Below are 460234 nucleotides of genomic sequence, written 5' to 3' on the forward strand. Positions count from 1 at the left end.
ATGACCGAGGAACCCACCAACGACGCTGGCCAGGGCCTGTGGCAGGCCTGCGTCGAGCAGCTCAGCCAAGACCTGCCGGAGCAGCAGTTCAACACCTGGATCAAGCCCCTGACCGCCTCGGTGGCGGAAGACTTCTCCAAGGTCACGGTCTACGTGGCCAACCGTTTCAAGCTCGACTGGATCCGTGCCCAGTACGCGGGCCGCATTGCCGCGCTGCTGGAAGCCCTGTATGGCCAGGCGGTCACCCTGGAGTTGGCACTTGCTCACCGCGAGAGCGTGGTCCGGACCTATGTGCGCCCGGTGCAGGCAACCAGCGCTGCCGCACCCGAAGCCGGCACCCCGGCCACCACCCTGTCGGCCAGCGAAGAGCCGACAGCCCCGGTGTTCCGCACCCGCCTGAACCCGGCCCTGACCTTTGACACCCTGGTCGAAGGTACGGCCAACCGCATGGCCCGCTCCGCCGCGATGCATGTGGCGGGCTCGCCCGGCCACCTGTACAACCCCTTGTTCATCTACGGCGGTGTCGGCCTGGGTAAGACCCACCTGGTGCATGCAGTGGGCAACCAGTTGCTCAAGGACAAGCCGGACGCCAAGGTGCTCTACATCCACGCCGAACAGTTTGTGTCCGACGTGGTCAAGGCCTACCAGCGCCGCACCTTCGACGAATTCAAGGAACGCTACCACTCGCTTGATCTGCTGCTGATCGACGATGTGCAGTTCTTCGCCAACAAGGACCGCACGCAGGAGGAGTTCTTCAACGCCTTCGAAGCGCTGCTGGCCAAGAAGAGCCACATCGTGATGACGTCGGACACCTACCCCAAGGGGCTGGCCAACATCCATGAACGTCTGGTCTCGCGCTTCGACTCCGGACTGACCGTGGCCATCGAGCCGCCCGAGCTGGAAATGCGTGTCGCGATCCTGATCAACAAGGCCCGCGCCGAGAACGCCGAGATGCCCGAGGAAGTCGCCTTCTTTGTGGCCAAGAACGTGCGCTCCAACGTGCGTGAACTGGAAGGCGCGCTGCGCAAGATCCTGGCTTACTCGCGCTTCAACCAGAAGGAAGTGTCGATCCAGCTGGCGCGTGAGGCGCTGCGCGATCTGCTGTCGATCCAGAACCGCCAGATCTCGGTGGAAAACATCCAGAAGACGGTGGCCGACTACTACAAGATCAAGGTGGCGGACATGTACAGCAAGAAGCGCCCGGCCAGCATTGCGCGGCCGCGCCAGATTGCCATGTACCTGGCCAAGGAGCTGACGCAAAAGAGCCTGCCGGAAATCGGCGAGCTGTTTGGCGGCCGCGACCACACCACCGTGTTGCACGCCGTCCGCAAGATTGCGGGTGAACGCCAGCAACTGACCGAACTGAACCAGCAGCTCCATGTGCTGGAACAGACACTCAAAGGCTAATTTCCCGCCTGCGGGCCGGACTGCGGACCTGTGTCCGGGCCGGCAGGGGCACAATGGGGGTTTGGGCAGCAAGAGGGGGTACGCCACCATGTGCCGCTGGCCCAAACGCAGTCCCCGCATCACCATCAGAGGTTGACATGATCGTCCTGAAAGCCACACAAGACAAAGTTCTCGCGGTCCTGCAATCGGTGTCCGGCATTGTTGAACGCCGTCACACCCTGCCCATCCTGGCCAATGTGCTGATTCGCAAGACGGGCAACGCCTTGCAGCTGACCACCAGCGACCTGGAAATCCAGATCCGCACCACGGCCGAGCTCGGCGGTGACACCGGCGACTTCACCACCACGGTGGGCGCCCGCAAGCTGATCGACATTCTGAAGACCATGCCCGGCGACCAGACCGTGAGCCTGGAGACGCAGCAGTCCAAGATGATCCTCAAGGGTGGCAAGAGCCGCTTCACGCTGCAGACCCTGCCGGCCGAGGACTTCCCGCTGGTGCAGGAAGCCGCAGCCTTCGGCCCGGCCTTCAGCGTGCCGCAGAAGGTGCTCAAGGAGCTGCTGGGTCAGGTCTCGTTCGCCATGGCCGTGCAGGACATCCGCTACTACCTCAACGGCATCCTGTTCGTGGCCGAAGGCAACACGCTGAGCCTGGTCGCCACCGACGGCCACCGCCTGGCTTTTGCCAGCGCCGAGCTGGATGTGGACGTGGGCATCAAGCAGGAAGTCATCCTGCCGCGCAAGACGGTGCTGGAACTGCAGCGCCTGCTGAGCGATGTGGGTGGCGAAAACCAGCCCCGCATCGAGATGCAGTTCGCCAACAACCAGGCCAAGTTCACCTTTGGCGGCATGGAGTTCGTCACCAAGCTTGTGGAAGGCAAGTTCCCCGACTACAACCGCGTCATCCCGCGCAACCACAGCAACAGCATCACCCTGGGCCGCGCCCCGCTGCTGGCCTCGCTGCAGCGCACCGCCATCATGACCAGCGACAAGTTCAAGGGCGTGCGCCTGAACCTGGAGCCGGGCACGCTGCGCGTGGCCTCCACCAATGCCGAGCAGGAAGAGGCAGTGGACGAGCTGGACATCGACTACGGCGGCGACACCATCGAAATCGGTTTCAACGTGACCTATCTGATCGATGTACTGGCCAATATGGGCCAGGACATGGTGCAGGTCCAGCTGGCCGACGGCAACAGCTCCGCCCTGGTCACCATCCCCGAGAACGAGCGCTTCAAGTACGTGGTGATGCCCATGCGCATTTGATGTCACCGGGTCGCCCGGCCCGGCTGGGCGCCCCCTCAAAAGAGCGGCCGATCCTGCGCGGATCGCGCTCTTTTCCACCGTTAGTTCATTGAATTCAAGGCAGGGCAGGTGCAAACAGCGCCTGCTCTTGCAGCACAAGGCATTTCATCCATGACCGCAGAGAACCAGCCAGATCCCCAGAACCAAGCCCCTGCAGGGGCCGACGCAAGCGGCTATGGCGAAGGCGCGATCCAGATTCTGGAAGGCCTGGAGGCCGTGCGCAAGCGCCCCGGCATGTACATCGGCGACACCTCCGACGGCACCGGTCTGCACCACCTGGTCTTTGAAGTGGTGGACAACTCCATCGACGAAGCCCTGGCTGGCCACTGCGACGACATTCTGGTCACCATCCACGCCGACGGCTCGCTGTCCGTCATCGACAACGGCCGCGGCATCCCCACCGGCGTGAAGATGGACGACAAGCACGAGCCCAAGCGCTCGGCTGCGGAAATTGCCCTGACCGAGCTGCACGCCGGCGGCAAGTTCAACCAGAACAGCTACAAGGTCTCCGGCGGTCTGCACGGCGTGGGCGTGTCCTGCGTGAACGCGCTGTCCGTCAAGCTCAAGCTGACGGTGCGCCGCGACGGCAAGACCCACGAGATCGACTTCTCGCGCGGCTTTGTGCAAAACCGCCTGATCGAAGTGGTGGATGGCGTGGAAATCTCGCCCATGCGCATCATCGGCGACACCGACAAGCGCGGCACCAAGGTGCACTTTCTGCCGGACACCGAGATCTTCAAGGAAAACAACGAATTCCATTACGAGATCCTGGCCAAGCGCCTGCGCGAACTGTCCTTCCTGAACAACGGCGTGCGCATCCGCCTGAAGGACGAACGCGACGGCAAGGAAGACGACTTCTCCGGCGCCGGCGGCGTGCAGGGCTTTGTGAAGTTCATCAACGGCAACAAGAAGGACCTGGACATCACGCCCTTCTACGCCACGGGCAGCCGCCCGGCCGAAAGCTATGGCGGCATTCCCGGCACCGAGATCGGTGTCGAGGTGGCCATGCAGTGGAACGATGGCTACACCGAGCAGGTCCTGTGCTTCACCAACAACATTCCCCAGCGTGACGGCGGCACCCACCTGACGGGTCTGCGCGCCGCCATGACGCGCGTGATCGGCAAATACATCACCGACAACGACCTGGCCAAGAAGGCCAAGGTCGAAATCTCGGGTGACGACATGCGCGAAGGCCTGTGCGCGGTGCTGAGCGTGAAGGTGCCCGAACCCAAGTTCAGCAGCCAGACCAAGGACAAGCTGGTGTCCAGCGAAGTGCGTGCGCCGGTGGAAGACATCGTCGCCAAGACGCTGACCGAATACCTGGAAGAAAAGCCCAACGACGCCAAGAAGCTGTGCGGCAAGATCATCGACGCCGCCCGCGCCCGTGAAGCTGCGCGCCGTGCCCGCGAAATGACGCGCCGCAAGGGCGTGCTCGACGGCATGGGCCTGCCCGGCAAGCTGGCCGACTGCCAGGAAAAAGACCCGGCGCTGTGCGAAATCTACATCGTCGAGGGTGACTCCGCCGGCGGCTCCGCCAAGCAAGGCCGCGACCGCAAGTTCCAGGCCATCCTGCCGCTGCGCGGCAAGATCCTGAACGTGGAAAAAGCCCGTGCCGAGAAACTGCTGTCCAGCCAGGAAATCGTCACCCTGATCACCGCCCTGGGCACCGGCATCGGCAAAGCCAGCGCGGACAGCGGCAAGAGCAACGCCGACGACTACGACCTGGCCAAGCTGCGCTACCACCGCATCATCATCATGACCGACGCGGACGTGGACGGCGCCCACATCCGCACCCTGCTGCTGACCTTCTTCTACCGCCAGATGCCCGATCTGGTGGAAGCCGGCCACATCTACATTGCCCAGCCACCGCTGTACAAGGTCAAGAACGGCAAGGAAGAGCTGTACCTGAAGGACGGCCCGGCCCTGGACCAGTACCTGATGCGCATCGCCCTGCAGAACGCCAGCGTCACCACCGGCGGCACTGCGGCGCGCGGCATCGAAGGCGAGGAGCTGGAGAAGCTGGCCCACATGCACCTGGCCGCCGAAAGCGTGATCGAGCGCCTGTCGGCCTTCATGGATGCCGAAGCCCTGCGCGCCATTGCCGACGGCGTGCAGATCAAGCTCGACACCCTGGCCGATGCCCAGGCCTGCGCCCCGGTGCTGGAAGCCAAGCTGCGCGAACTGACCACCACCGGCGTGCCCGCTGCCGTGACGGCCGAGATCGATCCGCACTCGCAGAACCCCATCCTGCGCATCAGCCGCCACCACCACGGCAACATCAAGAGCTCCATCCTGACGCAAGAGTTCGTGGCCAGCCACGACTACGCCGCGCTGGCCGATGAGGCGCAGAACTTCGTCGGCCTGTTGAACGAAGGTGCCAAGGTCACCCGCGGTGAAGGCGAAAAAGCCAAGACCGAAAAGGTGAGCGACTTCCGCCAGGCCATGCGCTGGCTGATCTCCGAAGCCGAACGTACCACCGGCCGCCAGCGCTACAAGGGTCTGGGTGAAATGAATCCCGAACAGCTGTGGGAGACCACCATGGACCCCGCGGTGCGCAGCCTGCTGCAGGTCAAGGTGGGTGATGCCATCGAAGCCGACCGCGTGTTCACCATGCTGATGGGCGACGAGGTGGAACCCCGCCGCAACTTCATCGAAGACAACGCTTTGCGCGCCGGCAATATCGACGCGTAAGCGCCCTGGTGCACGGCAATCCGTGCCCCCGGATTGCACCCATGAAAAAGCCCGGCAGTGCCGGGCTTTTTTGATGGAAATGGATTGGTGGCCATGGAAGGCCTCCAGCTCCGGCAGGGCCCGCTGTGGCCAACGAATTGACCGCCAGCGGGACAGCGCCGCCGATGCCCCTGGCACCAGCAAGCGCCACCCCCTTGCCGCGTGCCCATGGCCGCGGCAAGGTTCTCCGTCGATCAGGTCTGATCCACCTTCAGGCGGCCATCGCTGAGCATCTGCTTGACCAGCTCTTCGGACGAGCTGCCCTGCAGCAGGTCCACGCCTTGCAGCGTGATCTGCTGGTCCACCTTGGAGATCAGCGAACCGGCATCGTCGCTGAAGGCGCCGTTGCTGGAGATGCGCAACACGGTGTCCTCGCCCTCCTTGCTGAAGCTCAGGTACTTGCCCAGGTTGTCGGCGTTCTCGTTCTGCAGCAGATCGGCCAGATCCAGTACATCGTGGCCGTTACCGAAGTCGGCCACGACGTCCTTGGCCGCCAGTGCCAGGCCCTCGCCACCGGCGTCGCCCTGCTTCCAGACAAAGATGTCATCGCCGTCGCCGCCGATCAGGGTGTCGTTGCCGGCCCCGCCGATCAGCACGTCATTGCCGCTGCCGCCTTCCAGGTGGTCGTTGCCTGCACCGCCGTGGAGGCTGTCGTTGCCAGCCCCACCGCGCAGCACATCGTCGCCCGCACCACCCAGCAGGGTGTCGCTGCCGGCCCCGCCGATCAGGTTGCCATGGCTGCTGCCCGAACCGTCCAGCACCACGCCCGAGCCGCTCTGGCTGCTCAGGGTCAGGTCAAAGCTGCCGGAGATGCTCGACGACACATCGCTGCCATCCACGGTATGGGCCGTGAAACCGATCTGCAGGCCGTTGGCCGATGCGTTCTGGTCCGTCAGCGCATCCTTGGCCTGGACAAAGCCCAGCTGGTCCATATCCGTCTGGGACAGACCGGTCAGCGTGTAGGTGTCCGTGGCCTGGTCGTAGCTGGCGGTGTGCAGGGTGCTGCCCACATAGAAGCTGGCGTGCTCACCCAGACCGGTCAGGGTCAGGGTCACCGTCTCGAGCGAGCTGTCGCCCGTGCCGGCGGACTGGCGGTCCTTCATGGCCAGGTTCAGGTTCAGCGCGATGATGTCGCCCTCGCGGCCGAAGGACTGTTCCACCACCGGCGTGTCGGTCTCAAAACCATCGGCCCGGGCAGCCACTTCCAGCTGGAAGGTCGCGGAGCTGACCTGTTGGTGCGCGGCATCACTGCCCTCACCGCTCAGCACACGCAGTGCCAGGTTTTCCACCGTGCCGCTCCAGTTCTGGGGCGCCTGGATGCTGATGACCGGCAGCTTGCCGCCATCGACCGGGATGCTCCAGCTGGAGCCGGTGTTGATGGCCTGCACCAGCGCACCGTTGGCGTCCGTGTAGTACACCAGGAAGCCATTGGGCAGGTTTTCCAGGATGGCGGTGTGGATCTGCTCGGAGCCGTCGGCGTCCAGCAGCTTGCCCGCGATATCCAGCGTGATGAGGCTGGTACCGGTCTGGTTTTCGCTGCCCTGGATGGTGCCGATGTCACCGTCCTTGTAGGGGGTGTTGGAGCCCACGTTGGTGAACTCGAAGCCGTTGTTGATCTGCTCCACCACCACGGTGCCACTGTCACCGTTGCTGTCGGCCCAGCCTTGCGAGCTGGTCCAGTCCGGCGCATTTTGCTCCTTGCTCTGGACGATCACTTCCACTTCCAGGCTGCCGTTGACGTATTTCTGCGCCGCATCGGGCTGGTAGTGCAGGCCCACGATGCTGGTGCTGCTGCCCGTCAGCAGCGCCTGCTGGGTCGCGGCATCCAGCGGCAGCTGGTAGCTGCCGTCCGCCTGCTGGACCAGCTCGGTCGTGCCGTAGAACAGCTTGCCGCCGCTGAAGCCATCGCCCTCGGTCAGCTTGATGGTCAGCGTGCCGTTCAGCAGCGACGGACCATCCACGCCGCGCGCGATGTCGATTTGGATCGCAATGTCGCTGCCTTCCTTCGGGCGGTCGCCGGTCGGGCTGCCATCGGCATCGGCTGCCGACAGCACCACGGCGGTGCTGACCCCATCGGTCTCGGGTGCCAGGGGCAGCGTGTCGTGGACCTTGACCACGGTCTGCTCGCCGGTGGAGACCACATGCCCGGCCATGGTGGCGTCGATCTGCATGCCACCGAAGTGGTCGTTCAGATCGGCCGGCGGTGTGACCACCACCTCGCTCAGCAGGGCCTGCAGCTCTTCGGTGGTCTTGGCCGTTCCGGAGATCAGCCACAGTTCCTCGGCGCCATCGCCGCCCACCTTGATGGCAGTCAGCGTGTGGCCGTCCTGGACGATGGTGGCGCCAGCCGGCAGCTTGAGGCTGAGCGTGAACGCCACATCCTGGCCGCTGGGGTTGTCGCTGATCGTCGCCTGGAACAGCTGGTCCAGGGTGAAGGCCGTGTCTTCCTGGCCGGTGAAATCCGGGTTGCGCGCAAAGTCCAGCTGCACGGCTTGGCCAGGCTGCCCGCCGCCGGTGAGGTCGGCCTGCAGCTCGTACTGCACGGAAGCGTTCGAGACGTTGCTGGCTCCTGCATCTTGGCTGAAGACTTCGATGCCGATCGTGGCATGGGCCTGGCCGGACAGTGCGGAGCCTGCCGTGAAGGACAGCTGCGCCTGGACGTCACCGCCTTGGACGCTCGCCTGGAACTGGGCCAGCTGCGAAGGCGTCACCTCGATCACCCACTTGCCGCTGTCCAGCTGGTGGGCCACACCCACCTGCGTGCCACCGATGCTCAGTCCATCGACCGTCAGGCCGTTGGGCACGCCGGTCACCAGCACCTGGATCAGGGATTCGCTGCCATCCTGGTCGGCCGAGCTCAGCACAACGCCCACCTGGAAGTTGCCTGTGCTCTCCAAAGTCACCAGCGGCACGGTGCCGGAGGTGTCGGTGTTCAGGCTGGCGCCACCGCTGGTGATGCCATCGAGCTGCAGACCCACCTCGTCGGTGACCGGGGTCACGTGCAGGTGGTAGTCCTGGGGTTCACCCACGGTGGTGACCGGGGCCACGGAGCCGTCGCTGGAGGCATCGGTCACCTCGTACTTGACGGTGAGCTTGAGATCCGGCGCATTGGCCTGGTTGTCGGCCTTGTTCTCGGTGATCGGCAAGGCCGTCACCTGACCGGCCTGGGTGGCATCCAGCACGTACCAGTCGTTGCCCTGGGCATCGGTGACGATCGCCACCGATGCGGAGTCGATGGGCTCGCCGTTCAGGAACAGCTGGAAGCCCTGGGATTCGAAGTCCTCGACCTTGATGTGCACATGGGTCAGGCTTTCGTTCTCGCCTTGCGGTGTCTGGATCGAGAAATCGAGCGCAGATTCACGGTCCTCGTACAAGGTGGCGTGCTGGTTGCCCACCGACTCGGGCGAAGGCGTGATGGTAGCCACCAGGGTTTCCGTGGCGTGGCTCTTCCAGTCGCCGTCGTTCTCGGTGGTGACCGGGGTCACCTGCACCGACACCGTGCCGCTGAAATTCTCAGGACCGGTGATGGTGATGGCCTTGAGGGCGGCTTCGGAATCCACGGCCCAGACGCGGTCCGCACCCGTGCCACCCAGATAGCGCGCGCCTTCCAGGGTGAAGCCTTCGGGCAGGCCGGTGATGCGGAAGCTCAGCTTTTCCGAACCATCGGTGTCCGCCTGCTGCACGCTCTGGATCAGATCGCCCAGCTGGATCTTGGCAGCGCCGCCGTCCAGGTCCGCTTCCGTGTAGGTGTGCGGCTTGGCCGCCACGCTGGCTTCGTCGGCCACACCCACGACCTTGACCGGCAGGTTCTGCGTCTGGCTCCAGGCACCGGTGCTGGTGTCGAAGCCCTGCAGGGCGTCGACCGCCTGGGTCTTCACCTCCAGTGCAAAGTCGGCATTGCTGTTGACCGGGGGGGTCACGCTCAGGCCGGCGCTGGTCTGGTAGTCGGTGATCACCACCGACCAGGATCCACCCTGCGACGTGACGGTGATGCCCGGCACGCCCGTGGTGCTGCTGGTGATTTCCAGCCCGCCGTAGTGCAGGCTGGCGCCGGCAGGAATCTGGGCAATGCTGACGTTGAAGGTTTCCGAGCCGTCCGTGCTGGACGGACGGATCGTCAATGCAATCGCCGTGTCTTCCAGGCCTTGTGCCGGTTGCACCGACAGCGCGGCCAGGTCGGCATCCGGCGCGACGTGGATGGTCAGGCTGCCCGCATCGGAGATGGCGGTATCGGCCACACCGGTCTCGGTGTCGTCGTCGTAGTCATAGGTCTTGGCCTGGAACTGGACCTGGAAGGTGCCCGCATCATTCAGCGGAGCCTGGAACGTGAGGCTGGACAAGGCCGACAGCGGCACCTCGATCGGGGTGCCCTGGTAGGTGGCGCTGCCTCCATTCCAGGTGAAGACGGTGCCGATGGCAGGGCTGCTGCCCAGACCGTCTTCCGACAGCTTCACCGGCGTCAGCAGCACGGTGGTGGTTTCGTCCTGGTCCTCGTTCTTCCAGCCGGCCTGGTTCAGCAGGTCCGTGGCTTCGATGTTCAGGTTGAACACCGTGTCTTCCTTGCCCAGGGCCGCATAGGTGTGGTCCGTGGTGGGCACGGTCAGGTCGGCCTGGCCGTTGTGGTCCGTATCGCCAGCGGCGGTGCTTTCGGCCACCGGGGTCACGGTGATCTGCACCGGCTTCTGCACCGTCACCTCATCGCTGGTGTCTGCACCACCCGTGACGTCGGCATTGCTGTCCACCGTGGTGATGGACAGCTGCACCGTGGCGTCCTTGCTGCTGTGTGCTGGCGGGGTGAGCGTGAACTGGCCCAGCGCCAACTCGCGGCTAGCTTCGGAACCTGCCGTGAACTCGATCACATAGGGGTCGGCAGTGGTGCCGGAGCCCGTGACCGTCCAGACCGCATCGCCGGCCGTGCCCGCAGCCGGCTGGCCGCTGAGCGTCCAGTCCTGCGGCAGCTCGAACTGCACCTTGGTGATGACTTCGGTGCCACCGGCCGTGCCGCTGTCGGTCACCCGCACGCCGGCGAGGAACGCGACTTCGGTGTCTTCTGCAATCGCTTGCGGATGGGTCACGACCACATCCCCGGCGACCGGCTCGACGTGCAGATTCAGGGTGACGGAATCGCTCAGCACCACGCCATTTTCCTGCGCCCCATTCGGGTCCAGGTCCTGGGCCTTGAGCGTCACCGTGATGCCGGTGATGTCGCCGCTGAAGTCCTTGGGCGGTGTCACGATGATGTCCGGCAGGCTGCTGGCATCCTTGCTGGTGATCTCCACCTTCACCACCTGGGTGGTGCTGGTGATCAGCGTGCCGTTGACCGTGCTGCCCACGGGCAGGCCCGTGACTTCCAGCCAGCGGTGTTCGCTGCCATCCACATCGGCCTGGGTGTTGCCATCGGCGCCGGTATCCAGGCTGACCTTCAACAGCGGTGTCAGGTTGTAGCTGCTGTCTTCCTTGACTGTCAGGTCGTGACTGTCCTTGCCGTCGATCTTCAGCTCGATCGGGTCGGTCACCGCATGCACCTTCACATCCACCGTGGTGGAACCCGTCTTTCCGTCTACGCTGCTGAGCTTGTTGCCGCTTTCGTCCACCTCATAGCTGGTCACTTTGACCGTGACCTTGAAGTTGGCGGCATTTTCCGCCGGCGGCAGCACCTGCAGAGCCTCGAATTCGGCGGTGGTCATCTGCAAGACGCCACTGGCGCTGGCGGTGTGGTTGCCATCCGTGAGCACAATGCTGACCGCGTTGCCGCTGGTGAAGGTGTAGACCACGTTGCCATTGGCATCCAGCAACTGTGCGCCTGCCGGGAAGCCGCTGAGCGTGATGGGACCCAGGCGCTCGGGGTTGTCACCGGCGCCGGTCCCGTTCTGGTCGCTCGCATCGCTGGTCGTCGGGGCCTTCAGGCCCAGGTGCACAGCGGTGTCTTCATTGGTGGTCGCAGCGGCCAGTTTGTCCAGTACCGGCGCATCGGCCACGGCCTTGACCTGTACCGTCACCGTCCCAGGGACCGGCGAACCATCGTCCCTGACGATCGAGTACTTCAGTTCATCGGCGGCATACTGGCCGTTGCCTTGCAGCTGGTTGCTGTAGTTCGCGCTGGGCACATAGGTGATGCTGCCGTCCTTGTTGACGGTGACCGTGCCCTGCAGGCCATGGCCTGTGGCGTACACCGTGCTGCCATTGGCACCCGGTGTGCCCTGCAGCACCGTGACGCCATCGGCCGCCAGAATGCGGATTTCGCTGGCCGCCACGTCAGCCCCCAGGCTGAACTTGTTGTCTGCCGTACCGGCGCCGCTGTCTTCGGTCACGGTAATGGTCTGGGAGGCGCGCTCCACATCGTCCACCACGCTGACCTGGAAGTTGCCGCTGGCGGTGTCGCCATCGCTGTCACGGGCCTCGAAGCTGATGGGCAGATCCAGCACATTGACCTGCTGGCCGTTGCCATCCACATGGTCCAGCGCACCCGTCAGGGTGAACTTGTAGCCGGCCTGGTTGGTGCCGGCGTTGGTGATTTCCAGGCGGAAGACCTCCGCGCCGCCCACACCGGCCGTGGCGATGATCTTGCCGTCCGCACCCAGGGTGATGACCAGGGCGGTGCCGTTGGAGCTCAGCCCCAGGGCCTGCAACTGGTCGGCCGTGGCCTGGGTGAAGTAGGCCTTGGCGCCGCTGGCGTTGTCGGCACCAAAATCCACCGCCAGGCTGCCCGTGAACACGGTCAGGGCGCTGTTGGCCTCAGTACCGGTGGCCAGGTTCTTTTCTGCCACTTCGGCATTGGTCGGGCTGCCGATGGTGGGGCCGTCATCGGTGAAGACCAGGTTGGCCCCGATATTGACGGTGGTGGTGTGGCTGGCCTTGTCACCATCCTTGTCGGTGATGGTGGCCGTGCCCGACAGCTTCACCAGGCCGTCCAGCAGGCTTTGCGTGTCGCTGCTGTAATCGCTGCTGTCCTTGCTGTCATGGTCGATGGCACCGGTCTGCACCAAGGTGACCTTGCCCGTGGCATCCACCGTCACACTGAACACCACCTTGCCGGTGGTTGCATTCCCGCCCGTGACGCCCACGATCTCGCCATTGGCCTTTTGGTACAGCAGAATGCTCTGGCCGCCGCTCTTCAGGCCCGAGTCCGCGCCGTTGTCCACGGCGAGCTTGTAGCTCCAGGCCACCGCACCCTTGGCGCCATCGGCGCCGTAGTCGGCGCTCTTGACCACAAAGACCGCTGCGAAATCCATGCTGGCCTTGTCCGGTGTTCCCGCTTGCAGATCGGCGTCATCGGTGGTCAGTGTGGGTTCGGCCGCGCCCACTTCCGTCACGATGGTCGGCACATCGTCAATCACCTGCACGCCCAGCGTGCCCGCGGTGGACACCGTGCCCGTGCCATCGGCGCCCTTGGCAATCACTTCGAGCGCAATGTTCTTGAGCGCATCGTTGGTGCCCTGGACTGATGCATGGGTCTGGGCCTGCGTCAGCGTGTAGGTGTACTGCACATCCCAGGCCACCTCCATGCCATCGGCCGTGGCCGTTGGCGTGAAGCCGGTGATCGTCAGCACGCCATGGCCGGCCACCGTGATGGCAATGCCATCCGTGCCCAGGTCTTGCAGATCGGCCAGCGAAATGGTGGTGCCGTTGATCTTGATGCTGTCCAGTCCCGAGCCAGCCGTCACCTTGAGCGTGCCGTGCGCGCTTTCGCTGTCGTCGGTGGTGCTGGTCAGGCCCTTTTCATTGACCGTGACCTGGCCCTTGATGGCGGCACCGTTGCTATCCACGACCGTGAGGGTGGGCTTGTCCACCACCGTGCTGCTGACGCTGGACTGGGTCGCGCTGATCTGCAGGTCTTCGAAGCCCTTGTTGCTGCCGCCATTGTCTTGCACGGCCGCGATGGTCGCAGTCAGCGGCTCGCGGTATTCCACCTGGGTGTCCACCAGCGTCGTCACCGTGAAAGACGGCGCTGCGGTTTGCCCGCCGGCAATGGTCACGGTGGGGGGCAGGTTGTTGACATCGGCGCCGTTGGCGGCCGCACCGCTCCAGTCCAGTGTCACGGTCACGTTCTTGCCTGCGGCCACGCTGACCGGATCGCCGTTGCCGTCGACCAGGCGCACGGTGTAGACCAGGGCGCCGCCCTCGAACACGGCCGATTGGTCCACGCTGATCTGCACATAGACAGGATCGCTGTCGTCCAGGATAGTGGTCTTCACCGGGGTGTCGTCTGCCACCAGGTGCTCCAGCGCACCGGTGGTGCCTGCATTGGCTTCGCTGATGGATTCGATGTGGTTGCTGATGCTGTCCGCTTCCAGGAACACATCATCGCGGTTCACCGCCACCGGGTCGGAGACGCCCGAGGCGCTGCCAGCGGCAATGGTGATCACCTCGCCATTGGCCAGGGTCACGGTGATGGCGTTGTTCGTGGTCACCGGCTTGCCGGCGGCATCGACCAGGCTGGCCGTGTAGGTGATGGAGCCGCCGTCTTCGGTGGTCGACGTGGTGGCTGTCAGCTGCACGGTCACCGTGTCGGCATCGTCCTGCACCTGGGTCGAGGTGGTGCTGCTGGTGTCCAGCGCCTCGTAATTGCCGCCTTCAGCCTGGGCAATTTCAAACTGCTGGCCTTGTGTGCCTTGCAGGTAGCCATCGTCAGGGCGGGAGTCGGTGAGCACCGAGCCTGTGAGCTCGCCCACCTTGATGGTGATGGTTTCGCCGGTCTTGAGCGTGATGACCAGATCCGAGCCCTGGGGCGCCTTGTCCACAGTGGCGGTGACCGTGATCTTGCCGCCTTCGGTCACCTGTGTATCGGCGCTGAGCACGATCTCGGTGGGGTCCTGGTCGTCCACCACATTGGTGCTGGTGGTGCTGGTGGTATCCAGACGGTCGTAGCCGCCGCCCGTGGTGGAACCGACTTCAAAGAGATGCTGGTCCGTACCCTGCACATAGGCATCATCCGTACGGGTGGGAATCTCCACCGAACCCGAGGTTTCGCCGACCCGGATGACGATGACCTCTCCGGTCCTGAGCGTGATGACCAGATCGCTCCCGCGGGGTGCACGGTCCACGGTGGCAGTCACGATGATCATGCCGCCTTCCGTCACCTGCTGCTGTGCGCTCAGGGTCAGTGTGCCTTCGTACAGCGGCGGCAGCGTGGTGCCGGCCGCACCGCTCAGGCGGTCTTCCACCACGTCGCTTGCGGGACGGGGGTAGGCCAGCGCCAGCGGTGTAGTGGCTTCCAGCACGCTGGCCAGACGCACAAAGGTGTGGTCACCACCACCACCACCGGCATTGGTTGCGGCAGTGGGATCCAGCTCGGCCAAGGGATCCTGGCCGTTGTTGATGGCGGCAATCAGGTTCTCCACTAGCGGATCGACCGCGGTGGGCACGGCGGCCTCCGCGGCCGGAATGTCTTCGAACACATCCGGGCTCAAGGCCACATCCTGGTTCTCGCCCAGGACCAGCGGTGGCTGCCCGTCGGCCTGCAGCACCACGGTGCTGCCCGAAGCGGTCACGACCTCCGCATCGGCGGGAATACGCATACCTTGGCGCAATGGCGTGAGATTGCCATCCGCATCACGAACCCAGGCCTGGCCTGTCAGCTGTGTCACCAGCACGGGAGTACTTGCCATCTATCACTTTCAATAAGCTCGAGGAACTGCCGCGAATACCTGGTCCGCTGGCGACTTAATATGCGCAATCCTAGGGAAATCCCCTTGCAGTCACTATTGGCGCCGACGCCAATGCCGCACCTTTTATGCAGCAGCAAATGTCAATCATTGTGTGAAATGCATGTAAAAGGCATAGCAGCAAAGATTCAGTGGGCGCATGAAAAAAGCCCATCGCATTCAAAAACGTCCAAACCCGCCCTGCGCCCTTGTAAGCAAGGGTTGCGCTCAAAGCCGTTGAAGTGGCCCGGCGCACTTGACAAAGATCAACGGCAGTGCGGTCAACCAGCGCAGTGAACGCTTGCCAGCAGTCGCAAAGTACGGTTCCGTGGTGGCACCAGCGCAGCGGTAACCCTGCGCCCGGCCCCTTCGGCCAATCCCGGTACCATGCCGCCTCCGGCATGCACGGCCCGGTGACGACGGAAAACACCGTTCGTTCCCTGTGGGCTGCTTGCACCTGCCCCAGAAAAATATCCCCATCAATTGATACGGAGTTGCAAGCCATGCGCGCACCGCATGCTCACTTTTTTGTGAGCACCCGGACGCTGGCTGCCAAGCCCTATGAAATCCTCCATCCGCATCGTGGACGTGGACCGTCTGGAAACCTGGAGCAAGTACAAGCCCGGCATGTGCGACACCTGCGCAGCCAACTGCTGCACCATGCCGCTGGAGGTGCGTCTGCCCGACCTGGTGCGCCTGGGCCTGGTGGACCCGTTCGAGGTCGAGCACATCGAACCCAAGCAGATCGCCAAGCGCCTGACCAAGATGCGACTGATCGACCACTTCAATCCCAAACACGAGATCTTCACCATGGCGCGGCGCGCCAGCGGAGACTGCAACTTTCTGGATGCCACCACACGCCGCTGCACGGTGTACGAGCAGCGCCCGGAGACCTGCCGCCTGCACCCCAAGAAAGGCCCCAAACCGGGTTTTTGCGCCTACGGCAACAAGAACGCCCGCCTCTGAGGCCTGTGGGACCTTTCCAGCCTTTCGTCCCGTTCCGCACCCACCAACCCGCCCCCCATGCACCACCTGCACATCGCCGCCGCCTGTCTGTTCAACACCCAGGGCCACTTGCTGACCGTGCGCAAGCGCGGCACCCAGGCCTGGATGCTGCCCGGCGGCAAGCGCGATGGGGATGAAACGCCGCTGCGGGCCCTGGTGCGCGAGCTGCAGGAGGAGTTGCAGATCACCATGGCGGCCGCAGACTTTGCGCCCTTGGGCCAGTTCAGCGCCATTGCCGCCAATGAAGCGGCCACCCAGGTGCACGCCCATGTGCTGGTGGCGCACGCCCCCCTGCAGCAGACCGTGCAGGCCGCGGCCGAGATTGCGGGTGTGCAGTGGCTGGCACTGGACCAGCCGCTGCCGGACACCCTGGCGCCGCTGCTGCGCAGCCAGGTGATTCCGGCGCTGCGGGCGCGCAACGCGACAGCCTGAACACCGCCTGTGGCACCCTGCGCCAGCCTCCACCTGTGGCCCCCCCATGTAAAAAGGCTGCCCTGGGGCAGCCTTTTTGCGGGGAATGCGGGACGCTTACTCGTCCTGCAAGGTCTCAATCACATTGTCCTGCAGCCGGGTGGCCAGGATCTTGTCAATGATCTTGCCGTCCATGTCGACCACTTCGAACTGCCAGGATTCCCAGACCACCTTGTCGGCCTCGGTGGGCAGCTTGCCGGTCAGCAGCATGACCATGCCGCTGAGCGTCTGGTAGCGGCCTTTTTCCTCTTCCGGCACGCTCTTCAGGTTCAGGCGGTCCTTGAGCTCCATGATGGGAATGTGGCCGTCCAGCAGCCAGCTGCCGTCATCGCGCTGCACCGCCCAGGCGTCGCTGGGGTCTTCGGTGACGAACTCGCCGGTGATGGCTTCCATCAAATCGTGCACAGTCACAATGCCCTGCACCACGCCGTACTCGTCGACCACAAAGGCCATGGGCGCGCCGGAATTCTTGAAGTTCTCCAGCAGTTCCATGCCGGTGATGGTTTCCGGAATGTAGAGCGGTTTTTCCAGGAAGACGCTGGTGGGCGTCAGTTCGCGGTCGCCCTTGAGCGCATGGGCCATCCACTGGCGGGCATTGAGCACGCCCAGCAGGTCTTCAAAGCTGCCGCTGGTGACGGGAAAGCGCGCGTGGTCGTGCTCTTCGATCAGTGCCAGGTTCTCTTCAAAGCTGGCAGAGATGTCCAGGCACACCACATCGGAGCGCGGCACCATCAGCGAGGAGATCTGGCGATCGTCCAGGCGGAACAGGTTGCGCACCATGGCGTGTTCGTTCTGTTCGATGGCACCCGACGAGGTGCCTTCGGCCAACATGGCATGGATTTCATCCTCGGTCACCGAGGATTCATTGCTCTGGCGCACGCCCAGCAACTTGAGCAGACCCAGGGTGGAGCTGGTGAGCATCCACACGAAAGGCTTGGTCAGCTTGGCCAGCAGGTTGATGGGGCGGGCCACCAGACGGGCAATGGACTCGGGGTTGGTCTGGCCCAGGCGCTTGGGGACCAGTTCGCCCAGGACGATGGACACATAGGTGATCAGGACCACCACCACGGCCGTGGAGACCGTGCCGGCGTACTTGACCGGCATGCCCCATTGCTCCAGCCACACGGACAGCGGCTGGGCCAGTGCGGCTTCACCGAAGATACCGTTGAGCACACCGATGGAGGTGATGCCGATCTGGATGGTGGAGAGGAAACGTGTGGGGTCTTCCCCCAGCTTGAGCGCAGCAGCCGCAGCGCTGTCGCCCTCATCAATCAGCTTTTGCAGTCTTGCCTTGCGTGCCGTGACCAGCGCGATCTCGGACATGGCAAATACGCCGTTGAGCAGGATGAGGGCGATAAGTATCGGAATTTCCATGATGGTGGGTCGCTGCGGTGGCCTGCCGCAGCATTACAGCTTTCTTAGGGTGAAAGGTTATTGAATCAGGCCAAAGTACAGGCCCGCCAGAATCAGCAGGCCCAGCACAACACGGTACACAACGAAGAATGTAAAGCCCTTGTGTGAAATCAGGCGCATAAACCACACGATCACCGCATAACCGACGACAAAAGCGACAAACGTGGCAGCCAGCGTCATGCCCCACTGGTCGGGTGACATGGGCTCGCGCTTGAACAGCAGCATGTAAAAGCCCGACAGCAGCACGGCCGGAATCGCCAGCAGGAAGGAAAAGCGGGCCGCCGCCTCACGCGTCATGCCCAGCAGCAGGGCCACGGTGATGGTGCCGCCCGAGCGCGACACGCCCGGAATCAGCGCCATGGCCTGGGCCAGGCCCAGCAACACACCATCCTTGGCACCCAGCTGCGCAATCGTGCGGGTCTGGCTACCCCGGCGCTCGGCCCAGCCCAGCAGCAGACCGAAGACAATCAGCATCACCGCAGTCAGCGCCAGCGTGCGGAAGGTGGTTTCAATGAAATCACGCAGCAGCAGGCCCAGCACACAGATGGGGATGGTGCCCAGAATCACCAGCCAGGCCAGCTTGGCGTCGGCGCTCAGCGGCTCGCCCGCACGGCGGCTGCCGATCACGGGCAGCGAAGCCAGCCAGGCCGTCAGCATGCGCCACACGTCCTTGCGGAAATAGATCAGCACCGCCAGCTCGGTTCCCAGCTGGGTGATGGCGGTGAAGGCAGCGCCTGGGTCGGCATGGCCGGGCAGCAAAGGGCCCAGGATGCGCAGGTGGGCGCTGGAGGAGATGGGGAGGAATTCGGTCAGGCCCTGGACCAGGCCCAGGATCAGGGCATCCAGCCAGCCAAAGTTGGCGTGCATAGCGAAAAAAGCAGTTCAGCGAAGTGGGATGGCCGGCGCTCGCACAAAGTTCCCAGAGCGAACACGCAGCAAAAGTCACCCAGTGTAGCGCGCCGCTATTTAACTGGCTGGCCCTACGGCCGCTGCCTGCTGTGCCCAGCTGGGACGGCGCGGGTTGATCACCGGCATGGCAATCGAGGCCACACCGCAGACCTGGTTGCGCCCCTGTTCCTTGGCCTGGAACAGCAGGCTGTCGGCCAGCTTGAACACCGTGTCCACCGTGTCCTCGTCGCGCACCTGGGCCAGGCCCACGCTCACGGTGACATAGGGCGCGGTGGGCGAGGCGTCGTGGGCCAGGTTCAGGCCATGCAGGTCGATCAGCAGCTTTTCCATGCGCTTGCGCAGCGACTGCACATCTTCGTCATAGGCCACCAGGGCAAATTCCTCCCCGCCCAGCCGCACGGCCAGATCCAGCGGGCGGCGTGCATAGTCCGCCAGCAGATTGCCCACCAGCCGCAGCACCTCATCGCCGGCCTGGTGACCGTAGAGGTCGTTGTAGAGCTTGAAGTGGTCGATATCGATCACCGCCAGGAACAGGGATTCCTTCTCCCGCTTGGCGTGCAGCATGTTGCGCTGGAACTGCTCGCGAAAGATCCGGCGGTTGGCCAGCCCCGTCAACGGATCGTGGCAGGCCTCCCAGTCCAGCAGCTTGCGCAGCACGAACTGCTGGCGCAGTGCACGTTCGCGGAAATACGCCGTCACGCCGGACAGCACCAGCGTGACCCACATCATGATCACCACCAGCCAGTGCTCCGCCAGTTGCTGGGGTTGCGGCAGCAGCCAAGGTCCTGCAAAGGTAGTGACCACACACACCGATACCGCGGCCAGCAGGGCCTGGCGCAGCCGGATGCCCAGCGGATAGAGCGCCACCACCACGGTCAGCAGCATGACGATGCTGGCCTCGGGCAGGCCCAGCGATTTGGCCGTGTAGGAAGAAATCACCACCCCGCAGCCACAGGCCACCACCGACACCACGATCCAGAACTCATGGGTGGCGGACCGGGTTCCGGGGTGCAGCAAGACATACAGGGTGCACAGAAAGCAGGCCAGCACCACCCAGCGCTGCAGCATCACGCCCAGCACAAACTGCAGTTCCCGGCCGGTGCCCAGCACCGCCTGCATGCGCCACCAGTCAAAGGCCGCAAAGAAGATCCACACCAGGCCCAGAAAGCCCAGCGTGAACAGCGTGCTGCGGCGCTGCTGCACGCGCAGCTCCTGCGTGAATTCCTGTTCCAGCACCGGCGAGGCAAAACGCAGCATCTCCAGCGACTGCCCCATTTCCTGGCGCAGTGTCGCTGCTTCGTTTTCTGGGCTGACAGGGATGGCCATGGATGCAGGACTTTCGAAATGCCCCGGACTGCCCTGGCGTGCAACATGACGCCCAGGACGTGGGGGAGAGCTAGCGGTATTGTGGACAGGGGCTGTTACACGCGGGCTCCGCCAATACATTTGGTAACTGTAGGACAACATCTATTTGTCGATCTTGCGGCCCCGGCAGCCGGGGCTGCCACATGCCGGACATTCCAGGTTGGCAGGCAAGGACCTGCCGGCGTCCGCTGGGTGACCGCAGTGCAAGGCCCCTGCTCCTATCGTTGGCTTTTTCCTGTCCGAGCAGATCCGCACCGCGGCCCCGCGGCAGTCCCGGGTCTGCGCGATCGAAAGCCGCCATGTCTACCCCCTCTGCCGACCGCCTGCCCCCGATTCCCGAAAGTGACTGGACGCCCGAACAGCGGCGCCTGGCCCAACCCATCATCGATGGACCGCGCGGCGCACTGATTTCGCCCTTTGTGCCGCTGCTGCGCAGCCCGGAGCTGATGGACCATGCCCAGCGCATGGGCGAGTACTTGCGCTTTCGCAGCAGCATCGGTCTGCGGCTGTCGGAGCTGGCCATCTGCATCACGGCCCGCCACTGGTCGCAGCAGGTGGAGTGGGCCATTCACGCGCCCATTGCAGAACGTGAAGGGATTGCACCTGCGGCCCTGGCCGATATCGCCCTGGGCCGCACTCCCGGCGCCTTGCAGCCGGATGAAGCCGTGCTCTACGCCTTCTGTACCGAGTTGCACCGCCACCAGGGCATCAGCGACGCCACCTGGGCCCAGGCCGTTGCCCTGTGGGGCGAGCAAGGGGTGGTCGACCTGATCGGCGTCAACGGCTACTACACCTTGCTGTCGATGGTGATGAACAGCGCCCGCACCACGGTGCCGGCCTCCAGCGCCAGCCCCTTGCCGCCCTTGGGAAAAGGCGGCTGACCCCTCCCTGGGTCACGGATCCTCCACGCGCGCAGACCGGCAGACCGCATGGCCGGTGCGACCGCAGGCCACTTCGCGCGGGCAGGACCGCGCTGGTCCAGCCATATCCCGCCACCAATGCAAACCGTTTTGTATGGTTTCATATGAAATCATACAAACTGAAAACTCTGGTCCCGCCGCAGCTGAAACATGTTTTTCAGCCACTTCCGCATCAAATCCTTATTGAATCTATCTCAGACGCTACCTTTTTTGATAAGAGCGCTGTTACATTCCCTCCCGACTGCCTTTTTGGCAGGCAAATTGCACGGTGGGCATGGCCTGCCGTTGCCGGAAACTGAAAACGCATTGAAAACCGCTTTTCAGCGCCCCGTCCCTGCGGATTTTCACCCCACTGGGCCGCACCAGCACGGCAGCTTTTCCACACAAGATGTGAACACCCGCTTTCACCATTTTGTGGATAATTTTTTGGCCTGAATGGGCTGGGCATACGCCCCGCATGTGGATAACCATGCTCCCCCGACCTGTGCACAACATCTGTTTGATATGAAAAGATATTTTCAACACCCTGCGAATGTTGTTCCCAGGTATCAAGCGGCTATTCACAAACTTGTCCCAAGCCGCTAGGCTCTGCAATACCCCTCCCCACAGGCTGGCAGGCAGCGGTGCGGCAGGGATTTAGAGAGTGCTTGTCCACATGTGCCGCGAGGCTGCGACAATCGGTGAACGCAGCCGGATACCGGCTGCGTTGTATGGCATGCGGGGCTCCCTTGCATACAGCCTGCAATACGAGATTTGTAGTGTTTATTCATAAGATTTCACATCTTATCCACTACATATCCATGTATTTATTCATATAAAACACCGGTTTTCCCCCGCAAGACCGCTCTCCACACCCTCCATGAGCCAGGAAAAATGGGCCGCGCTGGCCCTTGAATCGTTCGATTCCGTTGTCGCATCCATCCCCGGGTTCCGCAGCCGTGACGGCCAACGGCGCATGGCCGATCAGGTGGCGCGCACGTTCGCCCAGACCCAGCTGGGCAAAATCGAGGAAGGCGCTCCTGAGCCGAAAAAATCGATCGCCGTGGTCCAGGCCGGAACCGGGGTGGGCAAGTCGCTGGCGTATTCGGTGCCCGCCATCAGCACCGCCCTGGCACGTGGCACGCGGGTGCTGATTTCCACCGCCACGGTGGCACTGCAGGAACAGCTGGTGAACAAGGATTTGCCGGCCCTGGCGCAGAAAATGCCGGTCCCTTTCAAATTTGCGCTGGCCAAGGGGCGTGGTCGTTTTGTCTGCAAACTCAAGCTCGAGCGGCTGTCCAGCACCGGTGAGCACAGCGAGGAGGCCGATGACCTCTTTGCCGAAGAAGAAGCTGCCCAGCGCAAGGCCCGGCCGCCGGCCGAAAAAGAGGCGCGCATGCAGTTCTATGCCAGCATGGCCGACGCCCTGGCCACCGGCGAATGGGATGGCGACCGCGACAGCCTGAAAACCCCGCCCGAGCCCGAGGCCTGGAGCCCCGTGGCCGCCGAAGGCAGCAGTTGCACCGGCAAGCACTGCCCGGTATTCAGCAGCTGCACCTACTACGAACGGCGCAAGGACATGGTGGCCGCCCAGGTCATCGTTGCCAACCACGATCTGCTGCTGTCCTCACTGGGCGCCCGCCTGCTGCCCGAGCTGGATAACTGCCTGCTGGTGCTGGACGAGGCCCACCACCTGCCGCAGACCGCCCTCTCCCAGTTCGCCTGCGAGATGGATTTGAGCCGCCTGCAGTGGATCGACAAGCTCACCAGCCGGGCCCTGCGCGTGGGCCAGCTGATGGAAGTGGAGGACATCGCCGAGCTGCCCGGCCACAGTGCCGGCCTGCGCCAGCACCTGACGGATCTGGCCCGCCTGGTGATGGAGATCTACGGCGACGCACTGAAGGGCCAGAAAGACAGCTGGGGCCCGGCCCGTGTACGGGCTCCACGCGGCGTTTTGCCGGAACCCCTGATCAACCCCCTGGCACAGGTCATGCACCACGCCAGCGGCTTTCTGGACGCCTTGCGGGCCATTTCCAAGGCCTTGCGCGCCGAGATCAAGGACAAGCCCGAGGAAGCCCAGCGCCTGTCCGCCCTGTATGCCCAGGTGGGCACCCTGGCACCGCGCCTGGAATCGGTGCACGACACGGCCCAGCTGTTGAGCCAGCAACCCGAGATGCAGGCCGACGGCAGCGCCCAGGTGCCCAATGCCAAATGGTTCACGCTGGAGATCGATGGCGACTACATCGTCGTCAAGGCCCATGCCAGCCCCATCCTGCCGGGAGCCACGCTGCGCCACCACCTGTGGAGCCAGGTGCGGGGCGCTGTGCTGACCTCGGCCACCCTGACCAGCTGCGGCGGCTTCGACTTCTTTCTGCGGGAAGCCGGCCTGCACGGCGACGCCAGCGTGCAGACGCTGGAGGTGGCCAGCCCTTTCGACTACGCCGCCCAGGGCACGCTGGTGGCCCACCAGACCCAGGCCGACCCGCGGGAGGCCCAGGCCTTCACCGCCGAGATGGTGGACGCCCTGCTGAACGACCTGGCGCTGGTGCAGGCCGGCGCCCTGGTGCTGTTCACTTCCCGCGAGCAGATGCGCCAGGCCGTGGACGCCCTGCCCTCCCACATGCGCAGCTACGTGCTGGTGCAGAACGCCATGCCACGCACCATGCTGCTGGCCGACCACCGCAGCCGGGTGGAGTCGGGCCTGCCCTCCATCATCTTCGGCATGCAGTCGTTTGGCGAGGGACTGGATCTGCCCGGCGCACTGTGCGAGTCGCTGTTCATCACCAAGCTGCCGTTTGCCCCCCCCGATGACCCGGTGGGCGAATCCCGTGCCGAGTGGCTGCGTACCAGCGGCCGCAACCCGTTCAACGAGCTGGTGGTGCCAGCCACCGCCATCCGCCTGGCGCAATGGGTGGGCCGTGCCATCCGCACCGAGGAAGACCAGGCCCATGTCTACTGCTACGACAAGCGCCTGGTTGCCACCAGCTATGGCGCCCAGCTGCTCAAGGGCCTGCCACCGTTCACTCTGGCCAAGCGCGCAGCCTAGCGCCGTCTGGCGGCCTTCTGCGCCCCTCGCAGAAGGGGGCAATCGCTGTGCGATACCGCATGCGTGGCATGGCCGCACCATGTGCAACCGTTCCAGCGCCTCGGAGAGCGGCTGTGCCCGGTGCGTGCGCCTGGATCAACCTCTGCCTGTTTTTTCAGCAGGAAAACGCACGCGCCTCCCGCCATCCTCACCATGCACATGCCCGCCATGGGCTGTGCACAACTGTTTTTTCAACGCGCCCTGCCTTCGCATCCCAGCCGTGTCCCTGCGGCCACGGATCGGCCGACAGTGCTGCGTCAGCGTCATTGAATTTTTTTGAACATTCCGGTTTTCAGAGGCAAGTTGTCCAGTTATCCCATGCCTTGCATAACTTTCTGTGGATAAAAACCGCTGAATGTCCAAAGAAACGGCGGCATGGTCACGCCGATCCGGCTGAAAAACGCTTTTCAAACCCAAGCAGTGCACGCGGCGAAGTATGCCGCTTTTCAGCGCACGGCCGTCTTCCGTTCCTCGAAAACCGGGGCTTTCCGTGCGGTCATGCCCTTTGTGGAGCCCCGATCTGGGAGTTCTCTCTATGACTTCTTCTTTATTTCAATGAAATAAATTAGTCGTAGTAGTAATGCACCGGTTTTTTTGTGGATAACCCACTGAGTCCATGCTTTTTCAAGAGCTTGCATGGTGGAAAAACATGTGGGTCATGCACAAGTTCTGCTGTCCTCGCAACGGGGACAACTGCGCATATCCCTGGATTTTTGTGGAAAACCTATTTTTTCAAGGAAACTTGTCCACAGAAGGATCTTCCCTCTGATGTAACGTAGTTTTAAGAGATTTTTATTGAAAACAAAAGGTATACAGCTATCAATTTTGATGTGAATAACTGAAAAGCCGAGGTTTACCAACAATCTGCCACCTCGGTGTTGGCAATCTGCTGGGCTCCAGAAACGACGGAAAAGTGGATTGAAAAAAACGCAACCGGAGTGGAAGGCATGAAAAACCGCGCAAACTTTGCGCGCAGATGTTGTTCCTATATTTAATTTTTTAAATTAGTAGTCATAGTAAGCACCGCCAGATTCTGTGGACAAGTCTTCTTTTTCGTTGTATTTCAATGGTTTGGAGATTGTTCAAGCATGTGGTTGGTACCGGGCTGCTGCTGTCACCCGATTGGGTACAAGCTGAAAAAAACTTTCCAGACAGTGGATAAGTGCCGAGTTGCTCTTTTTTTCTGCCCATGCTTGTCCACAGGCCTGGAAAGCACTCGAACAGGCTCCAACCAGCCGGAACAGGCCTCCTGGTGTGGTGGAGGAGGGCTTCCTACTGGATGTAACTCGGTTACGAAAGTTTGAAATGTCGCCAAACTAGGTAACTGAGTTACTTTTTTTGTCTAAGTTGTTGTTTTATATAGAATCTCTGCCCCGGGCGGTTGCCGGACACGGAGCCTGCAGCTGCATGCGCCGTGGCAGAGCTGGCCCGAGCGTCCTGGTGGTGCATCGCTGCCACCAAGGGGGTGGACCCGTGGTGGCGGCAAGCGGGTCCGTAGAGGGTCCGTGCCAGGGGCTGGAAGGTGAAAAGAATTTTTCGCGCTGTGTGGGGGGGCTGCGCGGGAAAAAACCGGAATGTGCTGCATGGGCGGCACATGCGGCCATGTGGCACATGTATGGCGGGCCTGCGGCTTCCGGGTCAAAACTGCAGGCATAAAAAAAAGCAGGCACAAGGCCTGCTGAAGAGGGTGGTGTCCCGGCTGGGCAACCGGGATGGCGCACGACCGAAACCGATTCAGGCGCCGGGCGCCGCAGCGGGGGCTGCCTGACTAGGCTGACCCATGCCGGGGTGGCCTTCGTCACGGGGACCGCCGCGGTGCATGCCAGGACCTTTGCCATGGCCGTGGCCGTGCATGGGCATGGCCACATCGAATGCTTTTTGCTGCGCCGGATTCAGGCTGGCGTAGAAGGCCTTGGTGGCGTTTTCACGCTGCTCGATGGCGGCGTTGCGTTCCTTGCGCAGGCTCTGGGCCTGGTCAATGCGCTGGGGCGTGGTCAGCTTGTTGAAGGCCTCACGGTCCATGCGAGGCGCTTTGCGCTCTGCAGGGCGGGTGGCTTCCACGTACTTTTTCCAGGCACCTTCCTGGGCGGCGGTCAGCTGCAGCAAGGGCTTGACGCGTTCCATGTGCTGGGCATGCATGGCGGCAGGGTCCAGGGCAGGGCGGCCCGCCTGGTGGGGGTGGGCAGGGGCGGTCTGGGCCGTGGGGGCTGCCGGTGCGGCGGTGTTCTGTGCCCACACGGGCAGGGTGAAGGCGCCGGCCAGTGCAGCAGCGGTGGCGGTGGCGATCAGGGAGCGTTGCAAGAGGGCCATGGTGATGTCCTTTCCTTCAGGTTGAGGGGGACGCTGCAGCTTGGTTGCAGCGCTTGAATGCAAGTGTGGGGACTGTCTGTAAGCGTTCCATGTGGAAACCGTGATGCTGTGTAAAGTAATGCGAAGCCTGGAGACCCTCTGCACCCCGTAGCTGGCAGGGCAGGGTGGTCCACAATGGGCAAATGAGGGATTACCACGCCACCAGGTCGGCGTGGATAGCCATGGTTTGGATAAGGCGCAGCGCCGACGGAGGCGCTGCGCTGCATGACACAGAAAAGAGGTTGCTGCGTGTTCAAGAACATGATCGTGTACCGCATTGCCGCGCAATGGCAGGGTGCACTGGAACAGATGGAAGAAGCGCTGCAAAAGACGCCTTTCACCCCCTGTGGAGCGACGCAGGAAAAGTCTTCCGGCTGGGTGCCACCGCGTGGCGAGGAGCATGGGCTGCTGGCCGAAAGCGTGGGTGGCCAATGGGTGATGCGCTATATGAGCGAGAGCAAGATGCTGCCCGCCAGCGTGCTCAACCGCAAGGTGGCGGAGAAGGCCGAAGCGATTGAAAAAGAGTTCGGCCGCAAACCGGGCAAAAAGGAAAAGCAGGAGCTCAAGGACGAAGCCAAGCTGGACCTGCTGCCCATGGCCTTCACCAAGCAGGGGGCCATGTGGGTCTGGCTGGATCCGCAGGCCAAGCTGCTGGTGCTGGACACCGGCGCCCAGGGCCGTGCCGACGAGGTGGTGACGCTGCTGGTTGAAAGCCTGCAGGGCTTTGGCGTGGCGCTGCTCGATACGCAGACCAGTCCCCAGGCAGCCATGGCGCACTGGCTGATCAGCCAGGAGCCGCCGGTGGGTTTTTCGGTGGACCGCGAATGCGAGCTCAAGGCCGCGGACGAATCCAAGGCGGTGGTGCGCTACGCACGCCACCCGCTCGATATCGACGAGGTCAAGCAGCATGTGGAGCAGGGCAAGCTGCCGACCAAGCTGGCCATGACCTGGGACGACCGCGTGAGCTTTGTGCTGAGCGACACCCTGCAGGTCAAGAAGATTGCCTTCCTGGACAGCGTGCTGGATGAGGCCGGCGATGAAGGCGGTTTTGACACCGATGTGGCGATTGCCACCGGTGAATTGAGCCGCCTGATTCCGGACCTGATCGACGCCCTGGGCGGTGAAGGCCGTACCGAGCTGGGCCAGGACCTGCCTGCAGCATTGCAGCCGTCGGGCTCGGGGACCGAAACCCTGGCGGTGCGCGTGGCCGGTGGCAGGCCGGCTGGGCAGGGCGGCAAGGTGACCGGGCCGGCCGAAGCCCCGGTGGACACCGATCCGCAGAGCATGCCGTTCTGAAGGCGGTGGCGGGGCCGCAGCGGCGCCTTCAAAACGGCGCGTCGCGGTGGCTGCGCTCAAAGAAACGCAGCGACTCTGCCGTGGGCTGTGCCAGCACCACCCGGTTGCGGCCGTTGCGCTTGGCTTCGTACATGGCGGCATCGGCGGCCGCCACCAGGGCCTCCCATGGGCTGGGCTGCTGGAGCTGGGCGGTGTAGACCCCCACACTGATGGTGAACTCCAGGCGGGGGCCGGTGCTCAGCTGCAACGGGCTCAGGCGCACGGCATCGCACAGGCGCTGGGCCAGGGGCAGGGCCTCGGCGGAATGGGTGTGGGGCAGCAGCAGCACGAACTCCTCCCCGCCATAGCGCGCCGCCAGATCGCCTTTGCGCAGCTGGCTCTGCAGCGTGTGGGCCACGCTCTGGATCACCCGGTCGCCCACCAGGTGGCCGTGGCTGTCGTTGATGCGCTTGAAGAAATCGATGTCCAGCACCACCACCGACAAGGGCATGCCGGTGTGCACGGCCTGGGCCATGGCGTCGAGCAGGCCTTGCACCAGGGCCGTGCGGTTGGGCAGCTGGGTCAGCGGATCGAGCCGGGCCTTGTCCTGGTCCAGCGCGGCCTGGCGGTCGTGCAGCATCAGCAGCAGACCGATGCTGGAGAGCACCAGGTTCACGAACAGCGTCAGGCAGACGCTCCACAGCGCCAACTGCTCATACACCGACAGGCGCTGGCGCGAAAACGGCAGGGGAGAGGTTTCCTGCACGATCAGCGGCAGCAGGGCCAGACTCTGCGCCAGCACCGCCACCACCACCAGCACCCAGCCGCTGCCAGGCGTGCTGCGGCGCATGCGTTGCAGCAGCCACAGCAGGTAGAGCAGCTGGCCCAGCAGCAGGGCGGCATGCAGGCGGTGAAACAGCCCCCAGTCCTGCGGCAGCAGCAGCGCTGCCAACGCCATGGTGATGGCCTGGGGCAGAAACAGGATCAGGCTGTCGCGCACCAGGCGGTCGCTCTGGCGAAAGCGCTGCAGCGCAATGGTGAAACAGGAGGTGGCCAGACAGACCAGCAGCAGGGAGGCCATCAGCAGCGCCAGGCTGGCGTTGCGGCTGACCAGGGCCAGCAGCAGATAGGCCATGCCGATCAGGGTGTTGCACCACAGCCCCTGGGACAGGCCCTGGTACCAGAACGGCCGCCCCAGCACCCAGATCACCCAGGCCAGCACCCAGGCAGCCAGGCCGATCATGCCCAGGGCTGTGAGGAAGTCTGGCGCTAACGAAGACATGGCTTGGCTAGGGATAGGCTATGAAGCCATCCTAGCCCAAGCTTTTGCCTGTGGTTCGCCATGCCCCGGTTTGGAGCAAAACGGCCCTGTAAGCCCTTTTAGAGGGTGGTGGTAGGGCAGGACCTCAGTGGATGCCGGAACGCGTGCGACGGCGCGTTTTGTTCTCGTACATGGCGGCGTCGGCCAGGGCCAGGGCCTGCTCGGTGCTGGTCTGCGCCGGGTGCACGGCCACCACGCCGACGCTGGCGCCGGGGTAGTGCAGCAGATCCTCCGCCACGGCCACATCGCACTGGGTGGCCAGCGCCAGGCGCTCCTCCAGCTCGTACAGCACCTGGGTCGCCGATTGCGAAATCTCCGGGCCGGTGCCCACCATGACGAACTCGTCGCCGCCGATGCGTGCGGCAAAGTCGCTGTCGCGCAGCGCATTCAGCAGCTGGCGCGCCACGGTCTGCAGCAGCTGGTCGCCCGCTTCGTGGCCGTGCTGGTCGTTGATCTGCTTGAAGCCGTCCAGGTCGATGAAGGCCAGCAGCACGCTGCGTCCGTCGCGCTCGGCCCGGGCCCACATGCGGGGCAGCTCCTCCATCAGGGCATGGCGGTTGGGCAGGCCGGTGAGGGCGTCGGTCAACGCATAGTTGGCCAGCTCCAGATTGCGTTGCTGCAGCTCTTGCAGCAGCAGCTCCCGCTCCACCTGCTGGCCGATCAGGCCGGCGAACAGCTCCAGCGTGGCCATGGCACCGTCGGGCATGGCCTGCTCGACGCCGCTGGCAGCGCACAGCGTGCCGTAGAGCTGGCCCTGGGGCAGGCGCACCGGGGCGCTGACATAGGTATGCAGGCCCAGGGCGCGGGCGGCCTCGGAATCGCCCCAGCTGGAGACCACATCCGCCGTATAGGGCTGGCGGTCCTCCAGCGCGCGGCGGCACAAGGTGTCCTGCCAGGGGACGACCAGGCCTTCGGGCATCTCCAGCCGACCGCGGTTGCAGGTGTACAGCACATGCTGCTGGCTGTGGGGCAGGTCGATGCGGGTGAGGTAGGTGGAATCCAGTTTGGTCACCTGCTGCAGCATGTCCAGCAGGGGGCGGGTCAGCTCCTCCAGGGACTTGGCATGAACGAGGGTGTGGCTCAGACGGGGCAGCAGGGATTCCATGGGAGGCACGGGAGCAGGGTGGTCAAGGCTCGGATGATAGGGCGCGCGCAGCGCAACAGACGATGGCGCGGCTCGGGATGTGTGACAGAGCTTGTCTTAGCGCAGCGGTCGTTGCGGATGCCGGGTTTCAGTTGCTCGGAAGGAGGCTGGAACCCGGCATCAACACGGGAGGGCCAGCCCCCGCGCCGGGCGGGCGTCAGACGCGCTCGAAGATGGCGGCAATGCCCTGGCCGCCGCCGATGCACATGGTCACCAGCGCATAGCGGCCACCGGTGCGGTGCAGCTCGTAGACCGCCTTGGTGGTGATGATGGCGCCGGTGGCGCCCACGGGGTGGCCCAGCGAGATGCCCGAGCCATTGGGGTTGACCTTGGCGGGGTCCAGCCCCAGTTCCTGGATCACGGCGCAGGCCTGGGCGGCAAAGGCTTCGTTGGCCTCGATCACGTCCATGTCCTGGATCTTCAGGCCTGTGCGGGCCAGCACCTTCTGGGTGGCGGGGACCGGGCCGATGCCCATATAGGCCGGCTCCACACCGGCGTGGGCATAGCCCACCAGGCGGGCCAGCGGCTTGACGCCCAGGGCCTGCACGCGGTCGCCGGCCACCAGGGTGACGGCGGCAGCACCGTCGTTGATGCCCGAGGCATTGCCGGCCGTGACCGAGCCGCCTTCCTTCTTGAATGCGGGCTTCATGCCCGCCAGGGTCACCAGTGTGGTGGCCGCACGCACATGTTCGTCGGTGTCGAACAGCACCGTGCCCTTGCGGCTGGCGATTTCCACCGTAACGATCTGCTCCTTGAAACGGCCGGCCTCGATGGCGGCCGCGGCGCGCTGCTGGCTCAGCACGGCCAGTTCGTCCTGCATGCTGCGGGAGATCCGGTAGCGCTCGGCCACGTTCTCGGCCGTGATGCCCATGTGCATCTTCTGCCAGGGGTCGTGCAGGATGCCCAGCATGTAGTCGATGCTCTTGGCGTCGCCCATGCGCTGGCCCCAGCGGGAGGCCAGGTCGAAATAGGGGCCGCGGCTCATGGATTCGGCGCCGCCGCCAATCGCCACATCGCAGTCGCCCAGGGAAATGGCCTGGGCGGCGGACACGATGGCCTGCAGGCCGGAGCCGCACAGGCGGTTCACATTGAAGGCCGGGGTTTCGATGGGGCAGCCGGCATCGATGGCCGCCACGCGCGACAGGTAGGCATCCTTGGTGTCGGTGGGGATGACATTGCCCATGACCACATGGCCCACGGCATCAGGGGCGATGCCGGCGCGCGTGATGGCCGCCTTCACGGCGGTGGTGGCCAGCTGGGTGTTGGGCACATCCTTGAGGCTGCCGCCGAAAGTGCCGATGGCGGTGCGGGCTGCGCTGACGAGGAAAACCTCGCGGGTCTGGCTCATGCTTGTCTCCTGAGAAAGTGGTCGGGGTGCTGGCGCGGCCTCGCTGTGCCGGGTCCAGCCGCAAATTGTGCGTTTGCACATTGGAAATGCAAAGCCCCGCCGCCCGGGTCATCTGCGTGACCGGATGCGGCGGGGCCCTGGGTGTGGCGCTCGCTTCAGTGCGGGGGGGCGAGTTCCGGCGCGGCCAGATCGTCCAGGATGGGGCAGTCCGGGCGGTCATCGCCCCGGCAGCAGGACACCAGCGATTGCAGGCTGCGCTGCATGGCCTGCATGGCGGCAATGCGCTCGCCCAGTTCGGCAATGTGCTGCTGGGCAATCTGCTTGACCTGGGCGCTGCTGCGCGCCTGGTCGCGCCACAGGCCCAGCAGCAGGCTGATCTCTTCCATGGAAAAGCCCAGATCGCGGGAGCGGCGGATGAAGCGCAGCGTGTGCACGTCGGCCGGACCATACTGGCGGTAGCCGCTGTCGGTGCGGGCCACTTCAGGCAGCAGGCCCAGCGATTCGTAATGCCGCACCATGCGTGCCGACACGCCGGCCAGGCGTGCGGCGTCGCCAATGGGCACCGGCCAGTGGGCCGGTGCCACCGCCTCAGGCGGCGACCTGGTAGCCTTCTTCGGCGATGGCATGGCGCAGGGCCTCGCGTTCGGCGGCGCTTTGCACCACCACTTTCTTCTGGGCCCGGTCGATCTGCACCTGGGCCGATGCATCGACTTCGTGCACCGCATTGGTGACGGCGCGCTCGCAATGGCCGCAGGTCATGCCTTCAACGTGAAATTCATGTTCCATGGTGGTTCTCCTGAGAAAAAAGAGGCGGACCCGGATGGGTGTGCTGCCTGGGATGGGTCCATGATGAACCTTCACATGATGGCAAAGTCAAGCCGGTTTTGCAGTCCCCCGCCATGGCGCAGATGGTTTCACGTGAAACCAAAAAGGCAGGCGATGGAGATGCTGCACTGCACAAAGAGCCGGAGGAAGTTGCCTGAGTGACTGAAACCCCGTATTCCCGGGGAATTCCCGTCAGTTTCCCCAGGCCACGAAGGGGCGATGTCTGGCAAACTTTGACACTTCTATCCAGAATTTGCATTTATTTGCAATATGACGCCGACGGACGTGGAAATCCTGTGTGTTCAGCTGGATCTGTCTGTTGCTCAGTGCTTTGGAGGTTTGCGGTCATGAATGTGTTTGCACTCATGCGGGGTTTCACGATCAGGTTGCGCATGTTGGGCGCCATCGCGGTGGTATTGGTGCTGCTGGGCCTGCTGGGAGGGGCCGGGATGTGGGGCATGTTCCGCATCCAGGACATGAGCCAGGATTTCCGTCAAACCTCGTACACCAAGGCCCAGCACCTGTCCCAGCTGCGCGCCAGCCTGGGCCTGGTGCGCCAGCACGAGAAGGACATGATCATCCAGTACGAAAACCCGGAGCGCGTGACCAAGGCCAAGGAGTCGTGGCTCAAGGGGCTGGAGCAGGTCAAGGCCGTGTCCCAGAAGTTCGTGGGGGAGGTCAGCGATGCCGACGATGCGCTCGTGCAGGAGCTGATGCAGCGCATGGACAACTACCAGAAGCAGTTCGAGCCGGTGGTGCGCCAGCTGGAAGCCAATGGCTATGACACCGCCACCATCGCCTACCGCATGGGCAACAAGGCCATGGCCGAGCTGGTGGAAGTGGACACCCTGGTGCAGAAGCTGGCCCAGGTGCTGCAGGACGAGGCGGATGCCGCCCAGCGCAACGAAAGCGAAGCCGCCACGCAGACCCAGTGGCTGTTCCTGCTGTCCGTGGTGATCACGGTGCTGGTGGTGGCTCCGCTGACGCTGCTGAACATGGTGTCCATCTGTCGCCCGCTGGAAATTGCCCGCCGCATGGCGCTGGCCATTTCCAAGGGCGATCTGTCCCAGCAAATGCAGGTGGAAGGCAAGGATGAAGTGGCCGACCTGCAAACCGCGCTGCAGGAAATGCGCCGCAGTCTGAACCTGATGGTGGGCCAGGTGCATGACGCCAGCGGCAACATTGCCACGGCCAGCCAGGAGATCGCCATGGGCAACACCGATCTGTCCAGCCGCACCGAGCAGACTGCCAGCAACCTGCAGCAGACCGTGGCGTCGCTGATGCAGCTGACCTCCACCGTGCAGCAGACCGCGAGTTCGGCCCAGCTGGCCAACCAGCTGGCAAGCTCGGCCAGCGACACCGCACTGCGCGGCGGCGCCATCGTCCAGCAGGCGGTGCAGAGCATGCAGGACATCTCCACCTCCAGCCGCAAGATCAGCGACATCATCGGCCTGATCGACTCGATTGCCTTCCAGACCAACATCCTGGCGCTGAATGCGGCCGTGGAAGCGGCCCGTGCCGGTGAGCAGGGCCGTGGCTTTGCCGTGGTGGCCGGGGAAGTGCGCCTGCTGGCAGGCCGCAGTGCCGAAGCCGCCAACGAGATCAAGCGCCTGATCCAGACCAGCGTCAGCGCCGTGGATGGCGGTGTACGCCATGTGGAAGAAGCGGGCCTGAACATGCAGGAAATCGTCGACAGCGTCCGCCGGGTGGGCGACATCATTGGCGAGATCACTGCGGCCTCGAACGAGCAGTCGTCGGGCATTGGCCAGGTGAACCAGGCCGTGGGCGATATCGACCGCATGACGCAGCAGAACGTCGCGCTGGTGGAAGAGGCCTCGGCCGCCGCCGATTCGCTGCGCGACCAGGCGGGTCGCCTGGCCCAGGTGGTCAACCAGTTCCACCTGGACCAGAGCCTGCAGGTGCAGCATGGCAGCCGTGCTCCGGCCGCTGCGGTCGGCAGTCTGCCGGGCGCCGGCCGGCCAGTGGCGGCGCCGCGCGCTCAGCCCAAGGTGGCGGCAGCCCCGCGCAAGGAAGAGCGTGCGCTGCTGAGCTGATCCGCTCCAGATCTGCTCCAGATATGAAAAGGCCTCCAGTTGGAGGCCTTTTTCGTTGGTGGCAGCGTTGCACGGTCTGTGCATCGGCCCTTCAGCGGCGGCTTATTTGGCCAGGCCTTCGGCGCGCAGGGCGGCCTGCACGGCCGGGCGGCTGCCCACACGCTGGCGGTAGGCCTGCAGCTGCGGCAGGTCGCCCAGTTCCAGGCCCACATGCTGGGCCCAGTTGGAGACGGTGAACAGGTAGGCGTCGGCCACACAGAACTGGGCGCCGGTCAGGTAGTCCTTGCCGGTCAGCTCCTTTTCCACCCACGCGAAGCGCTTGCGCAACTGGGCCAGGATGGTGGGCTTGTAATCGGCGGGGGTGCTGGGGTTGAACAGCGGGCCAAAGCCCTTGTGCAGTTCGGTGCCGATGAAATTCAGCCATTCCTGCACGCGGTAGCGCTCCAGGGTGCCGCTGGCCGGAATCAGCTGCTTGGCTGGCACCTGGTCGGCGATGTACTGCACGATCACCGGGCCTTCGCGCAGGGTCTGTCCGTTGTCCAGCACCAGGAAGGGCACATAGCCCAGCGGGTTGATGGTGTAGAAGTCCGTGCCGTCCTGCAGCGTGTGGGTCTTGGTGCTGGCCAGAATGGCTTCGTAGGGCAGGCCGGCTTCTTCCAGCACGATATGGGGGGACAGGGAGCAGGCGCCGGGGCTGTAGTAAAGCTTCATGGTGTGTGGCATGCCCGCGCAGGGCAGGGGGTTGAACACAGTTGCACATGCTAAATCGCCGCACGCCCGGCTGCCAAATCCCTGCTGGACACAAGGCTGGACGGGCTGCAGTCCTGCGTGTTTCACGTGGAACACACCGGGAGGCGGCAGGGCCTGCGGTATCCAGGCATGGAGAAAACCGCGGTTCCAGCCTGGGCGAAAGACAAGGTGGGCAAAGGGTGGGAAAATCAAGGGTTTGCACGCGCCTGCACATTTGCATGCAGCGCGGAATGCCGGGGTGACAGCGCGTTAGGCCTGCACAGACGCCGGCGGCAGTGGCAGCCTGTTGCCTGCACTGCCAAGACCTCGGGTGGCATGGCGATGCCGCCCGCGACGGAGTTGAAGAACATGCTGTACCCCCAAGAATTTGATGTGATCGTCGTCGGCGGCGGTCACGCCGGCACCGAGGCCGCACTGGCTGCCGCCCGCATGGGCTGCAAGACGCTGCTGCTGTCCCACAATATCGAGACCCTCGGCCAGATGAGCTGCAATCCGTCCATCGGCGGCATCGGCAAGGGCCACCTGGTCAAGGAAGTGGACGCCATGGGCGGTGCCATGGCGCTGGCCACCGACCAGGGCGGCATCCAGTTCCGCATCCTGAACAGTTCCAAGGGCCCGGCCGTGCGCGCCACGCGGGCCCAGGCGGACCGCATCCTGTACAAGGCGGCGATCCGGGAGATGCTGGAGAACCAGCCCAATCTGTGGCTGTTCCAGCAGGCGGTGGACGACCTGATGGTGGAGGGCGACCGCGTGGTGGGTGCGGTCACCCAGGTGGGCATCCAGTTCAAGTCCAAGACCGTGGTGCTGACGGCCGGCACCTTCCTGGACGGCAAGATCCACGTGGGCCTGGACAACTATGCAGCCGGCCGCGCCGGCGATCCGCCCGCGGTCACGCTGTCGGCGCGCCTGAAGGAGCTGAAGCTGCCCCAGGGCCGCCTGAAGACCGGCACGCCGCCGCGCATCGATGGCCGCAGCATCGACTTCAGCCAGTGCACCGAGCAGCCCGGCGACGGCATGCCCGGCGGCATGAACGAAGGCCATGTGCCGGTGTTCAGCTTCCGCGGCAATGCCGCCATGCACCCGCAGCAGATGCCGTGCTGGATCACGCACACCAACGAACGCACGCACGAAATCATCCGCAGCGGGTTTGACCGCAGCCCGATGTTCACCGGCAAGATCGAAGGGGTGGGCCCGCGTTACTGCCCCAGCGTGGAAGACAAGATCAACCGCTTTGCGGACAAGGACAGCCACCAGATCTTTCTGGAGCCGGAAGGCCTGACCACGCACGAGTACTACCCCAACGGCATCTCCACCTCGCTGCCTTTCGACATCCAGTACGCGCTGGTGCGCAGCATGAAGGGGCTGGAGAACGCGCACATCCTGCGCCCCGGCTATGCCATCGAATACGACTACTTCGACCCCCGTGGCCTGAAGAGCAGTTTCGAGACCCGCCAGATCCAGGGCCTGTTCTTTGCGGGCCAGATCAACGGCACCACGGGCTACGAGGAAGCCGCGGCCCAGGGCCTGTTCGCCGGCATCAACGCCGGTCTGCAGGCGCGCGGCCAAGGTCCGTGGATGCCGCGCCGTGACGAAGCCTATCTGGGGGTGCTGGTTGACGACCTGATCACCAAGGGTGTGACCGAGCCCTACCGCATGTTCACCAGCCGCGCCGAGTTCCGTCTGCAGCTGCGTGAAGACAATGCCGATATGCGCCTGACCGAAATCGGTCGCCAGCTCGGTGTGGTGGGCGATGCGCAGTGGGAGCTCTTCAACCGCAAGCGCGATGCTGTTTCACGTGAAACAGAACGCCTGAAGGCCACCTGGGTAAATCCGCGCAATCTGCCTGCAGCCGAATCCGAACGCGTGCTGGGCAAGAGCATCGAGCACGAATACAACCTGTTCGACCTGCTGCGCCGCCCGGGGGTGGGCTATGCCGCCCTGGTGGGCATGGACGGCGGCAAGTATGAAGCGGCCGAGGTGTCGCGCGAAGCGCTGGGCGACCTGCACGACGATGTGCTGGAGCAGGTGGAGATTGCCGCCAAGTATTCCGGCTACATCGACCGTCAGAAGGAAGAGGTGCAGCGCGCTGCCCACTACGAATCGCTGAAGCTGCCGGCCGAGCTGGACTACATGCAGGTGGCGGCCTTGTCGATCGAGGTGCGCCAGAAGCTGCAAAAGCACCGGCCCGAGACATTGGGCCAGGCCTCGCGCATTTCCGGCGTCACGCCGGCGGCGATCTCGTTGCTGATGATTCACCTGAAGAAGGGCGGCTTCAAGGGCTTTGCGCCTGCAGCCGCCACCGGCACGGAGCAACAGGCATGAGCGCGGCACTGCGGTCCCAGCTGGAGCAGGGTGCCCAGCAACTGAACCTGGGCCTGGGGGTGGCGCAGATCGACACCCTGATGGCCTTCCTCGACCTGCTGCAGAAGTGGAACAAGGTCTACAACCTGACGGCCGTGCGCGACCCGCAGGAGATGATGACCCACCACCTGCTGGACAGTCTGGCCGCCGTGCCTGCGCTGCGCCGCCATGTGGCCAGCCTGGGGCGCCAGCCCGGCGAGCGGGTGGCGCAGCTGGATGTGGGCTCGGGCGGTGGTTTGCCGGGCGTGGTGTTTGCCGTGTGCTGCCCGGAGGTGGATGTGCACTGCGTGGACACCGTGGCCAAGAAGGCGGCTTTCCTGCAGCAGGCGGCGGTATCGCTGAAGCTGCCCAACCTCAAGGGCATCCACGCCCGGGTGGAAAGCCTGAAGGGACCGTACGACATCGTCAGCTGCCGGGCCTTCGCCTCGCTGATCGACTTCACCACCTGGTCGCGTGGCGCCATCGCGCCGCAAGGCATCTGGTTCGCCATGAAGGGCAAGAAGCCCGACGACGAGATGGCCGCGCTGGGCGCCGATGTGCAAGTGTTTCACGTGGAACACTTGCAGGTTCCCGGCCTGGATGCGGAGCGCTGCATCGTCTGGTTGCGCCCCATTGGCTGAGCGCGCTGGTTCAGTGGTTGCAGTTGGAAGCTGCACTGCAAGCTGCGGTCGCATAAACTCGGCGCTTTGATAGAGCAGGGTACATGCATGCTGGGCGTGGCTGATTACGGCGCTTTCGTTGTCGCCATTCTTCTTTTTCTCCTCATTCCTGGGCCAGGCAATCTGGCCTTGATCACCTCCACCGGCCAGGGCGGCATGCGCGCCGGCATGGTCACCGGGTTGGGCGTGATCGCCGCAGACCAGGTGCTGATGTGGCTGGCGGTGGCCGGCGTGTCGGCCTTGCTGGCTGCGCACCCGGCGCTGTTCCATGCGGTGCAGTACCTGGGGGTGGCCTATCTGGGCTGGCTGGGCTGGCGCATGCTGCGGGCCCAGCCCGGCGATGCGCCGGTGCTGAAGATGGCACCACGCCAGTACTTCCGCCAGGGTGCCCTGATCACCTTGCTCAACCCCAAGGCCATCGTGTTCTACATGGCGTTCTTCCCGCTGTTTGTCGATCCTGCCCAGCACCGGGGCGTGCTGACCTTTGCGGTCATGGCCGCCACGGCGGCGCTGCTGACGGCGCTGTACAGCGTGGTGGTGGTGCTGCTGACGGCCCGCATGGCCCAGCGCCTGCGGGCCAATCCCGTGGTGGTGCGTGTGCTGAATAAGACAGCAGGTGTGTTTCTGATCGGTTTTGGCCTCAAGTTGGCCATCTCCAAGTAAGCTAAAAAACTATGGCCAAAATCTTCTGTGTCGCCAACCAAAAAGGTGGCGTCGGCAAAACCACTTCGGCAGTGAACCTGGCAGCCGGTCTGGCCAGCATCGGCCAGCGCGTGCTGCTGGTCGATCTGGATCCCCAGGGCAATGCCACCATGGGCTCGGGCGTGGACAAGCGCGCGCTGGAGCTGACGGTGTATGACGTGCTGCTGGAAAACGCCTCCGTCAAGGAAGCCGCCGTGCATTCCGAGCAGGTGGGCTACCACGTGCTGGGTGCCAACCGTGAGCTGTCGGGCGCAGAGATCGAGCTGGTGTCGCTGGAACGCCGCAACGAACGCCTCAAGGGCGCGCTGAGCACCGTCGATGGCGACTACGACTTCGTGCTGATCGACTGCCCGCCTTCGCTGTCCATGCTGACGCTGAACGGCCTGTGCTCGGCCCACGGCGTGATCGTGCCCATGCAGTGCGAGTACTTCGCGCTGGAAGGCCTGACCGATCTGGTGAACACCATCAAGCAGGTGCACGCCAACATGAACCCGGACCTGCAGATCATCGGCCTGCTGCGCGTGATGTTCGACCCCCGCACCACCCTGCAGCAGCAGGTCAGCGACCAGCTCAAGGACCACTTTGGCGACAAGGTGTTCGACACCGTCATCCCCCGCAATGTGCGTCTGGCCGAAGCCCCCAGCTACGGCCTGCCGGGCGTGGTGTTCGACCCGTCCGCCAAGGGCAGCAAGGCCTTCATCACCTTTGCCAAAGAGATGGTGGGCCGCATCAAGAAGATGCGCGTCTGAGCATGAAGACAACCAGCTGCCGCGGCCCTTACCGGGCGCACTGGCAGCTATGAAAAGCAAAGCAATGGCCTGTTTTACCCCTTCGGATGTGCTGCTGCTGCCCGGCTGGCAGAACTCCGACGCCGACCACTGGCAAAGCCGCTGGGAGCAGCGCTACGGTTACCAGCGCCTGGAGCAGCACGACTGGCAGCGCCCGCTGCGCGGGGACTGGTCGGCGCGGCTGCAGGAGCATCTGGTCGATGCCCCGGCGCCGGTGGTGCTGGTGGCACACAGCCTGGGCTGCATTCTGGCGGCCTGGTGGGCGGCCCATTCGCCGCTGGCGCGCACCCAGGTGCGGGCGGCCCTGCTGGTGGCTCCGGGCGACGTGGAACAGCCGGACCTGCGCGCGCTGCTGCCGGGCTGGTCGCCGGTGGTCCTGCAGGCCCTGCCTTTCCCCTCGGTGCTGGTGAGCGGCAGCAACGACCCGTATTGCGCCCAGGCGCGTGCGCGGCAGTTCGCCCAGGCCTGGGGTAGCCAGTGGGTGGATGCAGGCCCTGCGGGCCATATCAACACGGCCAGCGGGCTGGGCGACTGGGATGCCGGCCACGCGCTGCTGGAACAACTGATGAAAGACAACTGAACCATGGCAACCAAGAAACCCAAGGGCCTGGGACGTGGCCTGGAAGCACTGCTCGGCCCCAAGGTGGATGACAAGGCGGCCCAGGCCGAAGCCGTGCAGACCGGCCAGCCCAGCACGCTGAACCTCGACCAGATGGTGGCCGGCCAGTACCAGCCGCGCACGCGCATGGACGAAGGCGCTCTGTACGAGCTGGCAGAAAGCATCAAGGCCCAGGGCATCATGCAGCCCATCCTGGTGCGCCTGCTGGGCCAGGGTGCGAACGCCGGCAAGTACGAAATCATCGCGGGCGAACGCCGTTTCCGCGCCTCCCGGCTGGCAGGCCTGGACAGCGTGCCGGTGCTGGTGCGGGATGTGCCGGACGAAGCCGCCGCCGCGATGGCGCTGATCGAGAACATCCAGCGCGAAGACCTGAACCCGCTGGAAGAAGCCCAGGGCCTGGCGCGCCTGGTGCAGGAGTTCGGCCTGACGCACGAACAGGCCGCCCAGGCCGTGGGCCGCAGCCGCTCGGCCGCCTCCAATCTGCTGCGGCTGCTGAACCTGGCAGATCCGGTGCAGACCATGCTGATGGCCGGCGATATCGACATGGGCCATGCCCGTGCACTGCTGGCGCTGGACAAGGCCGGCCAGATCACGGCCGGCAACCAGATTGCGGCACGCAAGCTGTCGGTGCGCGAGGCCGAAGGCCTGGTCAAGAAAATCACCGAAGAGAACGACGGTACGGCCGCAGCCAAGGCCAGGAAAGTGTCCAAATCGCGCGATGTGCAGCGCGTGGAAGAAGAACTTTCCGACCTGCTGATGGCCCAGGTGGAAGTGCGCGTCAAAAAGCGCGTGAAGCGCCACGGCAAGGTGCAGGACATGGGCGAGGTGGCCATCCAGTTCGGATCGCTGGACGAGCTCAACGGGCTGATCGAACGCCTGCGCGGCTGAGCCCGGTCCCGCCGGATACGGGGCAGCCGCCCATGAAAAAAGCCTCCATACGGAGGCTTTTTTTCGTGCAGCGCCGGGCGCTTACTTGCCGACCTTCAGCTGGCCGCCGCGGCCCAGGCCGCCCTTGACTTCCTGCGCCTTGTAGTTGCGCAGCGAGACCACCATGTTGTTGTAGGCATCCATGAAGGCGGCCACGGTGGCCTTGCCTTCCGGCGAGCGCGAGAAGCCGCCCAGACCGGCCGCAGCGCCGCCACCCAGGCCGCCCAGCGCGGCACCGAAATTGGTGGCGGTGGCATTGCCTTCGGAAATGGAGATCTGCACGCCCGAACGGATGTCGAACATGCTCAGCGTGACCACGGAAGCCTTGCTCTGCATGGCGCCACCCACCAGGGCGCCCACGCTGCCGAACAGGCCACCCACGCCCGCGGCGAGTTGACCGGTGGCGTCGTTGTCAATGATGATCGACGGCTCCATGTAGTAGTCGGCCGCTACGCGCTGGCCCTTTTGCTGCTTGGAGCCGGCGCGGAATTCACCGGAATTGCGTTGCTTGTCGGTGATGGACGAGATCTTGCTTTCGGTGCGGTTGTTGCCCACCGAGGTGATCACGAAGCAGTTGGACTGCTGCACGGCCAGGCGGATCAGCGGCTCGATGGTGGTGATCTTGGTGGCGGCGCCAAAGCTGGCATACCACTCCTTGTTGCGGCCATCATCCACGGCCAGGGTGCCCAGAGGGGCATCGCAACGCTCCAGCGTCGGGTTGGCGTTCACGCTGCTGGCGCCACCTGCCGCACCCGTGGCGGCCGTGGGGGCCGTGCCCGTGGAGATGGTGCCGCCGCCAGGGGTGACGCAACCTGCAAGGGTCAGCGATGTGGCGATGGCAACCCAGCGGAGGGCGGAAGTGGTCTTGGACATAAAGAGAAGGCTCGCTAAGAAAAAGAGTGGATGAAAAACGGAGGTCCGGCAGGCCGCTGCGCGTCAGCGCAGATTCCAGCCGGAAGAGCTCCAGACCCAGTAATACGGCGCGCTGTAGTACCAGCTGCCCCAGGATTTGCGGTAGGCGTCACGGATCTGGTAGAGGCGCTGCTCGTCCTGCTTGGCCGCCTGGGCTTCCTTGAGCAGCTTCTGGGATTCCCGGTCGCCTCGGGCGGCGGCGCGGCTGAGCCAGGATTCGGCTTCCGCCGGATCTGCGCCCATCTCTTCCACACCGGTCAGGTACATGCGCCCCAGTGCCACCTGGGCCGGCAGGTGGCCGCCATCGCCGGCCTTGCGCAGCCATTCGATGGCCTGGTAGCTGTTGCGCTCCACACCATCTCCGCGCAGCAGGCGCATGCCCAGGTCGTAGGCAGCCCGGGGGTCGCGCTCGGCCAGCTGGGTCAGGGCCTGCATGCGGCGTTCCGCTTCGGCATCCACCGGGGTGCCCTGGAAGGTGGTGGTGCTGCGGTGCTGGTCCGCGCAGACATTGCCCTGGCAGATGCGCACGGTTTCCGGCCGCGCCGTCTGCTCCGCAGGAGATTGTGCGGCGCAGCCCACCAGTGAAAGCGCTAGCAACGAGCCGGTCCACAACATTGGGTGCATGGTGTCTCCTGAAGGAAAAATCTGTCGGGTGGAAAGATCGAAACCGCTGATAGTAACAAACGCAATCAATTGCTATTCACGTTGTAAAACGTGAATATGCCGGAGAACGCCGCCGCTTGCCAAGGCTCCGCAAGGGGCGGTGCGGCAGCCGGAGCGGAGAGAATGCAACGGTCGCCGCGCCCGGAGGGCGCTGGAGCGCCTTGCACGGGAGGCGGCAGCCGATGCAAGGCGGCTGTCTGTTGCTATCCTGTGCTGTTACCAATTTCTACCTTTTGCTGTTGCATCCATGCCTGCTTTTCTTCCATTTCTCGCGCGGAGCTGGCCCTTGCCGGCCCTGCTGGCCTGGGCCGCAAGCTGGGCGGCCTTTGTGGCACTGGGGCGGGTGCTGCCGGTCTGGCTGGCGCTGTGCATGGGCTGTGCAGTGGGCACGGCGGCCAGCCTGTGGGGTCACAGCTGGTGGCGCCGCTGCATGATTGCGCTGGGCTTTCCGCTGTCGCTGGCGGTGGTCGGCGTGGTGGGCCTGCCCGCCTGGGCCTGGCTGGTGCCGCTGGTGTTGCTGCTGCTGGTCTATCCGCTCAATGCCTGGCGGGATGCGCCGGTGTTCCCCACGCCGGCGGGCGCGCTCGATGCCTTGCCGCAGCATGTGCCGCTGCCCGATGGCGCCCTGGTGCTGGACGCTGGCTGCGGCATGGGCGACGGCCTGCAGGCACTGCGTGCCGCCTATCCCCGGGCGCAGCTGGAGGGGCTGGAGTGGAGCTGGCCGCTGCGCTGCGTGAGCGCGCTGCGCTGCCCCTGGGCCAAGGTGCGCCGTGGCGACATCTGGGCCGAGGACTGGGGCGCCTACGACATGGTCTACCTGTTTCAGCGGCCCGAAAGCATGTCCCGCGCCGCGCTCAAGGCCGAGGGCGAGATGTACTCGGGCAGCTGGCTGGTGAGCCTGGATTTCGCCGTGCCGGATGTGGAGGCGCGTGCCTCGCTGCCCGCCGCAGGCCATACGCTGCACATCTACCAGCTGCCGCTGTGGCCGGATGCGGCAGAGACCGTGCAGCAGGCGCTGGATGCACACCCGCCCTCACCGGAGGAGCAGGCCTGGAGCGCCATCTACCCGCACCGCCAGCCCCCGCGTATCAAGCACCGTCCGCCCCCACCACCCCCGCAGCGCAACCGCTGGGGCCTGCGCAAATAAGCGGGCTGGCCGGCCTCTGGCCGCCCGGTGGCCCCAGGGTCAAAGTCCGCCGTCTTCCTGGCCGCTGTGCAGGCCGAAAAAGCGTGCCGGGGCCATGCCCATGGTGCGCTTGACCATGGCGCTGAAGGCACTGGGGCCATAGCCCAGCGAGGTGGCAATGTGCTGGATGGAATGCTGGCGTGCCGCCATGGCCACGGCCTTGGTCAGCACCACCTGCTGGCGCCACTGGGTGAAGGTGCATTCCAGTTCCTGCCGGAACAGCCGCGCCACGGTGCGCGGGCTGGCGCCGGTGTCGCGCGCCCAGTCTTCCAGCGTGGCGTAGCGCGTGGGGTCGGCCAGCACGGCCTCGCACAGACCGCGCAGGCGCTTGTCCTGCGGCAGGTTCACCCCCAGCTGCACGGCGCTGGCGCGGCGCAGCTCGTCCAGCAGCAGGGCGCTCAGATGGTGCTCGCGCGCACGGTCCTGCGGGCTGAGCTGCAGGCGGTCGTCGGGCAGGGTGGGCAGCTCGCGCACCACGGCGCGCAGCAGGTCCGAGGCATTGAGCACGCGGCACTGGCGCCAGGTGGCTTCCTCCTGGCGGCTGACGCCGGGGCCGCAGCGGCCGTCGGGCTGGTAGAAGTACAGCGTGCGCAGATCTGCATCACCCACCATGGTGACGGCATGCTCCATATCGGGCGGCACCCACAGCGCGCGGGAGGGCGGCACGATGTACGTGCCTTGCGCCACCGTCAGGCGGATGGTGCCGGTGGTGGAGATGGCCAGCTGCGCCCAGGGGTGGCGGTGGGGCTTGACCTGGGTGTCCCCCGCCAGCCAGCGGCACTTGGCGCGCACCGGCCGCTGCACCGTGGGCACATAGAGATGGGGCGTGAGCGTTTCCACATAGGCGGACGCTTTGCCGGCGCGCAGCGGCGCCGTGGGGGCAATGCTTGGCATGTTGGCGACAGAAGTTGGCTGGCTATCGTAATGCAGACGCAGCCCCTTTGCCTAAGATCACCCCCATGACTGCCACTGCCACCTCTTCCGCCACGCCGCCGGCCGCCGACCTGCGCCAGGATGCCCGAACCATCGGCCTGATCGGCCTGGCCCATGGGTCCTCGCACTTTTTCCACCTGCTGCTGCCGCCGCTGTTCCCCTGGCTGATTGCCGACTTCGGCTACAGCTATTCGGAGCTGGGGGTGATGGTGTCGCTGTTCTTCATCGTCTCCGGCACCGGGCAGATGCTGTCCGGCTTCCTGGTGGACCGGGTGGGCGCACGCCCGGTGCTGTTTGCCGCGCTGGGCAGCTTTGTCGTCGCGGGGGTGGTCGCCAGCACGGCGCAGAACTACGCCATGCTGCTGCTGGCCTCGCTGTTCGCGGGCCTGGGCAATGCGCCTTTCCACCCGGTGGACTTCACCATCCTGAACAAGCGGGTCTCGCCCCAGCGCATCGGCCACGCGTTCTCCATGCACGGCCTGTCGGGCAACATCGGCTGGGCCACCGCGCCGGTGTTCATGGCCGGCATCACCACCGCCACCGGATCGTGGCGTGTGGCCTGCCTGTGCGGCGCGGCGCTGGCGGCCGTGGTGCTGGCCATCATGCTGGTCAACCGCCGCTGGCTGGACGACCGCGATCCCGCGGCTATCGGCAACCAGGCCAAGCCCGCCGCCACCCAGGCCGCTGCGGCCGCCAAGCCGGAACACGCCATGGCCTTCCTGAAGCTGCCCTCGGTGTGGCTGTGCTTCTCGTTCTTCTTCTGGAGCACCTGCGCCATGAGCGCCATCCAGAACTTCGCCAGCCCCTCGCTGCGCGCCGTCTACGGCCTGCCGCTGAGCGTGACCGCATTGATTGTCACCGGCTACATGCTGTGCGGCGCCCTGGGCATGCTGATTGGCGGTTTTCTGGTGGGCCGCGTGCAGCGCCTGGAGAAGGTGATTTCGATCTGCATGCTGGGCTCGGCCCTGCTGCTGGCGCTGGTGGGCACGGGCTGGCTGCCGGGCATGGGCGCGGTGGTGGTGGCCTCGATTGCCGGCCTGGGCACCGGGCTGGCAGGCCCCTCGCGCGACATGCTGATCAAGCGTGCCGCCCCCGAAGGCGCCACCGGCCGGGTCTACGGCACCGTGTATTCGGGCCTGGACCTGGGCTTTTGCGTGGCCGCACCGGTGTTTGGCTGGATGCTGGACCACCACATGTACCTGGGCATCTTCTTCGGATCGGCCACGGCCCTGGCGCTGAGCGTGGTCTCGGCCCTGGTGGTGGGCGATGGCGTGCACAAGCGCAAGCAGGGCGCGGTGGCCGCGCGCGCGGCCTGAATGCACGGGGAACGTCCGGCACCATGAAAAAGGGAGCGCTTGCAGCGCTCCCTTTTTTTGTCGTAGGTGGCTGCCGAGGCAGCCTGTCCAGCGGCTTATTGCGCGCTGATGCCCTTGTCGTTGGCGATCTTGCTCCAACGCGCAAAGTCGTGGGCCAGGCGTGCCTTCATGGTGGCTCCGTCCTGGTAGCGGGCGATGGCGCCGGCGGCCTGCATCTTGTGCTGCAGCGCCGGGTCGGCGAGCACCACCTTCAGTTCCTTGTTCAGGCGGTCCACCACGGCCTGGGGCGTGCCCAGCGGGGCCACCAGGCCGCCCCAGGTGTCGGCGTCGAAGCCGGGGAAGCCTTGTTCGGCCACCGACTTCACGCCGGGCAGCAGCAGCTTGGCCTGGTTGGAGCTGACGGCGATCGCACGCAGCTTGCCGGCCTGGATATGGGGCAGGGCGGCGACCACGTCGGCAAACATCACCGGGATCTGGCCGCCGATCAGATCGGTCACCGCCGGGGCGCTGCCGCGGTAGGCCACGTGCTGCATGTCGAAGCCGCCCAGGTCCTTGAGCTGCTCCATCGACAGGTGGCCGAAGCTCCCGGTGCCCGAGCTGGTGTAGTTCAGCGAAGGCTGGGCCTTCTTGGCGTAGGCGATCAGGCTGGGCAGGTCCTTCACATCGGGCAGCACGCGCGGGTTGACGATGATGGCCATGGGCAGGTCGTACACCGTGGCCACGGGCAGGAAGTCCTTGCGCACGTCGTACAGATTGTTCTTGAACAGCACCGGCGCCAGCAGCGCGGGCATGCCGAACATGGACAGGGTGTAGCCGTCTGCGGGTGACTTGATGAAGCTGGCCGTGCCGATGGAGCCCGAGGCGCCGGCGCGGTTTTCAATGATCACGTTCTGGCCCAGGCGTTCGGACAGGCTCTGGGCCACCAGGCGGGCGGCCGTGTCGGTAGGGCCGCCGGGCGGGAAGGCCACGACCAGCTTGATCAGCTTGTCAGGCCAGGCGCCAGCGGCCTGTGCCGGGACCATCAGGCCGCCGGCCAGGGCTGCGCCGCAGGCCAGCAGGGCACTGCGGCGGGTGAAGGTGGAAGCAGGGGTGCGCGAAGGATTGCGTTGCATGGTTTGTCTCCAGAGGGCAAGCAGGGGGGATGTTGGTCTTATAGGGAAAAGAAAGCGGAACCGGTGTCAGAGCACCTGCTGTGCGCGCAGTGCGGCCACGGCCTCCGGGGCCATGCCCAGCAGCTCGTGCAGCACCTCGTCGGTGTGCTGACCCAGGTGGGGCGGGGGACGGCGCACCGGCAGGCGCTGGCCGTCCATGGCATAGGGGGGCGCCAGCACGGCCTGGGGGCCGGCTTCGCTGTCGTCGAAATGGTGCAGCAAGCCGGCTTCCTGGGTGCGATCGGACTGCAGCGCGTCCAGCAGGCCGAACACTTCGCCGCAGGGGATCTGCGCGGCGCGCAGCCTGTCCAGCAGCTCGGCACGGCTGAAGCGCAGCAGCGCGGCTTCGATCAAGGGCATCAAGGTGGTGCGGTGGGCCGAGCGGGCCACATTGGTGGCAAAGCGCTCGTCCGTGGCCCATTCGGGCTGGTTGACCACCTCGTGGCAGAAGCGCACGAACTGGCCGTTGTTGCCCACGGTGATGACCAGCGGGCCGTCGGCCGCCTCGAACACGCCATAGGGCACGATGGAGGGGTGGGCATTGCCGAACTTGGGGGGATCGCCGGCCTTGAGCAGCGCTTCCATGCCGTAGTAGCTGGTGATCATCAGCCCGCAGTCGTACAGTGCCATCTGCACATGGCGGCCGGTGCCGGTGCGTTCGCGCTCCAGCAGTGCGGCCAGAATGGCCTGGGCCGAGTACATGCCGGTGAACATGTCCACAGCGGCCACGCCAAATTTCAGCGGGCCCTGGCCGGCCTCGCCGTTCATGGCCATGATGCCGCTCTCGCCCTGCACCACCAGGTCATAGCCGGGGCGCTGGGCCTCGCCGCCGCTGCGGCTGTAGCCGGAAATCGAGCAGTACACCAGGCGCGGGTTCAGGGCCGACAGCTGTTCGTAGCCCAGGCCCAGTTTCTCGGCGCCACCGACCTTGAAGTTCTGCACCACCACGTCGCACTGCGCGGCCAGCTCGCGGGCCACCTGCAGGCCGGCTTCGGACTGCAGGTCCAGCGTGATGGAGCGCTTGTTGCGGTTGGCGCTGTTGAAGTACGAGGTGTTGCGCGTGCCCACGCGCACGCCCCAGTCGCGGGTGTCGTCGCCGCGGGCCGGGTGTTCGACCTTGATCACGTCGGCGCCGAAGTCGGCCAGGGCCATGGCGCACATCGGGCCGGCCAGCACGCGCGACAGGTCCAGCACGCGGATGCCGGCCAGCGGTTGGAGGGGGGAGGAGTTGTTCATGCCTGCTTGTCTCATCGCCCGGGGTGCGGGCGGCAGATGGTTCAAGCCGCTGATTTTCGATATGTTTAATTATTTTGACAATTGTGCTGATAATTGAAATGTATGTTGATTGAAAGTTGACAATGGACGTGAACGCCCTGGGCCTGCTGGTGGAAATCATCGATGCCGGCAACCTGAGCCGCGCAGCCGCCCGCCTGGGCATGAGCCGTGCCAATGTGAGCCACCGGCTGAGCCAGTTCGAACGCGATCTGGGGCAGCAGCTGCTGCGCCGCACCACCCGCCAGATCGAGCCCACGGAGCTGGGCCGGCGCCTGTACGAACACGGCCGCAGCATCCGCCATGAGCTGCTGTCGGCCGATGAATCGGTGGCCGCGCTGGGCCAGGCGCTGCAGGGCCGGGTGCGGCTGAGCGTGCCCAGCGGCTATGGCCAGCTGACCATGGCCGGCTGGCTGACCGACTTCATGCGCAGCTACCCCGGCATTGCGCTGGAGGTGATCTTCGACAACGCCATCGAGGACCTGATGGACGGCCGCGTGGACTGCGCCGTGCGGGTGATGAACGACCCGCCCGAGCACCTGGTGGCACGCCATCTGGGGCCGGTGCAGTACGTGGCCTGTGCCACGCCGGCCTGCATGGCGCAGTGGGGGCAGCCACAGACCTTGCAGGCGCTGCTGCGCCTGCCCCTGATCGCCTCGGGCCTGACGGAGCAGAAGCTGCGCATGGCCGGCCTGCAGACCCTGGGCCAGGGCGATGCCGCCCTGTCCATGCGCCTGGTTTCGCCCAACTTCTACTTTCTGCGCGAAGCCCTGCTGCAAGGCCTGGGCGTGGGCCTGGTGCCTGACTACATGGTGCGCGAATCCATTGCGCAGGGGGCGCTGCAGGCGCTGGCGCTGCCCGCCGGCAGCCTGGACTTCCTGGCCACGCACAAATACCTGCTGTACATGCCCACGCGCTTCCAGACCCGTGCCATCCAGACCTTGACCGAGTACCTGCACGAGCGCGCACTGGCCGAAGCGGGGTGAGCGGTGCAAGCGGCGTCGGCCGCGCCGGTGGATTGGGACATGCCCGCATGTGTCCGCTGCGGCACAGACAGCGCCGGGCGCGCTGCCTAGAGTGGTGCGCACGATCACCAGGAGACACCCCCCATGAGCCAACCCCTCCCCGCAACCCCGGACATCCCCAGCGTGCAGCATCTGGTCAGCCCCGCAGAGTGGCAGCTGCGCGTCGATCTGGCCGCCTGCTACCGGCTGGTGGCGCTGTATGGCTGGAGCGATCTGGTCTTCACCCACATCAGCGCACGCCTGCCGGGGCCGGAGCACCACTTTCTGATCAACCCCTACGGGCTGATGTTCGACGAGATCACCGCCTCCTCGCTGGTGAAGGTGGACATGCAGTGCAACAAGCTGATGGATTCACCCTACCCGGTGAACCCGGCCGGCTTTGTGATCCACAGCGCCGTGCATGCCGCGCGCGACGACGTGCAGTGCGTGCTGCACACCCACACGCGTGCCGGCGTGGCGGTGAGTGCGCAGAAGCACGGCGTGCTGCCCATCAGCCAGCAAAGCACGTTCGTGCTGGCTTCGCTGGCTTACCACGACTACGAAGGCGTGGCCTTCCGCGACGACGAGAAGCCGCGCCTGCAGGCCGACATGGGCCGCGCCAACTTTCTGATGCTGCGCAACCACGGGCTGCTGACCTGCGGGCGCAGCATTGCCGATGCCTTTCTGTCGATGTACACCTTTGAAGCGGCGTGCAAGATCCAGGTCGATGCACTGGCCGGCGGCACGGAGCTGACACAGGTGAACCCGGCCATCGTGCAGGGCGTGTCCCAAGCCTCCCGGGTGCAGACCGGGGGCATGGGCGGGGCGTTTGTCTGGCCGTCGCTGCTGCGCAAGCTGGACCGTGAATCGCCCGGCTACCGCAGCTGAGGCCGGTGGCCGCACGGCCTTCCCCAGCAGGGTGAAGACCGGACGCAAAAAAGGCCTGCCATGCACGCCGGTGCAGGACAGGCCCTGGTGGCCCTTATGGAGCGGGCGCAGCGCCGGGCTTACAGCGTGAAGATCTTGCCCGGGTTCAGGATGTTCTTGGGGTCCAGCGCCTGCTTGATGGCCGCCATCATGGCGATGGCGCCGTCGCCGCATTCCTCGCGCAGAAAGTCCTGCTTGTGGATGCCGATGCCGTGCTCGCCGGTGCAGGTGCCTTCCATGGCAATGGCACGGCGCACCAGGGCATGGTTCAGCGCTTCGGCACGGTGGCGCTCGTCGGCGTTGTCGGGGTCAATCAGATAGCCGAAGTGGAAGTTGCCGTCACCCACGTGGCCCACCAGGAAGTAGGGGATGCCGCTGGCGTTGACTTCGTCGATGGACTCCAGCAGGCAGTCGGCCAGGCGGCTGATGGGCACACAGGTGTCGGTGGTGATGGAGCGGCAGCCCGGACGGCTCTGGATGCCGGCAAAGTAGGCGTTGTGGCGGGCGGTGAACAGGCGCGTGCGCTCCTCGGGCGTGTCGGCCCATTCAAAGCCCTTGGCGTCGAATTCGGCCGCAATGTCCTGCACCATCTCGGCCTGCTCCTTCACGCCGTTGGGGGAGCCGTGGAACTCCATCAGCAGCATCGGTTCCTCGCGCAGCGTGAGGTTGCTGTGCTTGTTGACCATGGCCACGGTGGCGGCGTCCACCAGCTCCACGCGGGCAATCGGCACGCCCATCTGGATGGTCTGGATCACGGTGTGCACGGCGTCGGCAATCGTGGGGAAGGAACACACGGCGGCGCTCACCGCTTCCGGCAGCGGGAACAGGCGCAGCGTGATCTCGGTGAAGATGCCCAGCGTGCCTTCGCTGCCTACCATCAGACGGGTCAGGTCGTAGCCGGCGGCGCTTTTCTTGGCGCGGTTGCCGGTGCGGATGATCCGTCCCTGCGCGGTGACCACTTCCAGGGCCAGCACGTTTTCGCGCATGGTGCCGTAGCGCACGGCATTGGTGCCGCTGGCGCGTGTCGACGTCATGCCGCCAATGGAGGCATCGGCACCGGGGTCGATGGGGAAGAACAGGCCCTGGTCCTTGATGGCGTCGTTCAGCTGCTTGCGCAGGATGCCGGGCTGCACCGTGACGGTCATGTCTTCGGCATTGACGCGCAGTACCTGGTTCATGCGGCTCACGTCGATGCTGATGCCGCCCTGCACCGCCAGCAGATGGCCTTCCAGTGAGGAACCGGCGCCATAGGCGATCACCGGCACCTCGTACTGGTCGGCCAGCTGCACGGCATCGGCCACGTCCTGGGTGCTCTCGGCATAGACCACGGCGGCGGGGGGCGGCGCCTGGATGGAGCCCTCATCACGGCCATGCTGTTCGCGCACCGCCTGGGCGGTGGAGCAGCGGCTGCCGAAACGTGCGGCCAGTGCATCCAGAAAGGCTTGCGGGATGGCACGGGGTTGCAGGTGGAGGGCGGCAGTGGGGGCGTTCATAAGGGACTCCAAGAGGGGCCAAAAGAATACCACCCGGGTGCAGCCCTGTCTGCCACTGCGGCATCGCCAGACCGCGTGTTGGACGGGGGCTGCCATGCCCGCTTGCGGAAGGCCGGAGCACCCGCGACAGGGCGCTGGCGTGGGCTGCGCGCACCGGCGCTCAGTGCTGCTTCAGGCCGTTGGAGAATTCTTCGCGGGACAGTGAGCCGTTGTGGTCCACATCGAACTGCTGAAAGCGTTCGGCCACGGCGGGAAAGCGCTCGGCTTCGCGCAGGGTGAGCTTGCCGTCGCCATTGGCATCGGCGCGGTCGAAAGCCTGGTCGGCGGTGGGTGCGGCACGCGGTGTTGCCGGCGCGGCCTGGGCCTGTTGCACCGCTTGGGACGGGGCCGCCTGCTGCGCGGGCGGAGAGGTGACGCTTTGCGCCATGATGGCCTGGGTGCCGCCCATGGTCAGACCGGCAAACAGCACCAGGCTGCGGGCATCGAAACCGTGCAGCACACGGATACGGGACAGGGAACGGGTGGGTTGCATGCGTGCCAACTCCTGTTATCAAAACAAGGAGCACATTGCACAGCACTGGCAGGCCGGAAGCCAGTTTTTTTTCCCCTTGTTTCCCGCGTACACATGGGGGTGCAAATGTGTAACGCACAATGCGTGCTGACTTTGTTTTTCCCGCCATTCACCAAGGAGCAGGCCATGGGCAACCGTTTGACACAGATCGCCACCCGGACCGGGGACGACGGCAGCACCGGCCTGGGCGACAACACCCGCGTGTCCAAGAACAGCCTGCGTCCGCACGCCATGGGCGATGTGGACGAGCTCAATTCCCACATCGGTCTGCTGCTGTGCGAGCCGCTGCCGCAGGACGTGCGCGAACTGCTGGGCGATGTGCAGCACCAGCTGTTCAACCTGGGCGGCGAGCTGTCCATGCCCGGCTACGAGCTGCTCAAGGACGACGGGCTGCTGCAGCTGGACAATGCGCTGGCGCAGTACAACGCCCAGCTGCCGCGCCTGGTGGAGTTCATCCTGCCTGCCGGCACGCGCGCCGCCGCCCAGGCCCATGTGTGCCGCACCGTGGCGCGCCGCGCCGAGCGCCAGGTGGTGGCGCTGCAGGAAGTGGAGACCATGCGCCCCGCCCCGCGCCAGTATCTCAACCGGCTGTCGGACCTGCTGTTCGTGTTGGCGCGTGTGCTCAACCGGATGGATGGCGGTGACGATGTGTACTGGAAGAGCGAACGCCTGGCGCGTCTGGCCGCCGGCGAATGAAGGTCTGCGGAGCGCTGCTGGCCCCTATCGGCACGCTCCCCAGCAACGACGGCCTTGCTGCGGGATGCCGGAGCCTCCGCAGCCAGGCCACCATGGCTTTTGACCGGTGACAAGGCCGACCCAGGAGATCCAGCAGCATGCGTTTGCGGCATATCGAGGTATTCAACGCGGTCATGCAGACCGGCAGCGTCAGCGCCGCAGCGCGGCTGATCAATGTGACGCAGCCGGCCGTCAGCCGCACGCTGCAGCATGCCGAGCTGCAGCTGGGCTTTGCACTGTTCCAGCGGGCACGGGGTCGGCTCACGCCGACGAACGAGGCCCTGGCGCTGTTCCCGCACATCGAGAAACTGTTTGAGCAACTGGACGAGGTGCAGCGCCTGGCGGCCAATCTGCGCCACGGCCAGGCGGCCGACCGGCTGCAGGTGCTGACGGTGTTTGCACTCAGCCGCGAAGTGCTGCCGCGTGCCGTGGCCGGCTTCCGCCAGAAGTACCCGCAGGTGCAGGTGAATGTGCAGGCCTTGCACACGCCCCAGGTGGTGTCGGCCCTGCTGCTGCAGGAGGCCGACGTGGGCTTTGTCATCAGTTCGGTGGGCCAGCCGGCGCTGGAGCACGAGACCCTGGCCGAGGTGGACATGCACTGCATCCTGCCCAAAGGCCTGCTGCCCCCGCGCAAGGTGCGCGCCGAAGGCATGGAGCTGGCCGACCTGGCGGATCTGCCGGTGGTGGCGCTGGATGGCAAGGACCCGCTGGGCATGCGCATCAACCAGGCCTGCCGCGAACATGGCGTGGGCCTGTCCCCGGTGGTGACGGTGCAGACCTACCTTGCGGCCCTGTCCATGGCCGAATACGGCCTGGGCGCCGCGATTGTGGATGGCTGTACCGCCTCGGCCGCCGACCGCCACAAGGTGCATGTGGTGCCGCTGCTGCCGCGCATCACCGTGGGCATCAACGCGCTGCATCTGGCGCAGCGCCCGGGCTCGGTGCTGGCGCGCGCCATGACCCAGGAAATGCGCAAGGCGCTGCGCGAGCTGCTGGGCGACTAGGCGCCGGGCGACGCCGCGAAAGCGGCGCAGCCAGGGCCTCAGGCCCTGGCCAGCTGCTGCACCAGGCGCTGGGCCGAGCCAAAGGCCAGCGTCAGCCCCAGCGCGCCATGGCCGGTCTGCAGCCACAGATTGGCCGGGCCGCCTCGGGCACGGCCGGTGACCGGCAGGCCCATGGGGGTGGCCGGGCGCATGCCGGTCCAGGGCTGCACATCGCCGGTCTGCGCCAGCTGCGGAAATACCTCGCGGGTGGACTGCTGCAGGCTGGCAATCTTGCCGGCATCCAGCGTGGTGTCGTGGCCCACGATCTCCACCATGCCTGCCACGCGCACGCGATCGCCAATGCGGGCGAACACCACCTTGCGCGTGGTGTCGGTCACGCTGACCGTGGGACCGGTGTGCGGTGCCGCCGCGGCGTCGATGGTGATGCTGTACCCCTTGAGCGGGTACACCGGAACGTGCACGCCCAGCTGGCGTGCCTGCACGGCACTTTCCCAGCCGCTGGCCAGCACAAACTGGTCGGCCGTGATGCGGCCGTTCGACGTGTCCAGTGCGGTGATGCGGCCGCCCTGCACCGCATGGCGGTGGACCTGGGTGCCGAAATGCAGGTCCGCGCCGCGCTGTGCCAGCAAGTGGGCCAGCTGTTCGCAGAGCTTGCGGCAGTCGGCCGCGCTTTCGCTGGGGGTGTAGATGGCGCCGGCCATGCGCGGGGCATAGCTGGCCAGCGCAGGTTCCAGGCGCGCCACTTCGGCAGCATCCACCACCTGCTGCAGCGGGCCCGCCAGCGTGGCCTGCAGGGCCACCTGCTGCGCCGCGCCGTCCAGCGCCTGCTGCGTGGGGTAGAGCACCAGCTTGCCCGGTTGGTGGTGGTCGCAGTCCAGGGCCTCGCGCGCCAGCATGGCTTCGAAGGCCAGGCGGCTTTCGGCGGCCAAGGTCAGCAGGGACCGGGTGCTGTCGGCCGAGGTCCGGGCGTTGCAGGCACCCAGGAACTGCAGGCCCCAGGACCACTGCCGGGGGTCGGCCTGCAGGCGGAATTTGAGCGGAGAGTCTGGCTCCAGCAGTAGCTTGGGCAGCTGTCTCCAGATGCCGGGATCGGCCAGCGGCTGCACATAGGCATAGCTCAGCTGTGCGCCATTGCCGCCGCTGGCCCCCATGGCCGGGCGCTCTGCGCGATCGACCACGGTGACACGGTGCCCTGCCTGTTGCAGGGCATAGGCTGTTGCGAGACCGACGACGCCGGCACCGATGACACACACATGCATTTGGGGCTTCTCCATGGTGGGGAGAACTGTAGGTCTGCCGGGGGTCTGCGTCGCATGGCGTTTTGCACACAGGGTATGCCCTAGTGTTATGGAATTTGGCGCTTTCAAGGCCCCGTGCTGCGCCAAAAAAGTGCTTCGTGCACACACTCGATGCATGGCTGCACGGTCTTGGTGAAAACCCTTTGATCCCATAAACAAAAGGCATGGATGGGCGTGCAATTGGCATCCCTCAAACGGCAGGACAGTTCCTACACTGGCCTGCACATTTGCAGCCAACGAGGGAATCACATGCAATTTCGTACCACTTTGCTTTGCGCCGCTCTGGGTCTGGCCAGCCTCGCAACCGCCCACGCCGACACCCTGTCCAAGGCCAAGGAAAACGGTCAGATCACGCTGGCCTACCGCGAGTCTTCGGTGCCCTTCAGCTACCTCAATGGCGGCAAGCCCGTGGGCATCACGGTGGACATCTCCAACGCGATTGCCGACGCCGTGAAGAAGGCCGTGGGCAAGCCCGACCTGAAGGTGAACTGGCAGGCCGTGACCTCGCAGAACCGCATTCCCCTGCTGATGAACGGCACGATCGATGTGGAATGCGGCTCGACCACCAACAACACCACGCGCGGCAAGGACGTGGACTTCGCCATCAACCACTTCTACACCGGCACGCGTCTGGTGGTGAAGAAGGATTCCGGCATCAAGAACTATGCGGACCTGAAGGGCAAGACCGTGGCCATCACCTCGGGTACGACCAATCTGCAGGTGGTGCGCAAGGCCAATGCCGAGAACAACTGGGGTGCCAACATCGTGATGCCCAAGGACCACGCCGACGCCTTCCTGCTGGTGGAAAGCGGCCGCGCTGCCGCGTTCGCCATGGACGACATCCTGCTGTACGGCCTGATCGCCAACGCCAAGAACGCCAAGGACTTTGAAGTGGTGGGCGATTCGCTGCAGGTCGAGCCCTATGCCTGCATGGTGCGCAAGGACGACCCTGCCTTCAAGAAGCTGGTCGATGGCGTGATCGGCGGCATGATGAAGTCCGGCGAGTTCACCAAGCTGTATGACAAGTGGTTCCTGCAGCCCATTCCACCCACCAGCACGGCCCTGGGTCTGGCCATGGGTGACGCGCTGAAGAAGAACCTGGTCGAACAGAGCGACAAGCCCGCATTCTGACCATGGTGCCCGGTGTGATGGCTCCGCCGCGTGCGGTGGGTATTCTGGGCGGCATGGGGCCAGCCGCCGGGGCCGATTTTGTGCGCCTGTTCGTGCAGGCGTGCACGGCCTATCTGCAGGACCATGGCCAGCCAGTGCGTGACCAGGCATTTCCCGAGCACTGGCTGGTGCAGATGCCGATTCCGGACCGCACCCAGGCCCTGAGCGGCACGCCGCCGGGCCCGCAGGACCCGGCGCCCCACATGCTGCAAGGCATAGGGCGACTGGCCGCCCTGGGCGTGCGCAGCGTGGCCGTGGCCTGCAATACGGCCCATGTCTGGCACAGCCAGTTGCAGGGGCTGTTTCCGCAACTGGCCATCCTGCACATTGCACAGGAAACCGCGGCCCATCTGCAGCGCCAGGGGGCGACCCGGGCCGTAGTACTGGCCACGGCGGGCACCTACCGCACGGGCCTGTATGACGAGGCCTTGCGGTCCTGTGGCATCGAGCCGCTGGTGCCGGATGCCGCAGGCATCGAGCAGCTCATGCAAGGCATCTACGATGGGGTGAAACAGGGCGATCTGGCGCTGGCCGCACAGCGCTTCGGCCACGTGCTGGAAGGCATGCGCCGGCAGCATGGCGATGTGCCGGTGATCATGGGCTGCACGGAGATTCCGCTGGCCCTGCCGCAGGCCCCCGAAGCCCAGGGCGCCAGCCTGGTCGATCCCGCGTGGATCCTGGCCCAGGCACTGGCACGACAGGCCTACGAGGCTGCCTGAAAAACAGGCAGCAGCGCTGGAAAAACCGAAAAAAAGGCTCCGCACGCGGAGCCTTTTTTGTTGGGTGTCGACGGGCCGACTCAGTCCCGCGGCGGCAGGATGGCCATGGTGATGCGCGACACGCAGGTCAGCTCGCCGGCCTCGTTGACCATATCGATCTGCCAGACCTGGGTGGTGCGGCCGATGTGCACCGGCCTGGCCGTACCCGTGACCCAGCCGCTGGTGGCCGGGCGCAGGTGGTTGGCGTTGATGTCCAGCCCCACGGCCATATGGCCTTCCGGGCAGGCGTTGAAGGCCCCGACCGAGCCCAGGGTTTCGGCCAGCACCACGCTGACCCCGCCGTGCAGCAGGCCGAAGGGCTGCTTGGTGCGCGCATCCACGGGCACCCGGCCCACCAGGTAGTCGTCGCCTTTTTCGGTGATTTCGATGCCCAGATGGCCCACCGCACAACCGGCGTTGCGGGCGTTCATCTCTTCCAGGCTGGCTTGCTTCTTCCAGATCGCCATGGTGTGCTGTCTCCTTGTAGCTAGACCGGCATCATGCCGTGGCGCGGCGGGGCGGCGCTGCCTACTCCGCGACAAGGCGGCCTTGCCGCGCAGGGCCTCATGCCGCTGGCGCGGCCGGCAGCGTCAGGCGCACCTCAAAGCCCGGGTGGAGGTTGGCAAAGCTCAGCTGCCCGTCGTGCAGGGCCACGATGGCCTGCACGCTGGACAGGCCCAGGCCATGGCCGGGCTGGCGTTCGTGGGCGCGGAAGAATCGCTGGGTCAGCTGGTGCAGCCGCTCCGGCGGGACGCCCGGGCCATTGTCTTGGATGCGCAGTTCCACCATGGCGTCGTGCTGCTGTGCGGTGATGGTGATCTGGCCGCCGGGCTGCTGGCAGGCGTATTTCAGCGCGTTTTCCACCAGATTGGCCAAGGCGCTGGCCAGCAGATCGCCATCGCCCAGTGCCCGGGGCTGGTCCTGCAGTTCAACTGTCATGGTGCATTGCGCATCCTCGGCCACGGGGGCGTACAGATCGTCCACTTCGGCCAGCAGCGTGTACAGATCCACGGCGGTGAATTCCTGGCGGCGCATGCCGGATTCCAGCTCGGCAATCTGCAGCAGTTTCTCGAACACCGTGCCCAGGTCCTGCAGCTCCTGCTCGACGCGTTCGAGCTGGCGCCGCTGTTCCGGGCCGTCCAGGTAGCGGGCGCTGCGCAGCTGCAGCAGCACCCGGGTCAGCGGCGTGCGCAGATTGTGGGCGATGGTGTTGGAGACATGGCGCACGCCATCCATCAGCTGCTCGACCTGGTCCAGCATCCGGTTGATGTCGTGTGCCAGGCGCGTGAATTCATCGTCCCGCTCGGACAGGGGAATGCGGGCCCCCAGCTCGCCATTGGCCACCTGCTGCAGGGTGCGCCGTATGCTGGTGGCGCGCGCATCCACCAGGCGCCGGAAGCCCACGCTGCCGGACAGGGCCAGGATCACCACGATCACCACCGCAGACAGGCTGGCGCGCATGAAACGCTGTTCGATATCGCGCAGCGCTTCCATGTCGGAACCCACGACCAGCATGTTGCCGCTGGGCAGCAGCGCCACGGCCACGCGTCCGGTGATGGTGCGGCCGTGGCGCTGCAGCCGCAGCTCGCGCAGGCCTGCCGTCGTCAGGCTGCGCTCGGGCTGGATGCTGGCATTGCCCAGCAGCACGGCGCCGTGGGCATCGGTCAGGATCACGATCTCGGTCTGGCTGTCGACCCCGTCGTTGAGCAGGTTGCGGATCTCCAGCTCCAGCGAGGCCTCGCCGTAGTGGCGGGACAAGGTTTCCAGGCGCTTGAGATCCTGCTTGGCCTGCTGGTCCATGCGGTTGCTGAGCACCCCCACCATCTGCACGTAGAAGATGGCCAGCACGACCACCATGGTCAGCAGCAGCAGACCGCCGTAGTACAGCGCCAGGCGAAAGGCGATGGAGCTCCACGGGCGGCCGATGGAAGACGGCGCGGTCATGCGGTGGGTGCGGTGGTGGACAGGCAGTAGCCGACGCCGCGCACGGTGTGGATCAGAGGCGGGTTGAAGCCCTTGTCCACCTTGTTGCGCAGGCGGCTGATGTGCACGTCGATCACATTGGTCTGCGGGTCGAAGCGGTAGTCCCACACCGACTCCAGCAGCATGGTGCGGGTGACGGTCTGGTCCACATGGCGGGCCAGAAAGGCCAGCAGCCGGAATTCCCGGGGCTGCAGCTGCAAGGTGGTGCCGCCGCGTTCGGCATAGCGGCTGAGCAGATTGAGCCGCAGGTCTGCCACTTCCAGCATGGGGATGGGGGCTGGCGTGTGCACGCGGCGCAGCAGGGCTTCCAGGCGGGCGTGCAGTTCGGAAAAGGCAAAGGGTTTGGTCAGATAGTCGTCACAGCCGGCCTTGAGGCAGCGCACGCGTTCGTCCGTGGTGGACAGGGCGCTGAGCACCAGCACCGGCGTGGTGTTGCCCATGCCGCGCAGCGCCTGCAGGATTTTCAGGCCGTCGAAACCGTCGGGCAGCATGCGGTCCAGCACGATGGCCTCCCAGTGGCCGGTGACCGCCTGGGTCAGCCCTTCCATGCCATCGTGGCACACACACACCTCGGCCTGCAGCTCGCGCATGCCTTCGGCCAGAAAGCGGGCGTTCTGGGTGTCATCTTCGATGATCAGGAAACGGGGCATGGCAGTGGTGAAGTCGGCAGACCGCCTACTATAGACAGGGGTGGTTCACCCCTGTCCATAGGGGCATGTTGGCGCCGGTGGCCGTTTCACTGCGGCGGCAGGGGCTGGCGGCCTTGGGCCGTCTGCAGTTCCCACTCGGCCTGCCAGACGCGCAGCGTCAGATCCAGGTACTGCTGCTGGTGCTCCGCCACCGATTCCATGGCGTCCAGCCATTCCAGGATGCTGCTTTGCCCCAGGCGGTAGGCATCCAGGGCCATGCGCCGCAGCGGGTCCAGCTGGGTCAGGCCGCGGCTCTCAAACGATTGCAGCGTCTTGCGCAGCAGGTTGCGTTGCGCCAGGGCCTGTTGCAGACGCTGTCGCGCCAGTTGCTGTGCGGACTGCTCTTCCAGCATGGCCTGTTCGTACTCCAGCCGGGCACGGTCCACCGCACCCTGCTTGCGATCGAACAGCGGCAGCTCCATCGAGATGCCGACCTGGTTGTAGCTGCTGCCGTCGGGGCGGTTGCGCACCCGCGCCACGCCGATGCTGGGCGTGGGCAGGGCTTCGCGGGCCTGTTGGCTGATCAGCTGTTCGGCCTGCAGCACCTTGGCATGGACCGCCTGCAGCTGGGGAAGCTGGGGCGCAGCCTGTTCCCACAGGCGGTCGAACGACGCATCGGCCGCAGCCGGGACCGGCTTGGCCGGCAGCAGGCTGCCGATGGCGCGGGGTTGCCAATGGGGCTGAACCAGCAGTTCCGCCAGGGCCGCCTGGGCGGCCTGTGTCTCGGCCTGTTGCTGTTCCAGCTGCGCCTCGAGCTGGGCGCGCTGCAGTTCGACGCGGGCACCGTCGTACTTGCTGCGGGCCCCCAGTTCCACCTGGCCCTGGACCACCTTGACCGCCTGGTTCAGGTGTTCCATGGCCTGTTGCTTGGCGCTCAGCTTTTCCTGGGCTACCAGCAGCTCCGCAAAGCGCTGGGCTGCCTGGTTGAGGATGTCCTGCGCTTCGACGGAGCGCTCGGCCTGGGCCGTGGCTGCGGCCAGTTTGGCGGCCTCGGTGCGCATGGACACCTGGCCGAAGACCGGCACCGGCTGCTCGATGCCCCATTCCTTTTCATCGGGCTTGCGGGCGTAGTGGATGCTGGGGTTGGCCCAGGTCCCGGCGATGCGTACATCGGCACGGTCCATGCCCTGGCGCAGCGGCATGGCGCGCAGCACCGGATGGCGGCTGCGCACCAGGGACAGGAACTCCACCAGACCCAGGGACTGGGGCAGCGGGTCGGCAGAGGCGGTGGTGGCGTTTGTGGGCTCTCCCGCAGCGCGGGAGGCCGTGCCGGGCACCGTTTCTGCGGCCAGGCAGGCACCTGCTGCCACCAGGGCAGCGGCCACGGCAATGGTTTTAATGGTCTTCATCCAACTCATCCGGTTTCTTCAGGGTCTTGGGGCCCAGCCATACGTACAGCACGGGCAGCAGCACCAGTGCAACCATCGGCAGCACCAACATGCCGCCCACGATCACCGAGGCAAAGGGGCGCTGGGTTTCGCTGCCCACGCCGGTGGACAAGGCCATGGGCAACAGGCCCAGCAAGGCCAGCATGGCGACCAGCAGCACCGAGCGCAGGCGCTCGACTGTGCCTTCCACGACCGCTTCCAGCAGCGGCGTGCCCTGGCGGCGCAGCGACTCCACCGAGGAAATCACCAGCAGACCCGCCAGCGCGACCTGGCCCAGCAGGGCGATGAAGCCGATGGCCGCGCTGATGGACAGCTCGATGCCGGTGAAGTGCAGTGCGGCAATGCCGCCCACCATGGTGAAGGGGGTGCACAGCAGGATCACAAAGGAGCTGCGAGCCTGTCCCAGCGCGCCGAACAGCAGGGCGAACACGATCAGCAGCGACAGCGGCACCACCACCTGCAGGCGCTTGGCAGCACGCTGCTGGTTCTCCCACTCGCCGCCCCAGACGGCCTGGTAGCCATCGGGCACCTGCACCTTGTCCTTGAAGGTGGCCAGCGTTTCCTTGACGACCGAGCCGATGTCGCGGCCTTCGACGTTGAACTTCAGCGCCATGTAGCGCAGGTTGTTCTCGCGGAAGATGGAGGCATTGCCGATCTTCACCGACACCGTGCCCACGGCATGCAGCGGCACGGAGCCTCCGGAGGCCGTGGGGATGGCGATGTCGCGGATGCTGGACTCATCCATGCGGTTCGCATAGGGCAGGCGCACGCGCACCGGGATGCCGCGTTCGCCTTCCCACAGCGTGGTGGCAATGTCGCCGGCCAGGGCCAGCTCCAGCGTCTTCTGCGCGGTGTCCATGGGGATGCCCTGGCGTGCCAGGGCTTCGCGGTTGAACTCCACGTGCAGCTGCGGTGCGGGGGCATCGCGGTACAGGTCCAGGTCGACCACGCCCTCGATGTGGCGCACCTCTTCCATGGTCTTTTGCAGGATGGCGCGCAGCTGCGGAATCTCGGGACCGAAGACCTTCAGCACGACCTGTCCGCGGGCGCCGGAGGTGGATTCCTCCACGCTGTCACGGATGGGCTGCGAGAAGTTGAATGCCACCCCGGGAATGGTGCCCAGCTGCGCGCGCATTTCCTCGATCAGTGCAGACTTGTCCAGCCCGGCACGCCATTCCTTCAGCGGCTTGAGGCGGACCAGCACCTTGGCCATGTTCAGGGTCTCGTTGTCGGTGCCCGACTCCGGACGGCCCTGTTCCGTGCTGACCGAAATCACCTCGGGGAACTGGCGGATGATCTGGCGCACATCGGCCAGCACTTCCTGGCCTTTTTCCAGCGAGATGGAGGCGGGCATCTGCACCAGTACATAGGCATCGCCTTCGTCCAGGGCAGGCAGGAATTCGGTGCCCAGCTTGGTGGCGGACAGACCTGCAATCGCCAGGATGGCCAGGGCCACTGCCGCCACCGTGGTGCGGCGGCGTGGGTTGTGCAGCGTCGCGGCAATCCAGCGGTGGAAGCCATGGTCCATGCGCTCGAACACCGCCGGCTCGGGCGCCATCACATGCTTGGGCTTGAGGAACAGCGCGCACAGGGCGGGCACCAGTCCCATGGCGAACAGCAGGGCGCCCAGCAGCGCGAAGCTGTAGGTCATGGCCAGCGGACGGAAGATGCGGCCTTCGATGCTTTCCAGCGAGAACACCGGGATCAGCGCGGCAATCACGATGGCCATGGCAAACAGCGTGGGCTTGGCCACGGCGATGGCGGAGTCGATGATGATGGCGCGCATCTCGCGCTGGGTGGTGGGCTTGCGCAGGCGGGCGTTGCGGATGATGTTCTCCGCCAGCACCACGGCACCGTCCACCATGATGCCGAAGTCGATGGCGCCCATGGAGATCAGGTTGGCCGGCATGCCCAGCCAGTGCAGGCCGATGAAGGCCACCAGCAGCGACAGCGGAATCACGGCCGCCACGATCAGCGAGCCGCGGATGCTGCGCAGCACCAGCCACAGGATGGCGATGATCAGGCAGGCGCCGAACAGCAGGTTGTGCTGCACCGTGGCCAGGGTGTGGCCCACGAGGTCGGAGCGGTCGTAGGTGACCTCCATGTGCATGCCTTCGGGCAGCAGGCCACCATTGAGCTGCTCCACCTTTTCATGGATGCCTTCCAGCACCACCGAGGGGTTTTCGCCGCGCTTGAGCAGCACGATGCCTTGCACCACATCGTTCTCGTCGTCCATGCCCACCGAGCCCTGGCGGGGGGTGTGCGACTGGATGACCTGGGCCACATCGCCGATGGTGACGGGCGCACCGCCGCGCAGCTGCACCACCACGTCCTTGATCTCCTGCGGAGACTTCAGCAGGCCGATGCCGCGGATGATGAACGACTGTTCGCCCCGGCGCAGCAGGCCGCCGCCCACGTTGCGGTTGGACTTCTCCAGGGCCTCGGTCACATCGCCCAGCGACAGACCCAGGCGGTACAGCTTGTCGGGGTTCACCTCGACGTGGTATTCCTTGACGAAGCCGCCCACGCTCACCACGTCGGCCACACCCTGCACCTGCTTGAGCACGCGCACGATGTTCCATTCCTGCTCCGAGCGCAGCTGGTCCAGCGTATGGCGGTCGCTGCGCAGGCGGTAGTAGTAGATCTTGCCCAGCGGGGTGTAGTCGGGCGCCATCTCGGGCGTGACGCCCGGGGGCAGGTCGGCCTGGGGCAGGCGCTGCGCCACTTCGGCGCGGGCCTTGAAGCTGTTGGCGTCATCGTTGAACACCAGGTTCACCATGGACAGGCCGAAGTAGCTTTCCGAGCGCAGGGAGATCAGCCCGGGGGTGCCGTTGAGCTCACGCTCCAGCGGCTGGGTGATCTGGCGCTCCACCTCTTCCGGAGCCAGGCCAGGGGCCTGCGCAATGATGCCCACCTGCACATTGGTCACATCGGGGTAGGCCTCGATGGCGGTCTGCAGGTAGGCGTAGATGCCGTAGATGGCAATCGCGAGGGTGGCGCACAGGGCCACCAGCCGTCGGTGGACGACGAAGTCAATAAACGCACGCAGCATGCTGTAGTCCTGAATCCTTTACAGCATCTGGCTGGCAGCGCCATCCAGCAGCAGGGCGCCACGCACGACGATGCGCTCGCCGGGCTTGAGCCCGGAGATCACGGGCACCCAGCCGCGCACGGGCTGGCCCAGCTGGATGTCCCGCGCCGCGAACGCGTGTTCGCCGGTCTGCACAAACACCACGGTGCGGTTTTCGCCCTTGATCAGCACGGCGGCCAGCGGCACCATCATCTGGTCCCCGCGTTCCATGGCAATGCCGACGCGGGCCTGCATGCCGGCACGCAGGCCGGCCGGCACGGTCTTGTCCGCAAAGGCCAGCTGGACTGCTGCGCGGCGGGATTCGGCGTTCACCACGGCGCCGACCTGCAGCACCTTGGCGGGCACGGCGGCGGCCTGGGTCTGCAGCTCGACCTGGGCGGCACTGCCGGCTTTCAGACCGGCCAGTTCGGCCTCGAACACGTCTGCCACAATGCCCAGCGACTGGGGATTGCCGATGGCGAACAGCACGGCGCCGGCCTCGGCCAGTGCGCCCATGGTCGCCTGGTGCTGTGCCACGACGCCGGCATGCGGCGCGCGCAACACGATGCGGTCACCACCATCCTGGCCCAGCAGGGCGGCCGTGCCTCTGGCACGTTCCAGCTCCTGGGCGGCTTCCTTGCTGCGGGCCTGGGCGGAGCGCAGCTCCATGTCGGTTCCCACGCCGCGCTCCACCAGGTTCTGCTGGCGCTGGAGTTCGGTTCTGGCGGTCTCGGAGGCCAGCTGCGCGGCCCGGACTTCGTGGCGCATCCGCAGGGCATCGGCGCTCACCAGGGTGGCCAGCGGGGCGCCGGCCTTGACGGTCTGGCCGGGCTGCACATGGATGGCGGTCACCCGTGCCTGCACCGGGGCCACGACGCTGTCGAGCTGGCCCGGCAGGTATTCCAGGTGGGCGGGGGCCCAGAACAGCTGACCTGCCTGTGGCGCCTGCACCGTGGCGACCTGGACGGCGCGCAAGGCGGCCGGGGCCACCTGCACGGCGGGTGGGGTTTCGCTCCACGCCGGGAAGGCACACAGCGCGCCGGCCAGCAAGGCCGCTGTGCGGTGGCGCTGCAGCCGGGCTGTCAGCGTGGAAAGGGGAAGGGACGGAATCAGATCGCGCATGCACAGTCTTTCGCAAAACGGTGCAGGTCGAGGGGCGTCCCGCACCCAGGTAGGCACAGGTCGTGGATGCTAGGAGCGGGCCGGCGCGTGCGGCATGAACTTCACATGACGGTTTGGTAATGTGCGGGGGCCGTGCGGGGCGGGCACAAAAAAGCCCGGCATGCCGGGCGGGGTGGTCCTGCCGCCTGCAGTGCGGCTGCAGGCGGTGGCGCTGGGGAGCCGAGGGGCTCAGGCGCGCATGTCACCGGTGTCGACAAAGCGCTGGTGCCAGCTCAGGGCCTCGGTCAGCAGGTGGGGCGTGTGCTGTGCACCTTGCTGGCGGGCCCGGTCGAAGTAGTCGTGCAGCATGGGGCGGTAGTCGGGGTGGGCGCACTGGTCGATGATGACCTTGGCGCGCTGCTTGGGCGACAGGCCGCGCAGGTCGGCCAGACCCTGTTCGGTGACGATGATCTGGGTGTCGTGTTCGGTGTGGTCGACGTGCGAGCACATGGGCACGATGCAGCTGATCTTGCCGTCCTTGGCCACGGACGGCGTGACAAAGAACGACAGATAACCGTTGCGCGCAAAGTCGCCGGAACCGCCGATGCCGTTCATCATGCCCGTGCCCATCACGTGGGTGGAGTTGATGTTGCCGTAGATGTCGGCCTCGATCATCGAGTTCATGGCAATGATGCCCAGGCGGCGCACCAGCTCGGGGTGGTTCGAGATCTCCTGCGGGCGCAGGATGATGCGCTCGCGGTAGAAGTCGATGTTGTCCTCGAAGTCCTTGCAGGCGGCGGCGCCCAGCGAGATGGAGGTGGCCGAGGCCTTGCTCATCTTGCCGGCGCGCAGCAGGTCCAGCATGCCGTCCTGCAGCACTTCGGTGAAGCCCAGCAGGTTCTCGAACGGGCCGTGCAGCAGGCCGGCCAGCACGGCATTGGCCACATTGCCCACGCCGGACTGGATGGGCAGCATTTCCTTGGGCAGGCGGCCCATCTTCATCTCGTGCGAGAGGAAATCGATGATGTAGCTGGCGATCTTGTTGGAGTTCTCGTCCGGCACGGCAAACACGTTGTCGCGGTCGCCCTTGTGGGTCTCCACCACGGCAATCACCTTGCTCGGATCCACCCGCAGATAAGGCTGGCCGATGCGGTCGTCCGCATGCGTCATGTTGATCGGCACGCGGCGCGGCGGAATGGCCGTGCCGTAGTAGATGTCGTGCATGCCTTCCATCTTGGCGGGCGGCTTGGTGTTGACCTCCAGGATCACCTTGTCGGCGATCTCCAGCCAGGTCTTGTTGTTGCCCACGGCGGTGGATGGGATCAGCAGGCCGTCGGGGGTGACGCCCAGCACTTCCACCACGGCGACGTGCATATGGCCCAGAAAGCCGAACCATGCGTGCTGCGCCACATGGGACAGGTGCATGTCGATGAAGTCGATGTCACCGGCATTGATGGCCTTGCGGGCCGTCGGGTCGGTATTGAAGGGCAGGCGCTGGCCCAGGGCCTCGGCTTCGGCCATCACGCCGTCGCATTCCGCTGCGGTGGAGGCGCCGGTCCACACATTGATCTTGTAAGGATTGCCGGCGGCATGTTCGGCCTTGGCACGGGCGGCAATCGCCTGCGGCAGGGCCTTGGGGTAGCCTGCACCGGTGAAGCCGCTCATGCCGACGTTCACGCCGTGGGGGATCAGGGCCGCTGCGGCCTCTGCCGACATGAAGCGCGTTTGGAATTCTGGGTAGCGGACGCGGTCTGTCAGGGTCATCGGGGTTTCTCCAACTTTGCAAAAACAAGCCGCCTTCATGGGCGGCTCTTATAGATCTCCGTGAGAAATGGTATCAGCGTTATCCCTTGTTTAAGGGTTTGCACTAAATAACCTGCCGGTCAAGGTAGGTCCTTTAACGGAAAGGTGTTTGTGGGAAGTGATTGCTTGCATCGAAGTGCAATTTGATGCTGCACTGCAATAAATCGGTGGCGCATCGGCGGGCTCGGGGCCGCCCGGGGTGGGCATGAAAAAAGCCCCGCAGGCTCCGCCTGCGGGGCTTGGGGGCGTTTGAGGGGTGGTGCCGCGCGACTGCGCCGCGCGGTCAGTTGCTGCGTTTGGTGTTCAGCAGCGCGTACAGGATGATGGCGCCGAAGGTGGCGGTACCGATGCCGCCCAGGGCGAATTCGCCGAACTTCAGCGTGAATTCACCGGTGCCCAGGATCAGGGTGATGGCGGCCACGATCAGGTTCTTGGTGTCCGAGAAGTCCACCTTGTTGTCCACCCAGATCTTGGCGCCGGCCACGGCAATCAGGCCGAACACGACGATGGACACGCCGCCCATCACCGGCAGCGGAATGGCCTGGATCAGCGCGCCGAACTTGGGGCTGAAGCCCAGCAGCACGGCCAGCAGGGCCGCGACGAAGAACACCGCCGTGGAGTAGATGCGGGTGGCCGCCATCACGCCGATGTTTTCGGCATAGGTGGTCACGCCCGTGCCGCCGGCGGCGCCGGAGACCATGGTGGCCACGCCGTCGCCGATGAAGGCCCGGCCCATGTACTGGTCCAGGTTCTTGCCGGTCATGGCCGTGACGGCCTTGATGTGGCCCAGGTTCTCGGCCACCAGGATGATGACCACGGGCACGATCAGCAGCATGGCATTGGCATTGAATACCGGGGCGTGGAAGGTAGGCAGGCCGAACCAGGCGGCATTGACCACGCCGCTCAGGTCGATGGGCTTGCCCCAGCCCAGCACATTGGTGAACACCCCGTACAGGATGCTGGCCACAATCAGGCCGATCAGGATCAGCAGGCGTTGCAGCATGCCCTTGGTGAACACGGCCACCAGGGCCACGGACACAAAGGTCAGCGCCTGCATCCAGGCCTCGAAGTTGTTGGCGGCCATGTTCTTGACGGGGATGGCCGCCAGATTCAGGCCGATGATGGCCACCACCGCACCGGTCACCACCGGGGGCATGAAGCGCTCGATCCAGCTTGTGCCGATGGCCTGCACCAGCAGGCCCACCAGAGTGTAGACCGCGCCGCAGGCAATGATGCCGCCCAGGGCGACGCCGATATTGGCATTGGCACCCTTGCCGGCGTAGGCCGTGGCGGCGATCACCACGCCGATGAACGCAAAGGACGAGCCCAGGTAGCTGGGCACTTTGCCGCCAGTGATCAGGAAGAAGATCAGGGTGCCGATACCGCTCATCAGCACGGCGAGGTTGGGATCAAAGCCCATCAGGATGGGGGCCAGCACGGTGGAGCCGAACATGGCGATCACGTGCTGGATGCCCATCAGTCCGGTCTGGGCCCAGGGCAGGCGCTCATCAGGCCCGATGACGCCGCCGCCCTGCAGGACGGCGGGGGACTTTTCAGTCCAGGAAAACATTCCCATGGTGGTGTACTCCGTAAAAAACTGGCGCGATGTTAGAGGCAATCGCCGTGCCACGGATGACGGATTGCTGGCGCATGACCGAGCCCCATGGGCTTGGCCGGCCGCCACAGCAGGGCAGTGCCATCCGTGCTGGACCGCACTGCTGCAATAGTGATAGCTGCACAGGCTCCAGCAAAAAGGCTTCACCGATCCGGAAATCGGTGAAGCCTTGGGGGGAGGGCTGGAAGCTGCCCCGCCATTTTCAGGGGGGGGCTGTCGCATGCGGGCCACGGTTGCGCTGTGGCCGGCGGACGCGGTATTTCGGGTGGTGGCTCTAGTGGCGGCCTGCCCAGGGCGGCTGCGGCAGGGTGGCGCGGATCAGCTGCCAGGGGCTGCGGCCGGTGAGCTGGGCCGCGATGGCGGCCTTGAGCGGCGGCAGATGGCGGGCGCCGGTCAGCACCACCTGGCGCAGCACGCGTGGCAGGGGACGGGCGTCGGTATAGAGCTTCACGATGCTGTTGGTGCCCGCAAAGATCGGGAAGGCATGGCGGTGCTGGCCCTGGGCATAGGCGTCCAGCACGGCGGCATCCCCCCAGTCCTGGCCGGCCTGGCGTGCAGCCGCCACGGCGGCGGTCAGGCGTTCCACGCCAGCCAGCCCCAGGTTGAAGCCATGGGCCGTCACCGGGTGCATGCCCACGGCGGCATCGCCCAGCAGCGCCCAGCGTGCGCCGCTGAAGCGGTGGGCATAGGTGGCCACCAGCGGGTAGCTGTGGCGTTCGCCCACCAGCTCCATCGGGCCCAGGCGGTCCTGGAAGTCGTGCTGCACATGGGCGGCGAAGTCTTCGGGCGAGAGCTGCAGCAGGCGCTGGGCATCGGCCGAATCGGTGGTGATCACGGCGGAGCACAGCAGCTCGCCGGTGTCGGGATCGGGCTGCAGCGGCAGGATGGCCAGCGTGCGCTCGTAGCCAAAGCATTCGTGGGCGATGTCCTCGTGCGGCAGCGTGTGGCGCATGCGGCAGACGATGACGCTGCGGCCGAAGTCCGTCATCTGCGCGCCGACGCCCAGCAGGCGGCGCATGCCGGAGAATCGGCTGTCGGCGGCCACCACCAGCGGGGCGGTCAGGGCCGGGGCCTCGCAGCGCACGCCCTGGTCGGTGCGGGTGTAGCGCACTTCGGCATGGCAGGGGTGCACGGACACTGCGGTCACCTGCGCCTCGGTGATGATTTCCACGCCCGGGGTGGTGCTGGCCACTTCCCAGGCCGTACGGCGCAGGGCGTGGTTGGGCACGATGCGGCCCAGCTGGTCCACCCCGCTGCCATCGGCGCTGATGGCCAGCATGGGGCGCTGACCGACCGGGCCGTCGTGGATCTGGGCTTCGCGGATCTGGCCTTGCTCATGCGGCTGCAGCAGCTCCCAGCTGCCCAGGCGCTGCAGGGTCTGCACGCTGGGGTGGGTCAGGGCAATTTCGCGCCCGTCGGGCTTGGGCTGCTGCAGGGCCAGGGCCGGCTGCTGCTCCAGCACCGTCACCTGGAGCCCGGCCTGGGCCAGAGAGATGGCAAGCGAGAGCCCGGCGGGCCCCGCGCCGACGATGAGGGCATCGGTATGCATGGACATTGGCGTAAACAACTGAGAAATCAACACAGGCAGGCCGTCGCACGGACGAAGGCGCTGGGTGCAGGGATTGTGCGCGCAGACAGCGGGCACAGGCTTGCACTGCCTCAAGTATGACAAGAACACGCAATGCGGGCGGACCGACTTTGTCAATTGGTGCACCTAGCATGGCGACAATTGGGGGCTGCGCCTACGCTGGCGGGATGCCGCTCTCTACCTCCCCCTCTGCGTCCCATCCCCCCCATATTCCCCAGATCCGCCTCTACCAGGAGTGGCTGGCGCAGCAGCACGGTCTGCGCTTTGACAGCTACGACGCGCTGTGGCGCTGGTCCACCACCGAGCTCGATGCCTTCTGGCAGAGCATCTGGGATTACTTCCACGTCGAGTCGCCCACGCCCCACACGGCCGTGCTGGCGCGCAATGTCATGCCCGGTGCGCAGTGGTTTCCCGGCGCCCAGGTGAACTATGCGCGCCAGGTGCTGCGCCATGTGCAGCCCGCGCACGCCGCCGGCATGCCGGCCGTGATCGCCGACAACGAACAGGGCCAGGTCAGCGAGCTGGGCTGGCCCGATCTGCAGCGCCAGGTGGCCGCGCTGGCCCTGCACCTGCGCGCCCAGGGCGTGGGCAAGGGCGACCGGGTGGCGGCCTACCTGCCCAATGTCCCCGAGGCCATCGTGGCCCTGCTGGCCGTGGCCAGCCTGGGCGCCGTCTGGAGCGTGTGCGCGCCCGACATGGGCACGGCCGCCGTGCTGGACCGTTTCCAGCAGATCGAACCCAAGGCGCTGATTGCCGTGGACGGTGTGTACTACGCTGGCAAGCCGCTGGACCGCAGTGCCGTGCTGCAAGAGCTGCGCGCCCAGTTGCCCACGCTGGCCCATATGGTGGTGCTGCGCAGCCCGCATGCGGCCCAGGTGGTGGCCGACAGCGCCGATCTGGCCCAGGTGCTGGCCCGCGACGATGCGGCCACCGCTGCTTTCGCGCCCGAATGGCTACCGTTCGACCACCCGTTGTGGATCGTCTATTCCAGCGGCACCACCGGCCTGCCCAAACCCATCGTCCACGGCCATGGCGGCATGGTGCTGGTGGCGCTGTGCCTCAAGGCCCTGCACAACGATGTGGGCCCCAGCTACGACGCCAACAGCTGGGGAGAGCGCTTCCACTGGTACAGCTCCACCGGCTGGGTGATGTGGAACTCCCAGGCGAGCGGCCTGCTGGGCGGGACCACCTGCGTGATCTATGACGGCAGTCCCAGCGGCAGCAAGGCCCAGCCCGACTGGGGCGTGCTGTGGCGCTTTGCCGCGCGCCACGGGGTGAGCAATTTCGGGGCCGGCGCGGCGTTCTACACCGGCTGCATGAAGGCCGGGCTGGATCTGGCGGACTGCGGCGATCTGTCGCGCGTGCGCAGCCTGGGTAGCACCGGCTCCCCTCTTTCCCCCGATGTGCAGCAGTGGGGCTCGGACCAGTTTGCGCGGCTGGGCACGCCCGGCATCTGGTGGAACAACATCTCGGGCGGCACCGATTTCTGCGGTGCCTTCATCGGCGGCAACCGCGAGCTGCCGCTGCTGGCCGGCGAGATGCAGTGCCGCCAGCTGGGTGCGGCCGTGGAGGCCTGGGACGAGCAGGGCCGTCCGGTGGTCGACGCCGTGGGCGAACTGGTCTGCACCCAGCCCATGCCCTCGATGCCGCTGTACTTCTGGGGCGACCGGGACGGCAGCCGCTACCTGTCCAGCTATTTCGACAGCTATGCCCCCGGCCATGGCCGCCAGCCCGGCGGCGGCGACCTGCCGGCTGCGGCCGGAGGGGTTTGGCGCCACGGCGACTGGCTGCGCATCGGCGCGCAGGGCGGCTGCACCATCTACGGCCGCAGCGACGCCACCATCAACCGCCACGGCCTGCGCATGGGCACCAGTGAGCTCTACAGCGCCATCGAAGCCCTGCCCGAGGTGCTGGACAGCATGGTGGTGGACCTGGAGTACCTGGGCAAGGAAAGCTGGATGCCGATGTTCGTGGTGCTGCGCGAGGGGCTGACGCTGGACGCCGCGCTGCGCGAGCGGCTGAACGCTGCCATCCGCACCGCGCTGTCGCCCCGCTTTGTGCCGGACGAGATCGTGCAGGTGGCCGAGATCCCCCGCACGCTGACCGGCAAGAAGCAGGAGCTGCCGATCAAGAAGCTGCTGCTGGGCCAGCCGCTGGCCAAGGTGGTCAACCCCGACACCATGGCCAATGCCGGCTGCCTGCCCTGGTACGAAGCCTTTGCCGCCCAGTACCTGGCGCGCCAGGCGCAGGCCGCCTGAACGGCGGGGCGCCGCACAGGCGGCGCCCCTGCCAAGTCTGCCAACTGGCCGCCCGCACAGGGTTACACGGTGTTGCGCGCCCGCGGCAGGCGCGTGGCCGACATTCCGCCCAGCCGGGTACACTTTCCAGCTTCGAGATGGCGTTTCCTTTCACCTACGCACCTATCGCATTCCATGGCCGTTGAATCGCAGGGCACAGCCCGCACCAGTTTTGACCTGAAAAGTGCCCAGTTGCCGGTGGTGGCCGTGGTGCTCAAGGACACAGACATCCATGTGCTGGCCCACGATCTGGCAGAACGCCTGGCCGCCGACCCCGACTTCTTCGACAACGATCCGGTGCTGATCGACCTCTCGCACATCCGCGAGGCGGTGGACCCCGTGGACTTTGCCGAGCTGCGCCGGGTGCTCTCCAGCCACCACACCCAGCCCGTGGCGGTGCGCGGCGGCTCGGCCGACCAGATGGCCGCCGCCCATGCCGCCGGTCTGATGGCTGCACCGGATGCACTGCCGGCGCGCTCCGCCCCGGTGGAAATCCGGGAAGTGATCCGTGAGGTGGAAGTGGTGCGCGAAATCCCGGCACCCCTGTCCGACGCCCTGATCATCGACCGCCCGCTGCGTTCCGGCCAGCAGGTCTACGCCCGCAACACCGATGTGGTGGTGCTGGGCATGGTCAGCTATGGTGCGGAAGTGATTGCCGACGGAAACGTCCATGTCTATGCCCCGCTGCGCGGCCGTGCCGTGGCTGGCGCCCGGGGCAACACCGAAGCCCGCATCTTCAGCACCTGCATGGAGCCGCAGCTGCTCTCCATTGCCGGCATCTACCGTGCGATCGATTCCCCCCTGCCAGCCGATGTGGCGGGCAAACCCGCCAAGGTACGCCTGGAGGGGGAAAAAATCATCATCGAATCCCTGTAAGCTTCGGGGCTGAACAGCCCCGACTGAACCGTACACAAGAACCACGCAATCAGTCTCTAAGGAAAACTGCAAACATGGCCAAAATCGTCGTTGTGACTTCCGGCAAAGGTGGTGTGGGCAAGACCACCACCAGTGCCAGCTTTGCTTCCGGCCTCGCTTTGCGTGGCCACAAGACTGCAGTGATCGACTTCGACGTCGGCCTGCGCAATCTGGACCTGATCATGGGCTGCGAACGCCGCGTGGTCTATGACCTGATCAATGTGATCCAGGGCGAAGCCAATCTGCACCAGGCCCTGATCAAGGACAAGCAGTGCGAGAACCTGTTCGTGCTGGCGGCTTCGCAGACGCGCGACAAGGAAGCGCTGACGCAGGACGGCGTCAAGAAGGTGCTGGACGATCTGGCGGCCATGGACTTTGAATACATCGTCTGCGACTCGCCCGCCGGCATCGAAAGCGGCGCGCTGATGGCCATGCACTACGCCGACGAGGCGCTGGTGGTGACCAACCCCGAAGTCTCGTCCGTGCGCGACTCGGACCGCATTCTGGGCATGCTCAGCTCCAAGACCGACCGCGCCACCAAGGGCGAGTCGGTCAAGGAGCACCTGCTGATCACACGCTACAACCCCAACCGCGTGGAAGACGGCCAGATGCTGTCGCTGGAGGACATCCAGGACATTCTGCGCATCGAGCTGATCGGCGTGATTCCCGAGTCGGAAACCGTGCTGCAGGCCTCCAACCAGGGCGTGCCCGCCGTGCACATGCAGGGCACCGATGTGTCCGAGGCCTACAAGGACGTGGTGGACCGCTTCCTGGGCGAAGAAAAGCCCATGCGCTTCATCGACGCGCAAAAGCCCGGTTTCTTCAAGCGTATCTTTGGTGGGAGGTAAGTCGGCATGTCCCTGATCTCCATGCTTTTGGGCGAGAAGAAGAAAACCGCTTCGGTCGCCAAGGAACGCCTGCAAATCATTCTGGCGCGCGAGCGCGTGGGCAACTCCAATGCCCAACCCGACTACCTGCCTGCGCTGCAGCGCGAGCTGATGGCGGTGATCTCCAAGTACGTGTCGATCAACCCCAGCGACATCAAGGTGCAGCTGGAACGCCAGGACAACCTGGAAGTGCTGGAAGTGAAGATCGAGCTGCCCGACGCCCAGCGCTGAGCCGCTGGTGGTCTGCAAGAGCTATAAAAAAAGCCTGTCCCCACATGGGGACAGGCTTTTTGTCTTTCCGGGCTGCACCGGGCAGTGCGTGCAGTAGGTGCTGCCGGGTGGCGGGGCCGCTCAGTCGGTGTAGGGCGCCGGCGGCAGGCCGTGCTTGGCGTACATATGACCGCCGTGGTAGATCAGGGGCTGCACGCCCTGCAGGTGCTGGCAGCGCTCCACCAAGCCGACGAAGATGGTGTGGTCGCCCTCGTCATAGCGGCTGCGGTTGCTGCATTCGAACACGGCCGCTGCACCTTCGATCAGGGGCACGCCCTGCTCGTTGGCTTCCCAGGTCACACCGGCGAACTTGTCCACGCCGCGGGTGGCAAAGCGCTGGGCCAGTTCCTGCTGGCCGGCAGCCAGCACGTGGATGGCGTAGTGCCCGCCTTGCTGGAACACCGGCAGCGAGGCGGCGCGGTGGGCCATGCTCCACAGCACCAGTGGCGGCTCCAGCGACACCGAGTTGAACGAGCTGACCGTCAGCCCGATGGGGCGCCCCAGGGCATCGGCCGTGGTGACAATGGTCACACCCGTGGCGAACTGGCCCAGGGCGTGACGGAAATCACGGGTGGTAAAAGCGGCAGGAGCGAGCAAGGGCAGGGCGGATGGTGGTCAAAAAGGATTGATGCCGGTCAAGCGGGCAGCAGCGCCCGCCATTATGGCGTGCAGTGCTGCAGACCGGTTTTCCGGTCCGTGCAAGGCCCCGCCCCCGATGCGGATCAAGCGCGCTGCAGAAAGCCGGCAGCCGCCTGCACGGCCTCGGTGTCGGCCTGCACCGCATCGGGTGCGCCACCCTTGCCCCACAAGGCCCCGCCCCAGGGCATGGCCATGAATTCGGCGCACAGCTGGGCCGCGTCGATGGAGGGCTGGGCCTTGCGGCGTTCGCCCCCGGTGCTGACCAGGTACAGCGGCTTGCCCGCCATGCGGGCCTTGAAGTCCAGTCCCGGCACGCGCAGCCAGCCGCTCCAGTGGTCCAGATAGGCTTTCACGGCCGTGGGCAGGCTGAACCAGTACACCGGGCAGACCAGCACCAGGTGGCTGGCATCCAGCGTGGCCTGCAGCAGATCGGCCATGCGGCCTTCGGGCGCCGGGTAGCTGCCGGCGCTGTGGCGCACATCGATAAAGGCGGGGATAGGCTCGTGGGCCAGGTGCACCCAGGTCTGCTGCACGTCGTCCGGCAGGTGGCGGGCGGCTTCGCGGGCCAGCCATTCGGTGTTGCCGATGACATGGGGCTCGCGGGCCGAGGCGGTCAGAAAAAGATAGTGGTCGTTGCGCATGCGCCGATGGTAGCGGCGCCGGCGGGGCGGGTGTGTCGCGCGGACACTGCGGAGCGCGCAGCGAAAGCCGATGTCAGATGGCCGTTCCCCACCGCCGCGGCGACAGTGGCTGCTGCCGCCGCGGAAAGCTGCCAGGCCCGGCCGAGTCAACCCGATCAGGCCTCGACCGGGCGCTGGTGCCAGGCGACAGGGTCGCGGCCCTGGCCCAGAAAACCGAAGTCCATGGCCGGGCGCTCGCCGGAGATCAGCGCCGCCAGGGCCTTGCCCGAGCCGGCGCCATGCGTCCAGCCCAGGGTGCCGTGGCCGGCGTTGACCCACAGCCTGCCCACGCCGGTATGGCCGATGAACGGGATGTTGGTGGGCGTGGCCGGGCGCAGGCCGCACCAGTAGTTGGGCTGGCCGCCTTCGGCTTCGGAGCGGGTATCGCACACACCGGGCAGGATTTCTTCGATGCGCTCGCTCAGCATGCGGCAGCGGGCTTGGGCCACGGGGCTGTCCAGCGACAGGTCGAAGCCGCCCAGCTCGATGGTGCCGGCCACGCGCAGCTGGTCGCCGAAACGGCTCATGGCGATCTTGCGTGCGTCGTCAATGCACGACACAAACGGCGCGGCATCGGGCTGCAGGATGCGGAAGGTGGCGCTGTAGCCCTTGCCGGGGTAGATGGGCAGGTCCACGCCCACGGTACGCAGCAGCGGCGCGCTGTAGCTGCCGCAGGCCACGACAAAGCTGTCGGCCGTCAGCGTCTGTTCGCGGCCCGGGCCATCGTCCAGGCGCTGGCGCACGGTGATGGACTGCACCTCGCCGCCGGCCTGGTTCAGGCGCAGCACATCGTGGCCGTAGAGAAACTGCACGCCGCGCTGTGCGCACAACTGGGCCAGCTGCTGGGTGAAGGCACGGGCGTCGCCGCTTTCATCGGTGGGTGTGAAGGTGCCGCCAAAGATCTGGTCCTTGTAGGGCGTGAAAGCCGGCTCGATGCGCAGCAGCTCGTCGCGGCTGACCAGCTGGCGCTGCACGCCGTGCTGGCGCATGATTTCCACCGCCTCGCCGGCCTCCTCGAAGGCCTGGGCGCTGGAGTAGAAGTGCGCAATGCCGCGCTCCAGCCGGTGGTAGCTGATGCCGGTCTCCGCCACCATCTGCTGCAGGGCGGTGTGGCTGTAGGCGCCCAGGGCCACGATCTGCTGCACATTGCGGGCGAAGGCGCGGTCGTTGCACTGGCCCAGGAATTGCAGCGCCCAACGCCACTGCTGCCAGTCCAGCTGGGGACGGAACAGCAGCGGCGCCTGCGCGTCGAACATCCACTTCAGCGCCTTCAACGGGGCTTCGCGGTTGGCCCAGGGTTCGCAGTAGCTAACCGAGATCTGGCCAGCGTTGGCGAAGCTGGTCTCCTGCGCTGCCTCGGCCTGGCGGTCGATGACGATCACGTCGTGGCCACGGGCACGCAGGTGCCATGCGGTGCTGATGCCGATGATGCCGGCGCCGAGGATGATGGTTTTCATGGAGCGCAGTGTGGTGTGCCACCCGCAGGACGCCAAGCCGGATTACATTCCTTGTGAATCCATAAGCGCAGCTAATACAACGCAGGAGAAGACGCGATGCAGCATTGGGACCCGGTGGCCTTGGAGTGCTTGGCCGCCATTGTGGAAACGGGTGGGTTCGAGAAGGCCGCGCAGCGCCTGCATGTCACGCAGTCGGCCGTCTCGCAGCGCCTGCGGGCGCTGGAGGAGCAGGCCGGATCGGTACTGGTGGTGCGCAGCCGGCCCCTGCGGCCCACGCGCGCCGGGCAGTTGCTGCTCAAGCATGCCCAGCAGTTGCGCCTGCTGCGGGCCGATCTGGCGCGCGACATGCAGACCCTGGCGCCCCACACGGCCGGCTCCGGCGCCGGGGTGGGCCTGGCCGTCGCGGTCAATGCCGACAGCATTGCCACCTGGGCCCTGGAGGCGCTGACGCCGCTGGTGCGCGCAGGGATTGCGCTGGAAGTGATCACGGACGACCAGGATTTCACCCAGGAATGGCTGCGTTCCGGCGAGGTGCTGGGCTGCGTGACCACCTTGCGCCAGCCGCTGCAGGGCTGCCGTGTGCAGCCGCTGGGCGCCATGCGCTATCTGGCCGTGGCAGCGCCGGAGTACGCGGCCGCCCACCTGCCGCAGGGGCTGAACGCCCACAACTTCCACCGTGTGCCGTTTCTGTGCTTCAACCGCAAGGACGATATGCAAAGCGAGTTCGTGGCGCGCCTGCTGGGCCTGTCCCAGGTGGTGCTGAACAGCCTTTACCTGCCCAATTCCGAAGCCCAGGTGCGGGCGGTGGAGGCCGGCTGGGGCGTGGGCGTGCTGCCGGAACTGCTGGTGCGCGACCGTCTGTCACATGGGCGGCTGGTCGACGTCGCGCCGGGTACGATGCTATCCATCGACCTGTACTGGCATTGCTGGAACCTGGACTCCAGCCTGCTGCGCCAATTGACGGACACCCTGCTCCAAGGCGCAAAAGTGAACCTCAAAGACAATTGTTCAGAAAGGTGAGCCGTTGTCTGACTGATGGCAAACAGGTCCGGTGTTAATTTCGATCCATATGTAACAAATATTAATCTGACCGTGTCCAATCGACCGTCCTTCAGCCACGTCTCCTTCCGGGACATGATGCACAGGGCCCGCAAGGAAGCCATCCTGGAAGAGTGCACCCGCTTGCTCAGCGAGCGGGGCTATGACGCCATGACGCTGGACCAGGTGGCCGAAGCCGCCGGTATGGCCAAGGCCGTGCTGTACAAACATTTCAAAGGCAAGGAAGACCTGTGCTGTGAAGTCATGGTGCGGGGTCTGGAACGTGCCCAGGGGTTCCTGGACGGCCTGCCCGCCCGCATGGTGGCCAGTCAGCGGCTGCAGGCCTTTGTGCGCTGGGTGCTGCAGGCCCAGCTGAACTCCGATGCACCGCTGCTGGCCGAGCGCAAGTCCGAAATCCGCCATGCGCTCAAGGCCTCGGAACCCTACCAGCTGGCGCTGCAGGGCCTGAGCACGCGCCTGGAAGAATGGATTGTGCAGGCGCAGGAAGCCGGTCATATCCACCCCGGCTGGCCCCTGCTGGTGGCCCGTCAGATGCTGATGACCCGCGCCGTCGATCCCATGGTGGACGCGCTGATGCACACCCAGGCCTACAGCCACGACGAAGTGGTGGAGTGGTGCGTCAAGACCTGCATGGCCACGCTGCATGCCTCACCGGAATACCTGCCGCTGTCCCAGAAGGCCAAACCGGCCAAGAAGAGCATGCTGGCCGTGGGCTGACTGCGCAGCGGCAGCCGCAGCTTTCGCCGCGGCAGGGGTTCCCGCCCACAAAAAAACCGGCCTCCGAGGGACCGGTTTTTTTGTGGTGCACGGCCCGGAGGCAACTCCGGCCATGCAGGGGCAGGCGCCTCAGCGAATCAGCATCACCGGGACGTCGCAGTTGGCCAGCACCTGGGTGCTGACCGAACCCATCACCAACTTGCCCAGCGCGCCGTGGCCGTGGGTGCCCATGATGATCAGGTCGTACTTGCCTTCCACGGCTTCCTTGGCAATGGCCTCGCCGGCGGGGCCCACCTTGGCGATGCGCGTGGGCTGGACGTTGTGGCGGGCCAGGAATTCACACACCGGATCCAGCACCTTGGCCGACTCTTCGGCGTAGTAGGCGTCCACGGTTTCCTTGCCCAGGGCGGCGCGGGCGCGGGGGGGCAGAGCCGACTGCACCGTGATCGCACTGTAGGCATGGGTGCCGGCAGTGAGCTCTTCGTGCGTGGTCATGTAGGCCAGCATTTTCTTGGTGTAGGGGCTGCCATCGACAGCAAGCAGAATCTTCATGATGGTTTCTCCATGAGTGAACAGGCACAGGTTATTGCGGGTTGCTGCTTGTTGTCTTGACGCATGTCATGTTTTTTGAAAGCGGAGGCCCTGCGCCTGCAATGCATCATAGAGCCAAGCTTTGCGCGGGGTGGAATTTGTCCTGCTCTCCCTTGCGCGCATAGCCCAGCGGGTTGGCATGCACGCGGCACTGCCAGGCGCTGCCATCGGCCCGCAGGCCCTGGGCGGTGTAGTCCACCGGGGTGTGCAGATGCCCGTGCAGCCACAGCTGGGCACAGGGCAGCAGATCGTCCAGCGCATTGCAGAAGCCCGCCGTGCCGGGCACCATGCCATAGCGGGGGTCGCTGCTGCGCAGGCTGGGGGCGAAATGGGTCACGGCCACGGTAGGACCGTCAAAAGGCTGGGCCAGGGCCGTGCGCAGCCATTCCTGGCACACCAGCGCCTGCTCGCGCATGGGGGCCGCCAGAAACGGTTCGCCGTGGCGGGTGCCACCGGTTTTCTGCAGGTAGAAGTTGGCCGCACGAAAGGACTTGTCGCGCAGCTTCAGCAGCCGGCCCACGTCACCGGCCTGCACCTGGTCGTCCAGCAGGGCGATGGCGTCATAGTCGGTCCACAGCGTGGTGCCGACAAAGCGCACGCCGTCCAGCACTGCGGTGTCGCGCTCCAGCCAGATCAGCCCCAGCCGGTCGCAGATGCGGCGCAGCCGGGCGTGCGCCGCATCCCAGTCCTGGGCGTCGTACTCATGGTTGCCGGGGACAAACACCACCGGGCATGGCCAGCCGGCGTACTGCGGCAGCGGGGAAAAGCGTTCCAGGCCGAAACAGTCGTCCTGCAGCAGGCTGCCGTCCTGGTAGGAGCCGATATCGCCGGCCAGCACCAGCACATCGGCGTCGGCGGCGGGTTCCGGAACAAACTGCGGATGCACTTCCAAGTGCAGGTCGGACAAAAGCTGGATGCGCATGGAGCGCTATTGTCCCGGAATGTCGCACCGCGCCGTTGCGGCGGGTCACAGCGGATGCTGCAATGCCAGCGCCTGCTGTGCGGCCCGGCCCAAGGCCTGCACCATCCAGTCGTAGGCCGGTCGGTTGGGGCCGCGCTTGTGCCACAGCGCATCCACATGCACGGCCATCACGTCCAGCGGCAGCTTGGCAATGTGCAGCTCCTCGGCCATGTGGCTGATGGGCACGAAGTGGCGCGGCATCACCGTCACCAGATCGGTCTGCGCCACCACGCGGGCCGCGGTGCCGTACTGGTTCACCGTCAGCGCGATGTGGCGCTTCTTGCCCAGCGAGGCCAGGGCTTCGTCGATGAAGCCCCAGGCCCGGCCGGAGAAGCTGACCAGCGCATGGCGCGCGGCGCAGTAGCGCTCCAGCGTCAAAGGCTGGCGCGACAGCGGGTGGTCGCGGCGCATGGCGGCCACGTACTGGCCGTCATACAGGCGCCGGCTTTCGTAGGCCACCAGGGCGCCGGACTGGGCGCGGGCCGTCAGATCGGCCAGTACGGCCGGAAAGTTGCCGATGGCCAGATCGGCGGTTTCCTCGTCCAGCAGGCTGCGCGGGTCGCGCGTGGTCAGCGGCAGGATGCGCACCGTCACGCCGGGCGCCTCCACCTCCAGGATCTCCAGCAGGTGCGGAATCAGCGTGCCCGCGGTGGCGTCGGCCATCACCAGCACCAGCGTGGTCTTGGCGGTGGCGGGGTCAAAGCGTTCAGGCGCCAGGTTGTCGGCCAGGCTGGCCAGCGCTTCGCGCACCACGGGCCACAGCGCCTGGGCGCGGGGCGTGGGCTGCACGCCCTGGCCGTGGCGTACCAGCAACTCGTCGCCCATGGCATCGCGCAGGCGGCGCATGGCGTTGCTGACGGCGGGCTGGGTGATGGCCAGGTTTTCGGCGGCGCGGGTCAGGCTGCGTTCGGACATGACCTCGTCGAACACGCGCAGCAGGTTCAGGTCCAGGGTGCGGAAGTTAAGCGGTGTCATGGCGTTGTCATCACTGATGTGAATACTGTAGATTCAAAATATAAATTTGAACAAGCATGGGGTAAACCCTATAGTTCTTCCATCGCCCAGCATTTCGCCACAAGCGATGTTCCCAGGGGTTTTACTGCCATGAGCAATTTCATCTACAACTCTTACTGTGTCGTGCACCCCGGTGCCGAGCAAATTTCCCTGACCGCCGAATACCGCCCGGTCCAGGAAGCGGCTGCCCCCGTGCGCCGTTCCGCACATTTTTCCTTTGTCTGGCCCCTGGTGGCCGTGATGGCCCTGCTGGCCGCATTTGCGTCGGCCGGCGAAGGCTCGGCCCTGCTGGTGGGCATGCTGCTGTGGGTGCTGGCGCTGGCCGGATGGGCACTGAGCATGTCCTCCGTGCGCCGCAGCCTGGTGTCGCTGCGCCAGGGCCTGCGCGCCTGGCAACACAGCCGCCGCATGGCAGCAGAAGATGAACGCACCTGGAACATGGCCCTGCAGGACGCCCGTCTGATGGCCGACCTGGCCCGCGCCATGGACCGCCAGGAACGCTGATACGCGGATTCCCGTTCCGCGCCGGCTGCGGCACCCGCTGCAGCCCCTCTGTCGAAAGCCACCGCCCACCAGGCCGTGGCTTTTTTCATGCCATGAAAAAAGGAGCGTGCTTTGCACGCTCCTTTGGCTTTGCAGGCGCCTGTGGCAGGCAGACACCGGAAGCATCTGCATACGAGGCACCTGTTTGGAACAACGGCTTCAGGCGGCCAGGCGGGCTTCCAGCGCTTTCTTGGTGGCCAGCAGTTCCTGCGGCAGGTTGTAGGCCAGCTGGTCGAAGTGGGCGGTGTGCAGCTGCATTTCCTCGTTCCAGGCGGCCTTGTCGATGCTGGTCACGCTGGCGAACTGGTCGGCGCTGAAGTCCAGGCCGGTCCAGTTGATTTCGCCATAGGTGGGGGCCACGCCGAACGCGGTCTGCTGGCCCTGGGCACGGCCTTCGATGCGGTCGATCATCCACTTCAGCACGCGCATGTTCTCACCGTAGCCGGGCCAGACGAACTTGCCGTCGGCGTCCTTGCGGAACCAGTTGGTGGTGAAGATCTTGGGCAGCGTGGCGCCCTGGGCTTCGATCTTGGCCCCCAGGTTCAGCCAGTGCTGGAAATAGTCGCTCATGTTGTAGCCGGCGAACGGCAGCATGGCGAACGGATCGCGGCGCACCACGCCTTGCGCGCCAAAGGCGGCGGCCGTGGTCTCGGAACCCATGGTGGCGGCCATGTAGACGCCTTCGGTCCAGTTGCGGGCTTCGGTCACCAGCGGCACGGTGGTGGAGCGGCGGCCGCCGAAGATCATGGCATCGATCTTCACGCCCTTGGGGTCGTCCCAGGCTTCGTCCAGCGCGGGGTTGTTGGTCGCGGCCACGGTGAAGCGGGCGTTGGGGTGGGCGGCCTTGGCGCCGGTTTCCTTGGCGATGGCCGGGGTCCAGTCCTGGCCCTTCCAGTCGATCAGATGGTCCGGCAGCTTGCCCTGGTCTTTTTCCAGGCCTTCCCACCACACATCGCCGTCATCGGTCAGCGCCACGTTGGTGAAGATGACGTTCTTGTCCAGGCTCTGCATGCAGTTCGGGTTGGTCAGCAGGTTGGTGCCCGGAGCCACACCGAAATACCCCGCTTCGGGGTTGATGGCGCGCAGCGAGCCATCGGCCTGGGGCTTGATCCAGGCGATGTCGTCACCGATGGTGGTGACCTTCCAGCCTTCGAAGCCGGTGGGCGGCACCAGCATGGAGAAGTTGGTCTTGCCGCAGGCGCTGGGGAAGGCCGCCGCCACGTGGTACTTCTGGCCTTCGGGGTTGGTCACGCCCAGGATCAGCATGTGTTCGGCCAGCCAGCCCTGGTCGCGGCCCATGGTGGAGGCAATGCGCAGTGCAAAGCACTTCTTGCCCAGCAAGGCATTGCCGCCGTAGCCCGAGCCGTAGGACCAGATTTCGCGCGTTTCGGGGTAGTGGACGATGTACTTGGTCGTGGGGTTGCAAGGCCAGCTGGTCTGGTCGGTTTCGCCAGCCGCCAGCGGCGCGCCCACGGTGTGCACGCAGGGCACGAACTCGCCGTCGGTGCCGAGCACGTCGTACACGGCCTTGCCCATGCGGGTCATGATCTGCATGTTGACGGCCACATAGGCACTGTCGGACAGCTCGATGCCGATGTGGGCAATGGGCGAACCCAGCGGGCCCATGGAGAACGGCACCACATACATGGTGCGGCCTGTCATACAGCCGTCAAACAGCGGCTGCAAAGTGGCACGCATCTCGGCGGGGGCCATCCAGTTGTTGGTGGGGCCGGCATCTTCCTTGCGGGCCGAGCAGATGTAGGTGCGGTCTTCGACGCGGGCCACGTCCGACGGGTCGGACCAGGCCAGAAAGCTGCCGGGGCGCTTGGCGGGGTTGAGTTTCTTGAACGTGCCGGCGTCCACCAGCTGCTGGCAGAGGGCGTCGTACTCTTCCTGCGAGCCGTCGCACCAGTGGATCCGGGCGGGCTTGCACAGTGCGGCCATTTCGGCCACCCAGGCGATCAGCTTGGGGTTTTTCACGAAGGCGGGCGCCTGCAGCTGCAGGGCCTGGGGGGCGAGGGCGTTCATCGAAGGATCTCCTGATAGTGGGTAAACGGTTTTGCCGAACCGGGCACGCGCGGGGCGTACCAACAAGGGGCGGTTGGGCAAAGCAGCTCGTCCATAAGGGCACTGCGGGCGCTATCAGGCAGCCGATGACCGGCGCCGGGAAAGTCATTCTAGGAAGGCGGCTGTAAAAAGCCAGTGGGACAACCCGGAAAACTATGTCTCATATGCATAAAGATATGCATAAAGCAGAAATTCGCCGGCATGAAAAAAGCCCCTTGCGGGGCAGTTTTCGAAGGCGGGTGCCGTTTACGCCATGTTCACGGCGATGAAGGCCAGTAGGAACATCATCACGGCCCCCACCAGCGGCAGCACGATGGGAATCAGGGGCACCACCGCCTCGGCGGCGTCGTCGGGATTGATCTGGGGCTGCGCATCGTGGGCAGCGGGGTCATGGCTCATGCGTTCACTCCTTGCGGGCAGTCGGACAACCAGGTGGCGGGTGCGCCACGCAGACCTCGTTCGTCCTGCCATTGTGGAAGGGACGCCACGGCCCGGCTACAGGGTTATCCACGGCGCAGGTCCGGGGGCGTGGCAGGCCGGCTCCACCGCCGGGGGCCGTCACTCCGCCCCACAGCCAGGGGGCGGGGCGCCACGGTACCCAAGGATCTCAGGCGCGGGCTGCCTGCATGCCGGCTGCCCGCAGCGCTTCCAGTACCTGTTCCACATGCTGCTGGTTGCGGGTCTGCAGCACAAAGTCGATTTCCACGTTCTGCGCGGCCAGCAGCGTGAAGGCGCGCTGGTGGTGGACTTCCTCGATGTTGGCGCCGGCGGCGGCCACGGTGGCGGTGATCTGGGCCAGCACGCCGGGCACATCGCGTGCACTGACGCGCACGCGCGCCAGACGGCCGGAGCGCACCATGCCGCGCTCGATGATGGCGGCCAGCAGCAGCGGATCGATGTTGCCGCCGGACAGGATCAGGCCCACCTTCTGGCCGGCGAACTTCTCGCGGTGGCGGATCAGGGCGGCCAGACCGGCAGCGCCCGCGCCTTCGACCAGGGTCTTCTCGATCTCCAGCAGCATCAGCACGGCCTGCTCGATATCGCCTTCATCCACCAGCAGCAGCTCGTCCACCAGCCGTTTGACCACCTCGCGGGTGATGGTGCCGGCCGTGGCCACGGCAATCCCTTCCGCGATGGTGGACTGGCCCATGGGCAGGTCCGTGCCCTGCACGGCGTTGAGCATGGACGGAAAGCGCTGCGTCTGCACCCCCACCACGCGGATGCCGGGCTTGAGCGCCTTGGCGGCCGTGGCCACCCCGGCAATCAGGCCGCCGCCGCCGATGGCCACCACCAGGGTGTCCAGGTCGGGCTGGACGGCCAGCATTTCCAGGGCCAGCGTGCCCTGGCCGGCCGCCACGGCCTCGTCGTCGAAGGGGTGGACAAAGGTCAGGTTCTGTTCCTTGGAGAGCAGGAAGGCGTGCTGGCGCGCCTCCTCCAGGGTGTCGCCGTGCAGCACCACTTCGGCGCCAAAGCCACGGGTGCGCTCCACCTTCACGCCGGGGGTGAAGCGCGGCATCACGATCACGGCACGCAGGCCCATGCGCTGTGCGTGGTAGGCCACGCCCTGGGCGTGGTTGCCGGCGCTCATGGCAATCACGCCGCGCGCCTTTTCCTCGGCGCTCAGCAGCTGCAGCCGGTTGCTGGCGCCACGTTCCTTGAAGGAGGCCGTGAACTGCAGGTTCTCGAACTTGAGGAACACCTGTGCGCCCACGATCTGCGAGAGCGTCTCGGATTCGACGCAGGGCGTTTGCAGCACCTGGTCACGCAGTCGGGTGGCGGCGGCTTGGATATCGGCGTAGGTCAGCATGGTCGGGCGGGTGCGGAAAGGGCAGGCGGCAAAGTCTGACAGATTGCCATATCTGCCGCACTGCCGCTGCCATCGGCAGCCATGCATAGCGAGCGCCGGTGCGCTGCGCATGGGGCGCCGGTCGCCGATAGCGCTCTGCCCGGCCTTGGCGCCGGGCAGGCTCCCCCCAACGGCTTCTGTGCCGTTTGCCTGCGCCGCCTTCGGCCGCGCAGGCAGCGCTGCGTCAGAAGTCGTAGCGCGCGCTGAGGTTCAGGCTGCGCGGTGCGCCCCAGGTGTAGAACAGCCCCTGGGCGTTGAAGTTGGTCACGCCCGCGAAGTAGCGCTTGTCCAGCGCGTTGTTCACATTGGCGGCCACGCTCCAGTGGCGGTCGACCTGGTAGCGGGCCATCAGATCCACCAGCCAGTAGGCGTCCTGGCGCAGCGTGGTCGCCCCCCGGCTGGTGGAGATGTCGCTCTGCCAGCGGGTGGCCGCGCCCACGGTCAGCCCTTGCAGGGCCGAATCGCGGAACTGGTAGGTGGTGCCCAGCTTGAACTGGTACTTGGGCGTGGTGCTGGACGAGTCCAGCGTGCTGCTGTTCATCACAAAGCCGCCCTGCAACTGCCAGCCGCGGGCCAGCTCACCGGACAGCTCCAGCTCCCAGCCGCGGCGCGTGACGCCGCTGACCGCCCGCGAGATGGTCTCGCCCGCAGGCGTCTGGCCCACGGTTTCGGCGGTGTTGTCGGTCTTCATCCAGAAGTAGGCGGCACTGGCGTTCAGGCGCTTGTCAAAGAACTCGCCCTTGGCGCCGATCTCGTAGGTCTTGCCCTCTTCCGGCGGCAGCGTCTGTTCGCTGGCGTTCTTGGCGCTCTGGGCCTGGAAGATGCTGGCGTAGCTGGCATACAGCGACACGTCGCGGGCCACATCCACCACCACCCCGGCATACGGGGTCACCACGCCGCGTTCGTGCAGGTCGTAGTTGTACCAGCTGACGTCGGAGACATCTTTCTGGTCGTAGTTGGTGGCGCGGGCGCCGACGATCAGCTTGACCGGGTCGGCCAGGCTGAAGCGGCCGGCCGCATAGACATAGTTGCGCTTGCGGCTGAACAGGTCGTCGGAGTAGGTCAGGCCGCTGAGGTTGACATTCGGCAGCGCGCCGCCGCCCTGGGCATAGTCCAGGCCCAGCGCGCCCAGCGTGGTGTTGTCGCCGCCGCCGCGCTGCAGATTGATGCGGCTCTTGGAGGCCCCGGCACCCAGCAGCAGATCGTGCTGGCGGCCGAACAGGGAGAAGGGCCCTTGCACGTCCAGCTGGATGCTCTGGTTGCGCGTCGTGTTCTCGCCATAGCGGCCAAAGTTCACGGCGCCCGGCAGGGCGTTGTTCATATAGCCCAGCAGCTGTTCGGGCACGTCGATTTCCTCGTGCACCAGCTGCAGCTTGGCCTTCCAGCCCTGGCCGAAGTTGTGCTCCAGCCGGGTGAACAGGTTCAGGCCTTTTTGCTCGTAGCCGGCCCAGCGCGCGCCGTTGTTGTATGAACGCGGCATCCAGCCCACAAAGGCGCCGGTACCGGAATAGGCCTGGAGGGGCGTGGTGGCGCCGGAGCCGTGCAGCGAGCGTTCGCGGTAGGTGACACCGGCGCTCAGCAGGGTGTCGGGCGAGAGGTCGTATTCCAGCGTGCCGTAGACCATGCGGCCGCTGGAGTCCTCGTAGTCGCGGAAGCCGCGGGCGCGCTTTTCCGACAGCACCAGCCGCCCGCGCAGGCTGCCTTCGGCATTCAGCGGGCCGGCAATGTCGGCATCGGCGCGGTAGCTGTCCCAGCTGCCGGCGCTGGCCTCCACATGGGCCTGGAATTCCTTGGTCGGGCGCTTGCGGATAAGGTTGATCGTGGCGCCGTAGTTGCCGTCACCATTCATCAGGCCGGACGAGCCCTTGAGCACCTCGACGCGGTCGATGTCGGCCAGGTCGTCCATGGTGTAGAGCGTGTGGGTGTTGAAGCCCCAGCCGCTGGAGAGCTGGCGCGAGCCGTCCACCTGCAGGTTGGCGGTGCTGCCCCGCACGTTGTAGGTGACCATCTGGTTCTGGCGGCTCACCGTCAGGCCGGGCGTCTGCTCCATCACATCGGTCAGCGTCTGCAGCTTGAAGTCTTCCATGCGCTGGCGGGTGAAGACGGTGACCGACTGCGGGGTCTCGCGCAGCGTCAGCGCCAAGCCGGTGGCGGCACCGCTGGGGCCTGCGGCCGTGTAGCGGCCCGTGCCTTCGGTGGTCCCGTCCGCCACCGTGGCGGCGGCCGTCACCTTCACTTCAGCCAGCGTGGCCGCGCCGCCGCTGCTGCGCTGGGCGGCTTCGGGGATGCGGCGCAGCGCGTAGGCGCCGCTGGCGTCGGGCACGGCTTCCAGGCCGGTGCCGGCCAGCAGGGCGGCCAGGGACTGGGCCACGCCCTGTGTGCCCTGGGCACCGCTGGTCTGCAGACCGGCCACCAGATCGGGGGCAAAGCTGATCAGTGCTCCGGATTCGCGGCCCAGGCGGTTCAGGGCCGAGGCCAGCGTGCCTGCGGGGATGGTGTAGTTGCGCTGTGCCTGGGCGGTGCTGGTTTGGGCCAGCGCCGGCAGGGCGGGCAGGGCCGTGGCGCAGGCGATCAGGCTGGCGCACAGCAACTGGGTGGCCCGCGCCGTGGCGGTGGGTTGGGGGTGAAGCGGTCGGCGGTTCATGCGGTGGAATCCCTCGGTGGATAGGCAAAAAGCAGGGCTGGCGCGTGGGCGCAGTCCGTCTGAGGGGCTTGACACGCAAGGGGCCGGAAATGGCCGGTTTTTTTGCCGATTTTTGAGAAGAAGGCCGCAGATGTTTTCCAGGAAAGCCTGGTCTGCTATGCAATTCGGAGTGAATTGCCGGCGTCAGCTGCGGCGTTCCACCGTGACCCACCAGCGGGTGCGCGCTTGCAGCTGCACCGGCAGGGCACGGGTGAGGGCGTTCAGCACCCGGTCCGTGTCGGCCAGGGGGTAGGCGCCCGAGACCCGCAGGCCGGCGGCATCGGGGGCACAGCGCAGCAGGCCGGAGCGGTAGCGCGACAGCTCGGCCAGGAAGTCGGGCAGGGGCATGTCGTTCACCACCAGCATGCCGTCGTGCCAGGCCCCCGCGCCTTCGGCCAAGGGGGTGGCAGGACCGGCCTGGCTGCGTCCGAGCGTGGCCTGCTCTCCGGCTTCCAGGCGCAGCGCGTCCTGCGGAGCCTGGGCCGGGCGCAGCTCCACCGCGCCTTCCAGCACCGCCACGCTGGTGTGCTGTGCGTGCTGGCGCACCGTGAAGCGGGTGCCGATGGCGCGCACCAGGCCTTCGGCCGTGCGCACCCGCAGCGGACGTGGCTGGCCGGTGGTGGCATCCGGGGTGTTGTCAGGCGCGCTGTGCACCAGGATTTCACCGGCGCGCAGCACGATCAGGCGTTCGGTGGCGCTGTAGTGCAGGTTCACCGCCGTGGCGGTGTTGAGCCACAGCCGCGTGCCGTCGGCCAGCTCGCGGCTGCGTTGCTCCCCCGTGGCCGTGGCCAGGTCGGCCGCCAGGCGCTGCCAGTGGGGCTGGCCCAGGCCGCTCTGCTGCCAGGCCAGCAGGCCGCCGGTGCCGGCCGTCAGCAGCAGTGCCAGACGCAGGGCATGGCGCCGGCCGTGGCCGGACGCGGTCAAGGCCTGGCGCGCGACCGAGGCCGGCAGGCCGTGCAGCAGCTGCTGCTGCCACTGTGCATCCAGGGTGGCGATGCGCTGCCAGGCCTGGGCATGCAGCGGGTCGGCCTGCAGCCAGCGCTGCCATTGCTGCCGGGTGCGTTCGGAGGGTGGGGCGCTGTCATCGTCCAGGGTCAGCAGCCAGTGCACGGCGGCACGGGCCACGGCAGGCGGGATGGTGGCCGTAGCCGGAGGAGGGGGAGCCGGTTGGTCCATCTCACTCCCCCATGCCGAAGTAGCAGCGCTCGGCGGCTGTGGCCAGGTGGCGGCGTACCGTGGTGCGGGAGAGACCGAGCTGCTGGGCAATTTCTTCCTGGGTCAGCTCTTCCAGCCGCCACAGCAAAAAGGCCTGGCGGGCCACGGCGGGCAGGCCGTCCAGCAACTGGTCGATGGCGACCAGGGTTTCCAGCACCATCAGCTGCACATCGGGGGGCGGTGCGACGGGGTCGGGCAGGGCGCCGAGCGCCTCCAGGTAGGCGCGTTCGATCTGGCGCCGGCGCAGGTGGTTGGACAGCAGGCGCTGGGCAATGGTGGTCAGATAGGCGCGGGGCTCCGCCACCTGGTCCAGTGGCGGACCGGGCGCCGTCCAGGCGCGCAAAAACGTGCTTTGCGCCAGATCCGCCGCGTCCCAGGGGCAGCCGATCTTGCGGCGCAGCCGCGCCACCAGCCAGCCATGGTGCTGCAGGTAGAACGTCTGCAGGGTATGGGCTGCAGCGCTGAGGGAAGCGGACATGGAAAAGTCTGGAGCCTATGAATAAGAATTGTTCGTATTCTATGGACTCTGCAATTCCATGCGGGCGCATCGCCCCACAGAGGCTGCGCGGACCCCGCCCCGTGTCTGCCGGGCGCCACAGTGCGGTCCGGGCGGTGGGCGCACGGAACGGTTGGGTGGCGCGGGTTCAGGCCGGCAAGGCGCGTTCCAGCAGCGCCGCCACATCCAGCGTACGGGCGTCGATGGCGCCCACCACGCGGGCGCTGCCGTGCACGATGCGGGTGGCGATGAAGGCGTCGGCCACCCAGGACGGGGCATGGCGGCGCAGCAGGCAGGCCTGGGCTACCAGCACCAGCTTCTGGGCGATCAGGCGGGCCAGCAGCTCCTGCTCGGCAGGGGGGCGGTGCAGCAGGGCCTGCAGGGCATGGAGCTCGGTCAGCAGGTGGCTGTCTTCCCCGGCGGCATCCATCAGGTGGGCGAGCAGGGCCTGGCTGCCTTCGGGCTCCCGGCCCAGCGCACGCAGCATGTCCAGGCACATGATGTTGCCCGAGCCTTCCCAGATGCTGTTGACCGGCGCTTCGCGGAACAGCCGTGCCACCACGGCGGGCTCCACATAGCCGTTGCCGCCCAGCACCTCCATGGCTTCCCCTGCCACCTCGACCGCGCGCTTGCAGACCCAGAACTTGGCGGCCGGTGTCATCAGGCGTTTCCAGGCCCGCTCTGCCGGGGCCGGGTCGGCGCCTTCGCAGGCTTCGAAGGCGCGGGCCAGGCGCATGGCCAGCATGGTGGCGGCTTCGCTTTCCAGCGCCAGGTCGGCCAGCACGCTGCGCATCAGCGGCTGCTGCACCAGCGGCTTGCCAAAGGCCTGGCGGCGCTGGGCATGGTGCAGCGCCTGGACCAGCGCCTGGCGCAGGATGGCACTGCTGCCCAGCACGCAGCACAGGCGGGTGGTGGTGGCCATCTCGATGATGGTGGGAATGCCCCGGCCGGGCTCGCCCAGCAGCAGGCCGTAGGCGCCATGGAATTCCACCTCGCTGCTGGCGTTGCTGCGGTTGCCCACCTTGTCCTTGAGCTGCAGCAGGTGCACGGCGTTGCGCGTGCCGTCGGGCTGCCAGCGTGGCACCCAGAAGCAGGCGGGGCCGGCGTCGGGCGTTTGCGCCACCACCAGGTGGGCATCGCTCATCGGCGCCGAGAAAAACCATTTGTGCCCCGTGAGCCGGTAGGCCTGGCCGCGCCCGGATGCCTCGTCGGGCACGGCCTGCGTGGTGTTGGCGCGCACGTCGGAGCCGCCCTGTTTTTCCGTCATGCCCATGCCCACCCACAGCGCCTGCTTGTCGGGCCAGGGACGGTCCTGGGCATCGAAGTGGCGGGACAGCAGCCCGGCCTTGATGTGGGGCCACAGCGCGGTCTCGTGGCGCAGCACGCCGATGGCGGCGGTGGTCATGGTGGCGGGGCACAGCGAGCCCTGTTCCACCTGGCCGTGCAGATAGAAGCCCGCTGCCCAGGCGGTCCAGCGGCCGGCGCGGGTGTTCTCGTAGGGCAGCCCGACCAGGCCCTGTTCGCGGTACAGCGTGAGCAGGGCATGCCAGCAGGGGTGGTAGTGCACGGTGTTGGTGCGCCGCCCGCGGGCATCGAAGGCCTGGAGCCTGGGGGCATGGGTATTGGCCAGCTGGGCCCATTGCCAGGTGGCCGGCGAGGTGACGCGCTGGGCGTAGTCCTGCAGCGAGGGCAGGGCCCAGCTGGCGTGGTCCTGCTGCACGGCGTGGAGCAGGGCCGCATCATGCTGCAGCGGTGCCTGCTGGCACGGTTCATCGACCTGGTTGAAAACCTCGTGGGTGTCGTCAGAAGCCATCGTCATACCTCCCAGCAGCAGTAGCGGGGCAGTATGGCGGGTTTGCCGGTGTGCGGGTATTAGCAGGTTTCCCGATCGCCGCCTGCGGGGGCGGCGGGCGGTGCCCGCAGGCGGGCCTCAGACCGAGGGGCCGCCGATGACCCGCAGGACTTCCGCGCCGTAGGCATCCAGCTTTTTGCTGCCGATGCCGCTGATGCTGCCCAGGGCCTGGAGCGAGCCGGGGCATTGCTCGGCGATCGCGGCCAAGGTGGCATCCTGGAAGATCACATAGGCCGGCAGATTGTGCGATTTGGCCACTTCCGAACGCCAGGCCTTGAGGTTGATGAAGCGCGCCTGCGCATCCGGGCCCAGGTTGGCGGCGGCGGCATTGGGCTGCACGCCGCGCTTGGTGCTGCGGCTGCGGGCCGCCGCCACGGTTTCGCGCAGTTGCACCTGCACCTCGCCGCGCAGCACGTCGCGGGAGCCGCTGGTCAGGCACAGGGTGTCGAACACATGGCCGCTGTTTTCGCTGGTCACCTTGTGCAGGCCCAGAGCGCCGGTGGCCAGCAGCTGGCGCATCACGCCGCGCAGCTGGGTTTCGCTGTAGCCCTTGCCGATGCCGAAGGTGGAGACCTTGTCGTGCAGGAACTGGCGCACCTTGTCGGTGTCCTTGCCGCGCAGCACGTCCATGATGTGGCCGGCACCAAAGGTGAGGGCGCTCATCTCGTGCACGCGGTAGATGGTGGACAGCAGCTTGCGCGCGGCGTCCGTGCCGTCCCACACGGTGGGGGGGTGCAGGCAGTTGTCGCAATTGCCGCAGGGGCTGGAGGTTTCCCCGAAGTACTGCAGCAGGCGCACGCGGCGGCAGTCGGTGGCTTCGGCCAGCGACAGCAGGGCATCGAGCTTGCTGCGCAGCACGGCCTTGAACTCTTCCTCGGCCCCGCCTTCGTCGATCATGCGCCGCTGGTTGACCACGTCACTCAGGCCATAGGCCATCCAGGCATGGGCGGGCAGCCCGTCGCGGCCGGCGCGGCCGGTTTCCTGGTAGTAGCCCTCGATGTTCTTGGGCATGTCCACGTGGGCCACAAAGCGCACATCGGGTTTGTCGATGCCCATGCCGAAGGCGATGGTGGCCACCATCACGATGCCTTCTTCGCGCAGGAAGCGGTCCTGGTGCTGCTGGCGCACTTCGGACGGGAAGCCCGCGTGGTAGGGCAGGGCGTTGATGCCGGCCTGCTGCAGGGTCTGGGCGATTTCCTCCACCCGGCGGCGCGACTGGCAGTACACCACGCCGGCTTCGTCCGCATGCTCGTTCTGGATGAAGCGCAGCAGCTGCTGCGTCACATCCTTTTTCTCGACGATGGTATAGCGGATGTTGGGCCGGTCGAAGCTGCTGACGAACTGCTGTGCCTGTTCCAGATGCAGGCGCTCGACGATGTCGGCCCGCGTCAGCGCATCGGCCGTGGCCGTCAGCGCGATGCGCGGCACGCCGGCATAGCGCTCGTGCAGCACCGACAGGGCACGGTATTCGGGGCGGAAGTCATGGCCCCATTGGCTCACGCAGTGCGCTTCGTCGATGGCAAACAGGCTCAGCTGGCCCTGGGCGTGCAGGTCATCCAGCAGGCCCAGGAAGCGCGGCGTCACCAGCCGCTCGGGGGCGGCATAGAGCAGGGTCAGCTGGCCACTTTGCAGCTGCCATTCCACCTGCTGGGCTTCGTCGTAGCTGAGGGACGAATTCAGGAACGCCGCACTCACCCCGGCTTCGTGCAGCGCGCCCACCTGGTCGTGCATCAGCGCGATCAGCGGCGACACCACAATGGCCACGCCCTGTCCGGCCTGCTGGCGCACGATGGCGGGCACCTGGTAGCACAGGCTTTTGCCGCCCCCGGTGGGCATCAGCACCAGCGCATCGCCGCCCGCCACCACCTGGTCCACGATGGCTGCCTGGGGGCCCCGGAAGGAGGCATAGCCAAAAACGTTCTGGAGGGTGGACAGGGCGGCAGACAAGGGGAATCTCGAAAAGTGAGCGCGCGGTGCAGGCAGGGCGGGCTGTAGAGGGAGTTTTTATCGGGAGGTCCACCGACGGTGGCGGCCGCTATTGTGCGCCGGCCCGTCCGCGCAACGGCATTGCAGGGGCTTGGCGTGGCTCCCCGGGTGCCCCAGCCAATGCGGCATTGGCTGACAGCGTGCGGCCCGCCGGCCTACTCCGGGGCCGCGGTTTTCTCTGCAGACTGGGCAGGCCACACACACAGGCCAGCCCCGACCGTCTGGCCATTCCACCGAGGAGCAGCCCATGCATGTCCACGCCCTGCGCGGGATCGCCACCGGCGTCACCGTCTTTGCCGCCCTGGCGGCCGGGAGCCCGGCCCGGGCCCAGGAAGCCCCCACCCTGTACCTGCAGGGCGGGGCGGGTGAGCGAGAAGCCTACGCCACCACCGTGGGCCTGACCTGGCCCTGGACCAGCTGGTCCTGGGCACTGGGCAGCGGTGTGGTGCGCGGGCAGTGGGACGGGTATCTGGGCAACTGGTCCAGCCGCCCGCAGGCATCGGCGCGGCGCAACACCCTGGTGCTGGGCCTGGGGCCCAGCCTGCGCTGGCGTGGTGCTGGGGGCCAATCCCCCTGGTTTGTGGAACTGGGAACCGGTGTGAGCTGGTTCAGCCGCCACTACCGCAATGGCAGCGATGCCTTCGGCAGCCGGGTCAACTTCTCCAGCCATCTGGGGCTGGGGCGCAACTTCGGCCCCCAGCGGGCGCATGAGCTGTCGCTGCGCATCCAGCACAGCTCCAATGCCGGCATCAAGGAGCCCAATCCGGGCGAGAACTTTCTGCTGCTGCGCTACGCCCACGTGTTCTGAGGGGGCGCACTTGCCCGATGGGCCACAGCGGAATTGCCGCAGGGCCTGACGGCACCGGGCGCATGGCACGACAATGCCGAGGTGCATCTCCCGCAGCCCCCGGCTCACCCCGGGGGCTGTGTGCCGTTTGAAAAGGTTTCCTGCTCCCATGTCCCTTCCCTCCATCGACTCTTTTCTCTCCGCGCTGCAGCAGCAGTTGGGCGACGCGGCCGTCCAGACGGGCGCTGCGGTGGAAGCGCGCTTCCACACCGACTGGAGCGGCCAGCCGCCCGTGGCCCCGCTGGCCCTGGTGCGTCCGCGCAGCACCGAGGAGGTGGCGGCCGTGCTGCGCCTGTGCCATGCCCACCGCATCGCCGTGGTGCCGCAGGGCGGTCTGACCGGCCTGGCCGGTGGTGCCGTGCCGGTGCAAGGCTGTGTGGCGCTGTCGCTGGAGCGCATGAATGCCATGGAAGCCGTGGACGCCCGCACCGGCCTGGTGACGGTGCAGGCCGGTGTCACGCTGCAGGCGGTGCAGGAAGCCGCCGTGGCGGCCGGCATGGTGTTCGGCGTGGACCTGGGCGCACGCGGCAGCTGCCAGATCGGCGGCAATGTCTCCACCAATGCCGGCGGCAACGGCGTGCTGCAGCACGGCATGATGCGCGAGCAGGTGCTGGGTCTGGAAGTGGTGCTGGCCGACGGCACGGTGCTGCCCATGCTGCGCCCCATGCTGAAGAACAACACCGGCTACGACCTCAAGCAGTTCTTCATCGGCGCCGAAGGGACGCTGGGCGTCATCACCCGCGTGCTGCTGCGCCTGCGCCCCATGCCCCAGGCCAAGGCCACGGCCCTGGTGGCGGTGCCGCATTTCGACGCTGCGCTGGCCGTGCTGCAGCGCATGCAAGGCCGTTTCGGCAACAGCGTGGCCGCGTTCGAGCTGATGTGGGACAGCTTTGTGCAGGCCTCCATCCAGTGGCAGAAACTGCAGGCCCCGCTGGCCGAGCGCCACCCGCTGCTGGCGCTGATCGACGTGGACGGCAAGGACGAAGCCAGTCTGCGCGATGCCGTGGAAGAGGCCCTGGGCGAAGCCATGGAAGCAGGTGAAGTGGCCGACGCCGTGATCGCCCAGTCGCACACCCAGGCCCGCACGCTGTGGAAGCTGCGCGAAGCGCCGGCCGAGCTGAACACCCAGATGCACCCCCCGATCAATTTCGATGTCAGCCTGCCGCAGGCCGACATCGGCCGTTTTGCGCAAGCCATCCAGGCGGACTTCGATGCGCGCTGGCCCGGCCACCACACGCTGTTCTTCGGCCATGTGGGCGATGGCAATCTGCATGTCTCCACCGACGGCGCCACCGTCCGCGGCGAATGCGACGCGGTGGAAGCCGCGCTGTACGCGCAGGTGGAACGGTTCCACGGCAGCGTCTCGGCCGAGCACGGCATCGGCCTGCACAAAAAGCCTTTCCTGCATGCCAGCCGCACGCCGCAGGAACTGGCGGCCATGCGCGCCATCAAGGCTGCGCTGGACCCGCTGAATCTGATGAACCCCGGCAAGGTGTTCGACCTGTAAACCACCTGGCCTCCCAGGCCCGCATCTCTCCCATGCACGCTATGACCGATATCGCTCCCTTCCATTTCCACCAGGGCTCCCTGCCCTTGCTGGTGTCCATGCCGCACGCGGGCACGCATGTGCCGGCCGACATCGCGGCCCTGCTCACCGACGAAGCCCGCCAGGTGCCCGACACCGACTGGCATATGCCCGAGCTCTACGCCTTTGCCAAGGCCATGGGCGCCTCCATCCTGGCGGCCACCCATTCGCGCTATGTGGTGGACCTGAACCGCTCCCCCGATGGGGCCAGCCTCTACCCCGGCCAGAGCGTGACCGGCCTGTGCCCGGTGGACACCTTTGACGACACGCCCCTGTACCAGCGTGCCGAGGACCAGCCGGACGACGCCGAAGTGGCGCGCCGCCGCAGCACCTACTGGGCGCCCTACCATGCCCAGCTGCGTGCCGAGCTGGACCGCCTGCGTGCCGAGCATGGCCGTGTGCTGCTGTGGGATGCGCATTCCATCCGCTCGGTGCTGCCGCGTTTTTTCGACGGCAAGCTGCCCGATCTGAACCTGGGAACCGCCGATGGCGCCAGCTGCGCGCCGGAACTGGCGCAGCAGCTGCTGGCCATTGCCGAGCAGGCCCCCGGCGCCACGGCGGTGCTCAACGGCCGCTTCAAAGGCGGCTACATTACGCGCCATTACGGCCAGCCGGAGCAGGGCATCCACGCCGTGCAGCTGGAGCTGACGCAGTGCAGCTACATGCAGGAAACGCTGCCCTTTGCCTACCTGCCCGAACGTGCCGGCGCCCTCCAGCCCACGCTGCAGCAGCTGCTGCAGACGGCCCTGACCTGGGTGCAGCAGCCGGCACAACCCTGAGAGACAACGGCGGCGACGGCACCCCGCACCGCGCCGCCTTTTTTGCCATGAACGAGAACATTGCCCAACTGGCACGCCCCGAAGTGCCCACCTTGCCTGCCTACAACGCCGGTCTGTCGTCCGATGCCGTGCGCACCCGTTACGGCGTGCAGCACATCGCCCGCCTGGGCAGCAACGAGAACCCCCATGGTCCCAGCCCCCGCGTGGGCGCGGCCCTGGTGGATCTGGCACGCCAGATCCAGTACTACCCGGACGCCAGTGCCACCACGCTGCGCGATGCACTGGCCGCCCGCCACGCGGTGCAGCCAGGCCAGCTGGTGCTGGGCAACGGTTCGGAAGACATCCTCCAGATGCTGTGCCAGGCCTTCACCGGCGTGGGCGATGTGGTGCTGACCCAGCGCCCGTCCTTCGGCCTGCACGAGATCTACCCGCGCATGATGGGCGCCAGCGTGGAGCTGGTGGAGCTGACGGCCGATCTGGAATTCGATCTGGCCGCCTGGTGCGCCGCGCTGCAGCGTGCGCCCAAGCTGGCGTTCATTGCCAACCCGTCCAACCCGGTGGGCTGCATGTGGACGGCCGAGCAGTTCGCCCAGCTGCTGCAGGCCGCGTCGCCGCAGACCCTGCTGGTGGTGGACGAGGCCTATGTGGAATACGCCAGCCTCACGCCCGGCTACCCCGACACCCTGGCCCAGCTGCAGGACTGCGGCAAGCCCTGGATCGTGCTGCGCACCTTCTCCAAGGCCTGGGGCCTGGCCGGTCTGCGCGTGGGCTATGGCGTGGCGGGAGACGCCGCCACCATTGCCCTGCTGGACCGGGTGCGCACACCGTTCAACGTGAACCAGGCCGCCCAGGTGGCGGCCATGGCCGCGCTGAAGGACGAAGCCTATATGCGCCGCAGCGTGCAGGCCACGGTGCTGGAGCGCGAGGCGCTGGCCCAGCGCCTGCGCACTGCCGGGCTGCGCGTGGCGCCGTCGGCCACCAATTTCCTGTTTGTGGAAGTGGGGCGCGATGCAGCCGTGGTGGCCGAAGGCCTGCTGGCCAAGGGCGTCATCATCAAGCCATGGAAGGAGCCGGGCTTCACCCAGTTCCTGCGCGTGTCCGTGGGCCTGCAGGAAGACAACCAGCGCTTTGTGCAGGCGCTGTCGGCCGTGCTGGGACGGCCCATCTAAGCCGCCGGGCACGCACCATGACGGCCTCGCTGTTCGATGACCCGCCCCAGCCCGTGGAGCGCATGGCCATCGACGATGGGGCCTGGCTGCTGCGCGGCTGGGCGCTGGAGCAGCAGACGCAGTGGATAGCCGCCGTGCAGCAGGTGCTGGCCTTGCAGCCGCTGCGGGCCAGCTGCACGCCCAGCGGCAAGCCCATGTCGGTGCGCATGAGCAACTGCGGCGCCTACGGCTGGGTCACCGATGCGGCGGGCTACCGCTACAGCGCCACCAACCCGGACACCGGCGTGGCCTGGCCGGCGATGCCGGATTTCCTGCGTGACCAGGCCGTGGCCGCAGCAGCGGCGGCGGGCTACCCCGGCTATGCGCCGGATGTGTGCCTGGTCAACCAGTACCTGCCGGGGGCCCGCATGGGCCTGCACCGCGATGCGGACGAGCAGGACTGGGCCGCGCCCATCGTCTCGGTCTCGCTGGGGTTGCCCTGCCGCTTCCAGTGGGGCGGGCTGGAGCGCAGCAGCCCGGTGCGGCGTTTCACGCTGCTGCACGGTGATGTGCTGGTCTGGGGCGGCGCCACGCGCATGGCCTACCACGGGGTGCTGCCGCTGCAGGACGGCGCCCACCCGCTGCTGGGGCCCCGGCGCTGGAACCTGACCTTCCGCATGGCGCGCAGCCATTACCGGCCGCAGTGACGGCTGACGGGTTGCCGGCCCGCGCGGGCCGCGATGCACCCGCTGCTGCGCGGGGCGGGCCGCTCTTCCTACAATCGGGGGTTATGAGCCTGCCCACCTACACCCGCGCCCAAGAACTGCCCGCCACCCTGGCCCAACGCCTTGTCATCCTCGACGGGGCCATGGGCACCATGATCCAGCGCTTCAAGCTGGGTGAGGCCCAGTACCGGGGCGAAGGCTACAGCGGCGCCGATGGCGCAGGCGATCGCTTCACCGACTTTCCCCGCGACGTGAAGGGCAACAACGAGCTGCTGTCCATCACCCGCCCGGACGTGATCCGTGACATCCATGAAAAGTACCTGGCGGCCGGAGCGGACCTGATCGAAACCAACACCTTCGGCGCCACGACCGTGGCGCAGGAGGACTACGGCATGGCCGAGCTGGCGCGCGAGATGAACCTCAAGAGCGCCCAGCTGGCCCGCGCCGCCTGCGACAAGTACAGCGTCAACGGCCGCATCTGCTATGTGGCCGGCGCCCTGGGCCCCACGCCCAAGACCGCATCCATCAGCCCCGACGTGAACGACCCGGGGGCCCGCAACGTCACGTTCGAGCAGCTGCGCCAGGCCTATTTCGAGCAGACCGTGGCCCTGATCGAAGGCGGCGCGGACGTGATCCTGGTGGAAACCATTTTCGACACGCTCAACGCCAAGGCCGCGCTGTTCGCGGTCGAGGAAGCCTTCGATGCCACCGGCGAGCGACTGCCCATCATGATCAGCGGCACCGTCACCGATGCCTCGGGCCGCATTCTGAGCGGGCAGACGGTCACCGCCTTCTGGCACAGCGTGCGCCACAGCAACCCGCTGTCGGTGGGCCTGAACTGCGCGCTGGGTGCCACGCTGATGCGCCCCTACATCCAGGAGCTGGCCAAGGCCGCACCGGACACCTTCATCAGCTGCTATCCCAATGCCGGCCTGCCCAACCCCATGAGCGACACCGGCTTTGACGAGACCCCCGACATCACCGGCCGCCTGGTGCATGAATTTGCGGCCGAAGGCCTGGTGAATATCGTCGGCGGCTGCTGCGGCACCACGCCCGACCATATCGGCGCCATCGCCCGGGCCGTGCAGTCCACCACCACCCGCAAGCTGTTCTATCCCGCCCACGCCTGAAGGCGCGGTGCGCACCCTCAGCCAGGTGGAAACATGGCACGCCCTGCCACGGTGGCCTGCAGCGCAAGCGAGCCGTGCGGTAGCTCTGGCATGGCACCGCCGGGCATGCCCGTAGGGCCTGGCGGGCGCAACTGTTCTACAGTCGGGCCGTGACCACCTCCCTGCCTTCCTCGCTCACCCCGACCGCAGCCCCTGCCGCTGCGGCGCCCACGGCCGCCACCAGTGCGGCCGGTGCCGTGTTGCCAGTCTCGGGCGTGGCCTCTGCCGCTCAGGTGGCACCCATCCTGGCGGCGGCGCAGGCGGCCCTGGCCAAGACCGTCAACCTGTCACCCCAGGCGCAGCAGGCGATCAAGGCAGAGGCCTTTGCCCAGCTGGTGTCCCAGCTGGTGCAGCAGATCCAGGGGGGCACGGTGCAGCTGCCCGCCAACTGGCCGGCGGGTGGGGTCACTCCCCAGTGGCAGGCCTTGCTGGCCGCCCTGGTGCAGCAGGCTTCGGCCGGCCAGCCGCTGCCGCAGCAACTGCTCAGCGTGCAGTCCTGGCCTGCGGCGCTGGCCCAGGCGGTGCTGCAAAGCGGGGCCGGCAGTACGGCGGGGGCACCGGTCCCGCCTTCAACCACACCCGCGTCCGCTGCTCCTGCGCCACAGGCGCCCGCAGGTGCCGGCGCGGCAGCGGCGTCGGCCGCATCGCCAGGTGCTTCCGGTGCTGCCGGGCAGACGGCTGGAGCCGGCACGCCAGCGGCCACCGTGCGGCCCGCCTTGCCGGCGTTGCAGAACTGGCTGGTACAGCAGGGCGTGCTGCAGGGCCCGGATGGCGAGCGGGCTTTCACCTTGACGCTGCGGGTTCCCGTGGCCTGGGCCCAGGCGCAAAGCGTGTTGGGCCAGGCGCTGGGGGCGCAACTGGCAGGGGGCGGTCCGGCACTGTCCGGCAGTGCCCTGGGGGCCTTGCTGCTGCCCTACGGCAGCAGTGTGCAGCAGTTGGCCAATGCCACGTTCGGCCTGGTGCTGGCGCCGCAAGGACTGCCCGCGGCGCAGACCCAGGCCATGCGCACCAGTGCCGTGCTGCAGCTGGAGTTTCAGCCCATGCCGATGGCGGCCAGCCAGGTCGCACAGCAGGCGGTCACGGCGGGCCTGTTGCCCGCCGGCATGCTGCCGCAGGAGGCCTACCAGGCCCTGCTGGCGCGGGGCGGAGATCCCTGGCTGCACATGGCCCAGCAACAGGCCAGCGGCCAGCTGCCGCGCGAGCGCCAGCAGCATGGCAGCGACGGCCAATGCAACCGCGCTGGCTGCCAGTACCAGGGCCGCGCCGAATGCGCCCAGCCATTCTGTGCCGAGATGAACAGCCTGTGGGCCGCATCGCGCTCCAGCCGCCTCTGACCGCCCCGGTGTCCCTGCCGAAGTCCGTGTGTGTGGCAGTGGCCGGATGTCGTGGTGATGCAGGGTGCTTATGACCCTGCGTCGGGTGATTTGCACCTTTTGAGGTGGGGTGGAAAACACCTGATGGTGTTGCAAGTGTTTGATTTGATTGCCTGATAGGGCTGGCCCCGGCTTTGCTCACAGCCTGCCATCCATCGTTACAGGCAAGGCACTATGAACACTTCGTTGAACCACCACCCTGCAGCCGCCATGGCGGCCCCGGAGGTGCACCATGGGTAGCTACCGCAAACACTGGCTGGCCTTGATCGCGGTGCTGATCGTCACCTTCAGCATGCTGGGCTATTACGGCCGCGAGGTCTACCGCCAGGCGCCGCCGATTCCGGACCGCGTTGCCACGGCCGGCGGGGAGGTGCTCTACACGCAGGAAAGCATCCTCGACGGCCAGACGGCCTGGCAGTCGGTCGGGGGCATGCAGCTGGGCTCCATCTGGGGCCATGGCGCCTACCAGGCGCCGGACTGGACGGCCGACTGGCTGCACCGCGAACTGACGGCCTGGCTGGAGGTGGCGGCCGAGCGTGAGCAGGGCAAGCCCTTTGCCCAGCTGGATGCCGCCGCCCAGGCTGTGCTGCGCGACCGGCTCAAGACCGAATACCGCAGCAACACCTTCGATGCCGCCACGGGCACGGCCACGGTGTCGGACCTGCGGGCCGAGGCCATTGCGCGTACGGCGCGGTACTACGACGAGCTGTTCAGCGATGCCCCGGCGCTGCAAAAAAGCCGCGAGCATTTCGCCATGAAGGAAAACACCCTGCCCAGCGCGGAACGCCGCGCGCAGATGGCGGGTTTCTTCTTCTGGACGGCCTGGGCCGCCGCGACCGAACGCCCGGCCGATGTGGGCGGCAGCGGCGCGACCTACACCAACAACTGGCCGCACGAGCCGCTGATCGGCAACCAGCCCACGGGGGAGAACCTGGTCTGGTCGATCATGAGCGTGGTGGTAATGATGGCCGGCGTGGGCTTTCTGGTCTGGGGCTGGTCCTTCCTGCGCAAGCAGGAGGAAGACGATCCTACCCCGCCGGTGCACGATCCCCTCAGCCGCGTGCCACTGACCCCGTCGCAGCGCGCCCTGGGCAAGTACCTGTTCCTGGTGGTGGCGCTGTTCACCACCCAGGTGTTCCTGGGCGGCTTCACCGCCCACTACACGGTCGAAGGCCAGCAGTTCTACGGCGTGGATGTGTCGCAGTGGTTCCCGTATGCGCTGGTGCGCACCTGGCACATCCAGAGCGCCCTGTTCTGGATTGCCACCGGCTTTCTGGCGGCCGGCCTGTTCCTGGCGCCGCTGATCAATGGCGGCAAGGACCCCAAGTACCAGAAGCTGGGCGTGGACATTCTGTTCTGGGCCCTGGTCGTGGTGTGCGTGGGCTCCTTCATCGGCAACTACTTCGCCATTGCCCAGGTGCTGCCGCCGGAATGGAACTTCTGGCTGGGCCACCAGGGCTATGAGTACGTGGACCTGGGTCGCCTGTGGCAGATCGGCAAGTTCGCCGGCATCGTCTTCTGGCTGGTGCTGATGGCACGCGGCATCTTCCCTGCGCTGCTGGCTCCCAGCGGTCAGGACAAGAACCTGCTGGCGCTGCTGACCTGCTCGGTGGTCTGCATCGGCCTGTTCTACGGCTCCGGCCTGTTCTACGGTGAACGCACCCACCTGTCGGTGATGGAGTACTGGCGCTGGTGGGTGGTGCACCTGTGGGTGGAAGGCTTCTTCGAAGTCTTTGCCACCACGGCACTGGCCTTCATCTTCTCGACCCTGGGTCTGGTGTCCTACCGCATGGCCACGGCAGCCAGCCTGGCTTCGGCCTCGCTGTTCATGCTGGGCGGCGTGCCCGGCACCTTCCACCACCTCTACTTCGCAGGTACCACCACCCCGGTGATGGCCGTGGGTGCATCGTTCAGCGCACTGGAAGTGGTGCCGCTGGTGGTGCTGGGCCATGAGGCCTGGGAACACTGGCGCCTGCAGCACCGCACGCCCTGGATGGCACACCTCAAGTGGCCGCTGATGTGCTTTGTGGCGGTGGCGTTCTGGAACATGCTGGGGGCAGGGGTCTTCGGGTTCATGATCAACCCGCCCATCTCGCTGTACTACCTGCAAGGCCTGAACACCACGCCGGTGCATGCCCATGCCGCGCTGTTCGGTGTCTATGGCTTCCTGGCCCTGGGCTTCACGCTGATGGTGCTGCGCTATGTGCGCCCGCAGCTGGTGTTCAGCGAGAGCCTGATGAAAACCGGCTTCTGGTGGCTCAACGCCGGCCTGGCGCTGATGATGTTCACCAGCCTGCTGCCCATCGGGCTGTTCCAGTTCCACGCCAGCGTCAGCGAAGGCCTGTGGTACGCCCGCAGCGAAGCCTTCTTGCAGCAGCCTTTCCTGCAGACCCTGCGCTGGGTGCGCACCTTCGGTGACGTCGTCTTCATCGTCGGCGCCCTGTGCGTGAGCTGGCAGGTGGTGCGCGGCCTGTTCGGCACCCCTGCGGCTGCGGCCCCGGCCGAGGCCCTGCTGGTGAAAGGCATGTGATGCAGATCGACAAGTTCAAGCACCAGCATGGCGACATCAAGCGCCGCATCGCCGAGTTGCGGGATCTGGCCCGTGCCGGCGCGGACACCCACGCCGAGGCGATTGCCCAGGGCATCGTGGCCATGAGCGCGCTGATCAAGCTGCACCTGGCGGTGGAGGACCAGGTGCTGTACCCGGCGCTGCAGGCCGACCGCCAGAGCGATCTGGCCCGGCTGGCGCGGCACTACCAGAGTGACATGGTGCCGATCGCCGCGGCCTACGACGCCTTTGCGCGGCGCTGGAACACCAGCCAGCGCGTGCGCGAGGATGCCCAAGGCTTCCGCGACGACGCCAACCTGGTACTGCGCAAGCTGCACGAACGCATGCTGCGCGAGGACCGGGAGTTCTATCCGCAGATTGAGGCGCAGGAGCTGGCCGGCGCGCTCTGAAACGGCTTGTGTGAGTGATCCATCGTTGCGGCCCTGCGGGGCCGCTTTTTTGTGGGCTGCCTGCCGCCTTGTCCGTGGCCTATCCGGCAGTCGCAGCGCCCGCTTGCGGCGCGTGCTGGGGTAGGTGGTAGGCCTGGATGGCATCCATCAGGGCCTGCACATGGGGGGAGGGCGTCTGTCCTTCGCGCAGCAGCATGTAGCGCGGGCGCACGGCCCAGGCATCCTGCAGCTGCACGTGGTGCAGCGGGCTCTGGCTGCGGTGGCGCAGCGCCGCACTTTCCGGCACCACGGCCACCCCCACGCCGGCGGCCACCATGCGGCACATGGCATCGAAGTTGGACAGCTGGATGCGCAGCCGCAGTGTGTGGCCCAGCTGCTGGCCGATCTGGTCCAGAAAGGTCTGCAGCGTGCTGTGGCGGTGCATGCCGACAAAGTGCTCGTGCAGCACCTGGGCAAACGCGAGCTGCTGGTGGCTGCGCCAGGCGGGTGTGTCGGGGGTGACCAGCACCAGGCGGTCGGTGCTGAAGTGCAGGCTGGTCAGGCCGTGGGTGTCCACCTCGCCGGCGATGATGCCCAGATCGGCCCGGCCTTCGCGGATGTCGTGCGCAATATGGGCATTGGGGCGTTCCTGCAGGTCCACGCTGATGTGGGGGTGCTGCATCAGGTAGGCGGCCAGGATGTCGGGCATGAACTCCGTCACCGCCGTGGTGTTGGCAAAGACGCGCACATGGCCGCGCAGGCCGGCGCCGTATTCCTGCAGATCGGCCTGCAGCTGGCGGGTCTGCTCCAGCATGGCGCGGGCATGGTGCAGGAAGGCCTCGCCCGGCGGCGACAGGCGGACCCCGCGAGCCTCTCGAATCAGCAAAGGCATGCCAGCCTGTTCCTCCAGCGCCTTGATGCGTGCGCTGGTGGCCGCCAGCGAGAGGTGAGATTGCTCTGAAGCACGTGTCAGGCTTCCTGTTTGCGCTATCAAAAGAAATAGACGCAGGTCCTTGAGTTCCAGTTGCATGGCGGCAGAGGGTTTCTACTTAAAACAGCAAGCCTTCCAAAAAACGGAAGGATGGCTTGCAAACTGTGTGATTGTAGACAGGGCATCACAGCGCCAAGATGCGCCATCGGCCCGGCTTGTGTGTCTGGGCTTTGGACCGCACGCACCATGAGCGATTTCTCCCCCCTGATCGACGCCGCCGCCCTGGCCCATCTGCAAACCTGGCAAGGCAAGTCCGAGACCACGCCCGACAGCATCACCACGGCGCCGCTGCGTGCGCTATCGGCCACGCTGGACCGTGACGATGCCCCGCCCGCTCCGGGCAGCGTGGTGCCGCCGCTGTGGCACTGGCTGTATTTCCTGCCGCATGCGCGCCAGAGCGAGATCGGCCCGGACGGTCACCCCCGGCGGGGCGGCTTTCTGCCGCCGGTGCCGCTGCCGCGCCGCATGTGGGCGGGCGGGCGCTTGCGCTGGGACGCCGGCAACCCGCTCCGGGTGGGGCAGGAGGTGGAGCGCCTCTCCACCATCCAGTCGGTCCGGCACAAGGCCGGCCGTTCGGGCGAGCTGCTGTTTGTGCAGGTCGAGCACCAGTTCCGCAACGCCCGGGGCGTGGCGCTGACGGAGGAGCACGACATCGTCTACCGCCCGCTGGCCCAGCCGGGCGAGGCCGCACCGGCCCCGCAGACCCCGCCGCTGGCCGGCCAGGCCGCGTGGTCGCGCACCATCGTGCCGGACGATGTGCTGCTGTTCCGCTACTCGGCGCTGACCTTCAACGGCCACCGCATCCACTACGACCGCCAGTACGTCACCCAGGTGGAAGGCTATCCCGGCCTGATCGTGCACGGCCCGTTGATCGCCACCTTGCTGGTGGACCTGGTGCGCCGCAGCGTGCCTGGCGCGCAGCTGACCAGCTTTGCCTTCAAGGCCGTGCGCCCCACGTTCGACCTGCATGCCTTCAGCGTGCACGGCACACCTTCGGCAGACGGCAAGACCATCGAGCTGTGGGCCCAGGACCACGAGGGCTGGCTGACCATGCAGGCCACCGCCACGCTGGCCTGAGCGGCCTGCGCATTTCCCACACCCCGGCCGCCTGCGCCGCCGCACGCCACGCCAGCAGCCGTTCCGGCTGAAAGAGACCACGCCATGATTGAACAGACCCAGAGCAACAACTACCCCGAAATCCGCGATGCCATCCGCGACCTGTGCAAAGGCTTTCCGGACGAGTACTTCCGCAAGGTGGACGAAGAGCGCGCCTACCCCGAAGCCTTTGTCAACGCGCTGACCGAAGCCGGCTGGCTGGCAGCGCTGATCCCGCAGGAATACGGCGGCTCCGGCCTGGGCCTGACCGAGGCCTCGGTCATCATGGAAGAAATCAACCGCTGTGGCGGCAACTCCGGTGCCTGCCACGGCCAGATGTACAACATGGGCACGCTGCTGCGCCATGGCTCTGAAGCGCAGAAGCAGAAGTACCTGCCCAAGATCGCCAGCGGCGCATGGCGCCTGCAGTCCATGGGCGTGACAGAGCCCACCACCGGCACCGACACCACCAAGATCAAGACCAGCGCGGTCAAGCAGGGCGACAAGTACGTCATCAACGGCCAGAAGGTGTGGATCAGCCGCATCCAGCACAGCGACTTCATGATTCTGCTGGCACGCACCACGCCGCTGGCCGAGGTGAAGAAGAAGTCCGAAGGCATGTCCATCTTCATGGTCGATCTGCGCGAGGCCGAGAAGAAGGGCATGACCGTGCGCCCCATTCCCAACATGGTCAACCACGAGACCAACGAGCTGTTCTTCGAGAACCTGGAGCTGCCCGAAGACAGCCTCATCGGTGAAGAAGGCAAGGGCTTCAAGTACATCCTGGATGGCCTGAACGCCGAGCGCACGCTGATCGCCGCCGAGTGCATCGGCGACGGCTACTGGTTCATGGACCGCGTGACCCAGTACGTGAAGGACCGCACCGTGTTCGGTCGCCCCATCGGCCAGAACCAGGGCGTGCAGTTCCCGATTGCCGAAACCTTCATCGAGCTGGAAGCCGCCAACCTGATGCGCTGGAAAGCCTGCGAGCTGTTCGACCGGCACGAAGCCATGGGCGCCCAGGCCAATATGGCCAAGTACCTGGCGGCCAAGGCCAGCTGGGAAGCGGCCAACGCCTGCCTGCAGTTCCACGGCGGCTTCGGCTTTGCCTGCGAATACGACGTGGAACGCAAATTCCGCGAGACGCGGCTCTACCAGGTGGCACCCATCTCCACCAACCTGATCTATTCCTACGTGGCCGAGCACCTGTTGGGCTTGCCCCGTTCCTTCTGAGCACCGGGGGACATCCGACATGGCACTCTCTGAACGCCCCCGTCCGCTGGACGGCATCACCGTCGTCTCGCTGGAACATGCGGTGGCCGCACCGTTCTGCACGCGCCAGCTGGCCGATCTGGGCGCGCGCGTCATCAAGGTGGAACGCCCTGGCAGCGGCGACTTTGCGCGCGGCTACGACCAGCGCGTGAACGGCCAGTCTTCGCACTTCACCTGGATCAACCGCAGCAAGCAAAGCCTGGCCCTGGACGTCAAGCAGCCCCAGGCCAAGCAGGCCCTGCTGGCGCTGCTGGCCAGCGCCGATGTGCTGGTGCAGAACCTGGCGCCCGGCGCGGCAGCGCGCATGGGTCTGTCGTACGAGGCGCTGAAGGCGCACAACCCCCGGCTGATCGTCTGCGACATCAGCGGCTACGGCAGCGACGGCCCCTACCGCGACAAGAAGGCCTACGACCTGCTGATCCAGAGCGAGGCCGGCTTCCTGTCCGTCACCGGCACACCGGAGACGCCCAGCAAATCCGGCATTTCGGTGGCCGACATTGCGGCGGGCATGTACGCCTACACCAACATCCTCTCGGCCCTGCTGCTGCGCGGCAAGACGGGTGAGGGCAGCCACATCGATGTGTCCATGCTCGAAGCCATGGGCGAGTGGATGGGCTACCCGCTGTACTACGCCTACGACGGCGCCACCCCGCCGCCACGCACCGGCGCATCGCACGCCAGCATCTACCCCTACGGCCCGTTCCAGGCCGGGGATGGCGGCACCGTGATGCTGGGCCTGCAGAACGAGCGCGAATGGAAAGCCTTTTGCGACGCCGTGCTGCTGCGCCCCGAAGTGGCCACCGATGCACGCTTCAACAGCAATGCCAACCGCAACACCCACCGCGCGGCGCTGCAGGAGCTGATCCTGCAGGAATTCCAGGCGCTCACCGCCGCCCAACTGGTGGAGCGGCTGGAAACGGCGGGGATTGCCAACGCCCGCGTCAACGACATGGCCGGCCTGTGGGCCCACCCGCAGCTGGCGGCACGCCAGCGCTGGCGCACCGTGGACACCCCGGCGGGCGAGGTACCGGCGCTGCTGCCGCCGGGCGTGAACAGCGCCTTCGACTACCGCATGGACCCGATTCCCGCCGTGGGCCAGCACAACGCCGCCATCCTGGCCGAGCTGGGCTGGAGCGCGGAGCAGGTGGCCGCGCTGCAGCAGGCACAGACGGCCTGAGCACGACCCCAGCACGCACATCGCACGGGCATGCCAAGCGCCCCAAAGTACAGGAGCCCAGGAGACCGCCATGAAAGCAGAAAACCAAGTCGCCATCCACCCGCTGGCCCAGTTCGCCGGCACCTTGCAATGGAGCCAGGTGCCGGCTGCCGTGCAGCGCAAGGCCGAAGACCTGTGGGTGGACTGGTTCGGCTCTGTGCTGGCAGGGCAGAACGCCCGCCCGGTGCACAGCATTGCGCGCTTCGCGCTGTCGCAAGGCCCGGCGCAAGGGCCGTGCGAAGTGATCGGCCAGAGCGCCACCACCTCGCCCATGATGGCGGCGCTGGCCAATGCCGCGGCCGCGCACGTGGCCGAACAGGACGATGTGCACAACGGCTCGGTGTTCCACCCGGCCGCCGTGGTATTCCCGCCGGCCTTGGCGGTGGCGCAGAGCCTGGGCGCCAGCGGTGCGCAGCTGATGGCCGCCTGCGTGGCCGGCTATGAAGTGGGCATCCGCGTGGGGGAATTCCTGGGCCGCAGCCACTACAAGATCTTCCACACCACGGGCACGGCCGGCACGCTGGCGGCCGCTGCCGCGGTGGGCAATCTGCTGGGGCTGACGCCGGCACAGATGCAGCATGCGCTGGGTTCGGCCGGTACCCAGGCGGCCGGCCTGTGGGAGTTTCTGCGCACCGCGGCCGACAGCAAGCAGCTGCACACCGCGCACGCGGCATCGGCCGGGCTGATGGCGGCCTACCTCGCGCAGGACGGCTTCACCGGTGCACAGGACATCTTCACCGGCCCGCAAGGGCTGGCCGCGGGCATGAGCACCGATGCCAACCCCGCCCGCCTCACCGATGGCCTGGGCACGCGCTGGGCCACGGCGGAGACCAGCTTCAAATGGCATGCCTCCTGCCGCCACACGCACCCGGCGGCCGACGCCCTGCTGCAGGTCATGCAACGTGACGGCGTGCAGATCGGCGACATCGCCCAGGTCATCTGCCATGTGCACCAGGGGGCCATTGATGTGCTGGGGCCGGTCACCTCGCCTGCCACGGTGCACCAGAGCAAGTTCTCCATGGGCACCGTGCTGGCCCTGGCCGCGCGCTTTGGTCATGCGGGTTTGACCGAATTCGACGAACAGTATCTGGCCGCTGACACTGTGGCCCTGCGCAACAAAGTCACGATGGCACTCGACCCCGAAGTCGACGCCGCCTATCCGCAACGCTGGATCGGCAAAGTGACGGTGCAGACCACCGATGGACGCACGCTGCACGGCCGCGTGGATGAGCCCAAGGGCGACCCGGGCAACACGCTGAGCCGCCAGGAAATCACCGACAAGGCCTTGCGCCTGGCCGCCTACGGCAGTCAGGTACCTGCTGCGCAGGTGCAGCAGGCGGTGCAGCAGCTGTGGCAGGTCGCGCAGTGGCCCCGCGTGGCGCGGCTGCTGGCCTGATCGGTACCCAATCTGGCATGTCTGCGGCGGGGGCTGCGGGCATGCTTTCCCCCGAGGGCAATGGCACCACAGAAATGCCTGCCCTGTGACCCTAAGGAGACACTCCATGACCCGTTCTTCCACTTCCCGCCGTTGGGCCCTGCGTGCCTGCGCTGCAGGCGCTGTGCTGGCCCTGGGTGCCGGCAGCGCCATGGCCAACAACTGGCCCGACAAGCCCATCACGCTGGTGGTGCCCTACACCGCCGGCGGCCCCACCGATGTGGTGGCACGCCTGATCGCCGTGCCCATGGGCCAGAGCCTGGGCCAGACCGTGCTGGTGGAGAACACCGTGGGCGCGGGCGGCACCATCGCCCCGGCCCGCGTGGCCAAGTCCAAGAACGATGGCTACACCATCCTGATCCACCACATGGGCATGGCCACTGCGCCGGCGCTGTACAAGAAGCTGCCGTACGACCCGCTGAAGGATTTCGAATACATCGGCCAGGTGCTGGATGTGCCCATGACGCTGCTGTCGCGCAAGGACTTCCCGGCCAGCAACTTCAAGGAACTGCAGGACTACGTCAAGAAGAACCAGGACAAGGTCTCGCTGGCCAATGCCGGCATCGGCGCCGTGTCGCAGCTGTGCGGCATGCTGTTCATGCACCAGATGGGCGTGAAGCTGACCACCGTGCCCTACAAGGGTGCCGGTCCCGCCATGAACGACCTGATGGGCGGCCAGGTGGACCTGCTGTGCGACCAGACCACGCAGACGGTGCCGGTGATCAAGGACGGCAAGCGCGCCAAGGTGTTCGGCGTGACCACGTCCGAGCGCCTGTCCTCGCTGCCCGAAATCCCGACCTTGAACGAACAGGGCCTGAAGGGCTTTGACGTGAAGGTCTGGCACGGCATGTACGCGCCCAAGGGCACGCCGAAGGACGTGGTCGATAAGATCAACAAGGCGCTGAACGTGGCCCTGAAGGACGACAACGTGAAAAAGCGCATTGCCGAACTCAGCTCCGACCTGGTCTCGCCCGAAAAAGCCACCCCCGAAGGCCTGCGCAAGCACCTGGAAGCCGAAGTCGCCCGCTGGGACAAGGTGATCAAGGCCGCTGGCGTCACCGCCGAATAATCCCCGCTGTGGCACGGCCGCCGCCGGTGGCCGTGCCGATAAAACCAAGCCCTGTATGACTGCATTGATCGACCGCCTGGACCATCTGGTCCTGACCACCGCACATGAGACCGCCTGCGTGCACTTTTACTGCACCGTGCTGGGCATGGAGCTGCAGACGTTTGGCGAAGGCCGCAAGGCCTTTGTCTGGAACGGGCAGAAGATCAATCTGCACCTGCAGGGCAAGGAGTTCGAGCCCAAGGCCCAGCACCCCACTCCGGGGTCACTGGACCTGTGCTTCATTGCGGCCGTGCCGCTGGAACAGGTCCAGCAGCAGCTGGCCGCACACGGCATCGCCGTGGAATGCGGCCCGGTGCAACGCACCGGCGCACGCGGTCCCATACGCTCGGTGTATGTGCGCGACCCCGATCTGAACCTGATCGAAATTTCCGAATACCTCTGACCGCTTCCGGTCAGCTGGAGATCCCTGCCATGTCCGCACTGGTGCAGCACGCCTGCTCGTTTCTGTTCGTCCCTGCCAACCGCCCCGAGCGCCTGCCCAAGGCCCTGGCCAGCGGTGCCGACATGGTGATCGCCGACTGGGAGGATGCGGTGGCACCGGCCGACAAGGACGGCGCCCGCGCCGCCCTGCTGGCCGCATGCGCCGACCTGTCTGCGGCGCAGCGTGCCCGCCTGCTGGTGCGCATCAATGCCGCAGGCACGGCCTGGCACGCACCGGATCTGCGTGCGCTGGCGCAGCTGGTCGCGCAGGGCGTGGCCGGTGCCGTGGTGCCCAAGGCCGAGTCGGCCGATACGCTGCAGGGCGTGGCCACCGCGGCGGGCAGCGCCTGTGCGCTGGTGCCGCTGATCGAGTCGGTGGCCGGGCTGGATGCCGCGGATGCCCTGGCCCGCGCGCCGCAGGTGGCCCGGCTGGCCTTCGGCCATCTGGATTTTCAGGTGGATGCGGGCATGCAGTGTGCGTCGGACGAAGCCGAGCTGCTGCCGGTGCGCATGGCCCTGGTGCTGGCCTCGCGCCGGGGCGCACTGGCGCAGCCCATCGACGGGGTGACCGTGGACACGCGTGATGCAGCCACCACCACCGCCGACACCCGGCGTGCCCAGCGCATGGGCTTCGGCGCCAAGCTGTGCATCCACCCGGCGCAGGTGGCCGCCGTGCATGCGGTGTTTGCACCCACGCCCGAAGCCGTAGAGCGTGCCCGGCAGGTGGTGCAGGCCATGGAGGCCGCGCAGGGCGGGGTGTGCGTGCTGGACGGCCGCATGGTCGATGCCCCGGTGCTCCACCTGGCGCGCCAGACCCTGCAGCGCCATGCCTGGGCACTGCAACGCAGCCCCCACTGAAGCTCGGTGCAGGTGGCCTGTGGCCATGGAAAAAGGGCCGCTGACGCGGCCCTTGTGGACTGGACGGGGTCCAGGCTTTATGGGTACAGACCGCGCATTTCGCGGGCGTGCAGAATGCGCTTGCAGGCCACGATGAAGGTGGCGGTGCGCAGCGACACCTTGTTCTCCTGCGCCACCTGCCAGATGCCGGCAAAGGCCTCCTGCATGATGCGCACCAGGCGGGCGTTGATTTCGTCCTCGGTCCAGAAGAAGCTGGAGAAATCCTGCACCCATTCGAAGTAGGACACCGTCACGCCGCCGGCGTTGGCGATCACGTCGGGCAGCACCAGCACGCCCTTGTCGTTCAGGATGTCGTCGGCTTCCGGGGTGGTGGGGCCGTTGGCGCCTTCGATCACCATCTTCGCCTTGATCTTGCCGGCATTCTTGGCCGTGATCTGGCCTTCCAGTGCGGCGGGAATCAGGATGTCGCAGTCCACGCCCCAGAACTCCTCGTTCTTGAGCTTGTCGCCGCCCTTGAAGCCGCCGACGCCGCCGGTATTGCCCACATGCTCCAGCAGTGCGGGCACATCAAAGCCCTTGGCGTTGTAGATGCTGCCGGTATGGTCCTGCACCGCCACCACGATGGCGCCGGCATCGGCAAACAACTTGCCGGCCGTGCCACCCACATTGCCGAAGCCCTGCACCGCCACGCGGGCACCCTGGATGGCCAGGCCGGTGAGCTTGGCCGCTTCCACGCCCACGGTGAACACGCCACGGCCCGTGGCTTCCACCCGGCCCAGCGAACCGCCCAGGTCCACCGGCTTGCCGGTGACCACGCCGGTGGAGGTGGCGCCGGTGTTCATGGAGTAGGTGTCCATCATCCAGGCCATGATCTGGCCGTTGGTGTTCACGTCCGGCGCCGGGATGTCCTTGGAGGGGCCGATCATCATGCCGATTTCGCTGGTGTAGCGGCGTGTCAGGCGCTCCAGCTCACCGCGGGTCAGCGTCTTGGGATCGACACGGATGCCGCCCTTGGCGCCGCCATAGGGCACGTTCACGGCCGCGTTCTTCACCGACATCCAGGCAGACAGTGCCATCACTTCGGACAGCGTCACATCCTGGTGGAAGCGCACGCCGCCCTTGCCGGGGCCGCGGCTCAGGTTGTGCTGCACGCGGTAGCCCTCGAAGTGGGCGATGGTGCCGTTGTCCAGTTCGATCGGCACATCCACGATCAGGATGCGCTTGGGACGCTTGAGCGTTTCCACCCAGCGCGCCAGCGAGCCCAGATAGGGCGTGACCCGGTCTACCTGCTGCAGGTAGTTGCCCCAGGGGCCAAGGTCATGGGCGTTGAGGTAGGAGGGCAGCGCATGTGCCGGTTTGGATGCGGAGGTACTGGAGGCTTGCATGGTAGGGCCTGGGTGGAGATGGAATGGATGCCGCCCGCTGCGCGAGTGGGCGGCATCCGCCTGCTTTTTTCCAGAGTAGGCACAGCGGCGGATGCTGTCCAAGGCCAGTTGGTTGCGCTCTCATGCATTTTGCGCATGATCTGGGATCGGTGTCTAACTTTCGGACAAAGTGATTGCAACAGAAGTCTTCTGTTGCAGTGTTTCCCGCGCGAAAGCCGTGCGCCAGCGCGGAAAACCCTTGTCGCGGTGCATGCCCTGGCAGCGCCTAGGGTCACCTGGAGGTGGCGCAAAGCCTGCGGGCCGCACAGGCGGACGCGGAATTTGCCATCATCGGCACCATGCCTGAAAAGAACGATTGCCAGGACGGCTGGTGCGCCAGCGGTCCTGCCCCCTTTGCCAACACCCCCCCCATCGGCCTGGCCCCCGCGCTGCAGGACCAGCACGACGTGCTGCCGGACTGGAGCAAGCAGGCCCCCGACCTGCACGAAGACGCCTATGCCATGGCCGATGCGCTGTGGTGGTCGCGCAAGCTGGGCGCTTCCCAGGCCCTGGGGGCCGATGTCGCACCGCTGCTGCGCGGACCGGATGATGCCCGCGCCGTGCAGCGCGCACTGGCGCAGACCTATGGCTGGTGGCCTGCCGACCGTGCGCCGCGCTACTGGAAGAGCGGCGGCCCTGGCCGTGCCCAGCCCCTGGTGCATGTCCCTCTGCCGGAGCCGGGGGTGCTCAGTGGTCTGGCCGAAGCGCCGCCGCCCGGACCGGTGTTCCAGCTGCGCGGCGCCGAAGCGGAAATTGCGCTGCGCATCGGCAGCGCGGTCTCGGCCGAACAGGCCGCGGCGCTGGACCACGCCGCTGCGCTGGCGCTGGTGGATGCCTGGTGCGTGGCACTGGAGTGGGTGGACGTGCGCTGGCGCGATGGCCTGAAGGCCCCCGCGCTGGCCCAGCTGGCCGACGGCCAGTGCCACGGAGGCCTGCTGCTGGGCGACTGGCAGGGCATGGACGTGCTGCAGGGGCGGGACTGGAGTGCGCAGACCTGCGCCGTCACGCTCAACGGCGGCGCGCCGCAGGTCTTTACCGGCACGCACAGCCTGGGCGATCCGGCCTGGCTGCTGCGCGACTGGCTGCAGCATGTGGCGCAGGCCTACGGCAGTGTGCCGGCCGGGACGGTGGTCACCACCGGCACCTGGTGCGGCTGCATGCAACTGCAGGCCGGTGACCGTTTCCATGCCGAATTTGCCGGCCTGGGCGCATTGGCCTGGCAGTTCTGACGCAGGCCTGCCGCCGCGCAGGCGGCAAGCCCTGCCGGGGCGTTACAGCGTGATGCGGGCCTTGCGGATGATGTCCGCATTGGCGCGGCTTTCCTGCTGCAGCAGGTTGCCAAATTCCGCCGGGCTCATCTGCAGGCCCACGTTGTCGGTGCTGCGCAGTGCTTCCTGGATGGCGGGCGTGGCCAGCTGGGCCTGGACCACGCTGCTCAGGCGCAGCACCACGTCGCTGGCGGTGCGCGCCGGCGCCACAAAGCCGAACAGCGAGGTGATGTTGGCCGCCGCCAGGCCTTTTTCTGCCAGCGTGGGTACCTGGGGCTGGTTGGGTGCGCGCTGCGGGCCGGTCGTGGCCAGCACGCGCAGCTTGCCCTGGGTGATCAGGCCGTTGATGGTGCCATAGGGGTTGCCGGTCATGATCTCGAAATGCCCGCCCACGGCGTCGTTCACCGTCTGGCCCACGCCCTTGTAGGGCACATGCACAAACTGCGCACCTGTCTGGTGCTGGATCTGCTCCAGCATGATGTGGCCCACCGAGCCCACACCGGAGGTGGCAAAGCGGATGGTGCCGGGCTGGGCCTTGGCCTGGGCGATCAGGTCTTCCCAGCTCTTGCCCTGGAAGGCCGGCGTGGCCAGCACATAGACCGGCGAATACATCATCGGTGCCACGGCCACCACGTCCTTGGCGGGGTCGTAGGGCAGCTTCATCAGGTGGGGCGACAGCGTCAGCGGGCTGATGGCGGTCAGGGCCAGCGTATACCCATCGGGCGCGGCCTTCAGCACCTCGGCCATGCCCACGGTGCCGCCGGCACCGCCCTTGTTTTCCACCACCATGGGCTGGCCCAGGGCCTGGGCCATCTGGTCGATCAGCCGGCGGCCCACGCTGTCGGTGACGCCGCCGGCGGCATAGGGAATCACCACCCGGATCGGCCGGGCGGGCCAGGGGCTCTGGGCCCAGACGGGCAGGGCGGCCGCGGTGCAGAGAGCGGTGCTGCGGGACAGAAACAGGCGGCGGTCGATCATCGGTAGGGCTCCAGTACGGGAACGGTGTGGCAAGGCATCCATGCTCGGTGCCGCGGCGCAGCTCGTCCATAGACGCTGTCCCTAGGCCCAGGGGGACACGCACTCAGACCACGGTGATTTTTTCCAGTGCCGGGTCCCCGGGCGGGTAGCGCAGATCCAGGTTGTGCAGCAGCTCGCGCAGCAGCGTGGCCACCATCAGGTTGCGGTGGGTCTTGGAATCGGCCGGCACGATGGTCCACGGCGCCCAAGGCGTGTGCGTGGCGGCCAGCAGGTGGGCATAGGCCTGCTGGTAGTCGTGCCACTGGGCGCGCACCTGCAGGTCGTTCTGGTCGAACTTCCAGTGCTTGGCCGGGTCGTCCAGACGCTCCTGCAGGCGCAGGCGCTGCTCGTCCTGGCTGATGTGCAGCATGAACTTGACGACGAGGGTGCCGGTCTCGCTGAGCATGCGTTCGAAGTCGTTGATCTGCGCGTAGCGCTGCTGTTGCTGCTCGGGCGTGAGCCAGCCGTTGACCACGGGCACCAGCACGTCTTCATACTGGCTGCGGTTGAAGACCACCACCTCGCCCGCGCCCGGCATCTGCTGGTGGATGCGCCACAGATAGTCGTGGGCTTTCTCGGTTTCGGTGGGTGCTTTCCAGCCCACGGTACGCACGCCCAGTGGCGACATCTGGCCGAACACGCCGCGCAAGGTGCCGTCCTTGCCGGCCGCATCCATGCCCTGCAGGATCACCAGCAGCTTGTAGCGCCGGTCGGCGTAGAAGATGTTCTGCAGCCCGTCCAGCTCCCCGGCCAGCTCCAGCACCCTGGCCTTGTCCTGCGACTTGCCTTTGCCGGTGGCAAACGGTTTTCCGGCCGGATCGAAGTGCGACAGGTCCACAAAGCGCCCGGTGCTGCCGGCCTGCGGGGTGCCCGGCTGGCAGCTTTGCCAGCGCTTGCGCAGCGCCGCATCGCGGCTGGTGAACGGGGAGGCGGGTGTGGAAGGGGGCGCGGCTTTCTTGGTGGCCATGGCAGGCGGCTCCTGGTGCAGAGGGAAATGCTGGCAAAACCGTAGCTGCTTGTGCCATCCACAAGCACTGCTGCAACTGTTGTGCCATAAATCCGCGGGCTGCGCCAGCAGGCATCTGCAGTGCTCAGTGTCCGGTGCTCAGTGCGCGGGGCGTTCGCGCAGCATGTGCACAAAGCGCTGCGCGGCCAGGCCCAGGGGCCGCTCCTTGGACCAGACCCAGTCCACGAACAAGGTGGTGCCGTTGCTCAGGTTCTGCACGGGAATCTCCAGCAGCGTGCCGGCGGCAATGTGGGTTTCCACCAGGCCCTTGGGCAGCCAGCCCCAGGCCAGGCCGGTGCTGATCAGCGACAGCGCCGCCTGGTGGCTGTCGGTGCGCCACTGCTGGTGGGCAAACACAAAGCGCGGATCGGTCTGCTGCGGGTCGCGGCTGGCCACCAGCACCTGGCGCGTGGCGGCCAGCTGGTCCACGTTCAGCTGGGGGGCGGGCCCCCCGGGTGCCTGGGCGGCCAGCGCGGCGCGCCAGGGGGCGAACTGCGGGGCCATCACGGCCACCAGGGTTTCCTGGCCCATTTCCTGGAAGTCCTCGCGCCCGTCAATCGCCGGGCGCTCGAACACCAGGGCCAGCTGGGCGCGGCCGGCGTGCAGCAGCTCCAGCGCATCATCCTGTGGCGCGGCCAGCACCTCCACCGTCAGTGCGGGGAATTCCTGCACCAGCGGCACCAGGCCATCGGCCCAGCCGGTGGACAGCAGCTCGGGCGCAATGGCAAAGGTCAGCCGCTCTTCCAGCCCCTGGTGCAGGGCCTGGGCCTGCTGGTTGAGCTGCTGCAGCTGGGCGGCCAGCAGACGTGCCTGCGGCTCCAACGCACGGGCCGCGGCGGTGGGCCGGGGTTCGCGCCCGCTGCGGTCGAACAGCTGCAGGTCCAGCTCGGCCTCCAGCTGGGCAACGGCCATGCTGACGGCCGACGGCACGCGCCCCAGCCGGCGCGCGGCGGCGGAAAACGAGCCGCTGTCCAGCACGGCCAGAAACAGCGGGACCTGTTCGGGAGGAAAAGCCATGCCGGGCAATCTATCAGTAAATTTGAAAGAAGCTGACTTTCTTCTTCAGTTTTCAAAACATACACTGCGCAGCATGTCGAAACCCGTCTCTGCGATGGCATCCGCAAGTTCTCTCTCTGCCTCTTCCTCTGCTTCGTCTGTTTCTCCCGTAACCGCCACCCCTGCCCGTGCCACCGGCCTGCAAGGGGCCAGGCGCCGCGTGGTGTTTGTCGGCCTGTATGAGCTGATCGCCATCATTGTCTCCAGCCTGCTGTTCATGGCCACAGGCCAGGATTCGGGCGCCTCCGGGGTGATGGCCGTGGTGGCTTCCTCCATCGCCATCCTGTGGAACCTCACGTTCAACTGGCTGTTCGAGCGCTGGGAGTTGCGCCAGAGCCGCAAGGGCCGTTCCCTGCTGCGCCGCATCGTGCATGCCGTGGGCTTTGAAGGCGGTATCGCCGCCATGCTGATCCCGCTGATGGCCTGGTGGTTCGAGATCACGCTGTGGCAGGCTGTGGTGATGGAGGCCGGTCTGCTGGTGTTCTTCATGGTCTACACCTTTGTCTTCAACTGGTGCTTTGACCGCATTTTTGGCCTGCCGGCCTCGGCCCAGGCGCAGCCGGTCGCTGCCAGCTGACCGCCGCGTCTGCAGGGCGGCTACAGCCGCAGCCGCTGCACCCGGCGCGGCAAGCCCCTCTCCATAATCCAAAAAAGCCCGCTGCCATGTAGCGGGCTTTTTTTGCGACGCGCGTTGCGCATACACCCCTGCATCCCGGCATTCCGCGGCACGGCGCTGCACAATGTCAGGCAGGTGCGGCGTCACCCATCCGGGGGATGCCGCCTGTGCCAGGAGTCTGCCGTGCAGCCATCGCCTTCTTCGTCGCCATCGTCTTCCGCAACAGCCCACGCCTCTGCCAGTCCGCCACATACGGTGCAGGACCGCAGTCATGGTGCGGCCTTGTCCAGCCGGCTGAACTGGCTGCGCGCGGCCGTGCTGGGCGCCAATGACGGTGTACTGTCCACCGCCGGCCTGGTGCTCGGCGTGGCCGGGGCCGATGCCAGCTTTTCCGCCCTGCTGGCGGCCGGTGTGGCCGGGCTGGTGGCGGGCGCGTTGTCGATGGCGGCGGGCGAATACGTCTCCGTCAGCACCCAGCGTGATACCGAAAAGGCAGCCGTGCACCAGGAAAAAGCCGAGCTGGCGGCCCTGCCCGAGGCCGAGCTGCGCGAGCTGGCCGCCATGCTGCAGCGCAAGGGCCTGCAGCCCGCCACCGCCCACCAGGCTGCGCTGGAGATGACGCAGCACGACGCCCTGGCCGCCCATGCGGAGCTGGAGCTGGGCATACAGCCCGGCCAGTACACCAACCCCTGGCATGCGGCGTGGGCCTCGGCCGTGTCGTTTGCCGTGGGGGCGCTGGTGCCGTTGCTGACGGTGCTGCTGTCTCCCTCGACCTGGGCCGTGACCTGGACGGCCGTGGCCGTGCTGCTGGCGCTGGTAGCGACCGGCGTGGCATCGGCGCACCTGGGCGGAGCCCCCCGCCTGCCAGCTGCCCTGCGCAATGTGGCAGGCGGCCTGCTGGCCATGGGGGTGACCTATGCCATCGGCCGGGTGGTGGGCGCCCAGCTATAGCCCCGCAGGCACGGCGGCGCTGCACGCCGTAAAATCACAGGCTTCGCCCCAAGGAGCGCTGCAGCGGCCCGGTTGATGCCAACCCGCCCGTCAGGCTTGGGGCCCCGGCAGGCTGCGGCCCTGCCGCATGCAACGGCGCTCACCTGTTTTGTATCCCCAATTGTTTTCACACAGGTGAGTGCGATGTCTGCTGCTGTCCCCGTCTCTATTCCTCCCATGCGCCTGTCGGGCCTGGAGCCCGTGTTCATCGGCGAGGACACGCTGTTCGTCAACGTGGGTGAGCGCACCAACGTCACCGGCTCCAAGGCGTTTGCACGCCTGATCCTGAACGAGCAGTACGAAGAAGCCCTGGCCGTGGCCCGCCAGCAGGTGGAAAACGGCGCACAGGTGATCGACGTGAACATGGACGAGGCCATGCTGGACAGCAAGGCGGCCATGGTGCGCTTCCTGAACCTGATTGCCTCTGAGCCCGACATCGCCAAAGTACCGGTGATGGTGGACAGCTCCAAGTGGGAGGTGATCGAGGCCGGCCTGCGCTGCCTGCAGGGCAAGGGCATCGTCAACTCCATTTCCATGAAGGAAGGTGTGGAGGAATTCAAGAAGCACGCCAAGCTGGTCAAGCGCTATGGCGCGGCCGCCGTGGTGATGGCCTTTGACGAGAAAGGCCAGGCCGACACCTACGAACGCAAGATCGAAATCTGCGAGCGTGCCTACCGCCTGCTGGTCGATGAGGTCGGCTTCCCGCCCGAAGACATCATCTTCGACCCGAACATCTTTGCCGTGGCCACCGGCATCGAAGAGCACAACAACTACGGCGTCGATTTCATCGAAGCCACGCGCTGGATCAAGCAGAACCTGCCCGGTGCCAAGGTGTCCGGCGGCGTGTCCAACGTGTCGTTCTCGTTCCGCGGCAACGACCCGGTGCGCGAAGCCATCCACACCGTGTTCCTGTACCACGCGATTGCGGCCGGCATGGACATGGGCATCGTCAACGCCGGCATGGTCGGCGTGTACGACGACCTGGAACCCCAACTGCGCGAGCGCGTGGAAGATGTGGTGCTGAACCGCCGCCCCGATGCGGCCGAGCGTCTGCTGGAGATCGCAGACCAGGCCAAGGGCAACGCCAAGGACGACAGCAAAAAGCTGGAATGGCGCGGCACGGCCGAGCACCCCCGCACCGTCAGCGAACGCCTGTCGCACGCCCTGGTGCACGGCATCACCGACTTCATCACCGAAGACACGGAAGAGGCCTACCAGGCGATCGTGGTGCAGGGCGGCGGCCGCCCGCTGCACGTGATCGAAGGGCCGTTGATGGACGGCATGAACGTGGTGGGCGACCTGTTCGGCGCGGGCAAGATGTTCCTGCCCCAGGTCGTCAAGTCCGCCCGCGTGATGAAGCAGGCCGTGGCCCACCTGGTGCCCTACATCGAAGAGGAAAAGCGCCAGCAGGAAGCCGCAGGCCTGGATGTGTCGAGCAAGGGCAAGATCGTCATCGCCACCGTCAAGGGCGATGTGCACGACATCGGCAAGAACATCGTCACCGTGGTGCTCCAGTGCAACAACTTCGAAGTCATCAACATGGGCGTGATGGTGCCCTGCCATGAGATCCTGGCCCGTGCCAAGGCCGAAGGTGCGGACATCATCGGTCTGTCCGGCCTGATCACCCCCAGCCTGGAAGAGATGCAGTACGTCGCGGGCGAAATGCACAAGGACGACTACTTCCGCATCAAGAAGATTCCGCTGCTGATCGGCGGCGCCACCTGCTCGCGCGTGCACACGGCCGTGAAGATTGCGCCCAACTACGAAGGCCCGGTGGTCTATGTGCCCGATGCCTCGCGCTCGGTCAGCGTGGCGCAGAGCCTGCTGGGCGAAGGCAAGGACGCCTATGTCAGCGAGGTGATGGCCGACTACGACAAGGCCCGCAGCCAGCACGCCAACAAGAAGAAGACCCCGCTGTGGACGCTGGAGCAGGCCCGCGCCAATGCCACGCCGGTGGACTTTGCCCACCATGCCCCCGTGGTGCCCCGTGCGCTGGGGCGCAAGGTGTTCCAGAACTTCGATCTGGCCGAGATTGCCCGCTACATCGACTGGGGCCCGTTCTTCCAGACCTGGGACCTTGCTGGTCCCTATCCCGCCATCCTCGAGGACGAGGTCGTGGGCGAGCAGGCCCGCCAGGTGCTGGCCGACGCCCAGGCCATGCTCAAGAAGATCATCGAAGGCCGCTGGCTGCAGGCCAATGGCGTGATGGGCCTGTTCCCTGCCAACCGGGTGGGCGACGACGTCGTGTTCTACACCGATGAATCACGCACCCAGGTGCTGAGCACCTGGTACGGCATGCGCCAGCAGACCGAAAAGCAGATCGTGGACGGCGTGATGCGCCCCAGCCGCTGCCTGGCCGACTTTGTGGCCACCAGGGACAGCGGCATTGCCGACTACGCCGGCATGTTCGCCGTCACCGCGGGCATTGGTGCCGAGAAGAAGGACCAGGAATTCGAAGCCGCGCTGGACGACTACAGCGGCATCATGTTCAAGGCCCTGGCCGATCGCCTGGCCGAAGCCTTTGCCGAGTGCCTGCACGAGCGCGTGCGCAAGGACCTGTGGGGCTATGCCGAAGACGAGCAGCTGAGCAACGAGCAGCTGATCAAGGAACAGTACAAAGGCATCCGTCCCGCGCCGGGCTACCCCGCCTGCCCCGACCACACGGCCAAGACCGATCTGTTCAAGGTGCTGAACGCCCAGGAGATCGGCATGACCCTGACCGAAAGCCTGGCCATGTTCCCGGCCTCCAGCGTCAGCGGCTTCTACCTGGGCCACACCGACGCCACCTACTTCAACGTAGGCCAGATCGGTGAAGACCAGCTGGAAGACATGGCCCAGCGTCGCGGCATCGATCTTGAGACGATGCGACGGGCACTGGCACCGAACCTGGGCTGATTTTTTTCACGCCATCTCCCAAGCAAAAAGCCAAGGCACTGCCTTGGCTTTTTGCTTGGGGCTGCGACCTTCCGGCCGCAGCCGTTCAGGCCTTCTTGACCATGTGCTGCGGGCGCTTTTTGGCCTTGGCGTGCTTGGTGGCCTTGGCCTTGTGGGGCGTGGCGTGCGCCGACGTCTTCTTGGCGGCGGAGACCTGGGTGTGCTGGCTGGCCGTCAGCGGGCTGCTGTAGGCGGCAGGGGCCAGAAAGGCGGCGGCAAGGCCGAGGGCGAGCAAGGTGCTTTTCATCTGTTATCTCCAGGTTATTGAAAAGACGGACAAGAGTTCCGCGCCCATTCTGGTGCCTGTGGACCAGGGCCGGCAATCACTGGGAAATACGTATTTCAGGCCTGGGGATTCGCTCATCTGGCGTTCAGGTGGTGCTGCTAGCGTGGGCGCCTGCGGACCGGTCGTGGCTGCTCAGTAGGTGATCTGGATATTCGCCATGTCGTCGTGGTTGCCGGTGGTGCTCAGCAGGCGGCGGCCCTGGTCGTCGACCACGATGAAATGCGTGGGGTTCTGGGGGTCGCGCTTGGCGGTGACCTGGATTTCCTTCACCCGCTGTCCGCTGATGATCACGGCCTTGGACGTGGGCCGGTTGGGCGGAAAGATCAGGCAGGAATGGCCGGCCAGTTCACCCTGGGCACAGGCTTCGGTGCCGTAGAGCTTGGCGGGCTTGCCGCCGTAGGTGATGGGGGTTCCGGGAGGGAAGTGCAGGGTTTCGGGAAGCATGGCTTCGTCGAACAGGCAGCCGCCCAAGGCAAGGGTGGCCGCCAGCAGCAGGCCGCGGCGGATGGTGAGCATGTGGTTTTCCTCCCTGAGCGCAATCTTTTTTATGGCTGCGGACGCAGGGCTGCCCCGGAACGAAAAGCGTTTTTCAGGGATGACCGTTGGTCGGCGCAGGCGCGAGGGTAGCGTGCTCTGGCGCGGCGGTGGATTGAAAAAATCTTTGCATTCCGCCGGGCAGTTCGAAGATTCCCTCAGTGCGGTGCATGAATGCGCCTTGCATGTGCGGCGACGTCGTACAAATTCTTCTGATGGAAATGGCAGTTCACGCATGCTGTGTGCGTGTGGGTTGCTCTTATCTTGATAGTTTTTGTGGTGGTGCACGCAGCACGCCCTGCGCCACGGCAACCCGGGGCGCGGGGCGGGTCAGCGCCCGCCTGCGGCGCGCAGCAGATCGGCGATGGCGGTGTAGCCGCGCTGCTGGGCATGCTGCAGCGGGCGCACGCCGTCGCCATCGGCCAGGTTGGGGTTGGCGCCAGCGGCCAGCAGCAGTTGCACGATCTGCTGGTGGCGGGGGCCGCCGTCGCTCAGCAAGATGGCTTCCAGCAGCGCTGTCCAGCCCAGGCGGTTGATGTGGTCCACCTCCACGCCGGCGGTGATCAGTGTGCGTACGGCCTCCACATGGCCGCGCTCGGCGGCGGGAATCAAGGCGGTGCCGCCGTAGCGGTTGGTGCTGCGCAGGTCGGCGCCGTGGGCCAGGGTGAGCTGCAGGATCTCGAGCAGCCCACGTGCGCCGGCGTACAGATAGGGGCTGTCCTGGATAGCGTCCTTGGCATTCACATCGGCCCCGGCGGCCACCAGCAGGCGCGCGGCTTCCACCTGGTTGGCATGGGTGGCGGCCAGCAAGGCGGTGCGGCCCGCGCCGTCGCGCCCATCCACGGGTACGCCCTGTTGCAGCTGCTGGCGCAGCACGGCGGTGTCACCGCGTGTGGCGGCTTCGTGCAAGGCAGTGGCAGACATGGCGTGCAGCAGTGGCAAGCCGCCCAGTCCGAACAGCAGCGCAGCGGTACGGTACAGAGTGTGGCGGCGGGCGTGAAAGGATGGCGTCATGGCAATGCAACACGGCAGCGGAAGCGGCTGCCCAGGGCCGCAGCATAGCCGGCGCAGCGTGGGCGCGGTGTACGCAGTGGCACACCGGATCAGGCCGCCAGATAGCCACCATCCACATTCAGCACCGTGGCGGTGATGTAGCTGGCCAGCGGTGATGCCAGAAAGGCCACGGGCCCAGCGATCTCGGCGGGCTCGCCATAGCGCTTGAGCGGCACGCGGCGCAGGATGTATTCCACATGCCGGGGGTCCTTGCGGGTCTGCTCGGTCATGCCGGTCAGCATCACGCCAGGTGCCACCGCATTCACGCGGATGCCCTGGGGGGCCAGCTCCAGTGCCATCACCTTGGTCAGCATCTCGACGGCCGCCTTGGAGGTGGAATAGGCGATGGACCCCGGCGAGGCGCGCGAGGCCGAGATGGAGCCCACGTTCACCACATTGCCGCCGCTGGCCGCCAGCAGGGCCTGGAAGGCCAGGATGGTGTGGCGCGCGCCGTCCAGGTTGATGTCCATGGTGCGGCGCCACTGCGCATCGCGGTCCGGGCTGTCGAAAGCGTGCTTGGGGCGGATGCCGGCGTTGTTCACCAGCACCAGGCGGTGACCGGCAGGCAGTGACAGCGCCGCCGCCGCGGCCTGGCAGGCAGCGGCATCCGCCACATCCAGCGCCAGACTGGAAGCCACACCGCCGCGGCTGCGGATGTCTGCGGCGGTGGCCGCCGCCGCCTCACCATCGAGGTCGCTGACCACCAGATGGGCACCCATGGCGGCCAGACCCAGGGCCACGGCCTGGCCTATGCCCCGACCGGCGCCGGTGATGAAAACAGTGTGCTGGGCCAGAAAGGCATCGTGCATGGGCGGAGGTGAAAAGCGTTTTCAGAAAACGGCAGGGCCTGCGGCCCTGCCTGGGAGGGTGCGCAGCGCGGACGGCGGCGCGTTCAACCCACGGTGGCGCCGCTGATGCGCACCACCTGCTGGTAACGGGCCAGTTCCAGGCGCATGAAGGCGCCGAAGGCATCCGGGGTGCTGGTGACGGTTTCCATCATCATGTCGCGGTACAAGGCCATCACTTCGGCGCTGTACAAGGCTTTCACCGCCTGGGTGTTCAGGCGCTGCACCACCTCCGCGGGCGTGCCGGCCGGAGCCACCAGCCCCCACCAGGTGTCGATCTGGAAGCCTTTGAAACGTTCGGCCACCGCGGGCAGGTCGGGCAGCAGTTCGCTGCGCTGGGCGGTGGTCACGGCCAGGGCCTTGAGCTTGCCGGCGCGGATGTTGGCCGCTGCGCTGGCCAGGTTGTCGAAGGAGCAATCCACCTGGCCCGACAGCAAGGCCAGCTGGGACGGTGCACCGCCGTTGTAGGGCACGTGCACGATGTCCACCTGGGCCTCGCGCTTGAACATCTCGCCGGCCAGATGACCGGCGCTGCCGTTGCCGCCGCTGGCGTAGGTCAGCTTGCCGGATTCGCGCCGCGCAAAATCCACAAAATCGCCCAGGCTGGCGATGCCGCGCCGCTGTGCCACCTCGGCATTCACCACCAGCACGTTGGGGATGCGCGTCATCTGGGTGATGGGCGCAAAGTCCTTGATCGGGTCGTAGGCCAGGTTGGCGAACAGCCAGGGGTTGATGGCGTTGGTGGCCACAGCGGCAATGCCCAGGGTCATGCCGTCGGCCGGTGCGCGCGCCACAGCCGCCATGCCGATGCCGCCTCCGCCGCCCGGGCGGTTCTCGATGATGACGGTGCCCAGGTCGGCCTCCAGCATCGTGGCCATGCGGCGCACGCTCAGGTCAATGGCGCCGCCGGCGGCATAGGGCACGACGATGCGCACGGGCTTGCCAGCCGCCCGGGTGGGCAGCGTGGGAATGGCACAGGAGGCCGCAGCAGCGGCAAGAAAATGTCGGCGTTGCATATGTCTCGGTGTCGTTGTGGTGAAGCGCCCTGCAGCGGCGGGGCTGCCCGATTACACCAGCAATGCCCCGGTGCCGGGTGGCACCTGCGCAGGGGCCGGCATCGGCTTTGGCAGGTACGAGGCGCAGCAGACGCCGGGGCGTTGGGGCCGCACCACCTGTGACCCCCTGGTCCCAGCACCCTTGGGAGACTAGGACTGCGGAAGCGGCGGCTGGTCCGCCCCCTGCAGCGGGCGGGGATAGACGGCCCGCACGCAGTCCAGCCAGGCCCGCGCGGCGCGGGACAGGTAGCCGGGCCGCCACATCAGGGCCACATCCCAGGTGATCGCCGGCTCGGTCAGCGGACGGCTGGCCACGCGCCGGGGGTCATAGCGGGCGATGACATGCTCGAACATCACGGCCACGCCCACGTCGGCGGCCACCAGATGGCCGATGAAGTCCCAGTAGCGCGTCTGCACCTTGACCTGGGGCGAGAAGCCCGCTGCCTCGCACTGCTGCAGCACATGCTCATGCAGCGCAAAGTCCGAGGTGTAGAGCACAAAGGGCAGGTCGCGCAGATCCTGCCAGCGCAGCGGCCGGTCGGGATCGCCCACGCGGTGCACGGGCAGGACCACGCGGGTTTTCTGCCGCGCCACGGTGTAGCGTTCCAGCGCCGGATCGGGGGCCGAGAACAGGCCCAGCGCCATGTCCAGCTTGCCGTCCTGGATCAGCTGGTACTGGGCGCGTGCCCCCTGTTCGTTGACCTGCAGGTGCACGCCCGGAAAGCGCTGCTGGAACAGTGCAATCACCGGCGCCATGTAGTGGCCGGTGGTGGGCATGATGCCCACGCTCAGCTCGCCGCGCGTGATGTTGTCCACCTCGGCCACCTGCTGGCGCAGCAGCCGGGCCTGGTCCAGCATCTCCTGCCCCCGGTCATAGACCACCTGGCCCGCATCGGTCAGTTGCACCCCGCGGCCCTCGCGCAGCAGCAGCGGGCCGCCCAGCTCGTCCTCCAGCGCCTTGACCATCTTGCTGATGGTGGGCTGGGTCACATGCAGGGTTTCGGCCGCCCGGGTGAAACCGTTCTGGCGCACCACCTCGATGAAGTAGCGCAGGGCACGCAGGTCCATGGGGATTCCTTTAAAGCATGGCTTTTATGGAAATTATTCATTTTACGAATACAGGGGTAAACCCTAGACTTTGTCCCATGTCAAGAATTCCGACCCTGCCTGCGCGGCCCCTCACCCTCCGTGCGGGACGGTCCGTCTGGCCGCTGGCCAGGGTGGTGCTGCAGGTGGGCCTGCTCAGTGCGATCTGGGCGGCCATGGAAGGCATGCGCCAGCATTTTGGCTGGAGCATGCCGGCCGGTCTGATCGGTTTCGGCCTGCTGGCCGTGGGCCTGTTCACGGGGCTGGTCAAGGCCCAGTGGCTGCAGGCCGGCACCAATTGGCTGATGGCCGAGATGCTGCTGTTCTTTGTCCCCGCCATGCTGGTGGTGACCGAGTACCCCGACCTGATCCGCCACCAGGGCCTGCGCATCCTGGCGGTGATCGTGATCAGCACCGCCTGCGTGATGGCGGTGACGGCGCTGGCCGTGGACCGGGTCTACCGCCTGGAGCTGTGGCTGGCGCGCCGCAAATCCACGGCCCGTGCGCGCCGTGCGGTGCGGGAGGAGGTGCGAACATGCTCTCGAACCAGGTGATCGGCCTGCTGTCCTTTGCCGCCACCGTGGCGTGCTATGCGGTGAACAAGCGCCTGTACGGCCGCCACCCGCATGTGCTGCTGATGCCCATCATCGCCACGCCCGTGGTGCTGGTCACGCTGGCCCTGCTCACGCAGGTGCGCTTTCCCCAGTACTACGCCCAGACGCACTGGCTGGTCTGGCTGCTGGGGCCCACCACCGTGGCGTTTGCGCTGCCACTGCATGCCCACAGGGACCTGCTGCGCAAGCACTGGATGTCGATTGCCACCGGCGTGCTGGCGGCCACCGTGGTGTCCATCGGCACCTCGGTGACCTTTGCCCAGTGGTTCGGTCTGCCCGAAGAGCTGGAAAAAGGCCTGGTCGTGCGCTCTATCACCACGCCATTCGCCATCGAGGCCGAGAAGGTGCTGGGCGGCCCCACCGATCTGGCCGCGCTGTTTGTGCTGCTCACCGGCGTCAGCGCCATGCTGCTGGGCCAGACCGTGCTGCGCCTGCTGCCCCGCATCCGCAGCAAGCTGGCCACCGGTGCCTGCTGGGGCGGTGCGGCACACGGCAGCGGTGTGGCGCGCGCCCGCCAGGCCGGCGAGGTGCAGGCGGTGATGGCATCGCTGGTGATGCTGATTGCCGGTGCGGTGAACGTGCTGGCGGCGCCCTTCATCAAGACGCTGTTGTTCTGATCAGGCGGCCGGGTGTGCGGGAGGGCCGCGTGCACCCGGCCTTCAAACAAAGCCCACAACCCCCAAAAAAGGCGCTGCGATGCAGCGCCTTGGGGGCAGGTGCGGGCGGCGTTGGTGCAGCCCGCGTGTCGTTCCCGTGCCACCCGCCCACAGACCGTGCCGGGTGCTTATGCCGCTCGCACGCGGGGGACGGGTGCGGCCGCGTGCATGCTGCCGGTCTTCAGATAGCGCTGGTGCCAGGCATAGGCCTCTTCCAGCAGGTGGGGCGTGTGCTTGCCCGGGGCATCGCGCAGCGCGCGCTCCAGGTAGTCGGTCATTTCCGCCCGGTAGTCCGGGTGCACGCACTGCGCAATGATCAGCCGCGCGCGCTGCACCGGTGCCAGACCGCGCAGATCGGCCAGGCCCTGTTCGGTGACGATGACCTGCACATCGTGCTCGGTGTGGTCCACATGGGACACCATGGGCACGATGCAGCTGATGTTCCCGCCCTTGGCCATGGACGGTGTCATGAAGATGGACAGGTAGGCGTTGCGTGCAAAGTCGCCGCTGCCGCCGATGCCGTTCATGATGGACGAGCCCATCACGTGCGTGCTGTTGACGTTGCCGTACATATCGGCCTCGATCAGCGCGTTCATGGAGATCAGACCCATGCGGCGGATCAGCTCCGGGTGGTTGGAGATCTCCTGCGGGCGCAGGATCACCCGTGAGCGGTAGCGGTCGATGTCGGCCAGAAAGCGTTCCATGGCCGCCGGGCTGAGCGCCAGCGAGGTGGTGGACGCCGTCGCGAGCTTGCCCGATTCCAGCATGTCCAGCATGCCGTCCTGCAGCACTTCGGTGTAGGCGTGCAGCTGCTCGAACGGGCCGTGGTTGAGACCGGCCAGCACCGCGTTGGCGATGTTGCCCACGCCGGACTGCAGGGGCAGCAGCTCGGGCGGCAGGCGGCCCACTTTCACCTCGTGCTGCAGGAAGTCGATGATGTGCTGGGCGATGCGCTGTGAATCGGCATCGGGCGCCGTGAAACCGGCCAGCCTGTCACGCTGCTGCGTGGGCACCACGGCGATCACCTTGTCCAGATCGCAATGCAGGTAGGGGTCGCCAATGCGGTCGTACGGGTGCACCATGGGAATGGGCTTGCGCAGTGGGGGCACAGCCGCGCCGTAGTAGATGTCGTGCATGCCTTCCAGCGCGGCGGGCTGGGCGCTGTTGACTTCCAGAATGATCTTGTCGGCCTGCTCCAGCCAGGTCTTGTTGTTGCCCACCGACGTCGACGGAATCAGGCGCCCGTCGGGCAGGATGCCGGCCACCTCGACCACCGCCACATCCAGGTGGCCCAGGAAGCCGAACCACACATACTGCGCCACATGCGAGAGGTGGATGTCCACGTACTGCATGCGCCCTTCATTGATTTCCTTGCGCACCGTGGGATCGGACTGGTAGGGCAGGCGGCGTTCGATGCCGTGCACCTTGGCCAGTGCGCCATCCAGTTCGGCCGAGGTCGAGGCGCCGGTCCACAGGCTGATGCGGAACTGGCCGCCGTGGGCATTCTGTTCCTCGATGCGGCGGGCCAGCGCCTGGGGCACGGCCTTGGGGGCGCCCGCCGGGGTGAAGCCGCTCATGCCCAGCGTCATGCCGGACTGGATCAGGCTGGCGGCCTGGTCGGCCGTCATGATGCGTTCGCGCAATGCGGGGCACAGCACGCGGTCCGCAGGGGATGCGTGGGTGAAGGTGGTGTGCATGGGCTTGTCTCTTCCATGGCACTGTCACTGCGGCAGTGCTTCTGTGGTTTTTTCGGGTTGCACCTTAAGTGCTAACCCGCAGTGTTCCATACCGCCCGGACCGCACGCCAGCGTAGTTGACAAGGGGAAACCCTGATGATTTTTTCAGCAAACGGTAGATGTAATCTGGGCGACATTTCACGTATCCGGCGCAGTGGCGGAGCTTGCAGCAGGCCACTGACCGTGGCCGCAGCCGGGGGGCTGGGACGGCCTGCGCTGTCCCAGCCGCGCCTGGCTCAAGATCCCCCGGCATCCATGCGCCAGGCCGCCCGATGGCGGTGCTGCCGTAGCGCCCACGGCCCGGTGGAGGCTGGCGGTACAGCGCCTGTGCCGCCACAATGGGCCGCATGGCTTTCGACCTCACCCTTTGGAAGCACCGGGCCACACGCCTGCTGCGCCCCGTACAGCCCGTGATCGATTCGGTACAGCTGTGGCTGCAGGCCGATGGATTGCGCATGAGTGCCGCGCTGTCGTTCTACGGCATGCTCAGCCTGTCGCCGCTGCTGCTGCTGATCGTGGCGCTGCTGGGCTGGTGGCTGGATCGCTCGGTGATCGAAAGCGAGCTGCTGGACCAGGCCAGTGCGGTGATGGGCAACCAGGGCGCTTCGGTGCTCAAAGCCGCCATGGCCAGTGCCCAGACCAAGAAGGAAGGCCTGCTGGCATCGGCGCTGAGTCTGGTGCTGCTGGCCTCGGGCGCCACCGGGGTGTTTGCGGAACTGCAGAACTCATTACGCAAGCTGTGGGTGGTGGGCCGCGATGTGCCGCCCGAGCCCGCCAAACCCTGGTGGAGCATGGCCACCATCCGCCTGCGCGGCCTGGGCTATGTGGTGGTGCTGGGGCTAATGCTGCTGGTGTCCATGGTGCTGTCCACCGGGCTCAAGCTGGCGTCGGACTGGGCCGGCACGGTGCTGCCGATTGCGCCGCTGGGCCAGGTGATGCTGGTGGTCAACGAGTTGGTGTCGTTCGCCGTGTCCGTGGCGCTGTTCTGGGGCGTGATGCGCCTGGGCAGCGGGCCCAAACCCCCGACGCGTTACCTGGTGTTCGGCGCCATGGTGGGCGCGGCGCTGTTCTCCGTGGGCAAACAGGCATTTGCCTGGTATCTGTCCACTGCTGCCGTGGTGTCGGCCTATGGTGCGGCCGGTTCGTTGGTGGTGCTGCTGATGTGGATTTACTTCACCTCGGCCATCCTGCTGTACGCAGCGGCCTGTGCGCGGGCTTTCGGTGCCACCCAGCCCCCGGTGTTCGGCATGCCGCGCAACTGGCAGGACCCGCTGGCGGTCGCGCCGCCGGCCACGGCGCAACCGCCCGTGCCAACCACACCCACCGCGCCGCAACCGGCGTACGGCGGGCTGCAGCACTAGTCCGCGCCTTCCATGCAGAACGCTGCGGCATTACGCCCCGCAGGGTGTGACCCATGGGGCTCCGCAGCGCTGCCGCCGTGCCGGTGGCAGCGGCCGAAGGCTTTGGTCTGGGCAGGCCGTTGTCGATGCGCTGCAGGGATGGATGCGCCGCTCGTCTGTTGTGCTCAGCGCCTTTCGATACGCATGTAGCAAACCGTTTCCGGGGCCTCAGGGTTGTCCCTGGGAACGCGAAAACCGCGGCGGCGCAGCTGTCATCTGCGTTACCCAAAACGGTTGGGGTTTGCCCTTGTGGTTCTGCATTGCAGAACACCCCTCTTGTTTGCAGCCCCTGGCTTGTTGAGCATGGAGACAGCGCGAGGCCCGTGCTGCATGGCAGCAGGGCCTGGTGATCCAGACTCAACAAGGAGCGAGACATGCGTGGTGACACATGGCGCGCCGCCGCCGGGCAACCGGATGGCGGCCGATGGAGGAGGTTCTGAGATGGACGTCTTCCTGCAGCAAGTACTCAACGGCCTGACGCTGGGCGGCATCTACGGCCTGGTGGCCCTGGGCCTGACGCTGGTGTACGGCATTTTGCATGTGCCCAATTTCGCGCACGGCGGTTTCTACATGATCGGTGCCTTTGTGGCACTGCACGCCATGGTGGCCTGGAGCTGGGGGTACTGGTCGGCCATGGTGATGGCGGCGGTGACCGTGGCGGTGCTGGGCATCGTCAGCGAACGGCTGGTGTTCCACCCGCTGCGCAAGGCTTCCCCACTGCACCCCAAGATCGCTTCCATCGGCCTGCTGCTGTTCCTGGAAGCAGGGGCGCAGGCCGTGTGGGGCGCGGACTTCCAGCGCCTGCCCACGCCCTACACCAGCGTGATCGAAATGGGCGGCCTGACGGCCCCGGCCCAGCGCCTGCTGATCATTGCCGCAGCGTTTGCGCTGATGGTGGCGCTGCACCTGTTCCTGACGCGCACCACCACCGGCTCCACCATCATTGCCATGGCGCAGAACCGCGAAGGCGCGTCGCTGGTGGGCATCGATGCCAACCGCGTGGCGATGATGACGTTTGCCATCTCCGGTGCGCTGGCTGCCGTGGCGGCCACGCTGTATGCGCCCATCAACCTGGTCTATCCGGCCATGGGGCAGCTGGTCATCACCAAGGCCTTTGTGATCATCATCCTGGGCGGCATGGGCAGCATCCCGGGGGCGGTGCTGGGCGGGCTGATCATCGGCTTCGCCGAGAGTTTCGGGGCCTACTATATCTCCACCGACTACAAGGACATCATCGCCTTCGTGCTGTTGGTGATCATCCTGTCGCTGCGCCCGCAGGGCCTGTTTGCCAAGAGGGGGCACTGAGCATGAGCGGATTGTTTGACAGCAAACTGGCCTGGGGCGCCCTGCTGCTGCTGGCCATCGCCTTTCCCTGGATCGCCGGCAACGACTACTTCCTGACGGTGATGAGCACGGCCTACATCTTTGCCATCGCCACCCTGGGGCTGAACCTGATCACCGGCTACACCGGTCAGCTGAACCTGGCGCATGCCGGCTTCATGGCGGTGGGGGCGTACACCGTGGGCATTCTGACCGTGGACCACGGCTGGACGTTCTGGGCCTCGCTGCTGATGTCCGGCGTGGTGTGCGTGGCGCTGGGCTATGTGATCGGCATCATCTCGCTGCGTCTCAAAGGCCATTACTTCTCGATCTTCACGCTGTGCGTGGGCTACATCATGTTCCTGGTGATCGAGAAGTGGGAAGGACTGACCCGCGGCACGGTGGGCATCATGGGCATCCCCGAGCCCGAGGCCATTGGCGCGCTGACGTTCGACACGCCGCTGAGCCTGTACTACTTCGTGCTGTGCTTTCTGGTGCTGCTGGTGTGGGTGAAGCGCCGCATCGTGAAGTCGCTGCTGGGGCGCACATTCATCGCCATCCGCAACAGCGACGAGCTGGCCGAGGCGCTGGGCATCAACCTGATGCGCAACAAGGTACTGGCCTTCATGCTGAGCGTGTTCTATGCCGGCATTGCCGGGGGCCTGTATGCCGGCTTCGTGCGCTTCATCGGCCCCGACATGGCAGCCGTGCACCACACCTTCGACATGATGATCTTCGCCATGGTGGGCGGCATGGGCACGGTGCTGGGCCCGCTGCTGGGCGCCATCGGCATGCCGTGGATCACACAGTACCTGCAGTTCCTGCAGGAGTTCCGTTTCATCGTGTTCGGCCCCATTTTGGTGGCGCTGGTGATTTTCATGCCCTACGGTGTGGTGGGCAGTTTCATGGCCTGGCGCACACGCCGTGCCACCAAGGAAGGGAAGGCCCATGCTGCAGATTGAACACCTGACCAAGAAGTTCGGTGGGCTGGCCGCAGTCAACGACGTCACTACCACCATCGAGCAAGGCAAGATCAACGCCATCATCGGGCCCAACGGCGCAGGCAAGACCACGTTCTTCAACCTGATCAGCTCCATGCACAAGCCCACCAGCGGCACCATCACTTTCGACGGGCAGGACGTGACCTCGCTGCGCCCGGACCAGGTGGCCCGGCTGGGCGTGGCGCGCACCTTCCAGACCACGGCGCTGTTCGACCGTGCCACGGTGCTGGACAACCTGATCGTGGGCCACCGCCTGCGCACGCAATCCGGTCTCTGGGATGTGCTGCGCGGCTCCAGCCGCCTGCGCGAGGAGGAGCGCGTGTGCCGCGAGAAGGCGCGCGAGGCGCTGGACTTTGTGGGCCTGTCGCCCATCGCCAACCGCGTGGCGGGCGACATCTCGCAGGAAGAGCGCAAGCGCGTGGCGTTCGCGCTGGCGCTGGCCACCGACCCCAAGCTGATGCTGCTCGATGAACCTGCCGGCGGCGTGAACCCGGAGGAAACCGAAGGCCTGGCCGAGCTGATCCGCAAGATCGTGCGCCATGGCATCACGGTGGCGCTGATCGAACACAAGATGGGCATGATCATGAGCCTGGCCGACAAGATCCTGGTGCTGAGCTACGGCGAAAAAATCGCCGAAGGCACACCCGAAGAGATCCGCCGCAACCCTGCGGTGATCGATGCCTACCTGGGGAGCGAGCATGCTGAAATTTGAGAACGTCTCGCTGAAATACGGCAGCTTTCTGGCGCTGGACCAGGTCAGCCTGCATGCGGACAAGGGGGAGCTGGTGGTGCTGCTGGGCGCTAATGGCGCAGGCAAGAGTTCGCTGTTCCTCACGGCCAGCGGCATCCACAAGGCCGCCGGCGGCTCCATCACCTGGGAAGGCCAGGAACTGGTGGGGCAGAAGCCCTCGGCCATCGTGCAGGGCGGTCTGGTGCAGTGCCCCGAGGGGCGCAAGCTGTTCCCGCAGATGACGGTGCAGAAGAACCTGGAGCTGGGCGCCTATGTGCACCGCCGCGATCCGGGGCCCAGCCGCCAGACGCTGGAGGAGGTGCTGGAACTGTTCCCCATCCTGCGCCAGAAGAAGGACGACCCGGCCGGCTCGCTGTCCGGCGGCCAGCAGCAGATGGTGGCCATCGGCCGCGCCATGATGGGACGGCCCAAGGTGCTGCTGCTGGACGAGCCCTCGCTGGGCCTGGCGCCCCTGGTCATCAAGCAGATGTTCGAAGTCATCCAGCGCATCAACCAGGCGGGCACCACGGTGCTGCTGGCCGAGCAGAACGCCTATGCCGCGCTGAAGATTGCCCACCGCGCCTATGTGCTGGAGAACGGCCGCATCGTGCGCGAAGGCAAGCCGGCCGAGCTGCTGGCGGATGACTCCATCCGCAAGGCGTACATCGGGGCCTGACACCCCGCAAAGCATCCAACGCAGCGTGAAGGGGCAGTGCTGCCTCTTCCGCGCCGCCACCGATTTTTGGCACGCGAAACCCATACACAAGGAGACAACCATGCGCGCATTTCCCCAATTCACCCGCCGCCAGCTGACGGGCCTGGCCCTGGCCTGCGCGGCCGTGGCTGCCGGTCCTGCGATGGCCCAGGAAGTGGTCAAGATCGGCTACTCCGGCCCGCTGTCGGGCGGCGCCGCGCAGTACGGCAAGAACGCGCTGGACGGCATGCAGATGGCCGTGGCCGAGATCAATGCGGCCAACCCCGAGATCGCCGGCAAGAAGGTCAAGTACGAGATCGTTCCGCTGGACGACAAGTACAACCCGTCCGAGACCGCCATCAACGCCCAGCGCCTGGTGCAGCAGCACAAGACGGCGGCCATTCTGGTGCCGCATTCGGGCGGCATCTACGCGCTGCAGACCACCAACGAACGCAGCAACTTCATCGTGCTGGCCTATAGCTCGGTGCCGCAGATCACGGCGCGCGGCAACAAGCTGACGCTGCGCATTCCGCCCGAGTTCACCAGCTACATAGACCCCTTCTCCAAGTACGTGATGAACCGCTTTGGCAAGAAGGTGGCCATGGTCGGTGCCGACCACGATTACGCCAAGGCCTGGGCGGCGGCGTTCAAGCCTGGCTGGGAAAAGCTGGGCGGCACCGTGGTGGCCGAAAACCCCATGAGCTACAACCGCGCCACCGACTTCTACAGCGGCGTGAGCAAGGCGCTGGCGGCCAAGCCCGACGTGCTGTTCGTGGGCGGTGCATCCGAGCCCACGGCCCTGGTGGTCAAGCAGGCGCGCGAGCTGGGCTTCAAGGGCGGCTTCATCATCATGGACCAGGCCAAGCTGGATGAAATGTCCCGCGTGGTCGGCGGCTATGCCACGCTGGAAGGTGCCATCGGCGTGATGCCGGTGTCCGAAGACACCAAGCCGGCCAACCAGGCCTTTGTCAAACGCTTTGGCCAGATGTTCCCGGGCCGCGTGCCGGGTTCGGAAGCGCAGTGGAACTACACCGCCGTGCACGCCACGGCCAAGGCCATGCAGCTGGCCGGCACCTACAGCGATGCCAAGGCCATCCACGCCAAGCTCAACGATGGCTACAAGGCACTGGCCCCCGATGTGAACCCCGGTGGCGTGATGGGCGTGGACGACAAGGGCGGCACCCTGACCACGGAACGCGGCGCGGCGGTGAAGGACGGCAAGATCGAAGCCGTTTCCACCGTCAAGTGAGCTGCACGCCGCAGCGGTACCGCCAGCCGGTCTGCGGACCGGCGGGGACTGTTCCCTGCGGCATCCGTGCCATCGAAAAAACGCACCTCCGGGTGCGTTTTTTCTTCCCTCGCGGACGGGGAAATGCACGAGGGGTAATGGGTGCGAGGAGGGCTTTGCACCCCGTGAAAACAGCAACAGCTCCCGATGAAGGAGCTGCTGCAAAGAGGGTGTGCAAGCGCCTGCGCGGTGCAGGCGCTGCGCGGATCAGAACAGGCTGGCGCCGCCGTCGATCACCAGGGCCTGGCCCGTCATGTGGCGCGAGGCATCGGAGGCCAGATAGGCCACGGCGCCCTTCAGGTCCTCTTCGTTGCCGATGCGGCGCAGCGGCGCGCGCGCGATGATGGCGTCGCCGATCTTGTCGATCAGGCCGTTGGCCAGCTTGCTGGGGAAGAAGCCCGGGCAGATCGAGTTGACGCGGATGCCATACGGTCCCCATTCCGATGCCAGCACCTTGGCCAGGTGCACGGCCGCGGCCTTGGAGGTGTTGTAGGCCACGGTGTTCATGCCGGGCGGCGTGCCCTTGAAGGCGGCGACCGAGGCGGTGATGATCACATTGCCGCGGCCCTTGGGAATCATCACGCGCTTGCCCACTTCGCGGGTCAGAAAGAACGGCGCGTTGACGTTCAGGTTCATCACCTTGTGCCAGGCTTCGTCGGGATAGTCCTCGGCCTTGGCACCCCAGGTGGCCCCGGCGTTGTTGACCAGGATGTCGATGTCCTTGCAGCGTGCCAGCACGTCGTCCACCAGACCGGGAATGCTGTCGAATTTCTGCAGGTCGTTAGTGAAGGTTTCCACCTCGTAGCCCAGCCCTTGCAGGTGCGCCTTGGCCTCGGCCAGTTCATCGGCCTTGCGGGCGGTGATGGCCAGTCTTGCCCCCATCTCGCCCAGGGCTTCGGCCATTTGCAGGCCCAGGCCGCGCGAGCCGCCGGTGATCAGGGCGGTCTTGCCCGTCAGGTCAAACAATGCTTTCACGCTCATGGACTGTCTCCTTCTAGGAATGGGGAAAAGGCGTTGAAATTCACGGCACATGCTAGGGCGTGCGCCGGTGCGGCGCTGTCCTCTAGGTAACTGTGCGTCCTGCGCGGGACAGGCGGCGACAGGAGGGGGAAAGAAGCGCGCCTCAGGCCTTGTAGATGGCCTGCTGCAGACGGCGCACCATGCGCTCTAGCTCGGGCTTGGCGCGCTGCATCAGGAATTCGGGCGAGACCAGCCGCGTGGGCCCGCCGCAGCTGATGACCATCAGCGGCAGCCCGCGCCCGGGCGAGAACGCCAGCGCGATGGCATTGACATGCTCCAGCCAGTCGCCGAAGGAGCAGGTCAGCCAGGGCTGGGCACGTTCCTTGGCTGCAGGCCACAGCGGCGCCTGGGCCTGCGCCGCTGCCCATTGTTCGGGGGCGTGGGCCTGCAGATAGTCCAGCGCTTCCTGCCGGTCGGCGGCCGAGCAGGCGGCCAGCCAGGCGCGGCCCATGGCCGTGGTGGCCAGCGGAATGCGCGAGCCCATGTCCAGATCCGAGACGATGGGCTGCGGACAGGGGCAGTGCTCGATGTAGAGCATGTTGTGCCGGTCGCGCGTACCCAGCGCGATCTCGGCCTGGGCAAAGTCGGCCAGGCGCTGCATCAGCGGCCGTGCAATCTGGCGCACATCCAGCCCGGTCAGCATGGCGCTGCCCAGGGCCAGCGTGGCCGTGCCCAGGCGGTATTTGCCGGCATCAGGCACATGGATCAGATAGCCCAGCATGGTGAGCGTGCGTGTGAGGCGCGACACCGTGGATTTGGGCAGACCGCAGCGCTGCGCGATCTCCTGGTTGCCCAGCAGCTTCTCGCCCGAGCGAAAGCAGGACAGCACCTCCAGCCCGCGCGCCAGCGCCGTCACAAAGTGGCGATCGTCTTCCGGCGCGGTAGTGGACAGCTGGGGGGCGGGCATGGCTCCACCTTAGGGCAAGCCGGTCGGCGGCGCTGTCACGTGGGTGCAGCGGGCCATGGGGACGGCTGCGGCCTGCGCTTCATTCCGCGCGGATCTTCTGCTGGGCAATCAAGGTGCCCAGCAACTGCGCTTCCTGCTGCAGCTTGGCCTTGAAAGCCAGGGTGGCCAGGGGCACAGTTTCCGCACCCAGATCCGCATACCGGCGCGCCACATCAGGGTGGGCCAGGGCCTGGGCCACGGCCGCATCCATGCGGCGTATCACAGCCTCGGGCGTGCCCTTGGGCGCCCACATGCCGAACCAGATGTCCAGGTCCGCACCCGGAAAGCCCTGCTCGGCCACGGTGGGCACATCGGGGAAGAAGGGCGAACGCTTGCTGCTGACAATGCCCAGCAGCCGGACCTTGCCGCTGCGGATATGCTGGAATGCGATTCCCGGGTCGCAGACGAAGTCGGCCTGGTTGGCCATCACGTCCTGCAAGGCCGGGGCAGCACCCCGGTAGGGAGCATGCACAAAGTCCACCTTGGTGGCCTGTTTGAACAGCTCGCAGGCCAGATGGGGCGCGGTGCCGGTGCCGGCCGAGGCGAACGACAGCTCCTTGCCCGGCGTGCTGCCCAGCCGGACCAGGGAGGGCACATCGGTGGCGGCCAGGCCCGGGCGGCTCACCAGGTACATCTGGGTTTTGCCCAGGCCGGCCACCGGCAGCAGGTCCCTGGCCGGCAGCACGGGAAATTTGAACAGCGAGGGGTTGGCCGTCTCCACCGTGGTGGGCGCCACCAGAAAGGTATGCCCGTCCGCCGGGGCACGGGCCACCTCTGCCACGGCAATATTGCCGCTGGCACCGGGCTTGTTGTCGATGACCACCGGCTGCCCCAACTGGTCCGACAGGGCTTTGCCCACCAGGCGGGCCATCACATCGGTGGTGCCACCCGGGGCGAAGCCGACCACGATGCGCAAGGGTTTGGCAGGCCACACCGGATCGGCGGCCAGCGCCGTTCCGGCCAGCCACAGCGCTGCACAGGCAGCGGCCGCCTGGGCGAGCGCATGGCGGCGCGGGGGCCGTGGCCTGTGGGCGAAAGGGCGCAGGGTGGTTGTCATCGCAGTCTCCTTGGCTCGGGTGAGGACGGCCCCCGGCCGTGGGTGTGCACGGCCCGGGGACAACGCAGGTGTGGGCCCCTTCCATACGGGGCCACCGCACGCGGGGGATGCTGTGGCTAGGCGGAAGGAGAGAGCAGGGCGACCAGCTGCTCGCGCAGGCGGAATTTCTGGATCTTTCCGGAGGGCGTGGCCGGCATGACGGGCAGCACTTCCAGCCGCTCGGGGATGTACTGCGTGGTCAGCTGCTGGGCCTTGAAATACGCCACCATGTCGTCAAAAACCAGCTGCTGCCCGGGGCGGGTGACCACAAAGGCGCAGGCCCGCTCGCCCAGGCGCGCATCGGGAAAGCCCACCACGGCGGCCTGCAGCACCGCAGGGTGCTTGTAGAGCAGGGTCTCCACTTCCAGCACGGGAATGTTTTCGCCGCCGCGGATGATCACATCCTTGCTGCGACCGGTGATGCGCAGATAGCCCTGGGCATCAATACGGGCCTGGTCGCCGGTGTCGAACCAGTCCTCGGCATCGGTGCCGTTCAGATGCGGGCGCTTCAGGTAGCCGCCAAAGTTGGAGCAGGCGCGCAACCACAGCTGGCCGGTGGTCCCGGCAGGCAGGCTGCGGCCGTCGATGTCCACCACCTTGATCTCCACGCCGGGCAGCGGCAGGCCGTCGGTGTGTACGGCGCGTTCGTCGGCATCCTCGGGGCGGATCAGGGTGACGGCGCCGTTCTCGGTCATGCCCCAGGCCGACACGATCTTGGCGCCCAGGGCGCTGCGCGCCTGTTCGACCAGCGGGCCGGGAATGGGCGCGCCGGCACACAGAAAGGTCTTCAGTGTGGGCACGGGCTGGCCGGACTCCGCCACCACGCGCGCCAGGTCGCTGAGGAAGGGGGTGGACGCCATGGTGAAGCTCACCCCTTCGTCGCGAATGATCTGCGCCGCCTTGGCGGGTTCCCAAAGGTCCTGCAGCACCACGCGGGCACCCAGCATGACGGGCATCATCAGCCCGTATAGGAAACCGGTCTGGTGGGCCATGGGCGAAGCCATCAGCACCACATCATCGGCGCCCAGGTGCAAGCGTTCGGCATAGGCCCAGATGTTGGCGCTGACGGTGTTGGCGGTGTGCATCACGCCCTTGGGCTCGCCGGTGGTGCCGGAGGTGTACATCAGCTGCGTCACATCGTCGGCCGTGGGGCGTGTGGCGTGCAGGATGGCGGCGGCGTCTTCCGCTTCCTCCCAGGCCGGTTCGGTCAGCGCCGCTTCGAACGATTCGGCACCGGTGCCGCCCACCACCAGCAGATGCTGCAGCTGCGGCAGTTCCGGGCGCAGCTGGCGCAGCATGGCGGCATGGTCAAAGTTGCGAAAGCGCTGCGGCACCACCATGACCTTGGCCTCGCCATGCTGGAGCATGAAGCGCAGCTCCCGCTCCCGGAAAATGGGCATCAGCGGGTTCAGTACCGCCCCGATGCGCGCACAGGCCAGGTACAGCAGCGTGAACTGCCACCAGTTCGGCAGCTGGCAGGCCACCACATCGTTGCGGCGCACGCCCAGGCGGTGCAACCCCACGGCCATGCGGTCGGCCATGCGCGCCAGCTCCGCGTAGCTGAAGCGGCGCACCGCGTCGTCTTCGGTGCGCCAGGCGGTCAGGGCCAGCTGCTGGGGGCGCTCGCGCACGGCCTGGTCCAGTGCGTCGTTGATGGTCTGGTCGCGCCAGTGCCCAGCTTGCAGGTTGCGGGCGCGGCGGGGGGGGATCAGGACGGCGTCAAATTCCATGGAAGCTCTCCACAGGCAAAGGGGATGGCGCGAGAACGGGGCGTGGTGCTGCGCGCCAGGAGGGAAGCTGGGTGCGCGCTGCCGTCAGATCGGCACCGCCTGGCGTCCGGCACGCGTGCGCGCAATGATGGTTTTCATGATCTGGGCGGTGCCGTCGCCGATCTGAAAGCCCAGCACATCGCGCAGGCGCTGCTCCATCAGACCGCGGTCATAGCCGCCATGCCCATGGGTCAGCAGGCACTGGTGAATGGCGTCGTAGGCCAGCTTCGGGGCCCACCATTTGCACATCGCGGCCTCGGCGCTGTGCGGCAGATGGCGGTCCTTGAGCCACAGCGCCTGCAGGCACAGCAGCCGCGCGGCGGTGACCTGGGTGTCGAAATCCGCCAGCGGGTGGCTGACACCCTGGAACGCCGTCAGCGGTGCGCCAAAGGCCTCGCGCTGTGCGGCATAGGCCCAGCTTTCGTCCAGCGCCGTGCGGGCCACGGACAGCACCTGCAGCCCGATCAGCGCGCGGGAAAAATCAAAGCCCTGCATCACCTGCACAAAGCCCTTGTTTTCCGCCCCCAGCCGGTGGTCGACGGGGACGCGCACATTCTCGAAGAACAGCGAACCCCGGCCGATGGCGCGCTGGCCATGGCAGTCGAAACGGCTGCGGGTGATTCCGGGCAGGTCCATAGGAACCAGCAGCGCGGTCACGCCATGGGCGCCGGACTCCACCGTGCCCGTACGCCCGAACACCACGGCAATGTCGCACTGGTCGGCGGCCGAGATCGATGTCTTCTCGCCATTCAGCAGATAGTGGTCGCCCTGGCGTTCCACCCGCAGGCGCAGGCTGGCAGCGTCCGATCCGCCGCGCGGCTCGGTCAGCGCAATCGCACACAGGGCCTCGCCGGCGATCAGCTTGTCCAGCCAGGGCTGCACCACGCTGCGCTCGCCGTGCTGGGACAGGATCTGTCCATTCAGCGAGGCCAGCAGATTGATGTAGCTCAGGGACAGATCCGCCGCCGCAATCGCTTCATGGATCACGCCGGCCGCCAGGCAGCCCATGCCCTGGCCGCCCACGGCTTCGGGCAGCTCGGGGGCGATGAAGCCCATCTGCCCCATCTCGCGCATCAGCGCACGGTCCAGCACGCGGGTCTGGTCCCGCTCCTGGAAACCCGGGGCCACACGGCCCTGGGCAAAGCGCTGGGCATGTTCGGCCAGCGTCAGCAGGTCATCGTCCAGATAGGGGTTCATGGCCATTCCTTGGAGTGCGGGCTACTTCGCGTATTTGCGGAAATCGGGCTGGCGCTTGTCCTTCAGGGCGTTCACCCCCTCGCGCGACTCCTCGGTGTCGTAGTACAGCTTCAGCGCATACATGCCCATGCCGGCAATGCCCGCCTGGTGGGCCGTGTCCATGTTGAAGCTGCGCTTGGCAATGGCAATGGCCGTGGGGCTGCGCTGGCAGATGGTCTCGGCCCACTCCTGCACCGTGGCGTCCAGCTGGTCGTGCGGCACGCAGATATTGGCCAGCCCCATGTCCACGGCCTCCTGGCCGGAATAGCGCTTGTTCAGGTACCAGATCTCGCGCGCCTTCTTCTCGCCCACCACACGGGCCAGAAAGGCCGTGCCGTAGCCGGGGTCGACCGAGCCCATCTTGGGCCCCACCTGGCCCAGGATGGCCTTGTCGGACACGATGGTCAGATCGCAGATGGTGGCCAGCACATTGCCGCCGCCGATGGCATAGCCCTGCACGCGGGCAATCACCGGCTTGGGCACATCGCGGATGGCGGTGTGCAGCTCTTCCATCGGCAGGCCGATGGTGCCGCGCCCGTCATAGTTGCCGTTGTGGGCCGACTGGTCGCCACCGGTGCAGAAGGCCTTGTCGCCCGCACCGGCCAGCACGATGCAGCCCACGTCGCGGTCATAGCCCGCCTTGTTCAGCGCCCGGATGATCTCGTCGCAGGTCTGGCCGCGAAACGCGTTCATCTTGTCGGGGCGGTTGATGGTGATCCAGGCCACACCGTTCCGGATCTCGTAGAGGATGTCTTCGAATTGCATAGCAGTCTCCCTGGCCTCAGCCGTTCATGGTCAATCCGCCGGACACGCTGAGCACCTGGCCGGTAATGAAGCCCGCGTCATCGCTGGCAAAGAAAGCAATGGCCGCAGCCAGGTCCTGGGGCTGGCCCAGGCGCCCCAGCGGAATGGCCTTGGTGAAGGCCTCGCGCAGCTTCTCCGGGTTGGGTGCGGCATCGGTCACCCCGGCCAGCAAGGCGGTGTCGGTGGGGCCGGGGCAGACCACGTTCACGGTGATGCCGTGGCGGGCATGCTCGCGTGCCAGGGTCTTGGAAAAAGCCACCAGCCCGCCCTTGCAGGCGGCATAGACGGCTTCCCCCGAAGAACCGACGCGGGCCGCATCGGAGGCCACGTTGACAATGCGGCCGCCGCGCCGCGCCACCATGTCCGGCAGCACGCTGTGGTGCATGTGCAGTGCCCCCACCAGGTTGATGGCAATCAGCCGCTCCCATTCGTCCGGGGCGGTCTGTGCAAAGGGCTTGAAGACATCCCAGCCCGCGTTGTTGACCAGCACATCCACCGGCCCGAAAGCGGTGTGCACGGCCTGGACGGCGGCATCCACCTCGCTGCGGCGGGTGATGTCTGCCGCCACGGCCAGCGCCTTGCCCCCTGCGGCGGTGATGCGCTGCGCCGTGGCCTGGGCTGCCGCCAGGTCGCGGTCCAGCACGGCGACCTGGGCGCCTTCCTGCGCCAGGCGCTCGCATGTCGCGTTGCCGATGCCGCCACCGCCCCCGGTGACAATGACGGTCTTGCCTGCCAAACCTTGCATAAAGCCTCCTGAGCTGCTTGCCGTGGCCGATGCATTTCGGCCACTTGATGGCAATTAGGTAAATATGTTGTCTTATTATTGAGTGGCGCATGCGCGCTTGGCAACCCAGGAGTGAAGGAGAATTCCCATGGATAACCCGAACAAAACACCGCAAGAAGCCGAGATGGAACTGGCGAATCGCATCTTCTTTCGCCTGTATCAATGTGCAAATATGTTGCATAAAACTGGCAGCCGTGCGGTGGAGCAGCAGGGCCTGACCACCCAGCAATGGGCGGTGCTGGGCGCGCTGTCGCGGCCGGATGCCAAGGCGGGCATGGGGGTGGGGGAGCTGGCGCGCTATCTGATGGTCAGCCGCCAGAACCTGTCCGGTCTGGTGGGGCGCATGGAGCGCGACGGGCATGTGGAGCTGGCGGCCGATCCGCAGGACCGGCGTGCGCGCCTGATCCGCATGACGGATCGGGGCCAGCATGTCTGGCAGCAGGAGGCGCAGGAACACATCCGCCGCTACTACGGCCAGGCGCTGGCGGATTTCTCGGTGGGGGACATGGCCCACCTGCTGCACTATCTGCTCAAGCTGCTGGGCAATATGCAGACCATTGACGCCGCCCATGGCGGCGACGATGCGGCCGCGCCGCAGGACGCAGCCGCATAAAAAAAGGCCTGCACACGGCAGGCCTGGGGGAGCCGCACGCGGCTCCGGGCTCGGCGCAGGGCGCGGAGCTTACTTTTCCACGAAGGCGCGTTCGATCACGAAGTCGCCCGGGGTGGTGGTGTTGCCTTCCTTGAAGCCGCGCTCTTCCAGCATTTCCTTGAGCTCGGCCAGCATGGCGGGGCTGCCGCACAGCATGATGCGGTCGGTTTCGGGGTTCAGCGCGGGCAGGCCCAGGTTCTGCGGGAAGGTGCCGGCATTGATCTGGTCCGAAATACGGCCCTGGTTGCGGAAGGGCTCGCGCGTGACCGTGGGGTAGTAGTGCAACTTGCCCTGGACGATGTCGCCCAGGAATTCGTGCTCGGGCAGTTCCTTCTCGAACAGCTCCTGGTAGGCCAGCTCTTCCACCTGGCGCACGCCGTGCACCACGACCACGTTGTCGAAACGCTCATAGGTCTCGGGGTCGCGGGCCACGGCCAGCCAGGGCGCCAAGCCGGTGCCGGTGCCGATCAGGTACAGGTTCTTGCCGGGCAGCAGGTAGTCGATCAGCAGCGTGCCGGTGGGCTTCTTGCCGACGATGATGGTGTCGCCCACCTGGATGTTCTGCAGCTTCGAGGTCAGCGGGCCGTCCGGCACCTTGATGGACAGGAACTCCAGGTGTTCCTCGTAGTTCGGGCTGGCGATGGAATAGGCTCGCAGCAGGGGCTTGCCGTTCACCTTCAGGCCGATCATCGTGAAATGGCCGTTGGAGAAACGCAGCGCGGTATCCCGCGTCGTGGTGAAGGAGAAAAGGCGGTCGGTCCAGTGGTGAACGGACAACACGCGTTCTTCGAGAAAAGCACTCATGATGGCAAAGATGGGTGGTGTCTGAAAAAGCGATGCCTGGACGCTGCAGGGCAGCGAACAGACGCCGGGCCAGCGGACGGTGGCGGAAAGCTTCGGGGGCTGGCGCATCGCAATGCGTGGCGTGGAGGCTTTGTGGCGGCCGGGCAGACCATCGGGTTAACGCGATATTGTCCGGCAAATGCTGGCAAAAGGGTACAGTTCGAGGCCTTGTCTTGATATGGATGCGTAATAAGGAGAATGACGATGTCCACATCCTATGGGTCGTGTATGCGCTGGAGCCTGCCGTTGCTGACCCTGGCCGCCGCACCAGCCTGGGCACAGGCGGTGCTCAAGATCGGTGAAATCAATAGCTACAAAGCCATGCCAGCCTTCCTGGAACCCTATAAAAAGGGGATGGATCTGGCGGTGGAGCAGATCAATGCCTCGGGCGGCCTGCTGGGCAAGAAGGTGCAGCTGGTCATCCGCGACGACAACGGCAACCCCGGCGATGCCGTGCGCGCGGCCGAAGAGCTCTACACCCGCGAGAAGGTCGATGTGCTCACCGGCAGCTTTCTGTCGCATGTGGGCATGGCACTGACCGATTACGCAGGCCAGAAGAAGCGCTTTTTCCTGGCATCCGAGACGCTGACCGACAAGGTGGTCTGGGAAAACGGCAACCGCTACACCTACCGCCTGCGCGGCTCCACCTACATGCAGACCGCCATGCTGGTGAAGGAGGCCGTTAAGCTGAGGAAAAAGCGCTGGGCCATCGTCTACCCCAATTACGAATACGGCCAGTCGGCAGTCGCCACCTTCAAGAAGCTGATGAAGGAAGCCCAGCCGGACATCGAATTTGTGGCGGAACAGGCGCCCGCCCTGGGCAAGATCGACGCCGGCTCGGTGGTCCAGGCCCTGGCCGATGCCAAGCCCGATGCCATTTTCAACGTGCTGTTCTCGGTGGACCTGGGCAAGTTCGTGCGCGAAGGCAACACCCGTGGCCTGTTCAAGGACCGCGCCGTGGTGGGCCTGCTCTCGGGCGAGCCCGAATACCTGGACGCGCTGCGCCAGGAGGCCCCTGAAGGCTGGATCGTCACCGGCTACCCCTGGTACGGCATCCAGACCCCCGAGCACCAGGCCTTCCTGAAGGCTTATGAAGCCAAGTTCAAGGACTACCCGCGCCTGGGCTCCATCGTGGGCTACAACGCCATCCAGTCGCTGGCGGCCGGCATCAAGAAGGCCAACAGCACCGACACTGAAAAGCTGATCGCCGCCTTCAAGGGCCTGCCGGTGAACACCCCCTGGGGCACCATCACCTACCGGGCCCAGGACAACCAGTCCACCATGGGCGCGTTCGTGGGCAAGACCACCTACAGCCAGAAGATGCAGCGCGGCATCATGACCGACTTCTACTATGCCGACGGCAAGGACTACCAGCCTTCGGATGAGGCGGTCAAGAAACTCCGTCCCGCCAGCGCGCAATAATTGCGTCTTTGGCTGACAGCCACCTTGGCGACCAGTGCACATGCTGGCCCGCCCGGGTGGCTTTTTCACACCCGCAGGAAAGATATGTTGCGAACGAGGAGCTCGGCATGAGCGCATCCGGCCTGCTGGCCCAGTTGCTGAATGGGCTGGCCAGCGCATCGTCGCTGTTTCTGGTGTCGGTGGGGCTGTCGCTGATCTTCGGCGTCACCCGCACCATCAATTTCGCCCACGGATCGTTCTTCATGCTGGGGGCGTTCATGGCCTTCAGCAGCGTCGAGCACCTGGCGCCGCACATCGGCTTCTGGCCCGCGCTGCTGCTGGCACCGCTGGCCTGCGGCCTGCTGGGCGCGCTCACCGAGATGCTGCTGCTGCGCCGCATCTACCAGGCGCCCGAGCTGTTCCAGCTGCTGGCCACGTTCGCGCTGGTGCTGGTCATCAAGGATGCCGTGCTGTGGCTGTGGGGGCCGGAAGAGCTGTTCGGGCCGCGCGCGGCGGGCTTTGAAGGCTCGGTGGAAATCCTGGGCCGCCAGTTCCCCGCCTATGACCTGCTGCTGATTGCCGTCGGCCCGCTGGTGCTGCTGGGCCTGACCCTGCTGCTGGCCAAAACCCGCTTCGGCATCCTGGTGCGGGCGGCCACGCAGGACCGGGAAATGGTGGGGGCCCTGGGCGTGAACCAGGCCTGGCTGTTCACGGCGGTGTTTGCCCTGGGCACCTTGCTGGCGGGGCTGGGCGGTGCGCTGCAGCTGCCGCGTGAGCCGGCCAGCCTGGAGATGGACATGCTGACCATCGGCGCGGCCTTCGTGGTGGTGGTGGTGGGCGGCATGGGCAGTATTCCCGGCGCCTTCATTGCCGCGCTGCTGGTGGCCGAACTTAAGGCCATTTGCATCTGGCTGGGCGTGCAGGAGATTGGCGGCGTGGAGGTGTCGTTCTCCAAGCTCACGCTGGTGGTCGAATTCCTTGTGATGGCCGTGGTGCTGGTCTGGCGCCCCTGGGGCCTGCTGGGCAAGCCCCAGGCCCTGGCCCGCAGCGGCGGGGAACCCGAACAGCCGCTGCGGGCCCCCGGTCGTGGGGCATCGGCCGCGTGGCTGGGCCTGGTCGCCGCCCTGGTGCTGTTTCCGCTGGCCGCCGGAGACGCCGGCAGCTATGCCACCGTGCTGCTGACCGACATCTTCATCGCGGCCCTGCTGGCGGCCAGCCTGCACTTCATCGTGGGCCCGGGCGGCATGCATTCCTTCGGCCATGCGGCCTATTTCGGCCTGGGCGCCTACGGCGCGGCGCTGCTGGTGCGCCAGCTGGATCTGCCCATGGCGGCCGCGCTGCTGCTGGGCCCGCTGGTGGCGGCCGGCGGGGCGCTGCTCTACGGCTGGTTCTGCGTGCGGCTGTCGGGCGTGTACCTGACCATGCTGACGCTGGCGTTCGCACAGATCAGCTGGGCCATCGTCTTTCAGTGGGACCGCTTCACCGGCGGCAGCAACGGTCTCACGGGCGTGTGGCCGCCGGAATGGGCCTCGCAGGGTGCGACCTTCTACTGGCTGGCGCTGGCGGTGTGCGCGGCCGGCCTGTATCTGCTGCGGCGCATGCTGTTTGCCCCGCTGGGCTTTGCGCTGCGGGCCGCGCGCGATTCCGCGCTGCGCGCGGACGCCATCGGTATCGACGTGCGCCGCGTGCAGTGGACCGCGTTCGTCATTGCCGGGCTGCTGGCCGGCCTGGCCGGTGCGCTGTTTGCGTTCAGCAAGGGCGGCGTGGCGCCGGATGCCATGTCGGTCACCAAATCCGTCGACGCGCTGGTGATGGTGCTGCTGGGCGGCGTGCAGACGCTGGCCGGCCCCGTGGTCGGGGCTGCCGCCTTCACCTGGCTGCATGACACCGTGGCGCGCAACACCGAATACTGGCGTGCGCTGCTGGGCGGCATCATGTTGGTGCTGGTGCTGCTGTTTCCCCAGGGCCTGTCGGGCTTTGTGCAGATGCTGTGGGCGCGGCTGGTGTCGCGCAAGGTGCAGGGAGCTGCCGCATGAACCTGCTGCAAGTGACGAATCTCAGCAAGGCCTTCGGCGGCGTGCAGGCGGTGCAGAACGTGTCGCTGGCGCTGCAGGCAGGCGAGCTGCTGGCGCTGATCGGCCCCAACGGTGCGGGCAAGAGCACCACCTTCAACATGGTGGGCGGCCAGCTGGCGCCCGACAGCGGCCAGGTGCTGCTCAACGGCCAGGACATCACCGGTCTGCCGCCGCGCGCCGTGTGGCGCCGGGGCGTGGGCCGCACCTTCCAGGTGGCCCAGACCTTTGCCACGCTGACGGTGTCCGAGAACGTGCAGATGGCGCTGCTGTCGACCGACCGCCGCATCTTCCACTGGTGGCGCCGCGCCACCGCCCACCGCCGCAGCGATGCACTGGCGCTGCTGGCACAGGTGGGCATGGATGCCCAGGCCGACCGCCCCTGCAGCGAGCTGGCCTACGGCGATGTGAAGCGGGTGGAGCTGGCCATGGCGCTGGCCCACAACCCCCAGCTGCTGCTGATGGACGAGCCCACCGCCGGCATGGCGCCTGGCGAGCGCGTGGCGCTGATGCAGCTCACGCGCCAGATCGCCCGGCAGCGGCGCATGGGCGTGCTGTTCACCGAGCACAGCATGGACGTGGTGTTCGGCCAGGCCGACCGCGTGGCCGTGCTGGTGCGCGGCCAGCTGCTGGCCGAAGGTACGCCGCAGGCCATCCGGGCGGATGCCCGGGTGCAGCAGGCGTATTTGGGGACCGGATTGGTGCTGGAGAAACAGAAATGAGTGCGATGGACAGCGGTTCGGCCGCAACCCATGGGGCGTTGAGGACAGACCCCTCCACCCCGCTGTTGCTGCAGGTGGACGGCCTGCACGCCTGGTATGGCGCAGCCCACATCCTGCACGGCGTGGGCCTGAGCGTGGGGCGCGGGGAAGTGGTGGCCTTGATGGGGCGCAACGGTGCGGGCAAGTCCACCACACTCAAAAGCATTGCCGCCCTGGTGCCGCGCCGGGAAGGAAAAATTCTTTTCAGGGGCGAGGCCATCGCGCACCAGGCATCGCACCAGATCGCTCGGCGCGGTCTGGGCTATGTGCCGGAAGACCGGCGCATCTTCACCGAGCTGACGGTGCGCGAGAACCTGGAAGTCGGTCGCCAGCCACCGCGTTCCTGGCCCGACGGAACGGCCGTGCCGCACTGGACACCTGAAAAGCTTTTTGCACTGTTCCCGAACCTGGGTGAAATGCCCGATCGCCTGGGCGGCCGCATGAGTGGCGGTGAGCAGCAGATGCTGTCGGTTGCGCGCACGCTGATGGGCCAGCCCTGTCTGGTGCTGCTGGACGAGCCATCCGAAGGCGTGGCGCCGCTGATCGTCGAGCAGATGGCGCGCACCATCCTGGAGCTCAAGGCCCAGGGCATCGGCATTTTGCTGAGCGAGCAGAATCTGCCGTTTGCCGAAGTGGTGGCCGACCGGGCCTATGTGCTGGAAAAAGGCCAGATCGTGCACCACAGCTCCATGGTGGCCCTGGCCGGGGATGCGGCGGTGCGCCAGCAGTACCTGGGCGTCTAGTCCGCAGGCCGGACCGGTGCTTCGCCCGTGTCGGCGGCCAGGTGTGCAGCCACCACGGCGGCCAGCCAGTCCATGACCACCCGGACCCGGCGTGGCAGGTGGCGGCGCGTGGCGTACATCAGGGTCAGGGCCATGGGCGGGGCCTGGTGGTGGGGCAGCACCTCCAGCAGTTCGCCGCGTGCCAGCAGGTCTTCCACCCCCAGGCGCGGCACCTGGATGATGCCCAGTCCCGCCCGGCAGGCCGACACATAGGCCTCGGCATTGTTCACGGTGACCGCCCCCGCCATGGGGCGCTGCACCAGACGGCCGTCGACCAGGGCTTCGAACCCCGCAGAGGCGGCGCCCAGGGTGTTGACGAAGTGCACCAGCCGGTGGCGGTCCAGTTCGTGCAGGTGCCCGGGCCGGCCGTAGCGCTGCACATAGGCCGGGCTCACGCAGTTGGCCAGGCGGGCCATGCCCAGGGGGCGGGCCACCAGGCTCTGGTCGACCACGGCGCCGCTGCGCAGCACGCAGTCGAAACCTTCTCGCACCACGTCCACACGCCGTTCGGTGCTGCTCAGTTCCACGTTCAGGCCCGGGTGCTGGTCCAGCAGGGCCGGCAGGTGTGGCACGACCACGTTGCGCGCCATGCCCGTGGACATGTCGATGCGCACCCTGCCCTGCAGACCGCCGCGGTCGGCATGCTGGAACATGGACTGCAGCTCGTCCACATCGGCCAGCAGGTCCTTGCAGCGCTCGTAATAGGCCTGGCCGTCCTGGGTGAGCTGCACACGCCGCGTCGTGCGGTGCAGCAGCCGTGTACCCAGCTCGGCCTCGAGCTGCTGCACCGCCGTGGAGGTGCTGGCCTTGGGCAGGCCCAGGGTGGCGGCGGCCTGCGTGAAGCTGGCCAGCTCGGCCACCCGCGTGAAGATGTGCATGCGTTCCAGGGAGTTCATTGTTCGCCAGATTTGAACGATCTGATCAATTTTGCGTGATTTATTAAAGCGGTGTGAATCAATAAAGTCCAGCCATCGACCTTCCCTTTTTGCAGGAGCCTGAGATGACCGCCTTGACAGCATTGACCACCACGACCACCCCCATTGCACTGATCACCGGCGGCAGCCGCGGACTGGGCCGCAATGCCGCCCTGCAGGTGGCGCGTTCGGGCATCGACGTGATCCTGACCTACCGCAGCCAGGCCGCCGAAGCCCATGCCGTGGTCGCGGACATCGAGGCCCTGGGCCGCCGCGCCGTGGCTCTGCCGCTGGATGTGTCCGACAGTCACAGCTTTGCCGCCTTTGCGCTGCAGGTGCAGGCCGCGCTGGCGGCGCACTGGCAGCGTGAACGTTTCGATTTCCTGGTGAACAACGCCGGCGTCGGCATCCACGCCAGCTTCATGGAGACGACGGAGGCGCAGTTCGACGAGCTGGTCAACATCCACCTCAAGGGCACGTTCTTCCTGTCCCAGAAGCTGCTGCCGCTGATGAACGACGGGGGGCGCATCCTCAATGTGTCCACCGGGCTGGCGCGTTTCGCCCTGCCGGGCTACGCCGCCTATGCGGCCATGAAGGGCGGTATCGAGGTGCTGAGCCGCTACATGGCCAAGGAGCTGGGCGCACGCGGGATTGCCGTCAATGTGGTGGCGCCGGGCGCCATCGAGACCGATTTCGGTGGTGGTGCCGTGCGGGACAACGCCCAGCTCAATGCCATGGTCGCCAGCCAGACCGCCCTGGGCCGTGTGGGCCAGCCCGACGACATCGGCGGTGTCATTGCGGCCCTGCTGCAGCCGGGCTGCAGCTGGATCAATGCCCAGCGCATCGAGGCCTCGGGCGGCATGTTCCTCTGAACCTCGGCGCCCATGGCGGCAGACGCTGTGCGGTGCAGCGTCGCCGCTATGGAGCCGGCACCACCGGCAGCACGGGGGTCAGCGCCTGCAACTGGGGCGCGCGCCGCAGCCCGTCGGGCAGCAAATAGTGGCCGCTGAGCAAGGGCAGCATGACCTCGGTGAAGGTGGCCTCCAGCGCCACACCGCCGTGGCGCCAGGCCTGCCAGACCAGGGTGGTGCAGTACAGGCCGCGCTCGGCATCCAGCAGATCGAAGGCTCGGCCCTGCTGGCCCAGTGCCCAGTCCACGGCCTGCTGGCGGGCCGTGGCGCTGGCGGCCACGCGGTACAGCTGGTAGCTGCGGGCGCGCTGCGGGTGCAGGTAGAAGTCCAGCGTGTCCAGCACCACGGCATCGGGCTGGCCCGGCTTTTCGGATGGCGTGGCATGGACCACCCGCCAGGGCCCGGAGGGCGAGGCAGGGGCCACCAGCAGGCCGACATGGCTGAAATCGCCCGCATCCACGCTGCGCACCAGCTGGCTGATGGCTTCGGTGCCGTGGCGGAACAGCAGATCACCGGCCTGCGCCTGCGCGCTAAGCTGCGCCAGGAACGGCTGCAGCGGTGCGGCCCCGCCGAGGCGGCAGGCCGCCAGTCCGGCGCCGGCGATCAGCAGCAGGGCGGCGCAGCGCCGGCACAGCCTCACAGCAGGACTTTCCAGACGCCGTCTTCCTGGAACACATTCATGCGCTCGCGGCGGGTGTTGCCATCGCCATAGCGCACCAATACCCGCAGCTTGGTGAACTGCCCGTCTTCGGAGGGCACGCGTTCCACGATTTCCACCTGCTGCAAGCCGCCTTTGGAGTCGATCTTGGCCTTGGCACCAGCCAGCATGCGGCGCAGCTTGTCTTCAAAGCCGGCCAGCGCTTCCTTGGAGATGTTGCGGGCTCCGACCAGGGGGATGCAGCGGTCGAAATCACCGTCCGCCACCAGCCGGTAAAAGCGCTGGATCAGCGCGTCCTGGCTTTCGGCCTCAGTGGGCGCGGTGGCGCAGGCGGCCAGGTTCAGCGCAGAAAAAACAGCCACGCCGGCCAACAGGCAGCGGCGGCGGGAAACCGGAACAGACACGGACACAGGCAAACACTTCACAAAATGACACAGAACGCCCGAGTGTAGTGGCGCACTGCAGGGGCGCGGGCCAACGGTCTGCCCGCCGCCATGGTGCGCTGCCGTGCAGGGCCGAGCCTGGGCCGCCACACCGCTGCATTGGTGCACCGGTGCGGGCCTGTGGGTGGGCCGGACGGTGGGGAGGGCTCAGGCCTGGCGCGCCTGGGCCAGCTCCTGCACCAGGGTCTGCACCAGTGTGGCCGCAGGCAGGGCCCGGGCCAGCGGGGCGCCCTGGCCGGCCCAGTGGGCCGCATAGTCGCTGTGGCCCTGGGCGCTGGCGGCCTGGTGCAGTGCCTTGCCGGCGTCGTACACCATGGGGTAGCCGGGCAGATCGCCGGCGTAGTCGGCGCCCAGCAGGTGCAGGCGGTTGGCCATGCCGCGCGCCGGGCGGCCGGAGATGGCGGCGGTGATGGCCGTGTGGTGGGCCCGTTCGCTCTGCAGCTCGGCCCGGTAGGCGGGGCTGGCGGCCGATTCGGGGCACAGGATGAAGGCCGTGCCCATCTGCACGGCGCAGGCGCCCAGTTCCAGCGCGGCGGCGATGCCGCTGCCGTCCATGATGCCGCCGGCCGCCACCACCGGCAGCCTGCAGTGGGCGGCCAGCACGCGGGTCAGGGCGAAGGTGCCCATCAGCCGGTCCTGCTCCGGCACAAAGGCGCCGCGGTGGCCGCCCGCTTCCATGCCCTGGGCCACCACCACGTCCACGCCGGCCTGCTCGATCTGGCGGGCCTCGTCCAGCGTAGTGGCACAGGCCAAGGTGGTGATGCCGGCGGCGCGCAGCGCGGCGATGAAAGCCGGCTCCGGCAGGCCGAAATGAAAGCTCACGACGGCGGGCTTGTGTGCCAGCAGCATGGCCTGCAGCGCGGCGTTGCCCACGGCGGTGGCGTAGATGCTGCGCAGCTGGCTGGGCGGCTGCGCGCCAAAGCGGGCAAATTCCGGTGCCAGATAGCGGATCCAGGCGGCTTCACGCTCCGCATCGGCCGCCGCCTGCTGGTGGCAGAACAGGTTGACGTTGACGGGCCGCTGCGTCAGCGCCTGGGTCTGGGCAATGTGCTGCTGGGCCTGATCCACGCTGTAGGCGCCAATGCCCACCGAGCCCAGCGCGCCGGCCTCGCTGACGGCGGCGGCCAGTTGCGGGGTGGAGGTGCCGGCCATGGGCGCCTGGATGAGGGGGTGCTGCAGGCCCAGGCGGGCCATCCAGTCGGGGAGCGAGGGGGTCATAGCCAATCCTTGTGATCCAAAAAAACCAAAGTGCGCTCAGGCCGCCACCGGGACCGGGCGGGCCCACCGGCTGGCCACCACCATCACTGTGCCGGCCAGCAGCACGGCGCTGCCAATGGCAAACAGTGGCTGGTAGACACCGGTGGCTGCATACATCCAGGCCATGAAGTAGCCGGACACGGCCTGCATCAGTGCAAATGCGGCCGTGGCATAGCCCCACATCTTCTTGTGTTGCAGCGGGCCGATGAGTTGCATCAGGTAACCGGAGGTGATGGCCGCCATGCCCGGCGACAGCGCGCCCACCAGGAACGCCGAAGTGGCATGGCCGGCAAAGCTGGCCCACACCAGCGGCAGCGCAATCGCCGCCGCTTTGATGGCATAGGCGCTGGTGGTGGTGCCCCACCAGCCCCAGCGGCTGGCGCAGAACGCAGCCGCCAGCGGCCCGGCGATGGCGCCGAGACCAAAGAATGCCCATTGCGTGGATGCATAGGCCGCGCCCAGGTGCAGCTCGCGCGCCAGGTAGTCCACCCAGAACACCGTGTGAGGCACAAAACCGAAGGCATCGCAGGTGTAGGCCAGCATCACCAGCAGCACCGGCACCGTCCACAGCGGTGCGCTGCGCAGGGGGATGCCTGCCTGGGGCGACAGCGCCTGCGGTGCCGGGGCCGGCAGCCGCCTGGCCTGGCGCCAGCCTCCCCAGCCGGCCAGTGCGCTCACCGCCGCCAGCGCCCACCACACCAGGGACAGGCTGGTTGCGGCCAGGGCCGGCACCAGGGTGGCCGACAGCAGTGCGCCGCAGCCGATGCCGCAGAACATCAGCGGCCCCAGTGTCGCACGGCGCTGCACCGGGGTGGCCGCCATGGCCACCGACGGGCCCAGCACCATCAGCACCGCACCGGCAATCCCGGACACCAGCCGCCAGACAAAGAACAGCGCCATCGGCTGGGCCTGGCCGCAGGCGGCAAAGCTGAACGCCACGGCCAGCCAGCAGGCCACCAGCACGCGCAGCGTGCCAAAGCGCTCGGCCAGCGGCGCGGCGGCCAGCGCGCCCACCAGATAGCCCAGCAGATTGGCCGCACCCAGGTAGGCCACCTGTTCGCCGCTGAACCAGCCGGCGTGCACCATCTGCGGCATCAGCGCCGTATAGGCAAAACGGGCCAGGCCCACGCCGCTGAGCGTGGCGGCAAAGCCGGTGAAAAACAAAGGCAGTTCGTGGCGGTGGATCACGCGGGCGCTTTCAGGGAGAGAAGCCGGCACTGCGTGCCGGCCGGGAGCCAGTGGTGCAGAGCGTACGGGCACTGGAGTCATCATGTCCAATGATTCAAAATGATGGCTTGCATCTTTTTTTCAGATGGGGTCGCCATGCAACTCAAGTCCCTGCGCATGTTCGAAGCCGTGTGCGAATCCGGCAGCTTCGGTGCGGCCGCCCAGCTGCTGCACACCGTGCAGTCCAATGTGACGGCGCACATCAAGAAACTGGAAGACGAGGCCGGCGCCCAGCTGCTGGAACGCAGCGCCCCGGTGCACCCCACGCCCGCCGGGCGGCTGCTGCGCCGCTATGCCCAGCAGATGCTGCAGGCACACGACGAGGCATTGGCCCTGCTGCAGGGCCGCCAGGCGGCACCCGGGGCGCTGCGCATCGGCAGCATGGAAACCACGGCCGCGCTGCGCCTGCCGCCGCTGCTGGCGCAGCTGCACCAGCGGCACCCGGGCATGGCCCTGGAGCTGCGCACCGGCCCCACGGCCAGCCAGCTGGCCGAGCTGCTGGCCGGCCAGATCGATTGCGCCTTCGTGGCCGGCCTGCCGCCGCAGGCGCGCCTGACCGGCTGGCCGGTGTTCCGCGAGACCCTGGTGCTGGTCGGCGTGGCACCGCTGGCGGCCTTTCCCACGCCGGAGCAGCTGGGCAGCACCCCTTTCCTGGCCTTCCGCCAGGGCTGCAGCTACCGCCAGCGCATCGAGCTGCTGCTGGCCAGCCAGGGCATCACCGCCGTGCAGATCATGGAGCTGGGCACGCTGGATGCCATCCTGGGCTGTGTGGCCGCCGGCATGGGCTATGCCCTGCTGCCCCAGGCCCTGATCGCGGCCCAGCAGCAGCGCTTCGGGGTGCACTGGTGCCCGCTGCCGCCGGCACTGGCCGGGATTGCCCAGGTGGACACCTGCTTTGTCACCGGACCGCAGGCCAGCTGGTCGCCGGCGCTGCGGGCGATGGCGCAGCTGCTGCAGGAAGTGGTGGAACCGGTGGCGGGGGCGAAGGAGGCGCTGGTGGCCGCGCCTGTGGCCGAGCCCCAGTGGGCATAGCGCGGCGCCAGCGGGAGACCCGAAGCGGCGGGTTCTGCCGCCAAATGGCGCTCTTTGACTGTTCATCGGCTCGCAGTGGGCGGCAATCTGCTGCACCGGCATGCCGTGCGGGCGCATTGCGCGGTGTCTTTGCACCAAACTGGTGCAATAAGCTCAGGGGTGCGGCCGGACGATGGCGCGCCGGTACTGCAGGGCTTCGGCCACGTGGGCGGCCTGGATGCCCGGGCTGTCGGCCAGGTCGGCGATGGTGCGCGCTACCTTGAGCGCGCGGTGGGTGGCGCGGGCCGACCAGCCCAGGCGTTCGGCGGCTTTGCGGGCCAGGGCCTGGGCGGCGTCGTCCAGTTGCAGGTGCTGCTGCAGCGTGGCGGCTTCCAGCCACTGGTTGGCGTGGCCCTGGCGCTGTAGCGCCAGGTGGCGCGCCTGCACCACGCGGGCTTGTACCTGGGCGCTGGACTCGGCGGGCGCAGCGGCGCTGCCGGGTTCGCTGCGCTGCAGCAGCTCGGCCGGCGCCAGGGCCGGGACTTCCACTTGCAGGTCGATGCGGTCCAGCAGCGGGCCGCTGAGCTTGGCGTGGTAGCGCGCCACCTGATCGGGTGTGCAGCGGCAGCGGGGGTTGCCCTGGAGGCCGCAGGGGCAGGGGTTCATGGCGGCCACCAGCTGGAAGCGGGCGGGAAAGTCTGCCTGCTGGGCGGCCCGGGCGATCTGGATGCGCCCGGTCTCCAGCGGCTCGCGCAGTGCCTCCAGCGCCGGTCGGGCGAATTCCGGAATTTTGCTTTTTAGCCCAAGCATCGTCAATGTTGGGCCTATTTGGCTTTCCTGCATCTTGCGTTGTCAGTTCAAGGACTGTCTTACGGCATCCACCCGGTCAGCTCGCCGTCCTCGAACTTGATTAGCCGGCCATGATTGGCAGTGATGTCAAAGTAGGCAATGCGTGTCGTCGAGCTCGCGATGATGAATCCGATTCCGACCACCTTTCCGTCGCGCGTGAGCTCCGTACATACGCTGTGTTTACTGTTGCGCTGGCAACCATTTTTGATCTCGCCTTCTTTTTTCTCTGCCCATTTTCCGGCGGCGTGCTCACCAATGATGGGAGCCACCGCGAGTGCGACGAAGGCGGCCAAGACCACGTAGTACAGCAAGACCACGATCAGTCCTGAGGTGCCGAAGGCAGCGAAAAAGCTCTTGAACGCCCCGGGCAGGCGATCTGCGTTGCGCTTCAACCATTTGCCTGCACTGGTATCTCTCGGCGGACTCTTCTTCATAAGCGACGTGAGCCAGCCCTGGATGAAGCAAACGATGAAGATCAGTAGCAGGAGAAACGCACCAAATTGTCCGTTCAGTAGCGTGTGGATGCTCTCAAAGACGGCCATGTAGCCGTGATGAACTCGGTCACTGGTCTCTTGCGGCAGCAGGCCATCGTCGAACCCCCAGTGAGCAAGATAGCGTGCATAGGCTTCTTGACCAATGAAGTTGAAAGCCGTGGCTGTCGCACCAATAGCGGCAGCGGTAGCCTTGGCCAGCGACGACCAAGAGAAGGCCAAGGCTGGCGCCGACTGCCTTGGCCTGGATTCTTTCAGTTGAAGGGATGCTAGTGTTCCATCTGATTCGTGCATGTGTGTCTGATCCTTGATTTGAGATGCATGGCCGTTACAGGCAGAGCACTGCCGACCAAAGGTTTGGATGTTGGCAAGCTCACCAGGTGACTACCGATTCCTGGTGTTAAAGGAGCGGCTTTTTGTCTAGTCGGAGAGAAGCGATGCTGCCTTCGCAAGACGCTTCACGGGTTCTACAAGCCGGTGATGTCCTTGACAGATCTGCCTGTGGCGAGTGTTTTACTCTGAGTTCTGTAGGGCTGCTTTGGGGAATTGAGTTTGGACAAGTGCAGGACTACACCCGCTCCATAGCAGTCATCGATTGCCGCATTTACGTGATCCCATCGCGGAATACAGATCAAAGAAGACCAGCATCCGTACCGCATAGATAGCACTGACGAATAGCTGGCGGGACTGCATGCCAACGTCAGGCTGCTTGGGGATACTGATCGTTGTCAGGATTCAAATGCAAATGCTTAGTGGCATCGCTATGTCTTCTGTTGACGGAATTGCTGCCAACACTCAATGAGAGGCAATGCCCGTTGGACTTTATGGCACTGCATTGCGTCTACATCTGGACTGCACTCATCAAGTACCTTCAGCGACCTGTCACCATTGGCATGAAATACGGCGTTGCCCTGCAGGACGGCAACGCCATCAAGAATGCCAGGCTCTATTCCTAGCCATCCGGTGGATCAGGACTGTACTTCGCACTTGCTGCGATCTTGGCCCGCGATCCATTTAGGCTTACGACCACGGCCGGACCAGCTAGAGCCTACCGTGCGGATCACGGTAACGGATTTCAACTGGCTTGCCAGCACGCATCAGAGTCGCACGAGGGATCACATGCTCGCGGTCAGGCCAAATTCCTGAGTGATGGCGTGCGCTTCGGTCATCGCTTCGGCCAACTCAGATTTTTAGGCCTGAGCAATCAGCTGCTCCAAAGCTTGTCTCTGGGCAAACAGCTCTTTGTAAGTGGTCATTTTTGATGAAATCGGTTACTCACCTAGTCGTAAATTCAATTGTTTGAGTGTGGATTAACTAACATTCACTGTGTTTGATTGATCTACGAATATCCAAAAGTACAACTCGTCAGCTTAAAGCTACCGGAAATAAGCGTCAGCATTTAACATGCTCGGTTTTAACATTTCGTAACCGACGCGGTTGTCTAGGGAACAGTGCTATGGGATTTCTTACAGAAGTTGAACGATTGCAACTTCGGATCGAGTCGATGATTCTTCATGTTGTTAGCAATGAAGAGTTTGATCCTGCTCCTGCCCAAGTGGTTCAGCATGCAGGTTTCTTCTTGAGCCGAATCTTAGACACCGATGTAGCGCCGGTGTACCAGTTCAAAGAGGTGTCGAGATCCAGGGAGCGGCTTGAGGAAATGGCCCAAGGAGCCATCACTTTTGAGCACGGCGCACAAGAGCTGTCAAGAGAATTTTCGCGCGAGCACGGCAACACTGCCCGTGATGGAGCATTCTTTATCTTCGAGTTGCGTACCGATGATGAGGACGTGCGTATCTACAGCCTGATCAAGTACGACTATCGCGAGGCCATTGAGCAAGCTGATGACGGGGATGGTGAAACTCTTTTACGCAAGATCGTCCATGCATTCATCGACGACAAAAAGGCCATTCAAAAGGCCGCATTGATTCGTGTTGTAGATGGTCAGGCAGAGCCGCTCTTGGCTACACGAGATCGCACGAGAGTGGCTCCAGAGATCGCCGACTACTTCGCAAAGTTCTTGGATGTACATCGCATCAGTAGTGATGAGGCCTTGAACCGAAAAATGGTGGATGCGCTGAGAGAAACATTTACTGAATGCAAAGATGTGCTGCCGAGAAACGATGTGCCGCTCGCGCTGCGGCGAGCGAAGGCGGTTTTGCGTGATCGCCAGGAGATCGATGAAGATGCGATTGTTGATGCTGTCATGGCCGCAGCCGGACATCCTGAGCAAGAAGATACGAAAGACTTGCTGCGGAAACGGACCATGCAAAAATTGCGGGCAAAGCGTTTAGCCGGTCTTTCTTTTCGTCCAGACCGAGTGTTGCTTCGTAAAGCACCGATGCGGAAAATTCGCACGACTGAAGGTGTGACGATTCTTTACCCTGATAGAGCCACGAAAGTGCGCCGAGTGGTGAACCCGGGCGGTGCTGGCGAGACCATCACCATCACGACAGATCTGATTGTGGAGGACATCGTTGTTGCTGATAACACTCGCTAGGACGATAGACCGCATGGTCGTTGACCACGCGGTCTGTATCGATGAGTCCGACAACAGCGCGATCGTGTCAAACCTGGCGGCCGAGCACGTGGCTGAGCTGCAAGCTATATGTGTTGCGTTGACCTGGGGAGCGCAGCTCTTTGATAGCGCTGGTGAGCTGTTTGAAGGTGAGCCTGATTCCAATTTCGAGCCATTTCTCCTTGTCATCGACAAGCCGGCCTCTGCCGACAGCACCGTCCAGCTTCTGACCAATCGCGCGTTCTCCAAATTGTTGCTTGAGGGTCACGAGGCTTCCATATGGAAGGTTGCACAGATCGAATGCACTTTGTTCACTGGCACACGTGTCATTGCACCTTGGAGCGTCAATCACGTCGCTGAAATAGCAGAGGTAACCAAGTCACCGCGTGCGCTGGTCAAAGAGTTCGGTGGCGAGCGAAAAGTGCCTGAGGATGTGCGCCCATGGCTTGTTAAAGCACAGCCTGAGAACTTTGACGATCCTTCGACTCAAGTATGGGTGCGCGCTTCTTCTATCGCATTAATCAGATGCCTGCCTAGCGAAATCGACGCAGAGACGGAGGCCTTAAAGTTCCGAGGTCCGCCACGTTTGGCTATTCCGGAATTTGATGCTGAAAAAGATTCCTTGGATCCTGAAACCTACAAGACGTTGGTGGACGCTGTGACCTGGGTTTTCGAAAACCAGCGGGAAGCAGAAATGCGCCACGTATTGCTCGCAGCAGAGATCGCTCGCTCGGGAAGCACCATCCAAAGTGCAGGCGCATTTCTAAAGCAGAATCTGGCCGACGCATGGGAAAGTGCCAAGATCGCATACGAGATGGCGGTTGCGGAAACTGGCCGCGATACTTTGAAAGTCTTAAGTGACTTGCGCAAGGCTGTGACTGAAGAAACTGCAAAGCTCTCGGATATGGGACGGCAATTGAACGCCGCCGTTGCCGCCGCTCTCGCAACCGGCATTGGGTTGATGGCGGCCAGAGTGGCTACAAATGCGCCGCCATTGCTCATCGCCGTAGTAATGGGCGTCGTAGCTATCTATATTGCGACCGTCATCCACTCCGGCGTACAGTTCATGCGTTTGCAGCGACAGCTGCGCGAGGACTGGCAACAGCGGCTGTATCGGTTTCTTCCCGAAACGGAATATGAAAAGATGGTGGTTAAGCCAACGAGACACGCTGAGACAGCCTTTACTTGGACAGCATGGTTGGGTGGGATCGCCGTCGTGGTACTTACTGTGGCTTGTGTGTTTTGGGCATTCAAAAATGAAGTGAAAACGCCTGATAACACCAAGGAAACGATCTCGGAACCGTCACCTCATCGTGACCCCCAAGACCTAGATCAAACCAGAGACGGTATGAGTCACAACAAGCCGCCTACGGCAGTAGTGCCAGCTGACTCCGCGGGGCATCCGACGGATACGTTTCTCGCACAACCTGCGACGGGTGCTGCCAAGACTGACGCGCCCATGCCGACCCCTCCACCACTCACTGAACCGTAGTGGTTGAGATCCTCGAAAGCAGCGCCGGCCGGGATTGTTTTGCTTCAGCCTCAGGGCGTCTCTGTTGATTCACTTCCGGTCAAATTCTTCGTTATTACGTTGGTGTATGACTTGCCCTGGCGTATCCAACGTACTTGGTGCAACGCGAAGATGGCGATTGGCGTCTGAGCCCTGCCGCGGGCTGGCTGGGTGCCAGGTACCAAGTCTGTTTCGATGTGCAGAAGGTGCTGGAGCCGGCCTGCATGCTTTGACCTTGGCCAGCGGTGAAAGCGCCGCTTTCTATGTCAGAGAGGGAAACGTGCGTACGTGTCGAAGGGCCGCAGGCGCTGTGGCGGCATCACGCACGCATTGGCGAAGGCCTGCCTTTGGACCGAGGGTCGCCAGGACGGGTGATCCTGGCATTTTCTGGAGAACCTGGGGAGCTGTCTGAAGAAATCCGCCAATGAGGATTTCACTGGTCCATCGAGGAGCGTGAACAAGGGGTAGCAACCATTTCAGCCCCTGTTTTTGGAAAGCATTGGCGCCTTCTCGACTCTGTATGCGTGTCCGGTCCCGCTTCCCATTTGCCAGAGCAAAGGTTGGAAGAGATTGCCCCAACAGTCATTGCTGCAGCCACTCAACTTTCCTATGCGCTTGCGGGTCATACAGGCGCTACAGTGCCTTTGGCCAGAGCAAGCCATTGGCACCCCTAATGAGTTCACATTCCTAGTATTCCGCGCTCGAATGCATCGACTCATGCTGCGATGGAATGGAAAAACAGCCCTTGGAAAGATCTGATGTGTGGTTCTCGAAGTTTGGCGAGCTATTCTTCGGTACTGCTAATGGATCTGAAGGTGAGCAGCATTCCGCAATGAGTGCCAAGTATGCTTGATTTGCTCATTGGCAAGAATCGATTAAATATTGCCGCTAACGATTCGGCGATTGATGACTGCTTAGTGCAGTGGGACGGCATTGAGACTTATTAGTCACGACTAAATAACGGTCATTCATGCACCGGCTGCCCAACGAAAAGTGTCAGGTGAGCAGTTGAGGGTGACCGACGATGCAACTTGGGGGCTGATGAAATTCCGCGTTTGTGGCACATGAACTGGTACTATTGAATATTCTGTGTCCGCTCGTAATGGTCCGTGGCTGCAGCGCGAATTCCTGTACAGGAATCAACCCGTTTGCTAAATAAAATGGGCAGAATCATGCTCTATTTTCCTTGCGTGCAGGGGACAGTGGCATTAATCTAGAATTGCACGGTGATGCAATAGGGGGGAATAGCGATGAACGAGTATTCAGAAAGCTGGCTGCACTTGAAGGCATTGATTGGGAGTTATGGTAGAGGGGACTTGAATGTCAAAGCTCCTTCGTATAAAGACCAACGCCATGCCAGGGCATTGTCTGTTTTCCTCATTAACGCTGAGCTGGCAACCCCTAGGTTAAATCGTAAAACAGTGAAAGCGATTCTGGAAGGTGGGTTCCAATGGCCACAGGTGGGTGGGACTAAATATCTCGGAACCGACATCCCTCTTTCCCGATTTGAGCAGCTGGGATTGGTTTCATTTTATGCAGACTGGTGTGCTATCCACGCAAGTTCTGTAAATGATGAGAGCGCAATAGACCCGACTTTGATCCCTGTAATTCGGACCATTGAGCATCTGAGAGATATAAAACTTGGTAGAAATGGATACCTCCGGCCACATTACGCATGCGGAGAACGTGAACTAAGAAAACTCCTTCAGATAGAATTTGGCGATTGCTTTCTCATAGAAGAAATTCTCCCTGAGCTTGAGCTGGAATGCGGAAAATTCAGGTTGATTCCTGGTAATCAAAATTTCAGCATCGAGATAAGCACCCAGTTGTGGAATGATTTGAGGGATTATCATGAGCCGGAGGACGCATTCATCCGTTGGATAATGTTTTTTTGTGTGAATTGTGATCGGGTAATGCCTGTCGTATTTGATGGGGATCAGTACAAAGAGCGCATAGAATTTAATGAGCAGTTGCTCAAATTTTTGGCGAAAGATACGGATTTGTGTGCCAGCCTAGATTGTTATGGAAGGCAATCAATCAATGAGGAGTCTTTTGCATACCTCATTCGGCCCACAGAAGAAAATATTCAGATTTATATTGATCTGAATGGGGAAAGGTCGACATCGACTACACCGGAGCAAGCGCTTTCGAGGCCTAGCTTAAGTTCGCTTGAAGATATTTACCCTTCACCATTGGGTGAGGCATCAAGTGCACTCGAATTCGTGATTCATTCGAAAAATATGCGGATACGCGGGCGCGAATTTTTCTATAGCTGGTTAGTTTCAAACGTGGTAGAAGCGAGTGTTCGAATTGAAATCGCGCATCTTGCTTCCTCTGGTTTGGTAGAAAAACTAGTTGATATGGCGAATGACAAACGACCAGTCCTAAAATATTTGCTGTACTTCATTCTTCCCAATTACGAGCTTCCAAAATATATGCTCCTATTGTTGGCTGGAAATAAGACTAGTGATGTGGCGTTCTTCCATTTATCAACACGAAGCTTTGATAGATCGCAAGGTCCTGGCACTGCCCACATTCAATGTCTTGAGAACGGATACCAGCAGTTGCTATGTCACGAATATGTGCAGGCGATCCAGAACAGACCAGATTTCTCATCTCGTTTCATTGCAGTTGTAACCATGCTTGGAGAGAGATGCATACTTCACTCACCGGATTTTTTTAAAGAGATTGGATATCGTCTATTGCTCACCATTCTGGAATCTCTGGCGGATAAACAAGTAACAGAAATCGCACAGAGATTTGCAGAAACTCGTTTCGATGAAGACGTTTTTTCTTGCGAGAAGACGTGCCTGCATTGTAGATATCTTGTAGGTTTTTGGCTAATTGATCGACTGAAAAAAACAGGCGCTGACCCTTCGGAAACTATCAGAGATGCCGTCCGTGAATCGCTGCGTGAACAATATAAGAAAGAATTCGTTTCCAACTTGAAGGGGATGAAAAGCCTTGCGCCTAGTTCATTTTTTTCTACGCTCTCTTGGAAACAGATTTTTATCGGTGTAGGTCAAGACTTCATGCTTGAGCTATCTATCGAATGTAATGAATGGGCCCAGAGTCTTGTCCATAAGGATGAAAAATCGGTCGCTGTTGCTGATGCAATACGCCATTACTTGCAGATCCTTATGCACGTCGGACGAACTTCAGTCGAGATTAGCGTAAAGCAGGCGGTAGCATCGAGAGTCATGGAGATTATTTGGTTGTGTGGATTCAAAGATCGAAAAAGGTATGTGCAAATCTTTGAGGGTCCTCGTTCGGGAAACTTTGATCTCTGGAAACAAGTGTGTATCTACTCAAACTCAGTTTCAGATGTAATGTATGAGGATTTTATAAAACGGTGTGCTCCCCATATGCCTCTGACTCATTTATTCGCGCTGCTGGAGAGAACGCCAGTCATTGCCCGACAGAACTTGTTGCAAAATGCAATCGAGAAACACTGTGAAAATACTGACTATGGTATTGATATGGAGGCGATGGAGGTGGCGTTCAACGCTGCAATAAATCTTGGTCAAACGGAAATCGCATCTCGAATTATTTCCTCCGCCAAGAAAATAATCTCTCAGGATCGGTTTACAAAATCCACTAACAGCTACCTTGTTCGCATTCGAAAAATTTGGCAGAGCTATGAGTACAAATTTCATCTCCTCATGCTGTATGAGGAGCATAAAGAAGATCCTTTGAAATTTGAGGAGCTCGCGAAGACGTATCAAATTCCCCACGAATCACATTTCGATTCAGAGGATAAGGTCCATCATGATGACTGCAGAATTTTCAGACGGCAGATAACTGCTACAGCGTTTTCCGATTCGAAGCCAGCTAAGACTATTTCATATATGAAGCAGCTATATATGGAAACAAAGCGCGAGCACCATGGCTTCCTAATATTATATGGACACGTCAAGCTATTCGCTCGCGAGAAAAAAAAGACAGATCTAAAAAATGCACTGGCCACTTTCCTAGCAACCTCGGGAAAAGGACATCCTGATCAGATGAAAGATTATTGGGTTGCAACCGTTCTAGAGGCGTACCAACTCAGTGGGGCGGAAGGAGTTGATGGATTTTGGGCGCAGCTTAGCGCTGAGCAGCAAGAGCACATAAGAATTTTTACCCCCTATTGCAGGGCGCTCTTAGCTCGTGGAGACTCTTTTACAGTCCAGAAAATATTGGCCCGTTACCGTGAGATAAACCATGCATCTTTGGAGAAACTGGAGATTGAGGATCTAGTATCTGAGCTGACTTCAATCGAAAAAGATGGCTCTTCGATAAAAGGCTTCCTTTCGATTATGGCTGAGAAGTCGCAGAGAACTGATGAGCAGCTTCAAAAGCATTACAACCAGATAATTGCAAAAGACTTTGCGGGCTACGTGGCGGTGGTCAAGCCTAGCCAAGCTGTCCATGAGTATCTTCGAGATGCCATGCTGGCAATAGCGAACGAGTTGACTCTTCGTAAGCGCAACCTGCAGGAAGAGGGTAAAGATGAAAAGGGTAAATTCAGCTTTAAAGGTATAAAGTTGGAGAATTTAGTCAATGATTGGTTTGTATCGTTGTTTGATCAACGCATGTCACATGCTAAGCTGTCGCTACGCGATCAAAAACGTGGGGGGCATTCAGCTTCAGGCAAAGGTCCTGGTGAGATAGATGGGTTCATCACCTCAAGTGATGGCTCACGGGTGGGAATTTTTGAAGCATTTCGTCTTTTGTCTTTTGATACTACAACGATCAGAGGGCACTTAAACAAAATAGCCGGATATGATGGAGAGTCTCTCAGTCCTGTGGTAATCGTCGGGTATTGCGACGTGACAGATTTTTCTAAGCTGGTGGAGAGCTACAAATCTTACGTTTCTACGCTGTCATACAAAGGGTACATGCCTCTTGAAGGCGCTCTTGGTGAGTTGACTGTATCTCATGATTTTGAGCATGTCTGGCTGGGAAGCGAGACTCGCCGTAGAGGACGGAAAGACATCGTTTTCTACCACCTTCTTATCAACCTGCACTTTTCACCTCCGGTAGCAGCTACAGGTAGTGATGGGTTATGTTATGCGGGTACTTAGTAAAATTTTTGAATGCAGAAAGTATCAATGCATATCCCTCAATTCAGTAAAAAATGTATCAGCACTTCCGGTACTGTTACTGAATGGCCCGGGTTGACTGTAGCTCAGTCACTCTGGGAGGCCATAAGCCAGGTGACCTTTTTAGGTGTTTGTAGGAATAAGCGCTGAAAATCGGATGGCGGAAGCAGGTAAAAATCCGTGCTTTACGAAGCAAATGAAGATTCAGCATCCGAACATTTTTAGGGATTAGATGACCATAATCGATGGTATTTAAATACTAATCAGTGAAGGATGTGATGCCAATGCTCCGTTCGAAAAATCCTGCTTAGGTTGGCCTAAGAACAAACTCTGTTATCTCAGAAGGAATTCCGAGCCTAATGGGGAATCCCATCCAAAACCTGGAGCCGTTACTGACATAACCGCATCGCAGAAAAATTGGACATGTTCCGCTTCAGTTTGGAAAGAGCAGATCTGGCTGCGATCTATAAGCTCGACAAAGTCAATGGTCGCATCGGACTGCGGTGTCAACCCGTGGCGCGTTCACGCCCATTTCAGTGCCTGCGGACGCACTCATGCCCCGCACAGCTGCGGCCGCTTGCGCAGCATCCCCAGGTTGCCCAGCATGAACAGCGTGTGCAACTTCTTGGCCAGTCCCCGGTACCAGCTTCCGCTGGCGCTACACTGGATCGTCATGGCGCGGGTTCAGATATAGCGCAGGTGACCGCCACACCCCGTACCGCCGGTTAGCCGGCGATTGTCGCTCGTTGCGCCGGCAATCTCATCTCACAGGAACAGGTTTTATGGCTGCCAGCGCGTTTCAAGAATGGGCCGTGATACGGCTCGCAGTCGTCCAGACGCGAGGATGCAAGGGAAGGCTCCTCTTCGCTACGGTGACCGAGCTGGCGCGGGGCCGGCCGGCCCCCGCCAAGATGGTGGGCGTCGAGGCATGCAGCTTGGCGAACAGCGACGACCGGGTGTTCTTCCGCCGGACGGTTCTCTCCAAGGAGGACGCCGTAGCCTGGTACACCTCCCTGGGCGAGGGTGAAAGGTGCACGCCGGTTCCCACCCATCCGGACCACCGCGAAGGGTCGGATGGCGTGCCGTTCCTGGTGCCCAGGCTACAAGACGACCAGCCCTGGCCTGCCCTAGGTCTGCCCATCACGGAGGAGCTTTTCTCTCGGCCTGGGCAGCAGGCGCTTGATGCTGCACCCTTTATCGGCAGCGTCCCGGGCCGTGTGCACCGCCGCTTCGGCCATCACGAAGGCCTGGATGCATTTCTCCGGGACAACGCGGCCCAGGCTTTCGTGGCGCGGCGCATGCACGTCAACCTGTCCGAGTACCAGGAATATCTCGGCAGCGCAGCCTACATCGCCCCGGACCCCATCATCCGGCAGATCGACAATTTCATGGCGCCGGCCAAGGATGACCGTGGGGAACGCATCATCTACCGCTTCGTACCGCGTCCGGGTCAAAACCTCGAGCACCTGCGCCTGACCACCTTCGACAAGGAGGCGCGGCTGCTGACAAGTTTCGACACCCACCATGTGCCTGCCGACGGCATCCTGGAGGTCGCCAAGGGTACCTGCTCGGGCCAGTACGGCTATGTCGTCACGCACGAGCAGCAAGGTATCCTAGCGTACCAGCCCTTCGTCGGGTTCATCCGCCAGATGAACTTCAGCGTTCAGGTGGCCCCGCGGAAGAGCGTCAGGGTACGCGTGCCCACCACTTCCGCGAAGGATGCACCACCGATGGAATACCAGGCGGCCGTGGAACAGGAGGAGGCATCGCGCTCCATCCTGGGGGAAGTCACAAGTCCTGACCCCGGCGCGCGCGTGGCAGCCGAAGCACGGAGGCGGGAGCGCATCGCACTTGCGAAGCAATACGGGCAGCGCTGGTTCCACGACAACTCGCGAGAGGAAGCGGCTGATTTCGTCCGGGGGTTGCTGCGGGCGGCGCGCTTCAGGGTCGTGCTCGTCGATCCTTATCTCGGAGCGCTGCAGCTCGGTCAGTTCCTGTACGTAATCTATGGCAGCGAAGTCAACGTCACGCTGCTGACTACGGCCCTGGCGTTCGAGGCGACCGCCACGGAATCCAAGATGCACCAGCTGCAGATTTTTTCCAAGCACCTCGCCGACCTGAAGGACATCCAGCGTCTTGAGCCCGAGGTCCGGGTGGTGCCCGCATCGAAGCTGCACGACCGCTTCATGGTAGTGGACGACGAAGTGTGGTTCGTCGGGAATTCGCTCAACAGTCTCGGTGTGAAAGCTTCGATGATCGTCCGGCTTCCCAACCCGGGCGAAGTCATCGACCGGCTTGAGGTGCTGCGACTCGACGCGCCCAGCCTTGCGAACTATATCGATGTTGTCGGCCGGTCGGCTTCCGGCCAGAGCCCAGAATGAGTAGCTTCGGCTCACCTGTTGCCCTCGCACCGGCGGCACCAAGACCTCCGGCCGAGATTCTGTGGGCCTGCGAAAATGGCGGAACGTCCCGTTTCCCCGGGGACATCGCGACGATCTATGCGCGCCGCCAATCGCCTTCTCCACGCCATCTGGATGCCTTTCAAGTCGCGGTCAGGGAGGCTCAGACCCGTGTGTGGATGCTGGACGAATACCTCTTCCTGCCGGACAAGGGCAAAGGATCTCCGGACGACCGGATATTGACCATTCTCGACTGGCTGCATGTCGATATCGTTGCCAACGACATCAAGATCCTCACGGGCGTCCATCAGGAAGTATCGGAGGCCGATCTGCGACTATTCAAAGACCGCGAAAACGACATCAACAAGAAGCTCGCGCGTCGTGGTCCTCACTGCAGTATCACTGTGAGTACGCACCTGTCACGTGTGTTCGACATCCACGACCGCTTTGCGGTGATTGACGATGAGCTCTGGCATTTCGGGGCAACCGTGGGCGGCTTCCATACCAGCGTCAACGCTGCTAGCCGCGGTTGGCCGGCAGGGGCCGTAGGCGCAATCGAGTTCTTCGAGCTTGCCTGGACCATGAGCGAAGGAAAAACATGACAACGCATTGGATTCGCGAACGCATCCGAGAGTCTGAGGAGTCTCAGACACATAACAGTTTCAGGTCGTGCGATGACTTCCTGGGGCTTGCGCCTCAGCTCAATGCGCGCGCGCCGCAGTTGCTCGCCGAAGTAGCCGCGGCTATCGGTCCGGTGGATGACAGCGCCGGCGTGGAGGCGCTGCGAACCCTTGCCGCGCAGCGGGGGCCGGGCTTCGATGCCGACATGGTGCTGACGATGGCATGCGCCATACTGCTGAGCCAGAGGCCGGACCTGTCAACCTGGCATATGGTGCGGCAGGTCGCCTACCACTCCTGGCCGGTAGAGCAGTGGCTGGGGGAGGCCATGTCTGCCCATAGGCGCGTCTCTGCCGAGGCCGGGGAGGCCTACGTGACCCTTGCCGTGCTGCTGTTCGAAGCGCTGGAGAGCGGAGAGCTCGAGGCGATGTCGGAGCGAAGGAACCAGGACCGGAAGAATGCCCGGGAGCACTGGCGGGAAAACAGATCCCTTGAGGACATCTGGTGGGGCCTGCGCGGCTCCGATTTCATGAATTTCGAGGAGGAGATGCGGGTCTTTGGGGTCCTGAGCGAAATCGATCCTGCAGTATTCCAGCGTTTACTCGGTAACTCGCAGGACCCGCTTCTCGTGGACGCGGCGCTCTTGAGCGCCGGCGTGGGAGCGTTCACCCCTCGATTTGCCATGTGGGAAGCATGTGCGAGCGCCGCGCCCGACGCATTCGCCGAGGACGGCAGCTGGAACGGCTCCGTGCTGCTGCCGTTGCTGCTGCTCCGCGCGCGCGACGAGCTGCTGGAACCGGGCAGGCAAATCCCGCGTTTCAATGCCAACCAAGCGGAAGTGGCGTCTCTTACCAGCGAGGTCGATGCGCTGGTGCAGGCGGTTGTCGATGTGCTGGCCCAGCGGACAGACGCGCCCGGGGTGTTTGCCCGCTGGAGCACCTGGTTGATGCGGCAGCAACTGCGCCAGCGTAACCAGGACCCAGTCGACATCCGATCGAGCGACTACGTCGACAAGGCTTTGGTGGTCCGTTTGGGTCGTGCCGTGCTCGACCGGGGCCTAGTGCCAGCACCTCCCGCCGACGCCGCGCCCTGGGAGGCCTGGTGCTACCAATGCGTGCTGTCCATGCTGGCTAACGAAAGCATTGGCGAGCCACCGCCATTTGCGGCGTTCGCCGATCAGTGGCAGCTCACCCCCGAAGACTGGCACCAGCAAAAAGGGCGGGATCTGCTGGCGCGCGCCTCGACCAGGCTGCCTAGCGACGAGATCCCCGGACTGTTCGCCAATCTTCTCGTCTTTCCCCTCGCGTCCAGGGCCGGCTTCGCGGCGGGGTGGCTCAGGCTTTGGAACAGCGCGCACTACCTGCGGGAGGTGCTCGAATTTGGTTCGTTCGACGCCGACGAGAAAGTTTACTCGGACAGGTCGGATGCAAGCAGCCTGCTGCTGCTGCTCGGCTGCATGGGCCTGGGCTGCTTCGACCAAGCCGCCAGCCGGTTGGGCAAGGATGATCAGGTCGAGGCCGGCGAGCTAGTCAGCCTGCACCGGATCCTAACTTCTGCCGCCATGGAGATCTCGCAGCTAGATGACACGCTTCACCGGGATCGTTGGCAGACCATCCTGCAGCACTTGGCGCTGCGCCGGATCTACGGGGACGAACGGGTTGCCGGCACAAGCCGTGCAGCAGTGTTCGCCCCTGGCGACGAAACCTTGATCCAGGCCTACATGCAGTATTTCCAGGCCGACCCCGGCGAGCTGATCGCGTTCCTGCATGCCAGCATGTCCAATCGGTTCGACGCTGCCATGTTGCGCGACGAACTTCAGGGTGCCGCCATCGATCTGCGGGCTTGCGTGGCGAACCTGCAGCGCCTGCATGACCTGAACGACCGCCGCTACCCGCTGCGTGCCGACGCGCTCCAGGCCATTGCGCCCCTAATGCCGACGGTACACCGGCCTGTGCAGCCGGTACTAGCGATCATGCCTGGCCGAAGCGGGCCTAGCCACTTCTGAGCGCAGCACCGCAAAGTTGACCTTCGGGGCTAGGCCGTGAGCGTCCGGTTTAGGACAAGCAGTCAACGGGGGCGGCCGTCGTCAGTCGGCCAGAAGCGGAAGTTCGACGTCTCAACCTCAACACCCGCTTTAGGCTAGGAGCAGTCGGTCGGCGCTCAATGAATTCACCGCGACACACGCGCTGGGTCGGTTGCCTATTAAGGCCATTCACCCCGGCTGGCGGCCCCGGCCCGATGCTTCCGTTCGTCCCGCCAAGGCGTATCTCCGATAGCAGCCGTTGACTGACCTTTAGGCCAATCACCTCGCTGGCGGTAAGCTAGGTACCCGTAGGACATGGACGCTGGGAAAATCGCTCCTGCGGTAGCTGAGCGGCCCTTAATACCGGTTGTAATGGAAGTCACAGCGGATCAGAACCTCGGTGGGCTCGTAGCTCCCGGATCGTCCGCGTGGGCGACCAGCCTCCGAGATAAGGTGCAAGTGCTTTCGAGCGCGCGAGGCCAGGACGTACAGCAACTTGTGAGCTGCAACATCTCCGTCGGAATCGCTGAAGTGGGGCACCATTCCTTCGAGAAGACCGAACGCAATGACGACGTCAAACTCCGCGCCCTTGACCCCGTGAATCGTCGACACGGTAATCCCGCTCCGTTCACGGAACACCTTCTTGAAGAACGACAGATCTGTAATATAGCTGGCGCCAGAGCTCTGCAGCCTATCCAGCCGTGCCTGGGAACTCGCGAAGAATGCCTCGCGATGTTCCACCAGCGCGGGAAAAGCACGCAGCTCAATCCCCAGGCGATTGAGCAACGCGGTGAACGTTTGATCCAGATACGCCAAGCCGTCTGTCTCGGTAATGTTGAGGGAGTTCGACTCCCGCAGCAGCGATCGCTGCGTGATGCTGGTCGTGTCTACGCCGAAATCTCTTAGGTCGGTAATGACGTCCCTGGCCCATCTCATGCGTCTCACCAGCATTTGGGGTGACGACCCTGTCAACAAGATCTTGGAGAGCTTAAACCAAAAGTTATCTGGATCATTGCTGAACGGCACCAATCCCGGACCGTCGAACTGCTGATCGGGGAGCAGTGCCACCAGTTTTCGGGTGGTTGACGCTAGCAAGATCCACCACGGTGCCAACACGCAAATCTCTTCGGGTGCATGCCCTTCGGCTAAGCTTTTTTGAATGAGTCTGACCAGTTCATCATGAAGATTGCCGTGCGTAACGAGGCGGTTGTAGGAGACGTGGCTGGGAAAGCCGACCATCCTGCCCGCTCCCTCGATGTCTGTAGCGTGCACATTGAAGTTGGAGAAGTGCCCGATGATCCGCGCGCTTGAGCGGTAGTTCAACCTAAGCGCCATCTCCCGAATGGGGATGCCCGTAAGCGCACGAAAATCCGACACCGAAATGGCATAACCGCCAAGTGAGCCATAGATTGCTTGGTTGGGGTCGCCCACGATGAACGTCTTAGTGCTGCCGGCGCCCGCCCGAAGGATAGCCCCCACTAGGTTGTACTGGATCTGCTTCGTGTCCTGGTACTCATCAACTAGGACATATGAAAAGACTTGCGAGAGCACCGTCGGGATATACGGCAGGCTCCGCATCAGTACCTGGGAGTGCCAAAGGATCAACTCAAAATCTATACGCCTCGTGTCCGCCAGTTCTCGAAAGTAGGCTGCCAAAACCTCATGGATGCTGTCGTGCTTTCGCGTGTCAGCGCATCCTAGCCGGTAACCATCCCCTTCAAAGTAGTAGTCGCAGTCATACAAAGTCACGCCACGGTACTGTGCGCACAGTCGCTCAAGCATCTTTTCGCGATCGTGTCGGTCCAAGACCGTGTACCCACGAGCCAGCTCCGGGACATAGATCCCGTAAGGCTTGATGATCCATTCAAGACAGAATGAATGAATGGTCCCGATCCACAGGGCGGTGGTATCGACTCCGAGGGCTTCGATTCGCTCCTGAATCTCGTCAGCGGCACGGTGTGTATACGTGATGGCGACGACGATGCGCTTGTCCTCGCGCCGGGACAGCTCATACGCGATCTTGTAAGTCAGCGTGCGCGTTTTTCCGCTGCCCGGGCAGGCGACTAAGAAGACGCTCGATGGCTCTTCAACGGCGGCAGCTTGCTCGGGATTGAGCTCGGTGGCATCCCAGACAAACATCAGGTCATCCCAGCCAGGAAAACATGGATCACGTCGCCCGGCAACGCCGCTATGGCCGCAGTACGAAGAGTGACTAAATCGATTTCCGAGCACCCGAAACGCTCCACCTCAGAATTAAAGAGCGTCAGGCCTGGACGCGCAGAGTGATCCGTGCCCCACAGACAGTTCATCCGGTGCCGGAGGATTCGCATGATCAGCGGTCGCGAGAATGGGCCATGCGCAAATAGGACGGCCTCTCGGATGTAGTCAGGCACCACAGCTTGGTGATCCAGCGTTTGCGCGAGCAGGATAGCGAACCACCCCTTGCCTTCTTGTTCGGCCATCGTCAAGGTCCGGCAGCCACTTTGATGAATTTGGCCCGAGCGAAGGTCGGTTATTGCCTGCGTGATCGTCGCTGGTGCTTTGTAGACCTTGTCGACGCTGCGAACGAAGGCTTCATGATTGCCTGAGCCGACCAGATCCACCTCGAACGTATGTTTAGCGTAGAAGCTCTGCACCCAGGCATTGCCTGCGGAAAATGCGTCCAAATCGACCTTTCGCTGCGCCCCGGCCGTTTGCGAGCCAATCGCTTTTCGCTTCCTGGCGACCCTGGCATCGTCATCCGCAGGATTCGGCGTGGTGTTGAAGAAAGCCGTGTCTAAGTCAGTAACGATCGCACACCGCTTGCGGATTCGGGTGTCGTGAAAAAGGACTGCGACGTTCTTGAACCCGGTGCTGCGAATGTTGATGACACTGAGTCCCAACTCATCCACGCTCAGGCCCAGGACCTTCTTCACGAGCGCAGGGATCAGGATCTCTTCCGCGTCTCCCTCCACCAAAATCACGCTCTTGGCGAACAGCAGGTTGCTTCGCACTGCATCCAGGTACCGCTGGATGCTTGTCACCTGCGCAGGATCCAGTCCGGTCGCCGGCTGGTAAGCCTCACAGAACGAACCGCGTCGACCCAGGATGTTGACGTTGCTCACATTGCTCACTTCGGAGATGTGGGTGGAATGCGTCGTGTAGATGACCTGAGCATCCTCGTAGGCGATGCGATCAAACAGCGTCTTCTGGATATGGGTATGGATATGCGCTTCGGGCTCTTCGATGAGCAAGAAGTTCGCGATCGCCATCTTCTCTCGCTGGTACTTGAACTCCAGCAGTTTGAGGGTCAGGTAAATCAGATTGGCGCCGCCAAGGCTGAGTTCGTTGATCGTCCCTTCATATCCGTCCTCCGACTCCCCAACGAACAGACGCAGTGACTGAAACAACTGCTCCGCATCCTCGGGTAGATCCGACCTGATCGACAGCGAGGTCGGGGAGTAGGTTTCGCCGGCAGTTTCCTTGATGGTCTCTCGGATATGCTTGCGCACCGACTGCACGTCCTCGAGTCCTTCGATAGCTCCATTGAGATCGCGCACCTTGTCCACGATTGGGACCAATGCCGCTGCGTCGATCTCACCGCTCTTGCTCCTGAGCAGAGTCAGCAGCGGATTAGTCCGGTTGTTGTGAAACTCAGCCACGACGTCACGAAGCGCCTGGATGAAGGTAAGTGACACCTCCTTGGTGACGGACAGAAATCCTGGCACCTTAGCCCCAATTTCAGGGAAGTCGGTTTCGCCAGAGAAGGAACAAACGTCGAAGTTTCCGACGATCCGTTGATACGTGGCCGGATCGCCAAAATCAGCGCTGCTTCGGCCAGTGAAGATGGTCTCGTAGTCGTCGATGGTGATGCCATCCCGAATTGCCTTCAACCCCGCATTGTCAAAGTCCTCGAGGGCTGCCAGCTTCAGCCGGATCTCCTTCTTTGGCCGGAAGATTAGGTTGTAGGTTGCCTTGGAAATCGGTCCGGCGTGGATCCCGGCGGTACCGTGCAAGAACAACGCCTGGACCGCCTCATCCGGACTGAGGTTCTCGAATTCCATGCTGATGATGATCCAGTGGCCCTTCCATTGACCCAGGGCGCGGTTGAAATCGGACTCTTCTAGCCGATAAGCTGCGCGGACCATGTTGTCGTCCAGCAGCAGCCGGATGGCGCGGAGGATGTTGGACTTGCCCGCGCCGTTCTCTCCGATGATGGTGTTGACACCACGCTGAAACGCCAGATTGGTGCTTTTGAAGTTTCTGTAATTAACCAGCGTAAGTTTGGAGATGTGCATATCTTTGGCCTCGTGCTCCCCGGGGCACTAGTGTCTATTTGTAATCTATCGTAGCGTGCCAGCCGTTGTTGCGGAAGGCGGCAAACTACTTGACCATCGCTGCTTGCATTGGCGACACGTGGCTGCGCCGCTAATGAGATCGGTGAAACTGCAGTACACAAGCATCTCCTTGCTATAGAGATACAGTGGCAAGAAGCTGGCTATCATCTATGCCGATATGTCAAGGAATTAGTTATTGTGACCAGCAATAGGGTTAAAGAGCGGATCGGCGTGAACGCCGTTTCTCGGATGGTTGAAACCAGTTGGGAAAGCGGGTGGCAGGAGTACTCAGCGTCAAATGACGACGCAATCGACGGTGTAATCCTCATGCGTCGGGGGACCACCAATCCTATTGACACTGGTGGCGTGGTGTTCGTCCAAGTGAAATGTGGTGGAAATGGGTATCGCCAAGACCAACGCCAATATCCGGAACACATTGGCATCACACTTGGCGCTCAATACGTAGAAGTCCACAGACCTCGATGGATGCGAGTACCTGGACCCGCCGTTTTGGTATTTGTTGACGACACAGTAGATCGAACGAACCCGCCCGCGTGGTGGGTTGATCTGAAAGATGAGTCGTCGTACTCCCCAACAAATCGCGGAATGCTCCTCATTCCAAAGGCACAGCGTTTCGCCCATCATACGAAAGGGGACTTCCATCGACTGTGTGGTTCCGGGACGCAAGATCGAACCTTGAATGTCATCGAACTTAGCCGAACAGAGACGCTTATTCCACGTCTAGGGAGGACCGAGTCACTGCGCAACGACGCTTGGGAGTTTTATAAAGCTTGGCGGTTCGACAAGGCGGCCCGAATAAATCCCACACTGGGAGAAGTACTCGTGAATCGAGTCGGCTGGAAGCACATCACACGACGCGATAGATTGCCCGAGCGCATCATGCAGTCTTGGATGTTGCTTGGTGCCGCGAAGCAGATCATCGCGCAGGAATCTAGAGTGCTCAACTTCGGACGAGCTACAGTCCGAGACCTCGAAGACGGAAGCAAACTGGTCCAAGATTATCTTGGGTTACGTTCGACCATTACCTTTCCGTATCGGCACCATGCCGTAGTACAGGTAGTTCTCAAACGCAGCCGTATTCTCCACCCCTCTCCATCGTGGAGAGGCTCGGATAGACAGAAAGTCTGGTTCTACTCGGTTTATGAGCTTCGACGCGGCGGCCTGGGAATTTAGGCTTTAAGAGGTGCACAGTCGCCTTCCACGGCCGGATAAGACTTGAGCGAAGAATCGGTTGTGAAGTCCGATACGCCGTTACTCTTCAAGAGCAATGGGGCTAACCGTGCAAGTAGATATTAGCCTATTCAGCCACCAGCCTATCTAGCCCGATAGAAAAAATTTGGATGCCTGCGGCCTTTTCCTTCCGAGCAGGTCTTGAGTCGTCTTAATCGGAAGTCGGCATTGGGTCGATCACAAGCCCTTGCCAACGACCGCTAACCAGCATCCAAACTCGCGGCTAAAGCACGTCTAGACTGCCCAGTTTCAAGCGGCCGCTTCCGCCGAGAGCAGTCACAGATCGGCGCGACTTGAACGGGGTCGATTGCTGGCTGCGCGAACGACCGCTAACGGGGAGCTCAGGGCCATCCTGCTGGTCCACTGAGCCTGTCCTCAGGCGACAGACCGCTCACGCTGCACAGCAGACATTTGCTGGCCAAGCTCCGAGGACCGCAATGGGTCGCTTTACGACATTGCACCGCTAAGAACGTTGACCTGCTGTAGTAAAAAAGTGGTGGGATATGCATGCATATCGTTGGCGGGCTTCGCATGCGAATTGGTAGTGGTTTTACTGTGCGAACGCTTGGTGGATTTCATGCGAATAGTCACTATTCTTCAGGTGAAGGCAATCGCTACAGTGGAGGAGGTCGTTCTGGCTCAGGGAGCTCACGACCGCGATGGTCTCGCGCCAGTTCAACAGTCTCGTATACACCAGCTTAGGTGGCGTCCCTCACGCCAGTGCGACAGGCCGTTGAAAGAGAGGCTGCTGCAAGACCTGACCTTCGGGATTGCTTCCTGTGCCATGCCTGGGATGACAGGCAAGGATCTGCAAAACAACTGCATGATTTGCTTGAAGCCGCAGGTGTCAAGGTGTGGTTCAGTGAGAAGGACCTTGGCCTTGAAGTACCGATGATGCGCGCTATCGATAAGGGGCTAGCGGCTTCCAAAATCGGACTTGTCTTGGTGACTCCAGCATTGCTTGCTCGCCTCCCGAAAGAGGGTGTTGCAGACAAAGAGCTCTCAACGCTCCTCCAAGGTAACCGGCTTGTACCGATCGTGCACGGTACAACCTATTCAGCGCTGCGCGATGTTAGTCCCATGCTGGCTTCGAGAAGTGGGCTTGATACATCAGAAGACAGCATGGCAGTAGTCGCAACAAAGGTTGCCGAGCTGGTTTCCATTTGGAGCTGACGAAACGGCTTACCTCTACGGGTGGTCATGATGCGCCAGCGAGAGGTTGGATGCTCATTGGATACTGGTCGTAGGTGGGAATACGGTCGACCTATGAGCACTCGACCTTGATTTCTCGGCGCTACCTTTCTCATGCAAATGCTACGGAGGCAGAGAAGGGGGGTATCGCTGCTGGGCGTAAAAAGCCCGCGTGTAGCGGGCTCTGTTGTTTTGGCGCGATAGCTTAAATCGCAAATGCTGCGCGGTCCTGGTCAGCAATCCACTTCGGCGGCTTGCCGCGGCCTGTCCAGGTGGCGCCAGTAGCGGGGTCGCGGTACTTGGGTGCCACAGCTGCACGGGCACCGGTAGACACCTTCTTGCCGCCAAACACGTCGTCAGCAGTCAGCCCGTATTGCTTGACCAGTTCACGCGCTTGCGTGACTGCTTGGGCCAATTCGTGCTTACGCGCCTCAGCGATCTTTGCGTCCAGTTCAGCTTTTTGTTGGAGAAGGCTTTTGTAGGTGCTCATGTTGGGGGTCCCTTTGTTTGAGAGTTTGCTGTTGCGGGTTGAAAGCTGCGCGTATGGCTCGCGCTTGGGGCTTGTCATATGTGCCTTCAACTAAGAAAGCAGGTTCGTCTAGTAGTTTTCGATAATATTAATGATTCATTAACTTCTGAAATGCAGGGCATTCCATAACTTAAGTCTCTCCCAAACCTGAGCCGCCGCTCGGGCAGAGGCTCAGGTTTGGGTTGAATCCAGCCACAGCGTGCATGCTGGATCCATACATCAACGCAGAGAGGGTGCGGCGTTGCTCTGCAACGTAGTGACATGGGATGTGACTTACTTGTATATTTATACAGTTCAGATCGCTGGGTGCATTATTTTAGGGCGGCATCCATCATCACAGCACCCGCCCACCGGCATCTGGACAGCTAGGCGTTCAGTTACAAGCATCCTGAAGCTGAAATCTTGAAGGAAAATGCATTAATTCTTTCATTTGAAAGAAATTTGTGTGATGCTTTTAGTCAAGCCGCGATTCTTGAGGCTTAGGAGAACACCATGGCAGCTGTACCTAAAGTCAAACCCAACCCCGAAGTAGTGCTGAGCAAGGCTACTTTGAATGCCGCTATGCAGCTGGGGTTGAACAATGCCGAGCTGGCAAAGGTGCTTGGCATCAGCGAGCCTTCTATTTCCCGCATTGCTTCCGGCAGCCGTCACATTGACCCCCACAGTCGTGAAGGCCAAACAGCCTTGATCCTGGTTCGAATTTTCCGCGCGTTGGATCTGCTTGTCGGTGGCGACTCCAGTGCTCGCAATGCCTGGATGACTAGCCACAACAAGGTCATTGCCAGTGTTCCTAAGGCAGCGATCCAGACTGTGCCCGGCCTCGTGCACACCATTGACTACTTGGACGGCATGAAAGGTGCCGCATGAGTGGTTCCCAAGTCTGGGGGGACAGTTGGTTCGGCGACACCGGCAAGCATCTGGAAATGCCTGCCGCGTGGCGCGGAATTCTTACCGAGTATTTTTCGGCTTCTTTGAAGCTGGTTGATGACGCAGATGAATTGCAGGTCCTGGAGGAGCTGCTTGGAGCCACCACCCCGACGCTGCACTCGCATCAAGAAGACAAGCACCCTCAGGTGTTGGCTCCGTTCAATTTCCGGCCCAAGCATGCATCGCGTTTTCGCGTAGCAGACCGCTCAGGGTTTTGGTACGGTGCTTCGACCCTGGATGCCGCGCAATTTGAAGTGGCTTACTGGCGAATGCTGTTCATCAGGGATAGCGCAGGCCTCCGCCAAAGCGAGCTTCTCACTGACCACAGTTTTTTCCAGATCAATGTGGCCGGGCATGGCATCGATTTGATGGCCCAACCATGGTCAGAGCATCGCGACATTTGGCGGCACCCGAACGACTACACAGCTACTCAAGCACTCGCTGAGGCAGCTGAGGCACAGCACATTGAGTGGATGCAGTATGAGTCGGTGCGCGCTCCGCATGCTGCATTGGCGGTTGTGTTCACCCCAAATGCATTGCATGGCACTACACATGATATGAACGTCTCTCTGCAGGAGTGGACATGCAAGACCAACCGTGACAGGGTTGTCTTCGTGAACCGCAGCTCTGGCGCAGTCATGGCTTGGACGATTGATGGCGATTGACTCACTTGTAGCGAGCCGGACCAATGCGCTTCCTCTGCAATACGCGAGGCTAAGGTGTATGAGCAGGTGAAGCACTCTGTTCGCCACGCGGTCATCCTATTGCTGTCGCCAGCGGATACCTCGGTCGCATTGGCACAGAGCTAGTTTTTTTACACGCGTTGGCGATGAAGTCAGGAGCAACGATGTAAGTTGGCCTCCAGTAAGAGTCAACCCAACTCCTCTGCTTGCTATGCAGACTTCGTAGTCACGGCCGGACACCGTAAGAGCAGTTCTCGGTCCTTGAACTCATTAACCGTAGTGCCTAATTTCGATTCTACGAAGTGGAAGCCGTCCGCTGTGGCGTAGATCTTGGCTTTCATACGTGGTGCTGCAGGCTCCACTGCTTCCCAAATTTCCTTCAAGCGCGCCATGTCCCACCCGCCGCCCTCGAAGCTTGGCAAAGGGATCATCAAGTACACCGACAAGATCTTTACGCCTTGCTGGACCAAGCCCAATACGTGTTCGGGTCTAGATAGAAGCAAAGTGCTGATCATCTTCAACTCGTCTACGTCGTCCTGGTTGGAGGCTTCAAATTCGACCAGGAACCAAAAAATGCGAATCTGTAGTTCTGCGCCGCTCCACAGGTTTTGGCTATCACCGAACAGAGAGGACAGAGAGCTTTTGTTGGTGTCGTTGGTCAAGAACATGGAATCGAGCAAGAGATGCAAGCCCCGGTGCGGAAGGCGCAGTGGGCGCGCGATTATGTACCATTAATGCTGGTGCATAAATGCTCCATGCCCGCGACAGTCAGCGGGTGCCGAGCGTTTCCGACATCACCTTCCGACAAGCAGTTGCTGCTGAGGTCAAGGCGCGTCGTGCCCAGATTGGCATCAGCCAAGAAGAGCTGGCATTCAGGGCCAACGTCCACCGCACTTTTGTAGCCAGGCTGGAAGTTGCGCGCACGCAACCATCACTCAGCGTAGTCTTCCAGTTAGCCGATGCACTACAGGTCTCCCCCGAGGATCTTGTGAAGGCAGTCCGCCAGCGGATCGTGCGGGCAATCAACGGGACCACAGCACAGCAGCGACTCCCGTCTTAAGCATGTCTTTCAGTGGTCCGTGTGCAGGACATCGCATCGAAGAAAACGATTAGAACCAGGGCGGTGATCGCAGGACGCTGATTAGCTTTGCTCATGAGCATCAGGGGTGCTTGACACTTCGTGGTCATGCACTTGTCGCAATCCGGGACCTCTGTGCTTTGGCTACCTTGGCCATCGCTTCGTCATCTGCCGAGGTTGCACCGAAATGGTGCGTATTTTTGTGTCTTGGCCTAGCAGGGCAACTCTGCCAAGTTGGCTAGCAACTGGCTAAACGGCAGAGAGACTGGCGGAGGCTTACGCGATTGCGGGTGCGGCGGTCAATTCAGGAACCTCGCGCGTTGAAACCATGGCGAAATAGAAAGAATCGCCAGTAATGTCGATATATAAAATTTTCGGGTGATTTGCTGCTTACATTAACAGCCGCAGGCGTGGGGGGTTGTAACGCTTGGGGAATTAGCGGTTGTTTGTACCACGGCGTTAATTATTTCGGAGTTTTTGGTAATATTTTCTCATTAGCAAGTGCCAGTAATTGAGCGGCTAAATCAGGGCTGGTTTCTAATGAACTTGAACCAATGCGATTCACGGCAGCTCGTAGAGCTTCAAGCTCTGCGTGGAGATCAATGACGCTACGGTTGGTACCCACCTGCTCAATTTCAGAGAATGCTAAGTCAATGTATCTGTCAAGCGACGAGAGCGATAGATGTCCGGTCCATTGTTGTAGTTGTTGTTTGATATCTTTGACACTAATGATGGCGCGGCGCAGGTCTGAAGGCGATTCGAAATCGTGTTGTTCAATTAGTGCAACAAACATCTTGGTTATAAATCTATGACGAAAAAGATGCGGAGAGGCTGAGTTTTTGAGGCCTGCATGTTGCGAGAGAATATGAATCTCTTGAGTAATTGTGTTTGGCCTCAGTGGCATTCCGGTACGTTCGTTAATAAAAAATTTGCCATGATCTTTTTCAAGGCCAACTGTTCGTCGTATTACAGCTCTACGGCTCGTCTGAATAAAATTCCAGAGCTCCAAGAGGTCTGCCTTTGCAACTGGAATTTCACGATACGCTTCCTTTCCTCCGCGCCGCTTGGCGGTCATCATCCTAAGCATGTGCGGCGACGTTGAAATTGCTCGCGCCACGTCTGCAATCGATAAGTTCGCGACTTCTATTCTGCGGCCGCCAGTCATCTCTAGGACTCGGAGCATGGCATATCTTCTGCGTCGCTGTTCCATGCTGGTGCTGGTTGGAAGTACTGCTTCGCGCAATGCATTGATCGCATTCGCGCTAATTGGATACCGGCGGTGAAGGGGGGCGGGGCTCGGTAAAGATGAGTGGCACCACTTAGATTTGTACTTATGCCTTTCTCTAGTGCGATGGATGGTTTCTCTATACGCTTTGATCTTGCCTTGACGCCCAAGAAGATTTGGCTCCTCCCGATCGAGAGCAATGAATTCCAGAAAATCTAGGCAATGGTTGCCTATCGCTAATGTGTGACTGTCGCTTCTGACAGGTTGACCAATATCAGCGCCTTGTTTCCTGAGAGAGTGGATGAAGGTACTGAACTGACCATCAGTCAAATCGTGAAAGTCTACCCGCCGTTTGAAGCAGAAGCGAACCAAGTGACCAATGTTAGACACATACGTAGTAAGGCTGCCGCCGCGTCCACTCCTAGAAAGCCCTCGGTCGAAAAGTTCCAAGATGTAGCTATTTGCCGCAGCACACCATCGACCGTTAGGCCAGAGAACACACGGAATGCCATGCGCGTCGACGCAAAGAGGCTCGCGAGTGGTTGGCTCGGATGCGTATGGGAGGCGAAAGTCTCCAGAGGTTAGGCGGAATAAGTGATTCACGTTATTTCGACTCGTCTACTACATGAAGATGGCTGGGCAATATTTGCCGTAAAGAGAGCATATCCCGTATTTCTTTTTGATCTTGTGCACATCGTTCGATTAAACTTGCATCCCGACTATCGGTTGCATATTGGCGTCCATGCCGTAGGGCGCGCTCAAGTAAACGATGCACTAGGAGTAGATCTTCTGTTGAGGCCTGCAACTGGTCTTTGAGACTTTTTACGCGTAGCTGCAAGATGCGTTTTGATCCACTGTCATCTTGTTGAGCGGCACCAGCATTATTTTCAAGAGCTGCCAGTGCGCGTCTGCGCGCCATATCGAGAGCATTGAAGCCTCCAGGAATAACTGAGCAAGATTTCTTAAGCGTGTTCAAGGAGCATGCGGAAATTCCGTTAAGCTGGTCTGAATATTTAGCCAGAGTGGCTTGTGAGTGCAAATAGCTGTGTATGCCCTGGTGTTGCTCCGCACTGGGTTGTGCGTAAGCAGCTTCCATAGCGGATAGAAGTGCAAGGGTAGAGGCCTCTCTTGGAGTAACACTCATAATGTGGACTTTCTTTCAACTTGTATCATCACTACATACTCTTGCCCTGAATGTCCTTCAAAGAAATGAGGCTCAATGGTTACACTTCCATCTTCCATGAGTTCACTGATAAGTCCAGCAAGCTCATCGTTGTCAAGTAACTGTATTGCGGTCGAATTGAATCTTTCATTAAGAATGGCAGCTAGATTTTCAGTACTGGCGTCAGCCTGCCTGAGTCGATCAACGGCAAAATCGACCTTGACACTTTTAAGTACTTCGCCTGGAGTGGATTCAGTGATGTAGTGGTAGAGATGTTTGGCGTCTGTGTGCCCTAGGAACCAGCGCAAGGTCTCCAAGCTTGAAAAGGAATTTCCATAGAAGAACAACATCGCGAAAAATCGTCTCAATTGATGCTGTCGAATGTAATAGCGACGTCCTGTCGAATCTTTATCTATTTCGAAGAAATCGCAAAAACGATCTAAGGTTATGTTGCACGATTCGTTGTCGCACTCAATAAATCGTGGGTGATGAAGGCTGGGGAATGATAGGAGTTGAATGTAGTTCTTAATTAATCCCAGTTCAATAAAGTCTTTTTGTAGGTTCTCTAAATTAGATATGAACCGGACGATTATCTCCGGAACTGGCCTAATTATCCGTTCGCGGAGTTCGCCTACATTACGCTTGCGAGCAAGAAATTTTAGTCTAGTCCTGGATTCGTCAAATATGTCTCCCGCCATAAGGTCGAGAAGTTCACCTTGGCGTCGAGCCATTATTGCGCCGATTGCAATAAGCAGACTTCCCCATAAAACTTGCAAAAGTTCGTAGAGCCCACTGCCGCGACGAAATTCACGGAAAAAGGTTTCCTCTATTTGTTTGCTCTTTTTTGCTAATCCTTGACTGCGCTCTGCACGAAGCTCGGTTGAGATGCTCCAGCATTTGATGCCAGCGGCGCTAAGGTCGGGATGGTCAGATGCGACAAGCTCCCTTGCTGCCATGGTCATGGTGCTCTTTGAAGCAGCAGCATGTTTGGCTATGGTTGTGTAGGCCTTTAGTAAGAGAGGTACACGTTCAAGGGAGAACTCTACGGCGCAGCGAAGTGCGCGAAGTGCTACGGTATACGGCAGGGTTGTGTACCGCCCCACTCCTGCCAGAGGCAACTGTTGTGCAAACTGCCTATCCGAGAGTACCTCTGTGAAACCATGTGGAACTGAGATGTCGAATTTTCTTAGCCACACAGCAGCATGCAGCGCACGAATGTAATAGCGAGTAATGCTCTCAGCACGCTCGACCCCACGCACGGGTACCCCTTTGATTTCACGGAATAAAAGTGGCCCATATCCTATAACGAGGCTGTCAATAACCGGTTTGGTCCACTTAGATCGCAAAACTCCGGCGGGATAAAGTAGCTCGGAAAGTAGGGTAGTGTCCGGGACGAATCGTCGGCCTCCTTCATAGGCAGCGCCTCGGTAATATCCATTAATCCATAGCCATGCGCGTGCATTTTGAATTTCTTCTTCGGATAGCTCTAGCTGATCGCACCCTCCTGATTGAGCAATATTCGGAACTTCAGACGTGGCTCGCAAGAGATCGTCTTGTGATAGGTCTGCGGCGCCCTGTTTTAGAAGGCGTGCCAGTCGCGTTCTGAATTGATAAATTGAATCAGCACTGTCGTATAAGCTTACTTCATGGAGCATCCTATGCGAAAAAGAGCTTGGCAATGCACTCAAACCGAGACGACCGAGTTTGAACTCTTCAGCGCGAACGACCAGGTACTCGCATATATGAATTGCGGGATCGAGTCTACCCTTCAGGCTTGAGTTCGCGTAATGCACGCCTTGAGTGAACTGTGGATGAGCCTGTGCGAGAAGAAAGTGTTTAAAGAATTTGATTAGCGGTCTATTCTTCTCGTCAGTTAAAATACTTCCATCATCCAATCGAACTTGAAAATCAAGAGTTGATATTGATTCAAGTTTTATAATCCAAGTTTTATCCTCAAAGTCACTAAATAGCCATTCAGGAGAGATGACAGGTGGGCTATCATTGATATAGGCCAATGTCCTAGAAATCAACTCTTGTGCATTTGCTTTCTTATTCATATGCAAGGCGCTCCACAAGTTTAGGGGATGCCTTCGCTCTGGCTTCTGCTAAGAAATGCAGAATATCAGGTCGATACGATCCGGCCCGCTCTACATAAGGGATAAGCTCTTTAGTGACGGCAGCCCAATACTGTGCTTTGGGCTGGAGGGGGCGATCGCAGGATTTTGTGGCCAGGTCAAGGCTAATAAGCGTGGTGAGGATTTCGGTGTTTAGGCCAAATATTGCCTCGCGTGGACTTGAAAGACTACCAATATCCAGAATTTCATCAATATTGGTGTTGAGGCTTGTGGTCTCTTTGGGAGGTAGACGCAGTACGTTTTTTGTCAAAAATAAATGAAGCTCCTCAATTGAAGAGAATCCGCTGGCTTCAAGTTGGTACTTACTTCCGGACAGTGCTTCAACTATGATGCCTGTTTGAAATATTCGTATCCAGCGTTCTTCGAAGAACATTCGAATTGGGGATGGGAGATATCTCTGTAGTAAAGTGACGTCATATTTAAGATGGCCAAGTGCAGTTGACATTGCTTGCACGCTTCGAGTTTCGAAATACACTTGAGTTGCAGCAGATGCACGCAATGAAGATAACGAAAATCGTAGGGCTAAATCCATTGCCTCTTCGTCAGATAGGCCTAGAACGCTAGCAAAAGAAGCCGCTAATACTTGTGTTCCATGTGGGGTAGAAACATCGGCGCTTAGTCTTTTTGACCGAGTTGGATATCCAAATGCCTTTGAGCTATTAATAAGTAAATACTGCCAGTTGTTGTCTTTTTTCTCGCGAAGAAAATTTCTAAGTGGCTCTGTTAATTGAATGATCTGATCAACTGCAAAGAATGAGTTTGAGTTTAAGTGAATTTCCTGCATCGCGAGATCCGGGCCTCGACGCATCTTTGCACCTATAAGCACATACCCATTATCGGTTTGCTTGAGGCCAATCATTCGGCCGTCTGAATCAAATAGTTTTAGATTTTCTAAGAAGGCTGTAGTAACGGATGGGTGTTCGCCAACAATTACCGCACAATGTGGAATTAGATATCCAGTAGTAGGAATGGCAAGCTCTTCCGCCCACTTTGCTCGGGGGGGAGGGAATAGCAGCATACTCAGGCGAGAGTCGTGGCCAGAACATGGATAACCGTGCTGTTCGAATGTTGCAGCAGCATTCGCAAGGTGGTTTACATGACTCCAATTAGTAGTTCCACCTCTATTGGCTGGGAGGCTTAAATTGGGACATATTTGACGTGGTGTTCCTAGCTTTGATAATTGTTTTCTTCGGGCTAATAGTTCTGCTCGTCTGTTAACCTCCGCCCACGCCCAGTTCTTTATCTGATTTAGATCATTTTTGATACGTTTAAAGATAAGCTCGAAAGCTTCATCGTCACTGAGTTCGAGAGGTATTTGAGTGAGGAGTTTTGTATACATTTCACCATCACCTGCTTGGCGGATGTTGGTGTCTCTGCGTGAGGTGGAGATGTTACGAGGGCTTGGGAAGCCTCCTAGTGGCTCTGCTATAAGATTCGAAGGAAAGATTAGCTCGGTGAAGAACGTAGAGATATAAACTCGCCACGTTTCAACCATACGCTCTAAAGTACATCCATTTTCTTTGGCGCTCGAAGCCGTTATCCAGTGTTGGAATAGTTGTGCGAAAAATATTGTTGTGTACTGTGGATCCCTAAGTTGCTCTACTGATGGCGGCTCATTCAGGGAATTAGCGAATGCACCTAAGGCATTAGCCGCAAAGCAAGTGCTTTTGTGACGCTTAGAGTGATAGATTTCGCAGATGGAGAAAAATTCGTTGGCAAATTTATAGCCGAACTTGTCTGCTATAGGTGTAAGGTGGTGATAGGCAAATGATCTATTCTTGCGTAGACAAACCCAGCCGCTACACTCATTTACCAAGTGTTTTTGAATTTCAAGCTCGTCCACAAGATAAACCAGCCTCGAAACTATCTCAGTACTATCGTACTTCGCAATCGGTATGTGCCACGTGAGGGGCGCTCCTACAAAATCGGAGAGCTGCTGGCGCATTCGAGTAAGAGATCTAGCCAACACCCGGCTGGAAGCGGCCTCTGCATGAAAAAAGTGGGTGCTAAATACTGCGCCCATCAATTGTTTGAGTCGCAGATCAAACACGGGGAAGGTACTGGCGCTGATTTGTGTTGGCAGCGTCGTTCCAGTCAACAACATCAAAGCGTCCAGCATCCTGAGGAGTTGGCGACATCCCCCCAGTTGATGGGAGGGCAGACGAGCAGCAGCGACTTCCCACGCTGCAAGCACATCTGTGCTGATAGTCCGCCAAGGATCCCGTGTCTTTGCGGCCATCCAGTTCATGTTGACGATCGGCAGGTCTAGATCACGGAGTCTCACAGCATCTCCTCAGTCTCAACTTTGAGCTTGCTGTGGCAGATTGACAGAATGGGCTAAAAAGTCAAAAGATCCACTCGTCCAGAAACAGCACACCGTGGTGGGCGCGGGAGATGGCGCCGGGCCGTGGCGGTGACCCGCCCCCCACCAGCGCCACGGCGCTGGCTGTGTGGTGGGGTGCGGCAATCTGGCGCTGGCCCCAGGTGCCGGCGTCAAACGGGCCGGCCAGGCTGGCCATGGCCGCCGCTTCTAGGGCCTCCAGCGCGGTCAGCGGCGGCAGCAGGCCGGCAAAGCGCTGGGCCAGCATGGATTTGCCACTGCCCGGGGGGCCCACCAGCAGCACGCCGTGGCCGCCGGCGGCGGCAATCTCCAGCGCACGCTTGGCACTGGCCTGGCCCTGCACATCGGCCAGGTCGGGTCCAGCCGGAGCCGCAGCAGGCGCAATGGCCTCGGCCAGCGGCAGGCCCTCGGTGGCCTGGGGTTGCAGGGCCCGCACCACTTCGAGCAGATGGGCGGCGCCATAGACTGTGGTGCCCGGCACCAGCGCGGCTTCCCGGGCACTGTCCTGGGGCAGCACCAAAGGCGTGCCCTCGCGGTGCAGCTGCATGGCCAGGGCGGTGGCCAGGGCCCCGCGCACCGGGCGCAGTGCGCCGGACAGCGACAGTTCACCCGCAAATTCATAGCGCGCCAGCTGCGCAGGGTCGATCTGTCCGCTCGCCGCCAGGATGCCCAGGGCGATGGGCAGGTCGAAGCGGCCGGAGTCCTTGGGCAGATCGGCCGGGGCCAGGTTGACGGTGATGCGCTTGCTGTGCGGGAACTCCAGCCCGGCGTTCAGGATGGCGCTGCGCACGCGTTCACGGGCCTCTTTCACCTCGGTATCGGCCAGGCCCACCAGGGTCAGGCAGGGCAGGCCGTTGGCCAGATGCACCTCCACTTCGATCGGCTGGGCGTGCATGCCCACCAGTGCGCGGCTGCGCACGCTTGCAAGGCCCATGGCGTGTTCTCCCCAGACGAGTGCGTGGCGGAAATCGGGATATGTGGCGATTGCACTGCTTTGGTGCATAGACGGGGTGATCGACCGCGTCCCCCTCGGTAACACTGTAGTGGGCCTCGGCCCCCGCTTGGGAGAACTGTGGCTGGCACGCTCCATGCTTTGTGACAGTCGGTACGCATCGAACAGACAGACGGCATGGCCGCCCCGCAGCCAGCCACCGAGTTACAACTCCGGGCGCCGAAGCACCCGATTCAGGAGGACGCAATCATGAAAATGGTCTCAGCCATCATCAAACCCTTCAAGCTGGACGAGGTGCGCGAAGCCCTCTCGCAAATCGGCGTGCAGGGCATCACCGTGACCGAGGTGAAGGGCTTTGGCCGCCAGAAGGGCCACACCGAGCTGTACCGCGGCGCCGAGTACGTGGTCGACTTCCTGCCCAAGGTGAAGCTGGAAGCCGCCGTGGACGACGCGGTGCTGGAGCAGGCGCTCGAAGCCATCGAATCCGCAGCCCGCACCGGCAAGATCGGTGACGGCAAGATCTTCGTCTACGACCTGGAACAGGTGGTGCGCATCCGCACCGGCGAAACCGGTAAAGAAGCCCTTTGATATCCACCCTTCAGCGAGAGACAGTCATGAAAAAAACGCTCCCTGCACTTTCACTGGGCCTGGGTCTGCTGACCGCAGCCGCCGGTGCACTGGCCCAAGAAGCCGCTCCTGCCGTGGCCGCTGTGGCCGAGGCCGCCGCTCCGGCAGCAGCCGCTGCTGCCGAAGCCGTTCCCACCCTCAGCGCCGGTGATACCGCCTGGATGCTGACCTCCACCATGCTGGTGATCCTGATGACCATCCCCGGCCTGGCCCTGTTCTACGGCGGCCTGGTGCGCTCCAAGAACATGCTGTCCGTGCTGGCGCAGGTGTTCGTGATCTTCTCGGCCATCACCGTGCTGTGGGCCATCTACGGCTTCTCGCTGACATTCGGCGGTGAAGGCACGTTCTTTGGCGGCTTCGACAAGCTGTTCCTGGCCGGCATCACGCCGGACACGTTGTCCAGCGCGCTGAAGACCATCCCTGAATATGTGTTCGTGGCCTTCCAGTCCACCTTCGCCGCCATCACCGTGTCGCTGATCGTGGGTGCCTTCGCCGAGCGCATCAAGTTCGCGGCAGTGATGCTGTTCTCCATCCTGTGGTTCACCTTCAGCTACATCCCCATGGCCCACATGGTCTGGGGCGGTGGTCTGCTGGCTGCGGACGGCGCACTGGACTTCGCCGGCGGCACCGTGGTGCACATCAACGCCGCTATCGCCGGCCTGGTGGGTTCCTACATGGTGGGCAAGCGCATCGGTTTCGGCCGTGAAGCCCTGCCTCCCCACAGCCTGACGCTGACCATGGTCGGTGCCTCCCTGCTGTGGGTGGGCTGGTTCGGTTTCAACGCCGGCTCTGCAGGCGCCGCCAACGGCATCGCCGGTCTGGCCTTCATCAACACCATCCTGGCCACCGGCGCTGCCGCCGTGTCCTGGATCGTGGCCGAAGCGCTGCACAAGGGCAAGGCTTCCATGCTGGGCGCTGCCTCGGGCGCGGTGGCCGGTCTGGTGACCATCACCCCCGCCGCCGGTTTCGTGGGCCCCATGGGTTCCATCGTGATGGGTCTGATCGCCGGCCCTCTGTGCCTGTGGGGTGTGTCCGGTCTGAAGCGCATGCTCAAGGCCGATGACACCTGCGATGTGTTCGGCGTCCACGGCGTGGGCGGTATCCTGGGGGCCATCCTGACCGGTGTGTTCTGCGCTTCCAGCCTGGGTGGCGTGGAGCCCGAAGGCTTCAACATGGCCCACCAAGTGTGGGTGCAGTTCAAGAGCGTGGTCGTGACCCTGGTGTGGTCCGGTGTGGTGGCAGCGATCGCCTTCGCGATCTGCAAGGTCACGGTCGGTCTGCGTGTCTCGGAAGAAGCCGAGCGCGAAGGTCTGGACATCACCAGCCACGGCGAGTCCGCCTACCAGCGCTGAGCCGCTGGTTCCCGCCCGGGCACGGGGTGCCCGCCGCCCGGTCGGTGTTCCCATTGCGAGTGACGTGACGATTCATAGCCCGCCTCTGGCGGGCTTTTTTTATGGCTGCGGCATTCGCACGGGCGGAGGCACGGGCCCGTGCAAGCTGGATTTCATCCGCATGCTTCGATTTCAGGAGCTGCTCCAGATGCAGCAGCATGATTTTGGGATGGCTTGGCGGTCAGAGTTCAGTCCACGTAAACGCCACCAGCTATCCAAGATGTAGCGCCAGCGGTTGGCATGCCATCGGCCAGCACGCTTCACGCCGGCTGTTCAAAAAAATCACAAGGCCGGCATGCACGCGCCAGGGGGGCTGCCGCTACCATCGCTGCCCATGGAACCAGCACTGAGCCAGATCATCGAGCGCGTGCGCGCCGCTACCCCGCAAGCCCTGCGCATCCAGGGTGGGGGCAGCAAGGATTTCCTCGGCCTTGAACTGCGTGGCGAGGCGCTGGACGTGCGCCCCCTGCAGGGCATCGTCGAATACGAACCCAGCGAACTGGTGGTGACAGTGCGTGCCGGCACGCCGCTGGCAGCGCTGGAGCAGGTGCTGGCAGAACGCGGCCAGGCCCTGGCCTTCGAGCCGCCGCACTTTGCCCGCCAGGGCCGCCAGGCCACGGTGGGCGGCATGGTGGCGGCAGGGCTGTCCGGCCCGGCCCGTGCCAGCGTGGGCGCGGTGCGCGACTATGTGCTGGGCATCGAAATCCTGAATGGCAAGGCCGAGCTGCTGCGCTTTGGCGGCCAGGTCATGAAGAACGTGGCAGGTTACGACGTGTCCCGCCTGATGGCAGGAAGCTGGGGCACGCTGGGCGTGATCACCGAAGTCAGCCTGAAAGTGCTGCCGGTGGCGCCTGCCGAGGCCACGCTGCGCTTTGATGGCATCGGCCAGGCCGATGCCCTGAAGCAGCTGAACACCTGGGGCGGCCAGCCCCTGCCGTTGAACGCCAGCTGCTGGCTGCAGGACGGGGGCACGGGCACGCTGTACGTCCGCCTGCGCGGCGCCTCGGCGGCGGTGGATGCGGCCTGCCGCAGCATGGGCGGCACCCGCCTGGACGCCGCCAGCACGGCCGCAGACTGGGCGGCCTGCCGCGAGTTGCAATTGCCCTGGTTCACCGCGCGTGCGGCCGACCACTGCCTGTGGCGCCTGTCCGTGCCACAGACTGCGCCCGAGCTGGCGCTGCCGACCGGCACGGCCGCGCCGCTGGTCGAATGGCATGGTGGCCTGCGCTGGGTACAGGCCCCGCGCAGCGCGGGTGCCGCGCTGAAAGCCGCCGCCCGTGCGGTGGGCGGCGATGCGCTGCTGTTCAGCGCGGAAGCTGCGCAGCCCCTCAGCGGTGAACCGCTGTTCGATCCCCAGAATGCCGCGGTGCAGCGCATCCAGCAGCAGCTGAAGACCGCGTTCGATCCGGCCGGCATCTTCAACCCCGGACGCACCAGCGCTGCGCTCTGACGCCGTGCCCTGACAAGAATTACGAGACACCACGATGCAGACCAACCTCGCACCCGAATACCGCAGCACGCCCGAAGGCCAGGAGGCCGAGGCCATTCTGCGCAAATGCGTGCACTGTGGCTTTTGCACCGCCACCTGCCCCACCTACCAGACGCTGGGTGACGAGCTGGACGGCCCGCGCGGCCGCATCTACCTCATCAAGCAGGTGCTGGAAGGGGCCACGCCCACCCGTGCCACGCAGGAGCACCTGGACCGCTGCCTGACCTGCCGCAACTGCGAATCCACCTGCCCCAGCGGCGTGCAATACGGCCATCTGGTGGACATTGGCCGCAAGGTGGTGGACGAGAAGGTGCCGCGCCCGCTGGGCGAGCGCCTCAAGCGCTGGGCGCTGAAGGAAGGCATTCCCTCGCCGCTGTTTGCCCCGGCCATGAAGCTGGGCCAGGCCGTGCGCCCGCTGCTGCCGGAGGTCATCAAGGCCAAGGTGCCGCCCAAAACGGAGCACGGTGTCTGGCCGACGCGCGCACACGCCCGCAAGGTGCTGCTGCTGGCGGGCTGCGTGCAGCCTGCGATGCTGCCCAACATCAACTACGCCACGGCCCGCGTGCTGGATGCCGTGGGCATCCAGACCGTGATCGCCGACAAGGCCGGTTGCTGCGGCGCGGTGAAGTTCCACCTGAATGACCAGGACAGTGCGCGGGACCAGATGCGCGCCAACATCGACGCCTGGTGGCCCGCCGTGGAAGCCGGCGAAGTGGAAGCCATCATCAGCAATGCCTCGGGCTGCGGCGCCATGGTCAAGGACTATGCCCATGCCCTGCGCGACGACAGCGCCTATGCGGCCAAGGCCCAGCGCGTGAGCGCGCTGGCACGCGATCTGAGCGAGCTGCTGCCCGCCCTGCTGCCCGAGCTGGCCGACAAGCTGGCCGGCCGTACCAAGGTGCCTGCGCAGCCCATGGCCTACCACCCGCCCTGCACCTTGCAGCATGCGCAAAAGCTCAAGGGCGTGGTCGAGGCCAACCTGGGCAAGCTGGGCTTCCAGCTGCGCACGGCGCGCACCGAATCGCACCTGTGCTGCGGTTCGGCTGGCACCTATTCCATCCTGCAGTCCGATATCTCCCAGCAGCTGCGCACCCGCAAGCTGGATGCGCTGGACGAGGCCTTTGAAGGCGGTGCGCCCGCGGCCATCCTGTCGGCCAACATCGGCTGCATCACCCACCTGCAAGCCGGCACGGCCGTGCCGGTGCGCCACTGGGTGGAAGTGCTGGACGAAGCCCTGGTCTGACCGCCGCGCAGCGCCCCGCAGGGGCGCCGCAGCCGCAGCACGGCGACCGCATTCCCGTGCCGGCAGCAGCTTGCAAAGTCGCCCCTTGCCCGCAGGACTGCCAATGCTGGCATGATGGCGGCCTTGTTTTTTTGTCGCCATTGGCCTGCCCATGACCGAAATCGTGTCCTCCCTCCCCGAAACCCCGGCCTCCGACGCCGCAGCCGCACAGCCTGCCCAGGCCGACGGTGCCCGTCGCCGCAACCGGCGCGGTGGACGGGGACGTGCCGCTGCCGCCAAGGGAGCCGCACCGCAGTCCGCTGCCGCTTCCGCGCGCCCCGTGCGTGAAATCCACCCCGTGCTGCTGCAGCTGGCGCAGCTGTACCCGGCGCTGTTCGGTGACAGCCCCAAGCCGCTCAAGCGCGGCATCTTCCAGGACCTGCAGGTCGCCCAGGGCGAAGCGCTGGACAAGGACGGCCTCAAGCAGGCGCTGGCCCTGCACACCCGCTCCACCCGCTATCTGAATGTCGTGGCCACGGGCGCGGCACGCTGCGATCTGCAGGGCGTGGAAGTGGAAGCCATGGCGCCCGAGCATGTGCTGCACGCGCTGATCGAAGTCTTCCGCCGCAAGAAGCCGCGCGACGGCGAAGACCTGCAGGCCAAGCTGCAGCGCCGCATTGGCCAGGCCTTCATCGACAGCGGCCTGGGCCGCGATGCCTACCTGGAAAAAGTGCAGCTGCGCGAACCCAGTGCCCTGGCCAAGGTCGAAGCGGCACTGGCCGTGGTGGCCGAACAGGACGCCAAGGCCGAAGCCGTGCTGCGGGCCTTTGAAGGCAGCGGTGCGGAGACCGTGGACGCCTTTGCCGACATGTACGGCATGAACACCCAGCAGGTGCAGCGCCAGCTGCACCGCGCCCGCCAGCTGAAGGCCCAGGCCTGAGCACTGAGTGGTGAACCGCAGGCGGCGCCGTAGCCCCGCCTGCGGTGGTGGGCCGGTGCCTGACGGCATGCGGCCTGCAGCCCCTGCAGCCTTCGCTCAGGCGGCGGTGGGGGCCTGTGCCAGCGCCTGTTCGATATCGCCACCCAGCGTCACCGGGGCATCCTGGGGCGCATAGCGGCGGATCGCCCGGCCATCGCGACCGACCAGGAATTTGGTGAAGTTCCACTTGATGGCCTTGCTGCCCAGCAGGCCGGGGGCCTGTTCCTTGAGCCAGACGAACAGCGGCGCTGCGGCTTCGCCGTTGACTTCGATCTTGGCCATCATCGGAAACTCCACGCCGTAGTTCTTCTGGCAGAAGGCGGCGATGTCGCTGTTGTGGGCCGGGTCCTGGTGGCCGAACTGGTTGCAGGGGAAGCCCAGCACCACCAGCCCCTGGGGACCGAAGCGCTCATACAGCTGCTGCAGGCCGGCCAGCTGTGGCGTGAAGCCGCAGGCGCTGGCGGTGTTCACCACCAGCACCACCTTGCCGGCGTACTGGCCCAGGTCGTGTTCGTCGCCCTCGATGCTGCGCACCTGGAAATCATGGAGTGTGGTCATGGAGTCTCCTTGCATGGGCGCCATCTTGCCACGCCCATGGGCACACTTTATGCCTTGCGGCGGCGCCCCTGCAAGGCGGCCAGCAGCGCGCCGCCGATGATCAGCGCTCCGCCCAGCAGCATGCGCGGCGTCAGCTCGGTGGCGCCCAGCAGCCAGGCCGAGACGGTGGCAAACAGCACTTCGGACAGCATGATCAGCGAGGTGGTGGCCGTCGGCAGGCGCGCCGCGCCGTACTGCAGGGCCCAGTTGCCCACCGCCACCAGCACCGCCATGACCAGGGCGCACAGCACCCATTCGGTCTGCGGCGCCGGCAGGCCGGGCAGTGCACCCAGCCCGTAGCCCAGGCTGGCGGTGGTCAGGCCCGTGGCCATGCAGCCCACAAACATGGCCAGCATGCGCGAGGTGCCGGGCGCACTGTGGGTGCGGCGCAGGACCACATTGGTGATGGCAAAGCACAGGCCGCCGAACACGGCCAGGTAGTCGGGCAGCGCGATGCCGGCCGTCAGGCTGCTCCAGCTGGCCCCTGCCGGCACGATCACCAGGCCCATGCCGGCGAACGCCAGTGCCAGGCGCAGCAGGCCCTGGGGGGTGGGGCGCTCGCCCAGGAACTTCCAGGCCAGCAGCACGGCCCAGGCAGGCATCAGATAGAACAGCAGGATCACCCGCACCACATCCCCGGTGGAGCTGGCGGTGTTGAAGGCCACATTCGTCAGCCCGGAGGACAGGGCCAGCAGCCACAGCGCCGGGTGGGCCAGCAGCCCGGCCCAGCTGCGCGGCGCCAGCAGCGTGGTGCCCAGCACCAGGGCGGCGTAGATCAGCGAGGTGGCCCAGGGCGCAGCCAGGCCGGCGGCATGCATGGTCTTGAAGGGCCACCAGGACAGCCCCCAGACCACGGCGTTGAACAGCAGGGCGAAATACGGTGCAGGAGAGTGCATGGCTGAAAACGACTCCGGCGCAGGGGGTGCCTGCGCCGGAAACGATGAAAACGGGGGAAAGTGGCAGGCTTCAGTGGTGGTGGTCGTGGCGCGCGATATTGAGCAGGCGGCGCACTTCCCCACCGTGGTGGCGGCAGTTGTAGCGGTACCAGCGGCCGATCAGCCACATGGTGATGGCCACGATCAGGCCAAAGCCGGTGATGGCGCCATAGGCCGACACCCCCAGCTTGGTGGCCAGCGCATACAAGGCGCCCAGGCCCAGGATGCAGGCCTGTTCATTGAAGTTCTGCACCGCGATGGAGCGGCCCGCGCCCATCAGGTCATGGCCGCGGTGCTGCAGCAGCGCGTTCATGGGCACCACCAGGAAGCCGCCCAGGCCGCCCAGCAGGATCAGGAAGGGGATGGCAATCCACAGGTGGCTGATGAAATTCATGCACACCACCAGCAGGCCCATGGCAATGCCCAAGGGAATCACCCGGGTGGCGTGCTGCAGGCGCATGCGCATCGAGGCCAGCACCGCACCGGCGGCGGTACCGATGGCCACCACGCCCACCAGGGCCGAGGCCTGGGTGGTGCCGTAGCCCAGGGCCACGGCGGCCCAGGCCAGCACGATGTAGCGCAGATTGCCGGACACGCCCCAGAACAGGGTGGTGGTGGACAGCGAGATCTGGCCCAGCTTGTCGCGCCACAGGCGGCGGTTGCAGTCCCGGAAGTCGGGCAGCAGGGCAAGCGTGGCGGCCAGCAGGCCTTGGTCCGGGTGCTGGCGCATGGGCACCAGCGGGGTGCTGGTGCGGGGAATGCGCAGGTTGAAGGCGGCCGCCAGCGCGTAGACAAACACCAGCACGCCGATGGCGGCTTCGGCCGCGTTGTCGACAAACGGCACGTCCAGTGCCATCAGATGTGCCGCAACAGCCGGGCCCACCAGCTGGCCGCCCAGCAGCACGCCCAGGATGATGGAGGTGATGGTCAGCCCCTCGATCCAGCCATTGGCCTTGACCAGCTGGGAGGGCGGCAGCAGCTCGGTCAGGATGCCGTATTTGGCCGGCGAGTAGGCGGCGGCGCCCAGACCCACCACTGCATAGGCCAGCAGCGGGTGGTGGCCGATCAGCATCATCAGGCAGCCCGCCACCTTGATGGCATTGCTGATGAACATCACCCGCCCCTTGGGCAAGGCGTCGGCAAAGGCGCCCACAAAAGGGGCCAGGATCACGTAGAACAGCGCAAACATGGGCACCAGGGCCGCACGCTGCCATTCCGGGGCACCGGAGGTGCGCAACAGTTCCACCGCGGTGACAAACAGGGCATTGTCGGCCAGCGAGCTGAAGAACTGCGCCGACATGATGGTGTAGAAACCGCGTTTCATGGATGGGGATGCGTACTATTAGCAGAGCTAATGCCCACGCTGATCTGGACCTGTTGGCAAAGTGACTGGCGGTTATATCACGCAGGTTTGTGCCGGGAGTGCCAGAATTCCGTACTTCTTTTCCCTAGCTCCCATCTGACATGCCACGTCCCATCCAGGCCACCATCCATCCCGAAGCATTGCGCCACAACCTGGAACGTGCACGCCAGGCGGCCCCGGATGCGCGGCTGTGGGCGGTGGTCAAGGCCAATGCCTACGGCCATGGCATCGAGCGTGTGTTCGATGCCATGCGGGCCACCGACGGCTTTGCACTGCTGGAATTGTCGGAAGCAGAACGCATCCGCCAGCTGGGATGGCGCGGCCCGATCCTGCTGCTGGAAGGGGTGTTTGACGCCCGCGACCTGGAGCTGTGCTCCCGCCTGGGGGTGTGGCATTCCGTCCACTGCGACCAGCAGATCGACTGGCTGGCCGCCCACAAGACCCAGCAGCCGCACCGCGTGTTCCTGAAGATGAACAGCGGCATGAACCGCCTGGGCTTCACGCCGGAGCGCTTTCGCAGTGCCTATGCGCGCCTGAATGCGCTCACCCAGGTGGAAGAGATTTCCTTCATCACCCATTTCAGCGATGCCGACGGGCCGCGCGGCATCGAGCACCAGCTCCAGGCCTTTCTCGGCGCCACGCAGGACCTGCCCGGCGAGCGCAGCGTGTGCAATAGTGCCGCCACCTTGCTGCATGGCATGGAGGCGCGCGTGCGCAACGACTGGGTGCGTCCCGGCATCGTGCTGTACGGCAGCGCACCCGATTACCCGCTGCACACGGCCGCCGACTGGGGGCTGCGGCCCGCCATGACGCTGTCGACCCAGGTCATCGGCGTGCAGCAGCTGCAGGCGGGGGACAGCGTGGGCTACGGCTCGACCTTTGTGGCCGACGCTCCCATGCGCACCGGCATCATTGCCTGCGGTTATGCCGACGGTTACCCGCGCCACTGCGGCACGGGCACGCCGGTGCTGGTGAACGGCGTGCGCACCCGTGTACTGGGCCGTGTCAGCATGGACATGCTCAATGTCGACCTGACGCCGGTGCCCGACGCCGGCATCGGCAGCGACGTCACGCTGTGGGGCACGGCGCGCAATGGCACCCAGCTGTCCATCGACGAGGTGGCCGCTGCGGCCGGCACCGTGGGCTACGAGCTGATGTGCGCCGTGGCGCCGCGTGTGCCGGTGGTGGTGGAAGGGGCGGCCTAAGAGGCAGGGAGCAGGGGCAGGGGGCCGAGGCTCCCGCCGTGCGCTGCGGGCGCTTCGGGACCGGGCTCAGTCGTGCAGATGGGGTGGGTTGTAGCTGGGGTCGTGTGCCAGCGAATCGCCTTCGCCTTGCGGCAGCGGCAGGGCGGCCAGCTGGCTGTGCATCTGGCGCAGCAGGTCCAGCAACTGCTGCTGTTCCGACATCGACCAGCCCGCCAGCATCTGCGCGCCCAGGCTGCTGCGGTGGTTGCGCAGACCGGTGAAGGCTTCAGCGCCCTGGGCGCTCAGGCGCAGGCAGCGGCTGCGCTTGTCCTGTGGATGGGGCACCCTCTCCAGCCAGCCATGGGTTTCCATCTGCTGCAGCAGGCGTGCCAGCTGGGCCTTGTCGGTGCCGGTATGCGCCACCAGGTCCTTGTGGGTGCACAGGGGATGGTGGCCCACGTACAGCAGCACTTTCAGCTCATTGGCCGTCAGCGGCAGCGCCTGGGCGTGCAGGGCCGCGCGCATCTGGCGGCGGTAGGCCAGCGTCAGGTTGTGCATGGCATCCAGCACGGCAGAGGGCAGGGCAGAGGTGTTCATCCAGGGATCTCGTCAGCAGAAGCAAATGGTGCACGCATTGGTTGACAAAGTCAATTAACAATGGTTATATTGTTGATTAAGTCAACATTCTACGCAGGAGCGTGCATGCCCACCACCGATATCGCAGCCACCGGCTCAACCATCCCCGACACCGCCCTGCGCGTGGAGCGTGTGCGCCACGTGTTTGCCGCGCACCACCTGCAGCTGCAATCGCGCGAAGTGGTCAGCCCCGGCTTTGTGCGCATCACGCTGGCGGGGGCCGATCTGACGGGTTTTCGCAGCGACGGCTTTGATGACCACATCAAGTTCCTGCTGCCCCAGCCCGGCCAGGACAAGCCCAACCTGCCGCAGATGGTGGACGGTCGTCCCCACTTTGACGGCGAGCGCCCTGTCGCGCGGGACTACACCCCGGTGCGCTGGGATGCCGCCAAAGGCCAGCTGGTGCTGGAGTTTGCCCTGCATGACCACGGCCCGGCCGCCGAATGGGCGCGCACCGCGCAGATCGGCCAATGGGCCGGGGTGGCCGGACCGCGTGGCAGCATGGTGATTCCCGCCGGCTTTGCCTGGCACTGGCTGCTGGGCGATGACAGCGCGCTGCCCGCCGTGGAACGCCGCCTGGCGGAGCTGCCGGCCACGGCCCGTGTGACCGTACGCCTGAAGGTGGCAGCGGCCGACCGCCGTCCGCTGCCCAGCGCTGCCCAGGTGGACCTGCAGTGGGTGGACGATCTGGCCGAGGCCGCTGCCGCCCTGCCGCTGCCGTCCGAAGACGGCTACATCTGGGCCGCAGGCGAGCACAACGACATGGCCGCGCTGCGCACCGTCTTCAAGGACAAGGGCGCTTCGCTCAAGCGCATGCGCATCTCCGCCTACTGGAAGCGCGGTCAGGCGGACCACCACGAGGAACTGGTGCAGGAGTGAGCGGGCGCCCTGCCGCGCCGTGGTCTCAGTCGTGCAGGGCGGCCCGCACGGCAGGCCGCAGTTGCATGCGCTGGTAGTGGTCGGCCAGACGCGGGAAGTGGGCGATTTCCACGCCGTCGCCGTGCAGCCAGCCGGCGATGGTGAACAGATAGGCGTCGGCCACGGAGAAGGTCTCGCCCAGCACCCAGGGGCCGCGGTCCAGCCAATGGGCTTCGATCAGCGCACAGCACTCCGCCATGTTGGCGGCGACCTTGTCCTGCATGGAGGTGATGGCCGCGGGATCGTCGCTCCAGCGTGCGCCGCGCCGGCCGTGGGCGTGGGCCACATGCACGGTGCTGGCCAGGTAGCTGTGAAAGCCCTGCATGCGGGCGAACTGCACCGGGTCGGTGGGGGCCAGATGGGCGTCGGGAAAGCGCTGGGCCACATAGGCCAGCAGGGCCACGGTCTCGGTCAGCACGGTGCTGCCGTCTTCCAGCCGCAGCGCGGGCACACGGCCCAGCGGGTTCAGCGCCAGGTATTCGCCGCTGCGCTGGGCGTTCTGGCTGAAGTCGACGTACTGCAGCTGGTAGTCGGCACCGGCCTCGTTCAGGGCAATGCGGGTGGCCAGGGCGCAGGTGTGCGGGGCGTAGAACAGGGTCAGGTGGGGCATGCGGTCTCCAGAGGGTCCGGTGGGAGGGGAATGGCCTGCAGCATAGCGGCAGCAGGCGGCCGGCAGAAAACAGGCGCGGCAGCGCCCTTGGTGTGCGGGCATGCGGCAGTGGCGCCGCCAGGCCGGGCGCCCGCCGCTATAGTCGCTGCCCATGGCCAAGGACAAAACCATCTACACCTGCAACGCATGCGGCGGTACCACGCCGCGCTGGCTGGGCAAATGCCCGAACTGCGGGGCGTGGAACAGCCTGATCGAGACCGTGCCCGACAGCGCGTCCGGCGGCAAGAACCGCCTGAGCGCCCCCCAGGGCTATGCCGGTCTGGCCAATGCCCAGCCGGTGACGCCGCTGGCGGCCATCGAGGCGCAGGATGTGGCGCGCACGCCCAGCGGCATCGAGGAACTGGACCGCGTGCTGGGCGGCGGGGTGGTCGAAGGCGGGGTGGTGCTGATCGGCGGCGATCCGGGCATCGGCAAATCCACGCTGCTGCTGCAGGCCATGGACGCGCTGCAGCGCGCCGGTCTGCCCACCCTGTATGTGACCGGCGAGGAGAGCGGGGCCCAGGTGGCGATGCGTTCGCGCCGGCTGGGCATCGACGGAAGTCAGGTCAACCTGCTGGCCGAGATCCAGCTGGAGAAGATCCTGGCCACGGTGGAGGCCACGCAGCCGGCCGTGGTGGTGATCGACTCCATCCAGACCGTGTATTCCGACCAGCTCACCAGCGCCCCCGGCTCGGTGGCGCAGGTGCGCGAATGCGCGGCGCACCTGACGCGTATGGCCAAGAGCACCGGGGTGACCGTGATCCTGGTGGGCCATGTGACCAAGGAGGGCGCGCTGGCCGGCCCGCGTGTGCTGGAGCACATGGTGGACACGGTGCTGTACTTCGAGGGCGACACCCACAGTCCGCACCGCCTGGTCCGCGCCATCAAGAACCGCTTTGGTGCGGTGAACGAGATCGGCGTGTTCGCCATGACGGAAAAAGGCCTGAAGGGGGTGAGCAACCCCAGCGCCATCTTCCTGAGCCAGCACACCGAGCCCGTGCCTGGCAGCTGCGTGCTGGTCACGCTGGAAGGCACGCGCCCGCTGCTGGTGGAGATCCAGGCGCTGGTCGACGGCGGCGGCCCCTCGCCACGGCGCCTGTCGGTGGGCCTGGACAAGGACCGCCTGGCCATGCTGCTGGCCGTGCTCAACCGCCATGCCGGGGTGGCCTGCGCCGACCAGGATGTGTTTGTCAACGCCGTGGGCGGGGTGCGCATCGGCGAGCCGGCGGCCGATCTGGCGGTGATGCTGTCCATCACCAGCAGCCTGCGCGGCAAGGCCCTGCCCAAGGGCTTTATTGCCTTTGGCGAAGTCGGCCTGGCCGGTGAGGTGCGGCCGGCGCCGCGCGGTCAGGATCGGTTGAAGGAGGCCGCCAAGCTGGGCTTCACGGTGGCCGTGGTGCCCAAGGCGAACGCGCCCAAGAAGGCGATTGCCGGCCTGAAGATCCACACCGTGGAGCGCGTGGACGAGGCCATGCAGATCGTGCGCGGACTGGAATAAGCGCGGCGCATTGAAAAAAACAGGAGCGGCTTGCGCTGAGCGGGCAAGCTGTTGCAGGCAAAAAGCCCCGAAATTTCGGGGTGCGATAGGCGGCTGTGTTGTGGCCGTCCACCCTGCAAGGCGGCATAACCCCACGGCTACGCACTGCCCGCAGCCAGGGGAAATGCCCCCTGTTGGACAATACGGCGCATGAATTTTCGCAAGTTTGTGGTGCCAGTGGGTCTGGCCATTCTGTTTTACGCGGCCCACCGCTCCTATGGCTGGATGGGCGTGGCGGCCGTGGGTGGCGGCACGGTGATGTGGCTGCTGCTGCACTTCACCCGGCTGATGACCATTGTGCGCCGTGCCTCCAACCAGCCCATCGGCTATGTGGGCAGCGCCATCATGCTGAACGTCAAGCTCAAGCCCAAGGTCAGCCTGATGCATGTGATCGCCATGACACGTTCGCTGGGCCAGCGCATGTCGAAGGAAGGTCAGGATCCGGAAATCTTCCGCTGGACCGACGGCACCAACTCCCATGTCACCTGTGAATTCGTCGGCGGCCGCCTGATGAAGTGGACGCTGCAGCGCCCGCCGCAGCCCGAAGCCACGGCCACCGATGCTGCGCAGGCTCCTGCTGCCCTGCCTCCTGTGGCTCACTGAGCCCTGGGCTTTACCCCCTGTGCCGGCCTGAGGGCCTGCGCCGGGAGGGCGCTGCGTGGGCGGCATCTGGGGCCTTGCTTGGCGTACTGCACCGCGTACCGGGGCAAATGGCGCTTGCGGGCCTAAAATGGCGGTTTCGCCCGCAAACCCCTTTCCCTGAAGCACGCCAAGGAGTGGTATGAGCCCCGTAGTTCCCTCGATGTCCGACCGTGATGGCAAGATCTGGATGGATGGCCAGATGGTGGAGTGGCGTGACGCCAAGGTCCACGTACTGACCCACACGCTGCACTACGGCTGCGGCGCCTTCGAAGGCGTGCGTGCCTATGACACCGCCCAGGGCACGGCCATCTTCCGCCTGGAAGACCATACCAAGCGCCTGTTCAACAGCGCCAAGATCCTGCGCATGCAGATCCCGTTCACCCAGGAACAGGTGAACCAGGCCCAGGTGGACGTGGTCAAGGCCAACCAGCTCCAGTCCTGCTACCTGCGCCCGCTGACCTGGATTGGCGACCGCAAGCTGGGCGTGAGCCCCAAGGGCAACAGCATCCACCTGATGGTGGCGGCCTGGGCCTGGGGTGCCTACCTGGGCGAAGAAGGCATGCAGCGCGGCATCCGCGTGAAGGTGTCGAGCTTCACCCGCCACCATGTGAACATCACCATGAGCCAGGCCAAGGCGGTGAGCAACTACACCAACTCCATCCTGGCCAACACCGAAGCGCTGGACGATGGCTACGACGAAGCCATCTTGCTGGATGCGGCCGGCTTTGTGTCCGAAGGTTCGGGCGAGAACATCTTTGTGATCAAGGACGGCGTGGTCTATACGCCTGACCTGTCCGCCGGCGCCCTGAACGGCATCACCCGCAACACCGTGTTCCACATCTGCAAGGATCTGGGCCTGGAAGTGGTGCAAAAGCGCATCACCCGTGACGAGTTGTACATCGCCGACGAAGTCTTCTTCACCGGCACGGCCGCCGAAGTGACGCCCATCCGCGAAGTGGACCGCCTGCCCATCGGCGAAGGCCGCCGTGGCCCCCTCACTGAAAAGATTCAAAACGCGTTCTTTGACATCGTCAACGGACGCAATCCCAAATACACCCACTGGTTGACCCGGGTGTAAATTCCGCCCCACCGAGAGAGAGACACCGAATATGAGCACGACTGCCGTTGTAGAACTGGCCGCCAAGGATTTGAATGCCCAAGGCGGCGTCTACTGCCCCAGCCCCAAGGCCGACATGAAGCTGTGGAACAGCCACCCCAAGGTCTACCTGGATGTGGCCCATACCGGCCAGGCCAAGTGCCCCTACTGCGGCACGACCTACCGCCTGAAAGAGGGCGAGGTGTTTGCGGGTGGCCACTGATCACATCCTGGCGTCCGACGACAGCGCTCCCGCGGAGCGCTGTTTCGCTTTGGATGCCGTCACCGCCGTCATCGTGACCTTCAACAGCGCGCACTGTGCCGAGGCACTGGGCGCGCAGCTGGCGGATTGGCCGCATGTCATCGTGGTGGACAACGGCAGCGCCGACGACACGCCGGCCCGTATCCGTGCGGCCCTGCCGCAGGCCCAGGTGCTGGAGCTGGGGGAGAACCGGGGATTTGGTGCGGCCAACAATGCCGCCTTGCACCAGGTCCGGACCCCTTTTGCGCTACTGATGAATCCGGACTGCGCGGTGATGGCCGCCGATGCACAGGCGCTGCTGGCATCCATGGCCGATTGGCCGCACGCGGCCATCATGGCACCGCAGCTGGTGGGTGGTGATGGTGGCAAACAGGTCAACTACGGCTGGGTACGCCACCTGTGGGCGTCCAAGGGCCCGGCTGCCGAGGGCGTGACCTGTGTCGGCAACGCCTGCGGTGCGGCCATGCTGCTGCGTTTGAACGCCATGCCCACGCGCGACTGGTTCGACACGCGCTTTTTCCTGTACTACGAAGACGAAGACCTGTGTCTGCGCCTGTTGCAGGCCGGCAAGCCTGTGCTGATCGAGCCGTCCGTGCACGTGGCCCATGCCAACCGCGGGTCGGTGCGCGGTCCACGTCCGCTGAGCGTGGAATACGGGCGTGGCTACCACCATGCCCGCTCCAAGGTGCTGTTCACGGCCAAGCACCAGGGGCATGCGGCGGCCATCGAGCACCGCCGCCGTGCCCTGTGGGGCGCCGTGGGCTTGCTGGCCCTGCGTGTCTTTGCACCGTCGCCCAAGCATGTGGCGCGGGTGTGGGGGCGTGTCGTGGGCCTGTGGTCTGCGCCGGTGCAATACTGAAGAATGGACGCGCGGATGAGCCGATTGAGCATTGTGGTGCTGACCTTGAACGAGGCGCACAACATCGAAGCCTGCCTGCGCAGCGCCCAGGGCGTGGCCGACCAGATTCTGGTGGTGGACAGCGGCAGCCAGGATGCGACTGTGTCTCTGGCCCAGGGACTGGGCGCCGAGGTGGTGGCGTACCCGGACTGGCAAGGGTTTGGCGAACAGCGCAGCCGCGCACTGCAGCATGTACGGGCGGACTGGGTGTTCTTTCTGGATGCCGATGAGCGCCTGACCCCGGCACTGGCCGACGAAATCCGCCAGGTGGTGGCAGGCAACGCAGAAGCCGTCTGGGAAGTGGAGTGGGAGCAGATGGCCTACGGGCAGTCGCTGGGGCGCATGCGTGGCACCGGCGGCGTGGCACGGCTGTTTCCGATGCGGGTGCTCGAAGGCTTCAGCGGTGCGGTGCATGAAGGGGCGGTGCTGCGCACTGCAGTACCCACCCGGCATCTGCGCCAGCGCCTGCCGCATTTCTCGCGTGAAACCATTTATGGCAGCTTGGTGAAGCTGGCGCAGTATGTCCAATTGGGCGCGCTGAAACGGCACCAGGCGGGAAAGCGCGGTGGCGTTCTGCGCGGTCTGGGCTCCGGTATTGCCAATTTCACCCGCCTGTACGTCTTTCAGCGTGGTTTTCTGTGCGGTCGCGCAGGGTTTCTCTATAGTTTTTTTGTCGGGCTGGAATGTTTCTTCCGCTACGTGGCGCTGGAAGTGGACCGCGACCAACTGAAGAAGCCGGTGCGGCGTTGATATGTGTTCGGTGTGCAAAGCATGCGCCGCTGGAGCGCGTGCCTAAGGGTTTATGCAGCCAAAGTTGATTTCCTCGCGCCTGGAGACAGGTGCCCAGTGGATGCTGGTCGCCGCGTTTCTGTTTTTTCCTGCGGCCATGGCATTGGGCAATATCGCCATGCTGCTGACGGGCCTGTTGGCGCTGCTCAGCGGGGTGTTGTGGCGTGAACGCAGTACATGGCGCCGTGCGCCGTACCCCTGGCTGATGCTGGGCCTGTATGGCGTGGTGTTGCTGGGCGGCCTGTGGAGCAGTGCTCTTTGGGGCGACATTCAACTGAACTACACCAAGTACATCAAGCTGCTGCTGGGGGCGGTGTTCTTTGTCCTGCTGGCTCAGCCGCAGTGGCGCACACGGTGCCTGCAGGCGTTCAGTGCCTGCATGCTGTTCATTCTGGTGTCGGTCTACGCCAACATCTGGCTGCAGCTGCCATGGTCGAAGACCCAGAATCTGGGCTGGGGCGTGGACCACACGGTGATTGGCGACTACATCACGCAGAACATCATGATGTCGTTCTTTGTGGTGCTGGCGCTGTGGTACGGCAAGAATGCTCCCCGGTTGTCCCTGCGGCTGCTGGCCGCGGCAGTGGCCTTGCTGGCGGCCGTGGCCATCACCCAGTTATCGCTGGGGCGCACCGGCTATGTGCTGTTGATGCTGGGCGTGAGCAGCTTTGTGTTCTTTGCACTGAAAGGCTATCAGCGCTGGCTGGCACTGCTCACCATTGTGGTGGCAGCGGGCGGTGCCTACGCCGTGTCTCAGACGGCCCAGGATCGCGTGCATCTGGCGATTGCCGAAGCCCGCGACAGTGAGAAGATGGAGATCACCAGCATTGGTGGCCGCATCAATTTCTGGAAGCACACCTGGGAGCTGGTGCAGCAAAAGCCGCTGACCGGTTGGGGCACCGGCAGCTACCACGATGAATGGTGCCGTCATGTGACGGAACCCGGGTGGTGTGATTTCGGCGACCGCCACCCCCACAACCAGTATCTGTTGTTCTGGATGGAAAACGGCCTGATTGGCGTGTTGCTCTTCATCGGCATCCTGGCGGCCACGGCCCATTCCGTCTGGCGTGATGACCGCTGGCGTCCGGTGGTGCTGAGCTTCCTCGTGATCCTGGCAACCAACAGCCTGATCAATGTGTCGCTGTGGAGCTCGCGCGAGAGCCATTTCTTCACCATGATGCTGAGCTTGCTGGCAGCGCAGGCCTATTTTGGAACGCGGCAAACGTCTGTCGCCTTAGAGAAGGACCGAATGTGATTGTGGATGTGAGCCGCCTGTCCCTGCTGGGCGAAGGAACCGTGAAGCGTGTCTATGCCCTGCCCGATGATGACGGCAAGGTGCTCAAGCTGATCCGCCCCGAGCTGGTGGCGCCGGACGGGGGCTTCGCCAAACATGGCCGGCTCAAGCGTGCGTTTGCCCAGGGTGTGTACCGGCAGTTCCGGCGCGAGATCATCCAGTACCTGCAGCTGTCCAAGGCGGCGTACCACCAGCAGACCACCTTCTTTCCGATGGAAACGCCGTATGGGCTGGTGCCCACGACCCAGGGCCTGGGCCTGGTGACCGAAAAAATCCTCGGCCCGGACGGCCTGCCCCAGACGCTCGAAGCGCTCGCTGCCGCCGGCGCGCTGGAGGCCAAGCACTACACCGCGCTGGAGCAGTTCTTCGATGCCTGTGCAGACCTGCACCTGGTGTTTGGGGAAGTGAATGTGGCGGGCTTGATGTACACCGAATCGCGCTCGGGCGGGCCGGAGTTCGTGCTGGTGGACGGGATTGGCGAGAAGCTGCTGATTCCGGTGCGCAGCTGGTTCAAAAGCGTCAACACCAGCTATGTGCGCAAGGTGCAGCGCCGTCTGATGGGGCAGGTGCAGGCCCTGGTACAGGCGGCTGCGCAGGCCTGAAGAAAAGACACAGCCCTGCCGGAGCAGGACTGTGCATGTGCAGGCGGCTTACAGCGGAAGCCGCAATTCAAAGCACGCGCCTGCTGCACCGTCGGTGCGGTCGGTGGCGCGCACCGTGCCGCCATGGCGTTCGGCAATCGATCGCACCAGCGACAGGCCCAGGCCCACGCCACCCGAGCGTTCGCTGGCCCCGGGCAGGCGGTAGAACTTCTCGAAAATGCGTTCGCGCTGCGCGGCCGGCACACCGGGGCCGTGGTCCTGCACCCGGATCAGAGCCATGTCGCCTTCCTGCGCCAGGGTCAGCGTGATATCGCCGTGGCTGTAGCGGCGGGCATTTTCCAGCAGATTGCGCACGGCACGGCGCAGCAGCTTGGCAATGCCCTGCACCTCCAGCGGGCTGGTGCCTTGCAGGTCCAGCTCGGCTTCCACGCGGGCGCATTCCTCGGCGGCCAGACCGATCAGGTCCACCGATTCGGGTGTGCCCACATCGGTTTCCTTGGATTCCAGGCGGCTGGCCAGCAGGATTTCGTCCACCAGCTGGTCCAACTCTCCGATGTTGCGCAGGATCTCGGCCTTGGCACTGGCTGACGGCTGGCCATCGCCCATCAGCTCCAGGCCCATGCGGATGCGCGTCAACGGCGAGCGCAGCTCGTGCGAGGCATTGGCCAGCAAGGTCTTGTGCGAGGTCACCAGGGTTTCGATGCGCTCGGCGGCGGCATTGAACTGGCGGGCCAGGTCGGCCACTTCGTCATCGCCCTTGGTGGCCACGCGCACGGACAGATCGCCCTCGCCGAAGCGCTGCACGCCGCGCTGCAGGTTCTCCAGGCGTTGCAGCAGGCGGCGGATGATGGGGAACACCCCCACGGCCACCGCGACACCCACCAGGGCCAGCATCCACAGAAAGCCGAAAGGCGGGCTGAGCCAGAAAGCCGCGTAGCCGCCAGGGGGCGGGCGGCCGCCATGGGGGCCGCCGCCGCGCTCGTTGCGGTCACCCCGGTCGGGGCGGGGGGCCATGTGCAGCTGCAGCAAATCCCCGTCGGGCGTGACGATGTCGAACAGCACCCCTTCCTGTGGGGGTGTCGGCGCGCGCGTGGCACTGCCCTGGGCAATGACTTTGCCGTCCGGATCGGTCAGCACCAGCTCGCGGGCGATCTGGTTCACCTGGGTCTGGTTGCGGGCATTCTGTTCCGCGGCCTCTTTCCAGGCCCAGCCGACCAGCAGGGTCAGAATCGCCACGCCCAGCACCACGGCCAGCCAGATGCGCAGGTACAGGCGCTGGGAGAAAGCCTTGAACATGGTGGCAGCCCCTTCAGTCCTGCTGCTTGGCGAAGACGTAGCCCACGCCGCGCACGGTCAGGATGCGTTTGGGGTTCTTGGAATCCGCTTCAATGGCCGCACGGATGCGGCCCATGTGCACGTCGATGGAGCGGTCAAAGGCTTCCAGTTCGCGGCCACGCACGGCCTCCATGATCTGGTCGCGGGTCAGCACCCGGCCGGCGCGCTCGGCCAGGGCCACCAGCAGGTCGAACTGGTAGCTGGTCAGTTCGCAGGGCTGGCTGGCCACGGTGACGGTGCGGGCATCGCGGTCGATCTCCAGCGAACCAAAGCGCAGCGCTGGAATGGGCTGGCTGGCCGGGGCGCCTTCGCTGCCGCGGCGGCGCAGGATGGCGCGGATGCGGGCCAGCAGCTCGCGTGGCTCGAAAGGCTTGGGCAGGTAGTCGTCGGCGCCCATTTCCAGGCCGATCACCCGGTCCATGGGGTCACCCTTGGCGGTCAGCATCAGCACCGGTACCTTGGCGGCCACGCCGGGCAGGGCACGCAGGCGGCGGCAGACCTCCAGGCCGTCCATGTCGGGCAGCATCAGATCCAGGATCACCAGATCGGGCAGCTCGGACGGATCGCTGGGCTGCAGGCGTTCCAGTCCGCTGGTGGCGTCGGCGCAGTGGATGACGGCCAGGCTGTTCTGGCCCAGATACTCGCTGACCATCTGGGCCAGGCGGGCATCGTCTTCGATCATCAGCAGGGTGTGGGTGCTCATGGTGGGAGAGTGTAGGCAGTCGGGTGCTCATGGGGAGCGCGATGGCCCCAGCATGGCGGCTGCGCGTCACACGCGCTTGTCCTGTATGTAAAGCGCAGGTAAACCTGTGGCTGTGATCTGCCGATCGGAGGGGCCTGACAGCGTCGCTGGCCGTCCACCCGGCCCGCGCAGACGCGCACCGTGTCCTGTCAACGGCTTCCGTACGCCGCAGCCGGTGGCTGAAAGCCCGTCTGCGTCACGCCTTGGTGCGCAGGGTGACGCGGGATGCCAGCGCCACCAGCAGCAGCACCGGCAGGCCCAGGGCTGCCGTGCTGATGAAGAAGCTGCTGTAGCCATGGGCGTCGACAAACGCGCCGGAAAAGCCGGCCAGCCACTTGGGCGCCAGCATCATCATGGAGCTGAACAGCGCGTACTGCGTGGCCGAATACTGTACATTCGTCAGGCTCGACAGGTAGGCAATGAAGGCCGCCGAGGCAATGCCGCCGGCCAGGTTGTCGGCGCTGACCACCAGGGTCAGACCGGCCACATCGTGGCCCCGTGTGCTCAGCCAGGCAAACAGCAGGTTGCTGGCGGCCGACAGCACGGCACCCAGCATCAGCACCCGCATCACGCCGATGCGCATCGAGATCACCCCGCCGATGAAGGCGCCCAGCAGCGTCATGATGACGCCGAAGACTTTGCTCACCGTGGCCACCTCGGCCTCGCTGTAGCCCATGTCCACGTAAAAGGGGTTGGCCATGATGCCCATCACCACATCGCTGATGCGGTAGATGCCGATCAGCGCCAGGATCAGAATCGCCTGCCCGCCGTAGCGGCGCACAAAGTCGGCAAACGGGGCCACCAGGGCTTCACGCAGCCATTCGCCCAGGTTGCGCGCTGGTGTCAGCGCGCGCGCAGCAGGTTCGGGCGACAGCAGCACGGTGAACACGCCCACCAGCATGCTGGCCGCCATCACGCCATAGGCCAGCTGCCAGGCGGCATGCACATAGGCAGCCTGTTCCCCATGCAGGGCTGCGGCCACCAGCCACAGCGCGCCCGCGCCGGCCCAGATCATCGCCAGCCGGTAACCCGTCTGGTAGGTGGCGGCCAACGCCGCCTGGCGCTCGGCGTCGGCCGATTCAATGCGGTAGGCATCCAGCGCAATATCCTGGGTGGCCGAACCAAACGCCACAGCCAGTGCGCACCAGACCATGCGGTTCAGATCCTGCTGCGGATCGGTGAAGGCCATGCCCAGCAGCCCGCCCACCACCAGCATCTGGGCCAGCAGCAGCCAGCTGCGCCGGCGCCCCAGCCAGCCGTTCAGCACCGGCAGCGGCAGTCGGTCGACCAGCGGTGACCACACCCATTTGAAGGCATAGGCCAGGCCCACCCAGCTCATGTAGCCGATGGTGGAGCGGTCGATGCCGGCCTTGCGCAACCAGAAAGAGAGCGTGCCCAGCACCAGCAGCAGCGGCAGGCCAGCCGAAAACCCCAAGGCCAGCATGCGCAGGCTGGCCGGTTCGGCATAGACGCGCAGCGTCTGTCCCCAGCTACGGCGCGGGACAGCGGTCGAGGGGGGCGAAGGCGTGGCGGCGGTGGACGCAGGGGAGGTGGACGGTTCGGTCATGGGCAGGCGAAAAGGGCGCAGAGCCAGGAAGGGCTGAGAACCATTATCCCGCGATGGTGGCCGTCTGCCGTGCGCGCTACCATGGCAGTTCACACCTGCGCACTGCCATGGCCGATCCCAGCACCGTCTCCGCCCTTGTGGACTCCAGCGCCGCCCCGTCGCAAGACGGCGGCCGGCTGGATGCGCCCGCCTGGTCGGTGCGGCGCTACAGCGGGGAACACCAGTCCCATGCCCACGACCATGTGCAAATCCTCTATGCGCTGCAAGGCCGCATGGAGCTGGAGCTGAACGGCCACGCCGGCTATGTGGACGCTGCCAGCGGCATGCTCATTCCCGCTGGCGCCAGCCACGGCTATCTGGCCCAGGCCCACACCCAGGTGCAGGTGATCGATCTGCCCGCCGGCCCTGGCCTGGATCGCATCCGCCGGTTTGCGGTGCCGGCTCGGCTGCGCGCTCCGGCGCTGGCACGCCACCCGCTGTCTGCTGCCGCCCAGCTGGCGCTGGTGCTGGACGCGCCCAGCCTGTTGCACCGCCGTACGGTCGACTTGGCCTGGTTGACCCAGCAGGTGCAGGCCGCCCTGCATGCCGACTGGCCCACGGCCCGGCTGGCGGCGCTGTGCCATCTGAGCGTGCCCCAGTTCCACAGCCGCTTTGTGGAACTGGTCGGCCAGCCGCCGCAGTCCTGGCTGCGCGGCCTGCGGCTGGATGCGGCCGAGGCCCAGCTGGCCCGGGGCCAGCCCCTGGAGACCACGGCCCTGCGCTGCGGCTACCGCACGGCCAGTGCCCTGGCCTATGCCTTGCGGCGCGAACGCCAGGTGAGCGCGCGCAGTCTCCGGGCCGCTCAGCGCTGAGCGCAGCGGTGCGGGAGTGGCGTTGGCTGGTGGCGGCAGCGTGGGGCCTCTTGGTGACGGGACACAGTGCAGCATGGACATGTATACGCCCTGCACGGCAGAACCAGTGTTGCTCGACAGTTGCCGGGACGCTGCGGCGGCATCATTTGAAGCATGAGCTCTTCTTCTGCTTCTTCTTCGGTCTGGGGTGTGGCCCTGGTGTCGGTGGCGTCCATGCTGTGGGGCACCACCGGTACGGCGCAAAGCCTGGGTGCCCAGGGGCTGTCGCCGTTCTGGGTGGGAGCGGCACAGCTGGCCGTGGCCAGCACCTTCTTTGCGCTGGTGCTGTGGGTGACACGGCGCAGTGCGCCGACCGGACAACCGCTGCTGCCAAGGCCCTCTTTGCTGGGTATGCCGGCGCGCTGGTTCTGTCTGGCATCGGCCGGTACCGCCGGCTACAGCATCAGCTTCTATGCGGGCGTAAAGCTGGCCGGGGTCGGCGTAGGCACGGCTGTGGCCATTGGCAGTGCACCCATCTGGGCCGGCCTGATCCAGGCCGTGCTACTTCGCCAGCCCCTGTCGCTGCTGTGGTGGTTGGGCACGGGCGTGAGCGTGGCCGGCGGTGTGGCCATGGTGCTGAGCAAAGGGGGCGGCACGGGTGCGCTGTCGCTACCCGGCCTGCTGCTGTGCCTGCTGGCCGGGCTGTCGTACGCGTCCTATGCCCTGGTCAATAAGCGCCTTGTCAGCAAAGTGCCTACCCGGCTGGTGAACCTGTATGTGTTCAGCGGCGCCGCGGTGCTGGCGGCGCCCGTGGCGCTGCTGCTGGCCGGGGTGCCGCGGTTTACCGCGTCGTCGTTGATGGTGGTGGTCTACCTCGGGCTGGTGGTCTCCGGCCTGGCCTATGTGCTGTTTTCCAATGGGCTGCGCCATATCTCCGGACCGACCGGTGTGACATTGACGCTGATCGAGCCGGTGGCCGCCTTTCTGCTGGCGGTGTGGATCGTGGGCGAACACCAGCCGCTGGCCTCCTGGCTGGGGCTGCTGGCGGTGCTGGCCGGACTGATGGTGGTGATCGGTGCCGAGGTGCGTGGCGCGCGGCGCAAGCTGGCGCTGGTCTGAGCCACCTCGCCGGCGCGCATTGGCGGCACAATCTGACGCTCAGGCACAGCACCGCTGTGCAGGCTGATTGGATTGCCCAGGAGAGACGCCCCCATGCCCCTATCGCCCATGCCACTGAACCATCTGTCCGATGGCGACCATCTGCCGCAGGCCTGCCGCTGCCACGCCGGGCGGCGTGGCTTTCTGCGCGCCCTAGTGGCGGGGACGGCGGCCACCGGTGCCGGGGCTGCGCTGGCGCAGGTCAATGTCGGGGGCTCCTCCGGTCTGCGCAAGCTGGTGCCGGCCGAAACCCTGGAAAGCGCCGCCACCGAGCAGTACCAGGAGCTGCTGCAGAAAGCCAAGGCGCAAGGCGCACTGGCCGGCAGCTCTCACCCCCAGCTGCAGCGCCTGCGCGGCATTGCGCAGCGCCTGATTCCCTATGCCAGCCAGTGGAACGCCCGCGCCAGCCAGTGGCGCTGGGAGGTCAACCTGATCGGCAGCAAGGAGATCAACGCGTTCTGCATGCCGGGGGGCAAGATCGCCTTCTACACCGGCATCCTGGAAAAGCTGCAGCTCAGCGATGACGAAGTGGCCATGGTCATGGGCCATGAAATGGCCCATGCATTGCGCGAGCATTCGCGCGAGCAGATGGCCAAGAACTCGGCCACCAGCATCGGTCTGTCGCTGGGGGCGCAACTGCTGGGACTGGGCGACCTGGGCAATCTGGCGGCCAGGATGGGGACCCAGCTGCTGAGCCTGCGCTTCAGCCGCAGTGACGAAAGCGAGGCCGATCTGGTGGGGCTGGAAATGGCCGCACGTGCCGGCTACAGCCCCCAGGCTGCGGTGAGCCTGTGGCGCAAAATGGGCGAGGCCACGGGCGATGGCGGCATCGGCTTTCTGTCGACCCACCCCACAGGGCCGGATCGCATCCGCGAACTGGAGCGCAATATTCCGCGGGTGCAGGGCCTCTACGAGTCCGCCCGCCGGCGGTAACGCTGCCTGTGTGCCTGGGCAGGCCTGCGTTCCATAGAGAATGCCTGGCGATCGCCTTTCGGAAAGAATAAAAAAAGGCCCGCTCCATGGAGCGGGCCTTGTGCAGGAAGCCGTGTACCAGCCGCTCAGGCTTTCTGCAAGGACTGCAGCCCGTCGGCAATGGTGCTGGACAGCAGTGCGGCACTGGCACGCAGGGCCTCAGTTTCCTCGGCATTCAGCCGGGGCATGAAGGGGGCCGAGGCGCCGCGTGCACCGATCAGATGGGGCAGCGACACACAGGTGTCACGCACGCCCAGCAGTTCGGGCATGCAGGTGGACACGGCAAACACCGACTGCTCATCGGCCACGATGGCCTTCACCAGCCGTGCAATGCAGCCACCGATGCCAAAGTTGGACACGCCTTTGCCCGCCTTGATGCGGTACGCCGAAGTACGCACCTCTTCGGCAATCTGCGCCTGCATGGCCGCGTCGATGGGCCGGCCCAGCTGGGCGGCAAAATCCGTCACCGGCATGCCGGCGATCTGGGCGCTGCTCCAGTGGGGCACGGACGAGTCGCCGTGCTCGCCCAGCACATAGGCGTGGATGGCCGGTGCGGCCACGCCCAGGTAATCGGCCAGCCGGTCGCGAAAGCGGATCGAATCCAGCGAGCAGCCGGTGCCGATCGCTCTGCCCGGTGGCAGGCCGTAGCGGTGCACGGCAATGGAGGGCATCACGTCCACTGGGTTGGTAGCGAACAGCAGCACCGCATCCGGTGCGACCTTGAGCACCTGGCCGATGATGGTGTCCGTCATCTTCAGGTTCTGGTGCAGCAGCTCCAGCCGGGTCTGACCGGGCTTGAGGCTGGCGCCAGCGGTGATGACCACCACCGAGGCGCCCGCCAGATCGGCATAGTCGCCTTCGCTGACGCGGGCAGCGGTGCCAAAGGCGGCGGCGTGGCCGATGTCGGCGGCTTCACCCGCTGCGCGGGCCTCGTTCTGGTCCACCAGCACGATCTGGCTGATGCCAGGGGTGGCCGACAACAGGTAGCCGGCGGCCGCGCCGACCTGGCCGGCGCCGATGATGCCAATGCGTGCCCCCATTTACAGCACCCCCATGGCGGGCCACAGCGTGGCGGACAGCAGCAGGATCAGGCCCAGGCCAGCCAGCGTGACCACGATGCCCACCTTGGCGAACTGGGGCGTGCTGAAGGCATTGGTGCCGTAGCACAGCATGTTCTGCGGCGCATTGGTCGGCAGGATGAAACCGAAGGACACCACGAAGCTCTGGATCATCACGATGCCGAAAGCCGTCTCGGGGCTGACGGGCAGCGTCTGTGTGAAGGCGATCATGATGGGGATCAGCGTGCTGGCCAGTCCGGTGGCCGAGGCAAAGCCCAGGTGCAGCACGATGCTGAACACCGACAGCGCACCGATCACGGCCACCACGGGCAGGGCCGACAGGCCCATCTGGCCCAGCGTCTGTTGCGCCAACCAGCCGGCAGCGCCGGTCTTGGACAGCAGATTGCCCAGCGAGATGGAGGCGGCAAACAGCACGATCGTGCCCCAGGGCACCAGCTTTTCGGCCTGCGACCAGTGCATCACGCCGATCTTGGGCATCAGCAGCAGTGCAATGCCGATCTGGGTGGTGGTGGTGGTGTCGAACGGGTGCAGCACGCCTTCGGTGGACCACATCACCAGCAGCAGTGCGGCCACGGCGATCAGACGCTTTTCAGAACTGCTGACTGGCCCCAGGTCGGCCAGTTGCTGGCGCAGCTTGGCCGGCATGTCCTCACCTTCCGGCACCTGGGGACGCAGAATCCACAGGGCCGCGAAGAACAGCACCACGCACATGCCGATGGTGAAAGGCAGGGCGGTGATGAACCATTGGCTCCAGGTGATGTTGTGGCCGAAAGCCTGCTGCATGAAATTCAGGCTGATGATGTTCTGTGCCGCGCCGGTCTTGACCGCCATGTTGAAGATGGAGCAGGCACTGGCAGTGACGATCATCAGCGTGGCACCCAGCGAGCTGTTCACCGCCAGACCCAGGGCGGCGGTGATGCCGATCATGATGGGGATCACCGCGCCCACGCGGGCGGTGGCAGAGGGGATGAACAAGGCCAGCACAAAGCCGACGATCATCGCGCCCAGCACCAGGCGGGCAGGCGAGACGCCGATCTTGCTCATGACCAGCAGCGCGATGCGCTTGTCCAGCCCTGTGTGCTTGAGTGCCACGGCCAGAAACAGTGCGGCCGCCACCAGCAGCACGGCGGTGGACGAGAAACCGCTGAGCATGGTGGTCAGCGCAGCGGCGGAATCCATGGGCTTGCCGCCTGCTGTCATCGAGGTGCCCATCAGCCCCAGCACCGCGGCACCGGTCAGCACCACGGCGCTGTTGGCGGGCGAGACGCATTCGCTGATCCACAGCACCACGACCAGCACCAGCAGGCCCAGGGCCACCTGCCCCGAGTCGGTGAGGCCGGCAGGCTGCGGCAGGGCCAGCACGATGCCGTAGAGCACCAGGGCCAGCAGCAAAAAGGCCAGCTTTTTGTTGGAATCGGGCTCCGGTTTGGAGGTGATGGGGCCGGTTTCGGTTGCGGGCGTAGACGCCATAAGTGCTCCTCGCAAAAATGAATCGTTACGTAACGGACCGATACTAGTTCCTACAGTCGCGCACCGATAGTCCGGTGGCCCTGGTTGGGATGAGTACTTCGTTACGCAATGAAACCATGCTACGGGCTGCGAAGCGGTTTGCGTGAAAACACGTAAGTGTTTTCCCTTGTGATTTGATTCGCATCAAGGGTGGCGCATTCGTCACATACCGGCCTGTCATCCTGGTTTTGTGTCGTCTGGTGCGTGGCAGTGCCAGATGGTGCAAGAAGTTTTTGCTATCAAAATGTGAGCAATTAATGCGACCGATACCGACAGCCCTTACGGCCCAGGCGTTGGCGCCGGCCTAGTAGCTGCGCAGCAGGGCGTGCAACAGCCAGTCGCCCCCGGCCAGCAGCAGGCGCAGGCCGCACAGCACGGCACTGGCCATGCCCCACCAGCGCAGATACCGCGCCCAATCGGCCGTCCACGGCTGGCCTTGCCACGCTGCGGCGCTGGCGGCCAGTGCGGGCCACGCCACCAAGAAGACGAGTGCCGCGGCCGCCAGCAGCACCAGGCAGTGCCGCGTTGCGGCACCCATCAGGTGTTGCCCACGTAGGGGTTGGTCTTGCGTTCACGCCCAAACGTGCTCTCCGGTCCATGGCCGGGAATGAACACCGTCTGGTCGCCCATGGGCCACAGGCGCTGGGTGATGGAGTCAATCAGTTGCTGGTGGTTGCCCTGGGGGAAATCGGTGCGGCCGATGCTGCCGGCAAACAGCACATCGCCCACAAAGCAGCGGTCGATTTGCGGGGCGTGGAACACCACATGGCCGGGCGTGTGACCCGGGCAGTGGCGCACCTGCACGGTTTCGTGGCCGATCTGCACGCTGTCGCCATCCGCCAGCCAGCGCGTGGGCGTGAACGGGCGCGACGGCGGAAAGCCGAACATGGCGCCCTGCTGGGGCAGGCCATCGATCCAGAACTGGTCCCCGGGATGGGGGCCGATGATGGGCAGGTCCAGCTGCTCGGCCAGGTCCGCCGTGCCGCCCGCATGGTCGATGTGGGCGTGGGTCAGCCAGATGGCCTTGAGCTGCAGGCCCAGCCGCTCCACTTCCCACTGGATCGCTTCCAGATCGCCGCCGGGGTCGATGACGGCGGCATCCTGGGTCTGGTCGCACCACACCAGCGAGCAGTTCTGCTGGAAAGCGGTCACGGGAATGGTCTGGTAGTGCAGCATGGCAAGGCGAGAGGAAAGTGGCAGAAGGCAGGGGCCGTGCCGTGCGGCGTGGCGGCCAAATTATGGGGGCAGCGGCCCGTTCCGCTCCGCGCAGCCTGCGATGCCTGCCCGGTTGATGTCGCCGAAGTGCATTTCCACGCTGGCGGATCCCTTGCGCATCACCGTGTGGCAGGCGGCATTCCAGCCACCGCCGCAGGCTAGGCAGTGATGGTGGCAAGGTGCGGCCCGCCGTGGCGTACGGCGGAGCGCACAGCAAAAAGCCCCGGTTCCTGGCGGAAGCGGGGCCACAGAGGTGCGAGTCCGAGGCTTAGATCAGCTTCAGGCTACCCTTCATGATGCTGTAGTGACCGGGGAAGGAGCAGAAGAAGGTGTAGTCGGTACCAGCCTTCAGCTTGGCCACATCGATGTCCAGGGTGGTGGATTCACCGCCGCCAATCACCTTGGAGTGGGCCAGCACGCGGGTGTCACCGGCCTTCACGTAGTCGGCAGCGGCGCCGGCCTTCATGCCGTCGGCAGCGGCAGCGGCCACGTCGGCGGTGGTGGTCACCACCATGTTGTGGCCCATCGAGGTCTTGGGCATCTTGCCCACATGCTTCAGGGTGACGCTGAACTTCTTGCAGGCCTTGGGCACGTCAATGTTCTTGACGTTGAACTGCATGGCGTCGTTGGATTCGACGGTCAGGGCGCAGTCAGCGGCCATGGCGGGAGCGGAAATGGCACCGGCAGCGCACAGGGCCACGGTCATCAGAATCTTCTTCATGCGCGGAAACTCCTTCACAGGGTCAAAAACAAATCGGGGAGCATCCGGAACCGGGGTCGGCGGCTGCTCTTTTCACGATTTTCTGAAAAATCAGCAGAATCAGAATAGGTACAGATGTCATTGACGCGGGCAATCCAGGCTGCTGCTTGTCAAAACGCTGCATCTGTGGCCGCTTTGCCGGGGCCTGCAGGCGCGCGCGCAGAGCAGATGAAGTCCTTTGTTTTCAATGGCTTGTGTGCAGACTGGAGTGCAGCGGCATGCCGGCGTGCGCCGCACATAGTCCCGGGTCAGGGCAGTGCAGCGCCGTTGCGGCAGTGCAAAAACTTGTCTTGCATCAAGCTCCGCGCACTTTGCGTGTGCGGACAAGGCCGGGCACGGGCGACCATGCCCGTGCCCGGCGGTTTCAGCCCAGCTTCAGGTCGTATCCGATGGTGATGGGCGCGTGGTCGCTGAACTTCTCGCCCTTGTAGATTGACTCCTGGCGCGCCAGTGCCGCCAGTGCGGGGGTGGCCAGGTGATAGTCCAGCCGCCACCCCACGTTGTTCGCGTAGGCCTGTCCCCGGTTGCTCCACCATGTGTAGCAGGCGTCGGTGGTGTCGGGTTGGAGCACGCGGTAGACGTCAACGATGCCTCCGGTCGGCGCCACCGGGTCCAGCAGCATGTCCATCCAGGCGCGTTCTTCGGGCGTGAAGCCGCTGTTCTTCTGGTTGCCGCGCCAGTTCTTCAGATCTTCCTTGCGGTGGGCGATGTTGATGTCGCCGCACAGGATGAATTCGCGCTCGCCCTTCATGCGCATCAGGTGGATGTGCATTTCGGCCAGGAAACGGAATTTGGCCTGCTGGCGGTCTTCGCCGGAGCTGCCGCTGGGAAAGTAGGCGCTGATGATGGACAGCTTGCGGCCTGCGGTGTCGAAACGCGCCTCCACGTAGCGGCCTTCGGCGTCGAACTCGGGCGAGCCCAGGCCGACGATCACATCCGATGGCGCATGGCGGGTGTAGACGCCCACACCGGAATAGCCCTTCTTTTCGGCAAAGTGGAAATAGCCATCCAGTCCGGCCAGCTGTTCGAAACGGTCTTGAATATCAGGCGCCTGTGCCTTGATTTCCTGTACGCAAATACAATCCGGACCGGTCGCAGCAACCCAGGCCTCCACCCCTTTGGACGTGGCGGAGCGGATGCCGTTGAGGTTGAGGCTGGTTAATTTGAATAAGGAAGAATCCATGGTAGTCAAAGGTGCGCAGCAACAGGATCAGGACCGTCTGGCGCAGGAGTTTGTGCAGTTTGCCGTGGATGCGGGTGTGCTGCGCTTTGGGGAGTTCAAGACCAAGGCCGGGCGCATGAGCCCGTACTTCTTCAATGCAGGTCTGTTCGACGACGGCGCCAAAATGGGACGCTTGGCGGAATTCTATGCAAAAGCCATCCTGGCCAGTGGCATGGAATTCGATATGGTCTTTGGCCCTGCCTACAAGGGGATCCCGCTGGCTGCCACCGTGGCCGTGGAGCTGGCCCGCCTGGGCCGCAACGTGCCGTTTGCCTACAACCGCAAGGAGGCCAAGGACCATGGCGAAGGCGGTACCCTGGTGGGGGCTCCGCTGCAGGGCCGGGTGCTGGTCATCGACGACGTGATGTCGGCCGGCACTGCCGCTCGTGAATCCATTGCCCTGATCCGTGCGGCGGGTGCCACCCCCCATGCGGTCGCCATTGCCTTGGACCGCCAGGAAAAGGCCACCGAAAACGGACACGATGTCGACCACAGTGCGGTGCAGTACGTGCGCCACCAGCTGGGGCTGCAGGTGGCCACCATCGCCACCCTGGCGGACTTGCTGCAGTACCTGCAGACCCATGGGGGCGAAGGCGAGATGCAGGCCCACCATGCACGTGTGCTGGCCTACCGCCAGCGCTACGGGGTGGACACCCAGGCGTAATTCCTTTGCCTGCGGCCCGTACGGGCCGGTATCTGGAGGCGCGGTGCGTGGCGCGTGCTTCCAGGCCCGGAATTGGCCGCCGTGCCGTTTCCGTTCGGTGACGCAGCCAGTCTTGGCGGCGTCACCGTGCTGTGGACATCAGCGCGAACGGGCGCCGTCCTCTCCTTCGCGCTGCAGCAGGCGCATCACCCAGCCCATGGCAATGCTGGCCGCCCAGACGATGGCACTGATGAACAGCGGCACCGACCACAGGGCGCTGGCATGCACGGCCAGCTGCCAGGCGCGGTCGGCAGCCGGCAGAAAGCGGGCGTAGCCCGTGTACAGGCCATAGGCCAGCCACAGCACCGCCGCCAGGGCAAAGCCCTGGGCCAGAAAACGTGCGGCGCGGGCATTGGGGTGCGGTGGTGCAATACGGCGCTGCATGGACCAGACACGGCCCACGGCCCAGCCCACACCCGCCACGGCCCCCACCATGGAAAGGGCCAGGGGGCCCCATGAAGTCCAGTCGTTCAGCATAGGCCGTGACGATAGCGGGTTTGCAATGCCCTGGCGGCCGGTGACTGGCGTCAGCAGGAGCGCTGGTCCGCACCGCCCGGATCGCGCAGAGGGGGCCGCGGCGCTGGGCGTCATACAAGGTCCAGGCGAGCCGCCACGGTGTGGTGGTGACCCATCCCCTGTCCGTGCAGGGGTCCGGGGAAAAAAAGAGGATGCCAGGGCATCCTCTCTGCGGGGCGGGCGCTTGCGTTCAGGCCGGAACGGCCTGGCGGTGGTCGGCCGTGATGCGCGCCACCAGCTCCTGGAGTACCTGTTCGGCGCGGTCGTTGTCGATCTGGCAGGTGCCGGCAGCCCGGTGGCCGCCGCCGCCGTATTGCAGCATCAGCTCGCCCACATTGGTGGTGCAGCTGCGGTCCAGAATGGACTTGCCGGTGGCAAAGACCGAGTTTGCCTTGGCCTTGCCCCACATGGCGTGGATGGAGATGTTGCACTGTGGGAACAGCGCATAGACCATGAAGCGGTTGGTGGCCCAGATGGTCTCTTCACCGCGCAGATCCAGCACCACCAGGTTGTCGTGCACCGTGGCGCAGCGCTGGATCTGTTCGCAGGCGCGCGCGGTCTGCTCGAAATACAGTTCCACGCGCTCCTGCACATCGGGCAGCTGCAGCACCTGCTCCACGGACAGATCGCGGCAGTGCTGGATCAGCTCCATCATCAGCGCGTAATTGCTGATGCGGAATTCACGGAAGCGCCCCAGGCCGGTGCGCGCGTCCATCAGGTAGTTCATCAGCGTCCAGCCCGTGGGGTGCAGGACCTCGTCCAGGCTGTACTGGGCGGAGTCGGCCTTGTCCACAGCCTCCATCAGCTCGTCGGTGATGGCCGGGAAGCGGGCCTTGCCGCCGTAGTGGTTGTAGACCACGCGGGCCGCTGAAGGAGCGTGCGGGTCGATGATGTAGTTGCCCAGGAAGGCGCGGTTGCGCACCACTTCCGAGGCATGGTGGTCGAACACCAGGTGCGCTCCGGGCACGAACGGCAGGTTGGTGGTGATGTCGTTGCGCGTGATGCGCACCTTGCCATCCTGCATGTCCTTGGGGTGGACGAAGGTGATCTCGTCGATCATGTCCAGCTCTTTGAAGAGCATGGCGCAGACAAGACCATCGAAATCGCTGCGGGTGACGAGGCGGTATTTCTGGCTCATGGCGGTCGGCGGTAAAAAAGTCAGTGGAACACTGCTTTGCAGGGCCGGCGCGCACAGGCCGGCGGGAAACATTCCGACACATGATACCTAGCTCTGTCGGATACAACCGCCGATTGGCCGAGGCGGGCCCCAGGGATTCCCGTATGTTAGCTATTGAAAATATAGCGTACTGCGGCGTACGGTTCAGCACGATCGTGCTTTTCCAGCCATGAAAAACGCCGCACAAGGCGGCGTGCTCACACAGCCCACTGCGTGTGGGCCCAGGGTTACATGGCGCTCACCCAGACGGTGTCACCGCCGGCGCTGGAGGGTAGTGGCCGGATGGCCAGCAGCGCTGCGTGGCGCTTGAGCAGGTCCTCGAACTGGTGGGCTTCCAGCGCACTGGCGTTGTCGCCCTGCAGGTAGTCGGTGGCCACCTGGGACGTGGTGAAGCTGTGGCTGCCGAACTTCTGGACGATATTGCGCAGCTTGTCGAGGTTGATGTGGGCAGTGTTCATGGGTCGCTTCTCCGGCAAGTTGGCAAAGGGAGCCCGCGCATGCGGCAGGCCATGCAGCCAATGTGCATGAGCACAGCAGCGGGCGCAATAGGCCCAACCGGCAATGGCGGCTTGGTGCCAGCGCAGGCCGTGGCAGAAGGCCCGCGCCGGCGGGCCCGGCCGGGTGTGCAGCAAATGCCATGCCCACGCATGGCTGTGGCCAAAGTGCAGCAGCGTGGCACTATTTCCACGATTGCGGGTCGTGCAAGTGCCTGTGGTGCATGCGGCAGGACCATCTGCACGTATCATCGGGCGCTTTTTTCGGCTTGCCCCAGGCTGGGGCGTTTTTCATGCCACCTATTTCACCCATCTGCGGCCAATTGCTGGCTGCTGTCGCCATTCCACCCTGTGCTGCAGCACGGCGGCCCGCTGCGCGCCTGCGCGTGGCGGTGGGATGGTCGCGCGCGGGGGTGTGACACGGCGTGGTGGATGCTGCTGCGGCAAGCCTTGGATATGGCTCTCTGTAAAAAGGACGGAAATTCAGATGCAGGCTGCTGACGCACAGAAGACGGCCCAGTTGCAAAAGACACTGGTGCTGTGGCAGGTCATCATCATCGGGCTGGCATACATCCAGCCCATGACGCTGCTGGACACCTTTGGCATGGTGTCGCGCGACAGCGTACAGCATGTGCCCACCTCCTACCTGATCGCGCTGGTCGCGGTGCTGCTGACTTCCATCAGCTACGGCCACATGATCCGCAAATACCCATCTTCGGGATCGGCCTATACCTATGTGCAGAAGTCCGTGCACCCGAACGCGGGCTTCATGGTGGGCTGGTCCTCGCTGCTGGATTACCTGCTGTCACCGATGGTCAACATCCTGCTGGCCAATATCTACCTGACCGACATGTTCCCCGAGGTGAACCACTGGGTGTGGATCATTGGTCTGTCGCTGGTCATGGTGGCGGTCAATCTGCGCGGCGTGCGCTTTGTGGCCAATTTCAACAGCCTGATCGTGCTGCTGCAGATTCTGGTGATCGGCTTCTTCACCTACCTGATCTTCAGCAAGCTGTCGGCTGGTCAGAACGCCCTGGGTGCCATTTCTGTCCAGGACGGCCATGACGGCCTGTGGAGCTTCTCCCCTTTCTGGAGCCCGGATGCCGATCTGGGCAAGCTGATCACGGGCGCCACCATCCTGTGTTTCTCGTTCACCGGCTTTGATTCGCTGAGCTCGCTGGCTGAGGAAACCAAGGACACCAAGAAGACGTTGCCCCGCGCCATCTTCCTGACCGCGCTGATCTCCGGCCTGATCTTTGTGTTCGCCACCTATTTCATGCAGCTGTACTTCCCGGGCGACCCCACGCGGTACTTCCAGCTGGTGGACGAGACCCAGCCCGAAATCCTGCTGCTGGTCGGCGGCGCCTTTTTCCAGTCGGTGGTGCTGAGCTTTGCCATCGTCACCGTGATGGCCTCGGGCATCTCGGCCCACGCCGGTGTCTCGCGCCTGATGTATGTGATGGGCCGCGACGGTGTGCTGCCCAAGAAGTTCTTCGGCCACATCCATCCGCGCAGCCACACCCCGTCCTACAACATCTGGCTGGCGGGCGTGATCTGCCTGACCGCGGGCTTCCTGAGTCTGGAGTTCGTCGTGGCGCTGATCAGCTTCGGCGCGCTCACCGCCTTCAGCTTTGTGAATCTGTCGGTGATCTGCAGCTACGGTTTCCGTGACGGGCGCCTGAAGACGCCGCGCGACATCGCGCGCTTCTTTGTGCTGCCGCTGTGCGGTTTCATCTCCATCGGTGCGCTGTGGCTGGAGGTGGAGGACACCTCGCTCAAGGCCGGTGTGGCCTGGGCGGCCGTGGGCCTGATCTACCTGGCCTGGCTGACCAAGGGGTTCAGGCGTTCGGCCCCCCAGCTGCACGAGGAAATCTGAACTGCCACACGCGGCAGACGCCCGCAGGGCATGTCTGTGACCGATAGCCCGCTTCCTGGAAGCGGGCTTTTTTCTTTCCAGCGAAGCGGCCTCCAGCACCGGTGTCCGTGCACACCCTGAACGCTGCTGCGTGCCAGGAGCTGGCAGATTACGGCCGCTCGCGCGACTGGGGCAGGCGCAGCTCCAGGGGCTCGTGGCGGCGCAGGCGCAGCTGCTGGGTGGCCAGCAGGTCGGTGGCCATGCCATCCACCTGGGCGGTGGCGGTCTTGAACAGCACCACCACCTCCGGATTGCAGGCGTGCGGGCTGATCCAGGTGGCGCTGGCAAAGCGGTTGCGGCCGTCCACACCCATGTCGTCGGGGGCCAGCGCAAAGCGGGCCAGGTGCTGGCCCTGGCGGTCCTTGGCGATGGCCTGTACGCGCACTTCGCGGTAGGTGGCGCGTCCGGCGTCGAACATGAAGGTGGCTTCGCAGCGCTGGGGACTCAGGCGCAGCGTACCGTAGTGCCACAGCTCCAGTGCCTGGGCACTGCCGGCGCAGCACAGGCCGGCGATGGCCAGACAGCGCCAGGTGGAGGAAAGAGCGTGAAAAGACGCGCGCATGCTGCAGTCCCGGTGGGTGTCAGGCGGTCCAGGGGCCCGCCGTCAGGATCTCGACCAGAGGTTTGCGCGGGGAAGGCACTTCGCGCTCGGCCAGATCGGGGGGCAAGGTGGTGGCATCGCCACGCTGGCCAACGGCCACCAGGGCCTGGACTGTCCAGTGGTCGGGCAGCTGCAGCACGCGGCGGGCGGCTTCGGTGTCGATGCCGGCCATGGCATGGGTGGCCAGGCCCAGGGCCTGGGCCTGCAGGGCCATGAAGCCCCAGGCGCAGCCGGTGTCGAAGGCATGCTTGCCGGCCGAAGCTTCTGGATTGGACAGCAGCACGATCAGCGCGCCAGCGTTCAGGCACCAGCGGCGGTTGAATTCATTGGGGATGGTGCTGAATGCCTTCCAGTGCGCATCGCCATGCAGCGCATAGGCAAAGTGCCAGGGCTGCAGATTGCTGGCCGAGGGCGCCCAGCGGGCGGCTTCCACGATCTGCTCCAGCTGGGTGCGGGTCACCGCCTTCCCAGTGAAGGCGCGCGGCGAGGTACGGGACAGAAACTGCGGTTCGATGGGGACGGTGGCGGTGCGGGTGTGGTTCATGGAGGGCGCACAAACAAAATTGCAAAGGCCAGATGAAAAAACCGTGCATGCCGGCGTGGGCATGCACGGTCTGTGTGCATTGTGGCGGAATGCGGCGCCCGCCACCACTGCCGAGGCAGGCAGAGGGCACAGGGCTGCTCATGCCATCCGGTCTGCCGGGAACAGATCGCAGCACGCACCGGCTTGGCGATAGCGTCCCCCGCAGGGCCTTGCGGTACTCAGCGCACGGCGCGTTCGCTGATCACGCGCAGGTGCCGTTCCATGCGGATGAAGACCACCACCATGACCACCAGCACCAGCAGGGACATCAGCATGCTCCAGAACGCGGTTTCAGCGGCCTTGCTGTACAGGTTCAGCAGGCTGTCGTCGCTGTCGGCCTCGGCATCGCCGCGCAGCGCGCGGGCGGCCTGGTCAAAGCTGATGGTGTAGTTGGTCAGCACCGTGCCCACCATGTGGCTGACGGCCTGTTGCTGCAGCCGAGGGCCCAGCTCGGCGTGGCCCAGCACCTGCTCCAGCGCAGCGGGCAGGCCTTGGACATAGGCTGCGTAGGAGCCTGCGCCATGTTCGGACTCGGCCATCTGCGCGCGTTCGTGGATGGCGCAGGGGATGTCAAAGGGCTCGCTGAACCAGCTGCTGTCTTCGTCCTCGGTGCTGCGGGCGGCGGCCGCCGCCTCCGTTTCGGCAGATTCCGCCGCAGCACTGGCGCCGGCGCAGCCGCTTTCCTGCTCCGCCTTCAGCAGGCGCTGCACCAGGGCTGCGTCGGGCGCACCGCTGCCTGCCAGCAGTGGGTGTACAGGGGCCAGGCCGCGGCTGCTGTTGTCCTTTTCCACGCGGGCACGTGCAGCCGGGTCCTGGTTGACAAAGGCGCGGATCAACTGGTCCGCCTTCTGAAAGCTGGGGCGCAGTTGCGCGTCGGCCAGGCGCTGGGTCAGCGGAACCTGATTGCCGGCCTGACCCAGGTCGCGCCCGGTTTCGCTCACCACATAGTCCAGGTCCAGTCTGGCGTCCTTCCAGTTCAACGCGGCGGGCTGTGCCCCATCGGGGCTGGACGGCTTGCTGCCGCGCCAGCTGTCCCATACCCACAGCGCCAGGGCCAGCAGCACGACCAGCGCAAACGCCAGCAACACCACCCGCACCACCTGCACCAGCACATCCTCCAGGCGTCGCAATACCGTCAGCATCATCCAAACCCTTCCCATTCATTGTTATTGCGGCGCAGGTTGCTACGAATATGAAAGCGCCGCAGGATCGCGCCGGATTTTAGGCAGTGCGGCTTGGCGTCATACACTTTTACAAGCATGGGAAATGGGTGAGGGTGCTCACTTCCGTGTTGATCAATAGCCTGTAAGGCATGGGGTTGCAATCGGCGCCCCTGGCGTTGGACGGAGAGCACACACCCGGTGTGGCACTATGGGCAATCCGCTGTAATGGGGTATTCACGGATCGAAGGATGCCCTATGGCCAAAACATCGCTGGACAAGTCGAAGATCAAGTTTCTGCTGCTGGAGGGCATTCACCCATCCGCGCTGAAGGTGCTGCAGGACGCGGGTTACACCAACGTCGAATCGTTGGCCGGCGCGCTGGAAGGCGAGGAGCTGAAGGCCAAGATAGCCGACGCGCATTTTGTGGGCATCCGCTCGCGCACCCAGCTGACCGAAGACGTGTTTGCGGCAGCGCAAAAGCTGGTGGCCGTGGGCTGCTTTTGCATCGGTACCAACCAGGTCAATCTGAACGCAGCGCGCGAGCGCGGTATTGCTGTGTTCAACGCGCCGTTCTCCAACACCCGTTCGGTGGCCGAGCTGGTGCTGGCCGAGGCGATTCTGCTGCTGCGCGGCATCCCCGAAAAGAACGCCGTGTCCCACCGCGGCGGCTGGAAGAAGAGTGCTGACAACTCCTACGAGATCCGTGGCAAGACCCTGGGCATTGTGGGCTATGGCTCCATCGGCACCCAGCTGTCGGTCTTGGCCGAAGGCCTGGGCATGCAGGTCATCTTCCACGACGTGGTCACCAAGCTGCCGCTGGGCAATGCGCGCCAGGCCGCCAATCTGCAGGAACTGCTGGGCCAGGCCGATATCGTGACGTTGCATGTGCCCGAGCTGGCCTCCACCCACAGCATGCTCGGCGCCGAGCAGATCGCCGCCATGAAGCCGGGCAGCATCCTGATCAATGCCTCGCGCGGGACGGTGGTGGACATCGATGCGCTGGCAGCGGCGCTGCAGGCCCGCAAGCTGCTGGGTGCGGCGATTGACGTGTTCCCGGTCGAGCCCAAGAGCAACAAGGATGAGTTCCAGTCGCCGCTGCGTGGCATGGACAACGTGATCCTGACCCCGCACATCGGCGGCTCCACCATGGAGGCCCAGGCCAACATCGGCCTGGAAGTGGCGGAAAAGCTGGTCAAGTACAGCGACAACGGCACCACCACCTCGGCGGTGAACTTCCCCGAAGTGGCGCTGCCCGAGCACCCAGGCAAGAACCGCATCCTGCATGTGCACGAAAACCGCCCCGGCATTCTGTCGGCCATCAACCAGGTGTTTGCCGACAATGGGATCAACATCGCCGGCCAGTACCTGCGCACCGACGAGAAGGTGGGCTATGTGGTGATCGACATCGACGCCGAATCGTCGGCGCTGGCGCTGGCCAAGCTGTCGCAGATTCCGGGCACCATCCGCTGCCGCGTGCTGTTCTGAACGGCATCTGCTGGAATGCAAAAAAGGAGACCCCCGGGTCTCCTTTTTTGATGGCGGCGTGCACCGCTGCGGCGTATGGGTTTCTGAAGCCTGGGTTCTGGGCCAAGGCTGGCAGCCGCAGTCAGACTGGCCGCAGGGAATGAAAAAGGCCCGCTACATGGCAGCGGGCCTTTGGTGTGTGGTGCCCATGGGCAGGATCGAACTGCCGACCTCTCCCTTACCAAGGGAGTGCTCTACCACTGAGCCACATGGGCGAAGCCTGAGATTCTAATACGTTTTTCTAGCCTGAGGTGAATCGGCGAAGTTGCTCATACGCCGGAGACCCCGCCGTCCTGGTGGTGGGCATTGGCTGGAGGAGCGTCATCGATGGCGAATTCACTGCTTCCCATCGGGAGGTGCATAGCCCATTGCCCGTACGGCCAGCTGTTGCAGCACGGCGTTGCTGCCAGACCCCATGGTGGGTAGGGAAGTGCGCAAGGCCCCGAGGGGGGAGGCGTCAGGCGCCCCGCTCCACAGCAGCAGCGGTACTTCATAGGTACTTGGCGCATCTCCCGTGCGGTAGGTCTGGCTCAGAGGCGGCATGACCAACCCGTGGTCGCTCGCATACAGCAGCAAAGACGAGGAGGGGTTGGATTGCTGGGCAATGGATATCCATTGTTCCAACAGATCACTGGTATAGAGAATCGAATTGTCGTAGGGGTCAGGCAGTTGATAGCGTGTCGCTGGATAGCGCTGATTGACGCCAGGGTGACTGCCATAGGTGTGCAAGACAATCAGCTTGTGTTCTGCGGTATCGCTGAGCGCCGTTTGCAGAAACGGCGTGAGCACCTCGTCAAAATCGCCATCGCCCACTTTTTTATAGACGTCCGTCGAACGCCTCAGGGCCAGGGAATAGAAATCCTCTTGCTGATTATTGAAGCGGGAGTTGGTGAAGACAAAAGTCTTGTACCCCGCGTGATGGGCGAGATCAATGAACGATGCTGCTTGCCGTGCAACACTCTCGCTGGCAGAAAATCCGGTCAACATGAATGGCAAAGCGCTGGCCGTATTGGGCCCTTCCGCACGCACCTGAGTGGCCGCAACGCCGGCCTTGTTTCTGAGCGGGGCATTGGTGTCTGCATCCTGGTAGCCGAGCAGCGACCAGCGCTGCGCGGTTGCACTCTCGCCCAGGACCACGACGATGGTTTTGGCAAGCACATGCTCAGGTGGCTGGACGGGGATCAGCGGGTGATAGAACAAGCCCTGTTCCATTTCATGGTGGCGGAATGATGCCTGTACCAGGTGCATCGGGTACACGCGGTGCATTTTCTGGAAGAAGGTGGTGGAATCCATCTTTTTGCTGACCCCCCACGCTGCCAAGGCGGCCCATATGAGCATGGCACAGAGATAGCTGGTGCGAGGGGCTGTATAGGACCCATGGGAACGGGACCGAATGATGGTTTTGCTGGCGAAAAATGCCGCCATACACCAAGCCAATACCTGTGCGATTTGGAGAGCGGGGAGTGTCTGGACAAACTCCTTCATCTCGTTCTGATTGGAGCGCAGTGCGGTGGCGATGAAGAATTCATCGGCGAGATAGCCAAAAAAACCAATATGAAAGATGTTGATGGCGCCCAGCAGACTGAGCGTGATCAATGCAGGAATCAGAACGATTCTTGTCGCTGTCAATGGCCAGATAAGCAGCGCGGAAGCGGGCACCAGAATCCAGGCGATCCAGCTGCTGTCATGCAGCAATGCAGGGGTGAAGAGAAAAGACCAGGCAAGGAAAGCCGAGACCTGGGGCGTATTTATTCTTTTTGCCAGCAACTTTGATACTCATGGATACAAATGTGTCCAATGATATCAATTAGCACATGAAATATATATTTCATGTGCGGGTTACCAATCGCTGTGGCAAATCAAAGCAGCTAGCGATTGCAGACTTTCTTTGGGCTTCCCATGCGCTGCCGGACGTATCCAGTGCGCGGCGGCCACTACGTGGGTGTATCCACCAGCGCCTGGTACACGCCCTGACGCATCACCGTACGGTAGGGAATGCGCTGGGCCATGGACTGCATCATCAGGATGGCGAACAGGTCTTCCTGCGGGTCGATCCAGAAGAACGTGCCGTAGATGCCACTCCACGAGAAATCGCCCACGCTGCCGGGCAGCGGGTTCAGGCCGGATGCCGTGCGTACCGCAAAGCCCAGGCCGAAGCCCTGGCCCACATCGGGCGAGGGCAGCTGGGCGCCGAAGTAGGCCATGTCCGGGCCCATGCGCACGCCGGCGGGCAAGTGGTTGGCCGTCATCAGCGCCACGGTCTTGCGTGACAGCAGGCGCATGCCGTCCAGCTGGCCGCCGTTGCGCCAGAACAGGCACAGGCGGGCGTAGTCGCTGATGGTGGAGACCATGCCGCCGCCGCCCGACTGGAAGGCCATGGCCTGCGTGACCGGCGGCACGGGCGGCAGCTGCAGCTGCGGGCCTTCCGGCTGTGGCCAGGCCGCACGCTCGGCTGCGCTGTCGGGCGCGTGAAATGCCGTGTCGTGTAGCTGCAGCGGGGTGGTGATGTGCTGCCGCATGAATTCGGCCAGGGTCTGGCCGCTCACCACCTCCACCACGCGGCCCAGCACATCCGTGCTCATGCCGTATTCCCACACCGTGCCGGGCTGGTCCAGCAAGGCCAGTTGCGATAGTTTGGTGATGAACTGCGCGTTGTTGTCGTTCTTGTGGCCCAGCTTGGCGCTGATGTAGGCCTGCTTGAGTGGGTTGGGGCTGCCCGGTACGCCATAGGTGATGCCGGCGGTGTGGCGCAGCAGATCGTGCAGGGTGATGGGACGGGCCAAGGGCTCCAGCACCACCTGGGGCGCACTGCCATCGGTGGCGGGCTGCACGCGGCCCACTCTCAGCTGGGCCAGCTCGGGCAGGTATTTGGCCACCGGGTCCAGCAGGGCCAGCTGGCCTTGCTCCAGCAGCATCATGATGGCCAGGGAGGTGAGGGGCTTGGTCATGGAGGCAATGCGAAAAATCGCATCCGGTCGCATGGCCGTGCCCTTGGCGGGATTCAACTGCCCGAAGCTTTCCAGATAAGCCAGTTGTCCGTGCCGTGCCACCAGGGCCACCGCGCCGGGGATCTCGCCACGGTCCACGCCTTGCTGCAGGCGGGCAGACAGGCGTTGCAGCCGGTCGCTGCCCAGTCCCAGCGATTCGGGGGAATCCGCCCAGGGCAGGCCGGGAATGTGGAAGCGGGGGGTAGCGGACATGGCGGCTCCTGCGCAAACAACGGTGAACGGTGCAGCCATTGTTGCCAGTGACCGCGCCGCAAGCTGTTGTTTGCGGGACAGCGGTGCAGGGGGCAGGGGCGTTAAGTGCCTTGGCCCTGGCACAGCTGTGCCTTGCTGTGCTCCCAGGGGTGGCCTTCGGCATCCAGCAACACCTGGCGGGGGCGGTGTGTCGGGCTCAAGGCCTGCAGGGAGTAGCCCAGTGCCTGGATGGCCATTTCCGGTATCACCGTATTGCTGATGTGCACCTGCGCCGGATCCTGCTGGCGCAGCGGTGTGAGCAGCTGGGCATTCTGTGCCAGGGACACCGGATTGGCCCAGGCCAGCGCGGGAATCTCGTAGCTGCTGAGACTGCCTCCGCTGCGCGAGGAGCCGCTGCAGGGGGGCACCACCACACCGTGGTCGCTGGCATAGAGCAGCAGGGCGGATTGCTGCGGGCTGCTGGTGTCCAGCATACGGATCCATTGCGCCAGCAAATCACTGGTGTAGCGGATGGAGGTGTCGTAGCTGTCGGCCAACTGGTGGGCGGTCTTGGGATAGCGGCTGGCTGCGGTGACATGGCTGCCGTAGGTGTGCAGCACGATCAGTTTGCGGGGAGCGGGATCTTGCAATGCGGTCTGCAAAGCCGGTGTCAGTACCTCGTCGTAATCGCCATCACCCACCTTGAGGTAGACATTGGCGCTGCGGCGCAGTGCGTGGGTCAGGAAATCTTCCCCGGTGCGCAGATAGCGCGAGTTGTTGAGCACGATGGTTTTGTACCCTGCGTGCTGTGCCAGGTCGATAAAGCTGGGAGCCTGGTGCGTCACGCTGTCGAGCGCGGACAGCCCCGTCAAGACATAAGGCAAGGCGGCGGCGGTATTGAGTCCGTTGGCCAGCACGCGTGCCACCTGCAGCCCGGGGATGTCCTGCAGCGAAGCGTTGGTCGGAGCCTGCTGGTAACCCAGCAGCGACCAGCGATGGGCCGATGCGCTTTCGCCCAGCACCACGACCACGGTATCTACCTGGGATTGCGGGGACGGCGGTGTTGGCTCTGGCAGTAGCGGGGTGTACAGCAGTGCGTCGGTGATCTGGTATTGGCGCCAGCCGGCATTGGCGATGTGCAGGGGGTAAACGATGTGCAGCTTGCGCAGGGCGGTGGTGGTATCCAGGGGGCCTGTCCAGTGGCTGTAGCCCAAGAACCCGGCCCAGACCAGCAGCGCCGCTATCGCCAGGCGCTGGCTGGCACGCCCTTGCAGGTTGGGTTCATTGCCCTTGCGCAGCATGAAACGCACGATGCCCGCGCAGAGCAGCAGCCACACGGCACACCAGACCATGGTCCCCATGGGCAGAGAGGTCAGAAATTCCCGGGTTTCGCTGCTGGTGGTGCGCAAGGAAGAGGCAATGAAGAATTCATCGATCAGATAGCCGAAGAACCCGTCGTGCACGATGTTGGCGGCACCCAGAATGACCAGAAACAGGACACTCACGATCCGCAGCGGACGCCACACGGCCAAGGGCCAAAACAGCAGGGCAGACAGCAACAGCAGAAACACCGCACGGGGAGATGCTCCTGCCAACATGGAGGGCAGAAACAGGATGGTCCAGACTGCGAATGCAGCAAGGAGAGAGGCGGGGCGAGCAGGCATGGCGCAAAAAGCAAAGACGCCCGGTGGACGGGCGTCTTACAAAACGTTGCTCAATTGTAGGGGCGTTACAAAGCGCTGACAAAGGCAGTCAGCGATGCGCTGCGGCGCAGCACATCGGCTGCGGGTGAACCGCTGCAACACGGTCTGTGCGTTCACGCCGGCACGTGGATGTGCCGCTTGATGTGCTTGAGGTTGGCAACGATGGTGAAAGTCATCACCACCAGCATCGACCAGGAGCTCCACTTGCCCACATGCACGGTGGACCAGGCGCCCAGCTGGTTCGGGTAGGCCCATACGCCGGCGAAGGTGCTGATGTTCTCGGCCAGCCAGATGAAAAAGCCGATCAGCACAAACGCCAGCAGCAGCGGCATGCGGCGGTCCCGGTCCAGCGGGCGGTAGACCACCGTGGTGCGTGCATACAGGCCCAGGGCGCAGGCGGCCAGATACCAGCGGTAGTCGCCGATGTAGTGGTGGGTGAAGAAGTTGGCGTAGATCAGCACCGCCACCAGCGCTGCCATGGGGTAGAGCGGATGGTGCAGGATGCGCAGGTCAAACAGGCGCCAGGCCTGGATGATGTAGCTGCCCACGGCCGCGTACATAAAGCCGGAAAACAGCGGTACGCCCCAGAGCTTGGTATAGGCAAAGTCCGGGTAGGCCCAGGATTTGATGCCGCTGGAGGTCTTGAACACCTCCAGGGCAAAACCCACCACGTGGAACAGGCTGATGGCCTTGAGTTCATCCCAGCTCTCCAGCCGCGTCGCCACCATGGCGATCTGGATGGCCAGTGCGGCGATCAGGAGCAGATCGTAGCGCGGCACACCCCACAGCCCGGCCCGCGGGGTGACGAACACGGCGGCAAAGAACAGGCCCACAAATAGGCAGCTGCGCGCATTCTTCAGCCCGAAGAACCAGAACTCCCACACAAAACGTTTCAGCCCTGCAAGGCCATCGGGCACCGGACGGTGCATCAGCCATGCGTCCAGACGGTTCAGGCGTTGCAGGGACGAGCGGGAGGGCGGCACGGCGGCCGTCGTGGCAGAAGAAGCAGGCATGGGGTACGGAAAGCCGCGCCACCGCTGGCGCGCGCAAGGAGAGGGAATAGATACGCTGCGAGTATGCCTGGGCGCTGCAGCGGGGCCAGGCCAGTCACAGACATGTGCCTTGCTGGGTCTGCGCACTGCGTTGCGCGGGGCGGTCTGGCCAGTGCAGGTGCGAAACACAATGGGCAGGTTCCGTGGTCCTGCGCGTCGTCAGACAGACTTGCACAGCTCAGGCGTCCATGCTGGAAAATCCTTGCAGCCTGTATCCGCTGTAGACACAAGGCTTTAGCGCACCTGCTGCGCCGCAAATGCGGCGCGGGGCTGCACATAGCTGTCCTGTGCCTGAACCAGCTGCAGCTCGCGCTGGCCGCTGTCGTGGGTGCGCTGCAGCAGCTCGAACATGCTGGCGGTGGTCCGCTCCAGTGCCTGCAGGGCCGAGCCCGTCTCGCCGAACTGCTGGCTGTAGTGGGCGGCAAACAGCGCCGCCGTTACATCGCCCGAGCCATTGGCCTTGAACGGCAGGTGCGGCGTGGTCACCAGCCAGGCACCGGTGGCATCGGCCGCCAGCATCTCGATGCTGCCGGGCGCCGCATCGGGCCGGTGCACGCTCGTCACCAGCACTGCGCGCGGGCCCATGGCCATCACGGTATCCACGGCCGCCAGGGTGCTGTCCAGCGTGCTGGCCTCGGTGTCCGCCAGATAGCCCAGCTCGAATTGGTTGGGCGTCACCAGGTCGGCGGCCGGCACCACGCGTTCGCGCAGCAGCACCGGAATGGCCGGGTTCACAAAACAGCCCGACTTTGCATTGCCCATCACCGGGTCGCAGGTGTAGGTAGCCTGGGGGTTGAGTGCCTTCACCCGGGCCACGGTGGACAGGATGGCGTCGGCAATGTCGGCACCGCCCTGGTAGCCGCTGAGCACCACATCCACCTGCGCCAGAGCACCGCGCGCCTCCATGGCGTCCACGATGGCCGTCACCTCGCTGGCGGGAATGGCTGATCCGCCCCACTGGCCGTAGCCCGTGTGGTTGGAGAAGTTGACGGTGTAGACCGGCCACACCTCGTGCCCCAGGCGCTGCAACGGAAACACCGCTGCCGAGTTGCCGACATGGCCGTAGGAGACATGGGATTGGATGGAGAGGATGTTCATGGTGGATGCAAAGGGGGTGAGCGCAGCGCTGGATGGTGGAAATGTTAGCGCTGTGGCCTGGGTGTGGTGGAGCTGGATCAGGCTCTTTTGTGCAAAGGCGTGGTCTGCGTATGGTGTGGGGTGTTGGTGTGCATCAGAAGAACAGGAAGATGCCATCCCAACAGTCGGTATGGCAGTGGATGCGCGACTGATTCAGCCATGCAAAAAGCCTCCCTGGGGAGGCTTTTTGATTGCAGAGAGGGGTTCGGCGAGGGATGGCTTATGCCAGCTTCGCCTTCAGCAGCTCATTCACCTGTCCCGGATTGGCCTTGCCCTTGGACGCCTTCATCACCTGGCCGACCAGGGCGTTGAATGCCTTGTCCTTGCCGGCGCGGTATTGCTCCACGTTGGCGGGGTTGGCGGCAATCACCTCGTCGATGATGGCTTCCAGCGCGCCGGTGTCGTTGGACTGCTTGAGGTCCTTGGCTTCGATGATGGCGTCCACGTCGCTGCCTTCACCGCTCCACAGCGCTTCAAACACCTGCTTGGCAGAGTTGTTGCTGATGGTGCTGTCCGAAATGCGGCCGATCAGGGCGCCCAGTTGCTGGCTGCTGACCTTGACCGCGTCCATGCCGATTTCCTCGGTGTTCAGGCGGCGGGAGATTTCGCCCATCACCCAGTTGCTGACCAGCTTGGGCTGGCCGCAGGCCTTGGCAGCATCTTCAAAGTAGGCCGCCATGGCCTGGCTTTGGGTCAGCGTGGTGGCGTCGTACGCGGGCAGGCTGTACTGCTCGACGAAGCGGGCGGCCATGGCGCGGGGCAGCTCGGGCATGCCGGCCTTGACCTGTTCCACCCACTCGGGCGCGACCACCAACGGGGGCAGGTCGGGGTCGGGGAAGTAGCGGTAGTCGGCTGCGTCTTCTTTGGTGCGCATGGCGCGGGTCTCGCCCGTGTCGGGGTTGAACAGCACGGTGGCCTGCTGGATCTTGTGACCGTCTTCAATCTGCTCGATCTGCCAGAGGATTTCGTAATCGATGGCGATCTGCATGTTGCGGAACGAGTTCAGGTTCTTGATCTCGCGGCGGGTGCCCAGCGGCTGGCCGGGCTTGCGCACCGACACGTTGGCGTCGCAGCGGAACGAGCCTTCCTGCATGTTGCCGTCGCAGATGCCGATCCAGGTGACGATCTTGTGCAGCTCCTTGGCGTAGGCCACGGCCTCGGCGGTGCTGCGGATGTCAGGCTCGGTCACGATTTCCAGCAGCGGCGTGCCGGCGCGGTTCAGGTCGATGCCGGACTGGCCGATGAACTCGTCGTGCACAGACTTGCCGGCGTCTTCCTCCAGGTGGGCGCGCACCAGGCGCACGGTCTTGAGGACGTTTTCCTTGCCTTCTTCCAGATAGAAGCTGACTTCACCGCCTTGCACCACGGGAATCTCGAACTGCGAGATCTGGTAGCCCTTGGGCAGATCGGGGTAGAAGTAGTTCTTGCGGGCAAAGATGCTGCGCGGCGCAATGTGCGAACCCAGCGACAGACCGAGCTTGATGGCGCATTCCACGGCGGTGCGGTTCATGACCGGCAGGGTGCCTGGCAGGGCCAGATCGACCGGGCAGGCCTGCGTGTTGGGCTCGGCGCCGAAGGCGGTGCTGGCGCGGCTGAAGATTTTGCTGTGGGTGGCCAGCTGGGTGTGGGTTTCGAAGCCGATGACGACCTCGTAGCCATTGATCAGTTTCACTGTCATATGTATCTCGTCCTTCCTGCGCTTCTCAAATACCGGCGGGCGTGCGCAGGTGGAAATCGGTGGCTTGCTGGAAGCGGTGGGCCGCGTTGAGCAGCCTGGCTTCGCTGAAGTAGTTGCCGATCAGCTGCAGGCCCACGGGCAGGCCACCTTCGCCAAAGCCGGCGGGCAGGCTCATGCCGGGCAGGCCGGCCAGCGAGGCGGGCAGGGTGAAGATGTCGGCCAGGTAGTTGCTGACCGGGTCGGCCTTGCCGCCAATGGCCCAGGCTGTGGTGGGCGCAGCGGCGCCGGCGATCACGTCGCAATCCTTGAAGGCGGCCTGGAAGTCGTCGGCAATCATGCGGCGGATCTTCTGGGCTTGCAGGTAGTAGGCGTCGTAATAGCCTTCGGACAGCACATAGGCGCCGATCATGATGCGGCGCTTGACCTCGTCGCCAAAGCCTTCGGCGCGGGTCTTCTTGTACATATCGTTCAGGTCGGCGTAGTCCTTGGCGCGGTGGCCGAACTTCACACCGTCAAAACGCGACAGATTGGACGAGGCTTCGGCCGGTGCCAGGATGTAGTACACGGGCACGGACAGCTCGGTGCGCGGCAGGCTCACCGGCACCAGCTTGGCGCCCAGCTTCTCGTATTCCTTCAAGGCGGCATCGACGGCGGTGCGCACGTCGGCGCTCAGGCCTTCGCCAAAGAACTCGGCGGGAATGCCGATGCGCAGGCCTTCGATGCTGTCGCCCAGCTTGGCGCTGAAGTCTTCGGCCGGCACATCCAGGCTGGTCGAGTCACGGTCCAGGTCGGGGCCGCACATCTCGCTCAGCAGCAGGGCGCAGTCTTCGGCGCTGCGGCCCATGGGGCCGGCCTGGTCGAGGCTGGAGGCAAACGCGATCATGCCGTAGCGGCTGGCGCGGCCATAGGTGGGCTTGATGCCGGTGATGCCGCAGAACGATGCGGGCTGGCGGATGGAGCCGCCGGTGTCGGTGCCGGTCACGGCGGGCGCCAGGCGGGCGGCCACGGCTGCCGCGGAACCGCCGGACGAGCCGCCGGGCACGCGGTTCGTGTCCCAGGGGTTGCGCACGGGCTGGGCGCTGTCAAAGCCGACAGGGGCAATGGCCGAGTTCTCGTTGGCGCCGCCCATGGCGAATTCGTCGCAGTTCAGCTTGCCCAGGGTCACCACACCGGCGTCGGCCAGCTTGCGCACCACGGTGGCGTCAAACGGCGACCGGTAGCCTTCCAGCATCTTGCTGGCGGCGGTGGTGGGGAAGTCTTTGGTGACGAAGATGTCCTTGTGCGCAATGGGCACGCCGGCCAGCTTGCCGCCCTTGCCTTCGGCAATCAGTGCGTCGGCCGCCTTGGCCTGGGCCAGGGTGGCGTCTTCATTCAGGGACACAAAGGCGCCCAGGTTCTGGTGGGCCTTGGCACGGGCCAGAAAGTGCTGGGCGGCTTCGGTGGCGGAGACGTGCTTGGCGCGCAGCTGGGCGGCCAGCTCGGCGACGCCGAGGTGGTGCAGTTCGGTGTTGCTCATGGTTCTTTGGCTTTGCGCGTTCATTCGATGACCTTGGGCACCAGGAACATACCCTTGTCCGCTGCCGGGGCGTTTTGCATATTGGCTTCGCGGTTGTTGCACTCGCTCACCACATCGTCGCGCAGGCGCAGCACCACGTCCTGGATGGTCGCCACGGGGTGGGCCAGGGGCTGGACGCCGGAGGTATCCACAGCCTGCATTTTCTCGACGATGCCGAAAAATCCGTTCAATTGAGTGAGCATGCGCTCACTTTCAGGGGTCGAGAGCTCGAGCCGCGCCAGATTGGCGATGCGGTCGATGTCGTGCGAGGTGAGTGCCATAGAAAAAATGCCGATCAGAAACCCGATGCAATGCAGTGGTGCACTGCGTCCGGACATAAGTTATTCACAGGGGATACGGTATTATCTCGGCTTTGCCGTAATGACACCTGCAAAGACGTCATTGTGCAAAGATCCACCCCCGTTCTTCCCTGATTGCAAGTCACATATCCCGGCGATGGCAGGCCGAAGCGCATGCTGTGCCTGAGAGGAATTTGAATGTTCGGAGCCTTCCGTCGGTACTTCTCCACCGACCTCGCCATCGATCTTGGCACTGCCAATACGTTGATTTTCGCCCGCGACAAGGGCATTGTTCTGGACGAGCCTTCCGTCGTCGCCATCCGCCATGAAGGCGGTCCGCACGGCAAGAAAGTGATCCAGGCCGTCGGCGCCGAGGCCAAGGCCATGCTGGGCAAGGTGCCCGGCAATATCGAAGCCATCCGCCCCATGAAGGACGGCGTGATTGCCGACTTCGTGATCACCGAGCAGATGATCAAGCAGTTCATCAAGATGGTGCACCCCCGCTCGGTGCTGGCGCCCAACCCGCGCATCATCATCTGCGTGCCCTGCGGTTCCACCCAGGTCGAACGCCGCGCCATCAAGGATGCGGCCGAAGCGGCCGGTGCTGCCCAGGTCTATCTGATCGAAGAGCCGATGGCTGCCGGTATTGGCGCCGGTCTGCCGGTGTCCGAAGCGTCGGGTTCCATGGTGGTGGACATCGGCGGCGGCACGACCGAAGTGGGCGTGATCTCGCTGGGCGGCATGGTCTACAAGGGCTCGGTCCGCGTGGGCGGCGACAAGTTCGACGAAGCCATCATCAACTACATCCGCCGCAATTACGGCATGCTGATTGGCGAGCCCACGGCCGAACTGATCAAGAAGCAGATCGGCTCCGCTTTCCCCGGCTCCGAAGTCAAGGAAATCGAAGTCAAGGGCCGCAATCTGTCCGAAGGCGTGCCGCGCAGCTTCACCATCTCCTCGAACGAGGTGCTGGAAGCGCTGACCGATCCGCTCAACCAGATCGTCTCCGCCGTGAAGAACGCGCTGGAACAGACCCCTCCCGAGCTGGGTGCCGACATTGCCGAGCGCGGCATGATGCTGACCGGTGGCGGCGCGCTGCTGCGTGACCTGGACCGCCTGCTGGCCGAAGAAACCGGTCTGCCCGTGCTGGTGGCCGAAGAGCCGCTGACCTGTGTGGTACGCGGTTGCGGCATGGCTCTGGAGTCCATGGACCGCCAGGGCAGCATCTTTACCAGCGAGTAATCTTTTCGCCATGGCCGGGGCCTCCGGTCCCGGCGTTGCCCTCACCCTGTCATGAACAGCACACGCGCTCTGGATTCCGCTGTGTGCGGCGTTGCCGACGCCGCGCAGGTGGCTGCTCGTCTGCCGGGAGGCCGCGCATGAGCATGGGCACGCTGGAGCGCAGCGCTCCTTCCATGTTCAAGCAGGGCCCTTCCGCCCTGTCGCAGCTGGTGGCCTACAGCGCTTTGGCGCTGTTTTTGATGGTGGCCGATGCCCGCTTCAAAGTGGTGGAGCCGGTGCGCCAGGTGGTGTCCACCGTGCTGTATCCGGTGCAGTGGGCCATGGTCCAGCCGATCCGCTTCTTCAGCGGGGGCGTGACGTACTTCGACGACCTGGAAACCGCGCAGCAAGAAGCTCAGGAGGCCCGCCAGGCCATGCTGGCCATGGCACAGCGCGCGACCCAGTCCGATCAGCTGCTGCAGGAAAACGAGCAGCTGCGCCAGCTGCTTGCATTGCGGGACCGCGTGACCGTGCCGGCCAAGGCGGCACAGGTGATCTACGACACCCCCGATCCGTACACGCGCCGCGTGGTCATCGACAAAGGCCAGGTGGCGGGCGTGCTGGCCGGCTCGCCGGTCATCGACGAGCGCGGCGTGCTGGGCCAGGTGACGCGTGTGCAGCCCTTCCTGAGCGAGGTGCGCCTACTGGTGGACCGCGACCAGGCCATTCCCGTGCTGAACCAGCGCACCGGCGAACGCAGCGTGGCCTATGGCGATCCGTCGTCGCTGCGCAGTGACGCCATGGAACTGCGCTTCATGCCCAGCAATGCCGATGTGAAGGAAGGCGATCTGCTGACCACCAGCGGTGTGGACGGGGTCTACCCTTCGGGCCTGCCGGTGGCCAAGGTCTCCAAGGTGGAGCGCCGCGCCGAATCGGCCTTTGCCCGCATCTATTGCGAACCCGTGGCCCGCCTGCAAGGCGCGCGCCACGTGATGATTCTGGAACCCATGGACAAGGTGCTGCCGGACACCCCGCATGCGCCCGAGCCACCCACCGCCAAGCGCGATGACAAGTCCGCCAGCCGCCGTTCCACGGACGTGCGCCTGCCGGGACAGAAGGAGGCCAAGCCATGATCATGCCCCGCGGCCAAGAGCTGATGATGCCGGTGAACCCGCTGTTCATCGCGCTGACCATCGTCGTGGCGCTGGCCCTGAACATGCTGCCCTGGGGCGGCTGGGTCTGGATGCCGGACTGGCTGCTGCTGGTGCTGGCCTTCTGGGGCGTGCACCAGTCCGGCAAAGTGGGCATGGGCATCGGCTTTTTCCTGGGCCTCAGCATGGACGTGCACCAGTCCGCACTGCTGGGCCAGCATGCGCTGTCCTATGTGCTGCTGATGTTCGCCTGCCGTCAGGCCAGCCGCCGTGTGCTGTGGTTCAACGTGCTGATCCAGGCCATGTACATGGCCCCCGTCTTCGTGATGACCCATGCGGTGGAAGTGGTGGTGCGCATGGTGGCCGGAGGGATCTTCCCCGGCCCTTGGGTGCTGATTGCTCCGCTGATCGAAGCCCTGCTGTGGCCGGTGGCCAGCTGGATTCTGCTGGCACCGCAACGCCGTCCCCCGGACCGGGACAGCAACCGCCCACTGTGAGGAGCTGCGCCATGCACAGCCGCAGCCCGGTGCGGGCGCATGCGAGGACGAAACGACCATGGTGAACTTGGACGTACGCAACACCGAATCCGAGCTGATGGACTTCCGCGTCCGCGTCTGGGTGATCGGCGTGGTGGTCATGCTGCTGCTGGGAGTGGTCTGGGCCCGCCTGGTGGTCCTGCAGGTGGTGCGCCATGACGCCTACGCCGAGCGTGCGGAAAGCAACCGCACGGCGGTGGTGCCCATCGTGCCCAACCGGGGCCAGATCCTGGACCGCAACGGCGTGGTGCTGGCCTCCAATTATTCCGCCTACACGCTGGAAATCACCCGTTCCAAGGTCGAGAACCTGGAAGAGACCATCGACCAGCTGGCCGAGGTGGTGGAGATCAGCCAGCGCGATCGCCGCAAATTCAAACGGCTGATGGAGGACTCCAAGAGCTTCGAGTCCATTCCCATCCGCACCCGCCTGAGCGATGTGGAAGTGGCCAAGTTCGCCGCCCAGCGCTGGCGTTTTCCGGGCGTGGACATTCAGGCCCGCCTGTTTCGCTCCTATCCGCTGGAAAACGTGGGCAGCCACATCGTCGGCTATATCGGCCGGGTCAGCCAGAAGGACAAGGAAGCCATCGAGGAGTGGGAAGATGCCGCCAACTACCGTGGCACCGAAGTCATCGGCAAGCTTGGCATAGAGCAAAGCTACGAAAAAGAGCTGCACGGCCAGACGGGCTGGGAGCAGCTGGAAACTTCGGCCGGTGGCTATGCCGTGCGCCGCCTCAACAGCCGCCCTGCCACACCGGGGGATTCCATCGTGCTGTCGCTGGACATCCGCCTGCAGAAGATGGTGGAAGAGCTGTACGGCAACCGCCGCGGTGCGCTGGTGGCCATCGATCCGCGCAATGGCGAGGTGCTGGCCATGGTCAGCAAGCCCACCTATGACCTGAACCTGTTCGTGGGCGGCATCGACACGGAAAACTGGGCCATGCTCAATGAGTCCATCGACCGGCCGATGCTCAACCGTGCGCTGCGCGGCACCTATCCACCGGGCTCCACCTTCAAGCCTTTCATGGCGATTGCCGGTCTGGAAAGCGGCAAGCGCACGCCGGACACCACCATCATGGACAACGGCAGCTGGACGTTTGGCGGTCACACTTTTCGCTCCGGCCACCCGAACGGCCCGACCAATCTGCGCCGCTCCATCATCAAGTCATCCAATGTGTACTACTACATGCTGGCCAACGACATGGGCGTGGAGGCCATCCACGACTGGCTGGCGCCCATGGGCTTTGGCCAGCTGACGGGGGTGGATCTGAAGGGCGAGGTGCGTGGCGTGCTGCCCAACCAAGAATGGAAGCGCAACACCTACAAGCGCCCCGAGCAGAAGAAGTGGTTTGCCGGTGAAACCATCTCCCTGGGCATTGGCCAGGGCTATAACAACTTCACCATTCTGCAGCTCGCCAACGCCATGGCCATGCTGGCCAACCATGGCGTCAAGAACAAGCCGCAGCTGGGGCTGGGGCGGGTGGACGCGGTGACCCGTGAATACCAGCCTCTGCCGCGCGATGCCGCCCAGCCCATGGGTTACAAGGCCAGCAATGTGGAGGCGGTGCGCAGCGCGGTGGCCGCGGTGACGGTGGAAGGCACGGCACGTGGCGTGTTCATGGGCGCTTCCTACCAGTCGGCCGGCAAGACCGGTACCGCCCAGGCCGTGGGCGTGCGCCAGAATGAGAAGTACAACGCTTCCAGGCTGAGCGAATACCAGCGCGACCATTCGCTCTATATTGCCTATGCGCCGGTGGATAACCCCACTATCGCCCTGGCCGTGATCGTGGAGAACGCCGGCTTTGGTGCGGCGGCCGCAGCGCCTATCGCCCGCCGCGTGATGGACTACTGGCTGCTGGGTCGCTACCCCAGCGAGGACGACATGGCCGCCATGCGCAAGGGCCAGGCCTCCACGCCCATCGGCCCCTCGCGCAATGCCAACGACATCCCGCTGCCCGGTGAGACCCTGCCGCTGGCGGGCCTGCCAGTGCATCCGCTGCCCGACTACCGCACCGATGGGGCCGCCGCGGCGGTCGCACCGAGCGGGCCGGTGGAAGTCGAAGAGGATTGAGCGCTGCGGGCCTGGATCCGTGGATGGCCAGGCGGGAGCGGAGATGAAAAAAGGCGCCTCAGGGCGCCTTTTTGATGGGGGGTAAGCAGAGCCGCAGGGTTCAGGTCTTGGCTGCTTCGGGGAGTGCGCCCGCACCCTCTGCCCGGGCGTGCGCGGCCGGGGTCCACTGGCTGAAGATCAGCGCCACCACGATCAAAGCTGCGCCGGCCATGGCCACGGGGCCCATCTGCTCGCCAATCAGCACCCAGGCCGTCAGCGCGGCAAACACCGGCTCCAGTCCAAAGACGATGGCGCTGCGCATGGCATCCACGCGCTGCTGGCCCCAGGCCTGCAGCGTCACCACGATCACGCTGGCAATCAGGCCCAGGTAGACCACGGCCATCCAGGCGGTGGAGTCCAGCGCGGCAGCGCCTTCCCACAGTGCCCCAAAACCGCCTTGCAGGGCCAGCGCCACCGTGGCGCAGCCCAGCATCACCGTGGCCTGTGCCGCGGCCATGCGTGTGGCGCGCAGCGGTGCGGCGGCCGTGCGGCGCGCGGCTTCTTCCAGTGCCAGGATGTAGATGGCGTAGAACAGCGTGCTGGCCAGGGTCAGGGTGTCCCCCCAGTTCCAGGGCGCGTCTTCAAAGAACATGAAAAACATGCCGGCCAGTGCCATGGCGCAGGCGACCCACAGCTGCCAGCCATAGCGCCGGCCCAGCATGGCCATGGCCAGGATGGGGACCACCAGCACATTCAAACCTGTGACAAAGGCGTTGCGGTTGCTGCTGGTGTGGGCCAGGCCTTCCACCTGCAGCCAGAAGGCGATGAACATCAGGCCCCCCAGCAGCAGGCCCCAGCGGCGCTCGCTGCGGCGCATGCCGCGCCACAGCGGCAGCAGCACGGCGCTGGCAATGATGAAGCGCAGCCAGATGATTTCCAGCGCCGACAGGTGGCCGGACAGCAGCTTCATGGCCGGGAAGGTCGTGCCCCAGACTACGGTGACGGTCAGCAGGGCCGCCAGGCCCCAGCGTTCGGTGCGCATACGCAACCCACTTTCAGTGCCTGTGCGCAGGCAGCAGGCGGTCAAAACCACACAGCAGCAGCCTGTGGCCTTGCAGTGACTGTCTGGAACGCATTGCTGCGCAAGATGGCCACTACACGAACACCGCGTGCTCCTTTTTTCGATGTGCTCAGGCGTTCAGGCGCTCATGCGGCCGATGAAGGCGCGGATACGGTCATTGGCCGGGTTGTTGAAGAACTCGGCGGGCGGCGCATCGTAGGCAATGCAACCCTGGTCGAAGAACATCACGCGGTCGGCCACTTCACGGGCAAAGCCCATTTCGTGGGTCACGACGATCATGGTCATGCCGGCCTTGGCCAGCTGGCGCATCACGTCCAGCACTTCCTGCACCATCTCGGGGTCGAGTGCACTGGTGGGCTCGTCGAACAGCATCACCTTGGGCTCCATGGCCAGCGCACGGGCAATGGCCACGCGCTGCTGCTGGCCACCGGACAGCTGCCAGGGGTATTTGTGCGCATGGGCTTCCATGCCCACGCGCTTGAGCAGGGTCATGGCCTTCTCGTTGGCCTGGGCGCGTGGCAGCTTGTGGATGCGGCGGGGCGCCAGCGTCACGTTGTCCAGCACGCTCATGTGGCCGAACAGATTGAACTGCTGGAACACCATGCCGACTTCGCTGCGCTGCTTGAGCAGCGTGGCCTCGTCGTCGGTCACTTCTGTGCCGCCGATGGTGATGGAGCCGCTGTCATGTGGCTCCAGCCGGTTGATGGCGCGCAGCAGCGTGCTCTTGCCGGAGCCGGAGGCGCCGATGATCACGGTCACCTCGCCGGTGCGGAACACCGTGGACACGCCTTTGAGCACCTCGTGGTTGCCAAAGGATTTGCGCACATTCTGCGCAACGATATAGGGGGAGCCGGTTTGCGTGGTGCTCATTTGGCGCGTCCTTCCACGTCAAAGCGGTACTCGATGGCATGCGTCACCTGTGTCACCAGCGTGGTCAGAATCAGGTAGGTGATGGCCACCGTCACCAGCGTCTGCACGGGCTGGAAGGTGGCCGACTGGATGCGGTTGCCCACATTGGTCAGCTCCACCACGCCAATCGCATAGGCCAGCGAGGAATCCTTGAGCAGGGCCACAAAGTTGCTCACCAGCGGCGGCAGCGAAATCTTGAACGCCTGGGGGAACACCACATCCAGGAACACGCGGGTCTTAGGCAGGCCCAGGGCGCGGGCGGCTTCGGTCTGACCACGGGGCACGGCCAGCAGACCGGCACGGATGGCTTCTGCGTTGTAGGCGCCGGCATTCAGGCCCAGGGCGACCACGGCCGCGGCGAAGTCCGGCAGGTTCAGTCCGGGCACCAGCACGGGCAGGGCGAAGTAGACAAACAGGATCTGCACCAGCAGCGGCGTACCGCGGATGGCCCAGATATAGAAACTGGCAATCCAGCGCAACCAGGCCAGGCGGGAGGTGCGGGCCAGTGCGGCGCCGGTGCCCAGCACCAGGCCGGCGGCGCCGGATACCAGCGTCAGGTACAGCGTGGTGAGTGCGCCTTCTGCGAACAGTTCGGCATTGGATCCAATGGGTTCAGGGAAATACGAGAGGAACTGACCCAGCAGGGACAGCACCAGCACCATCAGCAGCAGGGCGGCGATCAGCGTGGCATTGCTGCGCTGGGTGCGGCTCCAGTGCGCGGGCCAGAGGGCGAGAAACATGGGCGAATGGAGAAAAAAGCAAACGGCCAGGCCGGGGAGGGCCTGGCCGTCAGGGGGTTACTTGCAGGTGACGTCTTCTTGGAAGTACTTCTTGGAGATGGTACCCACGGTGCCATCGGCAATCGCTTCCTTCAGGGCCTTGTTCCAGGCATCGGCCAGGCCCTGGTTGCCCTTGGAGACGGCGGCGGCAATGTGTTCGATGAACAGCATGTCTCCGGCCTTGAGCCCAGCCTTGGGGGCCTTGGCCAGCATTTCCTTGGCGACGAAGCGGTCGGTCACCCAGGCGTCGACGCGCTTGGAGCTCAGTGCGCTGCGTGCGGCTTCGTCGGTGGGGAAATTCTTCACTTCCTTGACGCCAGCCACCTTCTTCACGTTGTCCATGTAGCTGGTGCCGGTCTGCACGGCCACGACCTTGCCGGTCAGATCGCCGACCTTGGAGATGGAGGGTGTCAGCGACACGATCTGACCGCCCGAGCAGTAATGGGGATGGGTGAAGGTGACTGCCTTGGCGCGCTCTTCGGTGACGCCGTGCGAGGCGACCACCAGATCCCAGCGGTCCTGGGCCAGCCCAGTCAGCAGGGCGTCGAAGCCCACGGTCTTCCACTCGAACTTCAGGCCCATCTTCTTGGCCACGGCTTCGCCCACCTCGACTTCGTAGCCGGTCAGCTGCTTGCCCTTGTAGAAGTTGAAGGGTGCGTACTGGCCTTCGGTTGCCAGAACGATGGTGCCGCTCTTCTGGATCTCTTCCAGCGGGCGGGCTTGGGCAATAACGGCACCGCACAAAGCGGCAGCCACGGCAACGGCCTTCAACACTTGCATACGCACTCCTCGTTTCCTTGTGGAATGTTGTTCTGAACAAAAAACCGGCAGGCAGGACAGCCGGTCATTGATTATGGGGAGCAGGGGCGCCAGGGCGCAAAGTACCTAAACCCACATTAGCAAAATTATAGGGAGATATATGCTTATACCCTATGGCCTCTATAGCGTACGGAATATGGCTGTATGCGATCTATATAGAGTGTGGCTGCACACTTTCTGCGTGCCGCAAAATTCCTGACAGTTTGGCAACACCCGGGCACCGGGTGTGCGCAAGACCCCACAGAGGACAGCCCGGCGACCGGGCAAGCGTGCTGGCACGTTGCGTACCGGCAGCGCTTTGCCAAGGCTTATTCAGGGCAGCGGATATCTTCCTTGAACCACTTCTGCGAAATCTTGGCGTAGCTGCCGTCCTTCAGCGATTCGGCAAACGCCTTGTTCCAGGCGCCGACCAGGCTCTGGTTGCCCTTGGCCACGGCCGCGGCAATGCGCTCGACGAACAGCATTTCGCCCTGCTTGAACTGGATGCTGGGGTTTTTGGCCAGCATTTCCTTGGCCAGGAAGCGCTCGGTGACCCAGGCATCGGCGCGCTTGGACATCAGCGCATGCATGGCGGCTTCGTTGGTGGGGAAGTTCACCACGCGCTTCACACCGGGCACATGCTTTTGCACATAGTCCAGGTAAGTGGTGCCGGTCTGGGCCGAGACGGTCTTGCCGGCCAGGTCCTTGCCGCCCTTGATGCTGTCGGACAGCGAAATCACCTGGGCACCCGAGCAGTAATGGGGCAGGGTGAAGGTCACGGCCTTTTCGCGTTCGGGCGTGATGCCGTGCGAGGAGATGACCAGATCCCAGCGGTCCTGGGACAGACCGGTCAGCAGGGAATCGAAGGGAATGGTTTTCCATTCGAACTTCACACCCATCTTCTGGGCCATCAGTTCGGCCAGGTCCACTTCAAAGCCCACCAGCTTCTTGCCTTCAAAGTAGGCAAACGGGGCGTAATAGCCCTCGGTGGCCAGGCGCAGCGTGCCGTCCTTCTGGATGGCGTCGAACGAACGGGCTTGGGCAGCGGTTGCGCCCAGCAGGGCCAGGGTGGCCGCAGCAATCAGGGAAATGCGTTTCATGGGAATGGGTTCCAGCAGCCGTCGCGCAGGACAAGTGCCCCGGCCCCGGATGGACGGAGCGCGCCTGCATGATCAGCAGGTCCACAGTGAGGGCCCACAGCCGCCGGACCGCGGGATGCCGCAAAGGGCGTCGTGCAAGGCGGTGGGCTGGGCTGTGTCGCGCGGCGGTGCGGTGGCACCGGCGTTGTGCGCGGCTTTAAGGCGAAAGCAGCAGCAATTATAGAAGCGAGGCCCCGTGGCCGCAGATGGCGGGCTTCGCGGCCCGCGTGCACGGCAGGGCTTGCAGGTGGCTGCGGGCTCAGAGCAGCTTGAAAGCGTCCCAGCCGGTCTTCAGGATCAGCAGGCTCACCACGCCGATGAAAATGGTGCGCACAAAGCCCGTGCCGTGGCGCAGGGCCATCCAGGTGCCCAGCATGCTGCCCAGCACATTGGCCACGGCCAGCGGGATGGCGAAATGCCACCACACATGGCCCTTGAGCGAGAACAGCAGCAGCGCTGCCGCGTTGGACGCCAGGTTCAGCAGCTTGGCGCTGGCCGAGGCGTTCAGGAAGTCATAGCCCAGCAGACGCACGAACAGAAAGACAAAGAAGCTGCCGGTGCCGGGGCCAAAGAACCCGTCATAAAAGCCGATCAGCAGGCCGATGGCGCTGGCCGCCCACATCTCGGTGCGGCCGGTCAGGCGCGGCGCATGGTCGCGGCCCAGCTCCTTCTTGGCCAGGGTATACAGCAGCACGCCCAGCAGGATGAAGGGCAGCAGGATGCGCAGAAAGTCGGGCTTGATCAGGGTGACCGCCCAGGCCCCCAGAAAGGCTCCGACCAGGGTGGCGCCAATGGCCGGCACCAGCGTGACCCAGGTGATGCGCACCCGGTGGCTGTACTGCCAGGCCGAAATCGCCGTGCCCCAGACGGCAGCGCTTTTGTTGGTGCCGAACAGCGTGGCGGGGGTGGTGGTGGGAAAGGCCGCAAACATGGCCGGCACCAGGATCAGACCGCCGCCCCCCACGATGGCATCCACAAAACCGGCCAGTGCCGAGGCGAGGGAGACGAGTATCCATTCCATAGTGGCGCGGATTGTCGCACCGCCAGGGGCCGCCGCCGTGCTGCAGGGGCTGAATTCGGCGGGCCATAAAAAAGCGCCGGTCAATGCCGGCGCTGGGAAAGCAATCTCGATGTCGGATGCTTTTTATGAATATTGGTCTGGTTGTGTCGAGTCGTCTCCTCGGCTCCTCCGTGTCGCACCGTGGTGCGCTCAGAAGTGGGACTACTGTAAGACTTGCACTGACGCGGTGCATCGGGGATTTCCCGCAGCGGGAAGACCGCTGGTTGTCACGACTGCAAGCAGGTGCAACCGTTTGGACAGCCAGGACCTGCATGGCGCAGGAGGCAACGGCTTGTGCGCACTTACAAAATAGGAGCCTACAGCGTACATGCGCCAGGCTTTGGCGGCTTGATGGAGATCAGTTTGCCCATGGAATAAGCCCTCGCTGCTCTGATTTTTGGATGCCCGCCGAATGCACCATCCTGGTGCGCATCCCGCGCAGCCTGAATCCGGGCAGACGGCAGCCCTGCATGGACCGTCAGCGACCAGGAGGGGGCGGGCTGACGGTGACGCCTTCACCCCCGGGCCCTGGGGCCGGGCTGGGGCTGCTCAGGCGGCTGCCGTTTCCGGCACGGGCGCCACCGCTGCATGCTGGCGGCGCGCCTGCCGGTCGGCGCGGATCCATTCGGCCGCCTTCTCGGCCATCATCAGCGTGGGGCTGTTGGTGTTGCCGCTGGTGATGGTGGGCATGGCGCCAGCGTCCACCACGCGCAGCCCGGCCACCAGGCCGCCGCGCCCGTCGCGCACGCGCAGGCGGCTGTCCAGCACGGCGTTCGGGTCGCCGTCCCGGCCCATGGCGGTGGTGCCTACGGGGTGGAAGATGGTGGTGGCAATGTCGCCCGCCAGGCGGGCCAGGTCTTCATCGCTCTGGTACTGGGGGCCTGGCTTCCATTCTTCGGGCTGGTAAGGCGCCAGCGCCGGCTGGGCAGCGATGCGGCGCGTCACGCGCAGGCTGTCGGCCGCCACCTGGCGGTCTTCGGGCGTGGACAGGTAGTTGGGTGCAATCGCAGGCGCATCCTTGAAATGGGCGCTGGTGATCTGCACCGTGCCCCGGCTGGTGGGGTTGAGGTTACAGACGCTGGCGGTGAAGGCCGGAAACGGGTGCAGCGGCTCGCCGAACGCATCCAGCGACAAGGGCTGCACGTGGTATTCCAGATTGGGATGGGGCTGGTGGGGGTCGCTGCGCGTGAAAGCCCCCAGCTGCGAAGGCGCCATGCTCATCGGACCGCTGCGCTTGAAGGCGTATTCCATGCCGATCTTGGCCTTGCCCCACAGGGAGCTGGCCATCACGTTCAGCGTGGGTGCGCCCCGCACCTTGTAGACGGCGCGGATCTGCAGGTGGTCCTGCAGATTGGCACCCACCCCGGGCAGATCGCACAGCGTGGGAATGCCATGCTGCTGCAACAGGTGGCCGGGGCCGATGCCCGACAGCTGCAGCAGCTGGGGCGAATTGACGGCGCCCGCGCTGAGCACCACTTCCTCGCTGGCATGGGCCACCAGGCGTTCATCGCCCGTCCAGACTTCCACGCCGGTGCAGCGCAGGCTGCCGTCCGCCTGGCGCTGGGTGAGCAGGCGCGTGGCCTGGGCGCAGGTCCACAGTTCGAAATTGGGCCGCCCGTAGCAGGTGGGGCGCAGAAAAGCCTTGGCCGTATTCCAGCGCAGCCCGGCTTTTTGGTTGACTTCGAAGTAGCCCACGCCTTCGTTGGTGCCGCGGTTGAAATCGTCGGTGGCCGGAATGCCGGCCTGTTGCGCCGCCTGGGCAAAGGCGTCCAGGATGTCCCAGCGCAGGCGCTGCTTTTCCACCCGCCATTCGCCGGTGCTGCCGGTGGCCTTGTTGCCGTGCAGGCGCTTGAAGTTTTCGTTCACGCCTTCGGGCTGGTCCAGGCGCCAGTGGTCTTCGTGGCGGCGGAAGGCGGGCAGCACGCTGTCCCAGGTCCAGGCATCGTCGCCGGTGATCTGCGCCCAGGCGTCGTAGTCGCGGGCCTGGCCGCGCATATAGATCATGCCGTTGATGCTGGAGCACCCTCCCAGCGTCTTGCCGCGGGGGTAGCGCAGGCGGCGGCCGTTCAGGCCGGCGTCGGGTTCGGTCTGGTAGAGCCAGTCGGTGCGCGGATTGCCGATGCAGTACAGGTAGCCGACGGGGATGTGGATCCAGTGGTAGTCGTCCTTGCGGCCCGCTTCGATCAGCAGCACGCGCAGGCTGCGGTCTGCGCTCAGGCGGTTGGCAAGCAGGGCGCCAGCGGTGCCACCGCCGATGATGATGTAGTCAAACTGGTTGTCGCTCATGGGGTGCACAGGCCGCAAAAAAGAGGTCCGGCTCGCTGGAAGCCGGGGTCAATGGGATGGCAACAATTGTGGGAAACGGCCTGCCACTGTCGAGAGGGAAAACGGCAGCTTGCTTGTAAAGATGTAGCTGCATAGGCACGCAGAACTTGATTTGCCGCGGGTTTTTGATAAATATTGCAGCGCCACATCCTGCGGATGCAGCGGATTGCGATGCAGGGCGGCCGTGCCAGGGCGCGGCGCTGCCGTTATCCTGTGGTCTTGTCTGTTGCCGGAGTAGCCGTATCACCTTGCCCATGACTTCCTTGCCGCCGCAGCTGCAACGCCAGAACTCCCCGGAAGGGGCCTGGGCCGTGCTGCAGGGCCGATGGGGCGCCGCCGATTTCGGTGACCGCGCCCACTGGGCGCGCGTGCAGGCACAGCTCAAGGCGGCGCCGGCGCAGCCCGATCTGGGCTGGGATCTGCACGGTGTGGACTGGCTGGACCATGTGGGTGCCCAGCTGCTGTGGCAGCACTGGCAGGGCCAATGGCCTGCGCGCCTGCAGGCCACGCCGGGGCAGAAGGCCATGCTGCAGCGGGTGGAACGCTTCACCGCGCCCCCGGCGCCCATACCCAAGCCCCATCCGGTGCGCGAGGCCGTGGAGTCCCTGGGGTGCATGGTCATCCAGGGGCGCGAACATCTGCTGGCCATGGTGCAACTGGTCGGCCAATTGCTGCTGGATGTGCTGCGCCTGTTGCGCGCACCGCTGCGTGGACCCTGGCGCGATGTATCGGGTCACCTCTACAACATGGGTGCCATGGCGCTGCCCATCACGGCCCTGGTGGGTTTTCTGATCGGCGTGGTGCTGGCCTATCTGATGTCGCTGCAACTGCGCCAGTTCGGGGCAGAGGCCTTCATCGTCAACATCCTGGGCATTTCGCTGATCCGGGAGCTGGGGCCGCTGTTGGGCGCCATTCTGGTGGCGGGCCGCACCGGCTCGGCCATCACGGCCCAGATCGGCGTGATGCGGGTGACCGAGGAGCTTGACGCCATGCAGGTCATGGGCATTCCCCAGGGCTACCGCCTGGTGATGCCGCGTGCGCTGGCGCTGGCGCTGGCCATGCCCCTGATCAGCCTGTGGACCACGCTGGCCGCGCTGGCCGGCGGCATGCTGGCGGCGGATATGACCATGGGCATCTCGGCCGCGTACTTTCTGCAGTCGCTGCCGGACGCGGTCAATGTCGGCAATCTGTGGCTGGCCATGGGCAAGTCGGTGGTGTTTGGCGTGTTCATCGCGCTGATCGGCTGCCACTGGGGCCTGCGGGTGGAGCCCAACACCCAGAGCCTGGGCCAGGGCACCACGGCCTCGGTGGTCACGGCCATCACCATGGTGATCGTGGTGGATGCGGTCTTCGCCATTCTGTTTCGCAACGTGGGTTTCTGATGGTCGATACCGCAGTCTCTCCCCCTTCCGCGGCCGCAGCCCTCTGGGCGCAGGGCGAGCGCGTGGTGCACATCGACAAGCTGTGGAGCATCTTTGGTGAAGGCGAGAGCCAGTTCGCCGTGCACCAGGACCTGGACCTGGACATCTACCGCGGCGAGATGCTGTCCATCGTCGGCGGCTCGGGGACCGGCAAGACGGTGCTGCTGCGCCAGATCCTGGGGCTGCTGCAGCCGGGCAAGGGCACGGTGGAGGTGCTGGGCCAGCCGGCGGCGGCCATGGGGGGCGAAGGCGCGGCCAGCCGCGTGGGCATGCTGTTCCAGCAGGGGGCGCTGTATTCGGCCTTCAACGTGCTGGACAACGTGGCATTTCCGCTGCGCGAGCTGGGGACGCTGCCGCGCGCGCTGGTGGATGCCGCCGCCCTGGTCAAGCTGCAGATGGTGGGCCTCAAGCCCGAGCACGCCATGCGCATGCCGGCCGACCTGTCGGGTGGCATGATCAAGCGGGTGGCGCTGGCGCGGGCGCTGATCATGGATCCGCCGTTGCTGCTGCTGGACGAGCCCACGGCAGGACTGGACCCGAATGGCTCGGACGATTTCTGTGCGCTGCTGCGCGAGCTGCATGCCGAGCTGGACCTGACCGTGGTCATGGTCACCCACGATCTGGATACGCTGTTCGCGCTGTCCAGCCGCGTGGCCGTGCTGGCCGAGAAAAAAGTGCTGGTCACCGGCACCCCGCAGGAGGTGGCGGTCTTTCCCCACCCCTTTGTTGCGCAATTCTTTCAGGGTGAGCGTGGCCGCAGGGCCATGGCACCTGCACCATCCGGGCCGGGCCCAGAGGGAGGTCAATGATGGAAAACAAGTCCCATGCCATGGCCGCAGGCCTGTTCGTGGTGGCGGTGGTCTGCCTGCTGGCAGGGTTGGCCATGTGGCTGACACGTGACCGCCACCAGTATGTGGAATACGAAATGTCCACCAAGGACGCCATCAGTGGCCTGCAGCCCCAGGCCACGGTGCGCTACAAGGGCGTGTCGGTGGGCAAGGTCACGCGCATCGGCTTTGATCCGCAAAGCAGCGGCAATGTGCTGATCCGCATTGCGGTCGACGCGGATGCCCCGGTCAGCCCCCAGACCACTTATGCCCAGCTGGGTTACCAGGGGGTGACCGGCATCGCCCACATCCAGCTGGACGACAGCGACACACCGCAAAGCGTGCTGACTACCGGTCCCAGCGGGCTGCCGCGTCTGCCCATGCGCTCCTCGCCGCTGACCGTGCTGGCCGACCAGGGCATGCTCATCATGGGGCGGGTGGACGAAGCCACGCGCCGCATCAACGAACTGCTGGGCACCGAGAACCAGCAGCGTTTCTCGGCCGCATTGGGTGACATTGCCGGCGCGGCCAAGGGGGTGAACGAGCTGACCCACAGCCTGAACCGCACCATCACCGAGCGCATCGACCCGGCGGCGGCCCAGCTGCCGGAGCTGTCGGAGAACGCCCGGCGCAGCATGCTGGCGCTGGAAAAGGCCGGGCAGGAGGCTGGTCAGCTGGCCACCGAGGTGCGCCAGCTGGCGCAGCGCTTGCAGAACCAGGGTGGGCCGATGGACCAGCTGGAGCGCGGCGCCGAGTCCATGGGGGCGGCGGCAGAGCAGCTGTCCCGCACCACCTTGCCGGCCGTGACCCAGGCGGCCAGCGATGTCTCGCGCGCTGCGCGCGGCATGGGGGCGGCGGCCTCGGGCATCACCAACAACCCCCAGTCCCTGATATTTGGCGAAGGCCGCGTCCAGCCAGGACCGGGTGAGCCGGGCTTTGCCGCACCTGCCGCGGCCGGCCGCTAAGGCCAAGGAGAACACCATGCGTGCAAGCACTTTGTGGGGAGCCGCCTTGCTGGCGACGGGGCTGAGCGCCTGCAGCAACCTGCCGTCGTCGCCCAACCAGCCGGCGCGTTTCGACCTCGGGCCACTGCCCGCGGTGGCCGCGGCGGCACCCGCCAGCGTCCACCCGGTGCTGGCGCTGGCCGATATCCAGGCGCGGGCCCAGAACGAGAACAGCACCTCCGTGCTCTACCGCCTGGCCTATGCCGATGCCAACGCTCAGCATGCCTATGCCTATGCGCGCTGGAGCCAGCCGCCAGCGGTGCTGGTGCAGCAGCGGCTGCGCGACATCCTGAGCCAGGACCGGATCGTGCTGTCCGCCGAGCGCGGGGCCCAGGCGCCGCGCGTGCAGGGCCAGACGCCGCCGGTGCTGCAGCTGGCGCTGGAAGAGTTTGAACAGGTGTTCACCGGCAGCACGGCCAGCGTAGGGGCGCTGCGCTTGCGTGCCACCTTGATCGACTCCCGGCGCGGCGGGGATGTGCTGCTGGGGCAGCGGCTGTTCGCCCTGCAGCAGCCGGCCAGTGCCGCCAATGCGGCCGCGGGCGCGCAGGCCCTGGCCCAGGCGGTGGACCAGGCCGGGCTGCAGCTGCAGCAATGGCTGACGCAGCTGCCCGCCAAAGCCCCCTGAATCCGTTTTCACACCGCCTGCGGCGGTGTGCCAGGGGCGCGCACCCGCTCCGCCCGGCGGCGGCCCCCGGACAGTGAATCCTTGATGTGGCTCAACCTGCAGGGCCACTGTGTCGCCGTAAGCTGCCCTGCATTGCAATTTGCGGAGCAGGCACATGGCCACACTGGAATGGAGCGACGAACTGGCGCTGGATATGGCGGCGATGGACGACACGCACCAAGAGTTCGTTGACCTGCTGGCCGTGGTGGAAGAAGCCCCCGATGCGGAGCTTCCCGCTGCCTGGCGGGCGCTGGTGGAGCATACCGATGGCCACTTCGGCCAGGAAGACCGCTGGATGGTCAGCACCGGCTTTGCGCCGGACAACTGCCACAGCCTGCAGCACCGCGTCGTGCTGCAGATCATGCGCGAGGGGGCGGAACGCGGTGCACAGGGGGAGCTGCATGTGATCCGCGGCATGGCGGCCGAGCTGGTGACCTGGTTCACCCACCATGCCCAGACCATGGATGCGGCGCTGGCCAAGCACCTCCAGGATGTGAATTTCGATCCCGCCTCGGGGGTAGTCTACCTCCCGCAATCGCTGCCGCAGGCCCCCATCCACGGCTGCGGTGGGGCCTGTTCCACGGGCGATGACCATGTGGAGCAGCAGACCCGCACGGAACAGGTGGCCAGCAGTCTCTAGGCTTCCGGACGGACAAGGGGGAGCGGGGAGGCAAGCAGCAAGAAGAAGCGGGCGCGGGAAGGGTAATGCTCCTTCCCGCAGCCATGCCATCACCGAGCGGCCCAGGGACGGGCCGCGAGCGTCAGTGGACGCCGGCCAGTGCCGGGAAGATTTTCACCAGGCCGCCGGCCATCACCTCGATGGCCAGTGCCGCCAGGATCAGGCCCATCAGGCGGGTCATCACGTTGATGCCGGTCTTGCCCAGCACACGGCTGATGGGATCGGCCAGCGAGAACGCGGCCCACACGGCCGCAGCCACTACCACGCCGTAACCCAGCAGTGCAATGTGCTGCCAGATGCTGCGTGCCTGATCGGCATAGATCACCACGGTGGACATGGCGGCCGGCCCGGTCAGCAGCGGGATGGTCAAGGGGACGACCGCAATGCTGTTGCCCATGGCCGCTTTTTCAACCCCAGCCTCCAGCGTGCCGGTGTTGGGCCGGTCTTCGGCCGGACGGGCGTTGAGCATGTTCATCGCGCTGATCAGCAGCAGCAGGCCGCCGCCGACCTGAAAGCTCTGCAGCGAGATGTTGAAGAAATCCAGCACCTGCAGCCCGATCAGGGCACAGGCGCAGATCACCACACAGGTGCTGATGGCGGCGGTGCGGATGGTCTGGCGGCGCTGGGTCTCGTCAAACCCCTGGGTGTAGTGGATGAAAAAAGGGACGATGGCCAGCGGGTTGACGATGGCCACCAGCGTGATCAGGGGTTTGAGGTCCATGGGTGTATTTCAGTGCCGGCCACCGGAGACTTCGGTGAAACTGGCCGTGGTGTAGCTGGAAGCGGGAGACATCAGCCACAGGATAGCTTCTGCCACCTCGTCGGCGGAGCCGCCGCGCTGCATGGGCACCTGGTGTTGCAGTTCGCGCACACGGTCGGGCAGGCCGCCGCTGGCGTGGATCTCGGTCTCGATCAGCCCCGGGCGCACCGCGTTGACGCGGATCCCCTCGGCCGCCACCTCCTTGGCCAGACCGCGCGTCATCACATCCACCGCACCCTTGGCGGCGGCGTAGTCCACATACTGGTGGGCTGCGCCCAGCAAGGCAGCGGCACTGGAGACATTGACGATGCTGCCGCCCTGGCCGCCGCGGGCCGTGCTCATGCGGCGCACGGCCTCGCGCGCGCAGTAGAAGCTGCCCAGCACATTGACGCGGAACATGCGCTCCAGCCGTGCAGCAGACATGTCGGCCACCTGGCTGGGGCGGTCCACCACGCCGGCGTTGTTCACCAGGACCGCCAGCGGCCGGCCCCAGTGGCGGTCCATGGCTTCATACATCGCCACTACCTGGGCCTCATCGCCCACATCGCCTTGCACGGCCATGGCCTCGCCACCCGCGCACTGGATCTCGTGCACCAGCGCATCGGCGGCATCGCGGCGCTGCTGGTAGTTCACGGCCACGGCCCAGCCCCGGGCGGCAGCCAGGCGGGCGGTTGCGGCGCCAATACCACGGCTGGCACCGGTGATCAGGACGATGGGTGGTGGCGACATGCGGTCTCCTGTAAAAATCGTGCTGTGTCTGGCATACCGTCAGGCATTACAGCACGGCACCTTGCCCGCAGGGTGCCGTGGCTTCGCCCCCGCTTTGACCTCGGCGCCACCTCCCCTAGGAAGCTCCATGCCCCATACCGGCCAACTCCTGAATCTGCAGACCCCCGACGGTCGCTTGCTGCCAGCCTGGGCGGCCATTCCCGAGGGCCCGTTGTGCGGGGCCGTGGTGGTGTTGCAGGAGATCTTCGGCGTCAACAGCCACATCCGCGCCGTGACCGAGCGTTTTGCCGCACGGGGCTTTGCGGCCGTGGCGCCGGCGCTGTTCTACCGCCTGGCACCCTGCGACACCTTGGGCGTGGAGCTGGGCTACAGCGATGCCGACATGCAGCAGGGCCGCCAGCTCAAGGCCCAGGCCGAAGCTCTGCCGCCTCCTGGCATGGCGCAGGACGTCGGTACCGCCGTGGACTGGCTGGCCACCACCACCGGCCAGAAAGTGGGGGCCGTGGGCTTTTGCTGGGGCGGATTGCTGGCCTGGCGCGCGGCCTGCAGCCTGCCGCAGCTGTCGGCGGCCGTCTGCTACTACGGCGGCGGCATGACCGGGCCCGAGGAACGCAGCCGCCAGCCGCTGTGCCCGGTGATGGCGCATTTCGGCCGCCATGACCATTTCATCCCCGTCGATACGGTGCTGGCTTTTGACCAGGTCCAGCCCCAGGCCCAGGTGTTTGTCTATGACGCCGACCACGGCTTCAACTGTGACCAGCGCGCCAGCTACGACGATGCCTCGGCCCTGGTGGCGCGGGACAGGACGCTGGCATTTCTGGATACGCAACTGCGCACCTGAGGGCGGGCGCGCCGCGCCGTTGCCTGCACCGGGCGTCTGCGCTGCGCGGTCTCAGCGCAGGCTGTTGCGGTCCAGATAGCGCCGGCGCCAGAAGAACACCAGCAGCGCCAGCGCGATCAACGCCATGCTGGCCACGGCCCACCAGAAGCCGTGGCTTTGGTGGATCCAGGGAATGAATTCGAAGTTCATGCCGAAGATGGCCGCAATCAGGTTCAACGGCAGGAACACGGCGGTGAGCGTGGTCAGCGTGCGCATGATGTCGTTGGCGCGGTTGCTCTGCGACGAGAAATGCATCTGCACGGCCGCTTCGGCGCTCTGCTCGATGCGGCGCACATGGTGGATCACGCGCTCGATGTGCTCCAGCACGTCGCGTGAGCGTACGCGCAGCAGCTCGTGCTCGCGCCGGTCGTGGCCGGAGTCGTCGGGCCAGCTGTCCATGGCCTCGATCCAGTCCTGCACGGCACCGCGCTGGTCTTCGCAGATTTCGTCCAGCTGGTGCAGCGCCAGGCGGGCATCCAGCACCGCGCTCCAGTCGTGGAACTTGGCGCGTGGGCGCAGCAGCGACAGCTGCCAGTGGTCCAGCTGGCGCGTCATCACGCGGCGCAGGTCCAGGTAGCCGTCCACCATCTGGTTGAGCATGCGCAGCATCAGGTCGGCCGGGCTGTGCGGCAGCTTGGCGGCGCCGGGCCGGCCTTCGGGCACCTGGCGGGCCGTTTCCAGCCGCTGCTGGAACTGCTGCTGCAGCGGACAGGCGGGTGGGTGCACGGTCAGCAGCAGCTGGTCGTACACCGCAAAGCCGATGGGCTGGGTGCGCACGCGCTGCAGCACCGGGGTGGGCGGCGGCGCGGTGCCGCCCTTGCCGGCGGCGCGGATGGCGGCGGGGGAGTCGCTGGCGCCGGAGTCCACCAGGCGGTGGAACAGCATCACGTCGTACTGGGAGGTGTAGTCCGAGGTGGACGGGATGTGGGCGTTGAGCAGGTCGGACACATGCAGGTCCAGCAGCGGCGCACCGCAGACGGCCTGCAGCATGGCCTGGATTTCCGGCAACCGGGCCTCGAGCTCGGTGCGCTCGCAGGCCAGCCACCAGAAGCTGCCCGGCTCCGGCGCAGCGGAGGGCAGGGCGGTGCCCCGGTCTTCCACCAGGTGGGCAGCGGGGTGGATGCGCAGCAGGTGCATGTCGTGCCTAAAAAAGGCCGCTGCCGGGGCTGCCTGCGCTGGCGGAGCCGGTCAGCGGCGGTGGCCGCAGGGGCCGGGTGGAGCGCTGTGGCCCCGGCTTACGCCTGCTGGCGCAGCTTCTTGGCCGCGTCGATGGCGAAGTAGGTCAGGATGCCATCGGCACCGGCACGCTTGAAGGCCAGCAGGGCTTCCATCATCACCGCATCGTGGTCCAGCCAGCCGTTGGCGGCCGCGGCCTTGAGCATGGCGTACTCGCCCGACACCTGGTAGGCAAAGGTGGGCACCTTGAACTCGTCCTTGACGCGGCGCACCACGTCCAGATACGGCATGCCGGGCTTGACCATCACCATGTCCGCGCCTTCGGCCAGATCCAGCGCCACTTCGCGCAGCGCTTCGTCGGTGTTGGCGGGGTCCATCTGGTAGACGTTCTTGTCGGCCTTGCCCAGTGCGCCACGGGTGCCCACGGCGTCGCGGAAGGGGCCGTAGAAGGCGCTGGCGTACTTGGCGCTGTAGGCCATGATCCGGGTGTGGATATGGCCTTGCAGCTCCAGCGCTTCGCGGATGGCGCCGATGCGGCCGTCCATCATGTCGCTGGGTGCCACCATGTCCACGCCGGCAGCGGCGTGGTTCAGTGCCTGGCCGACCAAGACTTCCACGGTTTCATCGTTCAGGATGTAGCCGGTCTCGTCCAGGATGCCGTCCTGGCCGTGGCTGGTGTAGGGGTCCAGCGCCACATCGGTCATCACGCCCAGGCCGGGGAATTCCTTTTTCAGGGCACGCACCACGCGGGGGATCAGGCCGTCGGGGTTCAGGGCCTCCTTGCCATCGGGCGTCTTGAGCGCGGCGTCGATGTTGGGGAACAGGGCCAGCACCGGGATTTCCAGCTTCACGCATTCTTCGGCCACCGGCAACAGCAGGTCCAGGCTGAGGCGGTCCACACCGGGCATGGACGGCACGGCTTCGCGGCGGTTCGTGCCTTCGTGCACAAACACCGGGTAGATGAAGTCGTGGGCCGACAGGCGGTTCTCGCGCACCAGATTGCGGGTGAAAGCGTCGCGGCGCAGGCGACGGGGGCGGTTCTGGGGAAAGGGGGTGGGGTTGGACAAATGCATGCTGCCATTGTGCCCCTGGCTGCGGGTGCTGTCATGCAGTGCCACCGTGGTGCACCCGCAGGCACTGCAAGCCATCGGATGCCGCTGGTCCCGCCGCTGACGGCGGGTTTTTCCGTTGGTGACGACCATTGGGCGTGTAACAGCCAGCTTCTGACGAACAGTGTGCGCTGGCTGAGGGTGGAGCGCTAGATTGCATGCCGGAGCCGGTTCGCTGGATCCCCTGCTTCACCTCCCTGAGCAGGTCCTCGTTTCGAGGAATTTCCCAGCCCGGCTTCGGCCGGGCTTTTTTACGGTGCGTACGGCTCGTACACTGGACCCATGTTGTGGGTCAAAGCTTTTCACATTGTGTTCGTGGCCAGCTGGTTCGCTGGCCTCTTCTATCTGCCACGCATTTACGTCAATCTGGCCATGGTGACGCCCGGTTCCGTGGCCGAGCGCGAGCGCCTGCTGTTGATGGCACGCAAACTGCTGCGCTTCACCACCATGCTGGCGGTGCCCGCCGTGGGCCTGGGTCTGTGGCTGTGGCTGGGTTACGGTTTTGCCGGCGGCTGGCTGCACGCCAAGCTGGCGGTGGTGGCGCTGGTGGTGGTCTACCACGGGGTGTGCGCCCGGTTGCTGCAACAGCTGGCGGCCGATGACTGCCGCCACAGCCACCGGTGGTTTCGCTGGTTCAATGAAATTCCGGTGCTGCTGCTGATCGTGGCGGTGGTGCTGGTGGTGGTCAAGCCTTTCTAAGCCCCGCTTTCCACGTGGAAAGCACTGCGGCCGCGCCTGCGCTGGTGCGCCGCGAGGAGGAGAATTTTCGCCCTATGCAGCCACGCAGCTCCGCATGGACCCTGGCGGCCATCTATGCCGCGCTGATTGTGTTCGCCAGCCTGTTTCCGTTCGAAGGCTGGCGCGTGCAGGGGGTGGACCCGTGGGTGTTTCTGACGGCGAAGCTGCCGCCTCCCTACTGGACCTGGTTCGACGTCAATACCAACATCGCCGGCTATGTGCCCCTGGGCTTTCTGCTGGCGCTGGGCATGCTGCGCGATGGCCGGCGTGCCCGCTGGGCCGTGCCGCTGGCGGCGCTGCTGGGTGCGGCGCTGTCGCTGGGCATGGAGTTCCTGCAGATCTACCTGCCGCGGCGGGTGCCGTCGAATCTGGACCTGTCGCTGAACGCCGCGGGCGCGCTGCTGGGGGCCTTGCTGGCGGCGCTGCTGGAGCGCCTGGGGGCTTTGCAGCGCTGGGCGCAGTTTCGTGAGCGCTGGCTGGCGCCGGGGTCCGGCGGTGCGGTGGCTTTGCTGGCGCTGTGGCCGGCGTCGCTGCTGTTCCCCACGGCCCTGCCATTCGGGCTGGGCCAGGTACTGGAGCGGCTGGATCTGTGGCTGGACGAGCAGCTGGAAGACACGCCGTTCATGAGTTGGCTGCCGCTGTGGGATGCGCCCATGACGCCGCTGACGCCAGGAGCCGAGTTGCTGTGCGTGATGCTGGGCCTGCTGATCCCCTGTCTGCTGGGCTACTGCGTCATCACGCACAAGCTGCGGCGGGCGGTGTTTGCGGTCTGCATCGTGCTGGCGGGGGTGGGGGTGACGGCCCTGTCGGCGGCGCTGACCTATGGGCCGGCGCATGCCTGGGAATGGCTGCAGGCGCCGGGGCGTGCGGCCATCTGGGGTGGGGTGCTGGTGGCGCTGGCCCTGGTGCCGGTGCCGCGGCGCATCTGCGGCGTGCTGCTGCTGGTGGCCTTGTCCATGCACCTGAGCTGGCTCAACCAGGCGTCCACCGATGTCTACTTTGCACAGACGCTGCAGGTGTGGGAGCAGGGGCGCTTCATCCGCTTCTACGGTCTGGCCCAGTGGCTGGGCTGGCTGTGGCCGTACGCCACCCTCATCTATGTGGGCTGGTATGTGGCGCAGCGCGCTGCCGCTCCTAGAATGGCGGCATGAGCGATCACTCCCGTGCGCCCGAGGCGCAAGCCGGCTACTACGCCCGCCACATCTTCTTCTGCCTGAATGAACGCCCCAATGGCGAAGACTGCTGTGCCTTGCATGGCGCGAAGGAGGGCTTCGACCATTGCAAGAAGCGGGTCAAGGAAGCCGGTCTGGCCGGCAAAGGCCAGGTGCGCGTGAACAAGGCCGGGTGCCTGGACCGCTGTGCGGCCGGCCCCGTGGCCGTGGTCTATCCCGAAGGCACCTGGTACACCTTCGTGGACGAGGCGGACATCGATGAAATCGTCGATTCCCACCTGAAGCACGGCCAGGTGGTGGAGCGTCTGCTGGTGCCACCGGAACTTGGGCGCTAAAACGCGCTCACACGCTTCATTGGCCAAATTACCCTGCTGGACGCGCTGTGTTTGCGCGAGCAGCTCCTGATGGAATAGCAGTACGTGAATGTGCAGACTGAAAAATTCACCCTGACTGGCGCGGCAGGCGCCATCGAGGCCTTGCGTGACCAGCCCAGCCTGGACGGGGGGCTGCCGGCCCCGCGCGGCGTGGCGGTGATCACCCATCCCCACCCGCTGTTCGGCGGCACCATGGACAACAAGGTGGTGCAGACCCTGGCACGTGCCTTTGTGCAGTGCGGCTGGACCACGGTGCGTTTCAATTTCCGTGGTGTGGGCGCCAGCGCCGGCACGCACGATGCAGGCCGCGGCGAGCTGGACGATCTGCTGGCCGTGGTGCGCCAGGTGGCGCCCGAGGGGCCGCTGGCACTGGCCGGCTTTTCCTTTGGGGCCTTTGTGGCCAGCCATGCCCTGGCCACGCTGTGGCACGAAGGCCGCATCGCCAAGGCGGTGCTGGTGGGGACGGCGGCCAGCCGCTTCGAGGTGGCGCCTGTGCCACCCGAGGCCCATGAGCGCACGCTGGTGGTCCACGGCGAGCAGGACGACACCGTGCCCCTGTCCGCCGTGATGGACTGGGCACGGCCACAGATACTGCCTGTAACCGTCGTGCCCGGAGGCGGGCATTTCTTCCACGGACAATTGCCGTTGCTCAAAGGGTTGGTTGTGCGCCACCTGCAGTCGGCAGCATGATGGCTGGAAGGCCATCGCTCACCCTTTTTCTTTTGTTTTGTCTATTTGTCTGAGCATTCTGTTCCCATGAAAACTGTGAAAACGCACCTGCAAGCCCTGGTTCTAAGTGCGGCCCTGGTGCCGGTCTGGGGTCTGGCGCAGATCGCCCAACCCCAACCCCCCGAGATCGCGGCCCGCAACTACCTGCTGATCGATGTGACGGCCAACCAGATCCTGGCCTCCAAGGAGCCGGATGTGGCCATCGAGCAAGCCTCGCTGACCAAGCTGATGACGGGCTATCTGGTGTTCGACGCGCTGCGCACCAAGAAGATCACGCTGGAGCAGACGCTGCCGGTGAGCGAGCAGGCCTGGAAGATGCCGGGTTCGCGCATGTTCATCGACCCCAAGATGCAGGTGAAGGTGGACGACCTGCTGCACGGCATGATCGTGCAGTCGGGCAACGATGCGACCATGGCGCTGGCCGAGGGCGTGGGCGGCAGCAAGGAAAATTTCGTGCGCCTCATGAACGAGCAGGCCAAGGCCCTCGGCATGAAGAACACCTCGTACAAGAACCCCGAAGGCCTGACCGAGCCGGGCCACCTGACGACGGCGCGTGACCTCTCCATCCTGGCCACGCGCCTGATGCATGACTTCCCCCAGTACATGCACTACTACGCGACCAAGCAGTACCGCTACCCGGGCACGCCTGCGTCCAATAGCAACAATCGCAACGCTTTGTTGTTCCGTGATCCCACGGTGGACGGACTGAAGACCGGTCACACCGCTGCCGCGGGCTACTGCCTGGTGGCCACGGCCAAGCGCGACATGCCCAATGTGGGCAGCCGCCGCCTGCTGTCCATCGTGCTGGGTACGGCCAGCGAGAACGCCCGTTCGGGCGAAAGCCAGAAGCTGCTGAACTGGGGTTACACCGCGTTCGACGGCGTCAAGCTGTTCGATGCCGGTCAGCCCGTGGAAGAGGCCCGTCTGTGGAAGGGCCAGAAGGACGCGCTGAAGATCGGCCAGGAAAGCGCCATTGTGGTGACCGTGCCGGCCGGCAGCGCAGGCAAGCTGACCACCCAGGTGGTGCGCAAGGATCCGCTGGTGGCCCCCATCGCCAAGGGGCAGAACGTAGGCTCCCTGAAGGTGCTGCTGGGTGCGGACACCGTGGCCGAAGTGCCTGTGGTGGCGCTGGAAGATGTGCCGGAAGCCGGCTTCTTCGGTCGCCTGTGGGATGCCATCCGCCTCTGGATCATGTAAGCAGTCCGGGCGGAGCGCCGGCGGCCCGTGCCGCTGCCGGCGCGCAAGTGCTTGATTCCACGGGGCTTGTGCAGCCGGTGGTTAGCAAGGGGTTATGCAAGGTCCCTTGCTTGCACTTGACCAAGCTGGTACATTTGAGGGCTTTTCGGAATTTCCGAAGGGTTTCACGTTTTCGCTTTGAAAAGCAAATTCACGTTTAGGGACGTTTTTAATGCCAACCATTAACCAACTCGTGCGTCAGGGCCGCACGGTCGAAGTTGTCAAATCCAAGAGCCCTGCTATGGAAAACTGCCCCCAACGCCGTGGCGTGTGCACCCGTGTGTACACCACCACGCCTAAGAAGCCTAACTCGGCTCTGCGTAAGGTGGCCAAGGTGCGTCTGACCAACGGTTTCGAAGTCATTTCGTACATCGGCGGTGAAGGCCACAACCTGCAAGAACACAGCGTGGTGCTGGTTCGCGGCGGCCGTGTGAAGGACTTGCCTGGTGTGCGTTACCACATCGTGCGCGGTTCGCTTGACCTGCAAGGCGTCAAGGACCGTAAGCAAGCCCGTTCCAAGTACGGTGCCAAGAAGCCTAAGGCCAAGTAAGCCCTGGTTTTTTGAAAAGACAAGTAGGTGCTGTATCCCGCGTGGCGCGAGATTCAGCGTAGTGACCCGAAGCGCAAATGTTTTGTGTGGGTCGAGTAAGTGGGAGTCCAGTTTTGGCTCTCGCGGTGTCTGAAAAGACGCCAACTGAAGCAAAGATAGAGGTAAAAAATGCCACGTCGTCGCGAAGTCCCCAAACGTGAAATTCTGCCGGATCCCAAGTTCGGCAATGTCGAGCTGTCCAAGTTCATGAACGTGATCATGGAAGGCGGCAAGAAGGCTGTTGCAGAACGCATCATCTACGGTGCTCTGGAACTGATCTCCAAGAAGTCGCCCGAAAAGGACGCTCTGGAAGTGTTCACCACCGCCATCAACAACGTGAAGCCCATGGTGGAAGTGAAGTCCCGCCGCGTGGGTGGCGCCAACTACCAGGTGCCCGTGGAAGTGCGCCCTGTCCGTCGTCTGGCGCTGTCCATGCGCTGGATCAAGGAAGCCGCCCGCAAGCGTGGTGAAAAGTCCATGGCCCAGCGCTTGGCCAACGAACTGATGGAAGCCACCGAAGGTCGTGGCGGCGCTATGAAGCGCCGTGACGAAGTGCACCGCATGGCCGAAGCCAACAAGGCTTTCAGCCACTTCCGCTTCTAATCGGAATTTCGCTCTCGCGAACGGGGCCGCACGCAAAAACTTGCTGCGGCCTTGTCTCGATTTAGAGCGTCCCCATATTGAACTGCTGGCCTTGCACACAAGGCGGGGTCCAGCAGATCTCCCATACGATCAATCAAGGATCCATCATGGCTCGCAAGACCCCCATCGAGCGCTACCGCAATATCGGTATTTCGGCGCACATCGACGCAGGCAAAACCACCACGACCGAACGTATCCTGTTCTACACAGGCGTGACCCACAAGCTGGGCGAAGTGCACGATGGTGCTGCTACGACCGACTGGATGGAGCAGGAACAAGAGCGCGGCATCACGATCACTTCGGCTGCCGTGACCTGCTTCTGGAAGGGTATGGATCTGTCCTACCCCGAACACCGCTTCAACATCATCGACACCCCCGGCCACGTGGACTTCACCATTGAGGTGGAGCGTTCCATGCGCGTGCTGGACGGTGCTTGCATGGTGTACTGCGCTGTGGGCGGCGTGCAGCCCCAGTCCGAAACCGTGTGGCGTCAGGCCAACAAGTACAAGGTGCCTCGTCTGGCCTTTGTGAACAAGATGGACCGTACCGGTGCCAACTTCTTCAAGGTCTACGACCAGATGAAGCTGCGCCTGAAGGCCAACCCTGTGCCCGTGGTGATCCCCATCGGCGCCGAAGACAACTTCAAGGGCGTGGTCGATCTGGTCAAGATGAAGGCCATCATCTGGGACGAAGCTTCCCAGGGCATGAAGTTCGAATACCAGGACATCCCCGCTGAGCTGGTGGAATCCGCCAACAAGTGGCGTGAAAACCTGGTGGAAGCTGCTGCCGAAGCGTCGGAAGAGCTGATGAACAAGTACCTGGAAGAAGGTACTCTGACTGAAGAAGAAGTGAAGCTCGGCGTGCGTACCCGTACCCTGGCCACCGAAATTCAGCCCATGCTGTGCGGTACCGCCTTCAAGAACAAGGGTGTGCAGCGCATGCTGGACGCCGTGATCGACTACCTGCCCGCGCCTGTGGACATCCCCGACGTTACCGGTACCGACCCCGATGACGAAGAGAAGAAGCTGTCGCGCAAGGCTGACGATGCTGAGAAGTTCTCGGCTCTGGCCTTCAAGCTGATGACTGACCCGTTCGTGGGCCAGCTGACCTTCGTGCGCGTGTACTCCGGCGTTCTGACCAAGGGCGAGACCGTTCTGAATGCCGTGAAGGGCAAGAAGGAACGTATTGGCCGTATCGTGCAGATGATGGCCAACGACCGCGTGGAAGTCGAAGAAATCCGTGCTGGCGACATCGCTGCCTGCGTGGGTCTGAAGGACGTGACCACCGGTGAAACCCTGTGCGACATCGCCGCTCCCATCGTGCTGGAACGCATGGTCTTCCCCGAGCCCGTGATTGCACAGGCTGTGGAACCCAAGTCCAAGGCCGACCAGGAAAAGATGGGTATCGCTCTGTCGCGTCTGGCTGCAGAAGATCCTTCCTTCCGCGTGCGTACCGACGAAGAATCCGGTCAGACCATCATCGCCGGTATGGGCGAGCTGCACCTGGAAATCATCGTTGACCGCATGAAGCGTGAATTCAACGTGGAAGCCAACGTGGGCAAGCCCCAAGTGGCCTACCGCGAAACGATCCGCAACACGGTCAAGGACGTGGACGGCAAGTTCGTTCGCCAATCCGGTGGTAAGGGTCAGTACGGTCACGTGGTTCTGACGCTGGAGCCTCAAGAGGCCGGCAAGGGCTTCGAGTTCGTCGACGAAATCAAGGGCGGTGTGGTTCCTCGCGAATACATCCCTGCGGTGGAAAAGGGCGTGATCGAAGCCCTGACTTCCGGCGTGCTGGCTGGCTACCCCGTGGTGGACGTCAAGGTGCGTCTGACCTTCGGTTCGTACCACGATGTGGACTCGAACGAAATGGCGTTCAAGATGGCCGCCATCTTCGGTTTCAAGGAAGCTGCCCGCAAGGCCAACCCCGTCATCCTGGAACCCATGATGGCTGTGGAAGTGGAAACGCCGGAAGACTACGCCGGTACGGTGATGGGTGACCTGTCTTCCCGTCGCGGTATGGTGCAGGGCATGGACGACATGGTTGGTGGCGGCAAGGCCATCAAGGCCGAAGTGCCTCTGTCGGAAATGTTCGGCTACGCCACGTCGCTGCGTTCGATGACCCAAGGTCGCGCCAGCTACACGATGGAGTTCAAGCACTACGCTGAAGCTCCTCGTAACGTGGCTGAAGCCATCGTGGCCGCTCGCGCTAAGTAAGCATTTCGGTCATAATCCGAAATTCGCCCGAAGGCAGCTGATGCTGCTTTCGGGCGAACTCGGATTGAAACAAGTTGCCGGTCTGCGACTGCATGCCGTCCTGTCACCTGTGCGGGGCGAAACAGCAATGCGGTGCAGACCTTAAACATCACACAGGTTTGCTCTTTTCTCTGGAGAATTTGCAATGGCAAAAGAAAAATTTGAACGTACCAAGCCCCACGTGAACGTGGGCACCATCGGTCACGTTGACCACGGTAAGACCACCCTGACGGCTGCTATCGCTACCGTTCTGTCGAAGAAGTTTGGCGGCGAAGCCAAGGCCTACGACCAGATCGACGCTGCACCCGAAGAAAAGGCCCGCGGTATCACCATCAACACCGCTCACGTCGAGTACGAAACGGCTAACCGCCACTACGCTCACGTGGACTGCCCCGGTCACGCCGACTATGTGAAGAACATGATCACCGGCGCTGCCCAGATGGACGGCGCTATCCTGGTGTGCTCGGCCGCTGACGGCCCCATGCCCCAGACCCGCGAACACATCCTGCTGTCGCGTCAGGTGGGCGTGCCTTACATCATCGTCTTCCTGAACAAGGCTGACATGGTGGACGACGAAGAACTGCTGGAACTGGTCGAAATGGAAGTGCGCGAGCTGCTGTCCAAGTACGACTTCCCCGGCGACGACACCCCCATCATCCGCGGCTCTGCCAAGCTGGCCCTGGAAGGCGACCAATCCGACAAGGGTGAACCCGCTATCCTGCGTCTGGCCGAAGCTCTGGACACCTACATCCCCACGCCTGAGCGTGCTGTGGACGGTGCCTTCCTGATGCCCGTGGAAGACGTGTTCTCGATCTCCGGTCGTGGTACCGTGGTGACCGGCCGTATCGAACGCGGCATCATCAAGGTCGGCGAAGAAATCGAAATCGTCGGTATCAAGGACACCCAGAAGACCACCGTCACGGGCGTGGAAATGTTCCGCAAGCTGCTGGACCAAGGTCAAGCTGGCGACAACGTGGGTCTGCTGCTGCGCGGCACCAAGCGTGAAGACGTGGAACGTGGCCAAGTGCTGTGCAAGCCCGCTTCGATCAAGCCCCACACCCACTTCACCGCTGAGGTGTATGTGCTGTCGAAGGACGAAGGCGGCCGCCACACTCCTTTCTTCAACAACTACCGTCCCCAGTTCTATTTCCGTACCACCGACGTGACCGGCTCCATCGAGCTGCCCGCCGACAAGGAAATGGTGATGCCTGGTGACAACGTGTCGATCACTGTGAAGCTGATCGCCCCCATCGCCATGGAAGAAGGTCTGCGTTTCGCTATCCGCGAAGGCGGCCGTACCGTGGGCGCTGGCGTGGTTGCTACCATCATTGCCTAATTCTTAGCACAACTAGGAATTAACAATGTCCAAGCAAAAGATCCGCATCCGCCTGAAGGCATTCGACTACAAGCTGATCGATCAGTCTGCAGCCGAGATCGTTGACACTGCCAAGCGCACCGGCGCGATCGTCAAGGGCCCCGTGCCCCTGCCGACCCGCATGAAACGCTTCGACATCCTGCGTTCGCCGCACGTCAACAAGACCAGCCGTGACCAGTTCGAAATCCGTACGCACCAGCGTCTGATGGACATCGTGGACCCCACCGACAAGACTGTGGACGCCCTGATGAAGTTGGACCTGCCTGCTGGCGTGGACGTCGAAATCAAACTGCAATAAGACCTGGGTGAGGTGATTTCGCCTCACATCGGTTCTTCCTTTTAACGCGAACTTGCTTGAAAAAGCAGTTCGCGTTAAAATTTGGAGCTTCGCTAATTTCTAGCGGAGTTTTATCAACCTTCTTTCGTGCGCCTCAGGGCTTTCCTGGTTAGGCGCAACGCTGGGCCAATTGCAGTTACAGCGGCGAAAGTTTTGGAGAAACAAATGAGTCTGAGCAACTCCCTGGGGTTGCTGGGCCGCAAGGTGGGCATGATGCGTCTGTTCACTGATGACGGGGACGCAGTGCCTGTCACAGTGGTGGATGTTTCTAACAACCGCGTGACCCAGATCAAAACCCAAGAGAACGATGGCTATGTGGCCCTGCAGGTCACATTCGGCGCACGCAAAGCTTCGCGTGTGACCAAGCCTCAAGCCGGCCACCTTGCCAAGGCAGGTGTGGAAGCCGGTGAAGTGACCCAAGAATTCCGAGTGACCGAAGAAACTGCTGCCAAGTACGCAGCAGGTGCAGTGCTGCCCGTGGCAGAACTGTTCGCCGTCGGTCAAAAGGTGGACGTGCAAGGCACTTCCATCGGTAAGGGCTTCCAAGGCACGATCAAGCGTCACAACTTCGGTGCACAACGCGCTTCGCACGGTAACAGCCGTTCGCACCGCGTGCCCGGTTCTATCGGTATGGCACAAGACCCCGGTCGCGTGTTCCCCGGTAAGCGCATGTCCGGCCATATGGGCGACGTGACTGTGACCACCCAAAACCTCGACGTGGTTCGTATCGACGAAGCACGCCAACTGCTCTTGATCAAGGGCGCTGTTCCTGGCTCCAAGGGTGGCTTCGTGTCCGTGCGTCCCGCCGTGAAGGCCCAAGCTTCTAAAGGAGCGAACTAATGCAGCTCGAACTCCTGAATGAGCAAGGCCAGGCCGCATCCAAGTGCGATGTGCCTGAAACCGTGTTCGGCCGTGATTTCAACGAAGACCTGGTCCACCAGATCGTGACCGCCTTCCGTGCCAACGCACGTCAAGGTACCCGCGCTCAAAAGGACCGTGAGCAAGTGCGTCACACCACTGCCAAGCCTTTCAAGCAAAAGGGTACTGGTCGTGCACGTGCTGGTATGTCCTCCTCGCCTCTGTGGCGTGGCGGCGGTCGCATCTTCCCGAATCTGCCTGAAGAAAACTTCACGCAGAAGATCAACAAGAAGATGTACCGCGCCGGCATGGCTTCCATCCTGTCGCAACTGGCCCGCGAAGGCCGTCTGGCCGTGGTGGACTCCCTGAAGCTGGAAAGCCCCAAGACCAAGGTCCTGGCTGACAAGTTCAAGTCCATGAACCTGGAGTCGGTGATGGTGATCGCCGAGGAAGTCGACGAGAACCTGTACCTGGCTTCGCGCAATCTGAAGAACGTGTTCGTGGTGGAGCCTCGCTACGCCGATCCCGTTTCGCTGATCCATTACAAGAAAGTGCTCGTCACCAAGGGCGCAATCGACAAACTCAAGGAGATGTTCGCATGAGCACGCTCAAGTTTGACGAAGGTCGTCTGATGCAAGTGTTGGTCGCTCCCATCGTGTCCGAAAAGGCCACCATGGTTGCCGAGAAGTCCAATGCTGTGACATTCAAGGTGCTGCAGAACGCTACCAAGCCTGAAATCAAAGCCGCTGTTGAACTGCTGTTCAAGGTGGAAGTGGCTGGCGTTTCCGTGGTGAACACCAAGGGCAAGACCAAGCGCTTCGGCAAGACCGTTGGCCGCCGCGACAATGTGCGCAAGGCTTACGTGATGCTCAAGCCCGGTCAAGAGCTGAACCTGTCTGGGGAGGCTGCTTAATCATGGCTGTTATCAAACTCAAGCCCACTTCGCCTGGCCAACGCGGCACGGTGAAGGTGACCCGCGATCACCTGTACAAGGGTGCTCCTCACGCCCCCCTGCTGGAAGCACAATTCCAGAAGGCCGGTCGTAACAACAACGGTCACATCACAACCCGTCACAAGGGCGGTGGTCACAAGCACCACTACCGCGTGGTGGACTTCAAGCGCACCAAGGACGGTATCCCCGCCAAGGTTGAGCGCATTGAATACGACCCGAACCGTACGGCCCACATCGCTCTGGTGTGCTATGCCGACGGCGAACGTCGCTACATCATTGCTCCTCGCAACCTGGAAGTGGGCGCAACCATCGTCAGCGGCTCTGAAGCGCCGATCCGCGTGGGTAACACCCTGCCGATCCGCAACATCCCTGTGGGTTCGACCATCCACTGCATCGAGCTGAACATCGGTGGCGGCGCGCAAATCGCCCGTTCCGCTGGTACCTCGGCTACGCTGCTGGCCCGCGAAGGCATCTACGCCCAAGTGCGTATGCGTTCGGGCGAAGTGCGCAAGGTGCACATCGAGTGCCGTGCCACCATCGGTGAAGTTGCCAACGAAGAACACAGCCTGCGCCAACTGGGCAAGGCCGGTGTGAAGCGTTGGATGGGTATCCGTCCGACCGTTCGCGGCGTTGCCATGAACCCTGTGGATCACCCCCACGGCGGTGGTGAAGGTCGTACCGGTGAAGGCCGTCATGCAGTTGACCCATGGGGCAATCTGACGAAGGGCTACCGTACCCGTAACAACAAGCGCACACAAGTCATGATTGTGTCGCGTCGTAAAAAGTAAGGGGTAGCAAATGACTCGTTCTCTCAAAAAGGGTCCGTTTGTTGACCATCACTTGTTGGCTAAGGTCGAAAAGGCCGTCACCACCAAGGACAAGCGCCCTGTTAAGACCTGGTCGCGTCGCTCCATGGTTCTGCCCGAGTTCATCGGTCTGACCATCGCCGTGCACAACGGCAAGCAGCACGTGCCTGTCTACATCACCGACCAAATGGTAGGTCACAAGCTGGGCGAATTCGCTCTGACTCGTACCTTCAAGGGTCACCCCGCCGACAAGAAGGCCAAGAAGTAAGGAACGACCATGTCTGAAACACGTGCAGTCCTCCGTGGCGTCCGCTTGTCGGTTGACAAGGGTCGCCTGGTCGCGGATCTGATCCGCGGCAAGAAGGTGGATCAAGCTCTGAACATCCTGGCTTTCACGCAGAAAAAAGCTGCCGTGATCGTGAAGAAGGTTCTGGAGTCCGCCATCGCCAACGCTGAGCACAACGACGGCGCCGATATCGACGAACTGAAGGTCAAGACCATCTTCGTCGAACAAGGCACCACGCTCAAGCGTTTCACCGCTCGCGCCAAGGGCCGTGGCAACCGCATCAGCAAGCCTACCTGCCACATCTACGTGACCGTGGGTAACTGAGGCCTAAAGGAAGAATATGGGACAGAAAATCCATCCTACCGGCTTCCGTCTGGCGGTGAGCCGCAACTGGGCAAGCCGTTGGTACGCAAGCAACCGTGATTTCGCCGGCATGCTGGCCGAAGACATCAAGGTTCGTGAGTACCTGAAGGCCAAGCTGAAGAACGCCGCTGTGTCGCGCGTCCTGATCGAGCGTCCTGCCAAGAACGCCCGCATCACCATTTTCTCGGCTCGTCCGGGCGTGGTGATCGGCAAGAAGGGTGAAGACATCGAGAACCTGAAGAAGGAACTCGCTACTCGCCTGGGCGTGCCTGTTGCTGTGAACATCGAAGAAGTGCGCAAGCCCGAAATCGATGCCAAGCTGATCGCTGACTCGATCACCCAGCAGCTGGAAAAGCGCATCATGTTCCGTCGCGCCATGAAGCGCGCCATGCAAAGCGCCATGCGTCTGGGTGCCCAAGGCATCAAGATCATGTCGTCGGGTCGTCTGAACGGCATCGAAATCGCACGTACCGAGTGGTACCGCGAAGGTCGCGTGCCTCTTCACACCCTGCGTGCGGACATCGACTATGGCTTCTCTGAAGCCAAGACCACCTACGGCATCATCGGCGTGAAGGTCTGGGTCTACAAGGGTGACACCTTGGGCCGCAACGATCTGCCCGCCGTGGAAACGCCCCGTCCTGACGACGAGCGTCGTCCTCGCGGTCCTCGCCGCGATGGTCGCCGTGACGGCGGTCGTGACGGTGCAGGCCGCGGTGCTCGCCGCCCTGCCGGCGGTAACGCGGCTCCTGCTGACGGTAGCGACAAGGCTGCCGCCGCTGGCGCTGACTCCGTTAAGCGCGTTCGTAAGGCTGACGCGCCCGCTACAGCAGCGGACGGTAAAGGAGAATAAACATGCTGCAACCTGCACGCCGCAAGTTCCGTAAGGAACAAAAGGGCCGCAACACCGGTATCGCTACCCGTGGCAACTCCGTTGCCTTCGGCGATTTCGGTCTGAAGTCCACGGACCGTGGCCGTCTGACGGCCCGCCAGATCGAAGCCGCACGTCGTGCGATTTCCCGTCACGTGAAGCGTGGCGGCCGTATCTGGATCCGCGTGTTCCCGGACAAGCCAATCTCTACCAAGCCCGCAGAAGTGCGTATGGGTAACGGTAAGGGCAACCCCGAGTACTACGTGGCCGAAATCCAGCCCGGCAAGGTGATCTACGAAATCGTAGGTGTGCCCGAAGAGCTGGCCCGTGAAGCGTTCCGCCTGGCTGCTGCCAAGCTGCCGCTGCGCACGACCTTCGTGTCCCGTCAAATTGGTGCTTAAGGAGATCAACATGACGAAATCTGCTGAACTCCGCCAAAAAGACGTGGCTGGTCTGGAAACTGAAGTGAAGTCCCTGCAAAAGGCTCATTTCGGTCTGCGCATGCAAAAGGCCACGCAACAACTGGGCAACACTGCGACCCTCAAGGCTACCCGCCGCGACATCGCTCGTGCCAAGACCATCCTTGCTGAAAAGCAAGCCGCCAAGTAAGGAGCCGACATGACGGAAGCTAAAACATCCCTCAAGCGCACCTTGATTGGCAAGGTGGTCAGCGACAAGCGCGCCAAGACCGTGACGGTCCTGGTCGAACGCAGCGTGAAGCACCCGATCTATGACAAGATCGTGGTGAAGTCGAGCAAGTACCACGCTCACGACGAGCAAGGCCAGTACAAGATGGGTGACACCATCGAGATCACTGAAAGCCGCCCTCTGTCGAAGACCAAGAACTGGGTGGCTACCCGCTTGGTGCAAAAGGCTGCTCTGGTCTAAGCATTCACCCGCTTTGACAGCAAAGTCTTAAAAAGCGACCCACAATGTGGGTCGCTTTTTTGTTTCCGGGACCTGCGTGCATGTCGCCGCAGGCTGGATTCATTTCATGACAAAGGACGCACCATGATCAAGGTTGGAGACACACTGCCCGCATGCAAGCTGATGGAATATGTGGAAGTGGAGGGCAATGGCTGCAGCATCGGCCCCAATCCGGTGGAACTGCCCCAGGCCCTGGCTGGCAAGACGATTGCCCTGTTCGCCGTGCCCGGCGCGTTCACACCCACCTGCTCGGCCAAGCACCTGCCCGGCTACATCGAGCAAGTGGAGGCCTTCAAGGCCGCCGGCGTGGATGAAATCTGGTGCGTGGCTGTCAACGACGCCTTTGTGATGGGTGCCTGGGGCCGCGACCAGAAGGCCGGCGGCAAGGTGCGCATGATCGCCGACGGCGATGCTGCGTTCGCCAAGGCCATCGGCCTGACGCTGGACCTGAACGGCAAGGGCCTGGGTCTGCGCAGCAACCGTTACTCCATGCTGGTCAAGGACGGCAAGGTGGTGAGCCTGAACGTGGAAGGCCCTGGCAAGTTCGAAGTCAGCGACGCAGCGACCCTGCTGGGCCAGGCCAAGGCCGCCTGACGCTGCGGGACCTCGCGGTACCCTCCCAAAGAACGCCACAGCCGTGGCGTTTTTTTATGGGCCGTTGCGTTTGCTCAGGCTTCAGTCTCCGCGGCCGGTGGTCGCTTCAGGGAAGAGGAGGGCGCGCCGTTGTCCAGGATGGGGGTGGTCCAGCGTCCGGTCTTGAAGACATCGGACACGCCGCGGTTGCGGGCCTCCTGCTCCACGGTCTTGCGCCAGTCTTCCAGCAGCTGGGTGCGGCCCGCAGTGTCCTGCATCAGCAGGGCGGTTTTCAGGAAATGCATGAGCCGCGTGACGGTCGAGGAAGGACGGGCATCCGGGCGCATCCAGCGGTAGGCGGCAGAGCTTTCCGCGCCGAAGTAGGTGGCGAAACGCTTGGGCTCCACATCGGCCACCTCGTTCATCAGCGCGAACATTTCGCCCGCCGTGGGCTGGCGCGGCACCACGGCCAGTTCGGGGTGCTGGGCCAGAAAGCGCACCAGCAGGGCCAGGGTGGGGTCCTTCACCGGCTCGTCCGGCGCCTGGCGCACCACCTGCATCCAGCGCGTGATGGACATGCTCAGCACCCAGATGATGTCGTTGGTCAGCAGACCGAATTCCTGACGGACGGCATCCAGATCGCGGCCCAGGACGGGGCGGTTTGATGGAATCATTGTGAGAGAATGTTAAGAATTTACAAATTATTACCAGTTTCACTGCACTTTTGGCAGGGACGGCATCTGAGCTGACATGCTGTGCTGCCAATTGCGAGCAAGCTAGCCGAATTATTCCAAAATCGAGACAAATTTAGCATTGCAAATATACCGTGCGTCAGTACGTATATTCGCCATGCCTGTAACAAAACGTTTTCCGAATGCCCCATAACGCCACCTCCCGTGTCCAGCTCACGCTGCTCAGCCTCATCCGTGTGCATGGTCAGCAGGTACAGCCCATGGTGGGCACCAGCCGGGTGTGCGAGCAGGGGGACGATGTGCACCTGGTGGCGGGCTCCATTCCGTTCCACGACCGGGCCATGGACGCCAAGGCCCCCACACCGGGCAAGGGTCTGCTGGCCTTGTTCGGCATCCGGGATGCGCTGGACGAGCTGCAGCACTGGCGCACCGTGGCGCGCAACTCACAGGCCCAGTTCGCCTACCTGCAGCTGCAGGTGGAAGTGGGCACGCCGGCGCCGGGCGCTGTCACGCGCCAGATGCTGCGGGAATGCGGCGCCCAGCTGCGCTTCCTGAATGTGCGCCGCAGTGCGGCCGAGTTCCAGAAGGAAGCGCTGGCCCGGTTTGCCGGCTGGGTGGCCGAGGAAGGCGGAGACCCGGGGCGCGACATGGCGCATGTGCGGCAGATGGCCTTGCGCCCGGACCTGTTCGAGCGCCTGCTGTACGAAGATGCGGACCTGCAGCACATCGATGTGATGGTGCTGCCCCTGGCCGACTGGCCCGATCCGGCGCGCGTGCGCCAGGTGGCCTATGTGCGTGCCGGCACGCCGCTGATGGCCCAGGTGCAGGGCAGCGACCGGATGCAGGTCCACCTGCCCGGCTGGATGGCACAGCGCCACGGGCCGGACCAGGACATGGCCTACCTGCCTTGTTGCGAGGACAGGGCTGCCTAGCGCCGCAGCACCACTTGCGGCGAAGGGGGTGCGGTCCTACCCCCGCCGCCGCGATGCCTGCACCCGGCACGCAGGCCGTTGCAGCACTTATCCCACGGTGCCCAGGACTTTCAGTTCCTTGCCTTCGGGCACTTCGTTGAAGGACAGCACCTGCAGGCCCTGGGCAAACAGGCGCGCATAGCGGGCCAGCAGCGGGCGCAGCTGGGGCGTGACCAGCAGGATGGGCGCGGTGGCCTGCTGCTTCATCAGGTCACGCGCATGTGCCATGTGCTCCTGCAGCTGGCCGAGCAGGCTGGGATCCACCGGGTAATTGTCCAGCGGTACTTTCTTGTTGGTGTGGCGGGCGCTGCTGAGGGCGCCCAGCAGCAGCTGCTCCAGCTCCGTGCCCAGGGTGAAGGCCTTGATCTCGGGGGCCGTGCTGACGAGCTGGCGGCGCAGTGCGCAGCGCACTTCGGCGGTCAGCAGGATGGGGTCCTTGGTGGTGTCGATGCTGTCCAGCAGCGCGGTGGCGATCTGCACAATGTCCTTCAGGGCCACCCCTTCACGCAGCAGCTGCTTGAACACGGCGTGCTGCAATTGGGCCGGACAGGCCTTTTCCAGCGCGGCGGCCAGCTTGGGCGACAGGGCATTGAGCCGTTCGTGCAAGGCATGCACATCGTCGTGGCGGATCAGCTCGTCCAGGTGCTGGCGCACCACGCGCGTCACATGGGTGGCGACAATGCTGACGCAGTCCGCCACCTGGTAGCCCATGCCCAGGGCATGGGCCTTGTCCTTGGGGTCGATCCAGGTCACCGGCAGCTGGTAGGCCGGTTCGATGCCGGGAATGCCGTCGAGCTGGCCGTACACATGGGGCGAGGGAATGGCCATCAGCTTGTCGGCGTGCACCTCGGCCTTGGCGACGATGCTGTCGTTGATCAGGATGGTGTACTGGTTGGGAGGCAGGGTCAGGTCGTCGCGCACATGGACCGGGGGCAGGACAAAGCCCATTGCCTCGCTGACGCTCTGGCGCACGCCCTTGAGCCGTGTGGCCAGCGGTGCGCCCTGCCCGGGGTCGAGCTGGCTGACCAGGCGGTAGCCCACGCGCACCGACAGCTGCTCGGTGATGGGCAGGCTCTGCCAGCCAAAATCCTGCACGGCCGCCGCGGTCACGCTCTGCAGCAGACCCAGGTTGTCGGGCGCCGGCTGCACGCCCCCGGGCTGCTTGGCCATGGCCCAGCCACCCAGCACCAGCACCGCGGCAAACGCCAGGAAAGGCATCCAGGGCATGCCGGGGATCAGGCCCAGCACCAGCATCACGCCGGCGGCGCTGTACAGCACGGCCGGCTTGGCCAGCAGCTGCTGGCGCACCTGGTCCGAGAACTCGCCGGCATCCGCATCGCTGATGCGGGTGACGATCACCGCCGATGCGGCCGACAGCAGCAGCGCCGGGATCTGGGCGACCAGGCCGTCACCGATGGTCAGCAGCGCATACAGGCGGAATGACTCGCCCAGCGGCAGATCGTGCATCAGCGAGCCGATGGCCACGCCGCCGATCAGGTTGATGATCAGGATCAGGATGGAGGCAATCGCATCGCCCCGCACAAACTTGGAGGCACCGTCCATGGCGCCGTAGAAGTCGGCTTCGGTGGCGACTTCCTTGCGCCGCGTCTGGGCCTGCTGCTGGTTGATCAGACCGGCGTTCAGGTCGGCGTCGATGGCCATCTGCTTGCCGGGCAGCGCATCCAGCGTGAAGCGGGCCGAGACTTCCGAGATCCGCTCCGCGCCTTTGGTCACCACCACGAAGTTGATGATCATCAGGATGATGAACACCACCAGGCCGACGACGAAATTGCCGCCGATCACCACGTTGCCGAAGGACTCGATCACATGGCCGGCGGCATCGGGTCCGTTCTGGCCGTGCAGCAGCACCACGCGGGTCGATGCCACGTTCAGGCCCAGGCGCATCAGGGTGGTGACCAGGATGATGGTGGGGAAGACGGCAAAGTCCAGCGGCCGCTTGACGCCCACGGCCACCAGCACCACCACCAGCGACAGCACGATGTTGAAGGTGAAGAAGATGTCCAGCGCCAGCGGAGGCAGCGGCAGCATGACCATGGCCAGCAGCGCCAGCAAAAACACAGGCACAGCCCATTGGTGGCGGGACAGAGCCTGGCGCAGTTCGGTGACGTAGTGCTTCATGGTGCAGGAGACGGATCAGACAGTTCGGTAGGGACGTCCAGCGCGTGCGGCATCTCCGGGCGTGCAGGGCGCTGGCCCTGGCGGAAGGCCTTGATCTGCAGCACGTAATGCAGCACCTGGGCCACGCTGCGGTAGAGCACGGCCGGGATCTGCTGGTTGACTTGGCTGGTGTGGTAGACGGCGCGCGCCAGTGCCGGGATGCTGACGACCTCGACCTGGTGCTGCAGCGCGATCTCGCGGATGTAGAAGGCCATCTCGTCCACGCCCTTGGCGATCACATACGGCGCTTCGGCCCGCTGGGTGTCGTAGCGCACGGCCACGGCAAAGTGTTCGGGGTTGACGATCACGGCATCGGCCTTGGGGACGGTGGCACGCACGCTGCGCCGGGCCAGCTGCCGCTGGATCTGGCGGATGCGGTTTTTCACTTCCGGGCGGCCTTCGTTGCTCTTGTGCTCTTCCTTGACTTCCTGCTTGCTCATGCGCTGGCTGCGCAGAAAGAAAAAGCGCTGCAGCGGAACGTCGATCAGCGCCAGGATGACGAAGATGACCACGATGGACATCACGCCGGACAGGAACAGGGCAATGCCTTCCCGCACCGCCAGGTCCAGGGTCATCGAAGGCAGTGCGGTGAAATGGCGCACATTGGCCTTGCAGTAGGCGTAGACCACGCCGGCCACGGTCGCAGCCTTGAGCACGGACATCAGCAGGTCGCCGTAGTGCTTGGCCTTGAAGAACTTCGACAGGTTCTGTTTCGGGCTCAAGCGGCTGAACTTGGGCTGCAGGTTCTTTGGCGACAGCAGCCAGCCGCCAGGAAACAGGGACGCGACGGCCACCAGCAGCGGGGTGATGAACAGCGGCAGCAGCATCTGGGCGAACAGCATCCCGGCATCGGCCCAGACGGCCCCCACCATGGCGTCGATGGTGCCGGTACCGGAGGCATCGTCCAGGCCGCGCTGGAACAGGCCGTGGAATTTGCGCAGGTAGTCGGGCATGAACAGCGCCGTCACCTGCAGCGTGACCACCAGCCCCACCGCCGTGGCCAGGTCGCGCGAGCGCGCCACCTGGCCTTCTTCGCGCATTTTGCGCAGCTTGTGGTCGGAGGCCCGTTCGGACTTGTCGCCTGCACTGTCTGCCATCTGCTCAGGCTTTCATCATCAGGGTCAGCATGTCCAGCGCGCGCCGGGTCATCTGCAGGTAGTGGGCCGGGATGTGGCGCAGCATGAAGGCGAGCATGGCCAGGCCGAACAGCGTGACGACGGAAAAGCCCAGCGCAAAGATGTTCAGGCTGGGGGAGATGCGGGCCATGAAGCCAAAGCCCAGCTGCACCAGCATGGCGGCAAAGATGATGGGCGTGGCCAGCAGAAAGGCGGCGGCAAACACCCAGCCCATGTTGTAGGCCACGGTCTGCAACTGCAGCCGGTTCAGGCTCTGGCCCACCGGCCAGGCATCGAAGCTGGCCGAGACGATGCCGGCCACCAGCAGGTGGATGTCCAGCACAAAGAACAGCAGCATGCCCAGCAGCAGGGCCAGCACCGACAGCGCATCGGAGGAGCTGCCGTTCACCGGGTCGTTGAGCATGGCCATGGCCAGGCTGGTCTGGGAGGCGCTCAGAAACCCGAAGATGCTCAGTGCGGTCGTGGCGAACTGCAGGCCCAGGCCCAGCACGGCGCCAATGGCGATCTGCTCCAGCGTCAGGGCCACGGCCGTCAGCGAAAACGCATTCACGGAAATGACGGCACTGCTGACCGAGGGCAGGGCCACCACGGCCAGGGTCAGCGCGATCGTGACCCGCACCCGCACCGGGACGGTGGGGTCGCCGAAGATGGGGGCAAACGCCAGCAGGGCCATGATGCGGGCAAACGGCCACCACAGGATCTGCAGCCAGTGCAGCAAAAAGGGGTAGAGGCCTTGCTCCATGGCGGTGGTCAGCCCAGCAGCGTGCTGGCGTACTGGAAGAAGCGCACGCAGAAATCCATCAGCTGGGTGACCAGCCAGCGCGCGCTCACTGCCAGGGCCAGCAGCGTGACCATCAGGCGGGGCAGAAAACTCAGCGTCTGCTCGTTGATTTGCGTGGCGGCCTGGAACAGGCTGACCAGCAGGCCCACGATCAGGCCCGGAACCACCAGCACGGCCACGATCACGAGCACCAGCTGGATGGCCTGCAGCAGCAGGTCGACCGCGATATCGGGCGTCATGGCGCTACAGCCCCTGGACGCTGGTGACCAGCGTGTTGACCGTCAGGGACCAGCCGTCCACCAGCACGAAAAGCAGGATCTTGAAGGGCAGCGAAATCACCAGCGGAGACAGCATCATCATGCCCATGGCCATCAGCACCGAGGAGACGACCAGGTCGATCACCAGAAACGGAATGAAGAGCACGCAGCCGATCATGAAGGCGGTTTTCAGCTCGCTCAGCACGAAGGCCGCGACCTTGACGGTGAAGGCATGGTCCTGGGGCGTGGCGACCGGGCCTTCCTTGGCCAGTGCGCTGACCTGTTTCAGTGCTGCCTCATGGGTCTGTGCCAGCAGGAAGTCCGACATCGGTTTTTCGGCGCGCCGCAGTGCATCGATCAGGCTGATCTGGTCTTTTTCGTACGGCTCGAAAGCCTCGGTCCACAGCCGCTCCCCCACCGGGCGCATGACCAGCAGGGTCAGGATCAGCGCCACGCCGGTCAGCACCCGGGTCGGCAGGCCCTGCTGCAGACCCAGTGCGGAGCGCAGCAGTGCCAGCACGATGATGAAGCGCGTGAACGTCGTCATCATCAGTGCCATCATGGGCAGCAGGCCCAGCAGCGTCATCAGGACCAGCACCTCGGTCTTGACCGAGAGCTGGGTCACGCCATGGGCTTGCTGGCTTTCCATCAAGGGAATGTTCGCGGCCTGCGCCACGGGCAGCCAGGCGCAGAGGCAGGCTGCCAGCGCCCACCAAACAAGGGCGCGATGCGCCCTGTGACGGTGCGGTTCCATGCGGGTGTGCGGCGCTGGCTCAGAGGCCCAGGGCGGGCAGCTCGGCATGCAGCTCCAGCACCTTGAGGCCGTAGGATTCACCGCAGACCACCACCTCGCCCTTGCCGATGGCGGCACCGTTGACCTTGATGGTCAGCGGCTCGCCCACGATGGTGTCCAGCGGCACCACGCTGTCCGGCCCCAGATCGGCCAGTTCCTGCAAGGTGATACGGGCGGAGCCGGCTTCCAGCGTCAGGGTCACGGGAATGCGGTGCAGAAAGGGCGACAGGCGCTCGGGTTCCGGGAGGGCCGGGGCCAGGGCGGGCGCTTCGGGGGCCGCTTCCGCGTTGCCCGCCAGCAGGTCTTGCAGGTCCATGTTGTTGTCGAGTTCCATAGTCTTTATTCCAAGGTCTCAAAGGCAGTCAGGTGCAGCTTGCCGTGGTGTTCGGCCACCGATGCGGTGAGCAGGGCTTCGCCGTTGAGCAGCACCGTGGTGCGCCCCAGGGCAATCGGTAGCACGCTGCCCCGTCGCAGCGCCTGGATGTCGGCGGTGGACACGGTTTTTTCCAGCAGGCGTGCGGTCAGCTCCACCTGCAGCGGGGCCGCCGGTTTGGCCGCGCCCGGCGGGGCGGTGCGCTGGGTGCGGCGCAGCTGCAGCGCGTAATGCTCCAGCGTGCGGCTGGCATCGGCATCCAGCGTGATATGCAGCGGCTGCCAGTCGCTGTCCCCCACCTGGATGCGTGCCTGCCATTGCCAGGCGCTCGCCGACGTGGAAGGGGGGCTGTCCAGCGCCGCACCGGCCTGGGCGCACAGCGCGGCAACGGCGCGCAGCACCGCGTCCTGCAGGGCCTGGCCAATGCGCCGCTCGGTGCTGCTGGGAGGGGTGTCGGGGGCATCCGCCTGACCGTCGGCAGTGAAGCCATAGCGGGCCGCCATATGGGCGAGCACGGTGGCGCGCTGCAACTCAATTTGTAACGCCTGGGGTGCGACACCTGGCAGCGGCGTGAAGTGGGCGTGCGCGATCTGGATGGCAATCGGACGGTGGCCGGTGCCATGCAGCTGTGCCTGTACATGCTGTGCCAGATCGGCCGCCAACTGATCGAAGGCTTGCACCGGGCGCCCCAGCAAGACGGGGTTCAGGGTTTTGATGTTCTGCACAGTAGATATCTTTTTCACCTTTTATTTAAGGTGTGGCGTCACGCAAAATGAGGCTGATACAGAGGGCAACACAGGGGATATGGAATGTATTGCGAAATCGCTAGTATTTGTATCAGTTGTGAATAGTATACTGTTCGTGCAACAACTTATTCCCTCGAAATCAGCGACGCACCTGTGCAGATGGGTGCTGTCGGTGGCGCAGGGGCATGCCGATGAACATCGAACCCTCAAGCCTTTTGCTGCAGACCCGGGGCGCTTTTGCGCAGTTCGTGCCGCCCCAGCTGGACCAGGCGCCCGTCATGCCCGCAGCCGGCCAGCAGGCCGCAGGCAGCGGCTTTCTGCACCTGATGGAAAACGCCGTGCTGTCCGTGGATGCCCAGGGGCGTGCCGCTTCGGACCGGATGGCCGCGGTCGATGCGGGCAAAAGTGATGACCTGGTCGGGGCCATGCTGTCCAGCCAGGAAGCCAGTCTGTCGTTCTCCATGTTGATGCAGGTGCGCAACAAGGTGATGGGAGCGATGGACGAGGTCGTGAAGCTCCAGGTTTGAGGCAGAGGACATACCGGTGTTGGATTCCCTTAAAAAACGCTTCGCAGGCATGCCTGCCGCACAGAGCGTGCTTTCTTTCTCGTCCTCTCCCGGTATGGCGCGTGTCGCCGTGCCGCTGGTGCTGGCGGCGGCCCTCGTCACGGCGCTGGTGGTGCTGGTGCTGTGGCAGAGCAGCGGCAACTACCGCCCCCTGTTCGGCGCCCGCGAGAACGTGGTGACCTCGGATGTGGTGGCGGCTCTGGAGGCCGATGGCCTGAAGTACCGCCTGCATCCGGATTCCGGCCAGGTGCTGGTGGCCGAGTCCGATCTGGGGCGCGCCCGCATGCTGCTGGCCGCCAAGGGCGTGGCGGCCAAATTGCCCGAAGGCCTGGAGCTGATGGACCGCAACGATCCGTTGGGGGTGAGCCAGTTTGTGCAGGACGTGCGCTTCCGCCGCGGCCTGGAAGGCGAGCTGGCGCGCAGCATCACCACCCTGGATGCGGTGGCTGCGGCACGGGTGCACCTGTCGATTGCACGCTCGTCGTCGTTCGTGGTGAACACCGGGGACAAGAGCTCGGCATCGGTGGTGCTGCAGATGCAGCCGGGGCAGCAGCTCAAGCAGGAACAGATCGCCGCCATCATCCACATGGTGTCCAGCAGCGTGGCCGGACTGGATCCCCAGCGCGTGGCGCTGACCGACCAGGCGGGCAATTTCCTGTCGGCCCGCGTGGACCTGTCGGAAGGCTTCGATCCGCTGGCGCAGGAAGGCCAGGCCGGCAAGCTGAGTGCCGAGCTGCGCCAGAACGCCCAGGAGCTGCTGACCGCCGCCGTGGGGGCGGGGCATTTCCGTGTGACGGTGACGGCCGATCTGAGCCAGGACCGCACCGAAGAGTCTTACGAACAGTACAACGGCGATCCGCGCGTGCTCAGCGAAGCCACGCGGGAAGAAAACGACCGCAGCGGCGGGGTGGCCCTGGGCGTGCCCGGCTCGCTGAGCAACCGTCCGGTGAATGTGCCCTCCGAACCGGAGTCCAAGGACGGCAAGGATGCCAACAACAGCAACTTCCGCGCCGCCGTGTCGCGCAACTACGCCTACGACCGCAGCGTGGTCCAGGTCAAGCGCGGCAAGGGCCGCATCAACAAGCTGCATGTGGCGGTGATCCTGGACGACACCGTGGCGCCCAAGGGCAGCACCGCGTGGAGCCCGGAAGCGTTGCAGCGCGTGGAGAAGCTGCTGCGCGTGGGCATGGGCGTGGACAGTGTGCGGGGCGACCAGATTGCAGTCTCCAGCATGCCATTTACCGTGCCGCCCCCGGTGCCCCAGTGGTGGGAAGAGCCGGCCAACTGGTATGGCGCGGTGGTGATGGTGCTGTGGACCATCGCCGGCGGGGTGGTGCTGGTGCTGCTGGTGCGCCTGGTGAATGCGGTGCTGCGCCATCTGCGCGAAGGCGCCAAGACGGCCGCCGCGGTGGCGCAGGCCGCTCCGGCCCTGGCGGGTGGCGGCGAGACCGACCTTGCACTGCTGCAGGCGCCGGACAGCGCCCGGGTGTCCACGACCGATATGTCGATGGTGCCCTTGCTGGAGAACGTGGACCTGCCGCCCCCGGGCTCGGAAGTGGATGTGATGGTGGAGCATTTGCGCACGCTGGCGGCCAAGGAGCCGGAGCGCGTGGCGGAAGTGGTCAAACAATGGGTGCAAAAACATGGCCAACCAGTCGGTAGCGAGCGCTGAGGGCGCAGCGCGCCTGGCATTGCCGGGCAAGAGCGCGGAAGAGCTGAACCTCATTGAACAGGCGGCCATCGTGCTGCTGAGCATGGGTGAGGAGCCGGCCGCTGGTGTGCTGCGCTGCCTGGAGCGCGAGGATCTGCTGGCGGTGACCCAGGTGATGTCGCGTCTGAGCGGCATCCGCGTGGATTCCGTGCGCCAGTCGCTGCAGCATTTCTTCGATGACTACCGGGAGCAAAGCGGGGTGCATGGCGCATCGCGCAGCTTTCTGCAGCGCTCGCTGGGGCTGGCGCTGGGCGGCGACATTGCCGGCAGCGTGCTGGACAGCATCTACGGCGATGAAGTGCGGCCCAAGATGGCGCGACTGCAATGGGCTTCGCCGGCGTGGCTGGCCGAGCGGCTGGCCCAGGAGCACCCGCGCATGCAGGCCGTGTTCCTGGCCTTTCTGCCCCCGAAACTGGCAGGCGATGTGATCGAGTACCTGCCGGCGTCGGGGCGCGAAGCGCTGGTGCTGAACGTGGCCAGGCTCAAGGATGTGGACCGCGATCTGCTGGTCCAGCTGGAGGTGCTGACCGACCAGTACCTGAGCGAATTCGGCACGCAAAGCGTGGCCATGGAAGGCGTGAAGCAGGCGGCAGAAATCCTGAACCGCATTCCCGGCAACAAGCAGGAGCTGGTGGAGCAGCTGCGGGCGCGGGACCCGGAGATCGCCTCGGCGATCGAGACCGAGATGTACGACTTCTTCGTGCTGTCCACGCAGTCCGAAGCCACGCTGACGCAGATCATCGAGGCGGTGCCGGCCGAGCTGTGGGCACTGGCGCTCAAGGGGGCGGAGCTCGCCGTGCGCAAGGCCGTGCTGGGTGCCATGCCCCGGCGCCAGGCACAGAGCTTCGAAGACCAGATGCGCCGCAGCGGACCGGTGCCGCTCAGCCGGGTGGAGCAGGCGCGGCGTGAAATCATGGACCTGGTCAAGGCCATGGTGGATGCCGGCGAGCTGGAGATCCAGCTGTTTGCCGAAGCCGTGGTGGAGTGAACGTGCTGTACCGCCCCTACCACTTCCCCCCTCTGGACCTGGTGCAGGCCGACAGCCTGCAGCAGACCTCCGCGCCCGCCGGCGAACGCGAACGCAATGCCCAGGAGCTGGCCCAGGCCTACGAGCAGGCGGTGCAGCGCGGGCATGCCCAGGGCGTTGCGCAAGGGCAGGCCGATGGCGAGCGCGCCGGCTATGAAGTGGGGCAGCAGGCCGGCATGGCCGCCGGGCGGGCCCAGGCCCTGCAGGCCGCGCGCGAGGAGCTGCAGCGCCTCGGCGCCCCGGTGACGGCCGCCGCCGCGCAGCTGCAGTTGCTGCACGCCGACTGGGAGGCCAGCTTGCGCAAGGATCTGATCGATCTGGTGGAAAAAGTGGCGCGCCAGGTGGTGCGCTGCGAGCTGACGCTGCAACCGGCGCAGATTCTGGCCCTGGTGGAAGAAACGCTGGCCGGCATGCCGCAGCGTACCGGGGCCGTGCAGGTGTTCCTGAACCCGTCGGATCTGCAGCGCATCCAGGAGCTGGACCACAGCCGTGTACCGGCGTGGCAGCTGCAGGCTGACAGCGCACTGGAGGCGGGCGAATGCCGCCTGCTGGTGGGCGATGAAGAAGTGGATGCCGGCTGCAAGCAGCGCATGGCGGCCTGCATGGACCAGGTGCGCGGACAGCTGCACCCGGTGGAGCCGGTATGAGTAGCCTGGCGCCGCCACGGTCTGCGCCGGAAGGCGGGCTGGCGCATTCGCTGCGCAGCGTGCAATTGTCCGATGTGCCGGTGGCGCAGCCCACGGCCCGCCTGCATGCCGCCACCGGGCTGCTGCTGGAGGCGACGGGCGCGGCACTGCCGCTGGGCGCGCGCTGCCAGATCGAGGGGCCGGGCGGCGTGCCGCTGCCGGCCCAGGTGGTGGGGTTCCGCGGTGCGGTCTCGTACCTGATGCCGCTGAAGGCGGTCACCGGTCTGGCGACGGGTGCCCGCGTCACGCCGGATTCGGAAACGCAGACACCGCACATTGGCGCCAGCTGGCTGGGACGCGTGATCAATGGCCTGGCGGAGCCGCTGGATGGTCTGGGGCGCCTGACGGGCGATGTGCCTTTGCCGGCCCATCCGCCCAAGGTGCATCCGCTGAAGAAGCGACCGATTGCCCAGCCGCTGGATGTGGGTGTGCGCAGCATCAATGGGCTGCTGACCCTGGGGCGCGGTCAGCGGGTCGGGCTGTTTGCGGGCAGCGGCGTGGGCAAGAGCGTGCTGCTGGGCATGATCACGCGCCAGACCGAGGCCGATGTTATTGTGGTGGGGCTGATCGGCGAGCGCGGGCGTGAGGTGCGCGAATTCATTGAACATGCGCTGGGGGCCGAGGGTCTGCGCCGTGCCATCGTGGTGGTGGCCCCCGCCGACGAGCCGGCGCTGATGCGCATGATGGCGGCCGAGCTGTGCCACACCATTGCGGCGCATTTCCGCGACCAGGGGCGCAATGTGCTGCTGCTGCTGGATTCGCTGACCCGCTACGCCATGGCGCGGCGCGAGATTGCGCTGGCCCTGGGTGAGCCTCCGGCGACGCGGGGCTATCCGCCGTCGGTCTTCAGCATGCTGCCGCAGTTGGTGGAAAGCGCCGGCAACGGCGAGCAGGGGCAGGGCAGCATGACGGCCATCTACACCGTGCTGGCCGAAGGCGACGACCAGCAGGACCCGGTGGCCGATACGGCGCGCGCCATTCTGGATGGCCACATCGTGCTGCGGCGCGAACTGGCAGAACGTGGGCAGTACCCCGCCATCGATGTGGCGGCATCCATCAGCCGCTGCATGCCCCAGGTCGTGGCGGAGGGCCATTTGCAGGCCGCCCGCCAGGCCAAGGAGCTGCTGGCGCGCTACAGCCAGGTGCGGGACCTGATTCCCATGGGGGCCTATGTGCCTGGCGCCGATGCACGAACGGACCAGGCCGTGCAGCGTTGGCCGCTGCTGGAGGCCTATCTGCGCCAGGGCACCCATGAGGCGGCGATGTTGCCTGCGTGCATGGCGCAGCTGCAGGAGGTGTTGGCATGAATGTCCCGGTCCCCGCCCTGGCGCAGTACGTGCACGTGCTGGACCAGCGTGCCCAGCAATCGCTGGCGCAAACCAGCCAGGCCCGCACCCGCCTGGACCATACCCAGACGCAGCTGGAGCGGCTGCGAAACATGGCCCGCAGCGCCGGGGTAAAGAATTTGCACGGAAGTGTCGCCCTATATGCGAACGCAGCGGGTTTCCGTTCCGGGCTGATGGACATGGCCGAGCAATTTCGCGACACCCTGGGGGTGCAGCAGCTCGAATATGTCCAGGCCCAGGCGCAGATGCAGAAGGCTTTCCGCCAGCATGGCAGCATGCAGACGGTGTTGGAGCGAGTGCGCACTGACATGGCTGTGGTGCAGCAGCGCCAGGAACAAAAGCACACGGACGAGCTGGCGGGCCAGGCATGGCAGCGTCAGCTTCGGCAGCCGGATACCGGAAACCGCTAGTACGGCCCAATCGCGAACGCATACCAGGGGAATACAGTGGCAACCTACGATCCAGTCTCTACCGCTAAGGCACTTGCCGAAAGCTATGTCTACGCCCGCCAGACGCAGGTAGATACCAACACGTCCAAGACGCAGGGCAAGGTGACCGCCCTCACCAGCCTGCAGACGGCACTGTCCACCTTCACCACTGCGCTCAACACGCTCAGCGCCAAGGGCAGCGTGGTGGCACAGACGGCCACGGTGTCGCGCAGCACGGCCGCCTCGGCCTCGGTGTCGGGCACGGCGTCGGCCGGCAGCTACAGCTTCGCGGTCAGCCAGCTGGCCACGGCCCAGCAGTCGCTCTACAGCATGGAAGACCTGGGGCTGGCACTGGACACCACCTTCCCGCAGGACACCACCATGGTGGTGACCGCCGTCGGGGGCGCGGGCTACATCCAGGTGGACCTGGCGGCGGCCGATGAAAACAACGACGGCAAGCTGTCCGTCACGGAAATCGCCCGTGCGCTGAACCAGGCCAGCGATGGCAAGGTCACGGCCTCGGTGGTGACGCAGAACGGCAAGCAGCAGCTGCTGCTGAACGCCGGAGGCACCGGGCTGGAGAACGCCTTCCAGCTGCACATGGTGTCGTCGAGCGGTGCCGATGCGGCCGCCCAGCAGCTGGCGACCGACTGGGCCGCCACCGTGGCGGGGCTGCAGAACGGCACGATCACAGCCATGCCGGCCGCTGGCGGCGCGAGCATCGGCGGCAAAGGTACCCAGCTGTCGCTGGCGCAGGACGCGGTGTTCAAGCTGGGCGGCGATACGGGCGTGGAGATGCGCCAGGCGTCCAACACCTATACGGGCATCGACGGACTGTCGGTGACCTTCCAGGAAGTCACCACCAGCCCGGTGACGGTCACGGTGGCCAAGGACGATGCCGCGACCAAAAGCAATATGCAGAGCTTTGTGGACGCCTACAACACGCTGGTGAAGGCCATGGACAAGCTGACGGCCGCAGGCAATGCCGAAGGCGGCGTGGCCGCAGGTGCGCTCAACGGGGATTCGGGCGTGCGCACGCTGCGCAACCAGCTCAACAGCCTGCTGCGCACCAGCGTGGGCGGTGTGAGCCTGACGGACTATGGCATCTCGGCCCAGCGCGACGGCACCATCGCCCTCGATGCGGACCGTTTTGCCAAGAAGGTGGCCGCCAACCCCGACGCCCTGACCAGCCTGCTGGGCCAGACCAATTCCCTGGAATACAAGCGCACCGGCGTGCTGGGCAGCCTGCAGACCTATATCAACACCTGGAGCAATGCCTCGACGGGGTTCCTGAAGTCGCGCCAGGACGGACTGCAAAAGCAGCTGACGCAGTACAGCAAGGACCAGGACAACATCGACCGCCTGTATGCACAGGCCTACCAACGCTATCTGACGCAATTCACGACGCTGGCCAACCTCGAAACCACGATGGGCAACACCACGAGTCTGCTGGACTCGCTGTTCTCTTCGTCGTCTTCGAGCTGAGGCGGTGTCGCGCATCCCGAGCTATGAACGACAACCTTTGGAATGATGGATACGGGGGCTACCGCTCCGCCAACATGGTGGCCCAGACCGCACAGGCATCGCCTGTGGAGCTGGTGCTGATGCTGGTGGACGGCCTGCTGGAAGAGATGGCGCGCCTGCGCATGCACATCGCCCATGGCCGGTTCGAGGAGAAAGCCCATTCCATCGCCAAATGCGCCGACATCCTGACCGGGCTGGGCAGCGCACTGGAGGTCGAGGCGGGCAACGAGGTGGTGGAAAACCTGTCCCGCCTCTATGACTTCTGTGCCCAGCGCCTGAACCAGGCGGGCTTTGACATGGATGCCGACAAGGTGGGCGAAGTGCAGGACATCGTCCAGACGCTGCGTGCCGGATGGCAGGGGATGGCGGATGCCCGCCTTTGATGCCAAGCGCCTGGAAGCGCTGGCCCAGCAACTGCAGGCCGCGGCGACCGCGCAGGATTGGGTGCGCCTGGGGCAGCTGGACCAGTTGCTGAGCCAATGGCTGGCCGAAGAGCAGGCCACGCCGTCGGCTGACCCTGCCCAGCAGGCGGCATGGCGCCGGGTGGCGTCCGCCCATGGGCAGGCGCGCAGCGCATGCCAGCAGGCATTGCAAGAAGCAGGGGCGCGCTTGCGCGACCTGCACAACCACAACGAGGCGCACAAGGCCTACGCATGGCAGGAGCAGCTTTCATGAATTCAATGCCGGTCAGCACCGCGCTGGCCTCGGCGCCTGCCGGAGCCACACAGGGGCCTGCCGTGGCCCAGGCCACCGAGCCTGCGGCAGCAGGCACTGCCGCACCCCAACAAGCCTTCGCCCCCGGCGCGGCCGACTACGCGCGGGTGCTGGAACAGACAACGCTGCCACAGGGCCTGTGGGCGGAACCGGGTGGGCATGCCAAGGCTTCCACCGTGCAGGCCTTGCTGGCCAAGACCGAGCAGGCCTGGGCCGACGAAACCGACAGCGCGCTGGATGCCAACGCCCTGCCGCTGCTGCCGAGTCTGGCACCGGCCTGGCAGCCGGAGATGCTGAAGCCACGGCATGCACAGGGGGCACCGATGCCCCATCCCGCAGAGGCGGATGCCGCCCTGGCCACGGCGGCCATGGCGGTGCAGATGCCGGCCGTGCCGGCAGAGACGGCTGTGCTGCAGCGCGTGCAAGCCCCGGCGGAGACGGTGGTGGCCACGCCCGCCGCCGTGCATGCCGCGGTGTCGCCTGAAGCCGCGGCGGTGCTGCCGGCGGCACTGCAGCTGGCACCGACCCCGGGTGGACTGTCGCTCGAGCTGCCCGCCAAGGCCGCGGTACCGACCACGGCTGCAGCGGCGCGTACGGAGCAACCAGTGCTGCAGGCACTGGCTCAGCGCATTCAGCTGCAGCAGTCGCAGGGTGTGGAGGTGGCGACGGTGCGCCTGGATCCGCCACAGCTGGGCACCCTGGAAGTCCGCATCCAGCATGATCCGTCCGGGGTGCAGGTGACGCTCCAGGCCTCGCATGCGGAAGTGGGGCGCCAGCTGGCCGGCCTGGCAGAAGGTTTGCGCCATGAACTGCAGGCCCGCACGCAGGGCGAAGTCTCGGTGGTGGTGGCACAGGGCCGACCGTCCAGCCAGACGGCGGGACAAGGCGGGCAGTCGCGCGACAACCCTGCGCCCTGGGCACAGGCTGAGGAAGAAGCAATCGGTCAGGCTCTGCAGGCCTGGCAGTCCGCGGCGCAGGCGGCGGGCTGAGGCACAGAGCGGGAGGGATGATGGCGAAGAAAATCGGAATGCTGTTGGCGTTGGTGGCGATCCTGGGAGTGGGTGTCGCTGCCGGGGGATGGTGGTGGGGGCAGCGTGCGCCGGTGGCGGTGGCTGCGCAGACCTCGCCGCAACTGGATGTGCGCCAGGCCAGCTATGTGTCGCTGGACAAGATCGTGGTCATGCTCAAGACCGACCAGAGCCTGCGCACGGCCAACACCTATATGTCGCTGGATCTGGTGCTGCGCACGGACAAGCTGCACGAGAAGGCCGCGAAGGCCGAGCTGCCCATGCTCAAGGGGGTGGCGGTGCGCACGCTGTCCCAGGTGGCGATGGAGCAGGCCAAGGCCATGAGCATCGACGAATGGACCGAGCTGCTGACGGCGGACCTGGTGGCGGCCTATGCCAGCCACCCGGATCTGCGGCCGTTCGACAAGGTCATGGTGTCGCGGCTGATCATCGAATAAGTCCCGCCCATGCTGCAGCAAGACACCTCCGCTTCGTATGGCGACGCTGCCGCGCTGGTGGCCGGAGGCTGGGCACCAGCCGACGGGCTCTACAGCACGGCAGCCGTGTCGCCGCAGCAGGAACAGGCGGTGCTGACCGCCTACCTGCCCATGGTCAAGCGGGTCGTGCGCCAGCTGGCCTCGCAGGCGGGGGAGGTCATGGACCAGAACGATATGACCCAGGTGGGTCTGATGGGCCTGCTGGAGGCATTGCGTCGCTACGGTGCGGTGGACGAGGCCTTTGCCGGCTATGCCCGCCAGCGGGTGCGCGGGGCCATTCTGGATGAACTGCGGCGCCAGGACTGGCGTCCGCGCACGGTGCGCCAGAGTGCCCACAAGGCACGGGATGCGGTGCGCGCCCTGCGCCGTCAGCTGGGGGCGGAGCCCACGCCGGCACAGATTCAGCAGGCCCTGGGCATGGACGACGAGGCCTACCTGGCATACGAACAGGCCGAGTCTGCGGAGGCCATGGCCAGTCTGGATGAAATGGTCGGTCAGGGCATGGACCTGCCCAGTTCGGCGGCAGACCCCCAGCACGCGGTGCTGCAGCGCCATCTGCTGGAGCAGATGCTGGCGCAGCTGAACGAGCGGGAACAGCGCGTCATCCAGCTCTATTACGAATTCGACCTCAACCTCAAGGAAATTGCAGCGGTGCTGGAGTTGTCCGAGGCGCGGGTCTGTCAGATCAACAAGGAAGCGCTGCGCAAGATGCGTGCAGCGCTGGAGGGGGCGTAAGCCCCCCGCCGTCATTTCGGGAAACACAAAGCATGTTGCAACTTCTGGGCATCTTCATTGTGCTGGGCACCGTCTTCGGAGGGTTTGTGCTCAGCGGCGGTCAACTGGGGGTGATCTGGCAGCCGATGGAGGTCTTCATCATTGCCGGTGCCGGCCTGGGGGCGCTGGTGCTGGGCAATCCCAAGCACATCTTGTCGGAGCTGTGGCTGCAGCTGCGCAATGTGATGTCGCAGACCAAGCAGACGGTGGAGTTCCAGCGCCAGCTGCTGCTGCTGATGTACGAGCTGCTGCTGACTGCGTCCGGGGGGCTGAAGGCCCTGGATGCGCATGTGGAAAAGCCCAAGGACAGCCCGTTGTTCCAGCGCTATCCGCTGGTGCTGGCGGACGCCAAGCTGCTGCATTTCATCGTGGACAACTTCCGCCTGATGGCCATGGGCAAGATCAGCAGCCACGAGCTGGAAGGCGTGCTGGACCAGGAGCTGGAAACCATCCAGGAAGAGCTGCTGCAGCCGGCCAAATCGCTGGGCAAGATCGCGGAGGCGATGCCGGGCTTCGGCATCCTGGCGGCGGTGCTGGGCATTGTGATGGCCATGAGCTATGTGGCCGATGGCGCCACGGCCGGCGAGATCGCGGTCAAGGTCGGTGCTGCCATGGTGGGCACCTTCATCGGCATTTTCCTGTGCTACGGCGTGCTGGATCCGCTGTGCAACTTCATGAAGCAGCGTGTGATGGAACACATTGCCGCCATGGAGTGCGTGAAAGTGGTGCTGGTGGCCCATGTGGCGGGCAAGCCGCCGCTGCTGTCCATCGATGCGGGGCGCCGCCTGGTGCCGCTGAACATCAAGCCCAGCTTTGCCGCGCTGGAGACCTGGATCACCGACATGACGGCCCGCGAGACCGGAGGGGCCCGTGCTTAAGCGTGCCGGCCAGGAGCATGGTGAGGTCGTCGTCAAGAAAAGCGGCGGCAAGCACCAGCATGAAGAGCACAACAGCGCCTGGAAGGTGGCGTTTGCCGACTTCTGTCTGGCCCTGATGTGTCTTTTCCTGGTGCTGTGGGTGCTGGCCGCGCGGGACAAGGAAGAGATCGAGATGGCCATGGCCGCAGGTGCCGCCCCCAATATGACCTACCAGGGCCAGGGCGTGCGCATGATCGGCGAGTACCAGCCGGGTTCGCTGATCCCCAAGAATCCCGTCAGGCCGCAGGCCCAGGAAGAGACGGGCGGCCAGCCCCGGGTGCAGAAGCTGCTGGACAGCCCGGAAGAGCTGGCGCAGCTGTCGCGCCGGGTGCGGGAGGTCGGGGAGCAGGTCGGCCTGGGTGACCACATCGTGACCGCCGTGACGGCCGAAGGCCTGCGCATCACCGTGCACGACACCGAGCAGAGCGGCATGTTCAAGCTGGGCAGCGCTGAGCCCACCGCCGAGTTCGTGCGGCTGCTGCGCCGCATCGGCCCGATGTTCCGCGAGATCGACAACCAGTTGGTGATTGCCGGGCACACCGATGCCTTGCCCTATTCCAGCCACAGTGCGTTTGCCGCATCCAACTGGTCGCTGTCCATGCAGCGGGCGCTGGCGGCGCGCGGCCACATGATGCTGGGCGGCATGCCGGAGCGCAGCGTGCTGCAGGTGATCGGCATGGCCGAAGTGGCGCCAGCCGATCCAGAGCAGCCCCAGGCGGCCATCAACCGGCGTGTCGAGTTGCTGGTGACCACCAAGGCCCATGCCCAGAATGTGCACCAGACGTTTGGCCGACTGCCGGTGAGCGAGCCCTTGACGCCCGGGCTGCAAAGCTCGCCCGCGGACACGCCCATGCTGGAGTTGCTGCGCAAGGTATTGCTGCAGCCTTTGCAGGGCGAAGCGCAGGCCAAGCCCTAAAAACTGTCATCATGCAAAGCAGCAAACTCAGAGGCTCCCGGATGAAACTTTCCCCCATTGCGCCCGCTGCGGGCAGTGTGGCTGCACAGGGCGACCGGGTGCAGGACCTGGCCGCATCCCTGCCGGTGGCAGCGGCCGTGGTGGCCCCGGACGTGCAGGTGGGTGTGCAGGCTGCCAGCGTGCAGCGCGCCCAGGTGCAGGCGGCGCAGATGCCGGACGTGGATGTGGCGCGCGTGGCGGAAATCAAGGAAGCGCTGGCGCGTGGCGACATCAGCTTCAATCCCCAGAAGCTGGCACAGCTCATCCTGCGCCACCATGGAGGTGGGGCGTGATGGCCGATGCCCCTGCTGCCCCCGGCGCCGCACCGTCGCTGTCGACCCGCCAGCGCTGGGCTGCCATTGCCCAGGGCATGCAGCAGGACATGACGGCATACGGTCATCTGTGCGAGTTGCTGCACACGCAGTTCCATGCCGCCTTGCGCCACGATGCCGAAGCCATGCAGGAGGCTGCGGTACAGATCACGGCCCAGGTGCAATGGCTGGAAGGTACCCGCAAGGAACGTGGCCAGCATGTGCGGGCGCTGCTGCCTGCGGGTGCACCGCTGTCGATGGAGGCGGCGTTTGCCTTGCTGCAGGCGCCGCTGCAGCAGCAGTTGCTGGGCCTGTGGGGGCAGCTGGAAGCCCAGGTACAGGTGTGCAAGGCCATGAACCAGCGCAATTGCCAGCTCATCATGGAGCAGGCCGAAGTGATGCGCGCCGTGATTGTGGGCAATGCCCAGCCGGAGATCTATGCTCCGCTCTGATTTTCTGCCTTTGCCGGCTTGGCCGGGTACCGGTGGCACGGTACCGTCGGGTGCTGCGGTGGCGCCGGCCGCACGGCTGCCCCAGCTGCCGGCCACGACCCCGGTGGCCGCAGAAACGGCCGTGTACACCCCTTTGGGGCAGGATGTGGCGCGGGAGGTGCAGCAGTTCATCAGCCAGGGCAGCGGCGGTGCCGCATTGGCGTCGCCCCAGGCGCGCTGGCTGGCGCTGCAGGCCGCACGCCAGGCCGCGCGCAGTGAGCGGAGCAAGGAGGGCCTGTCTGCCACGGGCGGCGTGCGCAGCGCAGCCGCGGCCGTGGGTGCGGCAGCCTCCCTGCAGCCAGCGCAGCAGGCCTTTCTGGACCGCATTGCCCCCTGGGCGCAGCAGGCTGCGCAGCGCTTGGGCGTGTCGCCGCGGGCGGTCATGGCGCATGCCGCGCTGGAAAGCGGCTGGGGGCAGCGCCCCGTGCGGGATGCGCTGGGCCAGGATAGTCTGAACCTGTTCGGCATCAAGGCGCAAGGCGGATGGACAGGCGCCAGCACCCCGGCGCTGACCACCGAATACGAGGCCGGGCAGGCGGTGCGGCAGACCCAGTCGTTCCGCCAGTACGCCGACCTCGATGCCACCTTTGGGGACTATGTGCGCCTGCTGGCGCACAGCCCGCGTTACCAGGCGGCCCTGCGCACCGGTGACGATGTGCAGGCCTTTGCCAGCGGCCTGGCGGCGGGCGGCTACGCCACCGATCCGGACTATGCGCAAAAGCTGGTGCGCATCAGTCGCCAGATTCCATCGCCTTGACCTTCACGCCGCCGCCCGGTGCCTGCGGGGCGGCCAGCAGCACGCCGGGGGCAATCAACTGCCCTTTCACCGGCCGGCCGGTGCGGGCATTGCGCACGGTCACCGTGTCCCCCAGCTTGCCGGAGCCCGTGGCCAGCCCCATCACGCTGACCTGTACGCCGTCGCCCTGGGCACGGATCTCGATCTTGTCCCCCTTGCGCATGGCCACCGGGCTGAGGAGCTGGCGCGCCTGCAAGGCCTGACCGGCCCGTCCGGCAGTCTTGAGCTGCTGGCCCACGGGGGCGGGCGTGTCCAGCAGCTCGTTGCGGTGGGCGAGTGTTTGCGGGCGCAGTTCCAGATCTTCAGCCAGCAAGGCCTGCCCGGCCGGCACGTCGCTGCGCAATGTCCAGACCGGGGCGCTGGCCTGCAGCTGCGCCACCACGCTGCCGCGCTGGCTGCCGCAGCGCACCGGGATGGAGGCACGGGTCAGGCTGTGCAGTTCCACGGCAGGGACCATCCAGCCTTCGGGGCAGGGTGTGTGGGCAGCCCCGCGAGGGGCTGTGAACTGCACCTGCAGCCGGGCCTGTGCGCGCTGTGCGGCGGGAAGCAACTGGGCCCACGCGGCCTGCAACTGGGCCTGGGCGGCGGCCTGCAGCTCGGCCGGCAGCACCGGTGGTGGCGCGGGGGCCTGCTGTGCCGCGGCCTGTGCCGACAGCCCCAGGGCGCACAGCAGGATGGGAGTCCATCTGGTCAGGAATGAATTCATTGCAAATTAAATATCTTTTGTGCAATTATAAAAACTACTGAATCGGTGTGAGTGGCAAAAATCACCACGCCTGGCATCTCCGGCGTCATTCTGTGTGAAAGATGGCTGGCAGTGTTTGTTGCTGATGGATGGATGATTTTGAACGCCATTGGCTGTATTTTTGCGTGTGTTGACGAACTGATTGTTTGATTGTTTTCTGTCGATGGCTTGCGGATCGGGTTTGTAAGCGCATTAGGTAGCGCTTTGTGTGAAAAGTAGCAACGTGAAACAATCTGCATAGTATGATTTGAGAACGCGCAAGAAATATCTCATGCGCAAATGATCAACACAGGGTTGCGCACTCCTGCAGGGGCGCAACGGGGGCGATATGGCACTGAATTTCGACTCGGCGTTGTCCGTGCATGCGCAAGCGCTGCGCGTGCGCTCTGACCGCACGCAATTGCTGGCTTCCAACCTGGCCAATGCCAGCACGCCGGGCTACCAGTCGCGGGACATCGACTTCGCGGAGGCCATGGCGCGTACGGGCCAGGAGGCGGGCTTGCCGTCGCTGGATTGGGGCGGCAGTGCAGATGCGCTGTTCCGCGTGCCCAACCATCCCTCGCAGGACGGCAACACCGTGGAGGTGGGCGTGGAGCAGGCGCTGTTTTCGCAGAACGCCTCGGACTTCCAGACCAGCCTGACCTTTCTGAACATGAAGCTGCGCGGCCTGCAGTCCGCCATCAAGGGTGAATGAGCATGGGTTTTCGTGAAATCGCGCAGATTGCCGGCTCCGCCATGACGGCCCAGAGCACGCGCCTGAACACCGTGGCCAGCAACCTGGCCAATGCCGGTGCGGCCGCCTCTTCCGAATCCGAGGCATACAAGGCACGCAAGCCGGTGTTTGCTGCCGTGATGGGCGAAAGCACGCTGGACAGCTATGCCGCCCGCGTCCAGGTGCTGGATGTGCTGGAGACGACCGAGCCGGTGCGCAAGGTGCACGAGCCGGGCAACCCCGTGGCCGATAAGGCCGGCTTTGTCTACTACTCCAACGTCAATTCCGTGGCCGAGATGACCGACATGATGTCCGCATCGCGTGCCTTTGAAACCAATGTCGAGGTGCTGGGGCGCGTGCGCTCCATGCAGCAATCGCTGCTGCGCCTTGGGGAGCAATCATGAGCTTGATCAACAGCGCCTCCGGCACGGGCACCAACGCCGGCTCCAGCAGCAGCGACGCCATCTCGCAGGCCCTGGGCGGCACCGAACTGGGCCAGATGTTCACCAAGCTGCTGGTGGCCCAGGTGCAGTACCAGGACCCGCTGGAGCCCACGGATTCCAGCACCTTCGTTACCCAGCTCACGCAGCTGAGCCAGACGGAGTCGCTGCAGTCGCTGACGTCGCAGCTCAAGACCCAGTCCTCCATTCTGGACAGCCTGCAGACCATGCAGCTGGGCAGCCAGGTCGGCTCCACGGTCATGGTCGCCACCAACAGCGTGCAGCTGGACGACAGCACCGTGAATGCCGTGGTCAATCTGCCGGCCACGGCCGATCTGACGCTGCAGCTGACGGCCCCGGATGGCAAGGTGACCACGGTCAGCCTGGGCTCCAACGCGGTGGGCGATGCCAACTTCACCATCGACCCCGCCGCGCTGGGCCTGCCTGCGGGCAAGTACGGCATCGTGGTCAAGGATGCCAGCGGCACCAGCTACCCCGTGGAAGTGGCGGGCACGCTGCAGGCCGTGCGCCTGACGTCGAGCGGCAGCGTGGCCCTGCAGGTGCAGGGCCTGGGCGATGTGCTGCCTTCCAGCGTGACGCGTTTCGTGGGTCAGAAGGCCTGAGCGCCCTGACGTTTTCTCCCTCTCTTCACCAGGCCTGAAATCATGAGCTTCCAGATTGCGCTGTCGGCGCTCCAAGCGATCAACAACCAGCTCGACAACATCTCGCAGAACATCGCCAACACCGGCACCACGGGCTACAAGTCCAGCCGCACCAACTTCGCGGCCATGTATGCCGGCTCGTCGCCCAACGGCGTGCGCGCCGCCTCCACCACCCAGACCCTGGATGTGGCGGGCGGTCTGCTGAGCACCGGCCGCAACCTGGATGTGGCCATCGCGGGCAATGGCTACTTCATGGTGAAGGACAGCACCGGCGTGATGAACTACACCCGTGTCGGCGTGTTCGATGTGGACAAGCAGGGCGTGCTGGTGGACCACATGGGTCGCCAGGTGCAGGGGTACGGCGTGACCGCCGGCAATGCGGCCCTGGGCAATCTGGGCAACCTGACGGTGCCGACCGGCCAGATCCCGGCGCAGGCCAGCACCTCGGTGGACTTCGTGGCCAATCTGTCGGCGGACTGGAGCGTGCCGGCCAATGCGTTCAACCCCACGGATTCCAGCAGCTACAACAGCTCGACCGTGTCCGTGGTGTATGACTCGCTGGGTCGCCAGCACACCGTCACCCAGTACTTCGTCAAGACGGCGAACAACACGGTGGAAGTGCACTACCAGAACGAAAACACCGCCGTGGGCACCAGCACGCTGAAGTTCACGACTGCAGGGCAGCTGGACACCGCGGCTTCCACCGTTGCGGCCGTGAACCTGACACCGGCCGGCGCGAATGCGCTGTCGGTGACGTTCGACTATGCCGGCACCACCCAGTTTGCCGGTGACACCTCGACCACCACCAATGCCTCGGACGGCTATGCCTCGGGCACGATGGTGAATGTGCTGGTCGGCGCCGATGGCTCGGTGAATGCGCAGTACAGCAACGGCATGGTGCAGAGCGTGGGCGTGATCGCGCTGGCCACTTTCCCCAGCGACAGCGGGCTGACGGCCGTGGACGGCACCAGCTGGCAGGCTTCGGCCAAGTCCGGTGCCGCACTGATCGGCACCCCTGGCACGGGGCAGCTGGGCGAGCTGGAAAGCCAGCAGCTGGAGCAGTCGAATGTGGAAGTCGCATCCGAGCTGGTGGACCTGATGGGCGCGCAGCGCAACTACCAGGCCAACACCAAGGTGATCAGCACGCAGAACGAAATCATGCAGTCGCTGATGCAGGTGATGTAAGGCGGGAGCGGCGCTCATGGACAAGCTGATCTATACCGTCATGACGGGCGCGGAGCGTGCGTTCCATGCCCAGCAGGTGCACGCCAACAACCTGGCCAATGCCGACACCACGGGCTTTCGTGCCGACTACGAAGTGGCCGGCACGCAGGCCGTGGGCGGGTATGGCTACGACAGCCGCCACCAGAGCACTGGGGCCACGGATGTGGTGTCGCAGCGCCTGGGGGCGGTGCGCGAAACCGGGCGCGATCTGGACGTCGCCGTGCTGGGCCAGGGGCTGATCACGGTGGCGGACGCCGGCGGCGAGGCCTATACCCGTGCCGGTGCCATGCTGGTGGACAGCGAAGGCAATCTCTCCATCAACGGCCGGGCAGTGCTGGGCGATGGCGGACCGATTGTGCTGCCGCCGTTTCGCGTCCTGTCGGTGGCCGAGGATGGCACCGTGTCCATCCTGCCGGAGAACGGGACCGAGATGCAGGAAGTCGACCGGCTGAAGCTGGTGGACGGCAGTCAGCCCATGACCAAGACCACCGCAGGTCTGCTGGTGTCGCGCAGCGGCGAAGCCCTGCCCGCCAGCGAGACCGTGCGCGTGCGCAGCGGCGCGCTGGAGTCGTCCAACGTGCAGGCCGTGGAGGAGATGGTGGCCGTGATGGACATCAGCCGCCAGTTTGAAATCCAGATGAAGTTGTATCAGGCCGCCGACGGCATGGCCGAGGCCGGCAACCGGCTGCTGCGTGATTGAGTTGCAGTGCGTCGCCCGCCAGGGTGACAGGGACCACGTAAAAGGAACACCACCATGAATCCCGCTTTGCTCGTGAGCAAGACCGGCCTGCAGGCCCAGGACGCCAAGTTGCAGGTGATTGCGCACAATCTGGCCAACGTAAACACCGTGGGCTTCAAGCGCAACAGTGCAGCGTTTGAAGACCAGTTCTATGAAATCACCCGCATGCCGGGCAGCAACAGCCAGGGCGACAACCGCGTGCCCGCCGGCGTGCAGCTGGGCACCGGCGTGCGGCTGGTGTCCACGCACAAGCAGTTCACCGAAGGCAGCATGCAGAACACCAGCCAGCAGCTGGATGTGGCCATCGTGGGCAATGGCTTTCTGCAGGTGCTGCAGGCGAACGGCGATACGGCCTATACCCGTGCCGGTCAGCTGCAGGTGGACAACGAAGGCCGCCTGGTCAACGCCAACGGCTTGCCGCTGCAGCCGGAAATCACCATCCCCGAAGGCGCCAAGTCGGTGACCATCAGCGAAACCGGTCTGGTCAGCGCCATGGTGGGCACGGATGCCACCGCGCAGGAGCTGGGCACGCTGCAACTGGCCACGTTCGTGAACCCGGCCGGCCTGCAGGCCCAGGGCGACAACTTGTACCTGGTGTCGCAAGCCAGCGGCGATGCGGTGCTGGGCGAGCCCGGGGAAGCCGGCTTCGGCACGCTGCGCCAGTTCGCGCTGGAAAGCTCCAACGTGCAGGCGGTGGAAGAAATGGTGGACATGATCTCGGCCCAGCGCAGCTACGAGATGAACACCAAGGTGCTGTCCGCTGCGGACGACATGATGCGCAACCTGGCGCAAGCTGCATGATCTGCCGCGCTGCATGGGTGCTGCGCTGGCGTGCGGCGGGTGCTGCGCTGGCCTTGCTGGCGCTGGCAGGTTGCGCGGTGCGCCCGCCCGAGGTGATGCAGCCGGCCGAATCGGTGCCGGAGTTTCTGATGGCGCCGCAGGCCAGGGCCCAGGGCGGCGGGCTGTTCGTGCCCCATGCGTCCACAGGCCTGGTGGCCGACCAGCGTGCGCACCGCGCTGGCGACATCCTGACGGTGTTGCTGGAAGAGGTGACCCAGGCCAGCAAGAAAGCCAATACCCAGACCAGCAAGGGCAGCAGCGTCGGCATCTCGCCGCCCATTCTGGGCGGCAAGAGCATCAAGGCCGACATCGAGCTGGAAGGCAGCAGCAAGTTCAGCGGCGGCGGCAGCAGCACGCAACAGAATGCGCTGTCCGGAGCCATGACCGTCATCGTCCAGCAGGTGCTGCCCAACGGCCTGCTCTACATCAAGGGCGACCGCGCGCTGTCGCTCAACCAGGGCGATGAAGTGCTGCGCCTGAGCGGCTATGTGCGCGCCACCGATGTGGACCTGAACAACCGCGTGTCCTCGCTGCGCGTCGCCAATGCGCGCATCAGCTACTCGGGCCATGGCGCGCTGTCCGATGCCAGCGAAGCTGGCTGGCTGACACGCTTCTTCCAAAGCCCGCTTTTCCCCTTCTGATCGTGATGATGTTTGCACGCCTGCTGTCTCGTTTCCTCTGTCGCGGTGCCATGGCCCTGGTGCTGGCAGGTCTGGCCCTGCCTTCCGGGGCGCAGCCCGCGGGCAAAACGGTGCGCGGTGCCGAGGCGGGCGCCAAGACCAGCATGCGGCCCCTGCGCCATCTGGTGCATGTCGAAGGCGTGCGCGAAAACCAGCTGATCGGTTACGGCCTGGTGGTGGGCCTGAACGGCACGGGCGACAGCACGCAGGTCAAGTTTGCGGGCCAGTCCGTGGCCAATATGCTGACCCAGTTCGGCATCAAGCTGCCCGAGAAGACCAGCACCAAGTTGAAGAACGTGGCCACGGTGATGGTCAGCGGGGTGTTCCCGCCGGGCTACCGCAAGGGCCAGAGCATCGACGTGACCGTGTCCTCGCTGGGCGATGCGAAAAGCCTGCGCGGCGGCATGCTGCTGATGGCGCCGCTGCGCGGGGTGGACAACGAGATCTATGCCATCGCCCAGGGGCAGCTGGTGGTGGGGGGCTTGAATGCCACCGGCAACAGCGGCTCCAGCGTCACCGTCAATACGCCCACTTCCGGCCGCATTCCCAACGGCGCCACGGTGGAGCGCGAGATCCCTTCCGACTTCGAGAGCGGCGAGACCGTGCTGCTGTCGCTGCGCCAGCCGAGCTTTCGCACGGCCCGCAATATCGTCCAGGCCATCAACACGCGCTACGGCGATATCGCCAGCACGCGCGATGGCACCAGCATCGAGGTGCGCGCACCGCTGGTGCCGACGCAGCGGGTCGGCTTTGTTGCCGACCTGCAGGATCTGCAGGTGGCCATGGGGCAGGAGCTGCCGCGCGTGGTCTTCAATTCGCGCACCGGCACGGTGGTGATTGCCGAAGGCGTCACGGTCAAGGCGGCCGCCGTCTCGCACGGTGCGCTGCGCGTGGTGATCCGCGAGCAGTCCAATGTCAGCCAGCCGGCACCGTTCAGCCAGGGCAACACCGTGGTGACGCCGGAGTCGAACGTGCAGGTGCAGGAGGGCAATGGGCACATGTTCGAGTGGCCTGCCGGTGCCAAGCTGCAGACCATCATCGACACCATCAACCGCACCGGTGCCTCGCCGGACGACATCATGTCCATCCTGCAGGCCCTGGACCAGGCCGGTGCACTGCATGGCGAGCTGGTGGTGATCTAAAGGGACACCCCATGGAAACCTCCACCACCCGCCTTGCCGCCGAACGTCCCACGGTCCCCGCCGGAGAGGCTGGCCAACCCCCCGTGGCCGCGGCACAGCCTGCCGACGACGCGACCGTGCAGCGCCTGACGGCTGCCGCAGTGAAGTTCGAAGGCTTTTTTGTCGCCCAGATGTTGAAGCAGATGCGACAGGCCACGGCGGCGATGGCCGATTCCGGCAGTGCCATCAATGACCGGGTCAATGACAGCACGCTGGCATTGGCCGAGCAGACCGTGGCCGACGGACTGGCGGGTCAGCGCGCATTTGGGATCGCCGATGTGCTGGTGCGGCAGATGCTGCCCCAGTCCGGCGCGGCAGTGAACGCTGCGGGAACAAGGAAACTTTCATGAGCATGCTTTTCAACGGACTGACCGGTGTGGTGGCCTCGCAGGTCGCCCTCAATACCGTCAGCCACAACCTGGCGAATGCCCTGACCCCCAACTACACCCGCCAGGGCGTGGTGCTGACGGCCAAGGCGTCGGCCAACACCGCGCTGTCCGCTGGCGACGGGGTGGCCGTCACGTCGTTGATCCGCTATGCCGACAGCTACAAGACCCAGCAGATGTGGCGCGCTGCCAGCACCAAGGGGGAATACGAGGCAGCGCAGACCTACCTGCTGCAGCTGGAACAGGTGATGGGCGATGCCGATGGCGGCATCAACGCCGCGCTGGACAAATTCTTCAGCGCCCTGAGCGCCACCAGCGTAGAGCCCACGTCCACGCCGCTGCGCCAGCAGATCATCGAAGCCGCCAAGGCGCTGGGCCAGACCATCAACAACATCGGCCAGATCGTGTCCAACCAGGCGCTGGCCGTGCGCCAGCAGCGTGCCGTGGCGGTGGACCAGGTCAATTCCTATATCCACGAAATTGCCGCGCTGAACGACAAGATCACGCAGAGCGCCGGTGCCGGGCTGAATACCTCCTCGCTGCAGGACCAGCGTGACGCCAAGGTCGACGAGCTGTCCAAGCTGGTGGGCCTGCAGACGACCACGCAGCCGGATGGCTCCATCAATCTGTCGCTGCGCGGCGGCCAGCCCCTGGTGGTGGGCAACCGTGCCTCCACGGTCAGCGTGGATGCGGGTTCGCAGTTCCTGAGCGTGAGCTTCGGGACCGAGACGTTCCAGCTGGGCGCCGAGAACTGGGGCGGAACCCTGGGCGGCCTGGCAGCGCTGGAGAGCGATGTGCTGCAGCCCCTGGATGCGTCCATCCGCGGGCTGGCGCAGGTCATTGCCAGCGAAACCAATGCGGTGCTGCAGTCGGGCTATGGCACCAATGGTGCTGCAGGGACGGACCTGTTCGTGTTCGATGCCACCTCCACCTCGGCCATGCTGACGGTCAGCGCCGGCATCACCCCGGAACAGCTGGGCCTGTCGGGGGACCCCGCCAAGGTCGGCGACAGCACCAAGCTGCAGGAGCTGATTGCCTTGCAGAGCAAGGCCGTGAACATCTATGGCCCCGGAGGCACCGGCATGGTGGGCAGCTCCGTGCTGCTGGGGGATGTGTACACCCAGCTGGTGGGCAAGCTGGCCATGTACAGCCAGCAGAACAACGCTTCCTATGAAACGGCGCAGACGGTGCGCGACCAGTCGGAATCGAACTGGCGCTCCACCAGCGCGGTCAACACCGATGAAGAGGCGGTGAACCTGATGCAGTACCAGCAGATGTACCAGGCCAATATGAAGGTCATCACCGTGGCCAACGAGCTGTTCGACAGCCTGCTGGAAATGCGCTGAGGCGCACCACCCATTCACGGACAAGGATTTCAGGCCATGCGCGTATCCAGCAACCAGTACCACATCACCGTCAACGCCTCGCTGCAGAACTCCAACACCCAGCTGGAGAAGCTGATGGGGCAGATGTCCAGCGGCAATCGCCTGACGCGGCCCAGCGACGACCCCATCGCCCATGTGCGCATTTCGCGCCTGCAGCGCGAGGAGGCCAGCATCGCGCAGTACAAGGACAACATCGGTGCGCTCTCCAACCGCATGACGCAGAGCGAGACCGTGCTCAGCAGCATCAACAGCGACCTGCTGAGCACGCGCGATCTGCTGGTGTGGGCCCTGGATGGCGGCAACACCGGCGAGGACCTGAGCGCCATGGCCACGAACCTGGAGTCCTTGCGCGATGCCCTGTACGCCAGCGCGCTGACCAAGGACCAGGAAGGCTCCTACCTGTTCTCCGGCACCCTGTCCAAGACCGCAACCGTGGGCTTCAACGCCGCGGCGGCCGCCGGTACCCGCTACACGGTGGGCGGCAACAGCGAACAGCAGCAGGTGGTGGTGGGCAATGGCCTGACCCAGCCTGCGAACGTGACGCTGGGCGATGAAATGGCGGCCATGCTCAACACGCTGGACCAGGCCATCGAGGCCATCAAGGGCGGCGGCACCACGGCCAACAACCCGGCCACCCGTGCCAGCCTGCAGGCGGCGCTGACGGGTGTGGACACCGGCATGGACCAGGTGTCCACCAAGATCTCCAAGCTGGGCGGGGCGCAGAACATCGTCAGCACGCTGGAAACCAACTGGGGCAACCTCAGCACGGCCAACCAGACGGCGGTGCTGGACTACTCCCAGCTGAACTACGCGACCGCGGCCGTGCAGCTCAATACGCTGATGTCGGCCATCAAGGCCACGCAGTCGGCCTACGGCAAGGTCAGCCAGCTCAGCCTGTTTGACGCGCTGTGAGCAGCGCGCGCATTGGTGGCAACGCCTCGGCGGGGCGCATCGGCACCGCCGGTGCACCGCAACCTGGGGCGGCGGCGCCGGCCATGCCCACCAGCGCGGTGGGCACGCATCCCTTGCCGGCCATCCGCTACCACAGCACCTGGCCCCGGGGATGGATGGCTGCGGCCGTGCCGCAGCGGGTGCGTGAATTCCATGTGCAGATCAGCAAGGCGCAGATGGCGCTGGATTTTCTGGAGCAGCTGGAGCAGCAGCTGTCTGCATTGATCCAGGCCTGCCGCCACCAGCGCAAGCTCCCTTCCGATGCCGGTGCGGCACGCCTGCGCAGTGCATTGCAGGCGCTGCAGGCAGGGTGGGCGAAGCGCCTGCCGCGCACGCTGGACAGTCTGGATGAAGCGCTGCACTGGTCACCGGTGCAGCGCGCCCGCAAGCAGTTCACCCTGGCCGGCTGGAGCTGGGAGAGTCTGCAGGCCGAGCACGCGCGCGATACGGAACTGGTGGGCTTTTGCCTGCTGGGGCAGGAGGGCGCGCAGGGGGCCTGGCAGGCCCGCTGGGAGCGGGCACAAGGCGCCAGCCGGCAGGCGCTGGCCCATGCGCTGGCACCCCTGGGCATGCAGCTGAGCGGGCTGGAACAGCCGCTGCTGCTGTCGGTCGAAGAGCGCTGGTGGCCGGTGGTGGTGCAGCGCTTCATGGTCAAGGGCAATGGCAAGCGCTTTCCTGCCGGGCAGTGGGTGTCGCCGCGCTTGGTGTCATCCCCCCAGGCGCTGCGTGTGGACAGCTGGAGTGCGGCCGATGCGGCGGCCGTGCAGGCGCTGGCGGCCGAACTGCCCTCCGCCCGCGAGCGCGTGTTGCAGGCACAGGCGGCGGTGCGGGCGTTTCAGCATGATGCAGGACAAAGTCTGGACGATGTGGGCGCACGTACCACAGCGGTGCAGGCATTTGCACAGGCGTTTGCGCAGGCCGGCCAGATGCCTGCCTATGATTGGATTTTGGCGGTGGTGCCTGCCGTGCGGGCCGTGTCGCGCCGGCGTGTGGCGCGGCTGTTGCAAAGTCGGGGTGCGTTGGCCTAGCCGTATCGCACCGAGCTTTTGAACCAGGCCCTGCGCAGGGCGGAATCCTCCATGCAGTTGGAATCAGTTGCGGCTCCAGCCGCTGTCGATCTGTCGTATTACCGCTTGAGTACACCGGTTGCTGTGCAGCAGGTGCTGGAGTCATTGCAACGCCAGCAGGCGGTGATGACCTTGCTGGCCGATGTGCCCGATGCCTATGCGGTGCAGGATGCCGGGGGCCGGCCTTGCGGCATGGCCGTGCTGAGCCAGGTGGATGCGGAGCAGCAGCGCCTGGTGATGGAGGTGTCCGGTGCCTTGTTGCCCCTGCCCGCGGCGGTGCTGGTGGTGGCCCATTTGCCTGGCAGCGTGCGCACGCAGTGGGAGCTGCAGGCACAGTGGGCAGAGCTGTCGCATGGCCGCTGGCAGCTGCAGGCGCCCTGGCCAAACCAGGTCCTGCAGCACCAGCGCCGGCGCCACCCGCGGCTGCAGCTGCCGCTGGGCCAGCGTTACGAAGCCAGCTTCATGTTCGGGCAGCGCCATTGCGTGCTGCACATGGATGACCTCAGCCAAGGCGGGGTGGCCTTGCGTGGCACGCGCAGCGAAACGTCCATGCTGTTCATGGGACGCAAGATCAGCAAGGTGGTGCTGGATCTGGGCAGCGGCGTGCAGGTGCAGGTGGATCTGACTGTGCGCTCGCGGCGCAGCTACAAATCCTTTTTGCTGGGCGAGCAGGTCATGGTGGGCTGCAGCCTGGAAGGCATGACCGACGAGGTGCAGACCGCGCTGGCGCGCATCATGCAGGAGCGCGGGGTCTAGGGCTGCCAGGCTGCGGCATGGGTGCCGTGGCGCTGTATGCGCATGCAAAAAGCCAACCTTGCGGTTGGCTTTTTTTCGTGGCGCGCAAGGGCGCGGGCCCTTGCCGAACTGCGCAGCTTATTGCAGCAGCGAAGCCACCATCTGGCTCATGCTGGAGGATTGCTTCAGCATGGCGGTGGAAGCTTGCATCAGCATTTGCTTGCTGGTCATGTTCGAGGTTTCGGTGGCGTAGTCCACGTCCATGATGCGGCCCTTGGAGGCTTCGGTGTTCTGGATCATGTTGCCCAGGTTGTTGTACACGTGTTCCAGGCGGTTGGCGGCGGCACCGAAGGAGGAGCGCAGCGTGCCCACGGCAGCCGAAGCGAGGTCAGCCAGGTTGATGGCGGCGTTGGCGGTGGTGCCGCTCACGGCGCCAGCCTTCAGGTTGGTGATGGCGGTGTTCAGTGCCGTCAGATCGGTCGAAGCGTTGAACGCATAGGTTTCGGAGTTCGAAGCGCCGATCTGGAAGGTCGAAGCGGCAGTGAAGGTGCCTGCAGCGGAGAACAGTGCCTGGCCACCGAACTTGGTGTTGGCCATGATGTTGTCGATTTCAGCGGACAGTGCCGTGAATTCAGCCTGCATGGCGGTCTTGTCGGCATCGGTGGAGGTGGCGTTGGCTGCCTCGGTGGCCAGATCCTTCATGCGCAGGATCATGTTGTTGACTTCGGCCAGGGCGCCTTCACCGGTTTGGAGCAGGGAGATGCCGTTCTGGGTGTTCTTCTGGGCCACGGACATGCCGCGGGTTTGGGCTTCCAGGCGGGTTGCGATCTGCAGGCCGGCAGCGTCGTCCATGGCGGAGTTGACGCGGTAGCCGGTACCCAGGCGGGTCATGGAAGTGGACAGGGCCTTGTTGGTGTTGCCCAGGGAATTTTGGGTGCTCAGGGCAGCGGCGTTGGTGTGCAGGCTCAGCATGGAGGGGCTCCGTAAATCAATGTCGGTACGACGTTGCGAGCACCACCATGGCGCTCTTGCCTGTACTAAGCGACGGCGCCGTGTGGGAACTTAAATGGCATCTGCAAAAAACTGCGGGCACGGGGCACTGGTGGGCACCGGCCAGGCGGAGGGCGGCGGCAGGTGCAGCCGCAGGCTAGGCGATGCTGGCCTTCAGATAATGGGCCCCGGCGATGGGGTTGTGGTAGTAGGGCGGAATGCTTTCAAAGCCGAGCTCGGTGTAGAGCGCGCGGGCGGATTCCATGTCGTCCAGGGTGTCCAGCAGCACATGGTCATAGCCCATCTGGCGCGCCGCATTGAGGGCGGCTTCGGCCAGTTCACGGCCCAGGCCAAAGCCGCGGAAGGCCTTGCGCACATACAGGCGCTTCATTTCGGCGGCGTTGGGGTAGTCGCTGGTATCGAGCGGGCGCAGTGCGCAGCAACCGGCCAGGGCGCCATCCACATGGGCCAGCAGCAAGCCCCCGCGGGGCGCAGCGTAGTCGCCGGGCAGGGTGGCGAGTTCGCGTTCGAAATCCTGGAATTCCAGGTCAATGCCCAGGCCGCCGGCATATTCCGCAAACAACAGGCGCACAGCCTCCAGATCGTGCGGGGATTCGGCCAGCAACAGGGCCACGGTGGGCTTGTCCACAGGCGGTAGGTGGCGCACAGGCGCCAGGGTTGACAGAGGTCCAGTGTAAACGGCGGCGCAAAGACCGCCTATCGGGGATGGACCCAGGCCGGTGATCCACGCCGCCGGGAATCAGAAACCGGGTGTGCTGCCCAGGCCGTAGACCCACCAGGCCGCCGCGGCGCAGGCCGCGATCAGCAGCAGGGCCAGCAGCCGGGCGGCCAATCCGTCGCGAGAAGCGGCGGTGCCGGCGGGGGCAGGCTGGTTGCCGTGCAGCATGGCCTGCACCAGGGGCTTGCGGCGCACCACGGCATAGAAAGCGACGGCGCACAGGTGCAGGGCCAGCAGGCCCAGCAGCAGCCACTGGCCCCAGTCCTTGTGCCAGCCGGTGGCCCAGGCGACGGTGTCGCCACCGACAAAGCGCGTCAGTGGTCCGGCAAAGGCAATTTCATCGTCGCTGAGCAGGCCGGTGCCCACCTGCAGCCCCAGCACCAGCAGCAGGGCCAGCACCGACAGCGCTCCCAGCGGGTTGTGGCCGACCGTGGTGTCGGCCGCCGCCTGGCGCAGGTAGCGCAGCAGGCGCGCGGGCCCGGGAATGAAGGTGGCAAAGCGTGACCAGTGGCCGCCCACCACGCCCCAGAGGATGCGAAACACCAGCAGGGCCAGCACCACGTGGCCCAGGCGCAGGTGCCATTCCATGGCATTGCCGCCGACTTTGGCAGTGACCACCAGGGCGATCACGCAGGCCGCCAGCAGCCAGTGGAACAAGCGGGTGGGAAGGTCCCAGATGCGGGTGGTTGCATTGCTCATGGACTTCAATGTATGCGGATGCAGGCAGAGGCCGCAGGGAGTCCGCGCAAAAAAGTGCGGCTTTGCGTTGAACGGAGGCACTGCCATACTGGGCCGCAGGCACCTGGTGCCGCGACTGCGTTTCCCCACAACCCAAGGAAAAAAACCATGAAGAAGATCCTGCCTGCGCTGCTGGTGGCGGCCTCGGCGGCGCTGTTGGCTGCGCCTGCCTCGGCCCAGTTTGCCAAAAGCGAAGACGCCATCAAATACCGCCAGGGCGCTTTGTTCGTGATGAGCCAGCATTTCGGCCGCCTGGGCGCCATGGCGAACGGCAAAGCGCCTTTTGATGCGAAAGTGGCGCAAGAGAACGCCGCGGTGCTGGAAACCATGGTCAAGTTGCCGTGGGCGGCCTTCGGTGACGGCACGGAAGGCGGCAAGGCCAAGCCCGAGGTGTGGAAGGAGAAGGCCAAGTTCACGGAACATGCCGACAAGTTCCAGGCAGAAAGCGCCAAGCTGGTGGCTGCGGCCAAGACCGGGGATCTGGCGCAGCTGAAGAATGCCTTCGGCCCTGCCGCACAGTCCTGCAAGGCCTGCCACGACGCGTTCCGCAACCGTTGAGGCGGCGCGGCGGGTGCCAGGCGACTGGCGCCAGACCGCTGCCCTGCGCGCTCAAAAAAGCCAGCACGGGTGCTGGCTTTTTGCATGGCGGAAAGAACCGAGCGCGCGAAGACTGCGCGGCGCGGCTGGCGGGCCTTCAGGCCTCGGCCAGCAGCTTTTCGATCAGCTTGTGCAGCTCGGCAAAGTCGGGGGCGCCGACATAGGTCTTCACGATCTCGCCGCGCTTGTTGACGATGTAGGTGGTGGGCGTGATGCGGATATCGCCCCAGGCCTTGGCGGCGGCACCGGTGTTGTCCAGCGCCACCTTGAAGGGCAGCTGGCGCGACTGGACAAAGTTCACCACATAGCTGGGGGGGTCGTAGCTCATGGCCACGGCCAGGGTGTCGTAGCCCTTGTCCTTGTACTTGTCGTAGGTCTTGATGATCTCGGGCATTTCCGCCACGCAGGTGGTGCAACTGGTGGCCCAGAAGTTCACCAGCGTCACTTTGCCCTTGAGGTCTTCGGTGGTGCGGGTGCTACCGTCGAGCAGCACAAAGGACGACTGCGGCGCAGCCGCGCTGTGACCGCCCCAGAACACATAGGCCCCCAGGCCTGCGAATGCGGCAAGCGCCACGCCTGCCATCCAATGTTTGATTGCCATGTTGTGATTGTGTACCAAGCGCCGGAACCGATGCCAGCGTGCAGGATTGGAGCGTGATGGCGGACAAAAGTTCTGCACAGGGGAAAGGCCCGGGCCTGTGTGCCCTGGCGCGGTGCCCACAGCACTTGGAAATACCTGACAAGCATCGGCTTTCTTGCGCGTTTGTGCGCGTACACAAAACGTGGGGGCTGCCGATAATGGGAGCATGACCACATTCGCTGCCCGTTGCGCTTCTCTTTTTGCGGTGTGCGCTGCTGTTGCTGCGCTGTCGGCCTGTGACCACAAGCCGGAGCTGACCTGGCATGACGTGACGCTGCGCGATGCGGAACTGCATGCCCGTTTCCCCTGCGAGCCTGATGTGGCCCAGCAGAAAGTGGATTTCGGCATGGAGCAGGGCCCGGTGAATGTGACCATGATGGGCTGCGATGCCGTGGACGCCACCTATGCCGTCTCGCACTGGCTGCTGGACGATGTGCGCCAGGCCGACGATGCGCTGGCCTACTGGGAAGCCGCCGTGCTGACCAAGCTCAAGGCCGTGGACAGCAAGGAGGGCAAGAGCGGGGCGCCTTTTGTCCCGGTCGGTGCCATGAACCTGTCGCGTTCCATCCGTGCCACGGTGCAGGGCGAAGGGCCGTCGGGCTGGACTATCACCACGCATGGCGTGTGGTTTGCCAAGCAGGAGGGCGACAAGGCCCGCATCTACCACGCGGTGATCTACGCGCCCAAGCCCCAGCACGAAGTGGCCAGCCAGTTCTTCCAGGCCTTGGAGCTGCAGAACTGAAGGATTGGGGGCTGGAGGACATGGATGGCGCAGGGCAATCGCGTCACCGCCTGTGGACCTTCCTCGCCCAGGCGCTGTAGCTGCTGTGGCATACGCTGCCGCTGTTGGGCCTTGCCGCACGATGGTGTCCATGGGCTTTGTTGTCAGCACACCACGGACTGCACCTGTCGCGGCCCTGGCGGGCATGCCAGCACCAGCGAGCGGGCCGACCGGGCGCGCCATAATGGACGGAACAATCGCGCTCCATGAAACCTGTTCGCATCCTCCTCATTGCCCACGCGCCGCTGGCGCACGCCTTGCGCGAAGCGGCACTGCATGTCTTCAATGACTGTGGTGGCGATGTGCTGGCGCTGGACGTGCAGGCGCATGCCGAACCCGAAGACACCCTTCAGAAAGCGCGGGCCCTGCTGCCGGCGCAGTCCGAGGATGGACCCCTGCTGGTGCTGACCGACGTCTTTGGCGCCACCCCCAGCAATGTCGCCCTGCGCCTGGTGGAAGGCCGCAATGCACGCGTGGTGACCGGGGTGAACCTGCCCATGCTGCTGCGTGCCTGGTGCTATCGCGCGGAGTCTTTGGAAAACCTGGCCGCCCGTGCGCAAGCCGGCGGCACGCAAGGCATCATGCTGGCAGGTGGTGGCAGCGCGCCCCAAAACCAGCGTCCCCGTTTGCACCATGATTCAGACCACAGTCACCATCAGCAATAAGTTGGGCCTGCACGCCCGAGCTTCCGCCAAGCTCACCAAACTGGCGGGCAGTTTCCCTTGCGAAGTCTGGCTCTCGCGCGGCGAGCGCCGTGTCAACGCCAAAAGCATCATGGGCGTGATGATGCTGGCCGCCGGTCTGGGGGCCGAGGTGGTGCTGGAAACCGATGGCGAGCAGGAGCAGCAGGCCTCGGACGCATTGCTGGCCTTGATCAACGACAAGTTCGGAGAAGGTCAGTAAGTGCCTGCTTTTCATATTGCTGCGGTGCAGCAATATGAAGAAGCGCATGCCAAAACTTGCCTTGCATCAAGAGAGGCCGACCCGGCGTCTGTGATGTAGGCTGGAATCGCTGGCGCTGGGCTGACAATAGCGGCCTGCGCAACGCGCCTTGCAAGGCGCACCAGAAGAAGGATTGACCGCATGACGTTCGCTATCCATGGCCTGGCCGTTTCCCGGGGAATTGCCATTGGACGCGCCGTCGTGGTGGCCTCCAGCCGCATGGAGGTGCGGCACTATTTCATCCAGCCCGAGCAGGTGGAGAGCGAAATCGCCCGCACCCGCGCTGCGCGCAATGCGGTGGTCGCCGAGCTGTCGCGCCTGCTGGAGAGCATGCCGGTGGATGCCCCCGGTGAAGTGGCAGCCCTGCTGGAAGTGCACCTGATGCTGCTGCAGGACGAGCTGATGGTCAACGGCGTCAAGCAGTGGATCACCGAGCGCCTGTACAACGCCGAATGGGCGCTGACCACGCAGCTGGAGGTGATCTCGCGCCAGTTCGACGAGATGGAGGACGACTACCTGCGCGAGCGCAAGTCCGATATGGAGCAGGTGGTCGAGCGCATCCTGCGCCACATGCGCGGCGTGGCCAGCCCGGTCTCGCCCGAGGCCTGCGCCGCCAAACCCCGGCGTGCCCCCGATGCGCAGCAGACACTGTCCGACGACATGACCGATGCCCCGCTGGTGCTGGTGGCCCAGGATCTGTCGCCGGCCGACATGCTGCAGTTCAAGCGCAGCGTGTTCGAAGGCTTTGTGACCGCCGTGGGCGGCAAGACCAGCCACACCGCCATCGTGGCGCGCAGCATGGACATTCCCGCCGTGGTGGGCGCACGCGCCGCCAGCCAATTGGTGCGCCAGGACGACTGGGTCATCATCGACGGTGACGCCGGCATCCTGATCGTCGATCCGTCGCCCATCGTGCTGGAGGAATACCAGTTCCGTCGCCGCCAGATGCTGCTGGAGCGCGAGCGCCTGACCCGTTTGCGGCACACCCCGGCGCAGACGCTGGATGGCCAGACGATCGAGCTGCTGGCCAACATCGAGCAGCCCGAGGACAGCCCCGCCGTGGTCAAGGCCGGCGCCGTGGGCGTGGGGCTGTTTCGCAGCGAATTCCTGTTTATGGGCCGGGGCGGAAAGCTCCCCGGCGAAGAAGAGCAATACCAGGCCTACCGCGCCGCGCTGGAAGGGTTGGAAGGCATGCCGCTGACCATCCGCACCATCGATGTGGGGGCGGACAAGCCGCTCGAAGGCAAGATCAATGCCTCGCTCAACCCGGCGCTGGGCCTGCGCGCCATCCGCTGGAGCCTGGCCGAGCCGGTGATGTTCCGCACCCAGCTGCGTGCCATCCTGCGCGCAGCGGCCCATGGCAAGGTGAACATGCTGTTCCCCATGGTGGCGCACCGCAGCGAGATCACGCAGATCCTGGCCCAGCTGCGGCTGGCCCAGTCCGAGCTGGACGCGCGCGGTGTGGCCTACGGCAAGGTGGAGCTGGGCGCGATGATCGAGATCCCGGCGGCGGCGCTGATGGTGCGCACCTTTTTGCAGTACTTTGACTTTCTGTCCATCGGCACCAACGACCTGATCCAGTACACGCTGGCCATCGACCGCGCCGACGAGGCCGTGGCCGAGCTGTACGACCCACTGCATCCGGCCGTGCTGCAACTGGTGGCCCAGGTGATCCGCGAGGCCAATGCCGCCGGCAAAAGCGTCTGCGTGTGCGGCGAGATGGCGGGCGATGTGGCGTTCACCAAGCTGCTGCTGGGCCTGGGACTGCGCAGCTTTTCCATGCACCCGGCGCAGGTGCTGGCGGTCAAGCAGGAAGTGCTGCGCACCGACACCCGCAAGCTGCATGACTGGGCGCAGGCGGTGCTGGATGCCGACGATCCGACGGCGGCGCTGCAGCAGACCGCAGACAGTCTGACGTCGCTGGCGGCGGTGGTGCCGGCGATGCGCTGAGGCCTGTCCCCGGTGTCTGTGCAAGATGCGCTGTGCGGGGTGTCAGGCAGGCATGCGGCGGGGTGTGGCGCAGGCGGTGGAAATAAAACACCCTTCAGATGAAAAAGTGATTGAGATTAATTCGCATTCAATGTTATAGTTCAGCCCATGGAAGCAGCCGACACCGTCCTGGTGGGAGCTTGAAGGTCGAGGCGGCTTCCCATGGTTTCATCGTGGGGCGACCTAAGGCCTGTAAAGCCTGAAAGTCGTTTTTTGCCAGCCAGCGGAATGCCCGGTTAGCCACGCAATTTTTTCACGCTGAAACCCGTGTGATCGAGAATTTTGACTGCGCCTTGCAGGCTGTTGCCGCAAGGCGTTTTTGTTTGTGCAAGGCATTGGTGACGGTGGCGCGCAGCGCGCCGCAACCAGCGCCGCACGGCCGCAGCCCTGCAGGCAGTGCAAGCCTCTGGTGCGGCCATCTTCGTATGCCTTGGCGCGGTGCCGCGCGGCCAAGTGCTGCGGGCCTGTTGCCCGCTGCGGCCATAAAAAAAGCCATTGCCCGCGGGCAATGGCTGATTGGCAGATTGGTTGGACGCCGGGGCAGCGCCGCGGGCTTACACGCCGGCGGCGTGGGCCTGCTGGTCGGCGTGGTAGCTGGAGCGCACCATGGCGCCCACGGCGGCGTGCGTGAAGCCCATCTTGTAGGCCTCCTCCTCGAACATCTTGAAGGTGTCCGGGTGCACATAGCGGCGCACTGGCAGGTGGCTGTTGGTGGGCGCCAGGTACTGGCCGATGGTCAGCATGTCGATGTTGTGGGCGCGCATGTCGCGCATCACCTGCAGGATTTCCTCGTCCGTCTCGCCCAGGCCGACCATGATGCCGCTCTTGGTGGGCACCTTGGGGTGCAGCGCCTTGAACTTCTTGAGCAGGTTCAGGCTGAACTGGTAGTCCGAACCCGGGCGTGCTTCCTTGTACAGGCGGGGCGCGGTTTCCAGGTTGTGGTTCATCACATCGGGCGGTGCCGAGGTCAGGATTTCCAGCGCGCGGTCATCGCGGCCGCGGAAGTCGGGCACCAGGATTTCGATCTGCGTGGTGGGTGACAGGGCGCGGATGTTCTGGATGCATTCCACAAAGTGGCCCGAGCCGCCGTCGCGCAGGTCGTCGCGGTCCACGCTGGTGATCACCACATAGTTCAGCTTCAGGGCGGCAATGGTGCGCGCCAGGTTCAGCGGCTCGTCCTTGTCCAGCGGGTCGGGGCGGCCATGGCCCACGTCGCAGAACGGGCAGCGGCGGGTGCACTTGTCGCCCATGATCATGAAGGTGGCCGTGCCCTTGCCGAAGCATTCGCCGATATTGGGGCAACTGGCTTCCTCGCAGACCGTGTGCAGCTTGTTGCTGCGCAGAATGTCCTTGATCTCGTAGAAGCGCGTGGTCGGGCTGCCGGCCTTGACGCGGATCCACTCGGGCTTCTTCAGCACTTCGGCCTGCTCCACCTTGACGGGGATGCGCGCCAGCTTGGCGGCCGCCTTCTGCTTGGCCAGCGGGTTGTAGTTTTCGGCGGACTGCGCTTCGCGCACGACTTCGTTGCTGCTCATGGTGTGCGTTTTTTCAGGGGGCGAGGCGGGCGATCAGCTGGTGGCCGAGCACGTGGGCAACCTCGTCCCAGGTTGTCTGGATGCCTATTGTAGAAAGGTCCACTGTGGGCAGCCCTGCATAGCCGCAAGGGTTGATGCGGGAGTAGGGCTCCAGGTCCATGTCCACGTTCAGCGCCAGACCGTGGTAGCTGCAGTGGCGGCTGACCTTGATGCCCAGGGCGGCAATCTTGCCCAGGCCGGTGAAATCGGGTTCGGGCGCGGCGCTGCCGGGCGCGCGCAGCTGGGGGCGCTGTTCCAGCCGGGCGTGGCTGCGCGGGTCGTCCAGGCGCACATAGATACCGGGGGCGCCGGCCACACGGTGGCCGGTCACGCCGAAGTGGTCCAGCGTGCGGATGGCGGCCTCTTCCAGGCGGTAGACATATTCCTTGACGAAATAGCCCAGGCGCTGCAGATCCAGGAGCGGATAGGCCACGACCTGTCCCGGTCCGTGGTAGGTCACCTGGCCGCCGCGGTTGGTGGCCACCACCGGAATGTCGCCTGTATGCAACAGATGGTCGGATTTGCCGGCCAAACCCTGGGTGAAGGTGGCGGGATGCTCGCAGATCCAGAGCTGGTCAGGTGTGTGCGCAGTGCGTGTGCGCGTGAATTCCTGCATGGCCTGCACCGTGGGTGCGTAGGCCGCCCGCCCGATCAGGCGGGCATCCAGCACCGGGGCGCAGGCCACGGCGGCCTGCGCCGTGGCGGTGGTCACAGCACCACCTTGACCATGGGGTGGGAGGTCAGGGCGCGGTAGAGGTTGTCCAGCTGCTCGCGGCTGGTGGCCGTGACGGTGATGGTCACGCCCAGGTACTTGCCGGTGCTGCTCGGGCGCAGTTCCACGGTGGAGGCGTCGAACTGGGGGTCGAACTCTTCGGCCACCTTGGTGATGGCGTGAACGAGGCCGTCCGTCTTGATGCCCATCACCTTGATGGGGAAAAGCGAGGGGTATTCGATCAGCGAATCCTTGCGCGGATCCTGTTCGTCTGGCGTGCTGTTGTCAGTCATAGTGCGTTATTCCCAGTTGTAAGCGGCGCAAGCACAGGGCTTTGCTTGGCTATGGGCGGCATTGTGCGGTATCGTTGCGCCCGTTTTCCGGGCAGGGTTGGCTTACAGCCGGCTGGCTGCACACAAATTCCCGAGTGCAAGAGGGTTCGCCCTAACGAATCGGACGGGTTTCTACTTATAATCAGAGGCTTTGTGAAAAAGTTTAGGTCTGCTGCGGGCGCTCCACGATGAAAAAAAATGCACCCTGGCAGGACGAACTTGAGGCCGAAGAAGAGGATTTCAAGCCTCTGAGCCCGGAAGAGGCGCAGGCCTGGCGTCGGCGCAATCCGTCGCTGTCGGTCTGGCGCATTGTGCTGGGCCAGGTGGCAGTCGGTGTGCTGGTGGCTGTGCTGGCATGGTGGATCAGCGGTCAGGCCCGTGTGGGCTGGTCGGCCGCGTACGGCGCCCTGTGCGTCGTGGTCCCGGCGGTGGTCTTTGCGCGTGGCGTCACGCGCGGTGGTCCGGCCGCTGGTGCAGGTTCCGCGATGACGCGCCTCTTTGGATGGGAATTGGTCAAGCTGGTGTTGTGCGTTGCCATGATGGCCGCCGCGCCGAGCTTGGTGAAAGACCTGAGCTGGCTGGCACTGCTCGCCGGCATGGTCGTAGTGATGAAAACGTATTGGATCGCGCTGCTGGTGCGATCCGGTGTCCGAAAAACTGAAGTTTGAGAAGAGAGTTGACGATGGCCGCTGATGCGAACGCCCCAACTGCAAGTGAATACATCGTTCACCACTTGCAACACCTGCAAAACATCAAGCAGAAGTCCGTCATCGATTTCTCGGTAGTCAACTATGACTCCGTCGCGGTCGCTGCCATCCTGGGCCTGCTGGGCATCTTCGTGATGTGGCTGGCCGTGCGCAAGGCCACCTCCGGTGTGCCGGGCCGCTTCCAGGCTGCGGTGGAAATGCTGGTCGAAATGGTGGACAACCAGGCCAAGGCCAATATCCACAACGCCCAGTCGCGCAAGTTCATCGCTCCGCTGGCACTGACCGTGTTCGTCTGGATTTTCCTGATGAACGCCATGGACATGCTGCCCGTGGACCTGCTGCCCGTGCTGTGGCAAGGCGCTACCGGTGACCACCACGCCTACCTGCGTGTCGTGCCCACCGCCGACCTGTCCACTACGCTCGGCCTGTCGTTCGCCGTGCTGGTGCTGTGCCTGTACTACAGCGTCAAGATCAAGGGCCTGGGTGGCTGGGGCCACGAGCTGGTGACCGCTCCCTTCGGTACCTCCAAGAATCCCGTCTTCGCCCTGATCCTGGGCGTGGTCAATCTGCTGATGCAGATCATTGAATACGTTGCCAAGACCGTGTCGCATGGCATGCGACTGTTTGGCAACATGTACGCTGGTGAGTTGGTGTTCATGCTGATTGCCCTGATGGGTGGCGCAGCGGCTATGTCGCTCTCTGGTGCGTTGCTCCCTGTGGGGCACATCATTGCAGGCACGATCTGGGCGATCTTCCACATCTTGGTGATCACCCTGCAGGCCTTCATTTTCATGATGCTGACGCTGATTTACCTCGGCCAGGCTCATGAAGCTCACTGACCCTTCCCCTTTCAACCTTTCAACTTTCCTTTAATCTCTAGGAGTCATCATGGAAAACATTCTCGGTCTCGTCGCTCTGGCTTGTGGTCTGATCGTTGGTCTGGGTGCTATCGGCGCTTCGATCGGTATCGCTCTGATGGGCGGCAAGTTCCTGGAATCCTCGGCTCGCCAGCCTGAGCTGATCAACGAACTGCAAACCAAGATGTTCATCTTGGCCGGTCTGATCGACGCTGCTTTCCTGATCGGTGTGGCTATCGCTCTGCTGTTCGCTTTCGCCAACCCCTTCGTCCTGGCCTAAGCTCCGATCAACGCCCTAGATAGAAAGGTGTTGCCGTGAGTATCAACGCGACCCTGTTCGTTCAGGCCATTGTTTTCCTGATCCTGGTGCTGTTCACGATGAAGTTCGTGTGGCCCCCGATCGCGAAGGCACTGGATGAGCGAGCCCAGAAAATCGCCGATGGCCTCGCTGCTGCCGACAAGGCCAAGTCCGAACTGACCGCTGTGAACAAGCGCGTCGAGCAGGAACTGAGCCAGACGCGCAACGAGACAGCATCGCGGCTTGCGGACGCCGAACGCCGCGCCCAGGCCATCATTGAAGAGGCCAAGGCCCGCGCGACAGAAGAAGGCAACAAGATTGTTGCCGCTGCCCGCGCCGAAGCTGAGCAGCAAGCCGTTGCCGCCCGTGAAGCCCTGCGCGAGCAAGTGGCTGCATTGGCTGTGAAGGGTGCCGAGCAAATCCTCCGCAAGGAAGTGAACGCCGGCGTCCATGCTGATCTGCTGAACCGCCTGAAGACAGAGCTGTAAGGAAAGCAAAATGGCAGAACTCGCCACCATTGCCCGCCCTTACGCCGAAGCATTGTTCAAAGCCAGCGCCGACAAGGGCGCTGATTTGGGCAGCACTGTCGCTTGGGTGGAGGAATTGGCGGCGATTGCCGCCGATCCGCAATTGCGCCAACTGGCCGACAACCCCAACGTGTCGAAGACGCAAGTGTTCGATCTGATCGCGGGTGTGGCCAAGTCGGCATTGCCCGAGGCCGCACGCAACTTTCTGCGTGTGGTCCTCGAAAACGGCCGTCTGGACGCGCTGCCCGAAGCGGCAGCACAGTTCCGCAGCCTCGTGAACAGCAAGAGCGGCTCTTCGGACGCCGTGGTGTTCAGCGCTTTCCCCATTGCGGATGCAGCGCTGGCCGAGCTGGGCGCTTCGCTGGAAAAGCGCTTTGGCCGCAAGCTGAATCTCACTGTGAAGCCGGATGACTCGCTGATCGGTGGCGTTCGCGTCGTGGTGGGCGACGAGGTGCTGGACACCTCCGTCAAAGCCCGTCTGGAACAAATGAAAGCGGCCCTCATCGCGTAATGCGCGCTTGAGGTCTCGGCTAAACACAAGAAAGAAGGAAAGAGTCATGCAACTCAATCCCGCAGAAATTTCTGAATTGATCAAGAGCCGCATCGAAGGTCTGGCTGCGAGCACCGACGTCCGTAACCAAGGCACCGTGGTGTCGGTGACCGACGGTATCGTGCGCGTGCACGGCCTGTCCGACGTGATGGCTGGCGAAATGCTGGAATTCCCCGCTGGCGCCGATGGTCAGGCTTCGTTCGGCCTGGCGCTGAACCTGGAACGCGACTCCGTGGGCGCCGTGATTCTGGGTGCTTACGAGCACATCAAGGAAGGCGACGTCGTCAAGTGCACGGGTCGTATTCTGGAAGTGCCCGTGGGCCCCGAACTGGTCGGCCGCGTGGTGAACGCCCTGGGTCAGCCTATCGATGGCAAGGGCCCCATCAACGCCAAGATGACCGACGTGATCGAAAAGGTTGCGCCTGGTGTGATCGCACGTCAATCCGTGGACCAGCCGCTGCAAACCGGTATCAAGTCCATCGACTCGATGGTGCCCGTGGGCCGTGGCCAGCGTGAACTGATCATTGGTGACCGTCAGACCGGCAAGACCGCCGTTGCCATCGACGCGATCATCAACCAAAAGGGTCAAGGCGTTACCTGCATCTACGTGGCAATTGGTCAGAAGGCTTCTTCGATCAAGAACGTGGTGCGTGCCCTGGAACAAGCTGGCGCGATGGAATACACCATCGTGGTGGCTGCGACCGCTTCCGAATCCGCTGCCATGCAGTACGTGTCGGCCTACTCCGGCTGCACGATGGGCGAATACTTCCGCGACCGCGGTGAAGACGCCCTGATCGTTTATGACGATCTGTCCAAGCAAGCTGTGGCTTACCGCCAAGTGTCGCTGCTGCTGCGCCGTCCCCCAGGACGTGAAGCTTTCCCTGGCGACGTGTTCTATCTCCACTCGCGTCTGCTGGAGCGTGCCGCTCGCGTGAACGCCGACTACGTCGAAGCTTTCACCAAGGGTGAAGTGAAGGGCAAGACCGGTTCTCTGACCGCTCTGCCTATCATCGAAACCCAAGCCGGTGACGTGTCCGCCTTCGTGCCTACCAACGTGATCTCGATCACGGACGGCCAGATCTTCCTGGAAACCAACCTGTTCAACGCTGGTATCCGTCCCGCTATCAACGCCGGTATCTCGGTGTCCCGCGTGGGTGGTTCTGCACAGACCAAGCTGGTGAAGGGCCTGTCCGGCGGTATCCGTACCGACCTGGCACAGTACCGTGAACTGGCTGCGTTCGCGCAGTTCGCTTCCGACCTGGACGAAGCCACCCGCAAGCAGCTGGACCGCGGTGCCCGCGTGACCGAACTGCTGAAGCAAGCCCAGTACAGCCCGCTGTCCACTGCGCTGATGGGTGTGTCGCTGTTTGCCGTGAACAAGGGTTTCATGGACGACATCGAAGTCAAGCAAGTGCTGCCTTTCGAAGCTGGTCTGCACCAGTTCCTGAAGTCCAGCCACGCTGCCCTGCTGGACCGTCTGAACGAAAAGCGTGCTTTCGACAAGGAAGGCAAGGACGAGGCCGAATTGACCGCTGCCGTCGCTGCGTTCAAGAAGTCGTTCGCTTAAACCGGACGAGGAGCCATCATGGCAGCAGGTAAGGAAATACGCGGCAAGATCAAATCGGTGGAAAACACCAAGAAGATCACCAAAGCCATGGAAATGGTGGCTGCATCCAAAATGCGCAAGGCGCAGGACCGGATGCTGGCTGCCCGTCCATACAGCGAAAAAATCCGCAACATTGCAGCCAACCTTGGTCAAGCCAACCCTGAGTACGTGCATCCGTTCATGCAAGTGAACGATGCCAAGAAGGTCGGCGTCATCGTGGTGACGACCGACAAGGGCCTGTGCGGCGGCATGAACACCAACGTGTTGCGTGCCGTCACGACCAAGCTGCGTGAACTGCAGGATGCGGGTATTACGACAGAAGCAGTGGCCATTGGCGGCAAGGGACTGGGTTTCCTGAACCGTGTCGGTGCCAAGGTGGTTTCCCACGCTACAGGCCTGGGTGACACGCCGCATCTCGACAAGCTCATCGGGCCTGTCAAGGTGCTGCTGGACCAATATGCTGAAGGCAAGCTGAGCGCGGTGTACGTGGCGTACACCAAGTTCATCAACACCATGAAGCAAGAGTCGGTGGTGGAGCAGCTGCTTCCCCTGTCGTCCGAAAAAATGCAAGCCGAGAAGACGGGTGCATCGTGGGAATACATCTACGAACCTGACGCCCAGAGCGTCATCGACGAACTGCTGGTTCGTTACGTGGAATCCCTCGTGTACCAGGCGGTGGCGGAAAACATGGCGTCCGAGCAATCGGCGCGCATGGTGGCCATGAAGGCCGCAACCGACAATGCCGGCAACGTCATCAGCGAGTTGAAGCTGGTCTACAACAAGACGCGTCAGGCAGCGATTACGACCGAGTTGTCGGAAATCGTGGCAGGCGCCGCCGCTGTGTAAACGGCTTTAACGCACAAACAGATTGGAGCAAAGAATGGCTCAAGTACAAGGCAAGATTGTTCAATGTATCGGCGCCGTGGTGGACGTGGAGTTCGCCCATGGTGAAGTGCCCAAGGTCTACGATGCGCTGAAGCTCGAAGGCTCGGCCCTGACGCTGGAAGTTCAGCAACAGCTGGGCGACGGCGTGGTGCGTACCATTGCGCTGGGTTCTTCGGACGGTATCAAGCGTGGCCTGATGGTCACCAACACGGGCAACCCCATCACCGTGCCCGTGGGCAAGGCCACTCTGGGCCGCATCATGGACGTGCTGGGCAACCCCATCGACGAGCGCGGTCCCGTGGACCAGACTCTGACGGCTGCCATCCACCGCAAGGCTCCTGCGTACGACGAACTGTCGCCTTCGCAGGAACTGCTGGAAACCGGCATCAAGGTGATCGACCTGGTCTGCCCCTTCGCCAAGGGCGGTAAGGTGGGCCTGTTCGGTGGTGCCGGTGTGGGCAAGACCGTGAACATGATGGAACTCATCAACAACATCGCCAAGGCCCACAGCGGTCTGTCGGTGTTCGCTGGTGTGGGTGAACGTACCCGTGAAGGCAACGACTTCTATCACGAAATGTCGGACGCCGGCGTGGTGAACCAAGAGTCTCTGAACGACTCCAAGGTCGCCATGGTGTACGGCCAGATGAACGAGCCCCCAGGAAACCGTCTGCGCGTGGCGCTGACCGGCCTGACCATGGCTGAAGCGTTCCGTGACGAAGGCAAGGACGTGCTGTTCTTCGTGGACAACATCTACCGCTACACCCTGGCCGGTACCGAAGTGTCCGCTCTGCTGGGCCGTATGCCTTCCGCCGTGGGCTACCAGCCTACGCTGGCCGAAGAAATGGGCAAGCTGCAAGAGCGTATCACCTCCACCAAGGTGGGCTCGATCACTTCCATCCAGGCCGTGTACGTGCCTGCCGATGACTTGACCGATCCTTCGCCTGCCACGACCTTCGCTCACTTGGACTCCACCGTCGTGCTGTCCCGTGACATCGCTTCGCTGGGTATCTACCCTGCCGTGGATCCCCTGGACTCCACCAGCCGTCAGCTGGACCCCCAAGTGGTGGGTGAAGAGCACTACAACGTGGCCCGCTCCGTGCAGGGCACGCTGCAGCGCTACAAGGAACTGCGCGACATCATCGCCATTCTGGGCATGGACGAACTGGCACCGGAAGACAAGCTGGTGGTGGCACGTGCCCGTAAGATGCAGCGTTTCCTGTCGCAGCCTTTCCACGTGGCTGAAGTGTTTACCGGCGCTCCCGGCAAGTACGTGCCTCTGTCTGAAACCATCCGCGGTTTCAAGATGATTGCCAACGGCGAAGCCGATCACCTGCCCGAGCAGGCCTTCTACATGGTTGGCACCATCGACGAAGCCTTCGAGAAGGCCAAGAAGCTGGCCGCCTAAGGTGAACTGCGGGCACGGGACGCGTCAGCGTCTCCTGCCTGTTCACCCCAAGCCCAGATTCCCACCTTTTCCTAGGAGCAAAGATGAACACCATCCACGTTGATGTGGTCAGTGCCGAAGAGTCCATCTTCTCCGGTGAAGCGCGCTTTGTCGCCTTGCCCGGTGAAGCGGGCGAGTTGGGCATTTATCCCCGCCACACACCGCTGATCACCCGCATCAAGCCGGGTTCGGTGCGCATCGAAATGCCGGACGGCAGCGAAGAATTCGTCTTCGTGGCCGGCGGCATTTTGGAAGTGCAACCCAACTGCGTGACCGTGCTGTCCGACACCGCGATCCGCGGCAAGGATCTGGACGACGAGAAGGCTCAGAAGGCCAAGGCTGCTGCCGAGGAAGCCCTGAAGAACGCCAAGAGCGAGCTGGACCTGGCCAAGGCCCAGTCCGAGCTGGCTGTCATGGCGGCCCAGATCGCTGCCCTGCGCAAGTTCCGCCAAAAGCGCTGATCTCCCGCGGGAGTTCTGCATGAAAGCCACCGCAAGGTGGCTTTTTTATTGCCGTGGCGTGGTGCCGGTGGACAACAGGTGCTCCGGCCTGACTGAAACGGGCTTTTCAGCGCCGGCGTGCGGCTGCGCAGTGCAGTCGCAGTTCCGGGTGGGGTGCGTTGCGGCAGTTGAAAAACTATTTTCTTTCCGGGCCCGGCCCCAAGGATGTGGATATGCGGTGCAGCGGTCGTCTGGTGCAATGGAATGAGGCCCGGGGTTTTGGCTTGGTGCAGATCGATGGCAGCGGCGAGCGGGTGTTTGTGCACATCAGCGCCTGGCAGCCCCGGCCCGCTGCACAGCAGCGCCCGCAGGTCGGCATGCCGCTGACCTTTGCGCTGGGCATGGTGCAGGGCAAGCCGCGGGCCCTGGCCGTGGCATGGCAGGAGCCCCATCGGCGCGCGCCGGTGCAGGGTCGGGCCCGGGCGGCAGGCGCCACGGCGGTACCGGGGCAGGTGCGGCGATCGCAAGGGGCACGCACGCCAGCCCTCCACCGTGGCGCTTCTAAGCCGTTGCTGGTCTTGGTCCTGTGGTGGGTGGCGGTCGCAGCGGTGTGGGGTGTGTCCGAATGGGTGGTGTTGGCCTATGCGGGGCTGAGCCTGTGGTGTTTCGGCACCTACTGGCATGACAAGCACCAGGCGCAGTCGGGAGGCTGGCGTACGCCCGAAGCCACCTTGCATGCCCTGGCGCTGCTGGGAGGCTGGCCGGGCGCTTTGCTGGCCCAGCAGTGGTTGCGGCACAAGTCGAGCAAACCGGAATTCCGTCAGGCGTTCTGGGCCACGGTGGTGCTGAACATGCTGGCATTCACCGGCTTGCATGTCCCCGCAGTGCAGGCGTGGCTGCTGCATCGCTGAGGTGCAGCAGCGCAGCGCGTGACAGATCCGGCGTCGGGCCGAAGGTAGGTGGCGGCTAGGGCGCGGTGTGACCGCTTACAGATCCTTGAAAAACCGGCCTTGGACCACCGGCGTATCGGGCAGGCTGGCGTCATGGCCGGTGTGGTGTGCGGCGTCGGCGGGGAAGTGCGCCGCCAGCAGGTCGGAGACGCGCAGCAAGGCGGTTTCCATTCCTTGCGCATAGGCATCGCGGCGGAAATCCTGCTGCATGCCCTCCAGCACGGCCTGCCAGCTGGCGGCCGGCACGGCGCGGTGCAGTGCGCGGTCGGCCACGATCTCGATGGCGTGGTCTGCCATCAGCAGGTAGATCAGCACGCCGTTGTTCTGCTCGGTGTCCCACACGCGCAGCTTGCCGAACAGCGCCACGCCCCGCTCGCGCGCCGTCGCGTCGCGCCAGATATAGCTATAGGGCAGGCCGCCTTCCACGCACAGGCGCACCTGGCCGCTGTGGCGCGCTTCGCTGGCGGCCACCTGGCGCTCCAGGCGCAGCAGGACTTCGGGCGGGAAGGCGCGGCGAACCTGGCCCTCGGTCCAGCGGTGGTGCAGCAGGCGCTGCAAACGGTTCCACAAGCCTGCCATGTCACCAACTCCCCGAGGCGCCGCCGCCCCCAAAACTGCCACCACCGCCGGAGCTGAACCCTCCGCCGCCACCGAAACCGCCACCGCCGCCAGAGCCTCCGCCCCAACCGCCGCCACCGATGAAGGGGCCGCCTCCACCGCCCCCGCCCCCGCGGCTGTTGGACAACAGGGTGAACAACAGGGCCAGCACGCCGGCACCGCCAGCCAGCAGCAGGCTGGTGGTCAGCACATAGGCCAGGAAGCCAGTGCCGCCACCCATGATGGCGGCCCCCAGTTTGTTGCCGAAGATGCCGCGCACGATGGGGCCCGCCACCATCACCCCGAAGAACAGGAAGATGGCCAACTCTTCCAGGTCCCAGCCCCGGTCTTGCTGGCGTGCGGGTTGGCTGGGGGCCGGGAGGGCTTCACCGGCGATGCGCGCAGCGACCTGGTCCAGCGCGGCCAGAATGCCGCCGGCGTAGTCGTTCTGGCGGAAATGCGGGGCCATCTGCTGGTCGATGATGCGGGCCGCCGCCAGATCGGGGATGGCGCCTTCCAGGGCCCGCGCTACCTCCATGCGCATGCGCCGGTCGTTCTTGGCGACCACGACCAGCAGGCCATCGCCCACGTCCTTGCGACCGATCTTCCAGCTGTCGGCCACGCGCCAGGCGTAGGCCGCAATGTCTTCCGGTGCCGTGGTGGGCACCATCAGCACGACCACCTGGGAGCCGGATTTTTCCTCGATGCCCCGCAGCCGGTTTTCCACGGCCAGGGCCTGCTCGGCCGACAGGGTCTGGGTCTGGTCCATCAGCCGTGCCGTCAGGGCGGGCACGGGCTGCAGCGGCTGCGCGACGGCAGGCTGCCACAGCAGTGCAAAGACGAGGAGGAAGAGAGCGCCCAGCGCGCGCCTGCGGTGCGTCAGAGGCATGGTGGATCCCGCTCCGGACGGCTGCACTTACTTTTTGCCGCTGGAGAAGTCCACCGTGGGAGGACGCGAGATTTCGGCCTCGTTCTGCACCGTGAAGTTGGGCTTTGGCTTGTAGCCAAACACCATGCCGGTCAGGTTGGTGGGGAAGCTGCGCGCCAGCACGTTGTAGTCCTGCACGGTCTTGATGTACTGGTTGCGGGCCACGGTGATCCGGTTTTCCGTGCCTTCCAGCGTGACGCGCAGGTCACGGAAGCCCTGGTTGGCCTGCAGCTTGGGGTATTGCTCGGCCACCACCATCAGGCGCGACAGCGCGCCGGACAGCTCGCCCTGGGCCTGCTGGAATTTGTTGAAGGCCTCGGGGTCGTTGATCAGCTCGGGCGTGGCCTGGATGGAGGTGGCCTTGGCACGGGCCTCGATCACCTTGGTGAGCGTGTCCTGCTCGAAGCTGGCTTCACCCTTGACCGAGGCCACGATGTTGGGCACCAGGTCGGCGCGGCGCTGGTACTGGTTCAGCACCTCGCTCCAGGCGGATTTGGTCTGCTCGTCCAAACGCTGGAAATCGTTGTAGCCGCAGCCGCTGAGGCCAAGGGCAAGGGCGAGAATGGCAAGCAGACGTTTCATGGCAGACCTCGTAGGCAATGTTCAGCAAAAGGCGCAAAGAAGCACAAATTGTGCAACAGAGCGACCGTTGGTCGGTGTAGGGCAGCAGGCACAGCGTGCGAGAGCACAGCGGCGTAGGGCCCTGCACAAAATCCCTGGGTTCTGGTGCACGGGTATGCTCCCCACATGCAGGCGCCCACTATCATGACGCATTCAGGCTGCTTGTTGGTTGCGCAGAGGTGTGCGGGGCCGGGGTAAACGGAAGAAGGAAGCGTTGCGCTATGGATGACATCGTGAAGCAGGCCCTGGCTAAATGGCCCAACGTGCCCGATTGCTACGGTTGGCTGGCCCTGGACGCGCGCGGGCGCTGGTTCCTGCGTGACCAGGCCACCCAGGCATGCGGCTTTTTCCCCAGCAGCAAGGGATCGCTGCTGCAGCATGGAAAGCTGATCGACTTCATCGGCCGCAATTACGAGGTGGATGCGCGGGGCTGCTGGTATTTCCAGAACGGGCCGCAGCGCGTGTATGTGGAGCTGGAAGACACCCCGGTGGTGTGGCGGGTGGACGAGGATGGCAGCGTGCGCACCCACACCGGTCGGTCGGTCCAGCCGCAGCGCTGCCTGGTGGACGAGCAGGGCCATGTCTATCTGGTGGCCGACGGTGTGCTGGGCCTGGTGCACACGCAGGATGTGATGCGCATGGCGGCATTGATCGAAGCCGGGCGCTGGGAGCCGCACGAGGTGTGCAGTGCAGCCCTGGAGGCCCAGTTCCGGTTTGTGCGCAGCCCGCAGCAGCTGGTGGCCGACGCACCCGCCGCAGCGGCCTGATCCACCCAGTGGGCGCCCAAGAGCGTGCGCCCGGGCGGGCAGACCGGAGTGCGCCGGAGCAACAAAAAAGGACCGCAGCGCGGTCCTTTTTTGATGGGCGGAGCACAGAGGGCTTACTTGGCCTCGGCGGTCTCTGCCGCTGCAGCGGGAGGCTGGGGCTCGTCGAACTTGCCGCCGCCGGCATTGGCCATGAACGCCACGCCGCGTGCAATTTCCAGGTCATTGAAATCACCGCCACCTTGCGGTGCCATGGCGCCCTTGCCCTTCAGTGCCGACTGGACCAGGGTCTCAAAGCCCTGGGCCAGACGAGGGCCCCAGGCGCCGGCATCGCCGAACTTGGGCGCGCCCGAAACGCCGGTGGCGTGGCAGGCTGCGCACTGGCCCTTGTACACATCTTCACCGCCGCGCAGGGGACGGTTGGCATCGCGGATCTCGACGGAGCCGATCTTCTGGATGCGCATGGCCTGGGCCATATCGTGGTTGCCTGCCCCCGGGCCGGTCTTGTTGGAAGAACTCACGAATTGCACCAGACCGATGATGACGAACACCGGGATGACAAACGAGAAAAAGACCGCGATCAGCAATTGCTTGGGATTTTTGACCGGGCCCGTATGGGCTTCTTCGTGGGAGGTGGCGCTCATGAAGACCTCAATTTTTGTGTGGGCTTAAAGGAACTGCGGATTATATCGACCGCCTGTGCGCTAGCCACTGGCAACGCCACGGGTTGACGCGGTGGCCGCACTTGTCGTGAGGTAGATCAAGAAGCCGGCATCTGGGCCATAAAACAACAAGGCCCTGGCGGGTGCCAGGGCCTTGTCGGGGCCTGCCTGCGGGCAGGCTGTGGAGCGGCGCTGCTGCGCGTTATTGCGCCGGTGCTGCAGCGGCGGGGGCTGCTGCCGTCTGGGTGGTTTCGGTCCAGCCGCCGCCCAGCGCCTTGTAGAGCAACACCTGGTTCTGCAGCTGTGCCAGTCGCACCTGCACCACAGCCTGCTCCAGCGTGAACAGGGAGCGCTGGGCATCCAGCAGATCCAGGTAGCTGGCCACCCCGTTGGTGTAGCGCAGATTGGACAGATTCAGGCGCGAGGACTCGGCTTCCAGCTGGGCTTGTTGGGCGCGCAGCTGTTCCACCAGGGATTCGCGGCTGACCAGGGCATCCGAGACTTCGCGGAAAGCGGTCTGGATGGCCTTTTCATACTGCGCCGCTGCAATCTTCTTGCTGGTTTCCGCCACCTCCAGATTGGCCTGGTTGCGGCCTGCCGTGAAGATCGGCAGGTAGATGGACGGCGCAATGCTGAACGTGGTGGAGCCGGACTTGAACAGGTCGGACAGCTCGGTGTTGGCAAAGCCGGCGGCGGCGGTCAGCGACACGTTCGGGAAGAACAGTGCGCGGGCCGCACCGATGCTGGCGTTGGCGGCCACCATGCTCTGTTCGGCCTGGCGAATGTCGGGGCGGCGCAGCAGCAGATCGGAAGGCAGCCCCTCAGGCACATCGGCCAGTGCAGGCAGATCGGCCAGCCGCTTGCCTTGCAGGCTGGCCAGCAGCTCGGCAGGCACCTGCTGCCCCACCAGCAAGGTCAGCGCGTTGATGTCCAGATCGCGCTGGCGGGTCTGCTGGGCCAGCGTGGCGCGGGCGTTCTCGGTCAGCGAGCGGGCTTGCTGGAAGTCCAGTTCCGACGAGGCGCCCGCATCGAAGCGCAGCTTGGCCAGGCGCACCGATTCTTCGCGCGTCTGCAGCGTGCGCTGCGAGATGGCGCGCAGTTCCTCGTCGGCCTGCAGCCCCAGCCAGGCGTTGGCGACCGCGGCCACCAGGCTGATCTGGGTCGACTTGCGGCCTTCTTCCGTGGCCAGGTACTGGGCCAGGGATTGCTCCTTGAGGCTGCGGATGCGGCCCCAGAAGTCAATCTCCCAGCTGGGCATGGACAGGCCCACCATGTAGGTGTTGACGTAGCCGGAACCGTCGGTGCTGGCAGCACGGGACCCCTGGGCGGCCACCCCCAGCTCCGGAAACTGCGCGGCGCGCTGGATCTGGTACTGGGCGCGGGCCTGCTCGATATTGAGCACGGCCACGCGCAGGTCGCGGTTGTTGTCCAGCGCCAGGGTGATCAGCTGCTGCAGACGGGCGTCCGCGAAGAAGTTCTGCCACGGAATGTCGGCAGCGGCCTTGCTGGTGCTGGCGGCGTTGGCGGCCGGGTAGCTGGCCGCCACGGGCGCCGCCGGGCGCTCCAGTTGCGGGATGAAGGAGCAGCCGGAGGCCAGCAGCGCGCTGACCAGCAGGGTGGGAACAAGTCGCTTAGTCATGGTGAGAGCCTCCGTCAGTCACCGCAGCGGTGGATGCGGGAGGGGTCTTGTCTTGGTCGAGCTTCTGGCCAAACAGCTTGAAGACGCCGATGAAGAAGATGGGCACCAGGAAGATCGACAGCGGCGTGCCGATCACCATGCCCAGAACACGCCGGTACCGATTTCGCGCTGGCTGGCCGCGCTTGCGCCGGAGGCGATGTACAGCGGCACCACGCCCAGAATGAATGCCAGGGACGTCATCAGAATGGGGCGGAAGCGCAGATGGGCTGCCTCCAGTGCCGCGTCATAGGCACTCATGCCCTGGGCGTGCAGGTCCTTCGCAAATTCCACGATCAAGATCGCGTTCTTGGCGGACAGACCGATCACGGTGATCAGCGCCACCTGGAAGTAGATGTCGTTGGGCATGCCGCGGATGAACATCCCGGCCAGCGCGCCCAGCACGCCCAGGGGCACCACCAGCATCACGGACAGCGGAATGCTCCAGCTTTCATACAGCGCAGCCAGGCACAGGAACACGGCCAGGATGGAGAAGGCGTACAGCAGCATGGCCGAGGAGCCGGACTTCTTTTCGTCCAGCGACTGGCCGGTCCACTCGTAGCCAAAACCTTCGGGCAGGTCCAGGGCGAGCTTTTCCATCTCGGCCATGGCCTGGCCACTGGTGTAGCCGGGCTTGGCGGAGCCGGTGATGCTCATGGAGGGGTAGCCGTTGTAGCGGGTCACCTGCATGGGGCCGGAGATCCACTTGGCGCTCACCATGGTGGAGAGCTCCACCAGCTTGCCATCCGCATTGGGCACGGTCAGACGCATCACGTCTTCCGGCTGCATGCGGCGGTGGGCATCGGCCTGGATGGTCACGCGCTGCATATAGCCCTGGTTGGGGAAGTCGGTGGAGTTCGACGAACCCAGGGCCGTGGCCAGCGTGGACGCCAGATCTCCCATGCTGACGCGCTGTGCATACACGGCGTCGCGGTTGATGTTGACCTGCCACTGTGGCGCATCGTCCACGCCGTCAAAGCGCACACCGGTCAGGATGGGGCTCTGGTTGGCCTTGCCCATCAGCATGTTGCGCGCTTCCAGCAGGGCCGCGTGGCCCTTGGCGCCACGGTCCAGCAGGCGGAACGTGAAACCATCGCTGTTGCCCAGTTCCGGAATCGACGGCGGCACCAGGGTGTAGATGAAGCCGTCGCGCAGCGCCATCATGGCACCCATGGTGCGGCCGGCAAACGATTGCGCATCCGAGCCCGCACCACTGCGCTGCGACCAGTCCTTGAGGGTGGTGAACGCCAGACCCATGTTCTGTCCCTGGCCGGAGAAGCTGAAGCCCAGAATGCTCACGATGTGGTCGGTTTCGGGCTGGCTCAGCACAAACTTTTCCAGCTCGGCCACGGCGTCACCGGTACGGTCCAGCGTGGCGCCGGGCGGCAGCTGTGCCAGCGAGATCACATAGCCCTGGTCTTCCGTCGGCAGGAAGGCGCTGGGCAGCTTCATGAACATGAAGGCCACACCGGCGATCACCAGCAGATAGACCACCACGGCCTGGAACGAGCGCTTGACCACGGAGTTCAATGCACCGTGGTAGCGCTTGGTGCCGGCGTCAAATTTGCGGTTGAACCAGTTGTAGAAGGGGCCCAGCGGGCCGGTCTTCTTGTCATGCGCATGGCCCTTGGGGATGGGCTTGAGCATGGTCGCGCACAGCGCGGGGGTCAGCGTCAGCGCAAAGAAGCCGGAGAAGAAGATGGAGATGGCCATCACCAGCGAGAACTGGCGGTAGATGTTGCCGGTGGCGCCGGAGAACATGGCCAGCGGCAGGAACACGGTGACCAGAATCACCGTGATGCCGACCACGGCGCCCTGGATCTGGCCCATGGCCTTGATCGTGGCTTCCTTGGGCGGTATGCCTTCCTCGGCCATGATGCGCTCGACGTTCTCCACCACCACGATGGCATCGTCCACCACGATACCGATCACCAGCACCATGGCGAACATGGCCAGGATGTTGATGGTCAGCCCCGCAGCCAGCATGACGCCGAAGGTCCCCAGCAGGGCGATGGGCACCACGATGGTCGGGATCAGTGTGTAGCGGATGTTCTGCAGGAAGACCAGCATCACGATGAACACCAGCACGATGGCTTCGAGCAGGGTGTGCACCACTTTCTCGATCGAGATCTTGACGAACTTCGAGGTGTCGTACGGCGCGGACCAGTTCACGCCCGGGGGCAGGAAGGGCGCCAGCGTGTCCATCTTTTCATAGACCAGCTTGGCCGTGGCCATGGCGTTGGCGGTGGAGGTCAGCTGCACCGCCATGGCGACGGCAGGCTTGCCGTCCAGGCGGGAGTTGAAGGCATAGGACTCGGTGCCCAGCTCCACGCGGGCCACGTCCTTGATGCGCACGGTCGAGCCGTCGGCGTTGGAGCGCAGCACCACGTTGCCGAATTGCTCGGGCGTCGTGAGCTGGCCGGGGACCACGATACTGGCGCTCATGGTCGTGCCGGGGACGTTGGGGGTGTCACCCAGTGCACCGCCGGAGATCTGCTGGTTCTGTGCGGCGATCGCGGCATTCACCGAGGCAATGGGCAGGCCATAGCCTTGCAGCTTGATGGGGTCGACCCAGATGCGCATGGCGCGGCCGGCCGCGAACAGCTGGGCCTTGCCCACGCCTTCCAGGCGCTGGACTTCGGGCAGCACGTTGCGGTTGACGTAGTCGGCAATGTCGTCGCGCGACGTTTCCCCGGACTCGGCCTGGAAGGCCAGAATCATCAGGAAGTTGCTCATCGCCTTGTCGACCTTCACCCCCAGTGCCTGCACCACGCTGGGCAGACGGGGCTCGGCCCGCGCCAGGCGGTTCTGCACGTCCACCTGGGCCAGGTCGGCATTGGTGCCGGGCTTGAAGGTGAGGGTCAGGGTGCCCTGGCCCCCGGCGGGGGCCTTGCTTTCCATGTACATCAGGCCGGCGGCACCGTTCATCTCACGTTCAATGAGCTGAAGCACCGAATCGGTCATGGTCTCGGAGGTGGCTCCGGGGTAGGTGGCCGTGACTGTGATCGTGGGCGGTGCCACGGACGGGAACTGCGCCACTGGCAGCTGGGTGATCGAGATGATGCCAGCCAGCACCACAAAGATCGCAATCACCCACGCAAAGATAGGGCGGTGGATAAAAAACTTCGACATAGAAATCTGTCCCGTTTATTGGGCCGCCGCAGGCTTGGCGTCTGCGGCAGCTTCCGGCTTGGCGGCGGGGGCTTTGTCTGCGGCCGGAGCGGCTGCTGCGGGAGCGGCCTTGGCGTCGGCTTGCCATGGCACCGGGGTCACTTTCTTGGCACCCATGCCGACCTTGATCACGCCGTCCACCATGACTTTTTCGCCCTCCTTGAGGCCACCCGTCACGATCCAGTTGTTGCCTTGTGAACCATTGATCTGCACGGGACGCGGGGCCACGGTGCCGTCTTCCGCCACCACCAGCACGAAGTTACCCTTTTCATTGCGGGTCACGGACTGCTGGGGAATGACAGCGGCGTTGTCCACCTGGGCCTGTTCCAGCTGCACGCGCACATACATGCCGGGCAGCAGCAGACCATTCGGGTTGGGCAGCTCGGCACGGACGCTGACCTGGCCGGTGTTCTCGTCCACGGTCAGATCGGTGAACAGCATGCGGCCGGTGTGGCCGTATTCCTTGCCGTCTTCGGTGAAGACATGGACCTTGGCGGCGTTCGCGCCGTCACGGGTGAGCTTGCCGGCGGCCAGCGCTTCCTTGAGCCGCAGGATGTCGGTCGAAGACTGCGTCAGGTTGACGTACAGCGGATGGATCTGCTGGATGGTGGCCAGCTGGGTGGCTTCGCCCTGGCCGACCAGCGCGCCCTCGGTCACCATGGCGCGGCCAATGCGGCCGGCGATGGGGGCGGTGACTGTGGCATAGCCCAGGTTGACATTGGCGTTGGTCACACCGGCCTTGCCGGCGGCCACCTGGGCCAGTGCCGCTTTTTCGGCCGCGATCGCGGCGTCGTAGTCCTGCTTGCTGATGGCATTGGCTTCCACCAGGGGCTTGTAGCGGCGTGCGGTGGCGGCCGCCTGCACCAGGCTGGCTTCGGCCTGGGCCAGGGTGGCTTGCGCGCTTTGCAGATTGGCCTGGTAGGGCGTGCTGTCGATCTGGAAGAGTTTCTGGCCGACCTTGACGTCCGAGCCTTCCTGGAACAGGCGCTTTTGCAGGATGCCGGCCGCGCGTGCGCGGACCTGGGCGGTGCGGAAGGCTTCCAGGCGACCGGGCAGATCGGTCACCAGGGGAACGCTGCCCAGCTTCACGGTCACCACACCGACTTCCGGAGGCTTGGCCTGTGCGGCTGCTTGCGCATTCTGCGCACCGTCATTTTTGTCGCCACATGCAGCCAGGCTCAAGGCCGACACCACTGCCACGCCCAGGGCGATGGCGCGCAAACGGGCGTGGGGGGCGAAGAGGGGGGCCTTGGCCGCACGGCTTGCTTCATACACGGGATGCATGAAAGTCCTTCCGGTAGTTTGTTGGATGCAAAAAAGGGCGCGATGCCTGTGCGTCGCGCCAAAAACAGAGTCTCATGCCCTGGAAATCGATGTCGCAATTATACATACATCCATGAATGTATAATGACACTTGAGGCTGCTGACAGCATCCTCCGAGTCTGTGGGATGAATGTCAAACCCTGTGTGGGAAGGAGTGCAGCGTGGCGCGTCGGACAAAGGAAGATGCTTGCGCGACCCGCAACAGTCTGCTGGATGCGGCGGAGCAGGTGTTCTATGAGCAAGGGGTGGCGCGCGCCTCGCTCAATGAAATAGCGCAGCGCGCGGGGGCCACGCGGGGCGCGGTCTATTGGCACTTCAAGGACAAGCTGGATCTGTTCTACGCCATGCTGGAGCGGGTCACGCTGCCGCTGGAGCAGGCCGCCTATGGCGAGGATGTGGGTGGCGCCCGGCTGGAAGGCCTGGCGCGGGTGCGGCATGTGATTGCGTCCGTCTTTGTGCGGCTGGAAGAGGATTCGCAGACCCGCAAGGTGTTCGAGGTGCTGCTGCACAAGGTGGAATACGTAGGGGAGCTGGTGTCCGTGCAGGAGCGCAATGTACAGGCGATGGCAGAGTTCGGCGCCAAGCTGGAAGCCGCGCTGGTGCATGCGCAGGGCGAGCAGCAGATCGAGCTGCCGGTCAGTGCGGGCGAGGCGGCGCTGGCTTTGCGCTGTCTGTTTGATGGGGTGATCCAGAGCTGGCTGCTTTCGCGCGGCGGTTTTGGGCTCTCGGCAGTGGGCATGCGCGCCGTGGATGCGTACCTGCGGGGTCTGGGGTTTGCCTTGGCTGCGTGATGCTGCGCTGACTGCGTGGGAAAGTCATGCCACAATAGCGGGCTTGAGACGTTGAATTGTGTCTGTAGCGGCTGTAGCTCAGTGGATAGAGTATTGGCCTCCGAAGCCAAGGGTCGTGGGTTCGATCCCCGCCAGCCGCGCCATCTTCTGCTGCACTTTGTGTGGAGGAGGAAGAAAAAATCACCGATTTCTTTTTGCGAGAAAAAACGGTGCTACAATTCAAATCTCTTCGGAGGGGTGCCCGAGTGGCTAAAGGGGGCAGACTGTAAATCTGTTGGCTTACGCCTACACTGGTTCGAATCCAGTCCCCTCCACCAGTAATGGTTGCAAGAGATGTGTCGCCTAGGGCGATGCGCGCAAACGCAAGGTTTGCGGGAGTAGTTCAATGGTAGAACCCTAGCCTTCCAAGCTAATGACGCGGGTTCGATTCCCGTCTCCCGCTCCAGGTTTGAAATTCCAACATTGCGCATTCGTGCGTGGTGTTTGCCCATGTGGCTCAGTGGTAGAGCACTCCCTTGGTAAGGGAGAGGTCGGCAGTTCGATCCTGCCCATGGGCACCATCTTTCTGGTGCTTCTTTCAGATGGTAGCGCCCAGAGCAAGTTAGAGCATTTGATTTTTTTCGGAGTCGAAAAAATGGCAAAAGAAAAGTTCGAGCGCACCAAGCCCCACGTGAACGTGGGCACCATCGGTCACGTGGACCACGGTAAGACCACCCTGACGGCTGCTATCGCTACCGTTCTGTCGAAGAAGTTTGGCGGCGAAGCCAAGGCCTACGACCAGATCGACGCTGCACCCGAAGAAAAGGCCCGCGGTATCACCATCAACACCGCTCACGTCGAGTACGAAACGGCTAACCGCCACTACGCTCACGTGGACTGCCCCGGTCACGCCGACTATGTGAAGAACATGATCACCGGCGCTGCCCAGATGGACGGCGCTATCCTGGTGTGCTCGGCCGCTGACGGCCCCATGCCCCAGACCCGCGAACACATCCTGCTGTCGCGTCAGGTGGGCGTGCCTTACATCATCGTCTTCCTGAACAAGGCTGACATGGTGGACGACGAAGAACTGCTGGAACTGGTCGAAATGGAAGTGCGCGAGCTGCTGTCCAAGTACGACTTCCCCGGCGACGACACCCCCATCATCCGCGGCTCTGCCAAGCTGGCCCTGGAAGGCGACCAATCCGACAAGGGTGAACCCGCTATCCTGCGTCTGGCCGAAGCTCTGGACACCTACATCCCCACGCCTGAGCGTGCTGTGGACGGTGCCTTCCTGATGCCCGTGGAAGACGTGTTCTCGATCTCCGGTCGTGGTACCGTGGTGACCGGCCGTATCGAACGCGGCATCATCAAGGTCGGCGAAGAAATCGAAATCGTCGGTATCAAGGACACCCAGAAGACCACCGTCACGGGCGTGGAAATGTTCCGCAAGCTGCTGGACCAAGGTCAAGCTGGCGACAACGTGGGTCTGCTGCTGCGCGGCACCAAGCGTGAAGACGTGGAACGTGGCCAAGTGCTGTGCAAGCCCGCTTCGATCAAGCCCCACACCCACTTCACCGCTGAGGTGTATGTGCTGTCGAAGGACGAAGGCGGCCGCCACACTCCTTTCTTCAACAACTACCGTCCCCAGTTCTATTTCCGTACCACCGACGTGACCGGCTCCATCGAGCTGCCCGCCGACAAGGAAATGGTGATGCCTGGTGACAACGTGTCGATCACTGTGAAGCTGATCGCCCCCATCGCCATGGAAGAAGGTCTGCGTTTCGCTATCCGCGAAGGTGGTCGTACTGTGGGTGCAGGCGTGGTTGCTACCATCCTGGCTTAAAATTTAAGGGTTTAGGGGTATAGCTCAATTGGCAGAGCGTCGGTCTCCAAAACCGAAGGTTGTAGGTTCGATTCCTACTGCCCCTGCCACCTCTAGGTGGTAAAGATAAGCCCGCCAGACTCTGGCGGGCTTCAGTGTCTTGTGCTCGGCCATTGTGCTGTGCGAATGAAGATTAGGTATGGCTACATCGCAAGTTGAAACAGTAAGCTCTGGCGCCGACAAGGCCAAGCTGGCTGCAGTGCTGGTTCTGGTGATTGCATCCATCGCCGGCTTTTATTTTCTGGGCGCCCAAGGCCCTGTTGCGCAATGGGGCGTGCTGTTGGTCGGCCTGGTGGCCGCTGCGGCCGTGTTCCTGGTCTCCGAGCAAGGCAAGCAGTTGATTGCGTTTGCCAAGGATTCTTGGAAAGAAGTCAAAAAGGTTGTCTGGCCCTCGCGCAAAGAGACCTTGCAGATGACGCTTTATGTGTTCGCCTTTGTGGTGATCATGGCTTTGTTCCTCTGGTTGACCGACAAGACCGTGGAGTGGGTGTTGTATGACCTCATTCTGGGCTGGAGAAAATAATGACTGATGCGATGGACGCAGGTGCATCGGGCGCTCAAGTGGCGCCCGCTGCTGCAGTGAATCCTGATTTGCGCTGGTATATCGTGCATGCCTATTCGGGCATGGAAAAAGCGGTGGAGCGCAACATCACGGAGCGCATTCAGCGTTCTGGTATGCAGGAAAAATTCGGCCGTATCCTGGTTCCCACCGAAGAAGTGGTGGAAATGAAGAATGGCCAGCGCAAGACCACCGAGCGTCGCCTGTTCCCGGGTTATGTGTTCGTCGAGATGGTGATGGACGACGACACCTGGCACCTGGTCAAGCACACCAGCAAGGTGACCGGCTTTGTGGGCGGCGCCAAGAACCGCCCTGCACCGATCTCGGAAGAGGAAGTGCAGAAGATCGTGAGCCAGATGCAGGAAGGCTCCGACAAGCCGCGCCACAAGATCGAGTTCATGGTGGGCGAGCTGGTGCGTGTCAAGGAAGGTCCGTTCACGGACTTCAACGGCACGGTCGAAGAAGTCAATTACGAGAAGAACCGCCTGCGGGTGTCCGTGGCGATCTTCGGTCGCTCCACTCCGGTGGAACTGGAATTTGCGCAGGTCGAAAAGACCTGATGCCGATCGCACGTTGTGGGACTCGCGTGCTGAAATAAGAGTCCTTTAACACGGGGAGCCATGTACTGCATGGCGCTATACCCGTAAGGAGTAAATCCATGGCGAAGAAAATCGTCGGTTTTATCAAGCTGCAAGTGCCAGCTGGTAAGGCCAATCCTTCCCCTCCCATCGGTCCTGCGCTGGGTCAGCGCGGCCTGAACATCATGGAATTCTGCAAGGCATTCAATGCGCAGACCCAAGGTGTTGAGCCCGGTCTGCCTCTGCCTGTGGTGATCACGGCCTTTGCTGACAAGAGCTTCACGTTCGTCATCAAGACCCCTCCCGCCACCGTGCTGATCAAGAAGGCCATCAAGCTGGACAAGGGTTCTTCGAACCCTCTGAAGGCCAAGGTCGGCAAGATCACCCGCGCTCAGCTGGAAGAGATCGCTCAGACCAAGCTGAAGGACATGAATGCCGCTAACGTTGACGCCGCCGTGCGCACGCTGGCTGGTTCTGCCCGTTCGATGGGCGTGATCGTGGAGGGTTTGTAAAATGGCCAAGTTGACCAAGAAGCAAAAAGCTCTCCAAGGCAAGGTGGACTCCACCAAGCTGTACGCCTTCGGCGAAGCCGTGGTGCTGGTGAAGGAAGCTGCAACCGCCAAGTTCGATGAATCCATCGATGTGGCCGTGCAACTGGGCGTGGATGCCAAGAAGTCGGACCAAGTGGTGCGCGGCGCTGTCGTGCTGCCTCACGGTACCGGCAAGACCACCCGTGTGGCCGTGTTCGCACAAGGCGCCAAGGCTGAAGAAGCCAAGGCCGCTGGTGCTGACATCGTCGGCATGGACGATCTGGCTGCCCAAGTCAAGGCTGGCGACATGCCCTTTGACGTGGTGATCGCTGCTCCCGACGCTATGCGTGTCGTGGGTCAGCTGGGTCAGATCCTGGGCCCACGTGGCCTGATGCCCAACCCCAAGGTGGGTACTGTGACTCCCGACGTCGCTACGGCCGTGAAGAACGCCAAGGCTGGTCAGGTGCAGTTCCGCGTGGACAAGGCTGGTATCGTGCACTCGACCATTGGCCGCCGCTCGTTCGACAACGACAAGCTGCAAGCCAACCTGGCCGCCCTGGTGGACGCGCTGAACAAGGCCAAGCCTGCTTCCAGCAAGGGTCTGTACCTGCGCAAGGTGGCGGTTTCCTCTACGATGGGTGTGGGTGTTCGCGTCGAGCCCCAATCCATCGCAGCGTAATTCGCTAAAATCTTCTGCCCGGATTTGTCCGGGCTGATGTGGTGGGCTGTCCATGTGCGCATGGACAGGTCATCCAAGACCGCTGGTGTGGCTTGCCACTTAATTGCATAGCCAGCGCAGATGGCGATCCCGCTGCAGATGGATGAATGTCCTCTAACAGTTGGTCGCTGCAACAAGAGCGCGCACAAGGGGCTTGCCCTGCGTGCGCATTTGAAGGAGTAGACCTTGAGTCTTAATCGCAGTGAGAAAGAAGCGGTCATCAACGAAGTGACCAGCCTCGCCGCTAAAGCTCAAACGCTTGTGATCGCGGAATACCGTGGCATCACGGTCGCCGACATGACCAAACTGCGTAGCGAAGCGCGCAGCAAGGGTGTGAGCCTGAGCGTGTTGAAGAACACCCTGGCCCGCCGTGCTGTCGCCGGTAGCGCGTTTGAAGTGGTGGCTGACCAGATGACTGGTCCCCTGATCTATGGCTTCTCTGAAGACGCAGTGGCTGCCGCCAAGGTGGTGGCCGACTTCGCGAAGACCAACGACAAGTTGGTGATTCGCGGTGGCGCGTTTTCGGGCAAGGCCCTGGACGTGAACGGCGTGAAGCAGCTGGCAAGCATCCCCTCGAAGGAAGTGCTGCTGGCCCAAGTGTGTGGCTTGCTCATGTCGCCTATGTCGCGTACAGCCGTTGTGCTGGGTGCGCTGGCGGCAAAGAAGAGCGAAGGCGCAGAGCAACCTGCCGCCGAAGAAGCCGCTGCAGCTTAATTGCGGCAACAAACAACCAACAAATTGTTAGGAAATTAACATGGCATTCGATAAAGACGCATTCTTGACCGCCCTGGACAGCATGACTGTTCTGGAACTGAACGACCTGGTCAAGGCAATTGAAGAAAAGTTTGGCGTGAGCGCTGCCGCTATGGCTGCTCCTGCTGCTGCTGGCGGCGGTGCTGCTGCTGCTGCTGAAGAAAAGACCGAGTTCAACGTGGTGCTGGCTGAAGCCGGTTCCAACAAGGTTGCCGTGATCAAGGCCGTGCGCGAAATCACCGGCCTGGGTCTGAAGGAAGCCAAGGACCTGGTCGACGGCGCTCCCAAGAACGTGAAGGAAGGCGTGGCCAAGGCCGACGCTGAAGCCGCAGTGAAGAAGCTGACCGAAGCTGGTGCTAAGGCTGAACTCAAGTAATTGAGTCCAATCCTGAGGCTGGAGTGCTCGCAAGGGCCTCCAGCCTTTGGTGCTTGTGGAACTGGCTTCCAGAGCACACCAGAAAACGGGCAAATCGCCTTTTTTCTAGTGTCTTCTGACAACCCGACAGCAGAAGATGCCTTGGTTCGGGCGATGTGCAACGCATCGCCGTCCGCCATGGTTGGTAGTGGCCAACCGCCAAGCCGGCAAAAGGAGCGCGCCCTTCTTGCCGGACAGTGTCGTCGCAGACCCAGGACTCAAGTCTTTGCCCGGAGATCTCATGGCCTATTCTTACACCGAACGTAAGCGAATTCGCAAAAGTTTCGGCAGCCGCGATAGCGTGCTCGAAGTGCCTTACCTGCTGCAGATGCAAAAAGATGCATACACCGCATTCCTGCAGTCAGACGTAGCCCCCAAAAAACGCACCATTGAAGGCCTGCAAGCGGCTTTCAACTCTGCTTTCCCCATCGTCTCCCACAATGGTTTTGTGGAGATGAAGTTTGTCGAGTACAACCTTGCCAAGCCCGCTTTCGACGTGCGCGAGTGCCAGACCCGTGGTCTGACCTTCGCCTCGGCCGTGCGTGCCAAAGTGCAGTTGATCATCTATGACCGCGAGTCCTCGACTTCGCAGTCCAAGGTGGTCAAGGAAGTGAAGGAGCAAGAGGTCTACATGGGCGAAGTGCCCCTGATGACCGACAAGGGCTCGTTCATCATCAACGGTACCGAGCGTGTGATCGTCTCGCAGCTGCACCGTTCGCCTGGCGTGTTCTTCGAACACGACAAGGGCAAGACCCACAGCTCGGGCAAGCTGCTGTTCTCGGCGCGCATCATCCCTTACCGCGGCTCTTGGCTGGACTTCGAGTTCGACCCCAAGGACCTGCTGTACTTCCGCGTGGACCGTCGTCGCAAGATGCCCGTGTCCATCCTGCTGAAGGCCATCGGCCTGACCCCCGAGTCCATCCTGGCGAACTTCTTCGTCAACGACAATTTCCGCCTGATGGACAGCGGCGCACAGATGGAATTCGTGGCCGACCGCCTGAAGGGTGAAGTCGCACGTTTCGACATCACCGACAAGTCCGGCAAGGTCGTCGTTGCCAAGGACAAGCGCGTCACGGCCCGCCACACCCGCGAACTGGAACAATCCGGCACCAAGTACATCAGCGTGCCCGAAGACTTCCTGATCGGTCGTGTGCTGGCCAAGAACATCGTGGACCCGGACACCGGCGAAATCATCGCCAAGGCCAACGAAGAGCTGACCGAAGCCCTGCTGAAGAAGCTGCGCAGCGCCGGCATCCAGGACATCCAGTGCATCTACACGAACGAACTGGACCAGGGCGCCTACATCTCGCAGACCCTGCGCACGGATGAAACCGCCGACGAGTTCGCTGCACGTGTGGCGATCTACCGCATGATGCGTCCCGGCGAGCCTCCCACCGAGGACGCCGTGCAGGCCCTGTTCCAGCGCCTGTTCTACAACGCCGACACCTACGATCTGTCGCGCGTGGGCCGCATGAAGTTCAACGCCAAGGTAGGCCGCGACGATCCGACAGGCCCCATGGTGCTGTCCAACGAAGACATCCTGGCCGTGGTCAAGATCCTGGTGGATCTGCGCAACGGCAAGGGCGAAGTCGACGATATCGACCACCTGGGCAACCGCCGCGTGCGTTGCGTGGGCGAACTGGCCGAAAACCAGTACCGCACCGGTCTGGCACGTATCGAAAAGGCTGTGAAGGAACGTCTGGGTCAGGCAGAGCAAGAGCCTCTGATGCCCCACGACCTGATCAACTCCAAGCCCATTTCTGCGGCGCTGAAGGAGTTCTTCGGTGCATCGCAGCTGTCGCAGTTCATGGACCAGACCAACCCTCTGGCCGAAATCACCCACAAGCGCCGCGTGTCGGCCCTTGGCCCGGGCGGTTTGACCCGCGAACGTGCCGGCTTTGAAGTGCGTGACGTGCACGTGACCCACTACGGTCGCGTCTGCCCCATCGAAACGCCTGAAGGTCCGAACATTGGTCTGATCAACTCGCTGGCTCTGTACGCCCGCCTGAACGAATACGGTTTCATCGAAACCCCGTATCGTCGCGTGGTGGACGGCAAGGTCACGATGGAAATCGACTACCTGTCGGCCATCGAAGAAGGCAAGTACGTGATCGCCCAGGCGAATGCCGAACTGGACGCCGAAGGCCGTCTGGTGGGTGAGCTGGTGTCGGCCCGTGAAGCCGGTGAATCCACACTGCTGTCCCCCGAGCGCGTGCAGTACATGGACGTGTCGCCTGCACAGATCGTGTCGGTGGCCGCCTCGCTGATTCCGTTCCTCGAACACGATGACGCGAACCGCGCATTGATGGGTGCCAACATGTCGCGCCAGGCCGTGCCTGTGCTGCGTCCTGAAAAGCCCATGGTCGGTACCGGTATCGAACGCGTTGCCGCGGTCGACTCGGGCACCGTGGTGACGGCCACCCGCGGCGGTATCGTGGATTACGTCGATGCAACCCGCATCGTGATCCGCGTGAACGACGAAGAGGCTGTGGCTGGTGAAGTGGGTGTGGACATCTACAACCTGATCAAGTACCAGCGTTCCAACCAGAACACCAACATCCACCAGCGTCCCGTCGTCAAGCGCGGCGACAAGCTGGCCAAGGGTGACGTGATCGCCGACGGCGCATCGACCGACCTGGGCGAAATCGCCATCGGCCAGAACATGCTGATCGCCTTCATGCCCTGGAACGGCTACAACTTCGAAGACTCGATCCTGATCTCCGAACGCGTGGTGTCCGAAGACCGCTACACCTCGATCCACATCGAGGAACTGGTGGTGATGGCACGCGACACCAAGCTGGGCGCGGAAGAAATCACCCGCGACATCCCCAACCTGTCCGAGCAACAGCTGAACCGCCTGGACGAGTCCGGCATCATCTACGTGGGCGCGGAAGTGCAACCCGGCGACACGCTGGTGGGCAAGGTCACTCCCAAGGGCGAGACCACGCTGACTCCGGAAGAGAAGCTGCTGCGCGCCATCTTCGGCGAGAAGGCTTCCGATGTGAAGGACACCTCGCTGCGTGTGGACCAGGGTTCGTCCGGCACCGTGATCGACGTGCAGGTCTTCACCCGTGAAGGCATCCAGCGCGACAAGCGCGCCCAGCAGATCATCGATGACGAGCTGAAGCGTTTCCGCCTGGACCTGAACGACCAGCTGCGCATCGTGGAAGCCGACGCGTTCGACCGTATCGAAAAGCTGCTGATCGGCCGCGTGGCCAACGGCGGCCCGAACAAGCTGGCCAAGGGCGCCAAGCTGGACAAGGCCTATCTGGACGGCGTGGAGAAGTTCCACTGGTTCGATATCCGTCCTGCAGAAGACGAACTGGCTGCGCAACTGGAATCCATCAAGAACGCCCTGGAGCAGACGCGCCACGAGTTCGACCTGGCTTTCGAGGAAAAGCGCAAGAAGCTCACGCAAGGCGACGAGCTGCCTGCTGGCGTGCTGAAGATGGTCAAGGTGTACCTGGCCGTCAAGCGTCGCCTGCAGCCTGGTGACAAGATGGCCGGCCGCCACGGTAACAAGGGTGTGGTTTCCCGCATCGTGCCCGTGGAAGACATGCCTTACCTGGCTGACGGCACCACCGCCGACATCGTGCTGAACCCGCTGGGCGTGCCTTCGCGTATGAACATCGGTCAGGTGCTGGAAGTGCACTTGGGCTGGGCCGGCAAGGGTCTGGGCCAGCGCATTGGCGACATGCTGCAGGCCGAAGCCAAGATGGCCGATCTGCGCGCCTTCCTGGAAGAGGTCTACAACAGCCGCGGTCGCAAGGAAGACCTGTCGCTGCTGAGCGATGACGAAATCCTGCGCATGGCCAACAACCTGAAGACCGGTGTGCCTTTCGCCACCCCGGTGTTCGACGGTGCTTCCGAACAGGAAATCAAGGACATGCTGAAGCTGGCATATCCCGATGAACTGAAGGAGCGCAAGGGTCTGACCGACAGCCGCACCCAGGCCTATCTGTTCGACGGCCGTACCGGCGAGCAGTTCGAGCGCCCGACCACCATCGGCTACATGCACTACCTGAAGCTGCACCACTTGGTCGACGACAAGATGCACGCACGTTCCACGGGTCCGTACTCGCTGGTGACGCAGCAGCCTCTGGGCGGTAAGGCCCAGTTCGGTGGCCAGCGTTTCGGTGAAATGGAAGTGTGGGCGCTGGAAGCTTACGGCGCCGCCTACGTGCTGCAGGAAATGCTGACCGTGAAGTCCGATGACGTGGTGGGCCGTACCAAGGTGTACGAATCCATCGTCAAGGGCGAGCACGCCATTGAAGCCGGCATGCCTGAATCGTTCAATGTGCTGGTCAAGGAAATTCGTTCCCTGGGCCTGGACATCGAACTCGAGCGTTCCTGAGACCTTGTAAAAAACGTGAGCGCCTTCTGCGCATGAACAAAGGATCTGCATCGATCGAATTGAGGATTCGATGCAGATCCCGCAGAGGCAGCTATTAATTTGGATGAAAGGGAAAGAGTCTATGAAATCGTTACTCGACCTGTTCAAGCAATTCACGCCGGATGAGCACTTCGATGCCATCAAGATCGGCCTGGCTTCGCCCGAGAAAATTCGTTCCTGGTCTTTCGGTGAGGTGAAGAAGCCCGAGACCATCAACTACCGTACGTTCAAGCCCGAGCGCGATGGTCTGTTCTGCGCCAAGATCTTTGGCCCGATCAAGGACTACGAGTGCCTGTGCGGCAAGTACAAGCGTCTGAAGCACCGCGGCGTGATCTGCGAGAAGTGCGGCGTGGAAGTGACCCAGACCAAGGTGCGCCGTGAGCGCATGGGCCACATCGATCTGGCTGCGCCTTGCGCCCACATCTGGTTCCTGAAGTCCCTGCCTTCGCGCCTGGGTCTGGTGCTGGACATGACGCTGCGCGACATCGAGCGCGTGCTGTACTTCGAAGCCTATGTGGTGACCGACCCCGGCATGACCCCGCTGAAGAAGTTCAGCATCATGTCCGAAGACGACTACGACGCGAAGCAGCGTGAATTCGGCTACGACGAGTTCACCGCCAAGATGGGCGCCGAAGGTATCAAGGACCTGCTGGAAGGCATCGATATCGACAGCGAAATCGAGCGTCTGCGTGGCGATCTGACCGGCTCCGAAGTCAAGGTCAAGAAGAACGCCAAGCGCCTGAAGCTGCTGGAAGCGTTCAAGAAGTCCGGCATCAAGCCCGGCTGGATGGTCATGGAAGTGCTGCCCGTGCTGCCTCCCGACCTGCGCCCGCTGGTGCCGCTGGACGGCGGCCGCTTTGCGACCTCCGACCTGAACGACCTGTACCGCCGCGTCATCAACCGCAACTCGCGTCTGCGCCGTCTGCTGGAGCTGAAGGCTCCCGAGATCATTGCGCGCAACGAAAAGCGCATGTTGCAGGAAGCCGTGGACAGCCTGCTGGACAACGGCCGCCGTGGCAAGGCCATGACGGGCGCCAACAAGCGTGCCCTGAAGTCGCTGGCCGACATGATCAAGGGCAAGAGCGGTCGTTTCCGCCAGAACTTGCTGGGCAAGCGCGTGGACTACTCCGGTCGTTCCGTGATCACCGTGGGTCCTTACCTCAAGCTGCACCAGTGCGGTCTGCCCAAGCTGATGGCGCTGGAACTGTTCAAGCCTTTCATCTTCTCCCGTCTGGAGCAGATGGGCATTGCCACGACCATCAAGGCCGCCAAGAAGGAAGTGGAATCCGGCAGCCCCGTGGTGTGGGACATTCTGGAAGAGGTCATCAAAGAACACCCGATCATGCTCAACCGTGCGCCTACGCTGCACCGTTTGGGTATCCAGGCGTTCGAGCCCATCCTGATCGAAGGCAAGGCCCTGCAACTGCACCCGCTGGTCTGCGCGGCATTCAACGCCGACTTCGACGGTGACCAGATGGCTGTGCACGTGCCCCTGTCCGTGGAAGCACAGATGGAAGCCCGCACGCTGATGCTGGCCTCCAACAACGTGCTGTTCCCCGCTTCGGGCGAACCCTCCATCGTTCCTTCCCAGGACGTGGTGCTGGGTCTGTACCACGCGACCCGCGACAAGATCAACGGCAAGGGCGAAGGCATGGTGTTCATGGACACCAACGAAGTCCAGCGCGCGCTGGATTCCGGTGAAGCCGAGCTGCATGCCAAGATCAGCGTGCGTCTGCCCCAGTGGACCAAGGACAAGGAAACCGGCGAATTCGTCAAATCCGTGAGCCTGGTGCACACCACGGTGGGCCGTGCCCTGCTGTCGGAAATCCTGCCCAAGGGCCTGGACTTCAGCAACATCAACAAGGCGCTGAAGAAGAAGGAAATCTCCAAGCTCATCAACGCTTCGTTCCGCAAGTGCGGTCTGAAGGCCACCGTGGTGTTTGCCGACAAGCTGCTGCAGAACGGTTTCCGTCTGTCGACGCACGCCGGTTTCTCCGTGGCCATCGACGACATGCTGGTGCCCCCGCAAAAGGCCGACATCCTGGCCCGCGCGGAAGCTGAAGTGAAGGAAATCGAGCAGCAGTACGTCTCCGGTCTGGTGACGGCTGGCGAGCGCTACAACAAGGTGGTGGACATCTGGGGCAAGGCCGGTGACGACGTGTCCAAGGTGATGATGGACCAGCTGAAGGTCCAGAAGACCACCGACCGCGACGGCAACCAGGTGGACCAGGAGTCGTTCAACGCCATCTACATGATGGCCGACTCCGGTGCCCGGGGTTCTGCAGCGCAGATTCGCCAGCTGGCCGGTATGCGTGGCCTGATGGCCAAGCCTGACGGCTCCATCATTGAGACGCCTATTACCGCGAACTTCCGCGAAGGCCTCAATGTGTTGCAGTACTTCATCTCGACCCACGGTGCCCGTAAGGGTCTGGCCGACACGGCGTTGAAGACCGCGAACTCGGGTTACCTGACCCGCCGTCTGGTGGACGTGACCCAGGACCTGGTCGTGAACGAGCAAGACTGCGGCACCTACAACGGTTATCTGATGCGCGCCATCGTCGAAGGCGGTGAAGTGATCGAATCCCTGCGCGACCGCGTGCTGGGCCGTTCGACCGCCGAAGACGTGCTGCATCCCGAAACCCGCGTGGTGCTGCTGCGCGCCGGTACGCTGCTGGACGAAGACACGATCGAAGAGCTGGAAGCCCAGGGCGTGGACGAGATCAAGGTGCGTACGGCGCTGACCTGCGAAACCCGTTTCGGTCTGTGCGCAACCTGCTACGGCCGTGACCTGGGTCGCGGTGGCCTGATCAACATGGGCGAAGCGGTGGGCGTGATCGCTGCGCAGTCCATCGGTGAACCCGGTACCCAGCTGACCATGCGTACGTTCCACATCGGTGGTGCGGCTTCGCGTGCAGCCGTGGCCTCGAGCGTGGAAGCCAAATCGAACGGTTCGATCAGCTTCAACCCGACCATGCGCTATGTGAGCAACACCAAGGGTGAGCTGGTCGTGATTTCGCGTTCGGGCGAGATCGTGATCTCCGAAAACGGCCGTGAGCGTGAGCGTCACAAGGTGCCTTATGGCGCCATCCTGACCGTCAAGCCCGATGAAGCCATCAAGGCCGGCAAGATCCTGGCGAACTGGGATCCGCTGACCCGCCCCATCATTACCGAATACGCCGGTCAGGTGAAGTTCGAGAATGTGGAAGAAGGCCTCACCGTGGCCAAGCAGGTCGACGAAGTGACGGGTCTGTCCACCCTGGTGGTGATCGACCCCAAGCGCCGCGGTTCTGCCAAGGTGGTGCGTCCCCAGGTCAAGCTGATCGATGCCAACAACCAGGAAGTCAAGATCCCTGGTACCGACCACGCCGTGACGATCGGCTTCCAGGTCGGCGCGCTGATCCAGGTGCGTGACGGTCAGGACGTGGGCCCCGGCGAAGTGCTGGCCCGTATCCCTGTGGAAGGTCAGAAGACCCGCGACATTACCGGTGGTCTGCCCCGTGTGGCCGAGCTGTTCGAAGCCCGTACGCCCAAGGACAAGGGCACGCTGGCCGAGATGACCGGCACGATCTCCTTCGGCAAGGAAACCAAGGGCAAGATCCGCCTGCAGATCACCGATCTGGAAGGCAAGGTCTGGGAAGAGCTGGTGCCCAAGGAGCGCAACATTCTGGTCCACGAAGGCCAGGTGGTGAACAAGGGTGAATCGATTGTGGACGGTCCGGCCGATCCGCAGGACATCCTGCGCCTGCTGGGTATCGAAGAGCTGTCGCGCTACATCGTGGACGAAGTGCAGGACGTGTACCGTCTGCAGGGCGTGAAGATCAACGACAAGCACATCGAAGTGATCGTGCGCCAGATGCTGCGTCGCGTCGTGATCGAGAACCCTGGCGATACCACCTACATCCAGGGTGAACAGGTCGAACGCTCCGAAGTGCTCAACACCAACGAAGCGGCGCAACGCGACGGCAAGATACCTGCCACGTACTCCAACGTGCTGCTGGGTATCACCAAGGCTTCGCTGTCGACCGACTCCTTCATCTCTGCGGCTTCCTTCCAGGAAACCACCCGCGTGCTGACCGAGGCTGCCATCATGGGCAAGCGCGACGAGCTGCGCGGTCTGAAGGAAAACGTCATCGTGGGTCGTCTGATCCCCGCTGGTACCGGTCTGGCCTACCACCAGGCACGCAAGGCCAAGGACGCCATGGACGAGGCCGAGCGCCGCGCCATCGCCGAAGCCGAAGCGGCCGAGCTGGCTGGCGTGACGGCTGACGAGTCCGTCGCAGGTGACGACAGCGCCGCGTAAGCGCGCGCTCTTGCGTCACTGACCACGCTCCCCGCTTGCTGCAAGGCAGGTGGGGAGCGTTTTTATTTGGGCGGCGCTGGCAGGGGCCGGCGCCGTACACATGGCGTGTAATTTCATGACGACTTCATCTGCTTCCCGCGCTGCTGGAAAACCGGCGCAGCCCGTGGCCTTGTCACGGCTGCTGGACCAGGTGGCGCAGGCCCTGCAGGCCATCCGCGCCGGACAATCGGGCACCGGCCTGCTGCAGGCCGTGCCGGCCGCGCTGCGCCCGGGTGTCCAGGCGCTGCTGTTCCAGGTGCTGCGCAATCTGGGCCGAGCCCAGGCCTTGCGCGCCCAGCTGGCGCCCAAGGCCCCGGCCCCCAAGGTGGATGCCTTGCTGTGCACGGCACTGGCCCTGGCGTGGAATGAAGCCCAGGCACCGTATGCGCCCTTCACGCTGGTCAACCAGGCCGTGGAAGCGGCCAAGCGCGGCCCCGCTGCACGACAGGCCGGCTTCATCAATGCCTGCCTGCGCCGTTTTCTGCGCGAGCGGGATGCGCTGGTGGCGCTGACCGACGCGGACCCCCAGGCCCGCTGGAACCACCCCCGCTGGTGGATCGAGCGCCTGCAGCGCGAATACCCCGCGCAGTGGCAGCAGATTCTGGAAGCCAACAACGCCCATGCGCCGATGGCGCTGCGGGTGCATGCCCGGAAATCGACGCCTGCGCAGTACCTGAGCGCACTGCAAGCCGTCCACCTGGAGGCGACGGTGTTCGGCGCGCATGGCGTGCAGCTGGCCAAGCCCCAGCCGGTCGATGCCTTGCCCGGCTTTGCCGAGGGCGTGGTGTCGGTGCAGGACGGTGCCGCTCAGCTGGCTGCGCCCCTGCTGCTGCACGGTCTGGAACTGTCCCGGCCCTTGCAGGTGCTGGATGCCTGCGCCGCGCCGGGGGGCAAGACGGCCCACCTGCTGGAGCTGGGGGGCGAGGCCCTGCAGGTCACCGCCCTGGAAGTCGATGCGCAGCGTGCCGAACGCATTCACCACACGCTGGCGCGGGTGGGCGCGCAGGCCAAGGTGCTGGTGGCCGATGCCGGCCAGCCCGCACAGTGGTGGCAGCAGGCCAATGGAGGCCAGAAGTTCGACGCCATCTTGCTGGACGCCCCGTGCACCGCATCGGGCATCGTGCGGCGCCACCCGGACGTGCGCTGGCTGCGCCGCGAAAGCGATGTGGCGCAGCTTGCGGCTATCCAGACGCAGCTGCTGGACACCCTGTGGCCCTTGGTGCAACCCGGTGGACGGCTGCTGTATTGCACCTGCTCGGTGTTCAAGGCCGAGGGGGATGCGCAGGTCAAAGCGTTTCTTGCACGCAACACTGATGCCACACATCAGCCATCGCCTGGGCATTTAATTCCCGGAACCACACCGATCCGCGATGCACTCCCGGACAATGGTGCAGGTGACCATGACGGCTTTTTCTACGCCCTGTTTACCAAGGCGCTCTGACCTTGTCGCCGCGCTGCAGCTGTGCGGTGCACTGCTGCTGGCGTTGGCCCTGTTCTGGGCGTTGCCCGGCGCGCAGGCCCAGACACTGGCCAGTGCGACCAGTACCGAGTTGCTGCTGGAGCCCGCGGCCGACACGGCCGTGCCGGTGGATGGGCTGTTGCTGCGCCCGGCGGGCGACAAGCTGCAGCTCAGCGCATCCCTGCATTTCGAGCTGCCTTCCCTGGTGGAAGACGCCTTGTACAAAGGCATTCCGGTGCACTTTGTGCAGGAAGTGCGCATGGTCAGCGAGCGCTGGTACTGGAGCGACAAGGTGGTGGCCGAGGTGGAGCGCCACATGCGACTGAGCTACCAGCCGCTGACGCGCCGCTGGCGCCTGTACACCGGTGCATCCCCGTTGAGCGAGCGGGGGCAAGGCGGTGTCTCCCTGGGTGTGACCTTTGATACGCTGGAAGACGCGATGTCGGCGCTGCGGCGCATTACCCGCTGGAATGTGGCCGAGCTGTCGCAGCTGCCTTCCAGCGGTGAGCTGCAACTGGAGCTGCAGATGCGCATCGACACGGCGCAGCTGCCTCGGCCGCTGCAGATCGGCAATCTCGGGCGCTCCGGCTGGAGCATGCTGGTATCCCGCAGCAAGCGTGTGGACGCGCATGAATGGCGATGACGACTGAATCCGGTGCGCCGGCGGCCCTGCCGGCCGGCAAGCATGCCCCCAGCGCCCGTACCGTGCGCTGGACCGTGGGAATTGTGGCCGCCGTCATGTGCGCCATCGGCATGGTGCTGCTGTTCCTGCTGACGCTGGCCACCAACAACCGGGTGCTCTACGAGCGCCACTACCAGTGGCTGTTCGGCCTGAACGTGCTGGTGGCGGGCATCCTGCTGTGCGTGCTGCTGTGGATGGCGGTGCGCCTGCTGGTGCGCTGGCGGCAGAAGAAATTCGGCAGCCGGCTGCTGCTCAAGCTGGCGGCGGTCTTCGGCATTGCAGGCCTGGTGCCGGGCCTGCTGATCTATGTGGTGTCCTACCAGTTCGTCTCACGCTCCATCGAGAGCTGGTTTGACGTCAAGGTGGAAGGGGCTCTGTCCGCGGGCGTCAGCCTGGCCAGCGTGACGCTGGAGACGGTGGCCCAGGACATGGCCAACAACACGCGCACGGCCAGTGCGCAGCTGGTCCAGGTGCCGGATGCGGCGGCGGGGCTGATCCTGGAGCGCATCCGCGACCAGCTGGGGGCCAGCGATGTAGTGCTGTGGAACAGCAACGGCAAGGCCGTGGGCACGGCAGGGCAGTCCTTGTTTGCGCTGCAGCCCGAGCGGCCCAGCAGCCAGCAGCTGCGGACCGTGCGCAGCCAGCGGCCGCTGGCCACCATCGAAGGCCTGGACGATATCAACCCCAACGATGCCCAGGCGGTGCAGCAGGTGCGGGTGCGCACGCTGGCGCTGGTGAGCAACCCCAGCGTGGGCCTGCTGGAAGAGCCCCGCTATCTGCAGGTGGTGCTGCCCTTGCCCCAGGCCCTGGTGACCAATGCACTGGCCGTGCAGGGGGCCAACCGGGAATACCAGGAGCGTGCGCTGGCCCGTGAAGGCCTGCGCAGCATGTACATCGGCACCCTGACGCTGTCGCTGTTCCTGGCCGTGTTCGGCACGGTGGTGCTGGCGGTGCTGCTGGGCAACCAGCTGGCCCGTCCGCTGCTGCTGCTGGCCCAGGGCGTGCGCGATGTGACGCAGGGCGATCTGCGGCCCAAGGCCGTGCTGCAGACCAATGACGAGCTGGGGGGACTGACCCGCTCGTTTGCGCTGATGACGCAGCAACTGGCCGATGCCCGCACGGCGGTGGACAAAAGCATGGTGGAGGTGCAGTCCGCGCGCACCAACCTGCAGACCATTCTGGACAATCTGACGTCCGGGGTGCTGGTGCTGGATGCGCAGGGCCGCGTGCTGTCGACCAACCCGGGGGCGACCCGGATCCTGCGCCTGCCGATGGCGGCGCACCTGGGGGATGCGCTGAGCGAGCTGCCGGGGCTGCAGGGCTTTGCGGCCATGGTGCAGGAACAGTTTGCGCTGTTCCTGGGCGAGCAGGGCGCCTCCATGGGGCGCGAGCGCTGGCAACTGGTGTTCGAGCTGGGCGCTGGCGACCAGGCCGATGGCCCGCGTGCCGGCGAAGTGCTGCACGACAAGACCAGCCTGGTGGTGCGTGGGGCCGAGCTGCCCGGCCAGCGCCGGCTGCTGGTGTTCGACGATATTTCCGAAATCGTCTCGGCCCAGCGTTCCCAGGCCTGGGGCGAAGTGGCCCGGCGCGTGGCGCACGAGATCAAGAATCCGCTGACCCCGATCCAGCTGTCGGCGGAACGCCTGGACATGAAGCTGTCGGGAAAGCTGCCGGAAGCCGAGCAGGCGCTGCTGCAGAAATCGGTGCGCACCATCGTTGAACAGGTGGGCGCGATGAAGCGGCTGGTCAATGAATTCCGCGACTATGCGCGCCTGCCCGCGGCCGAGCTGCAGGCGCTGGACCTGAACGGCCTGGTGCAGGATGTGATGCACCTGTACGGCGAAGAAAATGCCCGCGTCCCGGTGAAGGTGGAGCTGGACCCCCAGTGCCCGCGCATTGCCGGCGATGCGCAGCAGCTGCGCCAGGTCATCCACAACCTGTTGCAAAACGCCCAGGACGCGACCGAGCAGCACGCCCAGAATCTGGGCGTGGCACCACCGCCGGTGCGCATCAGCACCCAGTGGCTGGAAACCGCACGCCGGGTGCGGTTGACCATCAGCGACAGCGGCGGGGGCTTTCCTCCCCATATCCTGCAGCGTGCCTTCGAGCCCTATGTGACGACCAAGGCTCGGGGTACGGGTTTGGGCTTGGCCGTGGTCAAGAAAATTGCAGATGAGCATGGGGCTCGCATCGATTTGGCCAACCGCACCGAAGAGGGCGTGGCGCAAGGTGCACAAGTGTCGCTATCATTCGTCCCTGAAAACAACGCTGCGGCGTCAGAAGGGATGGCGACCGCGCACCGCAGTACATAGGCTTCAAGACACATGGCAAACATACTGGTGGTCGACGACGAACTGGGGATCCGCGATCTGTTGTCGGAAATCCTCAACGACGAGGGTCACAGTGTGGACCTGGCGGAGAACGCGACCCAGGCCCGGGAGGCCCGCAACGCGAGTTCGTACGATCTGGTCCTGCTGGACATCTGGATGCCCGATACCGATGGCGTTTCCCTCCTCAAGGAGTGGGCCACGGCCGGGCAGCTGACCATGCCCGTCATCATGATGAGTGGCCATGCCACCATCGATACGGCCGTGGAAGCCACGCGCATCGGGGCGCAGTCCTTCCTGGAAAAGCCCATCACCTTGCAGAAGCTGCTCAAGGCGGTCGAGCAGGGGCTTGCCAAGGCGGGCAGCGCGCCTGCGCCTGCCGCCTCGGCATCCACGGTGTATGTCGAACGCCGCGACATGGCCGGCAGCGACCTGCCGGCATCTGCCGCCGTGCCCAGCATGGTGGCGCCCTTGTCCAGCCGCGCCGGCCTGCATGACGCGGCACTCAGCGCGCACCAGGGCTTCGATCTGGACCGCCCCTTGCGTGAGGCGCGGGATGGTTTCGAGAAGGCCTATTTCGAGTTCCACCTGGCACGGGAAGGCGGCTCGATGACCCGTGTGGCCGAAAAGACCGGGCTGGAACGCACCCACCTCTACCGCAAGCTGCGCCAGCTGGGCGTGGACCTGGGCCGCAACAAGCGCAATGGTTGAAGAATTTGGCGCAACTTTCCTGGTGGCCCCAAATTTGTGTATATAATCGAGAGCTTCAGGCCCGGTAGCTCAGTCGGTAGAGCAGAGGATTGAAAATCCTTGTGTCGGCGGTTCGATTCCGTCCCAGGCCACCAAAATTGAAAAAGCGGACGGTGCAAACCTTCCGCTTTTTTCATGCCGAAGTCCGCGTTGCGCAGTCCTGTGCATTGCGCGGGAAACTGGCCGAAAAGGCCTTCGGCAGGCCCTATAATTGTCCAGATGCGGCCCGGTAGCTCAGTCGGTAGAGCAGAGGATTGAAAATCCTTGTGTCGGCGGTTCGATTCCGTCCCAGGCCACCAGATACAAAGCCCCAGATCAGCCATGGTCTGGGGCTTTTTGCATGGCGCCTTCCGTGGCCCCGGACGGTGGCGGCCTCGTAAATCTCCGGTAAACGGTGTCGTATCGGTGCTGAAGCCGGGTGTGCCTCCAGGGGTAAATACTTAAAATAAGAATAATTATTATTTGCAGTTTGTGAGGAATGGTCGTGCAAGTGCAGCCACACCAGGGGGCCGGGTTGGGCCATCGAGGAATGACGGTGCCACGCCGGGTGCGCGGAGGCCTGCGGTGAGCGCCCCGGCCGGCAAGCAGGTGCCGCTGGCGCCGATGTGGCGCTACCGTGGGGAAGTGTTGCTGCGCGCGGTGTTCGCGCTGGGCGGGGGCTATGCCCTGAGCGCAGCCTGGGCCGCCGCAGCCGGTCTGGCTGCCGTGCAATGGCTGTCCATGTCCCGGATGGATGCCGTGATGTGGTCCACCGTGCTGTCGTTCGTGGTGTATGCCGTGGTGGTGCTGTGGGCGTTTGCCTGCGGCAGCACGCGCAAGGTGTGCGCCGCCATCGGCGGGGGCACCGCGCTGCTGGTGGCCGCCGCGTGGCTGCTGTCGGGAGGCCAGGCATGAGGCTGGACGGTAAACCCGAAGGACTGCGCCAATCGATGTCGTGGTTCCATACCTGGAGCGGACTGCTGCTGGGCTGGTTGCTCTATGCGGTGTTCTTCACCGGCACCTTGAGCTACTTTGTGGACGAGGTGAACGACTGGATGCGCCCCGAGCTGCATGTGTCCGTGCCCCAGGCCGACACGGCGGAAAAGGCGCTGGCGGGCATGCAGAAGCTGGCGCCGGATGCCAGCACCTGGACCATCAGCCTGCCCAGTGTGCGGCAGACGGCGGTGGCCGTGTCCTGGCGCCCGCAAGGGGCTCCGCAGGGGCGTGAAGGGCTGCAGCGGGCCTATCTGGATGCGGCCACGGGAGAGGTGATTCCCGTGCGCGAAACACGTGGCGGCAGCTTTCTGTACCGCTTCCATTTCGAGCTGTATGCCATGCCCCGGATCTGGGGGCGCTGGATTGTGGGCATCGCCACGTTCGTGATGCTGGTGGCCATCCTCAGCGGGGTGATCACGCACAAGAAGATCTTCACCGATTTCTTCACCTTCCGCCCGCGCAAAGGACAGCGCTCCTGGCTGGATGCGCACAATGCCACGGCCGTGCTGGCGCTGCCGTTTCACATCGTCATCACCTTCAGCGGCCTGCTGCTGCTGATGACCATGCTGATGCCCTGGGGCGTGCATGCCGTGTATGACGGCGATACCCAGCGCTTCAACGCGGAGCGGCGCGGCGTGGTGCAGAACGCCGCGCCACAAGGTGGCGCCCGCGAAGCCGGGCGTGAGGGACGCGAGGGCCGCGAAGGGCGTGCAGGACGTGCGGGGCAGGCGGACGCCGGTCCGGTCGCACTGGCGCCCCTGGGCCCCATGCTGCAGGCCGCACAGGCCCAGTGGCAGGGGCGCGGCGTGGCCGCCATCACGGTGCAAAACCCCCATACCGCCCGTGCCAGGGTGGAGCTGCGGGAAGAAGGTTCTTCCAGCCTGAGCAACCGCGGCAGCGGCCAGCGGCTGGTGTTCGACGGGGTGACCGGCCAGCTCCAGGAGGCGCCCGCGCCGCGCGTGCCCTCGGCCATCAACACTTTCATTGGCAGCGTGTCCGGGCTGCACCTGGGGCGCTTTGCCGACCCGGCCGTGCGCTGGCTGCTGTTTCTGTCCGGGGTGGTGGGCACGCTGATGGCGGCCACCGGCATGGTGCTGTGGGTGGTCAAACGCCTGCCGGAACGCCGCAAGCGCGGTTTCACGCCCAGGGGCCATCGCCTGGTGGAGGTGCTGAACGTGGCCTCCATCGCCGGCCTGTCCGTGGCGGTGGCGGGCTACTTTGTGGCCAACCGCTGGGTGCCGGTCGGTATCGCCGAGCGTGCGGAAACCGAGATCCACTGGTTCTTCGGCATCTGGCTGGCCTGCCTGGTGCATGCGGCGCTGCGCCCCCACGCCAAGGCGTGGCTGGAACAGCTGGCGCTGGCGGCCGTGGCGTTTGCCGCACTGCCGCTGCTCAATGCCGCCACGGGCGGTGCGGGCCTGTGGCACACCCTTGCCCGCGGGCAGTGGAGCGTGGCCGGCTTTGATTTGATGATGTGGGCGCTGGCGCTGTTGCACGCCGCGGTGGTCTACCAGCTGTGGCGGCGCCAGCGCGCAGCGCAACCGGCCAAGCCCGCAGCGGTGGCATCGGGTGGTTCGGCACTTCCCAAAACTGCGCTGCAGGCGCCGGAGCAGCAGCCATGAACACCTGGATTGCGTTGTTGTGGGGCGTGCCGGCGTTTGCGGCCCTGAGCCTGGCGATGGAGCGCCACCATGAGCAGATGGTGGGAGAAGAGCTCGGCATCCGCCGCATGTGGCTGTGGCGGGCGGTCGGTACCGCTTTGCTGCTGGGCTCGCTGCTGGTGTGTCTGCACGGCTGGGGCCTGTCGGTGGCGGTGGCCGCATGGCTGGGCGTGCTGACGTTCGCGGCCCTGTTCACCGGCCTGATGCTGACCTATGCACCGCGCCAGCTGCGCACCGTGGCCACGGTCTGCGCGGTGCTGGCCGTAGCGGGGCTGGGTCTGCTGCGCTGAGGCGCTGCTGCGGGGCAGCGGCCGGGGGCGGTGCGCTGGCGCACCCGGCCCGGCCGGCGCGTGGGACACGGTAAGCTCTCGGCTTTGACCAGCAGGCAGGTGCCTGCCGGCATCTGCAGGAGAGCATGTGGCAGCAGCGCAGCAAGCACCAGACACAGCATGGCAGCCGGGCCTGATTGCCCTGCACGGCAACCAGACCGAGGCCCTGGCCGATACGGTGCTGGCGTGGCTGGCGGCGCACCCGCTGCAGGCGCTGGAGCCCGAGACCGTGCTGGTGCAAAGCAATGGCATGGCCGAGTGGTTCAAGATGCGCATGGCCGACACGCTGGGCGTCTGTGCCGCTGCGCGGGTCGAGCTGCCGGCACGCTTTGTCTGGCGCAGTTACCGGCAGATCCTGGGCAAGGATGCGGTGCCCCGTGAATCGCCGCTGGACAAGACACCGATGATCTGGCGGCTGATGCGCCTGCTGCCGCAGTGCCTGGCGCTGCCGGAATTCGCCCCCATTGCCAACTTTCTGCGCCCCGGCGAACCCCAGCGCCTGCTGCAGCTCGCCGAGCGCCTGGCCGATCTGTACGACCAGTACCAGATCTACCGTGCCGACTGGCTGGAGGCCTGGGCTGCCGGGCAGGATGTGCTGCGCAACCCCGGCCGCCCGGATGTGCCCGTGCCCGCCGTGCAGCAATGGCAGCCGGCGCTGTGGCGTGCAGTGCTGGCAGAGCTGGAGCCACATGAACGTGCCGCCACCCGCCCGGCGCTGCTGGCGCGGGTGCTGGGCGCATTGCAATCCGGCCAGCCGCCGGTGAGTCCGCTGGCGCGCCGTGTGGTGGTGTTCGGCATGGGCCAGATGCCGCTGTCGCTGATGCAGTTCCTGAGCGGGATTGCGCAGCACAGCCAGGTGCTGATTGCGGTGCCCAATCCCTGCCGTTTTCACTGGGCCGATGCCATCGACGGGCGCGAGCTGCTGCGCCAGGAACGCCGTCGCCATGCGCACAAGGGCGGGCGCGATCTGGCGCAGATCCCGCTGGAAGCCATGCACGCCCATGCCCATCCGCTGCTGGCCGCGTGGGCCCGGCAGAGCAGGGACTATGTGCGCCAGCTCGATGCCTTCGATACCACCAGCAGCACCGCCGCCCAATGGAACTGGCCGCGGGTGGATGTGTACGACGAAGCCGACGCCCAGGATCTGGCCCAGGCACCGCTGCTGACCCAGGTGCAGCAGCGCATCCGCGACCTGGTACCGCTGGCGGAGCACCCGCCGCTGGCGATTGCGGCCAGCGACCGCTCCATCGTGTTCCACACCGCGCACGGCCTGGTGCGGGAGCTGGAGGTGCTGCACGACCAGTTGCTGCAGCTGCTGGCCCAGCCGCCGGGTGCAGGCCAGGCCGCGCTGGCACCACGCGATGTGGTGGTCATGCTGCCGTCGATTGAAGAGGCCGCGCCGGCGGTGCGCGCCGTGTTCGGCCAGTACGGCCGCCACGATGCGCGCCATATCCCGTTCGATATTGCCGATGTGGGGGCTCGCGCCAGCAGTCCGCTGGTCACGGCCCTGCAATGGCTGCTGCGCCTGCCACAGCAGCGCTGCCGTCTGAGCGAGCTGTGCGACCTGCTGGATGTGCCGGCCGTGGCCGACCGCATGGGGCTGGCGGCCGATGCACTGCCCCAGCTCACGCAGTGGATGGCCGGGGCGGGCATCCGCTGGGGGCTGAACCATGCCCAGCGTGCCCAGCTGGGGCTGCAGGCCTGCGGTGACCCCAACAGTGCCTGGTTTGGCCTGCAGCGCATGCTGCTGGGTTACGCCAGCGGCGGGGCCATGGATGTACCGGCCCAGGCATTCTCCGGGATCGAGCCCTACGATGAAGTGGGGGGGCTGAGCGCCGAGCTGGCCGGCAGCCTGGCCAGCCTGCTGCAGCGCATGCTGCAATGGTGGCAGACGGCGCAGCAACCCGCCGCGCCGGCGGTGTGGGCCCAGCGCTTTCGCATGCTGCTGGAGGACTTCTTCCGCAGCCGCAGCGATGAAGACCAGGCCTTGCTGGCCGCGCTGGACCAGGCCCTGGTGCGCTGGCAGACCGCGTGCGAGCAGGCCGGATTCGAGGCCGACCTGCCGCTGGTGGTGGCGCAGGAGGCCTGGCTGCAGGCGCTGTCCGAGCCGGCGCTGGAGCAGCGCTTTCGCGCCGGTGGCGTCACCTTCTGCACGCTGATGCCGATGCGCGCCATCCCGTTCGAGGTGGTGTGCCTGCTGGGCATGAACGACGGCGACTATCCGCGCCGCGCCAGCCGGTCCGATTTCGACCTGATGGCCCAGTCCCAGCAGCAACGCCCGGGCGACCGCGCCCGGCGCGACGACGACCGCCAGCTGATGCTGGATGCACTGCTGTCCGCACGCCGCATGCTGTACATCAGCTGGGCCGGGCGCCATGTGCGCGACAACAGCGAGCAGCCGCCGTCGGTGCTGGTATCCCAGCTGCGGGACTACCTGGCACAGGGCTGGCAGGGCGATGCCGCGGCGCAAGGGGATTTGCTGGCGCAGCGCACCCGGCAGCACCCGTTGCAGCCGTTCAGCCGCCGCTATTTCGAGGATGGCTCGCCGCTGCACACCTATGCCCGGGAATGGCATGCGGCCCATGCCGCGGACAGTGCCGCCACGGCACCCGGCATGCCGCCGCTGGAGCTGGACCCGGACGTGCCCTTGAATCTGGCGCGCCTGGCGGACTTTCTGCGCCACCCCGCCCGGGCGTTTCTGCGCCACCGGTTGCTGGTGCGCTTTGAGCAGGAAGACGAGGTGGTGGTGGACGACGAGCTGTTCCAGGTGGGTGGCCTGACCGCCTACCAGCTGGTGCAGCAGCTGCAGCAGGATGTGGTGGCCCTGATGGCCGGTGCTGCACCGGTGGATGTGCCGCAGCAGGTGGCCCTGCAGGTGCAGCGGCTGGCGCGCGCCGGCCGCCTGCCGCTGGCGGGCGTAGGTGCGCGGGAGGCCGAGGCACTGCAGCAGCAGGTTGTCCCCTCGCTGCGCTGCTGGCAGGCGGTGATGCAGGACTGGCCGCAGACCGCGCCCCGGCAGCGGGTGCTGCTGCGCGAAGGCGAGGTGGTGCTGGACGACTGGCTGGACGGCCTGCGGCAACGGCCCGATGCCATCTCCCTCGGGGACGGCGAACGGGGCGGGCATTTCGACCAGGCCTGGTTTGCCATGGACCCGCGCACGCTGCTGGACAAAGAGGGGGCGGTGCGGCCCGACAAGCTGCTGGGCTTTTATGTGCGCAGTCTGGCGCTGTCGGCCACGGGCAGCCCGGCGCTGGGCTGTGTGGTGGCCCGCGACACGGTGCTGTGGGCGCTGCCCATGGCCCAGGCCGACGCCCAGGCCCGGCTGCAGCAGCTGATGCAGCTGTGGCTGCAAGGCCAGAACGCCCCGCTGCCCTTGCCCCTGCGCACCGCCATGGCGGTGGCCGCCGGCGATCTGCAGGCGGCCGAGCAGGCCTATGCCGGCAGCCATGTGCTGGACGGCGAATGCCAGGACCCGAGCTGGGCGCGCTGCTACCCGGGCTGGGACGAGCTGCTGGCCAGCGGGGCGCTGGACACCCTGGCGCTGGCCGCCTATGGGCCGCTGCTGGACTGGAGCAGCACCTGCCTGTGGGTTGATAGAGGCACACATGGCGTGCACGCTGGGGAGCCGTCCGCATGAGCACCGTGAACGCCTCTTACACGTCCAGCGGCCATGTGCTGGACGCCATCCGCTTTCCGCTGTGGGGCTCGCGCCTGATCGAGGCCAGCGCCGGCACCGGCAAGACCTGGACCATTGCCGCGCTGTATCTGCGCCTGGTGCTGGGCCATGGCGGAGAGCAGGGCTTTGTGCGGCCGCTGATGCCGCCCGACATTCTGGTGATGACCTTCACCCGGGCGGCCACGCGCGAGCTGTCGGACCGCATCCGGGCGCGCCTGATCGAGGCCGTGCAGTGCTTCCGCGGCGAGGCCGAACCGGCAGCGCACGACCAGTTCCTGCGGGAGCTGCGCGACGCCTATCCGCAAGGGGCCGTGCGCGAGCAGGCGGCCTGGCGGCTGGACATGGCGGCGCAGTGCATGGATGACGCGGCCATCCACACCATCGATGCCTGGTGCCAGCGCATGCTGCGCGAACACGCGTTCGACAGCGGCAATCTGTTCGATGAGGTGCTGGAGCCGGATGAAAGCCAGCGCCAGATCGAAGCCGCCCAGGACTACTGGCGCCAGCAGTGCTACCCGCTGTCGGGCGAGTTGCTGGAACAGGCCCTGGCCGTGTGGCCCCATGTCGGCGCACTGGTGGCCGATATGCAGGCCTTGCTGCGCGTGCCCGTGCCACCGGCGGCCGGGGCGGGCACGCTGGCGGCCTGCATTGCCGCTGCCCAGGCGCAGCAGACACAGACCTTGCAGGCCCTGGCCGCCGGCTGGGAGCAAAAGGCACAGGACCTGGAGGACTGGCTGGACGGCCAGCTGGCCCACCACAAAACCGCCTGGAACGGGCTGAAGCTCAAGCCGGCCAACTACAAGGGCTGGCTGCAGACCGTGCGCCGCTGGGCTGCCGCGCCCCACCCGGATCTGGCGGCGCAGCTGAAAACCGGGGCCACCCGGCTGGTGCCCGCCGGTCTGGAGGAGGCGCGCAAGGGCGGTGCGCCGGTGGATCTGCCGCCGGCATCGCAGGAACTGGCCGAGGTGCTGCAGGCCCTGGCGCAGCTGCCCAGCCTGCGCAGCAGCTTGCGCCTGCATGCGGCGGCCCAGGTGCAGCTGCGCCTGCAATGGCTCAAGCAGCAGGCTGGCACCTTCGGCTTTGCCGACATGCTGCAGCGCCTGGACACGGCACTGGCCGGCGACAACGGCCCGGCGCTGCGCGCCAGCATCCAGGCCCAGTACCCGGTGGCGCTGATCGACGAGTTCCAGGACACCTCGCCGCTGCAGTACCGGTTGTTCGACCAGATCTACCGCACCCGGGACAACAGCACCGACAGTGCGCTGCTGCTGATTGGCGATCCCAAGCAGTCCATCTACGGTTTTCGCGGTGCCGACATCTACAGCTACCTGCAGGCGCGGCAGGCCACGGCCGGGCGGCACTATGTGCTGGGCACCAACTACCGCTCCACCCAGGCGCTGGTGCAGGCCATCAACCACTGGTTTGCCGGTGCGGAGCAGCGCCCGGGCGAGGGTGCTTTCATGTTCCGCACCAGCAGCGCGCAGAACCCGCTGCCGTTCGAGCCGGTGGCCGCCCAGGGCCGGCGCGAAGTGCTGATGGAAGGCGCTACCTCGATGCCCGCGCTGACCGTGGTCTGGGATGGCGAGGTCAGCGCGGAGCCGCTGAGCAGCGATGCCATTCGCCGGCGTTTTGCCGTGCATTGCGCCGACCAGATCGTGCGCTGGCTGATGGATGCCTCCACCGGCTATGCCGAGGACGGTCAGCCTTTGCAGCGCCTGCGCCCGGCCGATATTGCGGTGCTGGTGCGCACTGGCAAAGAGGCGGCGGCCGTGCGCCGTGCACTGGCGCAGCGCGCCGTGGCCTCGGTCTATCTGTCGGACCAGGATTCGGTGTTTGCCAGCGATGAGGCACAGGACCTGCTGTACTGGCTGCGTGCCGTGGCTGCCCCACTGGATGCCCTGGCCGTGCGCGCCGGCCTGGCCACCCGGCTGATGGGCTGGTCGCTGGAAGCCCTGGCCCAGCTGGCTGCCGATGAAGAGGCTTTCGACGCCCACAGCGAACAGCTCAAGGAGCTGCATGGCATCTGGCTGCGCCAGGGGGTGCTGGCCATGCTGCGGCAGACGCTGTACCGCTTCCAGCTGCCGGCCCGCTGGCTGGCCAGCATCGGGGGCGAGCGCCGGCTGACCAACTACCTGCACCTGGCCGAGCTGCTGCAGACGGCCAGCGCCCAGCTGGAAGGCGAGCAGGCCCTGATCCGCTGGCTGGCCACCGAGGTCGACAGCCCGGGCGGCGGCGGTGAGGCGCAGATCGTGCGCCTGGAAAGCGATGCCGACCTGGTCAAGGTGGTGACCGTGCACAAGAGCAAGGGGCTGGAGTATCCAGTGGTCTGCCTGCCGTTCGCGGGCAGCTTCCGTGCGGTGGAAAAGCGGGGCACGGCCTATCTGTCGCTGCCGGTGCAGGGCGAAGCCGGGCCGGCGCGGGAACTGGTGCTGGACTTTGACAGCACCCAGCTGGCCCGTGCCGACAGGGAGCGCCTGCGCGAAGACCTGCGTCTGCTGTACGTGGCGCTGACCCGGCCACGCCATGCGCTGTGGATGGGCATGGCGCCGATGAAACGCGGCAATGGCAAGGCCTGCGTCAACGAACAGGGGGCGGCCGGCTATGTGCTTGCCGGCGATGCCGTGCATTCCGTGCAAGGCTGGCGTGCCCAGCTGCAGGCCCTGGCACAGGGCTGCCCGGAGATCCGCGTGGTGGATGCCCCGGCCGAGCTGCCGGCGGTGCAGCGCTGGCAGCCTCCAGCGGCTGCGCCGGCCTTGCGCCCGGCGCAGCCGTATGCGGCGGAATTCGACCGCCGCTGGGGCATTGGCAGCTTTTCGGCGCTGACCCGTGCCATGGCGGCCGTCAGCGTGCCGGTGCTGCCGGTGGTGGCGCTGCACCCGGCCGATGACGAAGTGCCGTCCACGGCCGGCGATGCCACGCCACCGCCATCCGACCTGGGGCTGGAGGGGCTGCCGTTGCCTTCCGCCGACACCGGTACCGCCGCCGTATGGCACCGCTTCATGCGCGGCCCGGTGGTGGGAAATTTTCTGCACGACCAGCTGGAATGGCTGGCTGGCGAAGGTTTTGCCCTGCCGCCAGCGCCGCCTGACGAGGGCGCTGCGCCGGACGAGCTGGAAACCCGGCTGTTGCGCCGCTGTGAACGCGCCGGCCGCAAGGACCAGGGGCTGGATGTGCTGCGCTGGCTGCGTGCCGTTGTCCACCAGCCGCTGGTGCCGCTGTCGGTCAGCCTGGCGCAGCTGGGCCAGGAGGGGGCGGTGCTGGCCGAGATGGAGTTCTGGCTGCCCGTGCAGCAGCTGTCGGCGCCACGCATCGACGCCCTGTGCCGCCAGTTCATCCTGCCCGGGATGGAGCGCCCGGCGCTGCCGCAGCGGGAGCTGCACGGCATGCTGATGGGCTTTGCCGACCTGGTGTTCTGCCATGCGGGTCGTTACTGGGTGCTGGACTACAAAACCAACCACCTGGGGGCCGATGCCCGCGCCTACAGTGCCGAGGCCCTGGCGCAGGCCATGCTGGAGCACCGCTATGACGTGCAGGCTGCGCTCTACCTGCTGGCGCTGCACCGCTTGCTGCGCAGCCGCCTGGGCGATGCCTATGTGCCGGCGCAGCAGCTGGGCGGGGCCCTGTATTACTTTTTGCGCGGTATCGACGGCGTGACACAAGGCATGCAGGTGCTGCCGCAGTCCCCGGATCTGCTGCGCCTGCTGGATGCGCTGGATGCCCAGTTGGGCGAGGAGGTGCTGCCATGAAGGCCAAACGCGTGCGCGATGTGCAGACCCTGGACCTGTTTGCGGCGCCGGAACTGAGCGTGGCCGACAGCCTGACGGTGCTGGACCGTTTCAGCGATGCCGGCCTGCTGCGCCGGCTGGATACGGCCCTGGCCCGCTTTGTGCACAGCCAGGATGCAGCGGCCGAGCCGGCCTTGCTGGTGGCGGCCGCCGTGCTGGCGCAGATGGAAGGACGCGGTCACAGCTGCCTGCCGCTGCAGGCGCTGGTGCAGGCCCCCAACAGCGTGCTGGCCTGGCCGGCCGAGGCACTGGCGGCGCAGCAGGCGCTGTGGGCCCAGCTGCCCTCGGATGTGGCGCCGTGGCTGGCGACGCTGGCGCGCAGCCCGGTGGTGCGCGTGGTGGGGCGCGACGCCGATGCCGGCCAGCCCCTGGTGCTGCTGCCCGGCGCCGAACCGCTGCTGTATCTGCGCCGCTACTGGGATTACGAACGCACCGTGGCCGAGCACCTGGCCCGCCGCACGACGGTGGAGGGCCAGGCCGTGGACGATGCGGCCGTGCGCCACTGGCTGGACCGGCTGTTCGGGCCGCCGCAGCCGCAGGCGCCCCTGGACTGGCAGAAACTGGCCTGTGCGCTGGCGCTGCGCGGGCGGCTGTCGGTCATCACCGGGGGGCCGGGCACGGGCAAGACCTATACCGCCGCGCGCCTGCTGGCGCTGCTGTTTGCCACGGCGCCCGATGCGCAGCAGCTGCGCGTGGCGCTGGCGGCGCCCACGGGCAAGGCGGCCGCGCGGCTCAAGCAGTCCATCGATGCGGCACTGCTGCAGTTGCACGACGCGGTGCAGCCCGGACTGGACCTGAAGACGCTGGTGCAGCGCATGGGCGCCGCCCGCACCTTGCACGCGCTGCTGGGCGCACGGCCGGACACCCGGCATTTCCGCCACCATGCAGGCCATCCGCTGGATGTGGACGTGCTCATCGTCGATGAGGCATCCATGGTGCACCTGGAAATGATGGCGGCGGTGCTGCAGGCGCTGCCGCCCACCGCGCGGCTGGTGCTGCTGGGCGACAAGGACCAGCTGGCCTCGGTGGAGGCCGGCGCCGTGCTGGGCGACCTGTGCCGTGGCGCGCAGGACGGCGGCTACCTGCCCGACACCGTGGCCTATGCGCAGCGCGTGGCGGGGCAGAGCATTGCGCCCGCCTTCACCACGGCGCAGGCCGCCACGCCCCTGGCCCAGCACACCGTCATGCTGCGCGAAAGCCGGCGTTTTGGCGGGCCTATCGGTGAGTTGGCGCTGGCCGTGAATGCGGGCGATGCGGCGCAGGCGCAGCACCTGCTGCTGGAGCAGACCCGCAGCGGGCTGGACGGTGCGCTGTGGGCCCACCAGGGCGGTCCGGCCACGGCCATTGCCGCCATGGCGGTGCAGGGCCGGGGTACGCAGGCCGGCTATGCCGCCTACGCCCGCCAGCTGCAGGCCGGGCGTGCCGCGCGCTGGGACAGCGAGGCCGCGCACCAGGACTGGGTGCGTTCGGTGCTGGCGGCGTTCGACCGCTTTCGCCTGCTGTGTGCGGTGCGTGAGGGCGACTGGGGCGTGGCCGGACTGAACCGTGCCATCGAACAGGTGCTGGAGCGGCAGGACCTGCTGCGCAAGGATGGCGAGTGGTACCTGGGCCGGCCGGTGATGGTGACGCGCAATGACGCGCAGCTGGGCGTATCCAACGGCGACATCGGCATGGCCCTGCCCAGCTGGGCCGATCCCGCGCGCCTGCGCGTCTACTTTGCGCAAGGCGAGCAATTGCATGCCGTCAGCACCGCGCGGCTGGCGCAGGTGGAAACGGCGTTTGCGATGACGGTGCACAAAAGCCAGGGCTCGGAGTTCGAACACACGGCCCTGGTGCTGGCCGCGCAGGGCGGCCATGTGCTGAACCGCGAGCTGGTCTACACCGGCATCACACGCGCGCGCCAGGCGTTTTCGCTGTGGTCCGAAGGGCCGGGGCTGCTGGCATCGGCCATTGGCAGCCCCACCCAGCGCAGCAGCGGCTTGCTGCGGTTTCTGGGCGCTCCGCCGGCGGCGTGAGTGCAAGGCGGCTGCAGGCATGCACCGCCTGCTGTCCGCCGAGGAGGCGCGGCAGGGTGTCCGCCGGCCGCTGCGGGGTCAGTGGGCGTAGACCGCGTCCCAGCTGGTGAAGCCTTTGACTTCGATGGGGTTGCCGCTGGGGTCGTAGAAGAACATGGTCCACTGCTCGCCGGGTTCGCCTTCGAAGCGCACCTGGGGCTCCAGCACAAACTGCGTGCCGGCAGCCTTCAGGCGCTCGGCCAGGGCCAGCCATTCCGGCTTGAGCAGGATCACGCCCAGGTGGGGCATGGGCACCATGTGGTTGCCGACCTTGCCGGTGTTGGCCACCGCAAAAGGCTGGCCCAGGTGCAGCGAGATCTGGTGGCCAAAGAAATCGAAATCGACCCAGGTGTCGGTGCTGCGGCCTTCGCGGCAGCCGAGCACGCCGCCGTAAAAGCGGCGCGCGGCGTCCAGGTCGGTCACATGGTAGGCAAGGTGAAACAGGCTTTGCATAGTGGGCAGAAGATAGCACCCCCGGCCGGGCCTGCCGGGCAGATATTGTCATGCCGGTGTCAACGGGCTTGGGGTCGTGCAGGTGCTGCTGCACCCCTGGGCGCAGGGCGGCAGGCCCTGCTGCGGCGAGCGTCCGGCATGCCCCGCACGCCCGTGCGGAGGGCCCCCGGGGCGCGCTGGGCCGTTGCGGGTCAGGCCAGCGTGTAGGCGGTCTTGACCGTGGTGTAGAACTCCTGGGCGTAGCGGCCTTGCTCGCGCGGACCGTAGCTCGAGCCCTTGCGGCCGCCAAACGGCACGTGGTAGTCGACCCCGGCCGTGGGCAGGTTGACCATCACCATGCCGGCCTGGCTGTGGCGCTTGAAGTGGGTGGCGTACTTCAGGCTGGTGGTGGCAATGCCGGCCGACAGGCCGAAAGGCGTGTCGTTGGACACGGCCAGGGCTTCGTCGTAGTCCTTGACGCGGATCACGCTGGCCACCGGGCCAAAGACCTCCTCGCGGTTGATGCGCATGCCGGCTTCGGTGTCCACGAACAGCGTGGGCGCCATGTAGAAGCCGTCCTTGCCGCTGCCCGTGTGGCAGGCCACGCGGCTGCCGCCGGCCGCCAGGCGCGCGCCTTCGGCCTTGGCGATTTCCACATACGACAGATCCTGCTCCAGCTGGGCCTGGCTGACCACCGGGCCCATGTCGGTGCCGGCGGCGCGCGCATCGCCGACCTTGATCTTGGCCATGCGTGCCTGCAGGGCTTCGATAAAGGCGGGGTAGATCTTGTCGGTCACGATCAGCCGGCTGGATGCCGTGCAGCGCTGGCCGGTGGAGTAGAAGCCGCTTTGGGCCGACAGTTCCACGGCCTGGTTCAGGTCGGCATCGTCCAGCACGATCTGGGGGTTCTTGCCGCCCATTTCCAGCTGCACCTTCTTGCCGTTCTTCACGCAGGCTTCGGCAATGCCGCGGCCCACGCCCACCGAGCCGGTGAAGCTGATGGCCGCCACGCCAGGATGGTTGACCAGGGCCTCACCGATCACGCGGCCGCGGCCCATGACCAGGTTGAACACGCCGGCGGGGATACCGCTGCGGTGGATGATGTCGGCCAGGGCCCAGGCGCTGCCGGGCACCAGATCGGCCGGCTTCAGCACCACGCAGTTGCCGAAGGCCAGGGCCGGGGCGATCTTCCAAGCGGGGATGGCGATAGGGAAGTTCCAGGGCGTGATCAGGCCGACCACACCGATGGGTTCGCGCGTGATCTCCACGCCGATGCCGGGGCGCACCGAAGGCACGGTCTCGCCGGACAGGCGCAGGCATTCGCCGGCAAAGAACTTGAAGATCTGGCCGGCGCGGCCAACTTCGCCAATGGCTTCGGGGCGGGTCTTGCCTTCTTCGCGGGCCAGCAGCTCGCCCAGCTCTTCCTTGCGTGCCAGGATTTCGCTGCCGATCTTGTCCAGCGCGTCGGAGCGGGCCTGGATGCCCGAGGTGGACCAGGCCGGGAAGGCGGCCACGGCGGCGGCCACGGCGGCCTGCACGTCCTGCGCATCGCCCTGGGCGTAGTCGCCGACCACATCGGACAGGTCGCTGGGGTTGGTGTTGGGGCTGTAGGTGGCGGCGGCCGTCCATTGGCCGTTGATGAGGTTGTCGTAGCGGGACATGGAGTTCTCCGTAAGAAAAAGAGGCAAAGGGCAGGGCGGTAGCCGCTGGCGCGGTCCAGGTGGGGGCGCCAGGCAAGGGCCGCCCCGCAGCGTTGGCGCCGTCCCCCTCCCGCGCAGCGAGAGAGGGGGAAGCGGCGCCAGCCGCTCAGGGGGTGCTTAACGCACCATGCAGGGCCGCTTGTTGTCGAACTTCCAGCCGGGGATCAGGTACTGCATGGCAATGGCGTCGTCGCGTGCACCCAGGCCGTGCTCCAGATACAGGGCGTTGGCGCGCTGCAGCGCGGCGCGGTCCACGGTCACCCCCAAGCCCGGGGTCTGGGGCACTTCGACGAAGCCGCCACGGATCTGCAGCGGGTTCTGCGTGAGGTACTGGCCGTCCTGCCAGATCCAGTGCGTGTCGATGGCCGTGACCTTGCCGGGCACGGCGGCGGCCACGTGGGTGAACATGGCCAGCGAGATGTCGAAGTGGTTGTTGGAGTGCGAGCCCCAGGTCAGGCCCCAGTCGCGGCAGGTCTGGCCCACGCGCACGGAGCCGGCCATGGTCCAGAAATGGGGGTCGGCCAGCGGGATGTCCACGGACTGCAGCGACAGGGCGTGCACCATCTGGCGCCAGTCGGTGGCGACCATGTTGGTGGCCGTGGGCAGACCGGTGGCGCGACGGAATTCGGCCATGACTTCACGGCCCGAGAAGCCGCCTTCGGCGCCGCAGGGGTCTTCGGCATAGGCCAGCACGCCGTGCATGTCGCGCATCAGGCGGATGGCATCCTTGAGCAGCCAGCCGCCGTTGGGGTCCAGGGTGACGCGGGCTTCGGGGAAGCGCCGGGCCAGCGCGGTCACGGCTTCGACCTCCTGCTCTCCGGCCAGCACGCCGCCCTTGAGCTTGAAATCGTTGAAGCCATAGCGCGCATGGGCGGCTTCGGCCTGGCGCACGATGGCTTCGGGGGTCATCGCCGTCATGTGGCGCACCTGGGTCCAGCTGTCCGTGCCCAGCGTGTCCTCACCGGGTTTCACATAGGGCAGGTCGGTTTGGTCGCTGGGGCCCACGAAGAACAGGTAGCCCAGCATTTCCACGCGATCGCGCTGCTGGCCTTCGCCCAGCAGGGCAGCGACCGGCACGCCCAGGTGCTGGCCCAGCAGGTCCAGCAGCGCGGATTCGATGGCCGTGACCGCGTGCACGCCGATGCGCAGATCGAACGTCTGCAGACCGCGGCCACCGGTGTCGCGGCCTTCCAGGGATTTTTGCACCGCCTGCAGCAACTGCAGGTGCTGGCCGATGGAGCGGCCGATCAGCACCTGCTTGCTGTCCTCCAGCGCCTGGCGAATGCCTTCGCCGCCGGGGACCTCACCCACCCCGGTGTGGCCTGCACTGTCGTGCACCAGCACGATGTTGCGGGTGAAGTAGGGCGCGTGCGCGCCGCTGAGGTTCATGAGCATGCCGTCGCGGCCGGCGACGGGAATGACTTCGATCTCGGTGATGGTCGGGGTAGTGGACATGGAGGGCTCTTCAACAGACGCAGGGAAAAAAGGGACCGCAGGACATCACTGTGCGGCGGACCAGGGCACCTCGGCTGCGGGGCGCCCTGTGGCGATGAATTGGTCCAGGTTGTGCAGCACGAGGTCTGCCATGGCGCGGCGGGTTTCGTGCGTGCCGCTGGCGATGTGCGGGGCCAGCACCACGTTGTCCAGGGCCAGCAGCGCGGGCAGGGGGTGGGGCTCGTCCTCGAACACGTCCAGTCCGGCGCCGGCGATGCGCTGGTGGGCCAGGGCATCGGCCAGGGCGGCCTCGTCCACCACGCTGCCGCGGGCCACGTTGACCAGGAAGCCTTGCGGACCCAGGGCAGCCAGCACCTCGGCATTCACCAGGTGGCGCGTGCCTTCGCCGCCGGCGGCGGTGATGACCAGGATGTCGGCCCAGCGTGCCAGCTCCAGCAGCGAGGGCAGGTACAGGTGGGGCGAGCCTTCGACCGGGCGGCGGTTGTGGTAGGCCACTTCCATGTCGAAGCCCGAGGCGCGCCGCGCCACGGTGGAGCCGATGCGACCCATGCCGAAGATGCCCAGGCGCTTGCCGCTGGCGCGCGTGCGGATGCCGAAACGGCCCTGGCTCCAGTCACCGCGGCGCACGAAGCGGTCGGATTCGCTGAGACCGCGGGTCGCATCTAGCAACAGGGCAAAGGCCAGGTCGGCCACGCAATCGTCCAGCACGCCGGGGGTGTAGCCCACGCGCGCGCCGCGTTGCAGCAGGGCGTCCTTGTCCAGGGAGTCGAAGCCCACGCCGAAGCTGCTCACGAACCTGAGGTTGGGCAGGGCCTGGACCACGCGGGCGGGCAGGCCCATGGCGGCCGAGGTGACCACGTATTCGAATTGCGCGCCGTGCTCGGCCAGGAAACGGTCGGGATCGGCCTGCTGGGACAGGATGTGCACGTCGTAGCGCTGGGCCAGGTCGGTGTCAAGCTGGGGCAGCGGCATCTTGCCGTACTGGAGAACGCGTGGTCGGGAGAGCGCCATGCCGGGGAATCCTTGAGATGGGGTTGGCAGCGCCGGGTCAAGGGTGGGCTGCCACGGTGGGAGGGTGCGGCCAGAAGCCGCCCCATGGTGTTGCGCTCGATCCGGCCGTTCAGTCGGCGGTGATCTTGCGGGTTTGGATCAGCTGCTTCCAGCGCTCGTTTTCCTGGGCCTGAAAGCGGGTGAACTCCTCGGGAGTGTTGCCCACGATTTCCAGCCCCTGTTCCATGAAGCGCTTGCGGAGTTCGGGCTGCTGCACGGCGGCGATGGCTGCCTTGGCCAGCTTGGCCTTCACGTCCGCCGGCAGACCCTTGGGGGCGGCCATGCCTTGCCAGGAATACACCTCGGCGCCTTTGACGCCGGCCTCGGCCAGGGTCGGCACATCGGGCAGCACCGGAGAGCGCTGGGTGCCGGTCACGGCAATGGCGCGCAGCTTGCCGCTGCGCAGGTGCGGCAGCACCGCGTTGACGTTCTGGAATGAGAAGTCCACCTGGCCGCCCAGCAGGTCGGTGATGGCCGGGGCGCCGCCCTTGTAGGGCACGTGCATGGCTTCCGTGCCGGTCTGCTGCCAGAACAGCTCGGCCGACAGGTGGTCGGAGGAGCCGTTGCCGGAGCTGGCGAAGCTGAGCTTGCCGGGCTGGGCCTTGAGGGCGGCAATGACCTCGGCCACGGTGCGCGCCTTCTGCGATGTGCTGGCGACGAGGACGTTGGGCGCTTGCACCGGGATGGTGATGTAGTCGAAATCCTTGGTGGCGTCGTAGGGGACGTTCTTGATCAGGTGGGGCGCCACCACAAACGGGCCCAGCGAGGCGACGAGCAGGGTGTAGCCGTCGGCCGGGGCGCGCTTGACGGCGCCGGCACCGATGGTGCCGGTGGCACCGGGGCGGTTTTCCACCACAAAGGGCTTGCCCAGCTGTTCACCCATGCTCAGGGCCACGGCACGGGCCACCATGTCGGTGGAGCCGCCGGCGGGGAAGGGCACGATGACGTTGACGGGCTTTTCGGGGAAGTTGCCGGAGGCCTGGGCGGTGAGCGAGAGCGCGCAGCCCAGCGCAATCAGTATTTTTTTCATGTCTTTGTCTCCTGGGGCCGGCGGCTGCACGCAGCCGCCGGGGCCGGTTTATTGGGGACCGAGCTTGTCGATCAGGGCCTTGAGCTCTTCCATCTCATGGGGCTTGAGGTCCGACAGCGGCGCGCGCACGGGGTCGGCATCATGGCCGACGATCTTGGCGCCGGCCTTGATGATGCTGACGCCGTAGCCTTCCACGCGGTTGCGGATCTTCAGGTAGGGCATGAAGAATTCCTTGAGCAGCTTGTGCTGCGTGGCCTGGTCGTCGGTGCGCACGGCTTCGTAGAACTGCATCGCCGTCTTGGGGATGAAGTTGAAGACGGCCGAGGAGTACACGGGCGTGCCCAGCGCCTTGTAGGCGGCGGCATAGACTTCGGCCGTGGGCAGGCCGCCCAGGTAGGCGAAGCGGTCGCCCATCGCCATGAAGATGGAGGACATGGTTTCGATATTGCCCATGCCGTCCTTGAAGCCCACCAGGTTGGGGCAGCGCTCGGCCAGGATGGCCAGCGATTCGGGCGTGAAGCGGGAGCGGTCACGGTTGTAGACGATGACGCCGAACTTCACGCTCTTGCAGACCTGTTCCACATGGGCGATCAGGCCTTCCTGGCCAGCCTCGGTCAGGTAGTGGGGCAGCAGCAGGATACCGTGGGCACCCAGGCGCTCGGCTTCCTGGGCGTGGGCGATGGCGGTGCGGGTCGGGCCGCCGGCGCCGGCAATGATGGGCACCTTGCCGCGGCAGGTGTCCACGGCGGTCTTGATGATCTGGCCGTATTCCTCGCCGTACAGCGAGAAGTATTCACCGGTGCCGCCGGCGGCGAACAGTGCGCTGGCACCGTAAGGGGCCAGCCACTCGAGACGTGCGGCATAGCCCTTGGCATTGAAGTTTCCCTGGGCGTCGAAGTCCGTCACGGGGAAGGACAGCAGGCCGGAGCTCATCACGTCTTTGAGGTCTTGGGGAGTCATGGTCATCCTTGAAAAAGCAGACAAAAAGATCTGGCAGCTCAATCGAGCTGCAGTTGCGCGGTTTGCACCACGGTGCGCCAGCGGGCACGCTCGGCGTTGAAGAACTTGTCGGTTTCGGTCGGGGTCATGGTGACCACCTCGGCGCCCTGGCCGGTCAGGCGGGCACGGACTTCAGGGGAGCGGATGGCGGTCAGCAGCACCTGGTTCACGCGCTGCACCACGGCTTCCGGTGTCTTGGCCGGCAGGACCACGCCCTGCCAGGTGCCGGACGCAAAGCCCTGGGCCCCTTGTTCCGCCAGGGTGGGCACATCGGCAATCAGCGGCATGCGGGTGCTCTTGGAAATGCCCAGCAGCTTGAGCTTGCCGCTTTGCACATGCGGGTAGGTGGCCAACATGCCGTTCATCAGCACCTGGGTCTGGCCGGCCACGGTGTCCTGCACCGATTGCACGCCGCCCTTGTAGGGCACATACACCCATTTGGCGCCGGTGAGGCGGGCCAGCTCCACCCCCGCCAGATGGGGGGCGCTGCCGTTGGCCGTGACGGCGAAATTCAGGTCCTGCTTCTTGGACAGTGCAACCAGCTCCTGCAGGTTGCGCGCCTGCACCGAGGGGTGGACGACCAGCATGTGGGGCGAGTAGGCCAGCATGGCGGCGCCACGCAGGTCCTTGGACGGGTCGAAGCTGAGCTTGGTGTAGACCGCCGGGGAAATGGCCAGGGCCCCCAGGTCGCAGAGCAGCCAGGTGTAGCCATCGGGCTGTGCACGGGCGACGAATTCCGCGCCCAGATTGCCGTTGGCGCCGGGCTTGTTTTCAATCACTACGGTCTGCTTCAGTTCCTGCGAAATCAGCTGGCCGATGGAGCGGGCAATGATGTCGGAGCTGCCGCCTGGCGGGTAGGGCACCACCAGCCGGATCGGCTTGCTGGGCCAGTTATCGGCAGCCAGCAAAGGGCTTGCCAGCAGGCTTGCTGCTGTCAGTGCCAGCAGTGAGCGCAGAACGCGAGAGCGACGGACCATGGTGCTTGTCTCCTTTTTGTGGTCAGTCATCATACAACTCAAGACGGTGTGCTTCCAAGCGGTTTGGTACTAGGGGAAACACGGAATCGGCGGGTGTGCCGCGGGGTGGTGCACGCAGACGGGGCTGCGGGCGACGTGCCCCGTCCGGTGCGGGCTGCGGGTCAGGTGTCGGAGGGCAGGTTGGCGGCCTGGCTCAGGCGCTGGGCCAGGCGCAGGCGTTCGCGCGAATTGGTCAGGTGGATGCGCATGGCAGCGCGGGCCGAGTCCGCATCCTGGCGCTCGATGGCGGAAAAGATTTCCTCGTGCTCCCGGTTCACGCGGCGCAGATAGTCGGGGTCGCGCGGGGAGGTGTGGATGGAGGTGATGCGGTTGCGCGGAATCAGCAGGGTGCCGAAGTGTTCCAGGATGTCCCGGAAGTAGCGGTTGCCGGTGGCCTGGGTGATGCTCAGATGGAACGCCAGGTCATGCTCCACCGTGTCGTTGCCTTGGGCGAAATGGTATTCAAAGGCCTGCAGCGCTGCGCGCATGGCCTCCAGGTCCTGCGGCTGGCGGCGTTGTGCCGCCAGGCCTGCGGCCTCGGTTTCCAGGCTGATGCGCAGCTCCAGCACGGCCAGCACGTCGACCGATTCGCTGAGTTCGTGGGCGCTGAGCACGGGGCCCGGGTTGTGCTGGGCTGGCAGCACAAAGGTGCCGATGCCGTGGCGGGTTTCGACCAGGCCTGCCGCCTGCAACTTGGACAGCGCTTCGCGGACCACGGTGCGGCTGACATCGTAGCTGCGCACCAGTTCGGACTCGGTGGGCAGCTTGTCGCCCTCGCGCAGCAGGCCCTGCCGGATCTTGTGGCCGAACTCCTCCGACAACAGGCTGGCCAGGTTGCGGCTGCCACGCCCGGCCTTGCTGCGCAGGGCGGCGCCCTCTGGCAGAACCGAAGGGGGGGAGGCTTGGGGTAATTCCGATGTCAGGCTGCGCATGGCCATGATGATAATCGTTTTATGTTGTATGACAACGTACTACGTGGCCGCGCCATCCGGCGTACCGCAGGGCCGTGATGGACCGGACCCTGGCGTGCAGCACCGGGCGTGCGAACACACAGGCCGGTCAGGCCGCACTTCTTCTTTGTGAATGGAAAGATTCTGATGGGGCAAGCTCTCTATATCCGCATGCATGCGCAAGACAATGTGGCGATTGTCGTGAACGACGGCGGTTTGCCTGCGGGGACGGTGTTTGACGACGGCCTGACCCTGGTGCAGAAGGTGCCGCAGGGCCACAAGGTGGCGCTGGTGGACCTGGCCAAAGGCGCGGCGGTGCGGCGCTACAACGTCACCATCGGCTATGCCAGCCAGGATCTGCCGCGCGGCAGCTGGGTGAACGAGCAGGTGCTGCAGATGCCGGATGCCCCCGAACTGGAAGGCCTGCCCATGGCCACGGTGCGCCCCGACCCGCTGCCGCCGCTGGAGGGCTACACCTTCGAAGGCTATCGCAACGCCGATGGCTCGGTGGGGACGCGCAACATCTTGGCCATCACCACCACGGTGCAATGCGTGGCGGGGGTGGTCGATGTGGCGGTGCAGCGCATTAAGGCGGAACTGCTGCCCCGGTATCCGCAGGTCGATGACGTGGTCGGGCTGGAACACACCTACGGCTGCGGCGTGGCCATCGATGCACCGGATGCGGTGATCCCGATCCGGACCCTGCGCAACATCAGCCGCAACCCGAATTTCGGGGACGAGATCATGGTGGTCAGCCTGGGCTGCGAAAAGCTGCAGCCCGAGCGCCTGCTGCCCGCCGAAGCCCCGCTGCGGCCCATGCCGCACCCGGGCGCGGCACCCGCGGCCGGGGCTGCTCCTGCTGCTGCGTCTGTGCTGGATGTGGTCTGCCTGCAGGCGGAGGAGCACACCGGCTTCATGAGCATGATCGACAGCATCGTGCGCCAGGCCGATGTACACCTGCAGCGGCTCAACCGGCGCCGCCGCGAGACGGTGCCGGCCAGCGAACTGGTCGTGGGCGTGCAGTGCGGTGGCAGCGATGCCTTCAGCGGCGTCACGGCCAATCCGGCCGTGGGCTTTGCCTCCGATCTGCTGGTGCGTGCCGGTGCCAGCGTGATGTTTTCCGAGGTGACCGAAGTGCGCGACGGCATCGACCAACTGACCGCGCGGGCCAGCAGTCCCGCCGTGGCCCAGGCCATGGTGGACCAGATGGCCTGGTACGACGCCTATCTGGCGCGTGGCCGGGCGGACCGCAGCGCCAACACGACCCCCGGCAACAAGAAGGGCGGCCTGTCCAACATCGTGGAAAAGGCCATGGGCTCCATCGTCAAGTCAGGGTCCGCGCCCATCAGCGGGGTGCTGGCGCCCGGCGAGAAGCTGCAGCAAAAAGGGCTGATCTATGCCGCCACTCCGGCCTCCGACTTCATCTGCGGCACCTTGCAGCTGGCGGCCGGCATGAATCTGCACATCTTCACCACCGGCCGCGGCACGCCCTATGGCCTGGCAGCCTGCCCGGTGATCAAGGTCGCCACGCGCAGCGATCTGGCGCGCCGCTGGCACGACCTGATGGACGTGAATGCCGGGCGCATCGCCGAGGGCAGCGAGACCATCGAGAGCCTGGGCTGGGAGCTGTTCCACCTGATGCTGGAGATCGCCAGCGGCAAGAAGACCTGGGCCGAGCACTGGAAGCTCAGCAACGCGCTGGTGCTGTTCAACCCGGCCCCTGTGACCTGAGAGCGAGCCGGGCAGCGCGTTCCGGCCCCGCTGAACCCCTGCACGCCGGAATCCACCGGCGGCATTTTTACCAAGGAGACAACTCATGCAACGTCGACAGCTTTTGAAGGCGGCCGCTGCCCCGCTGGTGCTGGCGGGCCTGCCCGCTGCGGTCCAGGCCCAGGGCAATTGGCCCGCCGCAAAGAACATCACCTACATGGTGCCGTTTGCCACCGGTGGCACCACCGATACCCTGGGCCGCCTGATTGCCCAGCAGCTGGGCCCGGCGCTGGGCACCACGGTGATCGTGGAAAACCGCGGCGGTGCTGGCGGCAGCGTCGGCTCGGAACTGGCGGCACGGGCCCAACCCGACGGCTACACGCTGCTGGGCGGCACCATCAGCTCGCATGCCATCAACATCAGTCTGTATCCCAAGCTGGGCTATGACCCGGTGAAGTCCTTCACCCCCATCACCCTGATCGGCACCAACCCCCTGGTGCTGGTGGTGGCCGCCAACAGCCCCTACAAGAGCCTGCAGGACGTGCTGGAAGCCGCCAAGAAACGCCAGGGCGGGCTGTCGTCCGCATCGGCCGGTGCCGGCACATCGCAGCATCTGGCGCTGGAGATGCTGGGCTGGAAGTCCGGCGTCAAGTTCACCCACGTGCCCTACAAAGGCAGCGGTCCGGCCATCCAGGACGTGATGGGCGGGCAGGTGGACATGATGTTCGACACCACGGTGGTGGCGGCTCCGCACATCCAGAGCGGCAAGCTGCGTGCGCTGGCCGTGACATCCAAGCAGCGCCTCGAGGCACTGAAGGACGTGCCCACCGTCGCCGAGTCGGGCGTCAGCAGCCTGGCCAATTTCGAGGTCACGTCCTGGCAGGCACTGTTTGCCCCCTCCGGCACACCGGATGCCATCGTGCAGAAGCTGCACCAGGAAGTGGCCAAGATCATTGCCACGCCCGACATGAAGGCCCGCCTGAAAACCATGGGCATGGAGCCATCCACCCTGAGCCCGGCGCAGATTGCCGAATTCCAGAAGACGGAAGTGGCGAAATGGGCCGCCGTCATCAAGGAAGCCAAGGTGAAGGTGGACAGCTAAGCCACCACAGTGGGACGAGGCACCTCATGCGGCCGGGGCGTCCGCCTTTGCCGCAGGGCACCGGGACACCGCTGCCGGTGCCGCGGCAAGCACAGGCTGGGGCGATCCCGTGTCGCCCCGCCGGGGGGCTTGCCTACAATGTCACCATGCGCCCCCTTGCCCCTCATGCACTGCACCGCTGGACCCGTTGGGTGCTGGCGGCATGGCTGTGTGTGGCCTTGGGTGCTGCACTGTCGCCACTGGCCCGGGCGCAGGCCGGGGCGGGCGCGCTGGAGCCGCTGTGCGGCCTGGATGGCGCACGGCACTGGGTGGCCAGCCCGGCAGCGCAGCTGCTGGGTGACGATGCCGCGGCCGCCGCGCATGGCCTGGATTGCCCGCTGTGCCTGCCGCTGCTGGCGCCACCGCCGCCCGTTGTCGGCCAGCACGCCGCGCTGGCGCCGGGCATGGCCCCGCCAGCGGGCCTGCGCTCCATTCCCTGGGTCTACCGCGTGGCAGCCGCGCTGCCGGCCAGAGGGCCGCCGCATTCCTGAGCCATTACCGCAACCCGCGCCGCTGCCATCCGCCGGGATGGCGTGCACTGCCACTCACCCTGAAAGGCAGGCCGCGGCGCAGTGACTTTTGTCTGCAGAGGTGCGTGCACCACGCTGCCGCAGCGTACCCTGCGTTCCCTGTTTGGAGCTTTTGAATGTTTGCAACCTCTTTGACCCGCCGCGTGGCCCTGGCCGCCGGCCTGCTGGCTACCACCTCCCTGGCCTGGAGCCACGCCGATGCCGCCCATGTGACGGCGGAAAATGCCTGGGCCCGTGCCAGTGTGCCGGGGCAGCAGGCCACGGGCGCTTTTGTGCGCCTGACCGCCAAGGAGCCGCTGCGCCTGGTCGGCGTGGAAACCCCGGCCGCCGCCGTGGCCGAAGTGCACGAGATGAAGATGGAAGGCGATGTGATGCGCATGCGCGCCATCGACAGCCTGGACCTGCCCCAGGGCGTGGCCGTGGAGCTCAAGCCCGGCGGCTACCACATCATGCTGCAGCAGCTCAAAGCCCCGCTGCTCAAGGACACGCAAGTGCCCATCACCCTGGTGTTCAAGGACGGCAAGGACGCCGTCTCGCGCCTGAGCCTGCAGGTGCCGGTACAGGCCATGGCCCCCAAGGGCGCTGCGGCAGCGCCGGCGGGCCATGCCGGCCACGGCGGGCACCAGCACTGAGCGGGTGCGACGGCGCACAGCAAAAATGGCGGCGCAAGCCGTGCGCTGGATCTGCTGAAATGGTGCAAGTGATGCGAGGGCCCTTCGGGGCCCTCGGTCCTTGGCGGTCAGAAGTGGAGCACGCTTGCCACCAGGGCTCCCAGCGAGAAACACCATATCCAGCTCGTCCGGTTCCCCAAGGCTCGGAGCACTGGGACGATGTCGTTGAGGCCGATGGCGTTGTGATTCAACTGGCTTGAGAGCGTGAAGATGTCCGCTTTGGTTGCGGGAAACGGATTGTCGGCATTGCCATCGTCCATGGCTTGCCCGCCAAACTCGTAGTCAAACCATTTTGGGTGCTTCTTGCGAACCTCCTGCTCCTTCCTGTGGTATCGATCGATGGCATTGGATGTTTGGTCGTCCCAAACGAAGTCACGCAGGGTCCGTCTGGTGACTCGGGTTTGCCATAGGCGCATGTTGCCGATGGCTTCCACCAGGAGTAGTTCGCCGTCCTTTTTGTAGCCAGCCCGGAGTTGCTTGGCATTGAGGCGCTCCATCGAGTAGGCCGCAGCCCGAAACGCGATGTCGTCGCTTGCGAGCATCGAATCCAATGACTCGACGCGCAGGGCCAGCCGGGCCAGGCCCTTGCGGACTCGCTCCCAGTTGCCGAGGGAGCCGTTGCGGTGGGCCATCGCCTGCCGCTCGTTGGCCTCGGCGTCGTCGGGGGCGACGTGCCAGCGCGCCGCGATGACCAGGGGCTTTTCGATCGAAACGTAGTCGGTCTCCAACTGCTCGAACAGGTGGCCGAGGGTGAATGCCCACGCCTCGGTCGCGGGCACCGTCTCCGCGAGCTTCCAGGCGGCTTCGAGCACCTTGTTTTCATTGACGAGGCTGAAGTCAGGGGACGGCATCCGCATCTGTGGACTGAGATCCAAGAAGGAGACGAAGTGGCGGAGATGGTCGTCGTCGATGGACTCCCAGCCTTGCTTGCGTTCGAGCAGGCCGTAAAGAAAGGGGTTGGTCAGGGTCGGATTCTCGAGCAGGGCGCGCAACTCGTTGCTGGACGCAGATAGCAGCCATTCGGCCATGGGGCCGGGCTCTTCGCCAATCAGGCACGATGGGAACTCCGGGAGGGACCTGTTGGCGAGGCAGGCCAAGCGTATCGGGCTGTCTGGCGCTGACGACTGGAACAGTTCGGACACCACCGCCCTGTGCCAGCTATAGCGGGCCAGCGAGAGGTCGATCAGCGTATCTCCGCGGGTACGCAGGGCCTTCTCGGTATCCTCGTCGACGTAATGGGGGCGAGCCTCGCGCTTCGACTGCGCGGCTCGCCGCATGAACTCTGCCACCGCCTCCGGCGACATGGCCATCAGTTCCGCTTCTTGTATGAGCGTCTGGTATCCACGCACGGACTTTCCCTCCCATGATATTGACCTCTGAATGTTATCCGAGGTGGGTGCCGGTCAGCGATAAATGCCTCGGAAATTTCTGGCTTCATATTGGTTATGTCGCGTGTGGGTTTGAAGGAATCAACGGATGCCATTTATCTGGGGAATCCATGAACAGGGAAACAGTTTATTTCGCCTCGTCAGTTGGAGGTGTGCATGCTGCATGTTGGCGCAGCCTTTTATATTCGCAGGATTGTGTCCTGCACAGTATTCGCCAGTGCGCTTGATGGCTGGGCTATCGATGGTCTGGCCGTGGCGTGCATCAGCATACTGGAGCGTTGATGTTGAAAGACGCCGTAAAAAACAGTCTGGAAAAGACCGCGAAAGACTGAAAGAAGCAATCCGGCCTCAAGGCGTAGATTGCTTGAATAAATAGCCCATCATCCATTTAGCGATGACGACCATGTTAGTGGTTTTCTCGGAAAACCGGATTTTTGAATAAGGCCGCGACTGCCCATATCAATAGGGGTGTCAATAACATCCAGAAGAGGTTCCGGCGCATTGAAGAATCGCGTTGCAATTCTTCAAGTCGAACCTTCCGTATTTGAGTGGCGCGGCACAGGCCGGACGTCCTTTTAGGAAAACAGAGTCAATTCAGCCCGCAAGCGCATGCACGCATTCCATTAGTGGCCCTGCTGTTCGGCAGGGTTGGCCAGCACCGGCTGGTTGGCAGTAGGGCGCTGCATGGCCAGCAGCTCGCGCTTGGTGGACTGGATGTGTTCTTCCAGGTACTGGACCACGGTCGCGGTGTCATGGCGGCGGCAGGCGGCCACGATCTTGTAGTGGTCTGACTGCGGGCCTTCCTTGCCTGTGGCCTGGGAGATCAGCACATGGGTGTAGCGGTCGGTGTTCAGGCAGAACTCTTCGATCAGCTGGTGCAGGCGACGGTTGTTGGAGGCCGCCGACAGGGCCAGGTGAAAGCGTCTGTTGTATTCGCCCCACTCCGGCACCGTGGTGGCGGCGTCATAGGCCGCCAGGATCTGCTCCATGGTTTCGAAGTCGCGTTCCACCATGTTCGGCACGCCCAGCTTGGCGGCGTGGCATTCCAGCGCAATGCGGATGTCCAGCATGTCGCAGATCTGCAGCAGGCTCATGCCGGCCACCACGGCCCCCCGGTTCAGCTGGTGAGTGACCAGTCCCTCCGCTTCCAGCTGGCGCAGTGCCTCGCGCACGGGGATGCGGCTGGCGTGGAAGCGGGTGGCAAGAGCATCCTGCTTCAAAGGCTGACCAACAGGCAATGCGCCGCTCAGGATTTCGTAGCGGAGCTGATCGCGGATGGTCTGGTGCAGGGCTTTGGCGTTGCGTGTCATGGGAATTTTTGGCTTTTCGGGTTCAACCCTATCAGATGCGTATTGTGCCAATGGATACTTGTTTGCATAATTGGATCCAATTTTGTTGTGTTTGGATCACTTCCTCTATGTCTTGTATCAACTCCAGCCATATCGCCGTCAATGAACCGGTGTTGTCGTACCTGCCGGGATCGGCCGAGCGCACGCAGCTGCAGGCCGCGCTGGAACAGCAGCACGCCCAGTGCGTGGACCTTCCGCTGGTGATCGCCGGCCGCCACCAGCAGCGCAGCGACACCGTGGAGGTTGTCAGCCCCCATGCCCACCAGCACCGGCTGGCCCGCCTGAGCCAGGCCACCCCCGCCGATGTGGAGCAGGCCGTGCAGGCCGCGTGCGCGGCACAGCGGGACTGGTCGCAGTGGAGCCTGGATGCGCGCTGCGAAGTGTTTCTGAAGGCCGCCGACCTGCTGGCCGGCCCCTGGCGCCAGAAGCTCAATGCCGCCACCATGCTGGGCCAGAGCAAGACGGTGCAGCAGGCCGAAATCGATGCCGCCTGCGAGCTGATCGACTTCCTGCGCTTCAACGTGCAGTTCGCCCAGGAACTTGCCGCGCAGCAGCCCCTGTCCAGCCCCGGCGTGCGCAACCGCATGGACTGCCGCCCGTTGGAAGGTTTTGTCTACGCCATCACCCCGTTCAACTTCACGGCCATCGGCGGCAATCTGGCGACGGCCCCGGTGCTGATGGGTAATACCGTGGTGTGGAAGCCATCGGCCACGGCATCGCTGAGCAATTACCTGTTCATGGAACTGCTGGAAGAAGCTGGTCTGCCGCCCGGCGTGATCAACTTCGTGCCCGGCGATCCCCAGGTGGTGAGTGGCGCCGTGCTGTCCAGCCCGCATCTGGCAGGTATCCACTTCACCGGCTCCACAGCAGTGTTCGACAGCCTGTGGCAGCAGACGGCGCAGCATCTGCCGCACTACCGTGCCTATCCGCGCCTGGTGGGCGAGACCGGCGGCAAGGACTTTGTGCTGGCCCACCCCTCGGCCGACGCAGCGGCACTGGCCGCCGCCCTGGTGCGCGGTGCGTTCGAGTTCCAGGGGCAGAAGTGCAGCGCCGCCTCGCGCGCCTACATCCCGTCCTCGCTGTGGCCCCAGGTCAAGGAGCGCATGCTGGCCATGCTGGCCGAGATCCGCATGGGCGATGTGCGCGACTTCAGCAACTTCATGGGCGCGGTGATCGACCGCAAGGCATTCCAGCGCATCAAGGGTTACATCGACGCTGCCCGGACCGACAGCCGCTGCCAGCTGGTGGCCGGCGGCACGGCGGATGACAGCGAAGGCTTCTTCGTCGCCCCCACGGTGATCCAGGTCAGCGATCCGCAGCATGCGCTGATGCGCGAGGAAATCTTCGGCCCGGTGCTGGCGGTCTATGTCTTCGACGACGGGCAATGGGATGCCGTGGTGCAGCTGGTGGACCAGACCAGCCCCTATGCGCTGACGGGCGCCGTGTTTGCGCGCGACCGCCAGGTGCTGGCGCAGCTGGGCCAGGCCTTGCGTTTTGCCGCCGGCAACTTCTACATCAACGACAAGCCCACGGGCGCCGTGGTGGGGCAGCAGCCCTTCGGTGGTGCGCGCCGCAGCGGCACGAACGACAAGGCTGGATCGGCCTGGAACCTGCTGCGCTGGGTGTCACCACGCACGGTCAAGGAGACGCATCTGCCCCCAACGGGCCATGCCTATCCCCACATGCAGCGCTGAGCGCAGATCGCTGAGGTGGCATGTGTCTTGCGGGGTACATGCCATGCGAACCGGGTCAGGCATATTCGCCTGCCATTTATCTGAAGGAGGAGTAAACATGACGTTCAAAATGCGCAGTTTTTACGCAGCCACCGCCCTGCTGGGCACGCTGTCGGTCACCCCTGTGGTGCAAGCCCAGGAAACAGTCAACATGGGGGCCGTGCTGTCGCTGACCGGCGCCAATGCCACCGTGGGCGAAGACGTGCGCCGTGCAGTGATGCTGGCGGTGGACAAGGTCAACGCCGACGGCGGCGTGCTGGGCAAGAAGTTCGGCGTGATCGTGGAAGACTCGGGCGGCAACCCGACCACGGCGTTGAACGCGGCACGCAAGCTGGCCAGCGTGGACAAGGTGCCGGTGGTGATCGGCGAATACTCTTCCGGCATCACGCTGCCCATGGCGCAGTACCTGGTCAAGGAAGGCGTGGGCCATATCAACGTGGCCAGCACCAGCACCAAGGTGCGCGAACTGGGCGCTTCCTCCTTCAACCTGATCGGTCTGGAAAACCTGGGCAACCAGTTCTCGGCCGCCGACACCTGGGCGCTGGGCTACCGCAAGGTCGCAATGATCGCCCCCAACAACGCCTACGGCCAGGGCGTGGCCCACGGTTTCAAGCAGGAATTCGAAAAGCTGGGCGGCAAGGTGGTGACCGAGCTGCTGTACACCGCCGGCCAGTCCACCTACCGCCGCGAACTGCAGCAGGTGTCGCGCTCCGCGCCGGATGCCTATATCTACACGGCCTACGGCCAGGAATCGGCGGTGCTCAACCGCGAAGCCTATGAGCTGGGCCTGCGCAAGAGCCCCTGGTACGCCATCCTGCTGTCCATGAGCCTGTCCGACACGCCGGCCAACATCGCCAATGGCCAGCTGGGCATGGAAGTGGGCAATGTCTACGGCGATGCCGGCAAGGCCTACCAGGCCGCTTTCAACGCCAAGTACAAGGAAGGCACCAAGACCTCCTACACCGGCTACGCCTATGACGCGGTGCTGATGACGGCCGCCGCCATGAACAAGGCCAAGTCCACCGACACCGACAAGGTGCAGGCCGCGCTGAAGGACCTGGGCAAGGGCGGTTATGTGGGTGTGACCGGTCCCATCGTGTTCGATGCCGAGCGCCAGCGCATCGACCCGCCCTACGCCAAGCTCAAGTACGACGGCAAGGTGGTGCCGCGCTGATCCGCTGATGGTCTGAACCCTCTGCCGGCTCCGATGCGTCGGAGCTGGCGGACTGTTTCTCTCTGGATTCTCAAGATGCTTCAATTTCTGGTGGACACGCTGCTGCGTGCTTCGGACCTGGCGCTGATCGCCCTGGGCCTGAGCATGGTGTACGGGCTTGTCAAATTTCCCAACATCGCCCATGTGCAGTACGCCATGTTCGGTGCGTACGTAACCTATGCCATGCATGCCAGCGGCGTGCCCCTGGTGCTGGCGATTGCCATTTCCTGTGCCGTGACCGGGGCCCTGACCCTGGGGCTGCACCTGCTGGTGTTCCGCCGCCTGCTGCGCGCCGGGCCCGCGATTGCCATGATCGGCTCGCTGGCCGTGGCCATGCTGGTGGTGGCGTTCATGCAGGGTTTTGCGGGCTCGTTTCCGCGCATGTTCAACCTGCCGCTGACGGAGCCCATCCTGATCGGTGAGGCCCGCGTGACCGCCACGCAGCTGTACTTTGTCGGCACCACCGTGGTGTTGCTGCTGCTGTTTGCGATGCTGCTGTTCTTCACCCGCACCGGACGCGCCATGCGGGCACTGGCCAGCAACCCGGCACTGGCCGCGGCCTCCGGCCTGAATGCCGAGGGCATCACCCGCGGTGTGGCGTTTGCCAGCGGGGCGATTGCCGGTCTGGGCGGCAGCATGCTGGCCCTGTCCACCGGTGCCCACATCAACCTGGGCTACGACCTGCTGCTGCCGGTGTTTGCCGCCGCCATCCTGGGCGGGCTGGGCAACCCCCTGGGGGCCGTGGCCGGCGCACTGCTGATTGCCGCAACGGAAACCGCGGTGACGAATATCGATTTTGGCGGCCTGGTGGGCGGGGATCCGCTGTTCATGCCGGTGGCCTACATCAGCGCAGCCTCGTTCCTGATTCTGCTGCTGGCGCTGCTGTTCAAGCCCTATGGCCTGTTCGACCGGGAGGTGCGTCGTGTTTGATTTTCTGATTTCTTCGGTCACGGTGGCCGGTATCTATGCGCTGATGGCGCTGGGCCTGAACCTGCAGGCCGGCTATTCGGGGCTGCTGAACTTCGGCCATATCGCCTTTGCCGGCATTGGTGCCTATGCCACGGGCATCGCCATCCAGTCGGGCTGGGGCGGTTTCTCGGGAGCTGCCATCGGGGTGTGCGTGGCCATGGCGCTGGGCTGGTGCATCGCCCGCCTGGGGCGCAATCTGGCATCGGACTACTGGGGCATCGCCACGCTGGCGATTGCGGAAATCCTGCGCACCGCTGCCACCAACGAGGTGTGGTTGACGGGGGGCGCGCAGGGCATCAGCGCCATCCCTTCGCTGTTCGATGGCCTGGGCCGTCCCTGGAACGCCATCGCCTTCCTGGCGCTGGTGCTGCTGGCGGTGCTGGTGTTTGCACTGGCCTGCCGCCGTGTCGGCAACGGCCGTTTCGGCCGCGCGCTGCGCCTGATGCGGGAAGAGCCGCAGCTGGCGGCCTGCATGGGCTATGACCTGCGCTCGCTCAAGTCGCGCGCCATCATGTCCGGTGCCGCGCTGACGGCCCTGGCCGGCTCGCTGTATGCGCACTACATGAGCTTTGTCGGTCCCGACTACATGCTGGCATCGGAAACGTTCTGGCTGTGGACCATGCTGATGATCGGCGGTCTGGGCAACACCGCCGGGGTGCTGGTGGGTGTGGTGGTGGTGCAGGGCGCCTATGCGCTGGTGCCGTTCGCCAAGGACTACTTCGGCTTCAGCTCCGACATCTCGGGCGCACTGCGTCTGGGTCTGATTGGTTTTATCTTGCTGGCCAGCCTGATGTGGCGCAGCCAGGGCCTGGTGCCTGAGAAGGTGCGAAAGATCGCATGAGTTCCCTGCTACAAGTTCAATCGCTGGCCAAGGCCTTTGGCGGCAACAAAGTGCTGGAGGATGTCAGCTTCGACATCGCTGCCGGTGAAATCGTCGGCCTGCTGGGCCCCAATGGTTCGGGCAAGAGCACCTTGCTGAACACCGTGACGGGCTTCGAGCGCATCGACCGCGGCAGCATCACGCTGGAAGGCCGGCGCATCGATGCGCTGTCGGCCTACCGCATCGTCGAGTCGGGCCTGGGCCGCACCTTCCAGCTGCCTTCCATGCCCACCAAGATGTCGGTGATGGAGGTGGCCATGGCCGCGGCCACCCAGCACCATGGGTTCTGGGAGACGCTGCTGAACACCGTGGGTGCCCGGGCGGCCGAAAAGGCCGCACGCGACAAGGCGGCGGCACTGCTGGACGAGCTGCTGCTCAGCCATGTCAAGGACCTGCCGGCGTCGGGCCTGTCCGGCGGGCAGAAAAAGCTGCTGGGCATTGTCTGTGCATTGATGGGCGACCCGCGTCTGCTGATGCTGGACGAGCCCACGGCAGGGGTGCATCCCAATCTGCGCAACGACATCGTGCAGGTGCTGCGCCGGCTGAACCACAAAGGCATGACGGTGGTGATTGTGGAGCACGACATGCACTTCATCCGCGAGGTCTGCACCCGTTGCATCGTGCTGGACCGTGGCCATATCGTGGCCAGCTGTCGCCCGGACGAGCTGTCGTCCAACGAGCGCGTGCTGCAGGCCTATCTGGGTGGCGGCCATGCACCCAAGACCGAAACCCGTGCGGAAGTGGAGGGCGCATGATCGAGATCGACAATGTGGTGGCGGGCTACACCGCCGAAGTGGACATCCTCAAGGGCATGACGCTGCAGGTGCAGCGCGGCGAGATCGTCACGCTGCTGGGGCCCAACGGCTGCGGCAAGTCCACGCTGCTGAAATCCATCGCCGGCTTTCTGCGTCCGCGCTCGGGCTCCATCGTACTGGAGAGCAAGGATGTATCCCAGGTGCCGGTGCACCAGAAGATCCAGAAGCTGGGTCTGGGCTTTGTGCCGCAGACGGAGAACGTGTTCAGTTCGCTGACCATCCGCGAAAACATGCAGGTGGGCGGGCATTTCATGTCGGACGCCGACTGCAAGCAGCGCATGCAGGAGCTGTGCACGCTGTACCCGGTGCTGGAGCGCAAGTTCAACGCACCGGCGTCCTCGATGTCGGGCGGTGAGCGGCAGATCCTGGCGCTGGCGCGTGCGCTGATGCCGCGGCCCCGGCTGCTGCTGCTGGACGAGCCCTCGGCCGGCCTCTCCCCGAAGATGCTGCAGGAGGTGTTCAAGGCCATCGTGCAGGTGCGCGACAAGGAAGGCGTGACCATTCTGATGGTGGAGCAGAACGCCATGGAGGCCTTGCGCATGTCCGACCGGGCCTATGTGCTGTCCATGGGCACGGTGGCACTGACCGGGGCCGCCAACTCGCTGATGAGCGACCCGCAGGTGCGCGAGCTGTACCTGGGAGGCCGCGCCGCCTGATCCGGCGGTGTGACCGTGGCCCGTCCGGAGGGCGGGGTGTCTATCTTTTCGATGGGTGACATGCATGTTCCAACACCTCTCTCTCCGGTCCCGCCTGGCCGCCGCCATGGGCTTTCTGGCGCTGCTGCTGGCCGTGCTCGGGGCCCTGGGCCTGTACAGCCTGCGTGACAGCAACCTGGCCCTGCAGTCGCTGGTGGAGCAGCAGCTGCAGCCCATGCAGCAGCTGGCCCAGGTGACCAAATCACTGGACATGGGCAAGTTCGGGGTGGTCTCGGCCATTGCCGATCCGATCCAGATCGACAGCGATATGGATGCGCTGGAGGCGCAGCTCCAGGACAGCGCCTCCACCTGGGAGGCGTTTGCCTCGGCCCTGCGCGACGGGCAGGAGCAGGAACTGGCCCAGCAATTTGCCGCAGCGCAGCAGGAATTTCTGCAGCAGGGGGTGCGCCCTGCGGTAGCCGCACTGCGCAGCATGAATCTGCCGGGGGCGACCGAGCTGTACACCCAGTCCCTGGCCCCGCGCTACCCGCCGGCACGGACGGCGCTCGATGCGCTGATGGCGCTGCAGCGCCAGCGGGGTGAAGCCCTCTACCGCGCCACCCAGCAGCGCTACCAGCAGGTGTTCTGGCTGTCGGTGGCGGCCATGTGCCTGGGCCTGCTGGTGGCCGGCGCGGCGGGCGTGACCCTGGTGCGTGCCATCGCGCGCCCCTTGGCCCAGGCCGTGCAGGCGGCCCAGCATGTGGCGGCCGGCGATCTGAGCCAGGACATTCCCACCAGCCCGGCGCGCCATGAGACCGGGCAGCTGCTGCAGGCCCTGCAGCAGATGAACCTGCGGCTGCGCCACATCGTGGGCGAGGTGCGGCAGGGGACCGATGCCATGGCACTGGCGTCCCAGGAAATCAGCAGCGGCAACCGGGATCTGTCGCAGCGCACCGAATGCCAGGCGGCCGCCTTGCAGCAGACCACGGCCTCCATGCACGATCTGAACGAAGCCGTGCAGCGCAATGCCGAACATGCCCAGCAGGCCAGCGCGCTGGCCGCATCGGCCACCCAGATCGCCCAGCAGGGGCGCAGCGAGGTGGACGCCGTGGCCCAGGCCATGGGCCATATCCAGGGGGCCTCGCAGCGCATCGTGGACATCACCGCGGTGATCGACGGCATTGCCTTCCAGACCAATCTGCTGGCGCTCAATGCGGCCGTGGAAGCCGCGCGCGCCGGCGCGCAGGGCCGGGGCTTTGCCGTGGTGGCGGCGGAGGTGCGGGAGCTGGCCCAGCGCAGCGCCGTGGCCGCCAAGGAAATCAAGGGACTGATCCAGCACTCCGTCCACGAGGTGGAACAGGGCCGGGCCCGGGTGGCGCAGGCGGGCGGCACCATGGCCACGGTGGAGGGCCGCGTGCAGCACATGGCGGCCCTGGTCCAGGACATTGCCCAGTCCAGCCAGGCGCAAAGCGCCGGCCTGGGGCAGCTGCACCAGGCGATTGCACAGATGGACGACACCACCCAGAAGAACGCCGCGCTGGTGGAGCAGGCGTCTGCCGCCGCACTGGCGTTGCAGCAGCAGGCCAGCGCGCTGGTGGACACGGTGCGGGTCTTCCGGCTGGACGGTGTGGCCGTCCCCGCAGCCCGGGTCCTGCCTGCCGCCGAGCGGACTTTGCTGCTGGCCTGAGCACCGTTGGGCGTGTGGCGGTGGGTCCTGTGCAACGCTGCGCGGCAGTTGCTATCCGAGTGCTGGGAGCTGGAGTAAGCTGTACCGGACAAGACGGTGTGCCGTGCGGCGGCGCTCCGTGCTCCACGACCAGCATTTCTGAGGACGGCCATGAGCGACCACACTCCCTTCGGTTTCGGCAAATTCATCCCCGGTTTCGACTTTCTGCAAAACCTGAGCAAGGCCGGGCAATCTTCGGCCGGCATGCCGCCGCTGTCGCACTGGGTGGCGCCCACGGTCAGCATCGAGGAAATCAGCAAGCGCATTGAAGAGCTCAAGGCTGTGCAGTTCTGGCTGGAGCAGAACAGCCGCGCGCTGGCGGCGACGGTGCAGGCGCTGGAAGTGCAGAAGATGACACTCAGCACCCTGCAGGGCATGAACGTCAGCATGGCCGATCTGGCCAAGACCTTCACCGGCAAGGCGGCGGACAAGACCGCCACGGCGCAGCCCAGCGGCAATGCCGACTGGCCCATGTCGTCGTCGGCGGCCAAAGCGGCCAAAAGCGAAGCCCCGGAGGCAGACCCACAGAACACGGCTGCTGCCTCCGACGCCCAGGCCGCGGCGCAGCCCGGCGCAGCGCAGGCCGATGCATCTGCGCCACCTCCCGGCGCCGGGCCTGCCGGTCTGGGGGACCCCATGCTGTGGTGGGGCGCGCTGTCGCAGCAGTTCCAGCAGATCGCCGCCACCGCGCTGCAGGACCCGGCGCAGCAGCAGGCCATGGCCCAGGCCACCCACATGGCCACGGATTTCACCAAGGCGGCCATGAATGCAGCCAGCAGCATGGTGCGCCAGGCCAGCGAAGGGGTGAAGGCCGCTTCCAGCGCCGCCGCCCAGACCACGGCGAAGGCGGCCAAGCCGGCGGCCAGCCGCAGTGCTGGCGCACCTTCGGCCACCCCGCGCAGCGCTGCCGCGAAGAAGGCCTCCGCAGCCAAGAAGGTCTCCGCAGCCAAGAAAGCGCCTGCGGCCAAAAAGGCTGCACCCCAAGCGGCGCGCACTGCGGCGCCTAAAGCCGCGGCCAAGCCTGCCGCCCCCGCGCGCAAGCGCAGCCGCTAAGGACAGGGACGGACTCCATGGCGTTTTTTCCCTGTGCCCATGCCAGCCACGCCCAATGGCAGCAAGCGCTGTCCCAGGTGGTGGCACAACTGCGGGCGCAAATGGCCATGCAATCGGGCCAAGCCTGGCCCGCACTGGGCCTGATGTATCTGACCACCCCCTATGCCGCGCATGCGGCGGACATCCTGGCCTCAGTCGCCAAGGAACTGCCCGAAGTCAGCCACTGGAGCGGCATGGCGGCCCCGGCCATTCTGGGCGGCGACATGCGCTACGCCGGCGAGCAGGGGGCCCTGGCCGTGATGCTGCCGCTGCTGGGCACGGCGGACTTCCGCCAGTTCTCCGGCCTGCAGCCGATTGCCCGGGTCGAGGTGGAAGGTTTCGAGGTGCACAGCGTGCTGGTGCACGGCGACGGGCGCATGCCCGAGCTGGAAGAGCTGCTGCTGGAGCTGGCTTCGCACACCGCCAGTGGCGAGATGATGGGGGGCTTCGGTTCCGACCGGCGCTGCGGCATCCAGCTGGCCTGGAGCCGCAAGCTGCCAGTGGCCCATGACACCGGTCTGCTGTCCGGCGGGCTGTCGGGCGTGGCGTTTTCCGACCAGGTGCACACCCTCTCGCGCGTGGTGCAGGGCTGCAAGCCCATTGCCCCGCCGATGGAGATCACCGAGGCGCGTGACCATGTGATCCTGGGACTGAACGGCCGCCCGGCGCTGGACGTGCTGATGCAGACCCTGGATGTGCAACTGGAGGTGGACGCCCAGGCCGCCATCAGCCGCGTGCGCAACACGCTGCTGGCGCTGTCGCTGGACACCTACACGCCGCACGGCAGCAGCATCGATGTGCGTTCGCGCGTGCGCCCGATCGTGGGCCTGGACCCGCTGCGCCGCGGCATTGTGCTGGACGAGACGGTGGACAAGGGCATGCATGTGGCGTTCTGCGAACGCAGCAGTGCGGCGGCCTGGTCCGAGCTGCGCCGCGCCTGTGCCGAAATCCAGGAAGAGCTGGCACCGGACATCCCTTGGCCCCAGGCCGGCGTGCCCGCGCCGGCGCGCATGGTGCGCGGCGCCATCTATGTGCGCAGCCACCTGCGCGGAGGCACGGCGGCCACCAACGAAGCCGATGCCGAGCTGCAGCTGATCCGCCATGCGCTGGGCCCGATCCCGCTGGTGGGCTTTGTGACCGCCGGGGAAATCTCCGGTCGGGAAGTCCACGGCATGAGCGGCCAGCTGACGGTGTTCACCCAGGCGCTGGTGTAAGCAGCTTTCCCCCACGACACGACGCCCCTTCACGGGGCGTTGCGCTGTCAGGGCGGAATATCAGCGCGGGATGTCAGCGGTGACCGTAGTACGGGCGGTGGTGGCGCGGGGCCTTGACCCAGTGGCCGGGAATCCAGACATAGCGGTGCCCCTGCCAGCGCCAATGGCCGCTGACCCAGGCATGGCCGGCGCGGGGGCGATGGCGTTCATAACGGGGCGGCGGGGGAGGCGGGCGGTGCATGTGGCGGCCGTCATGGCGCACTTCCACGGCCAGCGGGGCGCCAGGGGCTGCGCGGTACACCGGCTGGGCCGAGGCGAGTGCCGCCGTCAGCGCCAGGGCGGCGCCCAGCAGCAGGCGGGTGGTCAGGGCAGGGGTGTGGGACATGAGCGGCTCCTCTTGCGCGTGGTTTGCAGTGCCTCCAGCATCGGGGGGCTGCGTCAAGCGGGGATCGCTGCTGTGCAAAGCTGTGTGAAGCTGCGTAGGCAAATGCACGGACAGTGCGGCGCAGCGTTTGCCTTGCAACTGCCCTTTCAGCGGCGCAGGGCCGTGAAGGCCGTGAATTCCCAGCTGCGCATGCCCAGCACCAGGGTGTAGCCCTCGCGCTGTTCGGGCAGCAGGCGCTGGTCCTGCAGATGCTGTTGCGAAAAATCGTGCGCCAGGCGCTGGATGCGGTCCACGAAACTGGGCGCCAGGGCGCGCGAGATATTGCCATGCACCATGAGCATGGTCTCCCCCGGCTGGTCGAAGCTGCCGCCAAAGTAGTCCAGCACCGCATGCTCGCGGAAATACTCCATCACCGGTCCGCGTGCCCGCCAGCGGAAGGTCTTGGCCAGGCGCAGGCGGTAGCGGTTGCCGGGGCGCAGCTCGATGATGCCGATGCGGTCCAGCTGCGCCAGGTAGCGTATGCCTTCGGCCTCCGTCATGCGGTAGGTGGCGGTGATCTGCTCCAGCGTCCACTGGCTGAGCACGCAGATGGCCATCAGCAGCAGCTTGCGATCGGCCACCACGGCGGTTTCCTGCTCGGGCGTCATCTCCTGCAGCAGCGGCTGGCTGTCGGCCACGCGCCGCGCCAGGTCGGCAAAGTCGACCCCCAGCGCGCGGCAGATGGCATCGATGCGGGACAGGGGCATATCGCCCTTGGAGAGCATGCGCTTGACGCTGGATTCGGCCATGTCGAGATGGCGCGCCAGGTCGGCATAGGTCATGTGCGCAGCCTTCAGCTCTTTCTTCAGCGCGTGGATCAGGTCGATGGTGGTGCTCATTGGTATCGATTATGGATACCGCCGGTGTGACGGTCCGGTGCCGCGGCCGAAATGCGGCGCCCTGCGGCGGCGTTGCGCTGACACTGGTGTGGATGCAGCACCATGATTTTTATCGTAAATAATGCAGCGCAGAGGGGCCCGCCAAGGCCCCATGAACTTGAATCCATGTACAAAACCGGGCCTGTGAACAGGTCCCACAGAGGGTGAGATGCAACAGCCGGACCATGACCACCACGCGCCATCGGAACCCCATCCCAACCAGTTTGCCTTGCTGGGCCAGCGGCGCTTTGCCCCCTTCTTCTGGACGCAGTTCTGTGGTGCGGCCAACGACAACCTGTTCAAGTTCGCCTTCACGGTGATGGTGACCTACCAGCTCAGCGTGGGCTGGTTGCCGCACGCCATGGCGGGGCTGGTGATCGGTGCGCTGTTCATCCTGCCGTTCCTGCTGTTTTCGGCGACCTCGGGCCAGCTGACCGACAAATGGGACAAGACGCGCATGTTCCGCCTGGTGAAGAACCTGGAGATCGCCATCATGGCCATCGCCGCCTGGGGCTTCTTCACGGCCAACGTGCCGGTGCTGCTGGGCTGTGTGTTTCTGATGGGCCTGCACTCCACGCTGTTCGGCCCCGTCAAGTTCGCCTACCTGCCCCAGGTGCTGAACGACCGCGAGCTGACCGGCGGCAATGGCATGGTGGAAATGGGCACCTTTGTCGCCATCCTGCTGGGCAATGTGGCCGGCGGCCTGCTGGTGGCTGTGCCGGAGGTGGGACACACCCAGGTGGCGGTGGTCTGCGTGGCCCTGGCGCTGGTCGGGCGGCTGTGCGCCCAGTTCATTCCGCATGCGCCGGCCACCGATCCGGGCCTGGTCATCAACTGGAACCCGTTCACCGAAACCTGGCGCAATCTGCAACTGGCACGCCAGCAGCCGGTGGTGTTCCGTTCGTTGCTGGGCATCAGCTGGATGTGGTTTTTCGGCGCCGTGTTCCTGGCCCAGTTCCCCAGTTTTGCCAAGGAAGTGCTGCACGGCGACGAACATGTGGCATCGCTGTTGCTGGTGATCTTCTCCATCGGCATCGGCGTTGGCGCGCTGCTGTGCGAGGTGTTCAGCCGCCGGCAGGTGGAAATCGGCCTGGTGCCGCTGGGCGCCATCGGCATGAGCGTGTTCGCCATCGATCTGTACTTTGCCGCGCACGCCCTGCCGCCGTCCGACCTGATGGGCGTGGGTACCTTCTTTGCGCAGAGCGTGCACTGGCGCGTAATGTGGGATCTGGGCATGCTGGCGCTGTCGGCCGGCATCTACAGCGTGCCCATGTACGCCCTGATCCAGATGCGCAGCCAGCCCACGCACCGCGCCCGCATCATCGCGGCCAACAACATCCTCAACGCGCTGTTCATGATTGCCTCCAGCGTGCTGGCCGGGGCCTTGCTGGCAGCCGGGGCCAGCATTCCCCAGGTTTTCCTGCTCACCGGCATTGCGAACGCGCTGGTGGCGTTCTACGTGTTCCTGCTGGTGCCGGAGTACCTGCTGCGCTTTGTCGCCTGGGTCATCACGCACTTTGTCTACCGCTTCCGGGTGCGCGGCGCGGACCATATCCCGGCCCACGGCGCGGCGGTGCTGGTGTGCAACCACGTGAGCTTTGTCGATGCCATTTTGATGATGGCGGCCAGCCCGCGCCCCATCCACTTTGTCATGGACCACCGCATCTTCCAGACGCCGGTGCTGGGCTGGCTGTTCAAGCTGGCCAAGACCATTCCGATTGCGCCGCAAAAGGAGGATCCGGCCACCTACGAGGCCGCGTTCGCCCGCGCGGCCCAGGTGCTGCGCGAAGGCGATCTGCTGGCCATCTTCCCGGAAGGGGGCATCACTGCCGATGGCCAGCTGCAGCCCTTCAAGCCCGGCATCCTGAAAATCCTGGAACAGGCCCGGGCCGATGGCCTGGAGGTGTCCGTGGTGCCCATGGCGCTGACCAATCTGTGGGGCTCCTACTTCAGCCGCATCGAAGTGCGTGGCGGCAGGAACGTGGCCATGGTGCAGCCGCTGCGCCGGGGCCTGTTTAATGCGGTGGGCCTGGAGGTGGGGGACGCCGTGCCGGCCGCGCAGGTCACGCCCGAAGGCCTGCGCACCCGGGTGGCAGCGCTGCTGGCACGCTGAGGGCAGCGGCTGCGCGGCGCTTACGGCAGCAAATGGATGTCGCCCAGGTAGGCCAGCCCTTCGCCGTGGGTGTTGTCGGCGTCGGCGGAGACGGTGATCGCCGTCAGCGCCGGCATACCCTGGGGCGATTCGTCCCCGAAGGCGCGGGCGTAATCGGCCGCCAGGTCCCGCTTTTCTTCCTGCCAGCGTCCCAGGGGCGCATTGCTGCCGTGCAGCACCAGGTAGCGCAAACGGTGGGTGAAGGGGCTGTGCAGCACGCTGCCTGCTGGCGATGTCCCATCCCAGACGTAGCACAGGGTCTCGGTCGGGATGGGTTCGCCGGTGGCGATCTGGCCCAGGTGCAGCTTGGTGCGCTCGCTCCAGCTCAGCTGCCGCGCATCGAAATCAAAAGACACGCACAGCTTGAGTGCCGCATCGTCCCCGGCGCGCTGGCGCAGGTCGGCGCCCTGCACCGGCTGGTCGACGCGCCAGCGCCAGTGCAGTTGGCGGGCGGAGCTGCCCGGGCTGCCGATCGCCAGCACCAGATTGCCATAGGCATCCTGGGTGTGCACCCGCAGCACCTGCTGGCCGTCCAGCGGTGCCACGCTGAATTCCGTGGGCTTCTTGCGCGGCAGGCTGGCGAAATGCCAGGGTGCCGGCACCGCGCCGGCGGCCATGGCCGAGAACGCGGGCACCACCGGTGGTGCGGTCTGCGCCCGGCTGTGGGCGGCCATCCCCAGGCCCAGTGCCAGTACCATCGGCGCCCAGGACGGCATGCGCCTGCTGCCATGCAGCCAGCGCAGTCGCACAGACAAGGAAATGCAGGGGCTTGACGGAGACATGGCAGACAGCTTAAGCGATGCAAAAGCGGATTTTAGGTATTCCGAAGCGGCGCTGTGCCGCAGAAGCGTTGCTGAAAGTATCGCCATAAAGTACCCAAAGAAGCGTGCCGTGTGCTGGTGGCACAAATATGGCGTGCCGCAGGCGCGGTCTGGCGATGATTCGCCGCACTGCAGCAGCCGTTGCATGCAGATCACTTTCAAGGAGACTTTCGTGCACATCCCTACCGCTTTCACCCGCCGTATCACTGCCGCCTGGGGCCGCAGCCTGCGCCACAGCCTGTGTGCACTGGGCATGGCCGGCGCACTGTGGGGTGGCGCGGGTGCCGCCCATGCCCAAAGCGATACCTCGCTGGTGCTGTCGGCCCTGCCGCTGGCGTCGATGGTGGCCGTGGCGTCCCAAGGCGGCGCGTCCGAAGACGTGCTGGCTGCGCCGCTGCTGGTGTCCGGCGTCGGTGCCTCGCTGCTGGTGGAAGGGGTGGAGGCATCGGCCCATGGCGTTGTCTACGTGGTCAAGAACGTGGCCACCGGCGCCTCGGCGGTGCTGGAGGTGTCGGGCAATGCGGTGGGGGCTGCCTCGGTGGGCGTGGGCACGGTGATCCAGAGCAGCGCCATTGGTGCGGGCGTGGTGTTGTCGGCCGCCGGCAAGGTGCTGGCCTTCATCCCCAACGCGGTGGGCAAGGCGCTGCTGCACAACGAGCGTCTGTAAGCCAGCCATCGACCGAGCCGGAGTTTCTGCCATGCATCCACTGCACTGTTCCCTTCCCCGCCTGGCCAGCCTGCTGTGCCTGGCGCTGGCCACCCTGGCGGGCAACGCCCATGCCGGCCGCAACTGCGACGCCAAGCCGCTGAACGTGGAGACCCTGACGCAGGGCCTGAACCTGGCGCAGCGCACGGCGCAGGTGCTGGAAGCGGAGTACCAGAAGAACGGCAGCAAGGTGCTGCTGCTGGCCCGGGCGGGCCAGGACCTGTCCAGCTACCAGCTGCAGTACTCCCACTTCGGCTGGGCCTACCGCACGCCGGAAGGGCCGTGGCGAGTGGCGCACAAGCTCAATATCTGCGGCACTGCCGATGGCTGGGTCTACCGCCAGGGACTGGGCGAGTTCTTTCTGGACGATCTGTGGCGCTATGTGGCCGCCGTGCAGGTGCCCACCCCGGCCGTCCAGCAGGCGCTGTGGAGCTACCTGACCGCACCGCAGACCGTGCTGCGCATGCAGCACCAGCCCTACAGCATGGTCAGCTACGCCTGGGGGCAGAAGTACCAGCAGTCCAACCAATGGGCCATCGAAAGCCTGGCCGCCGCGATGGAGCCGGCCACCGTGCAGCAGCGCAGCCAGGCCCAGGCCTGGCTGAAGTTCAAGGGCTACGAACCCAGTACGTTGACCATCCGCTCCTGGACGCGCCTGGGCGGGCGCATGTCGGCGGCGAACATCGCTTTTGACGACCACCCGAACGACCAGCGCTTCACCAGCCGCATCCAGACCGTGACGGTGGATTCCGTCACCCAGTGGCTGCAGCGTGCCCAACTGGCAGGTGCGCCGCGTGTGGTGCAGTAGAGTGGTGATTAAACTGGTGTTTCGCGCCGCTGCAGCGCGCACAAGCAGCTATTGAATCAGGAGTTTCCATGAGCAAGTCTTTGCGGTTGCCCGAGAAATGGTTCCGCCGCGGCCTGTGGCTGGTGGCGGTGGTGTTTGCCTCGTTTCTGATCGGCCTGGGCGGGCTGGTGGTGGGCAATCTGCCGCAGGCGGAGCGTGTGCAGGAGGTGGAAGACTTCATTCCCGCGGCCGATGCCGAGCGGGTGCGGGCCGCGTTGCGTCAGGCCCAGGCGGTGGAGCGCCAGGCGGACAAGGCGCGCGACACGGCGCGGCTGAAATACGACGCCGAGAAGGCCCGCTATCAGTCGGCCCGCGAATCCTTCGACAACTGGGTGGCCACGCGACGCGCGACCGAGCGCCCGGAGCAGGACAGCGAGCTGATTGCCCGTACCCAGGCGCTCGACAAGATCAAGCAGGCGGAAAACCAGGCCCGCCAGTTGCTGGAGCAGGTGGAGCAGACCAGCCTGGCAGCTTCGCAGAACGTGTCCGCCGCAGACAACGAATGGCGGGAGCTGCGCGATGCCGCCTATCCGGACTGGCTGGCCCGGCAGCGGGAGGTGGAGCTGCGCGTGTTCCTGTACCGCCTGGCCATCACCTTGCCCTTGCTGGTGGCGGCCGGCTGGTTGTTCGCCAGGCAACGCAAGAGCACCTGGTGGCCCTTTGTCTGGGGCTTCATCTTCTTTGCGCTGTTTGCCTTCTTTGTGGAGCTGGTGCCCTACCTGCCCGACTACGGCGGCTATGTGCGCTACATCGTGGGCATTGTGGTCACGGTGCTGCTGGGGCGCTATGCCATCCTGGCGTTGAACCGCTACCTGGAAAAGCAGAAGCTCCAGGAGGCACTGCCCGAAGTGCAGCGCCGCGTGGAGCTGGGCTATGACGTGGCGCTGGGCCGGCTGGCCAAAAGCGTGTGCCCGGGCTGCGAGCGGCCGGTGGACCTGAAGAACACCGAGATCGACTTCTGCCCCCACTGCGGCATCGGCCTGTTTGACCACTGCGGCCACTGCAACACCCGCAAGAGCGCTTTCAGCCGCTACTGCCATGCCTGTGGCACGCCGGCGAAGGAAACGCCTTCGGCGCTGGGCGTACCACTCGGGATGGCAGGGCCGGGCCACAGCGCGCCGCCGTCCAGCACCTGATCACCGACCACCTGGTTGGCGGCCCGCCGGTCCGGTTGCCCGGACGCGGCTGCGGCATGGCGCGTGTGGCGCGCGCCATGCTTTTCCACTGGGAAAGAGTCCCCAGGGTCAGACGCCGCGGCTGCGGTCCTGGGCGAACTTCTGGCGGAATGCGGCGAAGGTGCCGGCGTCCAGCGCGTCGCGCACTTCCTGCATCAGGTTCAGGTAGTAGTGCAGGTTGTGGATGGTGGTCAGCATCGGGCCGAGCATTTCGCCGCAGCGGTCCAGGTGGTGCAGATAGGCGCGGCTGAAGCCGTCGCGGCCGCCGTCATCCCAGCTCACGCCGCTGGTGCCTGCGCAGGCATGGCAGGTGCAGGTGGTGTCGATGGGCTGGTGGTCCACCTTGTGGCGGGCGTTGCGCAGCTTCAGGTCGCCATAGCGCGTGAAGATGGTGCCGTTGCGCGCATTGCGCGTGGGCATCACGCAGTCGAACATGTCCACGCCATCGGCCACGCCCTGTACCAGGTCTTCCGGCGTGCCCACGCCCATCAGGTAGCGCGGCTTGTGGGCCGGCAGCAGGTGGGGGGTGTGGGCCATGATCTCCAGCATCTCGTCCTTGGGCTCGCCCACGGAGACGCCGCCCACGGCGTAACCGGGGAAGTCCATCTCGACCAGCGCCTGCAGCGATTCCTCGCGCAGATTGGTGTACATGCCGCCCTGCACGATGCCGAACAGGGCGTTGGGGTTGCCCAGGCGCTCGAACTCCTGCTTGGAGCGCAGGGCCCAGCGGCGGCTCATCTCCATGGACTTGCGCGCTTCGGCCTCGGTGGTCTTCTTGCCGTTGGTCTCGTACGGCGTGCATTCGTCCAGCTGCATGACGATGTCCGAATTCAGGATCGTCTGGATCTGCATGCTGACTTCGGGCGACATGAAGAGCTTGTCGCCGTTGACGGGGCTCTGGAAGTGCACGCCCTCTTCGGTGATCTTGCGCATGGAGCCCAGCGACCAGACCTGGAAACCGCCCGAGTCGGTCAGGATGGGCTTGTCCCACTTCTCGAAGCCATGCAGACCGCCGAAGGACTTCATGATGTCCAGGCCCGGGCGCATCCACAGGTGGAAGGTGTTGCCCAGGATGATCTGCGCGCCCATTTCTTCCAGGCTGCGCGGCATCACGCCCTTGACGGTGCCATAGGTGCCCACGGGCATGAAGATGGGGGTCTGGACCTTGCCGTGGTTCAGGGTCACGGTGCCACGGCGTGCGTGGCTGGTCGGATCGGTCTTGAGAAGGTCAAACTGCAGCATGATGGCGCGCATTGTCCCAGATGGATGACACCGGTGTTTGCTCTGGCATGGGTTGTGCCGGAATCTGCAGGGTGTCTATAGTGGGGACAAGTGGTCAATCGATCGACAAGGAGGTAGTGCAATGACAAGAATATTGGTGGCTGTGGACGGCTCCCCTTATGCGCTGGAAGCCGTACGCCATACGGTGGCGCTGGCGCGCAGCGGTTTGCGCGCCACGGTGGTGCTGGCCCAGGTGCAGGAAGAGGCTTCGTTCCTGGAGCTGGCCACCCAGGATGGGGATGCGATTGCCAATGCGGCCATGGAAGCCGGTGCCCATCTGGCCGCGCCGGCGGTGGTGGAGTTGCAGCTGGCGGATGTGCCCCACGAAGTGGAAGTGGCGCTGGGCGAACCGGCTCCCACGCTGGTGGACATGGCCGAACGCCTGCAGTGCGACCAGATCGTGATCGGTGCGCGGGGCATGGGGGCCTTGCGCGGGGCGCTGATGGGCTCCGTGTCGCAGTACGTGCTCAAGCACAGCCCGATGCCGGTCACCGTGGTGAAGCCGCGCGTGGATGAGGCGCGGGACGTGCTGGGTGAAGAAGGTGCCCAGGTCATGGCCGACGGGGTGACGCCGCTGTCCATCCAGGCCGGCCTGTAAGCGGCCGGACCGGGCAGCCGCCCGGCCAGAAAGAACGGGACCGCGGTCCCGTTTGGTTTTTCAGAGGGTGGGCCTCAGGCCGCCTGGCGCCGGAAAGGGTTGGCACCCTGGCAGCTGGATTGCAGCTTGCCATGGGGCAGGGTGGCCAGGCGCTGGAACATGCGGCGGCAGTAGCCGCGTATCCACAGGCATTTGTTGATTTCGTCCACCGGCAGGGGGCCGGAGATCACGATGATATCGTCGGCTTCGTCCCAGAGACCTGCCGAGCGCAGGCGCCGCCGCATGGTCAGGGCCCAGGAATGGATGCGCAGCGGGTTGCCGTGCTGGTGCACCTCGCCGGTGTGCATGTCAAAGGCAATGGCCACATCTGCGGTTTTCAGCTTGAAGCGGCGCTCACCTGTGACTGCGCTGGGTTTTTCGCGCATGTCATACAGGTAGTAGTTGCCTGCCTTGAGCTGATATTGCAGATCCATTGTGGTCCTCTGGGAAGCGCATTGTCAGCGAAACACCGGCAGCAGAACCTGCGATGAAACAGGGATTGATGCCTTTAATCGAATATGCCCAGTGCATTGCACTTGTGCATGTGGCGCATTCTGAGGGGCAGATCTGCTGCCGTGCAAGAACGTTCGCCCAGAGAAATCGGAAACAGTCTGTGATTCTGTACGAAGGCCAGGACCGGCGGTAGCCCAGCGTCCTGGCCTAAGTGGTTGCTCAGAAATCCAGCAGGCTCAGGCCCACGCTGAACACGGTCCGTTTGTAGTTGTAGTCGATCAGGCTGTCGCCATAGCCGCTGAACAGCTGCACATGCAGGCGCAGATTGCTCTTGCCGCCATTCCAGCCTTCGCCCAGGGTCCGCAGCCATTCGACGCGGCCGGACCCCTTGCCCTTGCCCAGCGAACCGCGCGCGGTCACGCCCAGGTAGTTCTGGTCGTTGATATTCCAGCCCAGCTTGACTTCGCCCCGGCCGATGTAATTCTGGATGCCCGGGTTGTCGTCGTCGCCCGAGCCTTCGGGGATGCGTTTCCACAGGCGGGCATTCACCTGCCAGCGTTTGCCCAGCTCGGCGCCGGTCATCAGGTACCAGCGGTTCCAGCTGCGCGACAGCGGCTCGCTCTGGCCATTGGACTGGTGCACCAGGCCCACGCCGCTGTAGCGCCAGCGCCAGCCGAACGGCAGCTGGGCGTCGGTGGGGTAGACGTAGAAGATTTCCGGCTCGTGGTCGGTGGTGCGGAACGGGCGTGAGATGTCGCCGTTGAACACCTGCCAGTAGGACTGCTGGGTGTAGCCCACCCACAGCGAGTCCTTGCGGCCCGTGCTGGAGTCGGTCAGCAGGCCCGAGGCGATCTTGGTGCGGGCCGACAGCTGGATGCGCATTTCCTGGGTCTTGTACGGCTGCTCGGTCGAGGCGGCCTTGCCGGGCGAACTGGGCTGCTCGTTCACATGGTCGGCTGTGGTCAGCGACACCGACATGGGCCGGTAGCCACGGAAGCTGAATGTGCCGCAGTCCGAGCCGGGTTCCAGCTCGAAGAAGCGCGACATTTCGCTGTAGCGTGGATCGCGGCAGCCGCCGTTGGTGGGCTGCAGGCCCTGGCCGGAGACATCGGCCACCACCATCGGTTCCTGGGCGGCCTGCTGCACGGTCTGCTGGACACCCTGCTGTGGCGCAGCCGCCTGCTCCTGGGCACTGGCCGCCGGGGCATGGAACATGGTGGCGGGGGGCGGAGTCAGCGGTTGCTGCTGCTGCGCCCAGCCGTCAAAGCAGGCCAGACGGGCCTGGTTGTCGGTGGTGGCAGCGCATTGGCGCCAGGCATCGCCGGTCAGCGGCTCTGCGGCCTGGGCAGGAGCGGGCAGGCCCCAGGCCCCGCAGATGGCCAGCGTGGCCAGGGCCGTGGCGCCTGGCAGCGCGCGGGTGAGAGTGAGTGGGGTTGCCTGCATGGTCAGAAAATTCCAGGGTTCAGGGCGAGCGCTTGCGCAGCACAAAAGGCTGGGTCGGGGCGTCATCGCCGGCTTGGTAATCACCGCGGATCTCGCGGGCACAGCTGTCGTCACTCACCTCGCCCAGCCAGGTGCCGCTGATGTTGATGCCGTTGGCCGATTCCTCCAGCGTCACGGCGCCACGGTTCACATCGCCCACCATGGCATGGCGGGTGCCGGCGCGCTCGACCGTGCCTTTGACCGTGCCTTTCCACTCGGGGTGGGGGCCCAGTTGCAGCAGGGCGGCATCGGGCTGGGCGGCCACGGTGGCCGTCCATTCGCCTTGCAGCTGCGCCGCGCCCATGTCCCAGGCGTCCAGGCAGCCGGCTGCATCGGAGGCACTGTTCTGGGCCTGTACGACGGAGGCCAGCGCACCGGCAGCGATGAGGGCAAGGGTGCGCAGGCGCGGGGGTACAAACGGAATCAGGGGCATGGGTTCACAGGGCGGTGTCATGGCGCCGGTTGCTGCACGGTGGAGCGCGCGGCAAATTCCGCGCGCAGCTTGCGCAGTTTTTCGCGCGGGTCTTCCTTGGCGGTGGCCGCGTCCAGGTTCATTTCCTTGATGAAACGGCTGGGCTGGCACTGCACCATGTCGCGGCCCTTCTTGCGGCGCTTGGTCCAGCTGACGGCCAGCGTGCGCTGGGCGCGGGTGATGCCCACGTACATCAGGCGACGCTCTTCCTGCAGGCGGGCGGCAATGTCGTCGCTCACCTTTTCCTGCTTGCCGTTGTCGTCGTCCAGCTTGAAGGGCAGCATGCCTTCGGTCACGCCGACCAGCACCACATGCGGCCATTCCAGGCCCTTGGAGGCGTGCAGCGTCGACAGGACCACCATGTCCTGTTCCTTCTCGCGCTCGCTGATGGTGGAGAGCAGGGCAATGTTCTGGGCCACTTCCAGCAGGCTCTTGACTTCGGTCTGGGTGGTGGTGCCGGCCGCGTCTTCGATCTGGCCGCCAGCGCGCTGGCTCATCCAGTCACAGAACTCCAGCACATTGCTCCAGCGGGCAGCGGCCACGGACTCGCTGTCCTCGCTGTCGTACAGGTGCTGCTCGTAGCCGATCTCCTTGAGCCAGTCGAGCATGAAGGTCCGGCTGGCCTCGGCGCCCAGCGTGTGGCGGGCCCGGTATTCCAGGTCATTGAGGTAGCGGCCGAACTCGAGCAGGCTTTCGTGCGCCTTCTTCGGTACCACGGCTTCGAGCATGTGGCTGAACAGTGCGCCGAACATCGACAGCTTGTGCTGGCCGGAGAATTCGCCCAGCTTGCCCAGCGTGGTGTGGCCGATGCCGCGGCGCGGGGTGGTGATGGCGCGCAGGAAGGCCGGGTCATCGTCGTTGTTGATCCACAGCCGGAACCAGGCGCACAGGTCCTTGATTTCGGCCCGGTCGAAGAAGCTGGTGCCGCCCGAGACCTTGTACGGGATGTTGGCCTTGCGCAGCGCCTTTTCAAACGGCTTGGCCTGGTGGTTGGCGCGGTAGAGGATGGCGAAATCCTTCCACGCCGGCTGCGGGTTGACGCCCGCGCGCAGGCTCTGGATGCGGGCCACGGCGCGTTCGGCCTCATGTTCTTCGGTGTCGCAGTCGACCACGCGCACCGGCTCGCCCTCGCCCAGTTCCGAGAACAGGGTCTTGGGAAACAGCTTGGGGTTGGGGCCGATCACATTGTTGGCGGCACGCAGAATGGCCGAGGTGGAGCGGTAGTTCTGCTCCAGCTTGATGAGCTTGAGGTGGGGGTAGTCGATGGGCAGCTTCTTCAAGTTGTCCAGCGTGGCGCCGCGCCAGCCGTAAATGGACTGGTCGTCGTCCCCCACGGCCGTGAAATGCGCGCGCTCGCCCACCAGCATCTTCAGCAGCTCGTACTGCGTGGCATTGGTGTCCTGGTACTCGTCGACCAGCACATGGCCCAGGATGCGCTGCCATTTCTCGCGCACCTCGGGGTGGCCGCGCAGCAGGCGCATGGGCATGCCGATCAGGTCGTCAAAGTCCACGCTCTGGTAGGCGGTCAGGCGCTCTTCGTAGCGCTGCATGATCAGGGCGATGCTGCGCTGGTGGTCGTCCTGGGCCAGGGCCAGGGCCTTGCGGCTGTCCCAGCCGGCGTTCTTCCAGTTGCTGATGGTCCATTGCCACTGGCGGGCGGTGGCCACGTCGGTGGTGCCGCCGGCGCAGTCCTTGAGGATGCCGGTCACATCGTCGGCATCCAGGATGCTGAAGCTGGGCTTGAGCCCCAGTGCATGGCCGTCTTCGCGCACCATGCGCACCCCGAGGGCGTGGAAGGTGCAGACCAGCACATCCTTGGCCTGGCGGCCGATCAGTCCGGCCGCGCGCTCGCGCATTTCGGCCGCGGCCTTGTTGGTGAAGGTGATGGCCGCAATGCGCCGCGGGGCCATGCCGTTCTCGATCAGCTTGGCAATCTTGTGCGTGATCACCCGTGTTTTGCCCGAGCCGGCACCAGCCAGCACAAGGCAGGGCCCTTCGGTGTAGTGGACGGCTTGGAGTTGGGCCAGGTTCAGACCAGCGGACATGAATGCAGAACGACGTCGCCTCGGCGGGCGGAATCATTAAAGGTGGTTGGACGCAAATGATACGGAGTTGGGTGCGAGAGCATGGCGCGGCTTTCCGGATTTCTTCTGCAGATCAGTGTTAATCAAGGTATTCGTCTGTAAATGCATGCAGTGCCGGGGAAGGCGCTAGCCGCGGGGCAGGCGTTCCTGGGGCCAGAGCATGAGGGCCTGCTGCGGACGCTGCGCCTGCTGTGCCAACAGATATCTTGTGCAAGGTTTTCACCATGGCGGGCGATCGGTGGACAAGGCGCTTGCCGCCCGCCGGGCGGCCTGTCCGGACACCGCCGCAGCGCCCGCGGCACCCGGCCACGGCCTTGTGCTTTGCGGGACACCGGATTTTTCCGGGGCTGCATCGTGCTGCGGTGCAGCGACAATCCTGGCCTGTGCTGTCCGTTCTGATCGTTACCTTTCCCTTCTTCGCGCTGGTGCTGTGTGGCTATATCGCTACGCGGGGCGGTGTGCTGCCGCTGTCGGCCATTTCGGGCCTGAACACCTTTGTGCTGTTCTTTGCCCTGCCATGCATGCTTTACCGCTTCGGGGCGCAAACCCCGATTGCCCAGCTGCTGGATCCGGTGGTGGCCGGGGTGTACCTGCTGTGCGGGCTGGCGCTGGTGGCCGCCACCCTGGCGCTGACGCTGCGGCGCTGGGGCTGGAACGACGCCGCCTTTGGCGCGCTGGTGGCCGCTTTTCCCAATTCCGGCTTCATGGGCGTGCCGCTGCTGGTGGCACTGCTGGGCGAGGGCAGCGCCGGTCCGGTGATACTGACCATGGCGCTGGACATGGTGATCACCACCTCGCTGTGCATTGCACTGTCGCGGCTGGGCGAGGGGGAGGGCGGGGCCGTGCAGGCGCTGCGCAAGGCACTCAGGGGCATGCTGTCCAACCCCATGCCCTGGTCGATTGCGCTGGGGGCCGTGGCATCGGCCCTGGCGTTCGAGCTGCCCGGACCCATAGACAAAACCGTGGCCATGCTGGCGGGCGCTGCCTCGCCGGTGGCGCTGTTCACCATCGGGGCGGTCCTGGCGCGTTCGCAGATGAACCTGCACGAACAGCTGGCCCCGCGCGACTATGTGCCGATTGCACTGGTCAAGCTGCTGGTGCACCCGCTGCTGGTGTGGTCCGCCTGCCAGGCGGCCGTGGCGCTGGGCCTGCCGCTGTCGACCGAGGCCATGGTGGCGCTGGTGCTGGTGTCGGCCCTGCCCAGTGCCAGCAATGTGTCGCTGCTGACCGAACGTTTTGGTGCCCATGGCGGGCGCGTGGCGCGCATCATCCTGGTCAGCACCGCGCTGGCGTTTGTCACGTTCTCGGCGGCAGTGACCTGGCTGGCGCCGGCCGCGTAGGCGGGCAGCCCAGACAGAACCGGTCTTTTCCGTCTTGCCGCGCTTGGGAGGCGAGGGGCCTCGCTTTTCGGGGAGGCCTCCGGACCCCGACGGAGCGCGGTGAAAAAACAGCGGCCGGTGCAGACGTCGCTGGCACCGGCCGATGGGGATGGCTCCGCTGGCGGGGCCGGAAGCCCGGACCTGCTTTGCGGCAGTGCCTGAGAACGGTCCGGTCTGCGGGCCGTGGCGCCGCTCAATATTCCCAGAACATCCGTTGCAGCGTCTTGGTGTCGGCGCCCCGGGTCAGGGCCAGCATGGTCAGGATGCGTGCCTTTTCAGGGCGCATGTCGTGGGCGACGACCCAGTCGTACTTGTCGTCGGGCTGCTCGGCGTTGCGCAGCACAAAGCCGTAGGGCACGCGGGAGGAGCGCACGATGATGGTGCCCTTGGCACGGGCATCCTGCAGCGGCTTGACCATGCGGTCAGCCACCGAGCCGTTGCCGGTGCCGGCATGGATGATGGCCTTGGCGCCACCGGCCACCAGGGCATTCACGGCCGTGGGTTGCACGGTGCCGTAGGCATAGACGATGTCCACCTGGGGCAGCTGCGTGATGTTGTCGATGTTGAACTCGGACTGGTTGGTGTGGCGCTTCACGGGGGCGCGGAACCAGTAGTTCTTGCCTTCCACCACCATGCCCAGCGGGCCCCACTGGCTCTTGAAGGCGCCGGTCTGGATGTTGATGTCCTTGTTCACATCGCGGGCGGTGTTCAGCTCGTCGTTCATCGTGACGAGCACGCCCTTGCCGCGTGCGTCCTTGGACGCCGCCACACTGACGGCATTGACCAGGTTCAGCGCGCCGTCGGCGGACAGGGCCGTGCCGGGGCGCATGCTGCCGACCACGGCGATGGGCTTGTCGGTGTGCACCACCAGGCTCAGGAAATAGGCGGTCTCGGCCAGGGTGTCGGTGCCGTGGGTGACCACGATGCCGTCCACATCGCCCTGCTTGGACAAGGCCGATACGCGCTTGGCCAGGGCCAGCAGGTTGTCGTTGGTGAAGCTTTCGGAAGCGATCTGGAAGACCTGTTCACCGCGCACATTGGCCACCTGGGCCAGTTCGGGCAGGCCAGCCAGCAGCTTGTCTACCGGCACCTTGGCGGCCGTGTAGGTGGCGCTGTTGATGGTGGAGGCGCCGGCACCGGCAATGGTGCCGCCGGTGGCCAGCACCACGACATTGGCCTTGGGTCCGGCCGCAACGGGCTGGGTCGCAGGTGCCGCCGGGGCGGCAGGGGCCGGTGCGGCAGCCGGGGCTGCAGCCATGGGGGCCGCGGTGGAGCTGGACTGGGTGGCGCATCCGGCCAGCAACAGTGAAGCCGTGACCACGGAGGCTGCGGCCAGACGGTGCAGGGTGAAGCGGGCAGTACGGGGAGCAAGACGCATGGACAATCCCTGGGTTGTGGTGAGTGGTTGCACACCTTGCGCGCGCCGCCGCCGGGCAGCAATGGGGCTAATCCGGACTTGCCAGCGGCGCCGCACAGCCATGGTGCGGCGCGCGCACGGTGCAACAGCCTCTCTGCACGTTCTGTGCCGGGGATGTGGGGCTGGGCGTGAAATCTGCCTTGGGGAATTGTCAGGTGTGCTCTGGCTGCTCTCAATATGGGAGTGCTCGGCGCGCCGTTTCGCACACCGCGCTGACGCAGCCCGGGGCCCCGGGCGCAGGTGACGGTACCAGAGGAGGTGTTACAGGCTTTGCGGGTCCACATCCACCAGCCAGCGCACTAGGCTTTTGTGCTGGGGCTGGCCGCGCACCCAGTGCAGCCAGGGCTGCCAGGCATGCAGGAAGCGCTGCAGCGCGCGGCGGTCGGTGGCTTCGATCAGCATCTGCGCCCGTTCGACATCGGCCACGCGCTGCATGGCCATGGGGATGGGCGGGTACAGAAACACATCGTCCAGATGGGGCAGCTCGCCCTGGCGTGCCGCATCGCTGGCGGCGCGCAGAAAGTCCTGGGCGGCCTCCTGGGTCCGGGCGTCGGCGCGCACCAGGGCCTGGAAGGCGAAGGGAGGCATGCCCGCATCCTCGCGCTCGCGCAGTTGGCGCTGGGCAAAGCGCGGGTAGTCGTGCTGGCGCAGCGCCTGGAACACCATGTGCTCCGGATCCTGGGTCTGCACCCACATCTCGGGCCGACTGTCCTGGGCGGCGACATACGAGCCATCGCGCCCCGCGCGGCCGGCGGCCTGCATCAGCAGGCAGAACAGGCGCTCCGGCGCACGGAAATCGCTGCTGAACAGGGCTCCGTCGGGCTGTACGGCGGCCACTAGCGTGATGCGGCGGAAGTCGTGGCCCTTGGCGACCATCTGCGTGCCCACCAGCACATCGATCTCGCCGCTGTGCACCTGGTCCAACTGCTGCTCCAGCGCGCCCTTGAGCCGGGTGGTGTCGGCGTCGATACGGCCCACGCGGGCCGGGTTGCCGTCGGGGCGCTGCACATTGCGCAGCAGCCGCTCCAGCTCTTCCTCCAGCTGCTCCGTGCCCTTGCCCAGCGGCAGGATGTCGGGGTTGCCGCATTCCGGGCAGGCATGCGGCACGCGCTGGGTAAAGCCGCAGTGGTGGCAGCGCAGCGTGCGGTCGCCCTTGTGGAACACCTGGTGGGCGCTGCAATGGGGGCAGTCGCTCTTCCAGTTGCAGTCGGCGCAGAACAGCACCGGAGCAAAGCCCCGGCGGTTGAGCAGCACCAGCGCCTGCTCGCCGCGCTGCACGCGTTCGGTGATGGCCGCGATCAGCGGCGGGGAGAACACCGCTTTGCGGGGCTGCTGGCGCATGTCCACCAGGCGCACGCGCGGCAGCTCGGCCGCGCCAATGCGGCTGGGCATGTGCAGCCGCAGGTAGCGGCCCGGTCCGCCGCTGTCGGCGGGCTCGCTGGCGTGCCAGCTCTCCAGCGACGGGGTGGCGCTGCCCAGAATCACCTGGGCGCCCTGGGAACGGGCCCGCCACACGGCCAGGTCGCGGGCGGAATAGCGTGCCCCCTCCTGCTGCTTGTAGCTGGGGTCGTGCTCTTCGTCGACCACGATGACCTGGAGCCCCGGCAGGCTGGCGAACACCGCCATGCGCGTGCCCAGCAGCACGCGGGCCTGGCCGGTGTGGGCCGCCAGCCAGCTTTTCAGGCGCTGCGGGTTGGTCATGCCGCTGTGCATGCTGACCACGGCCTGCGGGCCGAACTGCGGGGCAAAGCGGGCCGTGAAGCGTTCCAGCAGCTGGGGAGTGAGGTTGATTTCCGGCACCATCACCAGCGCCTGGGTCGGAAAGCCGGTGTCGGTGGCGGCCAGCAGCGCCTGCTGCACGCGCTGCATATAGACCTCGGTCTTGCCACTGCCGGTGGCGCCGTACAGCAGAAAGGGGCCGGGGTGCTGGTCCATCTGGGCGCACACGCCCTGCTGCTCGGCGCTGAGTGCAATCGTAGGGGGCAAGGCGGGCGCTGGCGCTGCGGCGTCGGCCACGGCCTGGGCATCCAGCGCGGCCTGGGCCTTTTTGCTGAGTTTCTTGGACTTGGGCGCCAGCCGGCGGGCCAACTGTTCGGCCGTCATGTCCTTCAGGGCAGGGGGCAGGCCGGTCAGCGCAATCTCGCCCAGGCTGCGCTGGTAGTACTGGGCGGCGAACGCCACCAGGCGGCGCCAGCGGGCGTCCAGCGGAGGCAGGCCATCGAGCACGCTGCGCACGGGCTTGAGCTGGGCATTCGGCACCGGCTCGGCATCGGCCGGGCTGTCCCAGACCACGCCCAGCAGCTCCCGGTTGCCCAGCGGCACCCGCACCAGCGTGCCGGGGGGCAGGGCGGTGGTGTGCGTGTAGGTCAACAGCCCGCCCACACCGCTGTGTACCGGCGTGTGCACGGCCACCTGGACCCGGAACACGGGGGCGGAATCAGGGGATGGAGAGGCGGAATCGGGCGGAAGCGGCATGCAGCAAGGATTTCCACAGGGCACGCCCGGTGTGATGCGGGTTTCTGTGGATAACTTTGTGGGGATTATCTGCTGGAACGCAGTGGCAGCCCGTCGATGTGGAACAGGCTGCGGTTACCACGTAAGCATAGAAAAAATTTATATTTAAACAAAAACAATGGCTTATAACGACTTTGCGTCATGTGGCGCTCAGCAAAAGCAGAGCAGGCCAGCCCATGCCTGCCTGCCCGCTTCTGTGCATAAGTGGGATGTGCAAATCCGTCAAGGGCTTGCCAAAGAGCGAAAAACAACGCCGCCGGCAGGTGCCTGGATGCGTCTTCGTCGCCATTGGCGGGTAATGCAAGTGGGTACTTGCAATTTGCCCGCTGTTGTAAACATTTTCTGACACTCGGCAACAAAAAAGCCGTGGCGTCACCACGGCCGGATGGCACCCCCACAGGGGCAGGGGCTCAGCCTTGGCGCAAGGTGCGCGAGTGGCTGTGCACCGCTTCCACCAGCGCGGCCACATGTTCGGGCGGGGTGAACTGGCTGATGCCATGGCCCAGGTTGAAGATGTGGGCGGGGCCGGTGGTGGTCTTGTCGGTATGGGGCTTGCCAAAACTGTCCAGCACGGCACGCGCCTGTGCGGCCACCTGCTCGGGCGGGGCAAACAGCACGTTCGGATCGATATTGCCTTGCAGCGCCTTGCCGGGGCCGCCGACTTCGCCGCCGACGATGGCACGGGCCTGGCCCAGGTTGGCGGTCCAGTCCAGACCCAGCACTTCGCAGTCCAGCGCGTTCATCTGGTCCAGCCAGATGCCGCCGCCCTTGGTGAAGACAATGCGCGGCACGTCCTGGCCGTCCACACCGGTGCGCTTGAGCTGGCTGAGCACGCGCTTGGTGTAGGCCAGGCTGAACTGCTGGAACATGCCGTCGGCCAGCACGCCGCCCCAGCTGTCAAAAATCATCACTGCCTGGGCGCCGGCGTCGATCTGGGCATTCAGGTACACGGCCACGCTGTCGGCATTCACTTCCAGGATGCGGTGCATCAGGTCCGGGCGGGCGTACATCAGGCTCTTGACCAGGCGGTAGTCGTCGCTGCCGCCGCCTTCCACCATGTAGCAGGCCAGCGTCCAGGGGCTGCCGGAAAAACCGATCAGCGGCACGCGGCCGTTCAGCGCCTTGCGGATGCTGGTGACGGCATCGAACACATAGCGCAGCTTGTCCATGTCGGGCACGGCCAGCTGGGCCACGGCCGCTTCATCGCGCACCACCTTGGCGAACTTGGGCCCCTCACCCTGGGCGAAGGTCAGGCCCAGGCCCATGGCGTCAGGCACGGTGAGGATGTCGCTGAACAGGATGGCCGCATCCAGCGGAAAGCGTTCCAGCGGCTGCAGCGTGACTTCGGTGGCGTAGTCCACATTGGTGGCCAGGCCCATGAAGCTGCCGGCCTGGGCGCGGGTGGCGCGGTATTCGGGCAGGTAGCGGCCGGCCTGGCGCATCAGCCACAGCGGTGTGTAATCGGTGGCCTGGCGGCGGCAGGCGCGCAGAAAGGTGTCGTTCTGAAGGGGGGCAAAAGACATGAAAAGGCTCACACGGGTGGGTTGGCATGCGGCAGCAAAGGCGCACACCAGCGTGCCGGGGCCGGGCAGCGCGTTGGCAGCGCCCGGCAAGGCAGGTATACGGGGGGAGCGGGCAGTGTACCGGATGCCTTTTGCACGCACCGGCATGCCGCACTGTGGCAGCAGGGTTCCCGCGCCGAAGCTGACGCAGCGCAAACCGCGGGGTGCGGGGGAGCCGGCAGCAGGGGGGAGGGGTGCGCGCGGCGGCGGGCTTGGGTAGGATGCGCTGCTTTGTGACGAAAGAGCCACCGTACCGTGACCCTGCCCGAGACCTTGCACATTCCTGCCTTCCAGAGCTTCACGCTGGCCATCCTGCTGTTCTTTGTGGGGCAGAAGCTGGCGGCCGCCTGGGAGCCGCTGCGCCGCTACAACATCCCCGAGCCGGTGGTGGGTGGCTTTCTGTGCGCCTGCGTGGTGGGGCTGGCCTACGGGGTGCTGGGGCTGCGCATCGAGTTCGATCTGCAGGTGCGCGACCAGCTGCTGCTGTACTTCTTTGCCGGCATCGGTCTGAAGTCGGATCTGAAGACGCTCAAGGAAGGCGGCAAGCCGCTGGCCATTCTGCTGGTGCTGGCATCGGGCTTCATCGTGCTGCAGAACGTGCTGGGCATGGGGCTGGCCGGACTGTTCGGGCTGGACCCGCGCGCCGGGCTGATGACCGGCTCCATCGCGCTGACCGGTGGCGTGGCCACCACGCTGACCTGGGCTCCGCACTTCATTGACCGGCTGCAGATCGCCAATGCCATGGAACTGGGCATGGCCACCAATATGGTGGGACTGATTGCCGCCTGCAGCATTGGCGGCCCCATCGCCGGCTGGCTGATGCGCCGCCATGCCATCCGTGGCAGCGATGCCCGGCCACTGGATGTGGGCGTGTCCAACAAGCAGGCGGCGGTCACGCTGGACTACTACGGCGTGCTGCGCGCCTGGCTGTGGCTGAACATGGCGCTGATGATCGGCGGCGTGCTGACCCCGCTGTTCCAGGAAATCGGCCTGCAGCTGCCCATGTTCGTGGGCTGCCTGATCGGCGGCATCGTGCTGCGCAACACGGCCGGGCGCTGGATGCTGGGCCGCAAGCAGCACAAGCTGGGTCAGTTCCATTGGCAGAGCATGCGCCAGGGCCTGGCCATGATCTCGGACATCTGTCTGGGCCTGTTCCTGACCATGGCGCTGATGGGTCTGCAGCTGTGGGTGCTGCAGGGCTCCCTGGGCTTTGTGCTGACGGTGCTGGTGCTGCAGGTGCTGATGGCCATTTTCTTCACCGCCTTTGTGGTGTTCCGCGCCATGGGGCGCGACTACGAGGCGGTGGTGATCTGCGCGGGCTTTGGCGGCATCACGCTGGGCTCCACCGCCACGGCCGTGGCCAACATGACGGCCGTGGCCCGCAGCCATGGCGCGGCGCACCGGGCCTTCATCGTGGTGCCGCTGGTCTGCGGCTTCTTTGTGGACATCATCAACGCCCTGGTGGTGCAGTTCATGGCGCGCTGAGCGGACGTGCACGGCGGCAGTGACATGCCGCTGTCACGCGACCATCACGGGGATGACATATGCGGCGCGCACACTGCGTGCTGTGAGACGGAGCGAGCCAACAGGGACGGCAGTGCGGACAACCACTGCCGTGACAGACCCGGCTTCGGACTCACACGAATTCCCCGCAGGGGGTGGAGGCCGCATGGACAGCATCAGCATTCCCGACGTGGGCGCACTGGGCAGCAGCCCGCTGTCGTCCACCCCTGTTCCCCAGAACCGCAGCGTCGCCAGCCCGGCGCTGAGTGTGGGCTGGGCTCGCCATCTGGACGAGGTGCGTGCCGCCCAGCGCCTGCGCCACCAGATCTTTGCCGGCGAACTGGGTGCCAAGCTGCCCACCGACCAGCCCCACAGCCTGCCGGGCCACGATGTGGACCATTTCGACGATTTCTGTGAACACCTGCTGGTGCGCGACCAGGTCACGCAGAAGGTGGTGGGCACCTACCGCCTGCTGACCCCCAGCCAGGCCCGCCGCGCCGGGGGGCTGTACTCCGAAGGCGAGTTCGACTGCAGCGCGCTGGCGCCCTTGCGCAACGACATGGTGGAACTGGGCCGCAGCTGCGTGCACCAGGACTACCGCAGCGGTGCCGCCATCCTGGCGCTCTGGGGCGCGCTGGCCGACTTCATGCAGCGCAACCGGCTGCAGTCCATGGTGGGCTGTGCCAGCCTGCCGTTGCACCACCCCGGGCTGACCTATGGCGAAGGCGCCGCGCGCATCTGGGCGCAGCTGCCGGCCAAAAGCCATTGCCAGCCGCAGTGGCAGGTGCGCCCGCTGCTGGCGCTACCCCTGCGCGAGGCCGAGATTGCGGCCCAGCCCCAGCCGGTGGTGGAGCTGCCGCCGCTGGTGCACGGCTATCTGCGCATGGGGGCACGGGTGCTGGGGGCTCCGGCGTGGGACCCCGATTTCCAGACCGCCGACCTGCCCATCATGCTGCAGATTGCCGATCTCCCTGCGCGCTACCGTCGCATGTTGGGCTGCTGATTTCCCTTGACCGATGGCTGGGGCGCTCCCGCGGGGCGCCCCTTGTGCGTTGGGAACCCATCGGACGCTCTGCATCCCAGGGGTTGCAGCGCAGGGACCGGTGCCATCCGCCTCAGGCTGCCGCACCCAGCAGGCGGCGGTGTTCCAGCTTGATGCAGGCGTCCTGCACCACCATCAGCCCGGCCTGCGCGGCCAGGGCTGCGGCTTTGGCGTTGACCACGCCCTGCTGCAGCCACAGGCAGCGCGCGCCCACGGCCACGGCTTCCTGGGCAATGGGGCCGATGGCCTCGCTCTTGCGGAAGCAATCCACGATATCCACTTCCAGGCCTTCGGCGGCCAGGCCGGCAGCGGCCTCCGTGACGCTGGCGTAGACACGCTCGCCCAGAATCTGGCCGCCCGCGGCGGCGACCACGGGGTTGACGGGAATCGTGCGCAGGCCGTGCTGCTGCAGGTAGGCGGCCACCTCGTGGCTGGGGCGATCGGCCTGGGGCGACAGGCCCACGACGACGATGGTGGGGGCGGCCTGCAGCAGGTCCCGCAGGGCGGTGTCGGATGCGGTGGTGATCATGGGCACAGTGTGCGGCATCTGGCGCCGCCCGTCTGTCACCCACGGACGCAGCGCCCGGGGGCGCTTGCCAAGCACTCCCCAGCGACCCCTGTCCGGCAGGCTCAGACCCCGTAGTGGTAACGGTCGCGGTTCAACGGGTCTTCATCGGCGGGCGCCAGACTCACCAGGCCCAGGCTGCTGAGCAGCAGCACCACCAGACCGAACAGGTAGACCGCCACCGCCAGACCCAGGCTCAGCGGGTAGACCGCCTGCAGCAAACGGCAGGCATCGCCCATGCCGGACAGCAGGCTGCACTGCTGCAGCGCCGGCATGTGCATGTACCAGACCACGGCCAGCAGCAAGGCCGCTACCGTGAGCAGGGCGCCGCGCCAGTGCAGGCCGCCAAACAGCGTGGCCAGCAGGCACAGCGGCACCGCCGCACCCCAGGCCAGCATCAGCAGCCAGGCGGTCATGGGAGAGTGGGCCAGCATGCGTTCCAGCAGGTACCAGTGCGGCAGCGTGTGCAGCAAGGTCAGCAGGTTCCACACCGTGGGCAGCACCGCGACACTGGCCAGCAGGCCGAACACGGCGGCGCCGCACAGCAGCACGCGCTGGCGCGGCGTGCGCCGGGGAGTGGGGATCAGGACGGAAAGCTGGATGCTGGTCATGGCAATCTCCTCGCGGCGGGACGTACGGCGGGGGATGCCGCCACTGCGCCTGCGCACTGTCTGGAGCCAGTCTAGGGGGCTTGGCCTGCTGCTGCGTGTAGGCCAAGTTGGTCCGTTGGGCGGATTGATTAGGGGTTAACCCTTGGTCTCCGAGAGCGCCGCCACCGGCCGCGGCGACGGGCGGCCTGATCCACGGCGCACGTTGTTGTCCCCTGACCGCAAGGAGGCACTCACGTCGCGGCGCAGTGCATGTGGCATGGGCCCAGGCGGCGGCGGGCTTCTCCGCCTGGACGGGAGCGGTGACGCGTTTACAGCGCTGCCAGGGCCTGTCGCACTTCGGTGGTGGACAGCAGCTCGGTCAGCACCTGCGGGGCCTTGCCCGGCGCGTAGAGCACATAGACCGGCACGCCGCTGCGGCCCAGGCGGGCCAGCTCGGCCGTGATGGCCGGGTCGCGCCGTGTCCAGTCGGCACGCAGCAGCTGCACCTGGCGCGCGGCAAAGTCGGCCAGCACCTCCGTGTCGGACAGCGTGGTTTTCTTGTTGAACTGGCAGGTCACGCACCAGGCCGCGGTGAAATCCACAAACACTGGCTGGCCGGCGGCCTGCAGGCTGGCGACCCGCTCGGCGCTCCAGGGCTGCCACAGTGCGGTGCTGTGGCCTGCGGAAGCCGATGTGGCGGCCTCCACCGGCTGCACCACCAGGCGGCCCGCCGTGGGCAGCAGCCACACGGTCAGGGCCAGCACCAGGGCGCCCAGCGCCCAGCGGCTGCGGCCCTGCAGCGTCAGCGCCCACACCAGGGCGGCCAGCAGCAGCAGCAGGCCCAGCAGCGCGGCGCTGCCGTCGATACCGCTTTGCTGGCCCAGCACCCAGACCAGCCAGACCACGGTGGCGAACATGGGAAAAGCCATGGCGCGGCGGAAGGTGTCCATCCACGCGCCGGGGCGGGGCAGCCAGCGCAGCAGCGCAGGCACCCAGCCTACGATGACAAAAGGCAGGGCCATACCCACGCCCAGGGCGGCAAACACCGTCAGCGCCTGCACGGCCGGCATGCCCACGGCAAAGCCCAGCGACGCCCCCATGAAGGGAGCGGTGCAGGGAGAGGCGATGGCCACGGCCAGCACGCCCGACAGGAACGCATCCACCACCGGGTGGCGGGCCTGGGCGCTGGCCCAGCGGCTGGGCAGCAGCATGCGCAGCTCGAACAGGCCCGCCAGGTTCAGGCCGATCAGCGTGAACAGCGCGGCCAGCAGGGCCACCACGGCCGGGGACTGCAGCTGGAAACCCCAGCCCAGTTGGTCCCCCGCCGCGCGCAGGCCCAGCAGCAGGCCGCCCAGGGCCAGAAAGCTCAGCACCACGCCCGCACCATAGGCCAGGCCGGCGGTATGGCGCGCGGCCGGGGCGGTGCCAGGTTGGGCCAGGGCCAGCAGTTTGATGGCCAGCACGGGGAAGACGCAGGGCATCAGGTTCAGGATCAGGCCGCCGATCAGGCCGCCCAGCACGGCCAGCCACAGACTGGACGCGCTGGCTGTGGGGGCCGGTGCCGCGGGCGTGGCCGCGTTGCGGTTGGCCTCCAGTGCCGCCGCCAGCGCCGGGGAGACGGTGGCCAGCTGCACGGCTTTCCACTGGCCTTCGACCGGTGCCTCCATGCGCCATGCCTGGGTGGGCGGGGCATGGGCCACATCGCTGCCCGCTGTGGGCAGGCCGAGCACCACCGGCAGGCTGGCGGGGGTGTCGCCGCGCATCTCGGACAGCGGCAGCTCGGCCGTCCAGGTGGCGCCCTTCCAGGCCTGGGTCCAGTCCTTGCCCAGTTCGGCGGCATGGCGGAAGGTGTCGCTGGATTCCGGGTAGAAGGCCAGGGTCTGGCCCTGGGCGGTGGCGGGCAGGCCGTTCACCTGCAGTTGCAGGCGCTCGCCGCCGGGCAGCACGGTGAAGCGGGCCTCGCCTTGCAAGGCCTGGGGGGCCTGCCGGGCAGCTGCCGCAAAGTCGGCGGCCGCCATGGCCACGCTGCCCTGTGCGGGAAGGTCCAGCGTGAAGCTGCCGTCCTCGGGAATGCATTCCACCCGGCATACCAGCCAGCTGGCCTGCAGCTGGATGCGGACCATGCCCTGGGCGTCCGGCGCAAAGCCGGCCGCGACGGTGGCGGGCACGGGCAGCAGCACCGTGCCTTCATAGCCGTAGTTCAGCAGATCGCCGACGCGGATCTGCTGGGGCATGGGCCAGGCAATGTCGCCGGCGGTGATGCCGGCCGGCAGTTGCCAGGTCAGCTGGGTGGCCAGGCCGGAATCGCCGGCGTTCTTCCAGTAGGTGTGCCAGCCCGGTTGGTGGTGGATGCGCAGCCCCAGGGTCAGGGGCTGACCGGGGGCAATGCCCTCGGGCGCCAGCGCCACCAGTTCGGCCCGCACGCGCGGGGTTTCCACCGTCGCCGATGCGCCGGGCGCTGCCGTGGCGGCCTGGGCCGATCCCAGCTTGAGCTGGATCTGTGCCTGTGCGCTGCCCGAAAACAGGAGCAGACACGCCAATGCCAGTGCGCTGAGGAGCGCAAAAAAAGCAGTGAGACGAAGGCGGGGGAGCAGGGCGGTGGAGGACAAAACTGGCATGGCGGAAGTTGGAGGCGCAGACGCCATTTTGGTTCCTGCGCAGAAAACCGGTCGCCGGGCGGCCCTGCCGCACCGGTGTGCGTGCTGATATTGGCGCTGCAGCCGCAATCGGCACCGGGGCGTTGGCGACGGCTGCGGTCAGCGATGGGCCTCGGGCTCATCCCCGCCCAGGCTGCACACCGGGGTGGGCGGCTGGCCGCCCACCTCGGCCGGTGTGGCCTGGGGCGTGGCCGGCCCGTCGGGCAGCATATGTGCCTGGCGCCAATGGCCCCAGCGGTAGTAGGCCAGGCTCAGCAGCATGGCGCACAGCGAGCTGATGGGAAAGCTCCACCAGATGGCGTCCACCCCCAGCCAGGGCTGCATCCACTGCGCCACGGGGACGCGCACGCCCCACAGCGCCAGGCCCAGAATGACCAGGGGCGGAATCACCGCACCGGTGGAGCGCACCACGCCCGACAGCACAAACGTCACGCCAAAGAACACAAAGGAGCCGATGGCGATGTGGTTCAGGTGGCGCGCCGGCTCCAGCGCCGCGCTGCCGGCCGGCAGAAACCAGCCCAGCACCAGCCGGTCGGCCAGCACGATCAGTGCAATCAGCAGACCGGTCATGCCCACATTGGCCCAGACACCGGCGCGGGCCGTGCCGTCCACCCGGTCCCAGCGGCGCGCGCCCACGTTCTGTGCCGCCATGGACGAACAGGCCGCCCCGATGGCCATGGCCGGCATCTGCACATAGGTCCACAGTTGCAAGGCGGCGCCGTAGGCGGACGACAGCTCGACCCCGTGCAGATTGACCAGGCGCATCACCATGATCATGGCCAGGGAGATCAGCACGATCTGCGCCCCCATCGGCAGCCCCTTGGTGATGAGGGTGCGCACGATGGCGGGCCGGGGGCGGAACAGGTGCAGCTCGCTGCGGCCTATCCACAGCGGGTGGCGGCGGCGGTACAGCCACAACAGCATGGCCACAAAGCTGATGGCATTGGCCACCAGCGTGGCCGTGGCAGCGCCGGTGATGCCCATGCGCGGCACCGGACCCCAGCCGAAGATCAGCAGCGGGTTCAGCAGCACATCCAGCACCACCACCAGCAGCAGGAACAGGAAAGGCGTGCGCGTGTCGCCCGCGCCGCGCAGCACGGCGGAGACAAAGGCAAACAGATACAGCAGCGGCATCGCCAGGAAGATGATGCGCAGATAGCTCTCCGCCAGCGGCAGCGCGGCTTCGGGCGTGTCTATCCACTGCAGGATCAGCCGCGACAGCGGAAAGCCCACCACGGCGATCAGCACCGACACCGCGCCAAAGAAGCTGGCGCTGGTGCCCATCACCGCCCGGGCCTGGGCCAGGTTCTTGGCCCCCATGGCCTGGGCCACCAGGATGGTGGCCGCCATGCCCACGCCAAACACCAGCCCGATCAGCAGAAACAGGATGTTGTTGGCGTTGGCCGTGGCCGTCAGCGCCGCTTCGCCCAGGTACTTGCCCACCCACACGGCATTGACCGAGCCGTTGAGCGACTGCAGCACATTGCCCGCCAGAATCGGCAGCGCAAACGCCACCAGGGTGCGGGCGATGGGGCCTTGGGTCAGGTCGCGGATGGGAGCGCGGTGCGGTGTGGATGCCATGCCGCATTGTGGCGGGCGGCGGCCGGCTGTCCAGCCGCCCTGTGACGCAGGCCTGTCCGCTGCACGCCGGCCATCGGCGAAGGGCCGCTTCCCGCCGGGGCCCGTGCGGATTCCGGTGGCCTGTTGGCCCACTGCACGCCCCTCGCATGCCCTCAGCTTGCCCTGCGCAGGGCTGTCGCCAGACCCGGGCGCCAAGCCTCTAAGATGCGGCCATGGCCTCCCGCACTTCCCCCCCCCAGACTGCCGCCCCCGATTCTTCCGCCATGCCGCGCTGGCCCGCCCGCCACTGGGCCCAGGTGTCGGCGCGCGACTTTGCGCTGGCGCAGACCAACGGTCTGGCGGCCGCCACCGTGGCCGTGCTGCCCGTGGGCGCGGTGGAGCAGCATGGCCCGCACCTGCCGCTGTCGGTGGACAGCACCCTGGTGGACGGCATGGTGGCCGCGGCACTGCCGCACCTGCCGGCCGACACCCCGGTGCTGGTGCTGCCCACGCAGCAGATCGGCCTGAGCCTGGAGCACGAAAGCTATGCCGGCACCCTGGGCCTGTCGCCTGCCACGCTGCTGGCGCTGTGGACCGAGATCGGTGCCTGCGTGGCCCGTGCCGGCGTCAAAAAGCTGCTGATCTTCAATGCCCATGGCGGCAATGTCAGCAGCATGGACATCGTCGCGCGCCAGCTGCGCATGCAGTGCGGCCTGCTGGTCTACCACAGCAGCTGGTTCAACCTGCCGCTGCAGGGCAGCGACCAGGCGTTCAGCGTCCATGAGCACCGCTTTGGCGTGCACGGCGGCGAAATGGAGACGTCCATGCTGCTGCACCTGGCGCCCGAGCGGGTGCGCATGGAGCATGCACAGAACTTCAGCTCCACCTCCGCGCAGCGCGCGCAGCACTACCCCATTCTGGGCAACGGCAAAAGCGCCAAGCTGGGCTGGGCCATGCAGGACTACAACCCCTGTGGGGCCGCCGGCAATGCGGCGGCGGCCGATGCCGCGCGAGGCAAGGCACTGGTGGAGGCGGTGGGCGTCAGCCTGGCGGCGCTGCTGGAGGAGATACACCGGCTGCCTGCGAGCACCGTGGGGGCGGAGCCTACGCCGCTGGGGTGAGGTGGCTGTTCATGCTGTTTTGATAGCGGCGTGTACGCGTGTACGTGGCGTTGGAGCCTGCTTCTATTCAGCTTCTGCTGTGGCTTTGTTTGCCGAGGCCGGGAAGTCGCCCCGGCTAGTGTTGGTAGCGAATTCGCTCACGGACCTGCTCCAGCATCCGCAAGCGCCAGATATGGCCTGCGGCTCGGTGCGTTCTACATTACGTTAGGCCACTCAAGATGTCCGTTTACATCCTCAGATTCTTCTTTGATCCCGGCAGCGGCATTTGCCTTTGGGCAGCGAATGATGCTGCTAGGGATAAATGGGATTACCCCATAGATACACGGGACCTTCCTCTTCCGGAGAACACGTGGCGTTTTGCCTATCACCTATGCAGCTGGTTCGACACGAGTATTGATTGGACGTATCCGCCTGATCCATCCCCGTGGGACGCTGCGGAGCGCGACCGATTCAATAACGCGGCCCAACAATTTCTAGAGATTCTGCGTGGTCAACTTGGCACCGACTTTGACGTAGTTGATGAGTCCGCCACGTCGGCCGCGGCCTAACAATTCATTCAAGCCGACGCCGCCTCTATGCGCGGCTTAACTTAGGCTTTGAATGTCTGCTTCTTGATTCCGTCAGCGACGGCTCTTGGCCGATTGCCGACAGCGTTGAATAAGCAAACCCAGAATCAGAACAGCGGCAGGTTCGTCACAGCGTTTGTGCTCCCGCGTGCCAGCCGCAGCGCAGCTGCGCACTGGCACGCCGTGGTTCCACTGACTCGCCGCGTTGGTCCGAATGGAGCTCCGAAGGCGCGCAGTGAGTTATGCGGCGGGTATTCAAAGCGCGCTCTTTCCCCACTTTCTCGCGCGCCAGCGAGAAAGTGGGTCGCCCGCCGGGGCGAAATCCCGGCCTCGGAATCACGCTGTACGACGAGGACTGAAGTCGACTCCAATCAGAGCGTCTGATAGCGGCCCGTGCGCTCCCGCGCAGCACAAACAGCCTATTGGAATCACGCCGCCACAGGCCCTGCCTTCCCACTCTCCACCACAAACTGCGCCAGGGTGTAGACCGGGCTGTCGGCGCTCAGCGGGTCGGCCACGGCGCGCAATTGGGTGCGCAGGGTCTGGGGGGTGATGTCCACCAGGCTGTAGCCGCGTTCTTCACAGCGGGCCAGCAGCACCTGGGGGTTGTGGGCGCGCAGGGCGTCCACCTTGTCCTGGGTGGTGCCGCTGCGCGAGCTGATGGAGGTGCCGCAGAACTCGCTGGCCAGTACGGGGTTGTCCTTGTCCAGCGGGCGGTCGGCCAGGGTGGGGACGGCGCAGACATAGTTCTGGTGGATGTCACCGCCCAGCAGCACGCTGTTGTGCGGGGCGGCGTCGGCGATCTGCCGGGTCAGGCGCTGGCGGGCTGCCGGGTAGCCGTCCCAGCTGTCGGTGGACTGGGCGCCGCTGGGCCTGCGGCGGGCGGTGAACAAGGTGGTCTGGGCGACCACGCTCCACCGGGCGGCTTCCGCGCGGTGGCGGCTGTCGGCCTGCAACTGGCGGCCCAGCCAGGCTTCCTGCTCCCGGCCCAGAAAGCTGCGGGCGGGGGCGAACAGCTCCGGGCAGCGGTCCGCGTGCACGCTGCCGCTGTCGGCCTTGCCCGGTGTGCGGCAGGCTTGCGGGCTGCGGTACTGGCGGCCATCCAGCAGATGGAACCGGGCCAGCGATCCCCAGTGCAGACTGCGGTACAGCTGCAGCCCCTGCATGCTGCGCTGCAGTGCCCCGGCGCGCAGTGGCATGTTTTCATAGAACGCCTGCCAGGCGGCCATGCGCCGGGCCAGAAAGGCGGTGGCCTCGCCCAGGCCCTGGTCGGCCGCATAGTCGTTTTCCACCTCGTGGTCGTCCCAGATCACGCTCCAGTTGCACTGGGCGTGGGCGGCCTGCAGCAGCGGATCGCTTTTGTGCAGTGCATAGCGGTCGCGGTAGTCCTGCAGGGTGCGGGCCGTGGGCAGCGGCTGGGGACGGGCCAGGCCTTCGGTCTTGGCGGGCTGGGCGTACTCGTAGATGTAGTCGCCCAGAAACAGCACCAGGTCCGGCTGGTCCTGCACTACGGAACGCCAGGCGGCGTAGTGGCCGTGCTCCCAGCGCTGGCAGGAGGCAAAGGCCAGGCGCAGCCGCTGCACCGTCGCACCGGGTGCTGGCGCGGTGCAGCAGCGGCCGGTGGTGCTGGTGGCATTGCCCTGCATGAAGCGGTAGAAGTAGCTGCGCCCCGCTGCCAGCCCGTTGACCTGCACATGCACGGCATGGCCCCATTCCGGCAGTGCCTGGGCCTGGCCGCTGGCGGCGATGCGACGAAAACCCGGGTCGTGGGCCAGCTCCCAGCGCACCGTCAGCGCCGACAACTGCGGCGCATCCGCCTGGCCCAGCCAGTGGGCGGGCGGCGTCAGCCGGGTCCAGAGCAGCACGTTATCGGGCTGCGGGTCGCCACTGGCCACGCCCAGGGTGAACGGGTCGTGGTCGGGGTGGGCGATTCCGCCGGCAGGGGCACTGCGGGCCCAGGCGGGCAGCAGCCCCAGTGCGCTGCCCAGGCCGGTGGCCTGCAGCAGCTGGCGGCGGGTGGGCGGCTGGCGAGAAAAGAGAGGCAGGGTCATGGCAGGTGGGTGATGCGTTCCGGAGCTGCGGCGCGTCCGATGGCGATGACAGTAGCCCCGTTAGGCCGGCAGGGCCGCATGCCAGCCGACCGGTGAGCCGACGGGCCGGAGTGGTCGATCTCAGCCGACCGTATCCATGCCGCGCGGCAGCAGGCGCAGGTGGGTGAACTGCCAATGGTGCAGCGCCTCGCGCAGGATCAGCAGGGCCGCAGCCCCGTGCGGATCACCGGGCAGATCCGGGTCCAGGCCGCCGTAGTGGCGGTTGGACTGGGCCACCAGGCGCTCGAACAGCGCCTCGATGGCCTCGCGCGTGACGGCGGGAGGTGCGCAATTGGGGGCGGGCGGCAACATGCCCAGCTCCGGATCGCCGGCGGCCAGGCGGGCGATCTGCAGCAGCAGCGGATCGCGCGTGGCCAGCACGGTGTGGGGCGGCACCAGACGGGCCAGCGGCATCACGGCGTCTTCCACCACCATGATGCCGGCCTCCAGCTGGGCGGGCGTGGGCATGTCGCGCTTGAAGGTGCGCTGCGTCAGCATGTGCAGGCCCAGGTGCATGTAGTGCACCACCGGCGTGGGGTGGCCCTGGTTGCCTTCGCTGACCAGCAGGTAGCAGGCGGAATCGCCCACATCGAACAGGGCCACCGCTTCGTGGGCCTGCACCGCCGGCCCCAGCAGTGCGCGCAGCTGCTGCATGGTGGCGACCGTGGGCGTGGGGTCGAGGGAGGGGTCTTGTTCGGGGCGGAGAACGGTTCCGGACATGGCGCGCAGGCTCCGTGGCGGTGCAAAACCCCGGTTGTAAGCCAATCGGCAAAGCCCTACGCCGAGGGTAGGGCGCAGACCAGGGAATACGCCCAGGGACATGCCCGGGCCTGCGTCAGGCGAAGGTGGCCCAGTCGCGGGTCTGCGGCGTATCCAGGTGGTTCAGCGTGTTGAAGGTCTGCAGCATCATGCGTTTGGGGCTGATGCTGAACTCCGTCACCGCGCTGTTGCGGATGCGCATGTTCAGCGCAATGCTGGCTTCGGGCGTGGTGCCCAGGACCTGGGCCACGGCGGCGGAAATGGGGCCGCCGCTGCTGACCACCAGCACATTGCCGCCCGCGTGCTGCTGGCGGATGCGCTCCAGCGTGCTGCGGATGCCGGCGGAGAAGTCGTCCCAGCTGGGCATGCCGGCAGGGGTGATGACACCGCTCATCCACTGGGCCAGTGCATCGCATAGCAGGCGGAAATGGTGGCGGTAGCGCTCGGGGGTGTCGGCCTTGCCCAGCGGTTCGGGGTGGATGCAGCGGATCAGCGCGTGGCTGTCGTATTCGTTGAGGGCCGGCAGTGCCTCGGCGGCGGGCAGGCCCGGCAGCTGCCGGGCGATGCCTTCCAGCGTCTGGGCGTGGCGGCGTAGCGTGCCGGTGAACACGGCGTCGAACGGCTGACCGCGCTCCTGCCAGTACTGGCCCAGGCACTCGGCCTGCTCCATGCCCCGGGGGCTGAGCTGGTCATAGTCGTCGGCCCCGAAAGATGCCTGGCCGTGGCGTACAAGGTAGAGGGTTCCCATGCCGCGCATTGTGGGCAGGCGGCTGGCGTGCACATGTCGTGCGGGCGACGCGAAAACCGTGGGCTGTCGCCTGCGCGTCCGGTGCGCCCGGGGAGCTGGGCCGCCCGTCGGGAGGCTGGGCCTGTGTTTACAGCAGGACCTGGCCGTGCACGCAGGTGACCGTGTGCCCGCCCACCCACAGAGCGCCGGTGGCATCGGGGGTGATGGCGATCTCGCCCGCACGGCCCACGCACACGCCCTGGTTGGCAGTATAGGGTGCCTGCAGCCAGCCCTCGGCGGTCAGCCATTGGGCCAGGGCTGCGTTCAGGCTGCCGGTGACTGGGTCTTCCATGGCCAGGGAGGAGACCAGGCCGCGCACTTCCAGCTGCACGCTGGCGGCGGCTGGCGCAGTTTCACCCACGCGGCTGCCGGCAAAGGCACGCGCTTCGCGGCTGGAGCGACCGATCAGGGCGCCGGCGTCTTCCTGCGGGTAGCGTGCCGCCAGTCCCAGCTTCTGGCCGGTGGCGGCCAGGCGCGGCCAGTCCGGCTCCAGGGCCAGCAATGTGTCGGGATCGTCCAGCAACATACCCATCCAGGGACTGCCGTTGTACAGCTGCTGGGCGGCCAGTACCTGGGCGGGCTCCAGGCCCAGTGCCGCCGTGACCTGGGCGAGCAGGGCGGGTTCCACCGCCTGGCGCTGGAGTGCCGGGGCGCAGAACGCCAGGCGCTGGTCGCGCCGGGCAATCTGCACCAGACCCTGCTGGCATTCCTGCAGCACATGGGTGCTGCTGTGCGGCTGTCCGCCATGGGCCAGCCAGGCATGGCAGCTGCCCAGCGTGGGGTGGCCGGCGAAGGCCAGCTCACCCTCGGGCGTGAAGATGCGCAGGCGGTAATCGGCCCCTTGTGCCGCCGCTTCGGCACTGGGCGGCAGTACAAACGTGGTTTCGGACAGATTGGTCCAACAGGCGAATTGCTGCATCTGTGCGTCAGACAGGCCGGCGGCATCCAGCACCACGGCCACCGGGTTGCCCAGGTAGGGGACGGCGGTGAAGACATCGACGGTCATCAAGGGGCGGGAGCGCAGGGCGGAGGCTGGCATGGCGGCAGGCAAGGGCAGAAAAGAACAACGCGGTGCAGGCTGTGGCTGAACGGGTTCAGGCAGCCCGGCACCGCGCCGGAGGCGCCACGCACGGGGCGTGGCGGCAAGCAGGCGGTCAGGCCTGCGATTGTGCGCGGATGGCGTCCGCCAGGGCGGCGATGCCCTGGTTGATCTGCTCGGCCGACACGGTCACATAGGACAGGCGCAGGGTGTTGGTCTGGGCGTCACCGGCATAGAAAGGCGCGCCGGGCACAAAAGCCATCTGGCGCTCCACGGCCTTGGCCAGCAGGGCCTGGGCGTCCATGCCCTGGGGCAGCTGGACCCACAGGAACATGCCGCCGACCGGGCGGGTCCACTGCACGTCCAGGCCGGCCATTTCGCGCTCCAGCGCGGTCAGCATCACATCGCGCTGGGCCTTGTACATGGCACGGATGGTGGGCACATGGCGGTCCAGGAAGCCGTCCTTGATGACTTCGGCCACCACGCGCTGGTTGAAGCTGGGGGTGTGCAGGTCGGCGGCCTGCTTGGCCTGGGTCAGCTTGCCGTAGACCGACTTGGGCGCCACGATGAAGCCAATGCGCAGGCCGGGGGCCAGCACCTTGGAGAACGAGCCCATGTAGATCACGCCTTCGGGGTTGCGCGCGGCCAGGGGCAGGGGGGGCTCGCCTTCGTACCAGAGGTCACCGTAGGGGTTGTCTTCGATCAGCGGAATATCCAGTTCCTTGGCCTTTTCCACCAGGGCCTGGCGGCGCGCTTCGCTCATGGTGCGGCCGGTGGGGTTCTGGAAGTTGGGCAGCACGTAGGCGACGCGGGCCTTGTCGGCACCGCTGCCCACCTTGGCGGCAAAGTCGTCCACCAGCATGCCTTCGTCATCGCTGTCCACGCCCTCGGCCACCGGCTCCATGGGGGTGAAAGCCTGCAGGGCGCCCAGGTAGGTGGGCTTTTCGACCAGGATGCGGCTGCCTGCGTCCAGGAACACCTTGCCGATCAGGTCCAGCGCCTGCTGGCTGCCGGTGGTGATCAGGATCTGCTCGGGGTCGACATTCCAGGGCAGGAAATCGGCAATCGCCTGGCGCAGGGCCGGCAGGCCTTCGGTGGTGGAGTACTGCAGAGCGGCGGCGCCGTCACGCTGCATCACGGTCTGGCAGGCGGCGGTGAACGCGTCCAGGGGGAAGGCCTTGGGGGAAGGCAGGCCACCGGCCATGCTGATGATGCCGGGGCGGTCGGTCAGCTTCAGAATTTCGCGGATCGCGGAGGAATTCATCTTGGCGGCACGTGCAGCCAGGGTCCAGTTCGTCATAACTCAATCTCAAAAATCGGCGCACGCCCTGTGCGGGCGCGTTGCGGCGGAAGGAGCATGCCGTTGTGCAGCATGTGCCGGCGAGCAGTGCGAGCGCTGGCATCGGCAGGCGCAGGCAGGGACGGTCGGCAGGAAACAGGGGGCACAGCCTTTGGGGATAACGCAGGCTGCGGATGAGAGCTATTGTGGGGGGGCGGATGGCATGGCTGGGAAAGTTGGGGGAAAAAACTGTGTGCAGTCTGGGGGTGTCAGGCACCAAATTGGGGACGGGATAGGAGTCCGGCTCAGGCCCGCAGCATCCACGCCGCGGTCAGCACCAGCAGCGCGGCCATGCCACGGTTGAACCACAACAGCCGCCGGCCCTGGGCCAGCCAGCCGCGCAGCAGCGCACCGATGCAGGCATAGAGCAGGTTGCTGGCAAAGGCATAGCAGACCATGACCGGCAGCACCACGGCCAGGCGCTGCAGGCCATCGGGCTGGCCGGCCACCCAGCCGGCGACGATGGTAAGCGCCAGCAGCCAGGCCTTGATATTGACGAACTGCAGGGCCACGCCCTGCCAGAAGCCGACCTGCAGCTGTTCGCTGCGGGCCTGGGCCAGCTGGCCGCTGTTCCACAGCCGGAATGCCAGCCATAGCAAATAGGCAATGCCCACGCCCTGGATCAGCCAGCGCAGCGCCGGGGCGGCCGTGACCATGGCGCCGATGCCGGCAGCGCACAACAGCAGCAACAGGCTCCAGCCGCAGGGTACGGCCAGCACAAAGCGCATGCTGCGACGCAGGCCGAGGTTGGCGGCCAGGGCGGTGGACAAGGTGGTGTTGGGGCCGGGGCTGAAGCTCATGGCCGAGGCCAGCACCAGCAGGGCGGTGAATTCGTGCAAAGGCATGGGAGACGGGTGCAATCCCTGCCACTGTAGGCGCGCTCGCCCCGCTTGCCTACGGCGCTATCCCTAGGGTGCAGCCTTGGGTGTGGGGGGCATGCGCTGCGGCAAAGCCAGAAAAGGTGCTGCTGAAGCGGCTGTCTGGGCTGGTTGTCCGGTCCCGTTCGCCCACATGGGCACCGGCGCTCATTGAAGCCACGGCGCAGTGGGCGTACCGCTGCGCTGGCTGTGTCGTGCTTTTCGGCACACTGCCGCAGAGGGGTTTTTTACAGCGCCAGGCGCTCGGCCGGCCATTCGCTGATGGTGCGCAGCAGCGTGCGGTTCACATGCTCGAGGTCGATGTCGTAGCGCGCGCACAGCTCACGCACCACCGGGCCGTCTTCCTTTTCCAGCGCCTTGGCCAGCAGCAGGCTGGGAGCGTAGGGGCCGTCTTCCTCCACCGCGGCTTCGTGGATGCGTTCGGACAGCGGCAGGCGCTGCAGCGTCTGGCTCAGCGGCTCGTCCAGCAGCTCATCGAGGCGCGAGAACAGGCCGCACAGATAGACCTCGCTGCGCAGCTCCTGGCTGACGCCAGGGTCCAGCAGGCGCTCGGTCAGCTGGGCACGCATCACGGTGGCGGCGCGTATGGGCTGCAGGTCCTTGTCGGCGCTGGCCTGGGTCAGCTGGTTGGCCAGCCACTGCTTGAGCTGGCTGTAGCCCAGCATCACAAAACCCATGCGCAGCGAGTCCACGCCCGAGCGCAGGGCCAGCGAGGCCGAGTTGGTGAACACCATGAAGCGGTAGGCCAGCATGGGGTCTTCGCTCAGGATCTGCTCGAAGGTTTCAAAGGATTCGTCCGCATCCACGGCCTTGAGCAGGCGCATCACATGGTCGTGGCTGGGTGCCAGTGCACGTTCGCCGCGCAGCTTGTGCTGCACGTCTTCCGAAGGCCAGCCCGCGATGGCGGCGGCGCGGTGCTGGTCCAGGCAGCGGTGCATGATGGCGCGGCTGTGCAGTTCTTCGTATATCTGACCGTCCAGCAGTGCCAGGTGCTCGGGTGCCGGAGCGCCGGGCGACAGCTGCATCAGCTGGATGGCGTCCTGCGGGGCCAGGCGCAGCATGCTGCTGGCGAACCAGCGGGCGCTGTCGGCGTCGGGCAGATCGTTGAGCGCGCCGCGCCATACCAGGCGTACACCGCGGGCCTGGGCACGCTGCACCAGGTCGTAGAGCGCAGAATCGGCCAGCCATTCGCCGCGCACTTCGATCAGTTGCTGCGCATCGCGTACGGTGTGCTGCAGCAGCAGACCCAGCAGGTGGCGCGACTGGGGCGACAGAATGAGCCGGGGCGCCGTGGGCGCCGCCATTTCCTGCAGCATGCGCAGGAAATGCGGGACATCGGGCTGGTCGTCGCCACCCTCGTGCATGAACAACTGCACACCCACCAGTTTGCGGGCGGCATTCCACAGGGGGCGGTAGCCCAGGGCCAAAGAGGTGAGCGCAGTCTGAACCATGCAGCGATATTAGGCCGAAGCCCGCCCCGTCAGTTGATGAAATTGAACAGCGACAGCTTCTGGATGGAAGCGTAGGACTGCATGGCGGCCGACACCGTCAGCTGCTGGTTTTGCAGCAGGGACAGCGCGGCAATGTATTCCGAATCGTTCATGTCTTCGGCGGCGGCGCGCTGGCCTTCCATCTGCTCGTTGCGGGCCAGCAGGGTTTTGCCGATGCGGTCGGACTGTTGCATCAGATCGCCGGCATAGCTGCGCACCGTCGAGACACGGTTCATGGCGGTGTCGATTTCGGCCTGCACCTTGGCCAGGCCATGGGCCAGTTCGCCGAAGGCGGTGGTGCCATCCATCTTGCCGCTGTTGCGGGAGGCGGCAATGGCGCTGTCCAGCACCGAGAACAGGTCGGTGCGTTCGCTTTGCTTGACGGTGAAACCGTCGCCGTTGGCCGGCACGCCGGTGATGGTCAGGTCCATGCCGCCCACGCGGATGGCGTCCCCCGACTTGTAGGCCAGGTTGGTCATGGGGTTGCCCGCCGTGTCATTGACCGGGTTGCCTGCGCTGTCGACCACGCTGTAGGTGGTCTTGCCGGTGGCGTCCACCGCAAACTGGATGGTCTGCGGGCCCACGAAGGCGGCGGCGGCCGAAGGGTCCTTGATGGTGCCGACATTGCTCCAGGCCTTGCCGGTGTTGGGGGTGTAGGTGGGCGGGGTGGTGGCCGGGGTCACTTCCACGCCCAGTTCCACGGCCAGCACGCCGTTGCCGGTGGAGCCGCTCATGAAGGCCAGGGCGCCGTCCAGGGTGCTGGCGATGCCGTAGTCGCTGCTCGACTGCTGGCCGGCCTGGCCGTCGTACTGGTACTTGCCGGAGATAACCTGCTCCTGGCTGTCCAGGCCGCGGAACAGGGGCAGGCCGTTGCTGTCCTTGCGGTTGGCGTAGCCCAGGATCTGGTTGCGCAGGCTTTCCATCTGCTGCACCAGGGCATCGCGTTCGGTCTGGGTGAAGCTGCCGTTGCCAGCCTGCACGGTCAGGTCGCGAAAGGCCTGCAGCGCGTCCACCATTTCGCCCAAGGTCGATTCGCCATAGGTGATGGTGGCTGTCTGCGCGTCCAGCGCGCGCTGGTCGGTGTCCAGGCGCGACAGGCGGGTGCGGGCACGTTCGGCCTGGGCGGCGCCGACGGGGTCGTCGCTGGCGCGCAGGACTTTTTTCTTGGCCGAGACATGCTCGATCTGGTCGGCCAGCTCTTTTTGCTGCTTGCTCAACATGTTCACGGTGTTCGCGTACATGGTGGCCGTGCTGTAACGGTTGACGTTCGCCATGGAAAGCTCCTACAGAATCAGTGGTTGACGGCGTTGAGCACGCTGTCAAAAAGGCTTTGGGCGATCTGGATCACCTTGGCCGACGCCTGGTAGGCCTGCTGGAACTGCAGCAGGCGGGCCGCTTCCTCGTCCTGGTTCACGCCGGAGACTGCGGTGCGTTCGTTTTCCAGGCTGGCCGCCACATTGGCGGACAGCTCGGCGGCGTACTGGGCGCTTTGGGTGCGGGTGCCGACCACGGCCATGGCCGAGGAGAAGCCGTCGGTCAGCGTGGTGCCGTTGTCGAAGATCTTGGCATCGCGCAGATCCAGGAAGGCCGTGGCATTGCCGGAGTTGCGCTTCCAGGCGTCGCCCAGCGCGGGTTCCAGGGCATTGCTCACCTGCACGGTGTCGCCGGTCTTGGGCGTGCCGTTCAGCGTGATCTGCCAGCCGTCGATGTTGATGGGCTTGCCCGATTGGTAGGGCTGGGGGCCCGACAGGTTGCCGGGGTAGTCGTAGGTGATGGCGCCCGTGCCGGGATCGACCGTGAAGGTGATGGCCACCGGGGTGCCGATGGGCGGCACACCCGTGCCCGTGGACTTGAGCTGCAGCAGCTGCAAGGTGCCCTGGTTGTCCTGGCTGATGGCCGCCGACACGGGGTTGGAAACGGCCAGATCCTCGGGCGTGTAGACCAGGGCCTTGATGTCGCTGGCGGCGGAGCTGAAGGGCTTGAACAGAATGCTCTGGCCTTGTGCTCCCGAATTGGCATCGGCATCCAGCGAGAAGGTCAGTCCGTCGACCGTGAAGGTGGAGGAACCGGCGGTGGGGCCGGCGGCATAGCCCAGTGCGGGGTCGGTCAGGGCACGGGTCTTGCCGTCCGACAGGCGCACGATCTTGGTGTCGGCCGGGTGGCTGGCACCGAACACGATTTTGTAGTCCGAGGCCACCAGGGCATGGGTGTCGGTGAACGCGACCGAGGCCGAGGGCGTTCCCAGGTCATAGCCGGGGATGTTGCTGTAGCCCGGCATGCTGGTGGGCAGGGCAAACAATTCGGTGCCGGGCACGCCGCTGAGCGTCAGGCCCAGCTGGTTCTGCTTGTTCAGCTCGGTCCCGATGGACAGCGCCAGGCGGCCCATCAGGTTGCGCCCTTCGACCAGATCTTCGTTGTTGAACTTGAGCAGGCCCGCAATCTCGCCGCCCGCCACCATGCCTGCCGTCAGTTCCACCTTCTCGCCATTGGGCTGGCTGAAGTACAGCGACAGCTTGCCGCTGCCGGGGTAGTTGGTGGATTCGCTGACGCTCAGCTGCGCGGCGCTGGCGCCCAGCACCAGGGCCTGGCTGCCACCCACGAACAGGTTGATGCTGCCGTCATCGGCCGCCACCTGGGTGGTCTTGACGTACTGGTTGATCTCGCGGACCACCTGGTCGCGCTGGTCCAGCAGGTCGTTGGGGCTGTGGCCGGCGGCCAGGGCACGGCTAATCTGGGTGTTGAGCGTGGCCACCTGGGTGGCCAGGCTGTTGACCACGATCACATCGTTGCCGATCTGCTGCTTGGTGACGTAGTCCTGCTCTTCCAGCGCCGTGGAGGAGGCGCGAAAGCGCGATGCCAGCTCGGACATGCGGGTGAGCACCACATTGCGTGCCGTGGAGTCGGTCGGCGAGGTTTCCAGGTCGGCAAACGCATTCATCATGTTGGTGATGGCGGCACCCAGGCCTGCGTCACCGCCGGCGTAGACGTCCTGCATCTGCGTCAGCGACTGGGAGCGTGCGGCATCGGCGGCGCTGGCGGCGTTGGCCGCGTTGGATTGCTTGTTCAGCAGCTCGCTGTAGTTGCGCATCACCGTAGCGACGGACACGCCGTTGCCGATGTAGCCGTTGCCCCGGTTCTGGCCGGCGACGGTCTGCAGCGCCACGGTCTGGCGCGAATACCCCGGCGTGTTGACGTTGGCAATGTTGTGGCCGATGGTCTGTAGGGCAGCCTGGTTGGCCGTCAGGGCCGAGACTCCGACATTCAGTAAGCTCATGTTGGCGCTTCCTTAAGCTTGGTTGCTGCGCTGCACGGCCACGGCACTTTCGATGGCGCGGGTCAGCTTGTTGGCGTATTGGGGATCGGTGGCGTAGCCCGCTTGCTGCAGGGCCTTGGCGTAGGCATTGGCCGAGCCGGCGCTGGCCACGTTCTGGGCCTGTTCGTAGCGCGGGTTCTCGGTGATCAGGCGGGCGTAGTCGCGGAACGACTCTTCATACGAGTCGTAGGCGCGGAACTTGGCCTTGACCTTGCGGGGCACGCCGTCGATGTATTCGGTGGTGGTGACTTCGGCCACCTTGCCGTTCCAGCCCTTGCCGGCCTTGATGCCGAACAGGTTGAAGGAGTTGCTGCCGTCGGCGTTGCGGATGGCGCTCTTGCCCCAGCCGGTTTCATGGCCGGCCTGGCCCACCATGAAGCTGGCGGGAATGCCGCTTTCCTGGGCCACGCGCTGCGCGGAGGGCAGGTGCGCCTGGACAAAGCTGTCGCGTCCCTTGGGGGGCGGCGCATAGGCGTCCACCGCCGGGGTGCTGCCCTTGCTCCAGCTGCTGCCGCTCAGGCTGGTGGCGGCCCGGCTCTGGCTGGCAAAGCTGAGGGTGGACGTCATGCTGAAGTTGCGCTGCGCCAGGGCGTTGTCATCGCCCAGCAGGCTGGACAGCTCGCCGGTCACATTGGCGGCTGCGAGGTTGTCCTTGCCGATGGAGCGCGAGATCTGGGCCGTGATGGCATCGCTCAGGCCACGGGGCATGCCGGACATGGCGACCGACATCTGCTGGTCGTACATGTCGTTGGCTAGGCTGGTGGCCGAGTTGTCCAGCAGGCCCGACTTCATGGTCGCGTCGCGCATGCTCTTGATCATCTCGCGCATGAACAGCGATTCGAGCTGCTTGGCCGCTTCGCGTGCGGCCTTGGGGTCATTCGACTGGGTCTTGAGCGAGTTGAGGGACTGGACGTCGCTGACCAGCGCGTTCTGGGCGTTGAAGGAGAGGGAGCTCATATCACCTCCAGTTCGGCGTTCAGTGCGCCGGCGGACTTGATGGCCTGCAGGATGGCCAGCAGATCCTGGGGAGTGGCCCCCAGGGCGTTGAGGGAGCGCACCACGTCGGACAGCTGGGGCGAGGCGGGCATGTTGATGACCTTGCCCGGCTCTTGCGAGACCTGGATGGAGGCTTTTTCCGCCACCACTGTCTGGCCTTGCGAGAACGGGCCTGGCTGGCTGATGACGGGGGTGGAATTGATGGTGATGGCCAGGTTGCCGTGGGCAATGGCGCAGGGGCCCAAGGTCACGGCCTGGTTCATCACGATGGAGCCGGTGCGGGCGTTGATGACCACCTTGGCGGCCGGCTTGCTGTTTTGCAGCGTCAGCTCTTCGATGTCGGCAATGAAGCTGACCCGGGCGCCCGACAGCTCGGGGGCGCGCACTTCCACGGTACGGCCATCCAGCGCTGTCGCGGTGCCCGCGCCGTGGCGGTTGTTGATGGCCTTCACGACCTGGCTGGCCATCTGAAAATCCGAGGCGTTCAAGCCCAGGCGGATGGTGCTGCCTTCGTTGAGCGGCGTCGGGATGGCGCGTTCCACCTGGCCGCCCAGCGGAATGCGGCCGGCGCTCAGGTGGTTGATCTGGACCTTGGAGCCGGCCTGGGAGGCCCCGGCACCACCCACCACCATATTGCCCTGGGCCAGCGCGTAGATTTCGCCGTCGGCACCGCGCAGCGGGGTGACGATCAGCGTGCCGCCCTTGAGCGACTTGGCGTTGCCCATGGAGGACACCACCACGTCAATCTGCTGGCCGGGCTGGGAGAAGGGGGGGAGCTCGGCGGTGACGATCACGGCCGCCACGTTCTTGAGCTGCAGACTGTTCATGTTGGCAGTCGCCGGCAGCGTGATGCCCATTTGCTGGAGATAGTTCGCCAGCGTCTGCGTGGTGTAGGGCATCTGCGTGGTCTGGTCGCCCGTGCCATCGAGGCCGACCACCAGGCCATAACCGGTCAACTGGTTGCTGCGTACGCCTTGCACGGCAGCCACTTCCTTGATGCGCACGGCCTGTGCGGGCGGTGCCAGCATGCTGCCGCACAAGGCAGCGAGCAGGAAAATGCCGTGAGCTGTGCGGAACTTGGGAAGTGTGGACAGTACTTTCATACTGCCCAATTCTGGAGAGGATCAGAACGGCATAAAGTTCAAAAAGAACGAGGACAACCAGCCAATTGACTGGGCTGATCCCTGCTGGCCGCGGCTGCGCGACTCCACGCGCACATTGGCCACCTGGGTGGAGGCAATCACGCTGTTGGGCTGCAGCATGTAGGGGTCCACGGTGCCGGTGAAACGCAGCACATCGACGTTGTGGTTTACGCCGATCTGCTTCTCGCCCGCCACGATCAGGTGGCCGTTGGGCAGCACATCGATGACGGTGGTGGTGATGGAGCCGGTGAAGGCGTTGGCGCTTTCGGTGCCGCCGGCGCCGGAGAACTTGTTGTCGCTTTCCATGCCGGCGCCGAGCTTGCCCAGAATGCTGGCGCCGGGCTTCATGAACGGAATGGCGCTGACGCTGGAGTTCATCTCGTTGCTGCGGTTGACGCTGGACGACTGCTTCTGGCTGGCCGTGACCTTTTCCGTGATGGCAATGGTCACGATATCGCCCACCAGGCGGGCCTTGCGGTTTTCAAACGGCGGGCGGTAGCGGTTGCTCTGGAACAGGCTGCCGGTCGTGGTCGCAGACGGAGCGGGCGCGGTGATGGCGGCGGCCGTCAGCGGCTGGGTGGGCAGACCCATTTCCACCGGCGGCGGATCGTTGAAGGCGCAGCCGCTCAGGACCAGGGTGGCGCCGATCCAGATGCTGGTGCGCAGGGGCGGGCGGCCAGGGGTCGGGCGGTGCGACAGCAGCGAAAAACGGGAGGGCGTGGTCATGGCAGGTATTCCATTCGCAAAATCAGGAGTGGCTGGAGCAAGCACCACAAGGTTTTCAAGGTGGACTTCACCTGAAAACCTTGCTGGATGCGCTGAAGCAGCTCACTTAATAAGAGAGCTTGAGAATCAGAGCTGCGAGAGCTTGGCCAGCATCTGGTCACTGGTGGAGATGGCCTTGGAATTCATTTCGTAGGCACGCTGGGTCTGGATCATGGCCACCAGTTCTTCCACCACGTTCACATTGGACGATTCCAGAAAGCCCTGCATCACCGTGCCCAGATTGTTGGAGCCGGGTGTGCCCGCCTGCGGCGTGCCCGAGGCCGGGGTTTCACGGAACAGGTTCTCGCCCAGCGGCTCCAGGCCGGCGGGATTGATGAACGATGCCGTATTCAGCTGGCCGATCTGCTGGGGGGTGGCGCTGCCGGACACCGTCACTTCCACCAGGCCGGTCTTGCTGATGCTCAGGCGGGTGGCGTTGGCCGGCACGGTGATGCCGTCCAGCAGCGGGTAGCCGCCGGCGGTGACCAGCTGGCCGGTGCCGTTCTTGCTGAAGGTGCCGTCACGGGTATAGGCCGTGGTGCCGTCGGGCATCTGGATCTGGAAGAAACCATCGCCGCTGATGGCCACATCCAGGTCCTTGCCGGATTCCAGCGGCGTGCCCTGGGTGAAGTTGCGGGTGGTGGCCACGGTGCGCACGCCCAGGCCCAGGTGCATACCGGTGGGCAGGGTGTTTTGCTCGTCGGCCTGGGAACCGACCTGGCGCAGGTTCTGGTAGATCAGGTCTTCGAACACGGCGCTCTGGCGCTTGTAGCCGGTGGTCGAGACGTTGGACAAGTTGTGCGAGACCACGTCCATGTTGGTCTGCTGGGCCTGCATGCCGGTCTTGGCAATCCACAGGGAATTCATCATGGCAAGGGTTCCTTCCGTATTCGGTGTGTGGGCTGCGCGTGGATCAGCCGTTCATGCTCAGCAGCTGGCTGGCCGTCTTGTCATTGCTTTCGGCCGTTTGCAGCATCTTGATCTGCTGCTCGAACTGGCGCGAGGCGGCGATCATGCCCACCATCTGTTCGACGGCGTTCACGTTGGAGCCTTCCAGGGTGCCGGCCACCAGACGGGCATTGCCGTCGTTGGGTAGGTCGCCGTTCACACCACGGAACAGACCGTCATCGCTGCGCTTGATGGCCTGGTCGGCCGTGGGGGTGACCATCTTGAGGCGGCCTATGCTCATGGGTGGCTGGTTGGGCAGCGTGGCCACCACGGTGCCGTCGGCACCGAAGTTGAGCTTGGCGTTCTGGGGAATGTCGATGGGCGTGCCGCCATCGGACAGCACGGGCAGGCCGGTGGCGGTGACCAGCTGACCCTGCTCGGTCACTTCCAGTGCGCCGTTGCGGGTGTAGGCCTCCATGCCGTCCATGCCCTGCACGGCAAACCAGGCGTTGCCACGGGCCATGAGGTCGGTGTTCTTGCCGGTGGTCATGGCCGGGCCGGGAGTTTCCAGGTGGCCGGACGTGGCGTCCAGCGCAAACACGCGGGTGGTGGAGCCCTGGCCTTGCACGGGGACCGAACGGAATGTGGTCATTTCCGAACGGAAGCCCGTGGTCGAGGCATTGGCCAGGTTGTTGGACAGCACCGCCTGCCGCTGGGCAGCGGCGTTGGCACCGGTCATGGTGGTGTAGATGATGCGGTCCATTACAAACTCCTAGTTGCGCGTGTCGGGTTGCGCTTAGCGCAGGTTGACCAGGGTCGAGAAGATCTGGTCCTGGGTCTTGATGGTCTGGGCGTTGGCCTGGTAGGCACGCTGCGCGGTCATCATGTTCACCAGTTCGGCCGTCAGGTCGACGTTGGACTCTTCCAGCGCATTGCCCTGGATATCGCCAAAGCTGCCGCTGCCGGCCGATCCATAGACGGCGGGGCCGGAGTCATTGGAGGCGAGCCAGTTGTTGTTGCCGTCGGGGATCAGACCCTGGGAGTTCGTGAACTTGGCCAGGGCGATCTGGGCTTCGGCGCGGGTGACGCCGTTGGAGTAGGACGCCATCAGCGTGCCATCCTTGGAGACGTTGACGCTGGTCAGCTCGCCGGAGGCATAGCCGTCCTGCGTCAGCTTGGCCACGGACCAGGCGCTGCCGAACTGGGTGGCCTTGCTCAGGTCCATCTTCACCGCGAAGGGGCTGGCGGCACCCGTGGTGGGGGTGATGGTCAGCTCGAACGGGTCGGTGGGCGCTGCGGGGGGCGCGGGCGTGGCGCTGGCCAGGGTGCCGTCGGTGTTGAAGGTCAGCGTGCCGATGGGGTCGGTGGCCGTCAGGCTGTCATAGACCTCCCAGCTGTTGGGGCCGGTCTTCTCGAAGTACACCGATGCAGGGTGAGCCACGCCCAGGCTGTCATAGACCTGCAGCGAGGTGCCGTAGGTGGCGCGCGGTGTGGGTTCGATGGGGGGCGTGGCCGTTGCATCGCCTGCCGCCAGGTTGGCGCGTGCATCCAGGTTCAGGATGCCCGCCACGCTGGTGGTCTGCTTGGCAGGAATGGGGGCGCCGGTGGGGAAGGTCAACTCGGTCAAGGCCACGCTGTTGCGCTGGCCGGTGAGGGGGTCCACGGTGTAGCCCATGACCTTGTCGCCGTTCACGGTCTGCAATTCGCCGTTCTTGGTCAGCTGGAAGTTGCCGGAACGGGTGTAGGCCATGCCGCTGGAGGTGTTGACCACGAAGAAGCCGTCGCCGTTGATGGCCATGTCCAGACCGTTGTTCGTCGGAACGATCACGCCCTGGCTGAATTGCTGCGACACGGCGGCCACGCTCACGCCGATGCCGGCGTTGCTGCCGCTGGCGGCGCCCATGGCGCTGGCCACCATTTCATTGAACTCGGCACGCGAGGACTTGAAGCCGGAGGTGTTGCTGTTGGCGATGTTGTGGCCGATGACGTCCAGGTTCTTGCTGGAGGCGTTCAGGCCGGAGAGACCGTGATAAAAACCCATGGTGTGTGCTCCTCTAAGAGATGTGATTCCCGGTCTTAGAAGACCGACTTGACGCCGCTGTAGTCGACGGTGGCACCGCTGCCCAGCTCCAGCATCAGCTTGCCGTTGCTCACCGTGGCGGCGACGACGTTGCTGGCGGTCAGTGGCGTGACCTTGACGGTGCTTTCCGCGTTGGAGGCCTTCACGCTGTATTGCAGCTGCGACTTGTCGCCGGTGTATTTGCTGCCGTCCCAGGTGAAGTAGTTGCGGCCGGCATCCAGGCCGGTCATCTCGACCGTGTCCACCAGCTCGCCCGAGGCGTTGGTGATGGTCACGGTTACGTTCGCCGCCTTGCCGGCCAGCTCGAAGGCGGCTGTGGCTTGGCCTTCTTCGGTCACCGCCAGGCCATTGCCCTCGGTCAGCACAGTGTGGCCAATCAGGCTGCTGCCTTGCAGCATCTGCATCTGGTTGAACTGGCTGGTCACGCTGGAGACGGTGTCGTTGAGCTTTTCGATGCCGCTCACCGTGCTGATCTGCGCCATTTGCGAGGTCAGCTGGGCGTTGTCCATGGGGTTGGTGGGGTCCTGGTTCTTCAGCTGGGCCACCAGCAGGGTCAGGAACTTGTCCTGCATTTCCTGCGCGGAGGTCGCGCCGGAGCTGCTGGAAGAGGAAGAAGAGCTGTTGGAGCTGACGCCGTTGATCATGGGGTCCTACTTTCTGGTGCTGCGGGCGGTTACTGGCCCAGCTGCAGCGTCTTGAGCAGCAGCGTCTTGGCGGTGTTCATCACTTCCACGTTGTTCTGGTAGGAACGGGAAGCGGAAATCATGTTGACCATCTCGTCCACGGCATTGACGTTGGAGTGGGTCACATAGCCTTGTTCATCGGCCAGCGGGTGTTCCGGGTTGTGCACGCGGCGGCCGGGGGTGTTGTCTTCCTCCACACCTACCACTTTGACGCCGGCCGAGCCGTCCTTGCCCATGGGGGCGGTCTGGAAGACCACTTCGCGGGCCTTGTAGACATCGCCGTTGGGGCCGGCGACGGCATCCACGTTGGCCAGGTTGGAGGCCACGACGTTGAGGCGTTGCGACTGGGCGCTGATGGCGCTGCCCGAGACGCTGAAGATGGAGAACATGGACATGGTGGGTTCCTATTCCTGGCGGTGCGTGGATTACTGGCCGGTGATGGCGCTGAGCATGGTCTTGGACGAGCCGTTCAGGAAACGCAGCGTGGCTTCGTAGCGCACGGAGTTGTCCACGAAGTTGGCGCGTTCGCGGTCCAGGTCCACGGTGTTGTTGTCCATGCTGGGCTGCGAGGCGATGGAGTAGCCCAGCGTGGAATCCTGGTTGTGCCCGGTTTTGGCGGCAGGCAGCGGAATGTGCTGGGCGTGGCTGACGCTGCCGGCGCGCTGCTGCTGCATCTGGGCGGTGGGCTGTTCGGTGGCCTCACGCAGGGTCTTGCCAAAGTCGAAGTCGCGGGCCACGTAGCCCGGTGTGTCGGCATTGGCGATATTGCTGGAGAGCATGCGCTGACGCTCGGCGCGCAGCACCAGTGCGTTGCTGTGGAAATTCAATCCGCCGGTCATTTTGTCGAGCATGTGTTCCTCTCGCTTGCAATAGATGGCATCCATGCATCGACAGGACGCAGGAAGTGGGCTGATTATGGAAATCGGGTGGTTTTTCTAAAGCGCGAAGAACTGGGGGTTGGGCCGGCAGTTCCAGGGTTTGCGCGCAGGCATCTGGCTCTACATTGCTGGCATCGCCTCGAAAGGGTTCGGGGCTGTCTGATATGAAAGCCTGTTCCTGATGTCCATTGCCCGCCGTGCTGCCGTCTCTGTCGCCACTTTCTGCCGCAAGCAGGGCGTGCTGGCGGCGGCGTGCGCGCTGGCAGCGGTGTCAGTGCACGCTCAGAGCGTGGAGCAGGTCAGCCAGCAATGGCTGAACAACGCGCTGGCGCAAGGCAGCGCTTCGCCGCAGGAAATGCCTTTGCGCCTGGAGGTGGAGCTGGGCAGACTGGATCCCCGCCTGAATCTGGCGCCGTGCGCCCGCATGGAGCCTTATCTGCCCAACGGCTCCAAGCTGTGGGGGCGTACCCGCATCGGTATCCGCTGCCTGGAAGGCAGTCGCCTGTGGAATGTGTTCATGCCTGTCACGGTCAAGGCCTGGGGTCCTGCCTGGGTGCTGACCAACAATGTCACCCTGGGGGACGTGCTGAGTCCCCAGGACGCCATGCAGTCCGAGGTGGACTGGGCGGCGGAAACGGCCGCCGTGATCGCCTTGCCGGACGACTGGGTCGGGCAGAGCGCGGCCCGCTCCCTGAGTTCAGGGCAGACCCTGCGACAGGGCATGGTCCGGGCGCCGCAGCTGTTCAAGGCGGGATCGCCGGTCAAAGTGGTGGCTGGCGGCACAGGATTTCAAGTGACTTCGTCTGGCCAGGCACTTTCTGCCGGAGGGCAGGGGCAAGCCGTACGCGTTCGCATGGATAATGGCCGGATTGTCTCCGGTACGGTCAATGCGAGAGGGGAAGTCGTCGTCAACCAGTAGGTTGACGCCGTTTCGAAAAGAAACACTCAAGTTTTCCGGCACCCCGCCGATAGACTGGATATCAAGCCCGCAAGCGGGCACTGGAGCACACATGAAGGTCGGACAAAACGCAGAGCGGCTGGCACAGCTGCAACAAACCCAGATTCAAGCCGCGGCAGACAAAAAGGCCGGTACGGCCGGTGAAGCCCTGCAGCGCACCACCCAGACCGCCGCGGCCGGCGTGCCGGTGACGGTGTCGGATTCGGCGCGTTCACTCGATGTGAATGCCAAAAACCAAGGCGACATTGATGTTGCCAAGGTGCGCGCCATGCGTGAAGCCATTGCCAACGGCACGTTCTCGGTGAATGCCGGCGCCGTGGCCGACAAGCTGCTGGGCGATGCCAGCGACTTCCTGCGCCCTGTCTCCCGCTGAGATCTTCGCCCACCGGCGGCTGCGGCCCGCTCTTGCATGTTCTGCCTTCCGACCTTCGGCAGACCTGCATCGGCGGGCTTTGGCATTTCTGGCCCGGTGCCGCACAATGCATCCATTTTCTGACGGACGGAATATCGCGCTATGCAACTTGAAGAAGCCTTGAACCATGTGGAAAGCCAGGTCCAGCTGATGGCCGCCTCGTTGACCGGCCAGGAAGGTGTGCCCGCTCCCGATGTGGTGAGTGAGCGCTTGCGCAGCTGTATGGTGGCTTTTTCCGGTCTGGCGCAGAATTTCACGCCGGAGCAGTTCACCCCGGCATTGCGCCAGCGCATGCAGGTGATCTCCCAGACCCTGGCCCTGCAGCGCGAACATCTGGTGCGCATGGGCGCCATCACGGCACAGCAGGCCCAGGTCCTGGTGCCGCAGCAACGCGATGGCCACACCTACGGGGAGATGGCGTCGACGGCCGCACCGCAAGGCGGACGGGCGGCGGTTTCCAAGCTTTACCACATCAGCGGCTGACGCTCTCTGCTCCTGAAAACGCAAAAGCCAGCGCATGCGCTGGCTTTTTTGTGGGCGGTTGCTTCAGCCTGTTCAATGGCTGGAGTTCGTTTTGAGGTGGGGCAGCTTGCTGCATTGGACTGCAATGCAAGCGCTCCCCCAAGGGACGGGGTGTTCAGTGGGGGCGCATTTTAGTGCGCAGGCGGGCGATGGCCTGGCTGTGCAGCTGGCAGACACGGGACTCGGTGACTTCCAGCACGGCGGCAATCTCCTTGAGATTCATGTCGTGCTCGTAGTACATGCCCATCACGTATTTCTCGCGCTCCGGAAGGCCTTCGATGGCTTGCACCAGGGCGGTGCGCAGCCGGTGGTCGCGCAGCATGGCCATGGGGTCGCTGCTGCTGTCGGCCACATAGCGGTCCAGATAGCCTTCGTCGTCATCCTGGCCGGGGGACAGGTCTTCCAGGTAGAACAGCTGCGTGCCGCGCACCTTGCCCAGCAGGCTTTGGTATTCGTCCAGCGGCAGGTCCATGGCTTCGGCGATTTCAGACTCGCGGGGCGTGCGGCCCAGCCGCTGCTCCAGGCGGCGGATGGTGACTTCGATGTCTTTCTGCCCTTTGCGCGAGCTGCGGCTCATCCAGTCGCTCTCGCGCAGCTCATCGAGCATGGCGCCGCGGATGCGCTGGCTGGCAAAGGTCTCAAATTGCACGCCCTGGGCACTTTCGTAGCGCGACAGCGCTTCGGCCAGACCGATCATGCCCACCTGGATCAAATCGTCCAGTTCCACGTTCGGAGGCAGCTTGGCGATCATATGGTGCGCAATACGACGCACCAGCGGGGCGTGCTGGCGGATCAGCGCGTCACGATCAAGCTGGCCATGGGCGGTGTACATCGGGTCAATGGCTCCAATCGGTAGGCTGGGCGGCGGCCTGCTGCGGCATTCCCACCGCTTCGGCTTGCTCCAAGCATTGTAGCGACCAGCGCTGCAGTTGCCGGGGGTTATCGGGGTTCAGTTGCATGACGAGGGGCTCGACATGCAGGTGGTGCATGGCGCACTGCACCACGGCCTGCAGATTGCGGGCGAACCCGGTGTCCGGCGACATGGAAACCAGCTTGGCGGTCAGTCCCGTGTGCATCAGCATGTGCTTGAGCGCGCGGTAGCTGCGCAGCACGCTGCGGCCCTGGGAGGGCACCATCAGCAGCGGGGACTGGCTGGCGCCGTGCAGCACCGGGCTCAGGATCTGTTCCGGGGCAATGATGATGACCAGCGCATGGTTGCGCAAGTGGCGGTGCAGCAGGTCCAGGGCGCGGCAGCCTTGCTGGCGGGCACGGTGGGCCAGTTGCAGCAGGCCGCGGGCGGCCGGCAGGGTAGCCACGCTGTGGGCGCCTTCGGTGCCCACGGGCAGGGCGCCAAAGCCGCTGCCGCTGTGGGGCTGCAGCAGATCCTGCAGGCCCGGCGCATCGGCCGTTTCCTGCTCGGTGCCGTCCAGCACGATGACCGGATAGCCCTGTTGTTGCAGGTGGGTGCAGGCGCTCCACAGGGCCTGGGTACCTGCCAGATCACCGCCGGGCAGCACGCTCAGCACGCGCAGCGGGTTGGCGGCGGCCTGCCACTGCAGGCCGGAACCTTGGTGGCTGCTGCTCTCAAGCATGCAGGCCTCCGGCGCTGCGGGGCGATTCCGCAAAGAAGAAGTCCAGATCCAGGGCCGAGGGGTCGAAGGCCGAACGGGTGTGGGCGCGCATCGACGAGGCGATCAGTTCCTGGGCGTTGGCGCGCTCGAAGTCTTCGGGCACGCGCTGGCCGTTGGTGATGCCGCGCAGCTGCATCTGGTGGCGCACCAGGGCGTCCAGGGCCGGGCCCAGCTTCACGGCTTCGTCCACCTTGGACAGGATGGTCTGCTTGCAGCCGTTGCGCTTGAAGGCGCCCAGCGATTCGTCCAGCGTATCGCCCTGGCTGCCGGCGTTGACTACCAGCAGGCGTTGCACGCCCGGCAGGTCCAGCACGTCCAGGATGTCGTCCTTGCGCGGATCGCGCGGGGCCACGCCGGTGGTGTCGATCAGGACCATTTTCTTGCCGGACAGCAGGCTCAGCAGGTCTTGCAGCGCGGCCTTGTCATGGGCCAGGTGGGCCACCACACCCAGCATGCGGCCGTAGGCACGCAGCTGTTCGTGGCCGCCGACGCGGTAGGTGTCCAGCGTGATCAGGCCAACATTGTGGGCGCCGTGGACCTGCGCAGCCAGGGCGGCCAGCTTGGCGGCCGTGGTGGTCTTGCCCACGCCGGTGGAGCCCACCAGGGCGAACACGCCACCGGTTTCGTAGATGGAGGCCTGCTTGGCGTCGGTGTGCAGATTGCGTTCCAGCACGTTCATCAGCCACTTCAGGGCTTCGGCCGGGCCGGCGTTCTGGGGCATGCGCTCCAGCAGGGTGCGGCCCAGCGTGGGCGAGTAGCCGGCGCGGATCAGCTTGACCATCAGGTTCGAGTGTAGCGGGCTCTGGCGCGTCTGGTTCAGCCACGACAGGGTGTTGAAGCGCTCTTCAATCAGGTCCTTCATGGACTGCAGCTCGCCCATCACCTGGGTGTTCAGTGCAGGGGCGGCCGGGGCGGGCTTGCGCGCCTCGACCGGCAGTTCAATCGCCATGCCGCGCAGCGGGTTGTGCTTGACCACCGTGGGGGTGGTGGGCAGTGGTGCGGTGTCGCGCACCGCATCCAGGCGGTTCTTGCGGGCAAAAGTGGGCAGTGCCGGCACTTCTTCTTCCATCTGGGCGTCGGGGCCGCGGCGGCGCAGCATGCGTTCGCGCACATAGTCCTGGAAGGACAGGGTGCTCATGCTCAGCTGTTCGGTGTCTTCCGCCACGGATTGCTTGGCCGATGCCTGCAGCGCCTTGGGAGGGCGGGTCTCTTCGGCGTCGCGGGCCTGGATGGCTGCCTGCAGGCGGTTGCTGGTGCGGTTGCCCTGGTCCAGCTTGCCCAGGCCGTCTTCCGATGTGGCCATGACTTCCACACCGGTCGAGGTGGCGCGGTTGGCAAGGATCAGTGTGCCTTCCCCAAAGACGGCCCGCGCTTTGGCCAGGGCCTCACGGGAGGTGGGGGCGTTAAAGCGTTGGATGTTCATGCGGATGCACCTTTAAGAATGGGACCAATGCGGATGGTGTGCGTTTCGGGGATCTCGCTGTGGGCGAGCACCTGCAGTCGAGGAGCGACACGGCGCACCAACTTGGCAATGGTGTTGCGAATGGAGTCGGGAACCAGCAGGCAGGCGGGCATGCCCATTTCTTCCTGGCGGTTGGCCACTTCGGCGGCGCGCTGGGTCAGGACATCGGCGACGCCGGGGTCCAGCGAAGGCGCTGCGGGGTTGGCCAGGGCCTGGACCAGCAGGCGTTCCAGGCCGGGCTCGATGGCGATCACGTTCAGTTCGCGGGTCGGGCCGTAAATTTGTTGGACGATGGCGGGCGACAGCGCAATGCGCACGCGGCGGGCCAGTTCCATGGGGTCCTGGGTCGAGCCAGCATGCTCTGCCAGCGTTTCGATGATGGTGCGGATGTCACGGATGTGCACCGAGTCCTCCAGCAGCAGCTGGAGCACTTTTTGGAACGTCGTGATGGACACCATTTTGGGAATGACTTCTTCGATCAGCTTGGGTGCCAACTTGGCAACATGCTCCACCAGCTGCTGCACCTCAGTGCGGCTGAGCAGCTTGGAAGCCTGGACTTGCATCAAGTGTGACAAATGCGTCGCCATCACGGTTTCCGAATCAACGACGGTAAAACCGGCCATTTGCGCCGCTTCCTTTTGGCGCTCATCGATCCAGTGGGCCGGCAGTCCGAATGCGGGGTCGGTGGTGGGGGTGCCGATCAGCGGCGTGCTGATGCCGCCCGGGTTGATGGCCAGGTACATGCCGGGGAAGGCTTCGCCTTCGCCCACCATCACGCCACGCAGGGTGATGCGGTAGGCGCTGGGCTTGAGCTCCAGGTTGTCGCGCACATGCACGGCGGGGGGCAGGAAGCCCACTTCCTGGGCAAACTTGCGGCGCACACCCTTGATGCGGGTCAGCAGGTCGCCCTGGCGGTTCTTGTCCACCAGTGCAATCAGGCGGTAGCCCAGCTCCAGGCCCAGCAGGTCCACGGGCTGCAGATCGTCCCAGGTGGCTTCGCTGTCTTGCTGGGTGGCGGCCACGGCGGCCTGCTTCTGGGTGGCGCCGGCTGCCTGTTCGGTCTTTTGCTGTTGCTTGCGGTGGGCCAGCCAGGCGGCGTAGCCGAAAGCCGAGCCCATGGCCAGGAACACGACGTGGGGCATGTTGGGGATCAGACCCAGCAGCACCAGAATGGCGCCAGTGATGCCCAGCGCACGGGGCGAGGCAAACATCTGGGTGGCAATCTGCTTGCCGGTGTCGCCGTCCTTGCCCACGCGGGAGATCACCATCGCCGAGGCCACGGAGATCAGCAGGCCGGGAATCTGGGCGACCAGCGCGTCACCGACGGCCAGCAGGATGTAGCTGTTGGCCGCGTCACCCGCCGACAGGCCGTGCTGGGCCATGCCGATGATGAAGCCGCCGATGATGTTGATCACCAGAATCAGGATACCGGCCACGGCATCGCCGCGCACAAACTTGGAGGCACCGTCCATGGAGCCGAAGAAGTTGGCTTCTTCGCCCACTTCGGCACGGCGGCGCTTGGCTTCGGCTTCGTCGATCAGGCCGGCGTTCAGGTCAGCATCCACGGCCATCTGCTTGCCGGGCATCGCGTCCAGGGTGAAGCGGGCCGAGACTTCGGCAATCCGCTCGGCACCCTTGGTGATCACCACGAAGTTGATCACCACCAGGATGGCGAACACGATCAGACCCACGGCAAAGTTGCCACCGATCAGGAAGTGGCCGAAGGCCTCGATCACCGCACCCGCCGCGCCGGGGCCGGTATGGCCTTCCATCAGCACCACCCGGGTGGAGGCCACGTTCAGCGACAGGCGCATCAGCGTGGTCAGCAGCAGCACCGAGGGGAAGGCCGCAAAGTCCAGTGGCTTGATCATGTAGGCCGCCACCATCATCACCATCAATGCAATGGCGATGTTCAGCGTGAAGAAGGTGTCCAGCAGCCAGGGCGGAATGGGCAGCACCATCAGCGCCAGGATGGCAATCACCAGAATCGGGGCCGACATGCCTTGCAGCGCATTGCCATGCTTGCCAGCCATCTGCTGGATGTTCTTGATCATTGCGGTGCTCATGGTGCGGTGCTTTCCGTGGTGGATTCAGGGGCGGTGCGCAGCTTGGTGTGCGGGTCCAGTTCAGGCGGGACCGGCGGTTGCACCAGTTCACCCGGGGGCGGGGCTTCGCCGCGCAGCGAGGCCTTGAGACGGTAGACATAGGCCAGCACCTGGGCCACGGCGGTGTACAGCGTGGACGGGATGGCCTGGTCGAGTTCGGCGTTGGCGTAGAGCGCGCGGGCCAGCATGGGCGATTCGAGCACTGGAATGTCGTGGGCCTTGGCCACTTCGCGGATCTTCAGTGCCACCAGATCGGCGCCCATGGCGATCACCTGGGGGGCGGCCATGGTGACTTCGTCGTAGCGCAGGGCCACGGCGTAGTGGGTGGGGTTGGTGACCACGAAGTCGGCCTTGGGCACGCGGGAGACGGAGGCGCGGTGCGCCATCTCGCGCTGCTTCTGGCGGATCTTGCCCTTCACTTCGGGGCTGCCTTCGGATTCCTTGTGTTCCTGCTTGACTTCCTGGTGGCTCATCTTCAGGCGGCGCTTGAACAGGAAGTTCTGCAGCGGCACATCGATGATGGCAACCATGAAGACCACCACCAGCATCAAGGCCATGCCGCCGGCAATCCAGTCGCCCACCTTGGACAGGGCCGAGCGGCTGGGCTGCAGGGGCAGGGTGGCCAGCTCGGGAATGCCGGAGCGCAGATAGAACCAGCCCACGAAGGCCAGCACGATGGTCAGCAGCACGTTCTTGGCGGCCGTGACCAGCTGCTGCATGGACACCAGGTTCTTGATGCCCGACAGCGGGTTGATGCGGTTGAACTGGGGGGTGATGGGTTTGAAGCTGAGCACCCAGCCACCGGCCAGCACACCGGAAATGATGGAGGCGGCCGAAATCAGCACCCCCAGAATCAGCACCGCCGTCAGAGCCAGGATGGACATGTCCACCAGGCGCTCCACCATCAGCTGGGGCGACAGGATGGTGCTGGCGTTGAAGGACAGCTGGCGGGCCATGGCTTCGTGCATGTGGCCGACCAGGGAAGGACCGCCTGCCAGCACCGCCAGCGCGCCGACACCCATCACCGTCAGGTGACCGAGGTCGCGGGAGCGTGCAGCCTGACCGTCTTTGCGGGTCTTCTGCAGTTTTCGCTCGGTAGCGGGTAGGTTTTTGTCTTGGCTGGATTCCATGGCGGCATGGGGGAATGTCCATGCCATTGTCCGCAGCGGGGTGGGCGGCGATGCCGTGAAAAGCGGGGTCGGGGGCGCGTTATTCCCGGATAGCGGATGCCGAAAAACCGCTGGAGTCTGCTAGCGCCGGCAGGCATGGGCGTGCCGACGGCTTCCCCAACAAGCGCTTTGCGCGTTGCTGCACCCCGTCATCCGGGTAAGCGGTAGTGGTGCTTCGCGGCGCGGCCACCGGGGGGCGCATGGCCGAACCCGGCCGAGGGAGGGACAAACCGGGCGGCGGTGCCGCCGCGGCTCAGAAGCCCAGGCTGGCCAGCAGGTCGTCCACTTCCGACTGGGAGGTGACCACGTTGGGCGTGTTGTCCGGGTCTACCACCGGGCCTTGCAGCGCCGGGTGGCCGTCGGCCGTGAACTCGGCAGCCGGTGCAGCAGGCTCCACCACCTCCGGGACGGTCGCCAACACCGCCGCCGCAGCCGGAGCGCTGTGCATGGGGGCCGTCTGCAGCAGCAGCTCGACCAGCTGCTCTTCCAGGCTGGACGTCAGCTTGACCACCTTGGCGATCACTTGGCCGGTCAGGTCATGGAAGTCCTGGGCCATCATGATTTCGGTCAGGCGGCTGTCCAGGCGGGCGTTGGCCGCATCCATGGCTTCCAGGTGGTTCATCACATGGCCTTTGGCCACGGCCGCCACGGGATCGGCCACCAAGGCCTCACGCATTTTCTGCGTCTGCTCCACGATCTGGCTGTGTTCGTCCTTGGCCGTATCCACAATGCCCAGCACCTTTTCCGCCGCTTCGCCAGTCAGGCGGGCGATGTAGGTCAGGCGGCTTTGGGCGTCCGGCAGGGCATCCACGGAGCCCCGGAGACGGTCGGCATAGCCAAGTTCTCGCAGCGAATCGTGCAACTGCCGGGTCAGCAGGCCCAGCTTGTTGTGCACATCCCCCTGGTCGTAACCGCCGGGGAGAGGTGTATTCGGCGCTTCGTCCATGGGCTTACATCCCCATCTTTTTCAGCACCAGATTGACTTTTTCTTCCAGTGTGGCCTTGGTGAAAGGCTTGACGATGTAACCGGCAGCGCCACCCTGGGCGGCCGCCACGATGTCTTCCTTGCGGGCTTCGGCGGTCACCATCAGCACCGGCAGGTGCTTGAGCTTCTCGTCAGCCTTGATTTCGGTCAGCAACTGGAACCCGTTCATATTGGGCATGTTGATGTCGGTCACCACGAAGTCAAACTTGCTGTTGCGCAGCTTGTGCAGGGCTACCACGCCATCTTCGGCCTCATCGGCTTCGGTGAAGCCGCTTTCCTTGAGCAGGTTGCGCACGATACGGCGCATGGTGGAGAAGTCGTCAACGATCAAAAAGCGAAGGGGATTGGCCACGTGAGGACCCTTTCGGTCGAAATAGCTCTGTTATCAATGATGTGCCGGTGCGCATACTAAGCGACAAATTGTCACAAAGATGGCGTGCCCGGTACAGGATTGTCCTGCTTATCGGCAGGTTCAATAGGTTCCTTGACCGCATGTTTGCCCAACAGCCGTTCTTCGGCCTCATGGGTCAGTACGGTGATGGTGATGCGGCGGTTCTGGGGCGCGCGCGGTTGGTCCGGGTACAGCAGGTCGCTGGCCGCCAGGCCCACCACGCGGGCCAGTTTGTCGTCAGGCATGCCGGATGACACCAATTCGCGGCGCGAGGCATTGGCGCGGTCGGAAGAGAGTTCCCAGTTGCTGTAACCCCGCTGGCCGTTGCCATAAGGGGCGGCGTCGGTGTGGCCGGCCAGGCTGATGCGGTTTTCCACCCCGCCCATGGCCGTCCCCACTTCGCGCAGGATGTCGCGCATATAGGGCTTGAGGATGGCGCTGCCGATGTCGAACATGGGGCGGTTCTGTTCGTCCACAATCTGGATCTGCAGGCCGTCGGGGGTGACGTCGATGCGGATCTGCGACTTGTATTCGTTCAGCGTGGCATTGCTGCTGATCATGGCGTCGATCTTGGCGCGCAGGGATTTGATGCGCTGGGCATCCTGCTGCGCGCGGATCTGGCGCGATGTGCTGTCCATCTTGCGGCGGTCGTTGTTTTCGTCCGCGTCGGAGCGGCGGATCTGACCGTGCACCTTGGCCAGGTCGTTGCCACCGCCGGGAATGATGCTGGAGCTGTTGCCCGAGCCGTCGCCGCCGGCCATCGAGACCTTCAGCGGCGAATTGAAATAGGCCGCAATCCCCTGCAGATCGCCTTTGGCCGTCGAGCCCAGCAGCCACATCAGCAGGAAGAAGGCCATCATGGCCGTCATGAAGTCAGCGTAGGCAATCTTCCAGGCACCGCCATGCGCGCCGTGGGCGGCTTTCTTGACGCGCTTGATGATGATGGGCTGGAGTTTTTTTTCGGTTGCCATGTGCGTGGGCCTTCTTCTTTACCGCTGGAGGCTTACTTCTGGCCCTTGACG

Annotated in this window: 412 protein-coding genes, 8 tRNA genes, 6 pseudogenes and 1 riboswitch (1 of these 427 cut by a window edge); of the genes and pseudogenes, 231 read left to right on the forward strand and 195 right to left on the reverse strand. The window is 65.0% G+C overall.

What is annotated here, in order from left to right; all coding sequences use genetic code 11:
- From dnaA to gyrB, 3 genes are all read left to right on the forward strand, one after another.
- The gene (dnaA, locus tag CT3_RS00005; RefSeq protein ID WP_066538365.1) at positions 1-1407 is read left to right on the forward strand and encodes a chromosomal replication initiator protein DnaA; all 1407 of its coding nucleotides are present in this window, start codon (positions 1-3) and stop codon (positions 1405-1407) included.
- A gap of 137 nt (positions 1408-1544) precedes the next feature.
- Complete coding sequence (gene dnaN, locus CT3_RS00010; protein ID WP_066538367.1) at positions 1545-2666, forward strand: DNA polymerase III subunit beta; 1122 nt, start codon at positions 1545-1547, stop codon at positions 2664-2666.
- Between the two features lie 150 nt (positions 2667-2816).
- Complete coding sequence (gene gyrB / locus CT3_RS00015) at positions 2817-5396, forward strand: DNA topoisomerase (ATP-hydrolyzing) subunit B (RefSeq protein WP_066538376.1); 2580 nt, start codon at positions 2817-2819, stop codon at positions 5394-5396.
- A 233-nt stretch (positions 5397-5629) separates the two neighbouring features.
- On the opposite strand, the gene CT3_RS00020 is transcribed toward gyrB, so the two are convergent.
- Complete coding sequence (locus CT3_RS00020; protein ID WP_141891718.1) at positions 5630-15043, reverse strand: retention module-containing protein; 9414 nt, start codon at positions 15041-15043, stop codon at positions 5630-5632.
- A 597-nt stretch (positions 15044-15640) separates the two neighbouring features.
- On the opposite strand from CT3_RS00020, the gene CT3_RS00025 reads away from it, so the two are divergent.
- Both CT3_RS00025 and CT3_RS00030 read left to right on the forward strand, forming a co-directional pair.
- On the forward strand, positions 15641-16045 hold the full coding sequence (locus CT3_RS00025) for a YkgJ family cysteine cluster protein (RefSeq protein ID WP_066538451.1): 405 nt from the start codon (positions 15641-15643) through the stop codon (positions 16043-16045).
- Positions 16046-16102: 57 nt separating this feature from the next.
- The gene (locus CT3_RS00030; RefSeq protein ID WP_066538454.1) at positions 16103-16516 is read left to right on the forward strand and encodes an NUDIX hydrolase; all 414 of its coding nucleotides are present in this window, start codon (positions 16103-16105) and stop codon (positions 16514-16516) included.
- Between the two features lie 96 nt (positions 16517-16612).
- Here the strand turns inward: CT3_RS00030 and CT3_RS00035 are convergent, their stop codons facing one another.
- From CT3_RS00035 to CT3_RS00045, 3 genes are all read right to left on the reverse strand, one after another.
- Positions 16613-17929 (reverse strand): hemolysin family protein, encoded by a 1317-nt coding sequence (locus CT3_RS00035; RefSeq protein ID WP_066538457.1) that lies wholly within the window; start codon positions 17927-17929, stop codon positions 16613-16615.
- A gap of 57 nt (positions 17930-17986) precedes the next feature.
- Positions 17987-18835 (reverse strand): undecaprenyl-diphosphate phosphatase, encoded by an 849-nt coding sequence (locus CT3_RS00040; RefSeq protein ID WP_066538459.1) that lies wholly within the window; start codon positions 18833-18835, stop codon positions 17987-17989.
- A 99-nt stretch (positions 18836-18934) separates the two neighbouring features.
- On the reverse strand, positions 18935-20203 hold the full coding sequence (locus CT3_RS00045; protein ID WP_066538467.1) for a GGDEF domain-containing protein: 1269 nt from the start codon (positions 20201-20203) through the stop codon (positions 18935-18937).
- Between the two features lie 338 nt (positions 20204-20541).
- On the opposite strand from CT3_RS00045, the gene CT3_RS00050 reads away from it, so the two are divergent.
- The 4 genes from CT3_RS00050 to CT3_RS00065 all read left to right on the forward strand — a co-directional run bounded on the left by CT3_RS00050 (position 20542) and on the right by CT3_RS00065 (position 24790).
- Positions 20542-21123 carry a carboxymuconolactone decarboxylase family protein gene (locus CT3_RS00050; RefSeq protein ID WP_066538470.1) on the forward strand — a complete coding sequence of 194 codons (582 nt, stop codon included), beginning with the start codon at positions 20542-20544 and terminating at the stop codon, positions 21121-21123.
- A gap of 189 nt (positions 21124-21312) precedes the next feature.
- Positions 21313-21597, forward strand: a complete 285-nt coding sequence (locus CT3_RS00055; RefSeq protein WP_127446167.1) for a hypothetical protein — start codon at positions 21313-21315, stop codon at positions 21595-21597.
- 424 nt (positions 21598-22021) lie between these two features.
- On the forward strand, positions 22022-24187 hold the full coding sequence (gene dinG / locus CT3_RS00060) for an ATP-dependent DNA helicase DinG (RefSeq protein ID WP_083520480.1): 2166 nt from the start codon (positions 22022-22024) through the stop codon (positions 24185-24187).
- 414 nt (positions 24188-24601) lie between these two features.
- The gene (locus tag CT3_RS00065; protein ID WP_098065989.1) at positions 24602-24790 is read left to right on the forward strand and encodes a hypothetical protein; all 189 of its coding nucleotides are present in this window, start codon (positions 24602-24604) and stop codon (positions 24788-24790) included.
- 1170 nt (positions 24791-25960) lie between these two features.
- Here the strand turns inward: CT3_RS00065 and CT3_RS00070 are convergent.
- Positions 25961-26536, reverse strand: a complete 576-nt coding sequence (locus tag CT3_RS00070; RefSeq protein WP_066538472.1) for a Spy/CpxP family protein refolding chaperone — start codon at positions 26534-26536, stop codon at positions 25961-25963.
- A 288-nt stretch (positions 26537-26824) separates the two neighbouring features.
- Here CT3_RS00070 and CT3_RS00075 point away from each other — a divergent pair, with 288 nt between their 5' ends.
- Positions 26825-27871: a recombination-associated protein RdgC gene (locus tag CT3_RS00075; RefSeq protein ID WP_066538478.1), complete on the forward strand. Its 1047-nt coding sequence runs from the start codon at positions 26825-26827 to the stop codon at positions 27869-27871.
- A 28-nt stretch (positions 27872-27899) separates the two neighbouring features.
- Here the strand turns inward: CT3_RS00075 and CT3_RS00080 are convergent, their stop codons facing one another.
- The 5 genes from CT3_RS00080 to CT3_RS00100 all read right to left on the reverse strand — a co-directional run bounded on the left by CT3_RS00080 (position 27900) and on the right by CT3_RS00100 (position 32449).
- Complete coding sequence (locus CT3_RS00080) at positions 27900-29132, reverse strand: GGDEF domain-containing protein (protein WP_098065992.1); 1233 nt, start codon at positions 29130-29132, stop codon at positions 27900-27902.
- A 124-nt stretch (positions 29133-29256) separates the two neighbouring features.
- Positions 29257-30276, reverse strand: a complete 1020-nt coding sequence (locus CT3_RS00085) for a sensor domain-containing diguanylate cyclase (protein ID WP_066538486.1) — start codon at positions 30274-30276, stop codon at positions 29257-29259.
- A 196-nt stretch (positions 30277-30472) separates the two neighbouring features.
- Entirely contained in the window at positions 30473-31663 is a 1191-nt protein-coding gene (locus CT3_RS00090) for an acetyl-CoA C-acyltransferase family protein (RefSeq protein WP_066538489.1), read from the reverse strand.
- A 155-nt stretch (positions 31664-31818) separates the two neighbouring features.
- Positions 31819-32289: a Cu(I)-responsive transcriptional regulator gene (gene cueR, locus CT3_RS00095; protein WP_066538492.1), complete on the reverse strand. Its 471-nt coding sequence runs from the start codon at positions 32287-32289 to the stop codon at positions 31819-31821.
- Positions 32252-32449, reverse strand: a complete 198-nt coding sequence (locus CT3_RS00100) for a heavy-metal-associated domain-containing protein (protein ID WP_066538495.1) — start codon at positions 32447-32449, stop codon at positions 32252-32254. Before CT3_RS00100 ends, cueR begins: the two co-directional genes overlap by 38 nt.
- A 386-nt stretch (positions 32450-32835) precedes the next feature.
- On the opposite strand from CT3_RS00100, the gene CT3_RS00105 reads away from it, so the two are divergent.
- On the forward strand, positions 32836-34542 hold the full coding sequence (locus CT3_RS00105) for a methyl-accepting chemotaxis protein (protein WP_066538498.1): 1707 nt from the start codon (positions 32836-32838) through the stop codon (positions 34540-34542).
- A 102-nt stretch (positions 34543-34644) separates the two neighbouring features.
- Here CT3_RS00105 and gstA read toward each other — a convergent pair whose 3' ends face one another.
- Positions 34645-35253: a glutathione transferase GstA gene (gene gstA, locus CT3_RS00110; RefSeq protein WP_066538889.1), complete on the reverse strand. Its 609-nt coding sequence runs from the start codon at positions 35251-35253 to the stop codon at positions 34645-34647.
- A gap of 387 nt (positions 35254-35640) precedes the next feature.
- On the opposite strand from gstA, the gene mnmG reads away from it, so the two are divergent.
- The 6 genes from mnmG (at position 35641) to CT3_RS00140 (ending at position 41309) form a co-directional block, all read left to right on the forward strand.
- Entirely contained in the window at positions 35641-37614 is a 1974-nt protein-coding gene (gene mnmG / locus CT3_RS00115) for a tRNA uridine-5-carboxymethylaminomethyl(34) synthesis enzyme MnmG (RefSeq protein ID WP_066538891.1), read from the forward strand.
- The gene (gene rsmG, locus CT3_RS00120; protein ID WP_066538501.1) at positions 37611-38273 is read left to right on the forward strand and encodes a 16S rRNA (guanine(527)-N(7))-methyltransferase RsmG; all 663 of its coding nucleotides are present in this window, start codon (positions 37611-37613) and stop codon (positions 38271-38273) included. The genes mnmG and rsmG overlap by 4 nt, the downstream gene beginning before the upstream one ends.
- 87 nt (positions 38274-38360) lie before the next feature.
- Positions 38361-38975, forward strand: a complete 615-nt coding sequence (locus CT3_RS00125; RefSeq protein ID WP_066538503.1) for a LysE family translocator — start codon at positions 38361-38363, stop codon at positions 38973-38975.
- Positions 38976-38986: 11 nt separating this feature from the next.
- Complete coding sequence (locus tag CT3_RS00130) at positions 38987-39763, forward strand: ParA family protein (protein ID WP_066538506.1); 777 nt, start codon at positions 38987-38989, stop codon at positions 39761-39763.
- Between the two features lie 49 nt (positions 39764-39812).
- Positions 39813-40382, forward strand: coding sequence for an RBBP9/YdeN family alpha/beta hydrolase (locus CT3_RS00135; RefSeq protein WP_066538509.1), 570 nt, complete (start codon positions 39813-39815; stop codon positions 40380-40382).
- 3 nt (positions 40383-40385) lie between these two features.
- Positions 40386-41309, forward strand: a complete 924-nt coding sequence (locus CT3_RS00140) for a ParB/RepB/Spo0J family partition protein (RefSeq protein WP_066538511.1) — start codon at positions 40386-40388, stop codon at positions 41307-41309.
- 81 nt (positions 41310-41390) lie between these two features.
- Here the strand turns inward: CT3_RS00140 and CT3_RS00145 are convergent, their stop codons facing one another.
- Positions 41391-42221 (reverse strand): hypothetical protein, encoded by an 831-nt coding sequence (locus CT3_RS00145; RefSeq protein ID WP_066538514.1) that lies wholly within the window; start codon positions 42219-42221, stop codon positions 41391-41393.
- Positions 42222-42284: 63 nt separating this feature from the next.
- A complete protein-coding gene (locus CT3_RS00150) occupies positions 42285-42884 on the reverse strand; it encodes a tetratricopeptide repeat protein (RefSeq protein ID WP_066538517.1) in 600 nt (199 codons plus the stop codon).
- Positions 42885-43170: 286 nt separating this feature from the next.
- Between CT3_RS00150 and CT3_RS00155 the strand changes: the two are divergent.
- Positions 43171-43920: pseudogene (locus tag CT3_RS00155) on the forward strand (class I SAM-dependent methyltransferase); the annotation flags it as partial.
- 189 nt (positions 43921-44109) lie between these two features.
- Here the strand turns inward: CT3_RS00155 and CT3_RS00160 are convergent.
- A complete protein-coding gene (locus CT3_RS00160) occupies positions 44110-45003 on the reverse strand; it encodes an AraC family transcriptional regulator (RefSeq protein ID WP_066538520.1) in 894 nt (297 codons plus the stop codon).
- A gap of 65 nt (positions 45004-45068) precedes the next feature.
- Between CT3_RS00160 and CT3_RS00165 the strand changes: the two genes are divergently transcribed.
- Complete coding sequence (locus CT3_RS00165) at positions 45069-46358, forward strand: MFS transporter (RefSeq protein WP_066538522.1); 1290 nt, start codon at positions 45069-45071, stop codon at positions 46356-46358.
- A gap of 95 nt (positions 46359-46453) precedes the next feature.
- On the opposite strand, the gene CT3_RS00170 is transcribed toward CT3_RS00165, so the two are convergent.
- Together CT3_RS00170 and CT3_RS00175 are read right to left on the reverse strand one after the other, a co-directional pair.
- Positions 46454-47470, reverse strand: a complete 1017-nt coding sequence (locus CT3_RS00170) for a Bug family tripartite tricarboxylate transporter substrate binding protein (protein WP_066538524.1) — start codon at positions 47468-47470, stop codon at positions 46454-46456.
- A gap of 66 nt (positions 47471-47536) precedes the next feature.
- Positions 47537-48745, reverse strand: coding sequence for a CaiB/BaiF CoA transferase family protein (locus tag CT3_RS00175; protein ID WP_066538527.1), 1209 nt, complete (start codon positions 48743-48745; stop codon positions 47537-47539).
- Between the two features lie 122 nt (positions 48746-48867).
- Between CT3_RS00175 and CT3_RS00180 the strand changes: the two genes are divergently transcribed.
- Both CT3_RS00180 and CT3_RS00185 read left to right on the forward strand, forming a co-directional pair.
- Positions 48868-49767, forward strand: coding sequence for a LysR family transcriptional regulator (locus tag CT3_RS00180; protein WP_066538530.1), 900 nt, complete (start codon positions 48868-48870; stop codon positions 49765-49767).
- Between the two features lie 123 nt (positions 49768-49890).
- The gene (locus tag CT3_RS00185) at positions 49891-50673 is read left to right on the forward strand and encodes a class II aldolase/adducin family protein (protein ID WP_066538533.1); all 783 of its coding nucleotides are present in this window, start codon (positions 49891-49893) and stop codon (positions 50671-50673) included.
- A 119-nt stretch (positions 50674-50792) separates the two neighbouring features.
- Here the strand turns inward: CT3_RS00185 and CT3_RS00190 are convergent, their stop codons facing one another.
- Together CT3_RS00190 and CT3_RS00195 are read right to left on the reverse strand one after the other, a co-directional pair.
- On the reverse strand, positions 50793-52205 hold the full coding sequence (locus CT3_RS00190) for an FAD-binding oxidoreductase (protein WP_066538537.1): 1413 nt from the start codon (positions 52203-52205) through the stop codon (positions 50793-50795).
- Positions 52206-52365: 160 nt separating this feature from the next.
- Positions 52366-52737: an EF-hand domain-containing protein gene (locus tag CT3_RS00195; RefSeq protein ID WP_066538539.1), complete on the reverse strand. Its 372-nt coding sequence runs from the start codon at positions 52735-52737 to the stop codon at positions 52366-52368.
- A 165-nt stretch (positions 52738-52902) separates the two neighbouring features.
- On the opposite strand from CT3_RS00195, the gene CT3_RS00200 reads away from it, so the two are divergent.
- Both CT3_RS00200 and CT3_RS00205 read left to right on the forward strand, forming a co-directional pair.
- Complete coding sequence (locus tag CT3_RS00200) at positions 52903-53472, forward strand: cob(I)yrinic acid a,c-diamide adenosyltransferase (RefSeq protein ID WP_066538893.1); 570 nt, start codon at positions 52903-52905, stop codon at positions 53470-53472.
- A 137-nt stretch (positions 53473-53609) separates the two neighbouring features.
- Positions 53610-54515 (forward strand): LysR substrate-binding domain-containing protein, encoded by a 906-nt coding sequence (locus CT3_RS00205; protein WP_066538542.1) that lies wholly within the window; start codon positions 53610-53612, stop codon positions 54513-54515.
- 38 nt (positions 54516-54553) lie between these two features.
- On the opposite strand, the gene CT3_RS00210 is transcribed toward CT3_RS00205, so the two are convergent.
- Positions 54554-55774 carry a D-amino acid dehydrogenase gene (locus CT3_RS00210; RefSeq protein WP_066538545.1) on the reverse strand — a complete coding sequence of 407 codons (1221 nt, stop codon included), beginning with the start codon at positions 55772-55774 and terminating at the stop codon, positions 54554-54556.
- A 288-nt stretch (positions 55775-56062) separates the two neighbouring features.
- Here CT3_RS00210 and CT3_RS00215 point away from each other — a divergent pair, with 288 nt between their 5' ends.
- Entirely contained in the window at positions 56063-56944 is an 882-nt protein-coding gene (locus CT3_RS00215) for an amino acid ABC transporter substrate-binding protein (RefSeq protein WP_066538552.1), read from the forward strand.
- Positions 56945-56946: 2 nt separating this feature from the next.
- Positions 56947-57702 carry an aspartate/glutamate racemase family protein gene (locus CT3_RS00220; protein ID WP_225608806.1) on the forward strand — a complete coding sequence of 252 codons (756 nt, stop codon included), beginning with the start codon at positions 56947-56949 and terminating at the stop codon, positions 57700-57702.
- An 80-nt stretch (positions 57703-57782) separates the two neighbouring features.
- Here CT3_RS00220 and CT3_RS00225 read toward each other — a convergent pair whose 3' ends face one another.
- The 9 genes from CT3_RS00225 to ubiM form a co-directional block, all read right to left on the reverse strand.
- A complete protein-coding gene (locus tag CT3_RS00225; RefSeq protein ID WP_066538554.1) occupies positions 57783-58208 on the reverse strand; it encodes a hotdog fold thioesterase in 426 nt (141 codons plus the stop codon).
- 97 nt (positions 58209-58305) lie between these two features.
- Positions 58306-59685: a sensor histidine kinase gene (locus CT3_RS00230; protein WP_066538559.1), complete on the reverse strand. Its 1380-nt coding sequence runs from the start codon at positions 59683-59685 to the stop codon at positions 58306-58308.
- Positions 59682-60374 (reverse strand): response regulator transcription factor, encoded by a 693-nt coding sequence (locus CT3_RS00235; protein WP_066538561.1) that lies wholly within the window; start codon positions 60372-60374, stop codon positions 59682-59684. Before CT3_RS00235 ends, CT3_RS00230 begins: the two co-directional genes overlap by 4 nt.
- 86 nt (positions 60375-60460) lie before the next feature.
- Positions 60461-61762, reverse strand: a complete 1302-nt coding sequence (locus CT3_RS00240; protein WP_066538567.1) for a TolC family protein — start codon at positions 61760-61762, stop codon at positions 60461-60463.
- Complete coding sequence (locus CT3_RS00245) at positions 61749-64853, reverse strand: efflux RND transporter permease subunit (protein WP_066538569.1); 3105 nt, start codon at positions 64851-64853, stop codon at positions 61749-61751. The genes CT3_RS00240 and CT3_RS00245 overlap by 14 nt, the downstream gene beginning before the upstream one ends.
- Before the next feature lie 18 nt (positions 64854-64871).
- Complete coding sequence (locus tag CT3_RS00250) at positions 64872-65993, reverse strand: efflux RND transporter periplasmic adaptor subunit (RefSeq protein WP_066538571.1); 1122 nt, start codon at positions 65991-65993, stop codon at positions 64872-64874.
- Positions 65994-66221: 228 nt separating this feature from the next.
- A complete protein-coding gene (scpC, locus tag CT3_RS00255) occupies positions 66222-67736 on the reverse strand; it encodes a succinyl-CoA:acetate CoA-transferase ScpC (RefSeq protein WP_066538572.1) in 1515 nt (504 codons plus the stop codon).
- A gap of 322 nt (positions 67737-68058) precedes the next feature.
- Positions 68059-69351 (reverse strand): solute carrier family 23 protein, encoded by a 1293-nt coding sequence (locus CT3_RS00260; RefSeq protein WP_066538573.1) that lies wholly within the window; start codon positions 69349-69351, stop codon positions 68059-68061.
- A 313-nt stretch (positions 69352-69664) separates the two neighbouring features.
- A complete protein-coding gene (gene ubiM, locus CT3_RS00265) occupies positions 69665-70945 on the reverse strand; it encodes a 5-demethoxyubiquinol-8 5-hydroxylase UbiM (protein WP_066538574.1) in 1281 nt (426 codons plus the stop codon).
- A gap of 200 nt (positions 70946-71145) precedes the next feature.
- On the opposite strand from ubiM, the gene CT3_RS00270 reads away from it, so the two are divergent.
- The 4 genes from CT3_RS00270 (at position 71146) to minE (ending at position 75308) form a co-directional block, all read left to right on the forward strand.
- Positions 71146-73236, forward strand: coding sequence for an acetoacetate--CoA ligase (locus tag CT3_RS00270; protein WP_066538575.1), 2091 nt, complete (start codon positions 71146-71148; stop codon positions 73234-73236).
- A gap of 174 nt (positions 73237-73410) precedes the next feature.
- Complete coding sequence (gene minC / locus CT3_RS00275; protein ID WP_066538578.1) at positions 73411-74151, forward strand: septum site-determining protein MinC; 741 nt, start codon at positions 73411-73413, stop codon at positions 74149-74151.
- A 74-nt stretch (positions 74152-74225) separates the two neighbouring features.
- On the forward strand, positions 74226-75038 hold the full coding sequence (gene minD, locus CT3_RS00280; RefSeq protein WP_066538586.1) for a septum site-determining protein MinD: 813 nt from the start codon (positions 74226-74228) through the stop codon (positions 75036-75038).
- Positions 75039-75044: 6 nt separating this feature from the next.
- Positions 75045-75308 (forward strand): cell division topological specificity factor MinE, encoded by a 264-nt coding sequence (gene minE, locus CT3_RS00285; protein ID WP_066538587.1) that lies wholly within the window; start codon positions 75045-75047, stop codon positions 75306-75308.
- Between the two features lie 120 nt (positions 75309-75428).
- Here minE and CT3_RS00290 read toward each other — a convergent pair whose 3' ends face one another.
- The 3 genes from CT3_RS00290 to CT3_RS00300 all read right to left on the reverse strand — a co-directional run bounded on the left by CT3_RS00290 (position 75429) and on the right by CT3_RS00300 (position 78123).
- Positions 75429-75944, reverse strand: a complete 516-nt coding sequence (locus CT3_RS00290) for a flavin reductase family protein (RefSeq protein ID WP_370510822.1) — start codon at positions 75942-75944, stop codon at positions 75429-75431.
- A 125-nt stretch (positions 75945-76069) separates the two neighbouring features.
- Positions 76070-76627: a flavodoxin family protein gene (locus tag CT3_RS00295; protein ID WP_066538589.1), complete on the reverse strand. Its 558-nt coding sequence runs from the start codon at positions 76625-76627 to the stop codon at positions 76070-76072.
- Between the two features lie 155 nt (positions 76628-76782).
- Positions 76783-78123: a D-amino acid dehydrogenase gene (locus tag CT3_RS00300; RefSeq protein WP_066538590.1), complete on the reverse strand. Its 1341-nt coding sequence runs from the start codon at positions 78121-78123 to the stop codon at positions 76783-76785.
- A 96-nt stretch (positions 78124-78219) separates the two neighbouring features.
- On the opposite strand from CT3_RS00300, the gene CT3_RS00305 reads away from it, so the two are divergent.
- Both CT3_RS00305 and CT3_RS00310 read left to right on the forward strand, forming a co-directional pair.
- Positions 78220-79143, forward strand: coding sequence for a LysR family transcriptional regulator ArgP (locus CT3_RS00305; protein ID WP_066538592.1), 924 nt, complete (start codon positions 78220-78222; stop codon positions 79141-79143).
- A gap of 72 nt (positions 79144-79215) precedes the next feature.
- Positions 79216-79899, forward strand: coding sequence for a TetR/AcrR family transcriptional regulator (locus tag CT3_RS00310; protein WP_172591881.1), 684 nt, complete (start codon positions 79216-79218; stop codon positions 79897-79899).
- 129 nt (positions 79900-80028) lie between these two features.
- On the opposite strand, the gene CT3_RS00315 is transcribed toward CT3_RS00310, so the two are convergent.
- From CT3_RS00315 to CT3_RS00325, 3 genes are all read right to left on the reverse strand, one after another.
- Positions 80029-80451: a universal stress protein gene (locus CT3_RS00315; RefSeq protein WP_066538597.1), complete on the reverse strand. Its 423-nt coding sequence runs from the start codon at positions 80449-80451 to the stop codon at positions 80029-80031.
- A gap of 106 nt (positions 80452-80557) precedes the next feature.
- Positions 80558-81412 (reverse strand): metallophosphoesterase, encoded by an 855-nt coding sequence (locus tag CT3_RS00320; protein WP_066538599.1) that lies wholly within the window; start codon positions 81410-81412, stop codon positions 80558-80560.
- Between the two features lie 45 nt (positions 81413-81457).
- Entirely contained in the window at positions 81458-82426 is a 969-nt protein-coding gene (locus CT3_RS00325; protein WP_066538601.1) for a LysR family transcriptional regulator, read from the reverse strand.
- Positions 82427-82555: 129 nt separating this feature from the next.
- Here CT3_RS00325 and CT3_RS00330 point away from each other — a divergent pair, with 129 nt between their 5' ends.
- A complete protein-coding gene (locus CT3_RS00330) occupies positions 82556-82969 on the forward strand; it encodes a hypothetical protein (RefSeq protein WP_066538602.1) in 414 nt (137 codons plus the stop codon).
- A 198-nt stretch (positions 82970-83167) separates the two neighbouring features.
- Here the strand turns inward: CT3_RS00330 and CT3_RS00335 are convergent, their stop codons facing one another.
- The 8 genes from CT3_RS00335 to recQ form a co-directional block, all read right to left on the reverse strand.
- Complete coding sequence (locus CT3_RS00335; protein ID WP_066538603.1) at positions 83168-85036, reverse strand: phosphoenolpyruvate carboxykinase (GTP); 1869 nt, start codon at positions 85034-85036, stop codon at positions 83168-83170.
- 285 nt (positions 85037-85321) lie between these two features.
- On the reverse strand, positions 85322-85474 hold the full coding sequence (locus CT3_RS21090) for a hypothetical protein (RefSeq protein WP_172591880.1): 153 nt from the start codon (positions 85472-85474) through the stop codon (positions 85322-85324).
- 208 nt (positions 85475-85682) lie between these two features.
- Complete coding sequence (locus tag CT3_RS00340) at positions 85683-86882, reverse strand: threonine ammonia-lyase (protein ID WP_066538604.1); 1200 nt, start codon at positions 86880-86882, stop codon at positions 85683-85685.
- A 223-nt stretch (positions 86883-87105) separates the two neighbouring features.
- Positions 87106-89565 carry a TonB-dependent siderophore receptor gene (locus CT3_RS00345; protein WP_083520484.1) on the reverse strand — a complete coding sequence of 820 codons (2460 nt, stop codon included), beginning with the start codon at positions 89563-89565 and terminating at the stop codon, positions 87106-87108.
- A 183-nt stretch (positions 89566-89748) separates the two neighbouring features.
- Positions 89749-90780, reverse strand: a complete 1032-nt coding sequence (locus CT3_RS00350; protein WP_083520485.1) for a FecR domain-containing protein — start codon at positions 90778-90780, stop codon at positions 89749-89751.
- Position 90781: 1 nt separating this feature from the next.
- Positions 90782-91297, reverse strand: a complete 516-nt coding sequence (locus CT3_RS00355) for a sigma-70 family RNA polymerase sigma factor (RefSeq protein WP_066538609.1) — start codon at positions 91295-91297, stop codon at positions 90782-90784.
- A 166-nt stretch (positions 91298-91463) separates the two neighbouring features.
- Positions 91464-93128: an acyl-CoA dehydrogenase family protein gene (locus CT3_RS00360; protein WP_066538611.1), complete on the reverse strand. Its 1665-nt coding sequence runs from the start codon at positions 93126-93128 to the stop codon at positions 91464-91466.
- A gap of 117 nt (positions 93129-93245) precedes the next feature.
- Entirely contained in the window at positions 93246-95114 is a 1869-nt protein-coding gene (recQ, locus tag CT3_RS00365; protein ID WP_066538612.1) for a DNA helicase RecQ, read from the reverse strand.
- A 286-nt stretch (positions 95115-95400) separates the two neighbouring features.
- Between recQ and CT3_RS00370 the strand changes: the two genes are divergently transcribed.
- The 9 genes from CT3_RS00370 (at position 95401) to CT3_RS00410 (ending at position 105737) form a co-directional block, all read left to right on the forward strand.
- Positions 95401-95961: an acyloxyacyl hydrolase gene (locus CT3_RS00370; RefSeq protein ID WP_066538613.1), complete on the forward strand. Its 561-nt coding sequence runs from the start codon at positions 95401-95403 to the stop codon at positions 95959-95961.
- 148 nt (positions 95962-96109) lie between these two features.
- Positions 96110-97507, forward strand: a complete 1398-nt coding sequence (locus CT3_RS00375; RefSeq protein ID WP_083520486.1) for an FAD-binding oxidoreductase — start codon at positions 96110-96112, stop codon at positions 97505-97507.
- 41 nt (positions 97508-97548) lie between these two features.
- Positions 97549-98364, forward strand: a complete 816-nt coding sequence (gene hutG, locus CT3_RS00380; RefSeq protein ID WP_083520487.1) for an N-formylglutamate deformylase — start codon at positions 97549-97551, stop codon at positions 98362-98364.
- Between the two features lie 47 nt (positions 98365-98411).
- Positions 98412-99533: a histidinol-phosphate transaminase gene (locus CT3_RS00385; RefSeq protein ID WP_066538619.1), complete on the forward strand. Its 1122-nt coding sequence runs from the start codon at positions 98412-98414 to the stop codon at positions 99531-99533.
- A 17-nt stretch (positions 99534-99550) separates the two neighbouring features.
- The gene (gene alkB, locus CT3_RS00390; protein ID WP_066538625.1) at positions 99551-100219 is read left to right on the forward strand and encodes a DNA oxidative demethylase AlkB; all 669 of its coding nucleotides are present in this window, start codon (positions 99551-99553) and stop codon (positions 100217-100219) included.
- 83 nt (positions 100220-100302) lie between these two features.
- Positions 100303-101367 (forward strand): homocysteine S-methyltransferase family protein, encoded by a 1065-nt coding sequence (locus CT3_RS00395; RefSeq protein ID WP_066538626.1) that lies wholly within the window; start codon positions 100303-100305, stop codon positions 101365-101367.
- A gap of 149 nt (positions 101368-101516) precedes the next feature.
- Entirely contained in the window at positions 101517-102740 is a 1224-nt protein-coding gene (locus CT3_RS00400) for a hypothetical protein (protein ID WP_066538627.1), read from the forward strand.
- A gap of 271 nt (positions 102741-103011) precedes the next feature.
- Entirely contained in the window at positions 103012-105309 is a 2298-nt protein-coding gene (locus CT3_RS00405) for a nitric-oxide reductase large subunit (RefSeq protein WP_066538632.1), read from the forward strand.
- Positions 105309-105737 carry a hemerythrin domain-containing protein gene (locus CT3_RS00410; protein WP_066538634.1) on the forward strand — a complete coding sequence of 143 codons (429 nt, stop codon included), beginning with the start codon at positions 105309-105311 and terminating at the stop codon, positions 105735-105737. The genes CT3_RS00405 and CT3_RS00410 overlap by 1 nt, the downstream gene beginning before the upstream one ends.
- Before the next feature lie 79 nt (positions 105738-105816).
- On the opposite strand, the gene CT3_RS00415 is transcribed toward CT3_RS00410, so the two are convergent.
- Entirely contained in the window at positions 105817-106746 is a 930-nt protein-coding gene (locus CT3_RS00415; RefSeq protein ID WP_066538637.1) for a LysR substrate-binding domain-containing protein, read from the reverse strand.
- Positions 106747-106893: 147 nt separating this feature from the next.
- Between CT3_RS00415 and CT3_RS00420 the strand changes: the two genes are divergently transcribed.
- From CT3_RS00420 to CT3_RS00450, 7 genes are all read left to right on the forward strand, one after another.
- On the forward strand, positions 106894-107784 hold the full coding sequence (locus CT3_RS00420; RefSeq protein ID WP_066538639.1) for an HTD2 family dehydratase: 891 nt from the start codon (positions 106894-106896) through the stop codon (positions 107782-107784).
- Positions 107785-107868: 84 nt separating this feature from the next.
- A complete protein-coding gene (locus CT3_RS00425; RefSeq protein WP_066538641.1) occupies positions 107869-109035 on the forward strand; it encodes an acyl-CoA dehydrogenase family protein in 1167 nt (388 codons plus the stop codon).
- A 19-nt stretch (positions 109036-109054) separates the two neighbouring features.
- A complete protein-coding gene (locus CT3_RS00430) occupies positions 109055-110251 on the forward strand; it encodes a CaiB/BaiF CoA transferase family protein (RefSeq protein ID WP_066538647.1) in 1197 nt (398 codons plus the stop codon).
- Between the two features lie 70 nt (positions 110252-110321).
- Positions 110322-111686 (forward strand): MmgE/PrpD family protein, encoded by a 1365-nt coding sequence (locus CT3_RS00435; protein WP_066538648.1) that lies wholly within the window; start codon positions 110322-110324, stop codon positions 111684-111686.
- A gap of 106 nt (positions 111687-111792) precedes the next feature.
- Entirely contained in the window at positions 111793-112794 is a 1002-nt protein-coding gene (locus CT3_RS00440) for a tripartite tricarboxylate transporter substrate binding protein BugD (RefSeq protein WP_066538649.1), read from the forward strand.
- Between the two features lie 64 nt (positions 112795-112858).
- The gene (locus tag CT3_RS00445; RefSeq protein WP_066538653.1) at positions 112859-113236 is read left to right on the forward strand and encodes a VOC family protein; all 378 of its coding nucleotides are present in this window, start codon (positions 112859-112861) and stop codon (positions 113234-113236) included.
- A gap of 29 nt (positions 113237-113265) precedes the next feature.
- Positions 113266-114132 carry an HpcH/HpaI aldolase/citrate lyase family protein gene (locus CT3_RS00450; RefSeq protein ID WP_066538654.1) on the forward strand — a complete coding sequence of 289 codons (867 nt, stop codon included), beginning with the start codon at positions 113266-113268 and terminating at the stop codon, positions 114130-114132.
- Between the two features lie 77 nt (positions 114133-114209).
- On the opposite strand, the gene CT3_RS00455 is transcribed toward CT3_RS00450, so the two are convergent.
- The gene (locus CT3_RS00455; protein ID WP_066538656.1) at positions 114210-115517 is read right to left on the reverse strand and encodes a Glu/Leu/Phe/Val family dehydrogenase; all 1308 of its coding nucleotides are present in this window, start codon (positions 115515-115517) and stop codon (positions 114210-114212) included.
- Between the two features lie 338 nt (positions 115518-115855).
- Here CT3_RS00455 and CT3_RS00460 point away from each other — a divergent pair, with 338 nt between their 5' ends.
- Positions 115856-116785, forward strand: a complete 930-nt coding sequence (locus CT3_RS00460) for a fumarylacetoacetate hydrolase family protein (RefSeq protein WP_083520498.1) — start codon at positions 115856-115858, stop codon at positions 116783-116785.
- 42 nt (positions 116786-116827) lie between these two features.
- Here CT3_RS00460 and CT3_RS00465 read toward each other — a convergent pair whose 3' ends face one another.
- The 3 genes from CT3_RS00465 to CT3_RS00475 all read right to left on the reverse strand — a co-directional run bounded on the left by CT3_RS00465 (position 116828) and on the right by CT3_RS00475 (position 119864).
- The gene (locus CT3_RS00465) at positions 116828-117802 is read right to left on the reverse strand and encodes a Bug family tripartite tricarboxylate transporter substrate binding protein (RefSeq protein WP_066538657.1); all 975 of its coding nucleotides are present in this window, start codon (positions 117800-117802) and stop codon (positions 116828-116830) included.
- A gap of 103 nt (positions 117803-117905) precedes the next feature.
- Complete coding sequence (locus tag CT3_RS00470; RefSeq protein WP_066538658.1) at positions 117906-118808, reverse strand: PPK2 family polyphosphate kinase; 903 nt, start codon at positions 118806-118808, stop codon at positions 117906-117908.
- A gap of 138 nt (positions 118809-118946) precedes the next feature.
- Positions 118947-119864: a LysR family transcriptional regulator gene (locus tag CT3_RS00475; protein WP_066538659.1), complete on the reverse strand. Its 918-nt coding sequence runs from the start codon at positions 119862-119864 to the stop codon at positions 118947-118949.
- Between the two features lie 94 nt (positions 119865-119958).
- Here CT3_RS00475 and CT3_RS00480 point away from each other — a divergent pair, with 94 nt between their 5' ends.
- The 3 genes from CT3_RS00480 to metH all read left to right on the forward strand — a co-directional run bounded on the left by CT3_RS00480 (position 119959) and on the right by metH (position 124404).
- Positions 119959-120480, forward strand: coding sequence for a PACE efflux transporter (locus tag CT3_RS00480; RefSeq protein ID WP_066538661.1), 522 nt, complete (start codon positions 119959-119961; stop codon positions 120478-120480).
- A gap of 321 nt (positions 120481-120801) precedes the next feature.
- Complete coding sequence (locus CT3_RS00490) at positions 120802-121470, forward strand: VIT1/CCC1 transporter family protein (protein ID WP_225608808.1); 669 nt, start codon at positions 120802-120804, stop codon at positions 121468-121470.
- Between the two features lie 44 nt (positions 121471-121514).
- A riboswitch (S-adenosyl-L-homocysteine riboswitch) is annotated at positions 121515-121618 on the forward strand.
- Between the two features lie 35 nt (positions 121619-121653).
- Positions 121654-124404: a methionine synthase gene (gene metH, locus CT3_RS00495; protein WP_083520488.1), complete on the forward strand. Its 2751-nt coding sequence runs from the start codon at positions 121654-121656 to the stop codon at positions 124402-124404.
- A gap of 85 nt (positions 124405-124489) precedes the next feature.
- On the opposite strand, the gene CT3_RS00500 is transcribed toward metH, so the two are convergent.
- From CT3_RS00500 to CT3_RS00525, 6 genes are all read right to left on the reverse strand, one after another.
- Positions 124490-124690 (reverse strand): hypothetical protein, encoded by a 201-nt coding sequence (locus CT3_RS00500; RefSeq protein WP_066538664.1) that lies wholly within the window; start codon positions 124688-124690, stop codon positions 124490-124492.
- A gap of 171 nt (positions 124691-124861) precedes the next feature.
- Positions 124862-125245, reverse strand: a complete 384-nt coding sequence (locus tag CT3_RS00505) for a hypothetical protein (protein WP_066538665.1) — start codon at positions 125243-125245, stop codon at positions 124862-124864.
- 348 nt (positions 125246-125593) lie between these two features.
- Positions 125594-126277 (reverse strand): ankyrin repeat domain-containing protein, encoded by a 684-nt coding sequence (locus CT3_RS00510; protein WP_066538666.1) that lies wholly within the window; start codon positions 126275-126277, stop codon positions 125594-125596.
- 89 nt (positions 126278-126366) lie between these two features.
- On the reverse strand, positions 126367-127125 hold the full coding sequence (locus CT3_RS00515) for an SDR family NAD(P)-dependent oxidoreductase (protein WP_066538668.1): 759 nt from the start codon (positions 127123-127125) through the stop codon (positions 126367-126369).
- Between the two features lie 83 nt (positions 127126-127208).
- Complete coding sequence (locus CT3_RS00520) at positions 127209-128177, reverse strand: tripartite tricarboxylate transporter substrate binding protein (RefSeq protein WP_066538670.1); 969 nt, start codon at positions 128175-128177, stop codon at positions 127209-127211.
- A 189-nt stretch (positions 128178-128366) separates the two neighbouring features.
- Positions 128367-129284 carry a LysR family transcriptional regulator gene (locus tag CT3_RS00525; protein ID WP_066538672.1) on the reverse strand — a complete coding sequence of 306 codons (918 nt, stop codon included), beginning with the start codon at positions 129282-129284 and terminating at the stop codon, positions 128367-128369.
- Positions 129285-129361: 77 nt separating this feature from the next.
- On the opposite strand from CT3_RS00525, the gene CT3_RS00530 reads away from it, so the two are divergent.
- Both CT3_RS00530 and CT3_RS00535 read left to right on the forward strand, forming a co-directional pair.
- Positions 129362-129856: a CidA/LrgA family protein gene (locus CT3_RS00530; RefSeq protein WP_066538673.1), complete on the forward strand. Its 495-nt coding sequence runs from the start codon at positions 129362-129364 to the stop codon at positions 129854-129856.
- The gene (locus CT3_RS00535) at positions 129838-130533 is read left to right on the forward strand and encodes an LrgB family protein (RefSeq protein ID WP_066538674.1); all 696 of its coding nucleotides are present in this window, start codon (positions 129838-129840) and stop codon (positions 130531-130533) included. Before CT3_RS00530 ends, CT3_RS00535 begins: the two co-directional genes overlap by 19 nt.
- Before the next feature lie 167 nt (positions 130534-130700).
- Here CT3_RS00535 and scpC (CT3_RS00540) read toward each other — a convergent pair whose 3' ends face one another.
- Positions 130701-132269: a succinyl-CoA:acetate CoA-transferase ScpC gene (scpC, locus tag CT3_RS00540; RefSeq protein WP_066538676.1), complete on the reverse strand. Its 1569-nt coding sequence runs from the start codon at positions 132267-132269 to the stop codon at positions 130701-130703.
- A gap of 386 nt (positions 132270-132655) precedes the next feature.
- Here scpC (CT3_RS00540) and CT3_RS00545 point away from each other — a divergent pair, with 386 nt between their 5' ends.
- The 6 genes from CT3_RS00545 (at position 132656) to CT3_RS00570 (ending at position 138702) form a co-directional block, all read left to right on the forward strand.
- A complete protein-coding gene (locus CT3_RS00545) occupies positions 132656-133669 on the forward strand; it encodes a YihY/virulence factor BrkB family protein (RefSeq protein WP_083520499.1) in 1014 nt (337 codons plus the stop codon).
- A gap of 480 nt (positions 133670-134149) precedes the next feature.
- Positions 134150-135013 (forward strand): branched-chain amino acid ABC transporter permease, encoded by an 864-nt coding sequence (locus CT3_RS00550; protein WP_066538678.1) that lies wholly within the window; start codon positions 134150-134152, stop codon positions 135011-135013.
- Between the two features lie 2 nt (positions 135014-135015).
- Positions 135016-135990, forward strand: a complete 975-nt coding sequence (locus CT3_RS00555) for a branched-chain amino acid ABC transporter permease (RefSeq protein ID WP_066538680.1) — start codon at positions 135016-135018, stop codon at positions 135988-135990.
- A complete protein-coding gene (locus CT3_RS00560; protein ID WP_066538681.1) occupies positions 135977-136741 on the forward strand; it encodes an ABC transporter ATP-binding protein in 765 nt (254 codons plus the stop codon). Before CT3_RS00555 ends, CT3_RS00560 begins: the two co-directional genes overlap by 14 nt.
- Complete coding sequence (locus tag CT3_RS00565; protein WP_066538682.1) at positions 136728-137435, forward strand: ABC transporter ATP-binding protein; 708 nt, start codon at positions 136728-136730, stop codon at positions 137433-137435. Before CT3_RS00560 ends, CT3_RS00565 begins: the two co-directional genes overlap by 14 nt.
- A gap of 100 nt (positions 137436-137535) precedes the next feature.
- Positions 137536-138702: an ABC transporter substrate-binding protein gene (locus CT3_RS00570; RefSeq protein ID WP_066538684.1), complete on the forward strand. Its 1167-nt coding sequence runs from the start codon at positions 137536-137538 to the stop codon at positions 138700-138702.
- Positions 138703-138948: 246 nt separating this feature from the next.
- Here CT3_RS00570 and CT3_RS00575 read toward each other — a convergent pair whose 3' ends face one another.
- From CT3_RS00575 to badH, 7 genes are all read right to left on the reverse strand, one after another.
- Positions 138949-139722, reverse strand: a complete 774-nt coding sequence (locus CT3_RS00575) for an SDR family oxidoreductase (protein ID WP_066538686.1) — start codon at positions 139720-139722, stop codon at positions 138949-138951.
- A gap of 142 nt (positions 139723-139864) precedes the next feature.
- On the reverse strand, positions 139865-140668 hold the full coding sequence (locus CT3_RS00580) for an IclR family transcriptional regulator (RefSeq protein ID WP_066538691.1): 804 nt from the start codon (positions 140666-140668) through the stop codon (positions 139865-139867).
- A 79-nt stretch (positions 140669-140747) separates the two neighbouring features.
- Positions 140748-141764, reverse strand: a complete 1017-nt coding sequence (locus CT3_RS00585) for a tripartite tricarboxylate transporter substrate binding protein (RefSeq protein ID WP_066538692.1) — start codon at positions 141762-141764, stop codon at positions 140748-140750.
- Positions 141765-141880: 116 nt separating this feature from the next.
- Positions 141881-143533, reverse strand: a complete 1653-nt coding sequence (gene aliA, locus CT3_RS00590) for a cyclohexanecarboxylate-CoA ligase (RefSeq protein ID WP_066538693.1) — start codon at positions 143531-143533, stop codon at positions 141881-141883.
- Positions 143534-143617: 84 nt separating this feature from the next.
- Positions 143618-144769 carry a cyclohexanecarboxyl-CoA dehydrogenase gene (gene aliB, locus CT3_RS00595; protein WP_066538908.1) on the reverse strand — a complete coding sequence of 384 codons (1152 nt, stop codon included), beginning with the start codon at positions 144767-144769 and terminating at the stop codon, positions 143618-143620.
- A 21-nt stretch (positions 144770-144790) separates the two neighbouring features.
- Complete coding sequence (gene badI, locus CT3_RS00600; RefSeq protein ID WP_066538694.1) at positions 144791-145573, reverse strand: 2-ketocyclohexanecarboxyl-CoA hydrolase; 783 nt, start codon at positions 145571-145573, stop codon at positions 144791-144793.
- 16 nt (positions 145574-145589) lie between these two features.
- The gene (gene badH / locus CT3_RS00605) at positions 145590-146357 is read right to left on the reverse strand and encodes a 2-hydroxycyclohexanecarboxyl-CoA dehydrogenase (RefSeq protein WP_066538696.1); all 768 of its coding nucleotides are present in this window, start codon (positions 146355-146357) and stop codon (positions 145590-145592) included.
- Positions 146358-146520: 163 nt separating this feature from the next.
- On the opposite strand from badH, the gene CT3_RS00610 reads away from it, so the two are divergent.
- Positions 146521-147009: a MarR family winged helix-turn-helix transcriptional regulator gene (locus tag CT3_RS00610; protein WP_218333483.1), complete on the forward strand. Its 489-nt coding sequence runs from the start codon at positions 146521-146523 to the stop codon at positions 147007-147009.
- 69 nt (positions 147010-147078) lie between these two features.
- Here the strand turns inward: CT3_RS00610 and CT3_RS00615 are convergent, their stop codons facing one another.
- On the reverse strand, positions 147079-147852 hold the full coding sequence (locus CT3_RS00615) for a ferredoxin--NADP reductase (RefSeq protein ID WP_066538910.1): 774 nt from the start codon (positions 147850-147852) through the stop codon (positions 147079-147081).
- A 267-nt stretch (positions 147853-148119) separates the two neighbouring features.
- On the opposite strand from CT3_RS00615, the gene CT3_RS00620 reads away from it, so the two are divergent.
- The 4 genes from CT3_RS00620 to CT3_RS00635 all read left to right on the forward strand — a co-directional run bounded on the left by CT3_RS00620 (position 148120) and on the right by CT3_RS00635 (position 152868).
- On the forward strand, positions 148120-149313 hold the full coding sequence (locus tag CT3_RS00620; protein ID WP_098065995.1) for an ABC transporter substrate-binding protein: 1194 nt from the start codon (positions 148120-148122) through the stop codon (positions 149311-149313).
- Between the two features lie 107 nt (positions 149314-149420).
- Positions 149421-151328, forward strand: coding sequence for an ABC transporter permease (locus tag CT3_RS00625; protein WP_066538702.1), 1908 nt, complete (start codon positions 149421-149423; stop codon positions 151326-151328).
- The gene (locus CT3_RS00630) at positions 151325-152086 is read left to right on the forward strand and encodes an ABC transporter ATP-binding protein (protein ID WP_066538707.1); all 762 of its coding nucleotides are present in this window, start codon (positions 151325-151327) and stop codon (positions 152084-152086) included. Before CT3_RS00625 ends, CT3_RS00630 begins: the two co-directional genes overlap by 4 nt.
- A 5-nt stretch (positions 152087-152091) precedes the next feature.
- The gene (locus tag CT3_RS00635) at positions 152092-152868 is read left to right on the forward strand and encodes an ABC transporter ATP-binding protein (RefSeq protein WP_066538709.1); all 777 of its coding nucleotides are present in this window, start codon (positions 152092-152094) and stop codon (positions 152866-152868) included.
- Here CT3_RS00635 and CT3_RS00640 read toward each other — a convergent pair.
- Positions 152865-153803, reverse strand: coding sequence for a LysR family transcriptional regulator (locus CT3_RS00640; RefSeq protein ID WP_066538711.1), 939 nt, complete (start codon positions 153801-153803; stop codon positions 152865-152867). The two genes, CT3_RS00635 and CT3_RS00640, sit on opposite strands and share 4 nt — an antisense overlap.
- Before the next feature lie 104 nt (positions 153804-153907).
- On the opposite strand from CT3_RS00640, the gene CT3_RS00645 reads away from it, so the two are divergent.
- A complete protein-coding gene (locus CT3_RS00645) occupies positions 153908-154693 on the forward strand; it encodes an SDR family NAD(P)-dependent oxidoreductase (protein ID WP_066538714.1) in 786 nt (261 codons plus the stop codon).
- A gap of 46 nt (positions 154694-154739) precedes the next feature.
- Here the strand turns inward: CT3_RS00645 and CT3_RS00650 are convergent, their stop codons facing one another.
- The 4 genes from CT3_RS00650 to CT3_RS00665 all read right to left on the reverse strand — a co-directional run bounded on the left by CT3_RS00650 (position 154740) and on the right by CT3_RS00665 (position 158278).
- Positions 154740-155372: a YiiX/YebB-like N1pC/P60 family cysteine hydrolase gene (locus CT3_RS00650; protein ID WP_227657844.1), complete on the reverse strand. Its 633-nt coding sequence runs from the start codon at positions 155370-155372 to the stop codon at positions 154740-154742.
- Positions 155369-155752 carry a DUF4878 domain-containing protein gene (locus CT3_RS00655; protein WP_227657845.1) on the reverse strand — a complete coding sequence of 128 codons (384 nt, stop codon included), beginning with the start codon at positions 155750-155752 and terminating at the stop codon, positions 155369-155371. Before CT3_RS00655 ends, CT3_RS00650 begins: the two co-directional genes overlap by 4 nt.
- A 228-nt stretch (positions 155753-155980) precedes the next feature.
- Entirely contained in the window at positions 155981-157051 is a 1071-nt protein-coding gene (locus CT3_RS00660) for an NAD(P)H-dependent flavin oxidoreductase (RefSeq protein WP_066538723.1), read from the reverse strand.
- 36 nt (positions 157052-157087) lie between these two features.
- A complete protein-coding gene (locus CT3_RS00665; protein ID WP_066538914.1) occupies positions 157088-158278 on the reverse strand; it encodes a YbfB/YjiJ family MFS transporter in 1191 nt (396 codons plus the stop codon).
- Between the two features lie 135 nt (positions 158279-158413).
- Here CT3_RS00665 and CT3_RS00670 point away from each other — a divergent pair, with 135 nt between their 5' ends.
- The gene (locus CT3_RS00670) at positions 158414-159349 is read left to right on the forward strand and encodes a LysR substrate-binding domain-containing protein (RefSeq protein WP_066538725.1); all 936 of its coding nucleotides are present in this window, start codon (positions 158414-158416) and stop codon (positions 159347-159349) included.
- Positions 159350-159502: 153 nt separating this feature from the next.
- On the opposite strand, the pseudogene CT3_RS00675 reads toward CT3_RS00670, so the two are convergent.
- The 3 genes and pseudogenes from CT3_RS00675 to CT3_RS21550 all read right to left on the reverse strand — a co-directional run.
- Positions 159503-160120, reverse strand: a pseudogene (locus CT3_RS00675) (ATP-binding protein); the annotation flags it as partial.
- Positions 160121-160197: 77 nt separating this feature from the next.
- Positions 160198-160962 carry a hypothetical protein gene (locus tag CT3_RS00680; RefSeq protein ID WP_127446168.1) on the reverse strand — a complete coding sequence of 255 codons (765 nt, stop codon included), beginning with the start codon at positions 160960-160962 and terminating at the stop codon, positions 160198-160200.
- Positions 160963-161636: 674 nt separating this feature from the next.
- Positions 161637-161762, reverse strand: a complete 126-nt coding sequence (locus tag CT3_RS21550; protein ID WP_115594714.1) for an H-NS family nucleoid-associated regulatory protein — start codon at positions 161760-161762, stop codon at positions 161637-161639.
- A gap of 362 nt (positions 161763-162124) precedes the next feature.
- Here CT3_RS21550 and CT3_RS00690 point away from each other — a divergent pair, with 362 nt between their 5' ends.
- From CT3_RS00690 to CT3_RS21095, 4 genes and pseudogenes are all read left to right on the forward strand, one after another.
- Complete coding sequence (locus tag CT3_RS00690) at positions 162125-163168, forward strand: nucleoid-associated protein (RefSeq protein WP_066538734.1); 1044 nt, start codon at positions 162125-162127, stop codon at positions 163166-163168.
- A gap of 13 nt (positions 163169-163181) precedes the next feature.
- Positions 163182-164678, forward strand: coding sequence for a hypothetical protein (locus CT3_RS00695; RefSeq protein ID WP_066538742.1), 1497 nt, complete (start codon positions 163182-163184; stop codon positions 164676-164678).
- 116 nt (positions 164679-164794) lie between these two features.
- Positions 164795-165370 (forward strand): annotated as a pseudogene (locus CT3_RS00700) (IclR family transcriptional regulator); the annotation flags it as partial.
- Positions 165371-165946: 576 nt separating this feature from the next.
- A complete protein-coding gene (locus CT3_RS21095) occupies positions 165947-169762 on the forward strand; it encodes a hypothetical protein (protein WP_172591876.1) in 3816 nt (1271 codons plus the stop codon).
- A gap of 570 nt (positions 169763-170332) precedes the next feature.
- Here the strand turns inward: CT3_RS21095 and CT3_RS21100 are convergent.
- The gene (locus tag CT3_RS21100) at positions 170333-170455 is read right to left on the reverse strand and encodes a hypothetical protein (RefSeq protein ID WP_256682360.1); all 123 of its coding nucleotides are present in this window, start codon (positions 170453-170455) and stop codon (positions 170333-170335) included.
- Positions 170456-170652: 197 nt separating this feature from the next.
- Between CT3_RS21100 and CT3_RS00710 the strand changes: the two genes are divergently transcribed.
- Genes CT3_RS00710 through CT3_RS00720 form a run of 3 tightly spaced genes read left to right on the forward strand, consistent with a single transcriptional unit; the run spans position 170653 to position 174802 of the window.
- Positions 170653-172161: a VPA1262 family N-terminal domain-containing protein gene (locus CT3_RS00710; protein ID WP_127446170.1), complete on the forward strand. Its 1509-nt coding sequence runs from the start codon at positions 170653-170655 to the stop codon at positions 172159-172161.
- The gene (locus CT3_RS00715; protein WP_066538746.1) at positions 172158-172781 is read left to right on the forward strand and encodes a hypothetical protein; all 624 of its coding nucleotides are present in this window, start codon (positions 172158-172160) and stop codon (positions 172779-172781) included. Before CT3_RS00710 ends, CT3_RS00715 begins: the two co-directional genes overlap by 4 nt.
- Positions 172778-174802 (forward strand): hypothetical protein, encoded by a 2025-nt coding sequence (locus CT3_RS00720; RefSeq protein ID WP_066538748.1) that lies wholly within the window; start codon positions 172778-172780, stop codon positions 174800-174802. The genes CT3_RS00715 and CT3_RS00720 overlap by 4 nt, the downstream gene beginning before the upstream one ends.
- 375 nt (positions 174803-175177) lie before the next feature.
- Here CT3_RS00720 and CT3_RS00725 read toward each other — a convergent pair whose 3' ends face one another.
- Positions 175178-176959: a UvrD-helicase domain-containing protein gene (locus CT3_RS00725; protein ID WP_066538750.1), complete on the reverse strand. Its 1782-nt coding sequence runs from the start codon at positions 176957-176959 to the stop codon at positions 175178-175180.
- Entirely contained in the window at positions 176959-179097 is a 2139-nt protein-coding gene (locus tag CT3_RS00730) for an AAA family ATPase (protein WP_066538751.1), read from the reverse strand. Before CT3_RS00730 ends, CT3_RS00725 begins: the two co-directional genes overlap by 1 nt.
- Positions 179098-179385: 288 nt before the next feature.
- Here CT3_RS00730 and CT3_RS21555 point away from each other — a divergent pair, with 288 nt between their 5' ends.
- On the forward strand, positions 179386-180330 hold the full coding sequence (locus tag CT3_RS21555) for a DUF4365 domain-containing protein (protein WP_098066004.1): 945 nt from the start codon (positions 179386-179388) through the stop codon (positions 180328-180330).
- Between the two features lie 885 nt (positions 180331-181215).
- A complete protein-coding gene (locus CT3_RS00740; protein WP_428042419.1) occupies positions 181216-181560 on the forward strand; it encodes a TIR domain-containing protein in 345 nt (114 codons plus the stop codon).
- A 223-nt stretch (positions 181561-181783) separates the two neighbouring features.
- On the opposite strand, the gene CT3_RS00745 is transcribed toward CT3_RS00740, so the two are convergent.
- A complete protein-coding gene (locus CT3_RS00745) occupies positions 181784-182068 on the reverse strand; it encodes an H-NS histone family protein (RefSeq protein WP_066538753.1) in 285 nt (94 codons plus the stop codon).
- Positions 182069-182599: 531 nt separating this feature from the next.
- On the opposite strand from CT3_RS00745, the gene CT3_RS00750 reads away from it, so the two are divergent.
- Both CT3_RS00750 and CT3_RS00755 read left to right on the forward strand, forming a co-directional pair.
- The gene (locus CT3_RS00750; protein ID WP_066538755.1) at positions 182600-182974 is read left to right on the forward strand and encodes an antitoxin Xre-like helix-turn-helix domain-containing protein; all 375 of its coding nucleotides are present in this window, start codon (positions 182600-182602) and stop codon (positions 182972-182974) included.
- Positions 182971-183699, forward strand: coding sequence for an RES domain-containing protein (locus CT3_RS00755; RefSeq protein ID WP_066538756.1), 729 nt, complete (start codon positions 182971-182973; stop codon positions 183697-183699). Before CT3_RS00750 ends, CT3_RS00755 begins: the two co-directional genes overlap by 4 nt.
- A 227-nt stretch (positions 183700-183926) precedes the next feature.
- Here CT3_RS00755 and CT3_RS00760 read toward each other — a convergent pair whose 3' ends face one another.
- Positions 183927-184385, reverse strand: coding sequence for a hypothetical protein (locus CT3_RS00760; protein WP_098066007.1), 459 nt, complete (start codon positions 184383-184385; stop codon positions 183927-183929).
- An 80-nt stretch (positions 184386-184465) separates the two neighbouring features.
- Between CT3_RS00760 and CT3_RS00765 the strand changes: the two genes are divergently transcribed.
- A complete protein-coding gene (locus CT3_RS00765; protein ID WP_066538758.1) occupies positions 184466-184777 on the forward strand; it encodes a helix-turn-helix domain-containing protein in 312 nt (103 codons plus the stop codon).
- 481 nt (positions 184778-185258) lie between these two features.
- On the opposite strand, the gene CT3_RS21105 is transcribed toward CT3_RS00765, so the two are convergent.
- From CT3_RS21105 to CT3_RS00790, 5 genes and pseudogenes are all read right to left on the reverse strand, one after another.
- Complete coding sequence (locus tag CT3_RS21105) at positions 185259-186005, reverse strand: site-specific integrase (RefSeq protein ID WP_083520491.1); 747 nt, start codon at positions 186003-186005, stop codon at positions 185259-185261.
- A 619-nt stretch (positions 186006-186624) separates the two neighbouring features.
- A complete protein-coding gene (locus CT3_RS00775; RefSeq protein ID WP_127446173.1) occupies positions 186625-187116 on the reverse strand; it encodes a hypothetical protein in 492 nt (163 codons plus the stop codon).
- Positions 187117-187160: 44 nt separating this feature from the next.
- Positions 187161-189239, reverse strand: coding sequence for a site-specific integrase (locus CT3_RS00780; RefSeq protein ID WP_127446174.1), 2079 nt, complete (start codon positions 189237-189239; stop codon positions 187161-187163).
- The gene (locus CT3_RS00785; RefSeq protein ID WP_127446175.1) at positions 189232-191601 is read right to left on the reverse strand and encodes a hypothetical protein; all 2370 of its coding nucleotides are present in this window, start codon (positions 191599-191601) and stop codon (positions 189232-189234) included. The genes CT3_RS00780 and CT3_RS00785 overlap by 8 nt, the downstream gene beginning before the upstream one ends.
- A 70-nt stretch (positions 191602-191671) precedes the next feature.
- A pseudogene (locus CT3_RS00790) lies at positions 191672-192592 on the reverse strand (YifB family Mg chelatase-like AAA ATPase); the annotation flags it as partial.
- Between the two features lie 267 nt (positions 192593-192859).
- On the opposite strand from CT3_RS00790, the gene CT3_RS00795 reads away from it, so the two are divergent.
- From CT3_RS00795 to CT3_RS00815, 5 genes are all read left to right on the forward strand, one after another.
- The gene (locus CT3_RS00795; RefSeq protein WP_066538759.1) at positions 192860-193198 is read left to right on the forward strand and encodes a P-II family nitrogen regulator; all 339 of its coding nucleotides are present in this window, start codon (positions 192860-192862) and stop codon (positions 193196-193198) included.
- Positions 193199-193224: 26 nt separating this feature from the next.
- Positions 193225-194589: an ammonium transporter gene (locus CT3_RS00800; RefSeq protein WP_066538761.1), complete on the forward strand. Its 1365-nt coding sequence runs from the start codon at positions 193225-193227 to the stop codon at positions 194587-194589.
- A gap of 373 nt (positions 194590-194962) precedes the next feature.
- Positions 194963-196078, forward strand: a complete 1116-nt coding sequence (gene glcE, locus CT3_RS00805; protein WP_066538764.1) for a glycolate oxidase subunit GlcE — start codon at positions 194963-194965, stop codon at positions 196076-196078.
- 34 nt (positions 196079-196112) lie between these two features.
- On the forward strand, positions 196113-197360 hold the full coding sequence (gene glcF, locus CT3_RS00810) for a glycolate oxidase subunit GlcF (protein ID WP_066538766.1): 1248 nt from the start codon (positions 196113-196115) through the stop codon (positions 197358-197360).
- Positions 197361-197511: 151 nt separating this feature from the next.
- Positions 197512-198279 (forward strand): ProQ/FINO family protein, encoded by a 768-nt coding sequence (locus tag CT3_RS00815; RefSeq protein WP_066538768.1) that lies wholly within the window; start codon positions 197512-197514, stop codon positions 198277-198279.
- 96 nt (positions 198280-198375) lie between these two features.
- On the opposite strand, the gene CT3_RS00820 is transcribed toward CT3_RS00815, so the two are convergent.
- From CT3_RS00820 to lplT, 3 genes are all read right to left on the reverse strand, one after another.
- Positions 198376-198876: a glutathione peroxidase gene (locus tag CT3_RS00820; RefSeq protein ID WP_066538769.1), complete on the reverse strand. Its 501-nt coding sequence runs from the start codon at positions 198874-198876 to the stop codon at positions 198376-198378.
- A gap of 47 nt (positions 198877-198923) precedes the next feature.
- Complete coding sequence (locus CT3_RS00825) at positions 198924-199811, reverse strand: DMT family transporter (protein WP_066538771.1); 888 nt, start codon at positions 199809-199811, stop codon at positions 198924-198926.
- A gap of 70 nt (positions 199812-199881) precedes the next feature.
- Entirely contained in the window at positions 199882-201174 is a 1293-nt protein-coding gene (lplT, locus tag CT3_RS00830) for a lysophospholipid transporter LplT (protein WP_066538773.1), read from the reverse strand.
- 140 nt (positions 201175-201314) lie between these two features.
- Between lplT and alr the strand changes: the two genes are divergently transcribed.
- Entirely contained in the window at positions 201315-202418 is a 1104-nt protein-coding gene (gene alr, locus CT3_RS00835) for an alanine racemase (RefSeq protein WP_066538775.1), read from the forward strand.
- 66 nt (positions 202419-202484) lie between these two features.
- Here the strand turns inward: alr and CT3_RS00840 are convergent, their stop codons facing one another.
- Positions 202485-202994: a MarR family winged helix-turn-helix transcriptional regulator gene (locus CT3_RS00840; protein ID WP_066538776.1), complete on the reverse strand. Its 510-nt coding sequence runs from the start codon at positions 202992-202994 to the stop codon at positions 202485-202487.
- A gap of 105 nt (positions 202995-203099) precedes the next feature.
- On the opposite strand from CT3_RS00840, the gene CT3_RS00845 reads away from it, so the two are divergent.
- Positions 203100-203912: a siderophore-interacting protein gene (locus CT3_RS00845; RefSeq protein ID WP_066538777.1), complete on the forward strand. Its 813-nt coding sequence runs from the start codon at positions 203100-203102 to the stop codon at positions 203910-203912.
- Between the two features lie 25 nt (positions 203913-203937).
- Here CT3_RS00845 and CT3_RS00850 read toward each other — a convergent pair whose 3' ends face one another.
- On the reverse strand, positions 203938-204561 hold the full coding sequence (locus CT3_RS00850) for a glutathione S-transferase family protein (RefSeq protein WP_066538778.1): 624 nt from the start codon (positions 204559-204561) through the stop codon (positions 203938-203940).
- A gap of 151 nt (positions 204562-204712) precedes the next feature.
- Between CT3_RS00850 and radA the strand changes: the two genes are divergently transcribed.
- The 8 genes from radA (at position 204713) to CT3_RS00890 (ending at position 211720) form a co-directional block, all read left to right on the forward strand.
- On the forward strand, positions 204713-206098 hold the full coding sequence (radA, locus tag CT3_RS00855) for a DNA repair protein RadA (protein WP_066538779.1): 1386 nt from the start codon (positions 204713-204715) through the stop codon (positions 206096-206098).
- 189 nt (positions 206099-206287) lie between these two features.
- Positions 206288-206740 (forward strand): glycerate kinase, encoded by a 453-nt coding sequence (locus CT3_RS00860; protein WP_066538781.1) that lies wholly within the window; start codon positions 206288-206290, stop codon positions 206738-206740.
- 178 nt (positions 206741-206918) lie between these two features.
- Positions 206919-207857 (forward strand): branched-chain amino acid transaminase, encoded by a 939-nt coding sequence (locus CT3_RS00865; RefSeq protein WP_066538784.1) that lies wholly within the window; start codon positions 206919-206921, stop codon positions 207855-207857.
- A 31-nt stretch (positions 207858-207888) separates the two neighbouring features.
- Positions 207889-208098: a zinc-finger domain-containing protein gene (locus CT3_RS00870; RefSeq protein ID WP_066538786.1), complete on the forward strand. Its 210-nt coding sequence runs from the start codon at positions 207889-207891 to the stop codon at positions 208096-208098.
- The gene (locus CT3_RS00875; RefSeq protein ID WP_227657846.1) at positions 208088-208996 is read left to right on the forward strand and encodes a glycosyltransferase family 2 protein; all 909 of its coding nucleotides are present in this window, start codon (positions 208088-208090) and stop codon (positions 208994-208996) included. Before CT3_RS00870 ends, CT3_RS00875 begins: the two co-directional genes overlap by 11 nt.
- Positions 208997-209011: 15 nt before the next feature.
- Entirely contained in the window at positions 209012-209785 is a 774-nt protein-coding gene (locus CT3_RS00880; protein WP_225608810.1) for a glycosyltransferase family 2 protein, read from the forward strand.
- 136 nt (positions 209786-209921) lie between these two features.
- Positions 209922-211079 (forward strand): O-antigen ligase family protein, encoded by a 1158-nt coding sequence (locus tag CT3_RS00885; protein ID WP_193761056.1) that lies wholly within the window; start codon positions 209922-209924, stop codon positions 211077-211079.
- Complete coding sequence (locus tag CT3_RS00890) at positions 211076-211720, forward strand: YrbL family protein (RefSeq protein WP_066538793.1); 645 nt, start codon at positions 211076-211078, stop codon at positions 211718-211720. The genes CT3_RS00885 and CT3_RS00890 overlap by 4 nt, the downstream gene beginning before the upstream one ends.
- 48 nt (positions 211721-211768) lie before the next feature.
- Here CT3_RS00890 and CT3_RS00895 read toward each other — a convergent pair whose 3' ends face one another.
- The 3 genes from CT3_RS00895 to CT3_RS00905 form a co-directional block, all read right to left on the reverse strand.
- Positions 211769-213016, reverse strand: a complete 1248-nt coding sequence (locus CT3_RS00895; RefSeq protein WP_066538795.1) for a HAMP domain-containing sensor histidine kinase — start codon at positions 213014-213016, stop codon at positions 211769-211771.
- A 13-nt stretch (positions 213017-213029) separates the two neighbouring features.
- Entirely contained in the window at positions 213030-213758 is a 729-nt protein-coding gene (locus CT3_RS00900; RefSeq protein WP_066538796.1) for a response regulator, read from the reverse strand.
- A 235-nt stretch (positions 213759-213993) separates the two neighbouring features.
- Positions 213994-215364, reverse strand: a complete 1371-nt coding sequence (locus CT3_RS00905; RefSeq protein WP_066538798.1) for an AmpG family muropeptide MFS transporter — start codon at positions 215362-215364, stop codon at positions 213994-213996.
- A 107-nt stretch (positions 215365-215471) separates the two neighbouring features.
- Here CT3_RS00905 and CT3_RS00910 point away from each other — a divergent pair, with 107 nt between their 5' ends.
- From CT3_RS00910 to CT3_RS00920, 3 genes are all read left to right on the forward strand, one after another.
- Positions 215472-216215 carry a helix-turn-helix domain-containing protein gene (locus tag CT3_RS00910; protein ID WP_083520501.1) on the forward strand — a complete coding sequence of 248 codons (744 nt, stop codon included), beginning with the start codon at positions 215472-215474 and terminating at the stop codon, positions 216213-216215.
- Between the two features lie 153 nt (positions 216216-216368).
- Positions 216369-217313: a DMT family transporter gene (locus tag CT3_RS00915; protein WP_066538800.1), complete on the forward strand. Its 945-nt coding sequence runs from the start codon at positions 216369-216371 to the stop codon at positions 217311-217313.
- 108 nt (positions 217314-217421) lie between these two features.
- Complete coding sequence (locus CT3_RS00920) at positions 217422-218285, forward strand: M48 family metallopeptidase (RefSeq protein ID WP_083520494.1); 864 nt, start codon at positions 217422-217424, stop codon at positions 218283-218285.
- A gap of 125 nt (positions 218286-218410) precedes the next feature.
- On the opposite strand, the gene CT3_RS00925 is transcribed toward CT3_RS00920, so the two are convergent.
- From CT3_RS00925 to CT3_RS00950, 6 genes are all read right to left on the reverse strand, one after another.
- Positions 218411-219364, reverse strand: a complete 954-nt coding sequence (locus CT3_RS00925) for a lactate/malate family dehydrogenase (protein ID WP_066538802.1) — start codon at positions 219362-219364, stop codon at positions 218411-218413.
- On the reverse strand, positions 219365-220873 hold the full coding sequence (locus CT3_RS00930; protein WP_066538804.1) for an SLC13 family permease: 1509 nt from the start codon (positions 220871-220873) through the stop codon (positions 219365-219367).
- 343 nt (positions 220874-221216) lie between these two features.
- Positions 221217-221450, reverse strand: coding sequence for a hypothetical protein (locus CT3_RS00935; RefSeq protein WP_098066013.1), 234 nt, complete (start codon positions 221448-221450; stop codon positions 221217-221219).
- Positions 221450-222088 (reverse strand): MBL fold metallo-hydrolase, encoded by a 639-nt coding sequence (locus CT3_RS00940; RefSeq protein ID WP_066538808.1) that lies wholly within the window; start codon positions 222086-222088, stop codon positions 221450-221452. The genes CT3_RS00935 and CT3_RS00940 overlap by 1 nt, the downstream gene beginning before the upstream one ends.
- Before the next feature lie 307 nt (positions 222089-222395).
- The gene (gene azu / locus CT3_RS00945; RefSeq protein WP_066538922.1) at positions 222396-222848 is read right to left on the reverse strand and encodes an azurin; all 453 of its coding nucleotides are present in this window, start codon (positions 222846-222848) and stop codon (positions 222396-222398) included.
- Between the two features lie 403 nt (positions 222849-223251).
- Positions 223252-224070, reverse strand: a complete 819-nt coding sequence (locus CT3_RS00950) for an exodeoxyribonuclease III (protein WP_066538814.1) — start codon at positions 224068-224070, stop codon at positions 223252-223254.
- Between CT3_RS00950 and pyrE the strand changes: the two genes are divergently transcribed.
- The gene (gene pyrE / locus CT3_RS00955) at positions 224069-224773 is read left to right on the forward strand and encodes an orotate phosphoribosyltransferase (protein ID WP_066538817.1); all 705 of its coding nucleotides are present in this window, start codon (positions 224069-224071) and stop codon (positions 224771-224773) included. The two genes, CT3_RS00950 and pyrE, sit on opposite strands and share 2 nt — an antisense overlap.
- Before the next feature lie 138 nt (positions 224774-224911).
- On the opposite strand, the gene CT3_RS00960 is transcribed toward pyrE, so the two are convergent.
- The 3 genes from CT3_RS00960 to CT3_RS00970 all read right to left on the reverse strand — a co-directional run bounded on the left by CT3_RS00960 (position 224912) and on the right by CT3_RS00970 (position 226963).
- A complete protein-coding gene (locus CT3_RS00960; RefSeq protein ID WP_066538818.1) occupies positions 224912-225289 on the reverse strand; it encodes a hypothetical protein in 378 nt (125 codons plus the stop codon).
- A gap of 229 nt (positions 225290-225518) precedes the next feature.
- Positions 225519-226466 (reverse strand): DHH family phosphoesterase, encoded by a 948-nt coding sequence (locus tag CT3_RS00965; protein ID WP_066538819.1) that lies wholly within the window; start codon positions 226464-226466, stop codon positions 225519-225521.
- 266 nt (positions 226467-226732) lie between these two features.
- Positions 226733-226963 (reverse strand): hypothetical protein, encoded by a 231-nt coding sequence (locus tag CT3_RS00970; protein WP_066538924.1) that lies wholly within the window; start codon positions 226961-226963, stop codon positions 226733-226735.
- A gap of 523 nt (positions 226964-227486) precedes the next feature.
- On the opposite strand from CT3_RS00970, the gene CT3_RS00975 reads away from it, so the two are divergent.
- The gene (locus tag CT3_RS00975) at positions 227487-228875 is read left to right on the forward strand and encodes an APC family permease (RefSeq protein WP_066538820.1); all 1389 of its coding nucleotides are present in this window, start codon (positions 227487-227489) and stop codon (positions 228873-228875) included.
- A gap of 148 nt (positions 228876-229023) precedes the next feature.
- Here the strand turns inward: CT3_RS00975 and CT3_RS00980 are convergent, their stop codons facing one another.
- The 3 genes from CT3_RS00980 to CT3_RS00990 form a co-directional block, all read right to left on the reverse strand.
- Complete coding sequence (locus CT3_RS00980; RefSeq protein WP_066538821.1) at positions 229024-229476, reverse strand: IrmA family protein; 453 nt, start codon at positions 229474-229476, stop codon at positions 229024-229026.
- Between the two features lie 19 nt (positions 229477-229495).
- Entirely contained in the window at positions 229496-230059 is a 564-nt protein-coding gene (locus CT3_RS00985) for a nitroreductase family protein (protein WP_066538822.1), read from the reverse strand.
- Between the two features lie 218 nt (positions 230060-230277).
- On the reverse strand, positions 230278-231243 hold the full coding sequence (locus tag CT3_RS00990; protein WP_066538824.1) for a hypothetical protein: 966 nt from the start codon (positions 231241-231243) through the stop codon (positions 230278-230280).
- A 273-nt stretch (positions 231244-231516) separates the two neighbouring features.
- Here CT3_RS00990 and serA point away from each other — a divergent pair, with 273 nt between their 5' ends.
- Entirely contained in the window at positions 231517-232746 is a 1230-nt protein-coding gene (serA, locus tag CT3_RS00995) for a phosphoglycerate dehydrogenase (protein ID WP_066538825.1), read from the forward strand.
- A gap of 179 nt (positions 232747-232925) precedes the next feature.
- On the opposite strand, the gene CT3_RS01000 is transcribed toward serA, so the two are convergent.
- The 9 genes from CT3_RS01000 to gatC form a co-directional block, all read right to left on the reverse strand.
- Positions 232926-233000, reverse strand: a tRNA-Thr gene (locus CT3_RS01000).
- A 121-nt stretch (positions 233001-233121) separates the two neighbouring features.
- The gene (locus CT3_RS01005) at positions 233122-234552 is read right to left on the reverse strand and encodes a sulfatase-like hydrolase/transferase (protein ID WP_083520495.1); all 1431 of its coding nucleotides are present in this window, start codon (positions 234550-234552) and stop codon (positions 233122-233124) included.
- A 167-nt stretch (positions 234553-234719) separates the two neighbouring features.
- Positions 234720-235985, reverse strand: a complete 1266-nt coding sequence (locus tag CT3_RS01010) for a serine hydrolase domain-containing protein (protein WP_066538827.1) — start codon at positions 235983-235985, stop codon at positions 234720-234722.
- Between the two features lie 101 nt (positions 235986-236086).
- A complete protein-coding gene (locus CT3_RS01015; protein ID WP_428042420.1) occupies positions 236087-237469 on the reverse strand; it encodes a sulfatase-like hydrolase/transferase in 1383 nt (460 codons plus the stop codon).
- Between the two features lie 311 nt (positions 237470-237780).
- Entirely contained in the window at positions 237781-238596 is an 816-nt protein-coding gene (locus CT3_RS01020; protein ID WP_066538926.1) for a DUF817 domain-containing protein, read from the reverse strand.
- A gap of 357 nt (positions 238597-238953) precedes the next feature.
- Positions 238954-239817: a pyridoxal kinase PdxY gene (gene pdxY / locus CT3_RS01025; protein WP_066538831.1), complete on the reverse strand. Its 864-nt coding sequence runs from the start codon at positions 239815-239817 to the stop codon at positions 238954-238956.
- Positions 239818-240076: 259 nt separating this feature from the next.
- Positions 240077-241534, reverse strand: a complete 1458-nt coding sequence (gatB, locus tag CT3_RS01030; RefSeq protein ID WP_066538833.1) for an Asp-tRNA(Asn)/Glu-tRNA(Gln) amidotransferase subunit GatB — start codon at positions 241532-241534, stop codon at positions 240077-240079.
- A gap of 25 nt (positions 241535-241559) precedes the next feature.
- Positions 241560-243050 carry an Asp-tRNA(Asn)/Glu-tRNA(Gln) amidotransferase subunit GatA gene (gene gatA / locus CT3_RS01035; RefSeq protein ID WP_066538835.1) on the reverse strand — a complete coding sequence of 497 codons (1491 nt, stop codon included), beginning with the start codon at positions 243048-243050 and terminating at the stop codon, positions 241560-241562.
- Positions 243051-243070: 20 nt separating this feature from the next.
- The gene (gatC, locus tag CT3_RS01040) at positions 243071-243370 is read right to left on the reverse strand and encodes an Asp-tRNA(Asn)/Glu-tRNA(Gln) amidotransferase subunit GatC (protein WP_066538837.1); all 300 of its coding nucleotides are present in this window, start codon (positions 243368-243370) and stop codon (positions 243071-243073) included.
- Between the two features lie 216 nt (positions 243371-243586).
- Between gatC and CT3_RS01045 the strand changes: the two genes are divergently transcribed.
- The 4 genes from CT3_RS01045 to mrdA all read left to right on the forward strand — a co-directional run bounded on the left by CT3_RS01045 (position 243587) and on the right by mrdA (position 248364).
- Positions 243587-244630: a rod shape-determining protein gene (locus CT3_RS01045; RefSeq protein ID WP_066538840.1), complete on the forward strand. Its 1044-nt coding sequence runs from the start codon at positions 243587-243589 to the stop codon at positions 244628-244630.
- A gap of 137 nt (positions 244631-244767) precedes the next feature.
- Positions 244768-245742, forward strand: a complete 975-nt coding sequence (mreC, locus tag CT3_RS01050) for a rod shape-determining protein MreC (RefSeq protein ID WP_083520497.1) — start codon at positions 244768-244770, stop codon at positions 245740-245742.
- The gene (mreD, locus tag CT3_RS01055; protein ID WP_066538841.1) at positions 245739-246257 is read left to right on the forward strand and encodes a rod shape-determining protein MreD; all 519 of its coding nucleotides are present in this window, start codon (positions 245739-245741) and stop codon (positions 246255-246257) included. The genes mreC and mreD overlap by 4 nt, the downstream gene beginning before the upstream one ends.
- 58 nt (positions 246258-246315) lie before the next feature.
- Positions 246316-248364 (forward strand): penicillin-binding protein 2, encoded by a 2049-nt coding sequence (gene mrdA / locus CT3_RS01060; RefSeq protein ID WP_172591875.1) that lies wholly within the window; start codon positions 246316-246318, stop codon positions 248362-248364.
- 100 nt (positions 248365-248464) lie between these two features.
- On the opposite strand, the gene CT3_RS01065 is transcribed toward mrdA, so the two are convergent.
- The 7 genes from CT3_RS01065 to CT3_RS01095 all read right to left on the reverse strand — a co-directional run bounded on the left by CT3_RS01065 (position 248465) and on the right by CT3_RS01095 (position 256395).
- Entirely contained in the window at positions 248465-249385 is a 921-nt protein-coding gene (locus CT3_RS01065) for a DMT family transporter (protein WP_066538843.1), read from the reverse strand.
- Positions 249386-249541: 156 nt separating this feature from the next.
- Positions 249542-250294: an amino acid ABC transporter ATP-binding protein gene (locus tag CT3_RS01070; RefSeq protein WP_066538844.1), complete on the reverse strand. Its 753-nt coding sequence runs from the start codon at positions 250292-250294 to the stop codon at positions 249542-249544.
- The gene (locus CT3_RS01075; protein ID WP_066538845.1) at positions 250291-251073 is read right to left on the reverse strand and encodes an amino acid ABC transporter permease; all 783 of its coding nucleotides are present in this window, start codon (positions 251071-251073) and stop codon (positions 250291-250293) included. The genes CT3_RS01070 and CT3_RS01075 overlap by 4 nt, the downstream gene beginning before the upstream one ends.
- Positions 251074-251130: 57 nt before the next feature.
- Entirely contained in the window at positions 251131-251892 is a 762-nt protein-coding gene (locus tag CT3_RS01080) for an ABC transporter substrate-binding protein (RefSeq protein ID WP_066538847.1), read from the reverse strand.
- Between the two features lie 347 nt (positions 251893-252239).
- Entirely contained in the window at positions 252240-253010 is a 771-nt protein-coding gene (locus tag CT3_RS01085; RefSeq protein ID WP_066538849.1) for an ABC transporter substrate-binding protein, read from the reverse strand.
- 298 nt (positions 253011-253308) lie between these two features.
- Positions 253309-254070, reverse strand: a complete 762-nt coding sequence (locus CT3_RS01090) for a sulfite exporter TauE/SafE family protein (protein ID WP_066538851.1) — start codon at positions 254068-254070, stop codon at positions 253309-253311.
- 588 nt (positions 254071-254658) lie between these two features.
- Positions 254659-256395 carry a GMC family oxidoreductase gene (locus tag CT3_RS01095; protein ID WP_066538853.1) on the reverse strand — a complete coding sequence of 579 codons (1737 nt, stop codon included), beginning with the start codon at positions 256393-256395 and terminating at the stop codon, positions 254659-254661.
- A gap of 293 nt (positions 256396-256688) precedes the next feature.
- Here CT3_RS01095 and CT3_RS01100 point away from each other — a divergent pair, with 293 nt between their 5' ends.
- From CT3_RS01100 to CT3_RS01120, 5 genes are all read left to right on the forward strand, one after another.
- On the forward strand, positions 256689-257816 hold the full coding sequence (locus CT3_RS01100; RefSeq protein ID WP_066538855.1) for an MlaE family ABC transporter permease: 1128 nt from the start codon (positions 256689-256691) through the stop codon (positions 257814-257816).
- Positions 257813-258664 (forward strand): ABC transporter ATP-binding protein, encoded by an 852-nt coding sequence (locus CT3_RS01105; RefSeq protein WP_370551384.1) that lies wholly within the window; start codon positions 257813-257815, stop codon positions 258662-258664. The genes CT3_RS01100 and CT3_RS01105 overlap by 4 nt, the downstream gene beginning before the upstream one ends.
- On the forward strand, positions 258664-259647 hold the full coding sequence (locus CT3_RS01110) for an MlaD family protein (RefSeq protein WP_066538928.1): 984 nt from the start codon (positions 258664-258666) through the stop codon (positions 259645-259647). Before CT3_RS01105 ends, CT3_RS01110 begins: the two co-directional genes overlap by 1 nt.
- A 16-nt stretch (positions 259648-259663) precedes the next feature.
- On the forward strand, positions 259664-260311 hold the full coding sequence (locus CT3_RS01115) for an ABC-type transport auxiliary lipoprotein family protein (protein ID WP_127446176.1): 648 nt from the start codon (positions 259664-259666) through the stop codon (positions 260309-260311).
- 154 nt (positions 260312-260465) lie between these two features.
- Positions 260466-260990 (forward strand): hemerythrin domain-containing protein, encoded by a 525-nt coding sequence (locus CT3_RS01120; protein WP_066538862.1) that lies wholly within the window; start codon positions 260466-260468, stop codon positions 260988-260990.
- A gap of 121 nt (positions 260991-261111) precedes the next feature.
- Here the strand turns inward: CT3_RS01120 and CT3_RS01125 are convergent, their stop codons facing one another.
- Both CT3_RS01125 and CT3_RS01130 read right to left on the reverse strand, forming a co-directional pair.
- Positions 261112-261750 carry a MarC family protein gene (locus CT3_RS01125; protein WP_066538866.1) on the reverse strand — a complete coding sequence of 213 codons (639 nt, stop codon included), beginning with the start codon at positions 261748-261750 and terminating at the stop codon, positions 261112-261114.
- 9 nt (positions 261751-261759) lie between these two features.
- Positions 261760-262518, reverse strand: a complete 759-nt coding sequence (locus tag CT3_RS01130; protein WP_066538868.1) for an SDR family oxidoreductase — start codon at positions 262516-262518, stop codon at positions 261760-261762.
- A 127-nt stretch (positions 262519-262645) separates the two neighbouring features.
- Between CT3_RS01130 and CT3_RS01135 the strand changes: the two genes are divergently transcribed.
- Entirely contained in the window at positions 262646-263359 is a 714-nt protein-coding gene (locus tag CT3_RS01135) for a dienelactone hydrolase family protein (RefSeq protein ID WP_066538870.1), read from the forward strand.
- 51 nt (positions 263360-263410) lie between these two features.
- Here CT3_RS01135 and CT3_RS01140 read toward each other — a convergent pair whose 3' ends face one another.
- Both CT3_RS01140 and hemB read right to left on the reverse strand, forming a co-directional pair.
- Positions 263411-264535 (reverse strand): magnesium transporter CorA family protein, encoded by a 1125-nt coding sequence (locus CT3_RS01140; protein WP_066538872.1) that lies wholly within the window; start codon positions 264533-264535, stop codon positions 263411-263413.
- A 98-nt stretch (positions 264536-264633) separates the two neighbouring features.
- The gene (gene hemB, locus CT3_RS01145; protein WP_066538930.1) at positions 264634-265647 is read right to left on the reverse strand and encodes a porphobilinogen synthase; all 1014 of its coding nucleotides are present in this window, start codon (positions 265645-265647) and stop codon (positions 264634-264636) included.
- A 318-nt stretch (positions 265648-265965) separates the two neighbouring features.
- Here hemB and CT3_RS01150 point away from each other — a divergent pair, with 318 nt between their 5' ends.
- The 21 genes from CT3_RS01150 (at position 265966) to CT3_RS01250 (ending at position 280784) form a co-directional block, all read left to right on the forward strand.
- A complete protein-coding gene (locus CT3_RS01150; RefSeq protein ID WP_066538875.1) occupies positions 265966-266382 on the forward strand; it encodes a CopD family protein in 417 nt (138 codons plus the stop codon).
- 74 nt (positions 266383-266456) lie between these two features.
- On the forward strand, positions 266457-267572 hold the full coding sequence (locus CT3_RS01155) for a VanZ family protein (protein ID WP_066538932.1): 1116 nt from the start codon (positions 266457-266459) through the stop codon (positions 267570-267572).
- Positions 267569-267928, forward strand: a complete 360-nt coding sequence (locus CT3_RS01160; protein WP_066538877.1) for a (2Fe-2S) ferredoxin domain-containing protein — start codon at positions 267569-267571, stop codon at positions 267926-267928. The genes CT3_RS01155 and CT3_RS01160 overlap by 4 nt, the downstream gene beginning before the upstream one ends.
- A gap of 84 nt (positions 267929-268012) precedes the next feature.
- A complete protein-coding gene (locus tag CT3_RS01165; protein WP_066538878.1) occupies positions 268013-268657 on the forward strand; it encodes an alpha/beta hydrolase in 645 nt (214 codons plus the stop codon).
- A gap of 66 nt (positions 268658-268723) precedes the next feature.
- Positions 268724-269893 carry a D-alanyl-D-alanine carboxypeptidase family protein gene (locus CT3_RS01170; protein WP_066538879.1) on the forward strand — a complete coding sequence of 390 codons (1170 nt, stop codon included), beginning with the start codon at positions 268724-268726 and terminating at the stop codon, positions 269891-269893.
- Between the two features lie 211 nt (positions 269894-270104).
- A complete protein-coding gene (rpsL, locus tag CT3_RS01175) occupies positions 270105-270482 on the forward strand; it encodes a 30S ribosomal protein S12 (RefSeq protein WP_003059441.1) in 378 nt (125 codons plus the stop codon).
- Positions 270483-270650: 168 nt separating this feature from the next.
- Complete coding sequence (gene rpsG, locus CT3_RS01180) at positions 270651-271124, forward strand: 30S ribosomal protein S7 (RefSeq protein WP_066538882.1); 474 nt, start codon at positions 270651-270653, stop codon at positions 271122-271124.
- Positions 271125-271270: 146 nt separating this feature from the next.
- Entirely contained in the window at positions 271271-273379 is a 2109-nt protein-coding gene (gene fusA, locus CT3_RS01185) for an elongation factor G (RefSeq protein WP_066538883.1), read from the forward strand.
- A gap of 184 nt (positions 273380-273563) precedes the next feature.
- Positions 273564-274754, forward strand: coding sequence for an elongation factor Tu (gene tuf, locus CT3_RS01190; protein ID WP_098066016.1), 1191 nt, complete (start codon positions 273564-273566; stop codon positions 274752-274754).
- A 25-nt stretch (positions 274755-274779) separates the two neighbouring features.
- The gene (gene rpsJ, locus CT3_RS01195; protein ID WP_003059431.1) at positions 274780-275091 is read left to right on the forward strand and encodes a 30S ribosomal protein S10; all 312 of its coding nucleotides are present in this window, start codon (positions 274780-274782) and stop codon (positions 275089-275091) included.
- A 204-nt stretch (positions 275092-275295) separates the two neighbouring features.
- A complete protein-coding gene (gene rplC, locus CT3_RS01200; RefSeq protein WP_066541975.1) occupies positions 275296-275970 on the forward strand; it encodes a 50S ribosomal protein L3 in 675 nt (224 codons plus the stop codon).
- On the forward strand, positions 275970-276590 hold the full coding sequence (gene rplD, locus CT3_RS01205) for a 50S ribosomal protein L4 (protein ID WP_066541974.1): 621 nt from the start codon (positions 275970-275972) through the stop codon (positions 276588-276590). The genes rplC and rplD overlap by 1 nt, the downstream gene beginning before the upstream one ends.
- A complete protein-coding gene (rplW, locus tag CT3_RS01210; protein WP_066541973.1) occupies positions 276587-276901 on the forward strand; it encodes a 50S ribosomal protein L23 in 315 nt (104 codons plus the stop codon). The genes rplD and rplW overlap by 4 nt, the downstream gene beginning before the upstream one ends.
- A 2-nt stretch (positions 276902-276903) precedes the next feature.
- Entirely contained in the window at positions 276904-277728 is an 825-nt protein-coding gene (gene rplB, locus CT3_RS01215; RefSeq protein ID WP_066541971.1) for a 50S ribosomal protein L2, read from the forward strand.
- A gap of 10 nt (positions 277729-277738) precedes the next feature.
- Positions 277739-278014, forward strand: a complete 276-nt coding sequence (gene rpsS / locus CT3_RS01220; RefSeq protein ID WP_066541969.1) for a 30S ribosomal protein S19 — start codon at positions 277739-277741, stop codon at positions 278012-278014.
- 9 nt (positions 278015-278023) lie between these two features.
- A complete protein-coding gene (gene rplV, locus CT3_RS01225; RefSeq protein ID WP_020229468.1) occupies positions 278024-278356 on the forward strand; it encodes a 50S ribosomal protein L22 in 333 nt (110 codons plus the stop codon).
- A 16-nt stretch (positions 278357-278372) separates the two neighbouring features.
- The gene (gene rpsC / locus CT3_RS01230; protein ID WP_066541967.1) at positions 278373-279245 is read left to right on the forward strand and encodes a 30S ribosomal protein S3; all 873 of its coding nucleotides are present in this window, start codon (positions 278373-278375) and stop codon (positions 279243-279245) included.
- A 2-nt stretch (positions 279246-279247) separates the two neighbouring features.
- Complete coding sequence (gene rplP / locus CT3_RS01235) at positions 279248-279664, forward strand: 50S ribosomal protein L16 (protein WP_066541965.1); 417 nt, start codon at positions 279248-279250, stop codon at positions 279662-279664.
- A 10-nt stretch (positions 279665-279674) separates the two neighbouring features.
- Positions 279675-279872 (forward strand): 50S ribosomal protein L29, encoded by a 198-nt coding sequence (rpmC, locus tag CT3_RS01240; protein ID WP_066541986.1) that lies wholly within the window; start codon positions 279675-279677, stop codon positions 279870-279872.
- Positions 279873-279881: 9 nt separating this feature from the next.
- Complete coding sequence (gene rpsQ / locus CT3_RS01245; RefSeq protein WP_066541964.1) at positions 279882-280151, forward strand: 30S ribosomal protein S17; 270 nt, start codon at positions 279882-279884, stop codon at positions 280149-280151.
- A gap of 123 nt (positions 280152-280274) precedes the next feature.
- Positions 280275-280784, forward strand: coding sequence for a peroxiredoxin (locus CT3_RS01250; protein WP_066541963.1), 510 nt, complete (start codon positions 280275-280277; stop codon positions 280782-280784).
- Positions 280785-280858: 74 nt separating this feature from the next.
- On the opposite strand, the gene CT3_RS01255 is transcribed toward CT3_RS01250, so the two are convergent.
- On the reverse strand, positions 280859-281437 hold the full coding sequence (locus CT3_RS01255) for a hypothetical protein (RefSeq protein WP_066541962.1): 579 nt from the start codon (positions 281435-281437) through the stop codon (positions 280859-280861).
- A 200-nt stretch (positions 281438-281637) separates the two neighbouring features.
- Here CT3_RS01255 and CT3_RS01260 point away from each other — a divergent pair, with 200 nt between their 5' ends.
- Positions 281638-282387 carry a hypothetical protein gene (locus CT3_RS01260; protein ID WP_066541960.1) on the forward strand — a complete coding sequence of 250 codons (750 nt, stop codon included), beginning with the start codon at positions 281638-281640 and terminating at the stop codon, positions 282385-282387.
- Positions 282388-282474: 87 nt separating this feature from the next.
- Here CT3_RS01260 and CT3_RS01265 read toward each other — a convergent pair whose 3' ends face one another.
- The 7 genes from CT3_RS01265 to CT3_RS01295 are packed head-to-tail and all read right to left on the reverse strand — an operon-like array spanning position 282475 to position 288669.
- Entirely contained in the window at positions 282475-284565 is a 2091-nt protein-coding gene (locus CT3_RS01265; RefSeq protein WP_066541958.1) for a flagellar biosynthesis protein FlhA, read from the reverse strand.
- Positions 284562-285701 carry a flagellar type III secretion system protein FlhB gene (gene flhB, locus CT3_RS01270; protein ID WP_066541957.1) on the reverse strand — a complete coding sequence of 380 codons (1140 nt, stop codon included), beginning with the start codon at positions 285699-285701 and terminating at the stop codon, positions 284562-284564. Before flhB (CT3_RS01270) ends, CT3_RS01265 begins: the two co-directional genes overlap by 4 nt.
- A 4-nt stretch (positions 285702-285705) precedes the next feature.
- Complete coding sequence (locus CT3_RS01275; protein ID WP_066541954.1) at positions 285706-286482, reverse strand: flagellar biosynthetic protein FliR; 777 nt, start codon at positions 286480-286482, stop codon at positions 285706-285708.
- 8 nt (positions 286483-286490) lie between these two features.
- Positions 286491-286760 (reverse strand): flagellar biosynthesis protein FliQ, encoded by a 270-nt coding sequence (gene fliQ, locus CT3_RS01280; RefSeq protein WP_066541952.1) that lies wholly within the window; start codon positions 286758-286760, stop codon positions 286491-286493.
- Positions 286761-286764: 4 nt separating this feature from the next.
- Complete coding sequence (gene fliP, locus CT3_RS01285) at positions 286765-287532, reverse strand: flagellar type III secretion system pore protein FliP (protein ID WP_066541949.1); 768 nt, start codon at positions 287530-287532, stop codon at positions 286765-286767.
- Positions 287533-287551: 19 nt separating this feature from the next.
- Entirely contained in the window at positions 287552-287914 is a 363-nt protein-coding gene (locus CT3_RS01290; RefSeq protein WP_227657925.1) for a FliM/FliN family flagellar motor switch protein, read from the reverse strand.
- A complete protein-coding gene (locus CT3_RS01295) occupies positions 287911-288669 on the reverse strand; it encodes a FliM/FliN family flagellar motor C-terminal domain-containing protein (RefSeq protein ID WP_066541945.1) in 759 nt (252 codons plus the stop codon). Before CT3_RS01295 ends, CT3_RS01290 begins: the two co-directional genes overlap by 4 nt.
- Before the next feature lie 212 nt (positions 288670-288881).
- On the opposite strand from CT3_RS01295, the gene fliE reads away from it, so the two are divergent.
- From fliE to CT3_RS01380, 17 genes are all read left to right on the forward strand, one after another.
- The gene (fliE, locus tag CT3_RS01300; RefSeq protein ID WP_066541943.1) at positions 288882-289217 is read left to right on the forward strand and encodes a flagellar hook-basal body complex protein FliE; all 336 of its coding nucleotides are present in this window, start codon (positions 288882-288884) and stop codon (positions 289215-289217) included.
- 94 nt (positions 289218-289311) lie between these two features.
- Positions 289312-290928, forward strand: coding sequence for a flagellar basal-body MS-ring/collar protein FliF (fliF, locus tag CT3_RS01305; RefSeq protein ID WP_227657847.1), 1617 nt, complete (start codon positions 289312-289314; stop codon positions 290926-290928).
- Positions 290900-291955: a FliG C-terminal domain-containing protein gene (locus CT3_RS01310; RefSeq protein ID WP_225608900.1), complete on the forward strand. Its 1056-nt coding sequence runs from the start codon at positions 290900-290902 to the stop codon at positions 291953-291955. The genes fliF and CT3_RS01310 overlap by 29 nt, the downstream gene beginning before the upstream one ends.
- A gap of 2 nt (positions 291956-291957) precedes the next feature.
- Complete coding sequence (gene fliH, locus CT3_RS01315; protein WP_083520667.1) at positions 291958-292641, forward strand: flagellar assembly protein FliH; 684 nt, start codon at positions 291958-291960, stop codon at positions 292639-292641.
- On the forward strand, positions 292638-293987 hold the full coding sequence (locus CT3_RS01320; protein WP_066541937.1) for a FliI/YscN family ATPase: 1350 nt from the start codon (positions 292638-292640) through the stop codon (positions 293985-293987). The genes fliH and CT3_RS01320 overlap by 4 nt, the downstream gene beginning before the upstream one ends.
- Positions 293984-294436 (forward strand): flagellar FliJ family protein, encoded by a 453-nt coding sequence (locus tag CT3_RS01325; protein ID WP_066541935.1) that lies wholly within the window; start codon positions 293984-293986, stop codon positions 294434-294436. Before CT3_RS01320 ends, CT3_RS01325 begins: the two co-directional genes overlap by 4 nt.
- Before the next feature lie 36 nt (positions 294437-294472).
- On the forward strand, positions 294473-295939 hold the full coding sequence (fliD, locus tag CT3_RS01330; protein WP_066541934.1) for a flagellar filament capping protein FliD: 1467 nt from the start codon (positions 294473-294475) through the stop codon (positions 295937-295939).
- Between the two features lie 23 nt (positions 295940-295962).
- Positions 295963-296361: a flagellar export chaperone FliS gene (gene fliS / locus CT3_RS01335; RefSeq protein WP_066541933.1), complete on the forward strand. Its 399-nt coding sequence runs from the start codon at positions 295963-295965 to the stop codon at positions 296359-296361.
- Positions 296348-296653 carry a flagellar protein FliT gene (gene fliT / locus CT3_RS01340; protein WP_066541932.1) on the forward strand — a complete coding sequence of 102 codons (306 nt, stop codon included), beginning with the start codon at positions 296348-296350 and terminating at the stop codon, positions 296651-296653. The genes fliS and fliT overlap by 14 nt, the downstream gene beginning before the upstream one ends.
- Complete coding sequence (locus CT3_RS01345) at positions 296650-297681, forward strand: flagellar hook-length control protein FliK (RefSeq protein ID WP_115594710.1); 1032 nt, start codon at positions 296650-296652, stop codon at positions 297679-297681. The genes fliT and CT3_RS01345 overlap by 4 nt, the downstream gene beginning before the upstream one ends.
- Before the next feature lie 38 nt (positions 297682-297719).
- A complete protein-coding gene (locus tag CT3_RS01350) occupies positions 297720-298157 on the forward strand; it encodes a flagellar basal body-associated FliL family protein (RefSeq protein ID WP_066541928.1) in 438 nt (145 codons plus the stop codon).
- Between the two features lie 9 nt (positions 298158-298166).
- Positions 298167-298931, forward strand: a complete 765-nt coding sequence (gene fliA, locus CT3_RS01355; RefSeq protein ID WP_066541926.1) for an RNA polymerase sigma factor FliA — start codon at positions 298167-298169, stop codon at positions 298929-298931.
- 32 nt (positions 298932-298963) lie between these two features.
- Positions 298964-299848 carry a flagellar motor stator protein MotA gene (gene motA, locus CT3_RS01360; protein ID WP_066541924.1) on the forward strand — a complete coding sequence of 295 codons (885 nt, stop codon included), beginning with the start codon at positions 298964-298966 and terminating at the stop codon, positions 299846-299848.
- A complete protein-coding gene (locus tag CT3_RS01365) occupies positions 299841-300803 on the forward strand; it encodes a flagellar motor protein MotB (RefSeq protein WP_066541922.1) in 963 nt (320 codons plus the stop codon). The genes motA (CT3_RS01360) and CT3_RS01365 overlap by 8 nt, the downstream gene beginning before the upstream one ends.
- 41 nt (positions 300804-300844) lie before the next feature.
- The gene (flgM, locus tag CT3_RS01370) at positions 300845-301135 is read left to right on the forward strand and encodes a flagellar biosynthesis anti-sigma factor FlgM (RefSeq protein WP_066541921.1); all 291 of its coding nucleotides are present in this window, start codon (positions 300845-300847) and stop codon (positions 301133-301135) included.
- Positions 301135-301605: a flagellar export chaperone FlgN gene (flgN, locus tag CT3_RS01375; protein ID WP_066541920.1), complete on the forward strand. Its 471-nt coding sequence runs from the start codon at positions 301135-301137 to the stop codon at positions 301603-301605. Before flgM (CT3_RS01370) ends, flgN begins: the two co-directional genes overlap by 1 nt.
- On the forward strand, positions 301592-302401 hold the full coding sequence (locus CT3_RS01380) for a glucosaminidase domain-containing protein (protein ID WP_066541919.1): 810 nt from the start codon (positions 301592-301594) through the stop codon (positions 302399-302401). Before flgN ends, CT3_RS01380 begins: the two co-directional genes overlap by 14 nt.
- On the opposite strand, the gene flgA (CT3_RS01385) is transcribed toward CT3_RS01380, so the two are convergent.
- Entirely contained in the window at positions 302376-303146 is a 771-nt protein-coding gene (gene flgA, locus CT3_RS01385) for a flagellar basal body P-ring formation chaperone FlgA (RefSeq protein WP_066541918.1), read from the reverse strand. The genes CT3_RS01380 and flgA (CT3_RS01385) overlap by 26 nt on opposite strands.
- 51 nt (positions 303147-303197) lie before the next feature.
- On the opposite strand from flgA (CT3_RS01385), the gene CT3_RS21110 reads away from it, so the two are divergent.
- From CT3_RS21110 to CT3_RS01450, 14 genes are all read left to right on the forward strand, one after another.
- Positions 303198-303335 (forward strand): hypothetical protein, encoded by a 138-nt coding sequence (locus tag CT3_RS21110; RefSeq protein WP_172591874.1) that lies wholly within the window; start codon positions 303198-303200, stop codon positions 303333-303335.
- Between the two features lie 178 nt (positions 303336-303513).
- Positions 303514-303879 (forward strand): flagellar basal body rod protein FlgB, encoded by a 366-nt coding sequence (gene flgB / locus CT3_RS01390; protein WP_066541916.1) that lies wholly within the window; start codon positions 303514-303516, stop codon positions 303877-303879.
- Between the two features lie 2 nt (positions 303880-303881).
- Positions 303882-304301, forward strand: coding sequence for a flagellar basal body rod protein FlgC (gene flgC / locus CT3_RS01395; protein WP_066541981.1), 420 nt, complete (start codon positions 303882-303884; stop codon positions 304299-304301).
- Complete coding sequence (locus tag CT3_RS01400) at positions 304298-304960, forward strand: flagellar hook capping FlgD N-terminal domain-containing protein (protein ID WP_083520663.1); 663 nt, start codon at positions 304298-304300, stop codon at positions 304958-304960. The genes flgC (CT3_RS01395) and CT3_RS01400 overlap by 4 nt, the downstream gene beginning before the upstream one ends.
- 42 nt (positions 304961-305002) lie before the next feature.
- Positions 305003-306184, forward strand: a complete 1182-nt coding sequence (locus CT3_RS01405; protein ID WP_066541914.1) for a flagellar hook protein FlgE — start codon at positions 305003-305005, stop codon at positions 306182-306184.
- 16 nt (positions 306185-306200) lie between these two features.
- Positions 306201-306923 carry a flagellar basal body rod protein FlgF gene (locus CT3_RS01410; protein WP_066541912.1) on the forward strand — a complete coding sequence of 241 codons (723 nt, stop codon included), beginning with the start codon at positions 306201-306203 and terminating at the stop codon, positions 306921-306923.
- A 54-nt stretch (positions 306924-306977) separates the two neighbouring features.
- The gene (gene flgG, locus CT3_RS01415; RefSeq protein ID WP_066541910.1) at positions 306978-307763 is read left to right on the forward strand and encodes a flagellar basal-body rod protein FlgG; all 786 of its coding nucleotides are present in this window, start codon (positions 306978-306980) and stop codon (positions 307761-307763) included.
- Positions 307760-308443, forward strand: a complete 684-nt coding sequence (flgH, locus tag CT3_RS01420) for a flagellar basal body L-ring protein FlgH (RefSeq protein WP_066541908.1) — start codon at positions 307760-307762, stop codon at positions 308441-308443. The genes flgG (CT3_RS01415) and flgH overlap by 4 nt, the downstream gene beginning before the upstream one ends.
- A gap of 8 nt (positions 308444-308451) precedes the next feature.
- Positions 308452-309624 (forward strand): flagellar basal body P-ring protein FlgI, encoded by a 1173-nt coding sequence (locus CT3_RS01425; RefSeq protein ID WP_370510824.1) that lies wholly within the window; start codon positions 308452-308454, stop codon positions 309622-309624.
- Between the two features lie 11 nt (positions 309625-309635).
- Positions 309636-310013 carry a hypothetical protein gene (locus CT3_RS01430; RefSeq protein WP_066541903.1) on the forward strand — a complete coding sequence of 126 codons (378 nt, stop codon included), beginning with the start codon at positions 309636-309638 and terminating at the stop codon, positions 310011-310013.
- Entirely contained in the window at positions 310010-311395 is a 1386-nt protein-coding gene (gene flgK, locus CT3_RS01435; protein WP_066541901.1) for a flagellar hook-associated protein FlgK, read from the forward strand. Before CT3_RS01430 ends, flgK (CT3_RS01435) begins: the two co-directional genes overlap by 4 nt.
- A 36-nt stretch (positions 311396-311431) precedes the next feature.
- A complete protein-coding gene (flgL, locus tag CT3_RS01440; protein ID WP_066541898.1) occupies positions 311432-312346 on the forward strand; it encodes a flagellar hook-associated protein FlgL in 915 nt (304 codons plus the stop codon).
- Positions 312343-313413 (forward strand): hypothetical protein, encoded by a 1071-nt coding sequence (locus CT3_RS01445; RefSeq protein ID WP_066541893.1) that lies wholly within the window; start codon positions 312343-312345, stop codon positions 313411-313413. The genes flgL (CT3_RS01440) and CT3_RS01445 overlap by 4 nt, the downstream gene beginning before the upstream one ends.
- A gap of 51 nt (positions 313414-313464) precedes the next feature.
- Positions 313465-314208, forward strand: a complete 744-nt coding sequence (locus CT3_RS01450; RefSeq protein WP_098066022.1) for a PilZ domain-containing protein — start codon at positions 313465-313467, stop codon at positions 314206-314208.
- A 117-nt stretch (positions 314209-314325) separates the two neighbouring features.
- Here the strand turns inward: CT3_RS01450 and CT3_RS01455 are convergent, their stop codons facing one another.
- The 3 genes from CT3_RS01455 to CT3_RS01465 all read right to left on the reverse strand — a co-directional run bounded on the left by CT3_RS01455 (position 314326) and on the right by CT3_RS01465 (position 316615).
- On the reverse strand, positions 314326-315159 hold the full coding sequence (locus CT3_RS01455; RefSeq protein ID WP_066541889.1) for a flagellin N-terminal helical domain-containing protein: 834 nt from the start codon (positions 315157-315159) through the stop codon (positions 314326-314328).
- Positions 315160-315334: 175 nt separating this feature from the next.
- Positions 315335-315826: a GNAT family N-acetyltransferase gene (locus CT3_RS01460; RefSeq protein WP_066541887.1), complete on the reverse strand. Its 492-nt coding sequence runs from the start codon at positions 315824-315826 to the stop codon at positions 315335-315337.
- A gap of 111 nt (positions 315827-315937) precedes the next feature.
- Positions 315938-316615 carry a cytochrome b/b6 domain-containing protein gene (locus CT3_RS01465; RefSeq protein WP_066541886.1) on the reverse strand — a complete coding sequence of 226 codons (678 nt, stop codon included), beginning with the start codon at positions 316613-316615 and terminating at the stop codon, positions 315938-315940.
- A 147-nt stretch (positions 316616-316762) separates the two neighbouring features.
- On the opposite strand from CT3_RS01465, the gene CT3_RS01470 reads away from it, so the two are divergent.
- A complete protein-coding gene (locus CT3_RS01470) occupies positions 316763-317212 on the forward strand; it encodes a c-type cytochrome (protein WP_066541885.1) in 450 nt (149 codons plus the stop codon).
- Between the two features lie 136 nt (positions 317213-317348).
- Here the strand turns inward: CT3_RS01470 and CT3_RS01475 are convergent, their stop codons facing one another.
- On the reverse strand, positions 317349-317852 hold the full coding sequence (locus CT3_RS01475) for a TlpA disulfide reductase family protein (protein ID WP_066541884.1): 504 nt from the start codon (positions 317850-317852) through the stop codon (positions 317349-317351).
- Positions 317853-318057: 205 nt separating this feature from the next.
- Here CT3_RS01475 and CT3_RS01480 point away from each other — a divergent pair, with 205 nt between their 5' ends.
- The 4 genes from CT3_RS01480 to ptsP all read left to right on the forward strand — a co-directional run bounded on the left by CT3_RS01480 (position 318058) and on the right by ptsP (position 321564).
- Positions 318058-318633 (forward strand): hypothetical protein, encoded by a 576-nt coding sequence (locus CT3_RS01480; protein ID WP_127446177.1) that lies wholly within the window; start codon positions 318058-318060, stop codon positions 318631-318633.
- A gap of 245 nt (positions 318634-318878) precedes the next feature.
- Positions 318879-319337 carry a PTS sugar transporter subunit IIA gene (locus tag CT3_RS01485; RefSeq protein ID WP_066541880.1) on the forward strand — a complete coding sequence of 153 codons (459 nt, stop codon included), beginning with the start codon at positions 318879-318881 and terminating at the stop codon, positions 319335-319337.
- Positions 319306-319575: an HPr family phosphocarrier protein gene (locus CT3_RS01490; RefSeq protein WP_066541878.1), complete on the forward strand. Its 270-nt coding sequence runs from the start codon at positions 319306-319308 to the stop codon at positions 319573-319575. Before CT3_RS01485 ends, CT3_RS01490 begins: the two co-directional genes overlap by 32 nt.
- A gap of 180 nt (positions 319576-319755) precedes the next feature.
- A complete protein-coding gene (gene ptsP / locus CT3_RS01495; RefSeq protein WP_066541876.1) occupies positions 319756-321564 on the forward strand; it encodes a phosphoenolpyruvate--protein phosphotransferase in 1809 nt (602 codons plus the stop codon).
- Positions 321565-322157: 593 nt separating this feature from the next.
- On the opposite strand, the gene lipA is transcribed toward ptsP, so the two are convergent.
- The 3 genes from lipA to CT3_RS01510 form a co-directional block, all read right to left on the reverse strand.
- Positions 322158-323138, reverse strand: coding sequence for a lipoyl synthase (lipA, locus tag CT3_RS01500; protein WP_066541875.1), 981 nt, complete (start codon positions 323136-323138; stop codon positions 322158-322160).
- Between the two features lie 13 nt (positions 323139-323151).
- Positions 323152-323793: a lipoyl(octanoyl) transferase LipB gene (lipB, locus tag CT3_RS01505; protein WP_255578391.1), complete on the reverse strand. Its 642-nt coding sequence runs from the start codon at positions 323791-323793 to the stop codon at positions 323152-323154.
- A gap of 92 nt (positions 323794-323885) precedes the next feature.
- Positions 323886-324182, reverse strand: a complete 297-nt coding sequence (locus CT3_RS01510; RefSeq protein WP_066541867.1) for a YbeD family protein — start codon at positions 324180-324182, stop codon at positions 323886-323888.
- Positions 324183-324409: 227 nt separating this feature from the next.
- On the opposite strand from CT3_RS01510, the gene CT3_RS01515 reads away from it, so the two are divergent.
- The 10 genes from CT3_RS01515 to CT3_RS01560 all read left to right on the forward strand — a co-directional run bounded on the left by CT3_RS01515 (position 324410) and on the right by CT3_RS01560 (position 332446).
- Positions 324410-324889: an ATP synthase subunit I gene (locus CT3_RS01515; RefSeq protein ID WP_066541865.1), complete on the forward strand. Its 480-nt coding sequence runs from the start codon at positions 324410-324412 to the stop codon at positions 324887-324889.
- A 14-nt stretch (positions 324890-324903) separates the two neighbouring features.
- On the forward strand, positions 324904-325767 hold the full coding sequence (atpB, locus tag CT3_RS01520; protein WP_066541863.1) for a F0F1 ATP synthase subunit A: 864 nt from the start codon (positions 324904-324906) through the stop codon (positions 325765-325767).
- Positions 325768-325816: 49 nt separating this feature from the next.
- Positions 325817-326065 carry a F0F1 ATP synthase subunit C gene (gene atpE, locus CT3_RS01525; protein ID WP_011803767.1) on the forward strand — a complete coding sequence of 83 codons (249 nt, stop codon included), beginning with the start codon at positions 325817-325819 and terminating at the stop codon, positions 326063-326065.
- Between the two features lie 35 nt (positions 326066-326100).
- Positions 326101-326571 carry a F0F1 ATP synthase subunit B gene (locus CT3_RS01530; protein WP_066541861.1) on the forward strand — a complete coding sequence of 157 codons (471 nt, stop codon included), beginning with the start codon at positions 326101-326103 and terminating at the stop codon, positions 326569-326571.
- A 10-nt stretch (positions 326572-326581) separates the two neighbouring features.
- Positions 326582-327121, forward strand: a complete 540-nt coding sequence (locus tag CT3_RS01535; protein WP_066541860.1) for a F0F1 ATP synthase subunit delta — start codon at positions 326582-326584, stop codon at positions 327119-327121.
- Positions 327122-327167: 46 nt separating this feature from the next.
- Complete coding sequence (gene atpA / locus CT3_RS01540; protein ID WP_066541859.1) at positions 327168-328727, forward strand: F0F1 ATP synthase subunit alpha; 1560 nt, start codon at positions 327168-327170, stop codon at positions 328725-328727.
- An 18-nt stretch (positions 328728-328745) separates the two neighbouring features.
- On the forward strand, positions 328746-329612 hold the full coding sequence (gene atpG, locus CT3_RS01545; protein ID WP_066541855.1) for a F0F1 ATP synthase subunit gamma: 867 nt from the start codon (positions 328746-328748) through the stop codon (positions 329610-329612).
- A gap of 34 nt (positions 329613-329646) precedes the next feature.
- Positions 329647-331056, forward strand: coding sequence for a F0F1 ATP synthase subunit beta (gene atpD, locus CT3_RS01550; protein ID WP_066541853.1), 1410 nt, complete (start codon positions 329647-329649; stop codon positions 331054-331056).
- An 83-nt stretch (positions 331057-331139) separates the two neighbouring features.
- Positions 331140-331556, forward strand: a complete 417-nt coding sequence (locus CT3_RS01555; RefSeq protein ID WP_066541852.1) for a F0F1 ATP synthase subunit epsilon — start codon at positions 331140-331142, stop codon at positions 331554-331556.
- 212 nt (positions 331557-331768) lie between these two features.
- Positions 331769-332446 carry a DUF1294 domain-containing protein gene (locus tag CT3_RS01560; protein ID WP_066541851.1) on the forward strand — a complete coding sequence of 226 codons (678 nt, stop codon included), beginning with the start codon at positions 331769-331771 and terminating at the stop codon, positions 332444-332446.
- Between the two features lie 75 nt (positions 332447-332521).
- Here the strand turns inward: CT3_RS01560 and CT3_RS01565 are convergent, their stop codons facing one another.
- From CT3_RS01565 to CT3_RS01575, 3 genes are read right to left on the reverse strand one after another with little or no spacing between them, the layout of a single operon-like run.
- A complete protein-coding gene (locus tag CT3_RS01565) occupies positions 332522-333064 on the reverse strand; it encodes a TPM domain-containing protein (RefSeq protein WP_066541846.1) in 543 nt (180 codons plus the stop codon).
- Position 333065: 1 nt separating this feature from the next.
- Entirely contained in the window at positions 333066-333971 is a 906-nt protein-coding gene (locus CT3_RS01570) for a TPM domain-containing protein (protein WP_066541844.1), read from the reverse strand.
- Positions 333972-333998: 27 nt separating this feature from the next.
- Positions 333999-334592: a LemA family protein gene (locus CT3_RS01575; RefSeq protein WP_066541843.1), complete on the reverse strand. Its 594-nt coding sequence runs from the start codon at positions 334590-334592 to the stop codon at positions 333999-334001.
- A gap of 260 nt (positions 334593-334852) precedes the next feature.
- Here CT3_RS01575 and CT3_RS01580 point away from each other — a divergent pair, with 260 nt between their 5' ends.
- Positions 334853-335398 (forward strand): DUF2946 family protein, encoded by a 546-nt coding sequence (locus CT3_RS01580; RefSeq protein WP_066541842.1) that lies wholly within the window; start codon positions 334853-334855, stop codon positions 335396-335398.
- 119 nt (positions 335399-335517) lie between these two features.
- Here CT3_RS01580 and CT3_RS01585 read toward each other — a convergent pair.
- From CT3_RS01585 to CT3_RS01600, 4 genes and pseudogenes are all read right to left on the reverse strand, one after another.
- A pseudogene (locus tag CT3_RS01585) lies at positions 335518-336039 on the reverse strand (c-type cytochrome); the annotation flags it as partial.
- A gap of 220 nt (positions 336040-336259) precedes the next feature.
- Complete coding sequence (locus CT3_RS01590; RefSeq protein WP_066541840.1) at positions 336260-337696, reverse strand: efflux transporter outer membrane subunit; 1437 nt, start codon at positions 337694-337696, stop codon at positions 336260-336262.
- Positions 337689-340864 (reverse strand): annotated as a pseudogene (locus tag CT3_RS01595) (efflux RND transporter permease subunit). Before CT3_RS01595 ends, CT3_RS01590 begins: the two are co-directional and overlap by 8 nt.
- Positions 340865-340879: 15 nt before the next feature.
- Positions 340880-342187 carry an efflux RND transporter periplasmic adaptor subunit gene (locus CT3_RS01600; protein ID WP_083520662.1) on the reverse strand — a complete coding sequence of 436 codons (1308 nt, stop codon included), beginning with the start codon at positions 342185-342187 and terminating at the stop codon, positions 340880-340882.
- Positions 342188-342387: 200 nt separating this feature from the next.
- Between CT3_RS01600 and CT3_RS01605 the strand changes: the two genes are divergently transcribed.
- The 27 genes from CT3_RS01605 to recD all read left to right on the forward strand — a co-directional run bounded on the left by CT3_RS01605 (position 342388) and on the right by recD (position 374825).
- Complete coding sequence (locus CT3_RS01605) at positions 342388-343017, forward strand: TetR family transcriptional regulator (protein ID WP_066541838.1); 630 nt, start codon at positions 342388-342390, stop codon at positions 343015-343017.
- A 67-nt stretch (positions 343018-343084) separates the two neighbouring features.
- Positions 343085-343160: transfer RNA gene (locus CT3_RS01610), tRNA-Arg, on the forward strand.
- 88 nt (positions 343161-343248) lie between these two features.
- A tRNA-Tyr gene (locus tag CT3_RS01615) sits at positions 343249-343334 on the forward strand.
- Between the two features lie 54 nt (positions 343335-343388).
- Positions 343389-343462 (forward strand) — tRNA-Gly (locus tag CT3_RS01620).
- 40 nt (positions 343463-343502) lie between these two features.
- A tRNA-Thr gene (locus tag CT3_RS01625) sits at positions 343503-343577 on the forward strand.
- A 74-nt stretch (positions 343578-343651) separates the two neighbouring features.
- On the forward strand, positions 343652-344842 hold the full coding sequence (gene tuf, locus CT3_RS01630) for an elongation factor Tu (RefSeq protein ID WP_098066324.1): 1191 nt from the start codon (positions 343652-343654) through the stop codon (positions 344840-344842).
- Between the two features lie 13 nt (positions 344843-344855).
- Positions 344856-344931 (forward strand) — tRNA-Trp (locus CT3_RS01635).
- Positions 344932-345020: 89 nt separating this feature from the next.
- The gene (gene secE, locus CT3_RS01640; RefSeq protein ID WP_066541596.1) at positions 345021-345404 is read left to right on the forward strand and encodes a preprotein translocase subunit SecE; all 384 of its coding nucleotides are present in this window, start codon (positions 345021-345023) and stop codon (positions 345402-345404) included.
- The gene (gene nusG, locus CT3_RS01645; RefSeq protein ID WP_066541598.1) at positions 345404-346000 is read left to right on the forward strand and encodes a transcription termination/antitermination protein NusG; all 597 of its coding nucleotides are present in this window, start codon (positions 345404-345406) and stop codon (positions 345998-346000) included. The genes secE and nusG overlap by 1 nt, the downstream gene beginning before the upstream one ends.
- Positions 346001-346098: 98 nt before the next feature.
- The gene (gene rplK, locus CT3_RS01650) at positions 346099-346530 is read left to right on the forward strand and encodes a 50S ribosomal protein L11 (protein WP_066541600.1); all 432 of its coding nucleotides are present in this window, start codon (positions 346099-346101) and stop codon (positions 346528-346530) included.
- A 1-nt stretch (position 346531) separates the two neighbouring features.
- The gene (rplA, locus tag CT3_RS01655; RefSeq protein ID WP_066541602.1) at positions 346532-347227 is read left to right on the forward strand and encodes a 50S ribosomal protein L1; all 696 of its coding nucleotides are present in this window, start codon (positions 346532-346534) and stop codon (positions 347225-347227) included.
- A 225-nt stretch (positions 347228-347452) separates the two neighbouring features.
- Positions 347453-347980 carry a 50S ribosomal protein L10 gene (gene rplJ / locus CT3_RS01660; protein ID WP_066541604.1) on the forward strand — a complete coding sequence of 176 codons (528 nt, stop codon included), beginning with the start codon at positions 347453-347455 and terminating at the stop codon, positions 347978-347980.
- 40 nt (positions 347981-348020) lie between these two features.
- Positions 348021-348395, forward strand: a complete 375-nt coding sequence (gene rplL, locus CT3_RS01665; RefSeq protein WP_066541605.1) for a 50S ribosomal protein L7/L12 — start codon at positions 348021-348023, stop codon at positions 348393-348395.
- 280 nt (positions 348396-348675) lie between these two features.
- On the forward strand, positions 348676-352788 hold the full coding sequence (rpoB, locus tag CT3_RS01670) for a DNA-directed RNA polymerase subunit beta (RefSeq protein WP_066541606.1): 4113 nt from the start codon (positions 348676-348678) through the stop codon (positions 352786-352788).
- 121 nt (positions 352789-352909) lie between these two features.
- A complete protein-coding gene (gene rpoC / locus CT3_RS01675) occupies positions 352910-357127 on the forward strand; it encodes a DNA-directed RNA polymerase subunit beta' (protein WP_066541608.1) in 4218 nt (1405 codons plus the stop codon).
- 115 nt (positions 357128-357242) lie between these two features.
- A complete protein-coding gene (gene rsmB / locus CT3_RS01680) occupies positions 357243-358607 on the forward strand; it encodes a 16S rRNA (cytosine(967)-C(5))-methyltransferase RsmB (protein WP_066541610.1) in 1365 nt (454 codons plus the stop codon).
- Positions 358567-359268 (forward strand): DUF4390 domain-containing protein, encoded by a 702-nt coding sequence (locus CT3_RS01685; RefSeq protein ID WP_083520657.1) that lies wholly within the window; start codon positions 358567-358569, stop codon positions 359266-359268. The genes rsmB and CT3_RS01685 overlap by 41 nt, the downstream gene beginning before the upstream one ends.
- Entirely contained in the window at positions 359265-361619 is a 2355-nt protein-coding gene (locus tag CT3_RS01690; RefSeq protein ID WP_098066025.1) for a sensor histidine kinase, read from the forward strand. Before CT3_RS01685 ends, CT3_RS01690 begins: the two co-directional genes overlap by 4 nt.
- A gap of 12 nt (positions 361620-361631) precedes the next feature.
- Positions 361632-362345 carry a response regulator gene (locus CT3_RS01695; protein WP_066541614.1) on the forward strand — a complete coding sequence of 238 codons (714 nt, stop codon included), beginning with the start codon at positions 361632-361634 and terminating at the stop codon, positions 362343-362345.
- Positions 362346-362403: 58 nt separating this feature from the next.
- Positions 362404-362479: transfer RNA gene (locus tag CT3_RS01700), tRNA-Phe, on the forward strand.
- Between the two features lie 128 nt (positions 362480-362607).
- Positions 362608-362683, forward strand: a tRNA-Phe gene (locus CT3_RS01705).
- Between the two features lie 265 nt (positions 362684-362948).
- Positions 362949-363278, forward strand: coding sequence for an iron transporter (locus CT3_RS01710; protein WP_098066028.1), 330 nt, complete (start codon positions 362949-362951; stop codon positions 363276-363278).
- Positions 363275-364981, forward strand: coding sequence for a PepSY-associated TM helix domain-containing protein (locus CT3_RS01715; RefSeq protein ID WP_066541616.1), 1707 nt, complete (start codon positions 363275-363277; stop codon positions 364979-364981). The genes CT3_RS01710 and CT3_RS01715 overlap by 4 nt, the downstream gene beginning before the upstream one ends.
- On the forward strand, positions 364978-365310 hold the full coding sequence (locus CT3_RS01720; RefSeq protein ID WP_066541618.1) for a DUF3325 domain-containing protein: 333 nt from the start codon (positions 364978-364980) through the stop codon (positions 365308-365310). Before CT3_RS01715 ends, CT3_RS01720 begins: the two co-directional genes overlap by 4 nt.
- 127 nt (positions 365311-365437) lie before the next feature.
- The gene (gene recC, locus CT3_RS01725; RefSeq protein ID WP_066541620.1) at positions 365438-368986 is read left to right on the forward strand and encodes an exodeoxyribonuclease V subunit gamma; all 3549 of its coding nucleotides are present in this window, start codon (positions 365438-365440) and stop codon (positions 368984-368986) included.
- Positions 368983-372771 carry an exodeoxyribonuclease V subunit beta gene (gene recB / locus CT3_RS01730; protein ID WP_066541621.1) on the forward strand — a complete coding sequence of 1263 codons (3789 nt, stop codon included), beginning with the start codon at positions 368983-368985 and terminating at the stop codon, positions 372769-372771. Before recC ends, recB begins: the two co-directional genes overlap by 4 nt.
- Positions 372768-374825: an exodeoxyribonuclease V subunit alpha gene (recD, locus tag CT3_RS01735; protein ID WP_066541622.1), complete on the forward strand. Its 2058-nt coding sequence runs from the start codon at positions 372768-372770 to the stop codon at positions 374823-374825. Before recB ends, recD begins: the two co-directional genes overlap by 4 nt.
- Before the next feature lie 78 nt (positions 374826-374903).
- Here recD and CT3_RS01740 read toward each other — a convergent pair whose 3' ends face one another.
- The 8 genes from CT3_RS01740 to CT3_RS01775 form a co-directional block, all read right to left on the reverse strand.
- Complete coding sequence (locus CT3_RS01740; protein WP_066541624.1) at positions 374904-375317, reverse strand: VOC family protein; 414 nt, start codon at positions 375315-375317, stop codon at positions 374904-374906.
- A gap of 191 nt (positions 375318-375508) precedes the next feature.
- Positions 375509-376957 carry an aldehyde dehydrogenase family protein gene (locus CT3_RS01745; protein WP_066541626.1) on the reverse strand — a complete coding sequence of 483 codons (1449 nt, stop codon included), beginning with the start codon at positions 376955-376957 and terminating at the stop codon, positions 375509-375511.
- A gap of 156 nt (positions 376958-377113) precedes the next feature.
- Positions 377114-378451, reverse strand: a complete 1338-nt coding sequence (locus CT3_RS01750) for an enolase C-terminal domain-like protein (protein WP_066541628.1) — start codon at positions 378449-378451, stop codon at positions 377114-377116.
- A 45-nt stretch (positions 378452-378496) separates the two neighbouring features.
- A complete protein-coding gene (locus CT3_RS01755) occupies positions 378497-379462 on the reverse strand; it encodes a 2-hydroxyacid dehydrogenase (protein ID WP_066541632.1) in 966 nt (321 codons plus the stop codon).
- 109 nt (positions 379463-379571) lie between these two features.
- Positions 379572-380531 carry a Bug family tripartite tricarboxylate transporter substrate binding protein gene (locus CT3_RS01760; protein ID WP_066541635.1) on the reverse strand — a complete coding sequence of 320 codons (960 nt, stop codon included), beginning with the start codon at positions 380529-380531 and terminating at the stop codon, positions 379572-379574.
- Between the two features lie 48 nt (positions 380532-380579).
- Positions 380580-381491 (reverse strand): 5-dehydro-4-deoxyglucarate dehydratase, encoded by a 912-nt coding sequence (kdgD, locus tag CT3_RS01765; RefSeq protein WP_066541787.1) that lies wholly within the window; start codon positions 381489-381491, stop codon positions 380580-380582.
- A gap of 38 nt (positions 381492-381529) precedes the next feature.
- Entirely contained in the window at positions 381530-382507 is a 978-nt protein-coding gene (locus CT3_RS01770; RefSeq protein WP_066541788.1) for a Bug family tripartite tricarboxylate transporter substrate binding protein, read from the reverse strand.
- Positions 382508-382668: 161 nt separating this feature from the next.
- Positions 382669-383478, reverse strand: coding sequence for a FadR/GntR family transcriptional regulator (locus tag CT3_RS01775; RefSeq protein WP_066541789.1), 810 nt, complete (start codon positions 383476-383478; stop codon positions 382669-382671).
- A 165-nt stretch (positions 383479-383643) separates the two neighbouring features.
- Here CT3_RS01775 and garD point away from each other — a divergent pair, with 165 nt between their 5' ends.
- The 4 genes from garD (at position 383644) to CT3_RS01795 (ending at position 387509) form a co-directional block, all read left to right on the forward strand.
- Positions 383644-385227 (forward strand): galactarate dehydratase, encoded by a 1584-nt coding sequence (gene garD / locus CT3_RS01780; protein WP_066541636.1) that lies wholly within the window; start codon positions 383644-383646, stop codon positions 385225-385227.
- Positions 385228-385312: 85 nt separating this feature from the next.
- A complete protein-coding gene (locus tag CT3_RS01785) occupies positions 385313-386308 on the forward strand; it encodes a Bug family tripartite tricarboxylate transporter substrate binding protein (protein WP_066541637.1) in 996 nt (331 codons plus the stop codon).
- A gap of 146 nt (positions 386309-386454) precedes the next feature.
- Complete coding sequence (locus CT3_RS01790; protein ID WP_066541638.1) at positions 386455-386838, forward strand: hypothetical protein; 384 nt, start codon at positions 386455-386457, stop codon at positions 386836-386838.
- Positions 386839-386993: 155 nt separating this feature from the next.
- Positions 386994-387509 carry a copper chaperone PCu(A)C gene (locus tag CT3_RS01795; protein ID WP_066541639.1) on the forward strand — a complete coding sequence of 172 codons (516 nt, stop codon included), beginning with the start codon at positions 386994-386996 and terminating at the stop codon, positions 387507-387509.
- 107 nt (positions 387510-387616) lie between these two features.
- Here the strand turns inward: CT3_RS01795 and CT3_RS01800 are convergent, their stop codons facing one another.
- Both CT3_RS01800 and CT3_RS01805 read right to left on the reverse strand, forming a co-directional pair.
- Positions 387617-388858 (reverse strand): hypothetical protein, encoded by a 1242-nt coding sequence (locus CT3_RS01800; RefSeq protein ID WP_098066034.1) that lies wholly within the window; start codon positions 388856-388858, stop codon positions 387617-387619.
- Positions 388859-389559: 701 nt separating this feature from the next.
- Positions 389560-390246 (reverse strand): GntR family transcriptional regulator, encoded by a 687-nt coding sequence (locus CT3_RS01805; RefSeq protein WP_066541641.1) that lies wholly within the window; start codon positions 390244-390246, stop codon positions 389560-389562.
- Between the two features lie 107 nt (positions 390247-390353).
- Here CT3_RS01805 and pruA point away from each other — a divergent pair, with 107 nt between their 5' ends.
- From pruA to CT3_RS01850, 9 genes are all read left to right on the forward strand, one after another.
- Positions 390354-391979 (forward strand): L-glutamate gamma-semialdehyde dehydrogenase, encoded by a 1626-nt coding sequence (pruA, locus tag CT3_RS01810; protein ID WP_066541642.1) that lies wholly within the window; start codon positions 390354-390356, stop codon positions 391977-391979.
- Between the two features lie 97 nt (positions 391980-392076).
- The gene (locus CT3_RS01815) at positions 392077-393192 is read left to right on the forward strand and encodes an ABC transporter substrate-binding protein (protein WP_083520648.1); all 1116 of its coding nucleotides are present in this window, start codon (positions 392077-392079) and stop codon (positions 393190-393192) included.
- A 75-nt stretch (positions 393193-393267) separates the two neighbouring features.
- The gene (locus CT3_RS01820) at positions 393268-394161 is read left to right on the forward strand and encodes a branched-chain amino acid ABC transporter permease (protein WP_066541643.1); all 894 of its coding nucleotides are present in this window, start codon (positions 393268-393270) and stop codon (positions 394159-394161) included.
- A complete protein-coding gene (locus tag CT3_RS01825; RefSeq protein WP_066541645.1) occupies positions 394154-395041 on the forward strand; it encodes a branched-chain amino acid ABC transporter permease in 888 nt (295 codons plus the stop codon). The genes CT3_RS01820 and CT3_RS01825 overlap by 8 nt, the downstream gene beginning before the upstream one ends.
- Positions 395038-395835: an ABC transporter ATP-binding protein gene (locus CT3_RS01830; RefSeq protein WP_066541646.1), complete on the forward strand. Its 798-nt coding sequence runs from the start codon at positions 395038-395040 to the stop codon at positions 395833-395835. The genes CT3_RS01825 and CT3_RS01830 overlap by 4 nt, the downstream gene beginning before the upstream one ends.
- Positions 395832-396551, forward strand: coding sequence for an ABC transporter ATP-binding protein (locus tag CT3_RS01835; protein ID WP_066541652.1), 720 nt, complete (start codon positions 395832-395834; stop codon positions 396549-396551). The genes CT3_RS01830 and CT3_RS01835 overlap by 4 nt, the downstream gene beginning before the upstream one ends.
- A 64-nt stretch (positions 396552-396615) precedes the next feature.
- Positions 396616-398217: a methyl-accepting chemotaxis protein gene (locus CT3_RS01840; protein WP_066541654.1), complete on the forward strand. Its 1602-nt coding sequence runs from the start codon at positions 396616-396618 to the stop codon at positions 398215-398217.
- A gap of 150 nt (positions 398218-398367) precedes the next feature.
- A complete protein-coding gene (locus CT3_RS01845; RefSeq protein WP_066541655.1) occupies positions 398368-399309 on the forward strand; it encodes a PhaM family polyhydroxyalkanoate granule multifunctional regulatory protein in 942 nt (313 codons plus the stop codon).
- A gap of 17 nt (positions 399310-399326) precedes the next feature.
- Positions 399327-400562 carry an FIST signal transduction protein gene (locus CT3_RS01850; RefSeq protein WP_066541656.1) on the forward strand — a complete coding sequence of 412 codons (1236 nt, stop codon included), beginning with the start codon at positions 399327-399329 and terminating at the stop codon, positions 400560-400562.
- A 73-nt stretch (positions 400563-400635) separates the two neighbouring features.
- On the opposite strand, the gene CT3_RS21115 is transcribed toward CT3_RS01850, so the two are convergent.
- Positions 400636-400947 (reverse strand): YXWGXW repeat-containing protein, encoded by a 312-nt coding sequence (locus CT3_RS21115; RefSeq protein WP_066541657.1) that lies wholly within the window; start codon positions 400945-400947, stop codon positions 400636-400638.
- Positions 400948-401093: 146 nt separating this feature from the next.
- Entirely contained in the window at positions 401094-401825 is a 732-nt protein-coding gene (locus CT3_RS01860; RefSeq protein WP_066541659.1) for a helix-turn-helix domain-containing protein, read from the reverse strand.
- Positions 401826-402033: 208 nt separating this feature from the next.
- Here CT3_RS01860 and CT3_RS01865 point away from each other — a divergent pair, with 208 nt between their 5' ends.
- A complete protein-coding gene (locus CT3_RS01865) occupies positions 402034-403977 on the forward strand; it encodes an MFS transporter (protein WP_066541661.1) in 1944 nt (647 codons plus the stop codon).
- Between the two features lie 20 nt (positions 403978-403997).
- Here the strand turns inward: CT3_RS01865 and CT3_RS01870 are convergent, their stop codons facing one another.
- Positions 403998-404765: a DUF3047 domain-containing protein gene (locus tag CT3_RS01870; RefSeq protein WP_227657926.1), complete on the reverse strand. Its 768-nt coding sequence runs from the start codon at positions 404763-404765 to the stop codon at positions 403998-404000.
- 325 nt (positions 404766-405090) lie between these two features.
- On the opposite strand from CT3_RS01870, the gene CT3_RS01875 reads away from it, so the two are divergent.
- The 3 genes from CT3_RS01875 (at position 405091) to CT3_RS01885 (ending at position 407526) form a co-directional block, all read left to right on the forward strand.
- Positions 405091-405504, forward strand: a complete 414-nt coding sequence (locus tag CT3_RS01875; RefSeq protein ID WP_066541798.1) for a hypothetical protein — start codon at positions 405091-405093, stop codon at positions 405502-405504.
- A gap of 31 nt (positions 405505-405535) precedes the next feature.
- Positions 405536-406351, forward strand: coding sequence for a DUF2145 domain-containing protein (locus tag CT3_RS01880; protein ID WP_066541663.1), 816 nt, complete (start codon positions 405536-405538; stop codon positions 406349-406351).
- 68 nt (positions 406352-406419) lie between these two features.
- The gene (locus CT3_RS01885) at positions 406420-407526 is read left to right on the forward strand and encodes a zinc ribbon domain-containing protein (RefSeq protein ID WP_066541668.1); all 1107 of its coding nucleotides are present in this window, start codon (positions 406420-406422) and stop codon (positions 407524-407526) included.
- A 108-nt stretch (positions 407527-407634) separates the two neighbouring features.
- Here the strand turns inward: CT3_RS01885 and tgt are convergent, their stop codons facing one another.
- Positions 407635-408807, reverse strand: a complete 1173-nt coding sequence (gene tgt, locus CT3_RS01890; RefSeq protein ID WP_066541800.1) for a tRNA guanosine(34) transglycosylase Tgt — start codon at positions 408805-408807, stop codon at positions 407635-407637.
- A 121-nt stretch (positions 408808-408928) separates the two neighbouring features.
- Between tgt and CT3_RS01895 the strand changes: the two genes are divergently transcribed.
- Positions 408929-409444, forward strand: a complete 516-nt coding sequence (locus CT3_RS01895; protein ID WP_066541670.1) for a universal stress protein — start codon at positions 408929-408931, stop codon at positions 409442-409444.
- Between the two features lie 74 nt (positions 409445-409518).
- Here the strand turns inward: CT3_RS01895 and CT3_RS01900 are convergent, their stop codons facing one another.
- The 4 genes from CT3_RS01900 to CT3_RS01915 form a co-directional block, all read right to left on the reverse strand.
- The gene (locus tag CT3_RS01900) at positions 409519-409917 is read right to left on the reverse strand and encodes a hypothetical protein (RefSeq protein WP_066541671.1); all 399 of its coding nucleotides are present in this window, start codon (positions 409915-409917) and stop codon (positions 409519-409521) included.
- A 238-nt stretch (positions 409918-410155) separates the two neighbouring features.
- Positions 410156-411379 (reverse strand): phospholipase A, encoded by a 1224-nt coding sequence (locus tag CT3_RS01905; protein ID WP_083520650.1) that lies wholly within the window; start codon positions 411377-411379, stop codon positions 410156-410158.
- 19 nt (positions 411380-411398) lie between these two features.
- Positions 411399-411851: a hypothetical protein gene (locus CT3_RS01910; RefSeq protein ID WP_066541807.1), complete on the reverse strand. Its 453-nt coding sequence runs from the start codon at positions 411849-411851 to the stop codon at positions 411399-411401.
- A 17-nt stretch (positions 411852-411868) separates the two neighbouring features.
- Positions 411869-413935, reverse strand: coding sequence for an ATP-dependent helicase (locus CT3_RS01915; RefSeq protein WP_066541673.1), 2067 nt, complete (start codon positions 413933-413935; stop codon positions 411869-411871).
- 422 nt (positions 413936-414357) lie between these two features.
- On the opposite strand from CT3_RS01915, the gene CT3_RS01920 reads away from it, so the two are divergent.
- A complete protein-coding gene (locus CT3_RS01920) occupies positions 414358-415314 on the forward strand; it encodes an AEC family transporter (RefSeq protein WP_066541674.1) in 957 nt (318 codons plus the stop codon).
- Between the two features lie 232 nt (positions 415315-415546).
- On the opposite strand, the gene CT3_RS01925 is transcribed toward CT3_RS01920, so the two are convergent.
- From CT3_RS01925 to hemE, 3 genes are all read right to left on the reverse strand, one after another.
- Positions 415547-416611, reverse strand: a complete 1065-nt coding sequence (locus CT3_RS01925; protein WP_083520660.1) for a type II asparaginase — start codon at positions 416609-416611, stop codon at positions 415547-415549.
- A gap of 420 nt (positions 416612-417031) precedes the next feature.
- Positions 417032-419245: a replication restart helicase PriA gene (priA, locus tag CT3_RS01930; protein ID WP_066541679.1), complete on the reverse strand. Its 2214-nt coding sequence runs from the start codon at positions 419243-419245 to the stop codon at positions 417032-417034.
- 449 nt (positions 419246-419694) lie between these two features.
- Positions 419695-420807 (reverse strand): uroporphyrinogen decarboxylase, encoded by a 1113-nt coding sequence (gene hemE, locus CT3_RS01935; protein WP_066541811.1) that lies wholly within the window; start codon positions 420805-420807, stop codon positions 419695-419697.
- A 294-nt stretch (positions 420808-421101) separates the two neighbouring features.
- Between hemE and gltS the strand changes: the two genes are divergently transcribed.
- Positions 421102-422331, forward strand: coding sequence for a sodium/glutamate symporter (gene gltS / locus CT3_RS01940; RefSeq protein ID WP_227657849.1), 1230 nt, complete (start codon positions 421102-421104; stop codon positions 422329-422331).
- 184 nt (positions 422332-422515) lie between these two features.
- Positions 422516-423352, forward strand: coding sequence for a GNAT family N-acetyltransferase (locus tag CT3_RS01945; RefSeq protein ID WP_066541680.1), 837 nt, complete (start codon positions 422516-422518; stop codon positions 423350-423352).
- A gap of 112 nt (positions 423353-423464) precedes the next feature.
- On the opposite strand, the gene CT3_RS01950 is transcribed toward CT3_RS01945, so the two are convergent.
- From CT3_RS01950 to CT3_RS01965, 4 genes are all read right to left on the reverse strand, one after another.
- On the reverse strand, positions 423465-423920 hold the full coding sequence (locus tag CT3_RS01950) for a CoA-binding protein (protein ID WP_066541681.1): 456 nt from the start codon (positions 423918-423920) through the stop codon (positions 423465-423467).
- Positions 423921-424021: 101 nt separating this feature from the next.
- Positions 424022-424567, reverse strand: coding sequence for a hypothetical protein (locus CT3_RS01955; RefSeq protein WP_066541683.1), 546 nt, complete (start codon positions 424565-424567; stop codon positions 424022-424024).
- Positions 424568-424875: 308 nt separating this feature from the next.
- Entirely contained in the window at positions 424876-427164 is a 2289-nt protein-coding gene (locus CT3_RS01960) for a protein-disulfide reductase DsbD family protein (protein ID WP_066541684.1), read from the reverse strand.
- A 138-nt stretch (positions 427165-427302) separates the two neighbouring features.
- Complete coding sequence (locus tag CT3_RS01965; RefSeq protein ID WP_066541686.1) at positions 427303-428784, reverse strand: MATE family efflux transporter; 1482 nt, start codon at positions 428782-428784, stop codon at positions 427303-427305.
- Positions 428785-428996: 212 nt separating this feature from the next.
- Here CT3_RS01965 and CT3_RS01970 point away from each other — a divergent pair, with 212 nt between their 5' ends.
- On the forward strand, positions 428997-429884 hold the full coding sequence (locus tag CT3_RS01970) for a creatininase family protein (protein ID WP_066541688.1): 888 nt from the start codon (positions 428997-428999) through the stop codon (positions 429882-429884).
- A gap of 994 nt (positions 429885-430878) precedes the next feature.
- Here CT3_RS01970 and CT3_RS01975 read toward each other — a convergent pair.
- The 18 genes from CT3_RS01975 to flgB (CT3_RS02060) all read right to left on the reverse strand — a co-directional run bounded on the left by CT3_RS01975 (position 430879) and on the right by flgB (CT3_RS02060) (position 449550).
- Positions 430879-432501 carry an alkaline phosphatase D family protein gene (locus CT3_RS01975; protein ID WP_066541690.1) on the reverse strand — a complete coding sequence of 541 codons (1623 nt, stop codon included), beginning with the start codon at positions 432499-432501 and terminating at the stop codon, positions 430879-430881.
- Positions 432502-432621: 120 nt separating this feature from the next.
- Complete coding sequence (locus CT3_RS01980) at positions 432622-433260, reverse strand: hypothetical protein (protein WP_066541691.1); 639 nt, start codon at positions 433258-433260, stop codon at positions 432622-432624.
- Between the two features lie 115 nt (positions 433261-433375).
- Positions 433376-434047, reverse strand: a complete 672-nt coding sequence (locus tag CT3_RS01985; RefSeq protein ID WP_066541813.1) for a histidine phosphatase family protein — start codon at positions 434045-434047, stop codon at positions 433376-433378.
- 127 nt (positions 434048-434174) lie between these two features.
- Positions 434175-435125: a PhzF family phenazine biosynthesis protein gene (locus CT3_RS01990; RefSeq protein WP_225608895.1), complete on the reverse strand. Its 951-nt coding sequence runs from the start codon at positions 435123-435125 to the stop codon at positions 434175-434177.
- A 115-nt stretch (positions 435126-435240) separates the two neighbouring features.
- Positions 435241-436425: an aminotransferase-like domain-containing protein gene (locus CT3_RS01995; RefSeq protein WP_066541694.1), complete on the reverse strand. Its 1185-nt coding sequence runs from the start codon at positions 436423-436425 to the stop codon at positions 435241-435243.
- A 284-nt stretch (positions 436426-436709) separates the two neighbouring features.
- Complete coding sequence (locus tag CT3_RS02000) at positions 436710-437309, reverse strand: LysE family translocator (protein ID WP_066541696.1); 600 nt, start codon at positions 437307-437309, stop codon at positions 436710-436712.
- A 260-nt stretch (positions 437310-437569) separates the two neighbouring features.
- Positions 437570-438793 carry an HDOD domain-containing protein gene (locus CT3_RS02005; protein ID WP_066541698.1) on the reverse strand — a complete coding sequence of 408 codons (1224 nt, stop codon included), beginning with the start codon at positions 438791-438793 and terminating at the stop codon, positions 437570-437572.
- Positions 438794-438822: 29 nt separating this feature from the next.
- A complete protein-coding gene (flgL, locus tag CT3_RS02010; protein ID WP_066541700.1) occupies positions 438823-440106 on the reverse strand; it encodes a flagellar hook-associated protein FlgL in 1284 nt (427 codons plus the stop codon).
- A gap of 17 nt (positions 440107-440123) precedes the next feature.
- Positions 440124-442106 carry a flagellar hook-associated protein FlgK gene (gene flgK / locus CT3_RS02015; RefSeq protein WP_066541702.1) on the reverse strand — a complete coding sequence of 661 codons (1983 nt, stop codon included), beginning with the start codon at positions 442104-442106 and terminating at the stop codon, positions 440124-440126.
- Between the two features lie 12 nt (positions 442107-442118).
- On the reverse strand, positions 442119-443102 hold the full coding sequence (flgJ, locus tag CT3_RS02020; protein ID WP_066541704.1) for a flagellar assembly peptidoglycan hydrolase FlgJ: 984 nt from the start codon (positions 443100-443102) through the stop codon (positions 442119-442121).
- Entirely contained in the window at positions 443099-444244 is a 1146-nt protein-coding gene (locus tag CT3_RS02025; RefSeq protein WP_066541706.1) for a flagellar basal body P-ring protein FlgI, read from the reverse strand. Before CT3_RS02025 ends, flgJ begins: the two co-directional genes overlap by 4 nt.
- 21 nt (positions 444245-444265) lie before the next feature.
- Entirely contained in the window at positions 444266-445009 is a 744-nt protein-coding gene (locus tag CT3_RS02030; RefSeq protein WP_083520652.1) for a flagellar basal body L-ring protein FlgH, read from the reverse strand.
- A gap of 126 nt (positions 445010-445135) precedes the next feature.
- The gene (flgG, locus tag CT3_RS02035) at positions 445136-445918 is read right to left on the reverse strand and encodes a flagellar basal-body rod protein FlgG (protein WP_066541708.1); all 783 of its coding nucleotides are present in this window, start codon (positions 445916-445918) and stop codon (positions 445136-445138) included.
- Between the two features lie 43 nt (positions 445919-445961).
- Entirely contained in the window at positions 445962-446699 is a 738-nt protein-coding gene (gene flgF / locus CT3_RS02040) for a flagellar basal-body rod protein FlgF (RefSeq protein ID WP_066541709.1), read from the reverse strand.
- Between the two features lie 33 nt (positions 446700-446732).
- Entirely contained in the window at positions 446733-447977 is a 1245-nt protein-coding gene (gene flgE / locus CT3_RS02045) for a flagellar hook protein FlgE (RefSeq protein ID WP_066541710.1), read from the reverse strand.
- Between the two features lie 35 nt (positions 447978-448012).
- Positions 448013-448660, reverse strand: a complete 648-nt coding sequence (locus tag CT3_RS02050) for a flagellar hook assembly protein FlgD (protein WP_066541711.1) — start codon at positions 448658-448660, stop codon at positions 448013-448015.
- Positions 448661-448689: 29 nt separating this feature from the next.
- A complete protein-coding gene (gene flgC, locus CT3_RS02055; protein ID WP_066541713.1) occupies positions 448690-449094 on the reverse strand; it encodes a flagellar basal body rod protein FlgC in 405 nt (134 codons plus the stop codon).
- A gap of 30 nt (positions 449095-449124) precedes the next feature.
- Positions 449125-449550, reverse strand: a complete 426-nt coding sequence (gene flgB / locus CT3_RS02060; RefSeq protein WP_066541818.1) for a flagellar basal body rod protein FlgB — start codon at positions 449548-449550, stop codon at positions 449125-449127.
- Between the two features lie 208 nt (positions 449551-449758).
- Between flgB (CT3_RS02060) and flgA (CT3_RS02065) the strand changes: the two genes are divergently transcribed.
- The 3 genes from flgA (CT3_RS02065) (at position 449759) to CT3_RS02075 (ending at position 451430) form a co-directional block, all read left to right on the forward strand.
- On the forward strand, positions 449759-450496 hold the full coding sequence (gene flgA / locus CT3_RS02065; RefSeq protein ID WP_066541715.1) for a flagellar basal body P-ring formation chaperone FlgA: 738 nt from the start codon (positions 449759-449761) through the stop codon (positions 450494-450496).
- A gap of 91 nt (positions 450497-450587) precedes the next feature.
- Entirely contained in the window at positions 450588-450908 is a 321-nt protein-coding gene (gene flgM, locus CT3_RS02070) for a flagellar biosynthesis anti-sigma factor FlgM (protein WP_066541717.1), read from the forward strand.
- Between the two features lie 141 nt (positions 450909-451049).
- Entirely contained in the window at positions 451050-451430 is a 381-nt protein-coding gene (locus tag CT3_RS02075; RefSeq protein WP_066541719.1) for a hypothetical protein, read from the forward strand.
- A 154-nt stretch (positions 451431-451584) separates the two neighbouring features.
- On the opposite strand, the gene CT3_RS02080 is transcribed toward CT3_RS02075, so the two are convergent.
- The 9 genes from CT3_RS02080 to motA (CT3_RS02120) form a co-directional block, all read right to left on the reverse strand.
- Entirely contained in the window at positions 451585-452301 is a 717-nt protein-coding gene (locus CT3_RS02080) for an RNA polymerase sigma factor FliA (protein WP_066541721.1), read from the reverse strand.
- Positions 452302-452305: 4 nt separating this feature from the next.
- The gene (locus tag CT3_RS02085) at positions 452306-453061 is read right to left on the reverse strand and encodes a hypothetical protein (RefSeq protein ID WP_066541724.1); all 756 of its coding nucleotides are present in this window, start codon (positions 453059-453061) and stop codon (positions 452306-452308) included.
- Positions 453054-454523, reverse strand: coding sequence for a flagellar biosynthesis GTPase FlhF (flhF, locus tag CT3_RS02090; protein WP_066541725.1), 1470 nt, complete (start codon positions 454521-454523; stop codon positions 453054-453056). The genes CT3_RS02085 and flhF overlap by 8 nt, the downstream gene beginning before the upstream one ends.
- Positions 454520-456628: a flagellar biosynthesis protein FlhA gene (gene flhA / locus CT3_RS02095; protein ID WP_066541727.1), complete on the reverse strand. Its 2109-nt coding sequence runs from the start codon at positions 456626-456628 to the stop codon at positions 454520-454522. The genes flhF and flhA overlap by 4 nt, the downstream gene beginning before the upstream one ends.
- Positions 456625-457797: a flagellar biosynthesis protein FlhB gene (gene flhB, locus CT3_RS02100; RefSeq protein ID WP_066541820.1), complete on the reverse strand. Its 1173-nt coding sequence runs from the start codon at positions 457795-457797 to the stop codon at positions 456625-456627. Before flhB (CT3_RS02100) ends, flhA begins: the two co-directional genes overlap by 4 nt.
- Positions 457798-458089: 292 nt before the next feature.
- Positions 458090-458782 carry a protein phosphatase CheZ gene (locus CT3_RS02105; protein WP_066541730.1) on the reverse strand — a complete coding sequence of 231 codons (693 nt, stop codon included), beginning with the start codon at positions 458780-458782 and terminating at the stop codon, positions 458090-458092.
- Positions 458783-458786: 4 nt separating this feature from the next.
- On the reverse strand, positions 458787-459173 hold the full coding sequence (gene cheY / locus CT3_RS02110; RefSeq protein ID WP_066541731.1) for a chemotaxis response regulator CheY: 387 nt from the start codon (positions 459171-459173) through the stop codon (positions 458787-458789).
- Positions 459174-459244: 71 nt separating this feature from the next.
- On the reverse strand, positions 459245-460183 hold the full coding sequence (gene motB, locus CT3_RS02115) for a flagellar motor protein MotB (RefSeq protein WP_066541732.1): 939 nt from the start codon (positions 460181-460183) through the stop codon (positions 459245-459247).
- 32 nt (positions 460184-460215) lie between these two features.
- Positions 460216-460234 carry the final stretch of a flagellar motor stator protein MotA gene (gene motA, locus CT3_RS02120; protein ID WP_066541733.1) on the reverse strand. The gene runs 842 nt beyond the window's last position, so only the last 19 of its 861 coding nucleotides appear in the window; its start codon lies beyond the right edge, outside the window — the gene reads right to left on this strand; the stop codon is at positions 460216-460218.

Source organism: Comamonas terrigena NBRC 13299, assembly GCF_006740045.1.
Lineage (GTDB): Bacteria > Pseudomonadota > Gammaproteobacteria > Burkholderiales > Burkholderiaceae_C > Comamonas > Comamonas terrigena.

Coding starts and splice junctions, on each gene's coding strand:
- dnaA (WP_066538365.1), top strand. CDS start 1: ATGACCGAGGAACCCACCAACGACGCTGGCCAGGGCCTGTGGCAGGCC.
- dnaN (WP_066538367.1), top strand. CDS start 1,545: ATGATCGTCCTGAAAGCCACACAAGACAAAGTTCTCGCGGTCCTGCAA.
- gyrB (WP_066538376.1), top strand. CDS start 2,817: ATGACCGCAGAGAACCAGCCAGATCCCCAGAACCAAGCCCCTGCAGGG.
- CT3_RS00020 (WP_141891718.1), bottom strand. CDS start 15,043: ATGGCAAGTACTCCCGTGCTGGTGACACAGCTGACAGGCCAGGCCTGG.
- CT3_RS00025 (WP_066538451.1), top strand. CDS start 15,641: ATGAAATCCTCCATCCGCATCGTGGACGTGGACCGTCTGGAAACCTGG.
- CT3_RS00030 (WP_066538454.1), top strand. CDS start 16,103: ATGCACCACCTGCACATCGCCGCCGCCTGTCTGTTCAACACCCAGGGC.
- CT3_RS00035 (WP_066538457.1), bottom strand. CDS start 17,929: ATGGAAATTCCGATACTTATCGCCCTCATCCTGCTCAACGGCGTATTT.
- CT3_RS00040 (WP_066538459.1), bottom strand. CDS start 18,835: ATGCACGCCAACTTTGGCTGGCTGGATGCCCTGATCCTGGGCCTGGTC.
- CT3_RS00045 (WP_066538467.1), bottom strand. CDS start 20,203: ATGGCCATCCCTGTCAGCCCAGAAAACGAAGCAGCGACACTGCGCCAG.
- CT3_RS00050 (WP_066538470.1), top strand. CDS start 20,542: ATGTCTACCCCCTCTGCCGACCGCCTGCCCCCGATTCCCGAAAGTGAC.
- CT3_RS00055 (WP_127446167.1), top strand. CDS start 21,313: ATGTTTTTCAGCCACTTCCGCATCAAATCCTTATTGAATCTATCTCAG.
- dinG (WP_083520480.1), top strand. CDS start 22,022: ATGAGCCAGGAAAAATGGGCCGCGCTGGCCCTTGAATCGTTCGATTCC.
- CT3_RS00065 (WP_098065989.1), top strand. CDS start 24,602: ATGGTCACGCCGATCCGGCTGAAAAACGCTTTTCAAACCCAAGCAGTG.
- CT3_RS00070 (WP_066538472.1), bottom strand. CDS start 26,536: ATGGCCCTCTTGCAACGCTCCCTGATCGCCACCGCCACCGCTGCTGCA.
- CT3_RS00080 (WP_098065992.1), bottom strand. CDS start 29,132: ATGTCTTCGTTAGCGCCAGACTTCCTCACAGCCCTGGGCATGATCGGC.
- CT3_RS00085 (WP_066538486.1), bottom strand. CDS start 30,276: ATGGAATCCCTGCTGCCCCGTCTGAGCCACACCCTCGTTCATGCCAAG.
- CT3_RS00090 (WP_066538489.1), bottom strand. CDS start 31,663: ATGAGCCAGACCCGCGAGGTTTTCCTCGTCAGCGCAGCCCGCACCGCC.
- cueR (WP_066538492.1), bottom strand. CDS start 32,289: ATGCCATCGCCGAAGAAGGCTACCAGGTCGCCGCCTGAGGCGGTGGCA.
- CT3_RS00100 (WP_066538495.1), bottom strand. CDS start 32,449: ATGGAACATGAATTTCACGTTGAAGGCATGACCTGCGGCCATTGCGAG.
- CT3_RS00105 (WP_066538498.1), top strand. CDS start 32,836: ATGAATGTGTTTGCACTCATGCGGGGTTTCACGATCAGGTTGCGCATG.
- gstA (WP_066538889.1), bottom strand. CDS start 35,253: ATGAAGCTTTACTACAGCCCCGGCGCCTGCTCCCTGTCCCCCCATATC.
- mnmG (WP_066538891.1), top strand. CDS start 35,641: ATGCTGTACCCCCAAGAATTTGATGTGATCGTCGTCGGCGGCGGTCAC.
- rsmG (WP_066538501.1), top strand. CDS start 37,611: ATGAGCGCGGCACTGCGGTCCCAGCTGGAGCAGGGTGCCCAGCAACTG.
- CT3_RS00125 (WP_066538503.1), top strand. CDS start 38,361: ATGCTGGGCGTGGCTGATTACGGCGCTTTCGTTGTCGCCATTCTTCTT.
- CT3_RS00130 (WP_066538506.1), top strand. CDS start 38,987: ATGGCCAAAATCTTCTGTGTCGCCAACCAAAAAGGTGGCGTCGGCAAA.
- CT3_RS00135 (WP_066538509.1), top strand. CDS start 39,813: ATGAAAAGCAAAGCAATGGCCTGTTTTACCCCTTCGGATGTGCTGCTG.
- CT3_RS00140 (WP_066538511.1), top strand. CDS start 40,386: ATGGCAACCAAGAAACCCAAGGGCCTGGGACGTGGCCTGGAAGCACTG.
- CT3_RS00145 (WP_066538514.1), bottom strand. CDS start 42,221: ATGTCCAAGACCACTTCCGCCCTCCGCTGGGTTGCCATCGCCACATCG.
- CT3_RS00150 (WP_066538517.1), bottom strand. CDS start 42,884: ATGCACCCAATGTTGTGGACCGGCTCGTTGCTAGCGCTTTCACTGGTG.
- CT3_RS00160 (WP_066538520.1), bottom strand. CDS start 45,003: ATGCCAAGCATTGCCCCCACGGCGCCGCTGCGCGCCGGCAAAGCGTCC.
- CT3_RS00165 (WP_066538522.1), top strand. CDS start 45,069: ATGACTGCCACTGCCACCTCTTCCGCCACGCCGCCGGCCGCCGACCTG.
- CT3_RS00170 (WP_066538524.1), bottom strand. CDS start 47,470: ATGCAACGCAATCCTTCGCGCACCCCTGCTTCCACCTTCACCCGCCGC.
- CT3_RS00175 (WP_066538527.1), bottom strand. CDS start 48,745: ATGAACAACTCCTCCCCCCTCCAACCGCTGGCCGGCATCCGCGTGCTG.
- CT3_RS00180 (WP_066538530.1), top strand. CDS start 48,868: ATGGACGTGAACGCCCTGGGCCTGCTGGTGGAAATCATCGATGCCGGC.
- CT3_RS00185 (WP_066538533.1), top strand. CDS start 49,891: ATGAGCCAACCCCTCCCCGCAACCCCGGACATCCCCAGCGTGCAGCAT.
- CT3_RS00190 (WP_066538537.1), bottom strand. CDS start 52,205: ATGAACGCCCCCACTGCCGCCCTCCACCTGCAACCCCGTGCCATCCCG.
- CT3_RS00195 (WP_066538539.1), bottom strand. CDS start 52,737: ATGCAACCCACCCGTTCCCTGTCCCGTATCCGTGTGCTGCACGGTTTC.
- CT3_RS00200 (WP_066538893.1), top strand. CDS start 52,903: ATGGGCAACCGTTTGACACAGATCGCCACCCGGACCGGGGACGACGGC.
- CT3_RS00205 (WP_066538542.1), top strand. CDS start 53,610: ATGCGTTTGCGGCATATCGAGGTATTCAACGCGGTCATGCAGACCGGC.
- CT3_RS00210 (WP_066538545.1), bottom strand. CDS start 55,774: ATGCATGTGTGTGTCATCGGTGCCGGCGTCGTCGGTCTCGCAACAGCC.
- CT3_RS00215 (WP_066538552.1), top strand. CDS start 56,063: ATGCAATTTCGTACCACTTTGCTTTGCGCCGCTCTGGGTCTGGCCAGC.
- CT3_RS00220 (WP_225608806.1), top strand. CDS start 56,947: ATGGTGCCCGGTGTGATGGCTCCGCCGCGTGCGGTGGGTATTCTGGGC.
- CT3_RS00225 (WP_066538554.1), bottom strand. CDS start 58,208: ATGGCGATCTGGAAGAAGCAAGCCAGCCTGGAAGAGATGAACGCCCGC.
- CT3_RS00230 (WP_066538559.1), bottom strand. CDS start 59,685: ATGACCGCGCCGTCTTCCATCGGCCGCCCGTGGAGCTCCATCGCCTTT.
- CT3_RS00235 (WP_066538561.1), bottom strand. CDS start 60,374: ATGCCCCGTTTCCTGATCATCGAAGATGACACCCAGAACGCCCGCTTT.
- CT3_RS00240 (WP_066538567.1), bottom strand. CDS start 61,762: ATGAAGACCATTAAAACCATTGCCGTGGCCGCTGCCCTGGTGGCAGCA.
- CT3_RS00245 (WP_066538569.1), bottom strand. CDS start 64,853: ATGCTGCGTGCGTTTATTGACTTCGTCGTCCACCGACGGCTGGTGGCC.
- CT3_RS00250 (WP_066538571.1), bottom strand. CDS start 65,993: ATGCGCGATCTGATTCCGTCCCTTCCCCTTTCCACGCTGACAGCCCGG.
- scpC (WP_066538572.1), bottom strand. CDS start 67,736: ATGACCCTGACAGACCGCGTCCGCTACCCAGAATTCCAAACGCGCTTC.
- CT3_RS00260 (WP_066538573.1), bottom strand. CDS start 69,351: ATGGGAATGTTTTCCTGGACTGAAAAGTCCCCCGCCGTCCTGCAGGGC.
- ubiM (WP_066538574.1), bottom strand. CDS start 70,945: ATGTCCATGCATACCGATGCCCTCATCGTCGGCGCGGGGCCCGCCGGG.
- CT3_RS00270 (WP_066538575.1), top strand. CDS start 71,146: ATGCCGCTCTCTACCTCCCCCTCTGCGTCCCATCCCCCCCATATTCCC.
- minC (WP_066538578.1), top strand. CDS start 73,411: ATGGCCGTTGAATCGCAGGGCACAGCCCGCACCAGTTTTGACCTGAAA.
- minD (WP_066538586.1), top strand. CDS start 74,226: ATGGCCAAAATCGTCGTTGTGACTTCCGGCAAAGGTGGTGTGGGCAAG.
- minE (WP_066538587.1), top strand. CDS start 75,045: ATGTCCCTGATCTCCATGCTTTTGGGCGAGAAGAAGAAAACCGCTTCG.
- CT3_RS00295 (WP_066538589.1), bottom strand. CDS start 76,627: ATGCGCAACGACCACTATCTTTTTCTGACCGCCTCGGCCCGCGAGCCC.
- CT3_RS00300 (WP_066538590.1), bottom strand. CDS start 78,123: ATGAAAACCATCATCCTCGGCGCCGGCATCATCGGCATCAGCACCGCA.
- CT3_RS00305 (WP_066538592.1), top strand. CDS start 78,220: ATGCAGCATTGGGACCCGGTGGCCTTGGAGTGCTTGGCCGCCATTGTG.
- CT3_RS00315 (WP_066538597.1), bottom strand. CDS start 80,451: ATGAAGATTCTGCTTGCTGTCGATGGCAGCCCCTACACCAAGAAAATG.
- CT3_RS00320 (WP_066538599.1), bottom strand. CDS start 81,412: ATGCGCATCCAGCTTTTGTCCGACCTGCACTTGGAAGTGCATCCGCAG.
- CT3_RS00325 (WP_066538601.1), bottom strand. CDS start 82,426: ATGACACCGCTTAACTTCCGCACCCTGGACCTGAACCTGCTGCGCGTG.
- CT3_RS00330 (WP_066538602.1), top strand. CDS start 82,556: ATGAGCAATTTCATCTACAACTCTTACTGTGTCGTGCACCCCGGTGCC.
- CT3_RS00335 (WP_066538603.1), bottom strand. CDS start 85,036: ATGAACGCCCTCGCCCCCCAGGCCCTGCAGCTGCAGGCGCCCGCCTTC.
- CT3_RS21090 (WP_172591880.1), bottom strand. CDS start 85,474: ATGAGCCATGACCCCGCTGCCCACGATGCGCAGCCCCAGATCAATCCC.
- CT3_RS00340 (WP_066538604.1), bottom strand. CDS start 86,882: ATGCTGACCTACGCCGATATCCAAGCCGCCGCCACCCGACTGCGTGAC.
- CT3_RS00345 (WP_083520484.1), bottom strand. CDS start 89,565: ATGAACCGCCGACCGCTTCACCCCCAACCCACCGCCACGGCGCGGGCC.
- CT3_RS00350 (WP_083520485.1), bottom strand. CDS start 90,780: ATGGACCAACCGGCTCCCCCTCCTCCGGCTACGGCCACCATCCCGCCT.
- CT3_RS00355 (WP_066538609.1), bottom strand. CDS start 91,297: ATGTCCGCTTCCCTCAGCGCTGCAGCCCATACCCTGCAGACGTTCTAC.
- CT3_RS00360 (WP_066538611.1), bottom strand. CDS start 93,128: ATGGCTTCTGACGACACCCACGAGGTTTTCAACCAGGTCGATGAACCG.
- CT3_RS00370 (WP_066538613.1), top strand. CDS start 95,401: ATGCATGTCCACGCCCTGCGCGGGATCGCCACCGGCGTCACCGTCTTT.
- CT3_RS00375 (WP_083520486.1), top strand. CDS start 96,110: ATGTCCCTTCCCTCCATCGACTCTTTTCTCTCCGCGCTGCAGCAGCAG.
- hutG (WP_083520487.1), top strand. CDS start 97,549: ATGACCGATATCGCTCCCTTCCATTTCCACCAGGGCTCCCTGCCCTTG.
- CT3_RS00385 (WP_066538619.1), top strand. CDS start 98,412: ATGAACGAGAACATTGCCCAACTGGCACGCCCCGAAGTGCCCACCTTG.
- alkB (WP_066538625.1), top strand. CDS start 99,551: ATGACGGCCTCGCTGTTCGATGACCCGCCCCAGCCCGTGGAGCGCATG.
- CT3_RS00395 (WP_066538626.1), top strand. CDS start 100,303: ATGAGCCTGCCCACCTACACCCGCGCCCAAGAACTGCCCGCCACCCTG.
- CT3_RS00405 (WP_066538632.1), top strand. CDS start 103,012: ATGGGTAGCTACCGCAAACACTGGCTGGCCTTGATCGCGGTGCTGATC.
- CT3_RS00410 (WP_066538634.1), top strand. CDS start 105,309: ATGCAGATCGACAAGTTCAAGCACCAGCATGGCGACATCAAGCGCCGC.
- CT3_RS00415 (WP_066538637.1), bottom strand. CDS start 106,746: ATGCAACTGGAACTCAAGGACCTGCGTCTATTTCTTTTGATAGCGCAA.
- CT3_RS00420 (WP_066538639.1), top strand. CDS start 106,894: ATGAGCGATTTCTCCCCCCTGATCGACGCCGCCGCCCTGGCCCATCTG.
- CT3_RS00425 (WP_066538641.1), top strand. CDS start 107,869: ATGATTGAACAGACCCAGAGCAACAACTACCCCGAAATCCGCGATGCC.
- CT3_RS00430 (WP_066538647.1), top strand. CDS start 109,055: ATGGCACTCTCTGAACGCCCCCGTCCGCTGGACGGCATCACCGTCGTC.
- CT3_RS00435 (WP_066538648.1), top strand. CDS start 110,322: ATGAAAGCAGAAAACCAAGTCGCCATCCACCCGCTGGCCCAGTTCGCC.
- CT3_RS00440 (WP_066538649.1), top strand. CDS start 111,793: ATGACCCGTTCTTCCACTTCCCGCCGTTGGGCCCTGCGTGCCTGCGCT.
- CT3_RS00450 (WP_066538654.1), top strand. CDS start 113,266: ATGTCCGCACTGGTGCAGCACGCCTGCTCGTTTCTGTTCGTCCCTGCC.
- CT3_RS00455 (WP_066538656.1), bottom strand. CDS start 115,517: ATGCAAGCCTCCAGTACCTCCGCATCCAAACCGGCACATGCGCTGCCC.
- CT3_RS00460 (WP_083520498.1), top strand. CDS start 115,856: ATGCCTGAAAAGAACGATTGCCAGGACGGCTGGTGCGCCAGCGGTCCT.
- CT3_RS00465 (WP_066538657.1), bottom strand. CDS start 117,802: ATGATCGACCGCCGCCTGTTTCTGTCCCGCAGCACCGCTCTCTGCACC.
- CT3_RS00470 (WP_066538658.1), bottom strand. CDS start 118,808: ATGGCCACCAAGAAAGCCGCGCCCCCTTCCACACCCGCCTCCCCGTTC.
- CT3_RS00475 (WP_066538659.1), bottom strand. CDS start 119,864: ATGGCTTTTCCTCCCGAACAGGTCCCGCTGTTTCTGGCCGTGCTGGAC.
- CT3_RS00480 (WP_066538661.1), top strand. CDS start 119,959: ATGGCATCCGCAAGTTCTCTCTCTGCCTCTTCCTCTGCTTCGTCTGTT.
- metH (WP_083520488.1), top strand. CDS start 121,654: ATGTCTGCTGCTGTCCCCGTCTCTATTCCTCCCATGCGCCTGTCGGGC.
- CT3_RS00500 (WP_066538664.1), bottom strand. CDS start 124,690: ATGAAAAGCACCTTGCTCGCCCTCGGCCTTGCCGCCGCCTTTCTGGCC.
- CT3_RS00505 (WP_066538665.1), bottom strand. CDS start 125,245: ATGCTCACCATCCGCCGCGGCCTGCTGCTGGCGGCCACCCTTGCCTTG.
- CT3_RS00510 (WP_066538666.1), bottom strand. CDS start 126,277: ATGACGCCATCCTTTCACGCCCGCCGCCACACTCTGTACCGTACCGCT.
- CT3_RS00515 (WP_066538668.1), bottom strand. CDS start 127,125: ATGCACGATGCCTTTCTGGCCCAGCACACTGTTTTCATCACCGGCGCC.
- CT3_RS00520 (WP_066538670.1), bottom strand. CDS start 128,177: ATGCAACGCCGACATTTTCTTGCCGCTGCTGCGGCCTCCTGTGCCATT.
- CT3_RS00525 (WP_066538672.1), bottom strand. CDS start 129,284: ATGGACCTGCGTGCCCTGCGCTACTTCATCGAGGTGGTGCGCCAGAAC.
- CT3_RS00530 (WP_066538673.1), top strand. CDS start 129,362: ATGTCAAGAATTCCGACCCTGCCTGCGCGGCCCCTCACCCTCCGTGCG.
- CT3_RS00535 (WP_066538674.1), top strand. CDS start 129,838: ATGCTCTCGAACCAGGTGATCGGCCTGCTGTCCTTTGCCGCCACCGTG.
- scpC (WP_066538676.1), bottom strand. CDS start 132,269: ATGCACACCACCTTCACCCACGCATCCCCTGCGGACCGCGTGCTGTGC.
- CT3_RS00545 (WP_083520499.1), top strand. CDS start 132,656: ATGGCTTTCGACCTCACCCTTTGGAAGCACCGGGCCACACGCCTGCTG.
- CT3_RS00550 (WP_066538678.1), top strand. CDS start 134,150: ATGGACGTCTTCCTGCAGCAAGTACTCAACGGCCTGACGCTGGGCGGC.
- CT3_RS00555 (WP_066538680.1), top strand. CDS start 135,016: ATGAGCGGATTGTTTGACAGCAAACTGGCCTGGGGCGCCCTGCTGCTG.
- CT3_RS00560 (WP_066538681.1), top strand. CDS start 135,977: ATGCTGCAGATTGAACACCTGACCAAGAAGTTCGGTGGGCTGGCCGCA.
- CT3_RS00565 (WP_066538682.1), top strand. CDS start 136,728: ATGCTGAAATTTGAGAACGTCTCGCTGAAATACGGCAGCTTTCTGGCG.
- CT3_RS00570 (WP_066538684.1), top strand. CDS start 137,536: ATGCGCGCATTTCCCCAATTCACCCGCCGCCAGCTGACGGGCCTGGCC.
- CT3_RS00575 (WP_066538686.1), bottom strand. CDS start 139,722: ATGAGCGTGAAAGCATTGTTTGACCTGACGGGCAAGACCGCCCTGATC.
- CT3_RS00580 (WP_066538691.1), bottom strand. CDS start 140,668: ATGCCCGCCCCCCAGCTGTCCACTACCGCGCCGGAAGACGATCGCCAC.
- CT3_RS00585 (WP_066538692.1), bottom strand. CDS start 141,764: ATGACAACCACCCTGCGCCCTTTCGCCCACAGGCCACGGCCCCCGCGC.
- aliA (WP_066538693.1), bottom strand. CDS start 143,533: ATGGAATTTGACGCCGTCCTGATCCCCCCCCGCCGCGCCCGCAACCTG.
- aliB (WP_066538908.1), bottom strand. CDS start 144,769: ATGAACCCCTATCTGGACGATGACCTGCTGACGCTGGCCGAACATGCC.
- badI (WP_066538694.1), bottom strand. CDS start 145,573: ATGCAATTCGAAGACATCCTCTACGAGATCCGGAACGGTGTGGCCTGG.
- badH (WP_066538696.1), bottom strand. CDS start 146,357: ATGCAAGGTTTGGCAGGCAAGACCGTCATTGTCACCGGGGGCGGTGGC.
- CT3_RS00610 (WP_218333483.1), top strand. CDS start 146,521: ATGGAACTGGCGAATCGCATCTTCTTTCGCCTGTATCAATGTGCAAAT.
- CT3_RS00615 (WP_066538910.1), bottom strand. CDS start 147,852: ATGAGTGCTTTTCTCGAAGAACGCGTGTTGTCCGTTCACCACTGGACC.
- CT3_RS00620 (WP_098065995.1), top strand. CDS start 148,120: ATGCGCTGGAGCCTGCCGTTGCTGACCCTGGCCGCCGCACCAGCCTGG.
- CT3_RS00625 (WP_066538702.1), top strand. CDS start 149,421: ATGAGCGCATCCGGCCTGCTGGCCCAGTTGCTGAATGGGCTGGCCAGC.
- CT3_RS00630 (WP_066538707.1), top strand. CDS start 151,325: ATGAACCTGCTGCAAGTGACGAATCTCAGCAAGGCCTTCGGCGGCGTG.
- CT3_RS00635 (WP_066538709.1), top strand. CDS start 152,092: ATGGACAGCGGTTCGGCCGCAACCCATGGGGCGTTGAGGACAGACCCC.
- CT3_RS00640 (WP_066538711.1), bottom strand. CDS start 153,803: ATGAACTCCCTGGAACGCATGCACATCTTCACGCGGGTGGCCGAGCTG.
- CT3_RS00645 (WP_066538714.1), top strand. CDS start 153,908: ATGACCGCCTTGACAGCATTGACCACCACGACCACCCCCATTGCACTG.
- CT3_RS00660 (WP_066538723.1), bottom strand. CDS start 157,051: ATGACCCCCTCGCTCCCCGACTGGATGGCCCGCCTGGGCCTGCAGCAC.
- CT3_RS00670 (WP_066538725.1), top strand. CDS start 158,414: ATGCAACTCAAGTCCCTGCGCATGTTCGAAGCCGTGTGCGAATCCGGC.
- CT3_RS00680 (WP_127446168.1), bottom strand. CDS start 160,962: ATGCACGAATCAGATGGAACACTAGCATCCCTTCAACTGAAAGAATCC.
- CT3_RS00690 (WP_066538734.1), top strand. CDS start 162,125: ATGGGATTTCTTACAGAAGTTGAACGATTGCAACTTCGGATCGAGTCG.
- CT3_RS00695 (WP_066538742.1), top strand. CDS start 163,182: ATGGTCGTTGACCACGCGGTCTGTATCGATGAGTCCGACAACAGCGCG.
- CT3_RS21095 (WP_172591876.1), top strand. CDS start 165,947: ATGAACGAGTATTCAGAAAGCTGGCTGCACTTGAAGGCATTGATTGGG.
- CT3_RS21100 (WP_256682360.1), bottom strand. CDS start 170,455: ATGACGATCCAGTGTAGCGCCAGCGGAAGCTGGTACCGGGGACTGGCC.
- CT3_RS00715 (WP_066538746.1), top strand. CDS start 172,158: ATGAGTAGCTTCGGCTCACCTGTTGCCCTCGCACCGGCGGCACCAAGA.
- CT3_RS00720 (WP_066538748.1), top strand. CDS start 172,778: ATGACAACGCATTGGATTCGCGAACGCATCCGAGAGTCTGAGGAGTCT.
- CT3_RS00725 (WP_066538750.1), bottom strand. CDS start 176,959: ATGTTTGTCTGGGATGCCACCGAGCTCAATCCCGAGCAAGCTGCCGCC.
- CT3_RS00730 (WP_066538751.1), bottom strand. CDS start 179,097: ATGCACATCTCCAAACTTACGCTGGTTAATTACAGAAACTTCAAAAGC.
- CT3_RS21555 (WP_098066004.1), top strand. CDS start 179,386: ATGGTTGAAACCAGTTGGGAAAGCGGGTGGCAGGAGTACTCAGCGTCA.
- CT3_RS00745 (WP_066538753.1), bottom strand. CDS start 182,068: ATGAGCACCTACAAAAGCCTTCTCCAACAAAAAGCTGAACTGGACGCA.
- CT3_RS00750 (WP_066538755.1), top strand. CDS start 182,600: ATGGCAGCTGTACCTAAAGTCAAACCCAACCCCGAAGTAGTGCTGAGC.
- CT3_RS00755 (WP_066538756.1), top strand. CDS start 182,971: ATGAGTGGTTCCCAAGTCTGGGGGGACAGTTGGTTCGGCGACACCGGC.
- CT3_RS00760 (WP_098066007.1), bottom strand. CDS start 184,385: ATGTTCTTGACCAACGACACCAACAAAAGCTCTCTGTCCTCTCTGTTC.
- CT3_RS00765 (WP_066538758.1), top strand. CDS start 184,466: ATGCTCCATGCCCGCGACAGTCAGCGGGTGCCGAGCGTTTCCGACATC.
- CT3_RS21105 (WP_083520491.1), bottom strand. CDS start 186,005: ATGGAACAGCGACGCAGAAGATATGCCATGCTCCGAGTCCTAGAGATG.
- CT3_RS00775 (WP_127446173.1), bottom strand. CDS start 187,116: ATGGAAGCTGCTTACGCACAACCCAGTGCGGAGCAACACCAGGGCATA.
- CT3_RS00780 (WP_127446174.1), bottom strand. CDS start 189,239: ATGAATAAGAAAGCAAATGCACAAGAGTTGATTTCTAGGACATTGGCC.
- CT3_RS00795 (WP_066538759.1), top strand. CDS start 192,860: ATGAAAATGGTCTCAGCCATCATCAAACCCTTCAAGCTGGACGAGGTG.
- CT3_RS00800 (WP_066538761.1), top strand. CDS start 193,225: ATGAAAAAAACGCTCCCTGCACTTTCACTGGGCCTGGGTCTGCTGACC.
- glcE (WP_066538764.1), top strand. CDS start 194,963: ATGGAACCAGCACTGAGCCAGATCATCGAGCGCGTGCGCGCCGCTACC.
- glcF (WP_066538766.1), top strand. CDS start 196,113: ATGCAGACCAACCTCGCACCCGAATACCGCAGCACGCCCGAAGGCCAG.
- CT3_RS00815 (WP_066538768.1), top strand. CDS start 197,512: ATGACCGAAATCGTGTCCTCCCTCCCCGAAACCCCGGCCTCCGACGCC.
- CT3_RS00820 (WP_066538769.1), bottom strand. CDS start 198,876: ATGACCACACTCCATGATTTCCAGGTGCGCAGCATCGAGGGCGACGAA.
- CT3_RS00825 (WP_066538771.1), bottom strand. CDS start 199,811: ATGCACTCTCCTGCACCGTATTTCGCCCTGCTGTTCAACGCCGTGGTC.
- lplT (WP_066538773.1), bottom strand. CDS start 201,174: ATGAAACGCGGTTTCTACACCATCATGTCGGCGCAGTTCTTCAGCTCG.
- alr (WP_066538775.1), top strand. CDS start 201,315: ATGCCACGTCCCATCCAGGCCACCATCCATCCCGAAGCATTGCGCCAC.
- CT3_RS00840 (WP_066538776.1), bottom strand. CDS start 202,994: ATGAACACCTCTGCCCTGCCCTCTGCCGTGCTGGATGCCATGCACAAC.
- CT3_RS00845 (WP_066538777.1), top strand. CDS start 203,100: ATGCCCACCACCGATATCGCAGCCACCGGCTCAACCATCCCCGACACC.
- CT3_RS00850 (WP_066538778.1), bottom strand. CDS start 204,561: ATGCCCCACCTGACCCTGTTCTACGCCCCGCACACCTGCGCCCTGGCC.
- radA (WP_066538779.1), top strand. CDS start 204,713: ATGGCCAAGGACAAAACCATCTACACCTGCAACGCATGCGGCGGTACC.
- CT3_RS00860 (WP_066538781.1), top strand. CDS start 206,288: ATGAATTTTCGCAAGTTTGTGGTGCCAGTGGGTCTGGCCATTCTGTTT.
- CT3_RS00865 (WP_066538784.1), top strand. CDS start 206,919: ATGAGCCCCGTAGTTCCCTCGATGTCCGACCGTGATGGCAAGATCTGG.
- CT3_RS00870 (WP_066538786.1), top strand. CDS start 207,889: ATGAGCACGACTGCCGTTGTAGAACTGGCCGCCAAGGATTTGAATGCC.
- CT3_RS00880 (WP_225608810.1), top strand. CDS start 209,012: ATGAGCCGATTGAGCATTGTGGTGCTGACCTTGAACGAGGCGCACAAC.
- CT3_RS00885 (WP_193761056.1), top strand. CDS start 209,922: ATGGCATTGGGCAATATCGCCATGCTGCTGACGGGCCTGTTGGCGCTG.
- CT3_RS00895 (WP_066538795.1), bottom strand. CDS start 213,016: ATGTTCAAGGCTTTCTCCCAGCGCCTGTACCTGCGCATCTGGCTGGCC.
- CT3_RS00900 (WP_066538796.1), bottom strand. CDS start 213,758: ATGAGCACCCACACCCTGCTGATGATCGAAGACGATGCCCGCCTGGCC.
- CT3_RS00905 (WP_066538798.1), bottom strand. CDS start 215,364: ATGACCGAACCGTCCACCTCCCCTGCGTCCACCGCCGCCACGCCTTCG.
- CT3_RS00910 (WP_083520501.1), top strand. CDS start 215,472: ATGGCCGATCCCAGCACCGTCTCCGCCCTTGTGGACTCCAGCGCCGCC.
- CT3_RS00915 (WP_066538800.1), top strand. CDS start 216,369: ATGAGCTCTTCTTCTGCTTCTTCTTCGGTCTGGGGTGTGGCCCTGGTG.
- CT3_RS00920 (WP_083520494.1), top strand. CDS start 217,422: ATGCCACTGAACCATCTGTCCGATGGCGACCATCTGCCGCAGGCCTGC.
- CT3_RS00925 (WP_066538802.1), bottom strand. CDS start 219,364: ATGGGGGCACGCATTGGCATCATCGGCGCCGGCCAGGTCGGCGCGGCC.
- CT3_RS00930 (WP_066538804.1), bottom strand. CDS start 220,873: ATGGCGTCTACGCCCGCAACCGAAACCGGCCCCATCACCTCCAAACCG.
- CT3_RS00935 (WP_098066013.1), bottom strand. CDS start 221,450: ATGGGTGCCGCAACGCGGCACTGCCTGGTGCTGCTGGCGGCCGCGGCA.
- CT3_RS00940 (WP_066538808.1), bottom strand. CDS start 222,088: ATGCTGCACTACCAGACCATTCCCGTGACCGCTTTCCAGCAGAACTGC.
- azu (WP_066538922.1), bottom strand. CDS start 222,848: ATGAAGAAGATTCTGATGACCGTGGCCCTGTGCGCTGCCGGTGCCATT.
- pyrE (WP_066538817.1), top strand. CDS start 224,069: ATGGTAGTCAAAGGTGCGCAGCAACAGGATCAGGACCGTCTGGCGCAG.
- CT3_RS00950 (WP_066538814.1), bottom strand. CDS start 224,070: ATGGATTCTTCCTTATTCAAATTAACCAGCCTCAACCTCAACGGCATC.
- CT3_RS00960 (WP_066538818.1), bottom strand. CDS start 225,289: ATGCTGAACGACTGGACTTCATGGGGCCCCCTGGCCCTTTCCATGGTG.
- CT3_RS00965 (WP_066538819.1), bottom strand. CDS start 226,466: ATGAGCCAGAAATACCGCCTCGTCACCCGCAGCGATTTCGATGGTCTT.
- CT3_RS00970 (WP_066538924.1), bottom strand. CDS start 226,963: ATGAACACTGCCCACATCAACCTCGACAAGCTGCGCAATATCGTCCAG.
- CT3_RS00975 (WP_066538820.1), top strand. CDS start 227,487: ATGCAGGCTGCTGACGCACAGAAGACGGCCCAGTTGCAAAAGACACTG.
- CT3_RS00980 (WP_066538821.1), bottom strand. CDS start 229,476: ATGCGCGCGTCTTTTCACGCTCTTTCCTCCACCTGGCGCTGTCTGGCC.
- CT3_RS00985 (WP_066538822.1), bottom strand. CDS start 230,059: ATGAACCACACCCGCACCGCCACCGTCCCCATCGAACCGCAGTTTCTG.
- CT3_RS00990 (WP_066538824.1), bottom strand. CDS start 231,243: ATGATGCTGACGGTATTGCGACGCCTGGAGGATGTGCTGGTGCAGGTG.
- serA (WP_066538825.1), top strand. CDS start 231,517: ATGGCCAAAACATCGCTGGACAAGTCGAAGATCAAGTTTCTGCTGCTG.
- CT3_RS01010 (WP_066538827.1), bottom strand. CDS start 235,985: ATGTCCGCTACCCCCCGCTTCCACATTCCCGGCCTGCCCTGGGCGGAT.
- CT3_RS01020 (WP_066538926.1), bottom strand. CDS start 238,596: ATGCACCGTCCGGTGCCCGATGGCCTTGCAGGGCTGAAACGTTTTGTG.
- pdxY (WP_066538831.1), bottom strand. CDS start 239,817: ATGAACATCCTCTCCATCCAATCCCATGTCTCCTACGGCCATGTCGGC.
- gatB (WP_066538833.1), bottom strand. CDS start 241,534: ATGACAGTGAAACTGATCAATGGCTACGAGGTCGTCATCGGCTTCGAA.
- gatA (WP_066538835.1), bottom strand. CDS start 243,050: ATGAGCAACACCGAACTGCACCACCTCGGCGTCGCCGAGCTGGCCGCC.
- gatC (WP_066538837.1), bottom strand. CDS start 243,370: ATGGCACTCACCTCGCACGACATCGACCGCATCGCCAATCTGGCGCGG.
- CT3_RS01045 (WP_066538840.1), top strand. CDS start 243,587: ATGTTCGGAGCCTTCCGTCGGTACTTCTCCACCGACCTCGCCATCGAT.
- mreC (WP_083520497.1), top strand. CDS start 244,768: ATGAGCATGGGCACGCTGGAGCGCAGCGCTCCTTCCATGTTCAAGCAG.
- mreD (WP_066538841.1), top strand. CDS start 245,739: ATGATCATGCCCCGCGGCCAAGAGCTGATGATGCCGGTGAACCCGCTG.
- mrdA (WP_172591875.1), top strand. CDS start 246,316: ATGGTGAACTTGGACGTACGCAACACCGAATCCGAGCTGATGGACTTC.
- CT3_RS01065 (WP_066538843.1), bottom strand. CDS start 249,385: ATGCGCACCGAACGCTGGGGCCTGGCGGCCCTGCTGACCGTCACCGTA.
- CT3_RS01070 (WP_066538844.1), bottom strand. CDS start 250,294: ATGAGCACCACGCAAACCGGCTCCCCCTATATCGTTGCGCAGAATGTG.
- CT3_RS01075 (WP_066538845.1), bottom strand. CDS start 251,073: ATGTTTCTCGCCCTCTGGCCCGCGCACTGGAGCCGCACCCAGCGCAGC.
- CT3_RS01080 (WP_066538847.1), bottom strand. CDS start 251,892: ATGCAAGTGTTGAAGGCCGTTGCCGTGGCTGCCGCTTTGTGCGGTGCC.
- CT3_RS01085 (WP_066538849.1), bottom strand. CDS start 253,010: ATGAAACGCATTTCCCTGATTGCTGCGGCCACCCTGGCCCTGCTGGGC.
- CT3_RS01090 (WP_066538851.1), bottom strand. CDS start 254,070: ATGGAATGGATACTCGTCTCCCTCGCCTCGGCACTGGCCGGTTTTGTG.
- CT3_RS01095 (WP_066538853.1), bottom strand. CDS start 256,395: ATGAGCGACAACCAGTTTGACTACATCATCATCGGCGGTGGCACCGCT.
- CT3_RS01100 (WP_066538855.1), top strand. CDS start 256,689: ATGACTTCCTTGCCGCCGCAGCTGCAACGCCAGAACTCCCCGGAAGGG.
- CT3_RS01110 (WP_066538928.1), top strand. CDS start 258,664: ATGGAAAACAAGTCCCATGCCATGGCCGCAGGCCTGTTCGTGGTGGCG.
- CT3_RS01115 (WP_127446176.1), top strand. CDS start 259,664: ATGCGTGCAAGCACTTTGTGGGGAGCCGCCTTGCTGGCGACGGGGCTG.
- CT3_RS01120 (WP_066538862.1), top strand. CDS start 260,466: ATGGCCACACTGGAATGGAGCGACGAACTGGCGCTGGATATGGCGGCG.
- CT3_RS01125 (WP_066538866.1), bottom strand. CDS start 261,750: ATGGACCTCAAACCCCTGATCACGCTGGTGGCCATCGTCAACCCGCTG.
- CT3_RS01130 (WP_066538868.1), bottom strand. CDS start 262,518: ATGTCGCCACCACCCATCGTCCTGATCACCGGTGCCAGCCGTGGTATT.
- CT3_RS01135 (WP_066538870.1), top strand. CDS start 262,646: ATGCCCCATACCGGCCAACTCCTGAATCTGCAGACCCCCGACGGTCGC.
- CT3_RS01140 (WP_066538872.1), bottom strand. CDS start 264,535: ATGCACCTGCTGCGCATCCACCCCGCTGCCCACCTGGTGGAAGACCGG.
- hemB (WP_066538930.1), bottom strand. CDS start 265,647: ATGCATTTGTCCAACCCCACCCCCTTTCCCCAGAACCGCCCCCGTCGC.
- CT3_RS01150 (WP_066538875.1), top strand. CDS start 265,966: ATGTTGTGGGTCAAAGCTTTTCACATTGTGTTCGTGGCCAGCTGGTTC.
- CT3_RS01155 (WP_066538932.1), top strand. CDS start 266,457: ATGCAGCCACGCAGCTCCGCATGGACCCTGGCGGCCATCTATGCCGCG.
- CT3_RS01160 (WP_066538877.1), top strand. CDS start 267,569: ATGAGCGATCACTCCCGTGCGCCCGAGGCGCAAGCCGGCTACTACGCC.
- CT3_RS01170 (WP_066538879.1), top strand. CDS start 268,724: ATGAAAACTGTGAAAACGCACCTGCAAGCCCTGGTTCTAAGTGCGGCC.
- rpsL (WP_003059441.1), top strand. CDS start 270,105: ATGCCAACCATTAACCAACTCGTGCGTCAGGGCCGCACGGTCGAAGTT.
- rpsG (WP_066538882.1), top strand. CDS start 270,651: ATGCCACGTCGTCGCGAAGTCCCCAAACGTGAAATTCTGCCGGATCCC.
- fusA (WP_066538883.1), top strand. CDS start 271,271: ATGGCTCGCAAGACCCCCATCGAGCGCTACCGCAATATCGGTATTTCG.
- tuf (WP_098066016.1), top strand. CDS start 273,564: ATGGCAAAAGAAAAATTTGAACGTACCAAGCCCCACGTGAACGTGGGC.
- rpsJ (WP_003059431.1), top strand. CDS start 274,780: ATGTCCAAGCAAAAGATCCGCATCCGCCTGAAGGCATTCGACTACAAG.
- rplC (WP_066541975.1), top strand. CDS start 275,296: ATGAGTCTGAGCAACTCCCTGGGGTTGCTGGGCCGCAAGGTGGGCATG.
- rplD (WP_066541974.1), top strand. CDS start 275,970: ATGCAGCTCGAACTCCTGAATGAGCAAGGCCAGGCCGCATCCAAGTGC.
- rplW (WP_066541973.1), top strand. CDS start 276,587: ATGAGCACGCTCAAGTTTGACGAAGGTCGTCTGATGCAAGTGTTGGTC.
- rplB (WP_066541971.1), top strand. CDS start 276,904: ATGGCTGTTATCAAACTCAAGCCCACTTCGCCTGGCCAACGCGGCACG.
- rpsS (WP_066541969.1), top strand. CDS start 277,739: ATGACTCGTTCTCTCAAAAAGGGTCCGTTTGTTGACCATCACTTGTTG.
- rplV (WP_020229468.1), top strand. CDS start 278,024: ATGTCTGAAACACGTGCAGTCCTCCGTGGCGTCCGCTTGTCGGTTGAC.
- rpsC (WP_066541967.1), top strand. CDS start 278,373: ATGGGACAGAAAATCCATCCTACCGGCTTCCGTCTGGCGGTGAGCCGC.
- rplP (WP_066541965.1), top strand. CDS start 279,248: ATGCTGCAACCTGCACGCCGCAAGTTCCGTAAGGAACAAAAGGGCCGC.
- rpmC (WP_066541986.1), top strand. CDS start 279,675: ATGACGAAATCTGCTGAACTCCGCCAAAAAGACGTGGCTGGTCTGGAA.
- rpsQ (WP_066541964.1), top strand. CDS start 279,882: ATGACGGAAGCTAAAACATCCCTCAAGCGCACCTTGATTGGCAAGGTG.
- CT3_RS01250 (WP_066541963.1), top strand. CDS start 280,275: ATGATCAAGGTTGGAGACACACTGCCCGCATGCAAGCTGATGGAATAT.
- CT3_RS01255 (WP_066541962.1), bottom strand. CDS start 281,437: ATGATTCCATCAAACCGCCCCGTCCTGGGCCGCGATCTGGATGCCGTC.
- CT3_RS01260 (WP_066541960.1), top strand. CDS start 281,638: ATGCCCCATAACGCCACCTCCCGTGTCCAGCTCACGCTGCTCAGCCTC.
- CT3_RS01265 (WP_066541958.1), bottom strand. CDS start 284,565: ATGAAGCACTACGTCACCGAACTGCGCCAGGCTCTGTCCCGCCACCAA.
- flhB (WP_066541957.1), bottom strand. CDS start 285,701: ATGGCAGACAGTGCAGGCGACAAGTCCGAACGGGCCTCCGACCACAAG.
- CT3_RS01275 (WP_066541954.1), bottom strand. CDS start 286,482: ATGGAGCAAGGCCTCTACCCCTTTTTGCTGCACTGGCTGCAGATCCTG.
- fliQ (WP_066541952.1), bottom strand. CDS start 286,760: ATGACGCCCGATATCGCGGTCGACCTGCTGCTGCAGGCCATCCAGCTG.
- fliP (WP_066541949.1), bottom strand. CDS start 287,532: ATGGAACCGCACCGTCACAGGGCGCATCGCGCCCTTGTTTGGTGGGCG.
- fliE (WP_066541943.1), top strand. CDS start 288,882: ATGAACATCGAACCCTCAAGCCTTTTGCTGCAGACCCGGGGCGCTTTT.
- fliF (WP_227657847.1), top strand. CDS start 289,312: ATGGCGCGTGTCGCCGTGCCGCTGGTGCTGGCGGCGGCCCTCGTCACG.
- CT3_RS01310 (WP_225608900.1), top strand. CDS start 290,900: ATGGCCAACCAGTCGGTAGCGAGCGCTGAGGGCGCAGCGCGCCTGGCA.
- CT3_RS01320 (WP_066541937.1), top strand. CDS start 292,638: ATGAGTAGCCTGGCGCCGCCACGGTCTGCGCCGGAAGGCGGGCTGGCG.
- CT3_RS01325 (WP_066541935.1), top strand. CDS start 293,984: ATGAATGTCCCGGTCCCCGCCCTGGCGCAGTACGTGCACGTGCTGGAC.
- fliS (WP_066541933.1), top strand. CDS start 295,963: ATGAACGACAACCTTTGGAATGATGGATACGGGGGCTACCGCTCCGCC.
- fliT (WP_066541932.1), top strand. CDS start 296,348: ATGCCCGCCTTTGATGCCAAGCGCCTGGAAGCGCTGGCCCAGCAACTG.
- CT3_RS01345 (WP_115594710.1), top strand. CDS start 296,650: ATGAATTCAATGCCGGTCAGCACCGCGCTGGCCTCGGCGCCTGCCGGA.
- CT3_RS01350 (WP_066541928.1), top strand. CDS start 297,720: ATGCTGTTGGCGTTGGTGGCGATCCTGGGAGTGGGTGTCGCTGCCGGG.
- fliA (WP_066541926.1), top strand. CDS start 298,167: ATGCTGCAGCAAGACACCTCCGCTTCGTATGGCGACGCTGCCGCGCTG.
- motA (WP_066541924.1), top strand. CDS start 298,964: ATGTTGCAACTTCTGGGCATCTTCATTGTGCTGGGCACCGTCTTCGGA.
- flgM (WP_066541921.1), top strand. CDS start 300,845: ATGAAACTTTCCCCCATTGCGCCCGCTGCGGGCAGTGTGGCTGCACAG.
- flgN (WP_066541920.1), top strand. CDS start 301,135: ATGGCCGATGCCCCTGCTGCCCCCGGCGCCGCACCGTCGCTGTCGACC.
- CT3_RS01380 (WP_066541919.1), top strand. CDS start 301,592: ATGCTCCGCTCTGATTTTCTGCCTTTGCCGGCTTGGCCGGGTACCGGT.
- flgA (WP_066541918.1), bottom strand. CDS start 303,146: ATGAATTCATTCCTGACCAGATGGACTCCCATCCTGCTGTGCGCCCTG.
- flgB (WP_066541916.1), top strand. CDS start 303,514: ATGGCACTGAATTTCGACTCGGCGTTGTCCGTGCATGCGCAAGCGCTG.
- flgC (WP_066541981.1), top strand. CDS start 303,882: ATGGGTTTTCGTGAAATCGCGCAGATTGCCGGCTCCGCCATGACGGCC.
- CT3_RS01400 (WP_083520663.1), top strand. CDS start 304,298: ATGAGCTTGATCAACAGCGCCTCCGGCACGGGCACCAACGCCGGCTCC.
- CT3_RS01405 (WP_066541914.1), top strand. CDS start 305,003: ATGAGCTTCCAGATTGCGCTGTCGGCGCTCCAAGCGATCAACAACCAG.
- CT3_RS01410 (WP_066541912.1), top strand. CDS start 306,201: ATGGACAAGCTGATCTATACCGTCATGACGGGCGCGGAGCGTGCGTTC.
- flgG (WP_066541910.1), top strand. CDS start 306,978: ATGAATCCCGCTTTGCTCGTGAGCAAGACCGGCCTGCAGGCCCAGGAC.
- flgH (WP_066541908.1), top strand. CDS start 307,760: ATGATCTGCCGCGCTGCATGGGTGCTGCGCTGGCGTGCGGCGGGTGCT.
- CT3_RS01425 (WP_370510824.1), top strand. CDS start 308,452: ATGTTTGCACGCCTGCTGTCTCGTTTCCTCTGTCGCGGTGCCATGGCC.
- CT3_RS01430 (WP_066541903.1), top strand. CDS start 309,636: ATGGAAACCTCCACCACCCGCCTTGCCGCCGAACGTCCCACGGTCCCC.
- flgK (WP_066541901.1), top strand. CDS start 310,010: ATGAGCATGCTTTTCAACGGACTGACCGGTGTGGTGGCCTCGCAGGTC.
- flgL (WP_066541898.1), top strand. CDS start 311,432: ATGCGCGTATCCAGCAACCAGTACCACATCACCGTCAACGCCTCGCTG.
- CT3_RS01450 (WP_098066022.1), top strand. CDS start 313,465: ATGCAGTTGGAATCAGTTGCGGCTCCAGCCGCTGTCGATCTGTCGTAT.
- CT3_RS01455 (WP_066541889.1), bottom strand. CDS start 315,159: ATGCTGAGCCTGCACACCAACGCCGCTGCCCTGAGCACCCAAAATTCC.
- CT3_RS01465 (WP_066541886.1), bottom strand. CDS start 316,615: ATGAGCAATGCAACCACCCGCATCTGGGACCTTCCCACCCGCTTGTTC.
- CT3_RS01470 (WP_066541885.1), top strand. CDS start 316,763: ATGAAGAAGATCCTGCCTGCGCTGCTGGTGGCGGCCTCGGCGGCGCTG.
- CT3_RS01475 (WP_066541884.1), bottom strand. CDS start 317,852: ATGGCAATCAAACATTGGATGGCAGGCGTGGCGCTTGCCGCATTCGCA.
- CT3_RS01480 (WP_127446177.1), top strand. CDS start 318,058: ATGACCACATTCGCTGCCCGTTGCGCTTCTCTTTTTGCGGTGTGCGCT.
- CT3_RS01485 (WP_066541880.1), top strand. CDS start 318,879: ATGAAACCTGTTCGCATCCTCCTCATTGCCCACGCGCCGCTGGCGCAC.
- CT3_RS01490 (WP_066541878.1), top strand. CDS start 319,306: ATGATTCAGACCACAGTCACCATCAGCAATAAGTTGGGCCTGCACGCC.
- ptsP (WP_066541876.1), top strand. CDS start 319,756: ATGACGTTCGCTATCCATGGCCTGGCCGTTTCCCGGGGAATTGCCATT.
- lipA (WP_066541875.1), bottom strand. CDS start 323,138: ATGAGCAGCAACGAAGTCGTGCGCGAAGCGCAGTCCGCCGAAAACTAC.
- lipB (WP_255578391.1), bottom strand. CDS start 323,793: ATGCAGGAATTCACGCGCACACGCACTGCGCACACACCTGACCAGCTC.
- CT3_RS01510 (WP_066541867.1), bottom strand. CDS start 324,182: ATGACTGACAACAGCACGCCAGACGAACAGGATCCGCGCAAGGATTCG.
- CT3_RS01515 (WP_066541865.1), top strand. CDS start 324,410: ATGAAAAAAAATGCACCCTGGCAGGACGAACTTGAGGCCGAAGAAGAG.
- atpB (WP_066541863.1), top strand. CDS start 324,904: ATGGCCGCTGATGCGAACGCCCCAACTGCAAGTGAATACATCGTTCAC.
- atpE (WP_011803767.1), top strand. CDS start 325,817: ATGGAAAACATTCTCGGTCTCGTCGCTCTGGCTTGTGGTCTGATCGTT.
- CT3_RS01535 (WP_066541860.1), top strand. CDS start 326,582: ATGGCAGAACTCGCCACCATTGCCCGCCCTTACGCCGAAGCATTGTTC.
- atpA (WP_066541859.1), top strand. CDS start 327,168: ATGCAACTCAATCCCGCAGAAATTTCTGAATTGATCAAGAGCCGCATC.
- atpG (WP_066541855.1), top strand. CDS start 328,746: ATGGCAGCAGGTAAGGAAATACGCGGCAAGATCAAATCGGTGGAAAAC.
- atpD (WP_066541853.1), top strand. CDS start 329,647: ATGGCTCAAGTACAAGGCAAGATTGTTCAATGTATCGGCGCCGTGGTG.
- CT3_RS01555 (WP_066541852.1), top strand. CDS start 331,140: ATGAACACCATCCACGTTGATGTGGTCAGTGCCGAAGAGTCCATCTTC.
- CT3_RS01560 (WP_066541851.1), top strand. CDS start 331,769: ATGCGGTGCAGCGGTCGTCTGGTGCAATGGAATGAGGCCCGGGGTTTT.
- CT3_RS01565 (WP_066541846.1), bottom strand. CDS start 333,064: ATGGCAGGCTTGTGGAACCGTTTGCAGCGCCTGCTGCACCACCGCTGG.
- CT3_RS01570 (WP_066541844.1), bottom strand. CDS start 333,971: ATGCCTCTGACGCACCGCAGGCGCGCGCTGGGCGCTCTCTTCCTCCTC.
- CT3_RS01575 (WP_066541843.1), bottom strand. CDS start 334,592: ATGAAACGTCTGCTTGCCATTCTCGCCCTTGCCCTTGGCCTCAGCGGC.
- CT3_RS01580 (WP_066541842.1), top strand. CDS start 334,853: ATGGATGACATCGTGAAGCAGGCCCTGGCTAAATGGCCCAACGTGCCC.
- CT3_RS01590 (WP_066541840.1), bottom strand. CDS start 337,696: ATGACTAAGCGACTTGTTCCCACCCTGCTGGTCAGCGCGCTGCTGGCC.
- CT3_RS01600 (WP_083520662.1), bottom strand. CDS start 342,187: ATGCATCCCGTGTATGAAGCAAGCCGTGCGGCCAAGGCCCCCCTCTTC.
- tuf (WP_098066324.1), top strand. CDS start 343,652: ATGGCAAAAGAAAAGTTCGAGCGCACCAAGCCCCACGTGAACGTGGGC.
- secE (WP_066541596.1), top strand. CDS start 345,021: ATGGCTACATCGCAAGTTGAAACAGTAAGCTCTGGCGCCGACAAGGCC.
- nusG (WP_066541598.1), top strand. CDS start 345,404: ATGACTGATGCGATGGACGCAGGTGCATCGGGCGCTCAAGTGGCGCCC.
- rplK (WP_066541600.1), top strand. CDS start 346,099: ATGGCGAAGAAAATCGTCGGTTTTATCAAGCTGCAAGTGCCAGCTGGT.
- rplA (WP_066541602.1), top strand. CDS start 346,532: ATGGCCAAGTTGACCAAGAAGCAAAAAGCTCTCCAAGGCAAGGTGGAC.
- rplL (WP_066541605.1), top strand. CDS start 348,021: ATGGCATTCGATAAAGACGCATTCTTGACCGCCCTGGACAGCATGACT.
- rpoB (WP_066541606.1), top strand. CDS start 348,676: ATGGCCTATTCTTACACCGAACGTAAGCGAATTCGCAAAAGTTTCGGC.
- rpoC (WP_066541608.1), top strand. CDS start 352,910: ATGAAATCGTTACTCGACCTGTTCAAGCAATTCACGCCGGATGAGCAC.
- rsmB (WP_066541610.1), top strand. CDS start 357,243: ATGACGACTTCATCTGCTTCCCGCGCTGCTGGAAAACCGGCGCAGCCC.
- CT3_RS01685 (WP_083520657.1), top strand. CDS start 358,567: ATGACGGCTTTTTCTACGCCCTGTTTACCAAGGCGCTCTGACCTTGTC.
- CT3_RS01690 (WP_098066025.1), top strand. CDS start 359,265: ATGACGACTGAATCCGGTGCGCCGGCGGCCCTGCCGGCCGGCAAGCAT.
- CT3_RS01695 (WP_066541614.1), top strand. CDS start 361,632: ATGGCAAACATACTGGTGGTCGACGACGAACTGGGGATCCGCGATCTG.
- CT3_RS01715 (WP_066541616.1), top strand. CDS start 363,275: ATGAGGCTGGACGGTAAACCCGAAGGACTGCGCCAATCGATGTCGTGG.
- CT3_RS01720 (WP_066541618.1), top strand. CDS start 364,978: ATGAACACCTGGATTGCGTTGTTGTGGGGCGTGCCGGCGTTTGCGGCC.
- recB (WP_066541621.1), top strand. CDS start 368,983: ATGAGCACCGTGAACGCCTCTTACACGTCCAGCGGCCATGTGCTGGAC.
- recD (WP_066541622.1), top strand. CDS start 372,768: ATGAAGGCCAAACGCGTGCGCGATGTGCAGACCCTGGACCTGTTTGCG.
- CT3_RS01740 (WP_066541624.1), bottom strand. CDS start 375,317: ATGCAAAGCCTGTTTCACCTTGCCTACCATGTGACCGACCTGGACGCC.
- CT3_RS01745 (WP_066541626.1), bottom strand. CDS start 376,957: ATGTCCCGCTACGACAACCTCATCAACGGCCAATGGACGGCCGCCGCC.
- CT3_RS01750 (WP_066541628.1), bottom strand. CDS start 378,451: ATGTCCACTACCCCGACCATCACCGAGATCGAAGTCATTCCCGTCGCC.
- CT3_RS01755 (WP_066541632.1), bottom strand. CDS start 379,462: ATGGCGCTCTCCCGACCACGCGTTCTCCAGTACGGCAAGATGCCGCTG.
- CT3_RS01760 (WP_066541635.1), bottom strand. CDS start 380,531: ATGAAAAAAATACTGATTGCGCTGGGCTGCGCGCTCTCGCTCACCGCC.
- kdgD (WP_066541787.1), bottom strand. CDS start 381,491: ATGACTCCCCAAGACCTCAAAGACGTGATGAGCTCCGGCCTGCTGTCC.
- CT3_RS01770 (WP_066541788.1), bottom strand. CDS start 382,507: ATGGTCCGTCGCTCTCGCGTTCTGCGCTCACTGCTGGCACTGACAGCA.
- CT3_RS01775 (WP_066541789.1), bottom strand. CDS start 383,478: ATGCGCAGCCTGACATCGGAATTACCCCAAGCCTCCCCCCCTTCGGTT.
- garD (WP_066541636.1), top strand. CDS start 383,644: ATGGGGCAAGCTCTCTATATCCGCATGCATGCGCAAGACAATGTGGCG.
- CT3_RS01785 (WP_066541637.1), top strand. CDS start 385,313: ATGCAACGTCGACAGCTTTTGAAGGCGGCCGCTGCCCCGCTGGTGCTG.
- CT3_RS01790 (WP_066541638.1), top strand. CDS start 386,455: ATGCGCCCCCTTGCCCCTCATGCACTGCACCGCTGGACCCGTTGGGTG.
- CT3_RS01795 (WP_066541639.1), top strand. CDS start 386,994: ATGTTTGCAACCTCTTTGACCCGCCGCGTGGCCCTGGCCGCCGGCCTG.
- CT3_RS01800 (WP_098066034.1), bottom strand. CDS start 388,858: ATGGCCATGTCGCCGGAGGCGGTGGCAGAGTTCATGCGGCGAGCCGCG.
- CT3_RS01805 (WP_066541641.1), bottom strand. CDS start 390,246: ATGACACGCAACGCCAAAGCCCTGCACCAGACCATCCGCGATCAGCTC.
- pruA (WP_066541642.1), top strand. CDS start 390,354: ATGTCTTGTATCAACTCCAGCCATATCGCCGTCAATGAACCGGTGTTG.
- CT3_RS01815 (WP_083520648.1), top strand. CDS start 392,077: ATGACGTTCAAAATGCGCAGTTTTTACGCAGCCACCGCCCTGCTGGGC.
- CT3_RS01820 (WP_066541643.1), top strand. CDS start 393,268: ATGCTTCAATTTCTGGTGGACACGCTGCTGCGTGCTTCGGACCTGGCG.
- CT3_RS01830 (WP_066541646.1), top strand. CDS start 395,038: ATGAGTTCCCTGCTACAAGTTCAATCGCTGGCCAAGGCCTTTGGCGGC.
- CT3_RS01835 (WP_066541652.1), top strand. CDS start 395,832: ATGATCGAGATCGACAATGTGGTGGCGGGCTACACCGCCGAAGTGGAC.
- CT3_RS01840 (WP_066541654.1), top strand. CDS start 396,616: ATGTTCCAACACCTCTCTCTCCGGTCCCGCCTGGCCGCCGCCATGGGC.
- CT3_RS01845 (WP_066541655.1), top strand. CDS start 398,368: ATGAGCGACCACACTCCCTTCGGTTTCGGCAAATTCATCCCCGGTTTC.
- CT3_RS01850 (WP_066541656.1), top strand. CDS start 399,327: ATGGCGTTTTTTCCCTGTGCCCATGCCAGCCACGCCCAATGGCAGCAA.
- CT3_RS21115 (WP_066541657.1), bottom strand. CDS start 400,947: ATGTCCCACACCCCTGCCCTGACCACCCGCCTGCTGCTGGGCGCCGCC.
- CT3_RS01860 (WP_066541659.1), bottom strand. CDS start 401,825: ATGAGCACCACCATCGACCTGATCCACGCGCTGAAGAAAGAGCTGAAG.
- CT3_RS01865 (WP_066541661.1), top strand. CDS start 402,034: ATGCAACAGCCGGACCATGACCACCACGCGCCATCGGAACCCCATCCC.
- CT3_RS01875 (WP_066541798.1), top strand. CDS start 405,091: ATGGCCGGCGCACTGTGGGGTGGCGCGGGTGCCGCCCATGCCCAAAGC.
- CT3_RS01880 (WP_066541663.1), top strand. CDS start 405,536: ATGCATCCACTGCACTGTTCCCTTCCCCGCCTGGCCAGCCTGCTGTGC.
- CT3_RS01885 (WP_066541668.1), top strand. CDS start 406,420: ATGAGCAAGTCTTTGCGGTTGCCCGAGAAATGGTTCCGCCGCGGCCTG.
- tgt (WP_066541800.1), bottom strand. CDS start 408,807: ATGCTGCAGTTTGACCTTCTCAAGACCGATCCGACCAGCCACGCACGC.
- CT3_RS01895 (WP_066541670.1), top strand. CDS start 408,929: ATGACAAGAATATTGGTGGCTGTGGACGGCTCCCCTTATGCGCTGGAA.
- CT3_RS01900 (WP_066541671.1), bottom strand. CDS start 409,917: ATGGATCTGCAATATCAGCTCAAGGCAGGCAACTACTACCTGTATGAC.
- CT3_RS01905 (WP_083520650.1), bottom strand. CDS start 411,379: ATGCAGGCAACCCCACTCACTCTCACCCGCGCGCTGCCAGGCGCCACG.
- CT3_RS01910 (WP_066541807.1), bottom strand. CDS start 411,851: ATGCCCCTGATTCCGTTTGTACCCCCGCGCCTGCGCACCCTTGCCCTC.
- CT3_RS01915 (WP_066541673.1), bottom strand. CDS start 413,935: ATGTCCGCTGGTCTGAACCTGGCCCAACTCCAAGCCGTCCACTACACC.
- CT3_RS01925 (WP_083520660.1), bottom strand. CDS start 416,611: ATGGCTGCAGCCCCGGCTGCCGCACCGGCCCCTGCCGCCCCGGCGGCA.
- priA (WP_066541679.1), bottom strand. CDS start 419,245: ATGCCGCTTCCGCCCGATTCCGCCTCTCCATCCCCTGATTCCGCCCCC.
- hemE (WP_066541811.1), bottom strand. CDS start 420,807: ATGTCTTTTGCCCCCCTTCAGAACGACACCTTTCTGCGCGCCTGCCGC.
- CT3_RS01945 (WP_066541680.1), top strand. CDS start 422,516: ATGGACAGCATCAGCATTCCCGACGTGGGCGCACTGGGCAGCAGCCCG.
- CT3_RS01950 (WP_066541681.1), bottom strand. CDS start 423,920: ATGATCACCACCGCATCCGACACCGCCCTGCGGGACCTGCTGCAGGCC.
- CT3_RS01955 (WP_066541683.1), bottom strand. CDS start 424,567: ATGACCAGCATCCAGCTTTCCGTCCTGATCCCCACTCCCCGGCGCACG.
- CT3_RS01960 (WP_066541684.1), bottom strand. CDS start 427,164: ATGCCAGTTTTGTCCTCCACCGCCCTGCTCCCCCGCCTTCGTCTCACT.
- CT3_RS01965 (WP_066541686.1), bottom strand. CDS start 428,784: ATGGCATCCACACCGCACCGCGCTCCCATCCGCGACCTGACCCAAGGC.
- CT3_RS01970 (WP_066541688.1), top strand. CDS start 428,997: ATGGCCTCCCGCACTTCCCCCCCCCAGACTGCCGCCCCCGATTCTTCC.
- CT3_RS01975 (WP_066541690.1), bottom strand. CDS start 432,501: ATGACCCTGCCTCTCTTTTCTCGCCAGCCGCCCACCCGCCGCCAGCTG.
- CT3_RS01980 (WP_066541691.1), bottom strand. CDS start 433,260: ATGTCCGGAACCGTTCTCCGCCCCGAACAAGACCCCTCCCTCGACCCC.
- CT3_RS01985 (WP_066541813.1), bottom strand. CDS start 434,047: ATGGGAACCCTCTACCTTGTACGCCACGGCCAGGCATCTTTCGGGGCC.
- CT3_RS01990 (WP_225608895.1), bottom strand. CDS start 435,125: ATGCCAGCCTCCGCCCTGCGCTCCCGCCCCTTGATGACCGTCGATGTC.
- CT3_RS01995 (WP_066541694.1), bottom strand. CDS start 436,425: ATGACGAACTGGACCCTGGCTGCACGTGCCGCCAAGATGAATTCCTCC.
- CT3_RS02000 (WP_066541696.1), bottom strand. CDS start 437,309: ATGCCTTTGCACGAATTCACCGCCCTGCTGGTGCTGGCCTCGGCCATG.
- CT3_RS02005 (WP_066541698.1), bottom strand. CDS start 438,793: ATGGTTCAGACTGCGCTCACCTCTTTGGCCCTGGGCTACCGCCCCCTG.
- flgL (WP_066541700.1), bottom strand. CDS start 440,106: ATGGCGAACGTCAACCGTTACAGCACGGCCACCATGTACGCGAACACC.
- flgK (WP_066541702.1), bottom strand. CDS start 442,106: ATGAGCTTACTGAATGTCGGAGTCTCGGCCCTGACGGCCAACCAGGCT.
- flgJ (WP_066541704.1), bottom strand. CDS start 443,102: ATGAGCTCCCTCTCCTTCAACGCCCAGAACGCGCTGGTCAGCGACGTC.
- CT3_RS02025 (WP_066541706.1), bottom strand. CDS start 444,244: ATGAAAGTACTGTCCACACTTCCCAAGTTCCGCACAGCTCACGGCATT.
- CT3_RS02030 (WP_083520652.1), bottom strand. CDS start 445,009: ATGACCACGCCCTCCCGTTTTTCGCTGCTGTCGCACCGCCCGACCCCT.
- flgG (WP_066541708.1), bottom strand. CDS start 445,918: ATGATGAATTCCCTGTGGATTGCCAAGACCGGCATGCAGGCCCAGCAG.
- flgF (WP_066541709.1), bottom strand. CDS start 446,699: ATGGACCGCATCATCTACACCACCATGACCGGTGCCAACGCCGCTGCC.
- flgE (WP_066541710.1), bottom strand. CDS start 447,977: ATGGGTTTTTATCACGGTCTCTCCGGCCTGAACGCCTCCAGCAAGAAC.
- CT3_RS02050 (WP_066541711.1), bottom strand. CDS start 448,660: ATGATCAACGGCGTCAGCTCCAACAGCTCTTCTTCCTCTTCCAGCAGC.
- flgC (WP_066541713.1), bottom strand. CDS start 449,094: ATGTCCATGTTCTCCATCTTCAGCGTCTCGGGCAGCGCCATCAGCGCC.
- flgB (WP_066541818.1), bottom strand. CDS start 449,550: ATGCTCGACAAAATGACCGGCGGATTGAATTTCCACAGCAACGCACTG.
- flgA (WP_066541715.1), top strand. CDS start 449,759: ATGTCCATTGCCCGCCGTGCTGCCGTCTCTGTCGCCACTTTCTGCCGC.
- flgM (WP_066541717.1), top strand. CDS start 450,588: ATGAAGGTCGGACAAAACGCAGAGCGGCTGGCACAGCTGCAACAAACC.
- CT3_RS02075 (WP_066541719.1), top strand. CDS start 451,050: ATGCAACTTGAAGAAGCCTTGAACCATGTGGAAAGCCAGGTCCAGCTG.
- CT3_RS02080 (WP_066541721.1), bottom strand. CDS start 452,301: ATGTACACCGCCCATGGCCAGCTTGATCGTGACGCGCTGATCCGCCAG.
- CT3_RS02085 (WP_066541724.1), bottom strand. CDS start 453,061: ATGCTTGAGAGCAGCAGCCACCAAGGTTCCGGCCTGCAGTGGCAGGCC.
- flhF (WP_066541725.1), bottom strand. CDS start 454,523: ATGAACATCCAACGCTTTAACGCCCCCACCTCCCGTGAGGCCCTGGCC.
- flhA (WP_066541727.1), bottom strand. CDS start 456,628: ATGAGCACCGCAATGATCAAGAACATCCAGCAGATGGCTGGCAAGCAT.
- flhB (WP_066541820.1), bottom strand. CDS start 457,797: ATGGAATCCAGCCAAGACAAAAACCTACCCGCTACCGAGCGAAAACTG.
- CT3_RS02105 (WP_066541730.1), bottom strand. CDS start 458,782: ATGGACGAAGCGCCGAATACACCTCTCCCCGGCGGTTACGACCAGGGG.
- motB (WP_066541732.1), bottom strand. CDS start 460,183: ATGGCAACCGAAAAAAAACTCCAGCCCATCATCATCAAGCGCGTCAAG.